Origin of the sequence: Anaerocolumna sp. AGMB13025, from assembly GCF_029689925.1 — a bacterium.
In the GTDB taxonomy this organism is placed as follows: Bacteria; Bacillota; Clostridia; order Lachnospirales; family Lachnospiraceae; genus Anaerocolumna.
Genome location: NZ_CP121445.1, coordinates 6,396,884 through 6,817,888, shown reverse-complemented (window position 1 = coordinate 6,817,888; position 421,005 = coordinate 6,396,884). Strand labels below are relative to the sequence as shown.

General features: G+C 38.1%; 355 protein-coding genes, 5 tRNA genes, 1 other RNA gene, 2 pseudogenes, 2 riboswitches and 3 other annotated features (1 of these 368 running past the window's edge). Of the genes and pseudogenes, 277 read left to right on the top strand and 86 right to left on the bottom strand.

Features of this window, described 5'->3' with window-relative positions:
- Nucleotides 1-542 precede the first annotated feature (542 nt).
- Nucleotides 543-1,184 (bottom strand): orotate phosphoribosyltransferase, encoded by a 642-nt coding sequence (locus QA584_RS28575; protein WP_278272493.1) that lies wholly within the window; start codon nucleotides 1,182-1,184, stop codon nucleotides 543-545.
- Between the two features lie 274 nt (nucleotides 1,185-1,458).
- Here QA584_RS28575 and rpmH point away from each other — a divergent pair, with 274 nt between their 5' ends.
- From rpmH to QA584_RS28505, 14 genes are all read left to right on the top strand, one after another.
- A complete protein-coding gene (gene rpmH, locus QA584_RS28570; RefSeq protein ID WP_033164197.1) occupies nucleotides 1,459-1,593 on the top strand; it encodes a 50S ribosomal protein L34 in 135 nt (44 codons plus the stop codon).
- A gap of 143 nt (nucleotides 1,594-1,736) precedes the next feature.
- The gene (gene rnpA / locus QA584_RS28565; RefSeq protein WP_278272492.1) at nucleotides 1,737-2,087 is read left to right on the top strand and encodes a ribonuclease P protein component; all 351 of its coding nucleotides are present in this window, start codon (nucleotides 1,737-1,739) and stop codon (nucleotides 2,085-2,087) included.
- Entirely contained in the window at nucleotides 2,087-2,299 is a 213-nt protein-coding gene (gene yidD / locus QA584_RS28560; RefSeq protein WP_278272491.1) for a membrane protein insertion efficiency factor YidD, read from the top strand. Before rnpA ends, yidD begins: the two co-directional genes overlap by 1 nt.
- A gap of 53 nt (nucleotides 2,300-2,352) precedes the next feature.
- Nucleotides 2,353-3,615, top strand: a complete 1,263-nt coding sequence (locus QA584_RS28555) for a YidC/Oxa1 family membrane protein insertase (protein ID WP_278272490.1) — start codon at nucleotides 2,353-2,355, stop codon at nucleotides 3,613-3,615.
- Nucleotides 3,616-3,617: 2 nt separating this feature from the next.
- Nucleotides 3,618-4,370 (top strand): RNA-binding cell elongation regulator Jag/EloR, encoded by a 753-nt coding sequence (jag, locus tag QA584_RS28550; protein ID WP_278272489.1) that lies wholly within the window; start codon nucleotides 3,618-3,620, stop codon nucleotides 4,368-4,370.
- Nucleotides 4,371-4,459: 89 nt separating this feature from the next.
- Nucleotides 4,460-5,836: a tRNA uridine-5-carboxymethylaminomethyl(34) synthesis GTPase MnmE gene (gene mnmE / locus QA584_RS28545; RefSeq protein WP_278272488.1), complete on the top strand. Its 1,377-nt coding sequence runs from the start codon at nucleotides 4,460-4,462 to the stop codon at nucleotides 5,834-5,836.
- 157 nt (nucleotides 5,837-5,993) lie between these two features.
- Nucleotides 5,994-7,877 (top strand): tRNA uridine-5-carboxymethylaminomethyl(34) synthesis enzyme MnmG, encoded by a 1,884-nt coding sequence (gene mnmG / locus QA584_RS28540; protein ID WP_278272487.1) that lies wholly within the window; start codon nucleotides 5,994-5,996, stop codon nucleotides 7,875-7,877.
- A 143-nt stretch (nucleotides 7,878-8,020) separates the two neighbouring features.
- Entirely contained in the window at nucleotides 8,021-8,740 is a 720-nt protein-coding gene (rsmG, locus tag QA584_RS28535; protein WP_278272486.1) for a 16S rRNA (guanine(527)-N(7))-methyltransferase RsmG, read from the top strand.
- A gap of 278 nt (nucleotides 8,741-9,018) precedes the next feature.
- Nucleotides 9,019-9,483, top strand: a complete 465-nt coding sequence (locus QA584_RS28530; RefSeq protein ID WP_278272485.1) for a GNAT family N-acetyltransferase — start codon at nucleotides 9,019-9,021, stop codon at nucleotides 9,481-9,483.
- A gap of 109 nt (nucleotides 9,484-9,592) precedes the next feature.
- Entirely contained in the window at nucleotides 9,593-10,687 is a 1,095-nt protein-coding gene (locus tag QA584_RS28525) for a sensor histidine kinase (RefSeq protein WP_278272484.1), read from the top strand.
- Nucleotides 10,687-11,337: a response regulator gene (locus QA584_RS28520; RefSeq protein ID WP_278272483.1), complete on the top strand. Its 651-nt coding sequence runs from the start codon at nucleotides 10,687-10,689 to the stop codon at nucleotides 11,335-11,337. The genes QA584_RS28525 and QA584_RS28520 overlap by 1 nt, the downstream gene beginning before the upstream one ends.
- Nucleotides 11,338-11,514: 177 nt before the next feature.
- Nucleotides 11,515-12,282: a ParA family protein gene (locus tag QA584_RS28515; RefSeq protein ID WP_278272482.1), complete on the top strand. Its 768-nt coding sequence runs from the start codon at nucleotides 11,515-11,517 to the stop codon at nucleotides 12,280-12,282.
- Between the two features lie 167 nt (nucleotides 12,283-12,449).
- The gene (locus QA584_RS28510) at nucleotides 12,450-13,346 is read left to right on the top strand and encodes a ParB/RepB/Spo0J family partition protein (RefSeq protein WP_278272481.1); all 897 of its coding nucleotides are present in this window, start codon (nucleotides 12,450-12,452) and stop codon (nucleotides 13,344-13,346) included.
- A 16-nt stretch (nucleotides 13,347-13,362) separates the two neighbouring features.
- The gene (locus QA584_RS28505) at nucleotides 13,363-13,875 is read left to right on the top strand and encodes a DUF4446 family protein (RefSeq protein ID WP_278272480.1); all 513 of its coding nucleotides are present in this window, start codon (nucleotides 13,363-13,365) and stop codon (nucleotides 13,873-13,875) included.
- Between the two features lie 348 nt (nucleotides 13,876-14,223).
- On the opposite strand, the gene adhE is transcribed toward QA584_RS28505, so the two are convergent.
- Entirely contained in the window at nucleotides 14,224-16,839 is a 2,616-nt protein-coding gene (gene adhE, locus QA584_RS28500) for a bifunctional acetaldehyde-CoA/alcohol dehydrogenase (RefSeq protein WP_278272479.1), read from the bottom strand.
- Between the two features lie 411 nt (nucleotides 16,840-17,250).
- Here adhE and QA584_RS28495 point away from each other — a divergent pair, with 411 nt between their 5' ends.
- From QA584_RS28495 to QA584_RS28485, 3 genes are all read left to right on the top strand, one after another.
- Entirely contained in the window at nucleotides 17,251-18,315 is a 1,065-nt protein-coding gene (locus QA584_RS28495) for an HD-GYP domain-containing protein (protein ID WP_278272478.1), read from the top strand.
- A 251-nt stretch (nucleotides 18,316-18,566) separates the two neighbouring features.
- Nucleotides 18,567-19,457, top strand: a complete 891-nt coding sequence (locus QA584_RS28490; RefSeq protein WP_278272477.1) for a DUF3881 family protein — start codon at nucleotides 18,567-18,569, stop codon at nucleotides 19,455-19,457.
- Between the two features lie 57 nt (nucleotides 19,458-19,514).
- Nucleotides 19,515-19,588, top strand: a tRNA-Arg gene (locus tag QA584_RS28485).
- A 303-nt stretch (nucleotides 19,589-19,891) separates the two neighbouring features.
- On the opposite strand, the gene QA584_RS28480 is transcribed toward QA584_RS28485, so the two are convergent.
- The 13 genes from QA584_RS28480 to QA584_RS28420 all read right to left on the bottom strand — a co-directional run bounded on the left by QA584_RS28480 (nucleotide 19,892) and on the right by QA584_RS28420 (nucleotide 36,274).
- Nucleotides 19,892-21,337: a D-alanyl-D-alanine carboxypeptidase family protein gene (locus tag QA584_RS28480; protein WP_278272476.1), complete on the bottom strand. Its 1,446-nt coding sequence runs from the start codon at nucleotides 21,335-21,337 to the stop codon at nucleotides 19,892-19,894.
- Between the two features lie 487 nt (nucleotides 21,338-21,824).
- The gene (gene araB, locus QA584_RS28475; RefSeq protein ID WP_278272475.1) at nucleotides 21,825-23,492 is read right to left on the bottom strand and encodes a ribulokinase; all 1,668 of its coding nucleotides are present in this window, start codon (nucleotides 23,490-23,492) and stop codon (nucleotides 21,825-21,827) included.
- 230 nt (nucleotides 23,493-23,722) lie between these two features.
- Nucleotides 23,723-24,814 carry a GntR family transcriptional regulator gene (locus QA584_RS28470; RefSeq protein ID WP_278272474.1) on the bottom strand — a complete coding sequence of 364 codons (1,092 nt, stop codon included), beginning with the start codon at nucleotides 24,812-24,814 and terminating at the stop codon, nucleotides 23,723-23,725.
- Nucleotides 24,815-25,322: 508 nt separating this feature from the next.
- The gene (locus QA584_RS28465) at nucleotides 25,323-27,326 is read right to left on the bottom strand and encodes a methyl-accepting chemotaxis protein (protein ID WP_278272473.1); all 2,004 of its coding nucleotides are present in this window, start codon (nucleotides 27,324-27,326) and stop codon (nucleotides 25,323-25,325) included.
- A gap of 321 nt (nucleotides 27,327-27,647) precedes the next feature.
- On the bottom strand, nucleotides 27,648-28,274 hold the full coding sequence (locus QA584_RS28460) for a V-type ATP synthase subunit D (protein ID WP_278272472.1): 627 nt from the start codon (nucleotides 28,272-28,274) through the stop codon (nucleotides 27,648-27,650).
- Nucleotides 28,275-28,306: 32 nt separating this feature from the next.
- The gene (locus QA584_RS28455) at nucleotides 28,307-29,713 is read right to left on the bottom strand and encodes a V-type ATP synthase subunit B (RefSeq protein WP_278272471.1); all 1,407 of its coding nucleotides are present in this window, start codon (nucleotides 29,711-29,713) and stop codon (nucleotides 28,307-28,309) included.
- An 11-nt stretch (nucleotides 29,714-29,724) separates the two neighbouring features.
- Nucleotides 29,725-31,491 carry a V-type ATP synthase subunit A gene (locus QA584_RS28450; protein ID WP_278272470.1) on the bottom strand — a complete coding sequence of 589 codons (1,767 nt, stop codon included), beginning with the start codon at nucleotides 31,489-31,491 and terminating at the stop codon, nucleotides 29,725-29,727.
- Nucleotides 31,492-31,582: 91 nt separating this feature from the next.
- Nucleotides 31,583-32,149, bottom strand: a complete 567-nt coding sequence (locus QA584_RS28445) for a V-type ATP synthase subunit E (protein WP_278272469.1) — start codon at nucleotides 32,147-32,149, stop codon at nucleotides 31,583-31,585.
- Nucleotides 32,150-32,166: 17 nt separating this feature from the next.
- The gene (locus QA584_RS28440) at nucleotides 32,167-32,475 is read right to left on the bottom strand and encodes a V-type ATP synthase subunit F (protein WP_278272468.1); all 309 of its coding nucleotides are present in this window, start codon (nucleotides 32,473-32,475) and stop codon (nucleotides 32,167-32,169) included.
- Nucleotides 32,476-32,545: 70 nt separating this feature from the next.
- Complete coding sequence (locus QA584_RS28435; protein ID WP_278272467.1) at nucleotides 32,546-32,962, bottom strand: ATP synthase subunit C; 417 nt, start codon at nucleotides 32,960-32,962, stop codon at nucleotides 32,546-32,548.
- A 24-nt stretch (nucleotides 32,963-32,986) separates the two neighbouring features.
- On the bottom strand, nucleotides 32,987-34,891 hold the full coding sequence (locus tag QA584_RS28430) for a V-type ATP synthase subunit I (RefSeq protein WP_278272466.1): 1,905 nt from the start codon (nucleotides 34,889-34,891) through the stop codon (nucleotides 32,987-32,989).
- A 20-nt stretch (nucleotides 34,892-34,911) separates the two neighbouring features.
- Nucleotides 34,912-35,946 (bottom strand): V-type ATPase subunit, encoded by a 1,035-nt coding sequence (locus QA584_RS28425; protein ID WP_278272465.1) that lies wholly within the window; start codon nucleotides 35,944-35,946, stop codon nucleotides 34,912-34,914.
- Nucleotides 35,947-35,962: 16 nt separating this feature from the next.
- Complete coding sequence (locus QA584_RS28420) at nucleotides 35,963-36,274, bottom strand: hypothetical protein (RefSeq protein ID WP_278272464.1); 312 nt, start codon at nucleotides 36,272-36,274, stop codon at nucleotides 35,963-35,965.
- 473 nt (nucleotides 36,275-36,747) lie between these two features.
- On the opposite strand from QA584_RS28420, the gene trmB reads away from it, so the two are divergent.
- The 8 genes from trmB to QA584_RS28380 all read left to right on the top strand — a co-directional run bounded on the left by trmB (nucleotide 36,748) and on the right by QA584_RS28380 (nucleotide 40,006).
- Nucleotides 36,748-37,383 (top strand): tRNA (guanosine(46)-N7)-methyltransferase TrmB, encoded by a 636-nt coding sequence (gene trmB, locus QA584_RS28415; RefSeq protein WP_278272463.1) that lies wholly within the window; start codon nucleotides 36,748-36,750, stop codon nucleotides 37,381-37,383.
- Nucleotides 37,384-37,487: 104 nt separating this feature from the next.
- Nucleotides 37,488-37,628 carry a hypothetical protein gene (locus QA584_RS28410; RefSeq protein WP_278272462.1) on the top strand — a complete coding sequence of 47 codons (141 nt, stop codon included), beginning with the start codon at nucleotides 37,488-37,490 and terminating at the stop codon, nucleotides 37,626-37,628.
- 135 nt (nucleotides 37,629-37,763) lie between these two features.
- The gene (gene trxA, locus QA584_RS28405) at nucleotides 37,764-38,081 is read left to right on the top strand and encodes a thioredoxin (protein WP_278272461.1); all 318 of its coding nucleotides are present in this window, start codon (nucleotides 37,764-37,766) and stop codon (nucleotides 38,079-38,081) included.
- Between the two features lie 261 nt (nucleotides 38,082-38,342).
- A tRNA-Lys gene (locus tag QA584_RS28400) sits at nucleotides 38,343-38,415 on the top strand.
- 252 nt (nucleotides 38,416-38,667) lie between these two features.
- A complete protein-coding gene (locus QA584_RS28395) occupies nucleotides 38,668-38,856 on the top strand; it encodes a type II toxin-antitoxin system HicA family toxin (RefSeq protein ID WP_278272460.1) in 189 nt (62 codons plus the stop codon).
- 52 nt (nucleotides 38,857-38,908) lie between these two features.
- The gene (locus tag QA584_RS28390) at nucleotides 38,909-39,304 is read left to right on the top strand and encodes a type II toxin-antitoxin system HicB family antitoxin (protein ID WP_278272459.1); all 396 of its coding nucleotides are present in this window, start codon (nucleotides 38,909-38,911) and stop codon (nucleotides 39,302-39,304) included.
- A 119-nt stretch (nucleotides 39,305-39,423) separates the two neighbouring features.
- Complete coding sequence (locus QA584_RS28385) at nucleotides 39,424-39,594, top strand: hypothetical protein (RefSeq protein WP_278272458.1); 171 nt, start codon at nucleotides 39,424-39,426, stop codon at nucleotides 39,592-39,594.
- Nucleotides 39,595-39,640: 46 nt separating this feature from the next.
- Nucleotides 39,641-40,006: an HNH endonuclease gene (locus QA584_RS28380; RefSeq protein WP_278272457.1), complete on the top strand. Its 366-nt coding sequence runs from the start codon at nucleotides 39,641-39,643 to the stop codon at nucleotides 40,004-40,006.
- A 750-nt stretch (nucleotides 40,007-40,756) separates the two neighbouring features.
- On the opposite strand, the gene QA584_RS28375 is transcribed toward QA584_RS28380, so the two are convergent.
- The gene (locus QA584_RS28375; RefSeq protein ID WP_278272456.1) at nucleotides 40,757-42,826 is read right to left on the bottom strand and encodes a HelD family protein; all 2,070 of its coding nucleotides are present in this window, start codon (nucleotides 42,824-42,826) and stop codon (nucleotides 40,757-40,759) included.
- Between the two features lie 1,117 nt (nucleotides 42,827-43,943).
- Here QA584_RS28375 and QA584_RS28370 point away from each other — a divergent pair.
- The gene (locus tag QA584_RS28370; protein WP_278272455.1) at nucleotides 43,944-44,327 is read left to right on the top strand and encodes a DUF6483 family protein; all 384 of its coding nucleotides are present in this window, start codon (nucleotides 43,944-43,946) and stop codon (nucleotides 44,325-44,327) included.
- A gap of 317 nt (nucleotides 44,328-44,644) precedes the next feature.
- Here QA584_RS28370 and ppk1 read toward each other — a convergent pair whose 3' ends face one another.
- Nucleotides 44,645-46,696 (bottom strand): polyphosphate kinase 1, encoded by a 2,052-nt coding sequence (gene ppk1, locus QA584_RS28365; RefSeq protein WP_278272454.1) that lies wholly within the window; start codon nucleotides 46,694-46,696, stop codon nucleotides 44,645-44,647.
- A gap of 592 nt (nucleotides 46,697-47,288) precedes the next feature.
- Between ppk1 and QA584_RS28360 the strand changes: the two genes are divergently transcribed.
- The 3 genes from QA584_RS28360 (at nucleotide 47,289) to QA584_RS28350 (ending at nucleotide 51,752) form a co-directional block, all read left to right on the top strand.
- Entirely contained in the window at nucleotides 47,289-48,173 is an 885-nt protein-coding gene (locus tag QA584_RS28360) for a damage-control phosphatase ARMT1 family protein (protein WP_278272453.1), read from the top strand.
- Nucleotides 48,174-48,447: 274 nt separating this feature from the next.
- Nucleotides 48,448-50,172 carry a dihydroxy-acid dehydratase gene (gene ilvD / locus QA584_RS28355; RefSeq protein WP_278275249.1) on the top strand — a complete coding sequence of 575 codons (1,725 nt, stop codon included), beginning with the start codon at nucleotides 48,448-48,450 and terminating at the stop codon, nucleotides 50,170-50,172.
- Nucleotides 50,173-50,756: 584 nt separating this feature from the next.
- Nucleotides 50,757-51,752: an SPL family radical SAM protein gene (locus tag QA584_RS28350; RefSeq protein ID WP_278272452.1), complete on the top strand. Its 996-nt coding sequence runs from the start codon at nucleotides 50,757-50,759 to the stop codon at nucleotides 51,750-51,752.
- Nucleotides 51,753-51,923: 171 nt separating this feature from the next.
- Here the strand turns inward: QA584_RS28350 and QA584_RS28345 are convergent, their stop codons facing one another.
- Nucleotides 51,924-52,547 (bottom strand): flavodoxin family protein, encoded by a 624-nt coding sequence (locus QA584_RS28345; RefSeq protein ID WP_278272451.1) that lies wholly within the window; start codon nucleotides 52,545-52,547, stop codon nucleotides 51,924-51,926.
- Nucleotides 52,548-52,986: 439 nt separating this feature from the next.
- Between QA584_RS28345 and QA584_RS28340 the strand changes: the two genes are divergently transcribed.
- From QA584_RS28340 to rsmI, 7 genes are all read left to right on the top strand, one after another.
- A complete protein-coding gene (locus tag QA584_RS28340; RefSeq protein ID WP_278272450.1) occupies nucleotides 52,987-54,513 on the top strand; it encodes an aminotransferase class I/II-fold pyridoxal phosphate-dependent enzyme in 1,527 nt (508 codons plus the stop codon).
- A gap of 218 nt (nucleotides 54,514-54,731) precedes the next feature.
- Nucleotides 54,732-55,328, top strand: a complete 597-nt coding sequence (locus QA584_RS28335) for a guanylate kinase (protein ID WP_278272449.1) — start codon at nucleotides 54,732-54,734, stop codon at nucleotides 55,326-55,328.
- 181 nt (nucleotides 55,329-55,509) lie between these two features.
- Nucleotides 55,510-55,950, top strand: coding sequence for a YaaR family protein (locus QA584_RS28330; protein WP_278272448.1), 441 nt, complete (start codon nucleotides 55,510-55,512; stop codon nucleotides 55,948-55,950).
- 75 nt (nucleotides 55,951-56,025) lie between these two features.
- On the top strand, nucleotides 56,026-57,027 hold the full coding sequence (gene holB / locus QA584_RS28325; RefSeq protein WP_278272447.1) for a DNA polymerase III subunit delta': 1,002 nt from the start codon (nucleotides 56,026-56,028) through the stop codon (nucleotides 57,025-57,027).
- The gene (locus tag QA584_RS28320) at nucleotides 57,020-57,928 is read left to right on the top strand and encodes a PSP1 domain-containing protein (RefSeq protein ID WP_278272446.1); all 909 of its coding nucleotides are present in this window, start codon (nucleotides 57,020-57,022) and stop codon (nucleotides 57,926-57,928) included. Before holB ends, QA584_RS28320 begins: the two co-directional genes overlap by 8 nt.
- Before the next feature lie 128 nt (nucleotides 57,929-58,056).
- Nucleotides 58,057-58,794: a tRNA1(Val) (adenine(37)-N6)-methyltransferase gene (locus tag QA584_RS28315; RefSeq protein WP_334306039.1), complete on the top strand. Its 738-nt coding sequence runs from the start codon at nucleotides 58,057-58,059 to the stop codon at nucleotides 58,792-58,794.
- Between the two features lie 132 nt (nucleotides 58,795-58,926).
- Nucleotides 58,927-59,784: a 16S rRNA (cytidine(1402)-2'-O)-methyltransferase gene (gene rsmI / locus QA584_RS28310; RefSeq protein ID WP_278272444.1), complete on the top strand. Its 858-nt coding sequence runs from the start codon at nucleotides 58,927-58,929 to the stop codon at nucleotides 59,782-59,784.
- A 103-nt stretch (nucleotides 59,785-59,887) separates the two neighbouring features.
- On the opposite strand, the gene QA584_RS28305 is transcribed toward rsmI, so the two are convergent.
- Nucleotides 59,888-60,145 carry an AbrB/MazE/SpoVT family DNA-binding domain-containing protein gene (locus QA584_RS28305; RefSeq protein ID WP_161837164.1) on the bottom strand — a complete coding sequence of 86 codons (258 nt, stop codon included), beginning with the start codon at nucleotides 60,143-60,145 and terminating at the stop codon, nucleotides 59,888-59,890.
- A 227-nt stretch (nucleotides 60,146-60,372) separates the two neighbouring features.
- Between QA584_RS28305 and QA584_RS28300 the strand changes: the two genes are divergently transcribed.
- A complete protein-coding gene (locus QA584_RS28300) occupies nucleotides 60,373-60,960 on the top strand; it encodes a nucleoside recognition domain-containing protein (RefSeq protein ID WP_278272443.1) in 588 nt (195 codons plus the stop codon).
- Nucleotides 60,961-60,982: 22 nt separating this feature from the next.
- Nucleotides 60,983-61,513: a spore maturation protein gene (locus QA584_RS28295; protein WP_278272442.1), complete on the top strand. Its 531-nt coding sequence runs from the start codon at nucleotides 60,983-60,985 to the stop codon at nucleotides 61,511-61,513.
- A 148-nt stretch (nucleotides 61,514-61,661) separates the two neighbouring features.
- On the opposite strand, the gene QA584_RS28290 is transcribed toward QA584_RS28295, so the two are convergent.
- Both QA584_RS28290 and QA584_RS28285 read right to left on the bottom strand, forming a co-directional pair.
- A complete protein-coding gene (locus QA584_RS28290; protein WP_278272441.1) occupies nucleotides 61,662-61,862 on the bottom strand; it encodes a hypothetical protein in 201 nt (66 codons plus the stop codon).
- Nucleotides 61,863-61,931: 69 nt separating this feature from the next.
- Entirely contained in the window at nucleotides 61,932-63,008 is a 1,077-nt protein-coding gene (locus QA584_RS28285; protein ID WP_278272440.1) for a LacI family DNA-binding transcriptional regulator, read from the bottom strand.
- A gap of 317 nt (nucleotides 63,009-63,325) precedes the next feature.
- On the opposite strand from QA584_RS28285, the gene QA584_RS28280 reads away from it, so the two are divergent.
- From QA584_RS28280 to QA584_RS28230, 11 genes are all read left to right on the top strand, one after another.
- Nucleotides 63,326-64,300 carry an ABC transporter permease gene (locus tag QA584_RS28280; RefSeq protein ID WP_278272439.1) on the top strand — a complete coding sequence of 325 codons (975 nt, stop codon included), beginning with the start codon at nucleotides 63,326-63,328 and terminating at the stop codon, nucleotides 64,298-64,300.
- 10 nt (nucleotides 64,301-64,310) lie between these two features.
- Complete coding sequence (locus QA584_RS28275) at nucleotides 64,311-65,216, top strand: carbohydrate ABC transporter permease (protein ID WP_331487801.1); 906 nt, start codon at nucleotides 64,311-64,313, stop codon at nucleotides 65,214-65,216.
- Nucleotides 65,217-65,277: 61 nt separating this feature from the next.
- Complete coding sequence (locus tag QA584_RS28270; protein WP_278272437.1) at nucleotides 65,278-66,921, top strand: ABC transporter substrate-binding protein; 1,644 nt, start codon at nucleotides 65,278-65,280, stop codon at nucleotides 66,919-66,921.
- A gap of 222 nt (nucleotides 66,922-67,143) precedes the next feature.
- Nucleotides 67,144-68,103 carry an ROK family protein gene (locus tag QA584_RS28265; protein ID WP_278272436.1) on the top strand — a complete coding sequence of 320 codons (960 nt, stop codon included), beginning with the start codon at nucleotides 67,144-67,146 and terminating at the stop codon, nucleotides 68,101-68,103.
- A gap of 143 nt (nucleotides 68,104-68,246) precedes the next feature.
- A complete protein-coding gene (locus tag QA584_RS28260) occupies nucleotides 68,247-68,972 on the top strand; it encodes a 6-phosphogluconolactonase (RefSeq protein WP_278272435.1) in 726 nt (241 codons plus the stop codon).
- 33 nt (nucleotides 68,973-69,005) lie between these two features.
- On the top strand, nucleotides 69,006-69,788 hold the full coding sequence (locus QA584_RS28255) for a ThuA domain-containing protein (RefSeq protein ID WP_278272434.1): 783 nt from the start codon (nucleotides 69,006-69,008) through the stop codon (nucleotides 69,786-69,788).
- Between the two features lie 11 nt (nucleotides 69,789-69,799).
- Nucleotides 69,800-72,256: a glycoside hydrolase family 9 protein gene (locus QA584_RS28250; protein ID WP_278272433.1), complete on the top strand. Its 2,457-nt coding sequence runs from the start codon at nucleotides 69,800-69,802 to the stop codon at nucleotides 72,254-72,256.
- Nucleotides 72,257-72,396: 140 nt separating this feature from the next.
- Nucleotides 72,397-73,356 carry a Gfo/Idh/MocA family protein gene (locus tag QA584_RS28245; RefSeq protein WP_278272432.1) on the top strand — a complete coding sequence of 320 codons (960 nt, stop codon included), beginning with the start codon at nucleotides 72,397-72,399 and terminating at the stop codon, nucleotides 73,354-73,356.
- A gap of 102 nt (nucleotides 73,357-73,458) precedes the next feature.
- Nucleotides 73,459-75,342, top strand: coding sequence for a beta-N-acetylhexosaminidase (locus tag QA584_RS28240; protein WP_278272431.1), 1,884 nt, complete (start codon nucleotides 73,459-73,461; stop codon nucleotides 75,340-75,342).
- Between the two features lie 228 nt (nucleotides 75,343-75,570).
- A riboswitch (cyclic di-GMP riboswitch) is annotated at nucleotides 75,571-75,653 on the top strand.
- Nucleotides 75,654-76,039: 386 nt separating this feature from the next.
- Nucleotides 76,040-76,837 carry a helix-turn-helix domain-containing protein gene (locus tag QA584_RS28235; RefSeq protein WP_278272430.1) on the top strand — a complete coding sequence of 266 codons (798 nt, stop codon included), beginning with the start codon at nucleotides 76,040-76,042 and terminating at the stop codon, nucleotides 76,835-76,837.
- A 167-nt stretch (nucleotides 76,838-77,004) separates the two neighbouring features.
- Complete coding sequence (locus tag QA584_RS28230; protein ID WP_278272429.1) at nucleotides 77,005-77,331, top strand: hypothetical protein; 327 nt, start codon at nucleotides 77,005-77,007, stop codon at nucleotides 77,329-77,331.
- Nucleotides 77,332-77,536: 205 nt separating this feature from the next.
- Here QA584_RS28230 and QA584_RS28225 read toward each other — a convergent pair whose 3' ends face one another.
- Nucleotides 77,537-78,919 carry an immunoglobulin-like domain-containing protein gene (locus QA584_RS28225; protein ID WP_278272428.1) on the bottom strand — a complete coding sequence of 461 codons (1,383 nt, stop codon included), beginning with the start codon at nucleotides 78,917-78,919 and terminating at the stop codon, nucleotides 77,537-77,539.
- On the bottom strand, nucleotides 78,912-79,400 hold the full coding sequence (locus QA584_RS28220) for a sigma-70 family RNA polymerase sigma factor (protein ID WP_278272427.1): 489 nt from the start codon (nucleotides 79,398-79,400) through the stop codon (nucleotides 78,912-78,914). The genes QA584_RS28225 and QA584_RS28220 overlap by 8 nt, the downstream gene beginning before the upstream one ends.
- 1,278 nt (nucleotides 79,401-80,678) lie before the next feature.
- Here QA584_RS28220 and QA584_RS28215 point away from each other — a divergent pair.
- The 3 genes from QA584_RS28215 (at nucleotide 80,679) to QA584_RS28205 (ending at nucleotide 83,560) form a co-directional block, all read left to right on the top strand.
- The gene (locus QA584_RS28215; protein WP_278272426.1) at nucleotides 80,679-81,683 is read left to right on the top strand and encodes an ABC transporter ATP-binding protein; all 1,005 of its coding nucleotides are present in this window, start codon (nucleotides 80,679-80,681) and stop codon (nucleotides 81,681-81,683) included.
- A 10-nt stretch (nucleotides 81,684-81,693) separates the two neighbouring features.
- Entirely contained in the window at nucleotides 81,694-82,497 is an 804-nt protein-coding gene (locus QA584_RS28210; RefSeq protein ID WP_278272425.1) for an ABC transporter permease, read from the top strand.
- A gap of 286 nt (nucleotides 82,498-82,783) precedes the next feature.
- Nucleotides 82,784-83,560 (top strand): ABC transporter permease, encoded by a 777-nt coding sequence (locus QA584_RS28205; RefSeq protein ID WP_278272424.1) that lies wholly within the window; start codon nucleotides 82,784-82,786, stop codon nucleotides 83,558-83,560.
- Nucleotides 83,561-83,936: 376 nt separating this feature from the next.
- Here QA584_RS28205 and QA584_RS28200 read toward each other — a convergent pair whose 3' ends face one another.
- Both QA584_RS28200 and QA584_RS28195 read right to left on the bottom strand, forming a co-directional pair.
- On the bottom strand, nucleotides 83,937-85,697 hold the full coding sequence (locus QA584_RS28200; RefSeq protein WP_278272423.1) for a DUF885 domain-containing protein: 1,761 nt from the start codon (nucleotides 85,695-85,697) through the stop codon (nucleotides 83,937-83,939).
- Between the two features lie 304 nt (nucleotides 85,698-86,001).
- A complete protein-coding gene (locus QA584_RS28195; RefSeq protein WP_278272422.1) occupies nucleotides 86,002-86,913 on the bottom strand; it encodes an AEC family transporter in 912 nt (303 codons plus the stop codon).
- A gap of 372 nt (nucleotides 86,914-87,285) precedes the next feature.
- On the opposite strand from QA584_RS28195, the gene QA584_RS28190 reads away from it, so the two are divergent.
- Nucleotides 87,286-89,874, top strand: coding sequence for a leucine-rich repeat domain-containing protein (locus QA584_RS28190; protein ID WP_278272421.1), 2,589 nt, complete (start codon nucleotides 87,286-87,288; stop codon nucleotides 89,872-89,874).
- A gap of 125 nt (nucleotides 89,875-89,999) precedes the next feature.
- Nucleotides 90,000-90,252: a binding site (T-box leader), on the top strand.
- A gap of 47 nt (nucleotides 90,253-90,299) precedes the next feature.
- Nucleotides 90,300-92,282, top strand: a complete 1,983-nt coding sequence (gene metG / locus QA584_RS28185; protein ID WP_278272420.1) for a methionine--tRNA ligase — start codon at nucleotides 90,300-90,302, stop codon at nucleotides 92,280-92,282.
- 390 nt (nucleotides 92,283-92,672) lie between these two features.
- Here the strand turns inward: metG and QA584_RS28180 are convergent, their stop codons facing one another.
- From QA584_RS28180 to QA584_RS28170, 3 genes are read right to left on the bottom strand one after another with little or no spacing between them, the layout of a single operon-like run.
- Nucleotides 92,673-93,284: a manganese catalase family protein gene (locus QA584_RS28180; protein WP_278272419.1), complete on the bottom strand. Its 612-nt coding sequence runs from the start codon at nucleotides 93,282-93,284 to the stop codon at nucleotides 92,673-92,675.
- Between the two features lie 3 nt (nucleotides 93,285-93,287).
- Nucleotides 93,288-93,542 carry a spore coat protein CotJB gene (locus QA584_RS28175; protein ID WP_278272418.1) on the bottom strand — a complete coding sequence of 85 codons (255 nt, stop codon included), beginning with the start codon at nucleotides 93,540-93,542 and terminating at the stop codon, nucleotides 93,288-93,290.
- A complete protein-coding gene (locus QA584_RS28170) occupies nucleotides 93,539-93,784 on the bottom strand; it encodes a spore coat associated protein CotJA (protein WP_278272417.1) in 246 nt (81 codons plus the stop codon). The genes QA584_RS28175 and QA584_RS28170 overlap by 4 nt, the downstream gene beginning before the upstream one ends.
- 331 nt (nucleotides 93,785-94,115) lie before the next feature.
- On the opposite strand from QA584_RS28170, the gene QA584_RS28165 reads away from it, so the two are divergent.
- From QA584_RS28165 to QA584_RS28130, 8 genes are all read left to right on the top strand, one after another.
- Nucleotides 94,116-94,817, top strand: coding sequence for a lantibiotic protection ABC transporter ATP-binding protein (locus QA584_RS28165; protein ID WP_278275248.1), 702 nt, complete (start codon nucleotides 94,116-94,118; stop codon nucleotides 94,815-94,817).
- Nucleotides 94,817-95,575, top strand: coding sequence for a lantibiotic immunity ABC transporter MutE/EpiE family permease subunit (locus tag QA584_RS28160; RefSeq protein WP_278272416.1), 759 nt, complete (start codon nucleotides 94,817-94,819; stop codon nucleotides 95,573-95,575). Before QA584_RS28165 ends, QA584_RS28160 begins: the two co-directional genes overlap by 1 nt.
- Entirely contained in the window at nucleotides 95,575-96,306 is a 732-nt protein-coding gene (locus tag QA584_RS28155; protein ID WP_278272415.1) for a lantibiotic immunity ABC transporter MutG family permease subunit, read from the top strand. Before QA584_RS28160 ends, QA584_RS28155 begins: the two co-directional genes overlap by 1 nt.
- 68 nt (nucleotides 96,307-96,374) lie before the next feature.
- Nucleotides 96,375-97,049, top strand: coding sequence for a response regulator transcription factor (locus QA584_RS28150; protein ID WP_278275247.1), 675 nt, complete (start codon nucleotides 96,375-96,377; stop codon nucleotides 97,047-97,049).
- Nucleotides 97,025-98,356 carry a sensor histidine kinase gene (locus QA584_RS28145; RefSeq protein WP_278272414.1) on the top strand — a complete coding sequence of 444 codons (1,332 nt, stop codon included), beginning with the start codon at nucleotides 97,025-97,027 and terminating at the stop codon, nucleotides 98,354-98,356. The genes QA584_RS28150 and QA584_RS28145 overlap by 25 nt, the downstream gene beginning before the upstream one ends.
- A gap of 318 nt (nucleotides 98,357-98,674) precedes the next feature.
- Nucleotides 98,675-99,442 (top strand): TatD family hydrolase, encoded by a 768-nt coding sequence (locus tag QA584_RS28140; protein ID WP_278272413.1) that lies wholly within the window; start codon nucleotides 98,675-98,677, stop codon nucleotides 99,440-99,442.
- Nucleotides 99,443-99,516: 74 nt separating this feature from the next.
- Nucleotides 99,517-100,392 carry a 16S rRNA (adenine(1518)-N(6)/adenine(1519)-N(6))-dimethyltransferase RsmA gene (gene rsmA, locus QA584_RS28135; RefSeq protein ID WP_278272412.1) on the top strand — a complete coding sequence of 292 codons (876 nt, stop codon included), beginning with the start codon at nucleotides 99,517-99,519 and terminating at the stop codon, nucleotides 100,390-100,392.
- A gap of 314 nt (nucleotides 100,393-100,706) precedes the next feature.
- Nucleotides 100,707-101,939 (top strand): 6-phosphofructokinase, encoded by a 1,233-nt coding sequence (locus QA584_RS28130; protein WP_278272411.1) that lies wholly within the window; start codon nucleotides 100,707-100,709, stop codon nucleotides 101,937-101,939.
- A 223-nt stretch (nucleotides 101,940-102,162) separates the two neighbouring features.
- Here the strand turns inward: QA584_RS28130 and QA584_RS28125 are convergent, their stop codons facing one another.
- Together QA584_RS28125 and QA584_RS28120 are read right to left on the bottom strand one after the other, a co-directional pair.
- Nucleotides 102,163-103,677 carry a response regulator gene (locus QA584_RS28125; RefSeq protein WP_278272410.1) on the bottom strand — a complete coding sequence of 505 codons (1,515 nt, stop codon included), beginning with the start codon at nucleotides 103,675-103,677 and terminating at the stop codon, nucleotides 102,163-102,165.
- 76 nt (nucleotides 103,678-103,753) lie between these two features.
- Nucleotides 103,754-105,535 (bottom strand): sensor histidine kinase, encoded by a 1,782-nt coding sequence (locus tag QA584_RS28120; RefSeq protein ID WP_278272409.1) that lies wholly within the window; start codon nucleotides 105,533-105,535, stop codon nucleotides 103,754-103,756.
- A gap of 394 nt (nucleotides 105,536-105,929) precedes the next feature.
- On the opposite strand from QA584_RS28120, the gene QA584_RS28115 reads away from it, so the two are divergent.
- The 3 genes from QA584_RS28115 (at nucleotide 105,930) to QA584_RS28105 (ending at nucleotide 109,229) form a co-directional block, all read left to right on the top strand.
- A complete protein-coding gene (locus QA584_RS28115) occupies nucleotides 105,930-107,282 on the top strand; it encodes an ABC transporter substrate-binding protein (protein ID WP_278272408.1) in 1,353 nt (450 codons plus the stop codon).
- A gap of 186 nt (nucleotides 107,283-107,468) precedes the next feature.
- The gene (locus QA584_RS28110) at nucleotides 107,469-108,359 is read left to right on the top strand and encodes a carbohydrate ABC transporter permease (protein WP_278272407.1); all 891 of its coding nucleotides are present in this window, start codon (nucleotides 107,469-107,471) and stop codon (nucleotides 108,357-108,359) included.
- Between the two features lie 27 nt (nucleotides 108,360-108,386).
- Nucleotides 108,387-109,229: a carbohydrate ABC transporter permease gene (locus QA584_RS28105; RefSeq protein WP_278272406.1), complete on the top strand. Its 843-nt coding sequence runs from the start codon at nucleotides 108,387-108,389 to the stop codon at nucleotides 109,227-109,229.
- A 239-nt stretch (nucleotides 109,230-109,468) separates the two neighbouring features.
- Here the strand turns inward: QA584_RS28105 and QA584_RS28100 are convergent, their stop codons facing one another.
- From QA584_RS28100 to QA584_RS28080, 5 genes are all read right to left on the bottom strand, one after another.
- Nucleotides 109,469-110,002 carry a GNAT family N-acetyltransferase gene (locus QA584_RS28100; protein ID WP_278272405.1) on the bottom strand — a complete coding sequence of 178 codons (534 nt, stop codon included), beginning with the start codon at nucleotides 110,000-110,002 and terminating at the stop codon, nucleotides 109,469-109,471.
- 115 nt (nucleotides 110,003-110,117) lie between these two features.
- A complete protein-coding gene (gene nrdG / locus QA584_RS28095; protein ID WP_278272404.1) occupies nucleotides 110,118-110,609 on the bottom strand; it encodes an anaerobic ribonucleoside-triphosphate reductase activating protein in 492 nt (163 codons plus the stop codon).
- Nucleotides 110,609-112,729 carry an anaerobic ribonucleoside-triphosphate reductase gene (gene nrdD / locus QA584_RS28090; protein WP_278272403.1) on the bottom strand — a complete coding sequence of 707 codons (2,121 nt, stop codon included), beginning with the start codon at nucleotides 112,727-112,729 and terminating at the stop codon, nucleotides 110,609-110,611. Before nrdD ends, nrdG begins: the two co-directional genes overlap by 1 nt.
- Nucleotides 112,730-112,952: 223 nt before the next feature.
- On the bottom strand, nucleotides 112,953-114,227 hold the full coding sequence (locus QA584_RS28085; protein WP_278272402.1) for a sensor histidine kinase: 1,275 nt from the start codon (nucleotides 114,225-114,227) through the stop codon (nucleotides 112,953-112,955).
- Nucleotides 114,220-114,897: a response regulator transcription factor gene (locus QA584_RS28080; protein WP_278272401.1), complete on the bottom strand. Its 678-nt coding sequence runs from the start codon at nucleotides 114,895-114,897 to the stop codon at nucleotides 114,220-114,222. The genes QA584_RS28085 and QA584_RS28080 overlap by 8 nt, the downstream gene beginning before the upstream one ends.
- A gap of 292 nt (nucleotides 114,898-115,189) precedes the next feature.
- On the opposite strand from QA584_RS28080, the gene QA584_RS28075 reads away from it, so the two are divergent.
- The 5 genes from QA584_RS28075 (at nucleotide 115,190) to QA584_RS28055 (ending at nucleotide 122,641) form a co-directional block, all read left to right on the top strand.
- Nucleotides 115,190-117,448 carry an ABC transporter substrate-binding protein gene (locus QA584_RS28075; protein ID WP_278272400.1) on the top strand — a complete coding sequence of 753 codons (2,259 nt, stop codon included), beginning with the start codon at nucleotides 115,190-115,192 and terminating at the stop codon, nucleotides 117,446-117,448.
- Nucleotides 117,449-117,716: 268 nt separating this feature from the next.
- Nucleotides 117,717-119,558, top strand: a complete 1,842-nt coding sequence (locus tag QA584_RS28070; RefSeq protein ID WP_278272399.1) for an ABC-F family ATP-binding cassette domain-containing protein — start codon at nucleotides 117,717-117,719, stop codon at nucleotides 119,556-119,558.
- A gap of 33 nt (nucleotides 119,559-119,591) precedes the next feature.
- Nucleotides 119,592-120,041 carry a GatB/YqeY domain-containing protein gene (locus QA584_RS28065; protein ID WP_278272398.1) on the top strand — a complete coding sequence of 150 codons (450 nt, stop codon included), beginning with the start codon at nucleotides 119,592-119,594 and terminating at the stop codon, nucleotides 120,039-120,041.
- Between the two features lie 96 nt (nucleotides 120,042-120,137).
- Nucleotides 120,138-120,920, top strand: coding sequence for a 3'-5' exonuclease (locus QA584_RS28060; RefSeq protein WP_278272397.1), 783 nt, complete (start codon nucleotides 120,138-120,140; stop codon nucleotides 120,918-120,920).
- Nucleotides 120,921-121,081: 161 nt separating this feature from the next.
- A complete protein-coding gene (locus tag QA584_RS28055; protein ID WP_278272396.1) occupies nucleotides 121,082-122,641 on the top strand; it encodes a DUF6128 domain-containing protein in 1,560 nt (519 codons plus the stop codon).
- A 311-nt stretch (nucleotides 122,642-122,952) separates the two neighbouring features.
- On the opposite strand, the gene QA584_RS28050 is transcribed toward QA584_RS28055, so the two are convergent.
- Together QA584_RS28050 and QA584_RS28045 are read right to left on the bottom strand one after the other, a co-directional pair.
- Nucleotides 122,953-123,510, bottom strand: coding sequence for a GNAT family N-acetyltransferase (locus QA584_RS28050; RefSeq protein WP_278272395.1), 558 nt, complete (start codon nucleotides 123,508-123,510; stop codon nucleotides 122,953-122,955).
- A gap of 44 nt (nucleotides 123,511-123,554) precedes the next feature.
- Nucleotides 123,555-124,250, bottom strand: coding sequence for an anaerobic ribonucleoside-triphosphate reductase activating protein (locus QA584_RS28045; protein WP_278275246.1), 696 nt, complete (start codon nucleotides 124,248-124,250; stop codon nucleotides 123,555-123,557).
- 169 nt (nucleotides 124,251-124,419) lie between these two features.
- Between QA584_RS28045 and tadA the strand changes: the two genes are divergently transcribed.
- From tadA to QA584_RS28030, 3 genes are all read left to right on the top strand, one after another.
- Nucleotides 124,420-124,899 (top strand): tRNA adenosine(34) deaminase TadA, encoded by a 480-nt coding sequence (gene tadA, locus QA584_RS28040; RefSeq protein WP_278272394.1) that lies wholly within the window; start codon nucleotides 124,420-124,422, stop codon nucleotides 124,897-124,899.
- A gap of 15 nt (nucleotides 124,900-124,914) precedes the next feature.
- A complete protein-coding gene (locus QA584_RS28035) occupies nucleotides 124,915-127,383 on the top strand; it encodes a PAS domain S-box protein (protein WP_278272393.1) in 2,469 nt (822 codons plus the stop codon).
- Nucleotides 127,384-127,530: 147 nt separating this feature from the next.
- A complete protein-coding gene (locus tag QA584_RS28030) occupies nucleotides 127,531-127,875 on the top strand; it encodes an Hpt domain-containing protein (RefSeq protein ID WP_278272392.1) in 345 nt (114 codons plus the stop codon).
- Nucleotides 127,876-127,893: 18 nt separating this feature from the next.
- Here the strand turns inward: QA584_RS28030 and QA584_RS28025 are convergent, their stop codons facing one another.
- The gene (locus QA584_RS28025; RefSeq protein ID WP_278272391.1) at nucleotides 127,894-128,553 is read right to left on the bottom strand and encodes a response regulator transcription factor; all 660 of its coding nucleotides are present in this window, start codon (nucleotides 128,551-128,553) and stop codon (nucleotides 127,894-127,896) included.
- A gap of 347 nt (nucleotides 128,554-128,900) precedes the next feature.
- Here QA584_RS28025 and ffs point away from each other — a divergent pair.
- The 5 genes from ffs to QA584_RS28000 all read left to right on the top strand — a co-directional run bounded on the left by ffs (nucleotide 128,901) and on the right by QA584_RS28000 (nucleotide 137,605).
- An RNA gene (gene ffs / locus QA584_RS28020) (signal recognition particle sRNA large type) lies at nucleotides 128,901-129,162 on the top strand.
- A 384-nt stretch (nucleotides 129,163-129,546) separates the two neighbouring features.
- Nucleotides 129,547-131,883 carry a cyclic nucleotide-binding domain-containing protein gene (locus QA584_RS28015; protein ID WP_278272390.1) on the top strand — a complete coding sequence of 779 codons (2,337 nt, stop codon included), beginning with the start codon at nucleotides 129,547-129,549 and terminating at the stop codon, nucleotides 131,881-131,883.
- A gap of 822 nt (nucleotides 131,884-132,705) precedes the next feature.
- Complete coding sequence (locus tag QA584_RS28010; protein ID WP_278272389.1) at nucleotides 132,706-133,449, top strand: ABC transporter ATP-binding protein; 744 nt, start codon at nucleotides 132,706-132,708, stop codon at nucleotides 133,447-133,449.
- Between the two features lie 75 nt (nucleotides 133,450-133,524).
- Entirely contained in the window at nucleotides 133,525-135,963 is a 2,439-nt protein-coding gene (locus QA584_RS28005) for a tetratricopeptide repeat protein (protein WP_278272388.1), read from the top strand.
- Nucleotides 135,956-137,605 (top strand): putative manganese-dependent inorganic diphosphatase, encoded by a 1,650-nt coding sequence (locus QA584_RS28000; RefSeq protein WP_278272387.1) that lies wholly within the window; start codon nucleotides 135,956-135,958, stop codon nucleotides 137,603-137,605. Before QA584_RS28005 ends, QA584_RS28000 begins: the two co-directional genes overlap by 8 nt.
- Here the strand turns inward: QA584_RS28000 and QA584_RS27995 are convergent.
- Nucleotides 137,602-137,943, bottom strand: a complete 342-nt coding sequence (locus QA584_RS27995; protein ID WP_278272386.1) for an Ig-like domain-containing protein — start codon at nucleotides 137,941-137,943, stop codon at nucleotides 137,602-137,604. The genes QA584_RS28000 and QA584_RS27995 overlap by 4 nt on opposite strands.
- A 243-nt stretch (nucleotides 137,944-138,186) precedes the next feature.
- Here QA584_RS27995 and QA584_RS27990 point away from each other — a divergent pair, with 243 nt between their 5' ends.
- The 3 genes from QA584_RS27990 to QA584_RS27980 all read left to right on the top strand — a co-directional run bounded on the left by QA584_RS27990 (nucleotide 138,187) and on the right by QA584_RS27980 (nucleotide 141,070).
- Entirely contained in the window at nucleotides 138,187-138,750 is a 564-nt protein-coding gene (locus QA584_RS27990) for a flavin reductase family protein (protein ID WP_278272385.1), read from the top strand.
- A 101-nt stretch (nucleotides 138,751-138,851) separates the two neighbouring features.
- Nucleotides 138,852-139,364 (top strand): shikimate kinase, encoded by a 513-nt coding sequence (locus tag QA584_RS27985; protein ID WP_278272384.1) that lies wholly within the window; start codon nucleotides 138,852-138,854, stop codon nucleotides 139,362-139,364.
- Nucleotides 139,365-139,771: 407 nt separating this feature from the next.
- Entirely contained in the window at nucleotides 139,772-141,070 is a 1,299-nt protein-coding gene (locus tag QA584_RS27980; RefSeq protein WP_278272383.1) for a UDP-N-acetylglucosamine 1-carboxyvinyltransferase, read from the top strand.
- An 849-nt stretch (nucleotides 141,071-141,919) separates the two neighbouring features.
- Here the strand turns inward: QA584_RS27980 and QA584_RS27975 are convergent.
- The gene (locus tag QA584_RS27975) at nucleotides 141,920-142,993 is read right to left on the bottom strand and encodes an HD-GYP domain-containing protein (RefSeq protein WP_278272382.1); all 1,074 of its coding nucleotides are present in this window, start codon (nucleotides 142,991-142,993) and stop codon (nucleotides 141,920-141,922) included.
- Nucleotides 142,994-143,161: 168 nt separating this feature from the next.
- Nucleotides 143,162-143,259, top strand: a riboswitch (SAM riboswitch).
- Nucleotides 143,260-143,387: 128 nt separating this feature from the next.
- Here QA584_RS27975 and metK point away from each other — a divergent pair.
- The 8 genes from metK to surE all read left to right on the top strand — a co-directional run bounded on the left by metK (nucleotide 143,388) and on the right by surE (nucleotide 153,784).
- Nucleotides 143,388-144,575: a methionine adenosyltransferase gene (metK, locus tag QA584_RS27970; protein ID WP_278272381.1), complete on the top strand. Its 1,188-nt coding sequence runs from the start codon at nucleotides 143,388-143,390 to the stop codon at nucleotides 144,573-144,575.
- A gap of 601 nt (nucleotides 144,576-145,176) precedes the next feature.
- On the top strand, nucleotides 145,177-146,661 hold the full coding sequence (locus QA584_RS27965) for a sensor histidine kinase (RefSeq protein ID WP_278272380.1): 1,485 nt from the start codon (nucleotides 145,177-145,179) through the stop codon (nucleotides 146,659-146,661).
- Between the two features lies 1 nt (nucleotide 146,662).
- Nucleotides 146,663-147,352, top strand: a complete 690-nt coding sequence (locus QA584_RS27960) for a response regulator transcription factor (protein ID WP_278272379.1) — start codon at nucleotides 146,663-146,665, stop codon at nucleotides 147,350-147,352.
- 447 nt (nucleotides 147,353-147,799) lie between these two features.
- Entirely contained in the window at nucleotides 147,800-148,051 is a 252-nt protein-coding gene (locus tag QA584_RS27955; protein ID WP_278272378.1) for a TM1266 family iron-only hydrogenase system putative regulator, read from the top strand.
- 437 nt (nucleotides 148,052-148,488) lie between these two features.
- On the top strand, nucleotides 148,489-149,304 hold the full coding sequence (locus QA584_RS27945; RefSeq protein WP_278272377.1) for a cytidylate kinase family protein: 816 nt from the start codon (nucleotides 148,489-148,491) through the stop codon (nucleotides 149,302-149,304).
- Between the two features lie 351 nt (nucleotides 149,305-149,655).
- The gene (locus QA584_RS27940) at nucleotides 149,656-150,717 is read left to right on the top strand and encodes an AI-2E family transporter (protein ID WP_278272376.1); all 1,062 of its coding nucleotides are present in this window, start codon (nucleotides 149,656-149,658) and stop codon (nucleotides 150,715-150,717) included.
- Nucleotides 150,718-150,875: 158 nt separating this feature from the next.
- Nucleotides 150,876-151,080, top strand: a binding site (T-box leader).
- A gap of 128 nt (nucleotides 151,081-151,208) precedes the next feature.
- Nucleotides 151,209-152,642 carry a proline--tRNA ligase gene (gene proS, locus QA584_RS27935; RefSeq protein WP_278272375.1) on the top strand — a complete coding sequence of 478 codons (1,434 nt, stop codon included), beginning with the start codon at nucleotides 151,209-151,211 and terminating at the stop codon, nucleotides 152,640-152,642.
- Between the two features lie 374 nt (nucleotides 152,643-153,016).
- Complete coding sequence (gene surE, locus QA584_RS27930; RefSeq protein ID WP_278272374.1) at nucleotides 153,017-153,784, top strand: 5'/3'-nucleotidase SurE; 768 nt, start codon at nucleotides 153,017-153,019, stop codon at nucleotides 153,782-153,784.
- 10 nt (nucleotides 153,785-153,794) lie between these two features.
- Here surE and QA584_RS27925 read toward each other — a convergent pair whose 3' ends face one another.
- Nucleotides 153,795-154,634 (bottom strand): helix-turn-helix transcriptional regulator, encoded by an 840-nt coding sequence (locus tag QA584_RS27925; RefSeq protein WP_278272373.1) that lies wholly within the window; start codon nucleotides 154,632-154,634, stop codon nucleotides 153,795-153,797.
- Nucleotides 154,635-154,792: 158 nt separating this feature from the next.
- Between QA584_RS27925 and QA584_RS27920 the strand changes: the two genes are divergently transcribed.
- From QA584_RS27920 to QA584_RS27890, 7 genes are all read left to right on the top strand, one after another.
- The gene (locus QA584_RS27920; protein WP_278272372.1) at nucleotides 154,793-156,508 is read left to right on the top strand and encodes a glycoside hydrolase family 2 protein; all 1,716 of its coding nucleotides are present in this window, start codon (nucleotides 154,793-154,795) and stop codon (nucleotides 156,506-156,508) included.
- A 335-nt stretch (nucleotides 156,509-156,843) separates the two neighbouring features.
- Nucleotides 156,844-158,268 (top strand): CCA tRNA nucleotidyltransferase, encoded by a 1,425-nt coding sequence (locus QA584_RS27915; protein ID WP_278272371.1) that lies wholly within the window; start codon nucleotides 156,844-156,846, stop codon nucleotides 158,266-158,268.
- Nucleotides 158,269-158,508: 240 nt separating this feature from the next.
- Nucleotides 158,509-159,591, top strand: coding sequence for a hypothetical protein (locus QA584_RS27910; RefSeq protein ID WP_278272370.1), 1,083 nt, complete (start codon nucleotides 158,509-158,511; stop codon nucleotides 159,589-159,591).
- A 102-nt stretch (nucleotides 159,592-159,693) separates the two neighbouring features.
- Nucleotides 159,694-161,196 carry a PEGA domain-containing protein gene (locus QA584_RS27905; RefSeq protein ID WP_278272369.1) on the top strand — a complete coding sequence of 501 codons (1,503 nt, stop codon included), beginning with the start codon at nucleotides 159,694-159,696 and terminating at the stop codon, nucleotides 161,194-161,196.
- Nucleotides 161,197-161,271: 75 nt separating this feature from the next.
- Entirely contained in the window at nucleotides 161,272-161,688 is a 417-nt protein-coding gene (locus QA584_RS27900) for a protease complex subunit PrcB family protein (protein WP_278272368.1), read from the top strand.
- A 439-nt stretch (nucleotides 161,689-162,127) separates the two neighbouring features.
- Nucleotides 162,128-162,373: a Veg family protein gene (locus QA584_RS27895; RefSeq protein WP_278272367.1), complete on the top strand. Its 246-nt coding sequence runs from the start codon at nucleotides 162,128-162,130 to the stop codon at nucleotides 162,371-162,373.
- Between the two features lie 274 nt (nucleotides 162,374-162,647).
- Nucleotides 162,648-164,216: a DUF3794 and LysM peptidoglycan-binding domain-containing protein gene (locus QA584_RS27890; RefSeq protein ID WP_278272366.1), complete on the top strand. Its 1,569-nt coding sequence runs from the start codon at nucleotides 162,648-162,650 to the stop codon at nucleotides 164,214-164,216.
- 160 nt (nucleotides 164,217-164,376) lie between these two features.
- Here QA584_RS27890 and QA584_RS27885 read toward each other — a convergent pair whose 3' ends face one another.
- The 3 genes from QA584_RS27885 to spoIIR form a co-directional block, all read right to left on the bottom strand.
- Nucleotides 164,377-164,988 (bottom strand): hypothetical protein, encoded by a 612-nt coding sequence (locus QA584_RS27885; RefSeq protein ID WP_278272365.1) that lies wholly within the window; start codon nucleotides 164,986-164,988, stop codon nucleotides 164,377-164,379.
- A 71-nt stretch (nucleotides 164,989-165,059) separates the two neighbouring features.
- The gene (ispE, locus tag QA584_RS27880; RefSeq protein WP_278272364.1) at nucleotides 165,060-165,932 is read right to left on the bottom strand and encodes a 4-(cytidine 5'-diphospho)-2-C-methyl-D-erythritol kinase; all 873 of its coding nucleotides are present in this window, start codon (nucleotides 165,930-165,932) and stop codon (nucleotides 165,060-165,062) included.
- Between the two features lie 113 nt (nucleotides 165,933-166,045).
- Complete coding sequence (gene spoIIR / locus QA584_RS27875; protein ID WP_278272363.1) at nucleotides 166,046-166,741, bottom strand: stage II sporulation protein R; 696 nt, start codon at nucleotides 166,739-166,741, stop codon at nucleotides 166,046-166,048.
- Nucleotides 166,742-167,227: 486 nt separating this feature from the next.
- Here spoIIR and QA584_RS27870 point away from each other — a divergent pair, with 486 nt between their 5' ends.
- The 3 genes from QA584_RS27870 (at nucleotide 167,228) to QA584_RS27860 (ending at nucleotide 169,697) form a co-directional block, all read left to right on the top strand.
- The gene (locus QA584_RS27870; RefSeq protein WP_278272362.1) at nucleotides 167,228-168,313 is read left to right on the top strand and encodes a D-alanine--D-alanine ligase family protein; all 1,086 of its coding nucleotides are present in this window, start codon (nucleotides 167,228-167,230) and stop codon (nucleotides 168,311-168,313) included.
- Nucleotides 168,303-169,118 carry a glutamate racemase gene (gene murI / locus QA584_RS27865; RefSeq protein ID WP_278272361.1) on the top strand — a complete coding sequence of 272 codons (816 nt, stop codon included), beginning with the start codon at nucleotides 168,303-168,305 and terminating at the stop codon, nucleotides 169,116-169,118. Before QA584_RS27870 ends, murI begins: the two co-directional genes overlap by 11 nt.
- Before the next feature lie 138 nt (nucleotides 169,119-169,256).
- Nucleotides 169,257-169,697: a DUF1934 domain-containing protein gene (locus tag QA584_RS27860; protein ID WP_278272360.1), complete on the top strand. Its 441-nt coding sequence runs from the start codon at nucleotides 169,257-169,259 to the stop codon at nucleotides 169,695-169,697.
- 232 nt (nucleotides 169,698-169,929) lie between these two features.
- Here QA584_RS27860 and QA584_RS27855 read toward each other — a convergent pair whose 3' ends face one another.
- Both QA584_RS27855 and QA584_RS27850 read right to left on the bottom strand, forming a co-directional pair.
- Nucleotides 169,930-170,391, bottom strand: a complete 462-nt coding sequence (locus QA584_RS27855) for a hypothetical protein (RefSeq protein WP_278272359.1) — start codon at nucleotides 170,389-170,391, stop codon at nucleotides 169,930-169,932.
- 68 nt (nucleotides 170,392-170,459) lie between these two features.
- Nucleotides 170,460-171,194: a lysophospholipid acyltransferase family protein gene (locus tag QA584_RS27850; RefSeq protein ID WP_278272358.1), complete on the bottom strand. Its 735-nt coding sequence runs from the start codon at nucleotides 171,192-171,194 to the stop codon at nucleotides 170,460-170,462.
- A 307-nt stretch (nucleotides 171,195-171,501) separates the two neighbouring features.
- Here QA584_RS27850 and QA584_RS27845 point away from each other — a divergent pair, with 307 nt between their 5' ends.
- The 15 genes from QA584_RS27845 to QA584_RS27775 all read left to right on the top strand — a co-directional run bounded on the left by QA584_RS27845 (nucleotide 171,502) and on the right by QA584_RS27775 (nucleotide 197,867).
- Nucleotides 171,502-172,959: a nicotinate phosphoribosyltransferase gene (locus tag QA584_RS27845; RefSeq protein ID WP_278272357.1), complete on the top strand. Its 1,458-nt coding sequence runs from the start codon at nucleotides 171,502-171,504 to the stop codon at nucleotides 172,957-172,959.
- A 361-nt stretch (nucleotides 172,960-173,320) separates the two neighbouring features.
- Nucleotides 173,321-173,464 (top strand): hypothetical protein, encoded by a 144-nt coding sequence (locus QA584_RS27840; protein ID WP_278272356.1) that lies wholly within the window; start codon nucleotides 173,321-173,323, stop codon nucleotides 173,462-173,464.
- Nucleotide 173,465: 1 nt separating this feature from the next.
- A complete protein-coding gene (locus tag QA584_RS27835; protein ID WP_278272355.1) occupies nucleotides 173,466-174,812 on the top strand; it encodes a M15 family metallopeptidase in 1,347 nt (448 codons plus the stop codon).
- A 350-nt stretch (nucleotides 174,813-175,162) separates the two neighbouring features.
- Nucleotides 175,163-176,329 carry an IS110 family transposase gene (locus tag QA584_RS27830; protein ID WP_278272354.1) on the top strand — a complete coding sequence of 389 codons (1,167 nt, stop codon included), beginning with the start codon at nucleotides 175,163-175,165 and terminating at the stop codon, nucleotides 176,327-176,329.
- Nucleotides 176,330-176,724: 395 nt separating this feature from the next.
- Nucleotides 176,725-178,359 (top strand): hypothetical protein, encoded by a 1,635-nt coding sequence (locus QA584_RS27825; RefSeq protein WP_278272353.1) that lies wholly within the window; start codon nucleotides 176,725-176,727, stop codon nucleotides 178,357-178,359.
- 535 nt (nucleotides 178,360-178,894) lie between these two features.
- Nucleotides 178,895-182,104, top strand: a complete 3,210-nt coding sequence (gene ileS, locus QA584_RS27820; protein WP_278272352.1) for an isoleucine--tRNA ligase — start codon at nucleotides 178,895-178,897, stop codon at nucleotides 182,102-182,104.
- A gap of 319 nt (nucleotides 182,105-182,423) precedes the next feature.
- Nucleotides 182,424-183,689, top strand: a complete 1,266-nt coding sequence (locus tag QA584_RS27815) for a peptidoglycan-binding domain-containing protein (protein WP_278272351.1) — start codon at nucleotides 182,424-182,426, stop codon at nucleotides 183,687-183,689.
- A gap of 738 nt (nucleotides 183,690-184,427) precedes the next feature.
- Complete coding sequence (locus QA584_RS27810; RefSeq protein ID WP_278272350.1) at nucleotides 184,428-186,881, top strand: glycogen/starch/alpha-glucan phosphorylase; 2,454 nt, start codon at nucleotides 184,428-184,430, stop codon at nucleotides 186,879-186,881.
- A gap of 24 nt (nucleotides 186,882-186,905) precedes the next feature.
- A complete protein-coding gene (locus tag QA584_RS27805; RefSeq protein ID WP_278272349.1) occupies nucleotides 186,906-188,669 on the top strand; it encodes a methyl-accepting chemotaxis protein in 1,764 nt (587 codons plus the stop codon).
- Between the two features lie 507 nt (nucleotides 188,670-189,176).
- The gene (locus tag QA584_RS27800) at nucleotides 189,177-190,121 is read left to right on the top strand and encodes an AAA family ATPase (protein WP_278272348.1); all 945 of its coding nucleotides are present in this window, start codon (nucleotides 189,177-189,179) and stop codon (nucleotides 190,119-190,121) included.
- Between the two features lie 31 nt (nucleotides 190,122-190,152).
- Entirely contained in the window at nucleotides 190,153-191,337 is a 1,185-nt protein-coding gene (locus tag QA584_RS27795; protein WP_278272347.1) for a DUF58 domain-containing protein, read from the top strand.
- Nucleotides 191,330-193,732: a transglutaminase-like domain-containing protein gene (locus QA584_RS27790; protein ID WP_278272346.1), complete on the top strand. Its 2,403-nt coding sequence runs from the start codon at nucleotides 191,330-191,332 to the stop codon at nucleotides 193,730-193,732. The genes QA584_RS27795 and QA584_RS27790 overlap by 8 nt, the downstream gene beginning before the upstream one ends.
- A gap of 45 nt (nucleotides 193,733-193,777) precedes the next feature.
- Nucleotides 193,778-194,725 (top strand): M23 family metallopeptidase, encoded by a 948-nt coding sequence (locus QA584_RS27785; protein ID WP_278272345.1) that lies wholly within the window; start codon nucleotides 193,778-193,780, stop codon nucleotides 194,723-194,725.
- Nucleotides 194,726-195,474: 749 nt separating this feature from the next.
- Nucleotides 195,475-195,717 (top strand): hypothetical protein, encoded by a 243-nt coding sequence (locus QA584_RS27780; protein WP_278272344.1) that lies wholly within the window; start codon nucleotides 195,475-195,477, stop codon nucleotides 195,715-195,717.
- Between the two features lie 116 nt (nucleotides 195,718-195,833).
- The gene (locus QA584_RS27775) at nucleotides 195,834-197,867 is read left to right on the top strand and encodes a glycerophosphodiester phosphodiesterase (RefSeq protein WP_278272343.1); all 2,034 of its coding nucleotides are present in this window, start codon (nucleotides 195,834-195,836) and stop codon (nucleotides 197,865-197,867) included.
- 695 nt (nucleotides 197,868-198,562) lie between these two features.
- Here QA584_RS27775 and QA584_RS27770 read toward each other — a convergent pair.
- The 5 genes from QA584_RS27770 to QA584_RS27750 all read right to left on the bottom strand — a co-directional run bounded on the left by QA584_RS27770 (nucleotide 198,563) and on the right by QA584_RS27750 (nucleotide 204,599).
- Nucleotides 198,563-199,489: an ABC transporter ATP-binding protein gene (locus tag QA584_RS27770; RefSeq protein WP_278272342.1), complete on the bottom strand. Its 927-nt coding sequence runs from the start codon at nucleotides 199,487-199,489 to the stop codon at nucleotides 198,563-198,565.
- 1 nt (nucleotide 199,490) lies between these two features.
- Entirely contained in the window at nucleotides 199,491-200,558 is a 1,068-nt protein-coding gene (locus QA584_RS27765) for an ABC transporter ATP-binding protein (protein ID WP_278272341.1), read from the bottom strand.
- Between the two features lie 9 nt (nucleotides 200,559-200,567).
- Nucleotides 200,568-201,623: an oligopeptide ABC transporter permease gene (gene opp3C, locus QA584_RS27760; protein ID WP_278272340.1), complete on the bottom strand. Its 1,056-nt coding sequence runs from the start codon at nucleotides 201,621-201,623 to the stop codon at nucleotides 200,568-200,570.
- A gap of 140 nt (nucleotides 201,624-201,763) precedes the next feature.
- Nucleotides 201,764-202,708: an ABC transporter permease gene (locus QA584_RS27755; protein ID WP_278272339.1), complete on the bottom strand. Its 945-nt coding sequence runs from the start codon at nucleotides 202,706-202,708 to the stop codon at nucleotides 201,764-201,766.
- A 178-nt stretch (nucleotides 202,709-202,886) separates the two neighbouring features.
- Nucleotides 202,887-204,599 carry a peptide ABC transporter substrate-binding protein gene (locus QA584_RS27750; protein ID WP_278272338.1) on the bottom strand — a complete coding sequence of 571 codons (1,713 nt, stop codon included), beginning with the start codon at nucleotides 204,597-204,599 and terminating at the stop codon, nucleotides 202,887-202,889.
- 261 nt (nucleotides 204,600-204,860) lie between these two features.
- Between QA584_RS27750 and QA584_RS27745 the strand changes: the two are divergent.
- Nucleotides 204,861-205,004: pseudogene (locus tag QA584_RS27745) on the top strand (group II intron reverse transcriptase/maturase); the annotation flags it as partial.
- 234 nt (nucleotides 205,005-205,238) lie between these two features.
- Here the strand turns inward: QA584_RS27745 and QA584_RS27740 are convergent.
- The 5 genes from QA584_RS27740 to QA584_RS27720 all read right to left on the bottom strand — a co-directional run bounded on the left by QA584_RS27740 (nucleotide 205,239) and on the right by QA584_RS27720 (nucleotide 210,383).
- Complete coding sequence (locus QA584_RS27740; protein WP_278272337.1) at nucleotides 205,239-206,990, bottom strand: NADH-dependent [FeFe] hydrogenase, group A6; 1,752 nt, start codon at nucleotides 206,988-206,990, stop codon at nucleotides 205,239-205,241.
- Between the two features lie 35 nt (nucleotides 206,991-207,025).
- Nucleotides 207,026-208,813 (bottom strand): NADH-quinone oxidoreductase subunit NuoF, encoded by a 1,788-nt coding sequence (gene nuoF, locus QA584_RS27735; protein WP_278272336.1) that lies wholly within the window; start codon nucleotides 208,811-208,813, stop codon nucleotides 207,026-207,028.
- 3 nt (nucleotides 208,814-208,816) lie between these two features.
- On the bottom strand, nucleotides 208,817-209,191 hold the full coding sequence (locus QA584_RS27730) for a (2Fe-2S) ferredoxin domain-containing protein (RefSeq protein WP_278272335.1): 375 nt from the start codon (nucleotides 209,189-209,191) through the stop codon (nucleotides 208,817-208,819).
- 125 nt (nucleotides 209,192-209,316) lie between these two features.
- Nucleotides 209,317-209,874, bottom strand: a complete 558-nt coding sequence (locus QA584_RS27725) for an ATP-binding protein (RefSeq protein ID WP_278272334.1) — start codon at nucleotides 209,872-209,874, stop codon at nucleotides 209,317-209,319.
- Between the two features lie 14 nt (nucleotides 209,875-209,888).
- Nucleotides 209,889-210,383 carry an NADH-quinone oxidoreductase subunit NuoE family protein gene (locus QA584_RS27720; RefSeq protein WP_278272333.1) on the bottom strand — a complete coding sequence of 165 codons (495 nt, stop codon included), beginning with the start codon at nucleotides 210,381-210,383 and terminating at the stop codon, nucleotides 209,889-209,891.
- Nucleotides 210,384-210,694: 311 nt separating this feature from the next.
- On the opposite strand from QA584_RS27720, the gene QA584_RS27715 reads away from it, so the two are divergent.
- From QA584_RS27715 to QA584_RS27680, 8 genes are all read left to right on the top strand, one after another.
- Nucleotides 210,695-211,045, top strand: a complete 351-nt coding sequence (locus QA584_RS27715) for a DRTGG domain-containing protein (RefSeq protein WP_278272332.1) — start codon at nucleotides 210,695-210,697, stop codon at nucleotides 211,043-211,045.
- Entirely contained in the window at nucleotides 211,042-211,464 is a 423-nt protein-coding gene (locus QA584_RS27710; protein ID WP_278272331.1) for an ATP-binding protein, read from the top strand. Before QA584_RS27715 ends, QA584_RS27710 begins: the two co-directional genes overlap by 4 nt.
- 315 nt (nucleotides 211,465-211,779) lie before the next feature.
- Nucleotides 211,780-213,096 (top strand): [Fe-Fe] hydrogenase large subunit C-terminal domain-containing protein, encoded by a 1,317-nt coding sequence (locus tag QA584_RS27705; RefSeq protein ID WP_278272330.1) that lies wholly within the window; start codon nucleotides 211,780-211,782, stop codon nucleotides 213,094-213,096.
- 150 nt (nucleotides 213,097-213,246) lie between these two features.
- Nucleotides 213,247-213,594: a hypothetical protein gene (locus QA584_RS27700; protein WP_278272329.1), complete on the top strand. Its 348-nt coding sequence runs from the start codon at nucleotides 213,247-213,249 to the stop codon at nucleotides 213,592-213,594.
- Nucleotides 213,575-214,294 (top strand): PHP domain-containing protein, encoded by a 720-nt coding sequence (locus QA584_RS27695; RefSeq protein WP_278272328.1) that lies wholly within the window; start codon nucleotides 213,575-213,577, stop codon nucleotides 214,292-214,294. The genes QA584_RS27700 and QA584_RS27695 overlap by 20 nt, the downstream gene beginning before the upstream one ends.
- 400 nt (nucleotides 214,295-214,694) lie before the next feature.
- Nucleotides 214,695-215,909 (top strand): hypothetical protein, encoded by a 1,215-nt coding sequence (locus QA584_RS27690; protein ID WP_278272327.1) that lies wholly within the window; start codon nucleotides 214,695-214,697, stop codon nucleotides 215,907-215,909.
- Nucleotides 215,910-215,956: 47 nt separating this feature from the next.
- A complete protein-coding gene (locus QA584_RS27685; protein ID WP_278272326.1) occupies nucleotides 215,957-216,820 on the top strand; it encodes an aminoglycoside 6-adenylyltransferase in 864 nt (287 codons plus the stop codon).
- A 59-nt stretch (nucleotides 216,821-216,879) separates the two neighbouring features.
- Nucleotides 216,880-218,607: a M3 family oligoendopeptidase gene (locus QA584_RS27680; protein ID WP_278272325.1), complete on the top strand. Its 1,728-nt coding sequence runs from the start codon at nucleotides 216,880-216,882 to the stop codon at nucleotides 218,605-218,607.
- A 292-nt stretch (nucleotides 218,608-218,899) separates the two neighbouring features.
- Here QA584_RS27680 and QA584_RS27675 read toward each other — a convergent pair whose 3' ends face one another.
- Nucleotides 218,900-219,331 (bottom strand): hypothetical protein, encoded by a 432-nt coding sequence (locus tag QA584_RS27675; RefSeq protein WP_278272324.1) that lies wholly within the window; start codon nucleotides 219,329-219,331, stop codon nucleotides 218,900-218,902.
- Between the two features lie 7 nt (nucleotides 219,332-219,338).
- Nucleotides 219,339-219,665: a hypothetical protein gene (locus QA584_RS27670; protein WP_278272323.1), complete on the bottom strand. Its 327-nt coding sequence runs from the start codon at nucleotides 219,663-219,665 to the stop codon at nucleotides 219,339-219,341.
- 215 nt (nucleotides 219,666-219,880) lie between these two features.
- Between QA584_RS27670 and QA584_RS27665 the strand changes: the two genes are divergently transcribed.
- The gene (locus QA584_RS27665) at nucleotides 219,881-220,603 is read left to right on the top strand and encodes a LytR/AlgR family response regulator transcription factor (protein WP_278272322.1); all 723 of its coding nucleotides are present in this window, start codon (nucleotides 219,881-219,883) and stop codon (nucleotides 220,601-220,603) included.
- A complete protein-coding gene (locus tag QA584_RS27660) occupies nucleotides 220,603-221,874 on the top strand; it encodes a sensor histidine kinase (RefSeq protein ID WP_278272321.1) in 1,272 nt (423 codons plus the stop codon). Before QA584_RS27665 ends, QA584_RS27660 begins: the two co-directional genes overlap by 1 nt.
- Before the next feature lie 116 nt (nucleotides 221,875-221,990).
- Here QA584_RS27660 and QA584_RS27655 read toward each other — a convergent pair whose 3' ends face one another.
- From QA584_RS27655 to QA584_RS27640, 4 genes are all read right to left on the bottom strand, one after another.
- Nucleotides 221,991-223,451, bottom strand: a complete 1,461-nt coding sequence (locus QA584_RS27655; RefSeq protein WP_278272320.1) for a 4Fe-4S dicluster domain-containing protein — start codon at nucleotides 223,449-223,451, stop codon at nucleotides 221,991-221,993.
- A 40-nt stretch (nucleotides 223,452-223,491) separates the two neighbouring features.
- Complete coding sequence (locus QA584_RS27650) at nucleotides 223,492-224,664, bottom strand: SpoIIE family protein phosphatase (protein WP_278272319.1); 1,173 nt, start codon at nucleotides 224,662-224,664, stop codon at nucleotides 223,492-223,494.
- Nucleotides 224,665-224,861: 197 nt separating this feature from the next.
- The gene (locus QA584_RS27645) at nucleotides 224,862-226,604 is read right to left on the bottom strand and encodes a [Fe-Fe] hydrogenase large subunit C-terminal domain-containing protein (protein WP_278272318.1); all 1,743 of its coding nucleotides are present in this window, start codon (nucleotides 226,602-226,604) and stop codon (nucleotides 224,862-224,864) included.
- Nucleotides 226,601-226,846 carry a (2Fe-2S) ferredoxin domain-containing protein gene (locus QA584_RS27640; RefSeq protein WP_278272317.1) on the bottom strand — a complete coding sequence of 82 codons (246 nt, stop codon included), beginning with the start codon at nucleotides 226,844-226,846 and terminating at the stop codon, nucleotides 226,601-226,603. The genes QA584_RS27645 and QA584_RS27640 overlap by 4 nt, the downstream gene beginning before the upstream one ends.
- Before the next feature lie 518 nt (nucleotides 226,847-227,364).
- Between QA584_RS27640 and asnS the strand changes: the two genes are divergently transcribed.
- The 5 genes from asnS (at nucleotide 227,365) to QA584_RS27615 (ending at nucleotide 236,402) form a co-directional block, all read left to right on the top strand.
- Nucleotides 227,365-228,756, top strand: coding sequence for an asparagine--tRNA ligase (gene asnS / locus QA584_RS27635; protein WP_278272316.1), 1,392 nt, complete (start codon nucleotides 227,365-227,367; stop codon nucleotides 228,754-228,756).
- A 257-nt stretch (nucleotides 228,757-229,013) separates the two neighbouring features.
- A complete protein-coding gene (locus tag QA584_RS27630; RefSeq protein ID WP_278272315.1) occupies nucleotides 229,014-232,586 on the top strand; it encodes a J domain-containing protein in 3,573 nt (1,190 codons plus the stop codon).
- 10 nt (nucleotides 232,587-232,596) lie between these two features.
- The gene (locus QA584_RS27625; protein ID WP_278272314.1) at nucleotides 232,597-234,291 is read left to right on the top strand and encodes a molecular chaperone HscC; all 1,695 of its coding nucleotides are present in this window, start codon (nucleotides 232,597-232,599) and stop codon (nucleotides 234,289-234,291) included.
- A gap of 204 nt (nucleotides 234,292-234,495) precedes the next feature.
- Complete coding sequence (locus tag QA584_RS27620; protein WP_278272313.1) at nucleotides 234,496-235,185, top strand: TetR/AcrR family transcriptional regulator; 690 nt, start codon at nucleotides 234,496-234,498, stop codon at nucleotides 235,183-235,185.
- Nucleotides 235,182-236,402, top strand: a complete 1,221-nt coding sequence (locus QA584_RS27615) for an MFS transporter (RefSeq protein ID WP_278272312.1) — start codon at nucleotides 235,182-235,184, stop codon at nucleotides 236,400-236,402. The genes QA584_RS27620 and QA584_RS27615 overlap by 4 nt, the downstream gene beginning before the upstream one ends.
- Before the next feature lie 276 nt (nucleotides 236,403-236,678).
- Here the strand turns inward: QA584_RS27615 and QA584_RS27610 are convergent, their stop codons facing one another.
- On the bottom strand, nucleotides 236,679-237,161 hold the full coding sequence (locus tag QA584_RS27610; protein WP_278272311.1) for a QueT transporter family protein: 483 nt from the start codon (nucleotides 237,159-237,161) through the stop codon (nucleotides 236,679-236,681).
- A gap of 633 nt (nucleotides 237,162-237,794) precedes the next feature.
- On the opposite strand from QA584_RS27610, the gene QA584_RS27605 reads away from it, so the two are divergent.
- The 7 genes from QA584_RS27605 (at nucleotide 237,795) to QA584_RS27575 (ending at nucleotide 246,003) form a co-directional block, all read left to right on the top strand.
- The gene (locus QA584_RS27605; protein WP_278272310.1) at nucleotides 237,795-238,547 is read left to right on the top strand and encodes a hypothetical protein; all 753 of its coding nucleotides are present in this window, start codon (nucleotides 237,795-237,797) and stop codon (nucleotides 238,545-238,547) included.
- The gene (locus QA584_RS27600) at nucleotides 238,534-239,385 is read left to right on the top strand and encodes a serine/threonine-protein kinase (protein ID WP_278272309.1); all 852 of its coding nucleotides are present in this window, start codon (nucleotides 238,534-238,536) and stop codon (nucleotides 239,383-239,385) included. The genes QA584_RS27605 and QA584_RS27600 overlap by 14 nt, the downstream gene beginning before the upstream one ends.
- Complete coding sequence (locus QA584_RS27595; protein ID WP_278272308.1) at nucleotides 239,385-240,590, top strand: hypothetical protein; 1,206 nt, start codon at nucleotides 239,385-239,387, stop codon at nucleotides 240,588-240,590. The genes QA584_RS27600 and QA584_RS27595 overlap by 1 nt, the downstream gene beginning before the upstream one ends.
- A gap of 251 nt (nucleotides 240,591-240,841) precedes the next feature.
- A complete protein-coding gene (locus QA584_RS27590) occupies nucleotides 240,842-242,839 on the top strand; it encodes a retron Eco8 family effector endonuclease (protein ID WP_278272307.1) in 1,998 nt (665 codons plus the stop codon).
- A gap of 224 nt (nucleotides 242,840-243,063) precedes the next feature.
- On the top strand, nucleotides 243,064-244,122 hold the full coding sequence (locus QA584_RS27585) for a reverse transcriptase family protein (RefSeq protein ID WP_278272306.1): 1,059 nt from the start codon (nucleotides 243,064-243,066) through the stop codon (nucleotides 244,120-244,122).
- Nucleotides 244,123-244,701: 579 nt separating this feature from the next.
- The gene (locus QA584_RS27580) at nucleotides 244,702-245,541 is read left to right on the top strand and encodes an AraC family transcriptional regulator (protein WP_278272305.1); all 840 of its coding nucleotides are present in this window, start codon (nucleotides 244,702-244,704) and stop codon (nucleotides 245,539-245,541) included.
- Nucleotides 245,542-245,625: 84 nt separating this feature from the next.
- The gene (locus QA584_RS27575; protein ID WP_278272304.1) at nucleotides 245,626-246,003 is read left to right on the top strand and encodes a VOC family protein; all 378 of its coding nucleotides are present in this window, start codon (nucleotides 245,626-245,628) and stop codon (nucleotides 246,001-246,003) included.
- 27 nt (nucleotides 246,004-246,030) lie between these two features.
- Here the strand turns inward: QA584_RS27575 and QA584_RS27570 are convergent, their stop codons facing one another.
- Nucleotides 246,031-246,135: a putative holin-like toxin gene (locus QA584_RS27570; RefSeq protein WP_278272303.1), complete on the bottom strand. Its 105-nt coding sequence runs from the start codon at nucleotides 246,133-246,135 to the stop codon at nucleotides 246,031-246,033.
- A gap of 703 nt (nucleotides 246,136-246,838) precedes the next feature.
- Between QA584_RS27570 and QA584_RS27565 the strand changes: the two genes are divergently transcribed.
- From QA584_RS27565 to QA584_RS27515, 11 genes are all read left to right on the top strand, one after another.
- Nucleotides 246,839-248,812, top strand: a complete 1,974-nt coding sequence (locus tag QA584_RS27565) for an ABC-F family ATP-binding cassette domain-containing protein (protein ID WP_278272302.1) — start codon at nucleotides 246,839-246,841, stop codon at nucleotides 248,810-248,812.
- A gap of 219 nt (nucleotides 248,813-249,031) precedes the next feature.
- Nucleotides 249,032-250,258 carry a leucine-rich repeat protein gene (locus QA584_RS27560; protein WP_278272301.1) on the top strand — a complete coding sequence of 409 codons (1,227 nt, stop codon included), beginning with the start codon at nucleotides 249,032-249,034 and terminating at the stop codon, nucleotides 250,256-250,258.
- Nucleotides 250,259-250,358: 100 nt separating this feature from the next.
- On the top strand, nucleotides 250,359-250,610 hold the full coding sequence (locus tag QA584_RS27555) for a hypothetical protein (RefSeq protein ID WP_278272300.1): 252 nt from the start codon (nucleotides 250,359-250,361) through the stop codon (nucleotides 250,608-250,610).
- Between the two features lie 24 nt (nucleotides 250,611-250,634).
- Nucleotides 250,635-250,994 carry a DUF3784 domain-containing protein gene (locus QA584_RS27550; RefSeq protein ID WP_278272299.1) on the top strand — a complete coding sequence of 120 codons (360 nt, stop codon included), beginning with the start codon at nucleotides 250,635-250,637 and terminating at the stop codon, nucleotides 250,992-250,994.
- A gap of 207 nt (nucleotides 250,995-251,201) precedes the next feature.
- Complete coding sequence (locus tag QA584_RS27545) at nucleotides 251,202-251,804, top strand: hypothetical protein (protein ID WP_278272298.1); 603 nt, start codon at nucleotides 251,202-251,204, stop codon at nucleotides 251,802-251,804.
- 235 nt (nucleotides 251,805-252,039) lie between these two features.
- Entirely contained in the window at nucleotides 252,040-252,882 is an 843-nt protein-coding gene (locus QA584_RS27540; protein WP_278272297.1) for an AraC family transcriptional regulator, read from the top strand.
- Nucleotides 252,883-253,114: 232 nt separating this feature from the next.
- On the top strand, nucleotides 253,115-254,071 hold the full coding sequence (locus QA584_RS27535; protein WP_278272296.1) for a transglutaminase domain-containing protein: 957 nt from the start codon (nucleotides 253,115-253,117) through the stop codon (nucleotides 254,069-254,071).
- Nucleotides 254,072-254,230: 159 nt separating this feature from the next.
- Nucleotides 254,231-254,635, top strand: coding sequence for a BlaI/MecI/CopY family transcriptional regulator (locus tag QA584_RS27530; RefSeq protein WP_278272295.1), 405 nt, complete (start codon nucleotides 254,231-254,233; stop codon nucleotides 254,633-254,635).
- A 112-nt stretch (nucleotides 254,636-254,747) separates the two neighbouring features.
- Nucleotides 254,748-256,415 carry a M56 family metallopeptidase gene (locus tag QA584_RS27525; RefSeq protein ID WP_278272294.1) on the top strand — a complete coding sequence of 556 codons (1,668 nt, stop codon included), beginning with the start codon at nucleotides 254,748-254,750 and terminating at the stop codon, nucleotides 256,413-256,415.
- A 396-nt stretch (nucleotides 256,416-256,811) separates the two neighbouring features.
- Nucleotides 256,812-257,171 (top strand): BlaI/MecI/CopY family transcriptional regulator, encoded by a 360-nt coding sequence (locus tag QA584_RS27520; protein WP_278272293.1) that lies wholly within the window; start codon nucleotides 256,812-256,814, stop codon nucleotides 257,169-257,171.
- A gap of 10 nt (nucleotides 257,172-257,181) precedes the next feature.
- Nucleotides 257,182-258,846: a M56 family metallopeptidase gene (locus QA584_RS27515; protein WP_278272292.1), complete on the top strand. Its 1,665-nt coding sequence runs from the start codon at nucleotides 257,182-257,184 to the stop codon at nucleotides 258,844-258,846.
- Between the two features lie 295 nt (nucleotides 258,847-259,141).
- On the opposite strand, the gene QA584_RS27510 is transcribed toward QA584_RS27515, so the two are convergent.
- Entirely contained in the window at nucleotides 259,142-259,477 is a 336-nt protein-coding gene (locus tag QA584_RS27510) for a helix-turn-helix domain-containing protein (protein WP_278272291.1), read from the bottom strand.
- Nucleotides 259,478-259,693: 216 nt separating this feature from the next.
- On the opposite strand from QA584_RS27510, the gene QA584_RS27505 reads away from it, so the two are divergent.
- Nucleotides 259,694-260,077, top strand: coding sequence for a VOC family protein (locus QA584_RS27505; RefSeq protein WP_278272290.1), 384 nt, complete (start codon nucleotides 259,694-259,696; stop codon nucleotides 260,075-260,077).
- Nucleotides 260,078-260,362: 285 nt separating this feature from the next.
- Here the strand turns inward: QA584_RS27505 and QA584_RS27500 are convergent, their stop codons facing one another.
- Both QA584_RS27500 and QA584_RS27495 read right to left on the bottom strand, forming a co-directional pair.
- Nucleotides 260,363-261,592, bottom strand: a complete 1,230-nt coding sequence (locus QA584_RS27500) for an MFS transporter (protein ID WP_278272289.1) — start codon at nucleotides 261,590-261,592, stop codon at nucleotides 260,363-260,365.
- Nucleotides 261,593-261,816: 224 nt separating this feature from the next.
- A complete protein-coding gene (locus QA584_RS27495; protein WP_278272288.1) occupies nucleotides 261,817-262,302 on the bottom strand; it encodes a MarR family transcriptional regulator in 486 nt (161 codons plus the stop codon).
- Between the two features lie 271 nt (nucleotides 262,303-262,573).
- On the opposite strand from QA584_RS27495, the gene QA584_RS27490 reads away from it, so the two are divergent.
- The 7 genes from QA584_RS27490 to pstB all read left to right on the top strand — a co-directional run bounded on the left by QA584_RS27490 (nucleotide 262,574) and on the right by pstB (nucleotide 268,791).
- Complete coding sequence (locus QA584_RS27490) at nucleotides 262,574-262,879, top strand: PadR family transcriptional regulator (protein ID WP_278272287.1); 306 nt, start codon at nucleotides 262,574-262,576, stop codon at nucleotides 262,877-262,879.
- A gap of 4 nt (nucleotides 262,880-262,883) precedes the next feature.
- Nucleotides 262,884-263,468: a DUF1700 domain-containing protein gene (locus QA584_RS27485; RefSeq protein WP_278272286.1), complete on the top strand. Its 585-nt coding sequence runs from the start codon at nucleotides 262,884-262,886 to the stop codon at nucleotides 263,466-263,468.
- On the top strand, nucleotides 263,465-263,707 hold the full coding sequence (locus tag QA584_RS27480) for a hypothetical protein (protein ID WP_278272285.1): 243 nt from the start codon (nucleotides 263,465-263,467) through the stop codon (nucleotides 263,705-263,707). Before QA584_RS27485 ends, QA584_RS27480 begins: the two co-directional genes overlap by 4 nt.
- Before the next feature lie 1,053 nt (nucleotides 263,708-264,760).
- Complete coding sequence (locus QA584_RS27475; RefSeq protein ID WP_278272284.1) at nucleotides 264,761-266,152, top strand: substrate-binding domain-containing protein; 1,392 nt, start codon at nucleotides 264,761-264,763, stop codon at nucleotides 266,150-266,152.
- Nucleotides 266,153-266,289: 137 nt separating this feature from the next.
- A complete protein-coding gene (gene pstC, locus QA584_RS27470) occupies nucleotides 266,290-267,168 on the top strand; it encodes a phosphate ABC transporter permease subunit PstC (RefSeq protein ID WP_278272283.1) in 879 nt (292 codons plus the stop codon).
- Nucleotides 267,161-268,039 carry a phosphate ABC transporter permease PstA gene (pstA, locus tag QA584_RS27465; protein ID WP_278272282.1) on the top strand — a complete coding sequence of 293 codons (879 nt, stop codon included), beginning with the start codon at nucleotides 267,161-267,163 and terminating at the stop codon, nucleotides 268,037-268,039. The genes pstC and pstA overlap by 8 nt, the downstream gene beginning before the upstream one ends.
- Before the next feature lie 2 nt (nucleotides 268,040-268,041).
- The gene (pstB, locus tag QA584_RS27460; RefSeq protein ID WP_278272281.1) at nucleotides 268,042-268,791 is read left to right on the top strand and encodes a phosphate ABC transporter ATP-binding protein PstB; all 750 of its coding nucleotides are present in this window, start codon (nucleotides 268,042-268,044) and stop codon (nucleotides 268,789-268,791) included.
- Nucleotides 268,792-269,075: 284 nt separating this feature from the next.
- Here the strand turns inward: pstB and QA584_RS27455 are convergent, their stop codons facing one another.
- The 3 genes from QA584_RS27455 to QA584_RS27445 all read right to left on the bottom strand — a co-directional run bounded on the left by QA584_RS27455 (nucleotide 269,076) and on the right by QA584_RS27445 (nucleotide 273,363).
- The gene (locus QA584_RS27455; protein ID WP_278272280.1) at nucleotides 269,076-269,828 is read right to left on the bottom strand and encodes an aminoglycoside phosphotransferase family protein; all 753 of its coding nucleotides are present in this window, start codon (nucleotides 269,826-269,828) and stop codon (nucleotides 269,076-269,078) included.
- A gap of 272 nt (nucleotides 269,829-270,100) precedes the next feature.
- On the bottom strand, nucleotides 270,101-271,636 hold the full coding sequence (locus tag QA584_RS27450) for a response regulator transcription factor (protein WP_278272279.1): 1,536 nt from the start codon (nucleotides 271,634-271,636) through the stop codon (nucleotides 270,101-270,103).
- Nucleotides 271,633-273,363 carry a sensor histidine kinase gene (locus tag QA584_RS27445; protein WP_278272278.1) on the bottom strand — a complete coding sequence of 577 codons (1,731 nt, stop codon included), beginning with the start codon at nucleotides 273,361-273,363 and terminating at the stop codon, nucleotides 271,633-271,635. The genes QA584_RS27450 and QA584_RS27445 overlap by 4 nt, the downstream gene beginning before the upstream one ends.
- 326 nt (nucleotides 273,364-273,689) lie before the next feature.
- Here QA584_RS27445 and QA584_RS27440 point away from each other — a divergent pair, with 326 nt between their 5' ends.
- The 8 genes from QA584_RS27440 to QA584_RS27405 all read left to right on the top strand — a co-directional run bounded on the left by QA584_RS27440 (nucleotide 273,690) and on the right by QA584_RS27405 (nucleotide 283,297).
- Nucleotides 273,690-275,033 carry an ABC transporter substrate-binding protein gene (locus QA584_RS27440; RefSeq protein ID WP_278272277.1) on the top strand — a complete coding sequence of 448 codons (1,344 nt, stop codon included), beginning with the start codon at nucleotides 273,690-273,692 and terminating at the stop codon, nucleotides 275,031-275,033.
- Entirely contained in the window at nucleotides 275,026-275,943 is a 918-nt protein-coding gene (locus QA584_RS27435) for an ABC transporter permease subunit (RefSeq protein ID WP_278272276.1), read from the top strand. The genes QA584_RS27440 and QA584_RS27435 overlap by 8 nt, the downstream gene beginning before the upstream one ends.
- 36 nt (nucleotides 275,944-275,979) lie before the next feature.
- Nucleotides 275,980-276,879: a carbohydrate ABC transporter permease gene (locus QA584_RS27430; RefSeq protein WP_278272274.1), complete on the top strand. Its 900-nt coding sequence runs from the start codon at nucleotides 275,980-275,982 to the stop codon at nucleotides 276,877-276,879.
- Nucleotides 276,880-277,042: 163 nt separating this feature from the next.
- Nucleotides 277,043-278,773: an extracellular solute-binding protein gene (locus QA584_RS27425; protein WP_278272273.1), complete on the top strand. Its 1,731-nt coding sequence runs from the start codon at nucleotides 277,043-277,045 to the stop codon at nucleotides 278,771-278,773.
- 218 nt (nucleotides 278,774-278,991) lie between these two features.
- Complete coding sequence (locus tag QA584_RS27420; RefSeq protein ID WP_278272272.1) at nucleotides 278,992-280,365, top strand: alpha-L-fucosidase; 1,374 nt, start codon at nucleotides 278,992-278,994, stop codon at nucleotides 280,363-280,365.
- Nucleotides 280,366-281,013: 648 nt separating this feature from the next.
- Nucleotides 281,014-281,493: a DUF2975 domain-containing protein gene (locus QA584_RS27415; RefSeq protein ID WP_278272271.1), complete on the top strand. Its 480-nt coding sequence runs from the start codon at nucleotides 281,014-281,016 to the stop codon at nucleotides 281,491-281,493.
- Between the two features lie 83 nt (nucleotides 281,494-281,576).
- Nucleotides 281,577-281,792 (top strand): helix-turn-helix domain-containing protein, encoded by a 216-nt coding sequence (locus QA584_RS27410; protein WP_278272270.1) that lies wholly within the window; start codon nucleotides 281,577-281,579, stop codon nucleotides 281,790-281,792.
- Nucleotides 281,792-283,297, top strand: a complete 1,506-nt coding sequence (locus QA584_RS27405; RefSeq protein WP_278272269.1) for a DUF4153 domain-containing protein — start codon at nucleotides 281,792-281,794, stop codon at nucleotides 283,295-283,297. The genes QA584_RS27410 and QA584_RS27405 overlap by 1 nt, the downstream gene beginning before the upstream one ends.
- A 12-nt stretch (nucleotides 283,298-283,309) precedes the next feature.
- Here the strand turns inward: QA584_RS27405 and QA584_RS27400 are convergent, their stop codons facing one another.
- The 3 genes from QA584_RS27400 to QA584_RS27390 are packed head-to-tail and all read right to left on the bottom strand — an operon-like array spanning nucleotide 283,310 to nucleotide 284,871.
- Nucleotides 283,310-284,026 carry an HAD family hydrolase gene (locus tag QA584_RS27400; RefSeq protein WP_278272268.1) on the bottom strand — a complete coding sequence of 239 codons (717 nt, stop codon included), beginning with the start codon at nucleotides 284,024-284,026 and terminating at the stop codon, nucleotides 283,310-283,312.
- Nucleotides 284,027-284,063: 37 nt separating this feature from the next.
- The gene (locus tag QA584_RS27395; RefSeq protein ID WP_278272267.1) at nucleotides 284,064-284,525 is read right to left on the bottom strand and encodes an ImmA/IrrE family metallo-endopeptidase; all 462 of its coding nucleotides are present in this window, start codon (nucleotides 284,523-284,525) and stop codon (nucleotides 284,064-284,066) included.
- 13 nt (nucleotides 284,526-284,538) lie between these two features.
- Nucleotides 284,539-284,871, bottom strand: a complete 333-nt coding sequence (locus QA584_RS27390; protein WP_278272266.1) for a helix-turn-helix domain-containing protein — start codon at nucleotides 284,869-284,871, stop codon at nucleotides 284,539-284,541.
- A 1,148-nt stretch (nucleotides 284,872-286,019) separates the two neighbouring features.
- On the opposite strand from QA584_RS27390, the gene QA584_RS27385 reads away from it, so the two are divergent.
- From QA584_RS27385 to QA584_RS27305, 17 genes and pseudogenes are all read left to right on the top strand, one after another.
- On the top strand, nucleotides 286,020-286,475 hold the full coding sequence (locus QA584_RS27385; RefSeq protein ID WP_278272265.1) for a phage scaffolding protein: 456 nt from the start codon (nucleotides 286,020-286,022) through the stop codon (nucleotides 286,473-286,475).
- A gap of 229 nt (nucleotides 286,476-286,704) precedes the next feature.
- Nucleotides 286,705-287,109, top strand: a complete 405-nt coding sequence (locus QA584_RS27380) for a phage tail terminator family protein (protein WP_278272264.1) — start codon at nucleotides 286,705-286,707, stop codon at nucleotides 287,107-287,109.
- 12 nt (nucleotides 287,110-287,121) lie between these two features.
- Nucleotides 287,122-288,165, top strand: a complete 1,044-nt coding sequence (locus tag QA584_RS27375) for a phage tail sheath C-terminal domain-containing protein (RefSeq protein ID WP_278272263.1) — start codon at nucleotides 287,122-287,124, stop codon at nucleotides 288,163-288,165.
- 15 nt (nucleotides 288,166-288,180) lie between these two features.
- The gene (locus QA584_RS27370) at nucleotides 288,181-288,675 is read left to right on the top strand and encodes a phage tail tube protein (RefSeq protein WP_278272262.1); all 495 of its coding nucleotides are present in this window, start codon (nucleotides 288,181-288,183) and stop codon (nucleotides 288,673-288,675) included.
- Between the two features lie 643 nt (nucleotides 288,676-289,318).
- A complete protein-coding gene (locus QA584_RS27365) occupies nucleotides 289,319-289,720 on the top strand; it encodes a phage tail assembly chaperone (RefSeq protein ID WP_278272261.1) in 402 nt (133 codons plus the stop codon).
- Between the two features lie 181 nt (nucleotides 289,721-289,901).
- Nucleotides 289,902-291,965, top strand: a complete 2,064-nt coding sequence (locus tag QA584_RS27360; RefSeq protein ID WP_278272260.1) for a tape measure protein — start codon at nucleotides 289,902-289,904, stop codon at nucleotides 291,963-291,965.
- Entirely contained in the window at nucleotides 291,946-292,617 is a 672-nt protein-coding gene (locus tag QA584_RS27355; protein WP_331487778.1) for a LysM peptidoglycan-binding domain-containing protein, read from the top strand. Before QA584_RS27360 ends, QA584_RS27355 begins: the two co-directional genes overlap by 20 nt.
- Complete coding sequence (locus QA584_RS27350; protein WP_278272259.1) at nucleotides 292,614-293,567, top strand: XkdQ/YqbQ family protein; 954 nt, start codon at nucleotides 292,614-292,616, stop codon at nucleotides 293,565-293,567. Before QA584_RS27355 ends, QA584_RS27350 begins: the two co-directional genes overlap by 4 nt.
- Nucleotides 293,551-293,781, top strand: a complete 231-nt coding sequence (locus QA584_RS27345; RefSeq protein WP_278272258.1) for a DNA helicase — start codon at nucleotides 293,551-293,553, stop codon at nucleotides 293,779-293,781. Before QA584_RS27350 ends, QA584_RS27345 begins: the two co-directional genes overlap by 17 nt.
- Nucleotides 293,778-294,173: a DUF2634 domain-containing protein gene (locus QA584_RS27340; RefSeq protein WP_278272257.1), complete on the top strand. Its 396-nt coding sequence runs from the start codon at nucleotides 293,778-293,780 to the stop codon at nucleotides 294,171-294,173. The genes QA584_RS27345 and QA584_RS27340 overlap by 4 nt, the downstream gene beginning before the upstream one ends.
- Nucleotides 294,174-295,199, top strand: coding sequence for a baseplate J/gp47 family protein (locus tag QA584_RS27335; RefSeq protein WP_278272256.1), 1,026 nt, complete (start codon nucleotides 294,174-294,176; stop codon nucleotides 295,197-295,199). It abuts the gene before it with no gap.
- Nucleotides 295,196-295,729 carry a putative phage tail protein gene (locus QA584_RS27330; protein ID WP_278272255.1) on the top strand — a complete coding sequence of 178 codons (534 nt, stop codon included), beginning with the start codon at nucleotides 295,196-295,198 and terminating at the stop codon, nucleotides 295,727-295,729. Before QA584_RS27335 ends, QA584_RS27330 begins: the two co-directional genes overlap by 4 nt.
- Before the next feature lie 4 nt (nucleotides 295,730-295,733).
- Nucleotides 295,734-296,933, top strand: coding sequence for a hypothetical protein (locus tag QA584_RS27325; RefSeq protein ID WP_278272254.1), 1,200 nt, complete (start codon nucleotides 295,734-295,736; stop codon nucleotides 296,931-296,933).
- 425 nt (nucleotides 296,934-297,358) lie between these two features.
- Complete coding sequence (locus tag QA584_RS27320) at nucleotides 297,359-297,658, top strand: hypothetical protein (RefSeq protein ID WP_278272253.1); 300 nt, start codon at nucleotides 297,359-297,361, stop codon at nucleotides 297,656-297,658.
- A gap of 33 nt (nucleotides 297,659-297,691) precedes the next feature.
- On the top strand, nucleotides 297,692-297,961 hold the full coding sequence (locus tag QA584_RS27315) for a phage holin family protein (RefSeq protein WP_278272252.1): 270 nt from the start codon (nucleotides 297,692-297,694) through the stop codon (nucleotides 297,959-297,961).
- 360 nt (nucleotides 297,962-298,321) lie between these two features.
- The gene (locus QA584_RS27310) at nucleotides 298,322-299,182 is read left to right on the top strand and encodes an N-acetylmuramoyl-L-alanine amidase (RefSeq protein WP_278272251.1); all 861 of its coding nucleotides are present in this window, start codon (nucleotides 298,322-298,324) and stop codon (nucleotides 299,180-299,182) included.
- Between the two features lie 710 nt (nucleotides 299,183-299,892).
- Nucleotides 299,893-302,084, top strand: a pseudogene (locus tag QA584_RS27305) (alpha-galactosidase).
- Nucleotides 302,085-302,336: 252 nt separating this feature from the next.
- On the opposite strand, the gene QA584_RS27300 reads toward QA584_RS27305, so the two are convergent.
- Complete coding sequence (locus tag QA584_RS27300) at nucleotides 302,337-302,765, bottom strand: GNAT family N-acetyltransferase (protein ID WP_278272250.1); 429 nt, start codon at nucleotides 302,763-302,765, stop codon at nucleotides 302,337-302,339.
- A gap of 822 nt (nucleotides 302,766-303,587) precedes the next feature.
- Here QA584_RS27300 and QA584_RS27295 point away from each other — a divergent pair.
- Together QA584_RS27295 and QA584_RS27290 are read left to right on the top strand one after the other, a co-directional pair.
- Nucleotides 303,588-304,475, top strand: a complete 888-nt coding sequence (locus tag QA584_RS27295; protein ID WP_278272249.1) for an N-acetylmuramoyl-L-alanine amidase — start codon at nucleotides 303,588-303,590, stop codon at nucleotides 304,473-304,475.
- A gap of 537 nt (nucleotides 304,476-305,012) precedes the next feature.
- The gene (locus tag QA584_RS27290; RefSeq protein ID WP_278272248.1) at nucleotides 305,013-306,011 is read left to right on the top strand and encodes a hypothetical protein; all 999 of its coding nucleotides are present in this window, start codon (nucleotides 305,013-305,015) and stop codon (nucleotides 306,009-306,011) included.
- A 371-nt stretch (nucleotides 306,012-306,382) separates the two neighbouring features.
- Here the strand turns inward: QA584_RS27290 and QA584_RS27285 are convergent, their stop codons facing one another.
- Both QA584_RS27285 and QA584_RS27280 read right to left on the bottom strand, forming a co-directional pair.
- Nucleotides 306,383-307,123 carry a CTP synthase C-terminal region-related (seleno)protein gene (locus QA584_RS27285; RefSeq protein ID WP_278272247.1) on the bottom strand — a complete coding sequence of 247 codons (741 nt, stop codon included), beginning with the start codon at nucleotides 307,121-307,123 and terminating at the stop codon, nucleotides 306,383-306,385.
- Nucleotides 307,124-307,457: 334 nt separating this feature from the next.
- A complete protein-coding gene (locus tag QA584_RS27280) occupies nucleotides 307,458-307,910 on the bottom strand; it encodes a PH domain-containing protein (protein WP_278272246.1) in 453 nt (150 codons plus the stop codon).
- Nucleotides 307,911-308,155: 245 nt separating this feature from the next.
- Here QA584_RS27280 and QA584_RS27275 point away from each other — a divergent pair, with 245 nt between their 5' ends.
- The 52 genes from QA584_RS27275 (at nucleotide 308,156) to QA584_RS27015 (ending at nucleotide 359,344) form a co-directional block, all read left to right on the top strand.
- Nucleotides 308,156-310,090, top strand: coding sequence for a substrate-binding domain-containing protein (locus QA584_RS27275; RefSeq protein ID WP_278272245.1), 1,935 nt, complete (start codon nucleotides 308,156-308,158; stop codon nucleotides 310,088-310,090).
- Nucleotides 310,091-310,273: 183 nt separating this feature from the next.
- Nucleotides 310,274-311,344: a metallophosphoesterase family protein gene (locus QA584_RS27270; RefSeq protein WP_278272244.1), complete on the top strand. Its 1,071-nt coding sequence runs from the start codon at nucleotides 310,274-310,276 to the stop codon at nucleotides 311,342-311,344.
- Between the two features lie 15 nt (nucleotides 311,345-311,359).
- Entirely contained in the window at nucleotides 311,360-313,636 is a 2,277-nt protein-coding gene (locus QA584_RS27265) for an ATP-binding protein (RefSeq protein WP_278272243.1), read from the top strand.
- Between the two features lie 64 nt (nucleotides 313,637-313,700).
- The gene (locus tag QA584_RS27260) at nucleotides 313,701-316,175 is read left to right on the top strand and encodes a transglycosylase domain-containing protein (RefSeq protein ID WP_278272242.1); all 2,475 of its coding nucleotides are present in this window, start codon (nucleotides 313,701-313,703) and stop codon (nucleotides 316,173-316,175) included.
- 605 nt (nucleotides 316,176-316,780) lie between these two features.
- Nucleotides 316,781-317,593, top strand: coding sequence for a MerR family transcriptional regulator (locus QA584_RS27255; protein WP_278272241.1), 813 nt, complete (start codon nucleotides 316,781-316,783; stop codon nucleotides 317,591-317,593).
- Between the two features lie 713 nt (nucleotides 317,594-318,306).
- Entirely contained in the window at nucleotides 318,307-321,372 is a 3,066-nt protein-coding gene (locus tag QA584_RS28665) for a glycoside hydrolase family 48 protein (protein ID WP_331487775.1), read from the top strand.
- 164 nt (nucleotides 321,373-321,536) lie between these two features.
- Complete coding sequence (locus tag QA584_RS27240; RefSeq protein ID WP_278272240.1) at nucleotides 321,537-324,479, top strand: glycoside hydrolase family 9 protein; 2,943 nt, start codon at nucleotides 321,537-321,539, stop codon at nucleotides 324,477-324,479.
- 318 nt (nucleotides 324,480-324,797) lie between these two features.
- The gene (locus QA584_RS27235) at nucleotides 324,798-325,505 is read left to right on the top strand and encodes a PH domain-containing protein (RefSeq protein WP_278272239.1); all 708 of its coding nucleotides are present in this window, start codon (nucleotides 324,798-324,800) and stop codon (nucleotides 325,503-325,505) included.
- A gap of 21 nt (nucleotides 325,506-325,526) precedes the next feature.
- Nucleotides 325,527-325,586 carry an SHOCT domain-containing protein gene (locus QA584_RS27230; RefSeq protein WP_278275243.1) on the top strand — a complete coding sequence of 20 codons (60 nt, stop codon included), beginning with the start codon at nucleotides 325,527-325,529 and terminating at the stop codon, nucleotides 325,584-325,586.
- Between the two features lie 96 nt (nucleotides 325,587-325,682).
- Nucleotides 325,683-326,063 (top strand): VOC family protein, encoded by a 381-nt coding sequence (locus QA584_RS27225; protein ID WP_278272238.1) that lies wholly within the window; start codon nucleotides 325,683-325,685, stop codon nucleotides 326,061-326,063.
- A 357-nt stretch (nucleotides 326,064-326,420) separates the two neighbouring features.
- Nucleotides 326,421-327,395, top strand: a complete 975-nt coding sequence (locus QA584_RS27220; RefSeq protein ID WP_278272237.1) for a GNAT family N-acetyltransferase — start codon at nucleotides 326,421-326,423, stop codon at nucleotides 327,393-327,395.
- A gap of 168 nt (nucleotides 327,396-327,563) precedes the next feature.
- A complete protein-coding gene (locus tag QA584_RS27215) occupies nucleotides 327,564-327,908 on the top strand; it encodes a hypothetical protein (RefSeq protein ID WP_278272236.1) in 345 nt (114 codons plus the stop codon).
- A gap of 163 nt (nucleotides 327,909-328,071) precedes the next feature.
- The gene (locus tag QA584_RS27210) at nucleotides 328,072-328,608 is read left to right on the top strand and encodes a hypothetical protein (RefSeq protein ID WP_278272235.1); all 537 of its coding nucleotides are present in this window, start codon (nucleotides 328,072-328,074) and stop codon (nucleotides 328,606-328,608) included.
- A gap of 267 nt (nucleotides 328,609-328,875) precedes the next feature.
- Nucleotides 328,876-329,391 carry a VanZ family protein gene (locus QA584_RS27205; RefSeq protein WP_278272234.1) on the top strand — a complete coding sequence of 172 codons (516 nt, stop codon included), beginning with the start codon at nucleotides 328,876-328,878 and terminating at the stop codon, nucleotides 329,389-329,391.
- Between the two features lie 98 nt (nucleotides 329,392-329,489).
- Nucleotides 329,490-330,326, top strand: a complete 837-nt coding sequence (locus QA584_RS27200) for an alpha/beta hydrolase (RefSeq protein WP_278272233.1) — start codon at nucleotides 329,490-329,492, stop codon at nucleotides 330,324-330,326.
- A 102-nt stretch (nucleotides 330,327-330,428) separates the two neighbouring features.
- On the top strand, nucleotides 330,429-330,815 hold the full coding sequence (locus QA584_RS27195) for a VOC family protein (RefSeq protein WP_278272232.1): 387 nt from the start codon (nucleotides 330,429-330,431) through the stop codon (nucleotides 330,813-330,815).
- 44 nt (nucleotides 330,816-330,859) lie between these two features.
- Complete coding sequence (locus QA584_RS27190; protein ID WP_278272231.1) at nucleotides 330,860-331,555, top strand: alpha/beta hydrolase; 696 nt, start codon at nucleotides 330,860-330,862, stop codon at nucleotides 331,553-331,555.
- 169 nt (nucleotides 331,556-331,724) lie between these two features.
- Nucleotides 331,725-332,630: an acyl-CoA thioester hydrolase/BAAT C-terminal domain-containing protein gene (locus tag QA584_RS27185; RefSeq protein ID WP_278272230.1), complete on the top strand. Its 906-nt coding sequence runs from the start codon at nucleotides 331,725-331,727 to the stop codon at nucleotides 332,628-332,630.
- 86 nt (nucleotides 332,631-332,716) lie between these two features.
- On the top strand, nucleotides 332,717-332,968 hold the full coding sequence (locus QA584_RS27180) for a TIGR04076 family protein (RefSeq protein WP_278272229.1): 252 nt from the start codon (nucleotides 332,717-332,719) through the stop codon (nucleotides 332,966-332,968).
- 63 nt (nucleotides 332,969-333,031) lie between these two features.
- A complete protein-coding gene (locus QA584_RS27175) occupies nucleotides 333,032-333,802 on the top strand; it encodes a sugar phosphate isomerase/epimerase family protein (RefSeq protein ID WP_278272228.1) in 771 nt (256 codons plus the stop codon).
- Nucleotides 333,803-333,838: 36 nt separating this feature from the next.
- Nucleotides 333,839-334,246, top strand: a complete 408-nt coding sequence (locus QA584_RS27170; protein WP_278272227.1) for a GNAT family N-acetyltransferase — start codon at nucleotides 333,839-333,841, stop codon at nucleotides 334,244-334,246.
- An 85-nt stretch (nucleotides 334,247-334,331) separates the two neighbouring features.
- Entirely contained in the window at nucleotides 334,332-334,955 is a 624-nt protein-coding gene (locus tag QA584_RS27165; RefSeq protein ID WP_278272226.1) for a DUF6273 domain-containing protein, read from the top strand.
- A gap of 74 nt (nucleotides 334,956-335,029) precedes the next feature.
- Nucleotides 335,030-335,506: a pyridoxamine 5'-phosphate oxidase family protein gene (locus tag QA584_RS27160; protein WP_278272225.1), complete on the top strand. Its 477-nt coding sequence runs from the start codon at nucleotides 335,030-335,032 to the stop codon at nucleotides 335,504-335,506.
- Between the two features lie 231 nt (nucleotides 335,507-335,737).
- Nucleotides 335,738-336,868: a hypothetical protein gene (locus tag QA584_RS27155; protein ID WP_278272224.1), complete on the top strand. Its 1,131-nt coding sequence runs from the start codon at nucleotides 335,738-335,740 to the stop codon at nucleotides 336,866-336,868.
- Between the two features lie 81 nt (nucleotides 336,869-336,949).
- Nucleotides 336,950-337,708: a nucleotidyltransferase domain-containing protein gene (locus QA584_RS27150; RefSeq protein ID WP_278272223.1), complete on the top strand. Its 759-nt coding sequence runs from the start codon at nucleotides 336,950-336,952 to the stop codon at nucleotides 337,706-337,708.
- The gene (locus QA584_RS27145; RefSeq protein WP_278272222.1) at nucleotides 337,705-338,169 is read left to right on the top strand and encodes an HIT family protein; all 465 of its coding nucleotides are present in this window, start codon (nucleotides 337,705-337,707) and stop codon (nucleotides 338,167-338,169) included. The genes QA584_RS27150 and QA584_RS27145 overlap by 4 nt, the downstream gene beginning before the upstream one ends.
- Nucleotides 338,170-338,172: 3 nt before the next feature.
- Nucleotides 338,173-338,742 (top strand): hypothetical protein, encoded by a 570-nt coding sequence (locus QA584_RS27140; RefSeq protein WP_278272221.1) that lies wholly within the window; start codon nucleotides 338,173-338,175, stop codon nucleotides 338,740-338,742.
- A 147-nt stretch (nucleotides 338,743-338,889) separates the two neighbouring features.
- Nucleotides 338,890-339,525, top strand: a complete 636-nt coding sequence (locus QA584_RS27135; RefSeq protein ID WP_278272220.1) for a helix-turn-helix domain-containing protein — start codon at nucleotides 338,890-338,892, stop codon at nucleotides 339,523-339,525.
- A gap of 119 nt (nucleotides 339,526-339,644) precedes the next feature.
- A complete protein-coding gene (locus QA584_RS27130) occupies nucleotides 339,645-339,971 on the top strand; it encodes a nucleotide pyrophosphohydrolase (protein ID WP_278272219.1) in 327 nt (108 codons plus the stop codon).
- Nucleotides 339,972-340,027: 56 nt separating this feature from the next.
- Nucleotides 340,028-340,702, top strand: a complete 675-nt coding sequence (locus tag QA584_RS27125) for an HAD family hydrolase (protein ID WP_278272218.1) — start codon at nucleotides 340,028-340,030, stop codon at nucleotides 340,700-340,702.
- Between the two features lie 30 nt (nucleotides 340,703-340,732).
- Complete coding sequence (locus tag QA584_RS27120; protein ID WP_278272217.1) at nucleotides 340,733-341,413, top strand: class I SAM-dependent methyltransferase; 681 nt, start codon at nucleotides 340,733-340,735, stop codon at nucleotides 341,411-341,413.
- A 112-nt stretch (nucleotides 341,414-341,525) separates the two neighbouring features.
- Nucleotides 341,526-342,326 (top strand): hypothetical protein, encoded by an 801-nt coding sequence (locus QA584_RS27115; protein WP_278272216.1) that lies wholly within the window; start codon nucleotides 341,526-341,528, stop codon nucleotides 342,324-342,326.
- Nucleotides 342,327-342,420: 94 nt separating this feature from the next.
- The gene (locus tag QA584_RS27110; protein WP_278272215.1) at nucleotides 342,421-343,185 is read left to right on the top strand and encodes an HAD-IIB family hydrolase; all 765 of its coding nucleotides are present in this window, start codon (nucleotides 342,421-342,423) and stop codon (nucleotides 343,183-343,185) included.
- 1,042 nt (nucleotides 343,186-344,227) lie between these two features.
- Nucleotides 344,228-344,653, top strand: a complete 426-nt coding sequence (locus QA584_RS27105; protein WP_278272214.1) for a VOC family protein — start codon at nucleotides 344,228-344,230, stop codon at nucleotides 344,651-344,653.
- Nucleotides 344,654-344,817: 164 nt separating this feature from the next.
- The gene (locus QA584_RS27100) at nucleotides 344,818-345,588 is read left to right on the top strand and encodes a class I SAM-dependent methyltransferase (protein WP_278272213.1); all 771 of its coding nucleotides are present in this window, start codon (nucleotides 344,818-344,820) and stop codon (nucleotides 345,586-345,588) included.
- 209 nt (nucleotides 345,589-345,797) lie between these two features.
- Nucleotides 345,798-346,328 (top strand): GNAT family N-acetyltransferase, encoded by a 531-nt coding sequence (locus QA584_RS27095; RefSeq protein ID WP_278272212.1) that lies wholly within the window; start codon nucleotides 345,798-345,800, stop codon nucleotides 346,326-346,328.
- Nucleotides 346,329-346,370: 42 nt separating this feature from the next.
- Nucleotides 346,371-346,922: a GNAT family N-acetyltransferase gene (locus QA584_RS27090; protein ID WP_278272211.1), complete on the top strand. Its 552-nt coding sequence runs from the start codon at nucleotides 346,371-346,373 to the stop codon at nucleotides 346,920-346,922.
- A 5-nt stretch (nucleotides 346,923-346,927) separates the two neighbouring features.
- Nucleotides 346,928-347,722 (top strand): M28 family peptidase, encoded by a 795-nt coding sequence (locus QA584_RS27085; protein WP_278272210.1) that lies wholly within the window; start codon nucleotides 346,928-346,930, stop codon nucleotides 347,720-347,722.
- Between the two features lie 142 nt (nucleotides 347,723-347,864).
- Nucleotides 347,865-348,242 carry a cytidine deaminase family protein gene (locus QA584_RS27080; protein ID WP_278272209.1) on the top strand — a complete coding sequence of 126 codons (378 nt, stop codon included), beginning with the start codon at nucleotides 347,865-347,867 and terminating at the stop codon, nucleotides 348,240-348,242.
- A gap of 218 nt (nucleotides 348,243-348,460) precedes the next feature.
- Complete coding sequence (locus tag QA584_RS27075; protein WP_278272208.1) at nucleotides 348,461-348,901, top strand: flavodoxin family protein; 441 nt, start codon at nucleotides 348,461-348,463, stop codon at nucleotides 348,899-348,901.
- 188 nt (nucleotides 348,902-349,089) lie between these two features.
- Nucleotides 349,090-349,554: a transcriptional regulator gene (locus tag QA584_RS27070; RefSeq protein WP_278272207.1), complete on the top strand. Its 465-nt coding sequence runs from the start codon at nucleotides 349,090-349,092 to the stop codon at nucleotides 349,552-349,554.
- Between the two features lie 51 nt (nucleotides 349,555-349,605).
- Complete coding sequence (locus tag QA584_RS27065; RefSeq protein WP_278272206.1) at nucleotides 349,606-350,019, top strand: VOC family protein; 414 nt, start codon at nucleotides 349,606-349,608, stop codon at nucleotides 350,017-350,019.
- A gap of 71 nt (nucleotides 350,020-350,090) precedes the next feature.
- Nucleotides 350,091-350,867, top strand: a complete 777-nt coding sequence (locus QA584_RS27060) for a GNAT family N-acetyltransferase (protein WP_278272205.1) — start codon at nucleotides 350,091-350,093, stop codon at nucleotides 350,865-350,867.
- 119 nt (nucleotides 350,868-350,986) lie between these two features.
- The gene (locus tag QA584_RS27055; protein ID WP_278272204.1) at nucleotides 350,987-351,505 is read left to right on the top strand and encodes a methyltransferase family protein; all 519 of its coding nucleotides are present in this window, start codon (nucleotides 350,987-350,989) and stop codon (nucleotides 351,503-351,505) included.
- A 119-nt stretch (nucleotides 351,506-351,624) separates the two neighbouring features.
- Nucleotides 351,625-352,434, top strand: a complete 810-nt coding sequence (gene zupT / locus QA584_RS27050; RefSeq protein WP_278272203.1) for a zinc transporter ZupT — start codon at nucleotides 351,625-351,627, stop codon at nucleotides 352,432-352,434.
- 58 nt (nucleotides 352,435-352,492) lie between these two features.
- Nucleotides 352,493-353,803, top strand: a complete 1,311-nt coding sequence (locus QA584_RS27045) for a S41 family peptidase (protein WP_278272202.1) — start codon at nucleotides 352,493-352,495, stop codon at nucleotides 353,801-353,803.
- Nucleotides 353,804-353,931: 128 nt separating this feature from the next.
- The gene (locus QA584_RS27040; RefSeq protein ID WP_278272201.1) at nucleotides 353,932-354,231 is read left to right on the top strand and encodes a hypothetical protein; all 300 of its coding nucleotides are present in this window, start codon (nucleotides 353,932-353,934) and stop codon (nucleotides 354,229-354,231) included.
- Nucleotides 354,232-354,512: 281 nt separating this feature from the next.
- Nucleotides 354,513-355,100 (top strand): TetR/AcrR family transcriptional regulator, encoded by a 588-nt coding sequence (locus QA584_RS27035; RefSeq protein ID WP_278272200.1) that lies wholly within the window; start codon nucleotides 354,513-354,515, stop codon nucleotides 355,098-355,100.
- Between the two features lie 287 nt (nucleotides 355,101-355,387).
- Complete coding sequence (locus QA584_RS27030) at nucleotides 355,388-356,533, top strand: alpha/beta hydrolase (RefSeq protein ID WP_278272199.1); 1,146 nt, start codon at nucleotides 355,388-355,390, stop codon at nucleotides 356,531-356,533.
- 482 nt (nucleotides 356,534-357,015) lie between these two features.
- Complete coding sequence (locus tag QA584_RS27025) at nucleotides 357,016-357,252, top strand: helix-turn-helix domain-containing protein (RefSeq protein WP_278272198.1); 237 nt, start codon at nucleotides 357,016-357,018, stop codon at nucleotides 357,250-357,252.
- A gap of 136 nt (nucleotides 357,253-357,388) precedes the next feature.
- Nucleotides 357,389-358,678, top strand: coding sequence for an AAA family ATPase (locus QA584_RS27020; protein WP_278272197.1), 1,290 nt, complete (start codon nucleotides 357,389-357,391; stop codon nucleotides 358,676-358,678).
- Nucleotides 358,679-358,768: 90 nt separating this feature from the next.
- Nucleotides 358,769-359,344 (top strand): hypothetical protein, encoded by a 576-nt coding sequence (locus QA584_RS27015; RefSeq protein WP_278272196.1) that lies wholly within the window; start codon nucleotides 358,769-358,771, stop codon nucleotides 359,342-359,344.
- Nucleotides 359,345-359,414: 70 nt separating this feature from the next.
- Here the strand turns inward: QA584_RS27015 and QA584_RS27010 are convergent, their stop codons facing one another.
- Nucleotides 359,415-360,404, bottom strand: coding sequence for a calcium/sodium antiporter (locus QA584_RS27010; protein ID WP_278272195.1), 990 nt, complete (start codon nucleotides 360,402-360,404; stop codon nucleotides 359,415-359,417).
- Nucleotides 360,405-360,452: 48 nt separating this feature from the next.
- Nucleotides 360,453-360,500 (bottom strand) — a sequence feature (sodium ion sensor (DUF1646 type); this cis-regulatory element may regulate processes involved in with the transportation of sodium ions).
- A 424-nt stretch (nucleotides 360,501-360,924) separates the two neighbouring features.
- Between QA584_RS27010 and QA584_RS27005 the strand changes: the two genes are divergently transcribed.
- On the top strand, nucleotides 360,925-361,470 hold the full coding sequence (locus tag QA584_RS27005) for a hypothetical protein (protein ID WP_278272194.1): 546 nt from the start codon (nucleotides 360,925-360,927) through the stop codon (nucleotides 361,468-361,470).
- Between the two features lie 451 nt (nucleotides 361,471-361,921).
- Here QA584_RS27005 and QA584_RS28935 read toward each other — a convergent pair whose 3' ends face one another.
- The 6 genes from QA584_RS28935 to murC all read right to left on the bottom strand — a co-directional run bounded on the left by QA584_RS28935 (nucleotide 361,922) and on the right by murC (nucleotide 369,257).
- A complete protein-coding gene (locus tag QA584_RS28935; RefSeq protein WP_442870368.1) occupies nucleotides 361,922-361,999 on the bottom strand; it encodes a putative holin-like toxin in 78 nt (25 codons plus the stop codon).
- 424 nt (nucleotides 362,000-362,423) lie between these two features.
- Nucleotides 362,424-362,720 (bottom strand): hypothetical protein, encoded by a 297-nt coding sequence (locus QA584_RS27000; protein WP_278272193.1) that lies wholly within the window; start codon nucleotides 362,718-362,720, stop codon nucleotides 362,424-362,426.
- Nucleotides 362,721-363,536: 816 nt separating this feature from the next.
- The gene (locus QA584_RS26995) at nucleotides 363,537-364,706 is read right to left on the bottom strand and encodes a ribose-phosphate pyrophosphokinase (protein ID WP_278272192.1); all 1,170 of its coding nucleotides are present in this window, start codon (nucleotides 364,704-364,706) and stop codon (nucleotides 363,537-363,539) included.
- Between the two features lie 209 nt (nucleotides 364,707-364,915).
- On the bottom strand, nucleotides 364,916-365,902 hold the full coding sequence (locus QA584_RS26990; RefSeq protein ID WP_278272191.1) for an ATP-binding protein: 987 nt from the start codon (nucleotides 365,900-365,902) through the stop codon (nucleotides 364,916-364,918).
- Nucleotides 365,903-366,237: 335 nt separating this feature from the next.
- The gene (locus QA584_RS26985) at nucleotides 366,238-367,560 is read right to left on the bottom strand and encodes a DnaD domain protein (protein WP_278272190.1); all 1,323 of its coding nucleotides are present in this window, start codon (nucleotides 367,558-367,560) and stop codon (nucleotides 366,238-366,240) included.
- A gap of 293 nt (nucleotides 367,561-367,853) precedes the next feature.
- Nucleotides 367,854-369,257, bottom strand: a complete 1,404-nt coding sequence (gene murC / locus QA584_RS26980) for a UDP-N-acetylmuramate--L-alanine ligase (RefSeq protein WP_278272189.1) — start codon at nucleotides 369,255-369,257, stop codon at nucleotides 367,854-367,856.
- 447 nt (nucleotides 369,258-369,704) lie between these two features.
- Here murC and QA584_RS26975 point away from each other — a divergent pair, with 447 nt between their 5' ends.
- From QA584_RS26975 to spoVG, 3 genes are read left to right on the top strand one after another with little or no spacing between them, the layout of a single operon-like run.
- A complete protein-coding gene (locus QA584_RS26975; protein WP_278272188.1) occupies nucleotides 369,705-370,979 on the top strand; it encodes a glucose-1-phosphate adenylyltransferase in 1,275 nt (424 codons plus the stop codon).
- Complete coding sequence (glgD, locus tag QA584_RS26970) at nucleotides 370,976-372,097, top strand: glucose-1-phosphate adenylyltransferase subunit GlgD (RefSeq protein WP_278272187.1); 1,122 nt, start codon at nucleotides 370,976-370,978, stop codon at nucleotides 372,095-372,097. The genes QA584_RS26975 and glgD overlap by 4 nt, the downstream gene beginning before the upstream one ends.
- A 41-nt stretch (nucleotides 372,098-372,138) precedes the next feature.
- Nucleotides 372,139-372,417 (top strand): septation regulator SpoVG, encoded by a 279-nt coding sequence (gene spoVG, locus QA584_RS26965; RefSeq protein WP_278272186.1) that lies wholly within the window; start codon nucleotides 372,139-372,141, stop codon nucleotides 372,415-372,417.
- Between the two features lie 567 nt (nucleotides 372,418-372,984).
- On the opposite strand, the gene QA584_RS26960 is transcribed toward spoVG, so the two are convergent.
- Nucleotides 372,985-373,683, bottom strand: a complete 699-nt coding sequence (locus QA584_RS26960) for a hypothetical protein (RefSeq protein ID WP_278272185.1) — start codon at nucleotides 373,681-373,683, stop codon at nucleotides 372,985-372,987.
- A 759-nt stretch (nucleotides 373,684-374,442) separates the two neighbouring features.
- On the opposite strand from QA584_RS26960, the gene QA584_RS26955 reads away from it, so the two are divergent.
- From QA584_RS26955 to QA584_RS26935, 5 genes are all read left to right on the top strand, one after another.
- On the top strand, nucleotides 374,443-375,321 hold the full coding sequence (locus QA584_RS26955; protein WP_278272184.1) for a transglutaminase domain-containing protein: 879 nt from the start codon (nucleotides 374,443-374,445) through the stop codon (nucleotides 375,319-375,321).
- Nucleotides 375,322-375,540: 219 nt separating this feature from the next.
- Nucleotides 375,541-376,542: a DUF4003 family protein gene (locus QA584_RS26950; protein ID WP_278272183.1), complete on the top strand. Its 1,002-nt coding sequence runs from the start codon at nucleotides 375,541-375,543 to the stop codon at nucleotides 376,540-376,542.
- A 531-nt stretch (nucleotides 376,543-377,073) separates the two neighbouring features.
- The gene (pth, locus tag QA584_RS26945; RefSeq protein WP_278272182.1) at nucleotides 377,074-377,637 is read left to right on the top strand and encodes an aminoacyl-tRNA hydrolase; all 564 of its coding nucleotides are present in this window, start codon (nucleotides 377,074-377,076) and stop codon (nucleotides 377,635-377,637) included.
- Between the two features lie 36 nt (nucleotides 377,638-377,673).
- Nucleotides 377,674-381,216: a transcription-repair coupling factor gene (gene mfd / locus QA584_RS26940; protein ID WP_278272181.1), complete on the top strand. Its 3,543-nt coding sequence runs from the start codon at nucleotides 377,674-377,676 to the stop codon at nucleotides 381,214-381,216.
- A gap of 143 nt (nucleotides 381,217-381,359) precedes the next feature.
- Nucleotides 381,360-382,631, top strand: coding sequence for a peptidylprolyl isomerase (locus QA584_RS26935; RefSeq protein WP_278272180.1), 1,272 nt, complete (start codon nucleotides 381,360-381,362; stop codon nucleotides 382,629-382,631).
- Nucleotides 382,632-383,011: 380 nt separating this feature from the next.
- Here the strand turns inward: QA584_RS26935 and QA584_RS26930 are convergent, their stop codons facing one another.
- On the bottom strand, nucleotides 383,012-383,557 hold the full coding sequence (locus tag QA584_RS26930; protein WP_278272179.1) for a phosphatase PAP2 family protein: 546 nt from the start codon (nucleotides 383,555-383,557) through the stop codon (nucleotides 383,012-383,014).
- 314 nt (nucleotides 383,558-383,871) lie between these two features.
- Here QA584_RS26930 and QA584_RS26925 point away from each other — a divergent pair, with 314 nt between their 5' ends.
- The 32 genes from QA584_RS26925 to QA584_RS26770 all read left to right on the top strand — a co-directional run bounded on the left by QA584_RS26925 (nucleotide 383,872) and on the right by QA584_RS26770 (nucleotide 419,479).
- Complete coding sequence (locus tag QA584_RS26925; protein ID WP_278272178.1) at nucleotides 383,872-384,648, top strand: ABC transporter ATP-binding protein; 777 nt, start codon at nucleotides 383,872-383,874, stop codon at nucleotides 384,646-384,648.
- Nucleotide 384,649: 1 nt separating this feature from the next.
- Nucleotides 384,650-385,876 (top strand): ABC transporter permease, encoded by a 1,227-nt coding sequence (locus QA584_RS26920; protein ID WP_278272177.1) that lies wholly within the window; start codon nucleotides 384,650-384,652, stop codon nucleotides 385,874-385,876.
- Between the two features lie 104 nt (nucleotides 385,877-385,980).
- Nucleotides 385,981-386,775 carry a tRNA pseudouridine(38-40) synthase TruA gene (gene truA, locus QA584_RS26915; protein WP_278272176.1) on the top strand — a complete coding sequence of 265 codons (795 nt, stop codon included), beginning with the start codon at nucleotides 385,981-385,983 and terminating at the stop codon, nucleotides 386,773-386,775.
- Between the two features lie 121 nt (nucleotides 386,776-386,896).
- On the top strand, nucleotides 386,897-387,445 hold the full coding sequence (spoVT, locus tag QA584_RS26910) for a stage V sporulation protein T (protein ID WP_278272175.1): 549 nt from the start codon (nucleotides 386,897-386,899) through the stop codon (nucleotides 387,443-387,445).
- Between the two features lie 226 nt (nucleotides 387,446-387,671).
- On the top strand, nucleotides 387,672-388,529 hold the full coding sequence (locus QA584_RS26905) for a SatD family protein (RefSeq protein WP_278272174.1): 858 nt from the start codon (nucleotides 387,672-387,674) through the stop codon (nucleotides 388,527-388,529).
- A 1-nt stretch (nucleotide 388,530) separates the two neighbouring features.
- Nucleotides 388,531-389,367 carry a DUF3307 domain-containing protein gene (locus QA584_RS26900; RefSeq protein ID WP_278272173.1) on the top strand — a complete coding sequence of 279 codons (837 nt, stop codon included), beginning with the start codon at nucleotides 388,531-388,533 and terminating at the stop codon, nucleotides 389,365-389,367.
- A gap of 19 nt (nucleotides 389,368-389,386) precedes the next feature.
- Nucleotides 389,387-390,178: a nucleoside triphosphate pyrophosphohydrolase gene (gene mazG, locus QA584_RS26895; protein ID WP_278272172.1), complete on the top strand. Its 792-nt coding sequence runs from the start codon at nucleotides 389,387-389,389 to the stop codon at nucleotides 390,176-390,178.
- A 55-nt stretch (nucleotides 390,179-390,233) separates the two neighbouring features.
- Nucleotides 390,234-390,509 (top strand): HU family DNA-binding protein, encoded by a 276-nt coding sequence (locus tag QA584_RS26890; protein ID WP_161837324.1) that lies wholly within the window; start codon nucleotides 390,234-390,236, stop codon nucleotides 390,507-390,509.
- 142 nt (nucleotides 390,510-390,651) lie between these two features.
- Nucleotides 390,652-390,891, top strand: a complete 240-nt coding sequence (locus tag QA584_RS26885) for an RNA-binding S4 domain-containing protein (RefSeq protein ID WP_278272171.1) — start codon at nucleotides 390,652-390,654, stop codon at nucleotides 390,889-390,891.
- A gap of 78 nt (nucleotides 390,892-390,969) precedes the next feature.
- The gene (gene yabP / locus QA584_RS26880) at nucleotides 390,970-391,257 is read left to right on the top strand and encodes a sporulation protein YabP (protein ID WP_278272170.1); all 288 of its coding nucleotides are present in this window, start codon (nucleotides 390,970-390,972) and stop codon (nucleotides 391,255-391,257) included.
- 20 nt (nucleotides 391,258-391,277) lie between these two features.
- Complete coding sequence (gene yabQ, locus QA584_RS26875; protein ID WP_278272169.1) at nucleotides 391,278-391,778, top strand: spore cortex biosynthesis protein YabQ; 501 nt, start codon at nucleotides 391,278-391,280, stop codon at nucleotides 391,776-391,778.
- 73 nt (nucleotides 391,779-391,851) lie between these two features.
- Entirely contained in the window at nucleotides 391,852-392,151 is a 300-nt protein-coding gene (locus QA584_RS26870) for an FtsB family cell division protein (RefSeq protein ID WP_278272168.1), read from the top strand.
- Between the two features lie 248 nt (nucleotides 392,152-392,399).
- Nucleotides 392,400-392,473, top strand: a tRNA-Met gene (locus tag QA584_RS26865).
- A 1,228-nt stretch (nucleotides 392,474-393,701) separates the two neighbouring features.
- Nucleotides 393,702-395,996, top strand: a complete 2,295-nt coding sequence (gene spoIIE, locus QA584_RS26860) for a stage II sporulation protein E (RefSeq protein WP_278272167.1) — start codon at nucleotides 393,702-393,704, stop codon at nucleotides 395,994-395,996.
- Nucleotides 395,997-396,074: 78 nt separating this feature from the next.
- A complete protein-coding gene (tilS, locus tag QA584_RS26855) occupies nucleotides 396,075-397,502 on the top strand; it encodes a tRNA lysidine(34) synthetase TilS (protein WP_278272166.1) in 1,428 nt (475 codons plus the stop codon).
- Nucleotides 397,492-398,010 (top strand): hypoxanthine phosphoribosyltransferase, encoded by a 519-nt coding sequence (hpt, locus tag QA584_RS26850; protein WP_278272165.1) that lies wholly within the window; start codon nucleotides 397,492-397,494, stop codon nucleotides 398,008-398,010. The genes tilS and hpt overlap by 11 nt, the downstream gene beginning before the upstream one ends.
- 18 nt (nucleotides 398,011-398,028) lie before the next feature.
- The gene (gene ftsH, locus QA584_RS26845) at nucleotides 398,029-399,897 is read left to right on the top strand and encodes an ATP-dependent zinc metalloprotease FtsH (RefSeq protein WP_278272164.1); all 1,869 of its coding nucleotides are present in this window, start codon (nucleotides 398,029-398,031) and stop codon (nucleotides 399,895-399,897) included.
- 958 nt (nucleotides 399,898-400,855) lie between these two features.
- A complete protein-coding gene (locus QA584_RS26840; RefSeq protein WP_278275242.1) occupies nucleotides 400,856-401,773 on the top strand; it encodes an ABC transporter permease in 918 nt (305 codons plus the stop codon).
- A 98-nt stretch (nucleotides 401,774-401,871) separates the two neighbouring features.
- Nucleotides 401,872-402,762: a carbohydrate ABC transporter permease gene (locus QA584_RS26835; protein WP_278272163.1), complete on the top strand. Its 891-nt coding sequence runs from the start codon at nucleotides 401,872-401,874 to the stop codon at nucleotides 402,760-402,762.
- A gap of 56 nt (nucleotides 402,763-402,818) precedes the next feature.
- Nucleotides 402,819-404,459, top strand: coding sequence for an ABC transporter substrate-binding protein (locus tag QA584_RS26830; protein ID WP_278272162.1), 1,641 nt, complete (start codon nucleotides 402,819-402,821; stop codon nucleotides 404,457-404,459).
- 471 nt (nucleotides 404,460-404,930) lie between these two features.
- Nucleotides 404,931-406,484, top strand: a complete 1,554-nt coding sequence (locus tag QA584_RS26825) for an ABC transporter substrate-binding protein (protein ID WP_278272161.1) — start codon at nucleotides 404,931-404,933, stop codon at nucleotides 406,482-406,484.
- A 51-nt stretch (nucleotides 406,485-406,535) separates the two neighbouring features.
- Nucleotides 406,536-408,266, top strand: coding sequence for a sensor histidine kinase (locus QA584_RS26820; protein ID WP_278275241.1), 1,731 nt, complete (start codon nucleotides 406,536-406,538; stop codon nucleotides 408,264-408,266).
- Between the two features lie 61 nt (nucleotides 408,267-408,327).
- A complete protein-coding gene (locus tag QA584_RS26815; RefSeq protein WP_278272160.1) occupies nucleotides 408,328-409,941 on the top strand; it encodes a response regulator transcription factor in 1,614 nt (537 codons plus the stop codon).
- A gap of 89 nt (nucleotides 409,942-410,030) precedes the next feature.
- Nucleotides 410,031-410,954, top strand: coding sequence for a nucleoside hydrolase (locus QA584_RS26810; RefSeq protein WP_278272159.1), 924 nt, complete (start codon nucleotides 410,031-410,033; stop codon nucleotides 410,952-410,954).
- Nucleotides 410,955-411,085: 131 nt separating this feature from the next.
- Nucleotides 411,086-412,414 carry a glycoside hydrolase family 30 protein gene (locus tag QA584_RS26805; protein ID WP_278272158.1) on the top strand — a complete coding sequence of 443 codons (1,329 nt, stop codon included), beginning with the start codon at nucleotides 411,086-411,088 and terminating at the stop codon, nucleotides 412,412-412,414.
- 144 nt (nucleotides 412,415-412,558) lie between these two features.
- A complete protein-coding gene (locus QA584_RS26800; protein WP_278272157.1) occupies nucleotides 412,559-414,643 on the top strand; it encodes an alpha-glycosidase in 2,085 nt (694 codons plus the stop codon).
- Between the two features lie 322 nt (nucleotides 414,644-414,965).
- Nucleotides 414,966-415,051: transfer RNA gene (locus tag QA584_RS26795), tRNA-Leu, on the top strand.
- A 34-nt stretch (nucleotides 415,052-415,085) separates the two neighbouring features.
- Nucleotides 415,086-415,156, top strand: a tRNA-Gly gene (locus QA584_RS26790).
- A gap of 140 nt (nucleotides 415,157-415,296) precedes the next feature.
- On the top strand, nucleotides 415,297-415,725 hold the full coding sequence (locus tag QA584_RS26785; RefSeq protein WP_278272156.1) for a putative ABC transporter permease: 429 nt from the start codon (nucleotides 415,297-415,299) through the stop codon (nucleotides 415,723-415,725).
- An 87-nt stretch (nucleotides 415,726-415,812) separates the two neighbouring features.
- Nucleotides 415,813-417,912: a B12-binding domain-containing radical SAM protein gene (locus tag QA584_RS26780; RefSeq protein WP_278272155.1), complete on the top strand. Its 2,100-nt coding sequence runs from the start codon at nucleotides 415,813-415,815 to the stop codon at nucleotides 417,910-417,912.
- Between the two features lie 176 nt (nucleotides 417,913-418,088).
- Nucleotides 418,089-418,748 (top strand): endonuclease III, encoded by a 660-nt coding sequence (gene nth, locus QA584_RS26775; protein ID WP_278272154.1) that lies wholly within the window; start codon nucleotides 418,089-418,091, stop codon nucleotides 418,746-418,748.
- A complete protein-coding gene (locus QA584_RS26770; protein WP_278272153.1) occupies nucleotides 418,745-419,479 on the top strand; it encodes a 3'-5' exonuclease in 735 nt (244 codons plus the stop codon). The genes nth and QA584_RS26770 overlap by 4 nt, the downstream gene beginning before the upstream one ends.
- 48 nt (nucleotides 419,480-419,527) lie before the next feature.
- On the opposite strand, the gene QA584_RS26765 is transcribed toward QA584_RS26770, so the two are convergent.
- Entirely contained in the window at nucleotides 419,528-420,142 is a 615-nt protein-coding gene (locus QA584_RS26765; protein ID WP_278272152.1) for a hypothetical protein, read from the bottom strand.
- A 539-nt stretch (nucleotides 420,143-420,681) separates the two neighbouring features.
- Between QA584_RS26765 and QA584_RS26760 the strand changes: the two genes are divergently transcribed.
- Nucleotides 420,682-421,005: the 5' portion of a VanW family protein gene (locus QA584_RS26760; protein ID WP_278272151.1), read on the top strand. Its footprint extends 1,251 nt past the window's final position; only the first 324 of its 1,575 coding nucleotides appear in the window; its start codon is at nucleotides 420,682-420,684; its stop codon lies off the right edge, out of view.

Sequence of the window (421,005 nt, the reverse complement as noted above, 5' to 3'; positions counted from 1 at the left end):
TACATTAATCTCCCTAATATAAAATTTCGTACATACTTAATTATATGATATAACAAAATTGTGGATATTTCAATGATAATATGTAAATTAATCTCTTCATACACAGGTTATCCCCAGTAGATATATGCATAATAACAATTGTGTGAATAAATTATAAAAAGTATAAACATCAAAAAATTCCAGTTTTCGCGGGAACTAAATTTACAATTGTTTAAAATATTCACACCAATTCACATAGTTATCCACAAATTATCAACAATTTGTGGATAACTATGTGTGAAACGGTTGTTATTATTTTTTTTCGGTGTATTTTACTTATATTTTAGGGGAAAAACGACATATAGAAGGAGTTAAGATTAATTCTATTTGGAGATTTCTAAGGAAAAATAAAGCATAACAGTCAAACCAGGATTTAAGCATACTTCTTATTCTAAATCCTGGTGAGGCTGTTCTGTTGTAAAAGTTAATATAGCAAGGTTATAATGGTGAACAGGATAGAACGTTTGAGTTTATATGTATTGGATATATGCTAAAGGATTGATTTATAATAACTTTGTATAACCATAGCCGTTTATAATTGCCTCTATTTTATTATTTTTTTTGCACTGTGGACAACTGGTGATATTATAATTTTTATATTCCGGCAAATCCGCTGTTTTATAAATTGAGTTAATGGGAATATCTTCAATAGTATCAACAGCACTGAATATAGCATTAATTCCTTGTATATTACCACCGTAATACTTTATACACTCAAGGCTCTTTCTTACCGTATTACCAGTTGTAACTGATGCGACCAGTAATAAGATATGTTTCCCGGATACGGCAGTCAGGTTATTTTCCCTGAATATTAATTGGCCGTTATTGTATTCAGGAGATATAATATAGAAGGTCTCATGGGTGTTCATAGATAGTATCCCTGCATGATTTAATTCTAAAGCAAGAAAACCCCCGATGACTTCACAACCATCCATACATACTATGGTATCCACTATCATGTCGTTGTTATTTAACTTGACCATGGTTTTAGCGGCCTCCATAGCTTCATTCAGACGAGTTTTAACAGAGGTCATATCAATATAAAAATTAACGTGGGAGTATCCTGTGGCAAAATGCCCGGGTATGATTTTTAAGGAAATTTTACTGTTCATTGGTGAAGTGATTTTTAAGGCCCTGCTTTCCATATAATACCTCCTTTAAGATTTAATACTATAGTAAATAGTATTTTGAAATTCCTTAAAATATAGCAACTTACCTTAGATTTATTTTAAATATTAAATATTTTAGTATAATAGTAAGATAATAGAATTATTGGTTTAACAGCATAAATATAATTAAATAACTCTTGACGTACAAGCCGTTAGCGAATATAATAAACATGATATTTTAAATTTAATTAAAATAGAACAAATACGCTTACCATATATATATTGGTATATTAAAAGGAGGTGCAAAGGTATGAAAATGACTTTCCAACCTAAGAAAAGATCCAGATCTAAGGTGCATGGATTCAGAGCTAGAATGAGTACTGCAAACGGAAGAAAAGTTTTATCAAGCAGAAGAGCAAAAGGAAGACACAAATTATCAGCATAGGTCGCATTATTGTGGCCTTTTCTTCTCTTATAAGACTTAAGTTAACATAATGTCCATAGCAGACTATTTTGTTAATTTTGACGTCCCTTTTTTGAAGGACGTCGTTATTTAATCTGTTAGTTATAAGAAAGGGCCGTGAGATTTTGAAATCGTCAGAATCATTAAAAAATAATACCAGCTTTAAGTATGTATACCATAACGGAAAATCCTATGCTAATACGTATTTAATTATGTATGTTATAAAGAATGACACAGAAATGAACAGAATCGGTATTTCTGTAAGTAAAAAAGTTGGTAACAGTGTAATAAGACACAGATTGACCAGGTTAATCCGTGAAAGTTACAGATTAAATGAAAATATGTTTAATAGTGGTTTAGACATAGTAGTGATAGCAAGAGCAGGTGCAAGAGGAAAAAGTTATACTGAAATAAACAGCGCATTGCTTCATTTAGGAAGAATGCATAAAATTTTAAAAGAGATGATAAAGTCGTGATGAAACGAATTTTAATATTTTTGGTAAAATTGTATAGAAAATTTATTTCTCCTCTCAAAGGAAGGTCCAGTTGTATTTATACGCCTACCTGCTCTTTGTATGCACTTCAGGCACTGGAAAAATATGGTGCGGTAAAAGGAACTTATTTAGCAGTAAGGAGGGTATTAAGATGCCATCCTTTTGCAACTGGTGGGTATGATCCGGTTCCATAAAGAGTTTGGTCAGGGATTAAGACACTTTCGTATGTGTCAAGGAGGAAAATAATTTGTTCAGTATATTTTTAACGCAAAGCAGTGGAATATTAGGTCCGATTGAATCCTTATTAGGATGGATATTGAATGCTATTTATGAGTTCTTGAATTTGTTCGGCATACAAAATGTAGCTATCGTAATTATTTTATTTACATTTATCGTTAGGGGACTTATGATTCCTTTAACAATTAAGCAGCAAAAATTTTCAAAATTGTCATCAAAGATGAATCCGGAAATACAAAAGATTCAGGCTAAATATAAAGGTAAGAAAGATGAAGCGTCTTTAAGAAAACAGCAGCTTGAAACCCAGGCTGTGTACCAAAAATATGGTGCAAACCCGACTGCCGGATGCCTGCCATTATTAATCACTTTGCCAATCATGTTTGCATTATACCGTGTAATCTATAATATACCGGCTTATGTTAATGATATTAACCATATGTATTCCAATATAGCCCAGGGGTTAATCGGAACCAACGGTTATGTTGATATACTTACGGACATGGCAACAAAGGTTGGGGTAAAAACAGGTTCTTTTAATGAAATCGCTTCGAATGGAGTTATATCCTTAAATCATGTAATTGATATTTTAGCGAAATTTAAATCAGCAGAATGGGTAGAACTTGGTAATAAATTCCCAACATTACAGTCCATTATCCAACCGAATGCTGCTGATATATTAAGTGTTAATCGATTTATCGGCGGTTTAAATATTATCGATGCACCTGGATATAAATTCCCGGGTATTTTAGTACCGATTTTAGCAGCTGGTCTCCAGTTTATCCAAGGTAAACAGACTCAGGCTTTAAACCCGACGGATAAAGAAAACCCTATGTCATCAACGATGAATGCCATGAATACGGTAATGCCTATTATGTCAGGTATTTTCTGTGTTATGCTTCCTATCGGTGTTGGTATCTACTGGGTAGCCGGCAGTTTATTTGCAATTATGCAGCAGTTTATCATCAATAAACATATGGAAAAAGTAGATGTGGATGCTTTAATTGAGAAAAATATTATGAAGGCAAATAAACGTAAAGCTAAAAAAGGAATCGATCCCAATGCTACTATGGAAGAGTTAGCAAAGAAACAGACCAGATCAATTGAATCAACAGTGGAAACCAAAGATACGTCAACAACAAATTATGCGAATTCTGTGAAAAAGAACTATGAACCTTCCGATTATAAGAAGAGTGAAGTATCCCATAAAGCAGGAAGTATTGCTGCTAATGCCAACCTTCTTAGTAATAGGAATAATAATAAGGGGGAAAAGTAAGTATGGAGTGGTTAGAAATTACTGCTAAAACTGTAGATGAAGCATTGACGGAAGCTTTAATTAAATTACAAACAACCAGTGACCGGGTTGAGTATGAAGTGATAGAAAAAGAGAGCAGTGGTTTTTTAGGTTTATTCAATAAGCCCGCCAAAATACGTGTTAAGCTAAAAGATAGTGTAGATAATATTGCGAAGGATTTCTTAAGTAAAGTATTTAAAGCTATGGGTATTGATGCAAAGTTAGAACTTGTATATGATGAAGCCGCCTCTTCCATTGATATTAATATAGTCGGAGACGATATGGGAGTACTAATTGGTAAACGAGGACAAACTTTGGATTCCCTTCAGTATTTAGTAAGCCTTGTATTAAATAAGGAAAGTGAAAATTATCTGAAAGTTAAGCTTGATACTGAAAATTACCGTCAAAGAAGAAAAGAAACACTTGAAAATCTTGGAAAGAATATTGCTTATAAAGTAAAAAGGACTAAAAAGCCGGTTTCTTTAGAACCTATGAATCCTTATGAGAGAAGAATTATACATTCTGTATTACAGAATGATAAATTTGTTGAAACTCATAGTGAAGGGGAAGAGCCTTATAGAAGAGTAGTTATTACCTTAAAGAAGAGTGCTATGACCAGGGATTATAAATACGGCAGTCATAATAAGTATTCACACAATACAAGAACTTCCAAGGAAAACAGCGGAACTTATAATAAAAACAAAGAATATAGTCAAAAGCATAGTGAAGTGGAATAAAAACAGAGGGTGTATTAAAGATAAATTTGCTTTGATACACTCTCTTCTGACATTTATCATTCCATAACATTCTTAGATGGGAGCAGTTTATGAAAACAGATACGATTGCTGCAATTGCTACTGCAATGAATAATGCCGGAATCAGTATCATCCGTATCAGCGGGGAAGAAGCCCTGCCAATTATGGATCAGATATATAAGAGCAGGTCGGGTGATAAAAAGTTATCACTTACGGACAGTCATACCATACATTATGGATTTATTGTGGATAAAGATACTGTTATTGATGAAGTAATGGTATTAATTATGAAAGGACCCAAAAGTTATACGAAAGAAGATGTGGTTGAAATTGACTGCCACGGTGGTATTGTTGTTACGAAACGAATACTGGAAACGGTATTAAAGTATGGGGCAAGAACAGCGGAACCAGGGGAATTTACGAAAAGAGCATTTTTAAACGGTAGAATTGATTTATCTCAGGCTGAAGCAGTCAGTGATATTATTAATGCAAAAAATGAATTTGCCTTAAAGAATTCTCTGAATCAGTTAAGAGGGAATGTATTAAATAAAATAAAAGAAATCAGAAACTCGGTGATACATGATCTTGCCTTTATTGAAGCTGCATTAGATGATCCGGAACATATCAGTCTGGAGGATTTTTCAGAAGAGTTAAACACTCATATCGATAGTAATTTAAATGAATTACAGATCCTTTTAAGATCTTCGGAAAACGGCAGGTTATTAAAGGAAGGTATTAAAACAGTTATTCTTGGTAAACCCAATGCCGGAAAATCCTCTTTATTAAATGTACTGGTTGGTTCTGACCGGGCTATCGTTACTGAAATAGAAGGTACTACCAGGGACACTTTAGAGGAAACGATACAGCTTGGTAATATTACATTAAATGTAATAGATACTGCCGGCATACGGACTACAGAGGATATCGTTGAAAAGATTGGTGTAAGCAAAGCAAAAAAATCTGCGGAGGATGCGGATTTAGTTATTTATGTTGTGGACGCTTCGAAGTCTCTTGATGAGAATGATATGGAAATTATTGATTTGATAAAGGATAAGAAGGCTGTCATATTATTTAACAAGTCAGATCTTTCTGTAGTGTTAGACCAAAAAGAGATCAAAACTTTAACGGGAAAAGAAATTATTCCGGTTTCGGCGAAAGAAAATATAGGAATTGATTTATTAGAGACCTGGATAACAGAGCAGTTCTTTCGTGGTAATATTAGTTTTAACGATGAAATCTTTATCACTAATATAAGGCAGAAAGAAGCCATTGCAGATAGTATACAAAGTCTTGAAATGGTTAAACAAAGTATTAGTGACGGTATGCCCGAGGATTTTTATTCCATAGACCTGATGCATGCTTATGAATTATTGGGGGGCATTATCGGTGAAGCTGTGGATGAAGACCTGGTAAATACCATTTTTCGTGAGTTTTGTATGGGTAAATAAATTTATTAATATATGAAATAACAGTAATTATTTGAGTATTGGTCATTAGTTTGATATATAGATAAACAGAAAAAGGTATTGTAGTTTCATTCAATAGTTTGCTTTTATTTGCCTGAATCTTAATTATATCAGACTTTTTAGTATAGAGGAGGACATAATGTCATATACGTATGAAACTTATGATGTTGTCGTAGTTGGTGCGGGTCATGCCGGCTGTGAAGCTGCATTAGCATGTGCAAGATTATCATTTAACACCTTAATTGTAACAATTAGTATGGATAGTATTGCTTTAATGCCATGTAATCCCAATATTGGAGGAACATCAAAGGGACATTTAGTCAGGGAAATAGACGCTTTAGGCGGTGAAATGGGTAAGAATATAGATAAAACTTATATTCAATCTAAGATGTTAAATATATCAAAAGGTCCGGCCGTTCATTCCCTTCGTGCTCAGGCAGATAAACAGGACTACAGCAGATCTATGAGAAAAGTCCTTGAAAACACACAAAACCTTACCCTAAAACAGGCTGAAGTAGCGGAGATTTTAGTGGAGGAAGGTAACGTTGTGGGGATAAAAACCTTTTCAGGTGGAATTTATCCCTGTAAGGCAGTTGTATTGTGTACAGGTACTTACTTAAATGCCAGATGTGTATTTGGGGATGTGAGTATCCATACAGGTCCTAACGGGTTACAGGCTGCTAATCACTTAACCGATTCCCTAGTAGCTATCGGCATAGAGATGTATCGATTTAAAACCGGTACTCCGGCACGTATTGACAGACGATCTATTGATTTTACAAAGATGGAGGAGCAATTTGGAGATGAGGAAATTGTACCATTTTCTTTTACAAACAACCCAGAGGATATAAAGAAAGAGCAGGTATCCTGCTGGTTAACTTACACCAATGAAAATACCCATGATATAATAAGGGCCAATATTGACCGATCTCCATTATACTCTGGTAATATTAAGGGTACCGGTCCTAGATATTGTCCTTCCATTGAAGATAAAGTAGTTAAATTTGCAGATAAGGAAAGACATCAGGTATTTATCGAACCGGAAGGAAATTACACCAATGAAATGTATGTAGGCGGTATGTCCAGTTCTCTTCCGGAGGATGTTCAATATCAGATGTACCGAAGCGTAGCCGGACTGGAAAATGCTAAGATAGTACGAAATGCATACGCAATTGAATATGATTGTATCAATCCCATGCAATTAAAACCTTCTTTAGAGTTTAAGAAAATTGGAGGTCTATTTAGTGGTGGACAGTTTAACGGCAGTTCAGGTTACGAGGAAGCTGCAGCACAAGGCTTAATGGCCGGAATAAATGCAGCTATGAAATTGCTTGGCAAAGATCCGCTTGTACTAGACCGTTCCCAGGCATATATTGGAGTATTAATTGATGACCTGGTAACGAAAGAAACCCATGAGCCTTATCGCATGATGACCTCAAGAGCAGAATACCGGTTATTATTACGGCAGGATAATGCGGATTTAAGATTAACTAAAATTGGATATCAGGTAGGATTAATTCCAGAAGAAAGATATCAGAAACTAAAAATAAAAGAAGTACAAATTGAAGAAGAAATAAATAGACTAAATAATACGTTAATCGGAGCCAATCAGGAAGTTCAGACATTACTTGAACAATATGGAAGTAATTCTTTAAAAACAGGTACGACTTTGGGTGAATTAATACGGCGTCCGGAACTAACCTATGAGATGCTAAAACCTATTGACAAAAACAGAATTCCCCTGGATCAAGCTGTAATCGACCAGGTTAATATTAATATTAAATATGAAGGTTATATTCAAAGACAGTTAAAGCAGGTAGAGCAATTTAAGAAGCTAGAGGGAAAATTAATTCCAAAGGATATTGATTATTCTGTTGTACCAAGTCTTAGGATTGAAGCAAAGCAAAAGCTGATACAGATTAGACCTATGTCAGTGGGACAGGCATCTAGAATATCTGGAGTATCTCCGGCTGATATTTCAGTTTTACTTATTTATCTGGAACAGCTTAGGAAAACCAGATAGATAAAGAACCTCTTAGAAAGATAAGAAGGAAAAAGTATGAAAGAAATTTATAACGAGAAAGGTTGCCACACTGTGCATCTTTCACACATTCTTATTTGTGGCAGTATCCCAGGCCAGCCTGGGATATACAATGGGTTTAAATTATGAATAATTTATTGGACTTTGTCCCAGCGTTTCAAGCGTTGAATATTACCTTAACAGAAAATCAAATGGGACAGTTTATAAAATATTACGAGCTTCTAATAGAAAAAAATAAAGTAATGAACCTTACTGCAATTACCGAATTTAATGAAGTCGTAAATAAGCATTTTATTGATAGTCTCTCTATTGTAAAAATTATTGATATGAGTAAAGGTATTAAAGTACTGGATTTGGGAACTGGTGCAGGTTTTCCGGGAATACCATTAAAAATAGCTTTCCCGGATCTTGATATAATATTACTGGACTCATTAAATAAACGAGTGAACTTTTTAAATGATGTAATTGATAATCTGGGTCTAATTAATATTACTGCAATTCATGGACGTGCAGAGGAATACGGAAAAAAGGAAGGATATCGAGAAGGTTTTGACATATGCGTTTCGAGAGCAGTGGCTAAATTATCAACTTTAGCGGAATATTGTATACCATATGTAAAGGTTAAAGGCAGTTTTATTTCATATAAAGCAGGTAATGTCTTAAATGAGCTGGAGGAATCCAAAAAAGCAATTGGTGTTTTTGGTGGTAAAGTAGAGCAGATAAAAAGCTTTTGTCTTCCAGGAACAGATATAGAACGGACGTTAATTAATATTAAAAAAACTTCTCCCACTCCTAAGTCATATCCCCGTAGTGGTGGTAAACCAAATAAAGAGCCGATTATATAGAATCAATTCTACATGTAATAATAAAATTGTGAATAGTAATTAAAAAAATTAGAGGAATGTCAATTGTCTTATGTGTATAAAGATAATATTTATACAAGCAAACATATATAAGAACAATTGGCATTTTGCATTATATAATAAAAATGACAATTAAAATTATAATAATACAAAAAAACAAATTATAATTTATAATAAGACAAATTAATTATATATTTATATATATAATATATGGTAAAATAGGTATAGATTATTAAGTTTCATAATAGGTGGTGAAAATATTGATTCAAGGTAAATTTTTATCTTATGGTGATGATTTATCACCAGTGTTTGAAATTAGAAGAAAAGTATTTATTGAAGAACAGGGGGTGTCTGAGGAAGAAGAGTTTGATGAGTATGATGATTTTGCAATTCATGCTATTGTTTATGATATTGACGATAGCAAAAAGCCAGTTGCAACCGGAAGAGTATATCATGATGGTAAAAACTACAGGGTGGGAAGAATCGCTGTGTTAAAAGAAGAAAGAGGAAAATATTATGGTGATTTTGCAGTCCGGCTTTTAGTGAATAAAGCTTTTATGTCGGGGGCCGAAGAAGTTGTAATCGGTGCTCAAGTAAGTGCGGTTCCTTTTTATGAAAAAATTGGATTTGTTTCTTTTGGGGAGATATATAAGGAAGCCGATATTGATCACATTACTATGAAAGTCAAGCTAGATACCATATGTAGGAAATGTGACAAAAAATAACTATTTAGAAAGAATTTAGAAAAATAATTTTTTATTTTTCATTTTAGGCTTTAAAAAAAGCAAAATATGTTATATTATATAGATAAAAAATAGGGAGAGTTACATTATTATGATTCATCAAGATGATAATATGGGGTTCATGGAACAATTAAGTGATGCTCTTGATTTCTTAACTCAGAATGAGGAGCAGACCCAGAAAGAACTTGATCAAATTAATATCAGTATCAAGTGTTTAGAAGAAGAATTAAAAGAAATTAATAATAGTTTAACTGTTATTAATAAAAATAATAATTCTAATGCTGACTTGTTTTCTCCTTCTATTAAAATTGAAAAAGATAATCGGATAAGTTTTTTAATAGCAGAAAAACAAAATATCGAATCGAAGATGAAAGAAGCAGAAGAGAATTTTCTTTTTTTTATTAACAGGAAGAACAGCCTGGATAATTTGATTAATTGTTTTTATACTATGAAAAGCAATTGTATAGAGGAACCAGGTACAGTAAATGAAAGTACAACTTATAATATAAGTCAGGACATGGGCATCAACGTTTTAGAAACACAGGAAAATGAGCGGAAACGGATTGCCAGAGACTTACATGATTCCACTGTACAAAACTTAACGAATATGATGCATAAGACTGAATTATGTACTAGGTTAATTGATATTGATCCGGTAAGGGCAAAATTAGAACTACAGACTATGATCAATACAATTAAATCTACCATTAATGATATGCGTAATATCATATTTGGCCTAAGACCGATGTCTTTGGATGATTTGGGATTAATTGCTACTATTGAAAGATATATAAGAGATTTTAAGAAAAATCATGAGATAGATATATCATTAAGGGTTCACAATGAGGAAAAAAGCATTTTACCTGTTATAAATTTAACATTGTTTCGAATTGTTCAGGAAGCATCGAATAATGCAATGAAACATGGTAAGGCAAATAAGATAGTTATCGATTTAAGTTATGACGATGAAACTATTGCATTAAGTATATCTGATAATGGTATAGGATTTAAGAAAGATACTTATATGGAAACAAAAGCAAATATGTTTTCGGGATACGGATTATCAATGATGAAAGAGAGAATACTTCTTTTATCTGGTGATTTTAATATAGAGTCAAGTGAAAACAAAGGAACTAATATTTTAGTCAAGGTACCACTAAATCATGCAAGGAGGACATATAAGTAATGGAACCTATTAAAATTGTAATTGCAGACGATCACCGCATGGTAAGGGAAGGACTAAAACAACTGCTAGAATTAGAGGGTGATATTTCAGTTATAGGGGAAGCTGGAGACGGGGTTTCATGTCTTAGTATCATTGAGGAATTGAATCCGGAAGTTGTTTTATTAGATATTAATATGCCACTCATGAATGGTCTTCAAGTACTTCAAAAATTAAAAGAAAACAAATGTAATAGCCGTATTCTAATATTAACTATTCATAATGAAGTTGAATATTTGATGAAAGCTGTAGATATTGGCGTTGATGGCTATATATTAAAGGATTCAGAGTCAGACGTTCTAAGGAGAGCTATTTTTGCCGTAAAAAGTGGTGAAAGTTATATACAAAGCGAATTAGTATCTTTAATGAAGGATAAGTTAGAGAATTCTGATACTGAGTCGGTTATGGATGATAATATACTTACAAAAAGAGAGATGGAAGTTTTAAGATTATTGACAGAAGGACTATTTAATAAAGAAATTGCATATCAACTGTCAATCAGTGAAAAGACTGTAAAGAATCATGTGTCTAATATCTTCAAAAAAATCAGTGTTTCGGATCGTACTCAGGCAGCTGTATATGCTATAAAAAATAATATTGTTGAGTTAATATAGTATTAACTAGTACAAGCTTAGATTAAAACGTGCAATTACTTCATAGAGTTGTACGTTTTTTTTGTTTCACGTGAAACATTTTTATAAACAGTGTCGGAAAGTATAGATATATGCATGAATTAGTGTTATAATAAATTGACTAAAAATTTGTTTATTTTAAAGTAAAGGGGGAATAACGTGGGACGTATTATAGCTGTGGCTAACCAAAAGGGCGGTGTTGGTAAAACAACAACAACTATTAACTTATCTGCTTGCTTAGCTGAAAAGGGAAAAAAGGTATTAACTATCGATATAGATCCACAAGGTAATACATCCAGTGGATTAGGCATAGATAAGAATAATCTTGAAAACACAATTTATGAATTAATGATCGGTGAATGTACGATAGATGAATGTTTGCTTTCGAATGTTATTGAAAATCTTTCTGTGTTACCCTCTAATGTAAATTTAGCTGGTGCTGAGATTGAGTTAATAGGGATTGACGATAAAGAATACATACTAAAAAAAGAGATTGATAAGATAAAAGATAATTACGATTATCTGATTATTGATTGTCCCCCTTCTCTCAATACTTTGACTGTTAATGCAATGACAACGGCTGATACAGTTCTGGTTCCTATTCAATGTGAATATTATGCCTTGGAAGGTCTATCCCAATTAATACATACAATAAACCTGGTTAAACAAAGACTAAATCCTACTCTCGAAATTGAAGGAGTTGTTTTTACTATGTTTGATGCAAGGACAAACTTATCCTTACAAGTAGTTGAAAATGTAAAATCGAACTTAAAGCAAACGATATATAAATCAATTATACCACGTAATGTAAGATTAGCTGAAGCACCCAGTCATGGTTTACCGATTAATTTGTACGACTCCAGATCAGCAGGTGCAGAAGGATATAGAGACTTGGCAGATGAAGTTATCGAACAAGATAATAATTGATGTGAAAAGTAAATTGATATATTGAAAGAAGTTTATATAAGAGTATTAGTATTTATGTGCTTTATATATAAGGTGATTTGATATGGGACACCAATAATTAAACCAGATGTTATTAAATGTATTACATAAATTCATAATGAACCAGAGTGAAAGGATAAAGTGGTAATATGGCAGTGGTAAAAAAGGGATTAGGTAAAGGTTTAGACTCAATGATACCGGAAAAGGTTGAGAGTACAAAATCAGAACCTATAAAAAAAGAAGAAGATGTTTCACGTGAAACATTAATAAATATAAATGAAATAGAACCAAATAAAGGACAACCCAGAAAAAATTTTGATGAAGATGCAATACAAGAATTGGCTGATTCAATAAAACAATTTGGAATTATACAACCGTTAATTCTTCAGAAAAAAGACAAGTATTATGTCATTGTGGCCGGTGAACGCAGATGGCGTGCTGCTAAAGTTGCTGGTTTAAAGAAAATTCCAGCAATAATAAAAGATTATTCACCACAGGAAATCATGGAAATTGCTTTAATTGAGAATTTACAGAGAGAAGATCTGAATCCGATAGAAGAAGCATTGGCATTTCAAAATTTAATTAAAGAATTTAATTTAAAGCAGGATGAAGTTGCAGAGAGAGTATCTAAAAGTAGAGTTGCAGTGACAAATTCCATGAGATTACTAAAATTGGATTCGAAAGTTCAACAGATGTTAGTCGATGGTATGATTTCAAGTGGACATGCCAGAACTTTACTAGCAATTGAAGATTCAGATGTTCAATATCAGGTTGCATTGAAAGTATTTGATGAAAAGCTAAGTGTAAGAGAAACAGAAAAGTTAGTTAAAACTATCTTAACTACAAAAGAAGATAGTTTAAAAGAAACAGCTATTACGAAGGAAGATTCTTTTATATATAGAGACATAGAAGAAAAAATGAAAAAAATAATCGGTACAAAAGTTTGTATAAAGAAAAAGGCTAATAATAATGGTAGAATTGAAATAGAATATTATTCCACGGAAGAGCTAGAAAGAATTATTGAATTATTTGAATCAATTATTTAAAGGAGATTAAGTACAAATGCAGCTATTTGAATCGTTAGGATTAGATATTGGTTATGTTTTAATTGGAGTAGCAGGTTTTTCACTATTATTATTAATTCTTGTAATTATATTAATGGCTAAGTTAAGCAAAATCAATAAAAAATATAGAAAATTTATGGCGGGAGCTGATGGAAAAAGCCTAGAGAACCAGTTTATAACAAAATTTACTGAAGTTGATGAATTGAAATTTGAGAGTAAAAAAATCAAAGCTAAAATAGAAAAAATTTCTGAAAACCTTATTTTAACTTATCAAAAGGTTGGAATAGTAAAATACGATGCTTTTAAAGAAATGGGTGGAAAATTAAGTTTTGCTGTAGCTATGTTAAATGATAATAATGACGGTTTTATACTTAATTCTATGCATTCCAGCAGGGAAGGTTGTTACACTTATATTAAAGAAGTTATTAAAGGCGAAGCATTTGTAGTTCTGGCGGAGGAAGAAAAATTAGCATTAGAGGAAGCTAAAAAGTCAAGAGATTATATGGGATAAGTAATTTAATAATGTTTGAGAGACTTGATATGACCCCTAAAAGTTAGATTCTGATTCTACTTTTAGGGGTCATACTAACTTGATCTCTGTAACATTTTTTTATATAAAAAAGTAGTTTAGTAATATATTCTAATAATGAGTTTATGTACTAGATGATAATAATAATTCATTTAGTAACGATTTATACCAGTAATATAATATTAGTTTTTCAGCAATGGTCTCTGATAATTTAAAAAGCAGTAAAAACACTACCTAAAAAAAGGAAAGCCTCACATTAATTATTGTTGAGGCTTTCCTTTTTTATTGGCAGATTAATTGATTACATATTTTATTTGATGCTTAAATCTATTACTTTTTAACAGGAACATTACCTTTACCATAGTAAGATAACAGGTATAAATCTTCAAGTTCTGATACTAATGGAAGACGAGGATTTGCTGTTGTACACTGGTCACCAAAAGCTAAATCAGCAAGAGGTCCAACTTTTGATAAGAATTCCTTTTCATCAAGACCGTATTCTTTTAAAGTTGCAGGTATTTCAAGGAAAGCATTTAACTTTTCGATTTCAGTTGCTAAAATCTCTACTGCATCGTCATTATTTTTAGGTTTATATCCTAGCTTATTCATTAAGGAAAAAATCTTATCCCCTACAATATAGCTTTCATATTTTGGCCAGGATGTAAACTTAGTAGGGCAGGAAGTACCATTATAACGAACTACATGAGGTAAAAGGATTGCATTGGCACAACCATGAGGTACATGATATTCACCACCAAGTTTATGAGCAAGTGAGTGATTGATACCAAGGAATGCATTAGTAAATGCCATACCAGCAATGGTTGAAGCATTATGCATCTTTTCGCGTGCAACGGGGTCATTTGCTCCAAACTCATAAGACTTCCTTAAGTATGTGAATACCATCTCAATTGCATGAATAGCAAGAGCATCTGTATAATCTGAAGCTAATATAGAAATATAAGCTTCGATCGCATGAGTTAAAACGTCCATACCTGTCCAGGCAGTTGATTTCTTAGGAACTGACATTACGAAATCAGGATCAATGATTGCTACATCGGGAGTTAATTCGTAATCTGCCAGAGGATACTTCTTATTTTCTTCTTTATCAGAAATTACGGCAAAGGAAGTTACTTCGGAACCTGTACCAGAGGTTGTTGGAATAGCAACCAATTTGGCTTTTCTTCCAAGTTGAGGGAACTTATAGGTTCTCTTTCTGATATCTAAGAACTTCAAGGACATATTCTTAAAGTCAGCTTCTGGGTTCTCGTAGAATAACCACATACCTTTTGCAGCATCGATAGCAGAACCACCGCCAAGTGCTATAATAACATCAGGCTTGAACTTATTCATGGAATCAACACCCTTCATTATGGTTTCTAAGGATGGATCTGGTTCTACCTGGTCAAATATTTCGCAATGAACATATTCTTCTCTTTTTCTTAATTGATATAGAACTTTATTTACATAACCTAACTGAGTCATAGATGGATCAGTAACAATAAAGGCTTTTGTTATATTCGGCATTTTGGCAAGATAAGCGGTTGATCCGGACTCAAAATAAATTTTACTTGGAACTTTAAACCACTGCATATTATTTCTCCTCTTTGCTACGCGCTTAATGTTTACAAGGTCAACAGCAGATACATTATGTGTAGTTGAGTTTCCGCCGTAAGATCCGCAGCCAAGGGTTAAGGAAGGCATGTTAGTATTATATAAATCACCAATTGCGCCATGTGTAGATGGTGAGTTAACAATAATACGTCCGGTCTTCATACGGTTGGAGAATTCTTCAATTACCTTTGAATCAGTAGAGTGAAGTACAGAAGAGTGACCCATTCCGCCGTTTGCTAACATTTTCTCACATAACACTAAACCATCTTCCACATTTTTGGCCTTAACTACTGCCAATACTGGGGATAATTTTTCAATGGACAGTGGATAATCTGCTCCGACACCTTCAAGTTCGGTGCATAAAATCTTGGTATCTTTAGGAATTGTAAAACCAGCCAGGGCAGCAATTGCTGCTGGGGACTGTCCTACAATCTGAGGATTAACAGCTCTTTTTTCAATATTGATTACAATAGGTTCAAGTTTTTTGATTTCTTCTTTCGTTGCAAAATAACAACCTGCTTTTTTCATTAGGTCAACAACTTCATTGTATACAGGAGCCTCAATAATAGCAGCCTGTTCGGAGGCGCATATCATACCATTATCGAAAGATTTGGATAATACTAAATCGTTAACTGCTCTTTTTAAAACGGCAGTTTTTTCTATAAAGCAGGGAACATTACCAGGTCCTACACCAAGTGCAGGTTTTCCAGAGGAGTATGCTGCTTTTACCATACCAGGACCACCTGTAGCAAGGATACATGCAACACCAGGATGATTCATAAGAACGGAAGTAGCTTCAACCGATGGATATTCAATCCATTGAATACAGTTTTTAGGGGCACCTGCATTAACGGCGGCATCTAATAATGTTTGAGCCGCTGCCTTGGAACACTGTTGAGCACTGGGATGGAAGCCGAAAATAATCGGATTACGCGTTTTAATACAGGAAATAATTTTAAACATGGTAGTTGAGGTCGGATTGGTAACTGGAGTAACACCGGCAACAATACCGATAGGTTCTGCAACCATCATAAAATCTTCTTCTTCGTTATCTTCGATAATACCAACAGTTTTTTGATATTTAATGGAGTGCCAGATATATTCTGTTGCAAATATATTTTTAGTGATCTTATCTTCATAAATGCCTCTGCCAGTTTCTTCAACAGCCATTTTAGCCAGCACCTGCTGTTTTGCAAGACCTGCTAAAGCCATTTCATGAACAATATTATCTATGGAAGCCTGGTCATAATTCATGAATTCTTTTAATGCAACCTGTGCATTTTTAACTAATAAGTCAACATGTTCTTGAGGTGTAGGTTGTTTCTTTTCACTCATATTAAAATCCTCCTGTAAATAATTTTTAATGTATGTTAATTTATTAACAAATATCTGCAAATCGATATTACACTTTGAATATAACAAAGAATACGAATTTTGTCAAACAATATTTTATTATAATTAGACAAATAGATGTAAAATAAAAGAGAATATAACCTATAATTATATACAAAATGCACAACTGGTAAAAAAGCATTATGTAAATATTACAAATAGAAATAAATAAAATCATAAGTATGTTAAATATATAACAATATTAATTTATTTTTAATCAATCATAATATTGACATTAATAGTATTATTGGATATTGTATTATATAGGTGGATAAGTTAAGCCTCGGGAAATTAGAATTACAATTACACTAAATGCTCATTATCCGCAAATGTTTAAATTACGAGGTGTTTCATATGAGAAGAATGTTACTTGATTTTATCAAGGGACATGAATTGCTTGCAAGAGATATAATAAGTAACAGTGGAATTGTAATCATGTCGGCAGGTTCTGTGATTAAGAAGGAATATATCAGAAGGTTAACAGAATTGGATATAAATTATGTCTATGTCGAAGATGAATTATCCATGGGAATTGAAGATGTAGATAATACAGAGGAAATGATAAAAGCGCAGTGCCAGGATATTGTAAGAAGTATTATCGACAAGTATTCCTACCAGGGGTATGGCGATTTAGTAAACATACAGGAAGTTGCTGAACAAATCATCGGTGACATGATAGAGCAGCCGGAGATTTTATTTAATATATCAGGAGTTCGCAGAAAGAGTGAAAGCACATATTCTCATTCCATTAATGTATGCGCTTTGTCGGTTTTATTAGCTTTAAGAATGAAACTTCCAAAAGCTAAAGTACGTGAAATAGCTGTTGGAAGTCTTTTACATGATATAGGCTATAATTCTATGCAGTTTGATTACATCAATAACAATTATAATGATTTAAATAAAATGGAGCAGAAAGAACTCTTAAAACATGTTATATACGGCTATTCTTCTGTTATCAAGGAAGATTGGTTAACATTAGCTTCCAAAGACATTATCTTATGCCATCATGAAAAAATGGATGGTTCCGGCTATCCGTTTCATAAAAAGGGCGATAAAATAAAGATAGGAAGCAAGATTGTTGCTGTCTGTGATACCTTTGACAGTATAGTATATGGTTTTTTGTGTCCTAAAATGAAAGTACATCACGCGATTGATTACATAGTAAGTCAAGCCGGTGTCAAGTTCGATTTTGATATTGTTAATTGTTTCATAGAATCAGTTGCGGCTTATCCTAATGGTACAGTTGTTATTACGAATACCGGAGAAAAAGGTATTGTAATCAGACAAAATGTAAAATGCCCTACAAGACCTGTGTTACATATGATATCTGACACTAATGGTAAGAAATATTCAACCTGGGTAGAAAAGGACTTAAATAAAGAATTAACATTACTAATTGAAGATACAATTGAATTATAATAGAAGGCTGTTAAATTCTTTCATCTGTTAAATTTATTCGGGATGGGAGAATTTTTTGTTAACGGTAATTATAGGTGGTAGTTGGTGGAATTACTGGAAGGAATATTTCTTGCCAGTAATGCAAAAATATGATATAAGTAATAGATAAATACTTTTTTGTATAATCTAAAAAAAATTGGATATATTAAATAAGCTAGGCTCCATATAATAAGGTAATCTGGTTTATATTTTGAGTTAGGTGGTGGATGATTGTGCATAGTTATTTAAGAGCAATAGGATTTAGTGAAGTAATAGATCGAATAGAGTTAGAACGTTTGTTGGGCATAATCATAGATCAGCCAACAGAGAAAAAGATATATAATATGCCTAATAATAAAGAATTTACTGAAATATCAAAGATGTTTTCAAAACAGATGGGTATTACCTTACGAGGTGAAATAGACTCCGAAGGAAAATTCTACATGGAACATTATTATCCATATTTCAGAAGTCAATATATGAGTACGAAAGAAGAAACTTCAATTATAAAGAGAGTGGACACCGAAGCCTATACTGGTATGTGCGATGATATCAGACTGGGTGTATCTTTAATCTTTTATTTGCAGAATGTTGTGGATTATTTATCGGAAGGGAAAGAGAAAACGGATAGACCTTTTCCGATTTATTTATCGGCTCTTTCTATATCCGGAAAGATTATCCTGCCTATGGAATTAGATGAAAAGCTGGCGAAGAATAACAGTGCCGATGTGCAGTATAGAAGACAGTTAATTGCTGAGGCTAAAAAAGGAAATCAGGAAGCAATAGACAGCCTTACAATAGATGATATAGATATGTATGCCATGATATCAAGAAGGGCTAAGGTAGAGGATATTTATACGATAGTCGAAACTTCTTTTACACCATTTGGTTCGGAATCCGACAATTATACAGTTTTAGGTACCATTGTGGATATGGATGTTCTGACTAATGATTATACGGGTGAAGAGGTATACAGTCTTATGATATCCAGTAATGACGTTATTTTTCAGGTTGCTATTAATAAAAAGGATTTACTAGGGGAACCGGTAGTGGGAAGGCGTTTTAAGGGGAATATCTGGCTTCAGGGGAATATAGATTTTAATTCAGATAAATGTTTGAATTAAGGTTGACTTATTTCAAATTAAATAGTAGAATAGTTTTGCTGCCATTTGGTAGTGAATGCATCTATAGCTCAGTAGGATAGAGCGACCGCCTCCTAAGCGGTAGGCCGCTGGTTCGAATCCAGTTAGGTGCATTAAAAAAGAAGGATTTATGCTTATCTGCATAAATCCTTCTTTTTTAATGCAAAGTAGATAAATCGTCCTATTACATAAAAAACGCTCCATTATGGATGGGCACCTCGCGAAGAGAAAGTTATTGCTGTACAAACGGCTCAGGCACGAAAGTGTCAGTTTACTGACACTTTATCTAATGCTTGATTTTATAAACCGCTATTTTGTGAACTTTATGAAAACACTGTCTTAAAAAAGCTTTTATTCATATTGTTATCTAGTAATCGAATGACTAAATCGTTACAATAACAGATTTTTATCATGGTCTAAAAAACTTTTTTATTATAATGTTTTCTGCGGCCCCGCTTTTCAAGATATGAGTTTCTTCTTTTTCGATAAGGAAGCTCTACAAAGATAATATAAAAAGTCAGACCAATGAGGACGCAGCCGATTATGATTAGAATGATTACAGGTTTCAGATTTCCTTTACTTTCTAAGGTATTCGCGGGATTGTCATCCAAAGCCTGAGGTGTGGCTGTAGGTAAGGGGATATAGGAGCCTTTTAAGAGGTTATCCGAAACCGTGTTGTTATATACAATATCGGCAGATCCTACGAACTTGTCACCATAGGTATATTTAATTTGACCGATTACATTTTCACCCTTAACAGCATTATCTATGGGAGATAATATTATTTCTTTCTTTGCATCCTTATAATCAGCTGAGTTAGGAAGTACAATATTTCCTTTGGGGCTGATTTGAAGCTGTGAAGAGGTAGCACTGAATAAGGGGCTGTATTTTGTAAATAACGGATTCGTATCCGCAGTATCCGGATCCTCCATGTCTGCTATATTGTAGAGTGAAAAATTATCGAAGCCATAATTTAATAAACTTGCAGTATCAGAATATTCATTCTGAATACTGTCACAATGTAATATGATGCTGATTAGAGTCATACCATTACGTTGTGCAAATGTTACCAAAGTATATTTGGCTACTGAGGTATAACCGGTTTTACCTCCTATAACACCATCATACTTAAGAGCTCCGTTAATAAATTTATGATGGTTCGCCAAATATCTGGTTTCCTTTTGCATATTGGTGGGGGGGATGGTATAGGTTCTTGTCCCAGTTATTTTGCGGAATGTATCATTATTAATTGCAGCTCTTGATATTAAAGCCATATCATAAGCGGAGGTGTAGTGATTCGGGTCCGGTAAACCATGAGGATTAGCAAAATTGGAATCCACACAGCCAAGTTCCTTTGCTTTTTTATTCATAAGGTCTACAAAGGATTCAACACTGCCGGAAACATGTTCTGCTACCGCATAAGAAACATCATTAGCAGATACCAGCATGATTCCATAAAGGGACTGTTCCATGGTAAGTTTTTCGCCGACATCCGTACCGCCAAGGCGGCTGCTGTCTAATTCTACATCATAGATCGCTTTTTTCGAGAAAGTTACCGTATCTCCAAGGGAAGAATTCTCGATTGCCAGTAGGGAAGTTAATATTTTAGTTATGCTGGCGGGATAGTAAGTTTTATGGATGTTTTTTGCATATAGTATAGCACCGGTAGAGGCTTCCATTACAATTGCTGCATCGGAGCTTACATCGGGTTTATTACCCGGCCACTTAAGTTTTGACGCTTCTGATTTATTCGTATTGTTTATAGATGTATTAGCGGGTACATTGGTTGTCTGAGAATAGGATACGGTTGTATTTATAAATAATAAGCAGATAATACTTATTATGGCTAATGGCTTTTTCATAATAACTCCTTTATATTAAACCGGCTGGTATATTTTTATATTTATAATCAAGTTTGAATAGTATGTCCAGTTAATGCTAATTTTACGCTTATAAGTTTTTGTTGAGAACTTATGATAGTATATGAAAACAATACCTATATTATAGATTATTTTCTTAGTTGTATCAAGGAAAAACGAAAGTTTAAGAAAAAATTAAATATTTAAAATTCGTGTTTTTATGCAGGATAGCAAAAGAACCGGGAACATAAGAGAAAGAAAACTTTCACTTTGTTCCCGGTTCTTTTGAACTCCTGTAGTAACCCCCGGGCACTTGACGTAAGGGATGCCTAGTGATAAACGGAGACGACACGAATTCGTTGTTTTGTTGGTAATTAATTCAAACATTTGTAATTTGTAGTTGCTGTTTTTTGTATTTATTTACTTTGCTGTTTTTTGTATTTATTTACTTTGCTGTTTTTTGTATTTATTTACTCTGCTGTTTTTATATTTATTTACTTTGTTGTTTTTTTATTTCTTTAAGCCGCTTCATTACATCATTTTCTCCACGACCGAAATAATCATGCAGTTTGGAATATTCAGTGTACAGGGAATCGTATACTTGGGCATTTTCAGGAATAGGAGTATATATGGTATCACGTAATTTACCCATGACACTACCGGCCTTAAATACATCATCATACCCGCCTTTTTCAGTACCTGCGGCTACTGCACCAAAGATGGCACTGCCGAGTGCCGGTCCCTGAGTAGTACCACCAATCTTAATTGGTATCTGTATAATATCTGCATAAATCTGCATAGCCATCGGATTTTTTAAGGATATTCCGCCTGAGGCATAAAATTCATTAACGGCTACACCGTTTGCGCGGAAGGTTTCTATGATCTTTCTGGTTCCATAGGCGGTAGCTTCTATTAAGGCACGGTAAATCTCTTCTGGCTTTGTCTGAAGGGTCATACCTAATATCATACCTGTAAGATCAACGTCTACTAAAACGGAGCGGTTTCCGTTCCACCAATCTAATGCCACCAGACCGCTTTGACCAACCTTGAGCTGTTCTGCTTTTTTGGTTAAATACTGATGGATAGAAAGTCCTTCTGCCTTGGCGGCTTCATAATATTCTGCGCTGACACAATTCTCCACAAACCAGGCAAAATGGTCACCAACACAGGATTGTCCGGCTTCATAGCCATAGAATCCAGGACATACACCGTCTTCTACGACACCACACATTCCGGGTACTGTGTGTTCTTCATCGCTTAATAAAATATGACAGGTAGAGGTACCCATAATTGCAAGCATTTTACCAGGTCCGTCTATTTTAACGGCAGGAACGGTAACATGGGCATCCACATTGGCAACGGCAACAGCAGTACCTGGCTTTAAACCAGTTAATTTTGAAGCGTTTTCCGTAATTTCGCCGGCCTTTGAACCAAGAGGCGTAACAGGACAGTTAAGTTTATCTTCCACAACATTTTCAAGTCTGGGATCCAGCGCTTTGAAAAAAGCTTTGTCCGGATATCCCTTTTGTTTATGCCACATTGCTTTATAGCCTGCAGTACAGGAATTTTTGGTCTGCACTCCTGTTAATTGCCAGATTACCCAATCGGCTGCCTCTAAAAAGTAATCGGCTTCTTCATAAATATAAGGTGCTTCGTCTAAGACCTGCCAAATCTTTGGAAACATCCATTCGGAGGAAATCTTACCGCCGTACCTTGCCAGCCAGTCCTGATTCATTTCTTCTGCAATCTGGTTTAATTTATTCGCTTTATCCTGAGCCGCGTGATGTTTCCACAATTTAATATAAGCATTTGGATCACTTTTGTACCTATCAATCAGGCAAAGGGGTGTTCCACCGGCCTTGACCGGAAGCATGGTGCAGGCTGTAAAATCAATACCTACACCGATAACATCCTCAGGGGATACACCGGATTTTTGTAAAACTGCAGGTATGGTAGCAGCAAACACTTCCAGATAATCAGAAGGATGCTGCAGTGCCCAGTCAGGAGCAAGTTTTGTTCCATCAGGCAGTGTTTCATCCATTACCCCATGGGGATATTCCAAGGTAGCATCTCCAAGTTCTTCACCGGTTTCTACATTAACCAGTAATGCACGCCCGGATAATGTACCAAAATCGACACCAATTGTATACTTTGGCATTTTATATACCTCCTAAATTTTAATATGTATTATACCCAGAAGGTATTACCTTAAGGGCTATAAAGATAAAACTTTACAGACAAATAAATATGGGTAACAACCGTTACTGTGAAGATGTACGTACAAGTTGATATAAGTTTATTTTATATGAATTTATATAAAAAATCAAGCAAAAGCTAGTATTAAAGTTCTTGTTTATTCGGTATGGAATAAAGGTATACAATTTATTCTTAATTTAACTTTTTAACAGAGTTTCTGACTTTTATATAGGGGTCTAGTATAATCCGGTTCTGACTTAAGGGATCCGTAATAAGCTGTAGCAGCAATTGAGCAGCCAGTTTACCGATTTTTCTGGCAGGATAAATCACGGAGGTTAAATTGCACACGAGTTCTTTAGCCAGAAAGGAATTATCCACACTTACAATGGAGATATCCTCAGGAACGGAAATATTGTTTCGTTTTAATAAGCGGATTAAGGCAGCGGCAGCTAAATCGTTGTAGCATACCACACCAGTAACATCCTTTAAACGGTCCAAAATAATTTTATCCATACTGCCTTCAAAATAGTATGGAAAATCTTCGGTGGTATACCAGATGACCTCATTGTCATTAACAGTAAGATCATGGTTTTTGGTAGACTTTAAAAGCCCCTCATAACGGCCGATTCCCTGATAGTCATCGGATTTAAAAAGCCCGCCGATTAATGTGTGTCCGTTGTCAATTAAGAGATCTGTTAACATCTCCCCAGCTTTAACATCGTCTAATATAACATAAGAATCCTGACAATTCCGGTAGTATCCGTTAATGAACACAACAGGGATATTTTTTTCCTTTAACTGATGGTATAAAGATTCATTGGGGTTTGGAAGAGCGGATTTGGTACCTTCTACAATAAGACCATCCACTCCGCTTTGCATAATTTGTATCAGGCTTTTTTCCTCGTCTGAAGGTTTGTTGTGGGTGATACCAAGGGAGAGCGTATAGCCATTATCTGTCAGTATTTCTTCAATTCCATGAATGATGCCTGGAAAAACATAATCATCGAGATAGGTGGTGATAACACCGATCCGCATGGTCTTTCCAGTGACGGTTTTGCTGCCGGGAAGACTTACATAGGTACCGCTTCCGTGTTCTCTGATCAGAATCCCATCGGCCACTAGTGTGCCAATAGCCTGCCTTACCGTTTGGCGGCTGATAGAAAACTGGGAAGCTAATTCATTCTCAGAGGGTATTTTTTCACCGGTTTTAAAGGTATTGTCTGCTATTTTATCTTTAATCCACTGGCTGAGCACAGCATGTTTGGATCGTTCATTATTAATCATATATGCCCCGTTTTCTGCGTATGGAGATGTAGTTGTTATTGTAATTATAGTATAGATAAGTAAAGTTGTAAATACAAGTATGTTTTTTGAAGAATTGTCAATACCATAGACATCATATACTTTTTATGTAACATGAACTTATATGCAACATAACTTATATGCAACATGAACTTATATGCAACATAACTTATATGCAACATGAACTTATTTGCAACACAAACTTATATGCAACATCAACTTATATGCAACATCAACTTATATGCAACATATATATTATATGCATCATATATAATATATGTATTACATGGTATTCCCACTCTGAACAAGTAGTATCACTATATACAAGAAATCAGGCAAACCCAGAAAGAGAAATTCAGGGAATGCTTAAGGCTGTACTTAGTATAAATGAAACCATTTATACTAAAACAATACATAAATCAGTACATGCCATAATCATTTGCTGAATATATTTTCCTGGGTTTGTCAGTCAGAAAGATATCTAAATCCACTAGTACCTGAACTTACCTATTTCTGTCTGGAGTTCCTGCGCTAATTCTGCCAGAGATTCGCTGGCATTGGCGATTTCATCCATGGCAGCGGTCTGTTCTTCCATAGAGGCGGAAGCTTCTTCGGTTCCGGCAGCATTCTCCTCTGAGATAGCTGAGAGATTTTCCATAGTTGATATGATTTCGTCTTTTTTAATCAGCATTCTGGCGCCGGAATGATTTAAATTGGATATCAGTTCCTGCATATGTTCAAGAGCAGCCGAAATTCCGTCAAACTTTTGGCTGGTATCAGTAACACTGACCGTCTGGGCTTCCATAATTGATTCTACGGCTTCAATTGCTTTGACGGATGCTTCTGTTTTATCGGTTAAGTCTTTCATGACAACAGATATTTCATCGGTAAAATTGTTGGACTGTTCTGCCAGGTTTCTGATTTCTTCCGCCACCACGGAAAAACCTCTTCCGGCTTCGCCTGCTCTTGCCGCTTCAATTGCTGCATTTAAAGCCAGCAGGTTTGTCTGGGCGGCTATGCTTTTAATCATCAGGCTTGCCGCTTGTATCTTCTCAGCGCTCTTAGCGGTTTCATTAATATGGCTTTGTATTTCTTTAGCAGATGTACTGGAGTCCCGGTTTCTATTACTTAATTCTGTAACCGTCTCTAAACCGGTATCTTTTAACGTAGTTACGTTTTTGATATAATCATTTAATTCATTCAGATACTGCTGATCCTGAGTAATGATATCTCCCAATTCCTGAATAGTCCCGGTCCCGGTTTCGGTTTCTTTTGCCTGATCGGAAGCACCTCTTGCAATTTCTTCAATGGTTCTTGCAACTTCGCCGGCAGATTCGGCAGACTGTCTGGAGGTAGAGGTCAATTCCTGCGAAGAAGCAGCTACCTGTTCTGAATTGGCGGCTACAATTTTAATCAAATTCGTAATATTGTTCTTCATAACCGTAAGAGATCTGGCTATATTACCAATTTCATCTCTTCGTCGTTCAATCAGCCCATCTTTTTTATCAGTTTGAGGGCTGAAATCATAAACAGACAATTTTTCAATGGATTTTTGTAAATGCACAACGGGTTTTGTTATGTATAATCCGATAGCAATACCTGCCGCAGCCCCAAGTATTAGTACCACAGCAGTAGCTGTAGTCAGTAAACCACGCAGAGTATTCATTTCCTTTAAAACTTCACTTTCGTAGTTGCCAATTGCCAGAGTCCAGTTGGAACCTGGAATGGGAGCCATTGCAGTAATTCTTTTTTCTCCGTTATAACTGTACCGTAAAATACCCTCTTTGCCGGTTCCTAATTTCTTAAGGGCCAGTCCAAAGGTTTTTAATGGGCCATTATCTTCAATCTCTTTATATACATTGACCTGATTCATAACCAGGTCTCTGTTGGGATGGGCATACATGGTTGCATCGGAACCGATAATAAAGGCATAACCTCGTTCTCCCATACCAAGCTGGTCTGTAATATCATTAAGGGCTGTTCCGTCTCTTCTTCCCACCAGTACTCCGACCACCTTATCACCGTCCATAATGGGGGCAGCATACATAATAACAGCGGTGTTGGTAACTTTACTGATTAATACATCCGATACATTAGCCTCTCCCTTTAAAGCCTTTTTAAAGTATTCGCGGTCACTAAGATCAGCCGTTTCCCCGCTTAAGACGTAATTAGCTTTTCCGTCCGGGGTAAGTACGGCCATATCAAGGTATTCAAGACGTTTTACATCATCACTTAGAGCCGCTTTCTGAGTGTTCCAGTCCATGAATTTCATATTATCTGCATTGGCGGATTCTGATAGTATCAGTAAACGCATCGATATGATTTCCTGTACACGGCCAGCACCGTCTTTTGCAATTTCTTTTATACTTTCTTCCTGATTTTTCAGTAAAGCCTTTGAACTGTAAGTAATTCCGAGAAAACCGATAATTATTGAAACAAATAATACAAGGATACCTATAAAGGCGCCGATTCTTTTTGATAAGCCTATCTTCATTCCGATCCCTCTTTCTCTTTTGGTATTTGCAGGTAATGGCAAAAATATGTGGGTTTAGTATATTGCCACAATATTGAAGTTTTTAAATTAGTTACCTGTTTTCATTTAGACTAGTACATTGCTTTTTAAATAACCTGACTGAGTACCCAGACTAACCGTTTACAGTTACATTCAAAAGGCGTAGGTGCAGAGGTTTGACACCGTGGCTTATGGGGTGTTGTAACTGAACGTTTAGGCAAGTAATTGTTCCAGTTCATATGAAAACAATAATACTAGGCCTTATTCCCCATATTATACTATATTTTTACAAGATAAACAATTCTAAATACTGGTAAGGGTACGTCTTTGTTTTATCACCTTTAACCTGGTAAATTCCTCTCGTTCCCGCTCTTCCAAAGAGTTTTGTATATCATGTACCAATTCCTTATAATAGGGGATGGTTATATTTTTCAGCGCATTTGCTCGTTTTTGCGTTTTTTTAATATTAGCAGCCAGACGGTAGGCGGAATTTTCAATCATGGCCAGGCGAAGGGTCAGCTCTTTTACCTTTTTAAACCGGCTTACCGCTTCATCTAAGGAAATTTTAGTATTATAAAAGGAATAGGACAGTTTATTGTCAGTTTCATCAAATTCTACCAGAGGAATATCAGTGCCCATGATACTGCGCTGTTTTATTGTAATGGAGTTCTCCTCCGGTACGGTACTGCTTAAATCCTCTATATTGCGGATACCCATTTCTATATTGGCTTTTTGTAGGGATAAGTAGGCAGCGGTAAAAGTTACGTCTATTTCAGACTGGATATTTTTGGCCTTGTCAATTAACTCCAGAAGTTCCTGTATCAGGATATTCCTTTTTTTATCCATGAGATCATAACCCTGGTTTGCCAGAGTTAAAGAGTTCTTTGCCAGTATTAAATTGCCTTTGGTAGGAAAGGTATTAGGATCCATGATAACCTCCATTTAGATTAAAGATACTATTGTTAATTCCTTTCATGATCCGGTGGGGCGGCTTTCGTTTCTGATGGATAGTAATGCTCCAGAATTTTGGTATCTACACGGTCTAAGGCCTCCTTTGGAAGTAAGGATAACAAGGACCAGCCTTTGTTCAGGGAATCAAGGATGGAACGGTCTTCAAAGAGACCCTGTGCTACGAATTCCTGTTCAAAGGCAGTGCCGAATTTTAAATATTGCTTATCTAAGGGAGATAGTTCATCTTCACCGATTACGCTGGCTAAATTTCTGGCCTCTCCCACTCGGGCATAGGAGGAGAATAACTGGTTGGCAAGATCTTGATGGTCTTCTCTGGTGTAGCCTTTGCCAATTCCATCTTTCATCAGTCTTGAAAGGGAGGGCAGTATGCTGATAGGAGGGTAGACGGCTTTCTGATGAAGGGAACGGTCTAAGACAATCTGTCCCTCGGTGATATATCCGGTCAGGTCGGGAATAGGGTGGGTAATATCGTCATTTGGCATGGTAAGTATGGGTATCTGAGTAACGGAACCTTTGGAAGATCTGATAATTCCGGCCCTTTCATAGATCGTGGCAAGTTCGCTGTACAAGTAGCCCGGATAACCTTTTCTGCTTGGAATTTCACCTTTGGAGGAGGAGACTTCCCGGAGGGCTTCTGCAAAGGAAGTCATATCCGTTAAAATGACCAGTATATGCATTCCTTTATCAAAGGCTAAGTACTCAGCGGCAGTTAAAGCAACTTTAGGAGTAATTAACCGTTCCACTACCGGATCATTGGCAAGGTTTAAATACATGACGACATGGGAGCTTGCCCCGCTGTCTTCAAAGGTACGGCGAAAGAAGTCTGCAACATCATGTTTTACGCCCATTGCAGCAAATACAATGGCGAATTCTTCACTGCTGTTTTCTGCCAGGGAGGCCTGTCTTACAATTTGTGCTGCCAGTTTATCATGGGGCAGACCGTTGCCGGAAAAGATGGGCAGTTTCTGACCCCGGATCAGGGTTGTAAGGCTGTCTATAGCGGAGATTCCGGTCTTAATATAGTTTCTTGGATATTCTCTGGCACAGGGATTTAGGGGTTCCCCATTGACATCCCGTTTTATTGCGGCAGCAATTGGTCCCAGTCCGTCGATCGGTTTTCCGGTACCGTTAAAAATCCTGCCTAAAATATCCTCAGAGAGGGATACTTCCAGGGGATGACCGGTAAGTTTGGTCCTTGTATTATGCAGGGACATATTTTCTGTACCCTGAAATACCTGGATTACTGCTTTATCCTCATAGATTTCTATAATACGGCCGATTTTTCTCTGCCCTTCTACTAAAAGTTCTACGATTTCATCTGCAGCGGCATTTCGTATCCCCTCCAGGGCAATCAAAGGCCCGTTAATTTCACTAAGTCCTAAATATTCTATTGACATTGGATTCCCCCTTATGCATTTTTGGCCAGAACTTGTTGATAGAAGTCATCAATCATGGTTTTATAAGTATCAAATTTATGAAGTTCGTCATTTGCCACATCATATTTAATCGAAATAATTTTCTCAAAGATATCTTCCTGTTTTAACACGGACATAGGCATATTCATGGCAATCAGCTGTTTTGCTCTGGTATTTAAGTACAGTATGGTCTGCATCATCTTAAGCTGTTTTGGTAAGGGAACAAAGGTATCGGAGGGATGGTAGGCATTCTGCTGGACAAAGCCAAGACGGATTACCTTTGCAATCTCCAGTACAAGCTTCTGCTCATCGGGCAGAACATCACTGCCGATTAATTTTACAATTTCATTTAACTTACTTTCTTCAGTTAAGATACTTAACAGCTGGTTTCGGCAGTCCACAAAATCACTACCCACATTAGCAGTATACCAGGGAGACAAATCGGATAAGTACTCACTGTAACTGGTAAGCCACTGGATTGCTGGAAAATGCCTGGCATAGGCCAAGGATTTATCCAGGGCCCAAAAACAGCGGACAAAACGTTTGGTATTCTGGGTTACCGGTTCTGAGAAATCACCGCCCTGGGGGGATACTGCACCAATTATGGAGACACTGCCCTCCGTGCCGTTTAAATTCGCCATAAAACCTGCACGTTCATAAAACCCGGACAATCTGGAAGCTAAGTAGGCCGGAAAACCTTCTTCGGCAGGCATCTCTTCCAGACGACCGGATAATTCTCGTAAGGCTTCTGCCCAACGGGAAGTGGAGTCTGCCATAATAGCTACATGGTATCCCATATCCCTGTAATATTCGGCCAAAGTAATACCGGTATAGATGCTGGCTTCCCTGGCTGCAACGGGCATATTGGAGGTATTGGCAATTAATGTAGTACGGTCTAATAGGGGGTTACCGGATTTCGGATCTACAAGCTTACTAAAATCTTCAAGGACTTCGGTCATCTCATTACCCCGTTCCCCGCAGCCGATATAGATGATGATATCTGCATCGGACCATTTGGCAAGTTGATGCTGGGTCATGGTCTTTCCGGTGCCAAAGCCTCCGGGAATGGCAGCGGTCCCTCCTTTTGCAATGGGAAATAAGGTATCTAATATACGCTGGCCAGTTATTAAGGGCCGGTCGGAGGCATAGCGCTTATACACCGGCCTTGGGACTCTTATAGGCCACTTTTGTGTAAGTGTCAGTACTTTTTCCTCTCCGGAAGGAGTCCTTATGGTTACTAACGGATCGTTGATGGTATAGCTGCCATCAGTTGAAACCTTCGTAACGATTCCAAAGATGTCCGGGGGTACCATGGCTTTATGAACGATAGCCGGAGTCTCTGGTACTTCGGCAATAATGGAACCGCCGTTTAATTCCTCGCCGGGCTTTACGGTTATATGGACTTTCCACAGTTTATTCGGATCAAGGGCATCCACAGTGATACCTTTTGTGATAAAGGCACCGGAGCGGGCAGCGATTTCTAGTAAGGGCCGTTCAATGCCATCAAAAATATTGCTTATTATCCCTGGTGCCAAGGTAACTGAGATGGCAGCACCGGTGCCCTTGACTTCTTCCCCGGGCTTAAGTCCAGAAGTTTCTTCATATACCTGGATTGTGGTTTCATTCTTTGCAAGACCAATAACTTCACCCACCAGATTTTGTCGGCCTACTAATACCATTTCTCCCATCTTAAAGTCCTGGCTGCCTTTTACATAAACAATTGGGCCGTTGATACCGTATATTATTCCGGTTGTATTCATAATGGAGAGAGCACACTCCTTTCTTAAATTAAGTTAATAGATGTTTTGAATCTTCAATATTGGATTGATATGGCATACAAGTAATACAACGCTATAAGGAAAAATTACTTTTTAATTCTTCTATTCTAGAAGCAAAGGAATTGTCAATTAAAATATTTTTATCCTGTATAAAGGCCTTGATGCCACCGACAAACTCCTCAGTACTGACGGTAAGGGTTGTATTTAGTGCAGTTTCCAATGAAGACTTTAGATTACTGTCAGCTGAGGTCAGATATATGGTCATAGAATTCCCGCCGGCAAATTCAAAGGCTTCTCTAATCTGCTTACACAGTAAATCAAAGTATTCAGGAGTGGACTTAAACTCTGTTAATTTTTTTAAAACTTCCTGAAAGAGTTTACCTATTAATTCCGAGGTCTTTTCACTGACCTTCTGTTTTAATTTAACTGCTTCTTTCGACAATTCCCGGTTTTTTTCCCGAAGGAGCCGTTCGGATTCCTCCTGATATGCATTTTCTATTTTTTTAAGTACTTCATTTTTATAATTATCATAAATAACCTGAAGTGATTTTTTATATTCTTCTATTATCTGAAGGTTTTGATTGGTTGCGCTTTCAATTGCTGCCTGATAAAATTGCTCTAATTTTTCATCTAAAGTCATAGGAAATCACCTCTGCTTTATATTTTTATGCCAATGGCCTCATTCACATAGGAGGTAATGAAGTCTGGTTTGCGCCCGGTACCGTGTCGGTCGGGTATTTCTACAATTAAGGGAAGCTTTCGGTTTAATTTTACATCATTAATAATATCCGGGAACTCGGCACTGAGTTTTTCTGTAATCAATACGACTCCAATGGTTTTATCTCCCAAAACGAAATCTAGCTGCTGTTTTAAGTGCTCCCTGGAATGAATGACCACTCCGTTTACTCCAGCAAGACGCATTCCGGTATAAGTGTCTACGTTATCACTGATCAAATACATACGCATGTAAGTTACCTCCGAAAGGGTGTATACACAATATAGTGTAAACCCAATATAGTGTAAACCAAATCCTTAGTTAACCCAAGATTGTGAAAGACACAATGAGACCGTAGAGGGCAATTCCTTCTGCAAGAGCTACAAATATAAGGGCTTTACCCATGATACTGGAATCTTCACTTAACGCACCAAGGGCAGCAGAAGATGCGGAGGCTACGGCAATTCCGCCGCCAATGCAGGACAGACCCGTAGAAAGGGCCGCAGCAATATAACGCAGTCCTTCTGCCGAAGCGTTAACCGCCTCTGTTTCGGCGGCAGATGCCTTACCGGTAAATAACAATATATCCGCAAGGATTAAAGTTCCAAAGAAAAAAAAGGCGTTACAGGCCAGAGCGGCTTTTAAATGACCTTTTTTCTTTTCTCCCAATAAAAAGGCACCAAAGGGAAGGATAATGCTTAAGATCAAGGTTACTGCCAAAAGTATCTTTACTATCATGATAAGTTCCTCCTAATAAAATTATTATTTATTCTTATATGGTTTAAATACTTTTCCGGTGCCTTTATAAAAACGGCTGAACATCTCATAATATTCCAGCCGGAGGACCTGAATTCCTGCAATCAGGGCTTCCATACCCGCCACAAAGGCATTGCCTAGAATTAATATTATTATGTTAGGGGCGGCGGATTCCGCATGTGCCAGTAACATTACCACACCCATCATGGCCCCGTGGCTTAAGGCAAAAGCCCCCACACGCAGGAAGGAGATAGAGTTTGTTACATAACACAGTAAAATTTCAAACAGTTCAAAGAAAGCTTCAATAAAGAACATAGCCTTATTATCCGGAAATATCTTTGTTTTTTTCTCCACCAAATGGGCTAAGGGTTCTCTGAAAAATATCAGGATCAAAGGTATTCCAAAGAACAGAACCAGCAAGAGTACAGCAGGCAAGGGTTTTCCGGAAGCAATCAGCAAGACACAGGTGATAGCGGCACCGTAAAATACCAGACCGGCGATGCCGTTGGTATCAAAGAAGATTTTTTCGGTATCTTTGGAGCGGATTCCGTTTATGATGTTTAAAATCATGGAAAGAAGGATTAATATGACTCCAAAACCGACGGCGGTCAGCAGTATGGTCATTACATTATCCATAGGTTTTAACCAAAGATGGGGAATAAGGTCTTCAAATCCAAACACACTTCCATATAAAAAGCCCATAAGGGTGGAAAAGACGCCGGCAAGGGATATGATGGCAGCCAGGTTCAGCTTCTTAAACTTATAGATGAATGCGCCGCCAATTACTAAACAAAGCCCCTGCCCCACATCTCCAAACATTATGCCGAATAAAAGAGAATAAGTAATTGCAACAAAGGAAGTTGGGTCAAGCTCGTTATAGGCAGGAAGACCATACATCTTTATAAACATTTCAAAGGGCTTGAATAAAGGGATATTCTTAAGTTTTGTAGGTGGTTTTGTCAGCAAATCTTCATGTGTATCTTCTGATAAGCAGTAAACATTAGGGTCATCTTCGATTTCGCTTAAGAAAGAAACGGCATTGTCTTTCGTCATCCATCCACATAAGATAAAGTAAAATAAGTCGCTATCGGTTGAGGATTTGGTGCAGGCGGCTAATTTTCGGACATCAAAATTTTTGGAAAAGATGCTTAAGGTTTCATAGGCAGACAGAATGTCTTCCGATCTGTTTATCAGTTTTTCCTTTTCTAAAGAGGAAGTTTCTTTTATTTCGTTTGTGATGGTGTCTAACTTGGCACTGATTATCTTATAAGCTTCTTCCGGCGTTCCTTCATACTCGGCCGGAAGGTAAATCCGTTCAAAATGAAGAGAGGAGTAGATCGCATCTATTTTGACGGAGTAGGCAGCAGGAACAAAATAAACCCCCCAGATGTATTCGGCATCACTGTCGCATTCAAAAAACAGGGTTGTTAAGTTATCATATACATATTTGGAAAATCGGGTGAAGTATTCGTGGGATATCCGGCCAAAGCGGAATTTGGTGAATTTAAAGTCTAGTATTTTATTAATTTCATAATCCAGATGTATGAAGGGCTGTATTTTAGCAAGAAGATCCCTTAGGTGGTTTTGCTCTTCTTTTAAGGCAGTTTTCTTTTCCTCTAAGACACTAAGGTCTAAAGCAATAGAGGTTACCAGCTCTGCAGCAGCTTTAGGAGTCAGGGAGTTTTGGGAAAGGGACACTTTCCGGTCAAGTTTTTCTGATAATTCTTCGGCTTTTAAGAAGGCTTCTTTGTAGGGATTCACCTCGATAAAAGGTTTTAAATCGTGGACGGAACGAAGCTCAGACAAGGCATTTTCCAAATGTATTTCATATTTACTCAGATATACACTTACTACCCGGTCAAAATCACTTTTGGGTCCGGTTATGCTTAAAAACTTCATTTTCTCAATCATAGATTCACCTCTGTGATAAATTATGGAAATACATAGTTTAAAGTTTCCTGGGGACTTAACTTATAACGTATACATTCAAGGACAGTGGTCAGTTTTCTGATTTCATTCTGTTTTTGGAACAGATAGCAATTCACCGGTGACATAGAGGCGGGATACAAAAGCATATTGTCTTTATATAGTCGGGCAATCTGCTTTTCGCAGGTAATTTCAATAGAACCGTCTTCTACGGCAGAGCTTATTTTATCATAATAAGTAGTTTTTATCACAGCCAGGAACTCTTCCATAGAGGTAGTTTCCATAAGCTGCATTAATTTTTCTCTGGTAAGCTTATAGGTTATTGGTATAACATAGGCATATAGGTCGGCAGAAGGCAAGGAATAGAACTTTATAAAACGATACAGCCACAAAAGATTCATTAGATCGATTTCTGTACCCAGGCAGTTTGTAAAAGCGGTCAGGTCTTCGCCTTTTGGTAATTTATCCTTTAACTGCCAGGCTTTCTTAAAATAATATATATCCAGCTGCATCTGGTACGTATAAGTGGTTATATCCGGAGTATTTGATAGGTTAGAAAAAAGGGGATAGTACCTGGTATCTTTTAAGTTGTTAATAAACTCTTCCATGGAATGGGAGGCAGCCAGGGCTTTGACATCAAGGTTTGAATGGCGGGTAAAAAAGACAGTGAACAAATCAAGGTTGTAATCTTCGTGGCTGGCATAAACCATTTGAAGGCAGGCTTTTAATATAGTAACCTCATAACGGAAAAAAATAAAATCTAATAGCTTCCGTTGTTGTATACCGGCAAATTCATATAGCTTAGTAAAATCCAGGTATAACGCATTGATAAATATCCCTTCAGCCTGCCCTCTGTGTAATCCATGTTCATCATAGCGGTTAAATATCTCACAGTAACCCGGGTGATTCTTAAGAAAGGTAAAAAACTCTGTCGTGGTTTCAAACTCAGCAATAAGCTTATACTCTTCGGTAGAAATAAGGTTTGCTTCCATTGCCCTTACCTTGGTAATAATTCCGCTGTACGTTAATAAATTACCCATAAGCTCCCCCTGTGATCTAAGATTTTATGATTTGCCTAAAGAGTTCCTCTGCCAGAAGAGTGTGCCTGGTAAGGAAATCTGCTTCCAGGCTGTCAAGGCGTTTTAGACAGTCATCAAGATAGGATTGTTTTTCGAGGTTTAAATCTTTTTCAAGCTGTACTTTTAACTGTTCCAGTTTGGTTTTGTTACCGGTTTCGATATCACGTCCGAACTGCTCCATGTCTTTTTGAAGCTTGTCGTAAAGGGTTGCCTTTTCTTCATTAGCCCGTTTTACAATTTGATTCGCTTTTTCCTCTATATCATATAATAGATTAATAACACGTTCCATAATAACTCCTATCTGCATCTGTCTGCATAAGAACTAAAAATTATCAATTTATAAGAGGTAGCCTAGATTAGTAAGATTACCCTAACTATATATTACTATAATTTACTAAAATTTCTATAGTAAAAATATACAAAATATTGTAAATAAGTTACTTGCGGGATGGATTTATCAAATATTATCTTAATTGATGATCGTTTGATGTTTTGTTAGCCGTTTGATTTTATGATTTTGGTAGTTAGGCATGGCGGAAACAGTTCACTTCATTTGGTATTTCAAAAAAGATAAAAGGTGAAATATTGATATTTAAGCATTTTAAGAATTGTTTTTGCTATACTCTGTGTTATAATGTAAAACGGATAAAACAGCTTATTTGCTGAATAGACAATCGGTGTTTAAACCGGTTTCGAATAGAGAAAGCGTTAGCGGCTGCAGGAGCAGCCCTGTCGCGGAATGTGAAAGGGTAAGGTAACTCTATGAGATTAAGAAATGTAACAGGCTCCAGGGAAATAATTGCCGAAAATGAATTTGTAGTGCATGAACCGGAGAATTATAAGGGTAAGTGGAGAGAATTGTTTAAAAATGATAACCCATTGCACATTGAAATTGGTATGGGAAAAGGAAAGTTTTTAATTCAGCTGGCACAGGAAAATCCGGATATTAATTATATCGGCATTGAGAAATATTCCAGTGTTTTAATACGTGCCGTGGAGAAAAGAAAGGAACTGGAGATAAACAATTTATGGCTTATCCGGTTTGATGCGGATTATATTAATGATATCTTTGATACCAATGAAGTAGCAAGGATTTATTTGAATTTTTCCGATCCCTGGCCGAAAGACCGCCATGCGAAAAGAAGGCTGACCTCTAAGGAATTCTTAGCCAGATATGATAAATTCCTGGCAGCAGACGGCGAGGTTATCTTTAAAACGGATAACAGTGGTTTGTTTGAATTTTCCTTAGAGCAAGTGGAAGTGGCAGGCTGGAAACTTCGTAATTATACCCATGACCTGCATCATAGTGAATTTGTTAAAGGTAATGTTATGACGGAGTATGAAGAGAAATTTTCGGCGATGGGAAATCCGATTCACAGGCTGGAGGCTTTCCGGTAAGAGCAGTTTTAGAAAATTATCTGCTTGAACACGGTGATATGGTGATATTGTTCTGTTTTTGGTAATAACATATATCAAGAATAATAGGAATCAGGTAAAGCGGTATGAAAAAATCTATAAAATATCAGCTCTCGAAAGCCCTTGGTCAAAATGTAGATTTGAATAAAAAAGCGATACAGATAAAACGGTCCTGGGATGAAGTTGCTGCAATGCTTGGTAAGAACAAATCAAAACCAAAAGACTGACAATAAAATGGATTTATCTAGTGGATATTTTATATTTCTTATTTTTGCATATTCTTATTTTGCAGGAGGCATTCTATATAACAGGAGAGGTAATGATTTATATAAGACAGATTCGAAGGAGGAAAACAAAAAATCATGGAACTAAAATTTACGGATGAAAATTTTGAAACAGAGGTACTTAAATCGGAGATGCCGGTATTGGTGGATTTCTACGCAGACTGGTGCGGTCCATGTAAGATGATGGCACCTGTTATTGAAGATATAGCAAAAGAATATGCAGGAGCTGTTAAAGTAGGCAAACTAAATGTAGATGAATCTCCGGCTATCAGCAGTAAATACCGGGTAATGTCAATACCAACTTTATTGATTGTTAAAAACGGTGAGGTTGTGGAAAACATCGTTGGGGCAGTTCCAAAATCGGCCGTGGTTGATAAGTTAGATAAGTATAAATAGTAGGAGTTATAATGGTCCGGTGCTGTAAGTCTAACAAGCCGGACCATTATATTACTATTAAGGTTTTGATTCGTTTTCTTTGCTGCTAACTTATTTTTCACAGGATTTATTCTGTTTTTTATTTGTTTCAAAAGGTCGAAAATTATCATATTTTTTACAAATTATTAAAAATATTAAAAAATCTTAAAAAAATATAAAAATATGCTTGCATTTTGTTAAACTATAAAGTATAATGATTTTTGCGTTCAAGACATAACGTAAGCGCTTCTAGCTCAGTTGGTAGAGCACCTGACTCTTAATCAGGGTGTCCAGGGTTCGAGCCCCTGGAGGCGCATGTAAAGTCCTTGTTTGGCAGACGGAAGAGCTGCTGGGTTAGGGCTTTTTTTATGCTTAAAATCAAGGGTTTCCGGTTTTTTTCGTACAAATATATAACAAAGAAACCAATTAAAGGCACTCAGGCAACAGATGGGTGCCTTTGAATTTACAAAGACTTAATAATATACGTAAAAATACGTAATAAATATATTGAAATACGTAATAGTACGTGTTATAATAAGTACATGATAAGGAAAGGGGATAACAAAAGATGCCAATGACACCAAAGCAAATGATAAAACTGTTAAAACAAAATGGATTTTACGAAGATAGGCAAGATGGTTCACATAAATTCTTTAAGAATCCAGAAACTAACAGATGTACAACAGTTCCTTATCATTGCAAAGACCTTAAAAAGGGGACGGAACAAAAAATCCTAAAGGATGCAGGGCTGAAATAAAAGCCCTTGCTCCTGTTAAACAATAGAAATATATAACATAGGAGGTAATTACATGAACAAATTATTTTATCCGGCTATTTTTCAAGTCGAGGAAGAAGGCGGATATTCAGTTTTTTTTCCTGATATCGAAGGGTGCAATACGCAAGGCGAGACAGTGGAAGAAACATATGACATGGCATTTGATGCGCTTGGATTAACACTGTCATATCTACAGGATAATAATTTAACTATTCCAAAACCTTCTAAACCACAGGATATACAACTAGATAATAACCAATACGTAGTTGTAATTCAATTTGACATGTTAGAGTATTTAAAAAAGAATGAATCAAGAGCCGTTAAAAAAACATTGAGCATTCCGTCATGGTTAAATGAAGCAGCCATGAAACAAAATATTAATTTTTCTCAAGTGCTGCAAGAAGCACTTATGAACAAAATGAATATATAACAATTATAATAAGGCATCTAGGAAACTAGGTGCTTTTATTATGCAGTTCAGGTGGTGATAAGATGCCAATATATAAACGTTGTAGCCGGTGCGGCAGCAGATGACTGGAGGTTAGAGATATGGAGTTAAAAAAATTAAGGGATACATTTCGGGAAGCGGCAGATATACTGGATGAATTAATTAAGCTGAAAGGTAATAAAGAAACAGCAGAAATCAAGAAAGAAATGGAATCTTTATCAGGACGATTCCTAATAAAAATGCTAGAGATTGAATCCCTACAGGGAGTGTAATAAATGCCATTAAAAAAGATATGCCCTAAATGCCATAGGATAATAGATGCCGGTCAAACATATTGCGAGTGAATGCATAATGAAGCGGGAAGTAGAGAAGGTAAGCAATAACCGACATTATGATAAATACTTAAGGAATAAACAAAGTACAGCCTTTTATCATTCAGGTGAATGGATAAGTTTACGCCAGGTTGTTATTTCACGGTACAAAGGCTTAGACATATACGCTTACTATATTGATAACAAAATCGTTTATGCTGAGATGGTACACCACATAATAGAACTGGAAGAAGATTGGAACAGGAGATTAGACATAACAAACCTGATACCATTATCCAACCAGAACCATAACACAATAAGTGCTATGTACTTAAAGGATAAGAGAAAGGCGCAGGGAAGCTATTCGAGCTAATGAACAGGTGGAACAGGGAGATTCGAGGGCAGGTGGGTGTCTGAAAAGTTTTAGCCCTCCGGTTGTAAGACCGCAGGCACTCTTTTCTTGCGCGGAAATTCCCCACTGAAAAATTTTTAAGGAGGTGAGAAGGTGGCAGGTGGAAGACAACCAACAGAATTATTACTGATTAAAGGAAATAAACAGGGTGTCCAGGGTTCGAGCCCCTGAAGCGCATGTAAAGTCCTTGTTTGGCAGACGGAACTGGATGATAACAGTTTCGTTTCAGGTCGAAAAATTTGAAAATTAATATAATAAATCTATAGACAAATATGGATTATGTGACAAAATTAGTTTTGGTTATCTAAAGGGGGACAAGAATGCATTCCTTTTACAAAATATGTGTCCTGTTATTGAAAAGTATATATTAAATGAATATACATATGTTGATACATTAAGGCCAGTCAAAATACCCAATGACTTAAAAAGAAAAATTAACGCAAAAGCTAGAAAGTTAATAAGAAAAGCAGAACAAGGTACATGTATTCCATTCACAGATATTATACGTATGAGAGAACAACTATTAAATGAGTTAGTTTCGTTAGAAGAAATAGCAGCTGCAAAGCCCAATGGAAAATAAATAAATCATAACACTCTTCTATGATATCCCAAGGTAGTAATCATCCCACCGGATAGTTGAGCACAGGGTAAAGAGTCATTATCTTAGTTTTAATACAATAATGACTCTTCACATATATGATGCTTATTTTTTTACAATAATTCTGTTACATCCCCGGCATAAAGTACAGTCAGCTCGTGTAAAGCACGAGTTGCCGCCACATACAACAGCTTGGCGTGGCCATCGTCCTTTGGATAGTGGTTATTGGTTGGGTTATAAATGAGAACCGTATCAAACTCCAGTCCTTTGGTATACTCAACCGGAAGCACCATAACTCCTTTTTTAAATTCTGCTTTTTCCAGATCGCTTTCCTCTATGGTAATACGCTTACCAAGATGTTCAGCTACAAACCCGGCTTCCACAGCATCTCTGCATACTACCGCAATGGTATCATAGCCTTCTTGCTGCCACTTTTTAATAATCCCGGCGGATTGGTTTAACATATCTTTCTCATCCTTGCATTCAGTTACAGATACTTTGTTTCCATGTCGTATAATGGGTTCAATGGGATAACTGGAAAATGAGCCATTCTGTAATATTTTCTGTGCAAAATTAGATATCTCAATGGTATTTCTATAACTCTTAGATAATATTCCGAAGTTGTCAAAGCGGTCTGTTAATATGAGGTCCTTTAATTCTTCCCAGTCATGGAGCCCATATCCAAAGTGAATGTTCTGTGATACATCACCCATAATAGTAAAAGAACAACTTGGAATACAATAATGCAAAACCGCATAGGCCATCATGCCAAAATCTTGTGCTTCATCCACTACAATGTGGTGTGCTTCACGGATAGGGTCTGTTTCCTTCACACGTTTATACAAATATGCCAGTGCAGCTAAATCATATACATCAAATTCCTTAGAAGATACATTAATCTCTTGTATTGCCATATCCTCATGCCATATTTCTTTTTGCGTTATCAGAAACTCACGATATAAATCAAATATGGAACCCTTCCATTTCTTTTCTCCAAACCGTTTCGTATAATCTTTCACTAACTGTTTTTTCATTTCCGGTGTGTAACTAATTTCCTTACCAGTAATCTCATTCTTAAGCTTGTTTAACGCACGTTGGTTTAACCCGTCAATTTTTGATTGTATGGATAATCTTTTACCTTCTTCAATATATCCTTTAATCTGCTCAGAAGAGTAAAGCAGCTTGTCATCCAGATAGATATCCTCTTGTGGAATCACGCTCGCTTCTAACGTGAAGCAGAATTCTTCTAAAGCATGAAACCAATCATAGGTTCCTTTGCGATAGCTCTTTTTATCACATGGAATCACTTTGTATTTCTTTTCATTCCAATCTTCATATAACAAACGGATAAAGAGCTGCTCCAGGGTCATTTGCTTCACGCCATATACATCCAAATCAGGTAACACACCAGTAATATAGTTCAGCAAAATACGATTACTGCCAATAATGTAAAAGTCTTCTGGTTTAAAATCCTCTGCATAGTTATATAGGATATAGGAGATTCGGTGCATTGCTACGGTGGTTTTTCCACTTCCGGCAACTCCTTGTACAATCATATTGCGATAGGGGGATTTTCTTATTATGTCATTTTGTTCCTTTTGAATGGTTGCTATAATTTCACCTAGAACAGCTTCTTTGTTCTTAGCCAAATATTTTGTCAGCAGTTCATCATTGGTAACTACTTCGGTATCAAAGTAATCAAGTAGCTTTTCTCCTGCAATTTCAAAGGTACGTTTTTTCATTAGATCGATGGTAATCGTTTCTTTATCCGGAGCTATATAGGAGCATTCACCGAGTCCATTTTCATAATAAACATTGGCCAACGGAGCCCGCCAATCGACAACCAGGATGGTGGTGGTGTCCTTCATAACTCCGCCTTTTCCTATATAGAAGGTCTCTTCTTTCTGGGTATGGTCTTTAATGTCAATCCGCCCAAAATAAGGTTTTATCAAAGCCCGCTGATTTTTATGAAGGGCTATTTTCATATTCTCATTCATAGTGATGGTGTTTGACAATTCCGTAAATATTTCCGGATCATCCTGCCGATACCGATCATACATGTCTTTAATGTCTGCACTCATTACTTCAATGTCTTTCTTATATTCATCAATATTTTTTTTAATGATACCGATGCAATGATTCAAATATTGCTCTTCCAGAAGACGCTCTGTCTGGTTTGTCATATTGGTGACCTCCTTTTTTCGGCACATTAACTTCGCTGTCTTGCAAAAGCTATCTTTGTTCTTGCATACAGACGGTTTTAACTGCCGTTATCCGCTGTTTATCAGTTGCAAAGTCTATTATATAGAATAACAAAAATATTACTAGACTTTATTTTAAAGATGTGTTAAGATAGATAATGAGGTATGGATAAATTTAAGAATTTACGTATTGTGGCTATCTGCTAATGGCAGGCAGCTTTTTTTATGCCTTCCGTACAAAAAACTCATTAGCATGGGAATTTCAGATTAAGTAGTCAGGACTCATAATCTACAAAAACATCCATGGTAAGTTGAACCTGCGAAAGGGTTGGGTTATAAACAGATGAGATTTAAGTCCCTTAAGCAGTTTGCTCAGAGCTAATAGTATTGAAAATTATAGTATAAAGTGATAATGTAAATTTAGACAATATAGAATGGAGCTTAGAGCATTTCTTAAGGTTAATTAGTCTTTTATAAAAAATCATTTGTATACAAATTTTATAGTTGTAGAGAATAATTTTGATGATATGGCAGAGAACACACCATTTGTTGAAGCGTTTGTTAAAAACTTCGGACAGTCGGTTCATACGAAGGATTAGTATATAAAAGGCAGGGAGATTGGACTTATTATACCTACCTATAATAATATGGGTTATATCTTAATTGAAGGCAGTGAAGGAAAACGGTAATGTTGACGTATTAAACGGTTAAAACCGGAGGTGGCTTTTTGGAGAAGAGAAATCGGATTACACTATTATATATATGGCTATTTACTGTTTCGATATCAATGACAGTAATCCCAAGTGGTATAATAAATACCTATGGTTTGCTTGGAGAGATAAAAGCCGCGGTGATTTGTGAGAATAGGTCTGCAGTAAAACACCTGATTGAAGCGAGAAAGTTAACCGAGAAGATGCATCGAAAGGGTGTTAATGTATATAATTATTGGTTTATAAGCTTGATGATAATTTTATATATTAGATTTAGCAGCTACGTTTTTCGATTGCCCCCGAGTAATACGATTGTTTCTTTGAAGGTGCGTTTAGATAATTGAACCCCATTCTGCAAATGGAAAGAAATGCAGAAAGGAGTTCATCCTATGTTTGAACAGGATTATATTATGCGCCTTATCAAGGAGATAATAAGAGTAGTTTTAAAGTTAATGTTTAATATAGATACTGAATCACCATCCGCAGAATTACTGGAGGATAAAAAAGCTCAAACGGAACTGAATAACCTGTTGGAGCTGATTGATTCCGGCTATATTAATGAAGCGGAAAATAAATTATATGATCTTACAAAAGAGAAAAGCATGCAAAACTTAGAAGTGTCACTTTTATTTTATTCCTTTTTAAATGATAAAAGTACCGAATTCTTAGAGGAACATGGCTTTAGCCGGGACGAAGTAAAACTGGGAATACAGCAATTATCAAACAAATATGATTTAGGCAGTATGGCTCAATTGTTTTTATTCGATTTATAAATATATTATAACAAATAGTCCTTAGTTCATCCTAAGGGCTATTTTTATTTAAAATTACTACCTGTTACAAAAAGGCGTACTAATTAAACCTGTTAAGTATTGAGACAATTATTAAGGCATCACGATGTGATGGCGTCCGGCTGACGCATTATTAGATATGCTATGCGAGTGCAGTGAAAAGGAAGGCAACCTGCCACTTTTTTTATAAATATATTTTCTATCCCAGGAGCTTAGTTTTATAATATACACCGGCTTCTCCCAGAATTCAGTCACTAATTTACACCGGTATCTCCAAGATTAGTATTCGGCAATTTGCATCAGTCCGGATTATAGTTGTTATTCAAATAGGATTCTTCAAAAAAGTACATCTGGCTGTCCACAGGTTCCGCTTCTGTATGTTTGTATTGGTAGGTGCCGTCAGGCATAAGCACTCTTGCTTTCACATTATCTCTTAGCATGATATCTAACATATCATAGATTCGAACAGAGATATCCCGGTTTAAGACAGGGGCAGCAATTTCTACCCTTTTCTCGGTGTTTCTGGTCATCATATCGGCAGAGGAAATATAAATCCTGGCATTTAGCCGTTCACCGAAACAATAGATCCTGGAGTGTTCCAAATATCTGCCTACGATGCTTATTATCTCAATAGAATCCGTCTGGTCTTCGCTACAGGGTCTTAAGCAGCAGATACCTCTGATAATGAGGCTGATCTTTACCCCAGCCTTTGCGGCTTTTATAAAGGAGTCTATAACCTCCTTGTCTGTTAAATTATTCATTTTAGCAATAATCCTTGCAGTTTCTCCATTTAAAGCTTTTTCGGCTTCTTCCTCTATCAGATCTATGATTCCGCTTTTTAAGCTGGACGGTGAAACCAGCAGATGGGTATATTCTCCTTCCAGATTGGATATGGCCAGGTTATTAAAGAAGGCCAAGGCATCGGTGCCGATTTCCCTGTTACCGGTAATGATACCGATATCCGTATATTGCCTGGCAGAAAGCTCGTTATAATTCCCGGTGCTTATATGGGTAATATAATCAAAGTTATCCTGGCTCTTTCTGGTTATCAAAAGAATTTTACTGTGAACTTTCACTTTTTCAATGCCGTATATGATTTTGCAGCCGGACTCCTCCATAAGATTGGACCAGAGAATATTGTTTTCCTCATCAAACCTGGCACGCAGCTCCATGGCTACGGTTACATCCTTGCCGTTTTCTGCGGCAGTGCAAAGATGCTGTACAATCTGGGATTGGGAAGCAACCCGGTATAAAGTGATTTTGATGGATACAACACTTTCATCTTCAGCCGCTTCTCGGATAAGCTCTAACAGGGGACGGAAACTTTCGTAAGGTAGGGATAATATATAATCTTCCTTTATTACATGGCTGATAATATTCCGGTGGGGAAAATGAACGGGCCATTGTGGTCTGATTGGGGGATAAAGCAGACTTCGTTTTATCTCCGGTTTGCATATGGTTTCCAGTATCCGGGCAAAGTTTAGATCCAGGGGGGAGTTTATCTTAAAGCACTGGTTTTTTTTCAGGTTTAGTTTAGCAGAAAAATAGTCTAATATAGAACTGTCTTCGCTACAACTGATTTCAAATCGCACGGGATGAAGTCTTCCCCGTGCTTTTACTATATTCTGCATAAAGGCACGGTAATCCGTATCCTCGTCATAAAAATCATCCGTAATATCAATATCTGCGTTCCGGGTCAGCCGGATTACAGCTTTGTTATGGACTTTATAGGTTTTAAATATAAGATGAGAATAGAGCAAAAGGATATCTTCTGTCAGCAAAAAGCTTTTCCCGTCAGGCAGTATATAAACCCGTTGTATATCTTTGGGAACCGGTATGATACCAAATTTTTCGCCTTTATCCGAATATAAATGCAGCGCGATATAGAGGGCTTTGTTTTCAAGATGGGGAAAGGGATGCTTTGCATCAATTATCTGGGGGGAAAGCTGGGGGGATATGTGGCTCTTAAAATAATCTTTTACATCCTTTTTATAAGTTTTGTTCATATCTTTGGTTTTTATATGATTTAAATCCAAAACAGATAAGGCATCCATAATATTGGTATAAGCCACATCCCTTTGGTGGTACAGGTTTTTTACCTCTTCATTAATTGCCTGAATTTGTTCGGAGGGGGTTAAGTGGGTCTTGTTATCCGTTGTCATATTATCAAGGAGGGATTGTGCAAACAGGCTACCAACCCGCACCATATAAAATTCGTCCAGGTTAGATGCAAAAATAGAAAGAAACTTTAATCGTTCTAGCAATGGAATACGTTGATCGGTGGACTCTTCTAAAACCCTTCTATTAAATGCCAGCCATGATAATTCTCGGTTAAAATAATGTTTTTCCATAGTAATTGCTCCTGAGCTTCCAGATTAAATTTATATTCTCAAACATCGTAGTTTTTTTATTTTGGTATACCAGATCAAATCAGTAGTAGACGTAAATAAGAAAGCATAAATTTTGTTCTCACACCAGATTTTTAGCTGATTTTATTATTAATTAGTTTCTAATTTGCAGAGTCTGAGTTAAAAGATATAAGTATTTATCAAGTATAGTCAGTAAATGAGAGCTGATTTTACATCTACTGTAACTATTATTTTATTGTAACTATTATCATTTACCAAAACACATAAATATATCAATGAATCATGGCTATTTCATAAAATATATTGTTTTTACTTTACCTAATATAATTTCAAATTGCTTATTAAAATCAATATGGTAAACTATAGTAAGTCATTGATTAATTGATTTAATATCAAATTATCTTTTAATTTCTGATGGGACAGTTAAAAATTCCAAGCCTTGGGATTGGCAGCAGGGCTCAGTATTAAAAGCGGACTAGTAGTACGCAAGGGCTTTGGGTTAAAAAGTAAAGAGTTGGATAATTATATTTACAATATTTTAGTAAATACATGGGAGCGCACAGAAGGGAGTTATATGAAAATTGGTATCGATTGTATGCATTGTATGATAAAAAGGCAGGTAGAGAACCTGGAAAAATACACGGAGGAGGAGAACAAGGCAGAATACTTTAAAAAAGTTCTTAAGATTATTTCAGAAGCGGAAGAATATGCAACCGCACCGGTAATAACGGCAGAGATAAACAGACTCCATCAGGAGTATTTTAAAACCACCTATAGCTTTGATAAATTAAAAGAAATGTATAATAAGTTACTCCTTGAAAAGGAAACTGAACTTTATGAAAAAATCAAGGCTTCAAACGACAATATACTGGAAGCAATCAAATATGCCAGAGTTGGCAATTATATTGATTTTGGGGCTATGGGAACGATAGATAATGATAAGTTAGAGAACCTTCTTTGTAATGCTGACAGAGAGCTGATTGATAAAGTAGAATATAAGGACTTTAGAAAGGATTTGAGTACGGCAAAGGAACTGGTTTATCTAACGGATAACTGCGGTGAGATTGTACTGGACAAGCTTTTAATCAGAGCCATAAAAGAAGTTTATGAAGAATTAAATATAACGGTTATCGTCCGTGGAAAACCGATACTAAATGATGCAACTATAGAGGATGCAAAGTTAATACATCTTGAGGAACTGGTTCCGGTTATTGGAAACGGTACAGATGTACCCGGCACTTATCTGGAGGGAATAGATGACGAAGCCCGGAATAAAATAAACAATGCAGACCTAATTATATCCAAAGGCCAGGGAAACTTTGAAACCTTAAATGGCTGCGGACTCAATATTTATTACATATTCCTGTGCAAGTGTGACTGGTTTGTAAGGCGTTTTGGGTTGGAAAAGTTTAAGGGAGTGTTTTTGAATGAGAAGCATCTGGTTGAATATATAGGTTAATCCTGGACAAGATCTATAAAAATTAATAACGATTAAAATTAATATCGACTAAAATAGAAATCGTTAAAAAAATTGCTTAAGAGAAAAAACGCTTAAAAAAAATCTCTTAAGAAAAATTACTTAAAAAAAATCACATTTGAGAGAATCTTTTATAAGACGATTAGTAAAAGATTGGTTTTGCATTCCGAAATCAGTCTGCTATAATGAATAGAAAGAAGAAGCAACATAAAAACAACTTGCAGCATTTGACAGAGGAGAAGACAGTATGATAAAAATGGAAGATCTGACCAGTCAGAAGTTAAGAAAGATAGCACCGGAGCTGGACCCCTTGCGAAGAGGTATGGGATGGAGTGTTGAGGACTTATCAAAGCCTCAGATTATGATTGAGAGTACCTTTGGAGACAGCCATCCGGGTAGTGCACATTTACTTAAGTTTGTGGACACAGCGGCAGAAGGTGTCACCGAGATGGGAGCAAAAGCCGCCAGGTATTTTACTACAGATATCTGTGACGGTATGGCTCAGGGTCATGATGGAATTAATTATTCCTTAGTGTCCAGAGATACCATTGCCAATATGATTGAAATTCATGCAGGTGCAACACCCTTTGACGGAAGCGTATTTGTGGCAAGCTGTGATAAAGGGGTACCAGCCCACCTGATGGGAATTGGACGAGTGAATATTCCCTCCATTATGATAACAGGCGGAGTTATGGATGCCGGCCCGGATTTACTTACCCTGGAGCAGATTGGTGCTTACAGTGCCATGTATCAACGGGGTGAAATAACAGAAGAACAGCTTACTTTTTATAAACATAATGCCTGTCCTTCCTGTGGAGCCTGCTCTTTTATGGGCACGGCCTCCAGTATGCAGATTATGGCGGAAGCATTAGGGCTTATGCTGCCAGGCAGTGCCTTAATGCCTGCCATGTGCGAAGACCTGAACACTTATGCCAAAGAAGCCGGCAGACAGGTAGTTAATTTAGCCAAAATGGGATTAAAACCAAGGGATATGGTTACCATGAAATCCTTTGAGAATGCGGTAATGGTGCATGCTGCCATCTCCGGTTCCACGAACTGCCTGCTTCATATGCCCTCCATTGCAAAGGAATTCGGACTGGAACTTAACAGCGACAGTTTTGACCGCCTTCACCGGGGTGCTCACTACCTTTTAGATATCCGTCCTGCGGGTAAATGGCCGGCTCAGTATTTTTATTATGCCGGAGGTGTTCCTGCCATTATGGAGGAAATTAAGGATAAGCTCCATTTGGAGGTTATGACCGTTACGGGTAAAACTCTGGGTGAGAATTTAGAGGAGTTAAAGAAAAACGGTTATTACGAGAAATGCTATTCCTATCTTCAGAAAGTGGGACGCAAAAAGGAAGATATTATACGTCCTTTTGATAATCCCATTGGAGCCGATGGTACAGTTGCTATCTTAAAAGGGAATCTGGCCCCGGAAGGTGCTGTAGTAAAACACTCCGCAGTACCAAAAGAAATGCATAAGGCCATTCTCCTGGCAAGACCTTTTGAATGTGAAGAAGATGCCATTGCAGCCATCTTAAACAGACAGATTAAGCCAGGGGATGCAGTGCTTATCTGCTATGAAGGTCCAAAAGGCAGCGGAATGCCGGAGATGTTTTATACCACAGAAGCGATATCCTCAGACCCAGAACTAGGCAAATCCATCGCTTTAATTACAGACGGGCGTTTTTCTGGTGCCTCGAAAGGGCCTGCTATCGGTCATGTATCTCCAGAGGCAGCAGAAGGCGGTCCCATTGGGCTGGTTAAGGAAAATGACTTAATTGAAATTGATATTGAGAACCGGATTTTGCAGATTGTTGGTATAGATGGCAGACGATGTTCGTTAGAAGAAGTAAACCGGGTTCTGGCAGAACGGAAAAAAGATTGGAAACCCAAAGAAGAGAAATATAAATCCGGAGTGTTGAACTTATTTGCCAAACATGCCGTATCCCCTATGAAGGGCGGATATATGAAGTAGAAGCCTCTTATAGGTATTATGGTGCCTTAAAAGAATAAAGGTAGTTGTAAAAATAACAAATGGAAAGCACCGCTGATCTACCCTGTGGTGCTGCAAAATTAAATTGTGAATGAACTTAGCTTATAGTTTGAAGCTCGGACATAATCTCTGTCCTAAGTTACCTGTAGCCATTTACATTTTTTGCAGCAACCCATATGGGTGAATTAGTGGTGTTTTTTTGGTGTTAGAGATCTCTAAGCTAAATATATTAATGGATACATACAAAACACTTTACCCAAAACGCTTTATCCAAAACGCTCTATCCAAAACGCTTTATCCAAAACGCTCTATCCAAAACGCTCTATCCAAAACACTTTATCCAAAACGCTTTATACAAAACAATCCATCCAAAACAAATCATATAAAACAATTCATTCAAAAAAAAATTTATTATTAACACAAAATCATTTGAATTTATAGTTATAAATTATTTGTTCAATAATTTCTCCTACCATGATAAATTTCAAGAATTTTATTCATAATAGTTATCATCTGATCTGTTTTATAAATCAGGATTATTTCACAGAAAAGAAGAGGTAACTAAAATGCGCCCGGATAAAATATATTTTGAACCAGAAGTACTTGATTATGACCTTGGGCATCAGCTTAAGGAACAGTTTCACGACATCGAATGGAAACCGATTGAAAATCATAATAATATTGAGGAACTTCGGAAAAAAGAGAACTCAGAATTTGCCAGTATGAAACAACTGCTGATTATAGGAATCAGAAAGACCCATAAATATTCAGAAAACCACAAGGTATCGGATTATCTGGTTCCCTATACGTCGTCTGGCTGTACTGCTATGTGTCTGTACTGCTATTTGGTCTGCAATTATAATAAGTGCTCTTATCTAAGGCTTTTTGTAAACAGGGAACAGATGATGGACCGTCTGATAAGGACGTCCAATAAAAGTGACAGGGAACTGACGTTTGAAATCGGCAGCAACAGTGACCTGGTACTGGAAAACACCATTACCGGAAACCTTCCCTGGACAATAGAGAATTTTTTACAAAGTAAAAAAGGAAAACTGACCTTTCCCACCAAATTCAATATGGTGGAGCCGCTGTTACCCTTATCCCATCAGGGACGTGTGATTTTTCGTATGTCTGTGAATCCTCAGCAGATTATCAGCAGCGCCGAAGTGGGAACAGCATCCTTAAAACACAGAATTGAAGCCATTAATAAAATGGTGGAGGCAGATTATAAGGTAGGTATTCTGATTGCTCCAGTAATAATGTTAGAGGACTGGAAGGCTCTTTATACGGAACTGCTTGATCAGCTTATGGAAGGGCTTTCAGAAAAAATGAAAAAGCAGATGTTTATTGAAATCATTTTCATGACCTATAGTTTTGTCCATAGAAAAATAAATAGCGAAGCGTTTCCGGAAGCCATCGATTTATATGATCAGGATAGAATGACCGGCAGAGGTATGGGAAAATACTGCTACAGACCAGAGTTAAGGGCGGAGGGGGAAGCCTGGCTTTTAGGCGAAATAGAAAGGCGGTTTGGGAAGGGGAAGATTTTGTATTTCAGTTAATGGGAGTTTGTTGCTTCGCAGGAATATTAGCTGTGAAAACTTGATAAAATCAGCTCAAAAACTCAAAAACTTATATCAGTAGCTGATTTTATCAAGTATCCTTTTTGGTATTTTTAAACTGGGAAGTTTTTGTGTATTATTAGGGCACTAATAGTTTTCTACCTTTTGTTTTTATCTGATAAAGTTTGTGGCGATTCGTTCTTCTTTTTCAGGTAAGGGTATGCCGGCTTCTTTTCCTGCTTGAATGGATTTTAACAGCCAGGCCATGTTTCTTCCGAGGGTTCTCATAGTCTGTAAGCCCTCCAGGTCTTGCTTTACTTCTTCCGGGGTATTGCCGTGTACCATATTCCAGTATTGAGAGGATACAACGGGCATGCTTGATATGGTCAGGTATTTATTTAGCTGGTCAAAGGCAGTGGTGGAACCTCCGCGGCGGCAGCTTACGATTACTGCACCTGGTTTATACTGATAACCGTCACCAGCGTAGAAAAAGCGGTCCAGAAAAGAAGTAATATGACCGGAAGCACCGGCATAATGAACCGGAGAACCAAAGATAAAACCATCGGCTTCTTTGGCCTTTTCCAGGGCAACATTTACTATGTCATCGTTAAAGATGCATTTACCGGAGCCATTATAACAGCCCCCACAGGCCATACAGCCCCGGATCGGATTTTTACCAATGTGTAAAATCTCGGTATCGATATTTTCTTTGTTCAATTCTTTTACAATTTCCTCTAAAGCAGTATACGTACAGCCGTGTACCTTTGCACTTCCGTTAATAAGTAAGACTTTCATAATCACACCTCATATTTTTATATGTTTTTGTTTCGGTAATTGAGGAGACTAAAATATTACATCTAAATACCCTGCATGGAATCCATCTAGAAACTGAATCTTGCCCGGAGGGTAACCGAAGCTGTGAAATTTCTATTAATTGTAGGATATATTCTTAGATTATTTAGTGATCCAATTACCTGATTGGTTTATTATTAGTATAAACCATGTTTTTTAAAATTGAAATAGCTTACTAATTTGTGACCTACTACCCAAAAGTATAGTTTAAGTAAGAAAATGGGAAAATTTTTAAATGTTGATATTTATTTCTATGCTTCTTCTGTCATAAAAAGATTGAATAAAAGGTCTGCTTTGAGTAAAATAAAAATAATAAATTTCAGACAGTGTTTCATAAAACCTGAAAGAGAGCCGAATAATATAGAAAGGGAAGTATCCTGATATGAATTTATATGATAGGTTAACCGAATACAGCAAGAGGGATTATTACCCCATGCATATGCCGGGTCATAAAAGAAATAAAGAGCTGATTCGTATGGTTGATCCTTATTCCATTGATATAACGGAGATAGAGGGGTTTGATAACCTGCATCATGCACAGGGTGTCCTGCTTAAGGGAATGGAACGGGCGGCAAGACTTTATGGAGCAGACCATACCAATTATTTAGTCGGGGGAAGTACAGCAGGTATTTTAACTGGTATTTCAGCCTGTACAAAAAAAGGGGATCGGATTTTAGTAGCAAGGAATTCTCATAAATCAGTCTATCATGCTATTTATCTAAAGGAACTGAACCCGGTATATATTTATCCACAGCAATTGCCGGAATACGGGATAAACGGTGGAATTTCCCCGGCTGAAATTGAGAAAATGTTGATAAAATATCCGGATATCAAGCTGGTCATGATTACCTCACCTACCTATGAAGGAATTCTGTCGGAGGTAAAAGCCATAGCTGATATTGCCCACCAGTACAACATACCTCTTATGGTAGATGAAGCCCATGGCGCCCATCTGGGTTTTCACCCGGGCTTTCCGGCAGGTTCGGTAACGTTGGGAGCAGATATTGTGATTCACAGTATCCATAAAACCTTACCAGCCTTTACCCAGTCAGCCTTAATTCATGTAAATGGCAGTCTGGTGGATTATGAAGAGGTTAAGCGGTATTTAAGCATATATCAGAGCACCAGTCCGTCCTATGTCCTTATGGCAGGCATTGATAAATGCATCTCTTTACTGGAGCAGCAAAAAGAGGAACTCTTTAGTAACTTTAACGAACAGCTCCAATTTTTCTATAACCGGATGGAGAAGTTAGCACATATGAAAATCCTTACCCGTAAGAGGGTGAAGGAGTATGGCTTTTATGAATTTGACCCGTCTAAAATAACAATATCTGTCCGTGGAACGGCCCTGACCGGCAATGAGTTATATAACCGCCTGTTAGAAACTTACCGGATTCAAATGGAAATGGTATCTGGGGACTATGTTCTTGGTATGACCAGTATAGGTGATACAAACGAAGGTTTTAAACGCCTTGGTGATGCACTTCTGGAACTGGATGGGAAATGTGGTGAGGAGCTTCTTAAAAGTCTTAAGACCTCCGATAAAAATATAGACAGAAACGATTATTCGAAAAAGCATGTTAAGGACCGGTCTTTTGTAACCTGTGATAAACTAGAAGGAGAAAATATAAGTAATAGTAGTGTTTCTGGTTTTACCCAGACAGAACGGGTAATGTTATGTCATGAGGCCTATGAAAAACCCCAGGAAAGGATTCTGTTACAGATAAGTGAAGGGAGGGTATCTGCCGAATATCTCTATCTCTATCCTCCGGGTATCCCCCTTTTGGTGCCGGGAGAAAAAATCAGCGCCAGTCTTTTAGCCGAGATTCTTACGTATCAAAAAGATGGGTTATCACTCCAGGGCTTGGCGGATATGGAGGGAAAATACATAAAGGTAGTTGCAGCTTAAAACGAAGAGAGAGTTGGCATTTGAAATAATATTTGTAAAAATTCTTGAAAAAAATTTAAGAAAAAAATCAAGAAATAGATCAAGAAATAAATCAAAAAATAAATCAAGAAATAAATCAAAAAATAAATCAAGAAATAAATAATGAAATAAATTATGAAAAAGATTTATGAAAAAAATTCATGAAATAATATATCTGGAACAGGAAAGGAAATAGTTATATGTCCAAATTATATGTGGTTATGGGAAAAAGTGCTACGGGAAAGGATACGGTATTTAAGAGGTTAAAAGAAAATAAAGAACTTCATCTGAAATCCGTAACAGGTTATACGACCAGACCCATACGAAACGGTGAGACAGAAGGCGTAGAGTATTATTTCGTCACGGAAGATGTGTTACAGGAATTAAAAGAAAAAAATAGAGTAATTGAGCACCGTGCTTACAATACCATGCATGGCATTTGGTATTATTTCACTGTGGATGACGGACAGATTGACTTAGGCAGCTCGGATTATATTATGATTGGCACCTTAGAAGCGTTTGAACAGATCAGAGATTATTACGGAGAAGGGACAGTAGTTCCCATCTATATTGAGGTTGAGGATGGAATCCGCTTACAACGGGCCCTGCAGCGGGAACAGAGCCAGGTAAAACCTAAGTATGCAGAACTCTGCCGTAGATATTTAGCAGATGAGGAAGATTTTTCAGAAGAAAATCTAAATAAACTAAATATTAAGAAACGGTATGAAAATCACAATATTGATAAAGTTTTATATGAAATTATAAACGATATGAAAAAGCCCGGTACAAAGGTGTAAGTACCCAAAAAATTTTTCTATTTATTATAACTAAACTATGATATAATGGAGTAAATACAAGCTTGCTTGTGTTTACTTAAGTGGAGTAGCAAGGATATCAATGCAAAAGAGAATACTGAATTGATAAAGGGATGTGAAAGCATCTTACGAATTCAGAGGATAAAGTGAGGCAGTGATTCTTATGGATATTAAGGTAAACCAGACACCAATTGTGAATCAAGTGGAACAAAAAGCGCCCCTTCCGGAAGCAGACGGGTCGTTTAAATTTACCCTAATCAGCAACATTGAGGAACAGGAATTGCAGGCACGGCTTAATGTCATGATAGAAGATATTACAATGCAGGGTAAACGGTTATCCAAGCATATGGATGTACGGGATATGAAACGGTACCGCCAGCTGATTAAAAACTTCATGAATGAAATCGTGAACCGCTCACATAAATTCAGCAGGGAGAATTTCTTGGACCGCAGGGGGAGACACCGTGTATACGGTATGATAAAGCTCATTGATCAGAATCTGGATGAGCTGGCCTTAGAATTAATTAAGGAGGAAAAGGATCATATAGCAATCTTAAATAAAATAGATGAAATCAGAGGTATTTTATTAGATCTGATTGCGTAGATAAACTGTCAATTTAAACAGTATTGCAAGAATACTTGCAATATACATGTGGATTAGCAGAAAGAGGTGCTGTCAATGTTAGATTTTAATCATATTATCGGGCATGAACAAATCATACAGCATTTAAGAGAAGCCATCCGGTCAGGGAAAGTATCCCATGCCTATATTTTTTCAGGAGAAGACGGTGCAGGCAAAAATCTGCTTAGTAATGCATTTGCAATGAGCCTCCAGTGTGAAGACCGGGAAGAAACGAAAGATGGCTGCGGCAAATGCAGATCCTGTATCCAGGCTGCTTCTGATAATCATCCGGATATTATAAGGGTTACTCATGAAAAAGCCAGTATTGGCGTTGATGATGTCAGAATTCAGATTAATAACGACATTTTAGTGAAACCCTACAGCAGCACTTATAAAATATATATTATCGATGAGGCCGAAAAACTGACGGAAGCGGCTCAGAATGCCCTGTTAAAAACCATCGAGGAACCGCCGGCCTATGCAGTGATTATGCTTCTTACCAATAATTTAAATGCGCTGCTGCCTACGATTCTATCCAGATGTATTACCCTGAAATTAAAGGCTGTTGATAAGGAACTCATGAAACAATACCTTATGACAGAATATAAGGTGCCGGACTATCAGGCAGAACTGAGTGCTGTATTTGCCCAGGGAAATGTCGGAAAAGCTGTAAAATATGCTTCCTCCGAAGACTTTAATGAACGTAAGAATGATGTACTGCATCTTCTTAAGTATATTGATGAAATGGAATTATATGAAGTTGTCGATGGCTTGAAAAGGCTTTCAGACAAAAAAGACGGAATGAATGATTATCTGGATTTAATGCTGATCTGGTACCGGGACGTTCTAATGTATAAGGTAACCAATGACTTAAATCTGTTGACATATAAGAGTGAATATCAGGATATTACAAAACAGGCAAGTCTAAAAAGCTATGAAGGGATCGAAAAAATCATAGCTGCAATTGAAAAAGCAAAAATACGATTAAACGCTAATGTTAATTTTGATATAGCTATAGAATTAATGTTATTTACAATAAAGGAGAACGGTAATGGTTAATGTAATCGGAGTAAGATTTCGAAGAGCAGGAAAAATATATTTCTTTGACCCTGCCGGCTATGAGATAAAGCAGGGGGACAATGTCATTGTTGAAACCGCCAGAGGGGTAGAGTACGGCAAAGTTGTAATCGGTCCCAGGGATGTGGAGGAAAACAGAATCATACAGCCTTTAAAACCAGTAATCAGAACAGCTACTTCTGAGGATGATGAAATAGAGAGCAGGAATAAAGCCAAGGAAAAAGATGCCTTTAATATCTGCCTGGAAAAGATTCAAAAACATGCCCTTGAGATGAAACTGATTGATTCAGAGTATACCTTTGATAATAATAAAGTACTCTTTTATTTTACAGCAGACGGAAGAATTGACTTTAGGGAACTGGTAAAAGATTTAGCATCTGTATTTAAGACCCGTATTGAGCTAAGGCAAATAGGTGTCAGGGATGAAACCAAGGTGGTGGGAGGCATTGGTATCTGCGGAAGACCTTTGTGCTGCCACACTCATCTGTCAGAGTTTGCACCGGTCTCCATCAAAATGGCAAAGGAGCAGAACCTTTCTTTAAATCCCACCAAAATATCCGGAGTCTGCGGACGTCTGATGTGCTGCCTTAAGAATGAAGAGGAAGCCTATGAAGAATTAAACAGTACCCTGCCGAATGTAGGGGATTTTGTAACCACCAACGACGGATTAAAAGGGGAAGTGCAGAGTGTTACGGTATTAAAGCAGTTGGTTAAGGTTATTGTAACCCTGGAGAATGATGAAAAAGAAGTTAGGGAATATAAAACCACCGATTTGAAATTTAAACCGAGAAAACGGAAAGAAAAGATTGCAATCGATGATGAATTAAGGGCTTTGGAAATGCTTGAAATGAAAGAAGGCAAATCCCATCTGGATGATGAATAACAGTTAGAGGGATTTCACAATAATAGGAAGGCTGTTGCAAAATTTCCGGTTCATATATTTTAAGAACTGTGGTTTTTGAAGCAGCCTTCTTAATATAGGAAAAAGATCGCGAGGATACAAACTTGAGTATAGAAGATAATCTGCTGCCCGGGGAGAGAATCGATGAACTCCACCGAAACGGATACAAAATTATACAGAATGTCAAGAAGTTCTGCTTTGGGATGGATGCAGTTCTTTTATCTGGTTTTGCGAATGTAAAACAGAAGGAAACAGCACTGGATCTTGGAACGGGAACCGGCATCATACCTATTCTTTTGGAAGCAAAAACAAAAGGAAGCCATTTTACCGGTCTGGAAATCCAGGAGGAAAGTGCGGATATGGCTAGAAGAAGTGTTGCCTTAAATCAGCTTAACGATAAAATAGATATTATATCCGGTGACATTAAGGAGGCTTCCAGACTGTTCGGTGCGGCTTCTTTTGATGTTGTTACCAGCAATCCGCCCTATATGAATGATAATCACGGGATTACAAACCCAGAGCTTCCCAAAGCCATAGCAAGGCATGAAATCCTTTGCACACTGGAGGATGTCATAAGAGAGGCTGCCAGGGTATTAAGACCCGGGGGGCGGTTTTATATGGTACACAGACCTTTCCGTCTGGTAGAAATCATCAATACGCTATCCGTCTATAAACTGGAGCCAAAGCGCATGAAACTGGTACATCCCTTTCTTGATAAAGAACCCAATATGGTCTTAATCGAGAGCATCAAAGGAGGCGGTTCTATGATAAAAGTAGAGGCGCCGCTCATTGTTTATAAGGAACAGAATGTGTATACGGATGAGATTTATGATATTTATGGCTATTAGGTTTTGCTGCCATATAGGCTATATTTAATAAAGTTTAAGACAACAATCGAAAGAAACAAATATATGGAAGACATAGTAGTTTCATTTTTATGTTTTCCAGCTTAATAAAAAGAAACGAGGCAGTTTATTAATATGGAAGGGAAATTATATTTATGTGCCACTCCAATCGGCAATCTGGAGGATATTACCTTTCGGGTTATCAGGACCCTGAAGGAAGTTGATTTGATTGCAGCAGAGGATACGAGGCACAGCATTAAACTATTAAACCATTTTGAAATAAGTACCCCCATGACCAGCTATCATGAATTCAATAAAATAGAGAAAGGAAGACACCTGGTGGAACAGCTTAAAGCAGGTCTTAATATCGCGCTTATTACGGATGCGGGAACACCTGGTATTTCAGATCCCGGAGAAGAACTGGTTAAAATGGCTTATGAAGCAGGGATTGAAGTTACTTCCCTTCCCGGACCGGCTGCTTGTATTACAGCGCTTACCTTATCCGGCTTATCCACCAGGCGATTTGTTTTTGAAGCGTTTTTGCCGGCGGATAAAAAAGAAAAGCAAAAGGTACTTAAGGAACTTCAGAATGAAACCAGAACTATTATTATATATGAAGCACCACATCGATTAGTTAAGACCTTAACGGAATTACTGGAGGCCCTCGGGGAGAGACAGATTACTTTAGTGAGGGAACTGACCAAGAAATATGAAACAGCGTTTCGCACTACCCTTTCCGGAGCCATAACACGTTATAAAGAGGAAGAGCCTAAGGGAGAATGTGTAATTGTTATAGAAGGAAGGCATCCGGAGGATATTGAAAAGGAAAGCAGAGAGCAGTGGATGTCCTTAACGGTTCAGGAACACATGGATATTTATCTAAATAAGGCCATGGACAAAAAGGAAGCAATGAAAGCCGTGGCAGCCGACAGAGGAGTCACGAAAAGAGAGATATACCAGATACTTCTTGAGGATAAGGGAGGAGGAAGATAAAAAAGTAAAAATATAAAGTAAAAATATAAAGTAAAAATATAAAGTAAAAATATAAAGTAAAAGAGCCTGTCCTCTGGGACAGACTCTTTTCTTTGAGCTTATGTTATTCAATAATTCCTGCTAACTTAGCAAGTTCTAAGATAGATTCCTTCGAAATCTTCTTACCGCAATAATCATATAGATTATCTTTTGAACCGTTGAAGATATCGGTAGGTTCATATTTTTTTAATATGATTCTATCCTCATCAACAAAAATTTCAAGAGGATCTCTTTCGCTTACGCCTAAAGTCCTTCTTAGCTCAATAGGGAGAGTGATTCTTCCCAATTCATCCAATTTTCTTACTATTCCTGTGCTTTTCATATATGTACCTCCTACAATACTTTAATAAAATAGCATACAAGAAATGTAAAGTCAATAAATTAATTATGATATTTCAGCAATAATTTAGTATTTTATAGGAAAAATTGTAAAAAGAGTATTAAAAAGTAAAAAAAATAAGGGATGGTAGAAGGGAAAATACTTATTAGTAATGTATTTTATATACTCAGAATATAGTAATTAGTAAGAAACCAAAAAAGGATTTGCTTATGTTAAATTACTTATGGGGGTTTATGATTGTAATCGGAATTATAGTAGGCGTATTAAACGGAAAAATTGACGATGTCAGCACAGCCTCTATTAATTCGGCAAAAGAAGCCATAACCTTATGCATTACTATGCTTGGTATCATGTCTTTGTGGACCGGAATCATGCAGGTGGCAAAAGCTACCGGTATTTTAGATGCTCTTACAAAAGCACTGAATCCCATACTGCGGTTATTATTTCCTGATATTCCAAAAGGGCATCAAGCCAATGAATACATAGCCTCCAATATGATAGCCAATATATTAGGCCTTGGGTGGGCAGCCACTCCGATGGGGTTAAAAGCCATCACAGAACTTAAGAAACTGAATAATGACAGTGATACCGCCAGTGTGGATATGTGTACCTTTCTTATTATAAACATATCATCCCTTCAATTAATACCTGTTAATATAATTGCCTACCGAAGCCAGTACGGGTCGGTAAGTCCCACGGAAATCCTTGGGTCTGCCTTGGTGGCAACTACCATTTCTACAATTGCGGGTGTAATTTTTTCTGTTGTGGCAAGAAAATTAAGCCGGAATAAGAATTGAATTGCCGGCAGAAGGGAGTTCCATGAAGTTTTTACTGTATATATCAGATTATATCATACCTTTTATTATCTTTTATATTGTTGGTTTTGGTCTGTTAATGAGGGCTCCGGTGTTTCACGAATTCACCAAAGGGGCTGAGGATGGTTTTAAAGTGGTATTAAATATTATGCCGACTTTGATTGGGTTAATGATTGCCATTGGAATACTCAGGGCCTCCGGAACATTAGATTTGTTAGCCAATATAATCAAACCCATAACGAATTTTCTTAAGTTTCCCTCGGAACTGGTACCCCTGGTGACAGTCAAGCTCTTCTCGTCTTCGGCGGCAACCAGTCTTCTTTTGGATATTTTCAAACAGCATGGACCTGATTCTTACCTAGGAAGGCTTTCTTCCATTATTATGAGCAGTACCGAAACGGTTTTTTACACCATGAGCGTATATTTTATGGCGGCTAAGGTCAAGAAGACCAGATATACCCTTGCAGGAGCTTTATTTGCCACTTTCGTGGGGGTGTTAGCCAGTGTAATCATAACTAATATGATATTTAAGTAAAATGCCTGATTATGGGGTTTTAGCGCCTTTAACATGCCAGAGGGTTTTGCAGCAAAAAACCCGTTGTCCAAATATAAGACAACGGGTTTATCTCCTATTAACGAATGGAGGATAAGCAGATGATTTTACTCATAGGGTTACATTCGTTTTAAAGTTCTTTTCTATCATGCATAAGTTTAGACAGATTGGTATAGAAGCGGTCAGTTACCATAAGCGAAACAGCCGCATATTTTTTGAGATCCTCCAATTCTTCTCCAGAAGCAGGAAAAGAATCCTGAAAATTGCCGTTTGGATTTTCAAGATCTTCGTAAATCTGTTTTAAGGTTTCATAATATTCTGTTCGGTTCATAATTAATTCTCCTCGTTCCTTATCACAATTGCCAATATTTGGCATAGTTTCTTTTGGGTTATCAGTGAATCAGGTATAATTGCGGATTCCCAGGTGGCTGCCGCAGCTTTCCCGGATTACTAATTCGGGGGTAAAGGTAAACTTTGCGGGTTTGCCAATTCCTTTAATGGCATTAATGAGTGTTGTGATAACCAGGCGGCCCAAAAGGTCGTGATGCTGGTTAATGCTCGTCAGCCTCGGTATATGGTATTCTCCGGTTAAAAACAGATCGCAGCTGATCACCGCTGCATCCTCTGGTACAGTCAGTGACTGGTCATATAAGGCCCGCTGTGCTCCCAGGGCTACATTATCATTAATTGCCAGAAAGGCTGTAAAGGAAACGCCCCGGCTTAGTAAGGTATTCATGGCAGAGTATCCGTCTTCGGAATAATAATCCGAGAGGGAAATTAACTGCTCATCCACACAAAGCCCCAAAGCTTTTAAAGCATTCTGGTAAGCGTTTACACGTATTTCTGTAATGGTTACATTGGGCTGTCCGCCAACAAAGGCTATTTTTCTGTGTCCCAGCATATAGAGATAGTTTAAGGCGGTGATAACACCCTGACCGTTTTCAGCCTGAATAAAAATACAATCTACGTCTTCTATCTCCTGACCGATGACTACCACAGGCAGCTGTTCTGCCAGCCGTTTCAGTGCCAGCTTATAAGTGTAATCTACGGTTGTTAAGTCTACCTGACCACCAATAATTAAAACTCCGTCTACCTGCTTATCAATTAACATCTGAAAATAATAAGATTCTTCTTTTGTATTGCGGATACCGTGGGAGGAACCACCAAATAAAGTGTTGCACAGTAAAAGGGTATAACCGGATTCCAGTGCATAACGTTCCATCTCCAGAAACATAGAAGAAAAGTAGGGGTTTGATATATCAGGCAGGATAACACCAAGGGTTTTTGTCTGTTTTGATATCAGTCCTCTTGCAAGGGCATTGGGAGTAAAATTATATTTTTGAATGATTTCTTCAACTCGTTTTCGCTTATCCGCTGCTACGGGAGTATTGCCGTTTAAAACCCGGGATACGGTAGAAATTGATACGTTGGATTCTTTCGCAATCTGAGTTATGGTAATATGTTCTTTTTCAGCCATAAAACTGTTCCTTTCTTAGCGCTGCAGGAAATTTCTTAAGCAGAATCACCAGCTTAATTAAATATAGCACGATTTGAGAAATAATGCAATAGAACTTGAAAAGGTTTTCTTGCATTGAAAAAAAGTAAGGTGAAAACTAAGTAAATAAATTTTAAAGCAGATAAAATAATATAAAAAACATAATAATACACAATAAAAAGGCTTTTAAAATTGGTTAATCAATCAAAATAAACAATGTATTGACAAGAAAAAGGGGGTGTGCTATATTGTTAACGTGAAAACGTTTTCAAAACAAAATGAAAAGGGGTGATTGCTTGTTGAAATCGACAGAAGGAACGAGGTCCGGACTGCAAAAAGCAGTTTTGCAGGGCAGCTTTAGCAGTTGGAAGAGTTCCATGAAAAAGGACAGGGCATTTTTAATCATGTGCCTTCCGACGATTTTATACTTTCTAATTTTTGCGTATTTACCAATGCCTGGAATCTATGTTGCATTTACAAATTTTAATTATGCAAAAGGAATTTTTGGAAGTCCCTTTGTTGGACTTGATAATCTAAAATTCATTACCATGTCTGGCAAACTGGGTTTATTAGTCCGTAATACGGTCTTATATAATCTGGCCTTCCTGGTAACGAGCCACGTTCTGCAGATTACCATAGCAATATTGTTAAACGAGATCAGAAGTAAAAAATTCCGTAAATTGTCCCAGTCATTTATTATCTTACCGAATTTTATCTCGTATGTATTAGTTGGATTATTTAGCTTTGCTATTTTTAACAGTACGAATGGTATTCTTGGGGATATCCTTGCAAGGCTTGGCAGGGAGAATGTGTCGGTATACTCCATGCCTTCTGCATGGCCGGCTATCTTAGTCCTGGTGAATCTGTGGAAAGGTGCAGGATATGGGTCAATTGTCTATTTTGCGGCACTGACTGGCATGGACCACGAGATACTGGAAGCTGCACAGGTAGATGGAGCAAGTACGATTCAACGTATTCGCTATATTACCCTTCCGAGTTTAAAACCGACCCTTATTATTTTGGTATTATTGTCAATCGGGGGTATTTTACGAGGTAATTTTGATTTGTTCTACAATATGATCGGAAGCAGTAACGTGATTTTGCATGGTTCCACGGATGTACTGGAAACTTATGTATTCCGCGCCATGACAAATAACTTCCAGTTTAGTACGGCAGCTGCGGTATCCTTTGTACAATCCGTGTTCGGATTTATCCTGGTATTGACAACCAATGCAATCGTGAAAAAAGTTGAACCGGAGTATGCACTATTTTAGGAGAATGCTTATGAACAGGAATAAAAAAATGAAAGATGATTTATCGGGGCGTGTCATTCGCATAATCGGATATTTATTTATCGGATTTTTGGCTTTGGCTTGTCTACTGCCCTTTCTTATTATGGTGTCGGCTTCTTTTGAGGATGAAAAAACTTTGGTATTAGAAGGATACAGCCTGATTCCAAGGAAGTTTTCCACCTTTGCTTATGAAGTTATCTTAAAAAATGACAGCGAAATTATTGGTTCCTATATCGTGACCATACTATTAACTGTGGCAGGAACAAGCCTTGGTCTGTTTATCACTGCAATGACCGGCTATGTATTGCAGCGTCCGGACTTTAAGAGAAGAAATAAAGTATCCTTATTTTTATTTTTTACAACATTATTTTCAGGAGGTCTGGTTCCCTTTTATTTGTTAATGACCAGATATCTGATGTTAAAAAATAATTATCTGGCGGTTTTATTACCGTCGTTAATCAGCGCCTGGAATATTATTATGATGAAAAATTATATAAGGAACAGCATTCCCCATTCGGTCAGCGAGGCAGCAAATATTGACGGGGCCTCACCCTTTAAAACCTTTATCAGGGTTATATTCCCCATGTCAAAACCCGCCCTTGCCACAATTGGTTTGTTTATCGGTCTGGGGTACTGGAATGAATGGTATAATGCCATGTTATTTTTGGATAACAGCGTAAAATTCCGTCCGTTGCAGCTTTTGTTATATAACTTAATAAACCAGGCCCAGTATTTAAAAAATTCTATGGCTGGGCGGAACATACAGATGCAGGATCTGCCTCTTGAAACAGTGAAGATGGCAACGGCGGTACTTGCTACCGGACCGGTAATCTTAGCGTACCCTATGGTCCAAAAGTATTTTATATCCGGTATTACGGTGGGGGCCGTAAAAGGATAATGTGGGGTTACATAAATACAGGAAGCAAAAACGATATCATATAACCAAAGGAGAGAGAGTTATGAAAATGAAAAGGCTGATTTCCGTAATCATGCTTGTGTGTATGCTTTGCCTGTCCTTATCAGGCTGCGGCAAATCCAAAGAGACGAAGGCAACTGATTCAGATCCAGGCAGTAATCAGGCTGCTGGAACCACAGAAGGAAGCGGTGAGGGTAATTTTAAGGGACCAAGCGGTAATACTCCCGTTAAAGACGGTAAAATAGATACCTCTAAATTTGTTACGGTGAAAATGCTTGTTCTGGGAGATCCCCCGGCTGGCGGAGCAGATAAAAAGGTACTGGCGGAATTAAATAAAGAATTGAAAGAACGTTTGAATGCGGAACTGGAGATACAGTGGATTGAATGGAACAACTATGAAACCAAATATCAGATGGAACTGGTATCAGGAAGTGATATCGATTTAATCTTCACTTCTTCCACCTGGCTTAATTTGTGGGAAAACTCAGAAAAAGATGCGTTTATGGATATGTCTGAAATGCTTCCTTACTATGCACCTTTGTTGTGGGCAGATACTAAGAAAGAAGAATGGGATGGCTGTACCTATAAAGGCAAGATTGTAGCACTTCCAGAACATAGAAAATGGCAGTTATCCACACCTTTATTTGCTTACCGCAAAGACTGGGCCAAGGAGTTTGGAATTGAAAATGTGAATTCCATGGATACCCTGGAACAATACTTAAAAGGTGTAAAAGATAATAAACCGGACGCCGTTCCTTACAATGTAGGCGGCAGCGCTGCCTCCAACGAATTATATTCCTTGTGGATGCGACAGGATACGGATTATATATTAGGACCGGGAAGCGTTGGAATGGCTTGTCCGGTAGCCAACAAAAGCTATGAGGAGCCTTGGACGGCAGTATCACCGGTGTTTGATGATAAATTTATAGATTTTGCAAAGAAGATGAAAGCATGGGGGGATGCAGGTTTCTGGCCGGAGGACGTTATGTCTGCAACCATTGATACAAAGGCTGCTTTTCTGTCCGGCAAATCCGGCTTATACAGCATGAACGTATCAAACTATTATCCCTTATTCCAGGAGCTTGCCAAGGAAAACCCGGAGGCAGAACTTGGCGCGTTCTTCTTTGATGAAAAGAGAGGATATTGTGTGGCAGACGTAATGACTCAGGATTCCTGTTCCATTACCGCCAATGCAAAGAATCCGGAAAGAGCCTTAATGATGTATGACTTATTCCAGTATGATAAGGATATCTATCACCTTACCCAGTACGGGATAGAAGGGCAGCAGTATGTTGTAAACAAAGACGGCTACCGTGAAAAACCGGAAGGGTATGATAAAGACAGAGATGATTACATCTGGGATATGTGGAGCACCAGAAATGATGCTTTGGAAATTCCTGAATTCAATCCATTCAAGGAACAGATTGATGAAGTGAATGCCAAAATCAAACCTTGGACTAAAATGAATCCCTGGGGCTCCTTTATCGTAGATACTTCTACTGTTAATTCACAGGTTACAGCCATTAATGAAGCCGGAACTACCTGGCTGCCTGCAATCCAGTTTGGTAAGGCCGGAGATCCATCAGACGCGGTGAAACAGTATAGAGATGCCCTTACCAATGCCGGAATCGATTCCTATATGCAGGAAGTGGAAAAACAGATGCAGGATTATAATAATAGCAAGTGATTATCCGAAAAGATAGTCATACAAGTACTATGCTGTTGAACTGGTAAATACAAAATTTATAAGGGTTGTCAGGAATTGAAGTTTACATAGGTTAAGTTAAATTGTGAACCGATAAGACAGCCCTTTTTTTAAGCATGAAGGTCGGTTTTCCAGGTAATTTATTAATAATGTGCCTGTTATACAGACGTTGTTTATCAAACATAAGAGTTTTTGGAGGAAATAATGGATACATTCATTGGATGTGATTTTGGCGGTACTAAACTGCTGATTGGTGAGATAGATGAAACGGGCAGGATATTAAACAGCAAACGCTATGATACAGGAATTAAAAAACATACGGAAGCTGCGGCCTATATTCTTTCCTGTCTTACGGATTATATCGGGGAAGCCGGTTTTGTAGGCAAACCAAAGGCAGCAGGAGCAGGTGTTGTCGGTGTTGTTGATTATGCAAAGGGGATTTGGCGGTCCATGGACCATGTAGAAACAACTCCGATACCCTTGGCCGCACTGATATCAGATAAACTTGGTATACCCGCTGCCGTTGATAATGACGTAAAATGCGCCACAAGAGCTGAGATGATGTTCGGACAGGGAAAATATAGTGATAACTTTATATATTTAAATATCGGAACCGGAATTGCCGCAGGCTTTGTGGTGGAGGGAAATATTTTAAGAGGGGCAAACAATAACAGTGGCGAAGTAGGGCACTGCGTAGTAGATTTATCCAGAGAGGAAATCTGTATATGCGGAAGGCACGGATGTGTGGAAGGAATTGCTTCCGGCTCTGGTTTTTCAAAACAGGCAGTTTGCTTATTAGACCAGTATCCTACCAGACTTGAAGGTGTAGGGAAGGGGAAAGTAAATGTATCCGAAATTTTTAAAGGGGCGGACCAGGGGGACGCTCTTTGTATGAAACTGACAGAACAGGCAATGGATAACCTTAGCAACCTGATTATGAATCTGGTTAGGACCACTGATCCGGATACCATTGTTTTAGGCGGAGGTGTTGTAAGTGATGGATGGCTTTTACCTAAAATCTGTGAAAAACTGAATCCTTCTACCATGAGAGGGGTAAAAAACGGAGTAATAAAATCTAATTTCAACCCCGGTTTGGTAGGGCTTATTGGCGCCGGAGCACAGGGAATTGTGAAGCTACAGGAACTTAAACACAGGCTGATATAAAATTTAAATAAAGAAATTACAGGATATATGCCCCTTTCAGGAACACCGGAGATATCTAGGGTAATTAAAAAACACCATTATTGCATAGTTTCCCAATTGCCTGAAGGGAGATATATTAAGAAAGGATTAGAAGGAATCGCGCAATGAAGATTATTATAGCGAAGAATGAACATGAATTTGACCAAAAAGCTGCCTGGCTTATCATCGGGCAGATGTTAAAAAAGAAAGATTCTGTAATTGGATTGTCTACGGGACAGACAACTAAGAATATGCATCGGATCGTAAGTGAAATATATCATGCAAATCCATTTCCCACACAAGAGATACGTATTTTTAATGTAGATGAACTTACCAACCTTCCGAGAACGTATGCCGGGAGCTGTTATGCAATGATAAAAACACAGATTTGTGATACGTTACATATACCGGAAGAAAATTTTATTATGCCGCCTACTATGAGTGAAGACTTTGAGCTAGAGTGCAGGAAATTTGAGGAAGCCCTTTTAAGAGCCGGCGGCGCAGATTTGCAGATGCTTGGAATCGGCTGGAACGGACATATTGGGATTAACCAGCCGGGAACACCCTTTGAAAGTACTACCTGGGTATCTCCCATGGATCCGGTTTTTGAAGCCAGGGTAAGGAAGGAAACCCGTGTAGACGAAACCTATCCCTTGGGGGGCTTAACGTTAGGGATTAAAAATATAATGCAGATAAAAAAAATAGTATTGATTGCCAAGGGTAAGCATAAAGCAGAAATTATAAGACAGGCTGTATTGGGACCGGTAACGACAGATATTCCGGCTTCGGTTTTACAACTTCATCCAAACTGTGAAGTTTTACTGGACGCAGAGGCTGCATCCAGGTTATAGTAAAGGTTTTGGAAGATATAAGGAGATCAGAACATGGAGAAATATCGCGCAGTAATGTTGGTAAGTCCTATGGGACATGATGTAAATCGTATTTGCAGCATTGTAAGCAGATGGCTTAAGGAAACAGGCATTTTTGAAGTGGAAATTGCAGGAACCTATTCCAAGGACTGCGTTTCCATAGATGAGTATATGACTGACCGGAAAAAGGTCTTTCAAACAGATTTGTTTTTCTTTCTCTGCTCCGATGAATACTGGAAGAATAATAAAGCGGCGGAAGGGAATCTGGCAGAAGCAGTAAGGGAAGGTAAAGGAGTTTTATTCTATCACGGTCTTCATCCCTGCTTTGAGGATAATCCTGAAATAGAGAAGATGATTGGTCTCTTATGGAGAGAAACCGCAAACCACGGTGATTTTAATTATTTTGATGTATCCATAACTGACTGGGCTAAGGATAAGAAACATCCGATAACAGAGGGAGTCACACCGTTTCGGACCAAAGAAGAACTTTTCTGCCTACTGGAAAATCCCTGGAATGTGCCGGTAGAGATTCTGGTAACAGCTTATTCAAACCCGGAGGTGGTCTCCAGATGGGGGCTTTATGGTACCGGCAGGGAGGAACCGGTCCTTACTGTAGGCAAGTATGGAAAAGGAAACACGGTGAATTTTATTCTCGGACACGTATGGGAATATTATACCGGTCACGGATTAATGGAGGATAGTACTATTGCCATGGAACCGCCCCAATTTAAAACCCTGTTATTAAGAAGCTGTGAATGGGCTGTGGCGGGAAACGTTACAGCAACCAAAAACCGATAGGAGGCTTTTACGTGAAGGAACAGTTTCAAAAGGATTTAATTCAGTCTGCTTTCCTGCATAAACCTTTGCCACTTTATGAAGAGGGGGCTTTAGAAAAAGAGTGGGAGAAGCGGGATGTACTTTTAAAAAACCCGGTATTAAAAAAAGGCATGGAATCTGCCCTGTCCCATGAGGGAGAAGGCAATACAATCTGTTACGAAGATGATACTGGCAGTCTGATACTGGGATTAAAGGGAAACACCGTAACCTACTGCTGGCCGGAGGCAATGAGTCCTGACGGGGACTATGCTTTTTACGGAATGGTTCATGCTAAACTTAAGATAAATAATGAGAACTGGGAAAACTTTAACTGCCTGACCTTTTATGTGAAACCCGATTGCGATGGTTCCAGAGTTGTTAATGTAAACGTAAGTATAAAAAACCAGGGAACTGTAAAAATTCCAGATGAATATTACCGGGAAGGCAATCATGTGGTGAATCTGATCAATCATGAGTGGAACCGATGCATCTGGGAATTTGGCAGTATGGCCAGGGATCAGGTAACAGAGCTTGCCTTTTCCTGCAGGTTAAACGGAAAAGATACTGCCACAGGGGAGGAAGTATCGTATCTGGTAAAAGAGATCTGTCTTGAGAAAACAGAGAAGGCAGAACCGGATAAGGGTTGGTTTTGCAACGAAGGAATTGCCTACTCAACTTCCGGCTATTTTCTTAATGGTGATAAAACCGCCGTTACATCAATGGAGATTGACTCCTTTTGTATAATGGATGACAGTACGAAATCAATTGTGTATGAAGGGTTATGCAGCAAGGGTACTTATCTTGGGAAAGAATACCGTATTCTGGATTTTTCCCCGCTAAATAAAGAGGGCAGTTACTATATACAGGCAGGCGGGAGAATAACCAAGTCATTTACAGTTTCTGAAGAGGTTTATGAGGAAGCATTATGGAAAGTAGTAAACTTTCTGTTCTGTGAACGGTGCGGTTATCCGGTTCCCGGCAGACATGGTCATTGCCATAAGGATGTGGTAGCAAAGCACGGAGATAAGATTATATCCTTTTGTGGAGGCTGGCATGACGCAGGTGATATGTCCCAGCAGTTGATTCACACGGCAGAAGTGACTCAGGCTTTGTTTGAGATGGCAGAAGCCGTAAAATTAAAACAGGAAAGACAGCAGGATTTTGGTAAAATCAGTGACAGTAAGATGGATTTAACAGAACTTTTATATGAAAGACTAATAGAAGAAGCCTCCTGGGGGCTGGAATTTGTAATCGGCAGCCGTTTTGGAGACGGTTACCGGGCTGCCAGTGCGGGAATTGTCAGATGGACCAATGGGATAATCGGGGATGAGGATGATGAAAAAGTGCGTTACCATAACCATGCCTTTGAAAATCTTCTTTGCAGCGGAGTCTGCACAGTGGCCGCAGGTGCCCTGAAAGAATCCGACAAAGAGCTTTCTTTTAAATGCCTTGAAATCGCCAAAGAAGATTTTGCTTTTGGAATGGAACGGTTTATCAGGGTTGGAATGGAACTGCCCATCATGTGGGAGCACACCTACTCCTCCTCTAAATCCCAGTATTATGCACTGATAACCTGGTGCGCCGCTTTATTATATGAGGCAACCGGGGAAAGGCTGTATGGGGATACCGCTGCGAGGTATGGCAACTGCCTCATAGAGTGTCAGGAGACCGGAGTCAAGACAGAGGGGTTTACCGGATTTTTTTACCGGGATGAAGAAAAAATAAGTATCGTACATTATAACCACCAGTCAAGAGAATATATGTTTACCAAAGCGTTTGAACTATTATGTAAAACACAGCCTGATCATAAGGATAAGCCCAGATGGGAAAAGGCCCTTAGTTTATACGGCACTTACTTAAAGCTGGTAATGAACTATGCAAGCCCTTACCGGATGATACCGGCTGGTCTTCACCATGAGAAGGAAGCAGAGGACAAGGAGACTTTTAAACTCCTTCACCTTTTAGTAGACTATGAGGAGCAGAAGGAACATTATAAAGCCCAGCTAAAACAGGGAATTGCTTTAGGTGATGGTTATTATATAAAGAACTTCCCCGTATGGTTTTCCTTCCGGGGGAATACAGCCGTTCATCTGGCTATGGGAATGGCCGCGGCAGCAACCGGCAGCTATTTTAATGATATCTCGCTGGTTCAGATTGCAAAGGATCAGCTTTACTGGATAAGCGGCAGGAATCCATTCCGACAATCCTTACTATACGGTGAAGGTGACCGTTATGTACAGCAATATGCAGTTATGCCCGGAGAAATGACCGGAGAGATTCCGGTTGGAATAGAAACCAACGAAGATGAGGATCTCCCTTACTGGCCCCATAATAATAACGCCACTTACAAAGAAGTATGGACTTCATCGGCTTGTAGGTGGCTCTGGACTCTTGGCGCTATCTATCATCATGAATACGGGATTAGTGATGGGGCTTTTAAAAGGATGTAATTAGCAATTAATGCGGTTGTAAAGTTGAATCTTGTTCAAAGGACAATAAAAGCTATGTTAATTGAAGGGTATATTTTAAATACTATATAGATTTGTAATTGCTTCATAAAGTACTTGATATCTGAAAGGAGAATAGTATAATGATTAAAATTGGATTTGTTGACCGGTACCTGGATAACTGGCATTCGAATCATTACCCGGAATACTTAAGTCTTGGGGCAGAACTTTATGGGATAGCGGCCAAAATCACCCATGCTTATGCCGAAAGGGATACACCGGATGAATATGGAATGACTACCAAAGCCTGGTGTGAGCAGTATGACTGCATTCCCTGTGAGACCTATGAGGAACTCATTGACTCCGTAGACGCTATTATGGTCATGTGTGCGGATGACTGTCTGCCCCATGAAGAATTGGCGGAAAAGGCGTTAATGAGTGGGAAACCGGTTTATTGTGATAAAACCTTTGCGCCAACGAAGGAGGCTGCAAAGAGAATGTTTGATTTGGCCAAGAAGTACAACACACCGGTATTTACCTGTTCTGCACAGCGTTTTTGCATGGAACTCTTAAGCTATAAGAGGCAGATAACGGAACTGGTTGATTATTGTGCTTCTACAAGTCCCGGAGATATGGTCAACTACTCCATACACCAATATGAAATGCTCCAGATGCTAATGGGAACAGGTGCAAAGCGCTGTCAGGCGTTTATAAGCGGCGAAACGGTACATATTATTTATCAATATATGGAACAGTATATGGTACAGACTGACAAAGACATGATTCAAAACTCTGACCAGAATACGGACCAGTATAAAAATACATCTGCTGACCAGTATAAAAATTTTTATACCGGGGGAAGAATGTGTACGTTTACCCAGGGAAGGAAACTGCCCTTTAGCCTCTTTGCCGCTACCAAAACGGAGGGAGTTAAGAACATAGAGGTGAGTGACTATTATATGAATTTTATGAATAAATTGCTGCATTTCTTTTTAGACAAAAGAGTACCTGTCACCAGAGAAGAAACCATGGAAATCATGGCAATGCAGCAGGCAGGCAGAAAAGCAATAGAAAACCCCGGAATATGGATTGATGTAAACTGAGATTTTACTAAGGTCACCTCTTAAGGGTTCTTCTGTTGTTTACGGCTGTTTTACCAATATTTTCAAAAAATTCCGGAAACACGAAATATAAGGAGGAACAATATGTATCTGATACCGGCACCAAGTAAAATGACAATTGAGAAGGAGCAATTTTTTCTTCTTAAGTACAACAGTAAAATCATCCTGGATAAGGAGTGTGACCTGCAGATTACCAGTCATGCAAAACTGCTAAAGGCGGATATAAATCATAAGCTTGGATTTGATTTATTACTGACTAAGGGGGAAGCGAAAAAGGGTTCTGTCTTTATAAACTTTAATAAAGAACTTACTAAAGAGGAATATACGCTTACGGTAACAAAAGAGCAGATTGTCATTTCCGGCGGAAGCGGAGCTGGGATTTTATACGGGATTCAGACCTTAAGGCAGATCCTTGAGAATAAGGGAGCGGTGATTCCCTGTCTAAGGATAGAAGATAAACCGGATATGCCAAACAGAGGCTTTTATCATGATGTAACCAGGGGAAGGATTCCTACTATGGAAGCTCTTAAGGCCCTTGCAGACAAACTGTCTTACTATAAAATAAATCAACTCCAATTATATATTGAACACAGTTTTCTCTTTCAGGATTTCAGCGAAGTCTGGCGGGATGATACTCCTCTTACGCCAGAGGATATATTGGAGTTTGATCGATACTGTAAAAACCTTCATATTGATTTAATTCCCTCTATTGCAAGCTTTGGACACCTTTACAAAGTCCTTGGTACCAAGTCTTATACCGGTCTTTGTGAACTTGAGGAGGCAGAAGTGCAGCCCTTTTCTTTTTTTGAACGGATGGCTCATCATACACTGGATATATCCAAGGAGGAAAGCTTTGACTTTGTTGTCAAAATGCTGGAGGAATATATGCCTTTGTTCTCCTCGGATTACTTTAATCTGTGTGCGGATGAAACCTTTGACCTTGGTAAGGGGAGAAGTAAGGAACTGGCAGATAAAATCGGTGTGAATGATATGTATATTAACTTTGTCAAAAAAATCTGTGATTTTATCATATCAAAAGGGAAAATCCCTATGTTCTGGGGAGATATCATCTGCGGAATGCCAGAATATATAAAAAAACTTCCCAAGGAAACCATTTGCTTAAACTGGGGTTATGCTCCAGATCACAGTGAACAGGGAACAAAAGACCTTTATAATGCCGGAGCAATCCAGTATGTCTGCCCAGGAGTGGGGGGCTGGAATCAGCTTATTAATTTAATTAAGAGTTCTTATGATAATATAAGCAGAATGTGCACCTTTGGGTATAAATATAATGCAGCAGGGGTGTTAAATACAGACTGGGGCGATTACGGACATATTAACCACCCGGAATTTTCAACTACCGGATTAATTTACGGTGCGGCCTTTTCCTGGAATAAAACCATCCCTGAGTTTGAGGAGATAAATCGTGAAATTTCCAGGCTTGAGTATGGTGACTTTAGTGAATGCTTTGTTGGAACCATTGCAGAAATCGCGACAAAAGCAGAAGCCTCCTGGTTTGAACTGGTATGTCATAAGGAAGGAGAGCAGAACCGCCTTCAGGGAAAGCCCTGGGCACCTATATTGCAGAATATTACCTGGGATAAGGTAAAGGCATCAAACCTATTTATCACTGAAAAAATAGCGGAACTGTATCAGCTTTTGTCTATGGCAAAACAGGAGAAAAGGCATCTTTATAAAGCTTACATCCTGGCAGCGGAGGGCATGAAACTCTGGAATGAAACAGGAGCCATAACCGCTTTGGGAGAAGAAAAAGAAAAAGCGGGCAGCCAGGCATTTGAAGTGGCGGTTTCTTTGGAATACTGGTATCATGAGTATAAGGAATTATGGAGAAGTGTCAGCAGGGAAGCAGAGCTATATCGAATCGGAGAAGTAGTGTTCTGGTATGCGGATAAACTCCGTGAGATTTCTAAGAAAAAGGAGAAAGACCCTACTGCTGGCTTGCTATGATAGGGGAAGGAAATCTATAAATAGCGTAATATTGATGGTTTTTAGATATAGTTAGTTCCATATTAGCATAATTATTCATTAATCGACAACAATTTGCAATGTAATATTGAAAAATATGACACATTATGGTAAAATAATTTTGTCTTTTGCCAACCAACACCATAAAGACTTAATATCTGAACAACTTATGCTGAATAAAACATCATTGATCGATTTGGATATTAAAAAATATGAAATTGATGCGTAGGATATATCCTGTATATGGGCACTTGGGGTATATATAGCTAGTAGTGCAACCGGCAATTTTTATATTTTTAATGGATTGTAATTTTATAATGTTATCCATAAAAATAAGTAATCAGGTTTATTTGTCCGGATAATGCTATATACACTCCCAGTTAATCGTTATTTAAATTAGTGGGAGATATAATTAAAATAAATACAAGAAAAGTGGCTTCTGCCACTTTTTTTGTATTGTGCTTTACTTTAAATTAGCAGTACAATTAGAGTAGTCTGGTTATGTAACTTTTAAAACTTAACGGATCAAAGTTTATATCCTGCAAGTAAAACCAGCCGGAAGCAGCATAAATACAGGGATGTTAAGTTTGGTTGACAAATTTCCAAGTCTCCTTGGTAGACTTTGTTGACACCGAATTATATAGTAAAGCCATAAAGAATTATGGGAGGCATGATAAAAATGGAATTTAACGACAGGTTAATGGAATTAAGAAAAAGTAAAGGTTGGTCCCAGGAAGAGCTTGGAGATAAACTTGAGGTAACGAGGCAAACTGTTTCTAAGTGGGAATTAGGTCAAACCACACCGGAGATGAATAAACTTGCCGCTTTAAGTGAGTTATTTCAGATCAGTCTTGATGAACTTATATCCGGGAAAGAACAAAGTACTGGATATGAACAGAATCCTGGCCAAGGCCGAAGAATAGAAAAGGAAGTAATCTATATTGAACAGAGAAGGCATTATGAATATAAGAGTAAAAGGACGGTAAAGGGAATGCCCCTTGTCCATATTAATCTAGGCTATGGCATGTATCATGCCAGGGGCATTCTGGCAATCGGTAATATAGCAACGGGGCTGATTGCTATTGGAGCTGTTTCTGCCGGTCTTATTTCGCTGGGGGCCGTATCCCTTGGATTGTTGACCCTGGCAGCCTTATCCGTGGGAATACTATCTATTGGAGCAATAGCGGTGGGACTATTTGCTATCGGTGGATTCGCAGTTGGTTATCTTGCACTTGGGGGCTTGGCAGTAGGGACATATTCAATCGGAGGCTGTGCCTTGGCAGATAAAATTGCCCTGGGTGGATATGCAAGCGGTCATATAGCCGTAGGAGATGCCGTAAAAGGAACTGTTGAATTTCTGACAAAGGATAATAAATTCAGTGATATAAACGGATCTGATTTAAAGCAGGCAATCCTTGATCAGTATCCGGACACCTGGAAATGGATTTCGGATTTATTTATTTCACTGGTGGGATAACAGCCTTATTTTTTATCTATGTCCTTACGAGTCATACATGGATAGAAAAAGAAAACCTGCGAATTTTGTAAAATATACTCCGAAAAGGAGTGTGCTTCAAGGACAGTTAAGCGGTAACCTTCATATAATGTGATTGGGACTTAATAAAATGATGGAGGTAGGAAGATATGATTAAAATTGAAATTTCATTAGATCAAATCAACTACGGTGAAATTGCAGATACGGTTATTCCGCTTGTTATAGATAAAATATCATCCAGAGAAGATTCGGGAAAGTTCATCCAATTATTAAATGGACTGGACGAACTTCCGGGTTCCCTTGCTAAAACAGCCCTGGATGTATTACCGGAGAAGATTAAAGAAGAAATGACCGTTTATTTTTTAGATAAATATAAAGAAGGTATCAGGGAGGTTATTAATAACCTTGCAAAAGATAATAAAATTAAAGCAGAGGTCAGTAAAATAAGAGTATGCAGAGAAACCAGACAGAATTAAATAGAACGAGAAGTTTAAAATAGAAAAAAGGGACAGTCTTAAGGTCTTTTGGACATGAAGGGTTTTTTAATGTATCTACTATGAAGGGATAGCATGCAATTACAAATTGCAGCTATCCCCAAATTATGAGTGATTACTATTCAAATTATAAGTGACTAATATTCAAATTATGAGCGATTATTATTCAAATTATGAGCGACTAATATTATTTCGTTAATTCAAATTCTGAATAGAAGGTCTGACCGTTAATAGTTTTGACCAATCGGTAACTTCCGGCAGTGAGGCTTGGCTTAAGCTGGCTTAAATCCACGTTAAATTCCTGAGTAGAACCGGGTGCTACCGAGTAGGCAATATCGATAAAAGCTAAATCAGCAGTGGCAGGAACGGCTTCCCAGTTGGTGCCCTTTAATTGCTCAAGGCTATAGTCAGCACCGAAAAACACATCTGCCTTACCTGTATTTTTAATAGTAAAGGTAAGAGTTTTAGTATCTGCCGGTAAAGAAGCTTTTGAGGGACTAAGTGAAAGGCTGGTTTCAACAGCAGCATCCGTTGTAGCAGTAGTTTCGTCAGCAGGAGCGGTAACCGGCATAGTATCCCAGAAAGCATTAAAAGCTTTGTCATCTACCTTAAAGAAGCCGATCTGAGAATCATAAACATAACCACCTTTGAATAGCCTTAAGGAAGTAACCAGATGATCTTTTGTTTTGATATCAACAAATTTCTGACTGTCATAATCCGTATTTTCCGTTAACATATCTATGTTTTCGCCAATGGGTACAGAAGAATAGAGGCTATCCAGGAATGCGTTTAAAGCATCTGCTGAATTTACTTCTGTCACTTCATTCATGCCGTTATTCCAACTGTTATAGCTTTCCCAGTTATAGGATTCTACATTGCCTTTTAAGTTTAAAAGGTTAAAATAATCTGCACCGCGCTTTAATGTCATACCGCCGAAGCTGTCATAAAGTTCACAGCCAAAACCGCCGTCCTGGTATTCATAATAAACCATTAAACGGTGATTGCTGTCATACCCTTTTACAGTGTACACATCCCCTTCACCAATTGTTGAAGCGAATTCGGTGGCATAGTCCTTCTGGCTGCTCCATTCATTAAGGGAACCTTTGGTTTTTCCTATATAATCGCCTCGTAAGCTTACTACATCATCTTTGTTTAAAGTCATGCCGTCAGTGGTTTCAAAGGTAGTTGCACTTTGAATATAGACATGGCCTTTATATACGAACAGAGGCAGCATTCTTGATTTTATCCCGGAGTTTTCAGATTTCGGGATTTCCACCAGGGGAACTGTGATGCCCTGAGTTTTTGCATTTTCCGTATTGACAGTACTTTCCGTAGTATAGCCGTCACTATGATTGCCGTTTAATATACCGCCTGTTAAGTTTACGGCAGCAGTGCCGGCAGCTATGATAACCGCTACACTGGCAGCAGACAGTGCAAACTTTTTAAGGGAAGGATATTTTTTCTCTGGCTGTTTGGTTAAAGCAGCTTTCATTTTTTGTGCGGTTCTTTCGTTAAAGTCTTCTGATATTTTAAGTTCGTCCATAGATTTCACATAATTATTCTTATTCATATTCAAAACCTCCAATTAATTGTGATTTCAATAAGTTACGTCCTCTGGCCAGCCAGGTCCCCACAGTTGCTGGGTTTTTGTGCAGAATTGAGGCTATTTCGTTAATGGAGTAATCTTCGTAATAGTATAAATGGATTACACTACGGTATTTGGCAGGCAAGTTTAAGACCAGGACCAACACCTCACTGTCTTCCTTGGGTATATAGCTAATATCCTCCTCTAAGGGAACTTTTAATTTGTTCCAGGAGGATTTTAAATGATTTTTACAATGATTTATCGTTACTCTGATAAGCCAGGCTTTTTCATGTTCTTCATTGTCAAAGCCAGTTCCCTTCTTTATTAAACTGACGAAGACGTCCTGAGTTATGTCTTCTGCATCTGCCATATTTTTTACGTAGGTGAAGGCCAGCTTAACTAACATCTTAGAATATTTTTCTAATACATGTTTTATATATTCATCGGTACCAAATGAATATTCCATCCGCTTCAACTCCTTTCACTTATAATACAATTGGGGATATGAAAATTTTTCATATTTTAAAAAATTTAAAAAAAATTTTTAGAAATTTAGTTTGTGGGGGAAACTTCGCAGTGGTAGGGGGATTACTTTTGATAAAATCAGCTTTTAGGTTTTGAGGAAAGCATGGATTAGGATCTATTTTCTATGCTAAGTATTCTTCGCCTGAATTCACTAATGGATTTTCTACGTGGTAAGGCAAGAGCAAAAAGGCACAAACTCCTCGCAGGCTCGTCAGACAGTGTGCCTTTTTGCTCTGAACCACGTAGAAATTCCATAAGTGAATTATACAGGCGCTGAATGATACGCATAGAAAATAGATCCTAATCCATGCTTTCCAGGTAAGAGCTTGAACTGATTTTATCAAATGTGTTAGGTTGAGGCTGCGAAGTTTCTTAAACTGTAGTTTATTTATAGGGGGTAAGTGTCTTTTTTATTTGTTTATCACCTATAAAGGTGGTGGTGTTTTGTTTATTATTATTCTGTCTTTATTTGCAAAGATGGAATCTTGTACTATAAATAAATATCATGTAGTACTAGTAAGATTCTTTATAGTCTTGTACCGTATTTTTATGATAGGTATAAGGTTATTTTTTAAAGATCATGTTTTGAAAAGATTATACTTTATCAGGATTATTTTAATGTTATTTTTTTAAGGCTATTTTCAAAGGCTATTTTTAAAGGCTATTTTCAAAGACTATTTTTAAAAGCTATTTTATTAAAACCAATTTTTAAGTCTATATTTGTAAGGTTATTTTGCAAAGGTTATATTTTTGCAGATCATACTTTTTTATAAAGTCTGATTTTCTAATTCATACTACTTAAAAGGATATATTTTTGTAAGGTTGCTTTTAGAGTTATGATTAATAAAGGATTATTTTATAAGTTGCATTTAAGTAAGTTAATTGTATTAATTATAATAAAACATAGTTATCCACGAAATAAAAATAAATATTTTTTAGTTTACCACAAATTTACCACATATTAACATTACAATCCATAAGATAAGTTTTGCCTTTTTTATTTATTTAAATCCTTCGCAAAACGGAAATACATTTACCACGGTTTTTCTTGGCAAAATCCAAGAGGACAGAACGCTTGGCAAGATATTTCGAAACTAAGAATCCATGTAAGACATTTAAGCTGCATCGTGTATACAATTGGTATATGCCATATGTAAGTTATACTGCCCGCTGATGGATTAAGGATTTCAAAAAATATTACTACCAGGAGGAAATTAGTATGATTCAAGTGGAGCACATCCAAAAGACCTTTAAGGTCGCCAGGCGTAATGCTGGCATGAAAGAGGCGTTTTTGGCCTTGTTTAACAAGAAGTATGAATATGTAAAGGCTCTTGATGATATTTCTTTTACTATCGCCGATGGAGAGATGGTGGGGTATATCGGTCCCAATGGTGCGGGGAAAAGCAGTACCATTAAAATCTTAAGCGGGATATTGACACCTGAGGGCGGAAGCTGTCTGATTAATGGGAGAACACCCTGGAAAGATCGGATTGAACATGTCAGGGATATTGGTGTTGTATTCGGTCAGCGATCTCAATTATGGTGGGATGTACCGGTGATAGATTCTTTTGAGTTATTAAAGGATATTTATAAGGTTTCTGAAAAGAAATTTAAGGAAAATCTTTCGGAGCTGGTTACTTTACTTAACTTGGAGGAAATTATTAAAACACCTGCCAGGCAATTATCCTTAGGGCAAAGAATGCGGTGTGAAATCGCAGCGTCCCTTCTTCACAATCCAAGTATTTTATTTTTAGATGAACCCACAATCGGACTGGATGCGGTTTCTAAGATTGCGGTAAGAAATTTTATTTTAGATATTAATAAAAGTCATCAAACTACAGTGATCCTCACTACCCATGACATGCAGGACATTGAGGCACTGACTAAGCGGATTATACTCATTGGAAAAGGAAAGATTCTGATGGACGGAGAACTGTCTGAGATGAAGAAACAATTCGGGGGATATAAAAAGCTTATGGTTGAATATAGTGGAGGAGGAATCCATGTGTGCGAGGGCATGCATATCATCTCCAATGATTATTCCCATGATGATAAAGGTATGGTAGTGAACGGACATGCCGTAATTGAACTGGATTCGGAGGTAATACCGGTTTCCGAGGCCATAGCTGCTTTATCTGCCGAAGTTGATTTAAGGGATATTTCTGTATCTGGTTCTTCCATTGATGAAGTTGTGGTGGAGCTTTATAAGCAGTATGAAATTTAGGAGGTGCAGGATGAATAAATATCTGTCCTTTTTCCGTCTCCGCTTTTTATATGGTCTTCAATACCGGGCAGCGGCCTTAGCCGGAATTGCTACGCAGTTTACCTGGGGGGCGTTGGAACTGCTTATGTTCTATGCTTTTTATACGGCGGACCTGGGGGCATTTCCTATGACGTTTTCCGCACTTACTACTTATATATGGATGCAGCAGGCATTTTTAGCTTTATATATGACCTGGTTTTTAGAAAATGATATATTTGAGCTGATTAAAAACGGAAATATCGCCTATGAACTGTGCAGACCCATTGATATTTATGATATGTGGTTTACCAGAAGCATGGCAAACCGTCTATCCAGAGCAGTTTTAAGGTGTATGCCTATCTTATTGATTGCAGCGTTTCTGCCAAAGCCATATGGTCTTAGTTTACCGGAGGATTTGACCTCCTTTCTCTGGTTTTTAGTAACTATGGTGTTTGCTTTTATCGTTGTAGTTGCTTTTTGTATGCTGGTCTATATTGTAACCTTCTTTACCCTCTCCCCCATGGGAGTACGCATGGTAGCCGTTGCGTGTGTGGAATTTTTTTCAGGTGCGGTAATACCGCTGCCGTTCCTGCCGGATAAGGTACAGCGGATTTTTGAACTGCTTCCTTTTGCCGCTATGCAGAATGTCCCGTTAAGGGCGTATACCGGAGATTTACAGGGGCAGAGCCTAAAAAGGGCTGTCCTCTTACAAATCCTATGGATATTTGTACTCATAACCTCTGGAAAGGTTTTAATGAAAAAGGCGTTAAAAAAAGTGGTTGTTCAAGGCGGTTGAAGGAGAACCGTTTATCCGCATAAGGGTTTTTCCCTCACAGTAAAGGTCTCCAATAAAATAGCTCTCCGATAGGACACACAGGACGAGTTTATGAAAGATAATAACTATCTTGACAGTATCAGCACAATAATATGCAAAGGCATATGATTCAGTGATGGTAAAAGTAGAGAGCATAAAGCGGTTGCTACGGCAAAAAACAGTAACAAAAACCAGAATTAATAAAAAACTTTTAAACCCCAAAATAATATTAACAATAGAACTATATTACTATAAAACAGGAGGCTCCATGAAATTATATTTTAAGTTTTTTTCCATACACTTAAAAAGTGTATTTCAATATAAAACATCCTTTCTGTTAACCACCATTGGACAATTTTTAGTATCCTTTAATGTGTTTTTAGGGGTATATTTTATGTTCCAAAGGTTTAATAAAGTAAAGGGATTTACCTACAGCGAAATATTATTATGCTTCTCCATTGTGCTGATCGAATTCTCCTTAGCAGAGTGCTTTGCAAGAGGCTTTGACACCTTCTCCGCTACCATAAGTAACGGTGAATTCGACCGCATCATGGTAAGACCCCGTAATGAAATCTTTCAGGTACTTGGAAACAAAATAGAATTTACCAGAATCGGCCGTATGCTCCAAGCCATAATCATGTTTGCTTATGGCATTATGAAAAGTCAGATAACCTGGAGTTACGATAAAGTACTGACCGTAATCTTTATGATAATAGGCGGAACCGTAGTATTTACGGGAATCTTTATAATTTACGCCGCATTTTGCTTTTTCACCATAGAAGGTCTGGAATTCATGAACATATTTACCGACGGAGCCAGAGAATACGGCAAATACCCCCTTAGCATCTACGGGAAAAGAGTATTGCAAATCTGTACCATCCTTGTTCCTTATGCCCTGATTCAGTATTACCCTTTGCTGTATATACTGGACCGGACAAAGAATCCTTTCTATATCCTGTTACCACTAATAGCCTGTCTATTTATCATCCCCTGCTATCTGTTTTGGAAATTCGGAATCAGGCATTATAAATCAACCGGCTCATGAAAACATTTATCCATAACCCGCTTTAAAATATACCCATTCATAAATCACTGTGCCAAATAAGTATCTGAACATTTCCGAAAACAGCCTTAATAAAATCAGTCCAAAACCTAAATAAAAAAGCAGCGGCAAGGGTATCGTTCTTATGCGCATTATTCTGAGTCCCGAATTTACTTATGCATTTTACATATGGTTAGAGCAGAAAAGCACACTGTCTGACGAGCTGTGCGAGGAGTTTGTGCTTTTCTGCTCTTGCATTACCATATGAAAAATACATTAGTGAATTCAGACGAAGAATCTAAGCATAAGAATGATACCCTTGCCGCTGCTTTTCTCTCAGCCTGAAAGACTGATTTTATTAAGGCGTACTTCCAACAAATCACCTTTTAGCCACCTGTTCCTCTTTTAGCCAGCCATTCATCCGATCCGCAATAATATCAAATTGTGCCGGTCCAACATCCAGTAAAAACTTATGGAAATCTTTTAATACAAACTTATCCCCAAGTGTCTTTTGTGCCGTTTCCTTTAAATTCATAAACTCCAGGTATCCAACGCCATACTGTGGATATAGGGCAGGTTCTTCAATCATAGTGTTGTATAATAGCTTAATGGTGGTACTGTCCGTAATATAATTTTTTAAATAAGCCGCAGTATCAGAAAGACTCCAGCCATCATAATGGATTCCCATATCAATCCGGCAGTAAAGCGCCATGTTGGCAGCCATATTAGCCTCCAAAAAATCGGCTACATCCTCACTGAAACCAGCCAGATGGTAGGAATAATATTCCACATAAGTAGCCCAGCCCTCGGCATATCCGCCAAAACTAAGCAGGTTTCTGATAGCCGGAGGATTAAGGCTTCTAAAATATACCGACTGATATAAGTGCCCCGGATAGCCTTCATGGGCAATCGTGGTAAAAATCTGGGATAAGTCAAAATCCGGATTTTCATTAATGTATATAATGTTATTCTTATAACTGTCTAACGGCGGTACTAAGTACATGGCAGGGCTTAAATGATCCTGTAGGGATTTATCCACGTATTTTATAGAGCATTTTACATCGGGACAGGTGGGGAAATCCTTCTTAATTGCTTCCTTTAAATACTTAATGATTTTGGAAGGGTCTGTTAGAGAATAGGATAAGGACATTACGGTATCGTATACATCCGGATTTTTATTCATAATGCTGCTTAACTTTAACATATTAGTACTTAACGAGTTTTCAAGCATCTTCTTTAACTCTGGAATGGAACGGGAAGAGCCGGTGTTTACTTTAATGAGGTATTCATAATATTCTTTTCCTTTTTCATAATGGCTTAAGCCTTCTTTATTTGTGCCGGTTCCTTTTAATTTGGTTAAGGTATCAATTAATAATTCATAGGCTGGAATTACCGAATTAAGGACAGCATCTTTATTTGCAGCCTTGTATTCTTTAACCTCTTCTTTGGTTAATCCGTCAAAATCAGACATCCGGTCATTAAATATGCTGATTAGGTAGTTGTTTTCTTTGTTTTTAATAAATTCCTTGCATTGATCGATAATACTGTCTGCCACTTCGTCATTCATAAATAAACCGGCAGCTGATTTATCTTTTTCAAAGGCGCAGATTTCTTTAAAATAATCATAGACTTTAGGCAGCAGTTCTAGATAATTTATGATGTCTTCTTTTCTGTTAAAGTTATATTCGGCAAGAAGTACGGGAAGCTGTGCCTGTATTCCGGTGGTAGGACCTAAGCCTTCATTGTACTGGATAAAATCACCTAAAGACTTTTCTGTCTCTAAATCCTCTTTTAATATATCATAAGAAAGCTTCTGATCCTCTGAGAGGGAATTATAATCATATTGCTTTAACGTAGCCAAATAATTTTCCGAGGACACTAAAGATTTCTCAATGGATTCTTTGGAATAGTGACCAAAGGTTATGTCCGGATTGGTTATACCGTAACTTTCCGGATTTGCCAGGGAATAATTAAGCGTAATCGTATCTTTTTGCACTTCCGTTGTGAATACTCGGTCTAAAAAAGCATTAAAATCTTCAGCAGGTGCAGCACTGCGGCTATTTCCGGAACATCCTAAAGTACTTACTATCAGCAAAAGTACCAACAGGACGAATAGGAGGTATTTCTTTTTCCGTTTCATAATAGGACCAAACCTTTCTTTTAGTATGACACTTTAAATCCCTTTGTTCTCATTCTTATTTACTAACTTATGATGTAAAACGGGAAACCATTCATTCTAAATATTTTTCGTAAGTGTAATTGCTTAGGGGGTAAATTTTATTATAAAGGTATATGCCTTAAGAATAAATGTTTTTTATAAGAGTAATTGCTAAGTAGAAATATTTTTCTTAGGACGAATTACTTAGAGAATATCTTAAGTGAAAGCTGATAGAAAAAGAGGAAGGAATTTTATCCGGAAAAGATTAGTACAATAAGCCCGTAGTTTAAGAAACTGCCAGGCCTATAATCCACACCAGAATAAAGCTTATAATTATCGTAAAGTTTGTCAGGGTTCCTACGAATTTTTTATCGTAATTAAATTGTACAGAATAAGGAATCACTGTCATGCTGATTGGCAATACCAGACCAATCAATACGGTATATCGAAACATCGGCTCAAAGGGCAGAGTAAAAAATAACAAAAGTCCAACCAGCAGACCGATGCCGTAACGTAGAGCGAGAACTTTAAACATGCTTTTCCAGTAGCTTTTTTCAAAAGAAAAACTTAAATAAATTCCAAGCACCAGTAATGACAATGGCATGTTCGCTTTTGAAAGGATGCCGGTTACCTCAAGAACAGTCTTAGGATAGGATAAGCCGGTAACATTTAATAAAAGGGTAAGAATATAAACAAGTAAAGGAACCGAGGTGCTTATCTTTTTAAGCAGCTCTTTAAAATCCACTTTGCCGTCTTCTGAAGAATAATAACTTGCCATAAAGAAACAAAGTCCGAATACAATCAGTGCATTACCCATATCAAACATACCAAAATACTTCAACCCCTCTTTGCCCCATAAAGCTTCCACTAAGGGATAGGCAAACAGGCCAATATTAAAACCCACAGAGGTCATGGAAAATACACCTTTGTTCTTCTGGAATTCCTTCTTAAAGAAAAAAACAGCTAAAGCCGCAAGGAATGTACAATAAACAATATTAATAACGGGAATAAGGGCTAAGGAAGGTTCGACTTTAATGGTACTGAAGGTATTAATCACCAGAGAGGGCAGAGTAAAGTTAAAGATAATACGTGAAATACCTTCACCATCCTGTTCTTTAACCAGATTAAGCCTTTTGCTGATATAACCTAACGCAATAATTAATAGAGATAATAAAAACTGACTGTTGACGTCTGACAAGGTATTCATCCTCCGTTATGTAAGCTTTTTTAATGTTGAATGGGAGAGTTGAGATATCCTTTTACTTCCATTGCCGTATTTCGCTTCATTATATCATAGGTAAAATTAATCTTCAATGTACATATTTTATAATAAATTCACAAAATATCGAAGTCCTAGAACCAATCTGCTACATTAAAATCAACCTCTTTATCAGGCTAAGCCCTGTTAGATTTCGTAGTATGACTGGGCTTAGCCTATTATTTACATGATTTACATAAATTTATCATATTCATGTTGCAAATTTCTTGCTTTTTAATCAAAAATAAATAATAATTGATTTAATATGCAAAAATACGCTAAGCATATATAAATTGTATAAAGGGGAAATTTATGCGGAGTTCGAAACGTTATTTAGTAATTTTTATAGCTTTTGTACTTTTATTCCAGATGAATCCGGTTTATAAGGTCAGGGCTGAAGGAATTATATTTGGAGATCCCATCCTGGAGAAGGCCATTCGAAGTCAATTAGCTTATGACGGACCAATTACGGAAGAGATGATGGCGTCTTTAAATTATCTGGATATAACAAAGGGTGAAGTAAAGTCTTTACAGGGATTAGAATATGCCATTAACATGGAGTACCTTACAATTAGTCAAAACCAGGTTACAGATATCAGCCCGCTGTCTAATATGAAGAAATTATGCATCCTTGAGATGCCGGGTAATAAAATATCGGATTTATCACCACTAATGTCATTGACTGAGTTGACTCACATTTATTTATCGGATAATCAAATCAGTAATATCAGTGCATTGTCTGGTTTGACTAAATTGGAATATCTGTCTATAAATAATAATAAAATCAATGACCTGACTCCTCTGGCTGCATTAACAGCATTAAAGGAGTTATATGTGGTGAATAATAAGATAACGAGCATTGAGCCTGTCCGTTCCTTGACATCACTTGAGACTTTTGCCTTTTCCGATAATCAGGTTACGGCTCTATCTTCTCTACAGGATTTAAAAAATCTGAAAGAGGTTAGTGCAGCTAATAATTGCATTAACCTTAAGGATAAGGCAAACCAAAACGCAATAGTGTTATTGAAACAGAATAAGGTTGCTGTTAATACGGATAATCAGAAAGTAAAAGAACAGGAAGATGTAACCAAAAAGGATATTAAGCTAACCTGGAAAACCCTGTACGATGAAACCATTGCTGATTCGGATTACCACCTGGATACAGATGAATATACATATGGAAATGGTATCTATGTGTCAAAAGACGGATATACCTCAAAGGACGGTGTGAAATGGAAGAAAAATTCTGAGTTTAAAGATGTAAAACTGGTGGATATTGCCTGGGGGAAGAATAAATTTGTTGGTCTTGGCTATGAGGGGAAAACCTGGATATCTAAGGATGGTATCCATTGGACGTTGAATAAGCAGGTATTTGATTCGAATGGTATGATGGATGAAATAGCGTTTAGCGGCAAGATCTTTGTAGCGGTTGGAGGAAATAGCTATGGAGGCAGAATTTTTAGCTCCGAAGATGGAATTAACTGGACAGTAAGAAGCAATGATATTTTTACAGACATAAAAGGTGTCGCTTGGGGGAATGGAACTTTCGTGGCAATGGGCTACGAAGGAGCGATTTGTGCGGTATCTAAAGATGGTATCAAGTGGAAAAAGGTAAAACTCCCTTTTGAAAGTTATTATAACTTATGGAATCTCTGTTATGCGAATGGAGTCTTTGTGGCAGTGGGAGATTGTGTTCTTGTTACCTCAAAGGACGGAGTAAATTGGACGGCGCATTCTTCTAACGGAATATACTGGTCAGATATTTATTGGGTAAAGGACCGTTTTTATCTGGAGGGCTTTCGCTATGCTGATGAACGAAAGAAAAAAGAGATTATATTAATTAACCGTACTTCAAGAGATGGAAAAACCTGGACGGACCTGAAAAGCAGTACTACTGGTTTTGATATTGAAACCATGGAATATGACGGTAAAAATTATGTCAGCTACCCATATAAAGGTAAATTTACTTCTTCTGATGGTGTTAATTGGAAACTCAAGAAAAGTACCAATCACAAGCCTTGGGATATCAACCGTTCTGCTATTGGCAATGGGAAATTGGTTGCCGTTGGAGGAGATCTGGATATTCTTGACCCGGAAGTAGAAAGTTTTGATTATCAGGGCTTGCTTCAAATTAGTCCAAATGGAACGAATAAATACTCGATGGTAAAGGGAAAATATCCGTTATACGATCTGGTATGGACTGGTAAACGCTTTTTTGCCGTAGGCTACCAGGGTCTGATGATGTCATCAACGGATGGTTTGAAATGGGTGGAAAGCAAATCCCCTACAAGTGAAACGCTATATCGAATTATAAAAGTAAAAAATACGTATTATGTCACCGGAACCCATGGCTTAATTCTGTCATCAAAGGATTTAAAAACCTGGGTGAAACAGAAAACAAATGTAAAAAGCGATATTAAATCCATTGCCTGGAATGGAAAAACCTTTGTTGCAGTAGGTGATGAAGCCTTAATGCTGGTGTCGGATAACGGTATTAAGTGGTCAAAGGTGAAACGCAGTGATACCAATAATTATTCCGACATCGTCTGGGCAAAAGGAACTTTTGTCGTTACCTCTTCAGATACCTCATATTCTACGGAAACCTCCATGTTATATAAATCAGCAGACGGGAAAAAGTGGACGGAAAGCAGCTTAAGTGATAATTGGTCAAGAGAAGGAGTAGGTGAAGGGTATTATGGTATCTATTATACCGGTGATCTGTTTGTTGCCCTTGGCTGCGGAGGAACCATAAGCCTGTCTGAGGATGCCGTTCATTGGACCATTCAAGATGTAAGTATGCAGATGATTATGAAATCAGCACAGGTACTGAATAATAAAATGTATGTATTTGGTTCCCGAAGTATAGTTTATGTTGCAGATTTGAAGGATGTAAGCAGATAAAGGAATTCTCTAACCAAATCAATTTCCTTTGTTGACAAAATAAATCCTACGTGCTATTCTAAATTTTAGAAAATATGGGTAAACTAATAATTAGTATATCCATACGGTAATAAAATAATTATATTCAAAAGGCTGAGAAAAGAAGAGTAAACAAGGCTGCCATGTACAGAGAACTCTGTTAAGCTGAAAAAGAGTCATTGGTGAATTGTTGAAGATGGTCTTGGAGCTGCGCACTGAGGGAAGCAAAGCGTTTCCTTAGGCTGCGACGGGTGCATCCGTTATTGTGATATGCTGTTATCTTGCAGCAGATAAGGGTCTGGGCTTTAGAGACAGACTGAATTAAAGTGGTACCACGGGATGTTAGCTCTCGTCTTTAAGAATAAAGACGGGGGCTTTTTTTGATTTTTTAGTTTAGGAGGGATCATATGAGCAAAAAACCATATTACATTACAACAGCAATAGCATATACTTCCGGAAAGCCTCATATCGGAAACAGTTATGAAATTGTGTTAGCAGACAGTATTGCAAGATTTAAAAGGCAGCAGGGCTATGAGGTGTTTTTCCAGACCGGAACGGACGAACACGGACAGAAGATTGAGAATAAAGCCTCCGAGGCAGGAATTACCCCAAAGGAATATGTAGATAACGTAGCAGGGCAGATCAAAGATATCTGGGATATCATGAACACCTCATATGATAAATTTGTCCGTACCACGGATGAATATCATGAAAAACAGGTTCAGAAGATATTTAAGAAGCTATATGAAAAAGGAGATATCTATAAAGGGCATTATGAAGGAATGTATTGTACCCCTTGCGAGTCCTTCTTTACCGCCTCTCAGTTAGTAGATGGCAAATGTCCGGATTGCGGCAGAGAAGTACAGCCTGCGAAAGAAGAAGCTTATTTTCTTAAATTAAGCAATTATACCGATCGTTTGATTGAACACATCAATACCCACCCGGAGTTTATCCAGCCGGAGTCCAGAAAAAATGAAATGATGAACAATTTCCTTATCCCGGGGCTTCAGGATCTCTGTGTTTCCAGAACCTCCTTTAAATGGGGCATTCCTGTGGATTTTGACGACAAACATGTAGTATATGTGTGGCTGGATGCCTTAAGCAACTATATTACCGGCTTAGGTTATGATGTGGATGGTAATCACGGTGACTTATATAAAAAGTTCTGGCCGGCTGATTTGCATCTAATCGGTAAGGATATTTTACGTTTCCATACCATATACTGGCCAATTATGTTAATGGCTCTTGAAGTTCCCCTGCCAGGGCAGGTATTTGGTCATCCCTGGCTGTTACAGGGCGAAGGCAAAATGAGTAAATCCAAGGGAAATGTACTGTATGCCGATGAGCTGGTAGAATTTTTTGGCGTAGATGCGGTGCGTTACTTTGTGCTTCATGAAATGCCATTTGATAATGACGGTGTCATTACCTGGGAACTTATGGTGGAGAGAATGAATTCGGAACTTGCCAATACCTTAGGCAACCTGGTGAACAGAACCATCTCCATGTCAAATAAGTATTTTGACGGTATTGTAAGCAATGCCGGTGTCAAAGAAACCGTAGATGAAGAATTGATACAGCTTGCCCTTAAAACCCCGGAAAAAGTTGTTGCTAAAATGGAACAGTTAAGAGTGGCAGATGCCCTGACAGAGATCTTTACATTATTTAAACGCTGCAATAAATATATTGATGAGACTATGCCTTGGGTGTTAGCGAAGGACGAAGAGAAAAAAGGCAGACTGGAAACCGTGTTATATAACCTGGTAGAAAGTATCTGTATTGGTGCGAGCCTCTTAGAATCCTTTATGCCGGAAACTTCCGCTAAAATCTTTGCCCAGTTAAATACCAAGGGAAGAACCATTGATGAATTAAGCACTTACGGAGTATACCCCTCTGGCACGGTGGTTACGAAAACCCCTGAAATCTTATTTGCACGTTTAGATTTAAAAGAAGTATTAGAGAAAGTAGAAGCAAAAAAGGCAGCAGAAACTAAAGAAAGCGGTGCGTTGGAAGCTGGCAGTGAACCAGCCAGGACTGACGAAGCGGTTATTGATATTCCCGCCAAAGACGAAATCACGTATGATGATTTTATGAAACTGCAGTTCCAGGTAGGTGAAATCATTGCCTGTGAAGAAGTACCCAAATCTAAAAAGCTTTTATGCTCCCAGGTTAAAATCGGAAGCCAGGTTAAACAAATCGTATCCGGGATTAAAGCCCATTATTCAGCAGAAGAGATGGTGGGTAAGAAGGTTATGGTTTTAGTAAACTTAAAACCCGCCAAATTAGCAGGAGTTTTATCCGAAGGTATGTTATTATGCGCGGAGGATGAGAACGGGGAATTAGCCCTTATGATTCCTGAGAAGAAAATGCCTGCTGGTGCTGAAATCTGTTAATTTAAATTTAGTAACTAAAATCCCGTAGCTCCGTAAAGTCAAAATCATCTTTTGCGGAACTACGGGATTTTAGTTTTAACATTTACTAATTTTATGTATTTTACTTAGCTAAGGAATAATTATCTTATTATTATATCTCCGGTATCTGCAACCGTTAAATCTGTATTTGAAAACGCTGTAGCAAAATTCTGTAATACTTCTGAGTTATGTCCATTATAAACGATATTCCAATCTTGTTGACTCCACCACACGGATAAGCCATCATTTTTTTCATAGGCTTTTATTGAAACCTTATTATGTAAATAGCCTGTCACCAAAAATATATTGCTAAATCTTATATTAAAGAAGAATTCAAAATATAATGTGATGACAGGTTTTTAAATTTTTTAATTACTGCTTTATCAAGGGTTTATCAAGCTCTGCATTTATAGCATAAAAGTTCTTGGAATCCAGCCTGTCCTGAACCCTTACTAAAGCCTCACCAAAACGTTGAAAATGGATGACTTCCCGCTCTCTTAAAAACCGGATGGGATCTACTATTTCAGGATCCGTAATAAGCCTTAGAATATTATCATAAGTGGTACGTGCTTTCTGTTCTGCCGCCAGGTCTTCTGTAAGATCTGTCAGGGCATCTCCCTTTGACTGAAAAAAACAGGAATTAAAAGGAATACCACCGGCGGCCTGAGGCCAGAGTGCGGTGGTATGATCGATATAATAGGCATCAAATCCCCCGGTTTTGATTTCCTCCAGGCTTAAATTTTTTGTTAACTGATATACGATGGCACTGATAATTTCCATATGGGCCAGTTCCTCCGTACCTATATCTGTTAATAATCCGGCGACTTCTTTATAAGGCATAGAATATCTTTGTGAGAGATACCGCATGGAGGCTGCCAATTCTCCGTCAGGTCCGCCAAACTGGCTGATAATAAGCTGAGCCATTTTTGGATTTGGTTTCGTAATATTTACCGGAAACTGAAGCCGTCTTTCATAAGTCCACATATCTTACACCTCACCTTCCCAGGGCCATGGGCTGTCTACCCAGGTCCATTGTTTATCTTCCTTCACACAGTAACAAAGTATCGGTCCGAAGTTTTTCTCATAATCCTCCAGGGCTTGTTTACGCTGTTTCTTATAGTTCTCATAGTTATTCAGGGCTTCTGCTTCAAAGGGATGGGTATCTAAAAACAATCTTAAGTCATCCAAAACAAAGCTGACCGCCTGTAAATTCTTCATGGAGTTACATTTATCCTGATTCATAAAAGAGTACCTCCTATTCCGTAAAAAGGTAAATCCAATTCTTTAAAAATAGTACCCACCTGCAATGCATAATCCGCATCATACAGTTCCTTATATTGCTGCATGGGAACATATGCCATACCAAGTGAGGGTGTATACAAAGAATTCCTTTCGCCGGTGTCACAGGGAAGAGATTTAATACCTGACTGGGAACAATCTTTTGGAGCTATATTAAGATCAGCCTGAACTATATTTATACCCATATAAAAACTCCTTTCCGTTTCAAATTAAGAAATTTTAAAAATATAGAATTTCTCAAAATTAGTTTGTCATCCGCGAAAGAATTAATACTAGTAATAATAAGTATGGAAGCCATATTTTATATGATAAAAAAGATAATTAAAAGAATGGTTCCAAGCGGCTGACCGGAATAAAACTTTATGTATGCACCTGTTTCTTTATAAAATCTTTAAAAATTATTGATAACATAGCAGAAATAATTAAAAAGGTTTTACTTTGTATCAGTATCCCAAATGAACTTGCTAAATACACTGGGTTTAGCAATGGGTTTAATAGGAAATGGAGGAAGTTATAATGAATGAGTACATAATAAAAACCAATAATATTTCTAAAAAATTTAAAAAGACATATGCAATAAAAGAATTATCTATGTCAGTAAGAAAAAATTCTGTCTACGGTCTATTAGGACCTAATGGTGCCGGCAAATCAACATTATTAAAGATGATTACAGGAATTATCAGACCGACCTCCGGACAGATACTATTCAACAATCATTCTTGGACCAGGAAAGATTTAATAAATATTGGTTCATTAATCGAATCACCTCCACTATATGAGAATTTAACAGCCTACGAAAATATAAAAGTGCGAGGGACACTTATGGGGATTTCAGAAGATAAATGGATAGATGTTCTTCAAAAAATGGACTTAATGAATACGAAAAATAAAAAGACAGCAGAGTTTTCATTGGGAATGAAACAGAGGCTGGGTATTGCATTAGCACTGCTAAACAACCCCCAATTATTAATCTTAGATGAACCTACCAATGGGTTAGATCCATTTGGCATTGAAGAATTAAGAAGTATGATTAAAACCTTTGCAGACTCTGGAATTTCAGTAATTATATCAAGTCATATATTAAGCGAAGTACAGCAAGTTGTCGATGACATAGGAATTATATACAATGGATCCCTTTTATATCAAGATAAAATTGATGCAAATGAAAATTTGGAACAGCTGTTTATGGATATTGTCAGAAAGGAGCGTGTTTCCTAATGTTGCTTACCTATTTAAAAGCAGAAAACCTGAAATTTAAACGCTCCCTATTCAGAAAGCTCATTCTATTTATTCCGGCAGCTTTAATTTTAATATCCATGGTATTTATATTTGTCGGCATTGGTTTAGGTGGTTTTTCAAGTTCCCTTGTTTGCAATTGGTGTATGCCTATTGCAGCTTTGGGTGTTGTGATTTTATGTCATTTAGTGAATAATAAGGATATGAAACACAAATACCGAACTCTTTATAGTTTGCCGATTGACTTAAAGAAGACATTTATTTCTAAAACATTACTAATTACCCTTAATCTATTAATTATATCATTCGTGCTATCGGTTATCACGGTTATTGCTGAAATCATATCGTCAGGTATTTCAGTTGCAATTGGCCATACCGGATATTATGTTTTCGGATACGTATTATTGTGGCTCTCTTTATTATGGCAGATTCCTTTTTGTTTGTTTTTAGATCAAAAGATAGGATTTACTGGTTCTGTGATTATAAATTTTCTTGCCAGTGCCATAGGTGGTTTGTTTTTTTCCTTGACGCCGTTGTTTTGGTTTTTCCCCTATAGCTGGTCTGGGAGGCTTATGATTACATTGTTTGGGGTTCTGCCAAACGGGTTATTAGTTCAAGCAAATTCAAGATTAATTTTAAGTTTAGGGAAAAGTTTGTTACTGATATTGGTATCTGTGCTTACAATGCTAGTTCTTTTAGAGATATTTTCGCGCTGGTTCAAAAGGCAGGTGTACCGCTAATGATTATTACAAGAGAGTTTCTTTCTAATTTTACCAAAATCAGACGAACACCAATTATCTTTCTGCATATAGTACCACCCATAGTGTTAACGGCATTATTTTTAGCGTATTATGCTACTGGCGGATATCATATTATTTCTGATGTGCGGATGTTTTTTGTAATATTACAAATAGGTTACCCTGTTTTTGTTAGTATTGTTGTACCAATTTTCATTCATTTGGACAAGAATATAGTCGGGATTCAAAATGCTCTGGGATTAGTAGCGTCGCGAAGAAGTGTATATCTGGGGAAACTGCTTTTTTTACTGTTTCTTTCAGCTATAAATATAATATTATATGAATTGTGTTTCTATATTGGAGTGAATTGGATCCTGAATCTTGGCCTGGAACACTTCGGTTCCTATCTTGCCATATTCGTAATATTCATATCCAGCAGCTTATTTTTATATTTAATACACATACCGATTTCTTTTCGGTTTGGTTTTAGTATCTCGATTCTCTTGGGGATAGGTGGAACGATATTAGCAGGTTATTTTGAAAATGCGATTGGCGATAAAATCTGGCCGGTCATTCCCTGGGAATGGGGGGTCCGGTTTTTGGAAAACCACTTTGACTTTTCAAGCGTACCAGTTTTTTATGGAATCATTTCACTGATTACAACAACATCGATTGTTTTGGTTTTATCCATACTGTGGTATAGTAGATGGGAAGGTAAAGTGATTCAAGAGTAGTAGGAGGAAAATCCTCTGCTCCTAAAGGCAGTCGCATTTTTTCTTCGAAAAAACAAGGAGGATTGACTATGTCGAAAGTTTTAGTGGTTGATGATGACCTTGATATGCTGAATCTGGTACGTGCTGCTTTGAGAAAGGACAGTCACCTGGTAGATATCGAAGCGGATGCTAAAACGGTGTTGCCCACCCGGTGCCAGATGTACGATCTTTTACTGTTGGATGTGATGATGCCCGGCGAGGATGGCTTTTCCCTTTGCAGCCGGATCCGTGCCGAAGTGGATTGCCCTATATTGTTCTTAACCGCTAAGGCAGAAGACGCTGCCCTTGTACAGGGGTTCGGTCTGGGTGCTGATGATTACATAAAAAAGCCATTTAGTGTTGCAGAACTTCGCGCACGGGTTAATGCACATCTGCGGAGGGAGGTACGCCAGCCGACCCGAACCTTAAGCCGAGGCGGTGTTCGTTTTGATATGCTGGCAAAAGAGGTAATCGCAGGCGAACATACCCTATCCTTTACAAAGGGTGAATACGCCATTTGTGAGCACCTGGCTTTGCATGCCGGACAGGTATTTACGAAAGAACAATTATATGAAGCGGTTTTCGGTTACGACGCGGAAGGCGATTCGTCGGTACTTGCAGAGCACATTAAAAATATCCGCATCAAGTTAAAAGTCGTCGGTCTAAGTCCAATAGAAACTGTTTGGGGGGTGGGATATAAATGGAGAAAAGACAGCGTTCTGTAAGCCTATCCTTTGTGCTTTTGCGTTTTGCCATTGTAATGTTTGGCTGTATGCTGTTATGCTACCTGTTATGGACTTCCTGCTTTGGGCAGTTTCAAAGGAGTGGTATTATATACCGGGGATATGTCTCCAACCTACAAGTGGAGCAAATACTTTCCAAAGATCCAAAAACTTTTGTTTCTCCTGGTGATGATTTCCTGGCGGAGTACGCTTTGTTTGACCGAAACGGCGAGGTGCTTAAGAGTAACGTAGAGGGAAAAAAACTTAAGGTCCTGACCGGGTTTTTACAGGAAGATGCTTACGATATACATGTTGCCAGACATACCTATTCAGATGGAAGCACTGTAATCTTTCACTGGGAATACAGGGCAGAGTTTGTCAATCCGGTGCTGCGCCACCTGCTGCCTCCCTTTGAATACCTGTGGCTGTCTACTTTTGGCGCAGCCTTGGTGCTTTGCCTGGTGTTTAATATCCTGTGGCTTGGGCAGCATCTCTCGGCCAAGTTAAAGTTGTTTGGGGATGTGAGTGAGAAGGTAGGCGCACAGGAGTTGGATTTTGTAATTCCCTATGCGGGCATAAGGGAGTATGACCAGGCCCTTGGTGCTATGGAGCATATGCGGGAGGAATTATACAACTCCTTGTCCTCTCAGTGGGCGACACAGCAGCAACGGGAGGCAGAAATAGCAGCACTTGCACATGATTTAAAAACCCCCCTCACTCTGGTGGGGGGCAATGCCGAACTTCTGCTGGATGAGGATCTGTCTGAGAGCAGCCGTAAAATGGTAGAAACGATTATGGCAAGCAATGACCGGGCAAAACAGTATGTTGCAAGCCTGCTGAAAGCCTCCGCCGGTGGGGATGAGGCATTTGAACACATCGGCCTGCCAGCTGTGTTTGACGAGCTTTGTCAGAGTACAATGGTCATTGCAGAAACCAAGGGAGTTAGCCTGCAAACCCAAAATGGTCTGGAGGGGTTTGCGAACATTCAAAAAGGTCATCTACTACGTGCCCTGGGTAATGTGGTGCAGAATGCCATCGAGCATACACCGGCAGGTGGAAACGTGTATTTAGCAGGCAATATGATAGACGGGGGCTGGCAAGTCACGGTGTGTGATGAAGGTCCTGGCTTTAGCAAGGCGGCATTACATCATGCAACAGAGTACCTGTGGCGTAATGAGACAGCCCGCAGCGCCGATGGACACAATGGTCTTGGGCTTTGGTTTGCAGCCCAGGTAGTAAAAACCCATGCAGGACAATTAGTACTGAGCAACCGGGATTCTGGTGGGGTGGTTACAATTAAGTTCTGCTAAGGGGACAATATAATCTGCCTATGCCGCCCTTAAATTGCATAATTGGAAAAATAGCAGCTACGGAATGATTTGATATAAGTACATATCAAGTGCCGAAAAATCCTATGAATTATATTTGGTAAATATAGAGCGATATTTCACCTGATATATTACAAGGACTTCCGGCACTTGAATTATTTATAAGAAAACATAGACAAAATAACAGAAAATCACTATAATACATTATGAACTAAAGTAAGATATTAAGTTGAAAACCCAAAACAGTTTTACAACATCCTGATTTAGATGTGTGCTAAAGCACACGGACTGGAGTTTATCATGATTTTTGAAACACATGCTCATTATGATGATGAAGCTTTTGATGAAGATAGAGAAAGTTTATTAAACAGCCTGTATGAGGCTGGTATCGAATATGTTGTAAATGTAGGTGCAAGTATAGATACAACAAAAAAGACTCTGGAATTAACGGAACAGTTTCCCTTTGTATATGGAGCTGTCGGAGTCCATCCCAGTGAAACTGCTGAATTAGACGAAGAAAAATTTAAATGGTTAAAAGAAGCTGCCTTGTTAAAAAAAGTAGTGGCAATTGGTGAAATCGGTCTTGATTATTACTGGGATACGCCAGAACGGCAAATCCAGAAAGAATGGTTTAACAGGCAGATGGAGCTGGCTTTAGAAGTAAAGCTTCCGGCAATTATTCACAGCAGGGATGCGGCAGCAGATACGTACGATATGATAAAAGCGGCAGGACTGAAAGAAACCGGTGGTGTTATTCATTGTTTTTCCTATGGAAAGGAAATGGCTAAAAACTATCTGGATATGGGATTTTATCTAGGAATCGGTGGCGTGGTCACTTTTAAAAACGCTAAAAAACTAAAAGAAGTAGTGGAATATGCCCCCATTGAGCAGCTGATACTAGAGACAGACTGCCCTTATCTGGCACCGGAGCCGAACCGGGGCAAAAGGAATTCTTCCCTGAATCTTATTTATGTGGCTAAGGAAATCGCCGCACTAAAAAGTATTCCTTATGAAGAAGTGATCTCCATCACAGAACAGAATGCAAAAACAATGTATGGAATCAAATAAAAAATTCAAATAAGCACAGAATAAGCACCGTATAGGTTCAGGTTATAAAACTAAAATAAGATTGGAAATACTATATGCAGAATAAATTAGGTAATCCGAAGGAAACCATAGAAATTTTAAATAAATATCATTTTGTATTTCAGAAGAAATACGGACAGAACTTTTTAATTGATACCCATGTATTGGATAAAATCATTAAAGCTGCCGAAGTTACCAAGGACGATATGGTACTTGAAATTGGTCCGGGAATCGGGACTTTAACCCAGTACCTGTGTGAAGCTGCCAGAGAAGTCATTGCCGTAGAAATCGATAAATCCCTGATTCCCATATTAGAGGACACCTTATCAACTTATGATAATGTTACGGTGATGAACGAAGATATACTAAAAGTAGATATCAATAAACTGGTTCAGGAAAAGAATAACGGAAAGCCTGTAAAAATCGTTGCCAATCTGCCATATTATATTACTACACCTATTATTATGGGATTATTTGAAGCTCATGTACCGATAGAGAATATAACCGTAATGGTACAAAAAGAGGTAGCCGACCGGATGCAGTCAGGACCAGGAACCAAGGACTATGGGGCACTTTCCCTGGCAGTCCAGTATTATGCCAAACCCTATATTGCTGCCAACGTTCCTCCCAATTGCTTTATGCCAAGACCTAATGTGGGTTCTGCCGTAATACGCTTAACGCTTCATAATGACAGCCCGGTTAAAGTTAAGGATGAAAGGCTGCTGTTTCGTATTATCAGAGAGTCCTTTAATCAAAGAAGAAAGACCCTGGTTAACGGCTTAAATAATGGTGCGGAAGTAAAACTTCCCAAAGAAACCATAGCAGAAGCAATTAGTGAGCTTAAGGTATCCCCTACAATTAGAGGGGAAGCTCTGACCCTGGAGCAGTTTGGAAGACTCAGTGATATTATTTATGATAAAATCCATGGATAGGGAGGAGTACCTATTCTCTTTTAGAACTATTGCATAATAGTTCTAAAATAATAAGCCTGTAAATAAAAAAAATTTAGTGAAAATTACAAATTATGGCTGCCATTTTCCAGATATTAGAGAAAATGGCGGCTTAATTTTATGAAAAAATTAGTTTAGTAACTGGAATAATTTCGAAAGGTCCCTAACATATTGACATCGGATAAGAGTAAATGCTATTGTGTACTAGCGCAAATAAAAAGTCATTTTAGATTAATCTAATAGTAGACAGTCAATACGGGAAACTGGTGTGACCTTAAACATACGGAGGAGAAAGAATGATGGGTAATGTCCTGGTTGGTCAATCTGGAGGACCTACTGCAGTAATCAATTCCAGTCTGGCTGGAGTGTATCAAACAGCGAAGGATCAGGGAGCAGGCAAAGTATATGGAATGCTTTTTGGAATACAAGGCTTGTTGGAAGATAAATATGTGGATTTAGATGAACATTTTCATAGTGAATTAGAAATAGAATTATTAAAGCGGACGCCTTCTTCCTATTTGGGCTCCTGCCGCTTTAAATTGCCGGATTATAAGGCAGATTTAAGTATTTACGAGAAGATTTTTGTGATATTACGTAAGCTTAATATAGAGTGCTTTTTCTATATCGGCGGGAATGATTCAATGGATACCATTAAGAAGTTATCGGATTATGGGAAAATCATAGGAAGTAAGATTCGTTTTATCGGTGTACCAAAGACCATAGATAACGATCTGGCAGCAACCGATCATACCCCCGGTTACGGCAGTGCGGCTAAATTCATCGCAGCTACTACAAAGGAAATCATACGTGATAGTCTGGTATACGACCAAAAAAATGTGACTATCATAGAAATTATGGGACGCAATGTGGGCTGGCTTACCGGTGCGGCGGCTTTGGCAGAAAGTACCGAATGCAGCGGACCGGACTTAATATACCTGCCGGAAGTGGATTTTAGTACAGAGGATTTTATTACACAGGTAGAACACCTTCAAAAATCGAAAAAAGCACTGGTTATTGCGGTATCGGAAGGCATCCATCTTGCAGATGGGAGATATATTTGTGAACTGGCAGAGGATGTGAAACATACCGACCAGTTCGGTCATGCGTATTTAAGCGGCTCAGGAAAATACTTATCCAATTTGATTTCCAGGGAAATCGGCTGCAAATCCAGAGGGATTGAGTTAAATACCTTACAGCGCTGTGCCTCCCATATGGCATCCTTAGTAGACATAACCGAAGCCTATCAGGTAGGTGCTGCGGCAGTGAAGGCAGCCTTAGAAGGGAAGACCGGGGAAATGGTTATCCTTACCCGAGTAAGCAAGGGACCCTATCAATGCGCAACAGAAACATTTGATATCCATAAAATAGCCAATATAGAGAAAAAAGTCCCTTACGAATGGATTAAAAAGGACAGCACGGGTGTTACAGAAGAATTTATGGACTATGCCAGACCGTTAATCCAGGAGGAACTGACTCCCATCATGATAGGCGGACTGCCAAAGCATATTAATTATAACAGCATAAGATAATGAAAGGATAGCATAATCAATGCTTTCTTAATCACCTTCCTTGCTGATCTTATCAAGTATACAAGACAAAAACAACTGCGAAGTTTGAATAATTAACAGGATATACATAGAAAGGTTTAGGGATAAAACTCCGATAAGTTTCCAGGGTTTTTATTCCTAAACCTTTTCATATATAAAAGTTGACTTGTTTTTATGGTAAAGGAACAATTGATAAAGACTGGATTTATTTCTTTGCATATTGTTCCATATAGCCAGAAGGAGTATAACCGGTATATTTTTTAAAAATCTGACTGAAATATCTTGGATTATTTCCGCAGCCGACTTTGTTAGCAACAAAGGAAATGGTGGCGTTCTGTTTTAAAAGCAGATCCTTCGCAGTCTCAATCCTGCGTCGGTTTAAGTAATGGGAGAACTTTTCACCATTATCCTTGGCAAAAATTCTGCTTAAATAATCTACGTTCATATGTATCTGCTCTCTGGCGATTTTTTTCAGTGAAATATCAGGATCGGAAAGATTCTCCTCCACATAATTTTTTACTTGTGCAATGATGGAATTTTTTTCGCTATCCGCAGAAAGCAGTAAAAGAATATGTTCCTTAAAAAGTTCACGGTATACTTTCATATCCTGGCAGGACGATAGTTTTTCCAGTAAATCATGATAGATGGATTTGTAGTATACGGTTTCCGGCAGTTTCCGCATTAACTGGGACAACAGATGGATACCGTAGTTATGAAGCAGCTCCATATCCTCCACTGGGAAAAAATAGCTTTGCAGCAGTTTTTGTATCTCTGTGTCACCCCGCTCCTGGTCTTTTAAATGTAACAGCTGGCGAGTTAAAATTTGTATCTTTTCAAAGGATAAGAAGGCATTATATAACTCCCTTTGCTGTAGGTGACGGTTAATGCTGAATATTTTGGGGTATCTTAATAATTTGGAAGTCAGCTGAGTGAGCCCTTTTGCCAGGTCCTCGTAAGTATTTGCGTTATAGCTGATTCGAAGGGTCTGACCGGGTAAGCAGATCTGTTCACTGAAAATCCTGAGTTTATCAGACAGACCTTCACTAAGCTTTACAAGGAGTGCCATGGAATGCTGAACATACAAAAAATCCACAATGGGCTTAACGCCCAAATTACCAAGATGCTGATAGAGGGCATCTGCAAAAGGAATTAAAAAATCCTCTTCAACAAAAGAAAAATAAGCAATTAAATATCCGTCAGAGCTTTCTGCATTCAGGTTTTGAACAGCTCTAACCGGGTCCGTACCCGCAACAAAAATATCATATAAAAGAAGCTGTCTGTGATACTCCTCGGCCTGTTCACTAAGGCGTTTTTGCTCCTGTACCATAGAACTCTGTTTTTTTTTGAGCAGGGAGTTTGCTTTTGCGTTTTCTACAGCCGAAATCAACTGTTCTTCACCGGCAGGTTTTAACAGATAGCAGCGTACCCCCAGCTGTATGGCCTGAGAGGCAAAATCGAATTCTTTATAACCGGATAAAATAATAAATTCTACATCCGGATCCATCTGCCCTATTTTCTCAATCAGCTCCAATCCGGTAAAGCCAGGCATTTTAATATCAGTCAATACAATATCGGGAGACTCATCCATAATGGCATCCATTACCTCCACACCATTATTACAGGTGGCGACGATTTTTACATCATGTGATTCCCAGTCAATGCATTCCACTATGGACTCTCGGATAACTTTTTCATCATCTGCAACAATCATGGTAAACATATCTATTCTTCCTTTCAGCTTGTTTTTGGTCTCGTAATTGCCTATGTAATTGGTAGTATAATTTGTAATTTGTCAATTAAAGCTGTATCTTTTGCTTAAGACCGCTGCTTTCCTCTGTTTTGGCAGGAATATCAAAAGAAACAATTACATGGTTATTATCATTTTTCAACTGCAGGCCATAGGAATTGCCGAATAATAATTTTATACGGCTGTCAATATTGGTAAGTCCAACTCCGTTTCTTCTGGCAGTCACCTTGTGTTCTTTTAAGAGTTGTAATATATTTTCATTAATTTCTGAACCGTTATTCTCTACTTCCACATGGAGCATATCCTCGTTAATGCCTGCCCGGATAACAATCAGGCAGCCGTCGATATTTTCCTCCAGCCCATAAATAATAGCATTTTCCACCAGGGGCTGGATGGACATCTTGGGCACGAAATACGGTCTGGCCTCATCGGCAATTTCCAGTGAAACCGATAAAGTATCCGGAAATCGTATCTTTTGGATCAGCAGGTAGTTTTCCAAACTCTTTATTTCTTCTGCTAATGAAATCAGGTCCTGTTTTTCAGAAAGGCTGCTGCGCAGAAGATTTCCTAAGGCCTGAACAATGACAGAGATGTTTTTTTCACCGCTGCGGCTGGCAAACCAATGGATTGTTTCCAGGGAATTATAAAGAAAATGTGGGTTTATCTGCTGCTCCAGGGATTTTAACTGTGTTTCGGCCAGCAGCAGCTCTTTTATATAATTATCTTCGATAACTTTTTTAAAATCCGCAGTCATCTGGTCAAAATATTGATTTAAATGACCAAGTTCGTCCTGGCGCTTCTTTTTGGGGAAGGGGTATAGTTCCAGATTACCCGAACGTACCCTGCGCATCTTTTCCAGCAAATAGTTAAATTGTACCGTGATATCCCTAAATAACAGTCCGGATAAAAGAACGGTAAGAATTACGGCTATAACGATGCGGAAGATATAGGTGGCTTTTGCTTCTTTCACGGTATAGAACAAATCGTTATAGGGTACGCCCATCGTGAGGGACCAGTTTATGGACGACGTAGCAATGGGGATGCGGGTTACAAAATACATGTTATCCGCAAATTTCTGGATGGAATAGGTATTGGCTTCCTTCTCCTCTGGAGGGGGAAAAACAGCCATAGAATCCTCAATGTCTGCGGGGTAAAGCCGGATACTACCGTCATAGATATTAATGGTATAGGAAGGGGTCCCCATAACCCGTTTAGCGGTATCACGGACGATTCGGTTTAAATTGACCCGTATTATTACAATACCCATGGATTCCAGAGAGAGCGCCTTTATTTTTTTAATCTGGCGTACGCATAATATACTGCCGTCCGTTCTACCAGACGGCATCCAGCCAGGGGAGCCGTTTCTTTTGGCAGCAAGCTCCTTGGCGGCGTCAAGTATTTCAGGACGTTCTGGCGAAGAATTTTGTCCCCAGACGATGCGATCCCCGGACTCAGGCAGAACAGAAATACTGATTACGTCGGAATTAAAGTTGGTATAGATGACTTTTAGTATTTCTTTTTGAGCAGCAGAGCGAATGTTTAAATACGAAGAAGTGTTCAACGTACCAATATTCTTCTGAAGAGTCTGATTTACCGCTATGGTTAAGGTATCGCCCTCTATGGTATCCAGGGCATTTGCTATTTCCTTGGACAAATAACCCATGGAAGTAGCAGTTTGCTTATAGATTAACTTATTGGAGCTGTCCACCACCTGCTGCAAGCCCATAATGGATTCTCCGCCTATAACCAGTGCCACCAAAAGTGTAATAAAGATTAATTTATATTTTAAAGGGACATTTTTAATCGTTGAAAATGATGTAGTTATCTTCATGCAGTTATCCTTTCCTTACCTCTTAAAATATTATATTAAGTATTCACAACCGGGTAAAGTGTTTTTTTAAACCAGTCGTTTTTTTGAACATAAAACAAAGTTTTTTTTATTTCTTTTTATTCATTTTTACGATATCCTTGAAAAAGTAACCGACGGGTTTCATCCCTTTATAACTTTGAAATGAAAGGAATGTAAAAAAACAGGAGGATAATTTTTGGCACTTGTGTGATTTATGGAGCCCTTTAGTTATGAGATATAAGTTATATACAATTTCTTTGGTATCTTACAGTTAGGATTTAGGTAATTGCAAAACAGGGTTATTGTAGTATGATATTATTTTTAAACAGGTAAAGCCTTCGTGCTTATCCCTATTTAAAACAGAGGAGGATTAATTATGGTAAAGTTAGGAACTATTTTAAAACGTGGGGCAGCGCTGCTTCTTGTTTCCGTGATGGTAGTTGGCTCCTTAACCGCTTGTACAAAGAGTAAGGACACGGAAAGTGGTAATATTTCAGGTGACAGCTCAAGTAGCAGTACAGGGACAGAGGAGAAAGCCCAAAAAATAAGAATCGCCTGGTGGGGTAATCAGGTCCGTAATGATACAACATTAGCTGCATTGGATGCTTATACAAAAGAACATCCCAATGTAACTTTTGAAACTGAATTTTCAGACTGGAGTGGTTACTGGGATAAGATGGCTACCCAGGCAGCGTCTGATAACCTGCCGGATATCATCCAACAGGACTATGCCTATATATCTCAGTATCAGGAGAAGAATCAGCTTGCTAACATGGATGCATATGTAACCTCCGGCGCACTAAATGTAGCAGATGTTAATGACAGCGTTCTGACAGCAGGTAAAATGAACGGTTCTTTATTCGGTATTGTTGCCGGTGTGAATGCCGTATGCACCGTTTATAATGCAGATATGTTAAAAAAGGCAGGACTTACGATTTCAGATCATCCTACTTATAGTGAAATCAAAGGACTTGCCGCTCAAATGAAAGAAAAAGTAGATGTGTCTACCGATATGCCTTCAACAGAATGGGCTTTGCAGATGATGGCTAGAAATAAGGGTGAAGTACTCTTTGACAGTAAAAATGCTAAGCTTGGCATCAGTGAAGAAACAGCACTGCAATACTTTACAGATATTGATGAAGAAATTAACAGTAATTGGGGTCTTACAATCGATGTGTTACAGGAAGCTACTACAGCCGGTGTAGAAGGTAGTCCGATTGCTACCGGTAAGGCCTGGATCGCATTCCCGGCTTCCAATCAGATTGCAGCAATCCGTAATGCAAATAAAGATGATTTACAGATGGTAATGTATCCTCAGACCGATGATGCAACCAGCGAAAATATGTATTTAAGACCGTCCATGTTCTGGTGTGTTGCAGAATCATCAAAATATAAGGATACGGCAGTTGATGTAATTAATTATTTTACAAATTCTGAGAAGGCTCAGGATAATTTAAAAGCAGAGCGTGGGGTACCAATCTCTTCAAAAATGGCAAAATATATGGAACCATCCCTGGATGAAATTCAGAAACAGCAGTTTGATTATATTGCTAAGGTAACACAAGTGGCAACACCCATTGACCCGCCTTATCCTGCCGGTTCCAATGAAGTGATTACTCTTTTGGGTGATCTGACGGATTCCGTTCGTTACCATGAAGCGACTCCAAAGGATGCCGCCTCCAGATTTATAAAAGAAGCCAATGAGATTTTAGCTAAGAAAGGACAATAAGTCTTAAGCAGCTTAAAGGGACAATAAGTCTTAAACTGTTAAAAAGGACAACGTGTCTTAAGCTGCTAGACAATGAGTCTGTAGTAGTTTTATGGAATATAGATGCAATAACCTTGTTTTGCAATTACCTGATTATTATAAAATTTAAAAGAGGAGGGGATTCCAATAAAAAACCAAAAGCGAATTATGACTTTTCTACAAAGAGAACAGGTAGCTGGGTATGTTTTTATTACGCCGTTTATCATTGGCTTGTTTGCCTTTACCCTGATTCCCATGATTGCCTCATTGGCACTTTCCTTTACCAATTATGATATACTTTCCACACCAAAGTTTGCGGGGCTTGATAATTATATCAGAATGCTGACACAGGATAAGGTTTTCTGGAAAAGCTTTGGAGTTACATTTTTCTATGCCATAATATCAGTCCCCTTAAAACTGATCATGGCCCTTATGATTGCCATATTTTTTCAAAGAACCAGCAGAGCGACTTCCGTTTACCGGGCAGTTTATTATCTTCCTTCTATTATGGGGGGCAGTGTTGCTGTGGCAGTTCTTTGGAGGCGTATGTTTGCCTCCGATGGTGTCATTAATGGCATACTGCAGCACCTTGGTATAAACAGTAGTATCGGATGGCTTAGTGGTACAAAGACAGCAATCTGGACGCTTATAATTCTTTCTGTGTGGCAGTTCGGTTCCTCCATGCTGGTATTTTTAGCTGGATTAAAGCAGATTCCAACTACGTTGTATGAAGCAGCCAGGGTAGACGGATGTTCAAGAATAATGCAGTTTTTCAAAATTACCCTTCCTATGCTTACTCCGGTTATCTTCTTTAACCTGATCCAGCAAACCATTAATGCTTTTATGGCATTTACCCAGAGTTACGTTATTACTGGCGGAAAACCTTTAAACTCCACGCTTTTCTATACGGTTTATATGTATCAGCGGTCCTTTCAGTATTCAGAAATGGGTTATGGTTCGGCTATGGCTTGGTTTATGCTTGCCGTGGTAGCGCTGCTTACGGTTTTGATTTTCAGGTCTTCCAGCAGCTGGGTATACCGTGCTTCGGACGATGAATAAATTCAGGAAGGAGGTTAGGTGTTAATAATGATAGCTAGAACAAAAATAAAACCCGTACTTTATCATGTGGTGGCTGTTTTGCTGGGATTTGTAATGATTTATCCGCTGCTATGGATGATAATGAGTTCCTTTAAGCCAAGTAATGAAATCTTTGCCAATGCAGGGACTTTACTGCCAAAAAAGTTTTATCCGTCTAATTATACTACCGGTTTTAGAGGCTTTGGCGGTATTAGTTTTTCAACCTTCTTTAAAAACTCTTTTATTATATCCGGGCTTTCAACAGCAGGCTCCGTTTTTTCCTCGGCTTGTATAGCCTATGGGCTCTCCAGGCTCCGGTTCAAAGGAAGAAAAATCTGGTTTGTTATGATGTTACTTACCATGATGCTGCCATTTCAGATTATCATGATACCGCAATACATAATTTTTAACCGGGCAGGATGGATTGGCACCATTTTACCCTTGGTTGTACCGGCATATTTCGGGGGCGGATTTTTCATCTTCTTAATTATGCAGTTTATATATGGAATTCCAAAAGATCTGGATGAAGCGGCCAAAATCGACGGATGTTCTTTTTACGGAATATTCGGTCGGGTTATACTTCCTTTGATAGTACCGGCACTGATTACTTCCGCCATCTTTGCATTTATGTGGAAATGGGACGATTTCCTTGCATCACTTTTGTATCTGAATAATCCCAGCAATTATACCGTGTCACTGGCACTTAAGATGTTTTCTGATCCTTCCACCCAGTCAGACTGGGGCGCCATGTTTGCAATGGCAACCCTCTCTATTCTGCCGATTCTGCTGATTTTTATCTTTTGCCAGAAATATCTGGTGGAGGGTATCAGTACGGAAGGTCTGAAGGGATAAGGAAGTGGTAGCCGGAGGGGTGTTGCGAAATTGTTAGGGTATTGAACTTGGGCTTAGAAGGGCTGATGCAAGTAATTTATGTTGTGAATTTTGCAACAGCCCTTCTAAGCCAAGTAATTTACGTTGTAAGTTTGCATCAGCCCTTCTCTCCCGAGTAATTTAGGCTACGTTGTGAAGTTTGCAATGACCTTCTCTTTTAAGTATTTTATGTTGTGAATTTTGCAATAGATTCCAATATATTAATTTTCAGTCTGTTGGTTTAAGTCTTTTCTCATAATATAATCTGTCTGTTCTTCTTCTCCCATAAAAAAGGAATGGGTTCCCATTTTGTAAAAGCCTTTCCCAGTGTAGAAAGAGATGGCTTTTTTATTCTTTTCCCAAACACCAAGCCAGATATACTGTTTACCCCGAAGGGCTGCTATTTCAATTGCTTTATTCACTAATACACTTCCAAGACCCTGCCCCTGGAATTTCTTAATGATATAAATTCTCTCTACTTCAAGTGACTCGGGGTCATTAATATCAGTCTGTACCTGATATTCGTTTAATTTCAGATAACCTGCCGGTTCTTCTCCTAAATACAGGAAATAGAATGCGGAATGGCTGTTTGTTAATTCACCGCGCAGTTTACGAATATCAAAGGCCTGCTCCAGATAGGCAATCATACTGGAGGCGCTATTCATATCCCGGAAGGTATCATCGTAGGTCTGATAAGATATATTGCGAAGTAGGGGAAGATCATTTATGGTACATTCCCTGATTACATATTCCATTCTGCTGTTACCTCCTAAAACATCGGAATAAGGTCCCCCCTAGGGAAGCAGATTTCACATGCATAGGAAAAGCTGCCCTATATTCCGTATCCGTATCTTATATCGATCAAGTCTCTTAATATTGAAACAATACAAGATTGTTTTCAGACAGTGATTTCTTAACATGAATCACATTCTGATTGCTGCTTCCCTTCCAATGGAGCTGATTATCTAAAAGTTCAATTCGAAATCTCCCGTCTACTAAAACATCCACGTAAGGAATGAAAGGAAGGTCGTTAATATCCGCCCAGGAATACCCGGTATAAAGCCAGATATTTTTACTTGGGAAAGCTGTATGTATTTCTTCGATTAAGACACCGATATCAGCACGGTTAGCTGGATGGAGGGGATCGCCTCCGCTTAGGGTAATACCTTCTATGTAATCTTTATTAAGTTCTGCAAACAGTTCTTCCTTAGCGGCTTCGTCAAAGATAAGTCCGTCATTCACATTCCAGGTAACTGGATTCTGGCAGCCCTTGCAGCCATGGTTACAGCCGGATACCCATAAGACCACCCGGAGGCCGGAACCGTTTAGCATATCATCCTTGGTTATGTTATGGTATCTCATTACATACTTTTCCTTTCCTTGATTTCTGCCATTTTTGCATCATTTAACCGGGTATCGCCTTTTACCCTGGAATAGGATAAGTAGCCGTTCATACGGTCGATTTTGGTTAAATTACTGCTGCCGCATTTTGGGCAGACATCCATCTCAAGTTCCTGGTGACCGCAGTCATCGCAGTAAGCTAAGGATAAGTTAACCCCTTCATATAAGCCCATGGCCATAGCGCGTCTTACCAGGGACTTAATTGCATTCATATTATAATTAATCGGGTACTTTACATACTGGATTTTACCGCCGTTTGATAAATCCCAGAAACGGTATTCCATATCCTGCTTTTGTATGGGGGTGATTTCCTCCGAAACATGGCAGTGGAAGCTGTTGCTGACGTATTCTCTGTCGGATACATTTTCAATGATACCGTATTTTTTCCTAAACTGCTGTACCTGAAGACCGCACAGGCTTTCTGCCGGAGTTCCATAAATTGCATATAGATGACCGTCTTCATCCTTAAATTCCGTAATTTTTTTATTGATATATCTTAAGGTATCCAGTGCAAATTCCCCGTCTTCTACCAGAGATTTTTTGTTGTATAACTGCTGGAGTTCATTCAGGGCAGTAATACCAAAGGAAGCGGTGGCGGATTTTAGGACCGGTTTAATTTTTTCGTGAATGCCTAGGTGACCACCGTAAAAACCACCTTCACAGTAGGCGAGAGGGTTGGTGGAGGCTCTCATTTCCCCTAAATATTCATAGGTTCTGATATGTAAATTACGGATTAAGTTTAAATAGTAATCCAAAACCTCGTAAAAATCTTTGCTTTCCTGTCTTGCCTTTGCTAAAATCATGGGCAGATGAAGACTAACAGCGCCAATGTTAAAACGACCGATAAATACGGGGGTATCTGTTTCATCGGCAGGTTTTAGACCACCTTCTTTATACCAGGGTGATAAAAAGGCACGGCAGCCCATGGGACTGATGATTTCCCCGTATTTCTTATACATACTGGACACATAACCATCCCCGGTTAAGCTTAACCAGTCCGGATACATGGTTTTACTGGAACAACGGATACCGGCTTCAAAAACTTCCTCTAATTCACAGCCCTCACCATGGAGATTTTCATCATACAAAAATACGATTTTCGGAAAGAGTACCGGTTTTTTGCATTCCTTTTTACCCTGACCTCTTCTTCTCACATCCAGTAAGGCAATAGAAGCCATCTTAGCGAACTGACCGGTACCAGTACCTGCCGTAACCGTAATAAAAGGATAATCTCCCCGGCTGGAAGCTACCGTATTAAATTTATATTCCCAGCCCTGGAAGCCTTTTTCAAAGTCTTCCTTCACGTCTTTTAGGGCTTCTGCTTCCGCGGCTTCTGGGGATATGCCAAGGGCAGTATATTTTTCAAAAAAGGCGGCATAGGATTTTTGTGCATAGGGCTCTAATAATAAATCAACACTTGGGACGGTAAACCCGCCGTACTGCTGGCTGGCAGCACTAAGCACGATATCTCCGATTACGTCAAAGGCTACATTTAAGGTTTTAGGTTCGTTATACCAGAGATTACCCATTTCAAAACCGCCTTTTAATACCTCTTTTACATCAAATAAGCAGCAGTTCATGGTGTCTCTTCTGGCGGACATGTCATGTATGTAAATATAACCGTCTCTGGCTGCCTGAAGTTCTTCTGTCGTTAAGAAGAATTTCTGGTACAGTTCTTTATTGAGCTGGTTAAAAATCAAGCTTCGTTTGGTGGAAACCAAGGCGCTGTCTGTATTGCTGTTTTCCTTGTCCCCGATATACATAATGGACTGGCTCTTTTTATAAACTTCATCTAACATATGTACAAAGTCCTGCTTGTAATTGCGGTAATCCCGGTAACTTTTTGCTACCAGGGGATTGGTCTGTTCTAAAGCGCTTTCCACTACATTATGCATTTCGCTGATGTAGATTTCACTTTTATTCATCTCTGCTACTTTGTTTTCTACAAAGCTGCATATAAATTCATGCTCTTTGGGAGTGAATTTAATTAAGGCCCGTTGCGCAGACTTGTCTACCGCCCAAACTACCTTCTGTACATTAAATTCTTCCTTGGTATTATCCTTTTTGACTACTCTTATCATGCTTATTCCTTCTTTCCCATCAACTGTACGCAATCAGCCCCGAAATCTAATGTTATTTCTACGAGCCACAAGCTTATCAAATATTTGAAGTAAAACTTTAACTGTAATATAATTACTATATGCAGTGGTATTATATCACATCTGTACTAGATATAGTAGTCCTTTTTCAAAAAAAATTTAAAATTTTTTATTGAGAAATTAGGAAGAAAGAAAAACAGACCGTCTATAAAGGCAGCAGTACCGTAAAAGTCGCCCCGCCCCCTATCGTGTCCTCCAGTCGTATCGTTCCGCTGTGTGCATTCACGATTTCTTTTGCGATACTTAATCCAAGCCCAGAATGTTCTTTTGTACTGCGGGAGGAATCAGCCCGGTAAAAACGGTCAAACACATAGGGTTTATCTTTATCTGCAATACCCGTACCATGATCAGCCACGGTTAAGGCAAAATGTGTTATGCCTTTTTTCAGAGACAGAACTACTTGATCTCCCTTTTTGCCGTAACTGATTGCATTATGCAGTAAAATGGAAAGTACTTGTCCAATCCTTTGCTTATCACAATGGCAGTGTGGCAAGGATGCTTCCGGCAATTTCACGAAAAGAGACATACCCTTTTCTTTTGCCAGAGGCCAAAAAGCTTCGAAAATTTCCAGTACCAGCGTATCCAATTCCACATCATCTTTATTGATGTTCCAGGTTTTATTATCTGCGCCGGCCAGCACCAGCATATCATCAATTAATCGGGACATTTGGTAACCTTCGGTTGTCATTGTCTGAAGAAAGACTTCTTTTTGAGTTTCATCAGCTTTTTTTAGGGCGGATAAAGAAAACAGGATAACAGACAGTGGAGTGCGCAGCTCATGAGAGGCCGCCGCAACAAATTGCACCTGCTTATTCTGATTCATTTCAATTGGCTTTAATAAATGGTTGGTATAATGCCAGGAAAAGACAGAAATTATAATAAGCGAAAGCAGATTCAGTAATAAGAAAAGCATCCGTTGGCGAAATAACTGTTCCTGTAATTCACGAAGTGAATATAAAATGACAGCCTCAAAGCTGCCGTTGGCAGTCTTGATTACAGCAAAGCTTACATAATAATTTTTTTTTCCGGAAGAAAGAAACCTGAATTCGGAATGAGAGGAAGTTAAGTAATCTCTGTCGGTGTTAAAATTCTGACTGGCATATTCTCTTGCCTCCTGAAACAGAGCCTGTTCCTGCTTGTCCTTGGAGATACGAAGGAAAGACAGGGCGGTTTCTTTATCATAGATTCCGATTGCATACTTTCCGTCATTCTCCATTTTGGATAGCCATTCATAAGTAATGACAGGCTGTTCTCCCAAATTGGTGAGCAAGGTATTCATATCGCTCTGAAAGGATTGAAAACTATTTTCTTTCAGACCATGCTCTGCTATGTAAATCGTATTTAACGACATGATGAGTAAGATAAACCAACTGATACCAGCAAACATCAGGGTTAGTCTCAGATGTATTTTTCTAAACATGTTTCTCCAATCTGTAGCCTGTGCCTCTTACGGTACTGATTAATGATTTACTTCCAACACTTTTTAATCTCCTTCTTAAGAAGTGGATATAGTTATCCAGATTTCCATCTTCCACCTCCGATTCATACCCCCAGACCTTTAGCAATAATAAATTGCGAGGCAGGACTTGGTCCTGATTCCGAAGGAATAGTTCCAGCAGACGGCTTTCCGTTTTCGATAAAGTGCAGGAGCCGGTAATTCCAGTCAGTATCTTTTCCTCTACGTGAAAGGAAATATCGTGAAAGACCAGTTCCTCACAACTTTCCCATTTGCCCGGACGTCTTAGAATACAGGTTATTCTTGCTAATAATTCCTCGAAGGCGAAAGGCTTTACCAGGTAATCATCTGCACCGGTATATAGGCCTGTCAGTTTATCCTGCAGCTCGCCTAAGGCGGTCAGTACAATAACCGGAGTGAAAATTCCCTTCTTGCGTATCCTTTGCAACACGGTGATACCGTCCATTGAAGGAAGCATACGGTCCAGCAGGACGAGGTCATGTCCTTTCTGTTCTATATAATAAAGAGCTTCCTCACCGTCTTCGCAGGTATCCACTAAAAAGCCCTCCTTTTCCAATTGAAAGGATAGAGTAAAGCTTAATTTTCTGTCATCTTCAACTAATAATATTCTCATTCTAACATCTCTCCATTAATAATCAACCTTAAGGCAAGTATACCATTCCCAAAATAAATAAACAACGTTGAACAATAGCTGTTCCCCATCTATAATAATAGGGCAGTCTTTAAAAAACCTCTAAAATTGATGCTAGTATCAAAAGGTTTCTCAACCTGTATTATAAAATTAATCTCTTGACACTCGAATCAAAATTTAGAGGGTATTTAAAGATTACTCTGTTAACTTAATAAATTGAGATTATGGGCTGAATAAGCTGAAAAAAAATTAAGAGAGTAAGGAGAAAGCGATTATGAAAAAGCAAAGTGTGGTTTTAATGATATTTATGGTATGTTTTTTGGCAATTCTGACAGGATGCAGTCAGAAGGAGGAACAGGAAACTGGAAGCACCAACAACGGAAAGGGAAGATATCTGGAAGAATCCCTGAAATTTCCCGAAGAAATAACAGAAAGTAATGGCATAGCCAAACAGGAAAACGGCAGTTACTTATGTTTTGACATAGCAAACGGACTGTATGAATCCATAGATAAGGGCAAGACCTGGATTCAGAAAAAGGCTGCCTGGAGGGAAGCGATAACCTCGGACTTTGAGATAGCAGGGGTTGCCATCAGTACTGCCGGGGAGTTTGCCGTCACGTATTATCCGAAAAGTAAGGGGGATGATTCCAATCTGCCGTTGTATAAATACATAGCAGCTGATGGGAGTATGGTGGATTTAAGTATGGAACCGGAAAAGGAATACTATATGCCAGAATTTACGTTCAGCGACGACGGAAGGCTTTTTTGCTGCGGTTCGGGCGGAAAAATCTATGAGGTGGATAAGAAGACCGGCAGCTTTACCAAAATCCTGCAAGGGGACAATGCAATTGATTATATGAGGGTTGCGGGAAATAGCATTGTGGCGGTATACAGAGATAGAAAGTCCCTGATCTATGATTTAAAGCTGAATCAAAAGGCTGAGGCGGATATGGTACTGGACCGTTTTTTGCAGGATACCACCAAGGTGGAGGCAGGCTACCGGTCCTATGCCAATGCGGTTCTTATCATCCCGGGAATCGAAGAAAACAGTATATATCTGGCATGCAAAGGCGGACTGTTCTACCATATACTGGGAGGAAGTGTTATGGAGCAGGTGATTGATGGAAATTTAAGTACCTTTGGAAATCCCTCAGACTTTTTACTTTCCATGATGGCGGAGGAGGGCGGAACTTTTTTAGTGCTTTACAACAAGGAGGATGCCTCCAAAGAGCTTATCCGGTATGCTTATGATGAAACAGTACCAGCCGTTCCTGATACCGAGCTGAAACTATACAGCCTTGAGGACAACCAGACAGTTCGCCAGGCTATTTCCCAGTATCAAAAGGATAATCCGGATGTTTATCTTAGCTATACGCTGGGTATGGACGGAGCGGTAAACCTATCGAAAGAAGAGGCACTAAAAACACTAAATACAGAAATCCTAGCAGGAAATGGACCGGATATCTTAATAATGGATGATATTTTCCTAAATACTTATGCGGACAAAGGTGTGTTACTGGATTTATCCTCTCTGTTAAAGGAAATAGAGGCAGATTCAGAACTTTTTAACAATATTACGGAGGCTTGCCGGATAAAAGATAAGGTTTATGCCATACCGGCGAAATTCATGGTTCCGGTGATAGCAGGAGAAAGCCGTTATGTGGATGGGATAACCGGTCTGCCGGAATTAGCGGCCACCGTAAAGGAGATAAGAGCCCAAAAGACGGCTGGGAATATTCTTGGGATTTATACGGAAAAGGAGCTTCTTAAGCTGTTAGCCATTGGCTGTGCCCCTTCCTGGTTAAAGGAAGACGGTACATTAGACCAGGGCTCCCTGAAAGAATTTTTAAGTTATGCAAAACAGATTTATGAAACGGAGAAGCAGGGAATTACACCAACCATGGAAAAGGATCACCAGGAAAATGATTACTATCTGGAGGCTTCCACCAATGCCCTCCATCTTTTGGCCGGGGAACTGGTAGTGGATTGCGGCTATATGAAAGGAATTGATATGGGGTATTCCGCGCTTACCTCCTTATTCCACACTATGGATAAAAAAGGAACAATCAAAAGCCTGAAGCTGCAATCCCACAATGTATTTCTCCCCAGAACCATAGCTGCGGTGAATTCAAAAACTGCAAATCCCGACAAAGCAAAGGAGTTTATTAAGGTATTACTGTCTGAGCAGCTTCAGACCATAGACTTAGGCGATGGCTTCCCGGTAAATAAAACGTCCTTTGAAAAGCAGTTAACGGACTATATGGCAACAGGTGAAGATACTGACCATAAAGGCACCCTGGGAATGGATGGTTGGAACGGGGATACCATTATTCTGGAGATAGAGAAACTATCAGGGCAAGAGGCGGATAATCTTCGTTCACTGATAAATAATCTGAGTACGCCGGATATTGCAGACAGTATAATTATCGATAGTATAACTGAGCTTGGTCCGGCAGCCTTAAATGGAGAAAAAAGTATTGAGGAGGTGGCAACAGAGATTATTAACAAACTGGAGGTTCGATTGAAAGAATAACGCAAAAGAATTAACAGTAAAAGAATAACTGTTTCTATAAAATGAAAATTTATCGTATAAGAAGGGTAAAGCTAAGTAATACTCCCTATCAAGGATGCTCAGCTGAAACAAACTGAAATATATAATTGTTAAGGTAATAAACCTGTGTTAAAATAGTAGTTGGCTTTATAGTAGTCTGTTTTTTGGTCACTGACAACATGTCCAGGACTAGCCGTAACGTCATCCATGCAAGCACTGGTTTATCAGCTTACCAAAAGGAGTTATAAAAATGAATTTGTTAAATATAGAAAAGATGAGCAAAAGCTTTACCGATAAAGTATTATTTGACCGCGTAACCCTGGGAATTGGGGAAGGGGATAAAATCGGTGTCATTGGTATCAACGGTACCGGTAAATCCACTTTGTTAAAAATGATAGCGGGTCTGGAAGAACCGGATGAGGGCAGTGTGACGAAAGGTAAAACCGTCCGGGTGGAATATCTGGCCCAGACCCCTGTCTTTTCAGAGGACCTTACAATCCTTGAGAACGTCATTACCGGTAAAAAAGCAGCCGAAGAGTACCGGAACTTAGAAGGGGAAGCCAAAACCATGCTTGTAAAGCTTGGGTTAGAAGAGTATAACGGCAGGGTGGATACCTTATCCGGCGGACAGAAAAAGAGGGTCGCTTTAGTGAGGACCCTTTTAACCCCTGCACAGATTCTGGTTCTGGACGAGCCTACCAACCACCTGGATAATGAAATGGCAGAATGGCTGGAGGACTATCTAAGTAAATATCAGGGTGCCTTTATTATGGTAACCCATGACCGTTATTTCCTGGATAAGGTAACGAATAAAATTGTGGAAATAGATAAGGGAAACCTTTATACCTATGCAGCGAACTACACTAAATTCTTACAGTTAAAAGCGGAAAGAGAAGATATGGAGCAGGCCAGCGAGAGAAAGAAAAAAAGCCTGTACCGCATGGACTTAGAATGGATGATGCGTGGTGCAAGAGCCCGTTCCACCAAGCAAAAGGCCCATATACAAAGGTTTGAGGAATTAAGGGACAGAAAAGTCCTAGAAAAGGATAAGTCAGTGGAATTAAATGCGTTATCCTCAAGACTAGGTAAAAAGACCGTAGAAATTGAACATATAAGCAAAGCCTTTGGAGAGAAAGTACTGATTAAGGATTTTAACTACATTATGTTAAAGAATGACAGACTAGGCATTGTGGGTCCGAATGGCAGTGGTAAAACCACCCTTCTTAAGATTATAACCGGGTATGTAGAACCGGACGAAGGTCAGGTTATAACCGGGGAAACCGTTAAAATCGGATATTTTTCCCAGGAAAATGAATATATGGATCAGAACCTTAAGGTGATTGAATATATTAGGAATGTGGCAGAATATATAGAAACCAGCGAAGGAAGTGCCAGCGCGTCCCAGATGCTTGAACGGTTTTTATTTACAGGGGCTATGCAGTATTCCCAGATAGCTAAGTTATCCGGCGGAGAGAGAAGAAGGCTATATCTGCTTAAGGTCTTAATGGAAGCCCCGAATGTACTGATACTGGATGAACCTACCAATGATTTGGATATCCAGACCTTAACCATACTGGAGGATTATCTGGACAGCTATGATGGTATTGTGCTGACCGTATCCCATGACAGGTATTTTTTGGACCGTGTCGTAAACCGTATCTTTGCCTTTGAAGGAAAGGGAGTGATTACCCAGTATGAAGGCGGGTTTTCTGATTATAAAGAAAATGAAGCCCGAAAGGAAAAAGCAGAAGGTATCAGTGATTCGAACAAGAGCAGTGATACCCCGTCAAAGAATAGTGCCGCGGGTAAGAATAGCGACGCCTCTGACAGAGGACGGCAAAGAGAAGTTAAATTAAAATTCTCATATCATGAGCAAAAGGAATATGATGAAATAGATAATGTCATAGCCGGTTTAGAGGACAGTATAGCACTGCTTGAAGTAGATATAGCAAAAGAAGCCAGTAATTATTCAAAATTAAATGATTTAATGGCTAAAAAAGAAGAACTGGAACAGCAATTGGAAGAGAAAATGGACCGATGGGTGTATTTAAATGATCTGGCAGAACAGATTGAGAATGCCAAAAATAAATAAAAACTAATAATCAAATATCAGGAGGTAAACAATATGACCAAGATTGAACTAGTAAGAGCAGAAATGGTAAAAGCTATGAAGGCAGGTGATAAAGGAAGAAAGGATGCCCTGTCGGCACTCCTTACCGCCCTTAAGAATGTTGCCATTGATAAGCGGGAAGATTTAACCGAGGAAGAAGAAAATGCAGTTGTAGTAAAAGAAATCAAGCAGTTAAAAGAAACTCTTGAATCCGCACCAGCGGATAGAACCGATATTATTGAGGAATGCAATATGAGAATTGCTGTACTCAATGAGTTTGCTCCCCAGTTCATGTCCGAGGAGGAAATAAAGCAAGTAATAAACCAGGTACTTAATGACCTTTCCATAACAGAGCCCACAGCAAAGGACAAAGGAAAAATCATGAAGGAATTAATGCCGAAAGTGAAGGGAAAAGCGGATGGCAAACTGGTTAATGATATAGTTGCGGGGTTATTTCAGGCATAAGAATATTTAGACGGGGACCAAAGAAAAGATAAAACCACAGGTTGAAACCTAAGGATAAAATCAAAAGGATAAAAGAAAAGACCAGAAAGGGATTATATGAATTACATAGTATTCGATTTAGAATTTAATCAGGATCTGCCGTCTTTGCAGGAGAATAAACACCTGAACTGGAAGAATGAGATTCTTGCAGTAAATCCGGAGACCAGATCCGGGTTTCCTTATGAAATTATCCAGATTGGTGCAGTAAAGCTTGACGAAAAACTCAAAACCACAGGAACCTTTAACAGGTATGTAAAGCCTGTGATTTATAAAGAAGTAAGCTCTTTTGTAACGGAGCTTACCGGCATAACCACAGAACAGCTAAATGACGGGGTTCCCTTTACCCTGGCATACCTGTCATTTCTTGAGTTTATCGGGGGGACGGATGCAATCCTTTGCGTCTGGGGAATGTCTGACTTAAATGTATTGTACAAGAATGCAGGATACCACCGTCTGGATACTGGTCTGATACCAAAACAATATCTTAACATACAGTCCTATGTGCCAGCTTACTTAAACCTGTCGGACAAGAAACTTATTGGTTTGCAGACAACGGCAGAGTTACTGGAGATACCCTTATCGGTTGATTTTCATGATGCCGGTAATGACGCCATTTACACTGCCCAGATATTTAGAAAAATCTACAGTCCTTCCTTGATCCCTGACGTTTATGAGTACACGGATGTAAGCCCTGTAAAAAGGTCTCATAAGAAAACCATAAACTATGATAAGCTGCTGAAACAATTTGAGAAAATGTACGGCAGACCTATGACCAAAGAGGAAACAGAGATAATAGAACTTGCTTATAAAATGGGAAGGACCGGACAGTTTACGGAATAACCGGATTACGGATAATTACAAGACTGCTCACATGAAAACTAATCCAAGCTTTGTCATATATTTATAAAACAGGAATATAATTACTATAAGTATATCAGTGCAAGGTTGTACCTTATAACAAGTCTGTACAATCAGGCACGGGAAAGCAAGGGAGTTTAAGTATGCCTGACTATAAAAGATTAGTTTCATACATTTATAATTATGAAGACGGCATGAAAAAGAATAATGTAGGATATGCCAGAGTAGAAGCCCGGAATGGACAGTGCAAATATACCCTCCATATAGCAGCCCCCAGTTTAAATGATAAAGAGTTGCAGGTATATATATTTAGAAGAAATAAAGAAGGGCTGGCGGGGATTTTACTTGGTAACATTTTGGTGAAAAACGGAACCGGAGATTATAAAACCGTAACGGATTCCAGGCATATCATGAATTCCGAATATGGAATTGAGGACATGGGAGGGATTGTTTTATATCTTTCGGAAAGAAAGTTTTTTGCTACCGCCTGGGATGATGTTCCCATAACACTTAAAATGATTGCCGGAATTGACAGTAAAGGGCAGGACAGAGATATTAAGGCTGCTACCGTGACAGCAGAACGGCCCGCACCGGCTGCCAGTCAAAAAGAAGAGGCGGAAGATGATGTCCCGGACAATATTATACAGTTGATTTTTAAAAATACGGACAGACATAGTGAACGGAACCATCAGGAAAACATAATCGAACTAGATGACCAGAGTGACCTAAAGGAAGGGGAAGTATTCAACGACCGGAAGGACGATTATTATAAGATTAGAAAGTCTGTCAAAGATGAGGAAGACGATTTATTTAAAATTGATGCTTCCAAAATAAAAGAAGATTTACATAAAATTGATAGTGCCAAATTAGGAGAAAATTCCTCAAAAGAGCAGGATATAACGAAGGAACAAGAAAGAATAGCAGGAGGCACAGGGCAAAATTCGAACGAGGACTTAAGACATCCCTTTGCGGGAACAGAGCCAGCCAGTGAAACAGAAGCAGTGAAAGAATCGGAAGCAGTTAGAGCATCAGAACCGAGTAATGAACCAGAGCCAATTAGTGAGCCGGAGCCGATTAAGGAGCCGGAACCATATAAGGAGCCCGAAACCCTGGAGGACGGTTTTCATTATTATGATTATGAGACCGGAGAAGATGAGGTCATAGGGGATAATACAGAAACAGATCAGAATGCCCAGAGTCTTTATGAGCAAATAACAAAAGACTTAGAGGAAAACGGCAGTCCAGAAGAACAGCCAATAGCAGAAAATCCAGATACCCAGTTTGAGGCCGACTCAGAAGATGGTCAAAGAAACAGCGATAAGCAGCAACCCTTTTTTGAAGATCATCCCTTAGCCAAGAGAATTTATCGCAGTTATCCCAGAATGTATCCTTTTGAAGACAATGAAATCGCCTGGTGTGTAAGAATTGAACCCCAGGATATTGGTTTATTCCCTGTGGAAGCCTGGCTGCTGGGGAATAACAGCTTCCTGCTCCATGGATATTACAGCTACCGCCATTTAATCTTTGCAAGAATCAACGACAAAAACGGGTTCAATTACATACTTGGAGTTCCTGGGATTTATCATAACCGCGAAAAATTCATGGCAAAAATGTTTGGCTTTGAGAATTTTAAATGTGTGAAAAGAAAAACCCAGAGAACTGGGGAGTTTGGCTATTGGTATATACCAATTACCCTGAATTAAAGATAAGGATTCTATCGTGACAGTTGTGACAGCGCTAGGGGCTGTTGCAAATCCATAGATTAAATTACCTGGGAGTGAATCGGGATTGTATTTTGTAAAAATTTTGTGGAAAGTATGCGCGAATGGCTGCAAGAAAGAGAATGCAGCCGCATATTCGCGCGATCTTGGAACAAAATTTTTACAAAATACAATCCTGATTCTAAAGCCCAGGTTTTATAACCCTTTTTCATATAAGGACTATAGTTTGAGTGCCGAAAGCCCATGCATAAAACATGGCCTTCGGCACTCTGCTTCATTATATAGCCGTTGTTCTAATCTTCAAAAGCTGTATTAATATAGGCATATCTGGCATGGTCCTCCCACTTGTTGTTGATGTGGATACTGGATTTTGAAAGACCTTCATAACCAAAGCCCAGCTTTTCAATCAGGTGGATGGAACGTAAATTTGCAGGCATAATATTAGCTTCAATCCGGTGAATTTTGTGATCGGAGAACAAGATTTCCATGGCGGCTAAAATACTCTCAACCGCGTACCCATTGCCGGTATGGTACTGGTCAAATTTATATCCCAGCTGGCAGGTATAATAGGAACCTTTTATCATATTGTAAAAATTGACAGAACCTATAATAGTGCCCGGTTTTTCTTTGTGAAATACCCAATACCGAAGCAGCTTGGACTGTAACATAAGGTTATACTCTATCGACAGGGAAAGCCGTTGATAAGGGAGGGTATAAAAATTCGGATCCCGCTCCGGTTCCCAGGGTTCAAAGTGTTCTTTATTATTTTCGTAAAAAGCCAAAACTTTATCTGCTTCATTTGGATGCAAAATAGTTAAGGTAAGGCGTTCGGTTTGATAAGTCATCTGCATAATATTATTCTCCCAGCTGCTTTCCTAAAAATAAAGTAAGCGTATTAATCCATGCCGCGTATCTGAACATTCTGAATATAGGGTTTTAGCAGATCTTTATAGGAAGACATATCTGTTTTTGAAGGGGCCGTCAGCCCGGACAGAATTACATCCTCGCTGTCTTTATAAGGCTGAAGGAAATAAGCGCTGGCACCTTCTAACCATTTACCGATTTCTAACATGTCCTCCCTGGTGTGATGTTCCCTAACTACAGTAGTCCGAAACTCATACTCCACAGTACCGGAGAGAAGGAAGGACACGCTTTCCTCCACACGTCTGGTATCAAAGTCTGAGAGCCCGTTTGACAAACCGTAGTTGACCCTGGAATTTTTAATATCCATGGCCACATAGTCCAGATATCCGTTCTTTACTAATTCTTTTATTATATGAGGATTATTCCCGTTTGTATCCAGTTTTACAAGATAACCAAGATCCTTGATTCTGCCTATGAATTCCGCTAAGCCGGAATAGAGGGTAGGTTCTCCCCCTGTGATACAGACACCTTCTAATATTCCGGTTCTTTTACGCAGGGTATTAAAAACTTCCGCCTCGTCAAAGACTGGCTGTGCGGCGGGAGAGAGTACCAGGGAGGCATTATGGCAGAAAGGGCAGCGGAAATTACAGCCTCCTGTGAATATGGTAGCAGCTAAGTGTCCCGGGTAATCCAGTAATGTAGTTTTTACAAAACCATGTATTTCCATCAACTTATATCCCTTCTGTACCTTTAATAGGGGCATTTATACATTGCCTATTGGCATACTTCGTGTTAAGATTAATATAGCAGATTAAAAGAATTTCGTCTATTATTTATTCTGAGTATATTGATACGACTTTTACACTAATTTATGATTAAACATAAAGGAACATGAAATGAATTTTAAATATATGAAAGAAGCGTTAAAAGAGGCCAGGAAAGCAGCAAAGGCTGGGGAAGTCCCTATTGGCTGTGTAATTGTTTATGAAGATAAAATTATTGGAAGAGGGTATAATAAAAGAAATACCAAAAAAACCACGTTAGCCCATGCGGAACTGATTGCCATACAAAAGGCCAGTAAAGCCGTAGGAGACTGGAGGCTGGAGGACTGTGTCATGTATGTAACTCTGGAACCTTGCCAGATGTGTTCCGGAGCGATTGTACAGGCCAGGATTAAGGAAGTAATCGTAGGTGCCATGAATCCGAAAGCGGGCTGTGCCGGTTCCATTCTTAATATCCTTCAGATGGAGGAGTTCAATCATCAGGTAGAATTAACTACCGGAGTTATGAAAGAGGAATGTGAGGCAGTATTAAAGGAATTTTTTAAGGATTTAAGAATCCGCAATAAGCTTGAGAAGGAAAAACAAGTACCTTGAAAGGGGTAGTTTTATATGTCGGTTTTTGACAAAAATAGTAATGATGGTTCCCTTGAGACATTAAATACCCTGTTTAATATGATTGAAGATGGTGTCATTATTGTAGATGAATTTGGAATTATCCTGGATGCCAACCATATCACCCTCAAAAAGTTTGGGTTTACAAAAGAAGAACTGCTCGGAAAAAATATACTTACCCTGTATCCCACAGAGAGACATATGGAAGTATTGGCGGCTTCTATGGACCTGCGAAAGGGAAAAGCATATAACTGCGCCATACCGTTAATAACAAAAGAAGGTCATTCTATTTCCTGCGAGACACGGGTCTATAAAGGCAGATGGCATGGAAAAGACGTGGGTATCGGAATTATTAAAGATATGTCGGTATTAAAAAATTATCAGAAATTTTTAAAAACGATGATTGATGCAACACCCGATCTCGTTTTTTTTAAAGATATCAACAGCACCTATTTAGGCTGTAATAAGACCTTTGCCGATTACTTTGTGGGGTTAAAGGAAGAAGAAATCATAGGAAAAACAGATGCAGACATCCTTCCGGATAAAAAACTGGTTAAACTCTTAAAACAGAAGGAAAAGGAAATTCTTAAGGATTACAGGACAAGATTTCTTGAGGAGACCGTTATTATGTCTGATTCCACCAAAGCGGAGGTGGAAATTTCTGAAACACCTTATTTTAACGAAAATGGTATGGCGGCTGGGATTATTGGGATAGCAAGGGATATAACCGCCAGGAAGGAATATGAAAGGCGTCTCATACGTAAGGAAAAAATTCTTACTGCAGTAGCCATGTCCATTAAAGAGTTTTTAGATAATTCCGATTATATGGAAGCGGTTAAAGAGTCTTTTGACCTGCTTGGTCCTGCTACCGGTGTGGACCGGGTGTATTTATATCAGAACTACTATGAAGATGGGTTAAGCTACACCAGTTTAAAAGCCGAATGGTATTCAGAGAACAGGGAGGCATTATTTGATCATGCCCTGCTAAAGAAGCTTACCTTCCAGGATATACAAACGATGATTAAGCCTTTGTTGTTAAGAGGTTATTTTTATGGCTATACAAAGGACTTAACCGATCTGGGAACCAGAGAATTGTTTGAATCTCAGCACATCTTATCCGTTGCCATAATTCCCATTTTCATTAACAAGATGTTTTGGGGATTTGTGGGATTTGATGACTGCGTTACAGAGAGAATGTGGTCAAAGGCAGAATTCTCAGCTTTAAGTGCATTTGCCAATTCTCTGGAAAGAGCAATAGAAAGAAGCCGGTTTCAGGAAGAACTTGAAAAATCCAAACGGGAAGCGGAGATTGCCAATGTATTAAAAAGCCAGTTCCTCGCCAATATGTCTCATGAAATCAGGACACCCATGAATGGGATTTTGGGTTTTGTGGATCTATTGCTAAAAACAGAATTGACCAATGAACAGTCGGAGTATTTAAACTATGTAAAAGAGGCTTCTGGGACCTTGATGATGCAGATTAATGATATTCTGGATTATTCTAAAATCGAAGCAGATAAACTGGAACTGGAGCAGATCCTGTTTAATCTTCATCGTCTGGTGAAGGAGTCGGCGGTTTTATTTGTACCCAAAATTAAAGAAAAAAACTTAAGGCTTAAACTGGATCTGCCTGATAATATCCCTAAGTTTCTGTATGGAGATCCAGGAAGGCTAAAGCAGGTCCTTAATAATCTGATCAGTAATGCGGTAAAATTCACGGAAAAAGGAGAAGTATCCATAGAACTCAAACTTCTTGAGAAAAGTGATACCCTGGTGAAGATAGGATTTGTAATTAAGGATACCGGGATAGGAATAAGCGAAGAGGCAATTCCGGAACTTTTTTCAGCATTTATCCAGGCAGATGCCTCCACCACAAGAAAATACGGCGGTACCGGGCTGGGACTTGCAATCTCCAAGCGCATTATCGACTTAATGAAAGGGGAAATAAAGGTAAACAGTATCCAGGGAATCGGGTCAGAGTTCTGCTTTGAGGTTACTTTCCTAAAAGTCGGGGAGGAGGAGAAGGATTCCGGGGAAAAAGAAATCTGGCAGGACCATATCTTTAAACTTCTTGACGAAACAAAAGAGCCCAAGAAACCAAAAAGGGTTCTTGTAGTAGAGGATACCCTAGCAAACCAGAGGCTGGCTTTTGTTATCCTGCAGAAATTAGGTTACGATATCAGTATAGCTGCTGACGGTCAGAAAGCAGTGGCTGACTGCTTAAGCAATAAATATGACTTAATTCTTATGGATTGTCAGATGCCGGTTATGGACGGTTATGAAGCAGCCTCCGTGGTTAAGCAAAAAGGTGTGAATCAGGAAACGGTCATTATTGCCATGACTGCCAACGCACTGGAGGGAGAACGGGATAAATGCCTGGCTGCCGGTATGGATGACTACATCAGTAAACCGATTACCTTAGATAAACTGAACCGTGTCATAAAACACTGGTCAGAGAAAGAATAACACACAATGTTCCATTATTTTGGCAGTCCCTTATTCAAATCATACTAAAACGATGTATTAATGCCTTTTGCACGATATAAAATGACTTTTAGTACTGGAATAGAAAGGATTATCTGCATTATAATTATTCTTAAAGGGGGAGAAGTAATGGAACAGATTATTGTAGATATCTTTACATTTCAAAAAGAAGCCGGTTTGGATTATAATACCTTGAAGGAACTCTACCTCATCTTCGTAGATGAAATAAAACAGGAGAAAGAGGAAATTGAAGAGTATTTATCCGGTAATAATATGGAAGAGCTTATTAATGTCATACATAAAATCAAAGGCATAGCCAGCAGTTACCGGACACCCGTTATTCTTAAAATTGCAGGCAAGCTGGAAGCAGAATTAAAAAATAAGGAATTCGACAATTTCCTTGGGGATATCGATAAGCTTAATAGAGCAATTGACCGGGTTATTGATATCATTACTATGTATTTTGATTCCTAATCCATCTTTCATTCTTAATTAATCCATCAGTTTGTTTTTTAAGGCAAATACAGCCAGCTGTGTCCTGTCCTTTAACTGAAGCTTGGATATGATATCGGTAATTTTATTTTTAACGGTTCCTTCTGCCATAAATAATACGGAACCGATTTGCTTGTTATCATAGCCATCAACAATTAAGGATATGATTTTAAGTTCTTTTTCCGATAAAGCAACAGAGATACCATTAATAAGTACCTCTTTTTCACCGGACTTTCCTTTTCTGAAATTCTTCGTTGAAACAGGTATGGAATTCATTACATTCTTATGGATTATGCCAAGACCTGCCGCAGTACTCTTAATCGATAATATTAGTTCATCCGTGCTGATATCCTTAACAATATAACCGTCGGCTCCATTACTGATGGCTTCTGCTACATCATCCCCGTTACTGGAGGCAGTAAGGATTAGGACTTTTATAAGGGGGTAGTTCTGCTTTATCAGCTTTGTTGCCTCAGTTCCGTTACAGACCGGCATGGTAATATCCATTAAGATCAGGTCAGGAGTATTTTTACAGCAAAAATCATAGGCTTCTTTTCCGTTAACGACACAGCCTATGACTTTAATATCACTGTTGTTCTCGATTATATATTTAAAACTTTCCCTTAGAAGTTTCTGGTCATCTGCTATGAGTATATTCATTCTTGGTAAACTCCGTTTCCGTTAATTGTTATTCATAAGCATATTTATTTATAAAAATTTAATAATATTATTATATCATTGTGTTAAAATTAAAACAATGCATAGATTCGTTTATTTTGACGAAATTAAAGATATTATGGGGATTTATGTCGCATCAATTGTAATTTTTCCTCATAAAAAGAGGAGCGTTTACCATGATTGCCCTCTATCATAGTGCTTGACTTTTACCAGGAAATGAAGTATACTGATTCACACAGGTTTCCTGACCTGTGCTATTCTAAATTTTAACGCAGGAAGTTATTACAAATCGGAAGTATAATTCCGATTCTTATTCAGTCATAAAGTTTCCGTGCAGCCGGGGAGATAGCGGTGCCCTGTACCTGCAACCCGCTACAGCAGGGGTGATGCCTTGCCTAGGGTGCTTTTTTGTAGGGCTGCCCCCTATAAGTGATGTTGACGTCTGGGTCTTACGCAACAGGAATTCGTGAACCGTGTCAGGTCAGGAATGAAGCAGCACTAAGCGAAAGCTCTTGTGTGCCGTGAGGTAGCCTGGGCCGAGTTAACTGTAGGGGTAACGCCTATGAAGAGCATTCGAAGCAAGACGCACGGAATTTAATATAAATAGATAAGGCAACGATGTCGTCACAATTGTGAACGGCATTTTTTTTATGCTGTAGCAAATTACATTTCTATTGCATAAAAAATTATTTCCTATGGTAGGAGCTGCCAAAGGGGGTAGTTTTCTATATACAATATATTGGGGTCGGATACTATCAATGGGGATAGGCCTTTGCTCATAGCCATCGGTAACGGTGGCCCGGCCCCCTCAAATATGAAAGATAACATGAATGCACCAATAATAATTTTTTATTGGTGCTTTTTTACTATTAAACAAGAGTGTATTTTTATAAATTTGTCTTTCAGAATGTCGATTTTTAGATTATAATATAACTATGTGTTAAAATGTATCATAAATCGAGGTGAGCTATGGCAATGAAGATCAACAATTATGCTGTGAATCAAGCGGATAAGGGAACAGTTATATATGAAGCAAACGAGCAGGTAAGCAGTGTATGTATTATTTTAAAAGGAAGAGTTCAGGCTGTTAATAAGGGCTCAAAGGTTATTTTAGGTTCGGGTAATTTCTTAGGTGTCAGTGATCTGTTATATATGGGGCGGTATTTGAATTCTTATATTGCCTATGATGATGTAACATTCTATTGTTTTCCAATACAGCAAAAAGAAGAGCTGTCTGAAATATTTGCCTCCAATAAAGACTATAAAGGTCTTATGGCTGCGTCTTTAACCAGGCAGATAGGCGAACTGGATAAGGTCTACAGTGCCCTTACCGCCACATCCGAGCAGCTTTATAATTTTATTTACCAGAATTATAACCGATATACGGAAACTGGTAAACGATATGGATATACCACTACGCCCATTCCCGCCGTACAAGAGATGGAGCATTACAGCAGTGATTCCATAATCGATGAAAGGAAACTGGAATATTACAAGGAATGTGCCAAAATATCTCTCGATATCTGGAAATCTTTCTGCTCCACAGGGGATGGAATCATCTTGTACCTGGTAGAGGAGACAGCTGGCATTATTGCCCAGTTGACGATAGAGTGTATGGAACTGGCGGACTACCTATCTAACTTATTCGGCCTGTTAATGAACAACACGGATATCTGTCTCTTTAAAGGATTTGCCGCACTAGCTATTTCCGTTGAAGAAAGCGGCGGTTATAATAATGATTTATTACTGATAATTGATGAAATTATAGACCAGATTAATACCATTGAGAAGCTTTTTGAAGATAAAATAGGAAGTACTGTTAATGTGGACCGGACGCGGATGGAGGAAATATATTATATGCTGTTATCAAAAAACAGCGGCCGCAAAGAACAGGTAGAAAACAATTTCCAGTATTCTCAGAGTGAAATGCAGCAGATGACCGATGATTTTACGGATTCCTTAAAACAGATTGAACAGTATGGAAACCGTGATGTGTCGAAAGTAGAAGAATTTAATGAACTGGTTCTTACCTTTATCAATCTAAAGGATAAATTCTCAACCGATGACAACAGCCGGGTACTGCGCAGAAAGATTATGCAGAATTATTATGAGTTATATGAAGCTGTATTTTTTAAATCCCTAGAGGACAAAGCAGCTCCTGCTGTAGTAGAGTTATTTCTGAAATATGGATTCTTAGATGAAAGGCTGCTAACCAAAGAACAGCTAAAAGAACTTTATTATCTGGACAGCCAGATACCGGAAGGGACAGGTCCTTGTAAGGTATACAACATTAAAGAATGGCTTACCGCCATATACAAAGGAGAAAAGCAGCCTTCCAAAAATGAATTTGATTTGGACTATACGGACATGCTCCGGGACAGAAAGAAAAAAGGCGAAATCACAGAAGTTCAGGAGAAGGAACTTTTAGAAAACCAAAAAGAAAAGGTTCTTTATGAAATAACGAATATGTTCCGTTATAACCACCGGGTTGTCAGCGGTCAGATCAGTACTTTCGTGCCATTTATCTGGGGTGATAATATGGTTAAAGGAATACAGAAACTTATTGTGACCTCAACTGTGGTCAATGATGCCATGAAAGAGCTCCTTGAAATTGATTATTCGGTCTTTCACAGGGAAGCGATGTATGTTAACACGGAGAAAGGCATTGCCAAGGAATACGTACTTATGCAGGTATTTCCGGATATTCTCCTTATGCCCACGCTTGGCTATAACGGTGTTATGTGGCAGGAAATCACTGGAAAGAGAAAGACAAATGAAGGAAGATTTGTACTGCCCATCTTTACGGAGCTATCGGTTAAAGATATATTAGTTAAAGTGCTGGGAAGATTTCGTTGGGAACTTTGCCGGAGCATCCAAGGCAGTGCCTGGAATAATATTAAATATAAATCTCTTACCTCAGAGTATGCGGATTATATCCAGTTTTACCGTAAGAACAGAGAGCTTTCGGAAGAAGTAAAAGAAAAGGTAAAGCTGCAGATCCAAAAAGGCAAAGGAAATTACAGGGAAATCTTTGTGATTGACTATGAAGCCTGGATAAAAGGGGAAGCTACCGGTGCCTTACGATTAAATAGAGTAGCCAGGGAAATACTTGCCACCTATTGTCCGTTTAGTAAGCCCATAAGGGACCGAATAAAAGGACAGCCGTTATTTGCGGATGCCATGGAACGATTCACAAGAAATACCTTAAAGAAGATAAAGGAACTGGAGCTCAGATACCGTGCAATCGAAAAAGAAGGCGGAGAACTTACAGAGGAATTAATGGAAACCTTCATATTCTATCGAGATTTATAGAACGCTTCTAACGGGCTAAACCAGGGTTGATATGGGTTAAGCGCAAGATAACCTGGTATCTGCTGCCGATAATTTAATAATACATACCTAATCTATTCAGATAGTTTTTCTATATATAAGCCTGTGAACTTATATAGGTTCATGGGCTTAACATTTCGGATAAATTATCAGACAATAAGAGCAATGAATACAAATAAAACAAATATAAGTAAAAAAGATAAAAAGGTGTTGACAAATACCGACTAATTATGTATAATGACATCATAAACCAAATGAATAATTTAATTAACAGACAATTAGATCATTCATTTGGTGTTAAAGAGAAAGGAGGAGATTCCAATGGGCTCTTTAGAAGAAGATTCTAAAGATATATCTATCCATTACATGCACAAAAGGTTGTCCTGCTGGAAAGGCCTTCAATATAGATGAACATATCTAAGTGATATGAACGTATAAAAGATATATGAACATATAAAAGACATATGAACATATGAAGATATACGAACATTCGAGAATGAAACAGAAGTTATATACTAACAACGATTGGTGCATGTAGGAATGATGAATTTGTAAAACCTGTTATTTCATTTTAGCTTAAGCGGGACAAAGATATAATAAGAACTTCTGATATGTAACATAATAAGAAAATTAATAAATTAACAGGTAAGAGCCTGCCATAACAATATTATGGCAGGCCCTTTTTGAAGTTCTTAGCAGATTACTAGAATGCGCTAAGCCACATTTTTTCAGGTTTTTACTTGTTTTAATGCACTTTGGATGATAAGATAAGATAGAATAGTTACGAATCGAGTGAGGAATCATATGCTTTATTTGCAGGATGTTAAAAAATATTATAAAAAGAAAAAAGCAGTGGATGGTGTCAGCTTTGGGATACAAAAAGGTGAAATATTTGGGTTGATCGGAGCAAACGGTGCCGGCAAATCAACCACTATATCCATGATTACTACCATGTTAAAACCAGATGGCGGAGATATTTTATTCCAGGGGCAAAGTATTATAAGTAATCCGAAACTTATCAGGGAACATCTTGGATATGTTCCCCAGGATATTGCCCTGTATCTTTCTCTTTCAGGAAGAGATAATCTGGTGTTTTGGGGTAATGCTTACCACGTTCCGAAAAATAAATTGGATGAGAGAATTGACGAAATCTGTGATATAATAGGTTTTACGAAGGATACGTTAAGTCAAAAGACAGCTTCTTATTCCGGAGGTATGAAACGGCGCCTTAATATAGGTGCTGCACTTTTGCACCGACCGGACTTTCTCGTTTTGGACGAGCCTACCGTGGGAATTGATATGATAGCAAGAAACCAGATATTAGAAGCCATCAAACGGTTAAATCATATGGGGACCACCATTCTCTATTGCGGTCATTATATGGAGGAAGTGGAGCGGCTTTGCGATTCATTCTGTATGCTGCATGAGGGCAGGGAGATTGTATGGGGCAGTAAAGATAAGTTACTAAAGGATTCCGGTAAGACACTGGAAACCTTATATTATGAATTAATGGGAACAAACCTTTACCTGCAAAGAAAAGAAAATTAAACATACAAGACAGCTATAAAAAATAGTCTTGATAAAATTGCGTGTCAGGACACGCAGAAGGGTGTTGAACAGGGCATGGAACGTTATGAGAATATTGTTAAAATTGAAGAAATGAGAAAGCTGACTGATAACAACCAGTATCTAAAGGCAATCAAAATACTGGATACCATGGATGTTGGCAAAATCAAAGCGCTTACCGATTTAAGCATTATTGCCGAGGTTTATATGCAAAACGAACGGTATGACGAAGCGATGGCAGTTCTCACTAAAATATATAACAAAACCAAAACCAGAAGAATCTTATACCAGTTGGTGGATTTATCCATAAAACGGGGCAGCACAAATGAGGCGGAGGAGTACTTAGACCGGTATATTAAAATTGCGCCTCAGGATTCCAGCCGTTTTATCTTCCGGTATAGTATTGATAAATTATTGGGGGAACCCTATGATATTTTAATTGATTCATTAGAGAAGCTGAAAGAGTATGAATATTACGAAAAATGGGCTTACGAACTGGCCAAAGTATATCATAAAGCCGGTATGAAGGATAAATGTGTCAGAGAATGCAGTGATATAATTTTATGGTTTGGTGAAGGCATTTATGTAGAAAAAGCAAAGCTATTAAAAGGATATTATGTGGGGGATATTAACCCAATCCATATGCTAAAGGCAAAAGAAAAAAAAGAAGCTGAAATGAAGCTGGGTCTTGATAAAACCAAAGATTACAGTGCCATGCGAAGCAAGATAGACCAGTTCCTGGCAGAAGGAGATACAGAAGAAGACAGTAGATTATCAGGTGTAGATAGACAGTTAGAACGTACTACCGATTATATTTCAGACGAGACATCTTTCTCAGGTTCTGAGACGGCAGCAGGGGAATCCTCGAATTCACCTGGATTGATGCGGATATGGAAAGAATACGAGGATATGGATAGCAGGAAGGAAGAACTGCCCCATACAGAGAATATTGAGCTTAAGGAATTCTTTAAGAAAGTCGCCAGAAAGTTAGAAAAAGAAATTGAAACCGGAGACCAGCAGGAATATCAAGATACAAATGACGCAATAAATGAAGACGATAAGGCTTCCTGGAATAGGTATCATACTGAAAATGAGGAAGAAGCAGAAGATGCCGGAGAGAACAAAACAGAATACATGGCAGAAGATGCTACAGAGAACAGACCAGAATACATGGCTGAAGATGCCGAAGAGAACAGATCAGTATACGTAGCAGAAGATGCCGGACAGAACAAAATAGAATACATGGCAGAAGATGCCGCTGAAAGCAGACCAGAATACATAGCAGAAGATGCCGGACAGAACAAAACAGAATACATGGCAGAAGATTCCACAGAGAACAGACCAGAATACATGGCAGAAGATGCCGCAGGGAACAGACCAGAATACATAGCAGAAGATGCCGGACAGAACAAAACAGAATACATGGCAGAAGATGCCACAGAGAACAGACCAGAATACATAACAGAAGATGCTGCTGAAAGCAGAATAGAGTACGTAGCAGAAGATACTGCAAAAAACAAAACAAAAAGTAATGCAAAAGCGTATGCTGAAAATAATGCGAAAGACGGTAAAGATAGTAACCAACCTTCCGAGGAGGAATACAAGCCGGAGATTGGCAAAGATTTTACTCAATATGAAACTACAGCCAGGCAGGAAGATGTAAATGTACATAGGGAAACGTATGTTGAAAAACCATATATGGAGGGCAGGTTTGACGCTATCTTTTCAGAGGCCAATATGAATTTTAAGAAAGATTTTGGCTATTTTATCCGAATGGACTTAGTCAGAAAACAGATAGAAGCATGCTTAGAAACGATAGTATCGGATTATACTAATGTCAATCATATGATTATTACCGGTGAAAGAAAATCTGGAAGAACCACGTTAGCTAAGAAGATTTCCAAAGCTCTATACGGTTTAAACCGCATTAACACGAATCGAGTAGCTAAAATAGCAGCGTTAAAATTAAACAGTATTTCCCTGGAATCAAAAAAGGATAAACTGGTTAACTGTTCTCTAATCATTGAAGATGCAGGGCAGTTAGAACTTAGTGCAGCAGAGCAGTTAATGTCACTGATACAGGATTTACACGGTAATATATTTGTTATTTTAGAAGACAAGGCAGAGGAAATTCAAAAGCTGTTTCAAAGGAACATAGAATTAAGGGATATTTTTAACAGTACGATAAATCTTCCGGAATATAATATTAGTGATCTGCTTGGATTTGCTTACACTTATATACAGAATAACGATTATGAAATTACCGGGGATGTTAAGGCGGCTTTTCATAATGAAGTAGAAAAAATCATGAATGCCCTAAGGGAGGAAAACCAGCTGGAGGCTGTTATGAACCTAGCCAGGAAAGCAAAGACTTCTGCCGATGAAAGAAATAAAGGATTACTGTCAGATATGCTTGCGGCAGGAGATTTAAGCTCGGAAGACTTCTTATTCATAAAAAAGGAAGACTTCCTATGGGAGGAAATAGAGAATGGATAAGGAAATATACGTAATCGGCCACATTAATCCGGATACGGATTCTATATGCTCTGCTATTGCATATGCAAAGTTAAAGAGAATTTTAACCGGTGGTGAGTATAAAGCGAAGAGGGCAGGACAGATTAACTCAGAAACCAGGTTTGTACTGGAACGGTTTGGTATCCCGGCTCCCAGCTACTTATCCGATATCCGTACTCAGGTCAAGGATATAGAAATCCGCAGGACAGAAGGTGTTGGTAAAGGCATATCCTTAAAAACTGCCTGGTCCTATATGAGAAAGAATAACGTGGTAACCCTTCCGATTGTAGATTCCCTTAACCATCTGGAAGGGTTAATAACAATCGGCGATATAGCCAAGTCCTATATGGACGTTTATGACAGCAGGATTTTAACCAAAGCAGGAACACCTTGTATTAATGTTATAGAGACCTTAGAGGGGGAACTTATAGCAGGCAGTTCAGAAGATAATTTTTCTGAAGGAAAAGTGTTAATAGCCGCCGCCAATCCTGACCTTATGGAAAATTATATTGAAAAGGGAGATATCGTAATTCTTGGTAACCGGTATGAATCTCAGCTCTGCGCAATAGAAATGAGTGCAAAATGCATCGTGGTCTGCGATGGAGCCAAGGTATCTAAAACCATAATCAAGCTTGCCCAGAATAATGAATGTACTATAATCAGTACACCTTTTGATACCTTTACGGCAGCCAGGCTAATAAATCAAAGTATTCCCATCCGGTTTTTTATGACCAATCAGGATTTAATCACTTTTTCCACAGAGGACTATATAGAAGATATCCGGGGTATTATGGCCAAGAAAAGGCACAGAGATTTTCCTATTTTAAACAAAGACGGTTTTTACAGCGGAATGATATCCAGAAGAAATCTTTTGGATGCCAGAAGAAAAAAAGTAATTTTGGTGGATCATAATGAAAAATCCCAGGCAGTAGACGGCTTGGAAGATGCGGAGATTATGGAGATTATCGATCATCACCGCCTGGGAAGTTTAGAAACCATAAGTCCGGTATTCTTCCGTAATCAGCCCCTTGGCTGTACGGCAACGATTATATATCAGATGTACCGCGAAAATGGAATAGAAGTGGAACCACAGATAGCAGGCCTGTTATGTTCAGCTATTTTGTCGGATACACTAGTTTACCGCTCCCCTACCTGTACGGAGATTGACCGGACTTTGGCAGAAGAACTGGCTGTAATAGCAGAAATTCAGGTTGAAGAATATGCAAAAGAGATGTTTGCGGCAGGCAGTAATCTGACCTCTAAATCACCGGAGGAAATTTTTTATCAGGATTTTAAAAAATTTACGGCAGGGGATCTTATCTTTGGAGTTGGTCAGATTAATTCCATGAATAAAGAGGAACTGGATTCCATTAAGGAAAAACTGGTACCGTATATGGAGAAAGCCTTCCGTGATCATGGAGTAGGCATGTTGTTTTTTATGTTGACCAACATTATGGAAAGCTCCACAGAATTGTTATATCAGGGAACTGGAGCAAAAGAGTTATTGCTGAATGCGTTTAAACTGGATCAGGATACTGAAATTATCTACCTGAAGGGGGTAGTATCAAGAAAGAAGCAATTAATTCCCGCCTTGATGGTAACCCTTCAGCAGGATAATGTTTAGATTTTAAATTGTAATTGAACGCTTTTCTTTAAATTTTTACCGCCTACTGATTTAACATTCTGGGTTATGGTTAATATGTAGGACTCATTTTCCGTGTAAGGTTCCAAGGGTTCGATTTCTATATACTGGTTAATGGAATCATAACTGATATGGGTCTTTAAAGGAACTTGATTCAGGGTGGTAACATAGAGATTTCGATTGTTGACCGTTGCCGGATTTAAGGGGGAGGAAAATTTAACCCGCCATACGAAATTGCCGGTCCGGAATTTAAGTGTTTGTTTTACTTTGCTTTGTACTTCGTCGGATACGGCTTCAATATTTAAAAAATTATTATTCATAACACTCACCTCAAAATATTATCTTAAAATGTCATTACCGCTTGTCTAATTATAAGTTTATTGGTAAATAATAATCGATTTTTGCATTTTACAGTCTTATTATACTATATTTAACAAAAATAGCATAGTAGTAAATGAGAATCATGATTTTATTTATAGTTAATAAAAGTATAAGCGAATGGCATAAATTGAAAAAAGCTTTGAGAAAAAAGTGTTTTTGATATGACCTAGGAGGTTTTATTCGTGGAGAAAGAGTTTTGGAAAGCCGGTAATATGTTATATCCCCTGCCGGCGGTTATGGTTAGTTGCGGGAGACAGGGAGAAAAGCCCAATATTATTACGGTGGCCTGGACCGGAACCGTATGTACCAATCCACCTATGGTATATATATCTGTAAGACCCAGTCGTTTCTCCTATGACATTATAAAGGAATCGGGAGAGTTCGTAATCAATCTGTCTACAAAAAAACTGGTAAAAGCGGTTGATTATTGTGGGGTAAAATCGGGCAGAGAGGTGGATAAATTCAAGGAAATGAAGTTAACACCTGTTCCGGCTAATATAGTAAGTGCGCCTTTAATTTTGGAAGCACCGGTGAGCATTGAATGTAGAGTTACGCAGATTTTGGAATTGGGTTCCCATCATATGTTTCTTGCAGAAGTTTTAGGTGTCCATGCAGATAAAGCGTATATGAATGAGGCTGGAAAATTTGATTTAAGCAAGTCACAGCCCATTGTTTACTCTCATGGTGAGTACTATGGTCTTTCGGAACTTTTTGGTAAATTCGGCTATAGTGTTAAGAAAAAATAACCTGTTTAGAATTCAGAAAACGGGAAAAAATAAAAAGTGCTTGGCGAGGTGGGCAAAAGGTGATATAATCTGTTCATTATGTGCGAAAGGTCATATTGAATATGAAGAACATAGTACTTATAGGAATGCCTGGTGCCGGGAAAAGTACAATCGGTATAATTCTTGCCAAAGTGTTAGGATACCAGTTTCTGGATTCCGATTTGTTAATACAGAAGCAGGAAAAATGCTTACTTAAGGATATAATTGAAACTCAAGGTCTGGAGGGTTTTATAGCTATTGAAAACCAGGTCAATTGTGAAATCGACGCAGACAAGACGGTTATAGCAACGGGAGGAAGCATTATATACGGTACGGAAGCGATGAAGCATTTAAGAGAAATCGGGATAGTAGTTTATCTTAAACTTAATTATGAGACTATTTCCAACCGTTTGGGAAATATTAAGCAAAGAGGTGTCGTTTTTAAGGCAGGACAAACACTGAAATCCTTATATGAAGAACGCTGTCCGTTATATGAGAAGTATGCACATGTTGTTGTTGATGGAGAAGACTTATCTGCTGAGGAGTTTATGGATAAGATCGCAGAGGAAGTAAAAAGGTATTCTAAGGGTATGTAACGGCGGTACTTTAGCAAATTATTTTACCAGAACCAAAGTGTAAGAGCTGGAATGTAAGAACAAAAATGTAAGAACAGAAATGTAAGAACTGTATTGAAGAGCAGAAATATAAGAAATAAAACATCAAGAACAAGAACTGAGATGCAAGAACCAAAGTGTAAGAGATACCAGGTAAGCATTGATTCATAATAATTGAATAGTAAAATAACAAAATCGAAAACTAGATATTTACTGACGATAAAATAAGAATCCGGTCGTATTCTACCGTGACTGGAGAAAATCATAAAAATAAGTTTACAACCCAGGGTTTTATGGTATAATCAAGATAATCTAACAAAATTTACAATTATATTATGTGATTTCTGTGCAAAATGGATAAATCATGTAACAGCATAATGAGGTGTGCAATGGAGCAATATATTATAAAAGGCGGCAAGGCTTTGCAAGGCGAAGTTACGATTGGCGGCGCTAAAAATGCAGCGCTTGGAATTCTGTCTGCAGCCATAATGACGAATGATACAGTAACTGTTGAAAATCTGCCGGATATAGGTGATATTAATGTTCTCCTGCAGGCAATTGAGGAAATAGGGGCAAAAGTAGAACGAATCGGTAAACATTCCGTGAAAATCAACGGAAGCAAAATTAATTCCAGAAGTATAGACTATGAATTCATAAGAAAAATACGAGCTTCCTACTATCTGTTGGGAGCCTTACTGGGTAAATATAAAAATGCACAGGTGGCCTTGCCTGGCGGCTGTAATATAGGCAGCAGACCTATAGACCAGCATATTAAAGGCTTTGAAGCATTAGGAGCAACTGTTAAAATCGAACACGGCATGATTCATGCTCAGGCAAAGGAACTTAAGGGCAATCATATTTATCTGGATTTCGCCAGTGTCGGTGCTACCATTAACATCATGATGGCAGCCTGCTTGGCTGATGGTGTAACCATTATTGAAAACTCCGCAAAAGAACCCCACGTAGTTGATGTAGCTAACTTCTTAAACAGCATGGGTGCCAGTATCAAAGGTGCCGGAACGGACGTAATACGTATTAAAGGTGTAACTTCGTTATCCGGAAGTGAATATGCAATTATACCAGATCAGATAGAAGCCGGTACTTTTATGTTTGCGGCAGCAGCCACCAAAGGCAATGTACTGATTAAGAACGTAATTCCCAAGCATTTGGAGGCAATCACTGCAAAACTTATAGAAATCGGCGTAACGGTGGAAGAATATGATGATTCGGTAAGAGTAATAGCCTCAAACCGTCTTGGACACACCCATATTAAAACCTTGCCATATCCTGGTTTTCCAACGGATATGCAGCCCCAGATGACAGCGACCCTTGCTACCTCCGAAGGGACAAGCATAGTTACAGAGACCGTTTTTGAAAACCGTCTGAAATATGTAGACGAACTCTCCAGGATGGGAGCCAATATTAAAGTAGAAGGAAATTCTGCAATAATTGTCGGAACCACAGGTTTAACAGGAGCCATAGTAAGTGCTCCGGATTTAAGGGCAGGAGCTGCATTAGTAATTGCAGGTTTGGTTGCGGAAGGTTTTACCATCGTTGAGCAGGTTGAATATATCGAACGAGGCTATGAGCATTTCGAGCAAAAAATGCAGGGTCTTGGTGCAACTATGGCTAAAATCGATATAGAAGATGAAAAAGCGGTACAGAAATTTAAACTTAAGGTAAGTTGATGATTGTTTATAAATTATTTAGGCTGTGATACTTGATAAAATCAGTTGGACGTTTTGAGGAAAGTATTGATTATGATATCGTTCATAAGCTTAGTATTCTGAGTCTGAATTTACTAATGACTTATTCCTGTGGTAAAGCGAGAGTGCAAATGCACAAACTCCTCGCAAAGCTCGTCAGACAGTGTGCATTTGCACTCTGAACCACAAGAATAAGTCATAAGTAAATTTCCAGACGCAGAAGGAAGCGCTTATGAACAATATCATAATCAATACTTTCATTTTTAGTGTTCTGACTGATTTTATCAAGTAGTTCTAGTTTATGGAATTAATGTAATTGTAATTATAGGTATGTAATAATATGAGACCAGGGTCAAAATGTAAAACAAAGAATCTCTGTGTTGAACATGCAAATAGTAATAACTTTAATATGACAAAAAAGAGGTTTCTGAGTAATTAAAAAAAGATTTATAGATAGAGTTTAAAGAAAAAGCTTAAAGATAGAGTTGAATGATAGAACTTAAAGATAGAGCAGGGATAAAATCAGCGCCATAGCATAAAGCTGAAAGCAGTGGGTAGGATCTCTTTTGTATGCTTATCATTTTGAGTCTGCTAAAATCACTTATGGCTCTTTCTTATGGTTTAGAGAAAAAAACACACTGTCTGACGAGCATAGCGAGGAGTTTGTGCTTTTTTCTCTGTTTTACCATAAGAAAGAGCCATTAGCGATTTTCAGACGAAAAATCTAAGCATACAAAAGAGATCCTACCCACTGCTTTCTCAATGACTTCCCTGCTGATTTTATCCCTGCATATATCCCACAGCCTAACTCATCCCCAATCTTTTACTAAACTATAAAACAGCCTCAATAAATAAATCATGTTCTTTTGAAAGATCAATAAAACCATTCGCTGTCTGGACAATAGGCTTTGAAAGGGAATTTTTGTTGATCATACGGATCTCTCCAACGGTCCGATCACTTAACCGGACACGTTTTCCAACATAGGATTGTACAATTTCCTGAAGGAAAGTCATTATGTAATGAGGGTCAAATTTCTGCAGACCTTCTGCTTCAAAAATGCTGATGGCATCAAAAGGACATAAAGCCGGGCGGTATACTCTTGCAGAGGTCATAGCATCGTAGACGTCGCAAATGGCAATGATTTTTGCAAAGGAATCAATCTGGGGACCGTGAAAACCATTGGGATAACCGCTTCCGTCACAACGTTCATGATGCATAAGTGCGGCATATTTAATCCTAAGGTCTATGTCCTTATTCTTTAAGATCTGATAACCTTCCAGGGTGTGGGTCTTAACCGTAGTAAATTCGGAATCCGTAAGGCGGTTATTCTTATTAATAATTTCCGGTGGAAGGGTAAGCTTGCCGATATCATGGAGTAAACCGCAAAGAGTAAGGATATCGATGTCTTTTTCGGAGAGTTTTAACCAGTGACCAAATACATTGGCAATTAAAGCAACATTGACGGAATGTACATAAGTCAGATCATCATATTCCCTCATACAGTGCAGCATATCAAATACATGGATACCGTTACGGCTGTTGGATAATATATTGGTGGTATGGTCTAACAAACCGGATATATCAATTTTATTATCGTCACTGCTTATCTTATTTAATTCTCCCTTAAAATCCTGCAGAGATTCCATAAAGTCGGAACTGAACTGTTTGAATTCGGCACTTTCACGAATTATCTGGGATTGACTTGTTTCATTTACGACTGTTTTTTTGGATTCCTCTAAAAAGATAGTAAAATCACTGATAGAATAAAACTTTAACCGGGTAATTATTTTATCAGTTAAAACGGTACCTTCTGATATAATCAACTGATTATTATAGGTATAGACATCTTCTCCTGCTACCATCCCCGGGGTAGCCTGTCTGATTGTAATACGTTTTTTTTTCACGAATTGCCCCCAATCTTTGCGTTTTGCACTTATAAAATTACTATTTCATAGCATAAGTATAAGAATTTTGTCAACAAAAGTCAATCAGAAAAAAGTCCTTGACAAATTTCCTGAAATAGTATATTCTCAAAATTGCAGATATATTTAATAGCATAAAACATTATATTTCTCTTATTCAGAGTGACGGAGAGTAAAGGCTCTATGAAGTCACGGCAACCCCCTTAAGCGGAAGGTGCCAACCTGAGCGAGTAATCGAACAATAAGAGGATTTGATTTTGAATTTGTCAAGTCCGTCTTATCGGGCTTTTTTTTATTGATAGAACTATAAAAACCTGTCAGATTAAAAGCCTTCATCTTATTTTAAGCGTGAATACACGCAGATTGGAGCAGGAACATGAATAAATTATTATTTACCTCGGAATCTGTTACAGAAGGACATCCGGATAAAATCTGTGATCAGGTTTCAGATGCAGTTCTCGATGCGTTATTAGAACAGGACCCTATGAGCAGGGTAGCTTGTGAAACCGCAATTACTACCGGTTTAGTGCTGGTAATGGGGGAAATCACCACAAGCGGTTATGTTGATATTCAAAAAATTGTACGTGATACCATCCGTGAGATCGGTTATGACAGATCTGATTATGGTTTTGATGCCAATACCTGCGGTGTTATTGTTGCACTTGATGAACAGTCCGCTGATATTGCCATGGGTGTTAACAAAGCTTTAGAAGCCAGGGAAAATACCATGACGGACAACGAACTAGAAGCAATCGGTGCCGGAGATCAGGGTATGATGTTTGGTTTTGCTTCCAATGAAACGGAAGAATACCTGCCGTATCCCATTTATCTTGCCCACCAGTTAACAAAACAATTAACCAAAGTCAGAAAAGACGGAACATTAAACTATCTTCGTCCGGATGGTAAGTCACAGGTTACTGTTGAGTACAATGAAGAAGGTAAACCGGTTCATTTAAATGCAGTAGTTCTTTCCACTCAGCATGATGCACAAGTGACTCAGGAGCAGATTCATAAAGATATTAAAAAGTATGTATTTGATGTTATATTACCAAAAGATTTAGTAGATGAGAACACCAAGTTCTTTATTAATCCTACCGGACGCTTTGTGATCGGCGGTCCTAACGGCGACAGTGGTTTAACTGGCCGTAAAATCATCGTAGATACTTACGGTGGCTATGCACGTCACGGCGGCGGCGCTTTCTCTGGAAAAGACTGTACTAAAGTTGACCGTTCTGCTTCTTATGCAGCACGTTATGTTGCCAAGAATATTGTAGCAGCAGGTCTTGCTGATAAATGTGAAATCCAGGTATCCTATGCAATCGGTGTTGCACAGCCTACCTCTATTATGGTTGATACGTTTCATACCGGCAAACTGGATAATAACAAACTGATTCAGATTATCCGTGACAATTTTGATCTTCGTCCGGCCGGAATCATTAAAATGCTTGATTTACGCAGACCAATTTATAAGAAAACCGCAGCTTATGGTCATTTCGGACGCAATGAATTAAACCTGCCTTGGGAAAGACTAGATAAGGTTGAGGATTTAAAGAAATATTTATAGAAAAAAAGTTCTGGAAAAAATTCTTGCGAAGATTTTAGAAAAGATTTTGAAAGATTTTAGAGAAGATTTTGAAAAGATTCTTGAAAAGATTCTTAAAAAGATTTTTTGAGAAGAATACTGGTTATGAATTTTAATGAGGCAGTTTATGGTTGAAGCTGTTATAGAATGAGATAAGAAAAGTTATATAAATTGTTATAAGTAGATATAACAATAGCTAATATATAAGGTATAGCCGATGTCCCGGGATTGATTTCTGTTCTGTGGCACCGGCTTTTTTAATTTATAAAGAGCGCTGAACTATCCTAGTATGTTAAATTAAAAGCACTCCGTGTGCAGGATGCCCATTCGCTTTAAGAGGAGGATGTCATTAGTGTGACAAGATGTCAGCGCCAGAGTCTGGCAAGCCAGACTCGTTGTTCATAAGCTTTATCGTATTTTCTTCCAAAAATTCTAGTCCCTGGTTGAAACGATGATAAAAAGCTCCTTTTAATAAAATATTTATAAAAGACATGGTTAGTTTATGTGTAATTATGACCCTCTTATGATATAATGAGACTAAAACATATAGTTGTAACAATATAAATTAAAGCAGGTGAAGAATTTGAAACTGAAAAGCAGGCTGCTTACAGCCTTTTTAATCATAACAGCACTTCCCATTTTTTTAATTACCATAGCAGTCGGAACCATAGCAAGGTATCAGGCTAACTCCATAGAGCAGACCTATGATGTTAAATCCGATACCATAAAGCTGATATCCAACCCTCTTCAGATATTAAGCCGGCTTACCAGAGGAGTCTATAATGAAATTGTAATAACTGCCGTCCATTCTCCTGAAAAGTTTGAGGATGAAAAATATATTAATTATTTGAATAATGAATTAAAGGGTAAGTATTCTTATATTGTCCTGCGAAAAGGCGACAATTTTATATACAGCGGAGACGAGGAAAAACTGGATAATAATAAAAGTTACTTTCCAAGGTATGGTGAATATAAGACGGATATGGAGGGAGGCTTTTATGTAGACGGTAAAAATCCGTTTTTATTAAAACAACAGGACTTCCATTTTACCGATGGAACCGAGGGAAGCATATTTGTAGTAACAGATGTGGATACTTTAGTTCCGCAGATTAAGGCGTCTGCCATACAGCTGGCTTGTTCCCTGGTTTTTGTGGTAATGCTGACGGCAGGTGTGTTAATTATCTGGATCTACCGAAGTATTTTAAGACCTCTTAATACCCTTCATGCAGCTACGGATGCTATGAAGGAGGGAAATCTTGATTACTCCATCGAAGGTGATCCGGAAGATGAAATCGGGCAGCTCTGTGTTGACTTTGAAGAAATGAGAATTAGGCTTAAGGAACTGATTGAAGTAAGGCTTAAGTATGAAGAAGATACCAAGGAATTAATCAGTAATATATCCCACGATTTAAAGACGCCCATTACAGCAATTAAAGGTTATGCAGAAGGTATAATGGATGGAGTTGCTGACACCCAGGAAAAACAGGCAAAGTATATCAAAACCATATATACAAAGGCCAACGACATGTCGGCACTGGTGGACGAGCTGTCCTTTTATTCCAAGATCGACTGCAATACGATGCCCTATACCTTTGCCAACATTAATCTTCATGATTATTTCAGCGATTGTATCGAGGAACTTAATCTGGATCTGGAGGTTAAGAATATTGAATTTATATACGAGAATCAAACCGATCACGGGCTTAAGGTATCGGCTGATGCAGAGCAGTTAAAGCGGGTTATCAATAATATCATCGGTAATTCCGTTAAATATATCGGAAGTAAAAAAGGGCTTATCAAGATACAGATTAAAGATATCGGAGAGTATGTACAGATATCCATTGAAGACAGCGGACAGGGTATTGCAGAGAAAGACCTTCCGTTTATCTTTGACAGGTTTTACCGGGCAGATGCCTCCCGTAATTCCACCAAGGGCGGAACCGGACTAGGGCTTGCCATTGTAAAGAAAATTATACAAGACCATATGGGTACCATATGGGCAGAAAGTGAAGAAGGTAAGGGTACGACCATATATTTCACATTGAAAAAAAGTAAGGAGGTTATATAACATGAGTAGAATATTAATAGTAGAAGATGAAATAGCAATTGCAGAATTAGAGAAAGATTATCTGGAGTTAAGCGGGTTTGAGGTTGAGATGGAAACTACCGGTGACGGCGGGGAAGTAAGGGCCATTGAGGAAGAGTTTGATTTGGTTATTTTGGATCTGATGCTCCCGAATGTAGATGGCTTTGAAATATGCAAAAAAATCCGGGCGGTTAAAAATATACCAATCCTTATGGTTTCCGCCAAAAAGGATGATATTGATAAAATCAGAGGATTAGGTCTTGGAGCAGATGATTACATTACAAAGCCGTTCAGCCCTAGCGAACTAGTAGCCAGAGTTAAGGCACATTTGGCCCGTTACGACAGATTAATCGGGTCTGGTGCAAAAGATAATGAGATTATTGAAATCCGCGGGATTAAAATAGATAAAACCGCAAGAAGGGTTTATGTCAACAATGAAGAAAAGAGTTTTACCACCAAGGAATTTGATCTGCTGACTTTTTTGGCTGAAAATCCGAATCATGTTTATACCAAAGAGGAATTATTCCAGGAAATCTGGGATATGGAATCCATTGGAGATATTGCTACGGTTACCGTCCACATTAAGAAAATCCGTGAAAAGATTGAATTTAACACTTCTAAACCTCAGTATATTGAAACTATATGGGGGGTTGGATATCGATTTAAAGTATAACTTTAGGAATGCTTGATAAAATCAGCTTAGAGCTTACGAGGGAAAGCATCCATCATGATAGGAACTAAATTATGATGGATGCTTTCCTTATTTAGTGGTTTTATCAAGTTTTTCATTTGACTTGGTCTAGTACTAATGGTAGAATATAGAAGTTGGTTTAAAAGGTGTAGCTAAGGGGTAGTTAAGAATTTGCTTAGATATAGCTGATGAAGAAACGGATGATAATGAATCGTTCTAAGGCATTCGGGTTAGCCGGGATGGTAAGACGGTGAAGGAATATGATGTAACAGCCTCCGGTGCCTTATGGTTCGGAGTTTTTTTGTATTTAGGGATAAGTTATCTTATGCAGAACGGCTAAGGGTTACTTGTAAGGTGAAGTTTATGATTACTTGGAAGTGATAGGGAAAAAGTTTGCAGGAAATAAGAGAAATAAAAGAGGAGAGTAGAATGGATACCAGAATAGCTTTAATTGGAATTATTGTGGAAAACATGGAGGTAGTAGAAAATGTGAATCAGATCCTCCATGAATATGGAACGTATATTGTTGGTAGAATGGGTATTCCTTATAAAGAAAAGGGTGTCAGCATAATCAGTATAGTAATTGATGCCGACAATAATGTAATTAGTTCCTTATCTGGTAAGTTAGGTATGATTAATGGGATCAACGTGAAAACGGTATACTCAAAATATGGTAAATAAAACCTGCCCTGCCTTATTATAATATAACCTATATTCCGGCAGTCATGCCCTACTTTGTATCTGCAAGCACCGTAGGCTTAGGGCTGTGCTGGAAGGCAGGAATTGCAGCGGAAGTCATTGGTCTGCCTAAGTCCTCCATCGGAGAACAATTATACGAAGCTAAGATTAATCTAATGACAGACCAGTTACCTGATTGTTGTCACCCATAATAAAGAAGAAATAAAGGCACTTTCGGCAGAACTTATCGTGCTAAAAAAGATTTTGAAAACCTTTAAAATTAATGTGGGATAGTCTCTTGAAAACGAATGTTTTTCAGTCTTTACGTTATTTGCTTGTGGTGGTATAATGTTAAACACTATAACTTAAAATAATGTAAAAGATACCGTATCAGAACTACATGGCTGATACCTGTCGGTTTATAATTTGGGAGGACTGTTATGCATATTACTATTACAGGCAATCTAGGAAGCGGCAAGTCAACTATTTGCAAAATACTAGAAGATAAATATGGTTTTGAGATATATTCTACCGGAAAAGTGCAGCGTGAGTTAGCCAGGGAAATGAACATCACTACACTGGAAATGAATCAGCTCATGTGCAGTGACCGTAAGTATGATACAATGATTGATGATGCAACCGCCAGAATTTCAAGAGAAAACAGGGACAAGAACATTATATTTGATTCTCGTCTGGCCTGGCATTTTGTTGAACAGTCTTTTAAAATATTTTTATCGGTAAGCCTTAATGTGGCGGCAGAGCGTGTTATGAACGATAACCGGGGCAAAGAAGAGAAATACGCTACCCTAAAAGAGGCAAGGGACATGCTTGCCGCCAGAGCAGCCACGGAGGATAAGCGTTATAAAGATATGTATAATCTGAATTATTTTGATTTTTCCAATTATAATCTGGTTATTGACAGCACCTATCATACACCGGAAAAGATAGCTTCCATAATCATGCAGGAGGCTAAAAATTTCGAGACAGTTATGAAAGAAAAAGTTTATGAGGCCGGAAATCAGGGGATTAACCGGATACTCTTATCACCTAAGCGGTTATATAATAAAACGGTTGAAATAGCCGAAGCTGCTGATTTAAAGGATATGGTGGAAGAATATAAAAAGGTAACAAATTATCTGGACAAGACCATTGCAGTGCACAAATCAGGCGATGAGTATACCGTTATTAATGGTCTTTTAGAGGTTAAGGCGGCTGCTTTGGCGGAAGTACCTTATATACCGGTCAGGCTGGATTGATGGCATTACTAAAAATGGAGTGATTTTAATTAATTTGAATTGAATTGGTTGAATTCGTATGCATTGGTTTGAATTAGTTTTTCTGGAATTAGATCTGCACATTTAGATTTATTTAGTAAAACAGTTTTAAATTCCAGGGTAAAATAAACACAAAATTAACATTACAATTTATACATGGAACATTCTAATAATTTTGGTAACCCAATGATTTGCAATCCATGAAACAATCACCTAACATACAATTATATAATTTAACAGACAATAGATTCAGAGAGTAATTACATATGTAATTACTCTCTGTTTTTTAAATAATAGAAATAGATAATTAATTAAATGAAGAGGGAGGATTCTATGATAAACATAAATAATAAGGTAAAATTATTATATGTAATGATTGCCGCAATTATCGGTGTATATATTGGGTTTGAATACATTTTGCCCCTATTTATCCCCTTTGTGCTGGCGTATTTTATAGCCTGGATACTTTTGCCGGTAGTGCGGTTTTTAAACCGTAAAATCCATATGCCAAAGCTCTGCGGCGGCGTCCTTTCTTTGAGTCTGTTAGGGTCGGCGGTAGGCTGGGGTTTATATCATCTGTGTGGCATCTTTTTACAGCAGCTGACGGTTCTTTTGCGGAATATGCCTATTTATCTTTCGGTATTAGGTGCTCATGTTGATCGATTCTGCGATGGATGCGATGCATTCTTTGGCATACAGCTTGGTACTATGAGGAGTTATTTTTACAGCAGCATGGATGGATTGTTAAGCACGGTGAAGACGAAAATAATGCCTATTATAACATCCCAAAGTCTGAATATAATGATAGGACTCGCTGGGATTGCAGGTATCATATTAATAATCTTAGTATCCATACTCCTGTTGATTAAAGATGACGAGCAGTATCATAACAGCTTTAAAAGCTCGGTATTTTATCCGGATATTCATCTTGTTACCAGCAAATTATCAGAGATGGGCGTTGCTTATTTAAGGACTCAGGCAATCATGATGACATTCATTGCAATTTTATGTTCTTTGGGTCTATTACTGATTAATAATAAATATGCATTGATTATTGGAATCGGAATTGGTATTTTTGATGCGTTTCCGATTTTAGGCAGCGGTCTTATTCTGGTGCCCTGGGGAATTATCGAATTATTCAACCGCAATTTATATTCGGCGGCGATACTTTTTACTCTATATTTAGGCTGCCAGTTAATCAGACAGTTTTTAGAACCAAAACTACTGGGTAACCGTATTGGTATCAAACCCATATATACCTTGATGTCTATGTATACCGGACTTAAGATATTTGGCATTCCGGGATTTATATTAGGACCTTTGGGTCTGGTTATCATTACTACTATTGTAAATGAATATAAGCACCGTCTGAATCTTCAAGCGAAGCAGGAGTGATAAACATAGTTACAATTATAGTTAGAATAGTAAGCCAGTAATAAAAAATCAGAAATAGTAAGCCAGTAATAAAAAATAGTAAGCCAGTAATAAAAAATAGTAAGCCAGTAATAAAAAATCAGTTGACAAAATATAGGATGTAGCATAAAATCAACAATATAAAAGCGTTGATAAGGAATAGTATATAATGGTTGTCCATCCAGAGAGAGGATTGATTGGTGGGAGATTCTTTGGATAACTTTATAGAACCTACCTTGGAGCACTGTATGAAAATACAGCGTAGAACCGGCGTTAACGGAGGTTAAGAGAACTGCATTTTGCAGTTAATTAGGGTGGTACCGCCGAGGTCTTTCGGTCCCTTGTGGATGAAGGGCTTTTTTTATTGCCTTCATCAATCCATTTTGATTTATATAATCAGGAAAGGAGTACTCAAAGCTAAAAAAGATGAAATGAGGCTTGAAGGTACTCTACTATCGAAAGGAGAGAGCGTTATGGCTAAGGAAAAGAAATTAGTAGAAGCAATTACCTCCATGGAAGAGGATTATGCACAGTGGTATACGGATGTGGTTAAGAAAGCAGAATTAATTGATTACTCCAGTGTAAAAGGATGTATGATATTAAGACCCAACGGATATGCAATCTGGGAAAACGTTCAGAAGGAACTGGATCGAAGATTTAAAGAAACCGGTGTGGAAAATGTATATATGCCTATGTTTATACCGGAAAGCCTGTTACAAAAAGAAAAGGATCATGTGGAGGGGTTTGCTCCCGAAGTGGCCTGGGTAACCCATGGGGGTCTGGAGCCCTTACAGGAAAGACTATGTGTAAGACCTACCTCTGAAACCTTATTCTGTGACTTATATTCAAATATCGTGCAGTCTTACAGAGATCTGCCTAAATTATATAATCAATGGTGTTCGGTTGTCCGTTGGGAAAAAACCACAAGACCTTTCCTGCGCTCTACGGAATTTTTATGGCAGGAAGGCCATACGGCTCATGCAACCGCAGAAGAAGCGGAAGAAAGAACAATTCAGATGTTAAATTTATACTCTGATTTTTGTGAACAGATACTTGCAATACCAATGATTAAGGGAAGAAAAACAGATAAGGAAAAATTTGCAGGAGCCCATGCAACTTACACGATTGAGGCATTAATGCATGACGGCAAGGCATTACAGTCCGGTACCAGCCATAACTTTGGCGACGGATTTGCTCATGCCTTCGGCATTCAATACTCAGATAAGGATAATACACTGCAATATGTTCATCAAACCTCCTGGGGATTATCCACACGTATCATCGGAGCGATTATCATGGTACACGGAGATGACAGCGGTCTAGTTCTTCCTCCGAGAATTGCGCCAACCCAGATTATGATTATACCAATCGCACAGCATAAGGAAGGCGTTTTAGAAAAAGCAGCCGAACTGAAAGAAAAACTGGGAGCGTTCCGTGTTAAGGTGGATGACTCCGATAAGAGTCCTGGCTGGAAGTTCAGCGAACAGGAGATGCGTGGTATTCCAATCCGTATTGAAATCGGACCTAAGGATATTGAAGTGAATCAGGCAGTTATCGTTCGCCGTGATACCAGAGAAAAGATCGTAGCTTCCCTTGATAATCTGGAAGCAGCAGTTTCTGAAGTACTTGAAACGATGCAAAAAGAGATGCTTGAACGAGCCAGAACTCACCGTGATACCCATACCAGTACAGCTGCAAATTTTGAAGAATTTAAAGATGCCATTGAAAATAAACCTGGATTTGTTAAGGCAATGTGGTGTGGTGACAGGGCTTGTGAAGATGCCATTAAGGAAAAGACTGGTGCAACGTCCCGCTGTATGCCATTTGAACAGGAGGAGATAACGGATACCTGTGTATGCTGTGGTAAAAAAGCCAAGGCTATGGTTTATTGGGGTAAGGCATATTAAATTTATTTATTCCGTCCAAAGAGTATATGAGTTCTTAAGAATAGGAATACCGGAGTATAAAGTACTTGAATCTATAAGTATAGGTATATATTTGAGTATGCGAAAATACGAGGGAAGGCTGAGGGTTTCTAATTAATAGAGACCCTCAGCTTTTCTTCTCCCAACACGTAAGACCATATTCATTTATTTGGCTATATTTGAATAAAAAATATCATGTCAAATATATTAAAAGGTAAACAAATAATGATATAATACTAGCATTAAGAAAAAGGTCATCCTAACGCAAAGAGTGAAAGAAAATCTGCATAGAGAAAGGTGCCACATCATATTGTGATTCTTTCACTTCATAATCTGTGGCAGTAATGGTATAAAAAATGAAAATACTAATAACCAATGATGATGGTATATCTGCAAAAGGGCTTATAACGCTTGCCGGATTGTTAAATGAAATCGGTGAGGTTACAGTAGTTGCGCCAAGCGGGCAAAGAAGTGCGGTTTCTCATGGTATCACAGTTCATGAGCCTTTAGTGGTAAAAGAAGTAGAATTTCCGGTTAACGTAAAAAAGGCTTATAGTATAAGCGGCAAACCGGCAGACTGTGTAAGGCTGGCAGTAGAGGATTTAATGTCTGATAAACCGGATTTGCTTATATCAGGAATCAACGCCGGACCTAACTTTGGTCAGGATGTAATCTATTCTGGTACCGTCTCCGGTGCCATTGAAGGCATGTTTTATAATATCCCGTCCCTGGCATTTTCCTTAGACGGCGCGGACGATGAGATTTGTTATCACGCCGCTGTAGATATTGTGAATCATTTTATCAAAACCAACAAGAACCCCAAAGTCATTTGGAACGTGAATTTTCCTTCCTGTACCACAGATGAGTTTAAAGGCATAACCTATGCCCCTTTATCTGGTCATTCCCAATATCCGTTTCGGTTTCATAAATATGAAGTGACGGATAAGGAGTGGTATTATTTTCCTGTATCGGAAGCAGTGGGGGTTTTAGAGGCAGGTTCGGACGTTGACTATGTTAGGAAAGGCTATATTACGGTAACTCCTCTTACCTTTAATTTTGAACAGGGGGCAGACCGGGAAGAAGGAATCTTCTCTATAGGAACAACCGAACCGACAGAAAAGTAGTGTATATCGTTTATATCACCGTCTTTTGATTAGGAGCTGTCCTTCTGCTTGCAAATACTTTTGGCGAAACCCCGCATCTTTCCTTAAAACAGTTGGAAAAATAATGTTCATCGGCAAAACTTAACTTATATGCAATCTGTTTAATGGAAATATTGGTGTTGGTCAGTAACAGTTTGGCAGTCTCTATTTTCTGGGTCAGGATATATTCATATGGGGTCTGCAGAAATTCCTTTTTAAATGTCCGGTTTAACTGGGAGGGAGATAAACAGGCCGTATCTGCCAGTTCTTTTATAGAGAATTTATCATAGATGTTAGAGTCAATGTATTCCTTTATCTTATATGCGGCTGCATTCTTAACAATGGGTTTATCATACAGGTGCATGGCAATCCGGGAAAGGATTTCATGAAAGATAATGGAACAGCGCTGGAACGTAACGGTAACCCCAAGATCTTTTTCCTCACAGACCGTCAGGAATTTCTGGAATAAGTCAAGCAGAGCCAGATCTTTGACCAATATTACTCCCTCTAAGTGATATACACGGATTAAAAGGTCACATAAGGGACCATAGACATTCATCCAGATCTTTTTCCAGGGGTTGGTTTGTGAGGAATAATATCTGTGATGATGTCCACCGGGGAGAAGATAGATATCACCTTTTATAGGGTATATGGTTTCTCCATCCATGTGGACAGTACCTTCCCCTTCCATGATATATTCAATACAGTATATCTTTGAATCTTCCCGTTCCACATAATAATGAGGGTCTGGATAGGATATTCCTGCTAGTTCTACATTAAACTGGTTATTTACTCTGTTTTCGTCGTATAAAAAACTTATGATATGCTCCATATGCTGGTATTCCTCACTTTTTTGCCTATAAAATCTATGTTTTTATATAAAATATAGCAGTATAATACAAGAAAGTAAACAAGAAAAATGAAACAGGCAAATGAGAATACGAAAACCAAATGAAACAACAAAGAAAAAGTAAAGTAAGGAGTGTTATCATGCAGAATATACCAAGACCCGAGCATCCGTTTCCGCAGATGGAACGTAATAACTGGAGAAATTTAAATGGTGAATGGCAGTTTGAATTTGATTTTGGCAACAGCGGAATTGACCGCAAATTTTATGAGAGAGAATCCTTAAAGGATAAGATTATCGTTCCTTTTTGCCCGGAAAGCGAATTAAGCGGGATAAATTATAAGGATTTTATACCTGGGGTATGGTACAAAAGAACCCTTACGGTATCAGAGGAAGAGGGAAAGGGAAGAGTACTGCTGCATTTTGGAGCAGTAGATTATGAATGTTTTGTATATGTGAATGGAAAAGAGGCAGGACACCATAAGGGCGGTTATAGTTCCTTCCAGTTTGACATTACGGAATTTTTAACAACAGGTAAGAATGATCTTACCGTTTATGCCAAAGATGATACCAGATCCGGTAATCAGCCAAGAGGCAAGCAGTGCGGCAGTTTTTATTCCTCCGGCTGTGATTATACCAGGACAACCGGAATATGGCAGACGGTATGGGTGGAATTCGTGCCGAAGGCTTATATTAAGAATGTGAAATATTATCCGAATATATCGGAAGGTCAGGTACTAATTACCGGTACGGTTACCGGCAGTGGAACATTTAAGGTATCAGCAGCTTTTGAAGGTAAAAAGTGCGGTGAGGTTTCTGTAAAATCGGAAAACGGTAATATTCAGGCAATCCTTAAACTTAGTGAAATCCATCTATGGGAAGTAGGACGAGGTAACTTATATGATTTGGAACTTACCTTCGGAGAGGATAAAGTTAAGAGTTATTTTGGACTCAGAGAAGTAAGACTTGATAATATGAAGTTTTATTTAAACGGTAAGTCCGTATTCCAGCGTCTGGTACTGGATCAGGGCTTTTACCCTGACGGCATCTACACCGCGCCTACGGAGGAAGCTTTAATAAGGGATATACAGTTATCTCAGGATATGGGCTTTAACGGTGCCCGTCTGCATCAGAAGATATTTGAAGCAAGATTTTTATACCACTGTGACAAAATGGGTTATCTGGTCTGGGGAGAACAGGGCAACTGGGGGCTTGATATTTCAGAACCTGCCGGAATTTATGGATTTTTACCGGAATGGATGGAAGCATTGGAACGTGATTTTAACCACCCTGCCATTATCGGCTGGTGTCCTTTTAATGAAACCTGGGACTGTGGGGGAAGAAAACAGCTTGACGATATCTTAAGACTTGTGTACCTTGCTACCAAGCAGTTTGATACCACCAGACCCTGCATAGATACCAGCGGTAATTATCATGTAATTACAGATATCTTTGATCTGCATAATTATACCCAGGATCCTCTGAAGTTTAAGGAATATTATGAAGCGTTTAAAACCGGTGGTGATTTTAGGGATGACTTAAGCAGCAGACAGACCTATACCAAAGGTCTTCCGGTGTTCGTAAGCGAATACGGTGGGATCAAGTGGGATCCGGCTTCCCAAAAAGAAGGCGGCTGGGGTTACGGGGAAGCTCCCAAAACAGAAGAAGAATTCATAAAGCGGTACGAGGAATTGACCACAGCCCTGTTGGAACACCCGAACATGTTTGCATTCTGTTATACCCAGCTTTACGATGTAGAGCAGGAGGTAAACGGATTATATACGTATTCCAGAGAGGCAAAATTTGATCCGGCAGTGATAAAAGCCATCAATACGAAGAAAGCAGCCGTTGAGGATTAAGGGGTTTATGGACTTATGCAATCGAAGAACTAGTTCGTAAGTCATTATACCCAAATAGAGGAAAAGCATTGAATAAAGTCAGGAAATCATTTACTATGAGGGTAAATGATTTCCTGACTTTTATTTACCAATAGAATAAGATAAACAAACGAGAAGGCTCTCCTTGTTATTACGGCGGTTCCTAGTTAAAAGCTGTACTTAAAAACAGGATTTAGAAAAATCATTGTTATACCACAAAACTTCGGATATAATATAAAAAAACGAAATACAGACAAAACAAATTTTAAACATCAAGATGAATCTGTAAAATTTATAGTTTCCAAGGAAGGATTTATATGAAGATAGTATTACCCGAGAAAGTGGATTATATTATAAATGAGCTGATTGAACATGGATATGAAGCCTATGCCGTAGGCGGTTGTATCAGAGACAGTATCCTTGGCAGGGAGCCGGAGGACTGGGATATTACCACTTCTGCTAACCCTCAGGAAGTAAAAAAGATTTTCCGCCGTACCATAGATACAGGTATTATACATGGTACGGTAACGGTTATGTTAGAAAAAGAAGGCTATGAAGTGACGACTTACCGTATTGACGGAGAATATGAAGACAACAGGCGGCCGAAAAGTGTTGCGTTTACAGCGGATTTGGTGGAGGACCTAAAAAGGCGGGATTTTACCATCAACGCTATGGCTTATAACAGAGAGAAAGGGTTGGTGGATGTTTTTGGAGGATTAAGTGACCTTCAAAAAGGGATTATACGCTGCGTCGGAAGTGCTGTGGAACGGTTCGAAGAAGATGCTCTTCGGATTTTGCGGGCAATCCGTTTTTCTGCTCAGCTGGGTTTTGATATTGAAGAAGAAACCTTAAAGGCAGTTAAGGAGAAAGTTAAGAATTTAGAAGCAATCAGCGCAGAACGTATCCGTGTGGAATTAAATAAGCTTATTCTGTCCCCTAATCCGGATAAGTTAGTAGAGGCATATAAGGCCGGAATAACCAAGATTGTGCTGCCGGAGTTTGATGCTATGATGGAAACAGAACAAAGGAATCCACACCATATCTATAGTGTTGGAATTCATGCCATAAAAGCGGTAGAGCAGGTGGGAAGGGATTTTAGCAGCCGGTTAAAGGATATGGATACAAAAGAGGTACTTCCGGATTTAGAAATCCTGAAGACAGAGAATGACTTAACTCCAAAAGAGATACTGGTTCTGCGGTGGACTATGCTTTTACATGACGTAGGAAAGCCAGGCAGTAAGACCACCGATCAGGGAGAGGATCACTTTTACGGGCATCCGGAAAAGGGGGCTGAAGTTTCTAAGACAATATTAAGAAGGCTTAAATTTGATAATGAAACCATAGAACTTGTCACCCGTTTAATCAGGTGGCATGATTACCGGTTCACCTTAACCCCCCAGGGTATGCGGCGCGGGATCAATAAAGCAGGTACTGATATTATGGACCTGCTCTTTGAAGTAAAGATAGCCGACAGCCTGGCTCAAAGTCCGGCGACCTGGGCAGAAAAGCTTATGAATATCAAGGAAGCAAAGCGTCTGTATCAGGAAATCAAGGCTAAGAATGAATGTGTAAATCTAAAGAATCTTGAGGTAAATGGAAAAGATTTAATCCTTATAGGTCTAAAGCCAGGAAAATCCATGGGTGAGATTTTAGACCGCCTTCTTATGCAGGTCTTAGAAGATCCCTCTTTAAATAATAAAGAGGCTTTGCTGGAACTGGCGAAAGAATATATTACGGATTAAACGGTTTCTGTCAGGATATATCCTGTGATTGATCCAGGAAACCATTGTTCGTGGTGCCCTGACCTCCAAGGGAATTACCACCTTATTATAAAGAAGAATTCCTCCATAAGCATACAAAAAAACCTCCGATTTTATCAAAAAATCCCTGCTATACCTGTCATGAATTGGAATGATTTATCATAGGATTAAAGGAGACACCCCTATGTAGCGGTGCAATAGTTTGGGTCAGGAGGCTTTCCTATGGAGGATAGAAATTTAGAGCTATTTAGACAATATAATATAAAAATCTACAATACATACAGAATCAGGGGGGCATTTATAGTAGAGACAGATAAGGGACTCAAGCTATTGAAAAGCTTAGAGAGTTCAAAAAGCCGCATGGATTTCGAGAATACCGTGCTGGAATATTTGACGGTTCAGAATTACCCTTATGTAGATTTATATGTTAAGAACAATTCAGGTGAGATTATAACCGAAGACAGTGCAGGTAATAAATATGTTCTTAAGAACTGGTTCCCGGGAGAGGAATGTAATTTAAGGGATGAGGCAGATGTTGCGGATGCCGCCGTTAATCTGGCAATACTGCATACCCTGCTGCGGGAAGTTCCTTTGACGCAGGAACAGCTTATTTATAATTCTTATGTGGACTTAATGGAGGTCTTTGATAAAAGAAACCGTGAACTTAAGCGGGTCAGAAGTTACATACGGGAAAAAAGAAAGAAAAATGAATTTGAATTGTGCTATCTAAACTGTTATGATGAATTTTATGAACAATCCCAGGAAGCCACCAGAATACTTGGTGATTCTAATTATGAGCAGCTTATGAAGGAAGCGGTGGAACATAAGTATATCTGCCACGGCAATTATACTTACCATAATGTCATAATGCTAAAATCCGGTCAGGCAAGTCTTCCTAACTGGAAAAATTACAGCAATGAAGAATCCTTATCTGCGGCAGGACTTCGGGGCAGTATTAAAGCTAATATGGCAACCACTAATTTTGATAAAGCCTGTATCGGTATACAAATTACAGATCTTTACCAGTTCATTCGTAAGGTCATGGAGAAAAATGACTGGGATCTTGATATCGGCAGTATGATCTTAGACAATTATACCCGCATTCTGTCAGTAGATAAGGACGAACTAAAGCTTTTGTATGTTTTACTTTTGTATCCGGAAAAGTTTTGGAAGATTACAAACTTTTATTATAATGGCAAGAAGTCCTGGGTACCCCAGAGAAATATACAAAAACTTATTGGAATACAGGAACAGATGGAGCGGAAAAAGCAATTTCTGGATTGCCTGGTAACAACTTTAAGTTAAGAGCAAAAGGATTCGGTTGCCTATGAATACATTATAGACTATAATAAAATTACTTAAGATAAGATTTCCTTAAAGCGAGGTCAAACATTGGACGATACGATAATGAAGAACAAAGAACATAAGAAAAATAAAAAGGGTTGGTTTCCCTTCCTGTTATTTGGCGCTTTTTTTGTTATTTTAGTGGCAACGGTTTTATCTGTTGTGGCTGGCAGTCCCACAAAAACCACCTATTCCGGCAAAACGCCTCAGAATATGGATAATAGCAAGGAAGAAGATACGGGGGTTCCGGTACTGGCAGTGCTGAAAGAAATCGATGCAGGTGCCTCAACCATGACCCTGTTAGATACGGTTAAGGGACAAGATATTATTGTTAACTATACCGGAGCCTCCAATATTATAGATAAGTATGACAAGGTGATTGCAGCGTCCCAGTTAGCCATTGGGGAGATGGTGGATGCCTATTACGACAGGAATACTGCTGTTCTTTCAAAGCTTCAGATATCAAACCGGGCCTGGGAATATAAAGGGGTTACCAAGTGGAGTCTTGATGAGGCACAAGGCAGTTTTGGAATTATAGATTCCAAATATAAGCTCCCCCCAGAGCTGGTGGTAGAAAAAGAAGGAAAGCTTCTTACCATAAAAGACCTGGATGAAAAAGATGAACTTGTGGTAAAAGGAGTGGACAGGAAAGTATGGTCCATACAGGTGATAAAAGGTCATGGAACCATCCGGTTTGAAGATTATGCCGACTTTGTAGGTGGTACAGTATACATCGGGAACAAGGAGATTCTTCCCATAGAAGAGGATATGTCTATTACCGCACAGGAAGGCACTTATAAAATAACAATGGAAAAGGGCAGCCTTAAGGGCAGTAAGGAACTTAAGGTAGAACCATTTTTAGAGAACGTTCTTAATATGGGAGAATTTAAACTGCCTCCGGTGGAAAAAGGCAAGGTGGAATTTCATATTACTCCGGAGGGTGCGGACCTTTATATTAATGATGAACTAACGGATTATAATAAGGACCTGGAACTGGTTTATGGGAAATATACGGTGAAAGCAGCTCTTGGCGGGTATGTGGATTATAATGGCACCCTGGAGGTTGACGGTCCCACGAAAACGGTTACCATAGATCTTTCTGATTCCCGGAATACCGGAGATGATACGGGAAGTAACGAGAATAACAGTAATGACAATAGCAATAGTAACAATAGCAATAATAATTATAGTAATAATAATAGTAATGGTAATAACAACAGTAATAATAACAGCAGTGATAATAATAACAATAATAACAACAACAATAATAACAACCCCGTGGATAACAATACTTCAGCGACTGACTCCAATACGAAGGACACCAAAGATACGAATTATAATGAAGTCAAGGCTGATCAGAATATATACATTCAAGACCCAGAGGGTGCCAGTGCCTACTTTGATGGTCAGTTTAAGGGGACTGTTCCAGTTAGCTTTCCGAAAGTTACCGGAACCCATTATGTGACGTTGATATTATCTGGGTATCAGACAAAAACCTATACGGTGGAAATCAGGAATGACGGTGAGGATGTTAATCTAAGTTTTTCCGAACTGGATAAAAAATAGCAGATTATAAGGACTTCTTGCATAAATTGGGACTTCCAACATAGAATAAAATAAGGAAATTCTATGGAGGTTAAGATGCGAAGGCTTAGAATTATATTACTTTTGCTGGGAGTAATAGGAAGTGGTTTACTACTTACCGCATGTAAGTCAGAAAATACCGATGTTAAGAAAATCAAAGATTTGGAATTTACCGTAGTCGAAGATGCAGATGTTCCGGAACAGCTGATGCAGATAATTAACGAGAAGAAAAAAGAACCTTTTAAATTATCGTATTCCAATGCCGATAATTTGTATATTGTAGTAGGATATGGAGAGCAGCCCACTGGAGGTTACAGTATTTCCGTGGATGATTTGTTTCTGACTTCCAATGCCGTCTATATTGATACGAATCTCATCGGCCCTTCCGAGACAGAAAAAGTTGTTAATGCGGTTACATATCCTTATGTTGTGGTAAAGACAGAATTCATAGACAAAAGTGTAGTATTTAAATAAAGTGAATAAGAAGCAGTAATAACAGTCTGAAACGGTGGGTAAGCAAGGTTCAGACTGTTTTTTTGACTTCTTGTTCCAGAATTGTATAAAACGATCAAAAAAATAAATATAATCTTCAAAAATATAAAATATGTGAAACTTATCCATAATTTCATGGTTTAAATATGTAAATATATGCATAAATACTATAAAATTTGGAAAGAGGCTTAGGGTTTTTAAAATCATTACTATAGTTTGCAAATAATTACAATTTTGTTTGGTTTCTTTTTTCTATACAAGTCATCAAAAAAACGCAAGTTGTCTGATTATTCATTGACAGGCTGGAAATTACATGCTATAGTAGCAATAGCTGTATTTTCGAAACTTATGTCCAGAGAGTTGGAAAGTTTGATATCCAATAATCCTAATATAAAGTTGTACTACCTTTAAGGAGGCTATTATGATGATGAAACAGGCAGATGTCAGCAAGGTTCGCAGAGAAATAATAAGTCACGTAGGAAGTAGGGTAAAGATTAAGGCGAATAGAGGCAGAAATAAAATGGATATAACAGAAGGCATTATTACTCAGACTTATCCCAGTATTTTTCTCATCGAGATTGATGACGGCGGTAGTGATGCGGTGAAAACCATCTCTTTTAGTTATGCAGATGTGTTAACAAAAGACGTACAGATGATGCTTTGCTAATTTAATATAAACTTAAGAGAAAGACAGGCTTTCATTTATGTTTCAATAAATGAAAGCCTTTTTTAATTTATTGGAGTTCTTCGAACTTACCTATAAATTAAAAGCCCTCCAGGCAGGATGTACATGACGCGCTCAAGGAAGATATCACTGTCGCGACAGCGCGTCAGCGTTAGAGTCTGGCAAGCCAGACTCTTTCTTTACAACTTATTATTCTTTATTCATAAATAGCGACCCTCCTGAATATGATATGATATAAGACAAGGAGGGATTTTTTGTGGAGCTGATTAAGAAAAATGTTCACATGAATAAATTAAAATGTCAAAGCAGCCTTCAGCTTACCTTAGATGATGATTTTAATGTTCCCGATGTGAAACCGGACATCTATAAAATTATTAAAGAACAGGGCGCTATTAAAATTAATGATGTAAAAATGTTAAATGGAAAATTGATGGTAAAGGGTGTTCTCTGCTTTAATATGCTGTATTTAAGTGATGAGAATATCCGGCCGGTACATAATATGTCAGGTGAAGTGCCCTTTGATGAAACCATACATTTAGATGATGCTTGTGCCGGTGATGAAGCTATAATAAACTGGGAACTTGAGGATATGACTCCGGGACTTATAAATTCCAGGAAAATCAGTGTAAAAGCAATAGTAAGACTTACGGTTTTAGTGGAAGAATTATATGATGAGGCAACGGCAGTTTCCATTGAAGGCGACGATGACATCCAGTTTATTAATAAGAACATAACGGTTACAGATATTGCAGTGGATAAAAAAGATACCTACCGTATAAAAGATCAGATACATCTGCCTTCCAATAAAGGAAATATTTCAGAAATCCTGTATAGTGAACTGGAACTGCGCAACCCCGAAGTAAGGCTGATGGATGATAAATTCAGTGTCAAAGGTGAAATTCTTGTATTTATCCTTTATGCAAGTGAAAACGATGATAATCCAGTAGAATATTTTGAGACGGAACTCCCCTTTAGTACTATGGTGGATTGCAGCGGCTGTACAGAGGACATGATTGATAATATTGATTTTTCCATAGCTAGTAAAAGTCTTGAGGTAGTACCGGATGCAGACGGGGAAGAGAGAATCATCGATGTGGAAGTGGTACTTGAAATGGGTATCAAGATGTATGAGGAAGAAGAGCTGGAACTGCTTAACGATGTATATTCTCCGGCAAAAGACCTGGTTCCCGTATTAAAAGATGCCCACTACGAAAACCTCTTAGTAAAGAATAACAGCAAAGTACGAGTAAATGACAGAGTTAAAATAACAGGAAACCAGCCGGAAATTCTGCAGGTTTGCCACGCTGCCGGCGAAATTAAGGTAGATGATATCGAACCGGTAGAAAACGGATTGGAAGTAAACGGTGTTTTGGAAGTGCAGATTCTCTACATCTGTGCAGATGACAGTAAACCCTTTAATTCTGTAAAAGGTATTATTCCGTTTAACCAGACAATTGAGGCCAAAGGCATAAAACCCTCCAGTATTTACCGGGTTAAACCGGCTTTAGAGCAGCTTAGTGTCATGATGCTTGACAGTGAAGAAATCGAATTAAAAGCTGGAATCGGATTAAATACGGTGGTATTTGACACCCTGACAGAACCTATCATTACGGATATTGATGCCTATGAACTGGATTATGAAAAAATACAGAGTATGCCAAGTATTGTGGGTTATGTGGTAAAAGCCCAGGATAGTCTGTGGAATATTGCAAAAAATTATTATACCACTGTGGATAGAATCAAAGAACTTAATGATCTGGAAGATGAGAACTTAAAGGTCGGAGATAAATTAATCCTTATGAAAAAAGTAGACAGATTACTATAAGTATTTATTTTATTACAGCCAGATGTATTATAGCCAGATTTATTACAGATAATTGTTTTACAGCATTCAAGGTATGCATCATTTATCCAATAAAAAGGCTCTGTCACAGCCTATGACAGAGCCTTAAATATGTAAGTAATATTAGTTCAGTATATACTTATTACTTTGTGTTTTCTAAAGAAGAACCGGTTGCGGATTTTTTCCACTCATTCAGTTTATCCATCGTAGTATCCAGAGTTTGTTTGCAGATGTCTGGAAGTTCACCGCCCCAGACTTTGGCAGCCTGTTCAAAGCCTTCTTTTACTGCATCCATTATCTTGTCAATTTTATCCGGATCCCCTCCGGTAAGTGCTTTGGCAAAAGAAACCAAACGGTCAGAGGTCTGATTTACTCCCCAGTAACCATCTTCGGCAATATCGGCTTTGGCCTTTGCCGCAGTTTCGGGGTCAACCTCTACTTTGCCTTCCCTTAACATTTGATACATAGTGGATTCATCAAAGGTCTGTCCCTGTTTTAGGAGCATCTTTTCGACTAAGTCCCTTAATTGTGCCGTTCTTTTATCCGCTTCGGCTTTTAACTGTGCTATCGTTGCAGTATCAGGTTTATAAGTTACTTTTTTTACGCCCTCCTCCGTACTTTTTTCATATACGGCAGACGGACTATCCTTACTGGATTCTTCTGCAGCTTTACTTGTCGCATCCTTACTCTTTGTCTGGTTTGCCGGTGTGCCTGCATAACTGCCTGCGGCACTTGTAATTCCATTTAAACCCATAACGTTCACCCTCCTTGGTAGTTAAATTACTTAGTTACATATGGTAATTATCGGAGAGGCTTTTCAAAAAGTTAATAGTAAGGCTGATATAAATCGGTGAGAAACACCTGTTTACCCAATTCGCTGACTTTAAACTGATAGAATGCTTTCTCTGCCTTCTTTATATCATCAAACAAACCAAATACGGTTGGACCGCTGCCGCTCATCAAGGCACCGATGGCACCCCATTCCGTCATCTTATCTTTTATTTCCCCGATGACAGGGTATTCTTTTATCGTTACGTTTTCCAATACATTGCCAAACAGACCGATGGCACCGTATAAATCCCTGGTCCGGATACATGTAAGGATGCCGTTAATATCCGGATGTTTTGTAGTCTCGTCCAGTTTCAGGTTCTCGTACACATATTTGGTGGAAACACTAAGACCTGGTTTTACAATCAAAACCTGACAGGCAGGAAAAGAAGGCAGGGGTGTAAGGATTTCTCCGATTCCCTCGGACAAAGCGGTGCCTCTCATAATACAATAAGGGACATCGGCTCCCAAGCGAAGCCCCAATTTCATTAATTCCGGTTTTTTTAAATTTAAATCAAAAAGCCGGCTCATACCATATAGGGCGGTAGCGGCATCGGTACTTCCGCCTGCCATACCTGCAGCTACGGGTATTTTTTTTTCAAGATTAATATAAACGCCCTGCTCAATATGATATTCCCGCTGGATCAAGGAAACCGCTTTATACACAAGATTATTTTCATCTGTTGGCAGATAATGAAGATTGGTATTAATAACAATGGAGTTATTGTTGGTTCGGTTGATAGTAAGTTTGTCATAAAGTCCTATGGTCTGCATAATCATACGGACTTCATGATACCCATCCTCTCGCCTTCTTACCACATCAAGACCAAGGTTGATTTTTGCGTGGGCTTTTAATTTAATTGAATTCATGTGTACTCCTGTTTATCGAATATGTAGTATTTTATTATGATTATAAACACCGAAAGCAATATTTGCAAGCGAAGCCTTTTTTTCATGGTTTTTTTCCAGGGGGAAATAAAAATTTAATCTTTTAAGGCATCCTTAATCAGGGATAATAGTTTAAATTTAACCTTTACTTTTGTATCATTCCTAAATACTGCCTTATATTCCTCGTCGGTAAGGAGGTATTTAAGGTCTGCTTTGGAGGAATCCGGGACAACGCTGTAGGTGGCATCCACAAAGCACAGAGGGGGGAACATAACGCACCACCAGTTCTGTCCGGCAGCCGCGCCAAGCTCTACCTTTACTGCTTCATATTGTCCCGGAGGAAGGGAAAGGTCCCCATATACCTTTAAGGGAAAATAACCCTGTTCCAAGGATGCTCTGGCAGTATAGTCAAAGCCGTTTTCTTTAATAATGCGGTTGGCCGTTAAGACCATTTCCTCCAGATTGTTTTTTAGTATGGTTCTGGCTTTATCAATATCTTTTACCTGCTCTAGTTTGGGACGTAGCTCGTCAGTTAGGACTTGCTTAATCTCTAGTTTAAGAGCCTGATCTTTTTCAGAATCACTGTTGGCTATTACATGAAAGCGGATAATATCAGCAGCAATTCCTTCCTGGAGATGTTCTTCTTTGGCATTGGAAGGAAAAGACTTTAACAATAATAAGGAAAATATGGAGAGAGAAAGGCAAAAGTAAAACATACCACGGTAAAAATAAGTGAAACGGTTTGTACTCTTATGTAAGGTCAAAACATGATTAAATATATAATTTTTCATAAAACTCCAATCTGCCTGGAGGACAGGCTGTTTCGGTATCTGAATATAAGTAATAGCTATAGTATTACCAGTATAAGGAAGGTTAAACATTTGTAATAAGGTTCTGTTTATGTTAGAATGAAGCAAAAAGGTTAACTTTTGGTACAAATCCAAAAGAGGATTCATAAAATCTATTGAATCTTGAAGAAATAAATAGTAAAATGAATAAAGTATTTAAGCACCTAATAGAATTACTATAAGTGCTGTATTTACCTGAACATAGTTTTTAAAGATAATTTATAGGAATAGGTATTTACATTTTTATAATCCGGCGGCCAGAATACCGGTAGTCAGGATACAAAAAATTGTAAAATGAACAGCGAAATATAAGGCGGCTACACCGGGCGACCGTAAAATTAGGGATATTACCGGTAAAATAGTCTATGGGCTTAATAAATGTCTGGTGTAAAAACGTATAATTTTGTCATAAAGAAAGGGCACAATAGTATGAATAAAAAAACAATAGCAGTATTGTTCGGAGGTCAATCCTCGGAACATGAAGTTTCTTGTGTTTCGGCAACTACTATTATTAAGAATATCAATACGGATTTATACCGGGTTATTATAATTGGAATTACGAAAAGCGGAAAATGGATTAAAGTAAATAATGTGGAGGAAATACAATCCGGTCAATGGACAAAAGGCAGTGTAACCGCCGTGATTTCACCGGATGCCACCCAAAGGTCAGTCTTATTCATAGAGGGCGGCAAGGTAACTGCCGAGAAAATTGACGCAGCATTTCCTGCACTTCATGGTCTTTACGGTGAGGACGGAACCGTTCAGGGACTGTTGGAACTGGCGAAAATTCCTTATGTGGGCTGCGGTGTAGTCGCTTCCGGTGTGTCCATGGATAAGCTGTTTACCAAGATTATTGTGGATACGTTAGGAATAAGACAGGCAAAGTATGTGCCCATTATGAAAAAGGAACTGGAACAAATTGGTTTGGCAGTTGAAAAAGTAGAAGAAAAGTTAAGTTATCCTGTATTTATAAAGCCCAGCAATGCCGGTTCTTCAAGAGGCGTTTCCAAGGCTCATAACAGGGAGGAATTGATAAGAGGATTACATACTGCCGCAGAACATGACAGAAAAATCTTAGTGGAAGAGACCATTAACGGCAGAGAAGTAGAATGTGCGGTGCTTGGCGGGAATGAACCCAAAGCCTCCGGTGTGGGTGAAATCGTCGCCGCTGCCGATTTTTATGATTATGATGCCAAATATAATAACGCGGAATCCAAAACCATATTATCTCCGGTACTAATAGGAAATGCCGCTGAAACCATAAGGGATTATGCAGTAAGAATTTTTAAAGCCGTGGATGGTTACGGCTTATCCAGGGTAGACTTCTTTGTAGATAAAGAAACCGGAGAAGTCATCTTTAATGAAATCAATACCATGCCCGGATTTACCAGTATCAGTATGTATCCTATGTTATGGGAAGCAAAAGGAATCGGTAAACCTCAGTTGGTTGAAAAATTATTGCAGTTGGCCTTTGCCAGAGCTTTGGAGGCAGGAGGCGAAGGAGATGTCAAGTAGTGCGCCTATAGGAGTCTTTGACTCCGGCGTCGGCGGGTTAACAGTTGCCAGAGAAATCATGAGACAGATACCAAATGAAACCATTATTTATTTTGGGGATACGGCCAGAGTGCCCTATGGCAGCAAATCAAAACAGACAATTATAACGTATTCGAGACAGATTGTTAAATTCCTGCAGACAAAGAATGTAAAAGCAATTGTAATCGCATGTAATACAGCCAGTGCCTTTGCCCTTGAAACTGTGACAAGGGAAGTATCCATTCCGGTAATCGGGGTGGTAAAACCCGGAGCAAAGGTGGCAGCGGAAACCACCAGAAACGGTAATATTGGTATAATTGGTACCGAAGGAACTATAAACAGCGGTATTTATAATGAGTATTTAAGTGAAACCATGCCCAGCGTAAAAGTATATGGCAAAGCCTGTCCCCTTTTTGTACCCCTGGTAGAGGAGGGCTGGCTCTCCGATCCAGTTACGGTGGAAGTAGCGAAACGGTATATGGCTGAATTAAAAGATTATAATATAGACACACTGGTTCTTGGATGTACCCATTATCCCTTAATCAGACATACGATTGGTTCTATAGTGGGAGATAAAGTGACCCTGGTGAATCCAGCCTTTGAAACGGCAAGAACGTTAAAACAGGTATTGGAATCCAAGGGCTTAGAAAGTGTAACGCCTGCCAAGGAGCATAAGTTTTATGTCAGTGACGGTGCCGAAAAGTTTCAGAAGTTTGCCAATACAATTCTGCCCTGTGAAGTGGTAGAAACAAAAGATGTTAATATAGAAAGCTTGCAGGTTCTATAGATAGTAGAATGATGGTTTTAAACCACAAGAGATAAATGCTTTATTATTAAAGGCAGTATCACGAGCAGGTTTGCGGTTTGAAGGGGGCGCTTTTTGCTCTGCATTTGTTTGCCGCTCATGCGGTAGATGGAGGATTTTATGAAAAAAGATGTACTGGTGTCAATATCCGGACTCCAATATGAAATAGATAAAGAGGAAGCAGTAGAAGTCATTTCGGTAGGAGAATATTATAACCGCAATGGAAAGCACTATGTTGTTTACGAAGAAATCTTAGAAGATATGGAAGGCACTACAAACTGCACGATTAAAATAGCCGAGAAACAAATCGATATAATTAAACGTGGCGCCAGTAATGTTCATATGGTCTTTGAAGAGAATACAAAGAACACGACTTATTACCAGACTCCTTACGGAGAACTTCAAGTGGGCATCTACACGACCCAGATTAAGGTTACCGAAGAAGAGAATAAAATTATTGCAAATATTAATTATGGGCTGGATATTAACTATGCCTTCATTTCAGACTGCCAGATACAATTAAAGATCAGTTCCAAGAAGATGGGAAGTGACACTCTCTAAACGGGTGTAATTAATAGGGTACTTTCGGAAACGAATAGTGTCAATAATAGATAGTTTAGACGCTGAATAGAGGTGAAATTTTATCGACAGCCTCTAAAATATCAGTAAAACAGGCTGTAGAGTTTCCGAGAGTACACGAATAAAAATAAGAGGTTACAATATAGTAATAAACTTTGCAGTATTAGAAAGCTTATTACTATATTGTAACCTCTTATTGTTTGAACTTCTATAATCAGGTTTTTGTCTTCTTTATGAGATTACTTTTCATTCGTTGGAAGAATTTTTGTTTAACGGGTTTTACTTCTAAGTTAGAACGCAGTCCCTTAACATCCATAATATAAATACCATTCATAACTGCTTTGACTTCTTTTTTAACTGGGATTAAATCGAATATCTTTTCATCACACATTAAAGTCATAATTTTGGGTCCGATTTTTGCCTTTACGATGGGCACTTTGGAACCACGCAGATATCTGGGGGTCTGATCCAGGACTATCTTTGGCAGGTTTGCTTCCTTAAGTTTCATGCGCTTTTTATCTATAACTAAAATTGAGACTGACTGTGCGCCGGCTTTCATCTGTTCCTGGGAAGCTTCAGATTTCTTCTGAAGTTTTCGTCCATAAATCATTAAAAATATAAGCCCTGCGATAACGACAGCCAAAACAATCAACAAAACTATTACAATGGGTTTCATGTATGTACCTCCTTCCCTCATTAATACAGTGGTAATATTGTAACATTAATTATTTAAAAGTTCAAGCCTTAGAATTTCACCAACGATGCATTTCTATTCAGTGTTTCACGAATAATATTCTGTACGTAGGAACCGATAAATTTGCGGTTTTCCTTATCCAATTCACCTGGATACACCGGTTTTCCGAATTCAATGACTACATGGGCTCTTTTAATCCAGGGGATGTGATTCTCAAATATGTTATCCGTATTATTTATGGATACAGGAATAATAGCGCAACCGGTCTTTTCAGCCATCTTAAGGCTGCCTTCTTTAAAGGGAAGCATATCACTGTCCTGGCTTCTGGTGCCTTCCGGAGAAATAAAAACCGAATATCCTTTTTTAATTAATTCCACGCCTTCTAATATCGTCTTAAGACCCTCCCTGACATTATCCCGGTCTAAGAACAGACAATTTAAAAAGCGCATCCACCAGCTGATAAAGGGGATATGAGCCATCTCTTTTTTTGCCACGAAACCGGTCAGAGTGGGTACGGAGGTATAGCCGATTAATATATCAAAATAGCTGCGGTGATTAGAGACATATAAAACAGCCTCATCTTTTGGTATATTCTCAAGACCCAGTACAGTTTTTTTTACCCCGCAAAAGGATAAAATAATACGGAAAGCCGTTACTACAATCCCTTGTGAAGAGCGTGCTTTTGCATGTGGATTTATCTTTCCTATAATTGTTTCCAATATTAAAAGAGGTATGCTGATAATAAAAAATATAAGTAAAAACAGCAGTGTTAATAAGGTTTTCATAAAACCCTCCTATTTCATATGATTAGCGAATATAAGAATCTGTTATAATTACAAACAATAAAGGTAACAGTAACTTTTGCTTTATATATTATACCACAGCAGATTAAAAAATACGAAGTATTTTTCAATCTAAATTCTAATAAAAGCAGCTCATATTTTTATAAATCTCTGATTTTTACGAAATTCTTAACTATTATTAAATCTTTTGCTATTGGTTGTACTATTTAAATTATGTGATATAATGTAAAGCGAATGAGTAATTGTAAAGTTTTTATAAGGTTTGGCTTAAGAACAAAGGAGTAGCAGCATGGATAAGGAAAATCTTACTTTATTGACCGATTTTTACGAACTGACAATGATGCAGGGGTATTTTAAAAATGATAGCAATGATACGGTAATATTTGATGTTTTTTACAGAACCAATCCTTCTGGCAGCGGTTATGCCATATGTGCCGGCTTGGATCAGGTTATTGATTATATAAAGAATATTCATTTCAGTAATGAGGATATTGAATACTTAAGAAGTTTAAGAATGTTTGAGGAGGACTTTTTAACTTATCTGTCGGGTTTTCGCTTTACTGGAGACATCTATGGGGTACCGGAAGGTACGGTTATATTTCCCATGGAACCGTTAATAAAAGTAATCGCACCTATTATGGAAGCCCAGTTAGTAGAAACCGCTATCTTAAATATTATCAATCATCAGAGTCTGATTGCAACCAAGGCCTCCCGTGTATGCTATGCGGCCAAGGGTGATACCGTAATGGAATTTGGTCTAAGGCGTGCCCAGGGACCGGATGCTGGAACCTATGGTGCCAGAGCGGCGGTAATCGGCGGCTGTATCGGTACTAGTAACGTCCTTGCTGCTAAGGCTTTTGATATACCGGCTTTAGGAACCCATGCACACAGCTGGATTATGAGTTTTGAGGATGAGCTTACGGCCTTTCGTGAATATGCAGATCTTTATCCTGGTAATGCAACCCTTTTGGTAGATACTTACGATACACTGCGCTCTGGAGTGCCTAATGCCATTAAAGTATTTTCCGAGCTAAGAGAAGCAGGAAAGATGCCAAAGAAATACGGTATCCGCTTAGACAGCGGTGATTTAGCTTATCTGTCCAAAAAGGCCAGAAAGATGCTTGATGCCGCAGGATTTCCCGAGGCCTCTATTGTTGCCTCCAGTGATTTAGATGAATACCTGATTGATTCCCTTAAGACCCAGGGAGCAGCCATTGATTCCTGGGGAGTAGGTACAAATCTGATTACTTCCAAGGACTGTCCGGCTTTTGGGGGAGTATACAAACTGGCAGCCATAAAAAAAGACGGCAAATATATACCGAAAATCAAATTGTCTGAGAACCCCTGGAAAATCACCAATCCGGGTAATAAAACCATATATCGGATCTATGAGAAGGAAAGCGGTAAAGTGAAAGCAGATTTAATTGCCATGGCGGATGAAAAATATTCCGAAGAGAATCCCTTAAAGATATTTGACCCTCTGGCTACCTGGAAGAAGACTTATTTAAAAGCCGGAACCTATACCTTAAGAGAAATCCTAGTGCCTGTGTTTAAAGCCGGAACCTGTGTATATACTTCACCGTCCGTTATGGAAATCAGGGAATACTGCAGGAAAGAACTGGATACCTTATGGGATGAAACCAGGCGTCTGGTCAATCCTCATGATGTTTATGTAGATTTATCCAATGAGCTTTACCAGTTAAAAAATCAATTATTAGACAATATTAATGGCAACAACCAAATTTAGTCATAATTTCCATGATTATCTAGAAATTTTCTAAATGAGGCACTTAATTTCACTTTATTGCTGTCAATTTGTGAAAAACAGTGGATTTTGTAGAAAAATGTGTTATAATGAAGGCAATATACAGGCTTTACTTTCTGCCTGTGCTTTGTTGTGGTCTGAGTGTCCTTTATACACCTGAAGAATGTAAGAATAATTTTAGCGGGCTGTTTGCAAAAACTTTTGTACTTACGAAAGATCCTTTAAGATAAGAGTTTGCATCAGCCCCTGTTAATGCGAATACAACCATAGTAAACCCAGGGCATGGAACACATGTCTGAGTTAAGTTAGGGATGTGCGCCTTTGCGCACAGATGGGAGTTAAGTTGAAAAAACAGAAAACAGTTTTTCAACATCCTGATTTTAATGTGCGCCTCAGCGCACAGATGGGAGTTAAGTTGGAAAAACGGAGAACAGTTTTTCAACATCCTGATTTTAATGTGCGCCCCAGCGCACAGATGGGAGTTTAATATGTTAAATAGAAGGAAGAAGCGGAACTTAAAACGGAATTTTAAAAGGATTGCCATTGTGGGTATACCTTTTGCTATATTATGTGGGATTACCTATGCTTCTCTTTCCTCTTTATCCCGTGCCGGTGAATCTACTTATGCTTTTGAACATTATTATGATGATCCGTCATATACAGATAAAAGCCAGGAATATGATAGTACAAAAGAAAATACAGGAGACTCTAGTGTGGGAAACAATAGCAGTTCTGACGGGGCGGTAGAAGTCATATCAAATCATGATAATATTGTACCGGATACCAAACCGGAGAGCATGACGGTGCTGGTTAATAAAGAATTACGGCTGCCCTCCGATTATATCCCAAGTGATCTGGTGGTGCCTGACGTAAGCTTTTCCTTTAGCTATTATGATGAAAAGAAGCTTATGAGAAAGGAAGCGGCAGAGGCCTTAAAAGCACTGTTTGATGGGGGGGTAGCTGTTGATATTAAGCTGAACGGAGTATCGGCTTACCGCTCTTATGAAAGACAGTATGATATATTTACGGACAATGTAAAAAAACAGGGTCTGGAACATACTACGAAGTATTCTGCAACGCCGGGATTTAGTGAACATCAGACCGGACTTGCTATTGATGTATCCGCAAAGTCCGTTAATAACCGGTTAGACGAGTCCTTTGGAGATTCCACAGAAGGTAAGTGGCTTGCAGAAAATGCACATTTGTATGGGTTTATCATCCGCTACCCAAAAGATAAAACAGAAATAACCGGTTACTCTTATGAACCCTGGCATATTCGTTATGTAGGAAAACCGTTAGCCAAATATCTTTATGAGAATAATCTTTGCCTGGAGGAATATTACAATTTTAAACCAAGTATGGATTATACCGATACAATCAGTTATGATAAACTGGTGGACTATGGAATAGATCTTGATGACGTAATACAACCGACCAAAGCGCCGACAAAGGCTCCCACGAAAGCTCCCGAAAAAGAAACCGAGGACGACACCAATACTATAGACGACAAAGACAATACCAAAGATAATACGAAGGATGATACCAAGGAGGATTCCAAAGGTACCAAAGGTAATACCAAAGATGATACGAAAGGTAATACCGGAAGCCATGGTAAGCCTACGAACGGTAAAGGAAATGGAGATACCTCCGGCAATACAAAAGACGATAGTGACGGAGGTACGAAAGATGACGGAAACAATGGAGATACTACAACTCCGACACCTCCTATAGAGGACGACAACAACCAGTCACCTAGCATGACACCAACACCACCTATTACTCAGGAACAGTCAGAGGAACCGGAATCAACAGATTTGTCTGTTACCACACCGTAAGAACGAATCTGAGAATAAGAAATACATATAAATTAATTGAGTGTAGCTGTGCTTTTGCATAAATACACTCTTTTTTTGTTGCATAGGAAACTTCTTCGAACTTACCTCGTATGTTAAATTGATATTAGTTCCTTACTCTTTTCTTGAGTAAGTGTATACTGTTTATAGGCACTGTGGATTAGTCGAACTTACCTAACGCTTAGACGTTTGTTCATAGGCTATAACCACAGTTGCCTGCTTAAATGTTGATCAGTTAGATAACGCATGACGTTTTAATTAGCACGAGGCTACATAGCAGGCAGTTCTGTGGAATAAGCAACAGTGTCAATCTACTAAAAGGAGCTATTATTATGATTTACGTAGGCATTGATGTCGCAAAGAATAAACACGATTGTCTTATCACCAGTTCGGACGGCGAAATTCTTTTCCCTGTCTTCACCATTTCTAATGATCTTATTGGATTTTCTCTTTTGCTTCAACGTATGCAATCCTTCACCAATAACCCTGAAACAATAAAAATAGGGCTGGAAGCAACTGGTCATTATAGCAACAATATCGCTGATTTCCTCGCTAATAAAAACTACCACATTTTTATTATCAATCCGCTTCACACTAGTCTATACAAAAAAAGTCTAAGCTTTAGAAAGACGAAAACGGACAAGGCTGACGCCCAATCAATCGTATCAATGCTGATGACACAGAAGCTAACGCCCTATGCACCTGCATCATACCATGAAAAAGAACTAAAGTCACTAACAAGATATCGTTTTAACCTTGTAAAAGATTGCTCCAGGCTCAAAGTATCGTTCGCTAGGTTGATGAATATCATTTTTCCCGAATTAGAGAAAATAGTTCATGAACTACAGGTTAATTCGATTTATCACCTTATGAGTGAATACACCAATACTAACGCTATTTCAAAGACTCATCTGACTCGTTTGACTAACCTTTTATCAAAACATTCAAAAGGTCACTATGGTCGTCAAAAAGCAATTGATATCAAAGAAGCAGCCAAACAATCAATCGGAACCTGCGATGGCATACAGACCATTGAATTACAACAAACCCTAGCTCGCATTTTTCTGCTGCAGGAACAAACCGAAGTGATTGAGAAAAGAATAAAAGAGATTGTTAAAAATATAGATTCTCCTTTTATAACGATTCCCGGTATTTCTTATACAACTGCAGCTATCATTCATGCCGAAATAGGTGATTTTTCTGATTTTTCTAATGCCGAAAAAATACTTGCATTTGCCGGAATGGAGCCATCTATCTATCAATCTGGGCAGTATACGTCTACCCATGCCAAAATGGTTAAAAGAGGCTCAAAATACCTGCGTTTCGCACTTTATACAGCCGCTAAAAATGTTGGTAAATGGGATACTAATTTCAGTTTATTCTTACAGAAAAAACTGGCAGAAGGAAAACCTTATAATGTTGCAGTTTCCCACGTTGCAAAAAAACTGGTCAGAGTTCTTTACTGTATGGAAATGAAACATGAAGCTTACATAAAGTAGTTCTTATCTCTCATATCAATTTTTCAAGGCAGCTTTCAAGGTGCTTTATTTGTCATGCTATTTTCAAGGTACAATTATATAACAGTAAACTAATATAAAATAACTACTTGACATAGTTAGTCTATGCAATAAAAAAGCCTTCCAGGCAGGATGCGCAGGACGCACTTAAGGAAGATTGTCACTGTCGTGACAGTGCGTCAGCGCTAGAGTCTGGCGAGCCAGACTCTTTATTCTCTTACAAGAAGGTATTAGGAATAATCGATTATTGACGAATAATGGATAATTTGTTATGCTGATTAAAATAGAAAAAATTGTATTTATTTACAGGTGAGTGCGGCTATTTTGGATTCAAAAATCATACTATATAATAAAAAATGGAGGAGAAAGAAACCGATATGGAAAACAAGAAAACAATTACAAAGATTTCATTACCAGTTACAAAAGAGACAGGAATGTTTACGCGAAAGCGGGAAGCAAAAGAGGACAGGCAGAACGGTTCTAGCCATTGGCTTTTGAATATAGTCGGAACCCTTATGCTAACCACTGTGTGCATGCTGCTCTCTGTTTTTTCACCGGCTGCCGTTAAGGCATATGCAGCCCAGGTAGCAAGTCCGGCTGCAATATCAGCAGACAATTACCAGACGATAGAAAAAGCAGATTTGCATAAACAAATTGATAAGTTTACAAAAGCCTATGAAAACTATGTTGAGAATTATAAAAAAGTTTCTCAGGGTATGGGGTCTGAATTAACGGTCCGGTCTGAATTTGATCCAACCATTGCAGCCGCGTTGGGCTTACCTGATTTAAAAAGTGTAAAAGCTGACATGGTCTCTATGCAGAATGCTAAAAAAGTGAAATCTATTATTACACTTTTTACGAATGATATAAAATTCACTTCCTTAAATATGATATCAGATTTAGAAAAGCAACTAACATATCTGTTAATCCCAGAGTTAAGTAAAGCTTACTTAAAAGCAGACCCCAAATCCACAGGACTTAATTCCTATGGACCAGGATCAAACTTTACCACGAAAGACTTTCTGGATATTTTAAACAATCCTGCCCTTACGGAAAAAACTCTGAATCAGTTATTAAAGAGATATGCTGATATTGTAGTCAGTGATTTAAACGATGTCAGTGCCATGGATTACTATATGAGTGCAGGCGGATTAAGTGATCAGCAAACGAGATATACGGTAAATGTAGATGAAAAGGTTGTGCTAAAGATTGCAAAGGATGTATTAGCCGTTGCCAGTACAGATGAAGAATTAAGTGATTTATTTGTAAAACTTAACCTTTGCTCTAAGGCAGAATATACAAAGATGATCGCTGCGGCACAGAATGAAGTGAAAGAGATGATAAATTATGTTAATATGTTTGAGCCGGAAGGACTTTTTACTATGAGGGTCTGGGTTGATTCCGATGGAACTATTACAGGCCGTGACTTTTCTTTAGCTACGGATAAGGATAATTCTCTTTTTGGTTACAAAACAGTCAAAAAGGGAGAGGTAACCGGAATGGAAGCCTGGATTAGTCCTGATAAGGAAACTATTTTTAAGCTATCCAGTACGACAAGTAAGGATAATAGCGGAATAAACGGTAATGCAGTCATTACGTATGCTACTGATAAGACCTCCGTAGAGTTTAAGGCTTTGATAAAGGATTTAAAATATACCTCTTTTGGTAGTGGTTACTACCTTAATGGCAATTTAGTAATTACCGGAGAGAGTCTGCCAGGAAGCACCCTCTTAGTGGCTTTTAACGGCAATGAAACAGCACAGAAAATAAAAGCGGATTTTGTACAGGGAACCTTAAACCTGATATCTGTAACCATAGATACGAAAATCCTTCCCTATGAAGATTTTGATCTTCCTTCGGAATCGGATACCGTATATGATATGACAACCCAGATGGATACCTACTTTAATAAGGGGGATTTTGTAAATTATCTGAAAGGTATTAATAGTAAAATTAATGTACAAGGTATTAATAAGCTGTTGGATCAGATGATTAAGTCCTATTTAAGGTAGCAAAGGATGATTCTGGTTCTGACTTACAAAAATTTAAAATAGGATTGACATTTAAAATATAATATACTATGATAAAAGCTATAAAAATAAAAACTTAAAAACTATGATGGAGAGAGTAAGAATCCGGTTTTAGCGAAAGTCAAAGCGAGTCAGGGACAGTGAAAGCCTGATACCAGTAGCAGATTTCTGAAAATCACTCCTAAGTTGTAAGCTGAAAGAAGTCCTTAAAAGTAAGCCGCGCCGGTATTCACCGTTATATGAAAGCATATCATGTTCTAATTTGGTATATACTTATGCCGAATGGAAACGTATGTAAATAGGTGGTACAATGAAGCACTTCTGCTCTCATCCTGTTTATGGATGAGAGCTTTATTTAATTTATAGGATAGTTCTCCAAACTTAACCTATAAATTAAAGCCTTCCAGGCAGGATGCACATGGCGCTCAAGGAAGATGTCACTGTCGTGACAGCGCGTCAGTCTAGTGTCTGGTTCTCCAGTAGAATAAACTATTGATACTATATAAGGAGGAAACATATGTACGAGAAAGTATCTCCCAATCTGAATTTTGTGGAAAGAGAAAAAGAAGTACTAAAATTCTGGAAAAACAATAAAATATTTGAAAAAACAATTGAAGAACGTAAAAATGGCAAAGCCTACACCTTTTATGACGGTCCTCCCACGGCCAATGGAAAGCCTCATATCGGTCATGTATTGACAAGGGTTATAAAGGATATCATTCCCAGATACCGCACCATGAAGGGCTATAATGTACTTCGTAAGGCAGGCTGGGATACCCATGGACTTCCGGTTGAATTAGAAGTTGAGAAAAAACTGGGTCTTGACGGCAAAGAACAAATCGAAGAATATGGTTTGGAACCCTTTATCCACGAATGTAAGGAAAGTGTATGGAAGTACAAGGGAATGTGGGAAGACTTCTCTGGTACAGTAGGTTACTGGGCTGATATGGAGAATCCTTATGTAACCTATGACAACAATTTTATCGAATCCGAATGGTGGGCCTTAAAACAGATTTGGGAAAAAGGCTTATTATATAAAGGCTTTAAAATTGTACCTTATTGCCCAAGATGCGGAACACCACTATCCAGCCATGAAGTAGCTCAGGGTTATAAGGATGTAAAGGAAAAATCCGTAATTGCCAAATTCAAAGTAAAAGGCACCGACAATGAATATATCCTTGCCTGGACCACAACTCCCTGGACACTGCCTTCTAACGTGGCACTTTGTGTGAATCCGGTAGAAACTTATGTAAAGGTATCTGTCAGTCTGAATGCAAAAGGCGATATCATAAAAGAAACCAGTGAAGGAGAAGACAAAGAAGCTGTCAGAACTGAAAAATACATTCTGGCAGAAGCACTTTTATCCGTTATTGATGGTCTTTACAATGTAGAAGAAACTTATGTCGGAACCGATTTAGAATATAAGGAATATGAACCCCTGTTTGATTATGTAACACCAGATAAGAAAGCCTATTATGTGACCTGTGATACGTATGTAACCCTTACCGATGGTACTGGTGTGGTTCATATTGCACCTGCTTTCGGTGAAGACGATGCCAGTGTCGGCCGCAGATACGACCTTCCTTTCGTACAGTTAGTAGACGGAAAAGGTGAAATGAAACCGGAGGTTACTGACTTTGCCGGTATGTTCTGCAAGAAAGCAGACGAAGGTATTATAAAACTTTTAGCCCAGAAAGGGTTATTATTTAAAACCTTAAAGTTTGAACACAGCTATCCGTTCTGTTGGAGATGTGATACACCTCTTATTTATTATGCAAGGGAATCCTGGTTCATTAAGATGACAGAGGTTAAGGAAGAGCTGATTAGCAATAATAACACCATTAACTGGATGCCGGAAAGCATCGGTCAGGGCCGTTTTGGTGACTGGCTTAAGAATGTACAGGACTGGGGTATCAGCCGTGACCGTTACTGGGGAACACCTCTTAATATCTGGGAATGTGAAGACGGTCACAGACATGCCATCGGAAGCATTGAAGAATTAAAATCAATGTCAGATAACTGTCCGGATAATATTGAATTACACAGACCATTCATTGACAATGTTACAATAAAATGTCCGGAATGCGGCAAGGAAATGCGCCGTGTGAAACCGGTAATTGACTGCTGGTTTGATTCCGGTTCCATGCCCTTTGCACAATGGCACTATCCTTTTGAAAATAAGGAAATGTTTGATAAGAATTTCCCGGCTGATTTTATCAGTGAGGCAGTAGACCAGACCAGGGGGTGGTTCTATTCCTTACTTGCTATTTCAACTCTTATCTTTGAACGGTCACCTTTTAAGAATGTAATCGTACTTGGTCATGTTCAGGATGAAAACGGACAGAAGATGTCTAAGTCCAAAGGCAATGCAGTTGATCCCTTTGACGCTTTGGCAGAACACGGCGCAGATGCCATCCGCTGGTATTTCTACATTAACAGCGCCTTGTGGCTTCCCAACCGTTTCCATAACGGAGCCGTTACAGAGGGTCAGAGAAAGTTCATGGGAACCTTTTGGAATACCTATGCTTTCTTTGTACTGTATGCTAATATTGACGGCTTTGATGCCACGAAGTATTCACTGGAATATGATAAATTACCGGTTATGGATAAATGGCTATTATCCAAATTAAATACCGTAATTAAAACCGTAGATGACAATCTTGATAATTACAGAATAACCGAAGCTGCCAGAATCATGGATGATTTCGTAGATGAGATGAGCAACTGGTATGTCAGAAGGAGCAGGGAACGTTTTTGGGCAAAAGGCATGGAACAGGATAAGATTAATGCCTATATGACTCTTTATACCGCACTGGTTACCCTGGCAAAAGTTGCCGCACCGTTTATTCCTTATATGACAGAGGATATCTATCGTAACCTGGTAGTTAGTATTGATAAATCCGCACCGGAAAGTATTCACTTATGCGAATATCCTGTATATAGGGAAGAATATATCGATAAAGATCTTGAGAAGAATATGGAAGCCGTTCTGGATATCGTGGTATTAGGCCGTGCCTGCCGTAATGCTGCTAATATCAAGAACAGACAGCCGATTGGCATGATGTATGTGAAAGCCAAGGATAGTTATGTTAATGCAGCAGGAGATAAAGTCTTAGGCTTACCAGATTTCTATAAAGAAATTATAGAAGAAGAATTAAATGTAAAGGCAGTGACCTTTACGGATGATGTCAGGAACTTTACTTCCTACAGCTTTAAGCCTCAGTTAAAGACGTTAGGACCTAAGTTTGGCAAGCAGATTGGACAGATCAGAACGATTCTTTCCGAACTAGACGGCAATAAAGCCATGGATGAGATCAATACAACCGGCGGTCTTAAGATTACCTTAGACGGTGTGGAAGCGTTACTTGAAAAAGATGATCTTTTGATTGAAGCTGCCCAGACGGAAGGTTATGTATCGGATTCTGATTCCGGAATTACCGTAGTTCTGGATACCAACCTTACCAAGGAACTGATTGAAGAAGGTTTTGTCAGGGAAATCATCAGTAAGATCCAGACCATGAGAAAAGATGCAGGCTTTGAAGTAATGGATCACATAAAAATATTCCAGACCGGCAATGATACTATTAAAGCAATCTTTGAGCAGAATGCAGAAGAAATCAAGTCCGAAGTATTAGCAGAAGACCTGATTTTAGACAGTGCAGAAGGCTTTACCAAGGAATGGAATATTAATGGGGAAACCGTAACCTTAGGAGTTGTGAAATTATAGGTACTAAAAAAGAGAAGGCTTGCCTTCTCTTTTTTTAATGAAAGAACTAAAACCGGTACATCAGAGCCTTCGATTATATAAGTTGACAGTGGCTATTGTACCCGCTAGTTTAAGTACAGGGTTAAATCCGCACTAAGTCTTAAAGTGCCTGTAAAGGTATTTAAATGGATTATGACGGTTTGGTACCGATAGTGGCTGGTACCGATAATGGCTGGTACTTGTAATACATGTAATACTTTAGTTATTTTTCGGATAAGTGGTGCATATATAACAATAAATATATGCATAGTTTTTTTATGCAACACATAATGGTGACGGTATGCCTTTTAACAAAAAAATTTTATATCCTGCCCAGTTAGGAGTAAGAAACTATGGAATATTACAGGTACAGGTAGTAGACCTGACAACCTCATATCCCATTGAGGGTGCGCTCATTCAAATATATCAAAAAGATAACCTGACTATGGCAATAGAAACTCTTACTACGGACATATCAGGGAAAACAATAGAAATTGAACTTGTTTCACCGCCTTTGGAATACAGCCTGGAGCCTACCAGGGATATGCCTTATTTAGAATATCCGGTTATGGTTTTGGCAGAAGGGTATCAGACGGTTAGGATAGACAGTGCCCAAATACTGCCTTTTGTTAAATCCATACAGCCTGTAAAAATGACACCTTTTAGGGCGGGTATGGATTCTATGCAGGTTATTCCAATTGATGACAATTACCTGATAGGAACCTATACCCCAAAGGTTTACGAGGCTGAGATAAAACCGATGCCTCCCGGACAGGAGGATAAAGCAGTAGTAATACCAGAGTTCATTACTGTCCATGATGCAATTCCCTCTAATATCACAGCACTTAATTACAGAGTGGAATATCCGTCTTTTATTAAAAATGTGGTATCCAGTACCTTATTTGCAACCTGGCCTTTAGAAACTATTTATGCCAGTATTTTATCAATTCTATCTTTTTCCTTAAACCGGGTCTATACAAACTGGTACCCCAGGCAGGGATATTCGTTTGATATCACATCTACGGTTGCCTTTGACCACAAGTGGCTATATGGAAGAAACATCTATACCAATATAAGTATGGCAGTGGATGATATCTTTAACAACTATTTATCAAGACCTGACATCCTACAGCCAATACTGACCCAATTATGTAAGGGCGAACTTGCCATATGCCCCAGGATGTTATCCCTATGGGAGGCAAAATTTTTGGGTGATGAGGGATATACGGCGACCCACATACTGCATGAATTCTATGGAAATGACTTATATATAAACTCAACTGATAATATAGAAGGGATAGAGGTCAACTGGCCCGGGACCAATTTAACCATCGGATCCTCCAAAGATGCAGTAACCATTATTCAGAATCAGTTAAATGCCATTGCAATAGCCTATCCGGCAATACCTAAGACAATGGCGGACGGATTGTACGATCAGGGTACGGAAGCAGCAGTAAGTAAATTTCAGGAAATCTTTAACCTGCCCATAACCGGAATAACGGATAAAGCTGCCTGGTATAAGATTGGTTTTGTAAATGCAAGACTTGCCAGAGAAAAAACCGAATAAGTTAATTTATGAGAGACAGTCTTTATTGGCTGTCTTTTTTAATTTATCGGAAAGTTCTAAGAACTTACCTATAAATTAAAAAGCCTTCCAGGCAGGATGCGCGTGACGCACTTAAGGAAGATTGTCACTGTCGTGACAGCGCGTCAGCGCTAGAGTCTGGCGAGGCAGACTCTTTGTTCTATAGAAAATAGCGCATTATATCAATATTATTCTTATATGGAAGCGGATCTTATGAATACCTTGGGAAGCGTGGGTTTATTGTTTCGAGGTCAGATAAAAAAAGTGTCACAATAGGAATAAATTCTATGAAAAAAGGGGTAATTAAAAAATGAATGGAAAATATCCCTAATAAGTATATAATTGCAAGTATAGATGCACACTTTACGTCAGTACCAGCGCGGTTTCGGTTTATAGCTAAAGTCTACCTGTATTATTTGTTTATAAATTAGTAAGACAGCCACTTGTATATTATTGGGTACATAAGATATAATGGAAATATTATTATATAATGTAGAATTATAAGGGATAATGACGAAAGGAGATTTTTTCAACATCTTGATTTTAAAGTGCGCTAAAAGCGCACGGATGGGAGTAAGTTGAAAAACCAAGAATCGTTTTTCAACATCTTGATTTTAAAGTGCGCTAAAGCGCACGGACGGGAGTTTAAGTTGAAAAACCAAAAATCGTTTTTCAACATCCTGATTATAAGGTGCGCTAAAGCGCACAGATGGGAGTTTTATGCAGTCTTTTGATAAAGAAGAATTTAAGAATAATGTAGAAGGTTATGTTAAGCTGTTATTTCGAAAAAGCCTGGAGGAAGCTACAAAACAGCAGATTTTTCAGGGTGTGGCTTATACGGTTAAGAATCTCATCATTGGGGATTGGATGACTACCCATAAGGTATACGAAGAGGAAGATGTAAAAACCGTATATTATTTATCCATGGAATTTCTTATGGGCAGGGCCCTTGGAAATCTTATTATTAATCTGAAAGCAGATAAAGAGATTAGAGAGGCTTTGGAGGAGTTAGGGTTTGACCTGAATGCAGTTGAAGACGAGGAACCGGATGCGGCTCTTGGCAACGGAGGTCTTGGACGTCTGGCGGCTTGTTTTCTGGACTCCTTATCTACACTGGGTTACCCGGCGTATGGCTGTGGCATCCGGTATAAATACGGTATGTTTGAACAAAAAATTGAGAATGGCTTTCAGGTAGAGGTGCCGGATAACTGGTTAAAAAATGGCAATCCTTTTGAAATCAAACGTCCCGAATATTCTGCAGAAATAAAATTCGGGGGCTATGTACGTATGATACGGGATGAATTGGGAAGAGACCGCTTCATACAGGAAAATTATCAGTCCGTACTGGCTGTTCCTTATGATATGCCGGTCATAGGTTACGGCAATCATATTGTAAATACCCTTCGGATTTGGGATGCGGAGGCAATTAATACCTTTAATCTGGATTCCTTTGATAAAGGGGATTATGAAAAGGCAGTGGAACAGGAGAATCTGGCAAGAACCATCTGCGAAGTGCTTTATCCTAATGACAATCACTATGCCGGTAAGGAGTTAAGGTTAAAACAGCAGTATTTCTTCGTATCGGCAAGTGTACAGCGGGCAGTTCTTAAATATATGGAAAATCATACGGAGATTAGAAAACTCCACGAGAAGGTATGTTTTCAGCTAAATGATACCCATCCTACGGTTACCGTGGCAGAGCTGATGCGTATCTTACTGGATGAATATTCTCTTAGCTGGGAGGAAGCCTGGGAAGTTACCGGTAAAACCTGTGCTTATACGAATCATACCATTATGTCGGAGGCTTTGGAAAAATGGCCCATTGATTTATTCTCTAAACTGCTGCCAAGAATCTATCAGATTGTTGAGGAAATTAACCGACGGTTTTTAATTGAGGTACGTATGCGCTACCCTGATGATTCTACGAAAGCAGAGAAAATGGCGGTGCTTTATAACGGGCAGGTCAGAATGGCACATTTGGCTATTATAAGCAGCTTTTCTGTTAACGGTGTGGCCAAACTTCATACGGAGATACTTAAGAATCAGGAGCTGAAAGATTTTTATCAGATGTACCCTTACAAATTCAATAATAAAACCAATGGTATCACCCAGCGGAGGTTTTTACTTCATGGTAATCCGCTCTTAGCCGCCTGGGTAACCGATAAAATCGGTGATGGCTGGATTACTGATTTGTCCTGTATAAACCAACTAAGCCCATTAGCAGAAGAGGAAAAAAGCCTTAAGGAATTTATGGAGATTAAATATCAGAACAAGCTGCGGCTTGCCGAATATATCAAAATACATAATGGTATCGAGGTAGACCCTGATTCCATTTTTGATATCCAGGTGAAACGGCTTCATGAATATAAACGCCAGCTCCTTAATATTCTCCACGTTATGCATCTTTATAATAAACTTAAGAAAAATCCCGAAATGGAGTTTACAAAAAGGACCTTTATCTTCGGAGCAAAAGCTTCTGCCGGTTACAGCAGAGCGAAAGCCATCATTAAGTTAATTAACAGCGTGGCAGAAGTAATCAATAAGGATAAAGCCATCCATGATAAAATCAAAGTAGTATTTATAGAAAATTACCGGGTTTCAAATGCTGAGCTTTTATTTGCGGCAGCGGATGTTTCCGAGCAGATTTCAACGGCCAGTAAGGAAGCTTCTGGAACCGGTAATATGAAATTTATGTTAAATGGAGCATTGACCCTTGGGACCATGGACGGTGCCAATGTGGAAATTGTGGAGGAAGTAGGTCTTTCCAATGCCTTTATATTTGGATTAAGCTCTGATGAGGTAATAAGCTGCCAACAATCCGGGAGCTATCATTCAAAGGATATTTATGATACGGATGAGGAAATTAAAATGGTTGTGGATCAGTTGATAAATGGGCAGTATACCGGGGAAAATAAGGAGCTGTTTAGGGAGCTTTATCAGTCCTTATTAGAGCCAAGGGGAGGAGAACCGGCAGATCAGTATTTTATTTTAAAGGATTTCAGGGCTTACGAGGAGGCTCAGAAAAAGGTGGAACAGGCATATGCTAACAAGGAGAACTGGGCAAAATCAGCCCTTTTAAATACGGCAAAGTGCGGTAAATTCTCATCGGATAGAACCATACTCGAATATGTCAGGGATATATGGCATCTTAATAAGGTGACAGTTACGAACTAAAAAATGAATCGGAGAACACAAAAGATGAAAACGAAAGCAAAACGGCAGGTACGGACTACGATTCGTACTAAACTTATTCTAATGACCACGCTGCTCTTAATTATCCCGCTGCTGGCAGCAGGACTTGTAAACTATCAGATTGCAAAGTCCGAACTGGATAAGAAAGGGGAAATAATCCTAAAGAACAGCGTACGCCAGGCACTCCAGTTAATTGAAGCAAAACAAAAGGAAGTCTCAGCCGGAAGCAAATCCCTAGAAGAGGCCCAGGAAGAAGTTAAGGCATACCTGTTGGGTGAAAAGGACAGCGAAGGAAAGCGGACGATCAATAAGAATATTGACCTGGGTAAGAATGGTTATTTCATTGTTTACGATGAGGCGGGTCTGGAGGTTGCCCATCCCTCTTTAGAAGGCAAGAACGTCTGGGATGTGGAGGATAAAAGCGGAAATGGTTTTAAACTGGTACAGGAACAGATTAAGGCTGCGAAAAACGGAGGAGGCTTCGTATTCTACACCTGGACCCTTCCAAATACAGAGAAGTTAGGAGAGAAAATATCCTATCAGGAACAGGACCCGAACTGGGGCTGGATTGTATCTGCCGGAGCTTATATGTCGGACTATAATGCAGGTTCTGCTGAAATCTTACAAGTGTTAGTAACTATAATAATCGTCTCTATCCTAATCGGTCTTGCTGTCATTATTTTATTTTCAAGGCATATCGCCGCGCCTATTAATAAAATCAGCAGCAACTTAAAGGAAGTGTCCCAGGGTAACTTACAGCTTTTCGAACTTAAGGTTACGAATAAGGATGAGACGGGTATTCTGGCAGAGTCGTTTAATCTAATGTTAAAGAATATGAAATCCCTTCTAGGTACCATGAAAGATTCCTCTGAAACGGTTATGAACTTCTCTGACTCCCTTGCTACTATTACGGAGGAAACGAAACGGGCAATCAATGAAGTAGCGACTACAATGAATGAAGTGGCTCTTGCAGTAGGGGAAGAAGCCGCCGATACCCAAAGTGCGGTAGGCAAGGTAAATCTCCTTTCGGACAGTATCGAAGCAGTAGCAGACTCTGCCGAGGTAATGAATAAAACAACGGATGCCACCAATAAACTAAGTGATGCGGGTCTCCTTGCAGTTGAAAAATTAACGGAATCCACTCAGAAAAATAATGAAGCAACCAAAGAAATCAGTGAAGTAATCGGTAAGGTCAGTGAAAGCAGTAAGAAAATTAATGTTATTACTGAGACCATAACTCAAATCTCACAGCAGACGAATCTTTTAGCCTTAAACGCTTCCATTGAGGCGGCCAGAGCCGGTGAAGCAGGAAAAGGCTTTGCCGTAGTTGCGGAAGAAATCAGAAAGCTTGCGGAACAATCCGGTAATGCAGTTGGTGAAATTAAAGAAATCATAGCTGAAATCCATACGTATTCCAATTCTTCTGTAAGTACCATGGAGCTGGTACGTGAAGTAGCACAGGAGCAAAATACGGCTGTTAACGATACCAAACATGCTTTTACCCAGATTTCTAGTTCCTTAAAGGAAGTTCTTCACTATGTGAACGAAATCAATTCAGAAAGTACTTCTATGAAGGATAGAAAGGACGAAATTGTTGATATCATGGGCAGTATCTCAGCGTCTACCCAGCAGACCTCAGCGGCTGCCGAGGAGGTTTCTGCTTCTTCACAGGAACAGCTGGCTCAGATGGAGGAGGTTTCAACCCATTCCGGAGAATTAAAGGACTTGTCATACAAGTTAACGGTAGCGGTGGAGCAGTTTAAGCTCTAAATTGGTTTTTCAGACCATAAGACTAAATGATCTGGCATAAAATAAGGATTATATTATTGAAATATTTTATAGATAGTATTTCAAAATATAATCCTTATTCTATGTCCAGGTTGGTATCTGATATTTTGCAGCAGTCCTATTTTGTACGTATAACGAGACCACAAACCCGTAAGAGGATTTAACCCCTGGGATTTTGATTCGAACTGGTAAGATTGTGTTATCTTGCATCGGATGTCTGGTATAGGGCTGTGTGGAAGTAATTGACAAATAGGAAAGAGATGTTATGATAGAAGTATAATACAGTTAAGTTATGCCGTGAAAAGACAGGTTAAAGTGAAACGGTTTACAAATAAAATAAGTATATCGATTGGATAGGAGTTAAATGGTAAATAAATAGGAGATAAATAGGAGATATGATTAAGCATAGTTAAAGATTATGCGATAATAACAGGTTTCTGACAGTGAAGAAGGGCAGCAAAAGTTAAATATAAAATTATGGGAGGTTTTATGCAGAAACAGAAGGTATTAGGGGAAATTGTAAGAAATATTGAAAAAGTTATTGTAGGCAAGAGAGAGGTGATTGAATATGCCATGATAGTTTTGCTCTCAGAGGGGCATCTTTTATTAGAGGATGTGCCTGGTGTCGGGAAAACTACTTTGGCAAATGCCATAGCAAAGTCAATTGACTGCGGCTTTAACCGGATTCAGTTTACCCCGGATACATTGCCCAGTGATATCACCGGGGTGTCGGTTTACAATATGCAGTCGGGTCAGTTTGAGTTTACGCCGGGAGCCATTATGAATCATATTATACTGGCAGACGAAGTTAACAGGACTTCACCTAAGACCCAGGCTAGTTTATTGGAAGCTATGGAGGAAAAACAGATTAGTGTGGATGGCAGGACGTATCCTCTGCCCAGTCCGTTTATGGTAATTGCCACCCAGAATCCCATTGATTATCTGGGTACTTATAATCTTCCGGAGGCACAGTTAGACCGGTTTCTTATGAAATTATCCATTGGATATCCAAGCGTGGCAGATGAAAAGCGTATGGCAGATTTTTATCTTAAGCAGAGTCCCTTAAAGTCTCTGGAACCAGTAACCGACGGCAAGACCGTATCTGCCCTTCAGGAAGAAGTTAAGACCGTTAAAATACATAAAGATTTGATTTCTTATATTATTGGAATAATGGATAGTACCAGAAATAATCCAGGTATTGCTCTTGGTGCCAGCCCCAGGGCTACACTTGCCCTTATCCGGGCTTCCCAGGCCGCAGCTTATTATGCCGACCGGGATTATTGTATTCCGGATGATATATTAAAAGTAATCCATCCGGTTATCACCCACAGGCTGATACTATCTCCGGAGGCCAGATTAAATAAGCTGACCGCTGAAAAAATCCTCGATAAGATTATTGCCTTAGCCCAGGTTCCCATACTGCCTGCTTTATAGTTTAAGGTGCCCCAGGCAGGAAGGAATCCATATGCTTATTAACCGTATCCTATTATTGATATTTATTATAGCCTCGGGCGTTTTCGCCAGTTTTTACGGCGGGAATGTTTCCTATGCACTTTTTTATATGAGCCTATTTATTCCAGTGGTATCTTTAAGTTATACTTTTTATGTTTACGTGCGTTTTCGTATCTTTCAGGAGATAGGTCAAAGAGTAGTGGTAAAAGGAGATTTAGTTCCTTATTCCTTTACCTTAGCCAATGAAGATTATATAACCTTTCGGAGTATTAAAGTTAATTTCCTTCATGATAAATCCACCATAACCGATGTCCAGGACATAAAAGAATACTGTCTGCTGCCAAGTCAGTCAGAGACCCTTAGGACGAATCTGCGCTGTAACTATCGGGGAGAATATTATGTGGGGGCGAATACGGTGGATATTATTGATTATCTGTATTTATTCAAAATCACCTACCCTGTCTCATCTAAACTAAAGGTAACTGTTTTGCCAAGAGTCATCCAAATCCCAAGGATTGGATTTGTACCGGCTCTAAAGGATACCAAGAATTCACCCTATCTGCGTAATGCAGAAACCGATGCCATGGACATAGAAACCAGGAGATATAACAGCGGTGACAGTAGAAAACAGATTCACTGGAAAGTAAGCGCGAAAAGAAACGAGTTATTCAGCAGAAAAAATATCAGCAATCCCAAATCAGAGATTATTATCCTGATGGACTTAAAGCGTATACATGAGGACACACTGTCCACTCTGATTACCGAAGATCAGATTATTGAAAGCGGGCTTGCTATTGCAAATTATTGCAAGGATAACAATACCAGGGTTAAGATTTATTATGAACAGTCCGGGGTTAAAGCGGTTTCGGTAAGGAGCAAGGCGGATTTTGAACTTTTCTACCAGACCACCATGGAACTGCATTTTCAGTCACAGGTTTCTTTGGAGGAACTGTTAAGCAGCATTCAGATTTATGAAGAAGCTGCGGACTTTTACATGTTGATTACCCACGAACTTACTTTTGACCTTTATAAGACCATGCTTTGGATCTGTGAAAATGGCAGTGATTTATCCCTGCTGCTGATAAAAGATGAAATCGCCCCAGAGGAAGAGGATATTATTAAAAGCCTGAAACAATCAGGCATTGTCATCAAGCTTATAACCAGAGAGGATGAAATCGGGGAGGTATTAAATGCATGAAATAAAGACTCATACCGCCGTAACCAAAAGACTAGCGGTTACGGACAGTTTTTTGCTTACCCTTGCCCTGGGATCTTATTTTAATAATTTATTTCACTTAAGAATTCATTTTCTGGTGCTGGTGGTATTTACAGTTATATTCCTTGGGCTGATATATTTTCTTGACCAGTATAAAAAAAGCCTGCTTACCCTCATTTTACTGCCCGGGTTTCTCCTTTGTGGAGTTTTTATCAGTATAATATTAAAAGCAGACTATATAAAAGGAATCCAAAGCGTATATCAGTGGTGCCTTATTTATAACGGAGAGGAAGCGCTGTATGTATTTTACAATGCGTTTGCAGTAACAGCCGGCATTCTGTTATTATGCAGCATAATAATGTATCTCCTCCAAGGTTTTAAAAATGTGAAAGTCCTTACAGCCCTTGTACTCCTTTTGCTGCTTATGATTTCAGCTGTTAATGAAGTTGATATTCCAAAGATAACCGTAGGAATCGTTATTTTTTATTCTCTTATGGTATTAGCACAAGTCTGCGGCAGAATTTTTTATAAAAGCGGCAATACCGTAAATAATAGCATTGCCACGGTTTATTTGGCACCAGCCTGCATTATCATTGCTTTACTTTCGGTATCCCTGCCGTCAAAGCCTGAACCGATTCAGTGGAAGAGTGTAAAACTCTTACTACAAAAAGCAGAGGAAAGAGGCTCCATCTTAATGACTCAGTTTGAATACTTTTTCGACCGTACCGGAAAAGAGTTTACCTTAAATTTTTCCGGCTATTCAGAAGAAGATACGGAGCTTGGGGGTGAACTTGATATCAATAAGGAAACAGCCCTAAAAGTAAGCACCCAGAATAAAAGTACCTCCAGAGGGTATTTAATCGGTTCCATAGGTGATACCTATACCGGTAGACGTTGGGTAAGAAGTGGGCGAAAAGTGGAGTTTGAAAAAGCAGATTATTATTATGATTTTTATGAACTGCTTGCCGCTTTTACCAGAGTGGAAGAGGCAGGGGGTGATTTGTCCAATGTGATAAAGCGAAGAAGTTATGATATTGAATATTATGACATCAGGACCAGATCTCTATTTTATCCTTTAAAAACATTTTCTATGAATCTAAGTAAGAAATTAAAGTACGGTGAAACAGAACAGGGGGCGTTTCTCTTTGATAGGGCCAAAGGAATCGGTACGAATTATGAAGTCCAGTATTATGAACTTAATCTGAATAATGAAGTCCTAAAACAGCTGTTAAGGGAGGGAAACAGCTCTGACTTTTTAGTTTCTTTGGAGGATCTTAATAAAACAGCAGGAGAAATCTTTGATTATAATGCCCTGGGGGCGGACTTTGATCTGCAAGGTCTTAGGAAGGCTTTAATCAGGCGGCAGGCAGAAATTAAGAAAGTGTATACTACGCTTCCGGATACGCTACCTGCCAGGGTAAAGAGCCTTGCCGATAAACTGACCAGGGGATATGATAACAATTATGATAAGCTAAAAGCACTGGAAACGTATTTAAATACCCTGCCTTATACGACCAGAGTGGAGAAGACACCAAAGGGAAAAGATTTTGTTGATTATTTCCTATTTGAACAGCAAAAAGGCTATTGTACCTATTTTGCTTCAGCCTTTGGAGTAATGGCCAGGTGTGTCGGGATTCCTACCCGGTATGTGGAGGGATTCCTGGTGGATTACAGAAACAAGGATGGAATCAATACCTATAATGTCTTAAGTAATAATGCACATTCCTGGGTGGAGGCTTATATAGACGGAGTCGGCTGGATTCCTTTTGAGCCTACACCTGCCTTTTACGGAGCAAGATACACTCCCTGGAAAGAGTATGGAACCGTATCAGATTCGGAGAAGGTGACAGCACCCGTTAATTTAACTCCTTCCGTGCCGCCATCTTACCAGGAGTTTAATACGGTGGACGGTGATCTTGGCAGTTATGGGCTGGAACGTGGAATTCACATCCTACAGGGAGCCGGTTTGATCGCAGGTATTTTAATTTTATTTATTTGTATTATTTTTATTTATTACGGAATATTAGTTAGAAAATACAATAAGAGGTTTGATCATGCTGCGAATGATTTAAAATTATTCCTGGTCATGGCTTTCATACTTCACTATCTGGAAAAGGAAGGCTTTTTGCTGTCGAAAGAAGAGACACTGCTTACCTATGCGGGAAGAATCGGTGATAAAATTTCTTTTCATCAGACTAGTTTTTTAGACGTTGCAACAGTCTTTATGAAGGTCAGATACGGAGAATATGAGGTTAAATCAGACGAACTTAATGCAGTTATGGACTTTTCCAGGCAGTTACAGAATAATTTGGAGGAAAAACTGGGAAAAAGAAGAATGTTTTTTGATAGATTTTTGTTTCTACATTTTTATCAATGAATAAAACTATCATTTCTGGTGAAAATATATCTAGAGGTGATAATAATGAAAAAACATAGCTTAGCTGAATTTTTCAAAAGCAAGAGCTTTTATGCGTTATTATGCGTCGGTGCTTTGGCAATCGTAGCGATTACAATGGTAGCATTGAATCAAACATCTGACAAAGATCAAGGTAAAAATCTGGTAGATTTGAATGAGCCAATTGTATCAGATGTGGCTGGTGAAAAGAGTAACCAGGCCCAGGATAAACCGGCCGTAAATAACCCAACCTCGTCAACTGCTGCTAATAATAAAACGGGCACTAGTCAGACTGAGGTAGCATTTCAACCCACTCCACAACCTACAGGCAAAGTAACTGAGCCGGTTACGGATGGAAGCGTTTTAGAATTTGATGCTGAAGACAATCATGAAAGTGCTGCTGCCAACAAAACAGATGCACAAGATAGTACCAAATCGGATTCTACAAAACAAACAGCAAGCGCAGCAGATAAAAATGCTGCAGCAAATTCCTCAGAAGATAAAACGTCTTCTGAACCGGAAAAACCTTCAAAAGAGGTTATGACACCGGATTCTTTATATTTTGATGTTGATAAAGGACTGGCATGGCCGGTTACCGGCAACATTATTAAAAACTACAGCGTAGACAGGGTTGTTTATTATGAAACCTTACAGCAGTTTCGCGTGAATCCTGCCGTTTTGATTGATGCAAAGGTAGGTGCGAAAGTAGTTAGTGCAGCAAAAGGAGTTATTACTAAGATTACTAAGGTAGATGAAACCGGAACAACCGTAACCGCCTCTCTTGGCAATGGTTACAGCGTTGTTTATGGGCAGCTCGCTGATTTAAAGGTTAAAGTAGGAGATATGGTAAAGGAAGGTCAGGAACTGGGAGTTGTTGCAAAACCTACCATGTATTATACAGTAGAAGGCAGCAATCTTTATTTTCAGGTTCTAAAAGATAAGGAAACCGTTAATCCTATGTTGTATTTAAGATAAGCACCAAAAGCATAATGAAAAGGCTGCCCTCACTGAGATCAGCCTTTTTTTAATTTATAGGAAAGAGCCAGACTCTTTGATCTTTTACGAGGAAAGTTCTCTGAAGTATCTGGTATAATAAAAACAGGACCTGCAGGATATAAATATCTATACTCACTCGTAATTTATGCTTTGAATTTTGTAACAATTCTTAACCTGTATCGATACTAATTTGACAGGCCGTACGCAAAACTTACAAATAAAACTATAAAAATACCCGAACTGACAGTAACATAACCTTATGTTTTGAATATAATAAAGTATAAAATGTAGGGGAATAAGAGAGTACATATCTAAAACAATTCGCAACCGAAAGCTCTTATACCTTATATTTTTCTTTTTTTTGAAAAGTACTATTACTATTCGGCTGCTTGACATAGATATGAATACAAGTGGGTAAACAAGATACCATGGCGTCTTGTTTGCCTGCTTTTTTATTTTACGAGGAAATGGTCTTTTTCCTTTTACGAGGTGTTCCTTAGCTGGTCCGCTTTTTGTTCTGAATTATTATGTTAATTACCTGGCTTTGCTTTTTGTGTAACCAATTCTTTTTTCATTTTTTTGTTTATTACCAGAGGAATATATTTCAAATATTACCTGTACTTTCGGCTAGATAAATTCTTGACGAAAATGTTAATTAAGTATACAATCATGGTAATATATGTAAAAATGGGGCTGGGTTTCAGATCTTTAACAGGGAGGAATTAGTTATGTGGTTCTTAAGCAGGAAAGAAGTGTATCATGGATTTTCTTTAAGAGAGCAGGCTGAGGTAAGAAGTATCTTAAAAGCAAGTCATGTAAAATACGATTACCGAATCATTCATTTTGGGTCGAAAGACAGAGGTAACTTTGGTATAAACAAAAAGTATGAACTGGAATATTATATTTATGTACACAAAAAAGATTATGACAATGCATTACACCTATTAGGAAAACAGCGCAGCTCTGTCTGATTCCGTCTGATGCAGGCTGCCGGTATAATTTCATAAGGAAATTCTTAAGTACTTTCAGATAAGGATTGAATAACAATTATGAAAGTATTAAAATAGTAAGAAAAGGAATTGAAATTATGCAGCATAGGAGCGAACAGAAAATTAACAGTAAAATCTTCCGTCATAAAAAAAGAATATTTAAAAATACCGTCAGGCTGTTATTCCAGCACAGCATTTTACTGCTTACGGGCCAGGGTATTTTAACCGGCATATATATTTTATTATTAATTCCATTATTGTCTGTTTTTTACCGTTTAGCGCTGTCTGTAACCGGTTATAGTTATGTGACAATAAGTAATATCGGAAACATTTTGATTCATCCAATTGTTTTGTTATTTTTATTATTGGTGTTTATTGTAATGGGAATTGCTTTGCTGTTGGAAGCCTGTTACCTGATTACCTTTTATACCCTAATTGAAGATGGTGAAAAACCCGGTCTTATAAAGGTACTGGTCTTAGCCTTAAAAAAACTGATTTTGATATTTTTGCGCAGGAATTTATCTTTGCTGCCAATGGTCTGGCTGATTATTGGCATTTCGAATATACCTCTGTTTCTATTTGCCGTCAAACGGGTCCGGGTACTTTCCTTTATTTCAGATAACCTGATGGATTTTGACTTTGCTATCCCTGTGGCAGTATTAATTACTGTGGGGTTGGTTGTATTAATGATACGGCGGCTGTTTATCTTTTTATACTCCTTAATAGAAGGGAAAACTTATGTAAAATCCAAAAAACTTGATAATAATAATCGCAGAAAAACTAGGGATACCGCAGATTTAATTAAACCAAAGGATAAGGGAAAAGTAAAAAGAAGTATCAATAACAACAAAAGCATGGAATACAGTAATAACAAAAGCATGGAATACAGTAATAATTTAAAAAACATCATCTTCCGTACAGCAGTCATCGGAGAAGAATATCTCAAACGAATCAGTTTCCCTCGTACTTTCTTTTATTTTATCATATGGAATATATGGATTGGACTTGCCGATCTTGCGTTATATATACTGACTATGGCTATTACGGCGCTTTTTATAACCGGCATACCGGATAAAAGCCTGGCAATTGCGACTTTTCTTACCATTAACGATAAAATGAACGGGTACTTTTTCATCGGTATCTTTGCCATCAATACCCTTGCCAACTTTGCTTTATATACCCACCTGTTTTTCCAGTATAAACTGGAACAGAACGAAAATGTAGACATTGACCATACCGTGGATACTATCTTTATCCAGGTAGGAGCTTATAAAACAGTAATTAAAGTCGCTCTCATATTGTTAGCCTGCTTTAATTTCTATTCCTTTTACGATATCGTAAGAAACGGTTCTCCTCTGGCTTACATGAATCTGGATATGATCCATGTAACCTCCCACCGTGGATTTTCCGCTGGCGTCCCTGAGAATACCCTGCCTGCAATTGAAAGAGCCATTGAGGAACAGGCAGACTTTGTAGAGGTGGATGTCAGAATGACAAAAGACGGGGAACTGGTACTCCTCCATGATGAGAATTTATTACGGACTACCGGAGTAAATAAAAAAATCTGGCAGCTTAACTTTTTAGAAGTTTCCCATCTGGATGCAGGAAAATGGAAAGATAAAGCCTACACCGGAACCAGGATTCCAACCCTGCGGGAAGTCTTTGAGCTATGCAAAGGTAAAGTAAATCTGAATCTGGATTTAAAATACCGGAACGAAGGGGAAGGTCTTGAGGAGAAGGTAGCCGCCCTCATTGAAGAATACGAAATGCAGTGGCAATGCGTTATCAGTTCCACCAGTCTGACAGCTCTGGAACATATCAAGGAGCTTAACCCGGATATCCGTACTGGCTATATCACCTATCAGATCTACAGAGGATATCTGACCAATGAGAATATTGATTTTTTCAGTGTAAGATCCAATCTGATTACCAAAACCGTCAGCAGTGACATCCATAAATCCGGTAAGGAAATTCATGTATGGACCGTTAACAACAGAAGCGAACTGGAACGGATGAAGCGGCTCGGAGTAGATAACATTATAACCGACGATCCATCCTATGCAAAAGAAGTCCTCTATCAGGAGGCTTCCGGACGATTCTTCCTGACTTTGGCTAAGATTGTATTGGAATAATTAATATAATTTATGCTGTGAAAGAAGGGACTGCCGCAAAATTTTAGGGTATTGTACCTGGGCATAGAATAAGGATTATATTTTGTAAAAAGTTTGTGGAAAGATCGCGCGAATAAGCGGCTGCATTCTCTATCTTGCAGCCATTCGCGCATACTTTCCACAAACTTTTTACAAAATATAATCCTTATTCTCTCCCAGGTAATTCAGTCTTTGAATTTTGCGGCAGTCCCTTCCTAATTCAGTGTATTGGCAGATTTTATCAATACTTCTTTCATTTTATAGATATTGTAAAAATTTAAAAATATTGTAATTACAAACTTTCTGCAAAATAATAATTTCCCAGTATAGAAAACAATAACTTCCCAGTATAGCCAATAAGGTAGAAAATACTTGATAAAATCAGCAAAAAAACCTAAATTGAAAGCATGATTAAGGGATGTTTCATAAGCGCTTCATTCTGAGTCTGATAATTCACTTATAACTTTTTTATGTGGTTCAGATTGAAAATGCACACTGTTTGACGAGCGTAGCGAGGAGTTTGTGCATTTTCAATCTTGTTTTACCACATAGAAAAGTCATTAGTGAATTACAGGCTCAGAATACTAAGCTTATGAAACATCCCTTAATCGATGCTTTCTTAGTTATCTTCCGTGCTGATTTTATCAAGTATCCACAACCCAAATAAAGCATAGTTTTTATTTCTTCCAAAGCTCTAATTCTTCCGTAGTAGCCAGTACATAATGGGTGCCCCCTAAATGTTTATTTTCACCTTTATTGTAATCGATGCCGCTCTTACCGTAATCGTAGGTAAGGGCTACCCGCTTCTTTTCCACAATAGGGTTAGCCTGTGGAATGGCAGAGAGCAGGGATTTGGTATAAGGGTGAATGGGGTTGGAAAAGATCTCTTCTTTGGTTCCGGTTTCTACCAGGTGGCCTAAATGCAGTACACCAATCCGATCTGAGATATATTTTACCATGGAAAGGTCATGGGCGATGAAGAGATAAGCGGTATTGGTCTGTTTCTGAATATCCTTCATCAGGTTTACTACCTGAGCTTGAATGGAAACATCCAGTGCGCTGATGGCTTCGTCGGCGATAATCAGGTCGGGATTCATAATCAAAGCCCTGGCAATACCGATACGCTGTCTTTGACCTCCCGAGAACTGGTGAGGATAGCGGTCTGCATGTTCGCTGGCTAAACCAACCATATCTAAAATCTGATAGACTTTTACTCTCCGTTCCTCCTGGGATTTGTATAAATGGTGGATATCCAGACCCTGAGCGATAATATCCATAACTTTCTTTCTGGGATTTAAACATGCCATAGGATCCTGGAAAATCATCTGCATTCTGGTGCGAAGGTGTGTGGTATCCTTTTTAGAGAGCTGGCCGGAGATGGTAACGCCGTTAAATACTACTTCTCCGGAAGTGGGTTTATATAACCTTATAATGGACCGGCCAATCGTTGATTTACCACTGCCGGATTCTCCTACCAAACCATAGGTTTCACCGGGAAAAATCTCAAAAGTAACGCCATCCACTGCCTTAACGGTGAATTTTCTATTGATTTTAAAATGCTGCTTTAAATTAGTAACGGTTAACAGAGGTTTTTTGTCTTCCATATTATTTTCCCTCCTGTAACATGATGTTTATCCTGTTTTTAAGCTCTGCCGGCATCTCGATTTTAGGTGCCTTCTCATGAAGCAGCCAGGTGGCGGCATAATGGGTTTCCGAGATCTGAAACATAGGCGGTTCCTTCCGGTAATCGATATTTAGGGCAAAGATATTACGGGGGGCAAAGGAATCACCCTGTACCTGATGAAGCAGATTAGGGGGGCTTCCGGGAATGGTATACAGCTTATCGTCCTCGGTATTAAGGTCTGGCATAGCGGACAACAACCCCCAGGTATAAGGGTGCCTCGGCTCATAGAAGATTTCGTCCGTAGTTCCTTTTTCGACGATTTTTCCTGCATACATAACGGCAACATAATCCGCCACTTTTGCAACTACCCCTAAATCATGGGTAATATAAATAACTGATATTCCGGTCTTTGCCTGGATATCTTTAATGAGTTCCAGAATTTTGGACTGTATGGTAACATCAAGGGCGGTAGTCGGTTCATCGCAGATAAGCAGGTCCGGATCACAGGCAAGGGCGATGGCGATAACTACCCTCTGGCGCATACCGCCGGATAACTGGTGGGGATAGTTCTTCATTCTTTTTTCAGGGTCAGTGATACCTACTAGTTCTAATAAGTTAACAGCCTTTTCATAAGCTTCTTTTTTGGGTGTCTTATAGTGGTAAATCATACCCTCCATAATCTGTGCACCAACCGACATAGTAGGATTTAACGAAGTCATGGGATCCTGAAATACCATGGCAATACGTTTGCCGTTAATTCTTTTACGGATTTCGCTTTTCTTAAGTTTTAATATATCTTCTGTAACTTCTTTTGTACCATTGTTATAGGTATACTCTATGGAACCGCTGTTTATTTTCCCGTTATTGCTTAAAATACCCATAATGGCTTTTACCGTTACGGATTTACCGCTTCCGGATTCTCCAACGATTGCTACGGTTTCCCCCTTGTACAGGGAAAGATTCATGCCTCTTATTACATTGACTTCACCAGCAGAGGTCTTAAAGGATATGGATAAATCTTTAACTTCTAAAATTTTCTTTCTTTCCATAAGTGCCTCCTACATTTCTTTCATTTTCGGATCAAACGCATCCCTGAGTCCGTCTGCCATCATATTAAAACTTAACATAATGATTGCCAGTACAATAACTGGGAATAAAATCATATACGGATGTGTGGTAAAGGACTTAAAGGCATCGCTGATCAGGGAGCCAAGGGAAGCCAGAGGCTGGGGTACTCCAAGGCCGATAAAAGCCAGGAAAGCTTCCGTAAAGATGGCATTAGGGATGGAAAACATAGACATAACAATTAACTGACCAAATATATTAGGCAGTATCTCTTTAAAGATAATAAAAAAGTCTCTTGCACCTAAGGTTTTGGAAGCTAATATGAATTCCTGTTCCTTTAGTTTTAGTACCTGAGCTCTTGCAATCCTGCTCATACCGATCCACCCGGTTATGGCAAGAGCGATGGTAATTGTCACAAGTCCAGGTTTAAATACCAATATTAATAAAGTTACGATAACCAGGGTAGGTATTCCATTTAATACTTCTGCGAACCGCTGCATTATCATATCTACTCTGCCGCCGAAATAACCGGAAATCAAACCATAGATCATACCAAAACACATATCAACAAGTACCGCTACCAAGGCAATATAAAGAGAAATTCTGGTTCCTTCCCAGGTCCTTGTAAATATATCACGTCCCAATACATCCGTACCGAACCAATAATAAATATTCTCAAGACCGGTTGGGGTCTTAGAGTCTTTTGATATATATTTGTTTTGTTTCACAGCACCGGTGGAGGTACTCATGGTTTCAGAACCATCAAAGATACCAAGCTTCTCAATACCTTTTATTCTGGGGGCAAGGTTCTGGTGGGTAATTATCTGGTCATAGTAGGTGTGCCCGCTTATTTTTGGACCGATTACCGCCATAAAAATGATTAACAGGATAAAGATGAGACCTACAACGGCTCCTTTATTACCTGTAAATCTAACTATAATATCATGCCAATAGGATTGACCGGCAAAGGTTTCATCGTGATGAACAATTTTATCGGCGCCTACTAACTCAAAATCGTCCTGTAAAAATTCCATTTCATTATTATTCATATTTACACCCATTTATATCGCAAGTTACCTTGCAATACTGCCACAAAATAAAACAGTTGAAAGAATCGTATTGTGGCAACCCTTCAATTCTTATATTTTCTTTCAACTTGTGTGAAGATACTTCACACATCCTTCTTATTTTATTTGCCGCTGGTATCATCTTTTGCAAGCCGGATTCTGGGATCAATGACACCATAAAGGATATCAACCACCAACATAATTCCGATGTACATTAGACTATAGATAAAGGTCAGGGCAACTACTACGTTGTAATCATTGGATTGAATGGCAGATACCAGTAAGCTTCCGATACCTGGGATGGAAAATAGTTTCTCTATAACAAGACTTCCGGTCATTAATCCAACGACAAGGGGGGCTAATACGGTAATAATAGGAATCAGGGCATTTCTTAAAGCGTGTCTGAATATTAGCCGGAAACTGTTGATGCCCTTGCTCTCCGCTAAGAGCATATAATCAGAACCTAATACCTCCAACATCTCAGTTCGTGTAAAACGGGCCACCGTAGCCACTGTAAACATGCACAAGGATATGGTGGGCATAATAGAGGATTTAAAGGGAGCGCCTTCCTGATACAAAAGGGGCAGCCATTTTAGTTTAAAACCTACGGAATAGATTAAAGTCATAGCAAATACATAGGAGGGAAGACTTACACCCAATACAGATATTACGGTAGTGATGGTATCATAAATGGTGTTATGTTTAATAGCAGCAATAATACCTAAAATAAGTCCAATTATTGTACCGATTAAGATTGCCTGACCACCCAGTCTCAGGGATATGGGAAGTCTGGTTTCCAGCAATGCGGTAATCGGTGTATTCTTGGATATGGAATAAGAAACACCAAAATCGCCGGAAAGCATAGATTTTATGTAGTTAACAAAACGGATAACGATAGGCTGATCCAGACCATACTTTGCATTAAGGACAGCACGCTGGGCATCTGTTAATTTCTCATCATTAAAGGGTGACCCGGGCATTAATTCTAACATTAAAAACAAAATCAGTAAAATAACCAGTAAGGTTATTACTGATATAATAACTCTCTTTGCGATATATTTCTTCAAAAAACCACTCTCCTTACCATACAAGAATGACGCTGTCAATGGTATCAATATTCCCAGCGTCATTCTATGTTTATATGGATATTTTTACGGCTTACAGCCGTTTTATATACTGCTTGCTAAAAGGAGCAGATACGACTTTATTTCTTTAAAAAGGTAAACCCCATGAATAAAAGTAATATTACTTCTTAGTAGCGTTTTTATAAATTCTGTTAATGCCAACTGAATGGAAGTCGATGCCGTCAACACCAGTCTTTATCATAACGGCATCACCTTTTTGGTATACCGGGAAAATAACTGCGTTATCCATAACAATGCCTTCAGCTTTTTTAAGAGCATCCCATCTGGCGTTAACATCAAGTGCCAAATCACCTTTTTTCGCAGATTCGATGATTGCGTCATAATCAGGATTTGACCAGAAACCATAGTTGTTAGGGCTGCCAGTGGTCCACATATCCAGGTAAGTCATAGGATCGGCGTAGTCAGGACCCCACCTTGTAAGACCAAGTTCAAAATCACCGTCCTGCATTCTTTCTACGCGGTTCTTCTTAGGCATAGACTGAATTTCAAGAGTGATACCAGGAAGAGTGGTTTGGATTTCGGACTGGATGAACTGTGCAACGTTCATTGCAGATTCCGTATCTTCAACAATCATGGTATATTTTAATTCACTTACACCTAGTTCTTTTTTCGCTGCTTCCCAGTATTGTAATGCCTGGGCTTTGTCAGTAGTAGGATAGGTACCGGCTGTTTCACGGAAATCTTTTCCGTCCGGACCGGTGGCTAATAAGGTAGGTACTGCAAAATCTGCCACGATGGAACCATCTTTTAAGATATTATTAACAATAGCGGATTTGTCATATGCGAAGGAAAGTGCTTTTCTTAAGTTTAAATTTTCAAGACCTTTTACTTTCTGATTCGGAGAGATGTACCATAAGTAACCAGCCATAATACTGTGGAATTCAGGATCTCCCTGGAATTGTTCCACCTGTTCACCGGATAAGGTAGCCACATCCAAATCACCATTCTGATAGGATAACATAGCTTGTTGTGAATCTTTAATTACCTGATAGTTGATTCCGTCTAAAGTGACTTTACCAGCATCCCAGTATGTAGGGCTTTTTACCAGTGTGATTGAGGTAGCTGCCGGTTCATAAGAAGTAATCATAAATGGTCCGTTGCTTAATATGGTATCAGGTGAAGTTCCAAACTTGTCTCCGGCTGAGGTAAAGAAAGCTTCATTTACAGGCAGGAAAGAGGGGAATGACATTAAGGAGTCAAAGAATGGTACGGGTGTATCTAAGCTTACAACTAAAGTCTTATCATCCTGTGCAGTTACACCAAGCTGGTCAGGAGTTAATTCTCCGGCGATGATTTTTCCAGCGTTCTTAATTCCTGCAATTTCTACGATAAAGGAATATTCACTTGCTACAGCGGGATCTACAAGACGTCTCCAGGCAAAAACGAAATCACTGGCGGTAACAGGAGTGCCGTTAGACCATTTTGCATCGCGCAGCTTATAGGTATAGGTTAAGCCATCGGCGCTTTTATCCACAGATTCTGCCATGGCAGGAATGGGTGAACCGGCTTTGTCTATGGAATATAAACCTTCGGTTACTGCTGCTATTACTTCAAAGGAAGTTCCGTCTGTTGCTATCTGAGGATCCATAGAGGCTACCTCAACATCGAATTGAACGTTTAGTAAATTATTACCTGTGGCTTCCGTAGTATTTGCGGATCCTGAGTCTGTCTGTGCTGCTCCGCCATCTGTTTCGGCTTCTGTAGTTGCACCAGTGCCGGATGTTGTACCTGATTTACTGCCGCCGCAAGCGGTTAAGGACAGCATTAATAGTACAACTAATAGTAGTGACATGAAATTTTTAATCTTTTTCACACGATTCCTCCTTGTTTTACTTTATATGACATTTTTTGCATAAATATAAAAAGGAAGCCACAAAATTAGTATAATTTTGTGACTTCCTCGTCATACAAAGATATTATAGATTAATTATAGCTAAATATTGATGTTTGTCAACTTATATTTGATGTATTTTATCCTGGATATCAGTAAAACCTGTAATTTGTAATAAAAAATGGAAATAGATGTATATTACATAAAGTATAATTATTGATTTAATAAAGATATTAGTAATTTAGAATGAAGGCAAACAAGGGAGCACCGGGAATTGACGGTATAACCGTTGATAAGATTGGTGCATACCTATGGGACAATCAAGAAACCATGATTGAGAGGATATACAAAGGGAAATATACACCCGATCCGGGAAGACGCGCGAAAGATGCCATCATTAAGGTGAAAGAGTATGCAAAAGAGGGTAATCGTTATGTAGTATCAATGGTGCGGTCAACATAACTTTAACAAAAGAAAGACTGATAAACAGTGGCTTTTATGACCTAGCCACTGCTTATCAGTCGGTGTACAACAACTATTGAAAGCACCGTGTAACAAACGGTATGCACGGTGCTGCGAGAGGACAGCAGTTAGTAACCGCCTTCTACTCGATTTAATAATTTACTTTACTGCATTAACACTTCTTTTTACATAAGTTGTATGAAGCACTTCATGAGCTTTATGGCTGCCCGGTTTTCCGAAGTAGGTAGCGTATAATTCTTTAATAGCAGGGTTTTCGTGGGATTTTCTATATGGCATGGAGGAATCCAGGTCATAGAGTACTTTTGCACGAAGAGCTCTGATATCATTGAAGTTACGGATACTCGCGGGTACCTGAGGCATACCGCCGCCGTTTACACAGCCGCCGGGACATCCCATGATTTCGATGAAGTGGTACTCTGCTTCACCGGACTGTACTTTACTAAGAAGTTCTTTTGCGTTCTTAAGACCGGAAGCAACAGCAACTTTAACATCCATACCGGCTACATTATAAGTAGCTTCTTTGATGCCTTCTACGCCTCTTACTTCTTTAAAGTCAAGGCTCTTTAATTCTTCACCGGTTAAGGTTTCCACTGCGGTACGAAGAGCTGCTTCCATAACACCGCCGGTAGCACCAAAGATAACGCCGGCACCAGTTGACATTCCAAGAGGAGAATCAAATTCTTCATCTGGAAGAGCTAAGAAGTTAATGCCTGCACGTTCAATCATTCTTGCAAGTTCTCTTACAGTAAGTGCGATATCTACATCTGCATAACCGGAAGCATCCTGATCGTCACGGCCAACTTCAAATTTCTTTGCGGTACAGGGCATGATACTTACCATAACGATATCTTTTGGATCAATTCCCATTTTTTCTGCATAGTAGGTCTTAGCGGTAGCACCAAACATCTGCTGAGGGGATTTACAGCTGGAAAGATTCTCTGTCATATCAGGGAAGTAGTGTTCACAATATTTAACCCAGCCTGGTGAGCAGGAAGTAATTAAAGGTAAAACACCGCCGTTTTGAACTCTGTCTAAGAATTCATGGGCTTCTTCCATAATAGTTAAGTCAGCCGCGAAGTCGGTATCAAATACTTTAGCAAAGCCTAAACGGCGTAGAGCGGATACCATCTTGCCTTCTACATTGGTTCCGATTGGAAGACCAAAGGATTCACCAAGACCTGCACGTACGGAAGGAGCAGTCTGTACAATCACGTGTTTGGTTGGATCTGCAATTGCTTTAAATACTTCATCGGTATTATCCTTTTCGGAAAGTGCTCCGGTAGGGCAGACAGCGATACACTGACCGCAGGATACACAGCTGGTATCACCAAGTCCCATATCAAAAGGAGATGCAATGTTTGTCTTAAATCCACGTTCATTGGGACCGATTACGCCTACTGCCTGAACTTTTTCACAGACTGCGGAACAACGTCTGCAAAGGATACACTTATTGTTATCACGGTACATATGAGCAGCAGTATAATCAATTTCAAAATTGTTGGTTTCGCCGTCATATAAACATTCGTTTTCAACCTTAAGGTCTTTGCTTAATTTTTGTAATTCACAATTTCCGCTTCTGACACAGGATAAACACTTTCTGTCATGATCGGAAAGGATTAATTCCAATGTTTTCTTTCTGGAATTTAATACTTTAGGTGTGTTGGTGAATACCTCCATACCCTCGTTAACCGGATATACACAAGAAGCTACAAGGCTTCTGGCACCCTTTACTTCTACAACACAGATACGGCAGGCGCCAATCTCATTAATCTCTTTTAAATAACAAAGAGTAGGAATGTCGATGTGTGCGAATCTGGCAGCTTCAAGAATTGTAGAACCCTTTGGTGCAGCTACATCTACACCGTTTATTTTAATATTTACGGTTTCCATTATTGTCCTCCTTAAAGAATCGAATCTATCGGTAATTACTTCTTGGAAATTGCACCAAAACGGCATTTTTCCATACAAGCGCCACATTTAATACATTTATCCTGATGAATGATATGAGCTTCCTTTACTTTGCCTTCGATGGCTCCGTTTGGACATACTCTTGCACAAAGGGTACAGCCTTTACATTTATCTGCATCAATTACATAAGAAAGTAAGGCTTTACAAACACCTGCGGGACATTTCTTATCCACAACATGGGCAACATATTCATCTCTGAAATAACGAAGGGTTGATAATACCGGATTAGGAGCAGTCTGACCTAAACCGCAGAGGGAATTCTCTTTAATGTGGTAGCAGAGCTCTTCCAGTTTATCAAGATCTTCTAAGGTTCCCTGGCCCTTTGTAATCTTGTCTAACATTTCATACATACGTTTTGTACCGATACGGCAGGGAGTACATTTTCCGCAGGATTCATCTACGGTAAACTCTAAGAAGAATTTAGCGATATCAACCATACAGTTATCTTCATCCATTACGATAAGACCGCCGGAACCCATCATGGAGCCGATGCCGATTAAGTTATCATAATCGATCGGAATATCAAAATGTTCTACCGGGATACATCCGCCGGAAGGACCGCCGGTTTGTGCTGCTTTAAATTTCTTGCCTCCTGGAATGCCGCCGCCGATTTGTTCTACAACTTCACGGAGGGTAGTACCCATAGGGATTTCAACAAGACCAGTATTTTTAATTTTACCGCCAAGTGCAAATACTTTGGTTCCTTTGGATTTTTCGGTTCCCATGGAAGCAAACCATTCAGGACCATTTAATATGATCTGCGGAATGTTGGCATAAGTTTCAACGTTATTTAATATAGTAGGTTTTCCAAATAAACCTTTTTGAGCCGGGAACGGAGGTCTTGGACGAGGTTCTCCTCTGTTACCTTCGATGGAGGTCATAAGTGCAGTTTCTTCACCGCATACGAAAGCACCTGCACCAAGTCTTAAACCGATATCAAAGTTAAAGCCGGTTCCGAAAATATCTTCACCTAATAAGCCATATTCTCTTGCCTGGTCAATTGCAATTTCAAGACGTTCAATTGCAATAGGATATTCGGCACGTACATAGATATAACCCTGGGAAGCACCGATTGCATAGCCGGCAATTGCCATAGCTTCTAATACTACGTGGGGATCACCTTCTAATACGGAACGGTCCATGAAAGCACCTGGGTCACCCTCATCGGCATTACAGCATACATACTTTTGGTCTGCATCGTTGGCTTTTGCAAGCTTCCATTTTAAACCGGTAGGGAAACCGCCGCCGCCACGGCCACGGAGTCCGCTGTCTAAAATTGTCTGGATAACGTCATCCGGAGTGTTTTCGGTTAATACTTTACCTAAGGCTTCATAACCGCCGGTACCTATATATTCTTCAATATTAGCAGGATTTATTACACCACAGTTACGAAGGGCAATTCTGTGCTGTCTCTTATAAAAGTCTGTTTCACTTAAAGACTTAATTCCGTCTTCGGTTACTGTTTCTGTGTATAAAAGTCGGGTTACAATTCTACCCTTTAATAAATGTTCCGATACGATTTCAGGAATATCTTCAACTTTTACCATGGAGTAAAATGTTGCTCCCGGATATATAATCATAATGGGACCTAAGGCACAAAGTCCGTGACAGCCGGTCTGTACGACTGAAACTTCTTTTTCAAGTCCATTTTTTTGGATTTCTGCTTGTAAGGTGTCAATCACTTTCTGACTTCCGGAAGAAGTACATCCAGTACCACCACAAACTAAAACGTGTGAACGATACATGTTTTAAAGCCTCCCTTCAGAGCTGATGGTGTATTTGCTAACGACCTGACCACGGATTAGATGTTGTTCTACAACTTCTAAGGCCTTTTCGGCTGTCATCTTTACATAGGTAACTTTATCTTTACCAGGTTCAAATACTTCTACGATTGGTTCATATTGGCATAAACCGATACAACCGGTTTGGGTAACTGCAATGTTAGTTAAATTCTTAGTCTGAACAGCATCAGAAAGAGCAGTTAATACGGGTCTTGCACCGCTTGCAATACCACAGGTAGCCATACCTACTACAACTCTGGTCTGGCTTTCATTTTCAGAACGTAAGCCAACTTGGCCCTGCATCTTTTCTCTGATCGCTTTTAACTCTTCAAGAGTTTTCATATAATATCCTCCTTGTTAAAAATTAGACATTTAATCTGTTAAATATTTATCAAAATAAACCATGACAAAACAGATAAGCTTTAAAGCAAGGTGTTCATCACAGCACGTTAATAATAGGCAACAGTTTAAAAAATTCGTCCGGCGTCTATTTCTATATGGTTTTCAGTAAGATATTCTTTAATATAGACGGATACTTCTGGTACGTTAAACGGCATACCGTCAAGGATCTCTCTAAACTCACGAGTATCTAATTTAAAACTATTATCATTTACTTGATAGATATATAAAAAATCTATATCTGGATTTAATGTAATTAAGGCATGTATCGTACTGGTCATATCACCTAAAGGCATACGGTCAATATGGGATAAACCAAATACCGCAGTAACTTTCGTACCCCTTCCGGGTTCTGAGTTAATCTTAAATTCACCGCCGGTGGCTTCTGCTGCATACTTAAAAAACGGAAGCCCGAGTCCCACAGGTCTTGTCGTCCTGGTTGTATAAAAAGGATCTTCAGCTTTGATTATCTGTTCTTTTGTCATTCCGAGGCCGTTATCAGTAATTGTAATAGTCAGGCTATCCTGTTCACTGTTAATTACCACCTGAATCTGTATGAAATCCGCATTCGCACGAATGGAATTTTGAACCACATCCAATACATTAAGAGAAAGTTCTGTCATCATAGGATTACTATGTGTTATTCGTATTTAGCTAAGATGTCTGAAAGCTCGTCAACGGTTAATCTGCCGTATACATCTTCGTTAATAGTCAGTACGGGCGCTAAACCGCAGGCACCGATACAACGACAGGCATCTAATGAGAATTTTCCGTCGGGGGTACATTCACCGCCATCAATTTTAAGTAGTTCCATTAATTTGTTGTAGATATCACCGGAACCTTTTACATAGCAGGCTGTACCTAAACATACGGAAACTTTATATTTTCCTTTCGGATTTAACGAAAATTGTGAATAAAATGTCACAACACCGTAAACTTTTTCCAATGGTATGTCCATTTGGTTTGATATTATGGTCTGTACTTCAATTGGAAGGTATCCATAAATTTGCTGCGCTTTCTGCAGTATTGGCATCAATGCGCCTTTGTCACTCTTGTGTTCATCAATGACTTTAAGAAGTTCCGCTTCTTGCTCCTTAGATCCGGCAAAAGGGACTGTTTTTTTCTGGGAACCCATCTTTTAACCTCCTTGATTCTAATCTTGTTCTGTTAATACACTTCTGTTGATATACTTAAACTACGGCAGAGATACGGTATAAGAAAACACTTATTATACAACTCTCTGTCGACAAACAACATCAGTATAGCACGTTATTGATAAAAAATCTACATATAAACGAAAATTCACATAACTTACTAGTTTGCCCACTAATTTTCTATTTTATTCTAAGAAATTATATTAAGTTGAAAAAAACCTTTGGTAATGTTATACTATATTTGTTTCGCAAAGATGAAATTACTGTTAGAATTGCATACTGGGAGGTTTTTATGACCGTAAATGATGTAAAGGTGATATTGGAGGCAGATCTTTTATACGGAGAACAATATTTAGGAAAAGAAGTTCATACGGCCTGTGGTGCCGATATGATGAGTGATGTGCTGGCTTTTGTTAAGGATCAGTCGGTGCTTTTGACCGGTTTGTGTAATCCCCAGGTAATCAGGACAGCAGAGATGATGGATATTATCTGTATTGTGTTTGTCCGTGGTAAGAAGCCCGATGAAGCTATGATTGACTTAGCTAAGATAAGTGGAATTGTCTTATTGTCTACAGAACACAGAATGTTTACCGCCTGCGGAATGCTCTACGAAAAAGGTTTGCATGGAGGTGCATCCGATTGAATAACCAAATTCACTTAACCTATCATGTTTCTCCTGATGATTTTACCAGAGCGGGAGAGGCCTCTAGTGATGTTAAAAGTAAATTAAAGCAGATGGGAGTCAGTCCCGAAGTGGTGCGCAAGGTTGCGATTGCCATGTATGAGGGCGAAATCAATATGGTAATCCATGCTAAGGGAGGTACCATTGATGTAACGATTTCTGCCGATGAAATCCTAATGGTATTAGCAGATAAAGGTCCTGGCATTCCCGATATTGAACTGGCTATGCAGGACGGTTATTCCACTGCCCCGGATAATGTTAGAGCCCTGGGTTTTGGAGCCGGAATGGGTCTTCCCAATATGAAGAAGTATTCCGATGACATGGAAATCCAGACAGTGCTTGGAGTCGGGACTACGGTTATTATGAAAGTCTTTCCTTAAAAAGACGAGGAAAGGATTTTACCTGTAATGATAAAATCTCTTTTAAATAGGAAGCGTTCTTAGGTTCTTAGGAAAAATCTATAATATGTTGTATCAGAAGAATGAAAAGCAGCATTAATATACAGAAAATAATATATTGTCTAAAAATTAACGTAGTTATATTAATACAATACTTACTTGATTACTAAGAGTAAATAGAAGAGAACACAGAAAAATTCTAAGTGTTTTGATTTATAAAGTACTGCTGTTATATCCGACTAGATTATGTATTGACTTGGCAAGCCAATACATGAAGAAATTGGGGAGGAGTAAGAAATGGATAAGTTCTTTACTGCTGTCCGGCTGGATGAAAGTTTGTGCAAGGGCTGTATCAATTGTATAAAACGCTGTCCCACACAGGCAATCCGGGTTCGGAACGGAAAAGCTGCAATTACAAAGAAGTTCTGCATTGACTGTGGAGAATGTATCAGGATTTGTCCCCATCATGCAAAACTGGCGATTTATGACCCGTTAAGTATATTGAATAATTATGAATATACCGTAGCGCTGCCTGCACCGTCCCTTTACGGACAATTTAATAATCTGGATGATGTAAATATTGTATTGACTGCACTAAAACGCATGGGCTTTGATGATGTGTATGAAGTCAGCGGTGCGGCTGAGCTGGTTTCAGAAATATCCAGAAAGTACGTGGAGGAACATAAGGATCAATGGCCTTTCATCAGTACGGCCTGTCCTTCTGTGGTGCGTTTAATCCGTGTACGGTTTCCAAATCTGATTGAACATCTGCTGCCGGTTAAGGCGCCGGTTGATTTAGCGGCTTCTTTAGCAAGGGAAAAGGCAATGAAAGAAACCGGTCTGCCTGGGGACAAAATCGGCATTATATTCATATCCCCCTGTCCTGCCAAGGTCAGTGCCGTTAAGATACCTCTTGGGATAGAAAAAAGTGAGGTAGACGGCGTCCTTGCGATTAAGGAGGTATATCAAAGACTTTTACCCCTTATGAAGGAGGTGGAGGCGACTTCGGATATCGAAGAAATTGCTATCTCAGGCAAGATAGGAATCAGCTGGGGAGGAGCCGGTGGCGAAGCCGGAGGGCTTCTTACCGACAGTTATCTTGCGGCGGACGGAATTGAGAACGTAATCCGGGTATTAGAGGACTTAGAAGACCAGAAATTCAGCAACCTGGAATTCATAGAACTAAATGCCTGCAGCGGCGGTTGTGTAGGCGGTGTTCTGACGGTTGAGAATCCCTTTGTGGCAAAGGTAAAAATTAAGAGGCTTAGAAAATATATGCCGGTGGCCTGCAACCATTTGATCAACAGTAAAGTTAACGATGTATATTGGACGGAGGAAGTAAGGTATGAACCGGTGTTTAAACTTGGCATGGATATGAAAGAAAGCATAGCCATGATGGCTAAGGTAGAGGAGCTGTGTGAACGGTTTCCGGGTCTTGACTGCGGTTCCTGCGGGGCACCTACCTGTAAGGCATTGGCAGAAGACGTAGTACGTGGAGTAGCCAGTGAAAAGGATTGTATCCATATTCTAAGAGAATATATTCATAAGATATCCGGAGAGATGTCCATGCTTGACAGCCCTATTAAAAGTACGGAACCGGAAGCCAGTCTCTAACGATGAGCCGTGTTCCTGCCAAGAAGGATATCATAAAATCGTTTGAAATTGAGTCAGGATTGAATAGAAGATTATTTAGAACTGGCAAAAGACTGAGGATGTTTTTAGCTAAGTATAGTTTGCCGCTTCATGCAGCAGATGGAGGTAATAATGACAGTACAGGATTTAATTGATAAGAATATATTTAAAGTGATACATGCAGGAGATAAGTTAGACCGGGTTATAACAAAGCCTTTTTGCTGTGATTTATTAAGCATTGCCATGGGTAAGGCTCCCACAGATGCTGCCTGGGTCACAGTGATGGGTAATATTAATACACTGGCGGTAGCTGTCCTTGCCGATATTGCCTGTATCATCTTAGCCGAGGGGGCGGTGCTTGATGAAGCAGCACTGAATAAGGCTAAGCTTCAAAAGATTACGGTACTTTGTACCGAAAAGCCCATATTTGATGCATCTCTTATGGTGCATGAATTACTCCATGCTTCCATTCAGCTATGATCTTCATCTTCATTCCTGTTTATCACCCTGCGGCGATGCAGATATGACCCCCGGCAATATCGTCGGTATGGCAGTGGTAAAACAACTGGAAGTAATCGCACTTACCGATCATAACTCTTGTAAGAATTGTCCTGCCTTTTTAAAAATTGCTGAGGACTACGGGATTATTGCAATACCCGGAATGGAGTTATGTACTTTGGAAGAGGTACATGTGGTATGCTTATTTCCTACCCTGGAAGAAGCCATGAAGTTTGATGAATACGTGTATGGGCAGTTAATACCCTTTCCCAACGAGGAAAACATATTCGGAAAACAGGAGATCTGCAATGAAAGGGATGAAATTATAGGTAAGGAAGCCAATCTCTTAATCAATGCAACCAATATCTCCTTCGACCGGGTTTATGATTTAGTGAAGCAGTATCAGGGAATCATGATTCCAGCGCATATTGATAAACCCACTAACAGTCTGATATCTAATTTAGGCTTTATACCGCCGGATTCTAAATTCTCCTGTGCCGAGCTTAAGGACTTATCTAAGCTTCATAGCTTAAGAAATTCAAACCCCTACCTGGAGCAGTGCAATATTATAAGCAATTCCGATGCCCATTATCTGGAGCATATCAATGAACCGGTGCATTTCCTATATTCAGAAAGCCGGGATATCAGGGATATTTTAAAGGCATTAGTTACAAATCCATAAGTTAATATGTGCAAAATAAGATAGTTAAGCAGGCGGACAGTAACACTTAATTGTTACTGTTCACACCACTGCTAAAAACATCAGTGATGTGAACAATAACACGCTTCGCGATGCACACAAAACGCAAAAACAGCGTTTTGGCGCTGCTATTCTCCGGTTTTCTGTGAATTTCGCTTCGCTACACTGACAAAAAACACGTCGCGTTTATCACTTGTGAACAGTAACACTTAATTATCAAATTTCAAATAATTACAAGGCATAGCTTCACAAATACCGGGTAGGTATGTTATGGTAGGATATATAAATTTATCATAGAAGATTATTGGCATGACTGCTTAATAGGGATGCTTATTAGCTGTCCGTTATAGAAGGCCAGTAAAAACAACAAAGGAGAAAAGGCATGAGGAAACACACCAGAAAAAGTAAGTACATCTTGGCTTTTATTTTGCTGTTATCTTTATTACTGATGGGAGGCTGCCAAGGTAGGGGGTACTCAAAGAAAGATGCAAAATCCATAATGACCGAATTTATTCAGGAAAAGTATGGAGATGTGCCGGAATTTGAATGGGTACGCTGGCATAGGAATAAAGATTATTCACAAGGTTATTATGCCAAAACAAAAGAAGGCTATTATATTCGTATGAATGTCTTTACCCAAAAAGGTGAAAAACCCAAATACCGCTGTCTGGATACCAGAGAATATCCTAAGGTAGAGGAGGTCTTTAAAGCTGTTATAGCAGATAATCCACTTTCTGATAATTATGAGGTGTTTTATAATCCTATTTCTGAGGACAGCCCGGATGAGTTATGGGAGAGTTTACAAAAAGCTGCCGAGCAGAAGTGGGACGGTGATTTAGAAAAATTTTTGTCCTATCCAATGGAAACGCCACATTATGCCTTTTTTAATGAAACTAATACTCGCGGTTCCTTATACATAGCAATACGACCGGACAGCCTGACTGACTATGTGAATAAGTATGGCAGCTTCAGTGACTATGTAAAAAATCTGAAGGAAGGTTTTTCAGACGTGATGTCTTTAAATGCCCTGGTTGTTACACCATCACTACCTGTTCAGGCCTTGAAGGATTTAAATTTACTACAATTAACTACTTTTGGACTCGTTAATTATGAACAGTCAAAACCAGTGATGATACCCAGTCAGGCAGAAGGTGTGGAAGGTTATTTTGTTGAGGACCCTTATTCAGATTCACCTGTTGCCACGGATAGTCTGGCACTCTTATCTGCTGATCCCCCAAAGGAGCCGATTAGCCGCTTTACGGATGAATCTTTTCGCGTTATCAGTCCCCTTTATCGGGTGGATAAAGCTTCAAATATAAATATATCACTGCTCTTTGACTTCTCTGTTATCCTTAAGAACTATCTCTTAGAGAATCCCAAAGCACAACTGGGCCGGGATTTTGTGCTGTTAGAGATAGATGAATACGGTAATGTCGATCCGGTAACAATGCCGGTTTATTCAGCAGTCTTTCCTTCACCGGAAGCTTGGATTAATTATCTTACCGGTGATAATAAGTATACCTATACCGATAGTTATTATAAGAATACGACCCAGATATGCTTTGCGGTACCGGTTAAGGAAACGGCAGAAGAATAGGTCCATAAAGTTATAAATGGAATTTAGATACGGGGGTGTGAAAGACTATGAGACCGGAACAGGAAATAATGGCTTTAATCATGAAGAAAGCAATAGAAGATGAACGAATACGGGGAGTCTCTATGGATGGCTCCAGAGCAAACCGTAATGCGGTCCATGATATCTATAGCGATTTTGATATTGTTTATTATGTTACGGATGTGCGGGAATTTACGAAAGATAAGTCGTGGATTCAGTATTTTGGGGAGATATTAATTGTACAATGCCCGGCGGATTGGTATTCCCATCCTTATGATTATAATAGTCATGATACCTTCGCTTATCTGATACAATTTGAAGACGGAAACCGTATTGATCTAACGATAGTGGATATCAGAAATATAGAAAAAGAGGCTTTGAATCAAGAACCCAGGATAATTCTTTTGAACAAGGATAATTTAAAGGAATTGATTCCCGTAGAGGATGAAAGAGAATTTTTCATTAAGAAGCCGGAGGTTATGGAATTTAATAATACCTGTAATGAATTCCGGTGGTTGTGCATCTATATTTCAAAGGGTTTATGCAGAGAAGAACTGTATTATGCAAAGTATGCCTTTGATGTCCTGGTTATGAATATGTTTATTAAGATGTTAAACTGGAAGATAGCCGCAGACCATCTGTTTCAGGTTACAACAGGAAGCCACAGCAAATATCTGAAGCGGTACTTATCAGAGGAAGAAATGAGCCGGTTCCAGGCTATATTTCCGAGTGGAGAATATGAGGATATCTGGAATAAACTTTTCATAATGTATGATTATTTTGCAGAGCTGGAAGCTTACGTAGCTGAAAAGCTTGGGTATTCAATAACTATAGAGGAGACAGAACGTGTAAGGCAGTTTATATGGAACAGACGAGTCGCTGCAGGAAAGTAATCTGCAAACAGGTGATAAAACTAGCAACCTATTTTTTGCCTAGATAAGGGGAACGTGTAATGACCAAGTTGAGAAAAGGTATCAAATTTAGTGACATGACCTACAAAAGACCGGATATGGAAGCGGTGATGGCGGATATGGAGAACTATTTTAAACGTATCCAGAGAGCATCTTCTGCCAAGGAACAAGAAATATTATACCGGGAATATGAAAAAAAATTTTATGAAGCTCTGACCATGCAGGAACTAAGTACAATCCGTTCTTATTTGGATGTCAACGATGAATTCTATAGCGGGGAGCAGGAATACTGGGATAATGTAATTCCAGAAATTCAGGAAGCAGAAGCCAAAATACATAAAGCCCTGGCGACATCGCCATATCTGGAAGAACTAAAAGAAAGCCTGGGCAGTACTATACTAAAAAAATGGGAACTGGAAACCCAGACCATTCATGAGAAAATCCTGCCCTTGATGGCAGAAGAAAATGAACTCGTTACAAAATATACAAAATTAGTGAGTGGAGCAACCGTTGACTACAAGGGCGAAACGGTGTCCCTGTCAAAGATGAAAACTTTTTTTGATGACCCCAACCGGCAGGAGCGCCGGGAAGCTTTTTATATCTACCACCACTGGTTTTATGAACACCGGGAGGAATTAGACGGTATCTATGATGAATTGGTTAAGAACCGTACAAAACAAGCCAGAGAGCTGGGATTTAACAGCTATACGGAATTAGCCTACCTTATAAGAGGAAGAATTGGTTATGGACGGGAGGAGATTGAAGCCTTCCGTAAGGAAGTCTTAAAAAAATGGGTGCCTTTTGTGGCCGAACTAAAAGAAGAGCAGCGTAAGCGGCTTGAAATACCTACATTCCGCCTCTATGATTCGCCCCTTAGATTCAAAGACGGCAGTCCCAAGCTGAAAGTTAAAAATCAGGAATTCCTGGAAGCCGGAATAAAGATGTTCCATTCCCTGAGTAAAGAAACCGGAGATTATATCGACTTTCTTACGGAAAATAAACTTATGGACCTGTTTGACCGTCCCGGCAAAGTTCCTTATGATGGCTTTAGTGAAGATATTACTGCCTATAACGAGAATTTTATCTTTGGTCATTTTAACGGGAAAGAAACTGATCTGGAAGTATTTACTCATGAATTCGGACATTCTTTTGCCGGAGAAATAGCGATTCGTCAGCCGGATTTAATCATTGCATCAAGAAATCCCATCGGACAGGAGATCGCCGAAACCCATTCTAAAAGTATGGAATTGCTTACCAGCGGCTTTGACCAGCTTTTTTTTGATGAGTATAATCTGAAAAAGTACCAACAGAAGAAGATAGAGTACGCGGCTTACTTTATCAGTTCCATTTGTATCGGCGATGAATTTCAGCACAGGATCTATGATAATCCAGAGATGACGCCAGAAGACCGGAACATAGCCTATGAAGAGATATATAAAAAGTATAATCCATATATCGACTATTCCGACCTCCCCTTTGAGACCTGGGGATGTATGTGGCAGGACACCATGGTGATTTATGCTATGCCTTTTTATCTAATCGATTACGCCTTAGCACAGACCCTGGCACTTCAGTTTTATGCGGAATCCCTGCTGGATCTGGAGGGTGCCTGGAAACGCTATATGTCATTTTTGAGTAAGGCGGGTACCAGGACTTTCACAGGGATTGTAAAGGAATGTGGGCTTCGGTCACCTTTTGAGAAGGATTGTTTTGATTATATATATAAGAGCGTGAAGGATATTAGGAGTAAACTTCATAACCAAAATTAGCAGCACGGTTTATCTTGTTGGCTGCCGCACAATCTAAAGCATATAGCTGGTTAAATAAACACAGCATAATAATCAGTATGTGATTTAGATTGTACGGCAGCCGGCTAGGAGGTAGATATACATATATAAATTTGTGTATCTCTGATTAATAAGTACATAAGTATCTTTTGAGATGTAATTATCTGATCCGGCTGTCTTTCAGGGCAATACAGCTAAATCACATATAAAATATTTATTTTACAAGTGTCAAGAGTAAAAACCAATTGCTGGCGCAGTATGATTTAAACTATTTTTATACTTTATTTTCGGGATTTTTGCACAACAATAAGGTGGCTTCATAAAAGCACCATTGGCAAGTGGTACAGATGACAGGGACATTGGTTCCATCTAAACAGTTATGAGAAGGAATGCAGCTTAGGGAGCGCATTGCACTCTTCGTAGGGACCTGGTCCCTGATATCCTCTGTACATCGCCTGCACAGCCACATATTACAAAAATATTGACCAGATACAATAATACATCCCTCGGCATTGCGGCAGCCCCCGTTTACATTACCAAGTTCTTCGTGGATAACATCATTGGTTTGAGGTAATAACTGCTCATAATATATGCCTGCCCCTTCTGTAAGAATTATACCGTCTTCTTTCGCTAAAGCCAGAGAATCGCTTCGTTTATTATTCTCATTTACAAGTTCAAGTAGTTCGGGTATAAATTGATCGCTCATGATTTTTTCATCCTTTCTTTTCTGTCAGTTGCTGTTTTTCTGTTCTGAATCCCAAAATCATTGCAGTGAAAAAGTAATAGGGTTTATGTAATACCTTGTTATACTGCCTTACTGTTTCATTAAAGAGCTTTATACTTAACGATAATTGAGAACTGGCGCAGTTAAAGTCTGCCCAGGAGCCTGCCTCATCAGCTGATTTCTGATGGAGATAAATCTGCTGTCTGGCACTTATGAGTCCTCCCCTTAAACGGGAAAACAGTTTCCATACGGTGTAAAACCACAGTATTATAAGGGCAGAGATGGCGGCTGCGGTTATGAGGATAAGAAACCACATGGTTATCACGTCCTAACATAATATATTTAGTGACAGTCCAGTAACGGATACCTGAAAATAATGAATTAATTATTTTATAGCACATAGCTTGGGGTATTGGGACACAATGGCGTGAAATGGAGCTTTTTCACCATGAAATGATAATTTTTGATAGTGACATACAATATAATTCATACTATAATGAAAATGAAATGAATTCACTGGGAGGGACAGTTTTGAAAATCGCTGTTTGTGATGATGATTTGCAGGAACTTGCAGGTATATGCACTTTAATTGGCGAGTACCGGTGCGTAAAACATGGAGATATTACTTATAAAGCTTTTGACAATCCGATTGAACTTGCAGAATGTATATCAAACGGGGCTTATTTTGATATGATTCTCTTAGATATTATTATGCCCATACAAAATGGCATAGAAACTGCAAGGGAAATCCGAAAATATGATAAGAATGTTAAAATTATATTTCTTACCTCATCGTCTGAGTATGCAGTTGACAGCTATGGGGTGGGTGCTTATTATTATGCATTAAAACCGGTGAATCAGGATAATTTATTTTTACTGCTTGAGAATGTCATAACAGAATTAAGAAAGCAGGAGGACAGTATCGTAATTAAATGTAAAACGGGAATATCCCGGATACGCTTAAGTAAACTCTGCTATTGTGAAGTTATCAATAAATCTATCTATTATTATCTTAGTGACAATACCGTGCTAAAAAGTTACGGAAGCTTTACAGACCTTGATACCCATCTGGCAGGTTTTCAGAACTTTATTAAGCCCCACCGTTCCTATATTGTGAATATGGCTTATATTGATTCGATTTCTGCTAATGAAATAATTATGGAGTCAAAAACAAAAATTCCTCTCTCTAAACTTAAGGCCAATGAAATTAAGAATGCATATTTATCCTTTCCGTTTCTGGGGAGGGAGGAATAATGGAGAACATTCTTTTTATCATAAATTATGCCTTTGCACTTATATTTGGAGTAACCTTGAGTTTTTCCCTTGCAGGTGCTGCAAAATCAAGAAATGACAGGATAATCCTATGGGGTGTGTGCGCCATTATTGGAATTTTAGAATTCGTTGTATATTTACTGTTAGGACAGGATTTTTTATTTAAAGCGTATCCTTTTCTCATTCACCTTCCGTTAATCGGATTTCTTGTAATTGTTATGAAAAAGCCGCCTCTGCTGTCAGTCATTGCTGTTACGACAGCCTATTTGTTATGTACTCCAAGAAAATGGATTGGGACTTTTCTTGCTATGCCGTTCCACCATTCACAAGAAATTTCCTATATGGTCCAGATCATCATTACCATTCCAATGGCCTACTTCATATGCAGGTTCTTTGCGCCTCATATTGCTGCTCTTAAAAATGAATCAAAAAAAATAGCTAAACTATTTGCTATTGTACCTTTAGTGTACTATGTCATGGAGTATATATTAACGGTTTATTCAGAGCTCCTCTATAAAGATACGGGAGCTGTTGCAGGCTTTTTAGACAGTAATATGGCTATTTTATACTTCTTCTTTTCCATTGTTTATCTCCATGAGATCAGTCAGCGAAAAGAAGCGGAAATGGATCTAAAGATTAATTTAATAAAGTCGGAACAGGCGGAAAAAGAGATCGATCAGCTTAAAAAAAATCATGAACAGGCAGTGATTTACCGTCATGATTTGCTGCATCATCTAAACTATTTAAGTTCTTGTCTTGAAAGCGGAAATACCAAAGAGGCCCTTGCTTATATGAAGGAAATCTGTACCGACCTACACAATCAGAAGGTTGAAACATATTGTACGAATAATTCCATTAACTTAATTATGTCTGCTTACATTGCCAAAGCCAAAGGCTCAGACATAGGGGTTGTGGTAGATTTTGAAATCTCAGATGACTTGACCATACCAGTTACGGATTTATGTACGCTTCTTGCTAATGGAATGGATAACGCCATTCATGCCTGCGAGAAAATAAAAGATATAAAAAAACGCTCCATCCATATTGCTGCCCGTATGCAGAAAAATAAATTGTTCATAAAAATTGAGAATCCCTTTGAAGGAACCATTGAATTTGACGGTACAATGCCGGTAGCAAAGGAATACGGTCATGGTACCGGTACCAGAAGCATTGCGTTAATCGTAAAAAAGCATAATGGATTATTTAATTTTGAAGCAGCAGACAATGTTTTTACAATGATTGTTGCGGTTTAAAATAACATGCTCATAAACTGCCACTTAGATGAATCCAAGGACAGAATAGCAGTGAGCATGTAAACCCCAGAAGTTTGCTAAAACTCCATCAGTCTTAGAATTAATTAGTTCTAACTCTATTTTGTCCGATGCATCGGTATCTTTAGTTCCTCATACTGCTTTATATTCTCATTGATTTCTCGGTCATCTGCCTTGGCAAAAAGCTTATCCCGGTTCACAAATGCCTGACGTCCGGTTAATATACTGCCGGGACCATTCTGGCAGCCGCCTTCGCATACCATGCCCTCTATAAAATCTTCGGGAAGTTTGCCGGCTTTTAAAAGCAATAAGGCCTTTTTACATTCCGCTGCTCCGTTACAGGCCTTTACAGACAGATAATAGTCCTCTTCCTTTTCCTTTAAGGATTGTATAACTGAGGCAGTAACACCTCCTGAGATACAAAACTTCTTTCCATATATGCTTCCCTGCTGAAGATTATCTTCTGCCGCAGCCGGTTCCACGTTCTTTGCCCGAAACATAGCGTATAATTCATCCAGGGTTAAAGCATAATCAGCACCATTTAAAGCGATGGTATCAATCACCTCGCCTTTCTTGGCGATACAGGGACCAATAAATACGCAGACAGCTTTTGGGTGAAGAGATTTAATCAGCCTTGCGGTGGCAGTCATGGGAGAAACGGTGGTCGATATATTTGGTTCTAGTTTTGGATAATGTTTTCGGACCATTTTAACAAAGGAAGGGCAGCAGGAGGTAGTCATCTTTTTGCCGTCCCGGTGAGCCTCGGCCCATTCCGCCGCTTCGTTTACAGCAGTAAAATCGGCACCCAAAGCCACTTCATACATGTCCTTAAACCCTAATTCCTGTAAGGCTTTTGCCATACCGGCGGCATTGACCTCAGATCCAAACTGACCTTCCCAGGCAGGGGCTAACATAGCAAAAACCTCCAACTCCGGATTTTCTATTAAATCAATCACATCCACCATAAAAGAACGGTCGGAAATCGCACCAAAGGGGCAATTTTCAATACAGGCACCGCAGTCGATACACTTTTCTTCGTTAATCACTACGATATTATTATCATCCATGGTAATGGCATCTACCGGACAGCTTCTCTTGCAGGGACGCATTAAGTCAGCAATGGCATTATAGGGACAGACCTGGGAACATTTACCGCATTCCTTGCACTGATTCGGGTCAATATGGGCCCGGTCTCTGAGCATGGTGATGGCACCAAAGTTACAGGCAGACTGACAGCGTTTACCCATACATTTCTGGCAGTTGTCCGTTACAACAAAGCGGGTAATGGGACAGCCTTCGCAGGCAGAGTTAATTACCTGAACCACATTTTTATTATCACTGCCTGCCAAAGGGGATTTTCCTTCTGCTAAACGGATGCGCTGTCTGATGATTTCCCGCTCTTTATAGATACAGCAGCGGAAATGAGCCTGAGGTCCTGGAATCAGTTCATAAGGAAGTGCCTCTTTTTTCGCTTCCAATTCACCGGAAAATGCCAGCTTTGCAACGCCGTAAAGGACTTCTTGTTTAATCGTATCAATATTTGTATTATCTCCAAGCATGTTATCGCTCCTTACATATGTACAGCAGTTAAATATTTGGTTAGAAATATTTAACAGTAACTTGTTTGCCCATTTTAAGCGCTGTATCCTTAATCTGTTCTACCAGATGCATACGAATGCTTAAATCAAAGGGCAGACCTGGATTCTGATGGGCTTCGTTAATGGCTTTCCCTACGAAAAGGTTAAGGACGGTGCAGTCTTCTATAATTAGTTTGGCGACTTTTGAGCCGCCGTTGTCCTTATCCAGTTCCTCGAAGAAAAACTCATCTACATTGCCTTCCACGTAATGCTTCATCAAAACCAAAGCCCTGGATAAGGTTAACACACCTTCGGTCACTAAGTCAATGTCTTCGATCCAGGCAATGGGTGGAAGTGCAGGATCGGTATAGTTTAACGTGGTTTTGATAGGCCTGTCAAGTATTCTGGAAGCGATATTGGCGCTGGTGCCGCCGCAGATGATTTTTTTGGTCTGCTCTTTCATAAATTGATGAATCAGGTAAGCATCATCGCCTTTATCTGAGGGGGGACCGGTTAGAAGATTTATAATTTTGGTATCAATGATTCGGGCAACGGCAACGGTGGTGTCATCCCCTGGTACCTGCATATATAAGTCGTTGCAGGCCTTGGTAAGGACGGTTGCAAGTCTTGAGGCGGAGAGGGATTCCTTCATGGCGGTAAGAGCATAATCTGCCATACTCTGCCAGGTCCAGCCAAAGTTTAAGAGCTGACCTACGCCGGCGTGGATTACTCCGTCACTCATTAATATAAAGCAGTCATTTAACCTTACCTGAAACCGGTATTCCCGGATGGTTTTACTCTCAAGTACTCTTTCCTTGCAGGGAATTTCAAGGAGTTTGCCGTCACGGATAAATACACAGCTGGGATTATCAAATTCGACTAAGTAAGCTTCTCCGTTATGAAAAATCTGTAAGATACTAAAGGTGGAGTAGGCCACATGGCGGACCTGACAGACAGGAAGGGTTTTGGCGATGGTTTCCACGCAGTCGTCAATTCCAGCGCCATTTAAAAACATAGTGCCAAGAATTTTTGAGGTAAGGGTCGCCAGGATATTGGCTTTTACTCCGCTGCCCATGCCGTCTGCCAAAATCATAATATTGGAATCTTCCGTTTTTAGCAGTTCAACTTTATCGCCGCATAATTCTTCATGATGTTTATTTAAACTTTTGTAGGAGGCATCGATTGTTACGTTCATAAACCCGCTCCTTTCTGTGATATAGAGATTGAGGTATTTGTGAAACTCAAATATTGTAGGTATATACCACGAGGTTAACAAATTTCAGAGCTGAACCTTAACAAAAGGGCAGTTAAAACTGAGAAATTCATATTAATGGTATGGTATATTCTACAAACTTCATGGTTTTGCAATTGTTTGATATATAGTTTCAGGTGTTATAATTTATTTTTAGGTTGTTCCACACCATCAAAAAGTATGGTATCCCTTAATTTTGTCAGGGTCACTTTAGTCTCAGCCGTAGTTTCACCAAGCAGCCCGGCTATCTGCTGGGCTACTAACATCTGCTTATCTATGACCTTTTGGGCCATTTCAATGGTGTCTACTTTTATCTTATAGGCCTGTTTTATTTTCTCCTCTTCTTCGGTAATATCCTGGAATATTCCAAGGACCGCATTCTGTTCCTGAACGTATACGATATTCTGCAGGGTGATAAGTCCCTGGTCCGGATATTCTACCTTTTTGCTCATAATAGGTTCGTGGGTATTTAAGACCTCCATAAAATCGGTATGGTCGATCAACTCATAAAGATACAGTTCCTTGGCTTTCGCTCTTGCTATATGAAAATAACTTTCTGCCGCTCCGGAGAATTCCACAATTTTTAAATCGGAATCCACCAGTATTATGATACTTGGAGTTGTATCTAAAACTACATTGGCCATGGATTGGGCTTTTTCATGCATATATGGGATACACATGGTAAGTTCGGCTTTGCCCTGATATACCGCGATTGCTTTCTCGCGGCAGCTGATATAACCGCAGGCGCCGCAGTTTAGCTCATCCTCCGGTTTGGTCTTTCCGATCTTACTTAAGATATGGGTTAGTTCTTCTTCTGTGGGAAGAGGATCTTTTGGAGAGCGGTTTAGGAATACCTTATGAAAGGAGATGTCGGCTCCACGTTCAAAAAAGGCAGTATCCGTCAAAGGCTTTTTGGGAATCGCCTCCTCCATATCAAGCTTTACTTTAAACCGGGAGATGGCATCCCTGTCGACAGCAGAACCTTTAATACAGCCGCCGTTACAGATATCCGCCTCAATGAAGCAGCCGGATACTTCACCCCGCTCCATACTCTGGAATAATTCAATGCAGTTTTTAATGCCGTGGACATAAAATTTGCGATAATTATCCGGAGATGTTCCGGAAGCAACAACGGAGGATAAGACACCGCTGCTGATCGGATACAAGCGGTTGACCATGGGGTTGGGATTATGGGGAAGGGTATCTTTTTGATCCAGGATATCGATATGTTCTTCTTTTAACCATTGCTCTACTTCGGGGAAATTAATTACAGCATCAATGTAGCCTACGGTTCTTGGATCACTTTCTGCCTCCCGTTTTTTGGAAATGCAGGGACCTAAGAATACGATTTTTACGTCATGACCCAATTCCCTGCGAAGGAGCTTACCATGGGCAATCATGGGAGAGTCTACGGGTGCCATGTATTTGGTAAGACTGGGGTAATAGATTTCAATGAGATCATTAACGCTGGGGCAGCAGGTGGTTATAATATTATCCATGGTGCCTGCGGTTAGGAGTTTTTCATATTCTTCCGTTACAAAGGCTGCTCCTTCGGCGGTTTCCCGAACCATGGCAAATCCAAGTTTCATTAAGGCAGTAATGACCTGACCGGGAGTTTTGTATTTTAATATACCAAGATAAGCCGGTGCTAAGGAGATGATTGTGGGGATTCCGGCCCGTAAGTAGCCTTTTACCTTTTCTAAATCACTGATAAAGGTCTTGGCATTCTGTGGACAGGCTTCCAGGCAGTGACCGCACAGAATGCACTTATCATTCATGATCTGGGCCTGTTCGTTTTTTACAGTAATTGCTTTTACTTCACAGGTCCTTACACATTTATAGCAGTTTCTGCATTTTGCTTCTTTAAAACCGATTACATTCATTCCTTAAGCCTCCCAAGTACTTCCTTTTCAAAGAAGTTATTGGTATTCTCCGGGGATAAGGAGAATATGTCTTCCCCGATTTTTACGCAAACACCCTTTACACACTGACCCATACAAAAGGAACCGTTTAATTCAACTTTGTTTTCTAATTTATGTAAGGCTATCTGCTGTTCCAGTATCCGAACTATTTCTCTTGAACCTTTTATATGACATGAACTTCCAATACATATTGTAACTACCACACCTTTATCCTCCTCACAAAGATTGTTTGATATTTAACAATGTTCGATAGTTATTCTAACACTTATAGCTGGGGCTGTCAAAGGGTAATTGATTGGTGGAACGGGCTTGTATGCTGTATTTTTAAACATGGAAAATACATGAAAACAAACACTTCCAAAGACTAAGGCAGTATCCTGGTATCCCTGTAATTTTTTTGTATTGGAAAGGTTCCTCAAGCCACTTAAACTGGATGGACTGCGCCAAGGAGGAAATGAGTAACTGTCTGAACGAAGTGAGTTTTACTCATTCCCTCCTGTTTTAAGCAGTTCATCCAGTTTTAGTGGCTTGAGGGTTCTTTTCCTACAAAAAAATTACAGGGATACCAGGATACTGCCGCAAACTCTGCGCCTTATTCTTTCATCTCTGGAAGTGTTTGTCTTCCTGCTTTTGATGTCGGTACATAAAACTTTTCGGTTGTAATCATACTATGATATGATATAATAGAAAAAGAGTAAAATTTGACAAAGGAGCCAGATATATGGAACTGATTACAATTCGGGAATTGTATAGAGAAAAAGAAAAATATATTGGGAAAACTATTACAGTTGGAGGCTGGGTCAGAAGTATAAGAGACTCAAAGGCTTTTGGGTTTATTGTGTTACATGACGGAACTTATTTTGAAACACTTCAGATTGTTTATCATGATACGATGGAGAATTTCGCTGAGATTTCAAAGTTAAATGTAGGTTCGGCTATTATTATAGAAGGTGAACTGGTTGCAACACCAGAGGCACAGCAGCCTTTTGAAATTCAGGCTAAGAGCATTGTGGTGGAAGGAACTTCAACTGCGGATTATCCGCTTCAGAAGAAAAGACATAGTCTTGAGTTTTTAAGGACCATCAGTCACTTGCGTCCAAGGACCAATACCTTTCAGGCGGTTTTTCGTGTGCGTTCTTTAATTGCTTATGCAATTCATAAGTATTTTCAGGATCGTGACTTTGTATATGTGCACACACCTTTAATTACCGGAAGTGATGCAGAAGGTGCCGGAGAGATGTTCCGGGTTACTACGTTGGATATGGCGAATCTTCCTTTAACCGAGGAAGGAAAGGTGGATTTTGCGGAGGATTTCTTTGGTAAAGAGACCAATTTAACCGTAAGCGGTCAGTTAAACGGTGAGACCTATGCCATGGCGTTCCGTAATATTTATACCTTTGGACCTACTTTCCGTGCGGAGAATTCCAATACCACACGTCATGCGGCAGAATTCTGGATGATTGAGCCGGAGATTGCGTTTGCTGATTTAAAAGATGATATGATGCTGGCAGAGGGTATGATTAAGTTTGTGATCCGTTATGTTTTAGAACATGCACCGGAAGAGATGAAGTTCTTTAACCAGTTCGTAGATAAGGGCTTACTGGAAAGACTGGAACATGTTATGAATTCTGATTTTGGTCATGTTACTTATACCAAGGCAATTGAAATCTTAGAGGAAAACAACGACAAGTTCGAATATAAAGTAAGCTGGGGCTGTGATTTACAGACCGAGCATGAAAGATATTTGACAGAAGAGATTTATAAAAAGCCGGTATTTGTAACGGACTATCCAAAGGATATCAAGGCATTTTATATGAAGTTAAATGATGATAATAAGACCGTAGCTGCAATGGATTTATTAGTTCCAGGTATTGGTGAGATTATCGGCGGAAGCCAGAGAGAAGACGACTTAAATAAATTGGTTGCCAGAATGGATGAGTTAGGTCTTAAGAAAGAAGATTATGACTTCTATTTAGACCTTAGAAAATTCGGTTCTGCAAGGCATGCCGGCTTTGGACTTGGCTTTGAACGCTGTGTCATGTATTTAACCGGTATGGGCAATATCAGGGACGTTATTCCATTCCCTCGTACCGTAAATAACTGCGAATTATAATATCATAAGTACTGCCTTGACATTCTTTTCTTTCGTAAACCAATATCAAGGGGTATCAATCAAACCGGATTAACCGGAGGTATCTGAAACGGAGAGTTTGCGAAGGCAAGCTCTTTGTTTGAATCATAGATAGTACAGAAGAAAAAACCGTAAACTTACGAATAAACTAAGGGGATAGATTGAAAAATGCATTGCATTTTTAATCATTCTATTTAAGCAGTATCGCAAGCAGGCTTGCGATATGCAAGGAGCGGAGTATGACAAAACAAAGAATATTTAACTGTCTTGGCATTGAAGAAACGAAAGATTTAAATTTAATCAAGGAAGCCTACCGGAAGAAACTTGTAATGGTGAATCCGGAGGATGATGAAAAAGGCTTTATGGAACTGCGGGAGGCATATGAAGAAGCCTTGCAGTTTATAAAAGATGAGGAAGCCAAGGAAAAAGAAGGCAGGGAGCAGGAAGACGATAAGGCTAAAACAGATGTAGAGCGGTGGCTTATAAAGGTAGATCAGGTTTATTCCGATATTAATAAAAGAAAAGAGGTAACCTCTTGGGAGGATTTGCTCCGTGATGAGGTATGGATGAATCTGGATACCTCTTTTGAGGCGGGAGAAGGGCTGATTAGATACCTGTTGGAGCATTACTATCTGCCACAGTCTGTATGGCAGGTTTTGAATGAGGAATTACATTTTGAGGAAAACAAAGAAGAATTAAGGGAAAAATTTCCGGTGGATTTTCTGGAGTTTGCAGCCAGACAGGTTAAGTCGGAAGGGTTTTTGGAGTTTGACCTTTTTAAGGTAAACGGCGAGGCAGAGACAGATGCCTATATCAGACTGTACTTTAAAGTGAAAGGGGTACTTGACCGGGGGGAAGAGACAAAAGCAAGAGAAGAACTAATGAAAGATTTTGAGGAACTGGACAGCTATCCCATTTATCATCCTTATACGGAGGTGGAGAAAGTACGGTTCTACTTTAAAACAGATACAGACCTTTCCCTTCGTATAGCCCAAAAGCTGTTAGATGAGTACCCGGAGGATATCTATGTTTTATATCAATACGCGAAAGTAAAATGGGACAGTAAGGATTACATAGAAGCGAACCGGATCTGTGAGCTGATTGTTAAAATCTGTCCGGAACATTATCAGGCGAAAGCTTTTATTGCCAGGTATTTGTTAGAAACAAAGGAATATGAAAAAGCAAAAGCAATGGCGGAAGAGCTTTTGAATCTTTACCGGACCGATCAGGATATGCTAGATTGCCTGAAAAAAGCCAATGAGCAACTAATCGTACAGTATAAAGATAAGTATGAGGATTATAAAAAAGGGTCTTTAACTGCCGCGAGCTTACGTTCAGATAAGGACAGTTCTCTGGTAACAGAGGATAGTTCCAATGCAGACCCTGAGGGGGATAATAAGAGCGTTCAGGATTTGCTGATTGACTTAGGCTGGTGTTATTATCAGAATGAACGGTTTGCAGAATGTGAAAAGACTCTTCGGGAAATAACAGGGGAAGACAGGAAAGCCTATGATTTCTGCTATTTAAGCGGAAGGAATTATTTTTCCCTGACCCAGTATGAGAAAGCGTTAAAAGAGTTCCTGCCCTGTCTTGAGGTGTTAAAAGAGATAAAAGAAGCTAAGTCAGAAAAGGATAAGAAAAGAGTAAGACGTTTGGGCTTTATTAAATTTTGCGTGGCGTATTGCTATAAAGAAACTGGAGAATCAGAAACATCGATTCGTTATTTTAAAGAGGCTATTGAAGCAGAAGAAAATATAGGGGACCGTTTAAACTATATGGAACGGTTAGCTTCCTTATACCTTGAACTTAAGAATAACGAAGCGGCTATTGATCTCTGCGACCAGATTATAAAAGAGGATAAAAATTATTATCCTGCGTATCTGCGGAGACAGGAGGGGTACTTTAACCTAAGGGACTTAAAAGGGGTAATGGAGGATTATTATTCCTGTATCCAAATTTACGCCGGTTATGTAAAACCCTATCTGCTGGCGGTAAAGGCCCTTTATTATGCAGAGTATTATAAGGATGCACTGGAGATTGTTACAAATGCCAGGAAGGCTAAGCTTTTCAGTAATGAATTAGAGCTTTATAAGGTTAAGCTTATGAGTAGACAGGCCCAAACCCTGGCTGATTACGAAGCGGCAATAAAACTGGCAAGGGGTTTAAAGGGTAAGTTAAACCGTGAGGAGAATGATATTGAGGACGTTTCGGAAGTGGATTATGAAATGGCCAGACTGTATTATAACAAGGATGAGTCAGATAAAGCCTTAGAACACATACAGCAGGCTATCAAACTGTCACCTTCTGATATGCGCTATAAGATTCTGCAGGCGGATATATTCTTAGATAAAAAGGAATATAAGACAGCCTTAAATGCATATAAGCCACTTTCTGAGGCTTGGACAGAGCATGACGGTCTTCATTATAGTATGGGCAGGTGTCTGGAGGAGACAGGCAAAATAGAAGAAGCTATAGAGGAGTATAAAAAAACCTTGGAATTAAATCCCGAACATCGATTTGCCAATAGTTTGCTTATGAATCTGTACCAGGGCTATTACCAGAAAGGATGTCGCCGCCATAATTATGAAACTGCGCTAGCCTATGCGGACCGGCAGTTGGAATTAGTACCCAGGGATTATTATTATCTTGAGAGAGGTCTTTTATATATGGACGGGTATGAATTTGATAAGGCAATCGCAGATTTTACAAAGGCCTCCGAATTAAACCCGAATAACTTATATAATTATAATAATATGGGCTGTATCTATATAACCTTAAGAGAAATAGACAAAGCCATGGAAATGCTTCAAAAGTCCATATCTGTGGCAGAGAAAGGTGCTTCGGTACTGCCCTATGGCAATATGGCAACCTGTTACCTGTTAAAAGGACAGTATGATAAGGCTCTTGAATATGTGAATGAAGCACTTGAGCTCTTTCCGACTAATAGAAACCTATATAAGAAAAAAGCCAGTGTATATATCAGAATGGGCAATTATGCAGCCGCATGCGAGTGTTATGAAAAAGTATATGGAGATTCTGATTCAGAAAAGAGCAAGCTTTATATGGAGTGCGGTGAAATAAATGGTGAAGCAGGCTTATTCCTACGTGCGGTTATGAATTATAAACGTGCCATAAAATTGAGCCAGAAGAGTACAGAGGTTTGTATTTCATATGGGACATTCTTAATTGATTATGGGTTTTACCGCAAAGCTGCCAAATATTATTCTTTAGCAATGGCCGATATGGATAAGACAGACTGGACTTATATTAGATGCTGTATTGATTTTGCCTACCTTTCCTGGGCATCGGGACAGACAGAGAAAGCTGATAATTATGCCAAAAAGGCACTGAGCGAAATATTGAGGCAGTATGAACCCATTGAAAGCAGTGCTTCCGATGAAGATAATAATTCTGAAAAAGGGAATAGTTCCAATTTGGAACGTAATTCCCTAAAGGAAGGTACCTTTAGATATGAGACTTCTTCCAAAGAATATAAATCATTGTTGGAGTATGCTTCTTATCACATAAAAGGGCCAATTCGTCTTAATAACCTTGGTTATATCTATTTGTTTATGCAGGATGAGGAGAAGGCGGAGGAGTATTTTGCCAGAGCCTGTACCCAGATGCCCTGTGAAACCTGTAAATACTGCGGCTGTTATGAGGCATATTACGGGCTGGGACTTGTATATGAACAAATGTCCCTGCCGGAAAAAGCACTTGAGTACTATGAAAAAGCTTTGAATAGTAACAAGAATTATATACGATGCAAAAAAAGAATGAAAGCATTAAAGTCAAAAATAAGCAGGAAATGAGGGGGTACATATGATAATTGGAATAGATTTGGGAACTACAAATAGTTTGGCTGCTTACTTTACAGAAAGTGGTCCAGAAATTATACCAAACCGTTTGGGAAAGCATCTGACACCCTCGGTAGTCAGTATTGATGAACAGGATCAGATCTATGTGGGTGAAACGGCTGCGGAAAGGATGCTTTTATATCCCGAGTGCACTGCCGCTGTGTTTAAACGGGATATGGGAAGCAACAGAAAATTCACTCTGGGAAGCAAACAGTTTACGGCTGAGGAATTATCCTCCTTTGTGTTAAAGTCCTTAAAAGAAGATGCAGAACATTATCTGGGCGAAGAGGTAACCGAAGCTGTTATCAGTGTGCCGGCGTACTTTAATAATGAAAGAAGAAAGGCAACAAAGCGGGCAGGAGAGCTGGCAGGACTTAAAGTTGACCGTATTATCAGCGAACCAACGGCCGCGGCAATCGCTTACGGGCTGTATCAGAATAAGGAAAATGCAAAATTTTTGGTCTTTGACTTAGGGGGCGGTACTTTTGACGTATCGATCCTGGAATTGTTTGAGTCAATTATTGAAGTCAGAGCCGTGGCAGGAGATAATTTCTTAGGCGGTGAAGAATTTACCCAGGTATTGGAGCAGATGTTTTACGACAGTCATAAGGAAATTGATAAGAATGCCCTCAGTGCGAAAACCCAGGGTCATATACATAAACAGGCAGAACTCTGCAAGCGGGGATTTTCCCAGGACAAGACCTCTAAGATGCTTTGTACCATACAAGAGGAACAGATTGAGTATTCCGTAGACTTACAGGAATATGAGAAAAACTGTGAGAAACTGTTTGATAAAATCAAGCAGCCCATTAAGAAAAGCCTGGCAGATGCCAATATCCGTATCTCGGACATTGACAAGGTAGTTTTAGTTGGCGGTGGCACAAAGCTATGGATTGTAAGAAAATTCGTAAGTAAGCTATTTGGAATTATGCCGGATGCAGACATTAATCCTGATGAAGCGGTGGCACTGGGAGCGGCAATCCAGGGAGCCATGAAGGAGCGGAATAAAGCAGTGAAAGAGGTTATCCTAACGGATGTCTGCCCTTTTACCCTGGGTACAGAGGTAGTGGTAGACCGGGGTGATAACCGGTTGGAGGGAGGACATTTTTGTCCCATTATTGAAAGGAATACCACAATTCCTGCCAGTCGGACCGAACGGTTATATACGGTTAAGGATAATCAGTCAAAAATCAGAATTCATATCTTGCAGGGAGAAAGCCGGTTTGCCTACAATAACCTGCCCCTTGGGGAATTAGTCATTGATGTACCTGCTGCCCCGGCAGGTGAGGAAGCGGTGGATGTTACGTATACCTATGACGTCAATGCCATTTTAGAGGTTCAGATTAAAGTGGTTTCCACTGGGAAAAGCTTAAGAAAAGTAATTGTAAGCCAGCAGACGGATATGGATGAGGAGGAGATTGAAAGCCGCCTTAAGGAAATTTCTTATCTTAAGATTCATCCAAGAGACAAGGAAGAAAATAAACTCCTGGTATTAAAGGGTGAACGGCTTTATGAAGAAAGCACCGGTATGGAGCGGGGGCGGATTGCCAGAGCTCTTCAATTATTTGAAGATGCCTTGGATACCCAGGACAGTGGTGCGATTGAAGGAGCAAAAAGAGAGTTTAAGGAATTTATTAATGATATTGAGGATGCATTTTAGTTTGTTTTAGTAAAAAGATAGTTTCAAAAGAAACATAGGGTTCTCTTTAGGGGATAAGGATAGGGCTGGGAACAGCCCTTTTTTCTGACCCTTTTTTGGGTTGTCGTAAAAATGACAGTGTAGTCATTTATTTCTTTACATTTATAGAAAAGTACAGTATAATAAAAATGACAGCACTATCATTTTGCGCGAGGAGGTCATACTATGCCAAAAGTAAGTGAAGAATATTTAAACCAAAAAAGAGAAACTATCATACAAGCAGCCCTTGCCGTATGCAAGACAAAGCCATTGTATCAAATTAACATGAGTGATATTATCAAACAGGCGGGTATCAGCCAAGGAGGGATATATCGTTATTATTCTGATGTGGATGAAGTATTGATTGAGATGATAAACAGATGTAATCCTAAAGGAGATTATAAACAATCCATAGATTCCATTATTCAAACTAGTAAATCAGCAAAACAAACCGTTGAAAATCTCTTCGAATTTTTAGGGAATTATATGCAGGAAAGCTCAGGCATTATGGGTAAAATTCTATTTGAGCTTACGGTAATTATGTCTATCGAGCCTGAGAGAGGAAGAAAAATTCAATCAAAAATAAAAGATGGGCAAAGCGGACAGTACTTTATAGCGCAGGTAAATAAGACTATACGAAATGGGATTTCCTCCGGTGATTTTAAGCCGGTTATACAGGCAGATCATATATTAAGTTTTATTTCAATTGCGATTGATGGCATTGTTATGGATGGATGCCTTTTGAACTGTTATGAAGTTCCTCAAGTCGGGGAAATTCCGTTTAATATTATTCAATCAATAAACACCTTGAAGTCATCTATATTGCTTATGCTAAGTCCGAATCCTCTTAAATATGGGGAGGAAGAACATTTGTGAATAATAAAGAAAAACTATGGACAAAAGATTTCTTTTTAATCTGGCAAGGACAACTAATTTCCACTTTGGGAGATGCATCCTATAATATAGCTTTGGGCTTTTGGATTCTGCAAGTGACCGGTTCCACTGCTATGATGGGAACACTTATGGCGGTATCAGCCTTGCCGGGAATTTTGATATCACCTTTTGCCGGGGTATGGATTGAACGCTTAAGAAAAAAATATTTGTTAATATCAATGGATCTTATTCGGGGATTTTGTATGCTCTATATAACATATATGGCTTTTCATAAAACCCTGGCTGTATGGATAGTTTTTGCCGCTGGAATTCTACTCAGCATCTGCGGTGCGGTTTTTCGACCAGGAGTGAATACAGTTATTCCTGAAATGGTACCAAAATCCAAACTCTCAAATGCCAATTCCATCCTATCCATTGCTTCGACAGGTTCCAATATGTTAGGTAACATAACCGGCGGGGTACTATATCAATTGCTGGGAGCACCCTTTCTTTTTTTATTAAATGGGTTATCTTATTTCTTTTCAGGAAGTTCAATGGCTCTTATCAAACAATCAAAAAATAAGCTTAATACCCATGTAAAACAGAAATTATCCTCTGATATAAAGGAGGGATTCCGCTATATGTGGAGTCAAAAGGGGCTTCGGTATTTGCTAATGATGAGTGCATTCCTCAATTTCTTTTCCTATATCGCAATCGTTCTCTTTCTGCCCTTCTTTAAACAAACAGCGAATCTCGGGTCAGGCAGATATGGTATAGCCATGGCTTGTTTTATGGGAGGGGCTATGCTGGGATATATAGTTATGTCGACAGTAAACATTCAAAAGCAAAGGAGATTAAGATTGTTTTTAGGTTCCAACATAATTTCTGACATAAGTTTGGTGATTGCAATAGTTCAGCATAGGTTCCCGGTTATGATTCTGTTTATACTAGTAGGCGGGTTTTTTAATGCAATCATTAATGTGATTTTAATTTCTTCGATTCAGTCTAATACACCAAGTGAATTCAGAGGAAAGGTCATGGCGTTTACAAGCATGTCAACCCAGTGCATGACACCTTTTGCAATGGCCTTAGGGGGGTTACTTGCTGTATTTATTCCGGTTAAAATTATTATTGCCATGAGTTTTACAATCATTGTTCTGATTGCCATAATATTTACACATGAAAAGCATGTTATTGAATTTATTTCTTCACCTATGTAAAATTTAATATTCATTAATTTTAGATAAGTTCAAAGTAGTTTCAATATCATATAACCCTCACTTATGATTAAGGGATTATGTATTAAAACTACTTTGTCTCTTTAGATTCAAGCAAAATGACTTTTGTATTCAGCTCGGCTATTTTTATAATACTTTGTTTTACTTCTGCCTTTTCTAAGAGCAGTTCATCTGTAAGCATGTAATTACCAGTACCTTAAAAATAGAACCCAGTCCGAAGAAAGGATTCTTAATTTTTGCAATAGTTATTAATACTTTTTAATTATTTCTAAAGATAACATTTCTATGTCTATTAAGTACAAACAGTAATATTAGACCTATAATACCGCAGGATATTACTTCACCAATTCCTACTGTTAGCATCATAAACGGTATTGAAAGGGGCACGGCATAAGCATACCGGAGTATCCAGGGTACGACGATGGAATTGGCTAATATGGGGGGCAGGGGAATAAGGAATTTGTGTTTTCTTAGTACATAGGAGCCGATGGCACCGACTAGGGTTGCCAATGTTCCAAAGATAATATCAAGCATATCCGAACCAGAAACCACGTTAGCCAGTAAGCATCCTATGGTAACCCCTGGAATGCCGGCAGGTGTAAAATAAGGTAATATGGTCAGAGCTTCAGCAATTCTTACCTGTATGTAGGTAAAGCTGATGGGTTTAAAAATGATAACCAGGACCACATAGATAGCTGCAATGAGGGCAGCCTGAGTGATGTATAGAGTCTTTTTACTCATGTGAAATTCTCCTTTAGTTTTGTTTTACGAGTGGAAGGTCTCGAACACTCGATAAAATTTTTGCTAAGCCCTGTGTTGAAAGGCTTTCAGCATGTACTACTATAAACCATGGACTAGAAAAAAGCAAGTACTACACAGTTTTACACAAATTTATTTCAAAATGCTCATATAGCAGAAAAAATCATATATATTTTTAGAAACTTCGACTTAAACATACGCATTATTAAATATTAGATACTGACGTCGCGAATGACGACGGCAGATACTTGTGCGCCAGCATGGGTGCTTCCATGCTTTTTTCTGTCTTTATATATCTTGGTATAATCCGCAGTAAATAAGGGGCTTTTAGGAATGACGTTATTTTATCTTTCTATATTTTTTAGACTAATGATGTATCATTGTTGCTAAGTAGTCGCTAAAAGTGGCTATGAAAAAATTCCAATATAGCAAAAAAAATATATAAATTTTCCAAGCCACCTAGATACGTATTATGAAGTAAAATTCCTAGTTTACTACCCGACGGTATTATATTTATGAAATTTTTAATTTTTAATAGACGTATTTGCGAATTCGGTATAATATGATAATAAGTAAAATTTTAGGTAGAAAAGATATTTTAAGGAGGATGGCAAGATGTTGCCAGATATTATAGAAATTTATGATGACTATCGTGATTTAGGTATTATTAATAGAAAAATAACAGAGGGAAAAGAGATTGAACTTGTTAGAGACTATATTGATTATAGAAAAGAGAAATTTAATCCTTTATCAGAAAAAAAATTGGCAATATTTATTGAAAGCAAAATAGATAATTCATATCCTGATATTGTATTTGTTGAGTATAATCCTAATAATTACAACAAATGGAATCATACTAGGGCTAATTTGAATAAAGACGATTTGAAAGTCTTATATCATATTTACTCCAAGAATGGCGTTCAGTCAACCGATATAGTTACACAATTAGGACTTACTTGGAAGTCTGCTATGTTGGCTATTGAAAATTTATATGATGCAGACTTGATATTTCGTAAAAATCAAAATTGGATACTGACAGACGTTGAAAAGATTTCAACTTATAAAATTGAAGCTGTAGAGGCAAAGCTTAACCATTGGGAACAAGTTCTGCAACAATCAATAATTAATAAAAATTTTGCATCTGAAAGTTATGCTCTTTCTATTGCAGAAAGTACGTTGAAAAAAGAAGTTTTATCTAAGTTCAAGAAATTTGGTATTGGAGTTTGCCTAAAACATGGAACCGAATTTGACATAATAAAAGAAGCAAAAAAAGTTCCTATACCCGTGAATTTCAACTCAATTATTTTTAATGAATGGATTGGTCGAATACTAAACGTAAAGGAGAAAAGACTGAATGCTGTCGGATAAACAAATTGTTGAAAATTTTCATGTGGATAAAATAATTAAAAATTATCCAAGAAGTGGACAAAAACGAGTGTTACTAATACAACACCATAAATATGGTAAAGTAATATTAAAGATTGTAGAAGGTGATAGTGAAAGAGTCAGACGTGAAATAGCAATTGTAACCGAAAATCATTTTGGAAATGTACCACAAATATTAGAAATGGATTCTTATGATTGTAATGATGAAAAGGGAATTTACATTTTTGAGGAATTTATTGAAGGTGATACATTAACAAATATACTAAAAAAGAGTAAGTTAGAAATTTCAGATGCACTGGATTTAGCAAATAATATGTTAAGTGTTATGGTTGAAATGGAAGAAAAAAGAATAGTTCATAGAGATATAAAACCAGACAATATTATAAAAAAGAAAAATGAAGAATGGTATCTTATAGATTTTGGAATAGCAAGAGTTTTAGATATGAATTCTCTTACGTTAACAGAAGCTAGAATAGGTCCACACACTCCGGGATATGGAGCACCAGAGTTGTTTCAATATTCCAAAAAAGATATTGATAATAGAGCAGATTTATTTTCATTGGGGGTAGTTTTATTTGAAGCTGTAACAGGTAGTCATCCATTCTTAAAAGGTGATGAGTTAAATCGAAATGAAATTTGGTATAATACAATTACGGTTATTCCACAGAGTGTAGTTATAGATGGGGATAAAGATATGTTGCTTATGGGACTTATTCAAACTTTTATGCAAAAGCACATATCCAGAAGGCCTAAGTCTGTAAAGCAAGCTATGCAATGGTTTCAGAGTGTGAAAGAGGAGATTATTAAGGGAGGGATATAATGGAACTTTATTTACAATTTGCCTATGGCATGAAAAAAATAGCAATGGATTTAAGTAAGGATTGGAATGGAGCTACGACTATATTAAGTCCTAGAGATATATCGCCTATTCAGTTGGAAGCATGGAAAGGTGGCTTTAATAAAGCAGGTCTTAAAACTTTGTTTGACCCACAATGTTATTATCCTAAATCTAATCACGAGGGATTGGCAAAATATGGTTATTGGGACGAATCATTTTCTACTAAATTAGAATTAGGGCAGACATTTGAAGAAAATTTAGTTAAATCTATATTAGTGTATAATGATATTATTGGAACAGAAGAATTTATTATCCCCGCAGCTATGCTTAGATTTGATGAAACATGGTTTCAACGTTGGTCGAATGCATGCAATAAATTAATAGAGGCAACTAAAAAAGTTGTGAAGTATAAAAAACATATATTAACCATTGCTTTATCGGATGAATTACTACTTCAAAAAGAGGATGAGGTAGAGAAAATTATCGAAGCTACAGAAAGATTTGATGTTGATGGATATTATATTATAGCACATCCGCCTCAAGACGCCTATTTAGTAGATAAACCAATGTGGCTAATTAATCTCTTACAATTATGTGCAGGATTAAAGTTACAAGGGAAAAAAGTTATTATGGGATATGGAAACCATCAATTACTATGTTTAACAGCAACTGGAATTGATGCTATGGCTACAGGTACATATTTAAATGTGCGACGCTTTACAAATAAGTTTGAAAAAGACGAAAGTATTCAACGCAAGAGTACATGGTATTATTACCCAGCTGCATTATCTGAATATAAAATAGGATTTCTAGATACAGCATATAATAATGGTATTTTAGAGCAAATGAAACCAGCTAGAGAAATGGATAATGGATATGTAGATGTATTATTTTCAGGAGCTATGCCATCATCAACCTCGTTTAATGAAACGATGGCATTTAAGCATTATTTAAATTGCGTCCGTGTTCAAATAAGGACATTAAGCAAACCCACCTATAAAGATACTGTAGTTGCAAATGAGGTATTGTTAGAAAATGCAATGAGACGTATTGAATTTCTTGAAAAGAATGGTGTTTATGCCCAAGCCAGAAGTTTTAAAGATATGGTGGATGTAAATAGGTCAGCATTACAAAGATTAGAAAAAAATAGAGGATTTCAATTAAGACAGGAATGGGACAACTTATAACCCTTAAACGTTCTGTTATTTCTTCATAATACAATCTACTTAAAGAATTTACTATTCTATCATTAGGATATAACTCTCCCCTGTAAGGGTATATAAACGCTCTTACAGGGGGATATTTTTTTACATAAGTACTACACAGTTTTTATACAGATTATAATAACACATTATAGTAAAATTAATATAATTATAGGATGATTTTTGTTATAATATGTTAACAGCACTAAATTGTATATCATGTGAGGGGATAAGATATGGGAATAAAGCAAATAAATATAAGGAACTTTAAATCGTTACAAAATGTTACAATCGACTTTGATAGGGAAAATTATGATATTCAATGTATTATAGGAAAAAATGGCACAGGAAAATCAAATATTCTTGATGCTATAAGCTATTTTTATAAAATGTCTCAAAATGATTTTGTTTCAGTAGAAAATCATACAGATAGTTATAACAAATATATTCAAAGTATGCAAATAGAGTTCTTATACGATTTAGATATGCAGGTGAAACTTAACTCTAATAATTACTTAGATATGATGATAATGGAATTATTTCCATACCTACAAAATAATAAAATTTTATTAAGATTGACTCAATACAAAGATGGTAAAATTGAATGGTATCCCTTTGAAAAGAAGATAAGAAAAAATCTATCAAAATTATTTCCGATTTATATGATTGATACTAGGTTCATAACTTTAGAAGATTGGTCAATAATATGGGATATTGTTGGGGAACTATCAATCAGTAATTTAAAAAAAGCTGATGAAAAAGTAAATAGTAAATTAGATGAGATATTTGATGAAATTTATGGAGAAAAATATAGTAAGTCATTAAATAAGATTGAGACTATATTTAATAATGAAAATATTTCAATAAATAGAAACAATTATAATGAACGATTTAAAAATGCCTTATATACTAGGTTAGGGGGAAGTGAATTTTTAAGTAATAATAACAAAATCGACTATTATTCAGATGGTACAAATTCTTTAAAATACATAAAGTTGATAATTCAATTGGCTTCGCTATTATCTGATACTGGTTGGAAAAATCCATTAATTATAATAGACGAGCCCGAAATTGGTCTACATCCCCAATATATTGATGAATTAGTAGAATGCTTATACGAATGTAATAGTCTTAGAGTAAATACGTTATTAACAACACATTCAACGAATTTAATAACTTCTTTAATAAAGATACAATTGAAAGTAGGTTTAAAGAGAGTATTCATAAAATCCAATTATACAAAATTAGAAAATATTAAAGATATTGTGGAAGTTAATGATAAGTTCTTAATAAGTAATAAAGAAACTGAATGCTATTTTGCAAATGGAATACTTTTTGTAGAGGGAACTACCGAAATGCAACTTTTCCAATATCCAAGATTACGTGAATTATATAAATTTATTAAATATGGTAAGTTCTTTAGCTGTGACTCAAATGATGCAAGTCTACGACTTATACATCCTAATAATAATAAATATAATCTACCATTTATTGTTTTAGTTGATATGGACAAAGTGTTAAATTATAATGTTAAAAAGAAAAGATTTTCTCCTAAACCTAATAATACAACAAATCCTTTATATAGCAAAGAAATTATTCAATCCCAAAAGTTATTATATTATGATTTAAAGAAAAAAAAGAAATTATCAACACATAATAAATATAATTATATTATAAAATCATTAAAGAAATGTACATTTGAACAGAATAAAGATGTATTTTGGCTAAATAATCATGTGTATAATAATTTAAGAGTATTAACAAAAGAATATTGCTTAAATTATAATGTTTACCCTGTGAGTACTACTATTGAGGGGTGCATTATAAATAAAGATAATTATGATGTTGTAATGGAATGGTTTTTAACATTTTTAAAACAAACTGATGTCATAAGGCTGGAGTTGCTTTTGGGGTATAGTAATGATATGTCATATAAGTTAACGGTATTTAGGCTAATTTTAAATGGTAAATTAGATAATTTAATGACATTAGAAGAAGCCCATAAATGCAAATTAGTGACGAGCGAATTTGTAAGGGAAATAAACTATTTTAATAAGATAGTGGGTGACAAGACCAGCGGATGGATTATAAGCTTTTTAGATTTTTATTTTACTAATTATATTGATAAAATTAAGAGTAATGAAAAACTATTAAATTTTAAAAAGAATTTCAGAGAACTAGCTTTTGTTTTACAACTTGTTCAAGATATGGTAAAATCTAATTATAATGAGTAGTAACATAATTTACTAGTATACATAGTAAATATCCTTGAGATGTTGAATATATTATTTTCACAAAATAATATAAAATCAAAAAGCCAAGGAGTGATAATTACAATTTTAGTCGATGATAGCTATTACATAGCTATATTATTCTCTTTTACCTCGCAGGGCGAAAGATGAGAAGTACTCATTCATGGCTTCCTAAGGAAGCCATTTTAAATTTTGAGGATTAGAATATGAAAATATGGAAAATAGAAAATAAAGCAATGTTTTATAATGATATTTTAGGAATTAACGAGGATGAATTAGCTGGTATTTTGAGTGATAAAAATAAGAAAAAGTATTATGGAATTCCTATTGAAATCCCTAAAAAGAGTGGAAAAAGAACTATTTATTCTATTAATAATTCATCTAAAATATATATAATTCAAAAAAGACTATGTGATAAGTTTTTACATAATATTTTGTTACCAGATACGGTTCATGGGTTTAGAAAAGATACAAATTATATAGAGTATCTTTTACCGCACATATGCTTTTATAAAGATTATTTTTATCTAAGGCTAGATATTAGAAATTTTTTTGAGTCAATAAATACAGCATCAATTAAAGAAGCTCTAGAATATTATTTCAAAATTAATAAAGATTTTACAGCCTTTGATATTAAAATAATTTTGAATAGAATAATTGATATTTTAACATATGACAATAAGCTGGTTCAAGGAGCACCCACATCACCCATAATATCTAATTTAGTTTTTAGAAAATTAGATATTAGAATTGAAAAATATTGTAGATGTTTTCAAATAAATTATACAAGGTATGCAGATGATATGCTTTTTTCTTCAAATAACCCTATTATATTGAAAAAGTCTTTTATATCGGGTGTATCGAAGATAATTGCTACTGAAAATTTATACTTAAATTATAACAAAGTTGTACGTGCTAAGAATCAAATTTCACTAGGTGGATATGTCATATCAGATAATATTAGATTATCAAGAAGTAAACTTTCTAATTTAAGCAGAGTCCTTTTTTATGTAGAAAATCACAAAGATTACAAAAATCAATCATACTATGAAAAGTTAAATGACTTTCTAAAATCGGAAATGGGCACGGATTATTTAAAAATAAATGGTATCTATGAATTAATAAACTATTTTGCAGGCAATAGAGCATTTATCATTAGTGTTTTAAAATATTCTCACGATGATAATTTTTGTGAGAAAGCTAAAAAAATCATAAAAAGATTAGATGATATAATTATAAAACTCGATAACACCGTAGCAAAGTAATTATCTTTGATAATGATTAAACCACCCCCTGTAAGAGGTATTTAATATGTTCTTGCAGGGGTATATTCTTTTACACAGCTACTACACAGTTTTTACACAGATTATAATAACCCATCATGAAACACCATGTAATAAAATCCAGTATCTTAAACGGCTATAGTATACTATGACCCATCATAAATCCCACACCTTAAAAGTTTTGTTTTACGAGTGGAAGGTCTCGAACACTCGGTTTATGAAACAAAAGAGAAAAAGCGTTAGGTACTCTTTTGCTTGCCCATAATGACCTTGTTTTTAGGGCGTTTGTGACCTTATTAGTATAGCATGAAAATGGAGGTTGTCAAGCGTTGACTCAAGTGTTACTACATAGTGTCTGACTCAAGTGTTACTTCACATATTAGAGCTACAATATTTAAATTGATAAAATACATGGGGAAATAATGGGATAAGAGTGATATAATTATTTATGGAGAAAAATTAAAATGTCAGATAATATATGCAGAAAGATATGAAGTAAGAAGAGGACGATAAACAGTTCTTGATTTTGATACAATTTTATGACTTAGCGGGGGAGTGCGTATGGAAGATTTTCACTTATTATTAAAACCTACAGGGGCATATATATCAGGAACAACATCGGGTGTAATGTCATACAGTCCACCTTGTAGCTTTTTGAGTCCATATATTTCTTCTTATTGGGGATCGGAAAGACCAACAACGAAATGGTCTGTACAGGAATTTGAACCTTCCTTAATTGTCCCGGATGCATGTGTAGATATAATTTTTACAATTGACCATTCAAACGGGATCGTAGAGGGTGGTTTTTGTGGCATATCCGATCATCCGGGTTATGCATGGTCAATCAAAGACCGACCGAATATATCCCGTTTTGCTATACAATTTTACTTCTGGGGAGTGCAATATTTTATGAGTGACAGTATTGAAAGAAGTTATAATTCATATGTTGATATTGAAGCATATTTTCCGGGATGGAAGAGCTTTTTTGAAAGGTTGCTGCTTGATAAAATTGATTTTCATGAGAGAGTAAAATTGACGGACCAGTTTTTAAAGAAGAAAATTCAGCCAAATCATTATAATCAGAATGCGGTGAATGCACTGTCACATATTTTACATGCTAAAGGTATTTCCTCAGTAAAAGAAACTTGCAATTATGCAGTTATTTCCCAAAGGCAGTTGGAGCGTTTGTTTAAAGGATACTTTGGGATGGGCATAAAAAAGGTAAGCGATTTGATTCGGTATCAGAATTTATGGCACGATATTGCTTTTGCTAAAATTGGAACCATACAAGATGCGGTTGATAAATACTATTATGTTGACCAGGCTCATTTGCTAAATAATTTTAGAAAATATCATACCATGACTCCAAGGGAAGCCCTTAAGACTGCCTGGCGACGATAAATGTCGCTTTTTTGCAATACTATTTTTCTGAAATATCGTATAATTCAGTGTAGTAAAGAAACGTGAGTAAAGGAGATATGTGGAATGAAAATAGGAGCGCAAGTATATGTAAAAGGTAGTTTTGAGGCAGTCGAGCGGTATTGTGATGCCTTTGGGGCAAAGATTGGATTGAATTTCAAAACACCGGAAAACACGTATGAACATTGTGAGTTAATGATTAACGACCAATTATTTATGGCTGTGAGTGAAGCACCGGATAATTGCGAACGTACAAAAGGGCAGGCGTGGCAGACAACTGCTTTTAATGTGTATGAAATGGGTAATGAGGAGGCTGTACGTCACGCATTTGAAATACTAAGTAATGGAGGAACGGTAATTCATCCGCTGGGACCATGTGATTGGAATCCATATTGTGCTGATGTTGTGGATAAATTTGGTGTATTTTGGTGGATAGCGATCTAGGCCTAGACTTTGGACGGTGCAGGATAATCATTTTTTGTTGTTCATCTTTATTAGATGGACAACAAGAGTGATTAAAGCTACAACAAAAGTAGCAAAGGTTACCATTAAAGATAAAGCTTCTGCAACTGTCATAAGGCTCACTCCCTTACTATGTAATATAGTCAAGGTAAGTTCGCGTTCTATTTAGTTACTTGAATTTATTGGAATATATGATATAATGAAGAAAAATAAACTGGAAAGGAACAATTCTGTGAAACCTATTATGATGATTATAGCAGTGAAACTTATCTCCGCGCAAGGACTACAATTTAAAAAGTCGGCTATGCTTTGTTCGGAGGTTTCATTTCTTAAATAGCTGATGCCAAACAATATTCGTTAATTCTCCTAATCGTTATCAGGGGGATTATTTTGAGTACCTCATTTTGGCATCCTAGTTTAAGAAGCGGTGATCAGGATTGATCCATTGATATGTGACTGCAACAGCATTAGTCTGTCTGCAGTTTTTTTATCGTATAGGGAAAGTTCGTCCTATTCGATAAAAACCCTCCGGGGGAGGCACATGACGCGCTTAAGGATGATTGTCACTATCGTGACAGCTCGTCAGCGCTAGAGTCTGGCGAGCCAGACTCTTTGCTCTGTTGGAAAGCATTGGAGAAATGGAAGGTTTTCGAACAAAGAGTATTAGACCAATAACTGTCGGACAGGTTTGCAGCCACGAACCTGAGCCGGCTTTTTTTAATATGCCGAATTTAGCAGAAGGCCGATACAGCTGAAAGCAGCAATAGAAAGTTTGCCTATTAACCAAAAGATTTAAGTGAAAGGAAAGAAGATATCTATGATTTATCAAATCAATAACGGACTTGTGAAATATTCTGCCGAAACCATACTTGATCATATTAATTTTGAAATAAGAAATACAGAAAAGATTGCAGTTGTTGGACGAAACGGCTGTGGAAAAACCACCTTGTTTAAGCTGATTGCCGGCTTGCTACCATTGGATAATCAAGACAGTGATGAAGATGGCTGGATTAGCAAAGGGGGTAATATAACCATTGGGTTCTTACAGCAGATCAGTTTTGAGAATGAAGATTTAACAGTGGAAGAAGAGCTTATGAAGGCATTTACAAAGTTACTTGAGTTAAAGAAAAAATTAGACCGGCTTTGTATCCGCATGGAAACAGATCAATCAAAGGAGGTGCTTGAAAGTTATTCAAAAACACTGGAACTTTTAGAGCACTCGGGAGGTTATACCTATCAGTCGGAAATGGAAACCGTTGTTACTAAGTTTGGATTTGCTCTTACGGATTTGAAACGCCCCATAAAAAACTTTTCTGGTGGGCAGAGAACGAAACTGGCCTTCATTCAACTGCTGTTATGTAAACCTGATATCCTGCTGTTGGATGAGCCTACCAATCATCTGGATCTCCCAACGATTGAATGGCTTGAACAATATTTAAAGCAGTATCCGAAAGCGGTGGTTATCATTTCCCATGATAGAACGTTTCTTGATAAGATAGCAGATGTTACCTATGAAATCGAACATCGGAAAATGATACGATATCAGGGAAATTATTCGGCATTTGTAAAACAAAAGCGGTTAAATTGGGATAAGCAGCAGAAGGATTATCAAATGCAGCAGAAGGAAATCACAAGGCTTATGACATTAATCGAGAAATACAAGCATCATCCGACAAAGGTTGCTATGACGAAATCCAAGCTAAAGCAGATTGAACACATGGATCTTGTCCGGGCTCCGGAAAATTATGACCTTAAGTCCTTCCATGCAGATTTTAAGCCGCTTAAGGAGGGAGGACAGGAGGTTCTAAAGGTAAACCGGCTAGTTATTGGCTATGACAAACCACTATGTGAAGTGAGTTTTGAGTTAAAGAAGGGGCAGAGACTTGCAGTGATTGGTGAAAATGGGATCGGGAAATCAACACTTCTTAAAACACTGGTGAGACAGGTTAATCAGCTGGAAGGGACATTTTTTTATGGTTTTCAAATTGAGCCGGGTTATTACGACCAACAACCTGCAAAGAAGGAGAATGACAGGACCGTGCTAGAGGATTTTTGTGAAGAATTCCCCGATATGCTTTTATCGGAGGCTCGTTCTGCGCTGGGAGCCTTCTTATTTACCCAGGATACGGTATATAAGAAGGTTTGTCAGCTGTCAGGAGGAGAAAGGGTTCGGTTAAGTCTTTCCAAAATTCTGAAGAAACGACCTAATCTGCTTATCCTAGATGAACCGACGAATCACATGGACATCATCGGGAAGGAGGCGTTTGAGACTATGCTGATGAACTATGAAGGTACCGTTCTGTTCGTATCCCATGATCGGTATTTTGTACAAAAAATAGCAGATTCTCTGCTGATATTTGAAAAGGATAAGGTGAGTTATTATCCTTTTGGTTATCAGGAATTAACGGAGAGAAAACTCGCTTCAGCAAAAGAGGATGCTGCCATTAAATTTCTAGATCAGACAAACACTCCAAGAGCAGTTATAAATGAAAAGGAGTGGGACAGAAAAGAGCAGAACAGAAAAGAGCAGGACAGAAAAGAGCAGGACAGAAAATCGGGGGGCAGAAAAGCAGAGGGCAGAAAAGCAGAGGACAGAAAGAAACAGGAAATGAGAAAGCTGGAACTGAGGGTAGAAGAGACGGAAAGGGAGATTGAAAGAATAAAGGCATTGATGGAGAATCCAGAAATTGCCTGTGACTATGCTAAACTGAGTGAAATTAATGAGCAGTTAGTCAGAGAAGAGCGTAAGCTGGAGGCGTATATTGAGAATTATGTAAAAGAGCAGGAGTGAAGAGAGGAAACAACGGTAATTGATATTAGGAGGTGCGTAAAAACGGAGGGGAGAGGATCTTATACTTTCTAGCGTTCTGTCCTGAATTGTAAGCTTCTAAATATGAATGTTTGCAAAAAACAAAAAGGAAATTTATTGAATATATATTGATATAGTGGTACGATTTAGGGAGTTATCTTAGAAATGAGGTTTCTGTATAGTTTATGAGGGGAGAATGGTATGAAGAAAGTAATAATGTGTATGGCAAGTATGGCAATATGTTTACTGGCTGTCTTATTGATTGGGAATACTACGTATGCAGCTTCAAAAACAGTAAAAGTAACAGAATTAAAAGTAACAAATATAGATTCTATAAATTTTTATTCAATGAGGGTAAGTGGGACATTACAAATAAAAACCTCAATTTCACCTCAAAATGCAGCAAATAAAAACATAACTTGGTCTTCTTCAGACAAGACAATTGCAAGTGTTAATAGGAAAGGATTTGTTACCGGTATCAGCCGGGGGTTCTGTAAAATCACAGGAATAACAAAAGATGGAAGCAATAAAAAGGTATCTTTTTATGTAAGAGTTTATTCTGAAAAGGAATTTGTATGTAGCTATGGATGGGACTACGACCAAGGACCATATGGCTGCAAGCTTTATCTCTCGCCTACGGGGGAGTATTCAAAGGCTGATATCTCTGCTGGTGAAGAAATTGAACGGGGTTCATATACCTTAGATGTTGTAAATAAAACCATTACATTCTATAAGAATCACAATACCGACAACACAAAAAAAATATGGAACTACAAGATTGTGACAAGAAGCAAATTAGTTTTATCAGATGGAACAACTCAGGTTACCTATACCAGAAACTACAAAAATACCACAATCCGATGTACGGGAACAGGATTATTATATGTGCCAAACGGACCAGATCAAGCAATCATTCTCCGTTATGCGGGAACTGACACAACCCTTACCATTCCATCTAGGATTAATAAACGAGAGGTTACATGGGTTAGAGGTATTAGCGAGAATACCCAATTGGAACAAGTTATAATTCCTGATAGCGTTACCCAGATTGATGGTTTTAAAAACTGTACTAATTTAAAGAAAGTTACAATCCCGGATCGGGTAATATTTCTTGATTATTCTGCATTTGAAAACTGTGTATCTCTTGAAACAATAAAGCTGCCTTCTGAATTAACCGCTATTCGGGAACAAACGTTTAAAGGATGTACTTCTTTAAAATCAATTGAATTACCGGAACAGATAACCCGTGTCGGTTCAGAGGCTTTTTGCAATTGTGTCAATCTGGAAAGCTTATACTTTCCCAAAGGAATTAAAGAAATTGAGTCCGATATATTAAAGGGTTGTAATCAAGTAGTAATCTATGGATATAAGGATACTTGTGCAGAGGATTTTGCAAAAGAGAATAATCTAACATTTATAGAAAGATGACAGGTTTTGATTAATAGTTCTTACCCCTGGGCTGTTTTTTTCTGATAGTATATGGTCAGAATTTATTACCCAGGGTAATCTAAAGTATATCGGTTTTGGTATGATTGGTATTGTGATTCTGATTGATTTGTTTTCAGCCCTATATTTCAAAAGATTTGATGAATACCACACCAGTATATTAAGCAAGAACTTAAGTTTTAATGGTATTGTTGCTGTGATACTCTTACCAATTGCAACCAGTGTATTGATTGCTGCTCCGATATATTTTGCTGAAACTGTTATTGCATGCATGATAGTTCAGTGGTTCGTAATAGTTGCTATTGATATTATTTATTTGATTAAAGGCATTTGATTGAATTGAAAGGAGATAACTATTATGTGGTTTATTTGGGTGATTTGGGGGCTTGTAGCTCTTATGATACTTGTTAATATTATTTTGCTCACAGGCAGAGGAAGCAATCTTGTAACTGGATTTAATACCTTGAGTAAAGAGGAAAAAAGCAAATATGACAAAGTAAAGATAAGCAGACAAACCGGGGTTTATATGCTTTTTATTAATATTGGGTTAATTGCACTCGTTACTTATCTGCAATTTAGAATATTAGGGGCAATCCAGGCGAATACCATCAACAGTTATGGAACGGAAATTACTATGATTGCGTTAGCTATCTGTACCTATGTTGTAGTAATCGGTATAGTAAGTGTAACGCGGGGGTTTAAGAATTGTAAAAAATAGCGCTGACACAAAGCAATTGGTTGTGTAAGAAATTAATATAGATAAATTGATTGAATTTGAAACTAGGCTTTTGCAAAGAATGAGAAGCAATGTTATGAATAATGATGCGATTCCTACCATTAAAACCCAAACGGTTTAATATTATTAATTATATGACGATATAATCTTTGACAATGGATTATATGGGGACAATAAGGAGGTAGTATCATGAAAATAGGTGATGCGCGAAAGATTTATTCGGCACGGTTCGAAGAGTTTTGGGATCAAAAGATGTCTTTAGCGAAAAAAAAGAAAGAATTAGAAGAAAAAAGTAAGAACGTTCCAAATGGTAAGGAGAAATTTTCCGAAGAAGCTGTAACCCTTGAATTATCCTATAATGCTGTTTCAGAAAAGTGTGAAGAATACCATAATTTCATGGGGCGGGTTATGGAGATCCGTTCCGGTTTATATAATGCAGAGGTAGCCAAACAGCAAGGGGATATCATGGCGGATCATGCCAAGGATATGGCAAAAATTACGGAGGTAGCAAGAAGAATCTCGAAAGGCGGAAAAGTGCCTGCCGCAGATGAAAAGAAGCTCATGGAATATAGCATGGTAATGTATATGTCTGCAAAAAACGTGGCTATGATGAATGAACGGAAAGAGAGAAAACAATACGATTCCCTGTGGGAGGATGAAAAGCCTGCTGACCAGAATCCAGATCCAAATGAAGTGGCAGACAGTGCAGAGCTTACGATGGATGCACCAAAAGTAGTGGAGGTGGCAGAGGTGCTGGCATCTGCCGGCGGTGGTAACGATGTATCTGAGTAAGAAATATAGTAAATGAATTAAAAACCGGTTCTTTGCAGCTTTAAATAGCCTTAAAGCCTGCTCAGAGCAAATAAAGCGGTTATTGATGTTAAGGTGTGAGTCACCTATACATCTATAACCGCTTTTTTGCAAGGATGAATTTAAAATTCGATTGCTTTTAAAAAGGAAATTGATAAAAATCATCGAGATATAAATAATGTTACATGTTACAATCTAATTGGAGGTGAGAGGAAAGATGCCTACGGATCAGAGCATGCTAAGAGCATTGGATTTTATTGAAGATAATATAATGGGGGATCTAAGTTTATATGATATTTCAGCCGCAGCAGGCTTTTCAGTACCGCATTTTTATCGGTTGTTTAAGCGGTTGACGGGAGATACCGTTGGTGCATATATCTTAAGACGAAAATTATCAATGGCTGCGAAAGATATCATGAAAACGAATAAGACAATTGCTTGTATTGCATATGAATACGGATTTGAATCCCATGATGTATTCACTCGTGCTTTCGCAAGGATATATGGGGTGTCTCCTAAAAAGTATAAAGAAAGCAACGGAACGCCGCCTTTAAAAAGACAGACCCTAGAGCAAGAACAGAGAGTTAAAAATCAACAAATGAACTTTAGTATCCTGCACACAAAGGGTTTTGAAGTAATTGGAATGGAATGTACTGCTTCAAAATGGGATTTAGATGGAGCAATTGGCAGGCTGTGGAGTGATTTCCTTACTCGGGCTGATGAAGTGAAGCATTCTTGTGAACCGATGATTATGTATGGCATTTGTGAACATGAGTATTGCGAGGAGTATCATTTTAAATATTTGGCGGGCATAAGAGTGAACAGTACCCAGGATATTCCATCAGGCATGGTAAGCCGCAGAGTACAGGAAAGAACCTTTTTACAGGCGGAGGTGCCAGAGTTTATCAGTGTACCGGATGCCTATGCAGGTACCATTGGTTATGCAAAAAGTCTGGGGTATGAAATAGCGGCTTACGATGACATTGAGGTTTATGAAGAAGTATTTAAAGATCCTGCTTTTCATAGTTTTCAGTTATTGATTCCTGTGATAGAAACATGAATATGCAGCGGGATTAATAACGAGATTAATAACAAGAGCAAATAACAAGACAATTAGCAAGATCAAACATCAAGAGTAAATAACAAGATCAAATAAAAGGTCATATAAAAGATTAAATAAAAGGTCAAATAAAAGATTAAAATTTCAAGAGTAAATATAAAGACCAAATAAAAGGGTAAAAGACTAAATAACAAGACTAAAATATCAAAAACAAATAAGTGGAGGATAAGAGATGAATGAGGTATTACTGTATTATAGCTTGCCAGGTGATATTACCAGTCTTAACAAATACAAAGAATTTACGGAATGCCTGCCGGCTGATCCAGGTGCAATCTACCAGGCAGCACAAGGCTTACTTATTCATGATAGGTGGGTAGGGCAATATGGAGTAGAGTATATAAAAGCTCATGAATATACTCAAAAGTTTGCTTATATGGAGGACTTACTTGACAAAGCGTTAGAACTTGAGCATAGCAATCTCTTAATTCCACGCCATCCTAGTAACCGTGTGATTGCCTGCTGCCGTGAATTTGCTACCTTAATGTGTGCTTTACTAAGAGCAAAAGGCATTCCGGCAAGAAGCAGATGCGGGTTTGCAGTATATTTCGGATGGGATGGTCAATATGAAGACCATTGGATTTGTGAATATTGGGATGGAGAGAGGTGGGTAATGTCAGACCCTCAGCTTGACCCCTTTCAGCAAAGTATAGTAATAGGCTGGGGGATGGATCGTGCCCGGGGAAACAACCAATCATTGCAGCGTATAAATACATTTACCCCCCGCAATCTTAAGGCAGATGAATTTATAACTGCCGGACAGGCCTGGATTTTGTGCAGAGAAGGTGCTGCTGACCCTAAGAACTTTGGAATAGGCTGCCCAATCAGACCAGAGTGGGGAATTGATTCTTTACACGGTTCTTGGTTTATAAGAGGTCAGTTACTCCGTGATTTTGCTGCATTAAATAAAGTTGAAACCGTTCCTTATCTGGTGCGGATAGGTAAAGGCCTGGACTGGAAAGCCTGGCGTTTGGTCGGGGCAAAGGATGAGGAACTGACTGAAGAGGACTTATATTTATTAGATACCATTGCAAAGCTGACCCTAAAGGTAGAAGCTAATTATCAGGAAATAACAAGGGTATATGCAGAAAATAAGGATTTGAATGTACCTGTTCAAATTCTTGTGAGATAGGATTTGTTGCTATCCCAAGGTAACGAACGGACGATTCTGTTACCATCAGAGGATGTACATAGTGGATAGAAAAATTAGATAAAATTAGCATTGACATTTATTATAGACAAGTGTATATTATTAATATAGACAAATGTAGATAATATAGGAGAGTATGACATGGAGAATAACAATAATAAGAAAGTAAATAACTTAACCAGATTACCGGAAACGGAATTCGAAGTAATGCAGGTAATCTGGAAAAATACCGTTCCCATTACAACTACAACACTAATGAATCAGTTGGGAAATAAAAAAGGATGGAAGCTGCAGACTTTGGTTACCCTCTTAAACCGTTTAATCGAGCGCGGTTTCTTACGCAGTGAAAAACAGGGAAAGGAACGTAACTATTATCCCTCGGTCATGCAGGAGGACTATATTCAATATGAGACAGCACTTTTTGTGGAACGGTATCATGATAATTCCTTATATCAGCTGGTGAATGCATTTTCCGGAGGTAACAGATTAAGCAAAGAGGAAATAGACGAACTGAGTATATGGTTTAAGAAATTAGAGGAAGAATAGGTTGAAAGAAAATAGTATGAATGAGAGGATGCCACTTATGGATTCTTTCAACCTTTTTTATATGTGGCAGTAACACAGCTGCTTACAGATGTGTTATGCAATGGGTGTTAATATGGTATCTCTTTTTTATAAGTTCTTGTCAAATTCTCTTAATATTGCATTCTTTATTATTTTACTGGTTCTTATAGAAGCCTACATAAAGAAGTTTTTATCTGCGGTTTGTCTATACCGGCTTTGGATTGTGCTGCTGCTTGGATTATTCCTGCCAATGCGTTTTGATGGTATGAGTGCATTATTTTACATCAGCTTGCCGCGGATAGCTGAGGATAATATTGCGGTCAGTCCCGGCAACGATATGCCAGGATCTAATAAACTCAGCACAAAAGAGTCACAGATCCTGCTGCCAAATTACGTAGCCAAAGATACCAATTCTAAGGATAAGACACAAGTCGGGTATCCGTATTTTCTTAAGCAGTTACTAACAATGAAAACCTCTGTAATAGTCCAAAGCGGATATTGGTTATTAGGTATGTTATGGATAGCAGGCTTGGTGGTTCTGCTTAAAAATGGAATTCGTTATTATAGTTTTTTAAAACGGTTAAAACGATTTATGTTACCCTTTGACCAGAATGAGTTAAGAGCGGTATATGAACAATGTATGCATGAATTATATCCGAAAGAGGGCAAAAGGCTCATAAAGATTAGGAAGACTAAGATATATACATGTGCTGTTATCAATAGCCCTATGACAATCGGAATATTTTGCCCGTTTATAGTCTTGCCCGACCAAATGTATACGGACAGAGAGTTTTATTTCGTGATTAAACATGAGCTTGTCCATATAAAAAGATTGGATTCTATCATTAAATTAATAGGTGTTATAGTACGGTCAATTCATTGGTATAATCCATTTTGCTATGTAGTATCAAGACATTTGGAGGAGTGGAGTGAAACTTCCTGCGATGAACTTGTTCTGCTGAATAAACCAAAATCAGATTGTCTGTATTATGGCAAGCTTTTATTACGATATGCCATGACCCTGGAAGATAGGGCATTTACTGTAAATATGATTGGAGGTAAGAAATATATGAAAAAAAGGTTAGGTTCTATCATGGAACATAGAAAAAAAAGCTCCGGTAATATACTGGTAACCCTGACAGTACTTTTGGTATTTACAATTGGAATTGTGGCTTTTCATCATGGTACCAGTGTGTCGGCTTCGACGGAGAAGGAAAGTACTGCATATCAGCAGGAGGAAACTAGCTTATCAACGTTGAATCAAAGTACTGATAAGTCTGAGAATACGGAGGTTTCAACTAATTCTGATTTAACTGATACAGCAGTGAAAGAACCGGAGAACGCAAATAACGAGAATAATGATGTGGGTTCATCGGATACAAAAACTTCAGCAGCCAGTGGTGAAATGGTGGCGGATTATGCAATTACAGCCAAAGGTGTTCCCTACTTGTACGGAGGCAATGACCTTAATACCGGAGTAGATTGCAGTGGTTTTGTTCAGGCTGTTTATAAAGAAGCAGGTTATGAACTCCCAAGGACCATTGAGGAACAGGCAAGTAGTTTTGCTACAGTTTCTCTGGACAGTCTTAAGCCTGGGGATATTATTTTTTATGGGACTAAGGAAGATAATACAGTTAGTCATAATGGAATTTACATAGGGAAAGACTTGGTCATTCATGCTTCAAATTTAAAAGACGGCGTTAAGGTGTCTGCTTATGATTATCGCCCGATTATAAGTGCAGCCAGAGTCGTGAAAGACTAGGCTAAACAATATTTTAGTTATGTTATGGCACGTATTGAGAAAGGGGACTGGTAACAGTCCTTTTTCTTATTGCATAGGAAACTTCTTCGAACTTACCTATGCAATAAAAAAGCCTTCCAGGCAGGATGCGCATGACGCACTTAAGGAAGATTGTCACTGTCGTGACAGCGCGTCAGCGCTAGAGTCTGGCGAGCCAGACTCTTTGTTCTATTCCTGGGACGATACTTACACACATAAGGAATAAATACCTGTTTTATTTAATAACCAGAAATATAAATGACTACTAAAATAGTCATTGACACATAATGACTATTGTGATAGTCTAAATTAAAGATGACTATTGCAATAGTAACATTAGACGAAAGATATCAAATCAGAATGACACATGGAGGTTATATGGATATTAAATTATTTGATTCCGAATTAAAGGTTATGGAGGTTTTATGGAAAAACGGTGATATGACGGCCGGGCAGCTTGCAAAGCTTCTGAAAGAAGAAATCGGATGGAACCGGAATACCACTTATACGGTTATTAAGAAATGCATAGAAAAGGGAGCAATTGAAAGGGAAGAACCAAATTTTATATGCAGAGCAGCCATTAGCAGGATAAAGGTTCAGAAATATGAAACAAAGGAACTGATTGAGAAAATGTATGATGGTTCTAATATGAACTTTTTTGCCGCTTTTCTAAATGAGAAGAGCTTGTCGGAAGACGAAATAAAAATGCTGAAACAAATGGTTGAAAAATTAAAATGAGGTGTGGAGAATGAATATTTTTGAAATGAGTATTTCAGGCGGTATCTTAATTATATGTATTATTCTCCTGCGCTGCCTGTCCATTGATCTTCTGAAAAAAAGAACATTTGTAATACTGTGGGAGATTGCATTATTGCGGATGCTTTTACCGATTACAATACCCATGAAATTCAGTATAGCGAATCTGATCGCTTCATTGTCAGACAATAAAGAAGTTCTTTATAACAATCGGGATATCTTAAGCCAATCTGCTTCCGGTGTGGTTAAAAGTACGGAAGCCGCAACTATTGGTGTAATGCATCAGAAGCTCCCTGTTCTTACCATAGTATGGCTTGTGGGAGCAGTTTTGTTTTTTGGAATATTTCTTTTTTTGTATAGAAAAGAATACAAAAGAATGCAGGAGGCATTGCCAATTAATAATTCTGACTTTATCAATCACTGGTTGGCTAATAAGCCAATAAAGCGGGACATTAAGGTAATGACATCAGATTTTATAGCAACACCCGTTACTTATGGCATTATTATACCAAGAATTATACTGCCTAAAATAATGGATTTGTCGAATACGAAACAACTGGAATGCGTTATGACTCATGAACTGGTTCATATTAAGCGATTTGACAATATGTTAAAATTCGCATCAATGATAATTTTATGTATGCATTGGTTTAATCCCCTTACCTGGGTTATGTACTTTTTATTAAACAGGGATTTGGAATTATCCTGTGATGAAAAGGTACTATCAATGCTGGGTGAAAATGAAAAGCAGTTTTATGCATATACCCTGATTGGTCTGGCAGAGCAAAAAGCAAGGATGAATGTAATTTATAATGGATTTGGTAAAAATGCAATTAAAGAAAGGATAATTACAATTATGAAATATAAGAAATTGACGGCTATGGGAATGGCCTTATCTGTAATTGCCATACTGGCTTCTACCAATGTTTTCACGGCAGCAGAGAAGAATAGAGATACAAGCAGCACTAACAGTAACGCAAACAGTACGGCTGTTACTTATGAATATACAACAACAGCAGATCCCAGTTATGCTGTTGAATTAGAACTGGCTGGAGAGATAGCTAAATCAGAACGGTTCTCTGACTATAAAAAATTTGGATTATCTTATGATAAAGGGAAAGGTAAACTCATCTATAAAAAGCAAACAGTCGGTTATTTTATGGATGAGACAAAAAAGAATGTATATACCCGGTTGACGGATGCCACAGGAACCATAGGAATTAAAGCAGTCAGAGATAAAAATTATGAACTTACAGGTTTTGAAGAAGTTGATTTTTGGATGTATCATTCAAATTCAGACGCGGTTGAACAAAGTACTGATAATGTACCTTATCAAGTACAGACTAAGGGAAAGGGCATTAACTCCGCAGTGGAAACTAGTTCCGCAATGGAAACTGGGGGTTCTGATGCGGATACTTTAAAGGATTATATTGAATTGGGTGTAACTTATAGTAATAAATTTGAATGTTGGATTTACAAAGATAAAAAAGTAGAAGCATTGATTGATGGGGCTTATATTTATTTGAATGAAGGAGTATCTTCAAAAGAATCTGCAGCTTTACAGGTGGTAAGGAATGATAAAGGCCATATAAAAGAAATTAAGGTTATTAGCAAAAAACAGTTGAAAGCGCTAATCGATGCATCTCAAAATAATTAGAGCATTATATTTGTTATCTTAATAGCGGAAGCCACCAAAATGGTCTATAAAAACAATTTGGGGCATCCGCTTTTATATGTTTGCTCGGTAATTAGTTATTAAGTCTTATATACAAATAATTCACAGTAGATTAATTTCAATTATAAGTGTTTTGTTCCATAGTTTCCTATAAAACTCAAGACAGAATCTATTGGAATAAATTGCGTCGATACAATTTATTAAGAACAGTAATGGATTATCCAAAGTTTGAGGCAGAGGTAAATTATTTTTTGATACAGGCATAGTATTCAGCCATTTATATTATAGATATCATCTTTAAAATCTTCTGCTTTTTCTCATTATCACAGTCTTTTAGTGCCCGCATGATCTCATTATCTAATGCAAGGGATGAATTCTCATATTGGTCAGATAAAAGGTAATCAATGCTTGTATTAAGGGCATTGGCAATTGCTAATAAGATAGTAAGAGACACTTTTGTATGGTTATTTTCAATATTAGAAATATGAGAAACATTACAACCCACGTAAGTAGCAATACTTTCCTGAGTCAGGTTTTTACTTATTCGCGCTTCTTTTATTCGTAACCCCAATTGTTCATAATTGATATTCTTTTTATCAGCCTCGTTTTTCAACTGGAACACCTCCTGAATTTGTCTGTGTAAATATATTAATGTTCTAATTGTAAATATTATATTATTATGATAGAATAACCTATATGAATAAAATATATTTATATAGACAAAAAACATAAAATAATACAACATTAGACAGCCAAAGCCTGAAATGTTATAATCATCTTAGAAAAGAAATGTAATATTTACCAGAAAAATACTAGGGGGATTATGAAGATGGGTTTACTAAAATGTATAGACTGCATCGAGCTTTATGTATCGGATCTTAAGGAAGGCATAGATTATTATTCGAAGCTTGGTTTAAAAGTTTTATGGAAGAATGAAACGTCTGTTGGCATGGGAATGGAAGATGATTTTACAGAGATTGTTCTGCAAAATGAGAGACAAAAGATGAATGTTGACATTAAAGTAGAGTCCGTTCTTCAGGCGGTTGAAGAAATAAAAGAAGCAGGCGGACAAATCATATACGGGCCCTTTGATATTCCCATCGGAATGTGTGCAGTGGTAAGGGATAAGTGGTCCAATGAATATGTCATACTGGATATGACAAAAGGAAAATATGAAACAGATGAGTTGGGGAATATCTTGGGAGTTAAGTAGCCCAAAGAGGTGAATCCGGGGTATTGCCATAGCCGCCCAATTTAAGAAGATTAATAAGACAAAATGCAGTTTAGATAAATAATAGCTATAAAAAATATTAAATAAAAACAAGTATGACAGGCAGCTGTTATACTTGTTTTTTTTACAAGATTATCAGATTAATCCTGTTTACTAATTAGCAGCAGGGCAACCTAGTTGATTATAAGAAAAAGCTTACCGGTAAGACCATTACTTCTGTGGTTGTTTATTTGGCTGACCATTAAATAATGTAAAGAAACGGTTTCCTTATTTATGCGTACTCTTATACAAAACCGGTATCGCCGCTGATATAAGAATGATACCCATGAAAGCAGGCGCCGCAGATCCAAGTGAGATATAGATTTGTCCTCCGATGATCGGTCCGATTATTCTTGCTAACGATTGAATCGATTGACTGCCGCCTTGAATCCTTCCCTGCTCGCTGGAATCAACTGACTTGGAAACCATACCATTAAAGGAAGGTCCAAAGATCGAATCACCAAAGCCGAAGACGAACATTCCGGCAATAAAAAGAGGATAGAATGCAGTCAAAGCGGATGCTGCTATAAAACAGTAGCCGATAATCTCGGAAGCCATTCCAAGCATAGCTATCTGTTTGTCGTTAAGTTTCTGTAACAGCTTTGGCATAATGAAACTTTGGGAAATGATATCCTGGATGCCTATAATTGAAAACATAAGTCCGATCAGTGCTGGCTTCCAATTAAAGGTATCGATAGAAAATTGTGAAAAGATTGCCTGTAAAGATCCGTTGGGTACCCAGATTAAAAAGGCAGAAATAAGTATCCTCCCTACATGTTTCATAGAAAGTACGTTGATAAGCTGGGTAAAAGGATTTAGTCTTACAAGAGGAATCTCTTTTAGTCTATTATCCTTATTAAGACTTTCAGGCATAAAGAAGAACCCGAAAACAACATTAAGCAGAGTGATTCCGGCACCAAAAAACATAGGCGCAGCGTAACCAAACCTGTCAGCGATCAATCCCCCCAGAGTCGGACCGATGGCAGTACCAATGCCTGTAATCGCACTCACCCATCCAAAGATTTTAGTCCGCTGTTCTTTGGGAGTGATGTCGGCAAAGTATGCGAATATGGTGCTGATATCTCCGCCAGTTATACCTTCTAGTATACGTCCGGCAAATAATACCCATAGAGCGCCTCCGATACCAAAAACGGTGTAACCGATGGCAGAACCCAATAGGCATACCAAGAGAATTGGACGACGGCCGTATCGGTCGCTCAAAGCTCCAAGTCCTGGTGCCGAAAAAAATACGCACAAGGCATAAACGGAGGTTAGCAGCGTTACTACGATTGCTTGATTTTCTGAATTTGTATAAGGCTGGACTAAGAAGGGAACAACAGGTGCTATGATAGTAAAGCCTATTCCGACAAGGAACACAGACATAAGACCGAATAATAAAGCCTTTTTATCTACGGTTTGTTCTGTGTTCTGTTTATTTTGTGATTTTGATTTGAACATAGTGGTTCTCCTTTCAAACGTGAGATTCTAATTAAAAATACCAGTACCAATAATTATCGTGATTTTGAACGAAAGATAAGTTTCATGTACGGGCGTTTGTAATAAAGATTTTGCTTCCCTGGAAACAAAAAACATGGTAACATAATTTTGCTTCCTTGTCAACAATATTATGACAATAAAAATGCAGCCTGCTCTAAATAGAGTCAGACTGCCTTCAATTTCATTTAATTATTAGATTTATCCGATTTAATATCAAGACCCAGTTTCTTTATTTCAGCATCCAAATGTCTGCTGTACATATCGATGAAGTGAAGCATAATGTCAAATTGTTCTTCGGTTACCTGATCAAATATAACTTTATCACGTTCATGAAACTCCTTGTGCAGTCCTTCATGTATTTTAAATATTTCCTGTCCCTGTTTGGTAAGTCTAAAATAGATCTCTTTCTTGTTATCCGGCTTCTGATAACTTTCGATGGCACCTTTTTTTATAAGCTTCTTAGTCATTTTACTAATTGCCCCGCTTGTCATATAAAAGGACTCCGCAAGTTTTGTCACATTGGGATCGATATTACTGCCAATGTATTCGATACAATGTACTTCGGAAGAGGTATAACCATTAAAACAGTCTTTCATCTTAAAATTATTAAGCCAAACCATCTTGTTATATAAGTTTCTATAAGTCATTATGACCTGATCTTCCTTGTTCATAACCTGTCCTCCTAACTCACCTGTTCATTAACAGTATTATAGTAAATTTTTGTTTCTATTTCAACAATATTAACATAATTTATATGGAACATTCAGGAATATAGGTATGGTACATTCCGAACAGACCTAAAGCAAGCCGCACCAAAATGCTCGCTGGACCGGAAGTTCCAGCTATTTGCTATCTATATAGAGGTACCCAGAAGAAAAGAAAGAATACCCCTTGACATATTATACTATGTTATGTATAGTATAATGCATAAGGAGGCGTAACATGGATGTACAACTAAAAAAAGGCTTATTAGAATTTTGCGTTCTTGCCGTATTAAAAAAATCGGATTCCTATGGTTATCAGATTATTAAAGATATATCTACCTGCATAGAGATATCGGAATCAACGCTGTATCCAATCTTAAAAAGACTGGAAACCGGTTCTTATCTGGAGACATATTCCATTGAACATAACAGTCGGTTAAGAAAGTACTATAAGATTACTGACAAAGGAAAGGATTATATAGATGAGTTTCTGGAAGAATGGAAGCAGGTTATGAAAATCTATAAATTTATTAAAGGAGAATAAAATCATGAATAAAACAATTTTTCTGAAAGAACTGGGATTTCATTTGCAGAAAATGAAGAACACGGATAAAGACCGGTTCATTTCCTTTTATGATGAAATGATATCCGATTATATGGAAGATGGCATGACAGAAGAGGATGCAGTCATCAAAGTGGGCACTCCAAAGATGGTGGCGGAAGAACTTTTGGAAAGTTATGATACTGTTAAAATAAATATGCCTATGACCAGCAGTAGAATTATTAATACAATACTATTAATTTTAGGGTTTCCGTTATGGGGGAGTTTAGTTTTGGCCGGAATTTTATTATTAGCTTCCAGCTATATTGTTATTTGGTGTCTGCCTTTTACTACCGGAGTCGGCAGCATCGGTCTGTTTACAACCTCTATTATCAGTATTATTGGCTCGCCTTTTATCATGGCAAACAGCTTGCCGTTAGGAATTATTCAATTAGGCACCGGAATTGCAGCAATTGGGTTTTCAGTTTTATTAGGCACTGCAACGATACTTTTATCAACGAAATTTATTATTATAACCAAAAATTTTAATACCAAATTAGTAACTTTATTTAAAAGGAAGGTAGTGATGTGATGCGTATAAAAAACTATAAGAAAAAAATTGTTGTATATAGTCTTTTAGCAATTTTGACAGGTGCGTTTGTTTCTATTGCAGGCTTTGGATTAATGGGTTTTAACTATGACCACCTGAAGGAGAAGGCAGAAAAAGATGTATGGTATCAGACAATCCATGTGAATAGCAGTAATGATTTATGGTATGGCATTAACTTAAGTAATAAGGTTCATATATTTGTTTTAGGAGACAGTGACTGATTTTGGCAATTGAAAACTACTTATGCAATCTTTTAAATAATTCCTTAATAGATAAATTATCTGCAAAAATGTATAAAATTAAGAACCAGCAACTCTTTTATTAACTTAAGGAGAGTTACTGGTTTTTATTTATTCCTCAATCTTCAACCTGAATAATCATAACGATCCAACAGGGTATCACAAATTTGTATTGCAATTTATAGTTTGTCTGATTTAATTTACACGGTAAATCATATTATCAATAAACTAGATTTTAAGATGGAATACCTGCAACTCGGAATTATTTACTTTCTGGACTTTTGTATCGTTCTGGCTTTTTCCTATGCCTTTTACTGGTTCGGGTTTAGATTAAAAAACATCCTCATGTGTGTAATTATATATGGCATTATATCTGCATGGATCACAAGTACACAATAACAAAATAAATAAACAGGATGAGATTTGGATTAATAGGAAGTTAGAGCAAAGGAATAAAATAATCCAGGAAATTGAGGATACAAGAGGAGAGAAAGAAATTAACGAATCTAATTAATAAAACTTTAATATATGGAATATTTAACATAATTAAGGTTACGAAAAATTACCCGGTATGTAAGGAAAACTGCTAAATCTAAAGACTAAGGCAGTAGCCTGGTATGCTTGAAGTTTTTTTGTATTGGAAAGGTTCCTTATGACACTTAAACTTGGAGAACTGCGCCATGGAGGAAAAGAGTAACTGTCTGAGCGTGCGAGTTTTACACTTTTCCTCCTGCCTTAAGCAGTTCCCCAAGTTTTAGTGTCATATGGAACTTTTCCCTACAAAAAAATTTCAAGCATACCAGGCTACTGCCGCCCCTTTATAGTATCTACATATGTGCATTACCATAAGACTGGATAGTATACCTAAAACCAGCAAATAAATGTAAAAAGTGGAATATTATAAAAAATTTACAAATTCATTACAGAATACACATAAATTACCAGGGTTTATGATAGTTATCTTTACATTCCTAAACTATAATTACGAGGTGGTCAAGAAAGTACATAAAAAATTATTAAGATAGGAGAATTCTTATGAAAAATTTTGTAAAAAAAGTTTCATCCTTAGTGGTATTAGTAGCAATGATTTTTACCAGTTTTTCTTTCGTTCCAACCAAAGCATTAGCTGCAGATTCAAAAACAGTAGTATTTTCCGGTTCAACTTCGGTAAATCCCCTTATTCAGGCATTAGCCGAGGCTTTTATGGCTAAAAACCCGGGGATTAAAATTATTGAACAGAATGTTACGGGTTCCGGTTCCGGTATTTCAGATGCTAAAAATTCCAGCAGCACAGTTGATTTTGGTATGTCAAGCAGAGCGTTAACAAAAGATGAATCTGCAGTACTAAATCAAATCCAGATTTGCATGGACGGACTTGCAGTTGTTGTTAATAAAAAGAACCCTCTGAATGAGATTTCTCCTGCTGATCTTTACAAAGTTTTCACCAAAGATGCTTCTGCAGCTACTTGGGATCAAATCAGCGGTTCTTATACAAAAAACACGAAGATAGCTCCTTTTGGCCGTGAAGCTGGTTCCGGTACCAGAAGCTGCTTTGAAGATTTCTTTAAAGTAGATTATGGCAAAGCACTTCCAAGTGGATATGATTTCAAACTTGACGGCTCCTTATCAAGTACAGGATCTGTTCAGGCAGCAATTCAGAATAATGCCGGTGCAATCGGTTATATGTCTCTTGGAGATATGGATGAAACGAAAGTAAAAGCTCTTAAAATAGAAGGTGTTGAACCGTCTAAATATACAGTAGCAGATGGTACCTATGCAATTAAGAGACCTTTCTTACTTGTTTATAATAAGAATAAAACAATTTCTCCTTCTGCACAGTCCTTCTTAGATTTCATTGCAAGCGCTGACGGTCAGGCAATTATTGATAAATTAGGTTTTGTTAAGAATGGTCTTGTAAAAACGAAAGCTGCCGACATCACTTTAAGAAGTAGTTCCGTTACAATTAATACAGGTTTCAGCTACTCTTTAACTGCAAGCTTCCAGCCGGCAGATACAAGTGATAAGAAATTAACTTATACTTCTTCAAACCTTGGTGTTGCTACAGTTTCTTCCACTGGTATGATTAAAGGCGTAGGAGCTGGTACTGCAACAATTACAGTTAAGACAACAGATGGTTCCAATATAATTAAAAAATGTAAAGTAACTGTAGCAAGTCCTGTAACAGGGGTTAAATTAAGCAAATCAGAGGCTTCTGTAGCAACAGGTAAAACCGTTACTTTAAAAGCAACCGTTAGTCCTTCCACTGCTGCCGATAAAAATGTTACCTGGAGTTCATCTGATAAAACAGTAGCAACTGTTTCTTCCACTGGAGTTGTTACTGGTAAAAAAGCAGGAAGTGCAGTTATCACGGCAACTACAAAAGAAGGTAAAAAAACAGCAACCTGCAAGGTTACGGTAACAAAATAATTATTACCTAACTAGGATTACTGCTTAATAGTTTCTTACATATAGCTCGTTATACTGATTGGTAAGTTTTAACAATACAGAATTCTTATTGGCACTGCCTTCTGGCAGTGTCAATATCCTATTTTCAAGGAGAAGATATGAATAAGCAGAAAGTATATATTTATAACAGCATTTTTAAGGCAATCGTATTTTTCTTCGCATTCATTACTATTATATCAGTAGTATTAATCGGAGTGTTTATGATTGCAAACGGAGGTCCCAGTATCATTAAGGTTGGGCTGAAAGAATTTTTATTTGGGTCTGTATGGAATTCTGCAAATGAACCTCCTCAGTATGGAATATTAACCTTTATATTATCTTCTTTTTATGTAACCTTTTTTACCGTTTTAATTGCAGTGCCAATTTCAATCTTAGTAGCTCTGGCCATAGGTCAGCTGATGCCTAAAAAGCTGGGTTCGGTTATACGGACTATTATCAGTTTGTTAGCGGGTATCCCTTCGGTTATCTATGGATTTTTAGGACTAATCTTTGTTGTCCCGTTTGTTCAGAAAATCTTTGATTTATCCTCTGGGCTATCCATGCTTTCGGCTATTATTGTATTAATTATTATGACTCTTCCGACTATTATCAGTGTAAGCGAGTCAAGTATCAATGCAGTAAATCAAAATTACCTGGAAACTGCCTTTGCACTTGGAGTACGTAAGGAATATGCACTGTTTACGGTTGTTTTACCGGCAGCAAAATCAGGAATTATGGCAGCAGTTCTCCTTGGAGTGGGAAGGGCTATAGGCGAAACCATGGCAGTTATCATGGTGGCAGGTAATATTCCCCAGATGCCGAAAATGACCTTACCGGTTCGTTTCTTAACAACAGCCATTGTTACTGAAATGTCCTATGCAACAGAACAAACCCGAGGTGTATTGATTGGTATCGGTTTGGTACTGCTGGTATTTGTTTTTATCATCAATTCTATTTTTCATTTCTTCATAAAAAAGGCGGGTAATCTAAATGGATAAAAATATGTATGAGAAACAAATAAGACCCGGCATAATAGCTGTTCGGGCTTTGATTTATACGGTAACGGCTGCGGTGGTTGCTTTAGTAGTAGCAATCATACTATATCTTATTGTTAAGGGACTGCCTTATATTAACAGGGAATTTTTATTCAAAGCACCCTCCCGTCTTGAGGAAACCTATGGAATTGCGCCGATGATAATTAACACCCTGTATATCGTAGTGATTACCCTTGTTGTATCAATCCCGGTAGGTATTGGAACAGCAATCTATCTGGCAGAATACTCGAAACCTGGTAAAATAATTACAGCCTTTCGTTTCTGTATCGAAATTCTTGCCGGTATTCCTTCCATCGTATATGGTTTATTTGGCTTGGCATTTTTCGTGAATGCGTTAAGATTTGGCAGCGGAAGCGGATCCATGCTCTCAGGTGCGCTGACCTGTGCCCTGATTGTTATGCCCACTATGATTCGAACCACAGAAGAAGCCCTGCTTCAGGTTAATCCAAGTTACCGGGAAGCAGCCTTTGCTCTTGGAGCTTCCAAACTGTACATAATCCGCACCATACTGCTGCCTTGTGCATTACCTGGAATTGTTGTGGCGGTTATTTTAAGTATCGGGCGTATCGTCAGTGAATCGGCAGCACTCATTTACACCGCCGGTGTGGATTACACCATGCCTGCCAATTATCTAAGGCATATTGTAGAGCCCGGTGCCGGTTTAACGGTTCAGCTTTATTTATATGCAACCGAAGGGGGCACACCGGACTGGGTACCTTATGCTATGGCTGCGGTTTTAATAATTCTGGTGTTTATTATTAACCTTACTGCCAATATAATTGCAGGATTATTTAAAAAGAAAGTGAGTGCTTAATAATGGCGATTATTTCTACCAGGAATTTAAATCTCTATTACGGAGATAAACAGGCTATTAACAATGTGAATATGGAAATAGAAAAGAATGAGATTACTGCCTTAATCGGACCCTCTGGCTGTGGCAAATCAACCTTTTTAAGAGTTTTAAATAGAATGAATGATATCATTCCGGGCTGTAAAATTACCGGGGAAGTGATTTATGATGATATTAATATTTATGGCAATAAGATTGATCCTATGCTGATCCGTAAAAAAATCGGTATGGTATTTCAAAAACCCAATCCCTTTCCCTCAAGTATCTATGATAATATTGCTTATGCGCCAAAATATCACGGCAAAAGAAAAGGCGAACTGGATGAAATCGTGGAAAGCAGCTTAAAAGCGGCGGCCCTTTGGGAGGAAGTAAAAGACCGTTTAAGAAAAAGCGCCCTGTCACTGTCGGGGGGGCAGCAGCAGCGTTTATGCATTGCCAGGACCATTGCCCTTAATCCGGAGGTAATCTTACTGGATGAAGCAACCAGTGCCCTTGATCCCATAAGCTCTTATAAGATTGAGGATTTGCTAATAAAACTTAAAAAGTCTTATACGGTGGTTATCGTTACCCATAATATGCAGCAGGCTTCCCGTATTGCAGATAAAACAGCGTTTTTTTTAATGGGGGACTTGGTTGAATTTGACACCACCGATAAAATCTTTACCAATCCAAGGAATAAGAAAACTTCGGATTATGTGTGCGGACATTTTGGTTAAGGTGGGCCAAGCCAGCTTTTTCAATTACCCGAGATATACGGGTGATTATTTACTGGATAATAGCCGAAATAATGTATTAATCAACATATTTCGGCTATTATATGTATTTATTATATTTTGGACGATAACTTTAGATATCATCATTGATCTGTGTTGTGGCAACACCGTTCTATATCAGTCTTATCTCATTTTGCCTGCCGAACCTAGTAAGAGCCTTTGCAGTGCCGTTATCTACTTTTAGATACTTCTGTTATTTCCAATTTCCAGTTCTGGATAACCGTTCTTTATCCTTCGTCAGGACATTCTCCCCTTCTGGCAATAGCAATCAGGATTATATAATCCTGTATCATTTCTCTGGTAACCTTCATTTGTTCCAGATAAAGGTCTGCCAAGGTCTTCTTTAATCCCAAAACCGCAGCTTTATCGCCAGTACCCTCAGGCACCGGTGTATACTCTACCAGATAAACGGTTCTTGCAATATCATATAAATAATTCCCCTGGCAGATATTCATAAAATCTATGATGTAAGCAGAATCCTCTGAAATTATAATATTACCGGGATGAAAATCACCATGGCAAAGAGTGTCCCCTTCCGGTAATTCTTCAAGGATTTGCATTGCCTTTATTTGTTCCTCGGTGGTAATTGGAGCGTTTTGAATGTGGTAAGATAAAAAATCCTTATAATTTGGCACCTCGCTAATGGAATTATGTATCATTGTGTTATGCAGATCTGCCATATATTTCGCACATTTTCCCACATCACCGGTGTTCAAGACCCAATCCAAAAGGGAAGTTCCTTTTATCCTGTCATATATAATACCTTTTCTACCTTCCCAGTCTGCCAGTTCATATGCTTTTGGTTTTGGAAAATTTAAGTCTCTGACTGCCAGGGCATTGCGGTATTCGGACTCAATCGCTTCATTAGGATAACCTGCATTAAAAAGTTTAAGTACCTTATCTTCTTCCCCGGGTTTTGAATATTCTAATTCATAGACCACTGCCGTATTGCCTATGCCGATAATGTTTCCTGGTTTCATTGGCTGCTCCTTTTTGAACATATAATGTTTTTCGTCATTTAATTACTAATTTTTATTAGTTTAGTTTACCATAAAATAAAAATCCTGCAAATAGTATAGTGCATCAATTGTTATATCTTTAATACTAATTATTCAATTAGCCGATATACTGAGCATTTGATGATATTAAATAAGAAGAATATTCATAACAGCTTTCAGGAAGAAACAGCATTTTGGGTAGTGCCAGTAAGTGAAAAAAGAGGATATCCCTTTTTATAAGCATGACTCATAAGTTAGGATGATTTATCTTGACCCAACTGATAAGCCTTTGGTGTAATACCTACCAGCTTTTTAAATACTTTACTAAAATACAACTGGTCTTCATAACCAGCAGCTGCAGCAACTTCCTTGACAGACAAAGAGGAGTTATTCGTTAGCAGCTCCTTTGCTTTATTTATACGCAGCTCTGATATGTATTCGGAGGGAGTAATTTTTTTGTATTCCCGGAAGAGTTTACTTAAATAGGCTGGGGTGAAGCCGAATTTGTCAGCAATGATTTTGGTGTTAATGGTATCTGTATAATGCTTCTTGATATAATCATTGATTTGCAGGAAGGTGGTTGACTTATCTTTAATATTCCCGGTTTCATTGATTATAGTAGCAAGGATGTCATCAAATATCGAAATTAGATTAGCATACAGACTTTCATAGGAAACAGAAAGCATAAGGACATCATTTACAATATTGTAAGGTTCAATTTTCTGCACGGAATCATAATGAAGATAGGGAACGGTACATTCAGTAAATAAAGTCAGCAGATAAATTCCTAAGGTCTTTTGCTTTACCGGTTTTAGTTCTAACTCTTTTATAAAATGTTTAAGCTCTGTATGGAACGTATTTCTGTTGCCATTAAGAAAATGTTTGGATAATTGCATAATATTATCAATCTGGACGGAATACTCAGGAACTTGGGCATCTGTTTTATTTTCTATGGAATTCATCTGCATAAAGCTTGATTTGGCAAATAAGATTTTTTTATCGGTGTATTTACTTAGTTTCTGAATACTGGGGTTAATAGTATCAAGGGTAATCTGTTCTTCACTGCAAATCACCGTTACCATAGGAAATTTATGACTAAGAGTATCATATAAGCTGCGGAAAAAGGTATTGCAATTTTCCAGTTGTTTCTTGTTAAAGGAAAAGAGAACAAAGTAGGTATGGCAGTTTTTGTCCCGGATAATCCAATACTTAATAAATTGGTTCCAAAACAATCTTAAGGTACTTTCTAAGGTTTTAAAATGGACATTAGCGGTCTTCTCCTCCAGGTATTGGTCTGACTTATAAGAAAACTGCCCTATATTAATCAGAAGCTGCCGGTAATTAAGGGATAGTTCCTGGGAAAAAGAAGAGTTGGCAGTATAACCGGTTATAATCTCTGATTTGGCATAGTCCAGGCATTTACTTTCATAGGCATCTTTTAACTGGTTTTGCAGAACCTCCTCCTCGATGGGTTTTAGGATATAATCAAGAATTTTAAGCCGTAAAGCCTTTTGTACATAGGAAAAATCATTATATCCTGATAAAATGGAGCAGATGATAGAAGGATAGCGGCTTTTTACATATTCCACTAATTCTAAACCATTGACCATTGGAATCTGGATATCTGTTAAGAGATAATCTATCTTTGTCTGATATTTGTCAATAAGCTCCATAGCTTTTTGACCGTCAGCGGCAGTGGCTATGATATGGTAAGGCTCGCCAAATTTTTTGATATAATGTTCAAGCTCTCGAAGAATTGGGGGTTCATCTTCTACAAGTAAGATATTCATAGTTTGATTCCTCCTATCTGAAATACAATTTTTGTACCGTGTAAAAAGGTATCCGAGGGTTTAATAAAATATTGGAAGTTCTCATGATATTTTAGCTTCATGCGGACGAGGGTGTTAATCAGACCCATTCCTCCGAGGGTTAAGGAGGGGAGCGAGGCGGAAGGTTCTTTTAAGAAACTGTCTACTTTCTCCCTCAGATTGTCAATATCCTTTTGCAAAAAGCCGATTCCGTTGTCAGAAATCTCTATTATAAATAGAGTCTCGTCCTGGTAACAGTTTATATTAATTTCCCAGACAGGAAGCACTTTTTTAAAGCCATGTTGAAAACAATTCTCAAGGAGTGGCTGTATGCATAGTCTTGGAAGGAATATCTTACTGCTGTCTAAGCTCTCCTCATTTTGGATAGAATAGCTAAAGTTGTCTTCATACCGGATTTTCATAAGCTTTAGATAAAGGATGGCGTGATTTAACTCACTGGATAGGGGGACACTTTCTTCTGAATAAACAGAAATATAGCGAAGCATCTGGGCCAGATAATTGCAGGCTGGTCCTATCTGCTCATAATTCTCTTCCAGGGCATGGGATTTGATTACCGTCAGGATATTGTATATAAAATGGGGGTTCATCTGGGATTGTAGAGCTATCATATTGGCCTGCATCTCATAAGCTTTTCGCTTGATATTTTCCTCCATATAGAGCTGAAGCCGCTCCATCATATCTGCAAAAGCTTCGTTTAGCTGTTCAAATTCATCCGGATAGCCAGAGAAGGAGATTCCAAGAGCCGGCTGATGAACTGTAATATTGTGTACCTTGTCGGTAAGGATGGTTAAAGGTTTTGTTATGTTTTGCAAAATGCGGTTTATAATCAGCAGACAGATTCCAATCATAGTGAAATATATCATGAAAGTATAAAATAACAAAGGTAACAATAGCCGGAAGGCATAAATCTTAGGACAGGCACTGGTAAGTGCCCAGCCGGAATCCAAAACTACCGAGGTAAGAATAGAATTCTGTTTTGTTGCCTTGTAGGTTAAGTCGGAACAGTAGATTTTCTTACCGTTCTGATCATTTAGCTTGTAGTAGTAGTGATTTTCTGTGGTGGACATAAATTCAGTGATATAGTCTATGGGACATTGGATTTCTACAATTCCGCAGGACTGGCTGGTGTAGGAAGAGGGATAGATATTGCGGTATAAGGTAATGGTAGTGCTTGCACTGGTTGACCAGAAATCCTTTGTAACATCTAGGAGTGGTCCGTTTTGCCCAAGAATGCCTTTTGAATTATACCAGCTCAGATAATCATCGGAATTTAATAATTTGCTGGTTATATTTTGATTATAAGCTAACCCGGTGGAGATGAAATTGCCTTTTCGGTTATATAAGGAAATCCGGAACTTAGAGACACTTTTGGGAATCATGGCAGAAATAAGGACATCATTAATCTGGTTGGAAAGCTCGGCATTGTCTAAGTCTGTTGCAACAGCGGCGGTATAAAAGTCCCGGACCTGATGATTAGTGGAAATGTTTAATGCCAGGCTGTCCATGCTGGTGATAAGATTATTAATTTCATCTGCGGTACGTTGTGAAACATAATTTAGGTTTTTGACCGAATCAGAGCGTAACATCTTATAAGCATAGCCAAAGAAAATGATGGAAAGAATTACGATAAAACAGGTAAAAATTATGGATATTTTAAAAAAGAGTTTGTTTTTAAAAGTAGGTTTCATTAATCAACCTCCGCTATTGGCTGCCATATTATTGAGTGAGTTAAGGTTGAAAATAGAGTTGTGACTGCCAGAGCAGTCATACATAAATTATGAAAAACAAACATTGTCATATTTACTGAAATGCTTTACAGTAAAAACTAAACAATATATACGAATTGAAACGATATAAACATGATAAGGCTTATGCGAATTGCTGTCAATATATAAATATATAAATTTTTTATTTGGTAAAAAGAGTCTACTTATTTACATAAATCCGTCATGTTTATTCCATATTCACCAAAGAAAGGCTGAGCTATAATGAAAGAGGAGTTGAGGAAGAGAACATGAAAAAACAATGGAGTCTTAGGGTAATGGGTAGAGTTGCTGCATTTATGGGGTGTGTTTTACTGTTTTGCAGCTGTAAGCATGTGGATGGCAATGCTTTGAAAAAAGGAGACAGTTCAATTTTAAACGGAAAAAAAATAACCTTTTTAACAAGTCAAAATCAATATTTTGATGAGTACAGTCTCATGGCAGCCGCAATGAAAGAAAAGTATGATTGTGATGTAGAGTTTCAAGTAGTACCAGACAATGAATATGCTTCGTTTTTAAAGCTGAAACTGGCTACCACGGAAGTACCGGACGTATTCGAATACAATTGCCCTGTAAGGAACCGGGAGATTGAGGCTTCTAAGTATTGTATGGATTTAAGTAACGAACCCTGGGTTAAGAGATTAGTAAATAAAGAGGGTATAAAGGATACCGGGGATGGAAAGATTTATGCCATGCCCAAGGAATCCATAGCAGGATATTTGGCAGTTTACTATAATGAAAAGGTAATGGAACAATGTGGGATTGTAAATCCCCATCCAAAAACTTATCGGGAATTTTTAGAGATTCTAGAGACGGTAAAGACAAATGGAGACGGGGTAGTACCATTATACGAAACCAATGCAGATGTATGGACCACCCAGATTTTTATGTCCAGTGGTCTGCCGATTGTTTTAGGGGACAGAGCTTTAAAAACCTTTCAAAAGCTTCAGAAGAATCAGATAAAATGGACAGAGATTCCGGAGCTTAAGAGGCTGCTGATACAGTATAACGAACTGATAAAAAGGGAATATGTTAATGATAATCAAGCATCGGCAAGCTATAAATCAGCAATTGAAATGATAGGGACCGGCAAGGCCGCCATGTATTTAACCACCGAAACCTGTGCTGCCGATATTATGGCAAAGTATCCAGGGTGCAGACTAGGGGCATTTGTAATTCCTTATGGGAATAAAGATATTCTTCCTGTATCAAGGTCCGTTACCGGGCTTTTTGTACCAAAAGACGGAGAACAGACTGGGGTTACCAGGGCATTTTTAGAAGCCTGGTCAATGCCGGAGATACAAAACATCTATTTTTTCAGGCAGGGCTGCTTCAATGCATTTAATGATACAAAAGGCGGAAAAATAATTGACTGTTTACAACAGCTTAATGAGGATTATGTAACTGCCGGAAACTATATCTATACAATGAATGATCAGATGTCAGAATGCAGTATTGTTTTTGAAGAGTTATGGAAAGAATATGCAAGGTCAGCCGCTGGTGATATAACGCCGAAAGAGGCAATACAAAACTTTCAGGATATTTATGAGGATTACATGGAAAAACAGGGAGAAATGAGGATGAGAAATGATTAAGTTAACAAGCAAAATCCAAATAAAAAAGGACAGACTGATTTTAACGTTGTTTGCGGTGCCATTTGTGATTTTTGTATTTGCTTTTTCTTATGTTCCGCTATTTGGGTGGATTTTAGCCTTTATTAAGTATAAACCGGGTCTACAGATATGGAACTGTGATTTTAAAGGCTTATATTATTTTAAAATGATTTTAAGTGACTGGCATAAAATGTCTTCGGTACTTAAAAATACATTGGCAATGAGCTTATTAGGACTTTTATGCAGCCCCCTGCCCGCGATTTTTGCAATTTTTCTTTCGGAATTAAAATCCGTCAGGTTTAAAAAATTAGTTCAGACCATTACGACTATTCCAAATTTCGTAAGCTGGGTTATTATATATGCACTTTCCTATGCACTATTTTCTTCCGAAGGTGTTATAAACCACATTCTTATGAATCTTGGTCTGATTGAGAAAGCCACCAATGTTCTTGGTAATTCCAAAGCAGTATGGTATTTTCAAACAGCACTGGGAATTTGGAAATCCATTGGGTGGAATGCAATTATCTATTTTGCAGCCATTGCAGGCATTGACAGTGAATTATATGATGCCGCCAGTGTAGATGGAGCCGGAAGGCTTAAAAGAATCCTGCATATAACAGTACCAGGGATTTCTTCTACTTTTTTTGTGCTTCTGCTTTTACAAATCAGTAATCTTTTAGCACTGGGAATTGATCAGTATCTTGCTTTTTACAACAGCATGGTAGCGGATAAGATTACGGTTTTGGATTTGTATGTATACCGTTTAGGACTGGTAACCCAGGACTATTCTTATGCGACAGCCGTAGGTATTTTTAAATCTGTAATCAGTATTATCTTACTGTTTAGTGCCAATGGCTTATCAAAGAAGTTAAGGGGAGAGAGCCTTGTTTAAATGTATTATGATTCTATACAGTAAAAGGAGACCGGTATGCAAAATAAAGTGAGAAAAACCCAAACAAAAGAAATGGATAAATTATTTTATATAGTAACCTACACAGTTATGCTGATACTGCTGTTTGTCTGTTTATATCCGTTTTATTATGTATTTATATATTCCATAAGTGATCCAAGCCTTGCGCAAAAAGGCATTACATTCTTACCAAAAGGAATTACCATTACAAATTATAGCAAAGTTTTAAGTTTAGATGGAATTTTACGATCCTTTTTCATTTCCTTATCCAGAACGGTACTTGGTTCCGGATTAACGGTATTAGCCTGTTCCTTTTTTGCTTATCTGGTGACAAAGAATATATATGGACGTAGGTTTATTTACCGTTTTGTAATTATAACCATGTATTTAAACGCAGGACTGATTCCCTGGTATCTGACGCTGAAAAGCTATCATCTGACCAATACCTTTTGGGTTTATATTATACCCTCGGCCATATCGGCTTATTATGTGGTTTTATTAAAAACCTTTATCGAGAATCTGCCGGTTTCACTGGAAGAATCGGCAAAGTTAGATGGCGCAGGCTACGTTACCATATTTGCTAAAATCGTATTTCCTTTATCGAAGCCTATACTTGCAACTATTACCGTATTTTCCGCAGTGGCCCAATGGAACAACTGGTTTGATAATTACATATTGGTTCAGTCGGAAAAGCTGGAAACTCTGCAATTAATGTTATATAACTACTTAAACCAAGCCAGTCAATTATCACAAATGAGTACTACCTCCCTCCAGCACGGAGCAGCGGCATATACTCTGACGGCACAATCGGTTCGTATGACCATAACCATGGTAGCAACACTGCCTATTCTGTTTGTATATCCCTTTATGCAGAAGTATTTTGTTAAAGGAATTATGCTTGGGGCAGTGAAAGGATAAATAGTATAAAGGAAGGAGAATACAACAAATTGTTACAACGGGTGTAATGGTATAAGAGAAAATTTGGAGGAAAAATGAGTTGAAGGAGGCCATGCAAAATATATCTTCCAAATATTTTACATCGCAAAACGCATGGAATGAAAAAATTATGAGAAAAAAATTTATGAAAAGGTTATTAGGAACCACACTATGCGTAACAATGCTTATGGGGTTACTAGGGGGATGCAGCAGTAAAGGCAAAGACACGGAGACAGGAACTACGAAGGGAAATTCTCAGACCACCAGCAGTCAAGCCAATCAGGAATCTAGCAGTAAAGAGGTGGTCACCTTAAATGTTCTTACTACAAAGATATCCAGTAATGTAACCGATTATCCGGATACGCCTGTCACGAAAGCACTTGCAGATGCGATTGGTGTAAAAATAAATATTATTGAAGCCGATACCGATAAATATAACGTATATATGGCATCAGGAGAAGGCTTTGACTTAATTCTTACGCCTACCAACAATTTCAATCAGCTAATTGAAGGTAATATAGTTACTCCGTTAGATGATCTTCTGGGTAAGTATGGTAAGGATATTACTTATAATATATCAGATACGGTTGCATTCAGCAAAAGCTCCTGGAGTAACGAAACTGGTAAACTTTATTTCCTTCCTTGTCAGATAGGTGTGGATTCCCAAGGTATTTATCAGGGAATGGGACCCTTAACCAGATGGGATTATTACAAGGAACTTGGATATCCTGAAATTAATAATCTGGATGACTGGCTGAATATGCTGGCAACCATGCAAAAAGCCCATCCAAAAACAAACGACGGACTTCCGGTTTACGGAGTATCCATGTTTGCAGACTGGGGAGTTTGGGGCTATAAATATCCTCTGGCCTGCTACTATGGTTATAATGAATTAAGTGGTTCCCAGACTGGTCTATATAAACCATCCACTATGGAATACAGTAATCTTTTTGAAGAAAATGGTCTGTTTTGGAAGAGTATTGAATATTACTTTAAAGCAAATCAGCTTGGTATTTTAGATCCGGATGCTTTTATTTCAAAATTTGATGACTTTACGGCAAAAGCAACCAATGAACAGTTGTTAACCGGCCCGGCTACCTGGGCTATGGGTGAGTTTAACTCAAAACACTCGGAGGAGGCGGTTGGGTTCCAGGTTATCCCTACCAACTGGGCATATCAATGGGGTGGAACCAATTATAAAGCAGGCTGGGTTGATAAATGCTTTGGTATCAGCTCAAAGTGCAAGAATCCAGAAAAGGCAATGGAATATCTAAACTATATCTATTCCTATGAAGGTTGCCGTCAGCTATACAGTGGTGTGGCAGGTAAGGATTATACAGTTTCGGACGGCAAACCTACTCTAACCCAGGCAAGCATTGACCTGTATTTAAAAGGCGGAGAAGAATGGAAAGTAAGCGGACTTGGGTTTGACCGTAATATTGTGGGTCTTGGTAGTTATACCATCAATCCAGCGGATGGAAAGACTTTAGACTTATTTGTAGATCCTTCTATCTATTCTCAAATGTTAACGAAATGCCAGAAGGATTTCTCAGATTACTATAAAGTAAATTATCCGGACGAAATTTTTAAGCAGTACAGAGAAAAATATAATGTAAAAGATCAAAGCAATACGGATGCCTTTACCATTGCCCTTGTTTCTCCGGCCTCCGATGAGATTGCAAGAAAAGAAGCAAGCCTGGTGGAAGCTGCCATCTCAGCCGCCTCTAAGATTATTCTTGCTTCCAATGAAGAGGAATACAACGCATTAAAGCAGCAGACAATGGAAGAATTCAATAATATAGGGCTGAAAGATGTTATCGATTGGTATTCCAAGGAATGGAATGCTGCAACGGAAAAAGCAAAACAATTTAAATAATTTTACTGGATTTTATTATATAATATAGATAGATAAGCTTAACAATTATATATGGAAAACCGAGTGTCAAAAGATAAATCTTTCGATTGGATGATTAGACTCTTTGACACTCCTTCCATTAAAAAACGATTGAAAGGAATGCCGCCAGAGGATTTATACCAACTTGAATGCGGCGGCTGGCACATCAAAACTACAGCGTGTCAGTGAATGGGTACGATATGAAAACATTTATGAAAGAAGCTGCCGGTGTAAGCCCGAGTAAAAGACAGCTTGCCTGGTATGAAACAGAATTCTATGCTTTTATCCATTTTGGAGTCAATACATTTACAGACCGGGAGTGGGGAGAAGGCAGTGAATCGGAGACGGTTTTTAATCCGGAGAATCTGGACTGTGACCAATGGGTAGAAGCAATTAAAAGTGCCGGTATGAAAGGAATGGTTCTTACTGCGAAGCATCATGACGGCTTCTGTCTATGGCCGTCTAAATACACGGAACATAGTGTGAAAAACTCACCCTGCAAGACGGATGTTGTAAAAGAAGCTGCAATGGCTTGTAAGAGAGGCGGGATAAAATTTGGTATTTATTTATCTCCCTGGGACAGAAACTCAAAATTATATGGAACGAAAGCTTATAATGATTATTTCTGCAATCAGTTAACGGAGCTTTTAACGGAATACGGCGATATTTTTTATGTGTGGTTTGACAATGCCTGCGGAGAAGGACCTAATGGAGTGAGACAGGAATATGATTTTCCCAGATACATAGAGCTTATTCGAAAATATCAGCCGGAGGCAGTTATTTTTAATGACTTTGGTCCGGATGTACGCTGGTGTGGGAATGAAGCCGGAATCAGCAGACATTCGGAATGGGCTGTGGTGCCAAAGGAATTATGCTTTTACAGTGACGTACAGACCGGTGCCGGTCCCATGGCAGGGGAGGGGGATTTATCTTTTCTGTATAATACGAATCAGAATCTGGGAGAGCTTAACAACATTATTTATTCAAAAGGGTTGACTTTCACTCCCTCTGAAATTAATATGTCCATACGACCAGGCTGGTTTTGGCATCAAAAGGAAGAACCCCACAGTATAGAACGGTTATTTAATACTTATTTGACTTCTGTAGGAGCCAATGCTTGTTTTCATCTTAATCTTCCGCCTACCACGCAGGGGCTTATTGATGAACGGGATGTTACCCGTCTAAAAGAGTTCGGAGAGCTTTTGCAAAGGGAGTTTGGCAGTGAAATCCCTGCAAAAATTGAGAAGCTTGATGTTCAGTACCCAACCCAGCCAAAATACATCATAACCTTTGACAAACCCAGAAATGATTTTAAATACATTGTTTTACAGGAAAATATCGCAAAGGGACAAAGAGTGGAAAGTTTTCAAATTGAGGCGGAAACCGAGGAAGGCAGCCGTTATCCCTTCTACCAGGGAACTGTAATTGGTAACCGCAAGATTTGCAGGCTATGGGACCCTTTTAAAGGACAGAACCCCCTTACTAGTTCTATCGGTTATAAAGCCAAACGGCTGATTGTACACATAACTTCTGCTCGAGATGAAGTTGATTTAAGCAGAATTAAGGTTTTTTAAGAGAGATTAAGTCTAATAGCAAAATACTTAGGGTATACCTGAGTTGAAAAGAGATTGGTTTTATACCGGTCTTTTTTTGTGCTCTTTAACTTGCCAACAACTCAAAGCTAAAAATGCAACTTGAATTACATGGTGGTTTTTTTGTTTATTACTTAAGTACTATATAGTAACTCAGAGTATCCCAGAGTATTCTCGGTTACAAAAACTGCGTTTCGTTTACAAATATTCAGTTGTCATTTACAAAGATGGCTTTTCAAATTACAAAGTAGCATCTCGTTTACAAAACCTGCATTTCGTTTACAAATATTCAGTTGTCGTTTACAAACATTGCATCTCATATTACAAAGTGGCATCTCGTGTTACTATTAACTACATTTAAGTTAGATTTTTTGGTAAGTCACCGTATTATAATAAAAATTTATCGTAAAACAATAAATATATATTGCATTATTGCATAACATAGAATATAATATACTAAACAGCTTAGGACAGCTGAGGATAGCATGAGGGAACAATTAAAAAATGGTAAGAGAAAAAAGAGTAAAAAATTAGAAAATAGTAAGAGACACAACAAAAAGAGACAATAAAAATGAGACAACAACAATGCAAAAACAGCAAAAAATAATGTAAATTAAAAGGAGATGTAGTATGAAGCAGCATGAAATAGCGAATTGGTTAAAAGGAATCTGTTTTGGAATTGCAGTAATGGGATTCATTTTTTTTGGGTATATCATTCCTAACCTTGCACTGGAAAGTAAAAGGCTGAATCCCGAGATAGCCTATTTATTCTGGCCAGGTTTAATCAGCGTATGGACCATTGGGATTCTCAGTTATAGTATTCTTTTTCAGTTCTGGAAAGTATGTGTGCAGATTGGTCTGGACAATTCCTTTTCCCCTGAAACTTCAAAATCCTTTGCAATAATCAGCAAATTAGGCGTCGTGATCTCAATTATCTGCTTTTGCGGTATGCTTTACTTAGGGATGAATAAGTGGCTGAATCTGGGGCTTATGTTCCTGTTGGCGGGAGTCATTTTTATTGGTATTACGGTGACGGTTCTGGGAGCAGCCCTGTCCCACCTGATATTAAAAGCATATGAGCTGAAAAAGGAAAATGAACTTACAATCTGAGGAGATGATATGAAGCATAAAATTCGAAACAATGTATGAACGGATTTTAGAATTAGGATCCGGCATATGGGAAAGAGGTTACTATGGCAATTATAATAAATATTGATGTTATGCTGGCAAAGAGAAAAATGAGCGTTACCGAGTTATCCGAAAAAGTAGGAATTACCATGGCAAATATATCAATCCTAAAAAATGGGAAAGCCAAGGCTATAAAGCTTGATACTCTCAATAAAATCTGTCTTGCCCTTAAGTGTCAGCCGGGAGATATCCTTGAATGGAAAGAGGAGGAAGAGGAATAATGGAAGAAAATCAAAAAGCAATCAATTATGAAATAATAAATCCTTTACAAAAGACTGAGGAGACGGTAACCTTTAGCCGTCAGGAGCGTATATTTGCTTTTATTATGCTGGTACTTGGATACTGCTTCGTCCGTTTTGTTCTTTGGAACGTTACCGGAATACTAACTACATTATTCTTTGCCGGAACCACATTTATCTGTTGGTTTTATCTCAAAAAGAGTGGCTATAAGCTGAATACTTATAATAAGGTGATTTTTATTTTACTGCTTTTATTTAGTACCGTATTTTCAATTACGGATAATGGCTTTATCAAGTTTCTTGATGCCTTATTTTTAATTATGACCGGGACATATTGGGTTTACTCGGTATCTAAGGAGAATAAGACCACGGAGCGCTTTTTCTTCTTTGATTTGGTAAAAGCCACTCTTGTGATGCCCTTTGCCAGTATAGGCAAGTCTCCAAAAGCCATTATTGATTCCGCGAATAAATCAAAATCCAGTAATAATATCAAGTTAATCTTATTAGGGTTAGTGATAACGATTCCCTTAACTTTTGTTGTGGCAGGGCTGTTAATAAGTGCCGATGACGGTATTAAAGTGATACTGGATGCAGTGTTTGGCAAGCTTTTTAATTCCAGCCCCGATATGATTATGCAGTTTGTTATTAGTGTTTTGGTTGGTTTCTATTTATTTGGTATGCTTTATTCGAATGCAAATAGGGTAAAGATAGATGTTCTTACCGAAGAGAAATGTGAGAATACGCTAAAATCCATAAAGATTTTTCCCAATCTTTTGATGTATTCTGCCGCTACCCCGGTATGCCTTTTGTATGTACTGTTTTTCGTATTACAATTACGGTATTTTACCTCCGGGTTCTCTGGAATACTACCGGAAACCTATAGTTATGCCGAATATGCCAGAAAAGGATTTTTTGAATTGTCTGTAATAGCGGTCATTAATCTGTTGATTCTTATGGCAATTAATTTCCTGTCCAAACAATCCGGCGATACAAAAACAGCTATATTAAAGGGATATTCCGTACTTATTTCCGTATTTACCATCCTTATAATTGCTACGGCATTAAGCAAAATGATTCTGTATATCGGTAATTATGGACTGACCCCCCTTAGGGTATACACCTCATGGTTTATGGTTTTATTGGGGGTACTGTATATGCTTATTTTAATCAATGAATTTAAGGGTAACTTTAATTTTATCAATTATTCCGTAGTAACATTTGTCCTGTTCTTTGGTATTTTGTGCTTTTCTAATGTAGATGGCAATATTGCTAAATACAATATTAAAATGTATCAGACTGGCTATCTGAAAGAACTGGATGTATATGCCCTGTGCAATCTGTCGGATGATGCCCTGGTGTATGTATTAAGAGAAAATCTGGATACCGGCGATTGGCTGGACGGAAAACTGAATCAGTATCAGACTAATCCGAAAACTGCTTATAATTTGTCTTCCTACAGGGTTAAAAAATTATTGGAAGGGAAATAAAGGAAGGGACTATTATCTTAAATCCGGCAGTCCCTTAATCAATTCCAGTAATTCATAAAAATCACCTTGTTTATATGCAGCGATATCAGCTTCCTCCTTATTGATTAAGCAATCCATTAAGAGGAAAGCCTCCATACCCAGAGTTTTGGCGCACATATCTTCTTTTACATCATTACCGATCATGATGCATTCCTCCGGTGTTTTTTGGAGCACAGAAAGAATCTCCTTGTAGTAATCCAGATTAGGTTTACAGTAGCTGGAGTTTTCATAGGTAGTAATGTGTGCAAAATCCTTAACCTCAAGTCCGGCCCAGCCTATCCTTGTGTGAGTTGCGACTTGAGGGAAGATAGGATTAGTGGCAAGGACGACAGTGTAGCCTTTCTCCTTTAACAGACGGACACAATCCATTGCTAAGGGGTTTGAGGATGTGGTGGTTTTGGCCAAATTGAATTCATTTTTATAAAACTCGTCAAATATGGGTTCCATATCCCTCATGTCTTCCCCTAATATATTGCTAAAAGTATCCCAGAAACGCTGTTCGTTAGTCCTGGTTCCGTCGTTGTTTATCATAGCATAGGTTCCGGTCCATACGGCTTTTGTTAATTTTTCTACATCCAGACCATAAGGGATTAGTTTTACAGCCAGAGCTTTAAAGTAGGAATCTAAAAACAGTTCCTGGCTTGGCATGGGTAATAAGGTTCCGTCTAAATCAAATATAAAGGTATTCATGTGTTTGTTCTCCATTTGTTATTTGAGGCAGTAAGTGTTATTCCAGCCTTTTTAAAACACCTAGGCAGGGCGTGAAATAGATAAGATAATTTTTATATTCTACGAAGGTTCCGTATTTATTTTTATAAGCCTCCAAGGCATCTTTTAAATAATCCTCTGTAATATCTAAGTGTTCAGCCATGGTATAAAGGCTTGTACAACCGGCTTCATAACACCTTATTATGCCCTCTAAACCTACCTGAAGATCGTAGGAAATTAAACGGGCACGATATTCCTGCTTTCTGTTATTCTCATTTGTCTGGTCAAGGATGTTGCCGACAGAGGTCAGATGATGACCGATTTCTTCTGCCAGGACACAGCCTTTTTCCTTGGAGGTCAGATGTTTGTCGATCGCAATGCAGCCGTCAATATATAAACCTTTTAAACCCTCAACTTCATATAGTTCCATTTCTTTTACAAACAGATTATCGTGCTGCTTTTGTAAATCTTCGTATGTCATTAACCTCTCCCCTTTAATAACCCTTTTGTTTATTACTTCTTGCTGCAAGAAGCAGCTGCTTATATTCTTCGATCTTAGAAAGTTCCTCTGCGGTCCAGTTTTCATTCTCTTCTTTATGAGCCGCGATGGTTGGCACGGATACTTCCTCCCAGCCCATAAGGTATGCGGGGGAGCATTGAAAGATTTCGGCAAGCTTAACAATTGATTCATGCTTGATATTTTTGATTTCTCCGCTTTCGTACCGTTGCATGGTAGCTTCTTTTACTCCCAATTGGTTTGCTACTTCCAGTAAAGTCATTCCTGAGGCTAACCTTCTCTCCTTTATCCTTCCTTGTAAAACTGACATAAGTACCGGCTCCTGATTTTTATATATTTAGGTTTTTGATAAGGGAAACCCATAAACCTATCAGCGTATCGATCAGCTCATTACCTGATTAGGTATTATTATACTGAACAACAAGGTGTTCTCATATAGGATATTCTTATCATCTTCATGATAATTTTGTAACTTGCGTAGTACCTTTACCGTTATAGGCATCTTGCAAAGCCAATGCACACAAAGCCTATAAATACTTGGATATTAGTGCATAAATACCTGAAATGGAATGAATACATATTTCTGACATTTCAGGTTACTTCTTAATAAAAGGTACAAGATTAATATAACACTAACTTTCTCCAAATGCAATATTGAAATAAAAAAATTAAAAAAACTTACGTATTACGTATTGACAAAGCGTAAAGGGGGTGGTATTATTATCTTACGCAATACGTAAGAGATGAATCAAAGCAGATTTGGTATAGATATCAAAGTTGATCAGATTTGTAATTCTCAAACGTTGGCAGATATTAAATAAGGTTTATAGTCTTCTTATAAAGATTGTTGTACAAGCGGTTAAAGAAATACAGATAAAGACATAAAGTATAGTTAATCCTATTACAATGACTAATTCATTATAGCTAGTGAAGAGATAACAAAGGAATTAGATAGTAAAATTGAATTAGCAACCAAGGTATAAGGCTTAGATAACAAAAAAATTAGTAAGTCTAAGAAACAAGGAAGTCTAAGAGTGAGTTGTAAATTTAAAAATATTAGATGCATTTATACGCATTTATACTTATAAATTAGTTCTTTAAATTGATTAAGTAAAACTCATATTTACAGTATCAATTAAATGTTATTATTACTATTTTATTAATAGTATTTAGTCTCATATCAAAAACTATTTTTTTTACCTAAAAACTTACGTAAAAAGTAAGACAAGTTATAAATGATATCAGTGTAGATGCCCAAAAGGCATAGGGAAAAACGGTCATATTAGTTGAGGGGCGGGCAGCGACTGTTGAATATTCAGCTTATTTTTTAAAGCTTTCATAATAGAAGAAGTAAGAATGGAGAACACCTCGTCATTTTGGTATTTCTGACGTTAACTACAAAGACAAATAACTTGGACTAAACCATGCAAAAACAATGTATTTGAAAGTGAGGATTTTATGAAGAAAGAGCAATTTATAAAACTTGGCTTTACGGAAGAAATGGCTGAAAAAGCTGTGGATATTCTGAAAGAGGAATTAAAAGGCTATATTCCTAAGTCCAGATTTGATCAGGTAAATGATGTTAAAAAAGAATTGGAGAGAAAACTAGCTACTTTGGAGGTTCAAAGGAAAGAACAAAATGCCAGTAAACTCACCCACCAGGAACTTGAGAAAATCATTCGTGACATTTTAAGCACCAATGCTGCCATAAAAGCGGAACAGGAAGCGAAAATGAAGGATCTCCTCAAGGAGCTTGCGATCCGCCACACACTTGGTAAGTTTCAGTACACGGACCTGTTAATCGGCATGTTTGATAAATCCAGGCTTTCGGTTGCTGAGGATGGTACCGTAACCGGTATTAAGGAGCAGCTGGAAGAAATCAAAACGTCTTATGAGGGGCTGTTTCGTATATAGTTGAGGACAGGCGGGTACTAAACATTTATATAAGTCATGGTGAAATGAAAATGCTTATATGTGGATAATCTGATCGCTTATCACGAAAGGCTTCATTAACATATTACGCTTGAGTTTCATGGAGGGGCTTATAAAAAAAGTTCACTAAAGTTTCATGAACCATTTGCAGCTGTCAAAGCAGCCATACCGTAAAGTGGGAAGCCAGAAGGAAAGGAGTGGTGGAGGGAAGATGCAGGATACCATAAAAGAGGCAATTAAAACTAAGCTGTTAGAACTTTATCCGGATTATACCGTATACGACGAGGATCTGCCGGGAGAATATCAAAAGCCATCATTTTTAATTCAGGTAAAGAGTCAGACTTATACCAGTCTGCTTCAAGGAAATTATAAGAACCAAATGATGCTCGACATTTCTTATTATAGTAATGTTTCTGAAACTATAAATGGAGATTGTCTAAGAGTTTCTAATAGCCTGCTTATCGGATTTGACAGTGTGAATCATTGCCAGATTAGAAATAAAAAAGCAGAAACCATTGAAAAAGTACTGCATTTCACCTTTGAAATCCAGTATTCCGTAAGGAAAGAGGAAGAATTTATTAAAATGCAGAAACAGGAAGTTAATACAAAATTATAGAGGAGGATTATCATGGCAGGAACATGGAACAATCAAAATAAAATTTTACCGGGTGCATATATTAATTTCTTAACCAATGCCCCCTTATCAATTACACCGGGAGAACGTGGAACCGTACTTTTACTTTTGGAGGTAAGCGTTGGAACAGCAGGTGATATCTATACAGTAACGGCGTTAGAAAATGATTTCCCTGCAGGGGTAACAGCAAAGGATACTTTTTTAGCAGGACAGGCTTGTAAAGGCGCACAGACCGTAAAGGTATATAACCTTGGCAGCACCCATGACGGGGCAGCAGTACAGGCAGCTCTTGAGGCCATTAAAACCGTAGATTTTGACGTATTGGTTTATCCTTATGACGGTACGGACTTTAACAGTAACAAAGCGGTTATTGCAGACTTTATAAGCGGCATGGTAAACAGTGAAGGAAAAGGAATCCAGGGTGTGCTGGCAAACCACAAGGGAGACTTTGAAGGTATTATTAACGTAACCCAGGGGGTTAAATTAACTGACGGAACGATCCTTACAGCCGCAGAAACCACACCATGGGTGGCTGGTATCACTGCCGGAGCTAATATTAACCGTTCCAATACAGGTAAAAAGTATCAGGGTGCCATTGATGTTGTACCCCGTAAAACAAAAGCGGAAATGGAAGCTGCCATTACCAATGGTGAATTCATTTTCAAGGTAGACAGCGCACAGAATGTTACGGCTGCTTACGACATCAATTCCCTGACAACGCTTACAGAAGCAAAAGGGAAACCCTTTACCAAGAACAGGGTAATCCGTACCCTTTATGGTATCAACAATGATATTACGGAAATCTTTGAGTCTAACTATGTGGGACAATTAAATAACAATCAGGACGGCAGATCCCTGTTAAGGGCAACCCTCGTTGAATACTTCAATGAATTACAGAGACTGGATGCCATTAAGGATTTTACCGCTGATGATGTTACCATATCCCAGGGTTCAGATTCCGATGCTGTTGTAGTTGATTGCTATGTGAAACCCGTTGACAGCGTCGAAAAGATGTACATTACAGTAAAATTATCCTAAGGAGGCAGATAGAATATGTCAGACAATAATAATTATGTAAGATTAGCAGATACCATCTCTTCAAAAGAGGGGAAAGCCTTTATCATAATCAACGGAGAAAGCAGAGTATTATTTGAAATCTCCAGCTTAAAAGCCCAGATTGATTTAACGGTACAAGCCAGAAGAATGTTAGGTCACCGCATGACTCAGCACAAAGTAGTAGGGGCAGAAGGTACCGGAAGTATGACCATGTATTTTATGAACTCCGATATGTTAAAACTTGCAGTTGAGTATCTAAGTGGGGGAAATTTCGGTGATATTACCATTCATGCAATCAATGAAGACCCTCAGTCTTCTATTGGCAGACAGGAGGTACGGCTTCATAATGTATTGTTAAAAACCATACCGGTAACTACCCTGGATGACCAATCCGATGATCCGATTACCATTGATACGGACTTTACCTTTGATAATATTGAAAAGCTGAGCGATTTTAATACACCGGCAAATTATGCGGATTTTAATAATTAAAATAATAAATATAAATATAAATAAAAACATGTAGATGCAGGCAGAGTACAGACCTGATTAGAACGTATATTTCTTCCTGACTTTATCCATAAATGCCAATAGCCACAGGATATTTCTCCCGATACATAGGTTTGGTTTGGCAGGGGGGCTGGCTGCATCTGACTTCATCTGATCGATCCCGGGAAGTATTTATAAGGGCCGGCTTTGTTATTATAGATAGGAGGGCTGGTTTGGAAAATACGGAATTTGAATACTAATTTTTTATACTACTTTAGTAAAGGGATTAAGTGCTGAATTGTTCAGGTATTGTTTATGAAATGTTTGAGATAAATGTTTTATAAGGTTTATCAATAATTTGAACCTATTTGGTATGCATCAGGTCTGTATTCCCCCTTTTTACAAGGTGATTGTTGAAAAATATTGTTATAGATTTATGGATTAAGAGTTGTAGATTAAGTAAGGTAGATTAAGATAAGTATATTTTGTAATAGGTGTTAAGAATTTAGTTAAGAAAAGCAGATGAAAAATAGCCCGAAGCGAAAGGCAAAGAAAGCAAGCCTAAGAAAGTAAGCCTAAGTAAGTAAGCGAAGTAGTTCATCACAAATTTAATAACAGATTCATTTGAATGGAAAGGAGAACTAATATGAGTTCATTAAAAGCATTTTTAAATCCGGTACAAGTTGAAAATCAGGAGGTAGTGGTATCCAATCGTTTTATGGAGGACGGCAAAGTAATTCCGTTTATTATCCGCCCCATTACCCAGAAGGAAAACGAACAGCTGATTAAGAAATATACCAGAAAAGATAAAAAAGGAACAGAAACCTTTAACCGTACGGAATATGTTCAGGCCTTAACCGCAAGCGCTGTAGTATTTCCCAATTTATTTGACGCCAAGCTTCAGGATAAATACGGTCTTGGCGAAACAGAAACCCTTAAGAACATGCTGTTAGTAGGCGAATATGCCACCTTAGCCCAGGCAGTTCAATCTTTAAGCGGTCTTGATACCGATGTGAATGAGGACATTGAAGAAGCAAAAAACGAATAAGGCAGGGTGATGCTGAGTTTAATCTAGCTCACTTTGCACTTCAGAAACTGCATATCCTTCCCTCCGTGCTGGATGCCATGAGCCAACGGGAAAAAGCTTTTATATACGCCAGTATCTCAGTGCGGGTTGAGGAGGAGAAAAAGCAGTCGGATAGAATAAAGGCGAAAGGAGGCAGAAGGTAATGGCGGATATTAGTGCGGTTTTAGGTATATTTACAAATTTTATGGTGAAGAGCAAAAAATTGACAGATCCTATCGATCAGTTTGAAAAACTAAATAAGGTTGCAGGAAATGTAGCTACCCAATTTCAAAAAGGATTAAGCGGCATTGAAAATTATGTAAAGACGGATGCGAGATTAGGATTAATGACTAATAGCTTGGAAGATCATGTAAAGTTACAAGATAAAATTTTTATATCAGCAAATAAGGCACGAACCTCTTATGCAGATATGGTCGATACTGTAACAAAGCTAGGATTATCAACAGGAAATTTGTTCAAATCAAATCAAGAAGTAGTCTCATTTTCAGAATTACTGCAAAAATCAGTTGTTGCCAGCGGTACAAGTGAAAGTAAGAAACCATTAGTCATGCAGCAGATGGTAGATTCAATGGCTAGTGGCAGTATGGGTAGTGGTGCTTTATTATCAATTGCGCAGAACGCGCCGGTAATTTATGAAGCGATATCTAAGTTCACAGGTAAATCAGGAAATGAATTATTGAATATGGCAGATAAGGGAGAATTAACGGCTGAAAAAATAAAAAATTCAATGTTCGGTATGCAAGCTGAAATTGATAATAACTTTAATCAGATGCCATTAACATTTACGGATATTATGAACAAAGTTAAAAATGCTGGAACTGATGCATTTGGTAGTCTTTTTATAGCAATTAATGATGTGGTTACTAGCCAAGGTTTTATAGATTTTTTTGATTTAATAATAGAAGTTATCTATGCTGTAGGTGACGCTATTGATTATGTAGTAAGTCTTATTACTAAATATTGGCCGTTTATAGAATCAACATTAATGGCAATAGGTGTATTATTATTAGTTAATATAATAGCTAAATTACCAGTAATAATTGGATACTTAGCTACATTACTTCCCTTGCTATTGACTAATTTGGCTACGTTTTTGGGATTAAATGCTCCTATAATTATCCTATTAGTGACTATTGCGGCAGCTATATATTTACTGCGTACTATGGGTGAAGAAACTATGGCTTTTATAGGTGGACTTATAGGTTTTATTATAGCCTTATTTATTAATTTGTTTTTTGCAGCAACACAGATAATTTTTCGGAAAATTGAATATTGGGTTAATTTATTTGTAGCATTTGCTAATTTTTTCGCAAATTTTTTACAGGATCCCGTGGGCTCCGTTATACACCTGTTTTGGGATTTAGTGGATAATGTACTTGGTGCTATTGAAAAAATGGCAACTGGAATAGATTTTATTCTAGGAACTAATTTTGCAGAAACCATTAAAGGTTTGCGTGCAGATATACAAGTATATGCTGATGAAAAGGCAAAAAAATATGGTGATGGAACTTATGAGGATAAGGTGCCTAAATTAGATATTAATAATTTATTAAGTAATGTTGGCATTCCTATGAATCGTGCTAATTATGGTGATAGTTGGAAAATTGGTGAAAATATTGGAGGAGAAGTAGGAAAATCTATTGAAACTCTTTTGGGTGGTAATCCAACTGAAGAGGGTTTAAGACCTAGTGGTAATAACAAATTTTATGACTCACCTGGGACAAGAGATCTAAGTAATATATTGCATAACAAAGACATTAATGATACAAAAGATACAACCAACATCAATACGAATGATTTAGATGCAATGTTAAATAGTATGCTTTCTGCTAATGGTAGAGATTTTAATCTATCACCAACCAATTCAAGGGAGAATAACTCAAATTTTGATTTATCGAATTTAGGAAATTATAATAGCTATGGATTCGGTATAAACAATAATACCCCGATTCCAGGTACTGATCCTAATAGTTCAGTGAATGTAAAAATGTCAGAGGATGATTTAGCCTACTTAAAAGAAATTGCAGAACAGGATAACATATCTAAAGTAAAGACCAACACTTTAGCACCTAATATAAGTATTCAATTTGGTGATGTCCGTGAGACTGCGGATGTCAATAAGATAGTAGCTCGCATCAGGGAAATATTACAAAATCAAATTGCAGTGGCAAGTGAGGGGGGATATTATGTACGCGGTGTTCTTTGATACCGGAAAATCTAAATACAGATTGCCGACCAACCCGGAAGAAATTGAAGTTTCAAGCACCCAGGCAATTAATAAGTTTGAAGTCCTAAAGCTTGGTCAGATTGCAGTCCCAACCCATATGGAGTTAAAGCAGTACAGTTTTGAATGTGAATTTCCTTTACAATGGTACAGCTATGTAGAAACAAAAAAAACAAAGGAAGATTCAGCAAAAAATAACAGTAATGAAGATCCTATTTTTAAGTCAGCGAACTTTTATATTAAGCTATTTTCTAAATGGCAGGAGAATTTAATACCTGTAAGGTTTATAGCCGGTCGCGTAATTAAAAATGATAATCTGCATGATGATAGTATAAACATCAAGGTGCTAATCGAAGATTTATCTATTAAAGAAAGAGCAGGAGAAGAAGGGGATAAATACATTTCCTTTAAACTTCTGGAATATAGGGACTTCGACCGGATTAAACAAGATGATAATAAAACAAATCCAAAAAATAAAGGTACTTATGTGGTCCAGTCAGGTGACAGTCTATGGGCAATTGCTAAGAAATATTATGGAAATGGCTCGAAGTATACAAAAATATATAATGCCAATAAAGACAAAATAAAAAACCCATCACTGATTTATCCCGGGCAGAAGCTGGTGATACCATGATGGAATTTATAGTAAGTGTGGATAACCAGTTTTATGAAATCAGTGAGTTGGTGACGAAAATATCCTATGAAGATAAATTAAATGACGGCTGCAGCAAACTGGAATTTTCCTATATAAATAATAACCTTGAAATAAAAAATGGCAGTGCTGTAAAATTCACTTATAAAAATGCCAATATATTTCAGGGGTATGTATTTAAAGTAAGCCGCGGCAAAGGAAATGAAATCAGCATAACAGCCTATGATCAGCTAAGATATTGCAAAGCCAAAGATACCCTGGTAGTAAAAGGGGATACAGTGACTACGTTAGTCAACAAAATGTGCAATTATTTTAAACTTTCAAAAGGTGATATAGCAGACACAAAATATATACTGGCTACTGGTGTCCAGGATGATAAAACCTGGCTGGATATCATTTATTCTGCTATCAGTGATACATCATTGCACAAAGGGAAACAGTACGCTCTTCGGGATGAATTTGGTATGATTTCCTTAAGAGAACTTGGAAAGCTGGGTACAGATTTGATACTGGGTGATAACAGTTTATGTTATGACTATAAATTTGATCAATCCATTGATGATGATTTTTATAACATGATTAAGCTGGTTTCCAAAGATGAAGAAGCGAAAAAGGTGGATATTACAGTTAAAAAAGATGAATCATCTATCGATAAATATGGATTATTACAATATTATGAGAATATTGATAAAAAATATAATTCATCCCAGATAAAAGAAATGGCCAATAACCTTTTAAAGCTTCACAACAAAGAGAAAGAGACCATAAGCCTTGACTGTATCGGAGATACCAGAATAAGGGCCGGCTCCGGTTTTTACTGTTTAATCGGAGACATTAACTACAATAAGAAACTGATGGTAAAAAGTGTGTCCCATGACTTCCTGCCATCCCACACCATGAGTCTGGAGGTAATGAATGATACAGGAGATTAAAAGAATCGTGGAAAATTATTTAAATAATGCGAAGCTGTGCAGCATACTTCCTGGAACTGTTACAGCGGATGGAATTCAAATCAGTGATAAGCTGACCATACCGGAGGAACTGATTATCGGTAATCTAAAGCTTACCGCAGTGCCGGGGGATAAAGTCAGATTAATCAGAAATCACGGCGGGCAGCAGTATTATATTCTGGAGGTGATAAAGTGATTCCAGTAAATCGAATACCGGACGGACTAACTTTTTCCGAGGATTTAGAACCTGGCAGAACCTATCAGTTGACAGAAGATAAAATCCAGGGGTTTGTAACCGATGGAGAAGCATTAAAACAAGCTATCTATAAGGTGTTAAATACAGAAAAATATGAGTATCCCATCTATAGCTTTCAATACGGAATTGAACTGAATAATCTCATAGGGCAGGACCCGACCTACGTAAAAATAGAACTCATGCGAAGAATCAGAGAATGTCTGTTAACAGACGAAAGGATTACTGGTGTGGACAATTTTCAATTTACAGAGGCCGGGGATGAAATAAACTGTACCTTTACCGTTACCAGCATCTATGGGGAAATGCAGATTACAAGGGAGGTGACTTACTAAGTGTTTGAAGTAATGACATATGAAGCCATATTAGAAGATATGTTAAGCCGTGTCACCAGTGATGTGGACAAGCGGGAAGGAAGTGTGATCTACGATGCCCTTGCCCCTTGTGCTTATCAGCTGGCACAGAATTATTTTAACTTAAATAACTTTATAGACCTGGTTTCCGGGGATACGGCAGTGGGAATTTATCTGGACAGGGTGGTAGCAGATTACGGTATTACCAGAAAGCCTGCCACTATGGCGGTTAGAAAGGTAACGGCTACTGGTGCTATTCCAATTGGCTCCAGATGGGGTCTTGGGGAAACCACGTATCTTATTACCGGCAGCTTAACGGAAAACAGTTACAAAGCCCAGTGTGAACAATACGGAGAAACCGGAAACCTATATACCGGTAACCTTCTGACCCTTGATAATATTCCAGATATCAAGGCAACCCTGGCAGAAATTATAACCGCCGGGGAAGAGGAGGAAACGGATGATAATCTCCGTATCAGGTTCTATAACCAGATTCAGTCCCCAAGTACCAGCGGCAATGCGGATAATTATAAAAAATGGGCGTTAGAAGTTCCAGGTGTAGGGGATGCCAAAGTATATCCTCTTTGGAATGGGAATGGAACCGTAAAAGTTATTATTGTGGACAGCAATATGGCCATTGATACCGGTTTGGAACAGCCGGTTTACAATCATATCGAAGCCGTGAGACCCATTGGAGCCACAGTTACGGTAACCAGTCCTGCCAGCCGGGATATATCGGTAACAGCCAATATAAAACTGGATGGAACCAGGCATTTACAGGAGGTTGTAAGCAGCTTTACACAAGCCTTTACCGGATATTTAAAAGGAACCATATTTGAAGCCTATATGGTCAGTTATGCTAGAATTGGCAGTCTTTTGCTGGCAACGGAAGGGATAGCGGATTATTCGGATTTGCTTGTAAATGGCGGAGTAACCAATGTAGCGATAGAAGATACGGAAATGCCAATTGCCGGAATAATTACTCTGACGGAGGTGGTTACAGAATGAATCTGAACTTAATGGAATACCTACCGGAGTACTATACCGGCAATCAGACCATGGAAAACCTCCAAGGACTGCTAAATGGTGAGATAAATAAACTAGCTGGCAACCTGGAAGAAACCGTAGACCAGTGCTTTATTGATACTGCCACCTTTTTGTTAAGCAGATATGAAAAAGTCTACGGACTGACGGTAGATGTAACAAAAAGCGATGAATTCCGGCGGGAGCGAATCAGCGCCAAGGTAAGGGGAACCGGAACTGTAACGAAACAAATGATTGCAGAGGCAGCCAGGTCCTACTCCAACGGCGAGGTAGTGGTGATTGAGGATAATGAGAATAGCAGCTTTGTGGTGAAGTTCGTAGGAACCAAAGGGATTCCGGCTAATATGGCGGATTTGACTTTAACCATTGAGGAAATTAAACCGGCTCATTTGAGCTTTATCTTTGAGTATACCTATAACACCTGGAATGATATTTTGCACATGACCTGGGCAGAAGCAGGAAGCTTTACCTGGGATCAGTTAAGAGAGAGGTGAGAGAATGGCAGAATATACACAGAATTATAATTTGGAGAAACAGAAGGGGAATGATTATGTCAGTATTGAGGGGCTGAATGGGAATTTTGATATTATAGACTCTGGGTTAAAAGAAGCAAAAGATAAGGCAGATCAGGCTTTTCAGTCAGCCAGTAATGGTAAGGCTTTAATTAAGAATGCTATTACTGGCGTGGATCCGGATGTAAGTCTACCAACCGATGCAACTTTTACTCAGCTTGCATCGGCTATAGGGCAAATAAAGACAGGGGTTGATACCGAGGATGCCACAGCAACGGCAGAGCAGATATTGACTGGAATGACGGCTTATGTAAAGGGAGTCAAGGTGACTGGTAATATGACTAACCATGGGGTGGTAAACATTACACCAGGGACAGCTAATCAAGTAATCCCGAAAGGTTATCATAATGGCAGCGGGGGTGTTGCCGGCGATCCTAATTTAGTATCAGGTAATATAAAATCTGGTGTTAGTATCTTTGGGAAATCAGGTAAAAATAGTGTGGTAGATACAGCAGATGCTAATGTAACAGCGGGGCAAATGCTTACTGGGTATTCTGGGTATGTAAATGGAAGCAAAATCAATGGAAATATACCCGTTGTCAATCCAGACTACAATGACCAAATGGGAACCGGTTCAGTTAGCGCGGGGGCTTACACCGGCGATGGTGCAAACTATGCTTATATGCATTTGGGACTTAACGGGAAGTATGTAAATGGAATCAATTACATAAGACATTATGAGCCGTATTTAGTACCTGCATGTATAGTACCTGGAGCCTCCATAATGGGAGTCGCGGGAGCTGCGTCAATGGGTAAAAAATTTGCAAATGGAAGTGTTGAGATAACTACAGCAAGAGCAACGTTTTATTATCAATCAGGCAGTATAGTAAATAATTATCCTTTTGTAACTGTATCTGGACTTACATTTACACCTACATTTATTCATATTATTTGTTTTCAATGGAATGGAGTCTATGAATATGTGACTCAATATACAACAATTACAGGAAATGAAACAAGAGAGCCATCTTTTAAAACAGCAATCTATAATAAATCGTCAGGTCCGTCAGGAGGCGAAAATTTTAGCGCGCTTAAGGGAGCGGCATATGTTAATTCAACCGGTTTTTGTGCTCCAATACTGCTCGGCGATGCTGGAACCATATGTTATTGGCATGCCTATGAATAGGAGGATATATGGAATATTTAGTTAATCATGATAACACCAGAAAAATTTATTATTAGACAAGCGGCGTTCTTGCAGGACCTGTAGGACTACAATTCATAAAATTAACCGTACCAGAGGATAAACGGCTTGTAAGCATAGATACATCGAAAAAACCGCATAGTCCTGTATTCGCAGACATTCTTAAAACAGTATAGATAACTTAGAAGAGATAGTCGCAGACCTTACGAAACAGCTTGCTAATGAAAAGAAAGCGAAATTAATGTTAATGGAAGCAATGGCAGAGACCTACTTAGTCATTACACCAGAACAATATCAGGAGATAACCGGTGAGGTTTTCACAAAGTAAGTGACTATATTATTAAGCAGAGACCCTTATATGACATAACATATAAGGGTTTCATCACTAAAAAAGGAGACAATTGCCTATGACCATCGAAGTTGCTATGCTCATTTCCGGTGTTTCCCTTGCCTTTGGCATATATACAGGGATAACAAATCTAAAGAGAAATCAGAAGACTGATACAAAACAGGACACTGCTGAGCTTACAACGGTGATTGTCAAGCTTGAGAATATAGGAAATGGGATTTCAGAAATAAAATCCGAACTAACCAATGTGAAAAACGATAGCAAAGAGGACAGGGAAAGGATTATACGACTGGAGGAATTAACAAAACAGGCCCATAAAAGGCTGGATAATATTGAATTATATAAAAAGAACGAATGAGGCGGATTTGTGATATAATAAAGGAGGAAATATATGGAACTTACATTTTTAAAGGACTACATTAATCTGGTAGTATTAGGCATTTGCCTGTGTATCGGTTATGTCATTAAAACAAGCCTTGATTTCATCAATAATAAATACATACCCGTTATCATGCTGATAATTGGAACCTGCGTAAATGCCGCAATGAACCTGTCTCATATCACTGCCGCCGTAATACTTGGCGGAATGATTAGCGGACTGGCCAGTACCGGATTATACGAAGCAATGAGAAACTTAATTAACAAAGAAGGAAACCAGTAACTGCGAAACCATAAAGCGTTATAAATCCATACAATTCTATACAAATCTATACAATTCATATAAATTTCATAGCTACAGTTGCTGAATGGATAAGGTCATCCGAGACCGTATGGATAAGGTCGTTCGAGACTGTATGGGTAAGGTCATCTGAGCATGATTCAGCTCTGGAATTGTATAAATTGTAAGGTATAAAAGAATGCTTATCTAAGGTTTCACAATTATCTAAAAAGGGAAGAATGAGGGGCAGATACTTAGTTACTGCAAACGACTGCTAAGGCAGCAGTCACGTGAGTAATAGAAAAATATAACTTCTTCCCAGAGATTTAAGCCGCCTTAAGGGCGGCAGAATGGAGGGGTAATATGGCTTATTTAGTTGCAGTTGACAGCGGACATGGAATGGAAACGGCAGGGAAGCGGACTCCTGCCATACCGGAAGAATGGTTCGGTAAAAAGAAAGGCGAGGTGATTCATGAAAAAGAATTTAATAAACCAGCCGCCGAATACCTGATTGCGGCACTGAAACGGTGCGGTTTTCAGACGCTTAATGTAAGTCCTGGGACGTCCGATCTACCCTTAACAGACCGTTGGAAAGCCGCCAATGCTGCAAAAGCGGATATTTTTATATCCAAGCATTACAACGCTTCAACCGGTAACTGGGGAAATGCCCATGGAATAGAAACAATCATATCCCAATATGCCGGAGAAGACAGTAAAAACCTTGCCCGTTTGGTGCAGGCAGAACTGGTACAGGCTCATAAAAGGGAAGACAGGGGTGTTAAGGCAGATATTGTACAGTCAGGCATTAATATAGCGGTACTACATAACACGAATATGCCTGCCATACTGACGGAATCCGGATTTATGGACAACTTAGCAGAAGCTAAGACAATGCTTGATCCAGAATTTCAGAAAGCCGATGGAGAAGCTACCTGTAAGGGAATCTGTAACTATTTTGGAGTTAAATATGTAGAAGAAATTCTGACACCAACCAAAAGCATTACAAAAACTTCTCCCAAAGAAGCAATTACATGGTTACAGCAGAAATTGAATACGGCTTTACCCGGTGTAACGTATATCCCCCTTATAGCTGACGGAGTATTTGGAACCAGAACCCGGATTGCAGTCCTTATATACTGGGAATTCAAAGGCTGGAAACAGGATGGCAAAGAAGACGGCTGGAAGGTTGGTCCTGGGACTATTAAGGAACTGGCTAGATTATAACTTTACAGATAAAATGGATTATGAATTAAATATTGCTTAGTTAACTAGATATTGCTTAGTTATCTAGAATTGTTTCGTTATCTATAAATTCTGTAGGTACTATTTATAATTAGGCAGTAATGGGAAAAGCCCCGTTTCAGTGATATGCTCCCTTTGTAGTAGACAGTTTATTTAATATAAACTGTTTGCTATAAGGAGGAGCTTTTTTCAATTCCAATTAATCCGTTTAAACATTTTTGAGGTATTTTTCCTTCAACATTACAATTAATGCATTTCTTGTACATTCCTGTTTGTGGGAAAATGTCATACAATAGATTATATTACTTCATCATCTTCCTATGTCATAATGACAGTTTGATAAAATAATTCTCGTGTTACTATTAACTATAAAATAACTCTTTTTGGGTTTAAGTTTATTTTTTTATAGCAATATAGCATGTTACAACATACTTATTTAACATGAGCCCCAAATTAGGAAAATGGTTAATGTAAGGCATAACCATATTTATACTTATTTTCTGAAAACGGTCATATAGTTCATAAAGTAAAACCATAGAATGCATTATTTACCAATTCCCAAAGGAAATATTTGATAAACCGTCCCAGGAAGGGTTATAATATGCCTGTTAGATTAAGAGGGGGTCACCCGGCAATTCTAAATAGTAGTTTGACTAAAACTATATACTTGAGAGAAAGGCAGAGGAACTTTTATGGGAATTAAGTATAATGAAACGAATCGAATCTTTAAATTGGACACACCAAAATCTACCTATATGTTTGGTATTGTGGATGAAGAAAATTTTGTAGGACATATGTATTACGGCAGGAGGATAAAGGATGAAGACCTTAGCTATTTAATGCGTAATCCTTCCGTGCTACCTTCTAAGAGTAATAGGGACAGGGTAAACTTTTTAGATTCCCTGCCTATGGAATATTCAACCCATGGGATTGGAGATTTCAGGGAATCCTGTCTTTCTGTTAAGACAGCAGACGGTCATTCAGCCTGTAGTTTATCCTACGTTTCCCATGTTATATATAAGGGGAAAAAGGTACTAGAAGGACTTCCCGCTACTTTTGGAAATGAGGAGGAATGTACTTCCCTGGAACTGGTTTGTGAGGATAAAGTCTTAAAGCTTCGCATTATACTGACATATACCGTTTTTGAAAAACTGGATGCTATCACTAGAAGTGTAAAGATTATTAATGCTTCCGAAGAACCGATTTACCTCACCAAAGTATTAACCACATGCGTGGATATGGATAACAAAGAGTATGACATGATAACCTTGTATGGACAATGGGCCAAGGAACGCATGATTAATAGAAGGAAAATTACCGACGGCAAGAACCTGATTAATTCTCTAAGAGGGGTATCTTCCCATCAGGAACAGCCGTTTATAGCGGTATTAGACCACAACGCCAAGGAAGAACAGGGAGAAGTCTATGGCTTTAACCTGGTTTACTCCGGAAACTTTATGGCTCAGGCAGAGATTACCCACCTGGACATGTTGCGGGTAACCTTAGGAATCAATCCGGTGGATTTTTGCTGGAAGCTTGATAAAGGGGCTGCCTTTACTGCTCCGGAAGCCGTATTAGTGTATTCCTCAGAGGGAATCGGGGCGATGACCAGAACCTTCCATGATTTATATAGAAGCCACCTGATCAGAGGCGGATACAAAGATAAGAAAAGACCGATTTTAATCAACAACTGGGAAGCCACCTATTTTGATTTTGATACGGATAAACTATTAGACATTGCCAGAGAAGCTAAAAAGCTTGGTATTGAAATGCTGGTAATGGATGATGGCTGGTTTGGTGACAGGAAGGATGATAACACCTCACTCGGAGACTGGTTTGTAAATGAGAATAAATTAAAAGGCGGGTTATCCTATCTTGTTCAGGAAGTTAATAAAATTGGTCTGAAATTTGGTCTCTGGGTTGAACCGGAGATGGTGTCACCAGATTCAGAACTGTTCAGGGCCCATCCGGACTGGGCGATACAGATACCCGGACGAAGTGGTGCTTTAGCCAGAAATCAGTTGGTATTAGACATATCCAGAAAAGAAGTAAGGGAGGGAATTTATGAGAGTATTCATAAAGTTCTGTCCGAGTCCAACATAGAATATGTAAAATGGGATATGAACCGTGCTCTGACAGACCTTGGCAGTGTTAGCCTTAGCGGGGATACCCAAGGGGAACTCTATCACCGTTATGTCCTTGGAATGTATGAATTGCAGGATAAGCTCACCAGAGATTTCCCTCATATTCTCCTCGAAAACTGTTCCAGCGGCGGAGGTAGGTTCGATCCCGGTATGCTTTATTACAGTCCTCAGATTTGGACTTCTGATAACACGGATGCCATAGACCGCTTAAAGATACAGGAGGGAACCGCCCTTATTTATCCCCTGTCCTCTATGGGTGCCCATATAGCAGACTGCCCAAGCCATTCCAATGGAAGGATTACGCCATTATCCACCAGGGGTTATGTAGCTCTGGCCGGTACCTTTGGCTATGAATTAGACGTTACTAAAATACCGGAAGCCGACCGGAACCTGATACCGGAACAGGTTGCCATGTATCATAAATATAATGATCTGGTTCGGGAGGGAGACTACTTCCGTATTGCCTCTTATCAGGAAAATAATGAATACGACTGCTACAGTGTGGTTTCCAAAGATAAAAAGGAAGCATTGGTTACCTTTATTCAGGTATCCGCAAGACCGGGCTTCATATGAGAAGGGTTTATTTAAAAGGTTTAAGGGAAGAAGTTATGTACCAGGTGGAAGAAACCGGGGAAATAGTAAGCGGCGGAGCCCTTATGTATGCCGGACTCAACATTCCGAATATGTGGGGGGATTATCAAGGCAGGCTGATGCATCTAATCAGTGTAGTCTCTGATTGATACTTGGGCTAATCGATTAGAAGGAAGTTTCTGTCTGCAAGACGGTTAGTAAAACTCCTAATGAAAGTCTACTATATTTATAATATTATGTAAGTTCTTTTCTAGAAACAGGCTGGGTATATACCCAGCCTCCAGACTGTAGACAAACTGCGTTTTCTATAGTTTCTTTATTTAATTATTGTTTGAATATACAGTTACCACATAATTATGCTATCTAGTATTGTGCTAGATTGTTCTTATATTGGAATTTGTTTATTTTTTCGTCCGCTTTGATAGATGTATTTCCCCATCATTTTTATATCCAAGTTTGTCATATACTGATTGAGCAATGAAATTATTTTTTCCAGTTAGTAGCTCATATTTATGTATTGGATACTTCTTGCTACAGTAGTCTTCCGCAAAGGTTATCATTGCACTTGCAATACCTCTTTTTCTGTATTCCATCTTAACATATACCTCTGTGATTTCAGGCATATATTCATCATAACAAAATGATTTTTTCAACTGAATACAAACAAATCCCCCAAGTAAGCCATTATCATCCGCTACAATGACAACTTCCTGCTGATTGTTTAAAAGAGAATCTTTTATATTCTCAAAAGTTGTCTCACCTTTACCATTAAACTCACTATTTAAGATGTCTAATTGCTCTGCGTCATTCACCGTTGCCAAACGTACCATAATTCCCTCCATCACAAATTCAAATTTAATTAATTATAGCAGAGAGGGGAATAAAAATAAATGGATGTATATTTATAATCACAATACTCAGCGTTTTAAGAAACAAATGACTTTGTCTATAGTCTGAGGTTGGGTGTATGCCCAGCCTGAAGTTTTTTTTATGATAACCAATGCGCTATACCGTCAACCGGTTTATTGGTTAAGTACTTCATTGCCTTATCTTACCTTATATTACTTTGTATTCAGCTTTTTGAGTCCTGAATCCACATCTTAGAATCCTTCTGTTTCGTACCATTTGCATCATAGAGTTAACCTAATTGGTGAGGGGGCACATAAACCGGTAAGCACGCGTTGATTTATTAATATCCCCTTCCTATTGCTACGTATTCTTTAAATATTCAGCTAGTTCTGTATCCATAGGATACAAGAAGAACAGGTAATAAGATTTTTAATATAATACTATAGGTATTTTTCTTTGCTTTATGGAAGTGAAGGGAATAACCTGCGTGATACGTGCGCTGTAATGCACAGATCGAAGCTAGTGTGAAATAAAAAGACATTTCACACCCTGATTTGAGGTTGTACCACATCTGCGAGCAGATGCGGCATGCAATGGGAGTTAGGTTGAAAGAAAATATTATGAATGAGAGGATGCCACTTATGGATTCTTTTAACCTTTTTATATGTGGCAGTAACACATCTGCTTACCGATGTGTCATGCAATGGGTGTTAGGCTAAAAAATAAATTTTCATTCGCAAGTTTGTGCTTGCGCACCACAAACTTGGTATGCGCAAAGAGCGTGCGCAAGAATAGAGGTTAAAATGAAAATAGCTGTTGATGCAGGTCATGGCAGTGAGACCCCGGGGAAACGGACCCCTCCTTTGCCAGTCAATATAGATTTTAACAAGGATGGTAAGATTGATGTGAAAAAAGGGGGAAGTATCAGGGAGCATACTGCCAATACAGGAGTTGCAAATTACTTGATTAAGGAATTGAAGCGCTGCGGCTTTGATACGGTACAGACCGGTTTTGACGATGAGAATCCCTATAATGATAACGATACTCCATTAGTAGAACGTCAGGGAGTAATAAAGAATGCCAAATGTGATTATTCCGTCTGTATCCATTTTAATGCTAGCGGGGACGGCTCTGCTTTTACCGCTCCGGAGGGCCTTGGGATATATATTCATGATAAATATAATAACGAATCGGAAAAATTCGCCCAGACAGTATTAAAATATCTGGTAAAAGGCACGGTTCAAGTAAACAGGGGTATAACGAAACAGGCTCTGGCTATGTGTAATTGCAATAGCCTTGGTGTAAAAGGAGCAATCCTTACCGAACTGGCTTTTATGACAAATCAGCGGGAAGCAGTGGAGTTAATGGGAAGTGAGGACTACTGGAAGGAATCTGCCAGGGAAATATGTATGGGAATCTGTGAATATACAGGTAAAAACTATGTGGAGGAGATTATCGTGCCGACTAAAACAATAACTAAAAGTTCCTCTAAGGATGATATCAGATGGCTGCAGAATAAACTTAACAGTGTATTGGCTGGAGAGAGTTTTATCCCTCTTGCAGTTAACGGAATTTATGATAGTAAGGTCAGAATAGCCGTGCTGATCTATTGGGAAAAACGTGGTTGGAACAAGGATGGAGCAAAAGACGGCTGGAGTGCCGGGACTGGTACCATAGATGCGTTAAAGTAAATGTAAAAAATAAGATGTGCTGATCCTGGAATATAATCAATGGAAATATGGAATGGATTAAAGAGTTGTATTAAATTAAAGAGCTGAATTAAGTTAAAGAGCTGAATCAATTAATGAGCTGTTCAATAGAGTTTTGTTATTTTGTAGAATAGATTGACAATCTCAACGTATATCGGTCATCATATAATCAATATATAGATGACCGATATACTGTTATCATGCAAGAATCTAAAAAAATCTAAAAAAATCAATAAAAATCGATAAGATCCAGGATATAGCTAACAGGCAGTACAACTATGTCAATTATAAAACACTTGGCGGTACAGCTTTATAAAACCCGAAACACTTACCCGAACCTCCAAAATTTAAACACCGTGTAAATTATCTTTACTATCAGAGTAAGGTAAATACAATCGGGCATAATTAAAACTCAACTATTCATTTAGTGTCACTCAACGGTTACTTGCTGTAGGATAAAGCAAGTACCTGCTACAATAAATCATCCGGATTAAGTAATATAGAAGGAGCATACGAAAAATGGATGAACAGAGATTTTATTCCCTGTGTTTGCAGGGAGAGGTATTACAGGCAATCGAATATTTGAAATCAGAACCAGATAAAAATGATGAGTTATTATTACTGGAAAAGCAATATACCAATCGGTTTCTAAGCAAAACAGAACCAACCGGCATAACGACCGAGGAGCCCTGGATAGAAGAGGTAATGAACTGTTATTACGAGTATTTTCGTCTCGTATTAACAAAAAACCCTCCAGAACCCGCCGAAACACAGCTGAATATGAAATTATTCAAGCTATTGGCGGATCAGGGTGTTAAAGATGCATTAACAGATTTAGATAAGACAGAAGAGCTCCTTGAAATTAAGTTCAGGGAGAAAGGTTATACCTTTTTAGGAGGTGTAACGCCGCCCTTTCGAGGTCCTTACATATGGAAAACGACCTGTAAAAAGGATTTTATCGTTACACTTCCGGTAGGAGAGCAAAAAGTAACGGTTTATTTCCTGTCCGATTTTCTGATGTTGGGCTGGGCTTTTTATGCCACCTTTGGAAAACGCCATACGGGAGGCTGGGCAAATGAGGAAGGTCTGTTCTATGTGAATAACACAGCAAAGCCTGTTGATACACAGAGTGAAGAGTTTCAGGTATGGTTCTTAAAACACGAAGCCCAGCATCTAAATGATTACATAAACTATCCAAATCTGAATGCAAGAAATCTGGAATACCGCGCTAAACTGGTGGAATTGATTTATAATACCAAACCTCTCGATTTACTTTACAAGTTTAAATACCAGGCTAAAAAGGATAAAACATTACCCCATGCCTATGCTGCCTATGTCATTGTAGAACAGATAGAAGAAAAGCTGTTTGGAAGAACCACCCCAGGTACTAAGCCAATCGCCATTGAGACCTATAAAGATACCGCGCCTAATTTAATTCAGGTAACAGCCAACCGCCTGCTTCTTGATAACAACAAAAGATTAACAGAAGCAGGAATAGCTACTGAAGGAATTTTATAATATATAACTCTAACTTAGCAGTTAATAAACTTAAAAATACTTGATAAAATCAGCCCGAAAGCTAAATTGGGGCTGTTGTAAATCAAAGACTAAATTATCTGGGAGAGAATAAGGATTGTATTTTGCAAAAATTTTGTGGAAAGTATGCGCGAATGGCTGCAAGAAAGAGAATGCAGCCGTATATTCGCGCGAACTTGGAACAAAATTTTTGCAAAATACAATCCTTATTCTATGCCCAGGGCTGGTATCCTATATTTTGCAACAGCCCCTGAATCCCCTTCCTTGCTGATTTTATCAAGTATACCAAGGCTAAAAATAACTGCGAAGTTTGAAGATTTAATATATGATTTGTATGTCAAAAGGAGCCTATATTAAGGATGATATTCCTCATGAAATTTCCGCACGGCCTCCAGATAGGCGAGGATTAATTTATGAGGATTTTCTTTGGTGGAACTTAGCTGGGGCTGGAACAGGGTAGCGACGTAAAATCTGGCACCGGCAAGTTCAAAAATCCTTACTTCATCCTGTTCATCCGTACCGGCAATATGGAAGCCGCTGTTGTCAAACATATGCTGATAAGTGGGGTTTAAGCCGAAACTACAGTTGTACCGTTCAATAATCTCTGCTTCGCCGTAGATTTTGTGGATAAGAGTATCCTTCTTCAAATATATTTTTTTTGTCTCGCCCACAAGGGAGCAGGATAAAGGCGCAATGAAGAATTTAGAGGCGTCAGGGTTATACTCTGCATGGGAAACCTCAGAAATTCCAAGAACATCATTAGCATATTCCATAACTGCATGCTGGAAACCTCCGCAGGTGCCAAGAAAGGGATAATCATGCTCCCTGGCAAACCGAATCCCCTTAATTGCTCCAGTATAGCTTACATAGGGACTACCCGGTGAGCAAAAGAAACCGTCAAAAGCTTCCGGTTCCATATTTTTTCCGTTACCACCATAGATACCGTCCTCCAGGCTTTTAGTCGGAAGCCAGAAAATCTCAGCATTCATTGATAACTGTGCGGCACAGTGTCTTATTGCTTCATTGGTAGCCAAATGGGAGGGTTTTTTCTCATCATAATCTCCGATGATACCTAACTTGATTAAATCATTCATACAAATTTCCTTTCTGTTAAATTAAATAGAGGATATAAGAGTAACGGCAAATTTAGATTTTGGCATCTTAGCTAATGAAAAATAGTAATGACAACTAGAAGGAATACGCCTTTTTCAGTAACTGACATGCACAAAAAACTGAAAACAGGGAGCCTGCATAACAATCAGATTCCCTGCTTTTATATTGGGTTTTTAACTAAGTTTTTAACTAACTAAATTTCAAATTAATAGTATTAATTTCGATTTTATTGTACTACTAATTGTGCCACTAATTGTACTACTTATTGTAGTTCTAATTTGTAAAACCAATTAAAGTTTTTATCCTATCCTCAGATTATTCAGACAGGTTATTTATCCTTAAATAGTTTTCATAAGCCAGTTCCTGCAGAATTTTATAAAGTCCCTGAACATTGAACTTCTTCGGGAATTCCAGCTTGTGGGCTGCATACTCAACATGATGGCCCTTTAGTTCCGGCGAACTTATGTAAGTGAAGGTCAGTTCGCTGTCATCAAAGCCAAAGCCGGAGGTTTCCATTGTGACATTAACAACAGATAAGAGATTGATGGAGGTGACCCTCATTTTAGTACCGGTGGCACCCTGTTTATCCGTCATAATAATACGTTTCTCCGTAAAGATAAGGGCATCTCTTACCAGTTTAAAGCCCATGGTAATTTTTTCGCCGTCCATTAAATACTGTCCGTAGTCTTTTTCCAGTTCTGCAATAGGAACTTCGCTGTAGTTACCGGCAAAACCACCCTGTAAGATATTTTTCATTCCGAAAGGCATAGCAATTTCCTCCTAAGTAAAGTATAGTTTTACTATACTACTTGTTCACCTCATTTGCAATAATTTACCATGGAAAATTTAAGGTAATTAGATGGTGAAATCGGGGTAGAAGATTGCTTGTCACAGTCTTTCATAATACGCCTAATATTTCCAATAAATGTGAAATTAAACCAGTTAATGTTTGCAAATTACTATATTTTATGCTATAATTTGAGAAACTATATAGCAGTCGGAGGGTTCATATAATGTTGAAATTGGGTAATAAAACAAAGGGCAGACAAAGTGATATAATTACCTTGGAGAAGCTTTTGAGCTGGGATTTTAAAGAGGATACAGGGACTGGTGAAGGGAATCTGGTACAGATTTATAAAGATTACAGGAATTATTTCACACAGTTTAAGAATGAATTTGAAAACGTGAAATCCATCTCCGGGCAATTAGAAGGTGTAGTAGAAGAAATCGTAGATGCCTCCAACAGTGTTAAATTATCTGCGGAATACATAGCCAAAGGGGCTCAGTCACAGACCGAAGATGTGGGGCGGTGTATGGAAGTGGCGGATCACCTGGCAGAAAAGATTAACAGTATGGACACAAAATCCAAAGAACTAATCCAGATGGCGTATGGCATGAGCGCAGAAAATACGAATGGAAAAGAAGCCATCCAAAATCTAATTGTAAACCAGGAAAAAAACCAGCAAGTAATTGAAAATATAACACAGGAGATTTATCTGCTGTTAGATAAGACCCAGAAAATAACCGAGGTAACCAAGGTTTTGTACGGAATCGCCTCCCAGACCAACCTCCTTGCCTTAAATGCCTCCATCGAAGCCGCCAGAGCAGGGGATGCCGGTAAGGGTTTTGCAGTAGTAGCAGAAGAAGTAAGAAAGCTTTCCGAAGAAAGCAGACAAGCCAGCGAACATATTAATAAGTCCATAACAGATGTGGTAAAAGAACTGGATAACTTAAAAGTTGTAATAGATACTTCGGGCACCATATTTTCTGCCCAGACGGAGTCTGTTGATAAAGTAATTACCTCAGCGGAGAAAGTATCCACTACGGTAGATGATTTCATTGTAAGGCAGAAGGAATTCAATAAGGATGTGGAGGAATTAACCGGTGAGAAGGAAAAGCTGATTGATACCATCGGCAGTATTGCATCTGTGGTGGAGGAAGCGTCTGCAACGACGGAAGAAGTAGCTTCCTTAACCATCAATCAGAACAGTATGGCAGATATATTAGTCAAGATGTCCCAGAATCTGTGCGGTAAAGTAGAACTTATCCACGGCAATTCCAAAACCATTCAGACTGCGGTAAGCCTTAAGAAAAAGAAAAAGATTGCCATGATCTGGGATTTAGATGATCCATTCTGGGAACCGGCAGCAAAAGAAGCGGAAAAGACTGCAAAAATCCTTGATTTTGACATCTCCATATTTGCGCCTAAGACCAGAGGTAAACAGGGAACCCAGGAGATGGCGGAAATCCTTGATAAGATTTTGGTGAATGAATACGATGCCATTGTCATATCCCCCATAGCTGATCCAAAGATTGGGGAACGGCTTAAGAAAGCAGTGGATGCAGGCATTAAAATCATATTTATCTTATCCACCGTAGAAGGTATACCCTATGAAGCCTTAATTGGCACCAACGCCCTCCAATGCGGTATGAATTCCGGCAGAGTTGTCAAACATCTCTTAAATAATGAAGGCGAAGTAATTATTGGTCTGTGGTCGGATTACAAGATGGCCACCATAGAAGAACGTGCGGAAGGCTTCTTAAAAGAGTTGAAGGATTCGGACATTAAGGTACATAAAGTAGATGTGGTAGGAGAACCCACCGAAGCAGAGGCAGAAAAAATCATCGATAAGATGTTAAAAGACCATCCGAATACAAAACTGGTATTTGCAACCAATGTAGGCTGGGGCTTGGCTTATGCCAGATATATGAATAAGCATCATCCAAGTATCAAAGTCGTTACCGTGGATTTTACCAAGGAGATTGCAAATCACATGCGTAAAGGCAATATCCATGCAGCCATTGCCCAGCGCCCCTTTGTCTGGGGCTCGGTAACCTTAGAACAGCTTGTAGATGTATTTGCCGGCAAGAAGGTTAACAAATATACGGATACGGGTACTTACGAAGTAAATATGAATAATATACAGATTTTTGAACAGAGATTTTAAAGCGATACAATTAAAAAATTGTAGAAAAAGCCTATGGTAAATTAGTCTGCCCCAGACCTTAAAGACAAGAAATCTTAAGGTTTGGGGCGTTTTTTTAATAGAACATTAATAGAATATTAAAGTTTTTTGTGATATAGTAGACGATATAAAATTGATGATATCCAGGCAATAGGAGGTGACCGGATGAAATTTATTCATATTGCAGATATACATCTCGGAGCGGCACCGGATCCAGGTTATCCCTGGGGAGCAGAGCGGGAGAAAGAAATCCTTTACAGCTTTCATAACATAATTGATATCTGTAACCAGCAGGAAGTGGATTTATTGCTGATTGCCGGTGACTTGTTTCATAAGCAGCCCCTAATCCGTGAATTAAAAGAGATCAGCTACTGCTTTCAGAAATTAACCAAAACCCAGGTAGTGCTTATAGCCGGAAACCATGATTATATCAGCGGCAGATCAAATTATGTTTCATTTGACTGGGGAGAGGGGGTACATATGCTTTCGGAAGCTTCCTTAGACAGCATTTATCTGGAGGACATCAATACAGAGGTTTACGGACTGAGCTATCACACCAGATTCATAAAGGAACCTCTCTATGACAGAGCCAGTCCCGGCTGTGAGGAACGGATTAATATTTTACTGGCCCACGGCGGCAGCGAATATGATATACCCATAGATAAAAAAGCTTTGCTGGGAAATGGATTTGACTACATAGCCCTTGGGCATATCCATAAACCTCAGATGTTCGGTGAACGAATGGCTTATGCCGGCTCCCTGGAACCTCTTGATAAGACAGAAACCGGAGAGCGGGGTTATATCCTTGGAGAAATCAATAAGGAGGGAGAACAATCAGACCTCAAAATAACATTTGTACCAAATTCTTTAAGGCAGTACATAAAACTGGAACTTCCTGTGGCTCAGGGTATGACCCATGGAGAACTTCTTGATATAGCCAGGAAAATGATCTCCGAACAGGGCAGTCATCATTTATATCTGCTTCAATTGATTGGCTTTCGGGATACGGATATCGTATTCCATACAGAAGAATTTAAAAAACTTGGCAATGTAGTAGAAGTAATAGACGATACAGTACCGGATTATGATTTTGAAACCTTATATCTGGAAAATCAGGACAATATCATAGGACTTTACATAAAGCGGATTAAAGAAGGCTTAAAACAGGATGAGGTAGCGGATAAGGCCTTATATTACGGCATTGAAGCCTTGCTTGGGGCTAAAAATTATAAGTAACGGGGGATAACGGATTTGCAGCTAAAAGAGATACGCCTTAACGATTTTGGAAAATTTCATAACAAATCCCTCCCCTTACAGGACGGCATCAACTTAATTTACGGTGAAAACGAAGCCGGTAAATCGACCCTTCATACCTTTATAAAAGGCATGCTCTTTGGAATTGAGAAGTTAAGAGGCAGGGCTTCTAAAGATGATATATATGAAAAGTATAAACCCTGGGACCGCCCGGGTTCCTATTACGGCAGCCTGGATTTGGCTGCAGAGGGTAAAAACATTAGGATTATTAGAAATTTTGATAAAAACAATAAGAATTGTACAATTCTTGACATAGATACCGGCAGGGAACTGGAGTTAGGACCAGAGGAACTTAAAAATCTATACGGAGGGCTTACCGAAGCGGGTTACCGCAATACCATCAGCATCGAGCAGCTAAAGGTAAGGACAGACCAGGAGCTGGCAGAGGAGGTGCGTAATTATATTACGAATATTTCCCTGACCAAAAGCAATGAAGTGGATGTCACCAAAGCCCTTGGCTACCTGCAGGATAAGAAAAAGGCACTTGATGCCAGCTCGTTAAGTGATAAGCTATCAGCCCTAGAAAAAGATATAGAAGAAGGTATTAAACAGGAAGAGAAGCTGGATCAATTAACCCTTTTACTAAAAGACCTCGAAGAACAGGAGCTTGCACTTAAAAGAAGTCAGGAAGTTTTAGCGAAGGAGACTACGTCGAAAGAGTTTACCCCACTGCAGGAATTTATTAATTATCTGAATCAATTCCCGGTGATAAAAGAAAAGTATCAGAATTATAAAGAGGCCAGACAGCAAAAAGCATCCTATCAGGAAAAGCTTGCCTTAGTGGAAGAACGCCTTCCGGACTTCCGGGATGACCATATCAAACTACTAAAGAATAAGATAAAAGAACTGGATACACTAAAATACGAAATCGCAAACTGCGAAGAAGAAAATAAGGCGTATATAAGTGAAGAAAACCAACTCCTAAACCAGGATAAAACGAAGCGGGCAGTCTTTTCTCTACTGCCTGTAATGACCGGTATTGTACTGCTATTATTATCTATGGGGAAAAACTTTATGGTTTCTTTCATCGGCTTTTTGTTCCTTTTTACAGGAATACTTGTGTTTCTTATTCTTAACGGTAGATTATTAAAACGTCAGAATAGGTTAAATTTCGCGCAGATAGAACAGGATAAAATCCTTAGGGAAAAGAGAAATACCATAAAAACTATACTAACTACCTTTCAAGCACCGGATGAAAAGGCTTTAAAGACCAAATATGAAGAAGCCCTCAGACTGGAGATGACGATAGAACATCTGTTAAAGCAGAGAAATGAATATAGTGAACAGATAGAACTGCTTCATAAAAAAATCACTCAGGCAGAGAAGGAAATCACCCAATATTTAGAACCCTTAGTGTTAAGCGCAACAGGAGATGTATTTATAAGCAACTGCTTAGAGAGGAATAAGCTTGCAGATTATAAACTGGATGAGAATAAGCTGGATGAGAATAAGCTGAAAGAGAATAAACTGGAAGAGGATAAGCTGAAAGAGAATAAGCTGAATGAGACGAAACCGGAAGGGGATAGGCTGGAGGAATATAAGTTTATGGAAATAGAAAACTATGTGATTTCCAAAAAGCAATCCCTGGTAAGAAATCAGGAACTCTATGGGAAGAAGACAGAGAACCTGCGGATACAAAAGGAAAAGTTGAGATGGGAGCTGGCAGCTTTAGAAGGCTGTGAAGATAAACTGCTTAAGGATCAAGAACAATATGAAGAACTCTTAAAGCAGAAACGTGCCAATGACCTGGAATTAGAAGCCATTAAACTGTCCATGGATACCATTAACGGTCTGTCCCTTGACATTCATGATAGTTTTGGGAGAGAGTTAAACGAGCTGGTATCGAAACTTACCGGTGAGGTTACAAACCAAAAATACCTGGATATTAAAATAGATGAAAAGTTAAATATTAAAGTAGGTCATAAAGACAATTATGTATTGTTAAATAAATTAAGTGCAGGAACCATTGAGCAATTATACTTTGCCCTTAGGCTTGCCGTAGCCGATCTGGTTTATAAAGGGAAAATTATGCCAATCCTTATAGATGATTGTTTTGCTTTATATGACGATTACCGGACCGAAGCAGCCCTTTTATATCTTGCGAAAGAAAGGAAAGGCCAGGTGTTGTTATTTACCTGCCATAACAGGGAAAAATCCATATTAGACAGGTTAAATATAAATTATAACTATATAGACTTAACCGAGGGCAGTTAACCTTTGGCTAAGACCCAATCAGTCTGGAACAGCAATGTCCCAGCAAGGAAATAAAGAGGATATTATGGAAAATAACACGACTAGAACCAATCAAAACACAAGCAATAGAAATACAAGTAATCAAAACAGAAATACCAGCAGTAATACTGCTAAGAAAACCAGCAATTCACAAAAGAATAGAAACATACATAAGAAAACAAACATAGACGGTACCAAACCCCAAAAGAAAAAACACCGTTCCAAGTTCCGTAAAAGGCTTCACTGGATTCTGCTAATCTCCAGTTTTGTATTTTCAATGTCCATGTTAATCGGAATCCTGGTTATCTACTTAAAATACGGAGATGATTTTACCAACTATCAAAAAGAGGCAGAAAAGTTAGTGGGTGAGTCCACTCCAGATACCTTCAGACAGGCTGAAACCAGTCTGGTATATGGTTCTAATAAAAAGCTTATATCGGTTTTAAAGGGAGTCAAGGATGTTTATTATTTAAGTTATGACGATATACCAACAGAAGCCGTAGGGGCTATGATTTCCATTGAAGACAAAAAATTCATGGAGCATGCGGGGATAGACTTAAAAGCCAATATCCGTGCTGCCATCGCCTTAATTAAGCACAAAGGCGGTGTAACCCAGGGTGCCAGTACCATTACCCAGCAGCTTGCCAGAGGCATCTTTTTAACCAATGAAGTAAGTATCGAGAGAAAACTAAAGGAAATCTTTATCTCGGTGGAACTGGAGAAGAAGTACTCGAAAGAACAGATTATGGAATTTTATCTTAATAATATCTATTTTGCCAACGGATATTATGGAATCCAGGCTGCAAGCCGGGGTTATTTTAACAAAACCGTGGATAAATTAAGTTTATCCCAGATAGCCTTTCTTTGTGCTATACCCAATAACCCTACCTTATATGATCCGGAAGACCATCCTGAGAATACGGTAAAACGCCGGGACAGAATCCTGCTTCAGATGTATAAGGACGGACGGATTGACAAGGAAGAGTATGACGACGCCTGTAATGAGGAAATTAAACTGGTCCAAAAGAAGTTAACGAAGAACAATTATGTTGAAACCTATGTCTTTTATTCTGCCACCAGGGCTTTAATGGCAAAGGAGGGTTTTGAGTTCCGTAATGTTTTTGACAGCGACGAAGACCGGAAGGAATATGAACTAAAATACAATGAAGCCTATAACCGTTTGCAGAAATCCCTGTATACGGAAGGTTACCGCATTTATACCTCCATTGACTTAAAGAAGCAAAAGGAACTGCAAACGGCAGTGGATGAAAACTTGAAAGCTTTTACCGATAAGAACAAAGATGGCATTTTTACCTTACAAGGAGCAGCCGTATCCATTGAAAATAAAACCGGCAGAGTGGTTGCCATTGTCGGCGGAAGATACCAAAAGTCAGTGGGTTATACCCTTAACCGGGGATATCAAAGCTTCAGACAGCCGGGAAGTTCCATTAAACCCCTGATTGTTTACACCCCGACCTTTGAAAACGGGCGTTATCCCGAGGACATTGTAACAGATGAAAAATTCGAAGGCGGCCCGTCCAATTCAGACGGCGTATATTTGGGTAAAATACCGATTCGTAAGGCAGTTGAAAAGTCTAAAAATACCGTTGCCTGGAGACTCTTTGAAGAGCTTACTCCCAAAGTCGGCTTATCCTATTTGTTAAAAATGAACTTTAGTAAAATTGATAAAAACGATTATTACCCGGCAGCGTCTCTTGGCGGCTTAACCAACGGCGCAAGTCCGGTCGAGATGACCGCAGGTTATGCTACCCTTGAAAATGACGGCGTTTACAGGGAACCGACCTGTATTGTAAAAATAACGGATTCCGAAGGAAACTTAATCGTAGAGGAAAACAAATCCAAAAAAAGAATCTATGATGTCAATGCCGCAAGAATGATGACGGATGTAATGACGGGTGTTATTATCAGAGGAACCGGAGCAGGTCTTGGACTTGACAATATGGCCAGTGCCGGTAAGACCGGAACCACCAATGAGAAAAAAGACGGTTGGTTTGTAGGCTTTACCCCTTATTATACCACTGGTGTATGGGTTGGATACGACATTCCAAAAGCCATGAGCGGCTTATCCGGTGCGACCTATCCGGGGTCCATCTGGAAGCAGTATATGAATGCAATCCACAAAGGACTGGAATACAAAGCCTTTACCCCTTATGAAGATAACCATATCCCGGAGAATACTCAGGAGGAAACGATTGAAACCCAGGAAACCCAGGAGACCACCGAAACCCAGGAACAAACAGGTGAAAACACGGGAACCGAAGACCAGACCATAGATAGCGGAGATACGGAGGAAGACCCGGGCGATACTTCTGGTACACCAGGTGATAACGATGACGGCTGGGGCGATAACAGTCAGGAGGACGGTACAACCATCGATGACGGTCAGAGCGATTATCCGGGTACAGATGACAGCTCCGGCAACGGTTCAGAGGATGACTCCTGGGGTAACGGGAACAGCTGGGACGATCAGGGGAAAAGTGTAAATGGGGGTAATCCTTAAGGTATTTCTGTATTAGTATACTTGATAAAATCAGCATTGAAGGAAATGGAGCAAGTATAATCATCTTTCAATTAGGTTAAAAGCTGATTTTATCAAGTGTTTTTTCGTTTTTATACTGCTAGCTTGAGTAAGAAATGCGCATTTAGAGGTCAATTTTGTATCTTTATTATATACTGATATTCATATAAGCAGGTTGAGAGACGACACAATAATCAGTTCATTCAGATAACTAATTAAGGTAACAAATTCAGAAAACAAATTCAGAAAATAAATTCAGAAAATGAAATCCAGAAAATGAAATTCAGAAAATAAAATTCAGAAAATAAAATCCAGAAAATAAAATCCAGAAAATAAAATCCAGAAAATGAAATTCACAAAATAAATAAATAAAAATCAGAATAAAGTGCAGAAAATGATATTCACAAAATAAAACTCACAAAATTTAATTTAGAAATTAAAACTCAGAAAATAAAACCCACAAAATAAAAATTCATAAAATTATATTTGTATATTGACTCTCCTGTTACCTTAAGGTTTATCATTACATCAAGGCCTTATTTAAAAAAAAGTATGAAAAAAATATGTGTACACATAAAGGATGGATTATGTTTCGAATAGGTGATTTTGCAAAATTAAACCGCGTAACGGTTACTGCTTTAAGGCATTACGATGCCATAGGACTGCTCCAGCCGGAGAAAATAGATACGTTCACCGGGTACCGTTATTATTCTGCAAATCAGATGCCAAGGTTAAACCGCATCATTACGCTTAAAGAACTTGGATTTTCCCTTGAAGAGATTGCTCTGGTGTTAGGGAATAAAGCCAGTTCCGACCCCTTCCAGTTATTATTGGAACTAAAGCATAACGAACTGGAGGACAGAATTAAGTCAGAACAGCAAAGACTTGCTAAACTTGAAACCTTTATAAAGATGTATGAACAGGAGAATTATACTATGGATTATGATATTGTATTAAAACATGTGGAACCGATAAAAGCAGCAAGCGTAAGGGATTTCATACCCACTTACAGTGAACAGGGTCATCTCTGGGAAGAGCTTGCAGGTTATATTGAAGAGAAAGGAGTTAAAATAGTACCGCCTTGTATGGTCATATATTACGACTCCGGTCATAAAGAAGACCAGGTAGATGCCGAAATTATAGAACCCATTGTGGGGGAACTAAAAGGAAATGACCGGATTAAAGTGAGACTCTTAGAAGAGGTGGAACAAATGGCTTGTGTCGTTCACAAAGGTTCCTATCAGACCTTAAGCCAGGCATATACAGCTTTGTCAACCTGGATTCAGGAAAATGGCTATACCATCACCGGTCCCCAGAGAGAACTTTATTTAAAAGGGGAATGGGACTCAGAAAGTCCGGAGGATTATATTACAGAATTACAGGTTCCGGTTTCAGTCTAACTAAGTCGGGTAGTTTTAATTCTAACCGGACAAAGTATGCAGGAAACCTTCATCGTCAACTGTAAAACAATATGTTGAAAAGAATAAGAACTCACCTTGCTTAAAAAAGCAGCGTGAGTTCTTTTTTGTAACAAAAAATATGCCTTATTACATAACTTTCCGCTATAGATGATTTTTTACAGAAAAAGATATTTACTATATGGTCCGCTAAGGGTGAAAATTACAGTAAAAATCACATAATTTCGCGTGTATATTTATATTTTACTATTATTTGTTGTAACTTAGTGATATGACCTGAAATTTATTGTAAATATAGCTAATAAATGTAATTAATTAACAATTATGATTGACATAGATTAGCATAGATGATATATTCATGATTAATAGTTACATAAAATGGTAAATATGGATGAATAATCTGACAATATGAGCAAAATCATAAGAAAGTGAGGATTACTATCAGACTGGGCAGACATAGGACAAGCTGGGGAGCGTGTTTGAGCTCAGATCTTCATTAAATGCATAAGGGACATAATAACAACTGGTATCAGCATAACGACTCACAATTTTTCTGAGGGGCTTTCAGTTATTTCAAACAACTTATAATCAGGCTGTAATACGGTAGAGAAAGGAGCAGTGACTAAAACTACGGCGGCAGGATATAGGATTTTGAGAGTAATTGTAAGATAAAAAATCGATGAGGAGGTTATAGTATGTTACACAAAAAGTTATTGGAACGTGGTAATCAACAGCACCGGCCTATAAGAAGGGGCAGGAGGTTCCTAAAGACTGCGGTAGTTACAGCAGTCTCCCTTGGAATGCTTGCGGCTTCTTTTGTGCCCGGCAATTATGACAGAATTTCTCAGGCGGCAGAAACTGGTACGGACACCTATCAGGACAGATTTTTAGAACTTTGGGGAGATATTAATAATCCCTCCAATGGTTATTTTAGTCCACAGGGAATACCCTATCATTCTGTTGAGACTTTAATCGTGGAAGCACCGGACTACGGTCATGTAACGACCAGCGAAGCTATGAGCTATTACATGTGGCTTGGAGCCATGTATGGTAAATTTACCGGCGATTTTTCCGGCTTTAAAAAAGCCTGGAATGTAGCAGAACAATATCTCATTCCGACAGAAGCAGACCAGCCCAATGTCAGTATGAGCAGATATGATGCCAGCAAACCGGCAACCTATGCGCCAGAGTGGGAATTACCAAGCCTCTATCCGGCACAGTTAGATTTCAGCGCGCCAGTCGGAAGAGATCCTATTAACAGCGAACTTGTCTCTGCGTATGGGACAAGCACCATGTACGGCATGCACTGGCTCCTGGATGTGGACAACTGGTATGGTTACGGCAGACGGGGGGACGGTGTAACAGCACCATCTTATATCAACACCTTCCAAAGAGGCAAAGAAGAATCTACCTGGGAAACAGTTCCCCAGCCCAGCTGGGAAGCAATGAAATTCGGCGGCAGAAACGGTTATCTGGACTTATTTACCGGAGACAGTAATTATTCCACCCAGTTTCGGTACACCGATGCACCCGATGCGGATGCCCGTGCCATACAGGCAACTTACTGGGCAGATCAGTGGGCAGATGAAGCCGGTGTTGACATCGGCACTTACAGAAGTAAAGCCAGTAAGATGGGAGATTATTTAAGATATGCAATGTTTGATAAGTACTTCAGAAAGATCGGTGCTCCGACAGTGGCAGGAACCGGCTATGATTCCGCCCATTATCTGATGTCCTGGTATTATGCCTGGGGCGGTGGAATCAGCTCCAATTGGGCCTGGAAGATTGGCAGCAGCCATAACCATTTTGGTTACCAGAATCCTATGGCAGCATGGATCCTTTCAGAAGACAATGAATTTAAACCGGCCTCTGCCCATGGTGCCGCCGACTGGAGTGTAAGCCTTGACAGACAGCTGGAATTCTACCAGTGGTTACAGTCCTCAGAAGGTGCTATAGCGGGAGGTGCCAGCAATTCCCGCAACGGTCGTTATGAAGCCTGGCCGGCAGGAACTTCTACCTTCTATGGTATGGGTTACGAAGCGAATCCGGTATATGCCGACCCCGGCAGTAATACCTGGTTTGGTTTCCAGGCATGGTCCATGCAGCGTATTGCAGAATTATATTATAAGACCGGCGATCTTAGAGCCAAAGCACTTTTGGATAAATGGGTGGGCTGGATTAAGACCGTGGTTCAATTAAACAGTGACGGTACCTTTGCAATACCAAGTAATATCGACTGGAGTGGTCAGCCGGATACCTGGAACGGTACCTATACCGGTAATCCAAACCTTCACGTAATAGTAAACAGCTATGGTACGGACCTCGGAGTAGCAGGTTCCTTAGCCAATGCCTTGTTGTATTACTCTAAGGCCTCCGGTGATGATGAAGCCAGAGTGATTGCCAAGGAACTCTTAGACCGTATGTGGAATCTGTATAAAGACGACAAAGGGCTTGCAGCCCCGGAAACAAGAGCGGATTATCACCGTTTCTTCGACCAGGAAATTGCGATACCTGCTGGCTGGAGCGGAAAAATGCCCAATGGTGACATCATCAAACCCGGTGTAAAATTCTTAGACATCCGTTCCCAATATAAAAATGATCCGGATTACCAGAAAGTACTGGATGCATATAATAACGGTACAGACCCGGAATTCTATTACCATCGTTTCTGGGCACAGTGTGATATTGCCATTGCCAATGGTGTTTATTCCCTGCTTTTTGGCGAAGGCACAGAGCCGGTAGAAAACTCTGAAATTGCACCGGTAACAGCTACTTTTGATAAGAATGTCCTGCACCAGGCAGACATAGACGTTACCATGAGCTTAAACGGTAATACCTTTAATGGAATAAAAGACGGGACTGCTTATCTGGTACAAGGTACGGATTATACCCTTGCCGGTGACGTGGTAACTCTTACCAGTGCTTATCTGGCAGGAAAAGAAATAGGTGATTTAAAGCTAGTCTTTGATTTTAGCAAGGGAGTGGATCCTGTCCTGACCGTATCGATTAGTGATACGACTTTAGGAGGCTCCATCACTCCTACCACTGCAACCTTTGATAAAAACCCGGTAAAGCAGGCTGATGTGACAGTTACCCTTACCACGGCAGGTCATACCTTAGATGCTGTTAAAGTTGGCAGTACAGTACTGACAAGCGGTACGGATTATACGGTAAACGGAGCCACGGTTACCCTGCATAAAGCAGCCTTGGCTGCCTTACAGACCGGAGTGTACAGCGTTGTATTTGATCTTAGTGCAGGAAAAGATCCGGTGCTGACCCTGACCGTAATTGATACCTCGGTAGCAGCAGGAAAGATTAAAGTGCAGATGTTTAACGGTAACACGGCTGCACAGACCAATGGTATTGCACCCAGAATCAAGCTTTATAATTCCGGAACCACCAATGTAAAACTATCCGATGTAACTCTTAGATATTATTATACCATTGACGGTGATAAACCTCAGAACTTCTGGTGCGATTGGTCCAGTGCCGGCAGCAGTAATGTAACTGGCAACTTTGTAACTATGCCGTCATCAAAATCAGGAGCGGATCATTACCTGGAAATCGGTTTTACAACAGCCGCAGGAGAACTACAGGCAGGAGCTTCCATTGAAGTTCAGACAAGATTCTCAAAGAGTGACTGGACGAATTACACCCAGACAGGAGATTATTCCTTTAATGGAACCGGCACCAATTATGCGGATTGGTCAAAAATGACCGGTTATATTTCCGGTACTTTAAATTGGGGAGTTGAGCCATAAACTTACAGATAAGACAGTGTATATAAGACTCACTCTGGGGTTAATCAATTACAGCACAGAGTGAAAAGCAGATATAGCACATAATCAGGCATATCTGTAAGTCTGGCTGCTCTTTTAGTAACCATATATTGCGGATATGCCTCGAAAAATAAGGAGGTTACGATATGCGTAAATTAACAAGTATTTTTCTTATCCTATGCCTTGTAACAGCAGGACTTGTAACAGCAAAACCTGCGAAAGCGCAGACGAATTATAATTACGGAGAAGCTTTACAAAAAGCAATTATGTTCTATGAATTCCAGCGTTCGGGAGACTTACCGGATAACATTAGAAATAACTGGAGAGGGGATTCCGGTATGACGGATGGTGCGGATGCCGGACTTGATCTTACCGGCGGCTGGTACGATGCAGGTGATCATGTGAAATTCAACCTGCCAATGGCTTACACGGCGGCTATGTTAGCCTGGAGTGTTTATGAATCAAGGGATGAGTTAGAGCAGAGCGGTCAGCTGGATTATCTGTTAGAGGAAATCAAGTGGGCAACGGACTATCTGATAAAATGCCATCCATCTGCCAATGTGTTTTACTATCAGGTAGGAGACGGCAATGCCGATCATTCCTGGTGGGGACCTGCCGAAGTCATGCAGATGGCACGTCCTTCCTATAAGGTGGATTCAGCAAAACCCGGTTCGTCCGTAGCAGGCGGGGCAGCAGCAGCGTTAGCTGCAGCAGGTGCCATATTTGCAGATAGCGATCCGACGTATGCTGCCGAATGCATCCGTCATGCCAAAGAGCTCTTTACGTTTGCAGATACTACCAAGAGTGATGCAGGTTATACCGCAGCCAATGGTTTTTACACCTCTTACAGCGGTTTTTATGATGAACTTAGCTGGGCAGGTACCTGGCTGTATCTTGCAACAGGAGAAACTACTTACTTAAACAAAGCAGAATCTTATGTGGGAAACTGGGGAACAGAGCCTCAGTCCACTACTATTGCATACAAATGGGCTCAAAGCTGGGATGATGTACATTATGGTACAGAAATCCTTCTTGCCAGAATAACAAACAAAGCAATCTATAAGACAGCAGCAGAAATGCATTTGGATTTCTGGACCACCGGTTATAACGGAGAACGTATCTCCTATACACCAAAAGGTCTCGCCTGGCTGGATTCCTGGGGAGCTTTGCGTTATGCCACGACCACAGCCTTTTTAGCAAGTGTATATGCAGACTGGTCCGGCTGCACAGCCTCCAAGGTAACTGCTTATAATACTTTTGCCAAGCAGCAGGTGGACTATGCACTGGGCAGCTCAGGACACAGTTTTGAGGTTGGTTTTGGTGTGAATCCTCCGAAAAGACCTCATCACAGAACTGCTCATAGTTCCTGGGCCGATAGCCAGACGGTTCCTACTTATCACAGACATACCATCTACGGTGCCTTAGTTGGCGGCCCCGGAAAGGATGACAGTTATACCGATGACATTGGAAATTATGTAAATAATGAAATTGCCTGTGATTACAATGCAGGTTTTGTAGGTGCCCTTGCTAAATTATACGGCGAATACGGCGGAACCCCCATTCCTGATTTTAAAGCAATTGAACCGGTAACCAATGATGAGTTCTTTGTAGAAGCCGGAATCAATGCTTCCAGCAGTAATTTTGTTGAAATCAAGGCACTGCTTAACAACCGTTCCGGTTGGCCGGCCAAAATGGGAGATAAACTGTCCTTTAAATACTTTATTGATATTTCAGAAGCAGTAAAATTAGGCTATAAAGCCTCTGATATTACAGTAACCACCAACTACAATGCCGGAGCAGTGGTATCCAAATTACTGCCCTGGGATGAAGCCTCTAATATCTATTATGTTAATGTAGATTTCACCGGAACCAAGATTTATCCCGGCGGACAGTCCGCTTATAGAAAAGAAGTTCAATTCCGTATTGCTGCACCTACCGCAGTAACCTGGAACAATGCCAACGATTTTTCTTATACGGACCTGACCGGTGTGACCTCTGGTAATACCGTAAAAACGGCTTATATCCCGGTATATGATGCCGGAGTAAAGGTATTTGGCAATGAACCCGGCAATACCGTTGATAGCTCCACTATTACACCGGAAACCGCAGCCTTTGACAAATACGCACCTGCGAATATAGGTGTAACAGTAAATTATAAGAATAATACTTTAAATGCAATTAAGAACGGAACAACCTCATTGGTAAAAGGTACTGATTATACCGTAAGCGGTAATACAGTAACTATTGCCGCCTCTTATCTGGGAACCCTGAGTACGGGAACTGCAAAGCTGGTATTTGATTTTAGTGCAGGTCTTGACCGGACGTTAACCATTACAGTTACGGATTCGTCACCCAGTGGAGCAATCTCCATAACCCAGGCTCAGTTTGATAAGAGCACACCAGCAGATATCGCTGTAAATCTTACTTTAAACGGCAACACCTTGACTGGAATCCGTAACGGCAGTACCTTGTTAACAAGCGGTACGGATTATACCGTGACTGGAAGTTCAGTTACCATATTAAAAACCTATTTAGCCACAAAACCCCTTGGCAAGCTGGAGCTTACCTTTGACTTTAACAAAGGCAATGATCCGGTGCTTACGGTTACGGTAATTGACAGCTCCATCGTAGTATCTGGCAATGTAAAGGTACAGATGTTTAATGGAAATAATGCAGCAGCTACCAATGGAATTGCACCCAGATTCAAGGTTTTCAATACAGGAACAGAAAATATCAATCTCGCTGATGTTAAGTTAAGATATTATTATACCATCGACGGTGAAAAAGCTCAGAACTTCTGGTGTGACTGGTCATCTGCCGGAACTGCCAATGTGACCGGAACTTTTGTGAAGCTGGAAACCCCTAAGACCGGTGCGGATTACTATTTAGAAATCGGATTTACCAGTGCAGCCGGTTCTCTTGCGCCAGGAGCCGCCATTGAAGTGCAGGCAAGGTTCTCAAAGACCGACTGGACAAACTATACCCAGACCGGCGATTATTCCTTCCAGGAAACCGGTAATACCTATTCGGATTGGGATAAGGCTACAGGATATGTAGGCGGAACTTTGGCTTGGGGTGTTGAGCCGTAAGGGGTTAAAGCAGAATACTGTTATTGGTTTAATTTAAACATTATAAAATAGGGAATAAACCTTTGAACGGATTGACGGTTTGAAGGTTTATTCTTTTTTTTGAGTTTAGTGTTTGAGATGCTGAGGAAATAATTAAATCGACAAATAAATTGAAAAATTTGGTATTAAATGGTATATTTAAGGTGGATGTTATAGCAATGGAAAGCTGGTAATAGGGCTATAATAAAAGAAGTTGGCTAATTTTCAACCGCAAGGTTTGTGCTTGTGCGCCACAAACTCGGTATCCGCAAAGAACGTGTGCAAGAATAGAGGGTAAATATGGAATTAAGATTTAAGTCAGTTGCATTACAAAAATCATGGATATTGTTAGATGAAAAAATTATCTATGGAGGAAAAGAAATACAGTTAAGCGAGGTCCAAACTGTAAAGTTATTTGGCAAATCATCAATTACTAAAAATGGAGTAATTGAACTAATTGTAAATAATAAAGTTGTACCTTTAGTATATTCTCATAAAATGAAAGAGGATGGCGAGAAAGCGTTCGCATATTTACGAGATTATTGTTGTAAAGATAAAAAAAGTTCAATTGAAATACAAAATGAAATAAATTCATTACCTTATATAAATGTATGGATGACGACGAAAGAAATAGAAGAATTGCCTAATATACTGTCAAAAGAGGAGAGTATAAAAGCGATTACTAGTGGGCTTACCGATGGTAATACTTGGCTTATTGTGTGTACAAACAAACGAGTACTTATGTTAGATAAAGGGCTGTTATATGGTTTGAAATTTGTAGATATTCCTTTAGATAGAGTTAATAGTATTACATATACAACAGGGTTAATGTTTGGAAATCTTGCAATAACAGATGGTGCAATTACTCGAATTATAGAAAATGTATCTAAGGAAACGGTAAGTTTCTTTGCAGATACTGTAAACAAACAAAAGGAATTATATATACAGTCTAGATATACTCCAGTAACACAAGTGGCAGACACAATATCTGCAGCAGATGAAATATAGAAATTCAAAGGCTTGTTAGATATGGGAGTAATAACGAAAGAAGAATTTGAAATGAAGAAAAAGAAACTTTTAAACTTATAACTGCATAACAATACAACAATAGTTTTTTGCGAGTAAGTTTTTGGAAAAAGCAATTAAATATGATGTAGAAAAATTATATTAGTGGAGGAATAATATATGCTTATACCTCATTTACATTTTGACGGAAATTGCTTGGAAGCGATTGACGTGTATGAAAAAGCCTTTAATACAAAAGTAGACACAGAATCAATTGATTATATGTCTGATGGTAAAAAAATAGCTCACGCTATTATAAAAATTCATGGTACAGAAGTATTTTTAAATGATGCATTGAAATTTATAAACGATACATTCGATATAAATTGTGGTGCCCATTTAATAATTACATTTAATTCAGTAGATGAATTACTAGTTTGTTATGAAATTTTAAAATCAGATGACAAACTCTCTCCATTTTATGAAACTTCATACAGTAAGCTTGTAGGTAATTTTAAAGATAAATTTGGGGTTTTATGGGGTTTTATGGTGACTGCCTAATAAGCATAATCAGAAGCTATTCCAACTGCCCACTTTATTTATTAAAACTAATAAAACACAAAAGAAAGAAACAGACAAATCAGATAAAAAAATACTTTATATGAGGATTAATATATGAGTGGAAATATAAATGCTCAAGGGCATCTTGATACGGTAAATGCACCGTGGGGAAAATTGTTATTAAATTGGTATGGCACAACATAGACTGCGAAGGTAAAAAAATACTCAATTTTGTAAAAACGAGGAAATGCCGGAATTTAGGAATATTGCATTTTTTCATCATGTCATTCTTAAACATACAATATATGAGCAATGATATGAGAAGTGAAAACATAATGTTGTGTAGGAGAAGTAGAAATGAAAGAAAATATGGACGTAAGAAAAGCATGCAATATAGGTAGGAAAGAATACAGTAGAAATATTAATACAAAGCAATTTCAGATATTAACAGACATTAATTTAATATGGGATTTTATGGTGGAAATCTATGGGCGCAATTTCAGCAATGGTGTGGCGGCTCCTTTTTATGAATATGCCATCACATCAACTTGGATGGACATCTCGTATCAGTACTTGAACCGTATTTGGTTTGATGGAGACAAAATTGTAGCATTTGTTTTCACAGAATCACCGGTTACTAATATATTTTTTAATCTTCGTCCGGGATATGAAGAATTAGTGGAGGAATTACTTGATTACGCGGAAGATTATATGCCGAATTTTGATAAGCAGAGACAATTCATTTTATTTAAAGGTCAGGACGTTCTAATTGATGCAGTGGCAAAGAGAGGATATAGTAAGGTGCATGAAGAACACGACTTCGTTTTCGATTTTCAAAATGAACTTACCTATAAGCTGCCGGAAGGTTTTCACTTCGTGAAGGAGAGTGAGGTTGATCCTATAAAACTGGCTAGGTGTTGCTGGAAAGGATTCGATCATGAGCAGAATATAGGTCCATTTGAAAAATGGGAAGAGGCAGATTGCGAAACTGGCTGGAATCCACAAAAGGGATATAATGGTGTACGAAAAGGTAGGATGTGTCCGGCTCCTCATGCAACGCCCCAATTTGATGTAGTCATTGCAAACGAAGAAGAAGAGTATGTTTGTTACTCCGGAATGTGGTGGGTTAAGGAGAACAATTTAGCTTATATGGAGCCCTTATGCACCATACCAGAATATAGAAACAGAGGATTGGCAGCGGTTGCATTATCGAAACATTATGAACGAATGAAGAAGCTTGGTGCAACTCACATGACTGGCGGAGGGAACGAATTTTATAAGAAAATTGGTTACTCTGACGGGATTGTATGGACCCATTGGAAGAAGATCTGATGGAAATGCATGGAAGTGATTGAATTGTATGAAAAGGCTTTTAATACAAAAGTAGACACAGAATCAATTGAGTAACAGCTTAAGATTTAATAAGTTGTAAACTTCACATTGTGTTGATTAAAGCAATGAAAGACATGAATCTCAAGATATATACAAAGAGGTGAAAATATGATAAAAACTGAATTTGGCATTATAGACAAAATTGAATTCAAAAAAGATTATAAGTATGAACCAGAAAGATATAATTGTGTTTTTATTGATGATGACACCTATATTGATGATTGGTGGATACGTCTAAGTACCATGAAAACGTACTTTCATTGCATGGAGAGACCCAGTATAGCGCTTGATCGCTGGGGGATCACATTAATACCACCTGAGTCTTTAGCAACATTTCAAGATATAGTGATTAGCGATTATCGCATTAATTCTGATAACCATCTTGTTGAACTAGCAGAAAAAATAAAGATTGCAATTGAAAACAATAAATTTATGATACATTTTGGAGTATAAGTAACTTACAGAATTGATCCGACTTCCTATTATGAATAAATAGTTATCCGTTTATGGAACCACTGCGCTAGCAGTAAACTAATAAAACACAAAAGAAAGAAAACAGACAAATCAAATAAAAATACTTTATGTGAGGATAAAAAATCGGAATAAACGAGGGATTATGAAAATATACATTGTTGGTGCGGTGTCCAGTGGTAAGACTACGCTTGCTAGAAAGTTATCAAAAAAACTAAATATTCAGTATCAACCCCTTGATGAAGTTGTTCATATTCCAGATAAATCGAGTCCTTGGGGAAATCGAAAAAGACAACCTGAAGAACGAGATACTATGTTTTACTCAATAATACAACAGTCAATGTGGATAATTGAAGATATAGGAAGACCGTGTTTTGTTGAGGGCTTAAAGGTAGCTGATACAATTATACTTCTTGAAGTCCCGACACGGACAAGAAATTATAGAATTATTAAGCGATGGATAAAACAACTACTTGGTATTGAAAAATGTATTTATAATCCTGATATTAATATGCTTAAATGCATGTTGCAATGGTCGAAGGATTATGATCTAGGGATTGATAAATTAAAAGAAAGGATATCTCCCTATCAAGGGAAAGTTATTGCAATAAAAAATAATAGAGAGATTAATAACTTTATAAGGAAATTAACTAATGAAACACGAAAGAAAGAAACAGACTAATCAGACCCAAAATGCTTTATGTGAGGATTACTATATGAGTGGAGATATAAATATTCAAGGGTATCTTGATACGGAGTCTTTAACGCAGAACTTGCATTTGAAGTGAAAAATTATACCGAAACGGTTTATGAACACTGTGAATTATCCGTAAATGGTGAAGGTTTTACAGCATTAAGAAGCAAATACTACAATGATTATTACACTTCAACTCGAAGAAGAAATTAAAATAATATTTCTTTGATTTAGTTGAAAGGAAGGAATTGAACCATGAAAGAAATAAATAAAACGAATAAGTTAACAATTATATTATTTATCATATATTTAATTGCTGTGCTTGAAATTATAGTATTTAAATTAGAATTGCCGTTTAGTAATACAGGATATCTTAGAAATATAAATTTAATTCCATTTCATGAATCCGTAATACTAAACGGAAAAATTGATTATTCAGAAATTATTATGAATATGGTAATTTTTGTACCTCTGGGTATTTATGTAGAGATGATATTCTCGAAATGGTCCATTACGAAAAAGATTTCAATGTTTTTTATTATAAGCTTGATATGTGAAGTACTACAATTCATATTTGCTATGGGAGCTTCTGATATTACAGATATCATCAATAATACATTGGGAGGAATTATAGGTTTATTGATATATAAGGTAATCGTCAAACTATTTAGTAATAGGGATAAAGCTCATAAATTTGTTAATATAGTGGCTGCAATTGGAACGGTTTTCATGGTATTATTCCTGGCAATCCTTTTAATTACTAATTTGTAATTGATTAATTTTACATATAAAGTTAGTAAATATTTTCTGTGTTTTTGTAAAAGTGGATAGATACTTTAGCCTGTAATTATATACAGAGAGGTAATCATATGAAAACAAAACTAGTAGTGAATAATCAAGACTTACAATGGCTTTATTCGCCAGATTGGGAGTACTACGATTATGGTTATTGCAAAAGACATTTGCAGATGCTCTTACCCTATAAAGATGAATGGAAACAAGACGAAACATTCCCAATTATACTCTTAATTCCTGGTTCAGCTTGGCATAAACAGGAACTATATAATGATATTCCAAAGTTTACAAAACTTGCGGAGCGGGGGTTTGCGATTGCTGTATTGGAATATCGTGAATCAGATATTTCTGTATTTCCGGCACAGGTTGAGGATGTGAGTAATGCGTTAGAATTTATAGCTGCTAAGGCAGAACAATTTCATTTTGATAGGAATCGCATATTTTTAATGGGAAATTCGTCAGGGGGTCATGTTGCCATGATGTCGGTTCTTTTTCATGCACATGGATTATGCAAAACGTTACCTAATATTCGAGGCGTGATTTCGGAAAGTGGTTCTACCGATCTATTGATTTGTGAAAAGGATCCGCTTCCACCATGGATGAAGGTTCGTCCGTCTACAGTACTTCTTGGGATAGACAAAATTGAAGGAAATGAAGAACTTGCTGAAAAAGCTTCCTGTGGGAGGTATATTACAAACGATGTGAAACTTCCTCCTGTCCTGCTTTTTCATAGTGAAAACGATCCAATTGTTTCAGTGGAAAATAGCAGGGTATTGTATGATAAGCTTAGTAATACACACCATGAAGTCTATTATTATGAACTGGAAGGAAACGATTCACATGGTGGGAATGATTTCTATGATAGTAAAATACTAAATATCATACAAGAATTTTGTGATAAGCAAAAATAATGATATTTGGTGGAGAGTCATTATCCTTATATAATTATTTGCAAGCAGTCACTTTAAAGAAAAAGTAAATACATTATGATTTATATTGTACAGGAGGGAAATATGAAAAATTATACTCAGGTTTATGTGAAAAATAGTTTCGAGGCGGCAGAAATTTATTGCAAAGCCTTTGGCGCAGAAATTACATTTGAAATGAAAAATAATGCCGAAACAGAATATGAACACTGTGAATTATCCGTAAATGGTGAAGGTTTTTTAGCATTAAGCGAAGCTGCAAACCCTTGCGACATAAACATAGTTCACAAAATGAAATGGGAAACAATGACTTTTAATGTTTTTGAGATGGGAAGCGAAGAAGCGGTTTATAATGCCTTTCATATTTTGAGTAATGGCGGTGTTGTTATTCATCCCATTCAGGAAGTTCCGTGGAGCAAATGTTGTGCGACAGTTATTGATAAATTTGGAGTGTGTTGGTGGATTGCTATTTAATAAGCAAGAAGGAATGGACATATTTTAAATAGTTGGAGGCAAACATGAAAACACAAAGTATTAAAATTAACACGATCCCAGCTATTATTTGGGGAGAAAAGTCAGACAAGATATATATTCATGTCCACGGAAAAATGTCCTGCAAAGAACAGGCAGAGAGTTTTGCACAAATCGCTGAAAAAAAGGGTTATCAAACACTTAGTTTTGATTTGCCGGAACATGGCGAAAGAAAAGACAGTGATTATCGTTGTGACATCTGGAATGGTATCCACGACCTTACTGAGATTGGTAATTATGCATTTTCAAGGTGGAGTGATGTTTCGCTATTTGCTTGCAGTCTTGGGGCATACTTTAGCTTAAATGCATATGCAGACAGAAAGTTTATAAACTGTCTTTTCCAATCACCGGTGTTAGATATGGAATACCTTGTTCAGCAAATGTTTTGCTGGTTTCATATAACAGAGGAAAAGTTATATATGGAAAAAGAAATTCCGACGCCTGTTGATTTATTACGTTGGGACTATTATCAGTACATAAAAAAACATCCAATTAAAAAATGGGACATCCCGACTTCAATACTTTATGGGGGAAAAGACAACCTGCAATCAGTAGAAGTGATTCAGAAATTTGTGAAAGCACACGACTGTAAACTGACAATCTCTCAAAATAGTGAACATCCCTTTATGGAGAAAGAGGATACAGAAACAGTTCGTAGGTGGCTCTTAGAAAACATAGGATAACATGAAATGGAGAATTAGAATGCCAAAAGTTAAGTTAACGGTGACATAGAGTAAATGCAGAGGCGGTTATTGTAAAAAAGGTGATGTTTCTACAAGTGATGGATTAAAAATGTTCCAACGGTAAGTATCATAAGTAAGATAAAGTATTACAAAGGAAGGTTAAAAATATATGAAAATGTTAATACCGATAATAACGTCCGTAACTAATGAGGGGTTTGATGGTATATTTTATCCAACACAACAAAAGGAAAATGTAATTATTTTCATATCAGGTTCTGAGGGAGGATTGGGTGCAGGTAGGAGAATGGGATTGTATTATCAGGGGCTGGGGTATTCGACTCTGGCACTCGGATTATTCCACACCAGGCATACGAATAAATCCCTCTCCAAAGTGCCGGTCGAATACATGGAACGAGCTGTAGACTGGCTTAAAAAGGGTGGTTACAGTAAGATTGTCGTAGATGGAATATCCAAAGGATCGGAATATGCATTATATGCATCAGCTGTCATATCGGATATTACCGGTGTTATTGCCAGAGTGCCATCATACTTTATCAGTGAGGGACTGGCTAAAAAAAGACCTGCTGGTAATTCCTGCTGGAGCTATAAAGGAAGAGAACTCTCGTTTACACCATATAAAACCCGAATAATCAGTAAGTTAAAAATGTTATTGATTGAGAAACAGTTTTCTTTGATGTCTATAAACAGGGATAAAAATGTTACAGAAGAATCCGTCATTCCAGTAGAACAAATTCATGGATCGATTCTATTGATGTCTACCCAAGCGGATACGGTATGGCCTTGTGATATATATGCTAAAAAAATTAAAGAACGGCTTGCGGTGAATCATTTCTCATATGAAGTACAACATATTTCGTTTAATTATATGAGCCATTTTCTTTTGCCAATGACTGAAAAAAAATCGCTTAAGTTGCTGCGCATACTGTTTCGGTCTGAACGCCAGCACCAGGAGGAATGCATGCAGGAACGAAAAGAGATGGAGAGAGTAACATTAGAATTTCTGAAAAAAATATTTTATAAGGAAAATAATAAAATACCAGAGATCAAGCAGTGAACATCCCTTTATGGAAAAGGAGGATGCAGAAACAGTTCGTATGTGGCTTTTAGAAAACATAGGATAACATGAAACGGAGAATTAGAATGCCAAAAGTAAAGTTAACGGTGACAGAGAGTAAATGCAGAGGTGGTTATTGTAAAAAAGGCGATATATTTATAATTGAGGACTTGTGCCCGCCAATTTGCCATGAATTGTGGAATTGCATGTATCCGCTAATTTACGCAATACAAAATGGAGCGGATTTAGATTATGGAAATATTCGTTCTCCGCAGTTTGATATGAAATGCCCCGATAGCGGGAGGGTAAGTATTCATGGGGAGAGAATAGATAATTAGCTGATTGTTGATATGGAAATAATCTATAAAATAAGCAAGCTAAGAATTTGGAGGAATTTATTCATGTTAGGAATTTATGACTGGTTCGGTTATGACGTATCTATCAAAGATAGATATAAACTCATAAAAGAGGCTGGTTTTGATACTGTAATGCTATGGTGGAGTGAGGGGTTTGGAAGAGGAACGGATTACCGAAATAGCGTGGAATATGCAAGAAACACAGGATTATTTATAGAAAATATACATACACCCGTCCAGGAACAGAATAATTTTTCCTTGAATAATCTGGATGGAGAAAGGGTATTTCAGTGTTATTTACAATGTATAAAAGATTGTTCAGAATTTCATATACCAACAATGGTCATACATTTACCAAGTGATCGGTATCCAATTAATAAATTAGGGATGGAAAGAGTTAAAAAGATAACAAATCAAGCAGAAGAATTCAATGTTAAGGTTGCCTTTGAAAATCTAGAAAACATTCATAATTTAGCTTACGTTTTTAACACGGTCAATTCTAAGAAGATAGGTTTCTGTTACGATAGCTGTCATCATGCCAATTATGCAAGTGAAGATGATTTATTAGGGAAATATGGAAATCGCTTGTTGGCATTGCATTTACATGATAATGGTGGGCAGAGAAATCAACATCAGTTGCCTTTTGATGGTAATTTAGACTGGTCAAGGCTTATGCAAAAAATAGTACTTACAGGATATAAAGGTGCAATCACATTAGAACCTATGAATTGGGGATATGAAAAATTATCAATGGAAGAATTTCTTGGCAGGGCATATAAAAAGGCGAAAGAATTGGATGACAGTCGTACAAATTAACTAATGGATATAGTTTACTATACATAGAGGTATACAATGTTTGAGTTTAAATACACAAAGAATTTTACACAAGAACAGTTAAGCGAATTGTTTTTATCTGTCGATTGGTATTCCGGAAAATTTCCGGAAAAGTTAAAAATTGCTTTTGAAAATTCCAGCCGAGTTATTTCAGCATGGGAGGGTGAAAAACTGATTGGTCTAATTAGAGGATTAGATGATGGTATTTGGCAGGCTACCATTGATTGTTTATTAGTGAATCCGAAATATCAAGGGCAGCATATTGCTTCCACTTTATTAAAGATGCTCTTAAAGGATTATGAACATTTTCTATATGTGGATGTGGTTCCTGATGAAAAACAAAATGTTTCATTTTATCAAAAGCACGGATTTGAAATCATGGAAGAGGGAACTCCTTTACAAATAAAGGGTGCAAATTGGAAGTAGAACTCCTGGTTTGTGGAAGAGGTCAACTACTTTCCAATATCGAAACTGAACGAAAGAAATCTTATATAATACAAGGAGAAGAAGAATGACAGCGTTTTCCATTGGCTCAATCGTGCCATTTGGCAGTTATATGTGGCGCGTTCTTGAGGTACAAGGCAATGCAGCCCTGATTATAACGGAATACATAATTGAACAACACCCCTATCATGATCATGCCGGTGAGGTGACATGGGCTGACTGCTCCCTAAGAACATATCTTAACGGTGAGTTTTATAACAAATTCACCCAGGCAGAACAGTCAAGAATCCTTCCGGTATTAAACCAAAATCAAGACAATCAGTGGTACGGTTCAAGAGGCGGGGAAGATACCAAAGATTACATATTTCTTCTAAGTATAGAAGAAGCAGTGAGTAAATATTTCGGTGACAGCAGTAAAAATCTTGAAAACCGCAGCACCAAACAACGATACTGGTTTCAAAAGAAAGACGATAACAACACCAAACGAAGGTCTACCTTTGATGGGTATGTATGGTGGTGGTGGCTTCGCTCCCCCGGGCGTGATAATAAAAGAGCTGTTTATATCCACGGCGATGGCAATATAGGCATTCAGGGAAATGGTACCTTCCGGTATAGCAGTAACACGATTCACCCTTTGACGGGTGACAACAGTGGGGGAGTTCGTCCTGCGCTGTGGCTGAGTTTGGAATAATATATCCTGGGGCACTTATTAGGTGGCTCGGTTTATTACAATATAGATGACATCAACTAAAGGAGAAGAAAAAAATGAGCAAATACGAAAACGCAATGAAACTAATGGAGGAGCGGTGCGGAAATGGCAAAGAGGAAGTGATTGCACTTGGTACAATAGCACTGTCTCCTAACGCATCGGGAAATCCCCGCCCTGCTGTCCGTATGGTCTGCGCCTATTATGAAGATGGGGCATTTTTCATATCTACGGATGCAAAGAAGAATAAAATGCTGCAAATTGAGAAGAACACGGAGGTGTCCGTCTGTGGGTTAGGCTGGTATGCATTCCAAGGTACGGCCGAAAATCTTGGTTGGGTCAAAGATGAGAAGAATGCCGAAATTAGAGCGAAGTTCAAAAGCATCTTCGATTGGTTTGATGAAGTTGGAGACGAAGATAATAAAACTTCAATCGTTCTGCGAATCACCCTTACAGAGGGAACTATTATTGATAATGAACAAAAATACGGTGAGTCCCAGTATGAAGTTGACTTTATCAATCATACGGCTAAATAAATCCGTATCCTATGAGTGTCTGCTCCTGTAGTCATTTCAGAGGTTAATTGTGACTTGGCAATGGCATTCGAAATCTTTTATCTTGCAGATGTATAACAGTAACTTGCTTAGCTGACTTATAATAAACTCATAAGTATAACTAAATTCTAAAAGAATGTTCCATAATATTTGGTTAACAACCATTATAAGAGTACAAGGAGTACATACTATTTACAATAACGGTGGTTTATTATGAATATTTCAAAATCAATTGATTTTCTACTGGAAAACGCAGGTCCAGTGATACAATATAGACTACGGAAAGAAATTCTCGGCAATCTAAAGGAACCAGAAGAAAAAAACCTGTTGGAGCAAATCTATCAAACGCCCCATTTTAAGTTACTGCAAAGTTACATCAAGCCCAATGGATATATTGGCAGCGGGGCTCATAGCTGGGATAACTGGCGGGGTGTGGTACTCCATGAAACACCTTTGCAGGATGGTGAAGCAGCTGCACGGCTGCTCTCCTACTTTGGGATACCCAAAACTCACCCGATTGTTGTGAATTTCGTAGCAGCTATGCGTGATGAGGAAACCTTGCGGAAAGAATTTTCGTATATACCGCCTGAAGCAGTCCGATATGAAAATCGGTTCCGGGGCATCAGCAGCGGCTTTTGTCTGATGATTTTAATCTATACCATGCAGGCCATGCTTGGCTATGGTGATGACGGGTATGTAAGACCTTTTCAAAATATTGCCCTAGAAGCCTTTAAGAGCATATTACCTCTCTCATCCCTCAATGAAATAACCAAGATACGCCAAAGCAAAGCAAAATGTAACTACCCATACCTAGAGGAAAATGCGAGCTTCCCGTGTCAATACCATTTAGAGACTCTGGCTTATACAAACGCATGGAGAACTCCAGAAAATATAATGTTGATGGCTGATGCGCTGAATCATTATAACACAATTCTACATGGCACAAATCCTATTCATGTTAAAATTGGCTCTACCTATTACGTTCCTTTTCCGCTTAATATGTCAAACAGCCCCATCCGACCATTCCGTGCAGACTTAATTGACAGCTTAACTTACCGTCGGCTGCTGACTGAAATTGCAATGCTTGGAGTAGGCGAACGCGTGGGGGTGATAAAGGATTCTATTACAGGCATTGAAGAAGCTCTCACAAGTGATGGTATACTCAAAATGAGATTTGATTTGCCCCATAACAAGCGCTATTCCCCAAAGAACCTTGAATATCCGACTCCTTATGCCGATGTGCGCCTGGAACCGGATTATAAACGTAAATATGCCCTTGAATGTGATTTGACCTTTTGGGCTGTGCAATTTTTGCATCTTTGTGGCGTTACTGACTTACCTTAATAGGCAAACGGTGAAGTGATTGCAATTCCAACACTAAATTAATTTATTACATAGCGAAACAGAAATTTATCGGAGGACATCATGATAACAGAAAGAGATATAACAGAAACCCTTAAAACTGAGCTTCAGCCGCTTCCTTACCTATATGCATTCTGGATAGAGGGTTCCTTTGCTATGGGAGATGCTGATGAATATTCAGATATTGACTATTGGATTGATGTTGAGGATAATTACGTAAAGGATGCATTAGAACATGTTGAACTGGCATTAAGAAAATTAGGGGAATTGGATGAGCGGGACGAAACCGGCAATGATCATCCGAAACTTGGACAGATTGTATATCACATAAAAGGTTCAAGTCCCTATTTAGTATTGGATTTTAACTGGCAGCTCCATTCAAGAGACAGAAAAGAATATCATTACATTAAGAATGATATTGTAGAGGGAGCCTTAGTCATATTTGATAAAGACGATGTTATAAGATTTGAAGAGGCAGACAAACAGGAAATCCTCAAGAATAAAAAAATCTGTATGCAGGAATGTGATTATAGATATAGTCAGCATCTCCGTGTAAGAAAGTATATTAACCGGGGTACTTTCGCAGAATGCTACGCGTATTACAATAAGTTTGTAATTGAACCGCTTGTTATGCTATTGAGATTAAAGTTTACTCCCTTATATCCGTATCATTATTTACTCCATATATCAAGGCACATGCCACTTGATGTTGTTAATCGTTTGGAAAAGTTGATTCAAGTGAAATCGTTGGAGGATATGGAAAATAGAATGAAGGAAGCAAAAGAATGGTATCAGGAGTTACATGAGGAGGTTGCCAGATGAGCTGCAAAATGTGCGAAAATCATAAGAACATACTATATGATCCATATTTTATCATGGAGCTTGAAACAGGATATGTGATTTTAGGCTGGTATCAGAGGTTTTTGGGTTACACAGTTTTTAACTGTAAACAACATGGTCCCGAATTACATGACTTAGAACATAACTTTAGAGTAAAATTTCTTGAAGAAATGGCACTGGTGGCAGAGGCGGTTTTTAATGTTTTTAAGCCTGAAAAAATGAACTATGAATTGCTTGGAAATGGTTGTCAACATCTTCATTGGCATTTATACCCAAGACGCACAGGAGATACACCAATAATAAGTTCAGTGTATCAACTGTCTAATGAAGAATTATTTGATGAGTCAACAAGACCAGATGACGGACAAAGAAAAGAATTGATCAGTAGGATTAAGAAAGAAATTATCCGTTTACGTTCTAAAATAAACATAATGGAGGAATAAAAAATGCCGACTTTAAAAAAGATAAGAGACACCATGAAAAAGCAGAAAATAAATGATAACATAATGGAACAAATGGACTTTGAAGCGGACTGCAATAATCCGCATAATATTACTGCTCTGATTGACAAAATGGATCAGTTGCTTACTAAGGAGCAATGTCTGTCGATTATGCAAAAACAAGGCTGCTGCAAGAGCGGTCAGCGTGATCGGGACTGTAAGGCTTTTGCTCTGGAACACGGAGACAAACCTTTTGCTGAAAAACTTGCCTTGATGTCAACTATTCAATATATGATGTCGCCTTGTCTGAATGAAGATGGCACCTTTACAATTACTCTAGAGGGTTATCAAAATGGCGTACATAAAGGTAAGACCACTTGTTCCTGTGGTTCGATTAAAAAAGTAAAACAACCTTTTTCCATCTCACCAACCTATTGCGGCTGCTGTGCAGGACACTTTTTATATCATTATCAAAACGCCTTGGGAGTAAAACTGAAATTGAAAGAAATCAATTCATCCCCACTTAATACTAACGGTGAGAAGCCATGCAAGTTTACTTTTGAAGTCTTCGGTTAACCTAAAGCTATTATTGGAAAACAAAACTATATAAACAAACAGAAAAGTAAATGTAAAGTCAAGTTGCGGAAATGCAAAGTTGATGTGGTGGCAAGAGAAGGAGTTCTTTACTACAATGAAATCACCAAATTATGAGGAGGATTTCAGATGAAATTAGCAGATAAAATATTAAACCTTAGAAAGACGAATGGTATGTCACAAGAGGATTTAGCTGATAAGCTAAAGGTTACCAGACAGGCGGTCTCTCGCTGGGAAATGGGGACTGCTCAGCCGGATACACCAAATGTGTTGCAGTTGAGTAAGCTCTTTGGTGTTACTACCGATTTCTTATTAAACGATGATTATGAAAGCGAACATTCTATACCTATTGTGAATGAAACCGAAACTATAAGAAAGACCGAAGCCAATCGGCAATTAGCATTTATTGTTCTAATAGGTCTGAATTTGGTGATTTTAATACAGCAATTGATTGCTTGCTTTGTCATCCAAAGCGCGATTTTTTCTTTGGCTGGAACCATGCTTAGTATTACGTTAGCAGTTGGCTTCGGGTTTGGTTATCATAAAATCACACCTGAACCAGAGAGCGCTAAAAAATACTATTTCAAGTTCTATATTGTTACTTTTTGGCTAGCAGCATATTTTCCCATCAGATTACTTATGAATATGGTAATAAGGCTGTACCCTCGACCATACACTGATTTTGCTTTTGAGGTTATTGTAGTGTTGCTGTATTTAATAATTTCAATTTTTGCTACGCAGTTGCTTAAGAAAAAAGCAAAGTAATTCAGCGATTAATTTCCTTCAGGGAATAATGGTCAAAGGGTTTCTTTACTTTTAATCTTAAATTACAGGCTGCACATAAAGTCATAACGGATTTTTATACTAAGATGGAGGCTAAAATAATGAGTGATTTTGGTTTCAAAGACATGCAGGCAATACAGGCGGAACTACAAGAAAAATATATCGATAAATGGGGTGGATTATCTCCGGAAAAGGGAAGGGAAACGTTGCTCTGGATGATAATTGAAGCTGGAGAAGCAGCCGATATTATTAAAAAGGATGGAGACGAAAAAATTGTAAAGGATGAAAAAATACGAAATCATTTTATAGAAGAAATTTGTGATGTTTTTATGTATTTGAATGATGTAATGCTGTGTTATTCTATAACACCTGAAGAACTAGAAAAGATATATGTAGATAAACATCAAAAAAATATGAAGCGTTGGTAATCTTAAATCGTAGATTGGATTTTTACATACAAAAGTAATTGCAGGAAGGAAAAACAATGACACGAGCTGTAATTTTTGACATGTTTGAAACATTAATCACACATTATAATAGTCCCCTGTATTTTGGTGCACAGATGGCGGAGGACGCAGGAATTCCAGAAGATAAGTTTCAATTACTTTGGCGCCCCACCGAAGAGGAACGAACGATAGGGAAATTAACCTTGGAGGAAGTGGTGGAGAGAATACTTAGAGAGAATCATTGTTATTCCGAAACACTGCGAAAGAAAATTACAGATAAACGGATCGCAGCAAAGGAAGAGTGTTTCAGGCATTTACATCCTGAAATTGTTCCAATGCTTTCAGCGCTAAAAAATGAGGGTTTCTTAATCGGATTAATAAGTAACTGTTTTTCGGAGGAAGCATACGTAATCCGAAAAAGTGAACTATTTCCTTATTTTGATGCAGTTTATCTTTCTTATGAGCAAGGGATTCAAAAGCCGGATGAGGATATATTTATCAGATGTATGAATCACTTATCGGTGAAGCCAGAAGAATGCATGTATGTTGGAGATGGAGGCAGCTATGAGTTAGAGACTGCCAGAAAACTAGGGATGAAAGCAGTTCAAGCTGCCTGGTATTTGCAGGAAGGAACTACTCAGCCCGTAAAGCGTATAAAAGACTTCTTGCAAATGGAAAGACCGTTGGATGTGCTGAAAATTTTGGATTTGTAGGTTAGCAATTTTCAAAGGGAGGACCTAATAATGGTGAAACCAAAAGGATGGAATTGGAAAGAAGCAAATGAAGTATTATGGACAAATCCATGTGAAGAGAGTTATTACTATGCAAACAAATGGAAGAGAGAAGGTAAAAAAACAATTCTTGATTTGGGGTGCGGACTGGGAAGGCATTCTATTTTATTTGCAAAGGAAGGTTTTGATGTAACGGCAGCCGACTTATCCCAGGAGGGTATCAATTATCTAAACGATTGGAAGAATAAAGTTGGTCTTGAAATAGTGACTAAAGTATGTGATATGAATCAACTTCCCTTTAAAGCGAATGAGTTTGATTGCGTTTGGTCATACCATGTTATTTCTCATACGGATACGGCAGGTTTTTTGGTAATCTTAAAGGAAATAGAACGAGTATTAAAGCCTGGTGGGAACATTTACTTTACACTATGCTCAAAAGAAGACCAGGCATATAAGGAAGCCGGTTTTCCAGTTGTTGATAGTAATACAATTATGAAAACAGATGGTCCTGAAAAGGATGTACCTCATTATTATGTTGAATTAAATGATATCTTAGATTTCTTATGTAATTTTGACATCGTTCAAATTAAACATGTTAATAACTGTTTTTTTGGCGGAAGCAAACAAAATAGAGTACATTATTATATTGAAGCAATTTTAAAGGAAGATGGACTTCATAGTTGTAATGTGTAAAAGGTTCTACTTATTAAAAGTAATAAGTGTATCCAATCTCTAAAAAAGACAAGAGGATTTCCTTTATACGGTACTATAATTATTAGTAAGCATGTTGATTTGAGGTGATAGTTTGATATATATAGCAGATTCTAATTGGAATCCTACGAAAAGCAACCCATTTACAGCCAAAGGCTTATATGATGAGAATTGGTCAGCCTTTCTATACGATTCAGACGTATCCTATTTTACTAACGTCTATCCGGGGACTAATCTGCATGTGATTAGATTTTCACCTGATGCTGACAAAAATTATATACGATTGTTTGACTTTTTAAATTACGAATTATCCTATCAAAGAAATGTGATATTAAAAGTTAACATTGGTATGAAGGCAGAAGACATTATTGAGCTTTTTAATAAAACACCACATCAGGTTAGATACCGAAGTTCTGACGAGAATTATATGGTACACAGTACAACACTGTCCGCCTGGGAATCAATTAAGCAAGATGGAGCATTGTTATCTCCTAATTTATTAAAGGAAAATAATAGAGCGGTAAATGAAATTGGATTAAAACCAATGAATGAACCAAAAGATTATTCGGATTATATTATGCTGGACGTACTTGACGGTTGTGGTGAACTTGTAGTAAATTCCCATAACATTGGAAGTGTCTGCATTGATCCAAATACCATCTATACCCCTGGTGTCAGGTTATATTTCGATGTGAGGAAAATGTTTGCAGACGAACTAGTAACTCGAGACGGATTACATCCTGTGAAGGTAAAGGACAGGCTCCCATTGCGAGATTATCTGCTTGCTGCTATTACTGCCAATGATTTTGCTACTAATATAAAGTGGACTCCCTCTTTATTTACCCAAAAGGCAAATGAACTTTTTTATTTAAAATATGTAAGAGGAGCATACTGAAAAGGTATTGTAACATCGCAATGATTATTAACGAATTTTATCCCAAACTATCTTTTTCAAAAAAGATATGATAGAATATCACCGAGGTGATTACATGTATATTTTATCAAGCGATTTTGACGGTACTTTAACGCAGCATGGTACTGTATCAGACAAGGACAAGGCTGCAATTGCGGCATGGAGAAAAGAGGGTAATCTATTCGGAGTCAATACCGGTCGTGGCTACTGCGGTATTAAGGCAGAACTGGAACGCCATCAGGTAGAATTTGATTATCTGATATGTAACAACGGTGGTTTGATTTATGAAAATGAAGCGAAGCCGGTGGAACAGAAAACTGCAGACGGTGCAATTCTCCCTTCGCTGGTTTCATTAATTTTAGAATCTGGAGGTTTTCATGCATCAATCGGTCGAATAGAGCTTGACCAAGAAGCCAATTATTGGATTAGTGAGAAGGCAGATAGTAAACCAGGTCCTGAATTTACTAAAATTTTAGTGGAGGATTTGAAGGAGATTACGTACTTTACCCAGCTGAGTACCCAGTATGAGAAAGAAGAGCAGGCGAATCAATGTACTAGACAAATCAACGAACTATTTGGTGACAAGGTAACCGCCTTCCAAAATGGCGTTTGTATTGATATCGTTCCGATAGGAGTGAATAAAGCCACAGGATTACTTTGTTACATGAATTTAAAGGAAGTTCCGAAAGAGAAGGTACTGGTTATTGGAGATAATTTTAATGATTTGGACATGATTCTGGAATTTGACGGATTCAGTGTGAATTCCGGAAGACCAGAGGTCATTGCCAAGGCGAGAAAAGCCTTTGACAGTATCGCTGGACTTATCGGTGAATACATATAAATCTATACAAATGCGTATCTCCAGACAGGTAACGGGTCTGATATTGGAGTGCAGTAGGCTGTCCATTCTTCAGGACAGCCATTACTAAACAATCTTGAAAGATAGTTTATTCATGGGTGCTCTGCTTTATTTTATCCCAAATGTTTTCACACATTCTTACCGATTAAAGTTATCATTATCTTTTTAAAGCATTTCAAGACTCGGCGCTTATACTTCCATCCCGTTGTACATGACTTTTCCTAACGTACTCATATCGTTTAGCTCTAATTCTTTATTCTGAAATACATTTCCGATAAGGCTTCTATGAAAACATCCCCAAGTCTACTCATAACCAGTATCACATCGTTCAATTGGTTTTATAGCCATTTCGTAAAAATGATTCCTAACTTTATCAAAATACCAAAATCAGAAAAGTTAGGGAAAATAATATTGATATCCTTTGGAGCAACATCAATTCCCCAGAGTGCCATAACAAACACCCCTCTTAAGGATACCTCAACCGTAGGCATAAATCTTGATATATGTTTGATCATAAATAATTATAAATTTCTTACATCTTAATAAGAATATCAGATATTCTCTTATAGCAACTATATTTTTTTCAAACTTAACACCATAATTTGTCGAAACTGAAAATGTACTGCCAGTCCGTGTTTATTGGTAATTTATGTTTATTTATCTATTTTTATTTGTTATAATAAACAAAAGAAATAATAAACAAAAGAAAAATAAATAAAAGAAAAATAAACAAAGGATATAATAGTACAATACTAAAAGGCTATTCAGGAACTACCGAAAGGAATATAAACGATAGAAACGTTTAATCGCTTAATCCATCTAATAATACAGAGAAAGCCGTAATGAATAACAAGATTAATTAAAACAAAATGCAAGTAGATTACTCACTCAAGTATTTACAGAATAACTGTATAAAAATATTAACGTTCAAAGGTACAGCGCTTATAGCAATAGAGTTAAATATAAAAATGGCAATTATGAAATTATGAAATAAATTATTATTTATAATAGGAGGTATGATTGAATGGATCATGAATTGAAAATCAAAATGTATTCCTTTACCATGGACTGCAAAGACTCTCATGAATTAGCCAAATTTTATGGGGCATTGCTTAATTGGGAAGTAATGCTTATGGAGGAAGACTGGGCATGTGTATATGCTCCGGGAACCTTTCAAGGCACCTATCCCAGTATACTATTTCAAAAAAACCCAGAGTACAAACTGCCAGTGTGGCCGGAGAAGCCGGATTCTCAACAGCAAATGGCACATCTGGACTTCGCGGTGAATGATTTAGAAAAAGCAGTTAGTCATGCAATCCAGTGTGGGGCAGTTATTGCAGAGGATCAATTTTCTGATGATTGGAGAGTCATGTTTGACCCCGCCGGACATCCTTTTTGTTTATGTCAAATGAAAACGGTAATGGAAAGCGAACATTTTGGGCTGTTATAGGAAATAGATGTCTGGATCTATCTTGATGAATTAGGATTTTGTCAAAATGGATAGCTTCATTAGGCAAAAAGCTTTTAGGGATATTAGAGTAACAGAGTGAGAAACACACAAGGATTAGTGTTGATTAACAGGGAAATAAAAATTAGTGGGGGATAACTATCAACATGGAAAACAATGATATTATACAAAATAATAAAACCTATTGGGATACCAATGCGGATTTTTGGTTTGGAACTACAGCACTTCCGGAATATGGGGTGAAATTTGTAACAGAAGATGACTTGCATTTATTTGGGGATGTATCCGGCAAAAAAATGTTAGAAGTATGTTGCGGTAGCGGTCATTCTTTAAAATACAATGCAGATAGAAATGCTTCTGAATTATGGGGGGTGGATTTATCTCATAAACAAATTGAAAATGCAAAAGCATATTTGAAAGAAAATGGTTATACAGCCAAATTTCTATGTGGTCCCATGGAATCAGACCTCGATATCCCAAGCAATTATTTTGATTATGTATATTCCATCTATGGCATTGGATGGACCACAGATTTGCAAGGAACCTTTAACAAAATAGCCTCCTATTTAAAAAAAGATGGGATATTTATATTTAGCTGGCATCATACGTTGAATCTTTGTGTGGCGTGGTCCTGTGAGGAACGAAAAGAAGTAATCGAGAACAATCAATTGACTTTTCAGAAGAGTTATTTTGATGAATCGTATTTTACTATGCCGGTCCATGACAGCGAGATTGTTCTATGTAACCGTAAAATATCAACCTACATAAATGCATTAGCAAGGGCAGGCTTTGTTGTTGAACAGATGATTGAGGAAACTGATAAAAAAATCATGGAATCTTTTGAAGATGATAGCGATAAGGCGAAAAAGGCAAGAATGCTTCCGCTTTCAGTATGTTTTAAGGCAAGAAAACTGTAGGAAGGTGAGTGGTCTTGGATACGCAAGAGGGTAAATATTACGATGATGTATTTCAGCTTGTTTGATATAGTTATGGCAATTGCTATGTTCCTGTGAGGATGGATTTTCTACCATTCCAATGGGTAATGAAAAAGCATCAAAGTTTCTGACCGGATATACTATGCGGTCCCTAAAAGACAAATTATTGATATACCTGGAAGGAGAAAAAATTGACAGAACAGTATTACTTGGTAAAACCCCTGAAATCCGATGAGGAGGCAGTAAAACTTTTAACTGACAAGTGGCAATCATTTGGCGGCAGAATGAACCCGGGACTCTTAAGAAGTTTTACAGGTAACTTCTCAGAATGGCTCTTGTATATTGAGAATTGCAGTAATGGTATTAACATAGGAGAGGAAGTACCCCAAACATTATTTTTTCTTAAGAACAGCGAAGGAGCGATTTTAGGAGCAGTATCCTTAAGACACTATTTAAATCATACGAATATCATTGATGGCGGTCATATTGGATATGGTATATGCCCGGAATATCGGGGAAGGGGATATGGAAATCTAATTCTGCAATTAGCTTTAAAAGAATTAGCAGAAATGGGAGTTTCTAAGGTCCTTGTAACCTGTGATTCCGATAATATCCCATCCCAAAAGGTGATTTTGCATAATAACGGGGTTTTAGAAAATCAAACCTTTGATGAAGATGGAATAGAGATTAACCGGTACTGGATAGACAACATTAAGTTATAAGCGAAGGTTTCTCGAAGAAAATACAGATATGAGGTAAATAAAGTGGTACAGTTACAGACAGAACGGACAATTATTAGAGACCATTGTGAGGAAGACCTGCTAACCCATCATGCTCTTTTTAGTGACAAGACTGGCATGTATTATTTGCAGGATATTGCAACTAACACCCTTGAAGAATCAAAAATAAACCTTCAAACTACTATAAATGAAATTGATAAAATGAATCGAAAACTATACTTCTTACGAATAGAAGATAAAGATTCGCGGGAACATATCGGTGAAATCGGTTATACAGTAGAAAAAACTACTCCATTAGGCAAACTGGTTGGGATGGGTTATTTTATAAGGCAGAAGTTTTGGGGCAGAGGATATACCACGGAAGCCCTCAAGGAACTGATCCGTTTTGCATTTGAAGAAGATGGAGTGTTTCGAATTTCCTGCGGCTGCATAAAAGATAACATTGGTTCTGAAAAAGTCATGATAAAAGGCGGAATGATAAAAGAAGCTGAATTCAAATCATACGTCTGGCATGATGGGAAATTGAAGGATAGAGTGGAATATAGAATATTAAAAAACGAATGGAAACCAGAGTAAATTGTATGTTGAATCATGTTAAAATTTTGGCAAAGAGTAATAAAAACGAGCGTTTTAATAATTTACTAAAAATATTGGAGAATTATAATTTAAAATATGATATTTGTGATGTTAAATTTAGAAATCACTATGTGAAAAATATAGTCGTTCCAGTTAACAGGACATGGGGAGTAAAAAGGTTTGTTTTATCGGCACATTATGATAATTTTGATGGAAGCACAGCGGCGAATGATAATTCCTCTGGTGTTGCAGTATTAATAAAATTGGCACAATTTATGCAAAATGTAAAACTAATATATCGTTACGATGTTGTTTTTTTTGACAGGGAAGAATATGAAGACAGAGGCAGTGAACAATACATAGAAAATATAGGCAAGGATAATATTTTAGGTGCTATTAATGTTGATACCTGTGGTTTTGGCAATACTATTATGCTTGGTCCTGTAAAAAATCTGGCAAATAGTATATTTCAATTTATTACGAAGGAAATATTAGAACAGCACCTGGTACAATTAATAAATAAAACACCAGGTTCCGATGACAGGAGTTTTGAAAATGTAGACATTCCTAATTTATCCATAGGAATTGTTCCAAGTGAAGATGTCCCGTTAATATTGGCTATAATAGAATGTGAAATGGATGGCAAAGATCCTTCGACTGTAGAGGGTCTTAGGCCACCGACATTTGTTGAAACAACTCATAATGGTACAAAAGATAATATAAAGTATGTTTCTGAAAACTCTATGCAAATTACTTATAAGTTTTTGAAGCACTTAATAGAAATACAAAATCAAGCATAAGAGGATAGACAGCATTGAAAGGAATAACAATGGAAGAAATATTAACGTGGATTCTTATGCCAAAGCGGTTACAGCTTTATCGACCATCATATAGGTAAAGTTATTTAGCTCCATATTCAAATAAAAGGAGGGTAGAAGTGGAATGCAATTTGAAGAATTAAAAAGAATAGCCATTGACACACTAAATCCCCATGAATTATCAGCAGGTTCCTATGCTGGCTCAGTTGCCGCAGCTCTAGTTACAGATAAGGGCAATGTATATAAAGGAGTGTGTATCGATACACCCTGCTCCATGGGATTTTGTGCGGAACATGCTGCAATTGCAGCGATGGTAACAGCCGGAGAAAGTAGAATTACCAAAATAGTGGCGGTATGTGAAGGCAATGGAATTGTGGCTCCCTGTGGTAGATGCAGGGAATTTATGTACCAAATAAATCATGACAATTTAGAAACAGAAGTTCTATTAGACAGAGGGATTTTTACCTTAAGAGAACTGTTGCCCCACATATGGAAAGACTAATAACACCTACAACACCTAATATCATGGGTAACTTAATAAGTACTATTTGTGGATAAACGAATTTATTTTTGTAAAAGCAATTAAATTATAAATTTTAAGGAACTAGTTCGAAGAAAAAGAATCATCACACGAATTGATTCTTACAACCTGTAAAAAATGTTCACATTTTATAATTGGCAGTATTGCAATTGAACTTGCGATATGCAATGGAGGTAACTATGAAAACGATTATTATTTATTACACCTTTGGCGGCTCTACACAAAAAGAGGCCGCACGATTAGCCGCAGAGCTTAAGGCTCCTTTATGCCGGGTAAAGGAAACCCGAAACCGTAGTTTTCTGGGGTCTTTTATTCCGGGAGGTTATTTAGCAATGCATCGAAAACCGGTATCCATACAACCCTTAGATGTTGATTTAAAGGACTATGATCAGATTTATATTGGTTGTCCTGTGTGGGCCGGATATCCTGCCCCTGCCTTTAATGCCATTGTGCAGCAGCTGCCGGCGGGTAAAAAAGTTGAACTCTTTTTATGTTCTGGCGGCGGTGGTACAGAAAAAAGTGAGTCAGGAACGAAAGAAATGATTGAAAAGAAAGGCTGCTCCGTTGCTTCATACCGTGACGTCCTTACAGGGGTAAAACCCGGAAAAATGAAAGAATAATTTTTTTTACAAGCCTCTCGGCTTGATTTTTGGACAGAGTAGAGTCTTGACAAAATATAAGCAGTGTCCTGGGCCGGTTGACATGAAATGAATCTATATACACTGATATTCATAAAAGATACAGAGAGACTTTTTGATACGGAAATCTAAGTTAGTACATAAGAACATTGGATTGTGAGGTCATTTACATGCAGGATATAAGAATAATAAAAATGCCGCAATTAAAAGTGGTAAGTTCAGGAGCAATAACTAATATAGAGGAATTAGAGGCGTTTGATACCTGGTGGTCAGCTATAGACGTAAGTCAGTATATTACACCTCGTGACTTTATGTGGTATAACGAGAAAGAAAAATATATGGAATGGGTTTTTGCTGTTCCAGACAATTATAACAACTTTGATAAGTACAAATTTGTAGATTTCCCAGGTGGGCTATATGCTGTTGCAACGTCAAAGGACACAGAGGAAGACTCTAATATTACGAAAGAGCAAATTCGCAAATGGGTTATTGAAAGCGGTTGTTTTGCATTATCAACGAGTGAAAATGATACAACGATACGTTATGCCATGAATCATGTGGTAACCCCCAAAATATTTAAAACAAAGATGGGCTATCATCTAACCGATAATTTTGTTCCGATTGTTGCATTATAATTTGTAATTGGCTGGTTATCCATTAAACATGGTATCATAGGGAGAACTTATATGAAATTTATACAAAAATTATGCTTTTCTGGAGAAACAGAGGAGGCATTGGAACTATACAAGAGAGCTTTCGGCTGTACCGTAAGGAGTTTATTGCATTATTCTGATGCTGTTATTAACGGATGGGAGAAATTAGATAAGGAAAAAGAATTACTCGTTTACCATTCTGAGATTATGTTTGGAGAACAAGAGGTAAGGATGAGTGATTTGTCTGATGAAGCAGATGTAAAACTGACAAAAGAAGTAAAACACATGATCGGGTTTGATACAGCTGACGAGGTTGAACATGCTTATCAGGTACTTAGCGAAGGCGGAGAAATATTAAAGCCACTTGAAAGACCGCCGTATATGGTTATTATCGGTGAAGTAAAGGACCGCTTCGGGGTTAAGTGGGAGTTGATGTGTGACTTTTAACTGGTACAGGATGGTCTTTAGAAAATTTAAGAGTAAATCAGATTATCACAATGAAAAAGGTAATGACAAACATGAAAATATTAACAAACCAAGAGATAAGAAACATAGCAATGCAGCAATCTGCGATTGATAGTAATTGCAGCAGGGAGGATTTTATAAGGAACGAAAATAAAATAGTAATCTCGGAAAAAAATCCAAATGCCAGAAGATATTTGGACTTACCCTTTTCCTGTGATTTAACCTCTTATGGAAATAATATAGTCGCCTCAGTTTCAGAGGAATTATCAGAAATAGTAAGCGCTTATATAAACAAATATCCGGTAGAACATTGCTTTGAAACTCCAAACTTACATATATTAATGGAAAGCCTAAAAGAGTTTCAATTAAATATTTGTTTTATGGCGGAATATTTTTTGCCGGATATGAACTCCATAAAACCCCTAAGCTGTAATTATGAAACAAAACTGTTGGAACAAGGCATGTTTTTAGAATATTATTTGCCGGAATGGAGTAACGCACTGTGTGAAAAGCGCAAGGAGTTAGATATCTTGGCGGTGGGTGCTTTTGACCAAGGGAAACTGATTGGCCTTGCCGGGTGTTCCGCAGATTGTGATACCATGTGGCAAATAGGGGTGGATGTATTGCCGGAATACAGACAACGTGGGATTGCCTCCAGCCTTACAAGTATACTTGCCAAAGAGGTATTAGACAGGAATATCGTTCCGTTTTATTGTTGCGCATGGTCAAATATCAAATCAGCCAGGAATGCATTTAAAAGCGGTTTCAGTCCGGCCTGGGTTCAGGTCACAGCAAAAAGTAATGATTTTATAGCAGATATGAACAAGTAAGATTGGGAACTGCATATATAAGGTTAAACAAATCCATTATGTTTTTATCCGCCTTGGTAGCAGAGAATGATAAAAGAATATGGTTTGAGTATTAGCCATTTAGGGAAAGAGAGTTTATCATGAATGCATTTTTGACAGTAATACCACTTATACTTATTAGGTTTGTACTTTTAGGTCTATTAAACAAGGAGGCGTTAAAACGCGCAGCCCACTTTGCGCCTATGTATGGAAAAGAAAAAGCAGCACTCTGGATTTATGAGATTTCAAATATTCTGATTTTGGTATATCCTTGTTTCTTAAAGATTAAGACGGATTCCTATTGGCTGTATCTGGGTCTTGCGATATATGGCTTAGGAGTCTTACTATGTCTGGTATCTGTATTAAATTTTGCAGAACCTGGGGAAAATGGAATTAATCAGAAGGGACTCTATCAGATTTCCCGAAATCCGATGTACGTGGCATATTTTGTATACTTTTTAGGCTGTTGTCTGCTTACCCGGTCTTTGCTTTTACTTAGTATCGTAATCGTATTTCAAATATCAGCACATTGGATTATCCTGTCGGAAGAAAGATGGTGTGCAGGGGAATTTGGACAAGAGTACATAAATTATAGGAAAAAGGTAAGGCGTTATATTTAGGTTTTTGAGAGCACAGATGCGAATGAGGCAGAGGACTCTCCAAAATTATTTAACTATTCGTATTTCTAATTAGGGTTATCAACCATCCGTACTAATAATTTACTTTAAGGAGGAAACCTATGGAACTATCCAGTGTAATATTTGCATTTTGCTTAACTCTTTTTGCCGGTCTTTCAACCGGAATAGGCAGCGCGCTTTCCTTACTTACAAAGAGGACCAGCACAAAATTTTTATCCGTTGCCTTGGGGTTTTCAGCGGGAGTAATGATTTATGTTTCCTTTGTTGAAATCTTTGTAAAAGCAAAAGATGCCTTGATTTCTGTACTTGGCATCAAAGGAGGAACCTGGGCTACTGTCGGCGGATTCTTTTTTGGTATTTTAATAATTGCAATCATTGATAAATTAATTCCTTCTACCGAAAATCCTCATGAAATTCATACGGTTGAAGAAATGGATGGAAAAAGTGAAGAACATAAATCCAAACTAATGCGGATGGGCCTGTTCACGGCATTAGCAATCGGAATCCACAACTTTCCAGAAGGCTTAGCAACCTTTACGGCAGCGTTAAGTGATCCTAGTCTTGGGATACCCATTGCATTTGCCATTGCAATACATAATATCCCGGAAGGAATAGCAGTGGCGGTACCCATCTTTTACGCCACTGGAAGCAGAAAACAAGCCTTTAAACTATCGTTCTTATCTGGTTTGTCAGAACCGGTAGGCGCACTGATTGGTTATTTGCTATTATATAAGTTCTTTAATGATGCCGTATTTGGTTTTATTTTTGCCTCCGTAGCAGGAATCATGGTTTATATCAGTCTGGATGAACTGCTTCCTTCTGCAAGGGAATACGGGGAACATCATCTGTCCATCTATGGATTAATAGCAGGTATGGCTGTGATGGCATTAAGTTTGTTATTGTTTATTTGAGTGGGTTCTTAGAAATTGATTTGTTTTAAATTATATTTTTTTGAAAGGAAGAAAAGAAATGAAAAAGAAACGTTTCACCTTATTGCTTAGCGTTGCTGTATTGCTTAGCGTGACCTTACTTCTTACAACATACTTTGGCAGTGAAAAGGTTGCCCAGGGTAAGACCACCAACAGAGAAGTAATACTTTATAATGATAATACCAATTCAGAACGGAATCGTTTATTAACAGAGGATATTAAGTATTTTAAAACGGAGCTGCCTAAGAGACATAAAAATCTGTTCCATAAGATAACAAAGCAGGAGTTTAACAATAGAACAGATGCCTTGCTTGAAAAGGTAGACCAGTTAAACAATAAGCAGGTTTTTACCGAGCTTAATAAGATTATTGCTTCTGTTGGAGATGCACATACGACCATAAATTACTGGGACGGGTACAGTTATCCCCTTCAATTCCAGATGTTTGGCTCAGAAGTATATATTGTAAATGCTGACACCAGCTTAGAAGGAATGATGTTTTCGAAAGTAACTAAGATAGACGGCATAGAGATTGATAGCATCATTGAAAAGCTTAAAACCTTGATCTCCCATGAAAATGATAGTTGGGAAATGAAGAATATTACCAGTTATCTTCAAGCACCGGTCTTTATGTATGGGCTGGGTATCATAAAGGATGAAACTAAAGCAGTATTTACCGTAGAAAAAGACGGAAAAATACAGGAGTTTACCGTATCCTCACTTGAGTACGGCAAAACTGCTGATTTTGTAAATAAAAAAACAGAAGATGTTCTAAATGGTTATTATGATAAATACTATGATTATAAATACATGCCAGATAGTAAAGCACTTTACTTCCAATACAACGTTTGTGCAGATATGGAAAACCGGAAATTTGCAGATTTTAATAAGGAAATGTTTCAGGTAATTGAGAAAAATAAGGTAGAGAAAGTAATCATTGATTTAAGAAATAACTCCGGTGGAAATTCAGAAATACTGAATCCATTTACAAAGCGTCTTAAGAGTTATATCGCAAAAAATCCAAAGGTAAAGGTTTATACACTGGTAGGAAGAAGTACCTTTTCTTCCGGCATGTTTGCAATCTACCGGGTAAAAGAGGCGGCTCCCAAAGCAATATCTGTAGGGGAACCCACAGGAGGCGCGCTGGATTGCTACGGAGAAGTAAAGACCTTTAATCTGCCCAACAGTCAGCTTCCAATCAGCTATAGTACCAAGTTTTTCGAGTTCAGTAAGTCCTTTAAGTATAAAAATAAGGGAGTCGGAACCTTTTTGCCGGACAGGTCGATACAACCTACAATAGAAGATTATAAGAATGGACGGGATGTAGTTTTAAAATTTGCATTGACGAATTGATGGAATACTGGTTTACAATTAATCCTAATAAGTATAACAAGTTTGGTTTGTAAAATTGGTACTAAATTGGGCTTAAGTTTCAGGAATGTCCTTAGTTTATCAAACTTGTTTGTGGAAAGAGGTCTTTCATGAGTGAACGTGATGGTAAGCGAAAGATAATCGAGAAATATGAAGAACTCAATAAGAGGATTGATAAATATGATAGGTATTATTACTACCTAATTACGGAAAGAAATAGACCCGCCAGGGTAATAATGGAACTCATTCATACTGGAAACGGATATATTAATGGCAGGTATGTGAATACTGACTCTTTTAAGACAACAAAAGCAGGAGATATAAATATAAAGAATTTAACAGATTTTGAATTATCGAAATTAATTGAGGAAGCCATACAAAATATAAACGTTAGCAAGCAGAATAACTAATAAGTAGTAGAACAAAATTTTATGAATGTTAATTGGACTTATAAAATGGCATGTTAAGTAGTGCGTAGTAAGGATAGAAAATAAAAATAGTTGTTAATTCCCTTTTATCAAGGTTTCCAAAGGCTATCTATCCAAGTCCCAAGAACTTCAAATAGTCAGCTATAATAACCCTCATTAAGTAAGCTTATTAATGAGGGTTATTATTTGCCTATTGACGGAACAATGTTCTGTTGATAGAATAAGTACAGAACATTGTTTTGTAAGTGAGAAAGGAGGATATTATGTCCCGAATTGTAAAAGCGCCAGACGTAAGACGTCAGGAACTTATAGATATTGCCTTAAAGCAATTCTTAGAAAACGGCTATGAGAAAACATCTGTCCGCTCTATTTTAAATGAAGCAAGTGGTGAAATTGGTATGTTCTATCACTACTTCAAATCCAAGAACGAGATATATGAAGCGGCTTTAGAGAGTTACAACGAGAAATACATTGCCAATTTTGCTGAAATTGTCAATACAGCCGGTTTGAGTTTTGAAGAAAAGCTGAATCAAATATTTACCCGCCTGCAAGGCTCTATTTCAGAATATAGTCTAATGTATACCGAAAATGCAGATCCCCAGATTATGGCGGTATTACACACCAGATCGTTACTAACAATGGTTCCTCTGTTTGAACAAATAATTCTAGAAGGCATAGAAAAGAATACGATGACAGGACCGGTACCAAATACCCATTTACTAAGTCAATTTATTCTTTTTGGAATGAGCGCAATAATACACGATACAGAAGTAAATTCCATGGAAGAAAAAATCAGCCACATTAAAGTACTTCTTTCTAAAATTCTAGATACAAAGATGGGAGATATATAAAGGATGAATAAAAAAAGCTGTGTTTCGAAACGGATTGGTAGAACTGATTCCTATGTCTGTAAGTTACCAGTTTTTAAATGCACCCTAAAATATTTTTAAATGTACCCTAAAACATATTTAAATGCACCCTAAAACATTTTTTAAATGCACTCTAAAACAATTTTAAAATGCACCTTAAAACATTTTTTAAAATGCAATCTAAAACATTTATCAAATGCATCCTAAAACATTTCTGAAATGCAATCTTAAACGTTTTAGAATGAATCAATATACAAGGAGGTATCATAATGAATTTTCCAGTAGGTTATCATGATTTCCATAAGGATACAGCATTTAATTTTCAATTAAACCGATTTTATTCCTTCGGCTGCTTAAGTTATGACACGGTTGCCGAAATAGGCAAGGAGGTAACAGATTTTGAAAGCTGGTCCAAGTCCTTTCTTAGCAGGGTTAAGTCCTTTCATAATAAAGGTGAGTTGGTCGCCTCAGCCACATGCCTGCGGGCGGCAATGTTTTTCATGTTAGGTGATGAGGGTGATGCAGGCAAACGACTGCAACAGTCTAATCTCTATGAGCAATGTATGAACGAATACCAGTCTGCATATAAAGATGCCGGACTTACATATGTACGAGTTCCTTTTGAAGCCGGTTATTTTCCTGTTATATACAAGTGCCATACGGATGAAAGCAAAGGCGATGTTGTCATACATGGCGGATATGACTCCTTTATTCAGGAACTTATCCCACTTATGCAATATATATATGCGGGCGGATACAACGTTTATATGTTTGAGGGATTTGGTCAAGGAGAGGTTTTAAGCAGATGCGAAATGAAAATGAAACCCGAATGGGAAATCTGCACGAAAGTAATTTTGGATTATTTCCAGTTAAATGGAGTAACTTTAATCGGTATTTCTTTAGGAGGCTATCTGGCAGCCCGGGCAGCGGCTTATGAGGATCGCATTAAGAGGGTTGTATTATATGATTTAATTTATGATTTCTACGGAGCACTAATAGATAAAGCACCGGAGGAGCTTAAGAAGTTGATAAATAATTTAATGGAAGTCCCGGACAGCCCAAAGTGGAAGAGTATAGAGGACTTAATGAAAGCGAATCCATTTTCACTTTGGCTGTTTCAACAAGGACGTCATGTCTTTGGTAATATCACAACCCTTTATGATTATTACAAATGCACGATGAAGTATAATACCATCACTCTTTCACCATTGATGAAACAAGATGTATTGATTCTCGCCGGAGCGGAGGATCTCTATACCGTATATTTTGAGAAACAAATTAAGGCACTGACGAATGCAAAATCCGTAAGCGGTCGAATATTTACAAAAGAAGAAAACGCCTCCCATCACTGTCAGGTCGGTAATGTAGGATTGGCTTTGGATTATATTCTTGGATGGATAGATTCGAAACTTTGATTTACATTTTGGATTAATATAGCAAAACAATTATAGAACGTAACGGATATTGTACCAGTTTTGAATTAGTGTTTTAAAGAGTTAAACTTGGAGATAGATTGCTTAATTAACAGGTAATCTATCTTTTTTTGTAACTGAAAAATTTCTGGATGTTCTATCTTGCTATGTGGTGAACGATACCATGGCTGTACAGTAATAAATCTGTAATCCTATATTTGGAGTAATCCCGTGTCCACGTCAAAATTCGGTAATCAGAATACGATCAGAATTCGATAATTGTTTACGGATATTTGTTTACAATTTGTGATTGAAGGTGGTTGGAAATGAGTCGTCATAAAAAATTTTTAATCATTATCATATAATATTAAATGCGCATATGCAAAAAACTTATCAGAATTTTACAAAAAGTAATAGTCAGGGATACTATATGGTGTTAAAATGGAACTAAGTTATTTTTAGCTTAAGATAAGAGGAGCATGTGTATGAAAGTAAGTTATAAAAAGTTGTGGAAAATGTTAATAGACAGAGATATGACAAAAACACAATTGCGGGTAAAAGCGAAAATCAGTACCACTACCTTAACAAAATTAAGTAAGAACGAAAATGTTGGAACAGAGATACTTGCAAAAATTTGTAATGCGATGGAATGCAATGTAGGTGATATTGTAGAATTTGTTACAGAAGAACAAGAACATTCAGAACCAAGGTCTAAGGAATGACAAAAAATACTTGCTATACGAATGGTTGGATTGTTAGTATGATAAACAATAATGTTTTAGTGTATAGATTGGTATAATATCTATAATCGAAATATAAGAAGAGTAATGAAATTCAGAAGTAGGAAGGAGTATTAAGATGAACATAAAATCACTGGAATTAAAAAATTATCGCTGTTATGAAGAATTGCAAATGGAATTTAATCCGAATTATTCAATTTTAGTTGGCGTAAATGGTTCAGGTAAGTCAACGATTCTTGATGCAATATCAACAGCTTTAGGAAGCTATATTGCTGGTTTTGATGGAATTGCATCGAATGGAATTTCACATGAAGATGCACATAGAAAAATGTATGAGTTGGGAAGCCGTATTGAAGCAGAAGAACAATATCCTGTAGAAATTACGGCACATGCTGATATAGAAGGCAGTGAAGTAGAATGGAAAAGGAGTCTACATGCCCAAAATGGAAAAACACATATCAGTGAAGCTAAAAATATTATGAAATATGGTGAAAAACTACAAACCCGCGTACGTGAAGGAGATAAGGGGACAATTCTACCGCTGATTGCATATTATGGTACCGGTCGTTTATATATGCAAAAAAGACAAATGAAAAATAACTCCAAGAATTCAACCTTTTTTACAAGAACGACAGGATATAAGGATTGCCTTGATTCTGCTTCCAATGATAAATTGATGATGAAATGGTTCGAAGACATGACTTCGATTCAGCTTCAGGAAGGAAAACTTATCCCAGAATTAGAAGCGGTAAAAAAAGCAATGGGTAAGTGTTATTCAGGAGCTAAAAATCCTGAGATTAAGGCAAATTTTGAATACAAAATGAAATCTCATGAAATTGAGATTACCTATCAGAAAGATGGAGTGTTAGAAAAACTGCCGATGAAGATGTTAAGTGATGGCTTAAAAATTACCATCAGCATGGTAGCTGACATTGCATATAGAATGGCGGTACTTAATCCCCAATTACTGGATCATGTTTTGGAAGAAACGAAAGGAATAGTACTGATTGATGAAGTAGATATGCATTTACATCCCGAATGGCAAAAGCGCATTGTAGAGGATCTGCATTTCATTTTTCCTAACGTGCAATTTATTATGACAACACATTCACCAAGTATTTTAGCCAATGTAAAAAAAGAACATGTCATTTTACTTGATAATGGAAAAGTCTATGAACCAAGTAACACAACTTATGGACGGGACATTTCGGCAATACTGAAAGAAATGATGCATGTGGATGTTCGCCCGGAGGAGGTAACGAATCTAAAAGATGAATTTTATAAATTTATCACAGAGGAAAAATATGAAGATGCAAAACACCGGCTCGAAAAATTGGAAAATATTTTGGGGAGCAATGATTCCGAGGTAGTTCAGGCAAAATTGACATATGATCTAGAGGTATTATAGGAGGGTTTATCTTTGATATACATTAAGAAAAATGCGGAACCTCAAAGTCTGAAAGCACATAGGAATACCCCTGGGGCGGACTTTGATAGTTTGGATAAAACAGAATTACGTGATTTCTTATTATCGGAACAGGGGTATTTGTGTGCATATTGTATGAAGAGAATTAAGGATGCAAAGGATACGAAAATTGAGCATTATGAGGCTAGAAATGCAAAGAACCAATTGATTTACACGAATTTGCTTGCAGTATGTACGGGCAATGAGAAATTACAGAATCAATACAGAAAAATTGATCCCAAAAAGTTTACTTGTGACACAATGAAAAAAAGTCAAGCATTACATATAAATCCCCAGAATGGATCAGATATTGAAACAATCTATTATGATGCACAGGGAAAAATATATTCAAGTAATAAAGATTATCAGGAGGATCTGGATAAAGTATTAAATCTAAATGATCCATATGGATACTTGATCGATAATCGTCAAGCTGCGTTAAAAGCGGTACAAAACCAATTAAGGAAATTAAAACCTGGACAAGATGCAAAACCTTTGTTGAGAAAAATACAACAGTTATGTAAAAATCAAAATAGTGCTGGCGAATTGCCGGAATTTGTTGGGATTATACGTTGGTATATTGAGCGGCAAATCCGGAAACATAATTGATTTTTTAAATTGACCCAGGGCTAATAAGGCTGATTCCTGCACATATAAGAATCAGCCTTTTTAACAGGGTTCAAAGCACACTAATCACTTTGTACACAAGATATAACACATATGACAGTAAAAGAAGAATACCAGCTCGTCTTTTAATTGATTTCCTGAACCAAGAAATAATAAATACCAAAACCGTAAGCAGTATCATAACAGCAACATCCAACCAAAGGCTTGTCTCCACTGGAATTGGTGAGATGGCAGAGGAAAGCCCAAGCACCAGAAGAATATTAAAAATATTACTTCCAATACAATTACCCAACACAATATCCGGTTCCTTCTTAAGAGCAGCTATAATACTGGTGATAAGCTCCGGCATGGTAGTTGCTATTGCAACCACAGTAAGACCGATTAAGGTTTCACTTAAACCTAAACTTTCAGCAATAGAAGTACTACTATCAACTGTCAGCTTTCCGCCAATAAAAAGACCCGTAAGGGAAATAATCGAAAAACACCAAAGCTTTATTATATTTTCATTCTTCCCAGCCTCTATTATTTCCTTTGAAAGTTGATTCCCATCTGCATCGGTATCAATATCACCTTCGGCATCAATCTCTATTTTCATAGAACCCTTTGAATCTTTCATAATATATAACATAAAAGCAGCAAAGCCAAGAATGAGTATAACACCACCTAAACGGGAGAGTACTCCATTACGAAAAAGCATGACAGCCAGTAGTATCTGAATTCCTATTAACATTGGAATCTCACGCCTCACTACAGAATCCTTAACCCGAAGGGGCATGATAATGGCCGCAATGCCCACAATCATGGCGGTGTTAGCTAAAGAGCTGCCAATTATATTACCCAGGGTAAGCTGATTGGTATGAGATATACCAGAAACAACCCCAACTGCGAGTTCTGGCGCACTGGTGCCAAAGGCCACTACCGTGATTCCAATAACAAAGGAAGAAACCCCATATCGTTTCGCAATTTTAGAAGAGGAGTCAATTAAAATATCCGCACATTTGATAATCAAAACTAAACCAAGTACTAATAAAAAATATTGCATAGTAGCCGTCCTTTCTTATTACACAAAAAAATAGAGACCTTCTAACGAAGCCCTCCACCCTTAAGCTTAAATCTTGAAGCAGTTAACTGCCCAACCGGATTAACAGTATTTATATGTAGATTTTACCGGATTTAGTATGATAAATCAAGAAAAAAATAGAATGGTATCAAAAAAATTGGAGGAAGCAGGAATTCATGGATATGAAAGTACGCGATACTTGTTCATTGCCATATTATGGGTTATAATTCAAATATATTTATTTAGTTTAAGGAGAGCTGTGATCATAGAGCTGATTCAGGAAATTCGTAGAGTTTCTGCTAAAAACTTTTTATGATGCATTATGTGAAATTGCAGATACCGAACAAGTAACCGAACAAGTAGAAAAATTACTAAAGGCTATTGGTGATAAAGATATTCAACGAAAGAACTTATGGAATTACTGAGTTTAAAGCATAGGTCGACATTTTGAGAAAATTCTAGGTGTATCTCATTTATTTTTAGAGTTAATGAGGGAGAAAGTATGAAGAAAAAAATATGCTTTTATGCTGCTATATCTACATGTTTTATATTGATAATTATTTACTGTAATATTAAACCTACCATAAACAAGGAGGATGTTACGATAGAGGCAACATTAGGTCTCAATACTACAGGAAAATCCGAGTATCAAAAATACTGTCTTGATATAAAAGTTATAAAAAGCAAAAAAGGCATCCTTAATATATACCCCTATTTTAATGGCTTAAAAAATTTAACATTTGATTCAACAGATGGCAATAAATTCTTTGTGCCGGAGAATTTAGGAGCTGGGGGTGAAAACTATATAATTGCCAAGAAAATATTAAGAGATAATAATTTCCTTATAAACAATGACCTGCCCATAGTTAGTTATATTCTGCCTAATGAGGCAGGAGAGTACATTTCAAGATTTTACATAAATTCAGAAAAAGATTTAAGTGAGATTGAAAATCCGCTTATACTGTGCATTTATACAGAAAGAAGATTTGGCAAAAAACTTAGTTGGGTTAAAAAAATTCCCATTACAATAAGTTCTGCTTCCAAATAAAATGTTAATTAATTCCAAATCACTCTTAATGTAATGATTGTTTATGTGGAGGAACTGATATAAATTTATTTGAAAGTAGTAGTAATATTTAAACTTGTACGGTATAATAGTGTACAAGTAAGAAAGTATTAAAGTGTAATCATGTAAGTGCAAAATTGAGCACAAAGTGAGGGAAATATTGTGAGAAAAAGGTTATGTTCCACCATATACAATAACAGATAAGACGGTAAACATAATTTCTGAAATAAAGAAAAAAGTAAAATAATTCTTTAATATATGGATAAAATAAAGAAAGTGGCAGAAAAAACTGCCACTATCAAATCACTTGCATTATTTTAACAAGTGATATATAATCAAGATAGAAATAATCAAAGGACTTTGGAAGGTCAGTTGATTACCAATTCAGTGTGAATGAAAAAATAGCTATCCTACGCTTGATGGTCGAGGATAGCTATTTTTTAATTATCGATTTGATTATACTAATAATCAAGGTGATAAAGGCAATGATGAATAATCCAAATTCCAACATTAAGTTTATGGATTCAAACAATGTCATGGTACCACCCCCTTTTCTTGCGTACTCCACCGAAAAGGGAATCATATAACTATCCTCTGTTTTCTAACTTGATATGATTATTATAACATAGAACGGTCGAATAAAAAAGAAAAATATGTAAATATCTATCTATTAATCACCTGCTCCTAAATCAGTTTCTACGTAATTTCTTTACTTTAAACGAAAGTGAAAGTGATTATTGTAAAACAGTATCTACAACAAATCGGTCAGAAACAATCTTAATGGTATGATTGTTAGCGCATAGTTTACTGCATAATTTCGGAAGTAGTAAATACACCAATAAGTCGATCATCTACTCTTTATGGATCTATAAAATAATGTAAATACCCCTAAGACTTTTCTATATCTGGCAATTACGGACAAGAATAGTCTTTTCTTAATAATCCCTATCCTCATTATCCAATAATTGATGCAAAAGCCTGGCACCGGCTTTCATCCCCATATTAAAATAAATTTCTCCTATACTAGAAGAGTATTCATTCAAAAGAGGTTCAATATCAAAAATCTGCTCATTGCTTAAGAATTCACTAAGCCTACTATATAAATCATCGTCGGCGATTTCTTCTCTTTTATCAAAAGTCTCATAAATCATGGATGTCTGTTTATAATCCCTAATTAAATGTGATAAATGCTGAATTGTGGTTCGTTCCATCATATCTTTAAATGTACTCATAAAGAAAACCTCCCATGTTATAATAGATATATCATAATTAAAAAATAATCATATGTTTCTACTCAAACCAATAAGTAATCGATTCTCTTATATTATACAACATAGCCTGTCCGATTCTGCCCATTTGTACTGGGTAATTTATGAAATTTATAAAGTTATACTATGTAAAAGTAATAGGATACCAAACAAAAAGTAACTTTCCCGAAAAACCAATAATAATTGTAACATAATTGTATAGAACTCCCGTAAGAACATTGCAGCCAAAAACCTAAAACTTACAGGAAAGCATCGTTGATAAAATCAGCTCGAAACACTCATCTGGAAGAATTCGTTATGGCAGCATTTCTATGCGCTTCATTCTGAGCCTGCAAATTCACTTATGGATTTTCCATGTGGCTCAGAGTGAAAATGCACACTGTCTGACGAGCAAAGCGAGGAGTTTGTGCATTTTCACTCTTGCCTTGCCGCATGGAAAAGCCATTAGTGAATTCAGGCAAAGAATATGAAGCATAGAAAAGCTGCCATAACGAATCCTTCCATCAATAACGAAAAAGCTGATTTTATCAACGATGCTTTCCTGTAATCAAAGACTTATAACTCAAAGACTTACGACTCAAAGACTCACACAAACCAAAGCCTAAATCTATAAAATATCCCACTATAAAACATCCCCCAAAAACAAAAGCCAGACAGTCTGAAAGCTACCTTTCATCCCATCCGGCTTTTAATAATAAACCAATCTTAATCAATCAAAACAAGCTAACTATATAAATAGCATTTATATAGTAAAATAAAATCCTAAAATACCGCAACAACCTATTTCTTATACCTATTCAGAATATTCTGAATTCTCTCTGTAGGGCTTAATAACTTGCTGATCGAAGAATCATGATTCAACGTATCAATTAATAAAGCAATATATTTACTCATATCGACATTAATATAATAAGGTCTGGATAATAATTCTTCAGTCTGGTAAACCAAATTAGTCGTTAAAACCCTGTCGATTAAGCCTTGTTCGTAAGCTTCATCAAACTTGGACAAACCATTGGTGAATAAACCAAAGGTAGAAGCAACAAAAATTCTGCCGGCTTTTCTTCTCTTTAATTCCTTGGCAACATCAATCATACTTTCACCAGAAGAAATCATATCATCGATAATCAACATATCTTTGCCTTCCACATCGGTGCCTAAGAACTCATGGGCTACGATTGGATTACGTCCGTTGATAATCGTAGTATAGTCGCGGCGTTTATAAAACATACCCAGGTCAACACCAAGTACGTTGGCAAAATAAACGGCACGGTTCATACCACCTTCATCGGGGCTGATTACCATCATATGTTCCGCATCCAGATTAAGATCGGGTACTTTTTTAAGTAAAGCTTTTATGAATTGGTAGGTGGGCTGAACGGTTTCAAAACTCTTTAAGGGAATAGCGTTTTGTACCCTGGGATCATGAGCATCAAAAGTGATAATACTTTCCACACCCATATTAGTTAATTCCTGTAGAGCCAATGCACAATCAAGGGATTCTCTGGAACTTCTTCTGTGCTGACGGCTTTCATATAAGAAAGGCATAATTACAGTGATTCTGCGGGCTTTGCCGCCAACTGCTGCAATAATTCTCTTTAGATCCTGATAATGGTCATCGGGAGACATATGGTTGGTTTGTCCGCAAACCGTATAGGTTAAACTATAATTGCAAACGTCCAGTAATAAATATAAGTCAGATCCACGAACGGATTCCCTGATAATACCTTTGGCTTCACCTGTGCCGAATCTAGGGCAGCCTGCATCGATTAAGTAGGAATCACGCTGGTAACCGGCAAATGCTATTGTAGATGTATGTTCGTTTTCTCTCGCTTTCCGCCAATCCACAATATAATCATTTACTTTCTGTCCCAGTGATTTGCTGCTCTCCAAAGATATAATACCTAAGGTACCTGCTGGGATCGTTTCAAATATTTTTTCTTGCTGCGGCATTCTATTGACCTCCAATGAAATTTGTGAAACAACAGCCAAAACATATGCTGTCGTTATATGTATGGTAAAATGTCCATTAACGTTATACCATTAACCATTTATTTAGTCAAGGCTAAAATAGTAAACCTGACCTAGAAAAATTTGCAGACGGTTGCTTCTACCCACATCAAAAACAGCTGTGAAGTGAGCAATAACACGCTTCTTGCAGGTTAAAATAACTTTTTAAGACGAATATCGTCACCTACAATTTTAAGCAGGGAATAATTACTGGCAATTCTTGAAAATACCCGCTCACTGTATATGGTGTTAATATTATCCAGGGACAGATTGGTAGATATAATCGTTGCCTTCCGTCTTAGGAAACGTTCATTAATACACAGATATAACTGGACATTGACAAAGGAATTATTAAGCTCTGTACCTAAGTCGTCAATAATTAACAGGTCACAGTCTAATATATACTCAAACTGGTTCTGGGATTCATAATTATCCTCACCCTTGCCAAACTTATTTTTTTCTAATATGTCAAAGAGCTGAAACGCGGTCAGATAGATAACCGTATGGGCACGGTCTAATAATTCCCTGGCGATACAGTTGGCAAGAAAGGTTTTTCCAACACCGGTGTTGCCGTATAACAAAAGGTTATTATATTCTTCGTCAAACTTATGGATAAAATCCCAGGAAACCTCCACAACCTTCTTGATATTATCCCTGGGAGAAAGCCTGGTACTGGGGTCCACATAATCCTCCGAATAAAAGTCATAAGAGAAAACTTCGAAATTCTCTCTCGTTATGGCTGTTTTAATATTAGACTGGGAATAGACGATATCTACAATAGCCTGTTTAAAACAGTGGCACTTCTCTGTGCCGATATAACCGGTGTCCTTACAGTCCGGACAGTGGTAAGCAGGCTGCAAATAATCCGCTGGATACCCATGCTTTACTAATAAAGCAGTTCGTTTCTCGGAAGCTTCCTCCGTTACCTTTTTTAAGGCAGGTAAAGGCTTATCATCACCCATTAACATAAGCTTTGCACTCTGCACCGCACAGGTAACCACCGCATCATCAATTTCCTTTAATTCCGGAATGGCGTTGTAAACCTCTTCAGTCCGGATATCCAGATCATGCTTATTCTTAAGTTGTTTCATATCGTATTCCCGTAAAATCTTATTATACTGATAATTCTTTAAAGCCATGCTACTTCTCCTTTACCTTAATAACAGTAAACGGCTGTGTAAGGCTATATCCGAAAATACAATTTTATAGATATGCCCTAATACTACCTTACATAAATTTCACTTAATTCCGTACCTGTCATATACGCGGATACTTCGTTGCAGTCAATCGTTGTCAGAACCGCTGTTACTCATTACCCTGTCTCGGCTCAACACAAATTTCAGGCTTTGAATAGGATGTAATTTACACAAAGCAGTACTATTAGTGACAATGTTGAATTTAAAGGCAGTTTTAAACCTGTTAAAGAGTACAAACTGCCAGGCGGTAACTATGTCAATCTGGTAACACCTGTAACTTATTGCTTATGTAATAATCTTTGTTCCATGGAAGAGTAATCCTCATCGGTATAAGTCCTCTGGGGAAATGCATTAAATCGATTGTTTGCTGCCGGCTTCTGCGGAGCTGCCGTTTTATTATTTGCCTTCATGGCTGCGATTCTAGAATGCTCTTCATCCAGTTTAGAAATCTGGCCAAACTCTTTTACACCCTTCTTATGCCAGTTCTCCAGTATCTTATCGGCATACTTAAAGTCGGGTTTCTGAGTCTGTAAGATGGTTCGGTTGCAGGCTTCAACAATGATTTCAATCGTAAACCCAAATTTATTGAGCCATTTGTTGATAAACTGTTTTTCCACCTGTCCGGGAGCACGGTTTAATCCAAAGGCTTTATTCACTGCATTGTAGTTACTGTTATAAAGAGCAGTAGCAGCTTCTGCCTTTTCCACCGTATCCACACCTTCTTCCGCCCAGGACATAGCGACTGCTTCGATGTAGGAGGGATTTTTCTTATTCTTGGAGACACAGTATTCGTAAAGGTACATAATCAGTTCTGCTGAGAACCCTACGCTTTCGTATAAGTAAAGGATTAACTGAAGATCCATGGGTTTAATCAGCCGGTCTAAATAAATTTCAATAATGTTTAGCAGCCATTTTACTTCATCGGTATTCGTAAGCTGTTTGATTTGGGCTTCGGAATAAGTAGGCTTTTCAAAGTTCCGCTCCCCAGGGGTTTCCTTACCTTCCGGTTGTTCGATAGACCCGCCGGCATAGACAGGGAAATCAGTTGAAGTTTGAGAACCATTTGAACCATTAGATGAAGCACCTAAACTGCTGGAATCATTGGGAACGGCAGCAGCACCCAAATCACCCGAGGCACCAGAAACAACCGCCAAACCACTTGAGGCACCAGAAACAGTTGCAGCAGTGCCTAAGCCACTTGAGGCACCGGAAACAGTTGCAGCAGCGCCTAAACCACTTGAAACACCGGAAATTGACAGAGCAGCTTCTTCTGCCGTATATTCTCCAGCACGTTTCAGGGCGTATATGTCATTTATAGTAATTGATATAATGTCATTGTCGGTATTTCTTACAAGGGATATTAAATTCACTTTTTCCCAATAACACAAAGCCCGGGTAATATCCTTTTCCGTATCATCTAGTCTGTCGGCTATGGAGGAGATTGTAATCTGGGCATCCGTGGTGCAGTTAATACACCGAAGCAGATACAGATATACCTTCACATAAGAACCATTGGCAGAAGGCATAAAATGATCGATAAACAGATTCGGTATCATGGTAGTATCTGAAACACTGTTGGAATTTAATATAATCGTACTCATATAATTTAACCTCACATCTTCCTTTGTCCTGCCATTATATCACAGGTAAGAATATAAGGAAATAGGGCATTTTCCAAGGGATGTCCGAATAAATCTGAATGTGGATAGTGTGGATAGTGTGGATAAGACTGTTTAAGAAAAATGTAAAAAAATGTAATAATACGTAGAAATCAATAAAAATCAATATTTCTTCCTTGCATATTCCAGCACTGTAGAAAATCATTATGTGAACTAAAAAATCCACAGCCTTATCACAGGTAAATTGTTGATAAGGTTGTGGATAATGTGGATAACTATATTCCTAAGAGTGCTTCTCCTATGGTTACAACGTCTCCGGCGCCCATAGTTATCAACAGGTCACCGTTATTACAATTTTGTAATAAAAAATTTTCAATCTCATCAAAACTTTGAAGATAGTATGCATCCTTACCAATTTTGATTAGTTCTGCCTGTAAATCCTTAGAAGAAATATCCCCTGGATTGACTTCTCTGGCGGCATAGATATCGGCCAGAACAATTTTATCCGCAAGAGAAAGGGCTTTTGCAAACTCTTTTAAGAAGGCTTTGGTTCTGGTATAGGTATGGGGCTGGAAGACGCACCAGGTAGTTTTGTGAGGATAATTTTTGGCAGCCGTCAAAGTGGCTACAACTTCCGTCGGGTGATGTGCATAATCGTCAATAATGGTCACGCCTCCGATTTCACCTTTATATTGAAAGCGGCGTTCCGTACCGGTAAAAGCGGAGAGAGCCCTCTGAATGACCTCTAAGGATATATCTAAGCTTCTTGCCAGTGCTATGGCAGGAAGGGAGTTGGATACATTGTGAACCCCAATTACGTTTAGCTCAATATGAGTTAAGAACTCGCCATTCTCCAGTAAGTCATAGTGACCGTGACCTAACTTATTATATTCAATATTAGCAGCGGTGTAGTGGGCGGCAGCACCGGGAATCGGATCCACGGACTCATTAATGCTGTAAGTCATGAAAGAACAGGGAAGATCCTTTGTAAAGTAAGAAACATTCTCAATATCTCCGTTAATCACTAACATACCATTACTTGGCAGACGGTCTGCAAATTGACGGAAAGAACTCCGGATATCGTCAAGGTCTTTAAAGAAATCCAGATGTTCGGCTTCCACATTTAGAATTACGCTTTTCGTGGGGTTAAATTTAAGAAAACTGTTGGTATATTCACAAGCCTCCGTAATAAAGTGTTCCGATTTACCAATTCGGATGTTGCCTCCGATATTGTCTAAGATTCCGCCTACCGATATGGTAGGGTCTAAGCCGGCTTCCAGTAAGATAAGGGAGAGCATGGAGGTCGTGGTGGTCTTACCGTGGGTTCCGGAGATGGCAATCGCATCGGAATAATTTAACATTACCTGTCCTAATAACTCGGCCCGGTCAATGATTGGTATCCCTGCACTTATAACTGCCTGGTATTCAGGATTTGAATCCTTAACTGCAGTGGTATAGACCACAAGGTCAAGGTCGTCTGTAATATTTGCTGCACGCTGTCCATAAAACACTTGGATACCCAAAGACTCAAGATGCTCGGTGATTTTACTCTTTTTCGCATCAGAGCCGGCTACGGTAAAACCTATCGTATGTAAAAGTTCGGCAAGACCGCTCATGCTGATACCGCCGATGCCTATAAAGTGTACTTTAATGGGATTGCTAAAATTGATATGATACATAGAATTGCACTTCCTATTCTTAATTAATTATTTTTGTAATAACTATTGTAATTTGCGTGTTATGCTAAGTGGCAGCCAAAAAGAATCTGCCATTTATAATAGTTTCGTTTGAAGTTTCGTATCTATAAGTTATTATAATCATTTCCTATAAAAATACAATTAAAAATTTTGGCATACCAACAAGATATGAAAAAATTTGGTTATTGCAGCTTGACTTTATCGATATAACTTGGAAGAAACTTGAATTTTTATTAATTTATTGGTATAATCATTATTGGAAAAATAAGACATTCAAAGTAACGAATTATTTTTTTAAGTAAAAACTTAATTTAATTAGGTATAATGCTAAAAAAAGAATAATTTGTTTTAAAATATTTGTAAAATTTATTCACATTTATGTAAAAGAATGGTATAATGGTGTCAAAATAAACAATATGAGGTGATTGCGTGATAAAGAAGGAAATGATTGCTATGCTTCTTGCTGGTGGACAAGGTTCAAGACTGGGAGTGCTAACCTCTAATGTTGCAAAACCTGCCGTGGCTTTTGGAGGAAAGTATCGAATAATCGATTTTCCCCTGAGTAATTGTATTAATTCCGGTGTAGATACGGTAGGCGTTTTGACCCAATATCAGCCCTTAAGGCTGAATACCCATATCGGGATTGGTATTCCCTGGGATCTTGACCGGAATATCGGTGGCGTATCCATTCTGCCGCCCCACGAGAAGAACAACAGCAGTGAATGGTATACCGGTACCGCCAACGCGATTTACCAGAATTTGGAATATATGGAGTATTATAATCCAGAGTATGTGTTGATTTTAGGCGGAGACCATATCTATAAGATGGATTATGAAGCAATGCTTGATTACCATAAACAGCACAAGGCCGATATTACCCTGGCAACGATTCCGGTTCCCATAGAAGAAGCCAGCCGGTTCGGAGTAGTCATTACAGATGATGAAAGGAGAATCACGGAATTCGAAGAAAAACCTTTAAAGCCAAGAAGCAACCTGGCCTCCATGGGAATTTATATCTTTACCTGGGATGTATTAAGGGAAGCTTTAATTACTTTATCGGAGCAAAAAGGCTGTGATTTCGGTAAACACATAATTCCTTACTGTCACGAAAGAGGTGACCGGGTATTTGCCTATGAGTATAACGGATACTGGAAGGATGTAGGCACCTTAGGTTCCTATTGGGAATCCAATATGGAATTAATCGATCTGATACCCGTATTTAATCTATATGAGGAATTCTGGAAAATATACACGAAAAGTGATACTATACTGCCTCAGTACATAGCAGATACCGCAGTCATTAACAAAGCCATAATTGGTGAAGGTGCAGAAATATACGGAGAAGTCCATAATTCCGTTATTGGTTCCGGAGCCTATATTGGAACCGGCGCTGTGGTACGTGATTCCATTATAATGAAAGATGCCGTGATTGAAGACGGAGCAGTCGTTTTAAAAGCCATAATTGCAGAGGGTGCTAAAGTCGGAGCTTATTCAGAACTTGGCATTGGTGAGGAAGTACCAAATAAGAAGGAACCGAATATCTATTCCTTTGGACTTGTAACCATAGCAGAGAAATCTGTCATACCCTCACATGTTAAAATTGGTAAAAATACGGCAATTTCTGGAACAACCACGATGGAGGACTACACAGACGGTTATTTAGCCGGTGGTGAGACATTGATTAAGGCAGGTGGTAAGCGATGAGAGCAATTGGAATTATATTAGCCGGTGGTAACAGCAATAAGATGAAGGAACTGTCGAACAAACGTGCAATAGCTGCCATGCCGGTAGCAGGCAGCTATCGTTGTATCGATTTTGCATTAAGCAACATGACCAATTCCCATATACAGAAGGTTGCGGTCTTTACACAATACAATACAAGATCCTTAAATGAACATCTAAATTCATCCAAGTGGTGGGATTTTGGGAGAAAACAGGGAGGACTTTTTGTTTTTACTCCTACGATAACTGCGGACAGCAGTTTCTGGTATCGGGGTACGGCTGACACCATGTATCAGAATATTAATTTTCTAAAGAACAGTCATGAACCATATGTGGTAATTACATCCGGCGATGGTGTATATAAGCTGGATTATAATAAAGTGCTGGAGTATCATATTAACAAAAAAGCAGATATTACGGTGGTAAGTAAACAGTTGAAAGAAGGGGAGGATGCTAGCAGATTTGGAATTATAAGAACAAATGAAGATGGAAGAATAACAGATTATGAAGAAAAACCACTAAAGACATCTGCGGATACCGTTTCCATCGGTGTCTACGTAATAAGAAGAAGATTGTTAATTGAATTATTGGAAATGTCAGCTTTGGAAGACCGCTATGACTTTGTAAAGGATATTTTAATTCGCTATAAGAATATTAAGAAAATATATGCCTATGAGATGCATACCTACTGGAGCAATATTGCTACGGTGGAATCTTATTATAAGACGAATATGGACTTTTTAGATAAAGAAGTAAGAAATTATTTCTTTAAAGAATATCCGGACATCTATTCAAAAATTGATGACTTACCACCAGCAAAGTATAATCAGGGATCTTCAGTTAAGAACAGCATAATATCCAGCGGCTGCATTGTCAACGGGGTAGTTGAAAATTCTATTGTGTTTAAAAAAGTTTATATAGGCAATCACTGTACCATTAAGAATTCCATCATTCTAAATGATGTATACATTGGGGACAACACTTATATAGAAAACTGCATAGTAGAAAGCCGGGACACTATAAGGAATAATACAACCCATATCGGTGAACCGGATAATGTTAGAATAGTAGTAGAAAAAAATGAAAGGTATATACTTTAACTAAAACAATTAGATAAATAATATTAAAGGGGGATCACACAATGCAGATAACAGACGTGCGTGTGCGCAAGGTGAGCAAAGAAGGAAAGATGAAGGCGGTAGTATCTATTACAATGGACAATGAATTCGTCGTACATGATATTAAGGTAATTGAAGGCGAAAAAGGTTTATTCATTGCAATGCCCAGCCGAAAAGCAGGTGACGGGGAGTATCGCGACATCGCACATCCGATTAACTCAGAAACAAGAGATAAGATTCAAAAAATTATTCTCGAAAGCTATGAAATCGCTGCCGAGGAATATGAAGAAAAAGAAGTCTAGTATTTTATAAATAAGGCGTATCTCAAGACTATTAAATAGGGGGTTTTGAGATACTCCTTATTTTTTTGTCCTTTATTTTGGGGTTCCTGGGGCTGAGTTTGGGGGTCGAAAGTCCGGGGGTGTGTTGGAGGAAGGGCTGCTGCAAAATGGGTTAGGTTCCGAACTTGGGCTTAGAATATGGATTGTATTTTCCGGATATGTTGTGTAAAGATCGCGCGAATAAGCGGCTGCATTCTCTATCTTGCAGCCATTCGCGCATACTTTACACAACATATCCGGAAAATACAATCCATATTCTCTCCCAAGTAATTTATGCTGTGAATTTTGCAGCAGCTCCTTCTTGCTTTCAGGTTGTGAGGACTTTCGACGTGGCAACGGAGGGAACTTCGAACTGAAACATATACAGGAGATTTCATAAATATATCTTAAAGATTTTGGCTTTGTCATAACAGATTGTTGATAGTAGACATATTTTTTAAGTAGAGCTTAAATTTAACTCTACTCATTGAATTTTTCATTTAATACGCATTAGGGTAAGAACGGCTACCTGCATTATATAGCCTCATCTTAATTTTTGATAAATTCTTTTCCATTCCATTCAAATTCATTTTCGATATTCTTAGCCACCGAATTGTCATAATACTCAATTGTAAAAGAAGTATCAGTTTTCTTAGTAAGTTTTGTTGAGTAGTATCCTGTGGTTTTGCTTATAAAGAGAGAAGAATGTCCGTTAATAGGCAAAAGCTCTATCTTCCCATCTTTTCTTAGTGTAAACAGGGTATACTCTCTGCCATTACTTGAAGCATACTGACCGATGGTAAAATCTAGATCCCCATCCTTGTTGTAATCATCAAATTCTATTTGAAAAGAAGATGTGAAAATTAATTTCCCTTTATATACTTTACTCAAATCTATCTGGCTGATAAGTTCACCTGAATCATCAATTAACTCAATAATGAAATCGCCCTCCCAAATAGTGCCCATATATGGTCCTGGATTCCACTCTTCATAATATTTGCCTTTTATCATTTGAAGTCTTAGATATTGATGTTCTCCATTTATAGAATACATATCATTGTTTGATAACGTCATTGGCGAATGAATGGTAATATCAGAGTACCTATCATTACTATCATTACTGCCATTACTAAAATTACTTTCAACACCGGAATTATTTGAGACATTACACGTTTCACTTAGAATATATCTTGTTAATAGTATTACAACTATAAAAACTGGAATTGCAATCAAGATTTTTCTTTTCATTCGACATCCTTTTCTCTATTTATGAATTTGTTTTTCTAATATTTATGACATACTTGCCAGCAAATAAGGTTCACTTTCATAAATACATACTACATCAAATATCATAATTTTACCATTATAATATTTACTTTGTTAGCGTTGTTCTCTTAGGAGAACCTGAAACCTAAGCACTTAAGAGTATCACAGGGCGATTTGATAATTTCCTGTGCTTAACAGACCTTGCTACTGCAACTGCTTTTGTACCATTCCCTGCACCCAAAACTGCTTCGCCGTTCCAAAAAACAATAAAAAACTTGATAAAATCAGCTCAATAAACCGAAACAAGGAAAGTATAGCTTGGAATCTCCTTCCTAAGCGCTTCATTCTGTGTCTGCTAAATTTACTTATGGCTTTTTCCTGTGGTTTAAGAGAGAAAAGCACACTGTCTGACGAGCATAGCGAGGAGTTTGTGCTTTTCTCTCTTGTCTTACCACAGGAAAAAACCATTAGTAAATTCAGACACAGAATACTAAGCTTAGGAAGGAGATTCCAAGCTGTGCTTTCTTCACAGCCTTCAAGCTGATTTTATCAAGTCCCCAATACAATAAAAGTCCGAAGCACCTTCAACAATACCCAACACACAGATATTGCCAACAACCCAATTATTGATTGCAGACTAACCTAATATTAGAGTATAATGATAGATAAAACCAAGAAATATGATAAAAGGAACCGTGTAATAATAAGAGCAGGCATGGAAAAACGGAGAGGAGATGGTATATGAGAAGTTTTCTTAGATTTATGTTATCCTTAATCCTATTAGGAATTATATTATATGCCGTCAACGACAGATATAACCTGGCCGCCTGGCTTATGGTCTCCGGGAGCACCAATCAGGCAGAGAACGAGCAGACCTTTGTCAGTGAAATCAGGGTCGCCATGTTAAATGGATTACCCGGTACACAAGTAAAATATGTTGGGAAAGTTGAAGATATGAAGTGGTTTACGGAGGATGCCATTGATATGGTCTATAATATGGATGATCCTGAAACTTCTAGTGATTATGATTATTTAAGGTATAAGACCAATAGCATTTACGCTCATATCGTGGGATTTGGCAATGCGCTGACGGTGACCTATGAGTTTGAATATAATGAAACTGCAGATGAGACCAGACAAGTGGATGAAACCATAAAACGGCTATTAGCAAAATGGAAGATAGAAGAACTGTCCGATTATGATAAAATCAAGAAAATCCATGATTACATTATTGAAAATGCCTCATATGATACCAATACAGAGCAATATTCTGCCTACGATAATTTAATCGGAAAAAGCTCCACCTGTCAGGGCTATATGAGTGTGGCCTACAAAATGTTTACCCAGGCCGGAATTTCCTCCAGGATCATTACCGGAACCGGCAATAAAGACAGTCATGGTTGGAATATCGTAAAGCTTGATGGAAAATGGTATAATATTGACTGCACCTGGGATGATCCTCTGACAATAGATGGCAAGCATATATCAACTTATGATTATTTTCTAAAGTCTGATGAGGATTTTAAAGGTCATACCAGAGATACGGAATTTAGTACGGCAGAATTTTATGAGACTTATACCATGGCAGAAGTATCTTATCAAGTTACTGCTCAAAGGTGATAAACGCGACGTGTTATTGTTCACATTTCACATCACTGCTGTTTTTAGCAGTGGTGTGAACTAGCTCTTATCAATAACTCCCATAAATTTATTGCTATAAAATTCCCAATCGATTATAATAAGAATCAACATTAAAGTTAGCTGCACATAGACGGTCTATGTGCAGCATAATTGCGCGTTTATTTTTAGAAATTCCAGTATATGAAAGAGGTGGCAGGAATGATTAACAATAGCTTACAGGCTAAGTGTGATTTATTCGCGGAGAATTACCTGATACTACGAAAGAATTTCAGATGGGATTATGCCATGATGCATTGCCTTGGGGCTTTGTTATATACGAATGATGGCAGGACGGCAGATGTAGAAGCTATTAAGGCTGCAAAAGAGATTATAAAGAAAAATACCGGATTATTTTCCTCCTTTAAGGAAACAACTTTTTTCGCCCTTTCCGTTCTGCTGTCCTTAGATGCAGACCCCCAGGGGTTGTTTGAACGCAGCTTTAAAATCTTTGGAGAATTAAAGAACGCAGGATTTTATGGTTCTCCTTACCTGACCCTTGCGGCATTTTCTATAGCAAAGCGGGCGGATATAACGGATACAGAACCTGTGGTCAGGTTAGCAAAAGAATTTTATGATGCTATGAAAAAGAAACACCGTTTCCTTACCTCTACCGATGATTACGGCTATGCGGCTATGCTTGCCCTGACAGGACTATCGGTTGAACCGGCGATAAACGAAATGGAAACCTGTTATGAACTGTTAAAAAAAGAATTCGGAAGTGGCAACGCCCTTCAATCCTTAACCCATGTACTTACCTTAGGGGAAGAATCAGCAGATATAAAATGCAGCAGGGCAGTTAAGATTTATGACAAACTAAAGGAAAAAGGCTGTAAAGTCAGTAGATATGAAGAATTAGCTTCTATGGGGATTCTTGTATTGATTTCTTCCGATGTGGATAAGATAACGGATGAAATAAAAGATACTTATGAGATATTAATTGGGAAAAAAGGACTTGGCAGTTGGTCTATGGGAAAACACGAGCGGATCATGTATGCGGCAGCCTTGGTAACCTCGGAATATATGGAGGGAATAGGTAAAGATTCCGTCCAATTAGCCTTTGCAAACAGTCTGACAAGTATCGTAATCGCTCAGCAGACCGCTATGATAATTGCAGCCACAGCTGCTGCCGGAGCAGCAGCATCTTCTTCCTCGGGTTCATAATATATCGGGTATCCAGAGTTAGAAGGGCTGTATATTAAGAAATAATGGATTTAAAGAAATAATGGATTTTAAGAAATAATGGATTTAGGAAATAATGCATTTTAAGAAATAATGAGTTTTAAGAGATAATGAAGTTTAAGAAATAATGAAGTTTAAGATATAATGAATTTTAAAAATAATTGAATAATTGAATTTTAAGAAATTGATGATATTAAGACATAATGAATTTTAATAGATAATGAATTTTAATAGATAATGAATTTTAAGTAATAATGATTTTAAGAAATTAGGATTAAAAATAATAATGAATTAAGAAATATCGCTTTCAGAAACCATATATTCAGGAACGGGACATAAGAAACAGTGCATTCAGAAGCAGAAATTTAAAGTAAGAAACAGTTCAAGGAATTTAAGTGTAGTTAGCTTGGGTCAGTTTTACTTTTACGAAGCAGCCTTAGCAAGCCCCGTATAGCAGACATTTAAAATACATTAATAGAAGGGTTTTCTCAAACCCAACAGAAAGGCAGCAACATGTACATTATTATCGGATTAGGCAATCCAACCAGGGAATATCAGGCTACCAGGCATAATATCGGCTTTGATGTGATTACCAGAATTTCAGATGACTATAATATCCCGTTGGATTTTAAAAAACATAAAGCAGTCTGCGGCAAAGGATTTATCGAAGGGGAAAAAGTCATACTTGCCCAACCTCAGACCTATATGAATTTAAGCGGGGAAAGTGTCAGGGAATTGGTGGACTTTTATAAGGTCACACCCCAGGAAGTCATAGTAATCTATGATGATATCAGCTTAGAGCCGGGGCAGTTAAGGCTTCGTAGCAAGGGAAGCGCCGGCGGTCATAACGGCATCAAAAGTATAATCAGCCACTTAGGGACTTTAGAATTCCCAAGAATAAAGGTAGGCGTAGGTGATAAACCGGCAGGTTATGATCTGGCAGACTATGTATTGTCCCGTTTTAAAGCGGAGGAGCAGCCCATTATCAGAGAGGCCATTAAGAAATCCTCAGAAGCTGTAAAATCCATCATAAAAGATGGAATGGAAACTGCTATGAATATCTATAATAGAAAATAGGGAAAACCTTTAGATCAGATATAAGGAGGCAACAGCTTGAAGACCTTTACTACCCCCCTGAAGGAATTAAAAGAGTTTAATGACATAAAAGATAACTTAAAATTAAAAAATACGCCGGTTCAGGTAACCGGCTGTATTGATTCCCAGAAATGTCACCTGGTAAATGGTTTAAGTGAAGGCTACCTGTGGAAGTTAATCATTACTTATAATGACGTCAAGGCCAAGGAAATTTATGAGGATTATAAGCTATATGATAAGAATGTTTATCTGTATCCTGCAAAGGATATTATTTTTTATAGTGCGGATATTCATGGAAATGCAATTGTAAGGGACCGTCTTAAAATTTTAAAACGGCTGATTGAAAAAGAACCTGTCACAGTGATTACCACCTTAGACGGAGGTATGGATAAGATTCTGCCCTTAGACTTTATTAAGAAAAGGGTTCTTAAGATTGAAGAGGGGAAAAACCTTGATTTAACTAAGCTTCAGGCGGATTTGGTCCACTTAGGTTATGAACGGTCCGGTCAGGTGGAAGGACCCGGGGAATTTGCTGTTCGGGGTGGGATACTGGATGTATTTCCACCCACACAGGAATGTCCCTACCGTATTGAATTATGGGGTGATGAAGTAGATTCCATACGTTCCTTTGATATCAGCAGTCAAAGATCCATTGAACGCATGGAACGCTTAAATATCTATCCTGCGGCTGAGATGATTTTAGATCAGGACCGGATGGCAGTGGGGCTTAGAAAGATAGAAGAAGAAAAAAAGGAGTATGTAAAAAAACTCAGAGAACAGAGAAAGACCGAGGAAGCCGCAAGAATTCAGGATATTGTAGGGGAATTTAAGGAGAATCTGGAAAGCTTTCAGGGTTCTGTGGGTATTGATAGTTATATTAAGTATTTTTATGATAATACGGTATCTTTTTTTGATTATTTTGAAGGGGATAATTCTGTGATTTATCTGGATGAACCCAGCAGGATTCAGGAAAAGGGCGAAGCGGTGGAAACCGAATTCAGGGAAGGCATGATTGGAAGAATTGAAAAAGGCTACATTCTTCCCGGTCAAAGTGATGCAATTTACGGCTATAAGGAACTGCTTACCGGGTTAAATCATAAGACTACCTTACTTCTTAGTACCATGGATTACAAAGCCCCTTATTTTACGATTAAGGGCAGGTGGGATTTTACAGTACGTTCGGTGAATCCTTATAATAATAACTTTGATATTCTGGTAAAGGATTTGCAGAAGTGGAAGAAGAGTGGCTACCGTATCCTTTTATTATCTGTTTCCAGGACCCGGGCAAAACGGCTCAGTGAAGACTTAAGGGAACATGAGTTAAATGCCTTTTACAGCGAGGATATGGACCGGATTATCCAAAAGGGCGAGATTATGGTAACCTATGGAAGCCTTCACAGAGGCTTTGAATATCCTCTTATTAATCTTGTAATTATATCCGAAAGCGATATCTTCGGTGCGGAAAAAAAGAAAAAGCGAAAACTGAAAGAATATGACGGTAAGAAAATCCAAAGCTTTACGGATTTAAATATCGGTGATTATGTGGTCCATGAAAACCATGGTCTGGGTATTTACCGGGGCATTGAGAAAATAGAAGTAGACAAGGTCGCAAAGGATTACATGAAAATTGAATATGGCGGCGGAGGCGTGTTGTATATTCTTGCAACAGGTCTTGAGGTAATACAAAAATATGCCGGCGCCGATGCCAGAAAGCCTAAGCTAAACAAGCTCAACTCCCCCGAGTGGAAGAACACCAAAACCCGGGTAAAGGGAGCGGTAAAAGAGATTGCAAGGGAACTGGTGGAATTGTATGCCACCCGTCAGGCCAGGGAAGGCTTTCAGTTTGGGGCGGACACGGTTTGGCAGAAGGAATTTGAAGAGATGTTTCCATATGAGGAGACGGATGATCAGTTAAGAGCAATCGAAGAAACCAAGCGGGATATGGAAAGCAAGCGTATCATGGACCGTTTAGTCTGCGGTGATGTAGGTTATGGTAAGACAGAGATTGCCATCCGGGCTGCCTTTAAAGCGGTATCTGACGGAAAACAGGTTATTTTTTTAGTACCCACCACAATCCTTGCACAGCAGCATTATAATACCTTTGTACAAAGAATGATGGATTTTCCCATCAGCATTGACATGCTCTCCCGCTTTAAGACGGCAGCACAGCAAAAGGCAGTAATTGAGCGGTTAAGAAAAGGAAATCTGGACATTTTGATTGGAACTCACAGAGTCCTCTCAAAGGATATCCAGTTTAAGAACCTGGGACTGCTTATTATCGATGAGGAACAGCGTTTTGGTGTGGCACATAAAGAAAAGGTAAAACAATTAAAAGGGGACGTAGATGTTTTGACCTTGACAGCCACTCCTATACCAAGAACCCTGCATATGAGTTTAATCGGCATCCGGGACATGAGTGTGTTAAATGAACCTCCGGTAGACCGTATGCCCATCCAGACTTATGTATTGGAACATAACGAAGAAATCATAAGAGAAGCCATCCATAGAGAACTGGCAAGGGACGGTCAGGTATATTATGTATATAACCGGGTTAACGGCATTGATGAGATTGCCGGTAAGATTGCCAAGCTGGTACCGGAAGCCAATGTATCCTTTGCTCATGGCCAGATGAGCGAAAGAGAACTGGAACGGATTATGTTTGACTTTATTAATGGGGAAATTGATGTGCTGGTATCTACAACCATCATCGAAACCGGACTGGATATCTCCAATGTTAACACCATGATTATCGATGACGCAGACCGCCTTGGACTTTCCCAGCTCTATCAGCTTAGAGGACGTGTTGGCCGTTCCAACCGTACGGCGTATGCATTTTTAATGTATAAACGGGATAAGATGTTAAGGGAAGTGGCGGAAAAAAGACTCCAGGCCATTAAAGAATTTACGGAACTAGGTTCCGGCTTTAAGATAGCCATGCGTGACCTTGAAATCCGGGGTGCCGGAAATTTATTGGGAGCCCAGCAAAGCGGACACATGGAAGCGGTAGGGTATGATTTATACTGTAAGATGTTAAATGATGCCATCCGTTCCATGAAGGGAGAAGTAAAAGAGGAAGAAACCTTTGATACTACGGTGGATATGGATATTGACGCCTTTATCCCTGCCACTTATATTAAGAGCGAGTTCCAGAAGTTAGACGTATACAAGCGGATTGCGGAAATTGAAAATGAGGAAGAGCTTTTGGATATGCAGGAGGAATTGTTAGACCGTTTTGGTGATATGCCCTCCTCAGTCAATAATCTGTTAAACATCGCGTTTATTAAGTCGATCTGCCATAGTGTATATGTAACCTCCTTAGTATATCGGAACGAGGAAATCAAGCTGGTTATGTATAACAAAGCAAAATTACAGGTAGATAAGATACCGGAATTCATCCAGAAATACCAGCCAGCCCTAAAACTGGTGCCGGAAACCAACCCGTATTTTACCTATTCCCTCAAAAAACCGGGTAAGCCTGTAAAAATGGACGTGATAAGCCTGTTTGAACTTGTAAAGAATCTCCTGGGAGATTTAAAGTTATTGATAGAGGAAGAAAAATAATCTATAATAAACCTAGGAAAACAGGATGTACCACCAAGAGATAGTCACCAAGAGATAATCACCAAGAGATAATCAACAAGAGATTACAGCTAAAATATTACCGCCAAAAGATTACCGCCGTAAGCGGATGGATAGGAGTATGAATGAAGGACGTATTAAAAAAGAAGATAAGAAAAAACAGAATAAAGTCAGCAATCGTGCTAAGCCTGATGGCTGTCCTGCTATTGACTGCCACAGCTTGCTCTAAAAATAATAAGAATAATCAAAATGCTGCATCTAATGCCCCGGCCTCGGTAAAGGGCGGGAATACAACAGATATAGCAGAAGGGAAGGAGTCGGAACAGGCTCCTGTAGATGAAAGTATTTTTAAGAAAACTGTTGTAAAAATCGGAAAAGAAGAAGTAAGTTATAGTGAAGCAATGATTTATTTTCAATATATTAAAGCGCAGTATGAAGCCTATTTTGGTGATCAGATCTGGTCCTATGATTTTAATGGACAGACGTTTGGCGAAATGGCGAAACAGGAGATTATGGATATGATAGCCCAGACTAAGATAGCCTGTGATAAGGCGGATCAGTATGGAGCCGAAATTACCGAAGAGGATGAAGCGCAGATTAAAGAGAATGCGCAAAATCTTTTAGCCGGTGTTACCGAAGAAGATAAGAACAGATATGGACTTACCCAGGAGCTGGCAGAAAAGTTCTATCGTGATAACATGATTTATGAAAAGGTATATGATGCCTCCACTATGAATGTGAACACGGACGTATCCGATGAGGAGGCGAAGCAGATTACCGTAGACCATCTCTTAGTCCTGACTTCTAAGACCGATACAGACGGTAAGCAGCTTCCAATGAGTGACGCGGATAAGCAGAAAGCCTATAAAAAAGCCCAGAATTTATTAAAGCAGGCTAAAAAAGCAGATAATTTTTATACCTTCGCAGAAGCGAATACAGAAGATTCTAACGTGGAATACACCTTTGGAAAAGGGGAGATGGAAAAACCCTTTGAAGATGCCGCATTTGCTTTAAAAAAGGGAGAAATCAGCGGTATTGTGGAAACCCAGTACGGTTATCACATCCTGTACTGTGTTAATGATTACAATGAGGATGCCACACTGGAAAAGAAAGAAAAAATAATAGCCCAAAGACAGAATGACACCTTTAAGGATCTGTATGCAGGCTGGGCTTCCGATGTTAAAGTTGATGTCAATAATAAAGTCTGGGATCAGTTAAAGCTTATAAGCCCAGTGGTTAATAAACCGGCAGATGCGGATACCCTAGACAATACTGCCGACAGTAATACCGGAGACAGTAATACAAAGGAAAATAATAAACAAAACAGTAATACACAGGATAGTAATACAAAGGATAGTAATACACAGGATACAACGGGTGAGGTTGAGGGAGATTAATCGTTGACTTTACAGTTGTTTTGTAGTGAATACTTGATATAATCGGTTTTGGACACTGTGAAGAAAGCATGATTATGATATCCTTCCTAAGCTTATTGTTTGGAGTCTGAATTCACAAATGACTTATTCAGACTCTGAACAAAGCTCTTATGAAGAATATCATAAGGATGCTTTCTAATTTAGTTTTTGGACCGATTTTATCAAGTTTTTTATTTTGGAACAGGGATCTCTATTCTCTTCAGGGTTAAAAGGGCAGAATTAAGTATTTTTTCTGCCATGGAAAGCTTGCTTGACATATCGATACTAATTTGTTATATTAATATGGAAAGTATGCTTTCCGTAAGATTGAATTTATATTTAATGTAACTTATTTTTGTCCGTTACTGCTTTACTTGTGTTTGTTTAGGGAAGCTTTTGGCAAAAGTAATAACAAATAGTGCGGTGAGGGTACCAAGGACAGCTCCTGACAATACATCCGTAGGATAATGGCAGAACAGATACAGCCTGGAAAAGCCTATGAGTACCGCCAATATATAGGCTGAAATGCCAGCACGTTTATTTGCCCAAAAGATGACGGTGGCAGCGGTGAAGGAGGACATGGTATGACCGGAGGGGAAGGAAAAGGAACCCGGTCTTTTGATTAGAAGATCTATCTCCGGAAAACGGATAAAGGGGCGGGGTCTGGCTATTAGTGGTTTTAAAAACATATCACCAAGCAGGTACTCTGTACAAAGGGCTAGGAAAAGAAAGATTCCTATGTATCTTGTCTTTTTTGGAATCAGAAGTAAAGCGGCAATTATCAGCCAGATAAAACCAGAGTTGCCCAGGGTAGTTATTACAATCATGATTTTATCTAACAGCGGTGTATGAAAGTGTTCCAATATGTAGAATAAAATTGATTCATCCATTGATTGAAGTAATCCCAATTTCAGTAATCTCCTTTCAGAACAGGGGCTGCTGCAAAAGCCAGTACTTCATTATCTGGCGCAGCGGCTCTATTTACTTTATTATTTAGTCTATTATACCATGAAATGTATGGGGTTAGAAGCAGAGCCTTTAGAAAAGGGAACTTAATGAAATTTTAAACTTATTCTAATGATTCATAGATTGACAAAGGTAAATTCTGGGTTTAATCTATTTTCATGTGTAGTTTACAGCTTATTTTAGTTGGCAGGTGTAAAAAGGTACTCTTGCAAGAGTGACCTGCCCGCGTGTAAAGACCACGCAGATGGGAGTCAATATGATAGAAATCAATAATTTAACCAAAGTTTACAAGCTAAGCAAAAAACAGATGGCAGAGCAAAAGACGAAGAAGAACATGAAAAAGGCAGCCGATGATATCAGCCTGTCGGCAAAAAAAGGCGAGATATATGGTCTTTTAGGACCTAATGGGGCAGGAAAAACTACGACCCTTCGCTGTGTTGCTACCTTACTGAAACCTACCGCAGGTGAAATTACGGTATGCGGCCATGATACGGTAAAGGAACCGGAGAAAGTAAGAGAATCCATCTCCTTCTTAACCAATGAGATAAAATTGGACCCTCAGTTCTCACCAAAGTATATGTTTAATTTTTTTGGAAGACTACATGGAATGGACGAAAAAACCATTGATAAAAGACGGGAGTTATTATTTGAACATTTTGGAATTAACGACTTCCAGGATAAGAAAATCGATGAACTCTCAACCGGTATGAAACAAAAGGCCTCTATCGCAGTAAGCCTTGTCCATGACCCGGAGGTAGTCATTTTTGATGAACCAACCAATGGTCTTGATATTGTAACCGCCAGAAGTGTAACAGATTACTTAAAATTATTACGCGAAGAAGGAAAATTAGTCATTGTCTCCACACATATTATGTCTGAAGCAGAAAAACTTTGTGACCGTATCGGAATTATTATTAACGGCCGTAAGGTAATGGATGGAACTCTTTCAGAGATTTTAACTGCAACCGGCACAGATGATTTAGAGGATGCATTCTTTGAACTTTATAAAGAGCATAATAAGGAGGAGGCATAGCATGAACGGAACAAAACAAATTATAAAGAAGGAATTAACCAGGGTATTTTCAGATAAAAAACTCATTATCAGTTTATTTGTACTACCTGCGGTTTTAATTATCGGTATCTATTATTTCATGGGTCAGATGCAGTCTGCCATGGTTAATGATATACAAAAACATGTTTCCAGCATCTATATCCAAAATGCACCGGAGGATCTAAAAGACGTGATTGCCTCCGCCAAATTAGAAGCTGATATTAATTATCTGAGTGCAGAAGCTGACTTAACCGGAATCAAAGACGGCATACTAAAGGGTACCACAGATCTTTTAGTTACCTTTGAGGATGACTTCTTAAATAAAGTAAAGGATTATAAATCCGGTGGCCAAATACCGGAAGTAAAAACATTTTATAATACTTCCGAGGACTACTCAAATTCTGCCAGAAATAATTTTGTGGATACCATATTAAACGCTTACCAGCAAAAACTCTTAACGGAACGGTTTGGAGACATTAACCAGTTAACGGTATTCCATATTGATGTGGATCCTGATTCCTCCGTTATCGTAGATGACAAAAAAGCCAGTGGTAAGATATTTGGAACCCTGCTTCCGTATTTGATTACCTTTATGTTGTTCCAGGGTGCCATGAGCCTTGGCATTGATGCCATTACCGGAGAAAAAGAGCGTGGTACCATGGCAAGTATGCTTTTAACACCTTTAAAACGGAGTGAAATTGTTGTTGGTAAATTAATCTCCATTTCGATACTTGCAAGTCTATCTGCGGCTATATACGCGGTTTCCATGATAGTAGCAATGCCTCTTATGTTAGGCGGCTTTGGGGGCGGAGATATAATGGAAGGCTTAACCATAACATTTTCGGCACTCCAGGTAATTGAGCTTCTTGTTATAATGCTGTCTTTGGTTTATTTATATGTTGGAATAGTGGCATTTACCTCGGTTCTTGCCAAGACAGCTAAGGAAGCGGCGGCTTATGTATCCCCAATTATGATTGCAGTAATTGTAGCAGGTATGGCGACCATGTTTTCCGGCAATGGAGAAAAAACTCTTGGTATGTATGCAATACCGGTTTACGGCAGTGCCATATCCATACAGAAAATTCTTATGGGAGAACTGACCCTTCAGCAATTCGGGGCTACCATTGGGGGAACCTTATTACTTGCAGCGATATTCACCTATTTCATAACTAAGGCATTTAACAGTGAAAAGGTAATGTTTAATGCATAGGAAGCTGGGACTGCCATGGATTTTGCAGCAGCTAAGTGTAATCCTGTGGTTTGCAGGCAATCTATTACCTGGTGAGATAAAAGAAATGGATAACTGGAGTTTTCATGAATAATATAACCGGAAACCGGAACAAGAAAAGAAATATAAAAATGATTCTCGAATATGACGGCAGTGGTTATGCCGGCTGGCAGCGGCTGGGAGCTGTTGCAAAAAAGCGTCCCATTCAAAGCGTAGTAGAAGAGTGTTTATCAAGCTGTCTTGGGCAAAATATTAAAGTAATTGGTTCCGGCAGAACGGATGCAGGCGTCCATGCTCTGGGGCAGGCGGCGAATTTTCATTGTGAAACCGATTTTTCTTTCAGTGAGCTGCTGCAGGAATTAAACAAGCGTCTTCCGGAGGATATCAGAGTGCTTCGTCTTAATGAGGCGGATATGGATTTTCACAGCAGATACAGTGCGAAAGGAAAGACCTACGAATACCGTATTGCCCAGGGCGAGGTGCAGCCTGTATTTACCAGAAAATATACGCTTCATGTTCCGGAACCACTGGATCTTACTGCCATGAAAAAAGCTTCGGAATATTTGCTTGGAACTCATGATTTTAAAGCATTTTCCACAGATAGGAAAGATGGCAAATCCACGGTAAGGACAATTGATGGAATCCAGATAGTTAAGATTAACCCACTGCACAATAAACCTTACGAGGAAATCAGAATTGCCATAACCGGAGATGGTTTTCTCTACAATATGGTCCGTATCATCATTGGTACCTTAATCGAAACCGGCAAGGGAATCAGACGGCCGGAGGATATGGTAAAAGTACTGGAGAGTAAAGACCGGCAGCAGGCAGGAATTACAGTTAGTTCCCAGGGTTTGTGCCTTTTAAACGTCAGATATTAGTTTTTTAAAATAAAAAATTTTACTAAATATTATAGTTTAACGTATAAATTCTTCCTTTTGACAAACAATAATAACCATAAGTACCACATTATGATTATCAAGCAAGATGGAGGAATAAAATATGAAAGCCACAGGAATCGTTAGGAGAATAGATGATCTGGGACGTGTTGTTGTCCCCAAAGAAATTCGACGCACACTGCGTATACGTGAAGGAGACCCGCTTGAAATTTTTACAGACAGAGAAGGAGAAATCATACTCAAGAAATATTCACCTATTGGAGAACTAGGACTATTTGCAAAACAGTATGCTGATTCCCTGGCACAGACAACGGGGCATATTATCGCTATTTCAGACAAAGATCAATTTGTTGCAGCCTCCGGCAGTATGAAAAGGGAACTGTTATCAAAATCCATTACACCGGAACTTGAACAGGTCATTAACGAAAGAGAGAATGTCATGGCTTCCAAAGACGATAAAAATTTTATCCATATCGTCGCAGATGATGACACGGAATACACTTATCAGGTTATCTGGCCGATCATCAGTGAAGGAGACGCAATTGGCTCCGTCATTTTACTCTCTAAGGACCCTAAAGTGAAATTCGGAGATGTGGAGAATAAACTTGCCAGTACGGCGGCTTATTTCTTAGGAAGACAAATGGAGCAATAATAGTTAAATAAACAGGGTTTTTCATAAGCTATAAACTTATGGGAAACTCTTTTTTTATTTTTACGAGGATAGTTCTGTTGTAAATCAGTTGTGATGCGAAAAAGCAACGGAATGAAGTTGCAAAATAAGATAGCAACCAAAAGTAGTTGCAAAACAAGGTAGCAACCAAAAGTAGTTGCAATATTCCGGCCGATTATTTATAATATAAATTGGAGGTGATATAGATATGCAGTTATATACTGCGTTAATCCTTGACGTAAAAAATTCCAAGTCCTATGGCATAGATGAAAGAAACCGGATCCAGTTATTTATAATTGAATGTATAGAAGCACTGAATATGGTGTTCCGTCCTAAAATAGAGCGCAAAGTGATCTTTAGTGGAGGCGATGAATTACAGGGGTTATTTTCGTCAACGGTATCTGCAGTTCTATATGTGAGGCTTCTGTCACTTCTTGTTTATCCGGTTCAGATACGCGGTGGTCTTGGAATCGGGGAATGGTCGGTCAGGGTGGAAAAGGGTAATTCCGCACAACAGGATGGGACAGCCTATCATTATGCGCGTAAGGCCATAGAGGATGTTTATGGAATGCAGACACAAAGGTTTCGGATTTATGGAAAACAGGAAGACAGTTTTGCGAATCCCATGCTCAATGCTTCCTATGGATTATGTAAGCAGTTAAGTCCTTTGCAAAATTTAACCCTGCTGCTTATGGAATATATGTATCCATTTACAGAGCAGAATCTGATTAGGGAGGATGGATATAAAAAGCTTAAACCACTGATAATTGAGAAATATAAGACCGGAACCGGGGATAAAGGTAATTTCGTATCGGGAACCGGAAATACGAGACTAGACACTCTGAAAATTTTGGAGGACCCGGCAGAAAAAATATGGATTTTTAAGCCCCATCAGGAATTAGAAGAAATGCTTTTAATAAAGGGAATGGCAGCTGCAATATCAAAAGCTCTGGGAACGACAAGGCAGAATATTGACAAGATGATAAAGAACGGCAATATGATAGGAATCCGGAGTTTAGATCTGGCGGCAGTAAGATATATTAATATAAAATATGAGGAGAAATAATATGAGCTGCGCTTTATTATTAATCGGGCATTTACTGGGAGACTTCTATTTACAAAGTAATTCCCTTGCCAGGGGTAAAATCCATAGCTTCCATAAATTGATGCGGCACTGCCTGATTTATTCGGCTGCAATGGGAGCCATGGTGTTTCCAGGAATTCCGATAACATCTGCCTGGCTGATCTTTGGTTTTTTAATAACATCCCATGGCATGATTGACCTGATAAAATGTGGCATCAGCCGTAAGACAGAAAGAAATACAAGGCATAGGTCTTTTGATTTAGAATTGTTTCTAGCTGATCAATTCATTCATTTGATTGTGATAGTACTCCTGGTTCTTGCGTATCCTATGAGTACGGGTAATACGCCGGTTCTGTTAATGATAGAGGATATACTAAACATCGGTGATATGAATAAAGTCTTATGGATGATTACAGCCTATCTCATATGCGGAAAACCTTCTGCGGTTTTCGTTAAAATGCTGCTGGCGGCAGTTAATTTCCGTACACAGGCAACGCCGGTATTATTGCAGGCGGCTGCAATAGAGGATGCCAGGGAAGCTAAAAAAAAGGGGCTTAACATCCTGGAAGTTCAGAAAAGTAAAAATATAGGTGCTGCAATAGGAATATTAGAGCGGGAAATTATCCTGACTTTAAGTCTGTTAGGGCAATTTTCTGCAATTGGTTTTGTTATTACTGCTAAAAGTATTGCAAGATTTAAACAATTGGAAGATAAAGATTTTGCGGAAATATATCTGATTGGAACTTTAGTCAGTGTACTGATTGCTATTGGATGTGCGGTATTATTTTCGGAACCGATTTTACATAAGCCGATTTTATAGAAAATAGGAGAAAAATACTATGAATAAATCTTATACTTTTGCCGATTTTATAAATATCATCAGACAATTGCGGAGCGAGAACGGATGTCCCTGGGACAGGGAGCAGACTCATGAAAGTTTAAAAAATTGTTTGATTGAAGAAGCCTATGAAGTGATTGAAGCGGTAGATAATAAAGATACTGAGAATTTATGTGAGGAATTGGGAGATATTTTGCTCCAGGTTGCCTTACATACGGTAATTGCCGAAGAGAAGAAGGAATTTGGCATTGAAGAGGTAATAGACGGTGTAAGCACCAAGATGATCCGCAGACACCCTCATGTATTTGGCGAAGCCGCCAGGGCTTTGAAAGAAGACGGGATTACCTCAGATACCGTGGTACAAAACTGGGAAGAAATTAAGAAGCAGGAAAAAAAGCAACAGAAAGCATCAGAAGGTATCTTAAGGATACCAAAAGCACTTCCCGCAACCATACGGGCAGAGAAAGTACAACGAAAAGCCGCTAAGGAAGGTCTTGATTTAGAAGGCTATGAACAGGCACTGAAAAAGGTCTATGAAGAGCTTGAAGAACTGAAAAACTCCAAGGAAAATGGGGGCGCCAGGGATATTGAAGAAGAATTTGGCGATTTGATGTTCTCCGTGGTAAATTTATCAAGGTTTTTACAACTAAATGCAGAAAATTCCTTGACAAATGCCACTAATAAGTTTATAAATAGATTTGTAGGAATTGAACGGCTTGCAGAGTCTAAAAGCAAGCGTTTAAGCGAAATGTCCGATACCGAGCTTGATGCTCTTTGGGGACGTGTGAAATAATCATATCGATTATTAAAACAAATATAACAAATACTTTAGAGGAGGAGTTTTATCCATGAACAAAGCAGAATTAGTTGCAGCAATCGCAGAAAAAACAGAATTATCCAAGAAGGATTCAGAAAAGGCATTAAAGGCATTTATCGATGTCGTTACAGAAGAATTAACAAAAGGTGAAAAAGTGCAGTTAGTTGGATTTGGTACTTTCGAAGTATCTGAAAGACCAGCTAGAACAGGCAGAAACCCTCAAACAAAAGAGGCCATAACTATTGCAGCATCTAAAGCTCCAAAGTTCAAAGCAGGAAAAGCTTTAAAGGACGTTATTAACGCATAGTTAATTAAATTCAGGGAGAAGCTGTTATAAAAATCAAGTTCCCACCTTTTACTTCGCCTCAGGCGTTTTATCGGATGAATTGATTTTTATAACGGCTTCTTTTTTATCGATAAACGAACCCTCTCTAGACAGGAGATTATTTATGAGATTAGATAAATTTTTAAAAGTATCCAGACTGATTAAGCGCAGGACCATTGCCAATGAAGCCTGCGACGCAGGCCGTGTTCTGGTAAATGGAAAACCGGCCAAAGCTTCTGCCGCCGTGAAAGTAGACGATGTGATCGAAATCGGTTTTGGTAGCAAGGCGGTCAAAGTACAGGTTTTAGATGTTGCAGAAACTGTCCGCAAAGATGACGCCAAAGAATTATACAAGTATCTGTAATAATGGATATTATAGGCATGAAATCAAGAGTCTTCTAATATACTGAAATGAAATAAAGTATATTAGGAGGCTTTTATTATGGATGAAAAACAACCGGTTCAAAAGAATCATAAAGTGAGTTTGAATGCAAGGAGTTCAGCCAATATAACAGGGGTTAAAGATGTGTTGTCTTTTGATGCGGGAGAAGTACTCTTAGAAACAGAACAGGGGATACTTATGCTTCGGGGCAATGACCTGCATGTAAACCGCCTTACTTTAGAAAAAGGCGAAGTAGACGTAGACGGTAAAATAGACAGCTTAACCTATTCCGATTCCAATAACTACGGTAAATCAGGAGAATCCTTAATCAGCAGACTGTTCAAATAAAGCAGGAGGTAGAACAGGAGATGAACAAGGCGATATTGCTAGAACTGCGTTTTTTTGGTACTTCCGTAATGTGGGGCGCTCTGCTGCTGGTATTTTACGACGTGCTTCGTATCATCAGGAGGATCCTTGCTCACAACGGATTTTTTATTGCATTTGAAGACTTACTATACTGGGTCATATCAAGCCTTTTGATCTTCCATATGATGTATCAGCAAAACAATGGCATCATCCGGGGATTTTCAATATTAGCCATGCTCCTTGGCATGCTGATATACCATTCCCTGTTAAGTGAATTGCTGGTAGATTTGATATCCGGTTCCATTAATAAGGTTTTTGCCCTAATCGGAAAATTGCTGACCTTGATATTTAAACCGGTCCTATTCTTATTCCGGAAAATAAAACGAATATTTGTGTGGATTTACAATAAAATCAAAAAATTTAATCACTTTCTGTTAAAATCATTGAAAAAAATTTTGAAATCGGGTAAAATAGCAGTAACGGAAAATGAAAAAAGTGATTAATGTGAACAAGCAAAACTTGTTGCTTCACTATCTTGATTTTAATGCATGATACAGTATGCAGATAGGAGTCAGCTTGAGAAGAAAGAGAAAAGCAAGAAGAAGGACAGGCTTGGGATTAATTGCAGTTATGGTACTATTAGTATGCGGAATCGTAACCTATAACAGGCAGGAACTGGATAAGACCAATGCCAAAGCTGCAGCCCGGATAGCCGAATTAAAGGATGATATTGATCAGGCAAAAGATGAGGCAAAAGAGATAAAAGAACAAAAAGCCTACGTTCAGACCAAGAAATATGTGGAAGAAATGGCCAGAGAAAAACTCGGACTGGTTTATAAAGATGAAATCATATTTAAAGCCGAAGACAAAAACTGATTTTCCATGCAAGCCATAATCACAATTGAGTAGTTGCTACCACGAATCAGAAGCATTTAAGAGGCGCAATAAGCAATAAGAAATTTCAGCACTGCAAATCTCTGATTTTTAGTGACTTTCGCTGCACACACATAACACGTAGCGAAAGGAGAGTGAGTAGTAATCTAAATTATACAAAAAATTAAAACAACTTACATTAAAATATTGACAAGCATGGAAAAAACAGTTATAATGTAGTTCGTCACTTCGGCGAAGTAGCTCAGTTGGCTAGAGCATGCGGTTCATACCCGCAGTGTCGGCGGTTCAAATCCGTCCTTCGCTACTAATCTTTACAACATCAATTAAACAGCATAATAGTTCCAAATAATCCTGTTACAATTTCTTTATGCAATCATAGAAGGAATTGGCAGGCTTTTTTTATCTCATCCTTGTGATTAAGATGTCTGCCCTTTCAAACTTCATTTAAAAATCTTCTGAATTCCCTGTGTGATAAAAATCTTGCAGAGCCAGACCATACCAGGTACACAATAACACAGCATAACTGTCAGCTCAACTGACAACATCCAGGGCGATAACTTGCCATACTTATTTTTATGAATCACTACCAATACTTAAATAAACAAGACCCATTAAATTTTAACTCTTAATACCCCATTACTAAACAAAATAATGTCAAGAAATACGACAAAAAATCCTTAACTATTCTTAGAATCTAAGTTCAGAACGTTTAATCAACCCCTTAACCAAATTAAATGCAAGTGTAAACTTATATATATTTAAATATGATTTGAGAGTCAAAAGCCTAATTTAGGTTGTAAAATGAATAACCCGGTATATATATTCATTAATTAAGTTTTTTAAGGCTTTTGACTCTCAAATCAAATATAAATTTATAAACAAACATTTAACATAAACCCAAAGAAACCTCAAATATATACACTAATACATAATCTAAATACATGATCTAGATACTAAATCCCATAATTATCAGAACATTCTTTATAACCCTGTCGTAACAAAAGGCATGGGAGTCACTATGAGAAAGCAATCTTTCATCTGTGGCGACAATTACCAGTAGCTTACATCCTAAGGAGACAACTTGTTGTCTTTAAAAGAGGTGCACAAACCACTGGTAATTGTCAGAACACTGAAAAATTTGCTTCATAGTTACTCCCACCCCTTTCTGTTATAAGAGCCTTCTATGAATGACCTCATAATAAAAGAACTCTGAAACTCTTAATAACCCTTAACTCTCTTGATTCGATTCTATGCCCCTGACAATGAATTTCTTGTCAAAAACTTTTTAAAAACCCTCACTTATTTTTGACAAACATTTCAAAACTCAAATCCTATAATACAGGTCTAACGGATAAATCTTGAGATAGAAATGGTTTTATCATAAACATATGGCTGAGGAGGAGTAAAGGTTGCAAGAAAATATAAGAAATGAAAGGATGCCACAAAACGATTCTTCCAACCTGTGAAACTTGTTTCACATTTTATTATGTGGCAGTATCGCAAAACTTGCGGTATGCAATGGGTATATAAAAATGAAAGAATTAAATATCAGAAAATTTATGGTTAATTTACTGGGAATAGTCATGGCGCGGGCGGTCTTTGCAGGAATGAACCCCATTGCGGTGGGTTATTTTGCGGCAGTTTACCTGGAGAGAAAAGGAAGACTTACAATTATGCTTACGGTACTCCTTGGCATGCTTACGGTACTTCCTGTAGAAGATACAGCTAAATATGCAATGGTACTACTTGTAGTATCCATTATTACGGCACTGCTTGAATATAATAATAAGCGGGTATCGGTATTACTGCTTGGAGGGCTTGCCGGAGCAGTCACTGCGGCAATTGCCATAGCAGGTGGTTTTATGAGTGAAAATCCCTCTTACTATATCGTTACGGGAATTGGTGAAGGAGTATCCATATTTGCCTGCAGCTTTGTATTCCGAAAAGGGATTGAACCCCTTTTACATGGAGTCAGAGGACAAGCCCTGGATAATGAACAGATAATTAGTATAGCAGTCCTGTTGGCTGTATTTTTATATGGAATACCAGATTTTGACGCTCTGGGATTTTCACTGACCATGACAGCTGCCTTATTCAGCATCCTTTTTACTGGCTATAAATATGGAGCCGGCTGTGGGGCACTGACCGGTGCGGCCTGCGGTGTTATTCTGGCTTTAAAATCCGGTCAGATAAACCAGATTGGGCTTATGTGCATGCTTGGTATACTTGCAGGCACGTTTAGAGAACTGGGTCGTTTTGTGACCCTGCTTATGTATTCGGCAGGAGTCATTATACTTGGAGAATTATATCAGAATACCCAGATTGGATTATCCGGCATGGGTGCCCTGGCTTCCTGCGCAGTGGTATTCCTGCTGCTGCCTAAAACGCTGATCTTTAAGGTAAATGGAGGGGAGGAAGGGGAAAAAGAGGACATATTTGTCAGACAAAGCATTCAAAACGTGGCAAGGGGGAAGTTAAGGGATTTCTCCGAGTCCTTCCACAGTCTTTCCAATACCTTCGCTACCATATCGGATAAGAAAATGTCCCTAAGTAAAAAGGATAAAAATGATATATTCGATGAAGTCTCAGAGCACCTGTGTAAGGACTGCTCCAATTGTACTCTCTGCTGGCAGAGCCATTTTTATGAAACCTACCAGGGAGCCTATCATATCCTTGAGACGGTTGAAAAAAACGGTACCATAGCCTTAAGCGAGGTACCGGTGGAATTCGCAGGACGGTGCATCTTTTTAGATAATTTTCTGGCTGAAACCAGAAGAGTCCTGGAAGTTGCAAAATTAAATTTAACCTGGCATAACCGGATGGCAGAAAGTAGAGAGGCCATAGCCGGTCAGTTGTCTGAGGTGGCCAATATCATAGATGATTTTTCTCTGGATCTTTATAAAACCTCAGAAACCACGGAAACAGACAGAAACAATATGATTTATCATCTAAAATCCAATCATATCGTAGTAAACCGTATTGCGGTATTCGAAAAGAGAAATAATAAACAGGAACTATATATGACTGCCAGAACCGAGAGGGGACGCTGTATTACTACCAAAGAAGCGGCAGGTTTAATTAGTGAGGTGTTCGGCAAACGGATGCGGCCCTCAGAAAGTTGTAAAAAAGTTATTACCAAGGAATATGATACCTTTGTGTTCATTGAAGATGCTAACTATACCGTTTTTACGGGCATGAGTAAAATGACCAAAGAAGGCGGCAGAATTTCCGGTGATAATTATTCCTTTATCTATCCCGACCCCGGTACGCTGGTTATGACCTTGTCCGATGGAATGGGCACCGGAGAGACTGCCTGTGAGGAAAGCGAGTCTGTAGTGGAATTATTAGAGCAGTTTATCGAAGCCGGTTTTCGAAAGGAATCTGCTATTAAACTGATTAATTCCATACTGGTACTGCGGTCAGAGGAGCAGACCTTTTCTACCATTGATATGAGTGTTATCAATCTCTATTCCGGTATCTGTGATATTATTAAAATCGGAGCCTCCACCACCTTTATAAAACGGGAGGACCGGGTGGAGACAATAAATTTGTCTACCCTGCCGGTAGGAATCTTAAACCAGGTGGATTATGACGTAGTGACCAAAAAACTTTATGACGGGAATTTTGTAATAATGGTAACGGATGGTGTAATCGACTGTATTCCAGGTGATGAGAAAGAAAAATTCATGGAGGAATTTATTATGGACCTCCACATGAATAATCCCCAGGAAATTGCCAATGCTGTATTAAATCAGGCTCTGGAACTAAATGGATGGGTTCCAAGAGATGATATGACCGTACTGGCAGCAGGCTTTTGGAGCAAGTAGCTTGTAATTTATGTAAGTTAGAGGTAAAATGTTAAAAAATGTACTTTTATATAAACTATAGTTGCCCCAGGAGTCAGGATGTTAAAAACCGTACAAAAATTTATTGATAAACATAATATGATACAAAAAGGAGACAGAATCGTAGTTGGTGTTTCCGGTGGAGCCGACTCTGTCTGTCTTTTTCATGTGCTGCTTGGGTTAACACCGGAGTATGATCTAACCCTATTTGTGGTTCACGTAAACCATGGAATCCGGGGGACGGAAGCAGAGGAGGATGAAGCTTATGTAAAGGAGCTGTGCCTGGCTCATAACATATCCTGTGACCTGATAAAAGCGGATGTAAAAGCCCTGGCGGTCAGAGAAGGTCTGACCGAAGAAGAGGCAGGGAGAAAAGTCAGGTATGAAGCATTTTATGATTGTTTTCATAAAAATAAGTGTAATAAAATCGCAATTGCACATAATAGAAATGATAATGCCGAAACCATTCTGTTCCATTTGTTCCGGGGAAGCGGCATAAAGGGACTCACCGGAATACCGGCAGTAAGAGAGGAAATCATCAGACCCTTACTGGACACCGGGAGAGAGGAGATTGAAGGATTTCTTGGGGAAAACGGGATTTCCTATCAGACGGATAAAACCAACCTGACCCAGGATTATAGCCGTAATAAAATCAGGCATCAAATCATAAGCTTTGCACAGGAGGAAATAAATAAAAGAGCAATTGAGCACATTGTGGGTGCTTCAAAAAAGTTATCTGAAATAGATTGTTATCTTGAAAAAAATATTAGTTCTGCATATGATACCGCCGTAACCTACTTAGAATATAACAATGCTTATGAAATAAATATTGAGAAACTTAGGCAGGAGGATCCTGTAATACAAAAAGGGATTATTCGAAAGAGTTTAATGGGTCTTTCGAATTGGTTAAAGGATGTGGAAGCCCTTCATATAGAGCTGATTTTGGAATTAGCGGAAAAACAGGTGGGAAAAGTAATTAATTTACCCTATGGAATATTGGCAGCCAGGGATTATCATACCATAACTTTGAAAATTGCACCATTTCAGTACAAAAATAAGGAAGACAGCAAAAGTCTGGAGGTGCCTGGGTGGCAGCCTTTGGAAATTCCCGGAGAGGTTACCATACCCCAAACAAATCAAATCTTGCATATAAAATTAATAAAGTATAAAAAAAGTATGATAATTCCGAGAAATGGGTGTACGAAATGGTTTGACTATGATAAAATAAAAAATACTGTTTTAATCAGAACCAGACAAGAAGGAGATTATGTACAGATAGATTCTGCCGGCAGCAGAAAAAAAATCAAATCCTTATTTATTGATGAAAAGATTCCGAAGGAGAAACGAGATCTCCTGCCCTTACTGGCTGACGGAGCCCATATTATGTGGGTAATCGGCGGCAGGATAAGTGAGGCCTATAAAGTAAATGAGGATACAAAAGTAATACTTGAGATAAATTTAGATGGAGGAAAACAAGATGGAAAATAAACTGAATGTACTAATACCGGAGGAAGTGGTAGATGATAAAATCCGTGAACTGGGAGAACAAATCAGTAAGGATTATGCAGGAAAAGAGCTTCACCTGATCTGTGTATTAAAAGGCGGCGTTTTTATAACCTGTGAACTGGCTAAGAATATTACAGTTCCCCTTTCCATGGACTTTATGGCTGTTTCCAGCTATGGAGATGAACAGGTAAGTTCAGGAAGGGTCAAAATCATCAAAGACCTGGATGATTCCATTGAAGGCAAAGAAGTATTGATTGTGGAAGATATTATTGATTCGGGCAATACCTTAAGATATTTAATTGATCTGCTGAACAGCAGAAAACCTGCAAGCATTAAAATCTGTACCCTGCTTGACAAACCGGACAGAAGGACTGCCGATGTAGAAGTAGATTATATCGGATTTCAGATTCCGGATAAATTTGTTGTGGGTTACGGACTGGATTTTAAACAAAAATTCAGGAATTTGCCGTATATCGGCGTAATAGAATAATTGAGAGGAGGTCGTTTCGTGAGAAGACAATTAAAGGGGTATGGATTTTATATCATTATCCTTGGGATTATATTAGCAGCATTTCTTTTATCAGACAGCTTAGGCAATTCCGGTTCACAGAATTATGAATATAATGATTTCCTGAAAGACCTGGGAAATAAGACGGTAGAGAAAGTAGACTTATATCAGAATCAGGAAGTTCCAAGCGGTAAAGTAACCGTTACTTTAAGCGATGGGAAGAGGGAACAGTTTAATGTCCCTGATGTAAGTTCGGTTACCTCATACTTATTTGGTACGGATGGCTTAAAGTATACCATACATGATATCTCCAAGCCGAACTGGTTCTTAACCAGTGTTCTGCCTTACCTGTTAGGTTTTGTAGTAATTATTATTCTGTTTTCTTTTTTATCAAACCAGGCTGCCGGAGGTGGCGGAGGTAACAGCAAGGTCATGAATTTTGGTAAAAGCCGGGCGAAGATGACTACAGATGAGAACAAGAAGACTACCTTTAAGAATGTGGCAGGTCTGGAAGAAGAAAAAGAAGAACTAAAAGAGATTGTGGATTTCTTAAGAACTCCAAAGAAATATGTTCAGGTAGGCGCCAGAATACCAAAAGGCGTATTGCTTGAGGGTCCTCCGGGAACCGGTAAAACCCTCCTTGCCAAGGCAGTAGCCGGTGAAGCAGGGGTTCCCTTCTTTAGTATCTCTGGTTCTGACTTTGTAGAGATGTTTGTAGGTGTGGGTGCTTCCAGAGTAAGAGATTTATTTGAAGATGCCAAGAAACACTCACCATGTATCGTATTTATCGACGAAATCGATGCCGTAGCCAGACGAAGAGGTACCGGTATGGGCGGCGGACATGATGAAAGAGAACAGACCTTAAATCAGTTATTAGTTGAGATGGATGGTTTTGGTGCCAACGAAGGAATTATCGTTATGGCAGCTACCAACCGTGTAGATATTTTAGATCCCGCTATTTTACGTCCCGGTCGTTTCGACCGTAAGGTTATGGTAGGCCGCCCCGATGTAAAAGGCAGGGAAGAAATCCTTTTAGTACACTCCAAAGGCAAACCCCTTGGTGAAGATGTGGATTTAAAGCAGATTGCCCAGACTACGGCTGGATTTACCGGAGCGGATCTTGAGAATCTGTTGAATGAAGCAGCGATTTGTGCTGCCAAGGATAACCGGGCTTTTGTTATTCAGGAAGATATTAACCGTTCCTTTATTAAGATTGGTATCGGAACCGAGAAGAAAAGCAGGATTATTTCCGAGAAAGAAAAGAGAATTACGGCTTACCACGAAGCCGGTCATGCAATTTTATTCCATGTTCTGCCAGATGTGGGTCCGGTTTATACGGTATCCGTTATTCCTACCGGAAACGGTGCGGCAGGTTATACCATGCCCTTACCGGAACGGGATGAAATGTTTAACACCAGGGGCAAGATGAGGCAGGATATTATTGTTGGACTTGGAGGCAGAGCTGCCGAAGAACTTATTTTTGATGATATTACTACCGGAGCTTCCAGTGATATCAAAATGGCAACGAAAACTGCCAGAGCCATGGTTACCAAATACGGCTTTTCCACGAATGTGGGTATGGTAAATTACGATAGCGATGACGATGAAATATTTATCGGCCGTGATTTTGGTCACACCAGAAGCTACAGCGAAAGTGTTGCCAGAACCATCGATGACGAAGTTAAAGTCATGATCGATCACTGCTATAGTGAAGCCAAGAGAATTTTAACGGAATATAATGATGTGCTTCATAATTGCGCGAAGTTATTGATTGAAAAAGAAAGAATTAACCGTGAGGAATTTGAAGCTTTATTTCCTGGAACAAAAGGTGGAAATGATGACATGAATTCCATGGTATTTGATGTATAAATTTTTGTCAAAACAGTGGATTTACAAAAATTAGATAAAAATGTTAAAGTTTTTATTGGTTTTATAATATGACTTTTGAAGGGGTAGTTTTCAGGCTGTAAAAACGAACAAAAAATATTATATTATTTTTTAATGTTTGTGCACACTTTTAAACTGCATGGTGTTATACTAATAAACGTAAACCCCAATACATTATATAGTTTTTGCTACACCCCATAAGTAACAAAAATACCTTCTCCAAAAAAAGGACAGCGATCGGAAAGCTGTCCTTTTTTTTGCGCTGAAATATTTTTGACGGACGAACAGATTACGGTCTGGGGGTCTGGGGGAGGCGCGCTGTTATATTTTTTCTGCAGAGAAAGGACCCTTATGTCACTAGGGCTTCCATGAATGCTTAGGGCAGGGATAAAAGGCAATAACTCCCTTCGGTCAGACAGATTGCCTTTTTTCCCTTGGCGCATTTATGGAAGCCCAAGTGACATAGGGGTCCTTTCTGATGCAGAAGAAATATAACAGCGCGCCTCCCCCAGACTCCCAGACTGTAATCTGTTCTGTTGGTTTAAGACGGTTAGAGTGTGCTTAGGATTCTGAGTTGAATATATGAGTGAATTCAGGCTCGGTATAAAGCACTTATGGAACAAAAGTATCGTGCTTTTAATCCAGGTTTTGATCTGGCTTTATCAATTGTTTTTTAGTTTTTTACTCGTAGTTTGAGTGTTTTAGTATATAGTGTAGGAGTGTTTTTGGGAGACGGGTGGGTCCTGTTGTGAATTTTTGTTTTTAAGTACGCATTGCGGGGCGATTTTTGTGCAATTTTAATGAATAAGTCGGTATTATGTTATTTTTAGGTCCGTATTCTGATAGAAGTGAATTCTAGGTTTTGCTATACTTAGTTCACAATAAGTGACACGGACAGAATGGATAATCCTTAAGTGTTAATTAACTAGGAGGTAGGATGATGAAAAGTAAGACGGTTAAGCTAAGGAGATACTTGCCGTTGTATCTTATGTTTTTACCTGGCGGAATTTACCTGCTGATTAACAATTATTTTCCGATGTATGGATTGATTGTTGCTTTTAAACAATATAACGTACGCAAAGGTATTTTAGGCAGTCCCTGGACTGGATTTAAGAATTTTGAGTTTCTTTTTGCAACCCCGGATGCAATGATTATTACGAGGAATACACTGCTTTATAATACGGTGTTTATCATAATTAATATGGTTCTGGGAATTACTTTTGCTATTTTTATCAGTGATGTATTTGGTAAAAGATTAAAAAAGGTATATCAAAGTGCGATTCTTTTTCCCTTTTTGATGTCAGCGGTTATTCTTAGTTACATCGTTTTTGCTTTTTTAAGTCAGAGTACTGGTATTGTGAATAATTCGATTATGCCGGCACTTGGCTTGGCTCCGGTTAACTGGTATTCCAAAGCTGGTTATTGGCCTTTTATTCTTACCTTTGTTAACACTTGGAAATCAGTTGGATATGGATGTTTGATTTATATCTCTGGAATTAACAGTATTGACCCCTCTTTTTATGAAGCAGCAAAGTTAGATGGTGCTTCAAAGTGGCAGCAGATTAAAAGGATTACACTGCCTACCCTGGTGCCAATTATCATAACGTTAACGTTGATGAGTGTTGGGCGTATTTTTTATTCGGATTTTGGATTGTTTTATCAGGTACCACGTAATTCCGGTATGATTTATTCTACTACGAATGTTATTGATACATATGTGTACCGGGGGTTAATGGAACAATCAAATGTTGGTATGTCAGCGGCCGCCGGTTTCTATCAATCCATAGTAGGTTTCATTCTTGTACTTACGGTTAATTTGATTGTACGAAAGGTAAGCAAGGAGAACGCGTTATTCTAAGAAACTGTTAAAAAAGAATATTTCAAAAAGCTTACTGGAAACGGAATGTTTTTTAAGGCAATTTTTGAATAAAATTCATACAGCATTATGGAGGTATTATGAGAGAGAAACCTTTTTCGAAATTTCAGATTTTAGCTAATGTATCAATGCTTATTTGGACATTGATTGTTATATTGCCATTTTTGTTGCTCCTTATGTCATCAATTACGGATGAAAATACACTGGTGGCCCATGGGTACTCGTTCTTTCCGGGAAAGTTTTCTTTCGCTGCGTATACCTATATCTTTAAGGCTGGGGATAAAATCATTAAGTCGTATGGTGTCAGTATATTAGTTACAATTGTAGGAACAGCTCTTAATGTCTTGTTGTCGGCGTTGATGGCATATCCTTTATCCGTTAAGAATCTTCCGGGTAGAAAATTACTTAACTTCTTTGTATTTTTTACCATGCTGTTTAATGGAGGTATTGTACCCTCTTATTTGATGTGGTCAGGTGTTTTTCATATTAAAGATTCCATGTGGGCGCAGCTTTTACCTAACTTTTTATTAAGCGCCTGGAATGTCATGATGATAAGAACTTATTTTCTGACCAGCATTCCGGAAAGCCTTTATGAAGCGGCAGAAATTGATGGGGCTCCACAGATTAAGATATTCTCAAGTATTGTAATTCCTCTTGGTAAACCGATTCTTGTCACCATGGGAACCTTTGCAGGTCTTACCTACTGGAACGATTGGACCAATGGTCTTTATTATATCGTTAAGAATAAGGATTTATATAATGTCCAAAACCTGTTAAACCAAATGATTAGTAATATTCAGTATCTGGCTACCAGCCAGAATTCAAACGTAACGGCGGCAGCAGGAAGTATTCCTTCCACTGCTATTCAGATGGCAATTGCTTTTGTTGCGATTCTGCCTATTATGTTAATTTTTCCGATGTTTCAGAAATACTATTCGAAAGGACTTACCCTGGGTGGTGTTAAGGGATGACACGAAAGGAATGGAGATGCGTTTGTTTCGCATTTCACATAAAAAAGGAGGATGTTATGAAAAAAAGAATTTTATCACTAGTGCTTATTATTACAGTATTCGTTACCATGTTATCGGGCTGTGGGAAAAAAGCAGATAATAGCCCCGGCAATAACAGTAGTACACAAACAAGTACAAAAGAACAGTCATCAACTGGTAATACCGGTGATGCATCAGTTACAAAAACGGCTGTCGGTGAATATACCAAAGAAAAACCTTATCATCTGGTATTCTCTTACATCGAATTTTATGAACAGGATGATACAGCCCGTACAGCAGTACAAGATGCCATAAATGCATATATGGTACCTAATTATCATATTGAAGTGGAATTACTTCCATTACAGTATGCAGATTATCAAAGTACCATTCAGCTTATGTTCTCCGGCGGTGATGCACTTGATATTATTCCTGTTTACTATCCCAATGCAGCAAGCTGGAATGCAATGGGCGGTATCTATGATATGACGAAACTGATGGAGTCCGAGGATGGTAAAAAAATCATAGAAGCCCTTGGAAAAGACAATGCATATGTAGGAACCATGAACGGTGTACTCTATGGTTTTCCTGCCAATAAAGAATCCGTTGAACTCGGTGGTCTTTTTATGAGAAAAGATATTTGTGATGAGCTTGGTATTACCAAAGAATACGGTCTGACTGATAATAAAGATGAATTTGACGGAACCTTTTATGACTGGTCCGTGGCAGCAGATATTTTTGCCAAAGTTAAGGCTGCTAAACCGGATATGATACCACTATATATGTCAAGTACAGACCAATTACCCCGTTTTGCCTTCTTTGATGACCTTATAGATGGCTTTGGAACTCTTGATTGGGAAGCGGATCATAATTCCACAAAGGTAGTCAACAAATTTGAAACCGAAACTTATAAAAAGACAGCAATGATGTTAGCTGACTGGTATGATAAAGGGTTTATCTATAAGGATGCTGCTACAGATACACAGGGTAGCGCAACTATGATGAAAGCCGGTAATACCTTTAGTTATCTTTCGGCTATTAAGCCTGGTTTTCTTGCAGAAGCAGAATCCGCTAACGGCTGTGAAGGTTATGCAATGTACTTTAATACCCATAAAGAAGGCGGTATGTCTACAACCAATGTAAACTTCTTTAATACAGGTATTTCTACTAATAGTGCGGATCCGGAGATGGCATTTAAATTCATATCAGCATTATATTCTGATTCTGAGTTAATGAATTTATGGCAGTATGGTATTAAAGATACAAACTATAAGATGCTTGATGATGGTACTATTTTCTTTGCAGACGGGGAAGACGGAGGAAATTATAAATATCATCAGAATACAGGCTGGTTCATGGGTAACCAATATATCTCATATGTTTGGAATGACGGTACGAAGGCTGCTGATTATTGGGATAAGTTAAAGAAGCACAATGATTGGGCACAGCTTTCACCAGCCTTTGGATTTATGTGGGACAGCACCCAATATACAACAGAATTAACAGCTTTAAATAATGCACTTAATACTTACCGTGCAGCATTAAATACCGGCAGTATCGGTTCTGAAAATGTGGAAAGTACCATTAAACAACTCAATGACGCGCTCTATGCAGCCGGACTTCAGGATATAATGGATGCAAAGCAGAAACAGCTGGATCTTTGGCTTTCAGGGCAATAAATAAAAAATAAGTAGCTGGAATAATATAGGAAAGAGGTCGGTTGTACCATTGGTACAAGGCCTCTTTTCCTATTCACTCAAGCTTTCCAGTAAATTAACTTTAAAAGCACTTGCTAAAAACAGTCCGGATTCTAAATTGAAATTGCAGTCAATGCTTTCTTAATTACTTTCCTTGCTGATTTTATCAAGTATACCAATACAAGCATAACTGCAAAGGTTGATTAATTTAGTTGAAAACTCTTACAGATAATCTATAATGTAATTAAAGTTTTTTAGTTATTAGAATCTATAAATCCGGGCAAAGAAGATACATATCATTGTATTCGTATCAAAAAGTCACCTGGTGGCAATCCTATATAATTATTTTAGGTATTAAAAAGTCTGAATTGTGATAGAGAACAGTCTGTATCGTAATAGTTGTCCTGTATAAAGCTATGATATACTTTTTAAAGGTGGAATTATGGAGGTGTTATGTACAAAAAGTTTCTTTTTGGTTTCCTTGTTCTGGTTATTTTTATTGCATATTTCATCACCCGTACAATAGGTGCAGACATTACTGGACATGATAATAAAAGTTCTGCCTTTGATAGTAATACCAAGAATAAAACTGTACCGGATGATAAAGACCAGGTCTATACAGTAGTTATGGGCTACATTGGAGACACTCAGGCAGATGAGGTGCAGATTGAGGAAGCTGTGAATAAAATTCTGGAACCGGCATTACATGCGTGTATTGATTTGAGGGCTTATTCCAGGGGAGGATATCAACAGGAAATACAATTAACATTATCTGGTGATGAGAAACTTGATATTATACCAATTGTTATCTTTAATGCCTCAGATTATGTTGCAGGCGGACAGGTAATTGATTTGACCGATTTGATAAAACGGTATGGCACTAATATTAAAGCTGCGGTTGACCAGGAATTTCTTAATGTCCCCAGGATTGGAGATTTTACTTATGGGGTAACAACAAAAAGGGAACAAATTACCTGGGAAGGTGTTATTATGAGGGCTGATTTATTAAAAGAGTTTGGATATGCCATAGATGGTAATGTCTGTACGGATATCACCAATTTAGAGCAATTAGGGGAAGCATATAAAAAGATAAAAGAACGATATCCTGATATGACTATGTTAGCCAGCTGTGCAGCCGGTACACCTTTATTCCGGTGGGAGGTGTGTGATAATCTCCTTGATGGTTTTGGCGTATTAATGGATTATGGTCAGAGCACCCGGGTTGTTAACCTATATGAAACGGAGGAATTTAAAACCTTTGCAAAATTAATATATAACTGGAATCAAAAGGGGTATTTAACCAAGGATGGAGCCACTACAACAGAGACCACCATAAATCAAATGAAATCTGGAACGGTATTTTCGTACTTTACGCCTTTAAAAGCAGGAGCTGCCGAACAGGATGAATTAAGCACCGGTTATGACCTTGCTGTAGCACCTTTATTTGGGGATGCGTATATTACCTCCTTTTCCGTAAATTTCTTTACTTGGGGAATTGCGAAGAACTCACGAAATACGGAAATAGCCTTTAAAGTCCTTGATTATATGTATGGGAGTCCTGAGATTATGAATCTTCTTAACTGGGGTATTGAAGATAAACATTATAAGGTTGTCGACTCGGTGAATAAGGTAATTAATTATGCGGACGGTGTAACTCCAGGCAACACGGGCTATTGCATGAATATTGGATGGCAGCTGCCCAATCAGGAACTTGCCTATGTATGGGAAGGAGAAACAGCTGCAAAATGGAGCGAACAAAGAAACTATATTGCTGCCGCAAAACATTCCAGAGCGTTGGGGTTTAACTATGATCCTTCCGGTGTAAAAGATTTGTTAACCGCACTGAATAATGTAAAGAATGAATGGTATGACGCAATTGGTTTTGGAGCGATAAATCCAGAGGAGGCAATCCCTGTCTTTAATCAGGCATTATATGATGCCGGACTGCAAAAAGTAATAGATATAAAGCAAAAGCAGTTAGATGCCTGGATAACCAAACAACAATAACTGACTCGTACAGCCATCCTAAATAACGGGGTGCAAAATAAAGTGTTATTTATGCTGGCAGTACCAGAGAAGGAAAGGGTGGGTTGCTTTATTAAAAAATACAATTTTTCCAATGTTATAAGATGGATTGAAATTACTCTGGCTATCATGGTTTTATTAAACTTTTTAGTCGCCTTTTATGCAATCCATCAGCTGACCAAAAGCTCTATGGAGTCTATTATCAACCGGTTTTCAACCGATGTGGATAATTTTTCAGACACCTTATCAGGTATCCATTCCATGATGTTATCAGAGGTTGGATATGACAGGGATTTGGATACGCTTTTTGTTGCAGATACGGCTAAGAATCGAATCAATAAAATAAATATAACTGTAAGAATTAAAGGTATGATAACGAACTGGTCAAAGGATTTACCCTACCCCGTACATTATGCTCTTTATTTTCCCAATAACGGGATAATCATAAATGATGCGGATAATAATGCAGAATATGATTTGTGGAGAACGGTGCAAAATGATATTATAACTAAGATTAATAATCAGGACTATAAAAGTAACTGGAATATAGCGAAACTTGGTAAGGCTTATTATCTTACGGATATAATCAGCAATAACGGGCGATATATGTTAGCCTATATTGACTTGAAAGAAGTAGTAGATTCCATACAATCTGATTTTTATGGAGAAGATTATTATATTGCTGTAACAGATAACAGCGACCGGGCTTATTTTAGTGCTAAGGAATTAGCAAAGGATAAGATTACTGCTTCAGAGGAAATCACCGGTACTTTAAGAAAAAGCCTACTAAAACAGATGCTTGTGGTTAAAGAGAAGGTTAAGGAGGGCACTCATATTATTATGGTAATCCATAATTATAACAGTATTCTGAAAACCTTTTGGATACAGCTTGTACTGGTGCTGATATTGATTGCAATTGTAATTGTGGTTCTCTACATTTTGCGGTTCGTCAACAAAACGATTCTAAAACCCATCCAAACCTTTAATAGGAATCTGGAAACCTTAAAAAATGATGAGGTTTATGATGTAGCTACTCATTACCAGATTAATGAACTCGGTAATGCCAGCAGGCTCATGTCTGAAATGGTTGAAAGGATTAAAGGTTTAAAAATCAATATTTATGAAAAAACACTGGAACAGCAAAAAACCAATATGGACTTTTTAACCTTGCAGATTGAACCGCATTTTTACCTTAATTGCTTAAATATTATTTACAATATGGCTCAGATGGAACAATATAAAGAAATCCAGAGATTATCCAACTGTGTTTCAGAGTATCTAAGATATATCTTTAAATGCCGTGACGGTTTTGCAACAGTAAAAGACGAATTAGAGCATATAAAAAAATATCTTGAAATACAAAAAATACGATACGGTGACTGCTTTGAATCTCACATCACAATGGATGAGAGGATATTAGAATTGTCTCTTCCACCGCTGGTACTTCAGACCTTCGTGGAAAATTCCTTAAAGCATACCATTAACTGGGAGGATGACATTGTTTTATCTATTACGGGAACAATAGGAGAAGAAGCGGTGATTACCATTGAAGATACCGGAGAAGGTTTCAAGGAAGAAATATTATATAAACTTCAGAATGGAATTGATATCAGCAATGGAGAAAAGCAAATTGGTATTATGAATGCAGTATCACGAATGAAGCTTAAATTTGGTAGAGGAGCCGCGATCCGTTTTTATAACTGCGACAGAGGTGGTGCAGGAGTTGAAATCAGATTTCCATTAACGGAAAAAGATAACCTTTAACATGGTATAAATTAAAATACAATTACTACAATCGCAGGAATTCAGGAAGGGGAAGGTATTTTTGAATATATTACTTGTGGATGATGATGCTTATGTGTTGGAGGCGCTGCGTAAAACTCTTGATTGGAAAACAATAGGGATTGATAATATCTATACTGCGCCAAGTGTTAACAGGGCAAAGAAAATCATAGAAGATATACCAATTCAGATACTAATCTGTGATATTGAAATGCCCAAGGAAAATGGCTTTGAATTATTAAAGTGGATCAGGGAAAAAAACTATATTATCAAAGAAATATTACTGACTAGTTACGCAGAATTTAAATATGCTACAGAGGCTATAAAGTTTGGTTGTTATGCCTATGCACTGAAACCAATTGATTACGGACAGTTGGAAGAATTAATACTTGGAGCCATCCAGGAAGAAAAGCGGGCGTTAAGCCTGGTAAATCATGAGAAATATTATGAATACTGGACCACATCCATAAAAATGAGAAAGGAACAGTTTTTTTATGATTTACTAATAAATCGCAGAGAACCGGATATGAAAGCTTATGACCTTAAGTACCGCTTGGAACAGTTATTTCTCCCGGTCATAGTCTGGTGTGATTTAAGCAAGTGTATTCCTGGCAGTGACAATGGAAAAGGCATGTTTGAATGGACCCTTAACAATTTAATTGCCGAAGCTTATACTACGGACAAAACCCTGGCAGAAACAGTAATAAAGCGGAACACAGATGAGTTTTTGGTACTGATTCAAATAGATGACAGCCTTATGGGTGAGGACTTCATTAAGGGACTCTCAGAAAATTTATTAAAAAAGACAGAAAAAAAGCTGGAAATTACTTGTGGTGTTACGATTGGTACTATTTCTGCCCTGGAACAGCTTTCCCGGGAAGTAGCAGATTTTTTCAACGTTATGAATAGCAGACTGGTGGAATATGGGACAGTTACCGTATTAAAGAATTACCGGAAACAGTCCGTGAACGTTATCCTGCCGGATTTCAGATTATGGAAGAATTTTATAAAAAGCGGACAATTTGAAACTGTTAAAAAGGAGGTGGCAAATTATTTAGACCGCCAGAATCAAGGGAACAATCTTGATAAGGATAGCTTAAAGAAATTTATCACCGGTGTAATTCACATGTTAATGAATATTCTGAATGAAAATGGTATTCACTCAGATGCCTTTGGCGAGGCCTTATTTAATACGGATCAGATTAATCATTCCATTCGTAATGTAGGCAATGCAAAAACTGATCTCGGTCAGATGATAGATATCATAATGAATATGTTAAAGAGTCCGGATAGCGATAAGTCTATTATTCAGACTGTAAAGGAGTACATTGATAATAATCTGGATAAAGAATTGACCAGGGAAGCTCTTGCAGAAAAGGTTTATTTAAACCAGGATTATCTCGCCCGGATTTTTAAGAAGGAGATTGGTGAATCCATAGTTAACTATATCACCGGAAAGCGGATTACCATAGCAAAAGAATATCTGGAAAAAACCAATGAATCGGTAAATTCGGTGGCGATTAAAGTAGGTTATGATAATTTTTCTTACTTCACAAAGATATTTAAAGAACGTGTTGGAATGACTCCGAAGGATTACCGGAGTATTTATGGAATAACGAATGAAAATGCTGCTGTCTGGCAGCGGAATGTAGACTAGGTTGAAAATTAATTTTTCAACCGCAAGTTTGTGCTTGCGCACCACAAACTTGGTATGCGCAAAGAGCGTGCGCAAGAATAGAGGTTAATATGCTTAAATATATGTACCAGGTTCCTGAAAACAAAAAAATCCGTGTAATCGTACATACGGATTGTAAAAATGAAGCTGACGATCAGTTTGCCTTAGCGCATCATCTTATGACTCCTCAGTTTATGGTAAAAGGTATTATTGCCGGTCATTTTGAGGCTAATCACATGATTTATGGAGAAGGACAGACCACCCAGGCAAGTTATGACGAGATAATCAAGGTGTTGGAGTATATGGGTCTTTGGGAGGAATATAAAGATAAGGTATTAAAAGGAGCGTCAAGAGCAATGCGTGAGGAGAAGGAACTTATTCCCTCAGAAGGAGCAGATTTTATTATACAGGAAGCTATGAGGGAGGACGAAACCCCACTATATGCAGTATTTCAAGGCTGTCTTACAGATCTGGCAGCAGCAATATTAAAGGAGCCGGAAATCTGTAAGAGAATGACAGCAGTATGGATTGGCGGCGGCACCTATCCCAGCGGCGGTTTTGAATTTAATCTTTTTCAGGACATTCCTGCGGCAAATACGGTATTTGCTTCTGATATGCCGCTATGGCAGATACCGGAGAATGTCTATAAGCAGATGGAGGTCTCTCTGGCTGAACTTCAGTACCGGGTACAGCCCTGCGGTAAAATAGGGGATTATCTGTTCCGTCAGATGGTAGATTTTAATAATAGAATGCATTTCTTTCAAAGCTGGCCTCACGGCGAAAGCTGGGGGCTGGGGGACCAGGGAACAGTAACGGTGCTCCTGGAAGAAAATAACCGGGGAAATTACGAATGGGTTCCTGCCCCCCTATTTTCAAAAGAGATGTTTTACCTTCATAAGCAGAATAATCGTCCCATCCGGGTATATCATTCCCTGGATGCAAGATTTACACTGGAGGATTTTTATTCAAAATTGGCAATTAATTATAGAGAGTAGGGAAGCTGTATTGCGATGGATCATAAAATATACAATGTCATAACTTTAGGTGTCATACTAAGATTTAAGTGTTAAAATCCCGAAGTGATTAAAACTCGAAGTGGTATACTAATATGTGGAGGTAAAACGTTATGAAGGTTATACATATGGTAAGTACAGAAAATAATTGCTGGCAGGCTGGAACCATAATGGAAGAAGCAGGGAAAGACACGTTAAGTCTTACTGGCAAAAAGAATCAATCCATTACCGGCTTTGGCGGCTGCTTTAATGAGATTGGCTGGGAAGCACTGAAAAAGGTAAGCAAGGCAGAACAAAAAACTGTCTTAGATGAGTTTTTCCTCGAAGAGAATTCAGGTTTTAGGATTGGGAGGGTACCAGTTGGAGCCAATGATTTCAGCCTTAAGTGGTACAGTTGTGATGAAACAGAAGAGGATTATGAACTGGAACACTTTACCATAGAACGGGATAAACAATATACGATTCCTTTTATCAAAGAGGCAGCGAAAAGACAGCCGGAGCTTATGATGTTTGCTTCACCCTGGAGCCCTCCTACCTGGATGAAAACGAAAAAGGTTTATAATTACGGAACCCTTAGGATGGAGGATAAGGTTCTTATGTCCTATGCCAATTATCTTGTAAAATTCGTAACAGAATATAAGAAAGAGGGAATTGAAATCAGACAGCTTCATATCCAGAATGAACCTATGGCAGATCAAAAATTCCCTTCCTGTCTTTGGACTGGGGAGCAAATGCGGGACTTTATAAAGGATTATCTTGGACCTGTGGTGGAACAGACCAGCCAGGAAACAGAAATCTGGGTAGGAACCATTAATGGTCCCTTTATTGACTTTATGATGGGACCAGGAAGTGCTCCTTTTTCAGAGTATTATGATCAGTTTGAAAATACTATACTATGGGATGAGGAGGCAAGAAAGTATATTACCGGTCTGGGTTTTCAATGGGGCGGAAAACACAGTATTGATCAGACCGTGTTAAGTTATCCCGAGCTGCGTTATATGATGACGGAAAGTGAATGCGGCAATGGTGAAAACAGCTGGGAACATGCGGAATACATCTTCCGTCAGATGTGGCATTATTTTAGACACGGAGTGGAAAGCTATATTTACTGGAATTTGGTTTTACCAGAGGATGGTATCAGTACATGGGGATGGAGACAGAATTCCCTGGTCACGGTAAATGAGACCACTGGTAAGATAACTTATCAGCCGGAATTTTATCTGATGAAGCATTTTTCCCATTATATTAAAAAAGGTGCAAGGGTATTGGAGACAAAAGGAAGATGGGCCTCTAATTCCATCGTATTTGAAAATACAGACGGAGGACTGGTAATTATAGTTGGAAGTAATATGAACCAGACCAGAACCTTCTGTTTTCAAGATGGAGAACGGTCTTTCTCTGCTGCGATTGAACCACATTCTATTCATACCTTTGTAATATAAACAATAACATAGAGGGTATTTTACGAAAGCCGGAGAAGCAGTTCTTCTCCTTAAATTAGTTGAGTTTCTTACCTTATTATTATAAAATAGGTGTATCTATTATTGGATCCTTAAAATCTGATACGAAAGGAAATTCAATAACTTATGCTTAATGAAAATGCTTTATTTAGTGATGGGACGAAAGGCTATCGGATGCCTTGCGAACCGTCAGTTTATGATATTGTGACCATTCGCTTCCGGACAGCCAGAGATAATGCAGACGGGGTCAGGCTGGTAGTGGAAATTAAACCGGAGAAAAAGGATGTTTCCGGCGAGAGGGATATCAGTGGAGAGATTTCCCTGATGATGGAGGTTGTCAGTCAGGATGAGTTGTTTGATTACTATGAGGCTAAGGTACAGCTTGAGGATAAAAAGGTATCCTACTATTTTGAAATAGTCTGCGGTGATAAGCTTATGTTTTATAACCGGTGGGGCGTAAGTGAAGAATTGCCGGGAGAGTTTAATTTTGCTATTACGCCTGGTTTTAAAACTCCGGACTGGGCCAAAGGAGCAGTTTATTATCAAATTTTTGTGGACCGGTTTTTTAACGGGGACGAGACCAATGATGTGGTTGATGACGAATATAGTTATATTAAGGGTTCTGTAGAAAGAATCACAGACTGGAATAAGTATCCGGCTTCTATGGGTGTCAGAGAATTTTACGGAGGAGACTTAGCAGGTGTTATTAAGAAGCTGGATTATTTGAAAGAACTTGGAATAGAAGCGGTTTATCTGAACCCTATCTTTGTGTCGCCCTCCAACCATAAATATGACACCCAGGATTATGATTATGTGGACCCCCATTATGGTATGATTTTAAAGGATGAAGAAGGTGTACTTGCCGAGGGGGAGTTAGATAATCGGAAGGCTTTAAAATACCGGAAACGGGTCACCAATAAAAAGAATTTAAGGGGAAGCAACCGGCTGCTGATAAAACTGGTGGAGGAAGCTCATAAGCGGGGGATTAAGGTGGTTTTAGACGGGGTGTTTAACCACTGTGGTTCTTTTAATAAATGGCTGGATAAAGAGGGGATTTATGAAGGGATTACAGGATATCAAAAAGGTGCATATCTGGAGGAGGATAGTCCCTATCGTTCCTTTTTCCGGTTTAAGGAGGAGAATTGGCCTTATAATCAAAGCTATGACGGCTGGTGGGGGCATGATACTCTGCCTAAACTAAACTATGAAGGTTCTCCTAAGTTATATGAGTATATGATGAAGATTGCAAGAAAATGGGTATCGCCGCCCTTTAACTGCGACGGCTGGAGGCTTGATGTGGCGGCGGATTTAGGATACTCGGCGGAATTTAACCACCAGTTCTGGAAGGAGTTCAGAAAGGCGGTTAAGGAGGCAAATCCAGAGGCGGTTATATTCGCGGAGCATTACGGCAGTGCAAAAGACTGGCTTATGGGTGAGGAATGGGATACGGTTATGAATTACGATGCATTTATGGAGCCCCTTACCTGGTTTTTCACCGGTATGGAAAAGCATAGTGATGATTATAAAGAGGAACTGCTTAACAATGAGGATATCTTTTTTCATACCATGAGGCTTCATATGTCTGAATTCCAGACTACGTCCCTTATGACGGCTATTAATGAACTATCTAACCATGATCATTCCAGATTTTTGACCCGTACCAATAAAAGGATTGGGAGAACTGCCGGTTTAGGACCGGAGGCGGCTGACGAAGGCGTTAATAAAGGGATTTTTATGGCAGCTGTGACAGTTCAGATGACCTGGATTGGAGCACCCACTATTTATTACGGCGACGAAGCCGGGGTGTGCGGGTGGACGGATCCGGATAACCGCAGAACGTACCCCTGGGGCAGGGAAGATAAGGAACTGTTAGAGTTTCACAAAGAAATAATTAGAATCCATAAAAGCTATAAGGTGCTGCGTACCGGTTCCTTCCTGTTTATAAACGGAAGCCATGGGTTTATCAGCTTTGGAAGATTTGATTTGGCAGATAAGTTTGTTATAGCAGTCAATAATAATGACTATGAAATTACGGCAGACCTTGAGGTCTGGAAAATTGGCATAAGGGATGAGGAAACCTTAAGCAGCCTGATCCAAACAGAGAATGGAGAATACCGGTTGAATGCGGTTATCTATCATACGGAAAAGGGAATACTAAGCCTTACGATGCCCCCGGTTTCCTCACTTGTTATAAAAAATGTTGTAAATTAATTACGCGTAAGTTATTGTTAAGTTTATTTGAGTTTGGTCTTACAAAAGTAATAACAATCAGCATAAAGTGATTCATAAGTGGGAGCTGTAAATTTATGGATGTACAGGAGAACGAAATCTAGGGATTTAAGGGATACAATCTGAAGCGTTTATACGACATTACGCTCAAAAATGACACACCGTCCATAAAGTCACGGATTGGTAATATTTCGTTTTACGAAAATTACGAAAATTGAAAAAAACACTTGAAATCGTGTTTTTTGTATGGTATAATTCATCCTTGTCAGAAAGATTTGATTAAGAAATCAAACTTAAGTCAGATGCCGGCGTGGCGGAACTGGCAGACGCACAGGACTTAAAATCCTGCGGGACTAATCTCCCGTACCGGTTCGATTCCGGTCGCCGGCATTACTTTCTAACTTAAGCAATTGAATATTTATATGCGGGTGTAGTTCAATGGTAGAACACTAGCCTTCCAAGCTAGATACGTGGGTTCGATTCCCATCACCCGCTTTTTTGCTGCCCAATTTTGGCATTTCATTTCTATTATAATAACGATTAATTTGAGCATACTATTTGAAAAATGTCTGAGTAGGTAATAACTTTCCGATTGATACCTTAACGCAAAACCTACCTTAAAAAGGAGATTACAGATGCTCAAATTATATAACAAAACCCTCAAATATATTCTTCTTTTCTTTGTCGGTGGTTATTCCTATTGTGGCGTGGAATTACTATTCCGAGGCTTCTCCCATATATCCATGTTAATTGCAGGCGGAATCTGTTTTATACTAATCGGTCTGTTAAATGAAATTTTTCCCCGTAAAATCTCAATTATCAGCCAGATGGTTATTTCGGCTTTTATCATAACGGCAGTAGAGTTCATTGCAGGTCTCATTGTTAATGTTTGGCTGGGGCTAAATGTATGGGATTACTCAAAGCTTCCTTATAATTTCATGGGTCAGATCTGCCTGCTGTATTCGAATATCTGGTTTCTCTTATCCCTTGGGGCAATCCTTTTAGACGATTATCTGAAATATTTTTTGCTGGGGGAAGAAAAACCGAGTTATAAGATTTTTTAAATTGCCTCTTTCCTTTTATTTTTACGGAAACTATGCTAAAATAGAATCGTAACAATAAATGTGTACTTACACGGACTGGAGCACTACGTGAAAATATTACTTACCGCCATCAATGCGAAATATATCCATTCCAATCTTGCCGTTTACTGTCTTAAGGCATATGCAAAACCTTACCGTGAACAGATTCAGATTGCAGAGTTTACTATAAATAATTATACCGATGACATATTACAGGCTATTTACAAGGAAAAGCCAGACTTTATAGGTTTCTCCTGTTACATCTGGAATATCGGCATAATTAAACAGCTGTGTGTCGAACTGAGAAAGCTTTTACCGGAGACAAAGCTTTGGCTGGGAGGTCCCGAAGTATCCTATGATGCCGTAAAACATATGGAAGCACATAAAGAATTAGATGGCATTATGACTGGTGAAGGGGAAGAGACTTTTTTGGAACTGTTAGATTATTATATAGCCGGTAAGGGTGAGCCTGATTCGATTAAAGGGATCGTTTACCGGGATAAAGATAAGGTTTTAGAAACCCCGTTCCGACCGGAGTTTGATTTAAACAGCCTGCCCTTTCCCTATGATAACTTAGAGGACTTTAAGAATAAAATTATTTATTATGAAACCAGCAGAGGCTGTCCATATTCCTGCAGTTACTGCCTCTCCTCCATAGATAAAAAGGTAAGGCTGCGGGATTTTGAACTTGTTAAAAGGGACCTGGATCTCTTTTTAAGCCACAAGATTCCACAGGTCAAATTTGTTGACAGAACTTTTAACTGTAACAAAAGTCATACCCTTTCTATCTGGCGGTATATTAAGGAACAGGATAATGGTGTTACCAATTTTCATTTTGAAATATCAGCAGATATTCTGGGGGAAGAAGAATTTGATATTCTAAGTTCCATGAGAGAAGGTCTGGTACAGTTAGAAATCGGAGTTCAGTCTACGAATCCGGATACGGTAAAAGCCATAGAACGGCAGATGAAACTGGATAAACTAAAGCTGGCAGTGGACAAGATTCATATGGGAAGGAATATCCATGAACATCTGGATTTAATTGCCGGGCTGCCCTATGAAGATCTGAATACCTTTAAAAAGTCATTTAATGAGGTATACGCCCTAAAACCAGACCAGTTTCAATTGGGTTTTCTTAAGGTTCTAAAAGGTTCCGCCATGCACAGGCAGAGCAGGGAGTGGGGAATTGAATACCAAAGCATACCTCCCTACGAAGTACTGTTCACCAGATGGTTAAGTTATGATGATATACTTAAGCTGAAGGCAGTGGAAGAAATGGTTGAAATCTATTATAACAGCGGTCAGTTTGTATCTGCAATTACCTATATGGAACATTTCTTTCTGACTCCTTTTGATTTATATGATAAATTAGGCAGGTATTATGAGCGGAAGGGTTTCAATGGCATCAATCACTCCAGACTTAGAAGATATGAGATATTGCTTGCTTTTATGACAGAAGTGAAAGAAAATGAGAAGAAGCCAGAGAACGAATTGAACACAGAAAACGATCTGAACTCAGAAAACGATTTGAACACAGAGAAGGATTTGAATACAGAGAACAATCTGAACTCAGAAAAGGCTCAGACTTTAATCAAAGATAAAAAAGACGATATAAACGATATAGGCAATGAAAATAATAAAGGCAATGAAAACAATACAGACAATGAAAACAATATAGGCAATGAAAATAATATAGGTAATGAATACAATAAAGACAATGAAGACAATACAGACAATGAAAACAATATAGGTAATGAAAATAATAAAGGTAATGAAAACAATAAAGATACCATAAAAGAGAAGAACAACGACATTGCTGTTGAGATTGACTTGGAGGCCTTTCGTAACATATTGGTCCATGACTTATATTTAAGGGAAAATATGAAAAGCCGACCACCCTTTGCAAAGGAGTATGAACGGTATAAAAAGCAGTTCAGGGATTTTTATACCAATGAACAAAAAATCAGGGAATATATGCCGCAAAGCGTAATGGATATTCAGATTGAGCAGATAAAACCATACTTACATCTGGAACATTATGATTTGGATGTAATGAAAACAGCAGAGACAGGGATAACAGTGAAAGAGGATCAATGCCTTTTATATGATTATCTGCATAGAGGTCATTTAAATTCTCAGGCCAGGACAATTCCTGTAAAATTATCTTAACAATAGTAATAGTATATACAATAATAGTGATAGTATATTTAATAAAAGTGATCGTAAATTTAATGACAGCATTTATAGATTGGCAGTAAAACCTGACATGGAACATTATTGGAATTAAATCTAAGCCCTAATGAGTTTATATCATTGACCGGGCTGTAATAGAAAAGGGGACAGACGTGCCGAGAAAAAGGATTACAAAAGTGGAAAGAGAAAGAATTGGTCAGATTTTGGCTTTACTTGATCAATATTATACTACGGAACATAAAACTTACTTAAACCATGAAACACCCTGGCAGCTTTTATTTGCCACCATAATGAGTGCCCAGTGTACGGATGAAAGAGTAAATCTGGTAACCAAAGATTTATTCGTAAAATATAAAACTCTTAAGGATTTCGCTGATGCGGATCTTAAGGAACTGGAACAAGATATCCATTCTACAGGCTTTTATCATAATAAAGCTAAGAACATAATCGAATGTGCCAAAACCCTTATAAAGGAACATGGGGGTGAAGTGCCAAGGGATATGGAAGCATTAACCAAGTTAGCAGGAGTGGGAAGAAAAACTGCCAATGTAATCCGCGGAAATATTTATAAGGAACCCAGTATTGTGGTGGATACCCACGTTAAGCGGATATCGGGTAAATTAGGATTTACCAAATCAGAAGATCCGGAAAAAATAGAATTTGAATTAATGGAACTGTTACCAAAGGATCACTGGATATTATATAATCTGCAGATTATTGCCCATGGCAGGTCAATCTGTACTGCCAGAAATCCCAAATGCAGTGAATGCTTTTTATACTCCCTGTGCAAATGGGAAGGAAAGAGTACATGAAGGAAAACATCCTAAAGGAACGGGTTACTACTTTCATCTGTTTTGATATAGAAACCACGGGACTTAGTCCAGTAACGGATAAGATCATTGAAATAGGGGCCTTAAAGGTGAAAGATGGTAAAATAGTTGAAAGCTTTAAAGAATTCATAAATCCTGGAATGAAGCTGCCTGGACATATTGTAAGGCTCACCGGAATTACGGATGAGATGGTTAAGGAGGCCGATACCCAGGAAGCTGTGGTGAGACGCTTTATCGACTTTACCGGGGAATATATTGTTATGGGTCATAATATTAGTTTTGACTACAGTTTTATTAAAACAGCAGCGAAATTGCAGCAGGTCCCATTCGAAAAGTTTGGAATTGATACCCTGGAACTAAGCAGAAAGCTTTTACCCCAGCTTGAGAGCAAAAGCCTTGGAAACATGTGCGGGCATTATCATATTATCAATGACAATGCACACCGGGCATATGACGATGCAAAGGCGACAGCACTATTGTATGTAAATCTATGCAATGAATTTTTCAAAGTCAAACCAGAAGTTTTCAAACCGAAACCTCTGTGGTATAAAGTAAAGAAAATCCAATCAATTACAAATAAACAAAAAAATTACTTGATTGATTTAATAAAATATCATAAGATAGAGGGTATACAAGCAATGGATTCCTTAACTCAGAGTGAAGCCTCCAAAATGATTGATAAAATTATTCTGGAAAAAGGCAGAATAATCTGATGTCCATGAATTATAATGTGCGGATTGAAACATACTAAACAGTACAGATTATAAATAATAAGACATCTTGATTTCTTTCAGGGATTTCAGGATATTCTCTTTTGTAAGGGAATCTAAAGCCTGTGCAGACTGGATTAAATCATCAATCTTTTCGGGAACCTCCATAGTTTTGTATAGTTGTGCTAAAAGGATATAATTTTTACTGATATCCGACTTGCACCTGATACCAAATTCAAGTACGGTAACGGCTTCGTTCCATTTATTATGGTCGTAGAGATAGGAACCCCACTTAGATAGATTTTGTACTAACAGGGTATAGTTATTATCGCATTGTGTTAAAAAGGTAAGATTTGCAACACCATAGGTAAGCTTTAAGTCGGTGTTGGATAATCCGGTCAGATTTAAGATAGGTGCTTTTGCCAGATTTTTAATGTTGTTTTGGAGAGTTGTCAGCTCCTCCTCCGCTGGTTCGGCAAAAGGCAGGGAGTCCACCGGTATGGTGATGTAGTTTAGGTCGGACAGATCGACCTTTCTGGTTGAATTAGCCTTACGTTCTCTTTGCCAGTAAGCGTCTTTGGCTTTCTGGAGATTCCGCTTTTGATTGGCGGAGGAAGTCTGAATCAGGATATAAATAAACAGGAGTGTTCCTATTACGATTAACATGGTAAAGTATCCTTTCTGTTGATATAATAGAGGCAGGTGTTAAGAATCTTATCAATCTTAACATTGGAAGAATTCAATATGAAATCCAAGGAATTTCACTTGATCTTCTACCTCCGGTATTTTAGGTAAGTTGAAAGAAAAAAATCAGGAAAGGAAAGCCACATTCATCCTCTTTCAACTATGTATTCGTGGCAACAGCACAGGTCTTCCTGTGAAAGGTAATGGTGATCAGCATGAATTTTGGAAGCAGAAAAACAAAAAGAATTATTTCCACTATAATTATTTTAATTATTGTATTATCCATGGTAGTGCCTATCGTATTAAGTGCGATTATGTATTAATTTCATTCTGCCTAATATTAATATACATAATATCACTTAAATTGTCAAAGCTTGTTCTAAGAAGGCGAATATACTTTATGACAAAAGTCTGATAATCCCAAGGGCAGAAATTATTGACTTGATAAATCAAAGGATTATGATAAAATAAATTTGGCAAGTAAAAGTTAATATTTATAGAATGAAAGAGGAGGAAAAGGCATGGCTAAGAAGAAAAATCTTGTTACAATTGTATTATTATTTGTAATATGTTTGTTTTCTACTGCCATAAGCACCAGGGTATTTGCGGCATCGGAAGATGAGACAATTACCAAGGGTGTATATATAGATTCAATTCATATCGGCGGCATGACAGCAGAGGAAGCAAAGCAGGCAGTAAAAGACTATGTGGAAGATTTAAAATCTAAAAAAATAAATGTTCAGATTGGCAAAGATACGGAAAGTATTTCCTTAAGCAAACTGGGTTATGATGTAAAGGACAACGATTATATCAATCAGGCAGTAATGATTGGTAAGACGGGTAAT

What these genes read in the sequence shown, in the direction of transcription:
- QA584_RS27220 (WP_278272237.1), top strand. Translation starts at nt 326,421, where the DNA reads ATGAAAGAAAATATGGACGTAAGAAAAGCATGCAATATAGGTAGGAAA.
- QA584_RS28420 (WP_278272464.1), bottom strand. Translation starts at nt 36,274, where the DNA reads ATGGAACGTGTTATTAATCTATTATATGATATAGAGGAAAAAGCGAAT.
- QA584_RS27280 (WP_278272246.1), bottom strand. Translation starts at nt 307,910, where the DNA reads ATGCCTTTCGGAATGAAAAATATCTTACAGGGTGGTTTTGCCGGTAAC.
- QA584_RS27620 (WP_278272313.1), top strand. Translation starts at nt 234,496, where the DNA reads ATGCCAAAAGTAAGTGAAGAATATTTAAACCAAAAAAGAGAAACTATC.
- QA584_RS27400 (WP_278272268.1), bottom strand. Translation starts at nt 284,026, where the DNA reads ATGAATACCTTTATATTTGATTTAGACGGAACCTTATTACCCATGCCA.
- QA584_RS28030 (WP_278272392.1), top strand. Translation starts at nt 127,531, where the DNA reads ATGGAACAGATTATTGTAGATATCTTTACATTTCAAAAAGAAGCCGGT.
- QA584_RS28260 (WP_278272435.1), top strand. Translation starts at nt 68,247, where the DNA reads ATGAAGATTATTATAGCGAAGAATGAACATGAATTTGACCAAAAAGCT.
- QA584_RS27290 (WP_278272248.1), top strand. Translation starts at nt 305,013, where the DNA reads ATGGATGAACAGAGATTTTATTCCCTGTGTTTGCAGGGAGAGGTATTA.
- yabQ (WP_278272169.1), top strand. Translation starts at nt 391,278, where the DNA reads ATGAACAAGGCGATATTGCTAGAACTGCGTTTTTTTGGTACTTCCGTA.
- QA584_RS27055 (WP_278272204.1), top strand. Translation starts at nt 350,987, where the DNA reads ATGAATGCATTTTTGACAGTAATACCACTTATACTTATTAGGTTTGTA.
- mnmE (WP_278272488.1), top strand. Translation starts at nt 4,460, where the DNA reads ATGAAAACAGATACGATTGCTGCAATTGCTACTGCAATGAATAATGCC.
- QA584_RS27605 (WP_278272310.1), top strand. Translation starts at nt 237,795, where the DNA reads ATGTTGCCAGATATTATAGAAATTTATGATGACTATCGTGATTTAGGT.
- QA584_RS26955 (WP_278272184.1), top strand. Translation starts at nt 374,443, where the DNA reads ATGAGAAGTTTTCTTAGATTTATGTTATCCTTAATCCTATTAGGAATT.
- QA584_RS28450 (WP_278272470.1), bottom strand. Translation starts at nt 31,491, where the DNA reads ATGAATACAACCGGAATAATATACGGTATCAACGGCCCAATTGTTTAT.
- QA584_RS28120 (WP_278272409.1), bottom strand. Translation starts at nt 105,535, where the DNA reads ATGAAGATAACTACATCATTTTCAACGATTAAAAATGTCCCTTTAAAA.
- QA584_RS27350 (WP_278272259.1), top strand. Translation starts at nt 292,614, where the DNA reads ATGATGGAATTTATAGTAAGTGTGGATAACCAGTTTTATGAAATCAGT.
- nuoF (WP_278272336.1), bottom strand. Translation starts at nt 208,813, where the DNA reads ATGTATCGTTCACACGTTTTAGTTTGTGGTGGTACTGGATGTACTTCT.
- QA584_RS27495 (WP_278272288.1), bottom strand. Translation starts at nt 262,302, where the DNA reads ATGAACAAGGAAGATCAGGTCATAATGACTTATAGAAACTTATATAAC.
- spoVT (WP_278272175.1), top strand. Translation starts at nt 386,897, where the DNA reads ATGAAAGCCACAGGAATCGTTAGGAGAATAGATGATCTGGGACGTGTT.
- QA584_RS27555 (WP_278272300.1), top strand. Translation starts at nt 250,359, where the DNA reads ATGATTGGTATTGTGATTCTGATTGATTTGTTTTCAGCCCTATATTTC.
- QA584_RS27240 (WP_278272240.1), top strand. Translation starts at nt 321,537, where the DNA reads ATGCGTAAATTAACAAGTATTTTTCTTATCCTATGCCTTGTAACAGCA.
- QA584_RS27825 (WP_278272353.1), top strand. Translation starts at nt 176,725, where the DNA reads ATGGAAAACAAGAAAACAATTACAAAGATTTCATTACCAGTTACAAAA.
- QA584_RS28190 (WP_278272421.1), top strand. Translation starts at nt 87,286, where the DNA reads ATGCGGAGTTCGAAACGTTATTTAGTAATTTTTATAGCTTTTGTACTT.
- QA584_RS27385 (WP_278272265.1), top strand. Translation starts at nt 286,020, where the DNA reads ATGAAGAAAGAGCAATTTATAAAACTTGGCTTTACGGAAGAAATGGCT.
- QA584_RS26900 (WP_278272173.1), top strand. Translation starts at nt 388,531, where the DNA reads ATGAGCTGCGCTTTATTATTAATCGGGCATTTACTGGGAGACTTCTAT.
- pstB (WP_278272281.1), top strand. Translation starts at nt 268,042, where the DNA reads ATGGCGATTATTTCTACCAGGAATTTAAATCTCTATTACGGAGATAAA.
- QA584_RS27020 (WP_278272197.1), top strand. Translation starts at nt 357,389, where the DNA reads ATGAACATAAAATCACTGGAATTAAAAAATTATCGCTGTTATGAAGAA.
- QA584_RS27505 (WP_278272290.1), top strand. Translation starts at nt 259,694, where the DNA reads ATGGGTTTACTAAAATGTATAGACTGCATCGAGCTTTATGTATCGGAT.
- QA584_RS28495 (WP_278272478.1), top strand. Translation starts at nt 17,251, where the DNA reads ATGAGAAGAATGTTACTTGATTTTATCAAGGGACATGAATTGCTTGCA.
- QA584_RS27285 (WP_278272247.1), bottom strand. Translation starts at nt 307,123, where the DNA reads ATGAATGATTTAATCAAGTTAGGTATCATCGGAGATTATGATGAGAAA.
- QA584_RS26885 (WP_278272171.1), top strand. Translation starts at nt 390,652, where the DNA reads ATGAGATTAGATAAATTTTTAAAAGTATCCAGACTGATTAAGCGCAGG.
- QA584_RS28430 (WP_278272466.1), bottom strand. Translation starts at nt 34,891, where the DNA reads ATGATTGAGAAAATGAAGTTTTTAAGCATAACCGGACCCAAAAGTGAT.
- QA584_RS27185 (WP_278272230.1), top strand. Translation starts at nt 331,725, where the DNA reads ATGAAAATGTTAATACCGATAATAACGTCCGTAACTAATGAGGGGTTT.
- QA584_RS27100 (WP_278272213.1), top strand. Translation starts at nt 344,818, where the DNA reads ATGGAAAACAATGATATTATACAAAATAATAAAACCTATTGGGATACC.
- QA584_RS28270 (WP_278272437.1), top strand. Translation starts at nt 65,278, where the DNA reads ATGAAAATGAAAAGGCTGATTTCCGTAATCATGCTTGTGTGTATGCTT.
- QA584_RS28005 (WP_278272388.1), top strand. Translation starts at nt 133,525, where the DNA reads ATGGAACGTTATGAGAATATTGTTAAAATTGAAGAAATGAGAAAGCTG.
- QA584_RS27500 (WP_278272289.1), bottom strand. Translation starts at nt 261,592, where the DNA reads ATGTTCAAATCAAAATCACAAAATAAACAGAACACAGAACAAACCGTA.
- ileS (WP_278272352.1), top strand. Translation starts at nt 178,895, where the DNA reads ATGTACGAGAAAGTATCTCCCAATCTGAATTTTGTGGAAAGAGAAAAA.
- QA584_RS27775 (WP_278272343.1), top strand. Translation starts at nt 195,834, where the DNA reads ATGCAGCATAGGAGCGAACAGAAAATTAACAGTAAAATCTTCCGTCAT.
- QA584_RS28060 (WP_278272397.1), top strand. Translation starts at nt 120,138, where the DNA reads ATGAATTACATAGTATTCGATTTAGAATTTAATCAGGATCTGCCGTCT.
- QA584_RS27790 (WP_278272346.1), top strand. Translation starts at nt 191,330, where the DNA reads ATGCATGAAATAAAGACTCATACCGCCGTAACCAAAAGACTAGCGGTT.
- murI (WP_278272361.1), top strand. Translation starts at nt 168,303, where the DNA reads ATGTCAAGTAGTGCGCCTATAGGAGTCTTTGACTCCGGCGTCGGCGGG.
- QA584_RS27325 (WP_278272254.1), top strand. Translation starts at nt 295,734, where the DNA reads ATGGCAGAATATACACAGAATTATAATTTGGAGAAACAGAAGGGGAAT.
- QA584_RS27445 (WP_278272278.1), bottom strand. Translation starts at nt 273,363, where the DNA reads ATGAAACCTACTTTTAAAAACAAACTCTTTTTTAAAATATCCATAATT.
- QA584_RS28035 (WP_278272393.1), top strand. Translation starts at nt 124,915, where the DNA reads ATGTCGGTTTTTGACAAAAATAGTAATGATGGTTCCCTTGAGACATTA.
- QA584_RS27380 (WP_278272264.1), top strand. Translation starts at nt 286,705, where the DNA reads ATGCAGGATACCATAAAAGAGGCAATTAAAACTAAGCTGTTAGAACTT.
- QA584_RS27065 (WP_278272206.1), top strand. Translation starts at nt 349,606, where the DNA reads ATGAAATTTATACAAAAATTATGCTTTTCTGGAGAAACAGAGGAGGCA.
- mazG (WP_278272172.1), top strand. Translation starts at nt 389,387, where the DNA reads ATGAATAAATCTTATACTTTTGCCGATTTTATAAATATCATCAGACAA.
- QA584_RS26770 (WP_278272153.1), top strand. Translation starts at nt 418,745, where the DNA reads ATGAAGGAAAACATCCTAAAGGAACGGGTTACTACTTTCATCTGTTTT.
- asnS (WP_278272316.1), top strand. Translation starts at nt 227,365, where the DNA reads ATGGAACTGATTACAATTCGGGAATTGTATAGAGAAAAAGAAAAATAT.
- QA584_RS26805 (WP_278272158.1), top strand. Translation starts at nt 411,086, where the DNA reads ATGAAGGTTATACATATGGTAAGTACAGAAAATAATTGCTGGCAGGCT.
- QA584_RS27165 (WP_278272226.1), top strand. Translation starts at nt 334,332, where the DNA reads ATGACAGCGTTTTCCATTGGCTCAATCGTGCCATTTGGCAGTTATATG.
- QA584_RS27395 (WP_278272267.1), bottom strand. Translation starts at nt 284,525, where the DNA reads ATGACATACGAAGATTTACAAAAGCAGCACGATAATCTGTTTGTAAAA.
- pth (WP_278272182.1), top strand. Translation starts at nt 377,074, where the DNA reads ATGTACATTATTATCGGATTAGGCAATCCAACCAGGGAATATCAGGCT.
- QA584_RS27355 (WP_331487778.1), top strand. Translation starts at nt 291,946, where the DNA reads ATGTACGCGGTGTTCTTTGATACCGGAAAATCTAAATACAGATTGCCG.
- metK (WP_278272381.1), top strand. Translation starts at nt 143,388, where the DNA reads ATGAATAAATTATTATTTACCTCGGAATCTGTTACAGAAGGACATCCG.
- QA584_RS27785 (WP_278272345.1), top strand. Translation starts at nt 193,778, where the DNA reads ATGAAAAAACATAGCTTAGCTGAATTTTTCAAAAGCAAGAGCTTTTAT.
- QA584_RS28350 (WP_278272452.1), top strand. Translation starts at nt 50,757, where the DNA reads ATGCGCCCGGATAAAATATATTTTGAACCAGAAGTACTTGATTATGAC.
- QA584_RS28200 (WP_278272423.1), bottom strand. Translation starts at nt 85,697, where the DNA reads ATGAAACGGAAAAAGAAATACCTCCTATTCGTCCTGTTGGTACTTTTG.
- trmB (WP_278272463.1), top strand. Translation starts at nt 36,748, where the DNA reads ATGAGATTAAGAAATGTAACAGGCTCCAGGGAAATAATTGCCGAAAAT.
- QA584_RS27360 (WP_278272260.1), top strand. Translation starts at nt 289,902, where the DNA reads ATGGCGGATATTAGTGCGGTTTTAGGTATATTTACAAATTTTATGGTG.
- QA584_RS26935 (WP_278272180.1), top strand. Translation starts at nt 381,360, where the DNA reads ATGAAGGACGTATTAAAAAAGAAGATAAGAAAAAACAGAATAAAGTCA.
- QA584_RS27075 (WP_278272208.1), top strand. Translation starts at nt 348,461, where the DNA reads ATGAAAACGATTATTATTTATTACACCTTTGGCGGCTCTACACAAAAA.
- glgD (WP_278272187.1), top strand. Translation starts at nt 370,976, where the DNA reads ATGAGAGCAATTGGAATTATATTAGCCGGTGGTAACAGCAATAAGATG.
- QA584_RS28395 (WP_278272460.1), top strand. Translation starts at nt 38,668, where the DNA reads ATGCCAATGACACCAAAGCAAATGATAAAACTGTTAAAACAAAATGGA.
- QA584_RS27860 (WP_278272360.1), top strand. Translation starts at nt 169,257, where the DNA reads ATGAAAAAAGATGTACTGGTGTCAATATCCGGACTCCAATATGAAATA.
- QA584_RS27705 (WP_278272330.1), top strand. Translation starts at nt 211,780, where the DNA reads ATGGATAAGTTCTTTACTGCTGTCCGGCTGGATGAAAGTTTGTGCAAG.
- QA584_RS27030 (WP_278272199.1), top strand. Translation starts at nt 355,388, where the DNA reads ATGAATTTTCCAGTAGGTTATCATGATTTCCATAAGGATACAGCATTT.
- QA584_RS27660 (WP_278272321.1), top strand. Translation starts at nt 220,603, where the DNA reads ATGGAGAACATTCTTTTTATCATAAATTATGCCTTTGCACTTATATTT.
- QA584_RS27900 (WP_278272368.1), top strand. Translation starts at nt 161,272, where the DNA reads ATGCGAAGGCTTAGAATTATATTACTTTTGCTGGGAGTAATAGGAAGT.
- hpt (WP_278272165.1), top strand. Translation starts at nt 397,492, where the DNA reads ATGGAAAATAAACTGAATGTACTAATACCGGAGGAAGTGGTAGATGAT.
- tadA (WP_278272394.1), top strand. Translation starts at nt 124,420, where the DNA reads ATGAATTTTAAATATATGAAAGAAGCGTTAAAAGAGGCCAGGAAAGCA.
- QA584_RS28255 (WP_278272434.1), top strand. Translation starts at nt 69,006, where the DNA reads ATGGAGAAATATCGCGCAGTAATGTTGGTAAGTCCTATGGGACATGAT.
- QA584_RS28075 (WP_278272400.1), top strand. Translation starts at nt 115,190, where the DNA reads ATGAAAAAGCAAAGTGTGGTTTTAATGATATTTATGGTATGTTTTTTG.
- QA584_RS27655 (WP_278272320.1), bottom strand. Translation starts at nt 223,451, where the DNA reads ATGCTTGGAGATAATACAAATATTGATACGATTAAACAAGAAGTCCTT.
- QA584_RS27525 (WP_278272294.1), top strand. Translation starts at nt 254,748, where the DNA reads ATGGTATCTCTTTTTTATAAGTTCTTGTCAAATTCTCTTAATATTGCA.
- yidD (WP_278272491.1), top strand. Translation starts at nt 2,087, where the DNA reads ATGAAACGAATTTTAATATTTTTGGTAAAATTGTATAGAAAATTTATT.
- QA584_RS28245 (WP_278272432.1), top strand. Translation starts at nt 72,397, where the DNA reads ATGATTAAAATTGGATTTGTTGACCGGTACCTGGATAACTGGCATTCG.
- metG (WP_278272420.1), top strand. Translation starts at nt 90,300, where the DNA reads ATGAGCAAAAAACCATATTACATTACAACAGCAATAGCATATACTTCC.
- rsmG (WP_278272486.1), top strand. Translation starts at nt 8,021, where the DNA reads ATGAATAATTTATTGGACTTTGTCCCAGCGTTTCAAGCGTTGAATATT.
- QA584_RS27595 (WP_278272308.1), top strand. Translation starts at nt 239,385, where the DNA reads ATGGAACTTTATTTACAATTTGCCTATGGCATGAAAAAAATAGCAATG.
- QA584_RS26960 (WP_278272185.1), bottom strand. Translation starts at nt 373,683, where the DNA reads ATGAAAAGAAAAATCTTGATTGCAATTCCAGTTTTTATAGTTGTAATA.
- QA584_RS28140 (WP_278272413.1), top strand. Translation starts at nt 98,675, where the DNA reads ATGATTTTTGAAACACATGCTCATTATGATGATGAAGCTTTTGATGAA.
- QA584_RS27390 (WP_278272266.1), bottom strand. Translation starts at nt 284,871, where the DNA reads ATGTCAGTTTTACAAGGAAGGATAAAGGAGAGAAGGTTAGCCTCAGGA.
- QA584_RS27560 (WP_278272301.1), top strand. Translation starts at nt 249,032, where the DNA reads ATGAAGAAAGTAATAATGTGTATGGCAAGTATGGCAATATGTTTACTG.
- QA584_RS27260 (WP_278272242.1), top strand. Translation starts at nt 313,701, where the DNA reads ATGGAAAATAACACGACTAGAACCAATCAAAACACAAGCAATAGAAAT.
- QA584_RS27795 (WP_278272347.1), top strand. Translation starts at nt 190,153, where the DNA reads ATGCTTATTAACCGTATCCTATTATTGATATTTATTATAGCCTCGGGC.
- rpmH (WP_033164197.1), top strand. Translation starts at nt 1,459, where the DNA reads ATGAAAATGACTTTCCAACCTAAGAAAAGATCCAGATCTAAGGTGCAT.
- QA584_RS28210 (WP_278272425.1), top strand. Translation starts at nt 81,694, where the DNA reads ATGAATAAATATCTGTCCTTTTTCCGTCTCCGCTTTTTATATGGTCTT.
- QA584_RS27070 (WP_278272207.1), top strand. Translation starts at nt 349,090, where the DNA reads ATGCAGGATATAAGAATAATAAAAATGCCGCAATTAAAAGTGGTAAGT.
- QA584_RS28165 (WP_278275248.1), top strand. Translation starts at nt 94,116, where the DNA reads ATGAATGAGTACATAATAAAAACCAATAATATTTCTAAAAAATTTAAA.
- QA584_RS26925 (WP_278272178.1), top strand. Translation starts at nt 383,872, where the DNA reads ATGATAGAAATCAATAATTTAACCAAAGTTTACAAGCTAAGCAAAAAA.
- QA584_RS26835 (WP_278272163.1), top strand. Translation starts at nt 401,872, where the DNA reads ATGAGAGAGAAACCTTTTTCGAAATTTCAGATTTTAGCTAATGTATCA.
- QA584_RS27010 (WP_278272195.1), bottom strand. Translation starts at nt 360,404, where the DNA reads ATGCAATATTTTTTATTAGTACTTGGTTTAGTTTTGATTATCAAATGT.
- QA584_RS28000 (WP_278272387.1), top strand. Translation starts at nt 135,956, where the DNA reads ATGGATAAGGAAATATACGTAATCGGCCACATTAATCCGGATACGGAT.
- QA584_RS28045 (WP_278275246.1), bottom strand. Translation starts at nt 124,250, where the DNA reads ATGGAAATACATGGTTTTGTAAAAACTACATTACTGGATTACCCGGGA.
- QA584_RS26920 (WP_278272177.1), top strand. Translation starts at nt 384,650, where the DNA reads ATGAACGGAACAAAACAAATTATAAAGAAGGAATTAACCAGGGTATTT.
- QA584_RS27885 (WP_278272365.1), bottom strand. Translation starts at nt 164,988, where the DNA reads ATGGGTTTAAATGGAATTACAAGTGCCGCAGGCAGTTATGCAGGCACA.
- QA584_RS27870 (WP_278272362.1), top strand. Translation starts at nt 167,228, where the DNA reads ATGAATAAAAAAACAATAGCAGTATTGTTCGGAGGTCAATCCTCGGAA.
- QA584_RS27295 (WP_278272249.1), top strand. Translation starts at nt 303,588, where the DNA reads ATGAAAATAGCTGTTGATGCAGGTCATGGCAGTGAGACCCCGGGGAAA.
- QA584_RS28125 (WP_278272410.1), bottom strand. Translation starts at nt 103,677, where the DNA reads ATGTTTACCATGATTGTTGCAGATGATGAAAAAGTTATCCGAGAGTCC.
- QA584_RS27060 (WP_278272205.1), top strand. Translation starts at nt 350,091, where the DNA reads ATGAAAATATTAACAAACCAAGAGATAAGAAACATAGCAATGCAGCAA.
- QA584_RS28440 (WP_278272468.1), bottom strand. Translation starts at nt 32,475, where the DNA reads ATGCGTATGTATTTGATCAGTGATAACGTAGACACTTATACCGGAATG.
- adhE (WP_278272479.1), bottom strand. Translation starts at nt 16,839, where the DNA reads ATGAGTGAAAAGAAACAACCTACACCTCAAGAACATGTTGACTTATTA.
- QA584_RS27045 (WP_278272202.1), top strand. Translation starts at nt 352,493, where the DNA reads ATGAAAAAGAAACGTTTCACCTTATTGCTTAGCGTTGCTGTATTGCTT.
- QA584_RS27800 (WP_278272348.1), top strand. Translation starts at nt 189,177, where the DNA reads ATGCAGAAACAGAAGGTATTAGGGGAAATTGTAAGAAATATTGAAAAA.
- QA584_RS28105 (WP_278272406.1), top strand. Translation starts at nt 108,387, where the DNA reads ATGATAGCTAGAACAAAAATAAAACCCGTACTTTATCATGTGGTGGCT.
- QA584_RS27540 (WP_278272297.1), top strand. Translation starts at nt 252,040, where the DNA reads ATGCCTACGGATCAGAGCATGCTAAGAGCATTGGATTTTATTGAAGAT.
- QA584_RS28345 (WP_278272451.1), bottom strand. Translation starts at nt 52,547, where the DNA reads ATGAAAGTCTTACTTATTAACGGAAGTGCAAAGGTACACGGCTGTACG.
- surE (WP_278272374.1), top strand. Translation starts at nt 153,017, where the DNA reads ATGAAAATACTAATAACCAATGATGATGGTATATCTGCAAAAGGGCTT.
- QA584_RS27610 (WP_278272311.1), bottom strand. Translation starts at nt 237,161, where the DNA reads ATGAGTAAAAAGACTCTATACATCACTCAGGCTGCCCTCATTGCAGCT.
- QA584_RS27035 (WP_278272200.1), top strand. Translation starts at nt 354,513, where the DNA reads ATGTCCCGAATTGTAAAAGCGCCAGACGTAAGACGTCAGGAACTTATA.
- QA584_RS26950 (WP_278272183.1), top strand. Translation starts at nt 375,541, where the DNA reads ATGATTAACAATAGCTTACAGGCTAAGTGTGATTTATTCGCGGAGAAT.
- QA584_RS28275 (WP_331487801.1), top strand. Translation starts at nt 64,311, where the DNA reads ATGAACAGGAATAAAAAAATGAAAGATGATTTATCGGGGCGTGTCATT.
- QA584_RS26985 (WP_278272190.1), bottom strand. Translation starts at nt 367,560, where the DNA reads ATGAGTACGATTATATTAAATTCCAACAGTGTTTCAGATACTACCATG.
- QA584_RS27575 (WP_278272304.1), top strand. Translation starts at nt 245,626, where the DNA reads ATGAAAATAGGAGCGCAAGTATATGTAAAAGGTAGTTTTGAGGCAGTC.
- QA584_RS27940 (WP_278272376.1), top strand. Translation starts at nt 149,656, where the DNA reads ATGATAAACATAAATAATAAGGTAAAATTATTATATGTAATGATTGCC.
- ppk1 (WP_278272454.1), bottom strand. Translation starts at nt 46,696, where the DNA reads ATGGAAAAACATTATTTTAACCGAGAATTATCATGGCTGGCATTTAAT.
- QA584_RS28525 (WP_278272484.1), top strand. Translation starts at nt 9,593, where the DNA reads ATGATTCATCAAGATGATAATATGGGGTTCATGGAACAATTAAGTGAT.
- QA584_RS27630 (WP_278272315.1), top strand. Translation starts at nt 229,014, where the DNA reads ATGACAAAACAAAGAATATTTAACTGTCTTGGCATTGAAGAAACGAAA.
- QA584_RS27080 (WP_278272209.1), top strand. Translation starts at nt 347,865, where the DNA reads ATGCAATTTGAAGAATTAAAAAGAATAGCCATTGACACACTAAATCCC.
- QA584_RS26825 (WP_278272161.1), top strand. Translation starts at nt 404,931, where the DNA reads ATGTACAAAAAGTTTCTTTTTGGTTTCCTTGTTCTGGTTATTTTTATT.
- QA584_RS28225 (WP_278272428.1), bottom strand. Translation starts at nt 78,919, where the DNA reads ATGAATAAGAATAATTATGTGAAATCTATGGACGAACTTAAAATATCA.
- QA584_RS27300 (WP_278272250.1), bottom strand. Translation starts at nt 302,765, where the DNA reads ATGGTACGTTTGGCAACGGTGAATGACGCAGAGCAATTAGACATCTTA.
- QA584_RS27490 (WP_278272287.1), top strand. Translation starts at nt 262,574, where the DNA reads ATGGATGTACAACTAAAAAAAGGCTTATTAGAATTTTGCGTTCTTGCC.
- QA584_RS27440 (WP_278272277.1), top strand. Translation starts at nt 273,690, where the DNA reads ATGAAAAAACAATGGAGTCTTAGGGTAATGGGTAGAGTTGCTGCATTT.
- QA584_RS27435 (WP_278272276.1), top strand. Translation starts at nt 275,026, where the DNA reads ATGATTAAGTTAACAAGCAAAATCCAAATAAAAAAGGACAGACTGATT.
- QA584_RS27150 (WP_278272223.1), top strand. Translation starts at nt 336,950, where the DNA reads ATGATAACAGAAAGAGATATAACAGAAACCCTTAAAACTGAGCTTCAG.
- QA584_RS27715 (WP_278272332.1), top strand. Translation starts at nt 210,695, where the DNA reads ATGACCGTAAATGATGTAAAGGTGATATTGGAGGCAGATCTTTTATAC.
- QA584_RS28240 (WP_278272431.1), top strand. Translation starts at nt 73,459, where the DNA reads ATGTATCTGATACCGGCACCAAGTAAAATGACAATTGAGAAGGAGCAA.
- QA584_RS27740 (WP_278272337.1), bottom strand. Translation starts at nt 206,990, where the DNA reads ATGGAAACCGTAAATATTAAAATAAACGGTGTAGATGTAGCTGCACCA.
- QA584_RS27320 (WP_278272253.1), top strand. Translation starts at nt 297,359, where the DNA reads ATGACCATCGAAGTTGCTATGCTCATTTCCGGTGTTTCCCTTGCCTTT.
- QA584_RS27140 (WP_278272221.1), top strand. Translation starts at nt 338,173, where the DNA reads ATGCCGACTTTAAAAAAGATAAGAGACACCATGAAAAAGCAGAAAATA.
- QA584_RS28390 (WP_278272459.1), top strand. Translation starts at nt 38,909, where the DNA reads ATGAACAAATTATTTTATCCGGCTATTTTTCAAGTCGAGGAAGAAGGC.
- QA584_RS27600 (WP_278272309.1), top strand. Translation starts at nt 238,534, where the DNA reads ATGCTGTCGGATAAACAAATTGTTGAAAATTTTCATGTGGATAAAATA.
- QA584_RS26905 (WP_278272174.1), top strand. Translation starts at nt 387,672, where the DNA reads ATGCAGTTATATACTGCGTTAATCCTTGACGTAAAAAATTCCAAGTCC.
- QA584_RS27695 (WP_278272328.1), top strand. Translation starts at nt 213,575, where the DNA reads ATGCTTCCATTCAGCTATGATCTTCATCTTCATTCCTGTTTATCACCC.
- QA584_RS27905 (WP_278272369.1), top strand. Translation starts at nt 159,694, where the DNA reads ATGAAGAACAAAGAACATAAGAAAAATAAAAAGGGTTGGTTTCCCTTC.
- QA584_RS28470 (WP_278272474.1), bottom strand. Translation starts at nt 24,814, where the DNA reads ATGATTAATAATGAACGATCCAAACATGCTGTGCTCAGCCAGTGGATT.
- QA584_RS27520 (WP_278272293.1), top strand. Translation starts at nt 256,812, where the DNA reads ATGGATATTAAATTATTTGATTCCGAATTAAAGGTTATGGAGGTTTTA.
- QA584_RS27085 (WP_278272210.1), top strand. Translation starts at nt 346,928, where the DNA reads ATGTTGAATCATGTTAAAATTTTGGCAAAGAGTAATAAAAACGAGCGT.
- QA584_RS27985 (WP_278272384.1), top strand. Translation starts at nt 138,852, where the DNA reads ATGAAGAACATAGTACTTATAGGAATGCCTGGTGCCGGGAAAAGTACA.
- QA584_RS27025 (WP_278272198.1), top strand. Translation starts at nt 357,016, where the DNA reads ATGAAAGTAAGTTATAAAAAGTTGTGGAAAATGTTAATAGACAGAGAT.
- rsmA (WP_278272412.1), top strand. Translation starts at nt 99,517, where the DNA reads ATGCAGAATAAATTAGGTAATCCGAAGGAAACCATAGAAATTTTAAAT.
- QA584_RS27585 (WP_278272306.1), top strand. Translation starts at nt 243,064, where the DNA reads ATGAAAATATGGAAAATAGAAAATAAAGCAATGTTTTATAATGATATT.
- QA584_RS28455 (WP_278272471.1), bottom strand. Translation starts at nt 29,713, where the DNA reads ATGTCAATAGAATATTTAGGACTTAGTGAAATTAACGGGCCTTTGATT.
- QA584_RS27375 (WP_278272263.1), top strand. Translation starts at nt 287,122, where the DNA reads ATGGCAGGAACATGGAACAATCAAAATAAAATTTTACCGGGTGCATAT.
- QA584_RS28100 (WP_278272405.1), bottom strand. Translation starts at nt 110,002, where the DNA reads ATGGAATATGTAATCAGGGAATGTACCATAAATGATCTTCCCCTACTT.
- QA584_RS27730 (WP_278272335.1), bottom strand. Translation starts at nt 209,191, where the DNA reads ATGAAAACTCTTGAAGAGTTAAAAGCGATCAGAGAAAAGATGCAGGGC.
- QA584_RS28330 (WP_278272448.1), top strand. Translation starts at nt 55,510, where the DNA reads ATGGATATTAAGGTAAACCAGACACCAATTGTGAATCAAGTGGAACAA.
- QA584_RS27530 (WP_278272295.1), top strand. Translation starts at nt 254,231, where the DNA reads ATGGAGAATAACAATAATAAGAAAGTAAATAACTTAACCAGATTACCG.
- QA584_RS28510 (WP_278272481.1), top strand. Translation starts at nt 12,450, where the DNA reads ATGGCAGTGGTAAAAAAGGGATTAGGTAAAGGTTTAGACTCAATGATA.
- QA584_RS28340 (WP_278272450.1), top strand. Translation starts at nt 52,987, where the DNA reads ATGAATTTATATGATAGGTTAACCGAATACAGCAAGAGGGATTATTAC.
- yabP (WP_278272170.1), top strand. Translation starts at nt 390,970, where the DNA reads ATGGATGAAAAACAACCGGTTCAAAAGAATCATAAAGTGAGTTTGAAT.
- QA584_RS27215 (WP_278272236.1), top strand. Translation starts at nt 327,564, where the DNA reads ATGATAAAAACTGAATTTGGCATTATAGACAAAATTGAATTCAAAAAA.
- QA584_RS28320 (WP_278272446.1), top strand. Translation starts at nt 57,020, where the DNA reads ATGGTTAATGTAATCGGAGTAAGATTTCGAAGAGCAGGAAAAATATAT.
- proS (WP_278272375.1), top strand. Translation starts at nt 151,209, where the DNA reads ATGGCTAAGGAAAAGAAATTAGTAGAAGCAATTACCTCCATGGAAGAG.
- QA584_RS27175 (WP_278272228.1), top strand. Translation starts at nt 333,032, where the DNA reads ATGTTAGGAATTTATGACTGGTTCGGTTATGACGTATCTATCAAAGAT.
- QA584_RS27850 (WP_278272358.1), bottom strand. Translation starts at nt 171,194, where the DNA reads ATGAAAACCTTATTAACACTGCTGTTTTTACTTATATTTTTTATTATC.
- mnmG (WP_278272487.1), top strand. Translation starts at nt 5,994, where the DNA reads ATGTCATATACGTATGAAACTTATGATGTTGTCGTAGTTGGTGCGGGT.
- QA584_RS28160 (WP_278272416.1), top strand. Translation starts at nt 94,817, where the DNA reads ATGTTGCTTACCTATTTAAAAGCAGAAAACCTGAAATTTAAACGCTCC.
- QA584_RS28215 (WP_278272426.1), top strand. Translation starts at nt 80,679, where the DNA reads ATGATTCAAGTGGAGCACATCCAAAAGACCTTTAAGGTCGCCAGGCGT.
- QA584_RS27805 (WP_278272349.1), top strand. Translation starts at nt 186,906, where the DNA reads ATGAAAACGAAAGCAAAACGGCAGGTACGGACTACGATTCGTACTAAA.
- QA584_RS27810 (WP_278272350.1), top strand. Translation starts at nt 184,428, where the DNA reads ATGCAGTCTTTTGATAAAGAAGAATTTAAGAATAATGTAGAAGGTTAT.
- QA584_RS27700 (WP_278272329.1), top strand. Translation starts at nt 213,247, where the DNA reads ATGACAGTACAGGATTTAATTGATAAGAATATATTTAAAGTGATACAT.
- QA584_RS28220 (WP_278272427.1), bottom strand. Translation starts at nt 79,400, where the DNA reads ATGGAATATTCATTTGGTACCGATGAATATATAAAACATGTATTAGAA.
- QA584_RS28025 (WP_278272391.1), bottom strand. Translation starts at nt 128,553, where the DNA reads ATGAATATACTCATAGCAGATGACCAGAAACTTCTAAGGGAAAGTTTT.
- QA584_RS26820 (WP_278275241.1), top strand. Translation starts at nt 406,536, where the DNA reads ATGCTGGCAGTACCAGAGAAGGAAAGGGTGGGTTGCTTTATTAAAAAA.
- QA584_RS27180 (WP_278272229.1), top strand. Translation starts at nt 332,717, where the DNA reads ATGCCAAAAGTAAAGTTAACGGTGACAGAGAGTAAATGCAGAGGTGGT.
- QA584_RS27135 (WP_278272220.1), top strand. Translation starts at nt 338,890, where the DNA reads ATGAAATTAGCAGATAAAATATTAAACCTTAGAAAGACGAATGGTATG.
- QA584_RS28065 (WP_278272398.1), top strand. Translation starts at nt 119,592, where the DNA reads ATGACCAAGATTGAACTAGTAAGAGCAGAAATGGTAAAAGCTATGAAG.
- QA584_RS27915 (WP_278272371.1), top strand. Translation starts at nt 156,844, where the DNA reads ATGAAGATAGTATTACCCGAGAAAGTGGATTATATTATAAATGAGCTG.
- QA584_RS28175 (WP_278272418.1), bottom strand. Translation starts at nt 93,542, where the DNA reads ATGAATCAGGATAAATGTAACTCCATGAAGAATTTACAGGCGGTCAGC.
- QA584_RS28335 (WP_278272449.1), top strand. Translation starts at nt 54,732, where the DNA reads ATGTCCAAATTATATGTGGTTATGGGAAAAAGTGCTACGGGAAAGGAT.
- QA584_RS27945 (WP_278272377.1), top strand. Translation starts at nt 148,489, where the DNA reads ATGCATATTACTATTACAGGCAATCTAGGAAGCGGCAAGTCAACTATT.
- QA584_RS27780 (WP_278272344.1), top strand. Translation starts at nt 195,475, where the DNA reads ATGTGGTTCTTAAGCAGGAAAGAAGTGTATCATGGATTTTCTTTAAGA.
- QA584_RS26810 (WP_278272159.1), top strand. Translation starts at nt 410,031, where the DNA reads ATGCTTAAATATATGTACCAGGTTCCTGAAAACAAAAAAATCCGTGTA.
- QA584_RS28425 (WP_278272465.1), bottom strand. Translation starts at nt 35,946, where the DNA reads ATGGGTAATTTATTAACGTACAGCGGAATTATTACCAAGGTAAGGGCA.
- QA584_RS28150 (WP_278275247.1), top strand. Translation starts at nt 96,375, where the DNA reads ATGTCGAAAGTTTTAGTGGTTGATGATGACCTTGATATGCTGAATCTG.
- QA584_RS26800 (WP_278272157.1), top strand. Translation starts at nt 412,559, where the DNA reads ATGCTTAATGAAAATGCTTTATTTAGTGATGGGACGAAAGGCTATCGG.
- QA584_RS27225 (WP_278272238.1), top strand. Translation starts at nt 325,683, where the DNA reads ATGCTTATACCTCATTTACATTTTGACGGAAATTGCTTGGAAGCGATT.
- jag (WP_278272489.1), top strand. Translation starts at nt 3,618, where the DNA reads ATGGAGTGGTTAGAAATTACTGCTAAAACTGTAGATGAAGCATTGACG.
- QA584_RS28370 (WP_278272455.1), top strand. Translation starts at nt 43,944, where the DNA reads ATGTTTGAACAGGATTATATTATGCGCCTTATCAAGGAGATAATAAGA.
- QA584_RS27515 (WP_278272292.1), top strand. Translation starts at nt 257,182, where the DNA reads ATGAATATTTTTGAAATGAGTATTTCAGGCGGTATCTTAATTATATGT.
- QA584_RS28575 (WP_278272493.1), bottom strand. Translation starts at nt 1,184, where the DNA reads ATGGAAAGCAGGGCCTTAAAAATCACTTCACCAATGAACAGTAAAATT.
- QA584_RS27450 (WP_278272279.1), bottom strand. Translation starts at nt 271,636, where the DNA reads ATGAATATCTTACTTGTAGAAGATGAACCCCCAATTCTTCGAGAGCTT.
- QA584_RS27685 (WP_278272326.1), top strand. Translation starts at nt 215,957, where the DNA reads ATGAGACCGGAACAGGAAATAATGGCTTTAATCATGAAGAAAGCAATA.
- QA584_RS27855 (WP_278272359.1), bottom strand. Translation starts at nt 170,391, where the DNA reads ATGAAACCCATTGTAATAGTTTTGTTGATTGTTTTGGCTGTCGTTATC.
- QA584_RS27720 (WP_278272333.1), bottom strand. Translation starts at nt 210,383, where the DNA reads ATGGGTTCCCAGAAAAAAACAGTCCCTTTTGCCGGATCTAAGGAGCAA.
- murC (WP_278272189.1), bottom strand. Translation starts at nt 369,257, where the DNA reads ATGTATCATATCAATTTTAGCAATCCCATTAAAGTACACTTTATAGGC.
- QA584_RS27120 (WP_278272217.1), top strand. Translation starts at nt 340,733, where the DNA reads ATGGTGAAACCAAAAGGATGGAATTGGAAAGAAGCAAATGAAGTATTA.
- QA584_RS27105 (WP_278272214.1), top strand. Translation starts at nt 344,228, where the DNA reads ATGGATCATGAATTGAAAATCAAAATGTATTCCTTTACCATGGACTGC.
- QA584_RS27235 (WP_278272239.1), top strand. Translation starts at nt 324,798, where the DNA reads ATGGAATTAAGATTTAAGTCAGTTGCATTACAAAAATCATGGATATTG.
- QA584_RS27690 (WP_278272327.1), top strand. Translation starts at nt 214,695, where the DNA reads ATGAGGAAACACACCAGAAAAAGTAAGTACATCTTGGCTTTTATTTTG.
- QA584_RS27650 (WP_278272319.1), bottom strand. Translation starts at nt 224,664, where the DNA reads ATGAACGTAACAATCGATGCCTCCTACAAAAGTTTAAATAAACATCAT.
- QA584_RS28130 (WP_278272411.1), top strand. Translation starts at nt 100,707, where the DNA reads ATGATGGGTAATGTCCTGGTTGGTCAATCTGGAGGACCTACTGCAGTA.
- QA584_RS28015 (WP_278272390.1), top strand. Translation starts at nt 129,547, where the DNA reads ATGAAGATCAACAATTATGCTGTGAATCAAGCGGATAAGGGAACAGTT.
- QA584_RS27475 (WP_278272284.1), top strand. Translation starts at nt 264,761, where the DNA reads ATGAAAAATTTTGTAAAAAAAGTTTCATCCTTAGTGGTATTAGTAGCA.
- nrdG (WP_278272404.1), bottom strand. Translation starts at nt 110,609, where the DNA reads ATGAGATACCATAACATAACCAAGGATGATATGCTAAACGGTTCCGGC.
- QA584_RS27255 (WP_278272241.1), top strand. Translation starts at nt 316,781, where the DNA reads ATGTTTCGAATAGGTGATTTTGCAAAATTAAACCGCGTAACGGTTACT.
- QA584_RS28410 (WP_278272462.1), top strand. Translation starts at nt 37,488, where the DNA reads ATGAAAAAATCTATAAAATATCAGCTCTCGAAAGCCCTTGGTCAAAAT.
- QA584_RS27205 (WP_278272234.1), top strand. Translation starts at nt 328,876, where the DNA reads ATGAAAGAAATAAATAAAACGAATAAGTTAACAATTATATTATTTATC.
- QA584_RS27485 (WP_278272286.1), top strand. Translation starts at nt 262,884, where the DNA reads ATGAATAAAACAATTTTTCTGAAAGAACTGGGATTTCATTTGCAGAAA.
- QA584_RS28520 (WP_278272483.1), top strand. Translation starts at nt 10,687, where the DNA reads ATGGAACCTATTAAAATTGTAATTGCAGACGATCACCGCATGGTAAGG.
- QA584_RS26990 (WP_278272191.1), bottom strand. Translation starts at nt 365,902, where the DNA reads ATGGCTTTAAAGAATTATCAGTATAATAAGATTTTACGGGAATACGAT.
- QA584_RS27770 (WP_278272342.1), bottom strand. Translation starts at nt 199,489, where the DNA reads ATGGAAGACAAAAAACCTCTGTTAACCGTTACTAATTTAAAGCAGCAT.
- QA584_RS27365 (WP_278272261.1), top strand. Translation starts at nt 289,319, where the DNA reads ATGAGTTCATTAAAAGCATTTTTAAATCCGGTACAAGTTGAAAATCAG.
- QA584_RS28155 (WP_278272415.1), top strand. Translation starts at nt 95,575, where the DNA reads ATGATTATTACAAGAGAGTTTCTTTCTAATTTTACCAAAATCAGACGA.
- QA584_RS26785 (WP_278272156.1), top strand. Translation starts at nt 415,297, where the DNA reads ATGCTCAAATTATATAACAAAACCCTCAAATATATTCTTCTTTTCTTT.
- QA584_RS27645 (WP_278272318.1), bottom strand. Translation starts at nt 226,604, where the DNA reads ATGAATGTAATCGGTTTTAAAGAAGCAAAATGCAGAAACTGCTATAAA.
- QA584_RS26830 (WP_278272162.1), top strand. Translation starts at nt 402,819, where the DNA reads ATGAAAAAAAGAATTTTATCACTAGTGCTTATTATTACAGTATTCGTT.
- QA584_RS28460 (WP_278272472.1), bottom strand. Translation starts at nt 28,274, where the DNA reads ATGGATCCTAATACCTTTCCTACCAAAGGCAATTTAATACTGGCAAAG.
- QA584_RS28935 (WP_442870368.1), bottom strand. Translation starts at nt 361,999, where the DNA reads ATGTTGGAATTTGGATTATTCATCATTGCCTTTATCACCTTGATTATT.
- QA584_RS28285 (WP_278272440.1), bottom strand. Translation starts at nt 63,008, where the DNA reads ATGGCTGAAAAAGAACATATTACCATAACTCAGATTGCGAAAGAATCC.
- QA584_RS27315 (WP_278272252.1), top strand. Translation starts at nt 297,692, where the DNA reads ATGGAACTTACATTTTTAAAGGACTACATTAATCTGGTAGTATTAGGC.
- QA584_RS26765 (WP_278272152.1), bottom strand. Translation starts at nt 420,142, where the DNA reads ATGTTAATCGTAATAGGAACACTCCTGTTTATTTATATCCTGATTCAG.
- QA584_RS28230 (WP_278272429.1), top strand. Translation starts at nt 77,005, where the DNA reads ATGATTAAAATTGAAATTTCATTAGATCAAATCAACTACGGTGAAATT.
- QA584_RS27370 (WP_278272262.1), top strand. Translation starts at nt 288,181, where the DNA reads ATGTCAGACAATAATAATTATGTAAGATTAGCAGATACCATCTCTTCA.
- QA584_RS28070 (WP_278272399.1), top strand. Translation starts at nt 117,717, where the DNA reads ATGAATTTGTTAAATATAGAAAAGATGAGCAAAAGCTTTACCGATAAA.
- QA584_RS27110 (WP_278272215.1), top strand. Translation starts at nt 342,421, where the DNA reads ATGTATATTTTATCAAGCGATTTTGACGGTACTTTAACGCAGCATGGT.
- QA584_RS27345 (WP_278272258.1), top strand. Translation starts at nt 293,551, where the DNA reads ATGATACAGGAGATTAAAAGAATCGTGGAAAATTATTTAAATAATGCG.
- QA584_RS28505 (WP_278272480.1), top strand. Translation starts at nt 13,363, where the DNA reads ATGCAGCTATTTGAATCGTTAGGATTAGATATTGGTTATGTTTTAATT.
- pstA (WP_278272282.1), top strand. Translation starts at nt 267,161, where the DNA reads ATGGATAAAAATATGTATGAGAAACAAATAAGACCCGGCATAATAGCT.
- QA584_RS27725 (WP_278272334.1), bottom strand. Translation starts at nt 209,874, where the DNA reads ATGATGACAGAACTTTCTCTTAATGTATTGGATGTGGTTCAAAATTCC.
- trxA (WP_278272461.1), top strand. Translation starts at nt 37,764, where the DNA reads ATGGAACTAAAATTTACGGATGAAAATTTTGAAACAGAGGTACTTAAA.
- QA584_RS28465 (WP_278272473.1), bottom strand. Translation starts at nt 27,326, where the DNA reads ATGAAGATAGGCTTATCAAAAAGAATCGGCGCCTTTATAGGTATCCTT.
- QA584_RS27415 (WP_278272271.1), top strand. Translation starts at nt 281,014, where the DNA reads ATGAAGCAGCATGAAATAGCGAATTGGTTAAAAGGAATCTGTTTTGGA.
- QA584_RS27145 (WP_278272222.1), top strand. Translation starts at nt 337,705, where the DNA reads ATGAGCTGCAAAATGTGCGAAAATCATAAGAACATACTATATGATCCA.
- QA584_RS27845 (WP_278272357.1), top strand. Translation starts at nt 171,502, where the DNA reads ATGGATAAGGAAAATCTTACTTTATTGACCGATTTTTACGAACTGACA.
- QA584_RS27835 (WP_278272355.1), top strand. Translation starts at nt 173,466, where the DNA reads ATGTTAAATAGAAGGAAGAAGCGGAACTTAAAACGGAATTTTAAAAGG.
- QA584_RS28055 (WP_278272396.1), top strand. Translation starts at nt 121,082, where the DNA reads ATGCCTGACTATAAAAGATTAGTTTCATACATTTATAATTATGAAGAC.
- QA584_RS27275 (WP_278272245.1), top strand. Translation starts at nt 308,156, where the DNA reads ATGTTGAAATTGGGTAATAAAACAAAGGGCAGACAAAGTGATATAATT.
- QA584_RS27000 (WP_278272193.1), bottom strand. Translation starts at nt 362,720, where the DNA reads ATGAGTACATTTAAAGATATGATGGAACGAACCACAATTCAGCATTTA.
- zupT (WP_278272203.1), top strand. Translation starts at nt 351,625, where the DNA reads ATGGAACTATCCAGTGTAATATTTGCATTTTGCTTAACTCTTTTTGCC.
- QA584_RS27270 (WP_278272244.1), top strand. Translation starts at nt 310,274, where the DNA reads ATGAAATTTATTCATATTGCAGATATACATCTCGGAGCGGCACCGGAT.
- QA584_RS27765 (WP_278272341.1), bottom strand. Translation starts at nt 200,558, where the DNA reads ATGGAAAGAAAGAAAATTTTAGAAGTTAAAGATTTATCCATATCCTTT.
- QA584_RS28170 (WP_278272417.1), bottom strand. Translation starts at nt 93,784, where the DNA reads ATGGGTATAAATATAGTTCAGGCTGATCTTAATATAGCTCCAAAAGAT.
- QA584_RS27590 (WP_278272307.1), top strand. Translation starts at nt 240,842, where the DNA reads ATGGGAATAAAGCAAATAAATATAAGGAACTTTAAATCGTTACAAAAT.
- QA584_RS27005 (WP_278272194.1), top strand. Translation starts at nt 360,925, where the DNA reads ATGAAGAAAAAAATATGCTTTTATGCTGCTATATCTACATGTTTTATA.
- nrdD (WP_278272403.1), bottom strand. Translation starts at nt 112,729, where the DNA reads ATGATAAGAGTAGTCAAAAAGGATAATACCAAGGAAGAATTTAATGTA.
- QA584_RS27210 (WP_278272235.1), top strand. Translation starts at nt 328,072, where the DNA reads ATGAAAATATACATTGTTGGTGCGGTGTCCAGTGGTAAGACTACGCTT.
- spoIIR (WP_278272363.1), bottom strand. Translation starts at nt 166,741, where the DNA reads ATGAAAAATTATATATTTAATCATGTTTTGACCTTACATAAGAGTACA.
- QA584_RS27040 (WP_278272201.1), top strand. Translation starts at nt 353,932, where the DNA reads ATGAGTGAACGTGATGGTAAGCGAAAGATAATCGAGAAATATGAAGAA.
- QA584_RS27895 (WP_278272367.1), top strand. Translation starts at nt 162,128, where the DNA reads ATGATGATGAAACAGGCAGATGTCAGCAAGGTTCGCAGAGAAATAATA.
- ilvD (WP_278275249.1), top strand. Translation starts at nt 48,448, where the DNA reads ATGGAAGATCTGACCAGTCAGAAGTTAAGAAAGATAGCACCGGAGCTG.
- QA584_RS27420 (WP_278272272.1), top strand. Translation starts at nt 278,992, where the DNA reads ATGAAAACATTTATGAAAGAAGCTGCCGGTGTAAGCCCGAGTAAAAGA.
- QA584_RS27565 (WP_278272302.1), top strand. Translation starts at nt 246,839, where the DNA reads ATGATTTATCAAATCAATAACGGACTTGTGAAATATTCTGCCGAAACC.
- tilS (WP_278272166.1), top strand. Translation starts at nt 396,075, where the DNA reads ATGTTAAAAACCGTACAAAAATTTATTGATAAACATAATATGATACAA.
- QA584_RS27925 (WP_278272373.1), bottom strand. Translation starts at nt 154,634, where the DNA reads ATGGAGCATATCATAAGTTTTTTATACGACGAAAACAGAGTAAATAAC.
- ispE (WP_278272364.1), bottom strand. Translation starts at nt 165,932, where the DNA reads ATGAATTCAATTAAATTAAAAGCCCACGCAAAAATCAACCTTGGTCTT.
- QA584_RS28180 (WP_278272419.1), bottom strand. Translation starts at nt 93,284, where the DNA reads ATGTGGACTTATGAAAGACGGCTTCAGTTTCCGGTAAATATTACGAAA.
- spoVG (WP_278272186.1), top strand. Translation starts at nt 372,139, where the DNA reads ATGCAGATAACAGACGTGCGTGTGCGCAAGGTGAGCAAAGAAGGAAAG.
- truA (WP_278272176.1), top strand. Translation starts at nt 385,981, where the DNA reads ATGAATAATATAACCGGAAACCGGAACAAGAAAAGAAATATAAAAATG.
- QA584_RS27545 (WP_278272298.1), top strand. Translation starts at nt 251,202, where the DNA reads ATGAAAATAGGTGATGCGCGAAAGATTTATTCGGCACGGTTCGAAGAG.
- QA584_RS26890 (WP_161837324.1), top strand. Translation starts at nt 390,234, where the DNA reads ATGAACAAAGCAGAATTAGTTGCAGCAATCGCAGAAAAAACAGAATTA.
- QA584_RS27920 (WP_278272372.1), top strand. Translation starts at nt 154,793, where the DNA reads ATGCAGAATATACCAAGACCCGAGCATCCGTTTCCGCAGATGGAACGT.
- QA584_RS28145 (WP_278272414.1), top strand. Translation starts at nt 97,025, where the DNA reads ATGGAGAAAAGACAGCGTTCTGTAAGCCTATCCTTTGTGCTTTTGCGT.
- QA584_RS27200 (WP_278272233.1), top strand. Translation starts at nt 329,490, where the DNA reads ATGAAAACAAAACTAGTAGTGAATAATCAAGACTTACAATGGCTTTAT.
- QA584_RS27410 (WP_278272270.1), top strand. Translation starts at nt 281,577, where the DNA reads ATGGCAATTATAATAAATATTGATGTTATGCTGGCAAAGAGAAAAATG.
- QA584_RS27125 (WP_278272218.1), top strand. Translation starts at nt 340,028, where the DNA reads ATGACACGAGCTGTAATTTTTGACATGTTTGAAACATTAATCACACAT.
- QA584_RS28050 (WP_278272395.1), bottom strand. Translation starts at nt 123,510, where the DNA reads ATGCAGATGACTTATCAAACCGAACGCCTTACCTTAACTATTTTGCAT.
- QA584_RS27955 (WP_278272378.1), top strand. Translation starts at nt 147,800, where the DNA reads ATGGATACCAGAATAGCTTTAATTGGAATTATTGTGGAAAACATGGAG.
- QA584_RS27625 (WP_278272314.1), top strand. Translation starts at nt 232,597, where the DNA reads ATGATAATTGGAATAGATTTGGGAACTACAAATAGTTTGGCTGCTTAC.
- QA584_RS27815 (WP_278272351.1), top strand. Translation starts at nt 182,424, where the DNA reads ATGCCTTTTAACAAAAAAATTTTATATCCTGCCCAGTTAGGAGTAAGA.
- QA584_RS28295 (WP_278272442.1), top strand. Translation starts at nt 60,983, where the DNA reads ATGAAGTTTTTACTGTATATATCAGATTATATCATACCTTTTATTATC.
- QA584_RS27170 (WP_278272227.1), top strand. Translation starts at nt 333,839, where the DNA reads ATGTTTGAGTTTAAATACACAAAGAATTTTACACAAGAACAGTTAAGC.
- QA584_RS28435 (WP_278272467.1), bottom strand. Translation starts at nt 32,962, where the DNA reads ATGATAGTAAAGATACTTTTGGCAGTAACCTTGATCTTAAGCATTATC.
- QA584_RS28305 (WP_161837164.1), bottom strand. Translation starts at nt 60,145, where the DNA reads ATGAAAAGCACAGGAATAGTAAGAAAATTGGATGAATTGGGAAGAATC.
- QA584_RS27160 (WP_278272225.1), top strand. Translation starts at nt 335,030, where the DNA reads ATGAGCAAATACGAAAACGCAATGAAACTAATGGAGGAGCGGTGCGGA.
- QA584_RS28385 (WP_278272458.1), top strand. Translation starts at nt 39,424, where the DNA reads ATGGAGTTAAAAAAATTAAGGGATACATTTCGGGAAGCGGCAGATATA.
- QA584_RS27455 (WP_278272280.1), bottom strand. Translation starts at nt 269,828, where the DNA reads ATGAAACCAGGAAACATTATCGGCATAGGCAATACGGCAGTGGTCTAT.
- QA584_RS27670 (WP_278272323.1), bottom strand. Translation starts at nt 219,665, where the DNA reads ATGTGGTTTCTTATCCTCATAACCGCAGCCGCCATCTCTGCCCTTATA.
- QA584_RS27190 (WP_278272231.1), top strand. Translation starts at nt 330,860, where the DNA reads ATGAAAACACAAAGTATTAAAATTAACACGATCCCAGCTATTATTTGG.
- QA584_RS26995 (WP_278272192.1), bottom strand. Translation starts at nt 364,706, where the DNA reads ATGCCGCAGCAAGAAAAAATATTTGAAACGATCCCAGCAGGTACCTTA.
- QA584_RS27330 (WP_278272255.1), top strand. Translation starts at nt 295,196, where the DNA reads ATGAATCTGAACTTAATGGAATACCTACCGGAGTACTATACCGGCAAT.
- QA584_RS28375 (WP_278272456.1), bottom strand. Translation starts at nt 42,826, where the DNA reads ATGACAAACCAGACAGAGCGTCTTCTGGAAGAGCAATATTTGAATCAT.
- QA584_RS28080 (WP_278272401.1), bottom strand. Translation starts at nt 114,897, where the DNA reads ATGAGAATATTATTAGTTGAAGATGACAGAAAATTAAGCTTTACTCTA.
- QA584_RS27155 (WP_278272224.1), top strand. Translation starts at nt 335,738, where the DNA reads ATGAATATTTCAAAATCAATTGATTTTCTACTGGAAAACGCAGGTCCA.
- QA584_RS28110 (WP_278272407.1), top strand. Translation starts at nt 107,469, where the DNA reads ATGACTTTTCTACAAAGAGAACAGGTAGCTGGGTATGTTTTTATTACG.
- QA584_RS27405 (WP_278272269.1), top strand. Translation starts at nt 281,792, where the DNA reads ATGGAAGAAAATCAAAAAGCAATCAATTATGAAATAATAAATCCTTTA.
- QA584_RS28480 (WP_278272476.1), bottom strand. Translation starts at nt 21,337, where the DNA reads ATGAAAAAGCCATTAGCCATAATAAGTATTATCTGCTTATTATTTATA.
- QA584_RS28085 (WP_278272402.1), bottom strand. Translation starts at nt 114,227, where the DNA reads ATGTTTAGAAAAATACATCTGAGACTAACCCTGATGTTTGCTGGTATC.
- QA584_RS27910 (WP_278272370.1), top strand. Translation starts at nt 158,509, where the DNA reads ATGGAGGATAGAAATTTAGAGCTATTTAGACAATATAATATAAAAATC.
- QA584_RS28445 (WP_278272469.1), bottom strand. Translation starts at nt 32,149, where the DNA reads ATGACTTTAGATGAAAAATTAGAGCAATTTTATCAGGCAGCAATTGAA.
- QA584_RS28665 (WP_331487775.1), top strand. Translation starts at nt 318,307, where the DNA reads ATGTTACACAAAAAGTTATTGGAACGTGGTAATCAACAGCACCGGCCT.
- QA584_RS27995 (WP_278272386.1), bottom strand. Translation starts at nt 137,943, where the DNA reads ATGAATAATAATTTTTTAAATATTGAAGCCGTATCCGACGAAGTACAA.
- QA584_RS28235 (WP_278272430.1), top strand. Translation starts at nt 76,040, where the DNA reads ATGGAATTTAACGACAGGTTAATGGAATTAAGAAAAAGTAAAGGTTGG.
- QA584_RS27195 (WP_278272232.1), top strand. Translation starts at nt 330,429, where the DNA reads ATGAAAAATTATACTCAGGTTTATGTGAAAAATAGTTTCGAGGCGGCA.
- QA584_RS27980 (WP_278272383.1), top strand. Translation starts at nt 139,772, where the DNA reads ATGGAGCAATATATTATAAAAGGCGGCAAGGCTTTGCAAGGCGAAGTT.
- araB (WP_278272475.1), bottom strand. Translation starts at nt 23,492, where the DNA reads ATGCCAAAGTATACAATTGGTGTCGATTTTGGTACATTATCCGGGCGT.
- QA584_RS27580 (WP_278272305.1), top strand. Translation starts at nt 244,702, where the DNA reads ATGGAAGATTTTCACTTATTATTAAAACCTACAGGGGCATATATATCA.
- QA584_RS26840 (WP_278275242.1), top strand. Translation starts at nt 400,856, where the DNA reads ATGAAAAGTAAGACGGTTAAGCTAAGGAGATACTTGCCGTTGTATCTT.
- QA584_RS28010 (WP_278272389.1), top strand. Translation starts at nt 132,706, where the DNA reads ATGCTTTATTTGCAGGATGTTAAAAAATATTATAAAAAGAAAAAAGCA.
- spoIIE (WP_278272167.1), top strand. Translation starts at nt 393,702, where the DNA reads ATGAAAGAATTAAATATCAGAAAATTTATGGTTAATTTACTGGGAATA.
- QA584_RS27310 (WP_278272251.1), top strand. Translation starts at nt 298,322, where the DNA reads ATGGCTTATTTAGTTGCAGTTGACAGCGGACATGGAATGGAAACGGCA.
- QA584_RS27535 (WP_278272296.1), top strand. Translation starts at nt 253,115, where the DNA reads ATGAATGAGGTATTACTGTATTATAGCTTGCCAGGTGATATTACCAGT.
- QA584_RS28380 (WP_278272457.1), top strand. Translation starts at nt 39,641, where the DNA reads ATGCCGGTCAAACATATTGCGAGTGAATGCATAATGAAGCGGGAAGTA.
- QA584_RS27680 (WP_278272325.1), top strand. Translation starts at nt 216,880, where the DNA reads ATGACCAAGTTGAGAAAAGGTATCAAATTTAGTGACATGACCTACAAA.
- opp3C (WP_278272340.1), bottom strand. Translation starts at nt 201,623, where the DNA reads ATGAATAATAATGAAATGGAATTTTTACAGGACGATTTTGAGTTAGTA.
- QA584_RS28290 (WP_278272441.1), bottom strand. Translation starts at nt 61,862, where the DNA reads ATGAACCGAACAGAATATTATGAAACCTTAAAACAGATTTACGAAGAT.
- QA584_RS28115 (WP_278272408.1), top strand. Translation starts at nt 105,930, where the DNA reads ATGGTAAAGTTAGGAACTATTTTAAAACGTGGGGCAGCGCTGCTTCTT.
- pstC (WP_278272283.1), top strand. Translation starts at nt 266,290, where the DNA reads ATGAATAAGCAGAAAGTATATATTTATAACAGCATTTTTAAGGCAATC.
- QA584_RS27830 (WP_278272354.1), top strand. Translation starts at nt 175,163, where the DNA reads ATGATTTACGTAGGCATTGATGTCGCAAAGAATAAACACGATTGTCTT.
- QA584_RS27425 (WP_278272273.1), top strand. Translation starts at nt 277,043, where the DNA reads ATGAAAAGGTTATTAGGAACCACACTATGCGTAACAATGCTTATGGGG.
- QA584_RS27130 (WP_278272219.1), top strand. Translation starts at nt 339,645, where the DNA reads ATGAGTGATTTTGGTTTCAAAGACATGCAGGCAATACAGGCGGAACTA.
- QA584_RS27570 (WP_278272303.1), bottom strand. Translation starts at nt 246,135, where the DNA reads ATGACAGTTGCAGAAGCTTTATCTTTAATGGTAACCTTTGCTACTTTT.
- QA584_RS28300 (WP_278272443.1), top strand. Translation starts at nt 60,373, where the DNA reads ATGTTAAATTACTTATGGGGGTTTATGATTGTAATCGGAATTATAGTA.
- QA584_RS27430 (WP_278272274.1), top strand. Translation starts at nt 275,980, where the DNA reads ATGCAAAATAAAGTGAGAAAAACCCAAACAAAAGAAATGGATAAATTA.
- QA584_RS27675 (WP_278272324.1), bottom strand. Translation starts at nt 219,331, where the DNA reads ATGAGCGATCAATTTATACCCGAACTACTTGAACTTGTAAATGAGAAT.
- QA584_RS27960 (WP_278272379.1), top strand. Translation starts at nt 146,663, where the DNA reads ATGAGTAGAATATTAATAGTAGAAGATGAAATAGCAATTGCAGAATTA.
- rsmI (WP_278272444.1), top strand. Translation starts at nt 58,927, where the DNA reads ATGGAAGGGAAATTATATTTATGTGCCACTCCAATCGGCAATCTGGAG.
- holB (WP_278272447.1), top strand. Translation starts at nt 56,026, where the DNA reads ATGTTAGATTTTAATCATATTATCGGGCATGAACAAATCATACAGCAT.
- QA584_RS28360 (WP_278272453.1), top strand. Translation starts at nt 47,289, where the DNA reads ATGAAAATTGGTATCGATTGTATGCATTGTATGATAAAAAGGCAGGTA.
- QA584_RS28205 (WP_278272424.1), top strand. Translation starts at nt 82,784, where the DNA reads ATGAAATTATATTTTAAGTTTTTTTCCATACACTTAAAAAGTGTATTT.
- QA584_RS27550 (WP_278272299.1), top strand. Translation starts at nt 250,635, where the DNA reads ATGTGGTTTATTTGGGTGATTTGGGGGCTTGTAGCTCTTATGATACTT.
- QA584_RS28265 (WP_278272436.1), top strand. Translation starts at nt 67,144, where the DNA reads ATGGATACATTCATTGGATGTGATTTTGGCGGTACTAAACTGCTGATT.